We start from the raw sequence: 461,373 nt of genomic DNA on the forward strand, positions 1-461,373 counted from the left end.
ACCAAATCGTTCTTACAAGAAAAGAACTCTTAGAACAAGCTCGTGCTGGTCAACTCGAAGAATTCTGGAAGGACATGGAAGTTGGCAAAATTGTCAAAGGTTCCGTACGTCGCTTTACAAACTTCGGCGCATTTGTCGACCTCGGAGCAGTCGATGGACTCGTTCACGTCTCAGAAATTCAATGGGGCAAGGTAAACAAGCCATCTGATGTTCTTAAAGTGAACCAAGAACTCGAATTCAAAGTTATCGACTTCAATAAAGAAGAAAACAAGATCAGCTTGAGCCGTAAGCAACTCATCCCTGATCCATGGACGATCATCGACGAAAAGTATACCGTTGGAGAGCGCTACGACGGTAAAGTCGTAAGCCTCACTGACTTCGGTGCTTTCGTTGAACTCGAACCAGGTCTTGAAGGACTCATTCACGTTTCACAAATTTCTGACGAAAGAGTGGAACTACCTGCTGACGTACTAAAAGTTGGTGAAGAAGTCGTCATCAAGATTCTTGAAATCGATAAAGACGAAAAGAGAATTAAGCTCAGCATGAAGGAGCTCTAAAAAGAAGGCGAAAGCCTTCTTTTTTTACATTAATTCGTTTGAATTAGACTCTCCAACCTGTTAGAATAGATAAGTTGGAAAGAAGGAATTATGAAGATAATAAATGTTGCCGTCATCGCACACGTCGATGCCGGAAAATCGACACTTATCGATGCCATGCTTTCACAGAGTGGCACCTTTAACAGTCGAGATCAAGTGATTGAACAAGTGATGGATAACGATGCCATCGAACGCGAGAGAGGCATTACGATCTACTCGAAGAACTGTTCAATCAAATACAAAGATTACAAAATCAATATCGTCGATACGCCAGGTCACGCCGATTTCTCTTCTGAAGTAGAGCGCATTATTAAGACCGTTGACACCGTCATTCTCTTAGTCGACGCAGCAGAAGGACCGATGCCACAGACACGCTACGTCCTTAAAAAGTCACTTGCAGAAGGACTACGCCCGATTCTACTTATCAATAAATTTGATAAAAAGGATCAGCGTGCAGATGAAGTCGTAGACTTAAGTTTCGACCTCTTTGCAGAACTCGGAGCAACCGATAGTCAGCTCGACTTTCCAATCCTCTACGGCGTAGCTAAACGCGGTATCGTACGCTATGACATCAATGATACGAATGAAGACATCGTACCTCTCTTTGAGACGCTTATAAAGCACGTGACGCTCTTTGAGCCACAATCGGATGACCTACTTCTACAAATCTCAAGCTTAGCTTATGACGACTACATCGGACGCATCGGAATCGGTCGTCTTTTAGGTGGTACGATCCACTCCAAGGATCAGGTGACTGTCGTCACACCAGAGGGTGAGAGAAGAAACGAAAAGATCGCTCAGCTCTACTTAAACGAAGGCTTAAAGAGAACGCCTGCAGACAAGGCAGAAGCTGGAGATATCGTCCTAATAACAGGTATCAGTGATATCTCCATAGGAGATACCATTGGAATCAAAGATGTAAAGCCTCTTCCTGCGATTCCGATCGAAGAACCGACTCTTTCAATGGACTTCTACGTCAACAGTTCTCCCTTTGCAGGAGAAGGAAAGTTTTTAACGACGAGACACATTAAAGAGCGTCTTGAAAGAGAACTAGAAACGAATGTAGGTATGAGAGTAGAGCCGATCGAAGGAACGGATGCTTATCAAGTGAGCGGTAGGGGAGAGTTACATCTATCGATCCTCATTGAAAACATGAGAAGAGAAGGATATGAGCTTTCTGTTTCGAAACCTCGTGTTCTCATGAAGCGTGGAGAAAACGGCGAAAAGCTTGAACCCTACGAAAACGTTATCATTGAGGCACCCGATGAATACGTCGGAAACCTCATCAGTAAGATGAATCAAAGAAAAGCCCAAATGGTTTCCATGAATTCCGAAGAAGGTTATACAGAAGTCGGTTACGTCGCTCCTACGAGAGCACTCCTCGGTTTCCGCTCCGAAGTCATAAACGACACGCGTGGAGAAGGCGTTCTTTTAAGAAGCTTTTCTCACTTCGGTCCCTATGCTGGAACCATTGAAAGAAACCGTAATGGCGTCTTAATCAGCAATGAACAAGGCGTATGTATGGCATACTCGCTTTGGAACTTAAGTGATCGTGGAACACTCTTTGTTCGTCCTGGAGATAAGGTTTATGAAGGGATGATCATCGGAGAATGTGCCCATAAGGAAGATATTGTCGTAAATCCTACGAAGAATAAAAAGATGACCAATACTCGAAGCTCCGCTAGTGACGAAGCACTAAACGTCCCAGAGCCAAGAATCTTTAGCTTAGAAGAAGCACTGAACTTCGTTGAAGACGATGAGTACGTCGAAGTGACGCCATCGATCATCCGACTTCGAAAAAAGATTCTTCAAGAGATTGATCGCATTCGAGAAAGAAGAAAGTCTTACGTATGATCCAGGAATTTTTACAGGCCTTTGTCATGATCTTTGTAGCCGAGATGGGAGATAAGTCTCAGCTCTTAGCCATGGCCTTTGCCACGAAATATCCACTAAAAAAGGTCATCCTCGGCCTTTTCCTAGGAATATTCTGTAATCACGCACTCGCTGTGCTTCTCGGTAGAGCACTCACAAAAGTCATTCCCTTAGATATCCTTCAAGGGCTTGCAGGCGTCCTCTTCATTCTCTTTGCGCTGTGGAGCTTACAAGGAGAAGGGGATGAAGAAGAGGAGGAGGCGAAGTCCTCCAAGCATGGTGTGACAATCACAGTCGCTCTCGCATTCTTCTTAGGAGAGCTAGGTGATAAGACACAGCTTGCTGCTATCACCTTAGCGGCTCAGACGAGCTATCCCATCCTGATCTTAAGTGCAACGGTCAGTGCCATGATGCTCACAGGACTCTTTGGAATCTTCATCGGAAAGAAGCTTGGAGATAAAGTACCAGAGACGCTCATGAACATCATCGCTGGATTCATCTTCTACGTCTTTGGTGTCTTAAAGCTTAAGTCCCTTCTTTCACCTTCCTTCTTTATTCCGCTCTTTATCGTGAGTGCAATCTCTTTTATCGTATTCCTCGTGATAAGACTTCGAAAGAACAAGGATACGGTGTTCCGAAAGACGGCACAACACTTAAAAGAGCACTACGAGAAGCTTTCTAAGGACATGGAACGAATCTGCCTCAGAAACGAAGTCTGTACGCACTGCTTAGGTGCAGGATGTCCCGTTGGTTATACGAAGCTCCTTTTAAAGGGAGAAGCGAAGGAACCTTTTAAAGCAGATAAAGCGTTCCGTGAAAAGAACTACGACCAAGAAAAAATTCAAAACGAACTCAAAGAGCTCGAAGAACTGATCCATGATCATCCAGAGGACGAGGTCTTTAAGAGCGTTAAAGAACAACTTGATATTCTAAAAAAAGGAAAGGGTGCATAGCACCCTTTTTGATTTTTAGTAGTATTTTGCTTGAGCTTCCCAAAGCATAGCGTATGTTCCTTTTTTCTGAAGTAATTCCTCATGTTTTCCTTCTTCCACGAGCTCTCCTTCAGAAAAGACCATGATCCTATCACAGAATAGGCAAGAAGAGAGTCGATGAGAGACAAAGAGAGCCGTTCGATCTTCAACCATTTCATCCATTTTCTTATAGATCTCGTACTCACTCAAGGGATCTAACTTCGCAGTCGGTTCATCCATGATTAAAAACGGAGCATTCTTATAAAGTGCACGAGCCATAGCAATTTTTTGCGATTCTCCACCGCTAAACTCGATACCGTCGTCTGATATGCCACGATGAATGTAGGTATTGAGTTTATCCTTTAATCGATCGTACCTTTCTTTAAAACCGACGCGCATCAGATAGTGTTCTGCAAGCTTCGGATCATAAGAAGCATTGGCTGCGATGTTTTCTCCAAGCGTGAAATCGAACAATGTGTAGTCCTGAAAGACGACCGAAAAGAGATCAAGATACTCTTTGTAGTCGTACTTTCTAATGTCGATACCATTTAAGGTAATAACGCCTTCTGTCGGATCATAGAGGCGAAGGAGGAGCTTTATAAGCGTCGTCTTTCCACTTCCATTTTCACCAACAAGCGCCACCCTTTTTCCAATCGTGAAGCTCGTCGTAAGATGTTTTATGACATAACGATCAGTTCCAGGATACTTAAACGATACGTCTTTGACTTCAATAAAGAACTCACGATCTAATCGCTTTTCCGTTGGAATGACTCCCACATGTCTATCGCTTGAAAGGTCGAAATAGTCATAGTGGGTCTGGAGTGCGTTCTCGTTTATCACAAACTCAGTGTAGGTATGATACACGCTCGGAAGCCACATCATTAGTTGGCCTATAGCACCTGCATAGAGTAGGAATGTACCTACAGAAATTGCATTCATAAAGGCGAGATATCCAGCATACATCGTCACAAAGAATACAATGGAGTAGTAAAGAACTAAGCTCGTCACATCATTAAGAAATGCACAGGTGAGCGTCTTTTTGATATAAGCTAAAAATGTTGAAACCGTTTTATTCCAATGATTTAGTAAGAGATCTCCTTCATCGTAAAGTCGTATTTCTTTGGCTGCTTCGTAATTCACAAGGAGCTCCGAAAACAAATAATTGGACATGTTATTATCGTGATAAACGACTAAATCGGTTTCTTCTAAGATTTTATTGAGCTTTTTCGATTTTTTCCCCTCTAAAAATATAACTGCTACAAGGGAAACAAAAAGAATCGCTAAAAAGTAGTACTGCACTTTTGATGGGACTAAAAAGAGCCCCAATATAAGCGCCATCGATCCAATGATACCAAAGAAATTCGTCAGGAAATATTCCAAATGGAATACATACGTCATCAAGCCTTTTCCCATGCTATATTGCGAATTAATAAGAAATCGCCTTTGCTCTTGTACTTTCGCATCTTCTGAATAGGCATAATCGAGATCTAATTGATGCTTATTGATATTAAAGATATTCATCTTTAATAGCTTCGAGTTCTTCACTTCTAACACTGAGCGCAAGAGACTTTGCGACACGAGCAGTACTAGATTAACTAGAAGTACTATAACAATGAGGCGAAGCATGGAATTCCATGTAACTCCAGCGATTAATGCATCGACGATACGCTTAGAAAAATAGATATTTATCAGAGGAATCATCATTCTTACGGCAGAACTCAGGATCGTTAAGAGTAAGAAGGTAGGATCCATCGCATGAACGTCTTTGAATCCACGTTTATACAGTTTCCACATTCTTTTCCTCCTTATAATAGTGTGATTGCACATCGAACATATGGCTGTATTTTCCGCCTTTTTCTAACAGTTCCTCATGAGTACCTTGTTCTACGATCTTTCCATCTTCAAAAAATAAAATTCGATCGCAAAACTTGGTAGAAGATAATCGATGGGAGATAAAGATCGATGTCTTATCCTTAGAAAGCTCATAATAGCTTAAATAAACTCTTTCTTCGGCCAAAGGATCTAACGCTGCGGTAGGTTCATCTAAAATGAGTATCGGTGCATCTTTATAGATAGCTTTCGCTAACTGAAGCTTTTGTTTTTGGCCACCACTCAAATCGATGGCCTCTGAATTGACTTGACGAACGAGTAACGATTTTTTGCCCTCTGGAAGATCATCTAAAAGCGTATCGAGCCCTGATAGACGAATGACGGAATCAACACTTCGTTCTGAAGGGTGATCTGATGTAATGTTCGTTTCAATGCTTAAAGGCAGTTCGTGATAATCCTGAAAGACGACGCTAAAAAGCTTAAAGTACTCTTCTTTCGAAAAATCATTTGAATCCAATCCATCTAAAAGAATCCTTCCAGAATCGGGAGCATAGAGCCCTGTAAGAAGCTTAACGAGTGTCGACTTACCGGCTCCATTTAAGCCTACAATAGCGACCTTTTCTCCAGGTTTTACAAAGAGATTTAAATCTTCAATGGTCTTCTTTGGAGCACCTGGGTAAGTGAAATTTACGTGTTTGAATTCGATCGAGTAATTCTTCATTCGATCGCTCCTATGAATAGCATTTCTCTTTCGGTCGTCCGTTTCGATAAAGCTTCTATAGTCTGTAATCATGAGGTGACAACCATACAAATTGTTCGCCTGCATTTGAATCATTTGGAATGTCTGCGAAAGACTGACTTGAAGCCCAAAGTAAAAGACAAATCGATCGACGGATAATGTTCCATTTATGATGGCTTGAATCAGATAAAAGTACATGAGACCATCGCGAAGAACTGAAAATAAGATGTCGAGTAACTCTTGATTTCTTCTCTTTCTGACACTTCTTTTTTGAATATCCATGAGAGAATAAAGCTCATTTAGATATTTTTCTTCAAACCATTCTTCACCGTGATAGACCTTTAAATCTTTCACGACCTTTTGATCACCTAATTGCTGTGAAATATAGTTCAATCGACGGGATACGGTAGCCGATTCATTTTGTAGATTCTTTCGGATCGCTGTCACATGACGACCGTAAAAATAACTTAAGATACTCGCAATAAAAATGTACAACACGATAGGGGGCCAAAGGGTCAAATAAATAGCTACATACACGAATAAGCTTAAGACCGCTCCTAAAAAAGCATCAAAGTACTCGGGTAGAGTTGCAAAATTATAAGCACCTTCTCCATGATTTTCAAAAATGGCATTCAAGGCTTTATCGACTCTTTCTCTGCTTCTCGATCCATCGATGTTTTGAAAATCCGTTTGGGTTACTTTCTCTAAGAATTCCGACAAAAAGCTCTGCCTATAATGTAAGTAAATGCTACTTCGGTAATTCGAAAGGGCAGAAGCGATGACCTTTAAAGCAAAAAGCGCCAAAAAGACCAAGAAGATCTGAAAAGCGAACGTCTGAAAGGACCGCTTCTGAAGTAATAGTTCAATACTTTGCTTGCTGATTAATAGCGTAACGATCGGTGTCAGTGTGGTTACGAGTACAGAAGCAAAAAATGAGAGAATCAGTAAGGGACCACGCTCGATAAGTCCCCTTAAAAAGTACTTTGTATTTTTCCACAAGGAATAGTTTTTTGTCATCTCAAACCTCCAAGTTTATCTTAATTAAAAAAAGCCTCTTTTAAGAAAAAAGAAGCTGAACGGTCACTTTTTGCCATCGAGCGGAACATTCGGTAGAAAAATTTCTGTACTAAATACACCTTCATCTTGTTTTCTGTTTACCGTTCCAGAAAGTTCTTTCACAGAGTGATCAATGCGACGGATACCGAAGCCATGTTCACGCTTCGATTTTCTCGTTACAAGCGATGGATTCATTCCATCCATACTATTGGTCACATTGATATATAAGTGGCCTTTCATCGTTTGGATATAAATTCGAATGAATTTTTCTTTGACGTATTCTTGCGCTTCAATGGCATTCGATAGGAGATTTCCTAAGATGATTCCCAAATCAACAGAATCAAAGGCTAATTCTTTGGGAACGTTTGCCGTGCAATAGACATCGATTCCTTTTTCCATAGCAAGTGTCAATTTGCTATTTAAAATAGCATCGATCATCGTATTTCCACTCTCAACGAGCATATCGATCTCTCTTAAATCTTGTTCCATTCCATCGAGATAATTCTTTAACTCATCGTATTGCTTTAAAGAGAGATAGGCTTTCATGGTTTGGAGCTGATTCAAGTAGTCATGACGCCAGCCCCTCATATCCTTGTGGTAACTCTCTACGTCATTGGAATGTGTCACTAAGAGATTTTTGAGTTCTTGCTTGGACTTTTCAAGGATATTTTTATAGAGTATATAGCCGATCACTAAAAAGATGAGTGCTTCTATTATGTACATCATGAGTTCGCTCGATTCGCCTTTAAAAAGGCTTCTAGGATCCCTTTTTGCGATCGACGAGAGAGGGGAAGAGAGGTTCCATTTTCAAGATCGACTCGATCCTTGCCAATAAAATACACGTGATCGATATGACAAATCGCATTGCGATGCGTTTGAAAGAATTTGTTGGATCCTTTCAGAAGTTGTTCATGGAGGCGTTCGCGTAAATGGACCTTTTTATCACGTAAAATGAGAAGAAGTTCTTGATCTTCATAGAAAAACCCATAAACTTCATCCTCGCGTAACCTGAGCTCACCTTCAAACGTTTGAAAGCAGACATACGTCTCTGGAACTTCATTTAAAACGGTTTCAAGAACGCGCTTTAATTGATCTTTAGTGGCTGGCTTAATAATATAATGAATGGCCCGATAATCATACCCTCTTGCGATTTGTTCAGCCACCGCTGTAATAAATGCGATCGGTACTTTTGATGTCAAACGAATCTTTTCAGCTGCTTCAAATCCATTGATTCCACCTAGCATGACATCGAGTAGTAGGAGATCGAACTCATTTTCCTCAAAGTGAAAAAGCAATGCCTCAGCACTGCTAAATGTTTGAATCTCAATGGTTGCTTTAAGATCCGCTTGGAGAGATTTTAAAAGAGATATTAATTGGTCTCTTTGGATTTGTTCATCTTCACAAAGGGCGATACGAAGCGTCTTCATTATAGGAAACGCATAACACCTTGAACTTTTCCTAAGACCTCAATATCTGTACCTAGAATCGGTTCAAAAGCTTCATTTTCTGGTTGTAGTCGAATATGATCCTTTTCTTTATAAAAGGTTTTAACGGTTGCGCTGTCATCGATTAATGCGACAACGTAGTCACCATTACGAGCTTCATTTTGTTTCTTAACTAACACGAGGTCACCATCTAAGATACCTGCATTTTTCATGCTCTCACCTTGTACCTTTAAAAGGAAATGTTCTCCACTTGAAAGCTGATTTAATGGGATGGGGAAGTAATCTTCAATATTTTCTACAGCTAAAATAGGAAGGCCAGCTGTAACGCGTCCAATGACCGGAATACTCGCAACCTCGATTTGAGGTTCAACGAGAGCCTCATTCTGAAACATGATGGCTCTATTTTTTGATCCATCCCTCGTAATATAACCCTTTTCTTCAAGCTTAGAAAGGTGACCATGAATCGTAGAAGTCGACTTACAGCCGACACCTAAACAGATTTCTCGAATGGTCGGAGGATAACCAATTTCTTTTGTTCGTTCTAAAATAAAGTCATAGACTTCTTGCTGTTTTTTCGTTAATTCCATCATTTCCTCACCTCAAAAACATTATACCAAGAAAAAGAAAAAAATCAAACATTTGTTCGTTTTTCGCTTGACTACGAACATGTGTTCGTATATACTGATATCAGAACAAATGTTTGGGAGGACAAAATGAACATCTCTATTATCGATCGTAAAAAATTCGCTATTCGCTTCGGAATCGTTCTCTTTCTTTGTATTGCACTCATTGCTTATCTAGGAGAAATGCTCCTTGATTCATACGCTATAAAATCAGTAGAAGGACCTGTAACGACCATCGTCGTTAAACCTGGTGACACCGTCTGGTCGATTGCTAAGACGATCAGTTCTACATCTGATGTCAGAGCTCTCACTGATGAGATCATCCTTATAAATGCTCTAGGAGCAGAAGGAAAGATCGTTCCTGGTCAAGAACTGAAGCTACCTACGCACTATAGACAAAATGTAGGTAAGGCAGAGTAATCATTCCTCGTCAAGCTCAAATTGGTTGACGATATCTTCTTTCACTTTTTTACGGTGGGCTGCATAGAGCTGTGTCGTCGTGACGTTTTCATGGTCTAATAGAGACTGGACGTCATAGATGCTAAAGCCTCTTTCAATGAGGGTGCTCGCAGCTGTCGCTCTTAGTTTATGAGGGCTATAACCGTTACGGCGCGACGTCTGCATGGCGAGTGCCGTATATTTTTTGACCATTTCTCGAATGGTGCGTTCGGTCATGCGCTTTCCTTGCAGTGATAGAAACAGTGCATCTTCCGTGCTAAATTCAGCCCGTTCGTTTTCTAAGTAGTCTTTAATGGCATTTTCGACACTGATATTTAGTGGCATGACCGACTCTTTATCGCGTTTTCTGTAGATTACAAATTCTCTACGATTAAAGTTAAAGCTTGCAATATCAAGGTTTACAAGTTCCTTTAATCGTAGTCCATAAGTGACAAATAAAAGAATAATCGCCTTATCTCTGAGTTTCGTCTTTTCCCAATAGGTGCGTTCCTTTTCTGTTAAATTGGCACCTGTCTTTACGATTTCTAGGAGGCTTTCTAGTTCATCCTCTTGAAGTCTTTTTATGGCATCAGGTTGCTTTTTAGGAAGCTTAATAGGGTTAAATCCAGGCGTGATATCTACTGGTATCTGCTCGTTTCGAAAGAGGAACTTAATGAGAGATGCGATCGATGATTTCTTTCTAGCAAGAGAAGGATTATGGTTTTCAAAGACCTGGAGTTCATCGTCGATTCGCTTATAATACCTTCTGCAGTAATCACCTAGGAACTCATTGACATCCCTAGCTTTTAATCTAGAAAGCTCATTAATTGTTAGATCCTTTACTTCTTTTGCATTGGTTAGAGCTGTCTCATTAACAAGGTATTCAAAGAAAAAGAGGATGTCTTGAAGATAAGCAAGTCTCGTACTAACAGAGACACTCCCTTTTAGATAGATGCAGTAATCTCTAAGATAAGAGGGGAGAGTACGTTCAATCTCTACACTCTTTTGATCCATTTCAATTTGCGTGACAAGGACATTTGTGGGTTTTGAGGTCTTATTATTGATCTTCAATGCGTTCCAGCCTTTCTATGATGGGTTTTACGTCAAGCGATTCATTAGATAGAAATCCATAGACGAGGATATGCTTTTTCGGTTCGAATGTTAATTTCTTGTCAATATAGAATTCTGTCATTTTGGCTACATCAAAGCCCATGGATTCAAAGGAATATCGGAGACTCTCAGGGTGTCTACAAGCTTTTAGGTTTTCCGTTTCACAAGATGTAGAACAATACCTACAAGGTCCAGCTAAGACGCTTTGAATCGAATCGGTTTCAAAGGATCTCAATATGGGATCTACTTGGTCACGGTAATGAAAAAAACGCGTTGTAATCGATTCGCCAAAAGATTTATGATCTATGATGGTATGGAAAAAAATCCAAGCCGTTTGAAAGCGTGATACGTAATCTAAAACACCTTGATTACGTGTAGGACATGCAAAGTGTTTTCCGTAGCGTTCACAGGAACTACAGAATCCATAGACACGCTCAGGATCATACGTTTCCTGTAAAAGCTCTGAAACTTCAGTCTGTCGAACCTCTATCATGATTCCCCCTATATCTATTCCCAAAATATACATTTAAGGAATAGTTTGATAAACCCATTATAGCACCTCCCTCTGGAAAAATCTAGACAAATAAAAAAGAGTTGATGAATTTCATCAACTCCATTTTTATTAGATTCCACGTTCTTCCATGATGATTTCAATTTCTTCAGCGTTGATACCAACCATGGCTTCACCGAGGTTCTTACTGAGCTCAGCTAATTTCTTTCCATCCTTGTAATGTTTAACAGCTTGTACGATGGCTTTAGCGCGCTTTTCAGGATCTCCTGACTTAAAGATACCAGAACCAACGAATACACCTTCTGCACCGAGTTCCATCATGAGTGCAGCGTCAGCAGGTGTTGCAACACCACCAGCAGCGAAGTTAACGACTGGGAGCTTTCCTGTGTCGTGAACGCCCTTTAGAAGGTCATAGCTAACTCCGAGCTCTTTTGCTTCATGGTAGAGTTCATCTGCTGTCATGGATTGAATGCGACGGATGTCTCTTTGGATCTTACGCATGTGACGTACTGCTTGTACAACGTCACCTGTTCCTGCCTCACCCTTTGTACGAAGCATGAGAGCACCTTCTTGAACGCGACGGAGAGCTTCTCCTAGGTCACGTGCTCCACATACGAAAGGAATGTCAAATTGATTTTTATCGACGTGGTAAACGTCGTCTGCTGGAGATAATACTTCACTTTCATCGATGCAGTCGATGTTTAGTGCTTCAAGGATTCTAGCTTCTACAAAGTGACCAATTCTGACCTTTGCCATTACTGGAATCTTGACTGCCTTTTGAATGGATTCGATAAGTGCTGGATCGCTCATACGGCTGACACCACCAGCTGCACGAATATCTGCTGGAATTCTTTCCAGTGCCATAACTGCTACAGCACCAGCTTCTTCTGCAATTTTAGCTTGTTCTACATTGGTGACGTCCATGATGACGCCGCCTCTTAAACTCTCAATAACCTTACTATTCTTCATATCTATCCTCCTGAACTCATTTTAACGGTTCATCTGGTACCATTGTAAGGTTCAAATCTGTTATAATTTAAGATACCAGGAGGACGTATGACACTACATTTAAATGACGACATGCCTTATTATAAGCAGATTGTAAAAGCTATTAAAGAAGACATCCATAAAGGAACGCTCAAAAGCTTTGATAAACTGCCTTCTAAGCGTGCTCTTTCAAAGAGCTTAGGGGTTAGTTTAAATACAGTTCAATCGGCCTATGAACAGCTACAGATGGAAGGCTATATCGATTCTGTTGAGCGCTCTGGTTACTTTGTGACGGAACTCCTTCCTCTAAAGGAACCAGAGGAGGTTCAAGAGAAGCACCGATCAGAGCCATCGTTTCTCTATGACTTTCGCTACCATCAGACGGAAAAGTCTTCTTTTCCCTCTGAAGACTGGAAAAAGATCTCTCGTGCTCTTCAGCAAGAAGACGACTCTCTCTACGATGAACCGATGAATCCTAAAGGCACCCTAGAGCTACGAGAAGCCATCCAGAAGCACCTAAAGGATACACGTGCTATCGAATGTGACGCAGAGGATCTTCTCATCCTTAGCGGTACAGAGAGCATGTATCACGTACTCTTTAAGCTCTTTCGTTCTACTAAGATCTACGGTGTAGAAAACCCTGGCTATGAGTCACTCAGTCACTTCTTTAAGCACAACCGGGAGTCTTTCATTCCCATCCCATTGGATGAATCGGGAATGAGCATCACGATGCTCGAACGCTCTCCTGTAGACATTGCCTGTATCTCCCCTTCGCATCAGTTTCCTACGGGTACTATCATGCCTTTAAAGAGACGCTTTGAGCTCTTAGAATGGGCTGGTGAAAAGAAACGCTACATCATTGAAGACGACTACGACAGCGACTTCCGCTACGACAACTATTCGATTCCTGCTCTAAAGAGCTTTGACCCTAACGATAAGGTCATCTACATGGGTAGTTTTTCTAAGTCCTTGTCCCCTACTCTAAGAACGAACTACCTCCTCCTACCTAAAAAGCTCATGCGTCGCTTTGAAGCAAATTTCAGCTACCATAGTTGTCCTGTGGCGCTTGAGATTCAACTCGTCTTAGCACGCTTCATGAAAGAAGGAGCCTTTGCGAGACACATTAACCGAATGACTCTTCGCTACAAGAGAAAACGAGATACGATGCTCGCCTTCTTTAAAACGTGTAAGGATGTAAGCATTCGTGGTTTTGATGCAGGGATGCACCTCGTCCTTCACCTCAACCGTGAGGAAGACTCCACCTTTTACCGTAAAAAAGCAGAAGAGATGGGCATTAAGGTCTATCCCATCTCAGAAATCTATTCTCAGTCGTTCTACATTGAAGACAATCGAGACTTTATCTTCGGTTATTCTGGCATTTCGGAAGAAGATCTTGAAGACGCCTTAAATCTCTTAAAGAAAGCTTGGTCGCTATAGGGTCAAGCGCTCAAACCCGTGGGTTAACTTCGCGATGGCCATGCCGTAATTCGTCATCTTGACACCACGCTCTTCGACCTCTTTTACTCTTGAGAGCACGTGAGTTCTCGTAAACATGCAGCTTCCACACTGAATGACGAGATCGTACTTCGAGATGTCCTCTGGAAAGTCATCGCCTCTCGAAAAGTCGATCGCAATCTCTGGCCATCTCTTTCGTAGAAGAGCGGGAATTTTTACTGTTCCTATGTCCTCTTCTTTTGGGGCATGGGAGCAAGCTTCTGCAATGAGGACTCTCGATTGATTCGTCAGTTCATCGATAGACTCTGCACCTTTTATAAAGACCTCCTTATCCCCTTTATAGCAGGAAAAGAGCACGGAGAAGGTCGTAAGGGGTACTTCCTTAGGAACGATCTCTACGACCTCTTTAAGGACTCTAGAGTCTGTAATAATGAGGTTAGGAGCTTCCTTTAGGCTATCGAGTGCTTTTCTTAGGTTATTCACCGTCGTACTCATAGCGACGATTTCCCTATCTAATAGCTCTCTCAGCGTCTGTACTTGAGGTAGAATGAGTCGTCCTTTAGGAGCCGAGTCATCCTGAGGCATGACGAGTACTACCATATCATTCGCTTGAACGAGGTCTCCTGTGATGAGGCGTTCCTCGTCTTTAAGAAACGCTTTCATAAGAGCTCTTAATTCTTTAAGAGCTTCCTTTGTGCGGTCGTAACTCATTACTTCCTTATTCGTCGCTTTTTCTATATACTCTTTTAACTTCTCTGCCTCTTCTTTTTCATTTTTCGTAATGACAAAGAGAACCTTTTCATCGCCCTTAAGAAAGGTTTTGAGGTAATCGACATCTCTTTTATCACTTACGAGAAGAAGGGCGAGATCGACTCTCTTTAAAAGCTTTAAAGATCTCTCTTCTCTTACAGCCTCTAGACTCGTTTCGTCGTCGAAGCCTGCTGTATCGTAAAAGAGTACGGCTCCTACGCCATCGAGCTCAAAGGGCTTTTTCACAGCATCTGTCGTCGTTCCCTTTTCTTCACTTACAATCGATACTTCTTCGCCGACGATGTCATTTAGTAGCGTCGACTTCCCTACATTCGTACGGCCGAAGATTCCGATGTGTTTTCTTTCACTGTATGGATTCATATATCATTCTAAAAGTGCTTATCGCGCTTTCCCTTTTCAATATCTACTAAGTACTTCTCTGTCGTCTTTCTAAGCTTTTCATCGAGACTTTGAAGTTCTTCTTTTATGATTCGATCTCCAAGCTCTCTCGTTTCTTCGCTTGCATAGTCTAGTAGGTACTCCTTCAATGTAAGGAGGGCATTGGGCTCACAGATGTGACCGATACGTCCAGCCTTTACAAGTTCCATAAAAGCATCACCCGTCCTTCCCTCTCGATAGCAGGCCGTACAGAAGCTCGGCACGTGGCCGTTATCTAAGAGCCAGTAGACGATTTCGTCGAGCGTGCGCTGGTCTGAGGTGTCAAATTGGGCGGTCGATTCATCTCTTATTTCCGGTGTGGAGTATCCTCCGACACTCGTTCTCGATGCGCCAGAAATTTGCGATATTCCTAGCTTTAGCGCTTCTTCACGCACACGTTTTCCCTCTCTTGTAGAGATGATCATTCCCGTATAAGGAACGCTGATTCGAATGAGTGCGATGAGCTTTAAGAAGATGTCATCGGCGAGGGCATTTTCAAAGCTCTTCGGGTCGATGTCGTCTGCTGGGCAGATTCTAGGAACACTAATCGTATGAGGACCTACGCCAAAACGAGCCTCAAGGTGTTCTGCGTGCATTAAGAGGCCACAGAGCTCATAAGCGTAGTTATTGAGTCCAAAGAGCACTCCTAGGCCCACATCGTCGATTCCACCCTCCATCGCACGATCCATCGCTTCCGTATGATAGTCGTAATTGTGCTTAGGTCCCGTGGGGTGAAGCTTTTCATAATTTTTCTTATGATACGTCTCTTGGAATAAAATGTACGTTCCGATTCCAGCATCGTGTAGTGCTTTATAGTTTTCAACGGTTGTCGCTGCGATATTGACGTTGACTCTTCGAATAGAGCCATTCTTGTGCTTAATCGAATAGAGGGCTTCAATGCACTCTAAAAGGTAACTTAGCGTGTTATGAATAGGATCCTCTCCCATCTCTAACGCTAAACGCTTATGACCCATGTCCATGAGTGCAATGGCTTCTTCTTTCAGTTCCTTTGCCGTGAGCTTTTTTCTTACGATGTGCTTATTTTTAAAGTGATAAGGGCAGTACTCACAGCCATTGATGCAGTAGTTTGAAAGATAAAGCGGTGCGAAGAGCACGATGCGCTTACCGTAGAGCTTCTCTTTGATCTCCTTCGCGAGTCCTTTAATCTCTTCCCAGATGTTTTCGTCGTCACAAAGTAATAAGGTGAGAGCATCTCTATGGTTTAGTCCACTAAGGTCCCTTGCCTTTTTAAGAATCTCTTGATATTCCTCTAGACTACGGCGTTTCTTTGCGTCTTCTATCGTAGCTAGGATCTCCTCGTGGTTAATAAATTCTTCTGCTTTTAAGCTATTTACGTTATACATTTATGCTCCTATAATCGCCTCGCGAGTAGTCTACGAAGGCACCGATTTTCTTTAATTCATCTTCTAGTTGTACAAGTTCTTCAAGGGTCTTTGAGGCTTTGTGGTCGTAGATTGCATAGCTTTTTCTATCTTTTGATGGCGTAATGCTCGGCATGATGACATTGGCACCATGCAGTATTCCACGCATCCTCCCCTCCTTCGATAATGTCTCTAAGGCAGTCGTTGCAGGGATGAGGGCATCTTTTAAGAGAAGTCTTAAAATGCTTATGAGATATAAGCTCATCTCGACTGATCCAGAGGAAAAGCTCGAAAAAGGCGTCTCTTTCGTACTCACGAAAGGACCGATTCCTATCATCTCCGGTCGAAAGCTTTGAATAAAGCAAAGATCCTTTGCAAGGTGTTCTAGGGTTTCAAAAGGCGTTCCTACCATAAATCCTGTTCCCACCTGGTACTTGAGATCACGAAGGTCATGGAGTGCTTCCATTCGCCGTTCTACCGACTGCTCCTTTGGGTGAAGCATGGAAAAGTGCTTGGGATCGATGCTTTCAAAGCGAAGTAGATAGCGGTCGGCGTACGCTCGTAAGTTCTCATACGACTTTCTTTCTCTGACGCCTAGGCTTAATGTGATACATGCTTCAGGAAAACGCGTTTTTATGGTCTCTAGGATGGGAAGTAGACGTTCATCGGTAAAAGTCGGGTCTTCTCCCCCTTGTAGCACAAAGGTCCTGAGACCTAAGCTATAGCCTTTTTCACACTGGGAGAGGATCTCATCCTCTGTAAGTCTATAGCGAACCGTTTCTTTGTGGTCTCTTCGGATTCCACAGTAGAAGCAGTTTTCTTTACAGAAGCTACTAATCTCTAAGAGTCCTCTTAAAAAGACTCTCCCTTGAAATCTCGCTCTTGAAACCTCACTCGCCTTTTCTTTTAAGAGGTTAAAGTGAAGTTCTTTTTCTTGAAGTAAAGAGAGAAAGTCCTCTTCTTGTAGCACTTCTCCACCTAATAAACGATCTACAATCACACGTCGCTCTTTCCGTATAGGGTCTTTGTAGAAACATGCTTCACTTGACCGAGCTTTCCACTTAAGGCAGAAATTTCATTCGTCGAACCTAGACAGATGATACTCATGACGCTCGTATTTCCCTTTACTCTAGGTAGTCCCATGCGTCCTTCGATGAGAGAGCCGTACGCATGAAGAATTTCATTGACCTCTTTGGAGGCCTCTACATCTTCTATAATGATTCCTATGATTGCAATACGTTTTTCCATTTTTTCTCCACAAAAAAAAGCCCACTTTGGGCCTGATATACACCTTGTACGCGGAATACTCCTTGTCTTCAGGTCCACAGGAGTATTTTAACACAAAAAAGAAACCGGTTCATCTATTGATAAACCGGTTTTTAAAGCTTTTTTAGAGGAGATTTCCTCGCTTGTCTTCTGTTCTAAAGCCGTCTTCAAAGAGCTCATTGACTCCGATTGGCCAGTAGAGTGTCTCATCCATGTGATGCTGAATCGTCTCATAATCTGGATTCATCTTACTTAATGATTCGAGCACACCAAAGCGAGTAATACCCGTGCTTTGTGGATCAAACGTATGCATGATCTTCTTAATGAGATCGAAGTTTGTAACGCCAAGCTTTGGCTGTAGGCTTGCTCTTACAGGCTGAATACGACGTGTACTGCTTACGATGAAACCATTCGTCTCGCTCATGACAGCACTTGGAATGACGACATCGGCGTGTCTTGCTGTCTCTGTCATGTGGGTCGTTTGAACAGCTAGGAATTCAAGCTTTTCGATCGCTTCGAGTGGAAGCTCTTGGTTAAAGAGAATGAGTGCCTTAATCTCTCCATCCATGATCTTTTGAATGATGTCTTCCTTACGTGTCGTAAGACCAAGGTCAGCGATAGCTTGACCGTTTGCCTTATCCTTAAGCTGAACGATACCATTACGTGGCTTACCGATGTGACCCGAGAGAAGTGCAAGGTCTACGATGAGCTTTTGAATGTCCATGCTGGTTCGTTCTTTATCGAAGACGATGATCGCACGTTTTGCCTTTAGATACTCTTCAGCTAGTGCTTTCGCTTCTTCGCTAACCTTTACGGAAGCGAGGCGTTTATTAAGTTCTTCAGATCCATTGAGCTTGGAGCTATCGACACTTTCAAGAAGAGCTTTTACCATCTCTTCTAAGAAGGATCGTTCATCCTTTTCAATGTGTCTTCCCCAGCTTGAAACCTTGTCTGCTTTTGCACTTAGCTGTACAAGCGTCTTACCATTTTCAACTGCACGTTTTAAGCGAAGAGCTGCCATGGTGTAGTTTTCAAAGAGACCACTTCCAACTGTAAAGACAAAGTCTGTCTGTTCGATTTCGTCTAAACGAACAGTCGATGCATCGACACCAAACGCTTTCTTAAGAGCGCTTTCGTTGTAGTCTAGGCTAAAGACGTTCTTCGTACGAAGGACATCGCCACCTAACATCTTCGCTAGCATAATTTCTTCTAGCGTGAAGTGCTCTCCGATACCGATACCGAGGGCATCGTGACCGTTTAGAAGTTGGGTTGCCTGTGCTTTTCTTGCAAGCTGAATGATGGCATCTTCTAGGTTCGATTCTACAAGACGACCGTTTACACGAATCATAGCTTTCAGTAAGCGATCGGTTGGGTTGTAGTGTTCAAAGTCGAAGCGTCCATTGCGGCAAAGGAGTCCCATGGATACGGAGTCTTCCTGTACTGGAAGTGCTCTTAGAAGCATGGATCCCTTGGTCTCAATCTCTGCTGTACATCCAACAGAGCAACCTGTACAAGCGCTGATGGTCTTTTTGCCATTTAATGGAACTTGCTTATGAATCGGGCGTTTTTCTTGAAGGGCACCGACTGGGCAGATGGCTACGCACTGACCACAGCTAATACATGTCGTCTCTAACAGCGGCTTGTTCATGGCTGGTAGAACTTCTGTCACAAAGCCACGTGCAGTGAGACCAAGTGCTTCGTTATTCATCACTTCATCACAGACTCTCACGCACATACCACAGAGGATACATTTGTTGGGGTCACGGATGATAAATGGATGTTCATCTTTAAACTCGATCGTGCTCTTTTCGCCTTCAAAGCGTTCTGGCTTGACGTCGTATTGTTGAGCTCTCGAGTAAAGTTCGCACTCATGGAAGTCCATACATCCGCATTCTAAGCAGCGATTTCCTTCGTAGCGTGCTTGATCAGGTTTAAAGCCTTTTGCCACTTCTTCAAAGCTATGCTTTCTGACTTCTGCTGGAAGATCTTCGTGCTTGGCTTTGGGTTGAATTTCTCTCGGCATGAGATCTTCTCTCTTTACATTCTGCTTCGTTACGAAGTATGGAATGTGTAGAGGTTCGATCTTACCGTAGAGGTAGCTATCGATCACTTTACAAGCATTTTTAGCATCAGCGATGGCTTGAATCGCTATTTTTGTCTTATTGGGAAGTACGTCACCACCAGCGAAGACGCCTTCGAGGTTTGTCATGAAGGTTCTCTTATCGACAGCGATGTTTCCGCGTCCGTCGGTTTGAACGTCTTCAGTTCCGTCTAAAACAGGAACTTGACCGATGGAAAGAATAGCGGAGTCGATGTCGAGATATTCAAATTCGCCCTCGATAGGTTCGACTTTCGTTCTTCCCTTGCCGTCGGATTCGCCTTGACGCATCTTTTGGAGTTTCACTTGCTTCACATGACCATTCTCTCCGATAAATTCAACGGGAGAAAGGAGGAAGCGGAATTCAACGCCTTCTTCTGTCGCTTCTTCAATTTCAATGTCGACAGCTGGCATATCTTCTTTTGTTCGACGGTAGAGAATGTAAACCTTTTCTGCGCCGAGGCGGATTGAGGTTCTGGCTGCGTCCATGGCTGTGTTACCACCACCGATGACGGCGATTGTCTTACCCGTACGGATCGGGGTATTCTTCGCAAATTTATAAAGGAAGTTGATACCACCGTATACGCCTTCTAGATCCTCTCCTGGGATGTTCATGCGTTGACTACTCCATGCACCGATTGCGAGGAATACAGCATCGAAGTGCTGACGGAGATAATCTAAAGTGATGTCTTTACCGAGGCGTGTATTGTTATGTAGCTTTGCACCCATTTTTCGGATGATGTCTACTTCACTTGCTAAGACGTCTTTCGGTAAGCGGTACATGGGAATACCGTATTGAAGCATTCCACCAAATTCACTATTCGCTTCGTAGAGGTCTACTGCGTGACCTGCTCTTCTTAAGAAGTAAGCAGCTGAAAGTCCTGCAGGTCCACCGCCGACAATAGCAACGCGTTTACCTGAATCAGGCTTCATGGTTGGAATGTAAGGATTTTCCTTTTGAAGGTCTAAGTCTGCAACAAAACGCTTAATCCAAGCGATAGAGATCGCATCCTCAACGAGTCCTCTGCGGCAAGCCGTTTGACACGGATGTGGACAGACGCGGCCGATACTTGCAGGAATCGGAAGATCTTCTTTAATGAGACGAAGAGCCTCTTCAAATTCACCGTTACCCGTAAGGCCTACGTAGCCTTGAATATCAACATTGTCAGGGCAACCTAGTGTACAAGGAGCCTTACAGTCACCTGTATGGTTACTTAAAAAGAGTTCGAGCGTTGTCTTTCTTGATTCTCTTACGCGTTTTGACTGCGTATGAATGACCATGCCGTCTTGAATCTCAGTAGAGCAGCTTCGAACAGGCTTTGGAAGGCCCTCGACATCTACTACACAGAGTCCACACGATGCATAGTTCTTGAGCTTTGCATCATAACAGAGAGTTGGAATGTCGATGCCGTTTTGGCTAGCGACTTCCTTAATGGTTTGACCTTGATAGGCAATCAGTTCTTTGCCATCAATATTTACTTTAAACTGTGACACACTGCCTCCTATCTGATCTCAATCGCCTTAAAGCGACACGTTCTATAGCATTGACCACACTTGATACAAACGTTTGGATCGATCTCGTGTTTGCTCTTCACCTGACCGCTAATCGCACTGACTGGGCAGACCTTGAAGCAAGCGTGACATCCGATACACTTGTCTGTGATGTGGTAGGAAATGAGTGACTTACATTGATGTGCAGGGCAGCGTTTTTCTTTAATGTGTGCTTCGTATTCATCTCTAAAGTAGCGAAGCGTCGTAAGTACAGGGTTAGGAGCTGTCTGGCCAAGACCGCAGAGGCTTCCCTCTTTAATCTTATTAGCGAGTTCTTCGAGGAGTTCAATGTCTCCTTCTTTTCCTTCGCCCTTTGTAATGCGAGTTAAGATCTCGAGCATGCGCTTTGTGCCTAAGCGGCAGTAGGTGCATTTTCCACAGGATTCACGGCAGGTGAAATCTAAGAAGAAGCGTGCCATTTCAACCATACACGTATCTTGGTCCATGACGACCATTCCACCAGAACCTACGATAGCACCTGTAGCTTGAATGTTTTCGTAGTCAACAGGGGTGTCTACGAGACTTGCTGGAATACATCCACCACTCGGTCCACCCATCTGTACGGCTTTAAATTCTTTTCCGTCCTTAATTCCACCACCGATGTTAAAGATGATGTCACTAAGAGGCGTTCCCATAGGAACTTCAACGAGACCACCGTTATTACACTTACCTGTGAGTGCAAAGACCTTGGTTCCTGCGCTCTTTTGAGTTCCGTATTCTTTAAACTTATCTGCTCCGTAGAGGATGATAAAGGGAACGTTTGCAAAAGTCTCAACGTTATTGATGTTCGTCGACTTCTCAAAGAGACCCTTGACTGCAGGGAATGGTGGCTTTAAGCGTGGCATTCCTCTGCCACCTTCTAGAGAGGCGATGAGAGCTGTCTCTTCACCACAGACGAAGGCACCAGCACCTGGTTTAATATGTATGTCAAAGTTGAAGCCTGTTCCAAGGATGTCTTTACCTAAGAGACCTGCTTCACGAGCTTGACTGATGGCAATTTCAAGACGTTTAATGGCTAAAGGATACTCAGCACGGCAGTAGATGATGCCATCTGTTGCTCCTGTAGCATAAGCGCCAATGGCCATGGCTTCGAGAACCGCATTGGGGTCACCTTCCATGATCGAACGGTCCATGAAAGCACCTGGGTCACCTTCATCGGCATTACAGATCATGTACTTGGGATTTGATTTTGTGGCGCGTGCGAAGGTCCATTTCATACCAGTAGAGAATCCTCCACCACCTCGACCGCGAAGTCCACTATCTTTTACAACCTGAATGACTTCTTCCGGAGTCATTTCAGTGAGAGCTTTTCCTAGGGCGTGATATCCGCCAAAGGCTATGTATTCACGAATATCTTCAGGGTTTGCAAGTCCACAAAGGCGAAGTGCAATACGAACTTGTTTACCGTAGAAGCGCATGAGATGCTGCTCATGAATGTGTTCACCCGTTTCAGGGTCTACGTAGAGGATTCTGTCCACTGGCTCATTTTGAACCATATGTTTAGCTACGATCTCTTCTGCATCCTCTGGCGTTACCTTCGTATAGAAGACATCATCTGGCATCGTCTTTACGATAGGTCCTTGACCGCAGAAACCGAAGCAACCGACCTTAATGACATCGACGTCTGTAAGTCCGTGCTCCTTAATCGATTTTTCTAATGCTTCGATAATGAGAAGGCTATCGGATGAAGTACATCCTGTACCGCCACAGACGAGAAGCTGTCTTCTTCCCGTGGTAGCTTCTTGAAGCTTTCTCGGATCGATGAGCTCTTGAAAACGTTTGGAGGCTTCTTTCAGTTCCTGATATGAGCTGATTCTATTCATTCTCTGCCTCCTTCTTACGAATGTCGTCAAGAATCTTTACTACCTTGTCGCCATCGAGCTTTCCATACGTCTTTCCGTCAATGACCATAACGGGAGCTAACGAACAGCAGCCTAAGCAGGCGACAATTTGCAGGCTAAAGAGTCCATCTTCTGTCGTCTCGCCATTTTGAATCTTAAGGGTTTCTGAGATCGCATCTTGAACGATATCAGCACCGTTTACGTGGCAAGCTGTACCTTGACAGAGCATGATGAGGTGCTTTCCTGCAGGGGCCATGCGAAACTGAGCATAAAAAGTCGCTACGCCGTAGAGTTTCGCTTGTGATATACCTGTCTTTTCAGAAATGCGTTCGAGCACGGTGTATGGGAGGTAACCATATACCTCTTGCGTCTTTTGCAGGATCGTGATCGTGTTTCCTGCTTCGTGTCCGTACGCCTCTAAGATGGGGTCCACTAAAGAGACATCGACGTCATCTTTAGGTCCTTGGCAATTACACATGTAATCCTCCTCCTATCTATTGCTACTACTATGATAAACCTTTATCACTCAAAAGACTATACCTTTTTAGAGAATGACAATAAGTTTTCGTCACTTTTGTTCCGATTGCAACCAAGAGATCCATTGCTTTTCTTGATGTCCGACAGAGACTCTCTTTCCTCTTCGGACGATGGGAGCGATGAGTAAGCGCTGCTCTTCAAAGAGGAGATCGACTTTACCCTGGTGGGATGCGATCTCAAAGCGAGTGAGGAGATCCTTCGGTGCTTTGGGATCGACGAGGTCATCGAGCTCAAATTCTTCAAGAACCGATTCGAACTCCCCAGGACTCATTCCCTTGTCATCTAGATCGATGAGTTGAACGGGCTCGTTTCGCTCTTTAAAGAAGCGCTCTGCCTTTTTACTGTCGTGGCTCTTTCTTCGCATAAAGATTTGAGTGATTATTTTCTTCTCTCGTCCCATAATCTTATTAGCTCCTTTTCTTTCCCATTGGTCTTTGGTCTATAGAAAACTTTGTCTTTATAGATTTCTGGTAGATAACTTTGCTTCACGTAGCCCTTTTCAGTGTCGTGCGGATACTTGTAAGGGACATTGATGCCTTTTAGCTTTTTATTGGTCTGATCTTTTAGATGAAGGGGAACGTCTGCTTGTCCCGATTCACTGAGTAAGCTCAGTGCTTCATCGATCGCAACATAAGCTGAGTTGGACTTCTCCGCCAGTGCTAAGTAGAGCGCGACTTCGCTTAGAACGATTCTCGCTTCTGGCATGCCGATCTTATTTACGACTTCAAAGCCAGCATTCGCTACAACTAACGCCTGTGGATCAGCAAGACCTATATCCTCCGCTGCTAGAATCACTAAGCGCCTTGCGATGAACTTGGGATCCTCCCCACTTTTTAACATCTGGGCAAGATAATAAAGTGCAGCATCGGGGTCGCTTCCACGAACGCTTTTAATAAAGCTACTGATGACATCGTAGTGGTAGTCACCATCTCGGTCGTACTTTAAAAAAGGTGTCTGGGTGCATTCAGAGAGCACCTCTTCTGTTAGGACCTTTTTTCCATCTGTTGCTTCAGTCGTTAGAACGGCTAACTCTAAGATATTTAAAGCTCTTCTTCCGTCCCCCGCACTCTCTTTTGCGATAAGCGCTAGGCACTTTGGTGAGATTTCGATCGACTCATTTTTTAATACCGCATCATCTTTTAAAGCTCGCTCTAGAAGCGATACGAGATCGTCTTCATTTAGCCTTTTTAATTCAAAGACCATCGAACGACTTAGAAGCGCTGTATTTACTTCAAAGTAAGGGTTTTCGGTCGTTGCACCGATGAGCGTCACGATACCCTCTTCTACGTGTGGAAGAAGTGCATCCTGCTGTGACTTATTAAAGCGATGAATCTCATCGATAAAGAGGATCGTGCGTCTTCCTGAGAGCTCTAGGCTGCGCTTCGCTTTCTCTACCACTTCTTTAATGTCCTTAATACCGCTTGTAACGGCATTTAAGGAGAGAAACTCGCTCTTCGTAGCTTTACTTATGACGACTGCTAAACTCGTCTTACCGGTCCCTGAGGGGCCGTAGAGGATGATCGAGGTTAATCGGTCGGCTTCAATGAGACGCCGTAGGAGCTTTCCAGGGCCTAAAATATCCGCCTGCCCCACGACTTCATCGAGGTTTTTAGGCTTCATGCGCTGTGCTAGAGGCCGTTTTTCTTCAAGCTGTTCTTCTCTTAAAAGATCAAAAAAATCCATAACATTTCCTCACTTTACTTAGGGTATAAGACCCTTGGAGGTCACAATGAAACTATTTACACCTATTATACTAGATAAACTTTCTGTTAACAATCGACTCGTCATGCCCCCCATGTGCACATATAACGCCACAAATGGCTTAGCGAACGAGCTTCACTACGCTCACTACAGCGCGCGTGCTCTAGGTGGCGTGGGCCTCATCATCGTTGAAGCGACTGGCGTATGCCCGGAAGGAAGGATCACAGAACAGTGCTTGGGCCTCTGGAACGACGAACAAGAAGCGAGCTTAAAGGAGCTCGTACGAAGAGTCCATGCACTCGGTTCGAAGATCGCCATTCAGTTAAATCACGCTGGTAGAAAAAGCCGTGCTCAGGATTGGACCGTTGCTCCTTCATCCATTCCTTTTGATGAAACGTATCCTATTCCAAAAGAACTGACAGAAGCTGAGATTGAAGGAATCATTGAACGCTTTAAAGAATCTTCCCTTCGAGCAGAGCGAGCAGGGTTCGATTCCATTGAAATTCACGCAGCCCATGGCTACCTGTTGCATGAATTCCTCTCCCCTTTATCGAATCACAGAACCGATCGCTATGGAATCGATAGAGGACTTCTCCTAAAGGAAGTAATGGAAGCAATTCGAAGTGTTACAAAACTTCCCATTATCGTAAGGCTCAGTGCAACCGACTGGGAGGGTGGACTTACGGTTAAAGATCTCTATCCTGTGGTAAAAGAACTAAAAGCCGATCTCTATGACATCTCTACTGGAGGAAACATTCAAGCGAGTATCCCTCTCTACCCTGGTTATCAGCTTCCATTTTCTGAAGAGATTAAAAATTCTTGTGGTGTTAAAACGATCGGTGGAGGTCTCATTACGACCTTTGATCAAGCGGAAGAAGCACTTCAAAGAGGCGCGGCAGACCTCATCTTCATGGGTCGTGAACTCCTTCGTAACCCCTTCTTTCTTCACGAAACAGCAAGAATGCTTGGTATCAAGGAAGAAGTCGTTCCTAAGATGTACTGGAGAGCCTAATGTGTGCTCGCTATGAGATCTTTTTTAATAATGAAGTTGCATCGAAGTACCAAAAGGCGCTGAAATCTATACAAATTAAGGATATGGAACTTGAAAAGGAAGCGTTTCCTTCAGAAACGCTCCCAGTGATTACAAAGAATGGAATGGAATTCAAGAAGTGGGGCTATCCTTTAACGAAACAGCTTCTCATTAACGCTCGTGCTGAGACCATCTTAGAAAAGAGACTCTTTAAAGGCCCCTTTGAGAGGTCACGCTGTATCGTTCCTTGTGTCGCTTACTACGAATGGAACCCTACAAAGACCAAGATGAGAATGGAAGCGAGAGCTCCCATGAGCCTCGCAGGAATTATCATTGAAGATTCCTTTGTCGTGATCACAGTAGATAGTAATGAACAAATGCAACCGATTCATACGAGGATGCCAGTCGTACTCAGTGAAGAGTCGATCGAAAGGTATCTCTTAGGAGATGTACTCGAAGCGAAAGAGCTTCTTGTTCCTTTTAAAGAGGAAATGAACATCACTGCTGTCACACCGGAACAACTTCGTTTATTCTAAAAAAAAGAGAATCCTATGGATTCTCTTTTAACATTTGTTAGCGTTCTATGATACCTGTGATGCCTCTATCCAAGACAACAATCTGATCATTCATAAAACGAACATCATCAAAGGTCAAGTCAGTGAGTTGTTTGCCTTCGAGATTTACGATTTTTTGCTTCTCGCCGTCTAGAATCACGATGTGATTCCCTCTTGCACCGACAACGTAGGTAAAGGGCAATTCTTTGACTTTTTCCTCGTTATAGTAAAGTGCTTTTCCGTTTTCTAGAGATAAAATCATTTGAAGCGATCCCGTACTATAGACGGCTTGTACGTATTCTTCCGTTATTCGTTCACCCTTTTCATTAAAGACTTCATAGTGCTTTCCATCTTTACTTACGAGGTAGAGGTCCTCTGAAAAGAGGTTATTTTTTAAGGTCGTCGCAAATTTGACGCCATCGAATGTCTGGATGACGTTGTACTCTCCATCGAGGATTTCAAAGTGTGAACCCTTATGAAGGACGAAGCGATCATTCGGAAGGACTTCGATAAAGCCTTCGAAGGTCTTAACGGTCTTTCCGTTCGGGTCGATGAGAGTCGTCGTCGAATCATCGTTAGATACGACAGCGAGGTCCCTTACAAAAGGCTTCGCGTAACGATACGGGAAAAAAGGACTTCCCCCTCTTTCATCGATGAAATGGTCGAGACCATCTTTTCTTACGAGTGCCAGTCTTGAGGTGAACTCATTCGCTTCCGTAAACTGAGGTTCAATGGCCCACTTTCCCTCTTTATCGAGGTATCCCCAAAGACCATTTATTTTCGCGGGGTAGTAGTCTCCTGTCGCCTTCTTTTTAATGTCTTCATACTTTGCTTCGATGACGACAGAAAGCGTCTTATCGAGGATTCCAAAGCGTCCATCCTTTTCATAGACAACTTCATCACTTAAGTAGGAGCCATCGTAATATAGACGGTCGGTCTTTGAATACGTGACATCGTTTGCATTGTGAATCCAGATGATTTCAGCTGAACTACAGCCGATGAGTAGAATGCATAACAGGAGTAAGAGAAGTTTCTTCACTACTTCACAGCTTTCTCCACGTAGGGTGACGTCATGAGTTGTAGAAGTGCACCGTAGTCGAGATCAAAGGTGAAGATATCTCCTAGATGGTAATCACCCATCTTTAAGTCGAGTAGTAAGTGGTCACTCGATGAGCCGATGCACTCGACGTTTTCACGTGGTGTCAGGCCACTGAAGTTGACGTCTTGCTTACCGACCGCTAGGATACCGCGTTTCATCGGTCCCTTGTCTTCAAAGGTTACGAAGTTTCCAAAGGCGTCTGCACCTTGTTTACCCCATGGCTTCGATGGCTTAGTCTTCATCTCTACAAGCTCTGCTTCGAGCGTAAAGATGTCTCTGTGTAAGCCTTCGATCGGGCATAGAAGCGCCGTGTCGTTACCTAGTACGAGCGATTCACCGAGACGTAAGAGGTTGATGCCTTCTGGAATGCCATCTTCATCGAGTAAGTAGAGGCTCGAGGAGTTTCCACCGCTTACGATAGGTAATTCCAAGTGATACGTTGCTTCGACGTGTTTTTTTACATCGAGTAGACGCGTGAGCGCTTCTTTCGTTGGAAGAATACCACCAAAGCATGTGAGGTTCGTTCCAATGCCTTTGATGGAGAGATTTTCAAACTTAGGAAGAATGCTGAAGAAACTGTCGACGTCCTTTTCGAGTACGCCTTCTCTTAAGTCTCCTAGGTCGATCATGACGAGCACTTCATACTTCTTTTGAAGCTTTTTCGCAGCCATTTCAAGCGCAATGAGTGTCTCCACTTCACTCACAAGTGCCATCTCAGAGTGTGCTACGACTTCTTCCACCTGGCTTAGCATCGGAAGACGAAGAAGGAGACGTTTGGCTCTGGGGCCAACCTTTTTCAAGTTTTCGATGCGAGAATCAGCGATGTAGTCGACGCCTTCTTCAACGAGAACATCGACGAGTGCTGGCTCTGCACAGAAGACTTTCGTTACAGCTGCTAGAGCGATTCCCTTCTTAGCTAGCTTTTCCTTCATCATTCGTACGTTTTGACGGTACTTTTCTTTGTCGATAACGATTCTTGGATACATGATTACCTCTCTTTGTTATGATGATAAAAGCCCGTTCGCTATGCGAATGGGCTTTTTATTACTCTGTAATATGCAGGCTCTTTTTTAGAAGCTTTAAAGCGTCCTCGGGATGAGCCATGCTGAGTACGCCCAGCGATGCCATGATATAGTCATGGTCGAGATAAACTTTATAACCTTCCTTAGGAAAGAGTCGATCGCCATGGTTTTGTTTGTGAATGTCCTTAAGCATTTCGTCCATCTTAGGTAGTCTCGTAAGAGCACCACCTGTTCCGATGATGGTCTGCACAGCGCCTAAGTCTTTACCAATGGCTACTGCCTTATTTCCTGTCGTGTAGTAGAGCTTCTTAATGCCTCCTGCGTGGCGGTTGAGTGCTTCTACTGAAGCCACCTCGCAGAGGAAGCTCGCAAGCTTTACTTCTTCTTCGGTCTTAGGAATCGGTCCTAGATTTTGTACGCGTTCATTCAGTTCTTCTGGCGTCGAACCTAAGCGTGCCATGGCAATTTTTTCTGGAATCTCCTTAGCCACACCTAGTCTAGAAACGAAAAGACCAAGATCTCCTTCAACCGTTCGTTTGGCTCTGGGCTCTGGTTGAATTTGAATCTTTGAAATTTCTTCTAATCCGTCTGTTACAGAGTGGACGTCGGTCGTCGCACCACCTACGTCGATCGTGATGACATCGCCATAGGCTTTTTCGTAGAGTTCGGTGGCTAGCATGACGCTACCAGGTGTTGGGATGATGTTACCGGTGACGATTTCTCTCACCTTCTCCATTCCCATGGCTTCTGTAATGTGACGTTCAAAGACTTGTTGTATTATTTTTCGAGTCGGCTCGACGTTTAATTCATCGATCGACGGATAGACGTTTTCAGTAACAAAGAGCAAGTCGCTCTTTCCTGCCTCTTCGAACATGAGGCGAACTTCATCTTGATTTTGAATATTTCCTGCATAGATGACAGGAACATTTAGATCGAGTTTTAAGATTTCTTCTGCATTGTAGAGAGCAGTGTCTCTTTCACCAAAATCGACACCACCTGCTAATAGGATGATGTTCGGTTGGATTTCTTGAATGTGCTTTAGATCGGTTCTTCGAAGTTTACCGCTCGTGATAAAACGAATATTCGCTCCTGCACCGAGGGCTGCCTCTTTTGCGGCTTTTACCGTCATGTCGTGCACTAGACCGTGTACAGTCATTTTAAGGCCGCCAGCAGCCGAAGAGGTGGCAAACACCCCTTCGAAACTGCTGGGAACCTCAAATTGTTTGGAGAGATCACTGAGCGCGTTTTTAAGACCGATTGTCACATCACCTTCAAGAACTGTTGTTTCAGCTTGACCTCCACCTAAAAAGCGAACGTCATCCGTACCAAAGCCATCAAAGGCGTTGACGAGTGTTGTAGTGGAACCGATCTCAAAAACTATAATCATTTATTTTCTCTTTTCTCTCATTTTTTCTACGAGCATTGTAGCAACGTGGATTCCCTTTGAACCACGTCCAAATCCTGCATCCATACCTGCTTCAACAGCAAAGTTTGGAGTAACTTGTGTACCACCACTAGCGATGATGAGCTTGTCACGAACGCCTTTTTCGATTGCGTACTCGTGAACTTTCTTCATGTTCTTGTAGTGGATGTCGTCATGGCTGATGATCGCACTGATGAGGATACCATCTGCGTTCATTTCGATAGCAGCATCGACGAATTTCTCAACGGGAACACTCGTTCCGAGGTATTCAACTTCAATACCCCATTTTTCGATACCACCGTGTTTGATGTCGATGATTTCGCGGATACCAACGCTGTGTTCGTCGTTACCGATCGTACCAGCTACGACTTTGATCGGATGAGCCTTGATTTCTTCCCAGAGTTCTTCATTGCTTAAGATATGTGGTTCTTCTGGAATTTCAAGCTCTGTTACGTTTACATCTTCAGGTGTAACACCCTTCACTTGAACGCGTGTACCTTCAGATGGATGCATGACTTCAACAGAGATGACTTCTGCTTCTTCTAGGCCCATCTTTGTTGCAAATTCAAGACCTGCAACTTTTGCAACGTCTTTTGCAACAGGAAGGAACATGTCGATCGTAACCGTACCGTCAGCGAGCCATTCAACTTCAGGCTTAATGAGGTCTGTGTTACGATATTTTTCCTTCTCAGCCATACGTACGTTAACATTATCTTCTGGGTCGAGCTCATCGATGAAGATGATCTTCGAACGATCTTCAAATGTACATCCGCCAATGAGTTCACTTACGTTTTCAGGCGTCTTTCCGTACTGCTCGGTATTGTTGTAACCGAAGTGTGCAGTAACAGGAGCGAGATAGTTCTTCTCACGTTTGAAGACTGCGCCAGCGCCGATACCACCGTCGATCTTACGAGCGATACCGTCTCCGTTACGCTCTGGATATTTTCCGGAGTCAACGAACATACCGCGCTCAACAGCTTCAAAGTATCCGCCTTGTTCAATCATTTCTTCAAGGTAGAGGACTGCGCGCTCTTGGAGCTCGCGAACGGTTTCAGGTAGAATACCGTCTTTTTTAAGTTCGACCATGTCGAGGAGACCGTCTAAGCCAACGAGTGTTTGCTTGGCTGTGTCACATGCTTCGATGTTGTACATATGCCACGGAACGTTTCTTCCTTCGTCTGGTGTAATGGTCGATTGAATGTCAGCGCTTGTTAAGCGGCTGATCATCATGTTCATAACGTGTGTTACGGTAGCTTCACGTGAGGAGCTTGTAACGTATTTCGTGTTCATTTGAGCACGCATCTTGTAGCGGTCGAAGAATTCACGAAGTGCAACAGCGTATGGAAGGTCATAACGCATCGTTGGTAGTGGAGCTGCGGTTGGTGGAACGGTAGATAGAGAGATATTTGATGGTTTAATACCAACCTTCTCTGAGAAGAGGGAGTTGATACCGTGTTGAACCATGAGCTCTGGCATTACCTTCCAAGCTTCACGAGCTGTAGCGTTGGCATTGTGAGCACCGTCAATTTGGTTGATGTCTGCCCATGCCATAACCTTCTTACTTTCAGCAGCGTCTACAAAGCTACGAACCATGTTTACGTTACGATAGAGTACGTTGTATTGAGGGTCTTGGTGAGCGCCGTTAACGCCTTCTTCAGCAAACATAACTGCGATGTCTGGACCAGCGACACCAGAGATGTAGCTGTGGTAGTTAATCGGACGGCCAACTTCTTCCTCAATGATGTCGAGTGCTTTTCTGTGAGCACGAACTTGCTTACGGGAGATCGGAACACCACCGTTACCAGCAGGTGTACCTTCGATCAGTCCGTCGTAGTGGCTTTGACCAGCGGTACGAATAACCATGATGTGGTCAGCACCGTGCCAAGCAGCCATGCGCATACGACGAATATCGTCTTCAAAACGTCCAGAAGCGATTTCTGTCGTGATGACTTCGTTTGGTTGTGGATCGAGGTTTTCAAAGTATTGAACAGCAGCAGGAATTCCGATGGAATTCTTTAATGGCTCAGAGCACTCACGGTAGATATGTCCACCCATGTCTAGGTTTTCTACGTGCTTTCTCCATGTCCAGCCTCTGCGTTTTGGTTCGTATTTATCGAGATCTTTAAGAAGCTCTCTAATATCTAATTTCTTGTTTGGATCTAAGCTCATGCTATCTCTCCTTTTAGGATTTTTGCTGCGTCTTCCCAATACTTGCCCTCAATGAGTGCAAGACCCGCATCACGCGCTGAGAGACCCTTTTCGTTCATAACGACATAGACAACGTGTCCTACGCCGTATCCCATCAAGTTTCTTGCAATCGCTTCCGTAACAAGGCTTTGTGCCTCTAAGGAAGAGAAGCCCATACGAAGAAGAACACTTCTTTCGATGGATGGTGTGGTGTTTTCTTTTGCGAGTACCAGGAGTGGATCTACGATCTTTTCCACGTTCTCCCAGAAAAGAGCCTTAAGTTGTTCTTTTGAAAGACCCTTGAGGTGCTCTCTCCTCGTTTCAAAATCATCAGCTCTGGTAAATCCCTTCATTATTCCTCCATTACGCTCTTAATGAGCTCTTTGACTTGTGCTTCCTCAAGCTTTAGTTCTTGTTTTAAGAATTCCATCTCTAAAGCACTGAGTTCACGACCTTCGATCTTCGATTTTAGGTTCTTGACATAGCTTCTCTTGATTCTCATGAGATCGAGTGGCTTGGCCTTGATCATGGATGGATGTTCTGGAAGAATGATGTTCTTTCCAGGAACTTGATCCTCGATATCGCCAAAGCGTACGTCGATTCCATTGTCTCTTGCAAAAGAAAGCTGTGGATTTAAGTGCTTACCAGCGCCTGTATACTCGGTCTCTTGAACGAGGATGATTTCATCTTCCTTCATGGTTTGAGCGAGGCTAAAGGCAACAGCAAGCGATGTATTTCCTGCAGGACCACGTTCGAGTCCTTCTAGGTTAGCAAGTGCCTCCGTCATGTAGAATACTTCACCTTGTGTAACGGTGTAGTACTCGTCGACGTAACGGAGTGGACGAGCAGCACTTCTCGGAACGTCCGAGCGGTCTGGGTTTGTAGCAAATGGGATACCGAATCCCGTATGACCTGTCGTGAAGCTCTTCTTGTTGAAGTCGGTATCAGATGCCATATGGAGACCAGAGAGGTCAACACTTGCACCGACGATGCGTGTATTTACAGCTCCTGCTTTAATGAGTCCGCGAGCTGTACCAGTGAGGTTACCACCACCAGCGTTTGTCGCAACGACTACTTCAGGATCTTTGCCGTATTTTTCGCGCATATCCATAGCAATCTCATATCCTAGTGTCTCAACACCAGCGATACCAAATGGCGTATAGAGAGATGCGTTGAAGTAACCTGTGTCTTTAAGAAGTTGTAGGAAAGTTGTAAAGAGCTCTGGTCCTACTGTGAGCTGATAAACTTCAGCGCCGTAAGCTTCGCATGCTCTAGCCTTTTCTACGATTTCTGGTTGACCGACGTGATTTCCGTCAAAAGTCTCTTGAACGACGATGCACTTTAAGCCTTCTTTAGCAGCTAAAGAAGCAACACCTGCACCGTAGTTACCACTCGTTGCTGTAAGGATTCCCTTATAGCCAAGACGCTTTGCTTCATAGACGCTAATGGATGCACGGCGTGCCTTGAAGCTTCCAGATGGGTTTGTCGCCTCATCTTTAATCATGATGCGAGCGCCGTATCCCTTTGGAGCGAGTGATCTTGCGAGTTTTGTTAAGTTATAGAGCTCGATAATTCTCGTATTACCTACGAAGAAGTGAGATTGAATCTCTTGGAGCTCGCTGATTGAATAACCAGCTTCTTTCATCATGCGCTCGTAGTCGAATGCAATACCTTCTTGTTCGAAGGAATCGTAGTCGATACCGATCGCTTTTTTCATGATGTCATTTTTTTCGAGTAAAATTTGATCTGATTTAGTCATTGATCTCCTCCAATAAGGAACGCAACTGCTCATCAATGGCAATCAGTTCCGGAACGAGCTTACCGTAGTTTAACTCGTAAATCGGATTTACTTCGACGAGCGTTCCTTCTTGCTTTCTTCCGACAGCAGTGATGACAGTAACCGTGTCGCCGATTTCAGCGTCTTGTTGTAGTCTTCCCTTTGTCCAGAATTCAAGCGGAACTTTTTTGGTTTCTTCAGGTAAGTTCGTAGCACGCTCTTCTGGTTTTAAAGCGATGCCGTGAATTCTCACCCAGCTTCCTTTTTGAATCATGATTACTCCTCGATTAAGTCTCTCATGTCACCCATGATGGCACGTGGAACAGGTAGGTCTAACATTGTTCTGAGACCTGGACGAGCGTTGATTACGTGTGGGATCATGTTTACGACCATAGCGATCGTTCCGATTCCACCTTCAACCTCTGGGCTGTTAACCATGTTGATGGATGGGTTACCTTTAATGATAACGTAGTCACCTGTTTGTACGCCGACCATTTCAGGCTCGATTTGTTGTGGGTGATCCATTTCGATCTTCACTTCGCCGTCTACATAACCTTGAGCTGTCATAGCTACACCAGCAACTTGACCAGCCTTAGCAAAGCCGTATGGGCTCTTACGATCGATTTCTGTAACGATAGGTTTCATTTGTTGTTCGAATTTGTCGAGTTTCCAACCGATACCCTTTGCAATCATGTTGATGGATTCAGCAAATCCAACGTGACCGCTCATGGTTCCGTCTTCAACCTTCTTCTCGAATTCGCTAACTTCCATACCGATACCTTGCTCTTCCATTACGGTTGGTCCGAATGGTGAGAGGCTGTTTACACGGCGTGAAACGATATGCTCAACTTCTTCCATGCAGCCTGTGAAGATGAGTACTAAAAGGTCCATGATAAGTCCTGGGTTAATTCCTGTGCCGAGGACAGATACGCCGTTTTCTTTTGCTAAGCGATCGATTTCAGCAGCGAGTTCTGGAGATTGTGCTTGTGGGTAGCTCATTTCCTCTGCTGTTGTGATGACATTGATCTTTTGTTCAACGATCATCTTGATCTTGTCGAATGCGCCCTTTGTGAAGCTGTCTGTGCAAAGAAGAACGACATCTGCAGCGCCTTCTTTGATGACATCTTGAGGTGAACCGATTTTGACGTCTTGGTGCTCACCACGATCTACGCCTAGGTGCTCGTAGATGGATTTGCCTTGGTTGAACTTGTCAACAACGCCGACGATCTCAACGCCCTTCTTTTTGAGGAGCATTCTTGCCATGCCGGAGCCCATTGCTCCGAATCCGAAGATAATGACACGTACGTTTTGTTTCATGATATACCTCTTTCCTTGAGTTTGTCTTTATATAAGCAATTCTTGTGCCAGTTTAAGTTGCTCTAAACGTGTAGAATACAGACTAGATGCAAAATAATTTTCTTTTTTTCGAAAAATATTTTGCACTAGTGGGCTTTTTCTGACTCAAGAATGCTATATTTTTTTAGTTTATACTGTAAATTTTGTCTCGGTATCTTTAGACGCTTTGCAGTCCTTGAAATATTGGCGTTTTCCTTACCAAAAGCCGCTAAAATGACGTTCTTTTCAATGCGTTCAAGGTACTCGATGAGCGAAACGTCCTCATTGTATAGAGAAACGAGACGATCCTCGATCTCGATAAAGAAGTGGTTCGGCATGTCCTTGATCTCAAGCGGGCCGTCGTCTTCCTTAAGACTCACGGCACTTTCAATGAGGTGCTGAAGTTCACGCACGTTACCACGGTAGGTTTTAAGTTTCAAGCGCTTTAGAAGCTCGGAATCGATGCCTTCGATCGATTTTCCAAGCTTTTCCGAGTAGTAATCTAAGAAGTGAAATGCGAGCTCTTCAATGTCTCCTTCGCGCTCATTTAAACTCGGTAGGTCGACTCGCATGACATTTAGTCTATAGTAGAGGTCTCTTCGAAGCGTACCCGCTTCAACCTGTATCATAGGCGAAGAGTTCGTTGCGGCGATAATTCGAACGTCTACTTTCGTATCCTTCGTGCCTCCTACTCTACGGACAAAGCCTTCTTGAAGAACACGTAGAATCTTCGTCTGAAGGTTTAAACTCATGGAGTTAATTTCATCTAGAAAGAGCGTTCCCGTATGCGCTTGTTCAAAGAGTCCTTTGGTGTCGACTGCCCCTGTATAAGCGCCTTTTACCGTACCAAAGAGTAAGCTCTCTAAGAGGCTTTCTGTGAGGGATGCACAGTTGATCGCAACAAAGGGTCGCTTTGAGCGTTTGGAACCATTATGGATACTCTGGGCGATGAGCTCCTTACCTGTTCCCGTGTCACCGACGATGAGGACGGTCGCCTCGGTCTGGGCGCACTTCTTTGCGAGGTCTACGACCTTTTTCATGAGCATCGAACTACCTACGATGGAATCGAAAGTGTAGTAGTTTGGAAGATCTTCTCCAAGCTCTGCACTTTGAAGCTTATTGAGCTCCATCGATAGCTCTCTGACGTCACTGACGTTACTCGAAAGCTCGATCGCTCCACGGACCTTCCCTTCTACGATCACAGGAAAGGTCGTATTGAGAGCAGAGATCTTTCTTCCTTTTAGGTTCGTATAATCCTGCTGATGATTTTCTACGATTCTTCCATGCTCTAAGGCTTGTAGGAGCGTGGAGTTATTGACGCTCATCCTTGGAAAGAGGTCACTAATGGGCTTTCCTAAGACCTCCTGTGGATTTAAGCCCTCGATGTCTTCCATCGCCTTGTTATAAGCGAGTGTAAGCCCGTTTTCATCGACGATGTGGACGCCTTCTTCCATGTTGTCTAATAATATCTGTAATATTTTTCTTAAAACCTTCGTCTGCATAAGCCACCTCATGACCATTATAGCAAAACGCAAAGAATTTTGCACTCTCTCTTTTCTGCACTTCGTCTATAATGGAGATGGGAGGTTTTTTATGAAAAAATGGATGGCTACGGGCCTCGTCATTTTGCTCTTACTCACAGGCTGTACCGATCTTTTAGAACGAGACAGCATCTTTAGCGAAAAGACAAACGAGCCCAAAAAAGTCAAAGAAAAAGAAACGACAGAACCTGAGGTACAGACCGAGGAACCTGCAATCGCTCCGATTGTCCATGAGATTCCCTTGGCACCTTTTGAAAAGAATAAAGCCTTTGGAACAGAAGGATTGCACTTTATCACGACGAAGACGGGCTTAAGAAGCTTCGATCCGTCGTCCATCGCCCCTGTTCCCTTAAAGGATGTGACGACGACCTCAGTCGTGAATAAATTTAATAGCTTATCGGACGAATACGCTCCGACAGACCTCGTGGAAATTAAAACGAACAGTACAAGGACGTTAGAGCTACGTAAGGAAGCGGCAGAAGCTTGGACGAGGCTTGAAAAGGATGCATCCGATCAAGGGCTTACCATTGTCGTCGTAAGTGCCTATAGAACCAAAGAGTACCAACAGACGCTTTATGAAAACTATCAAAAGAAGAATAAAGTGAACGCTGTCCTCTACTCTGCTTATCCTAGAAGAAGCGAACACGAAATGGGGCTTGCCTTAGACCTCGGCTACAAGGACAGTCTCCCTGATCACTTTTTCGATCATCCAGAAGGAATCTTTTTAAGAGACAACGCTCATAAGTATGGATTTATCCTTCGCTACCCCGAAGGAAAAGAAGAGATCACAGGCTATGCGTATGAATCGTGGCACTACCGCTATGTAGGAGAAAAGCTTGCAAAAGAGCTAAAAGAAAAAAATATTACGCTCGAAGAGTACTACAAATTAGAGGCTGAAAAGATCTTAGAAAAGGATCTCACAGCGCTCGGTACGATCGAGATCGTTACAGATGATTTAAACGTTCGAACGTCTCCCGATACACAGTCAACAATCTTAGGGAAACTAAAAAAAGGCGATTCTATGAGGTACTACGAGCATCAGGGTGATTGGATCAAAATCTTCTTTAAAGAAGAACCCGCCTGGATTCACTCCAAGTACGTAAATTTTAGAAAGTAGGAAAAACATGTTTTTCTTTCTCATCTTAATGATCATCTCCATGAGTCTCTTCTCTGCCGTTCCAGATGCGGTTACAGATATTGCTCCCTCGAACTCTATCGATAAGGCAGGCTATGAGGTTCTCGTCACACTAAAAGACCAAGACTGGAGCAAGCTTGAAACGCTAACAAGTTCCAAGGGCATTCGCTTTAGCCCCTACTCCTACGTGACAGAAAGCGACATTGTCTTAAAACCAGCGGACTTTACCAAGGAAGACATCCTCACTTGGGGTTCTTACGACGGATCTGGTGAACCGATGAAACTGAGTTTTTCCGACTACTACAAGGAATTTATCTACGATCACGACTATCTCACTGCCCCGGTTGTGAATGTGAATGACTTCACGGGACAGGGAAATACGACCAATAATATTAAGAGTTTCTACCCTAACGCGACGACGATCGAGTATCACTTTAAAGGTTTTAATGAAGAGTATGCAGGAATCGACTGGTCGAGCCTCATCCTCGTCTTTGAACAAGAAAAAGGTACCTACAAGCTCGTCGCCATCGTTCATAACGCTTGGACCATTTAAAAAAGGAGATTCTTTCGAATCTCCTTTACTCTTTTCTTAGTGGGAAGCTCTTCGTTAGGTCGTGAACTTCTTTTGTAATTTCTTCTACCGGTCTCTTTTTCATGAGGGCATCGTCCATGAGCTTTGCGATCTTTACGATATCCTCTTCGACCATTCCACGACTAGTAACAGCAGCCGTTCCAATGCGGATTCCACTCGTAACGAATGGACTTTCCGTCTCATTGGGAACGGTATTTTTATTGACTGTAATGTCGACTTCTCCTAAAAGCTTTTGTGCTTCTTTTCCTGTAAGTCCCTTACTTCTAAGGTCAACGAGGAAGAGATGGTTATCTGTTCCACCGCTAACGACCTTATAGCCGTTTTTCATAAATTCTTCGGCCAGGGTCTTCGTGTTCTTTAAGACTTGCTCCATATAGGATTTAAAGCTTGGATCCTTTGCTTCTAAGAAAGCGACGGCTTTAGCAGCGATGATGTGCTCTAAGGGGCCGCCTTGACTTCCCGGGAAAAGTGCTTTATCGATGGCTTTCGCATGAACCTCTTTACAGAGGATTGCACCACCACGGGGTCCACGAAGTGTCTTATGCGTCGTCGTCGTAACGACATCAGCGTAAGGCACAGGTGATGGGTGAAGTCCCGTCGCAACGAGACCTGCAATGTGAGCCATGTCGACTAAGAGATACGCTCCGACTTCGTCTGCAATCTCACGGAAACGCTTAAAATCGATTATTCGACAGTAAGCACTTCCTCCAGCTACGATGAGTTTCGGTTGCACCTCTTTAGCGCGAGCTAAAAGTGCATCGTAGTCGATGATTCCTTCTTCGTTTACTCCGTAGCTATCAAAGTGATAGAATTGTCCGCTGAAGTTGACTGGAGAACCGTGTGTCAGGTGTCCACCCTCAGTGAGGTCCATTCCTAGGACTTTATCGCCTGGTTGTAATAGCGCAAGGTAAGCTGCCATGTTGGCTTGTGAGCCAGAGTGCGGTTGAACGTTTGCATGCTCTGCTTGAAAGAGATCCTTTAAGCGGTCGATGGCGAGTTGTTCAACTTCGTCTACGACCTTACAGCCACCGTAGTAGCGTTTCTTTGGATATCCTTCTGCATATTTGTTCGTTAAGATGGACCCTGCAGCTTCAAGGACGGCTTCACTTACGACGTTCTCTGACGCAATGAGCTCTAATCCTAAAAGCTGACGTTCTTCCTCCTTCTTTATTAGGGCAAATAAAGAGGGATCTTTTTCAGCTAATTTCATCGAACCTCCTTTGGTTTCTTGCATTGAATTTGTATAGCTTCAGGATCTACTGATCCTAGAACTCGGGCAGAAAAGCGGTTATTTTTATTGATGTCCTTCTGGCGTGCTTTGAGCCATAGAAAGTATAGGACTACTCCTAAAAAACCGATTAAAAATCCTAAGAGCTCTCGCTTTAAGATGACATTCCCTATGAAAATGCCTAGTAGCATAATGAGAAGTGGCACACCGTAGACGAGAAGACTAATAGCATTTAACTCTGCTGCGCCGATGTCTACTTCTACCCAGGAGCCTACTGGATAACTCACATCGCTCACAGCTTGTAGTTCCATCTCCTCCTGACCTTTAGCGCATTGCTTGCAGCCATCACAGCCGCTTTCTTGAATGGTTCGAAGAGTCAGAATATTTCCTTCTGTAGCGATTACTCTTGCTCGGACAGACATGGCACTCCTTTCGTTTGAATGTGAAGCTCGTCGAGTTGAATTGTTTCGATCGTTCCGGGAGCGTCACTCATAAGGTCGGTCGCTTGAAGTGTCTTCGGGAAAGCGACGACGTCTCGAATGCTATCGGTATCAGCTAAAATCATCGCAAGTCGGTCTAAGCCGTATGCGATGCCACCGTGAGGCGGAGTACCGTACTTTAAGGCATCGATGAAGAAGCCAAAGCGTTCCTTGGCGCTCTCTGGAGTGAATCCTAGGAGCTCAAAGATCTTAGATTGTAATCCACTGTCGTGAATACGAATGGAACCACTCGCTAACTCATAACCGTTAATAACGGTATCGTAGCAGTTGGCCATGACTTTACCGAGGTCTCCAGAGTAAAGGTAGGGAATGTCCTCTTCCTTAGGAGCTGTAAAGGGGTGATGCTGTGCAATGTATTGGCCTGACTCCTCGTCGTACTCAAAGGCAGGGAAATCGACAACCCAAAGAGCATCGATGCGTTTAGGATCATAGAGTTCCTTTTCCTTTGCGATGTAGTTACGAAGGTTTCCTAAAACAGTTAGAGCTGTCTTCTTCTTATCACTAACAAAGAAGTAGATTCCCTTCTTTCCTTCAGCCATTTCTCTTAACGAAGTGATCTCATCTTCTGATAAGAATTTTTGAATGGATCCTGACACTTCATCGTCAATGATGACGTGCGCAAGACCCTTCGCTCCATATGTCTTAGCTTGGTTTTCGAGGTTCTTGAGTTCCTTTTTAGAGAAAGGATTCTCTCCCTCTACAAAGATGCCACGAACTGTTCCACCCTCTTCAATGGTTGAGCGGAAGAGGTTGAAACCACTTGCTGTAAAGAGCTCATCGAAGTTTTGAATGAGAAGTCCAAAGCGCGTATCAGGCTTATCGGTACCGTAGCGCTCCATAGCATCGAGGTACTTAATTCGTGGAAGCGGAAGAGTGAGTTCGACTCCCTTGATCTCTTTAAAGACGCGTTGAAGCATGCGTTCACTGACATCGAGTACATCCTCTTGTGTGACGAAGCTGTACTCCGTGTCGAGTTGAGTGAACTCCGGCTGACGGTCAGCACGTAGGTCTTCGTCTCTAAAGCAACGAGCAATCTGGAAGTAGCGGTCAGCCCCACCGATCATTAAGAGCTGCTTAAAGATTTGAGGACTCTGAGGAAGTGCATAGAAGTGACCTGGTGAGAGTCTCGCAGGTACGAGATAGTCTCTCGCTCCTTCTGGTGTCGGCTTACATAGAATTGGCGTTTCAAATTCAATAAAGCCTTCTTCGATATAGAAGTTACGAATGACGTTATTCATCTTAGAGCGCATACGTAGGATGTCGAGCTTCGATTTCTTTCTCAAATCGAGATAGCGATATTTCAAGCGAAGCTCTTCCTTGGCTGTATCATCATCACTAATAAAGATAGGTGGCACTTCGCTTTCCGAGTGAACGATGAGCTTCTTTACAAGTAATTCGACATCACCCGTAGGAAGTGTAGCGTTCTTAGCACTTCGTTCTGCTACCTCTCCCTCTACCGTGATGACGAATTCACGACCTAAAGATGATGCTTTTTCGTAGATTTCTGGATCGGTCTCTTCGTTAAAGACGAGTTGCATCATTCCTTCTCGGTCTCTGAGGTCAACGAAAATGAGACTTCCTAAGTTTCTCTTCTTTTGAACCCAACCAGCGAGCACGACAGTTTCTCCGACATGCTCAATTCTCATGAGACCTGCATAATGAGTTCTCTTTAGTTGTTCTGCCATTATTTTCCTACTTTCTCTAGGAGCTCTTCAAAACTTACGAGCTCTTGACTCGAATGCTCTAAATCTTTGAGCATGTATTTCCCTTGTTTCTTTTCTTCTTCACCGATGAGTACGAGGTAGCGGAAAAGCGATTTATCAGCGTGCTTTAATGCTGCTTTCATGCTCTTTGAGGTGACTTCTAGCTCAACTCGTAGCTTTTCATTTCTTAGTTTCTTTACAAGTTCTATCGCATCATCTCTTTCGTTATCAGAAAGGTTTAATACGTAAATGCCACTACGTTCATCAAAAGTCGGAAGATTTCCTTTTGCCTCTCTCGCAAGCACCAAGCGGTCCATACCCATGCCAAAGCCGATTCCAGGCATCACAGGGCCACCGAGTTGTTCGACGAGTCCATCGTAGCGACCGCCGCCACAGACGGTATCTTGTGCACCGAGTGGTTTGTATTTAAATTCAAAGGCCGTCTTCTGGTAATAGTCGAGACCACGAACGATACTAGGATCTACGACGTATTTCACATCGAGTAGGTCGAGCGCATGTTTCACGCCTTCAAAGTGCTCCTTACACTCGTCACAGAGGTAATCGAGCATGACTGGGTGACCTTTGATCATTTCCTGATCCTCTGGAATCTTACAGTCAATCACGCGAAGAGGATTCTTCTCGTAGCGCTCCTGACAGTCGTGACAAAGCTTTTCGACTTTATCGGCTAAAAAGCTCTTTAGTGCTTCATTAAAGACGGGTCTACACTTAGGGCAACCGATCGAGTTGATCGAAAGCACCACGTCGTCAAGGCCATTTTCTTTTAAAATGGAATAAGCAAGGCTAATGACTTCAGCGTCTGTAAAGGGATCAGTAGATCCGAAGACCTCTACGCCAAATTGCGTAAACTCACGGAAGCGGCCAGCTTGAGGACGCTCGTTTCTAAAGTTTGAACCGAGATAAAAGAGCTTGGTTGGTTGTCTAAGTGCATAGAGCTTATTTTCAATGAAGCTTCGAACGACCGAAGCTGTTCCTTCGGGGCGAAGAGTCAAGCCTTCCTTTTTAAGGTCGTAGCTTCCTTCTTTGTATTTTTCTAGGTTCGCTGCACTAATGACGCGAAACATCTCTTTTTTTACGACGTCTGTCGTTTCACCCACCCCGCGTTCAAAGAGCTCTGTCTTTTCAAACATGGGAAAACGAATTTCTTCAAAGCCAAAGCGCTTGGCCGTATGGATACATGCTTCTTCAATCAGTCTCGTCACTCTCGCCTGTTCTGGTAAAAAGTCTCTCGTTCCTTTTGGTTTTTGTAGCATCCCCTGCTCCTTTCAGAATATAAAAAACTCGTCCCTATTTAGGGACGAGTTAACCCGCGTTGCCACCCTAGTTGACCAAATGGTCCACTTCATTATTTTCTGCATTTTTTGAAGATGTCTTCGGAATTAGCTTCTTAGCTCCTTGCACCAACCGGAACCTCTCTATGAAGTCACTAAAACGTACTCCTTCTTCGCAGATCTAAGATTATTTTACTCGAATCGTTTTTCTTCGTCAAGTTATTTACGATAGAGATCAAGAAGCCAAGTGGGTCTTGGAACATCTTCTGTAAACACTCGGTTTTGCCACGATTCATCGTCATAGCGCTCCTTTTCAAAGAGCTCATAGTAGCTATAGACAGGGCCTCTCGTTACGACCGGTTCCCCATTTTCTCCAGGAACAATCGCATAGATCACGTGTGCAGGTCCAATGGCTTCACTTAAAACGACATACTGGTTCGAGACTACGTCCTTCACATTTCCAATGTCTGCTACAAGTGCCATGTTTCGAGCAGAGCGGTCTTCTAGGTGGAACCAGCTGTCGTCTTTTAGGTCAAATTCGATGGAAATCGCTTCCATCGCTCCACCGATGTAGCGAAGATAGAGGTTATCTTCTTTGGAAAGGGGTTCGCCCTGAAGCTCTATTTCACTTATGCGGTGAAGGTTTGAAACGATCTCTTCTAGAGGTGTTACGAGATCCTTCACGTCATCATAGATGTTGTACTTTTGAAGCACATCGCGAGTAAGAACGAGAAGGTTCGTAAGCTTTTGATAAAAGAGGATATTCGGTTCTACGTAGCTCGTAGAAAGCATCTCAACGGGCTCTCCATCACCACCTAACTCTGCCATCAAAGGCTCTCCGTAGAGGACGGTGTCGTGCTTTAGCTGACTGTAGCTACCTAAGGCACTATTGAGTTCCTTTTTAGCCCAAGCTTTACTTTGCATAAAGCTTGGATAGCCTTCTGGATAGCTCTTACCGAAGTCTCTTAAGAAGTCGAGCCAGCCCTCATAGAGGTTTAAGTCCTTATTAAAGTAGTTGTCGATGTTCTTCGGTGCATCCGCGATGACTTTATCGTAGTCTTTGACCTCTTTTGAACGGATGTCAAAGGCTTCCTTTGATCCAAAGGCTGAGAATACGTCGAGTGCCGACGGTACGCCTGGATGCTCTGGATTTAAAAGCTTTTCTGCGATCGAAGTTAAGATATCGATATCCAAAGTATAGCGATTACCCATGAAGCGGTACTGCTGATCGGAATCGTCCTGTGGCGTTTGAACATGCACGTAGCCGAGTTTAGGCTTTCTAAGCTTTGGAAGGACGTTAAAGAAGCTTTCTGCATCCTTTTCAGTCCAGGATTCGATGTCTCCATTAGGAAGTGCCGCTTTTAAATCCTCATGATTTAGATCATCACTATCGCCCACGAAAGCGCGTGTAATCTCGTAGTTTTTCATCCAAAGGGAGAGTGCTTCCTCGTCCTCTAAAAGCGTCTTTGCGATGATGAGACTCATCATGGCATTCTCTTTTAAAGGCTTCTTCTCTTTGTAGTACATCATGGCATTTGTGCCATACCAGCTTTGAGCTCTAAAGTAGTTCTTTAAGATTTCAGAGCGGTTGTAGTGACCTCTGACCTTAAAGAAAGAATAGTCAAGGTCCTTCCCCATTAAAGGAGAAACAGCCATCTCCTCGGCTTCGATGTTTTGAATTTCTTTTTCTACCACAGAACGAAGTTCGGGATCTTCTGGTAGAGGGTTGGACTCATTTAAAAAGTAACGTGGTACGCTAAAGTAGCAGAGTGCACGGTCAACTTCCTTTTTCACAAAGGAATTGGTGACCTTCGTTCTTAGCGTTTCGAGGTCTTTTACCATGGTCTCTGTAATGGTCATAAGGTCGGTCGCAAGATGCGTATGCTCAATCTCTCGTAAGAGTGCATCAAAGTAGATGTGATAGAGATGCATCACAGAGTCTACTGTGACAAAGGAACCGATCCCTAGGTAGTCGTTATTTTCATAGATAAACCAGGGCTGCTCGTAGTTACTTTTTACAAAGACAAAGCCATTTTCTGAAAGCTTTCCGAGATCCTCTTTCGTTAGTGGTGCCTCCCCATCTTTTAGGCGCTCCATCACAGCACTTAAATTCTTGACGTTTGAGAGGTCCTTTTTTACAGGATCCATCTTGACGTCGGCTTTTTCTACTTGGACCTTTTCTGGTTCCATGGTTTGAAGTTCTGTCTCATTCGTCTCTTCTCGAATAGGTTCCGTGCTCTTTACCGCAGGAGTCGACTGACATGCTGTAGAAAACGCGAAAACAAATATGAGTAATAAAGCGATGATCTTCTTCATATTTCCCCCTTTTCTTTACCTGTAGATTACAACGACTGTCGGTATTAATCAAGCAAATTAACACGATTTTGACTTATTTGTCGTCTATATTGATAATTTTACCATCCTTAGTCGTGAGGACGAGATGCTCATAGGCAAAATCTTCATAGGGGCCGTAGCGCTTTATGAGGTAAAAGCCAAAGCCACGCCAGTCATAGATACTTAGGACATATTTTCCATCTTCTGTCCTCTCCTTTACGACGGGTCTTGTCTTTTCGGAAAATGAAACGGTCCAGAAGTCTTCTAAAGGAAGTGATGTCCTCGAGGCTCGAAAGAGCGGAAGGATGTCACCGTTTTTATAGGTGTAATAGAAAAGCCTCTTTGCCATCACCTGATGGTAGGGGCTCTTTTTAAAGACTCCGAGTCCTAGGTCTAATGTTCCATTGTGGTCGATATCACCACTTGTAACCTTCCAAATGTTTAAATCCTCTACGTTTCTTTGGACGAAGGTAACCCCGTCATTAATGATCATTCTTTTAGGAGAAAAGCGCGTAAAAAGGAGAAGCTCAACTTTTCCATCCTGGTCTAGATCGAAAAGAAAGGCGCTTCGAAAAGTGATCAAAGAGATCACTAAAAGAAGCGCGAAAGGAATCATTTTTTTCATCTCACCTTAACCTCGCTAAAAAGGAATCGACACGTCTCTTATTAAAGAGGAGTCGAATACATCCAAAGAGTAAGAGTCCTACGATCGCACCGATGCCATTGGATAGCACGTCCGTGACATCGACGACACGTGTATACGGGTCACTTACGTAATGAAGTGCAAATTGGACCGCTTCAATGGCAACGCCAATGAGAGGTACGAAGAGGTGATGAATGGGTTTTAAGCGGTGTACGACCGGAAAAAAGAACCCAAACGGTATGGTGAGCAGGATATTTAGTATAAAGGTGCTTTTTACAAAGTAGCGAAAGAGCTCGGTCTCTACGAATAGCGAAGGGTTTACAGCTCCTGGAATCTTAAAGTGAATCGGTAAAAGCGTTACGCTTGAGACGAGTGCCAAATAGAGAAAGTAAAAGCTCCATACGAAAAGGTAGGAACCACTACGCTTTCTCTTAAGAAAGAGGCATACAAAGTAAACCCCTAGTGCGACATAGACGAGGTTGTTGTGATCGATCGTCATTATTCGGCAAAGATCTCAACGAGGCGAAGCAAGACCTCTACGCTCTTCACCATGCTCTCGACCGAGATGAACTCGTAGCGACCGTGGTAGTTTTCTCCACCCGTAAAGAGGTTTGGACAAGGTAGACCCTTATAGGATAACTGCGCACCATCGGTTCCACCACGAATCGGCTGAATAATGGGCTCGACATCACATGCTTCCATAGCGCGTTTTGCACGGTCGATGAGATACATCACAGGTTCGATCTTTTCACGCATGTTGTAATAGCTATCTTTCATGGTAAGCGTTAAGATCTCTTTTCCTAGCTCTTCATTTCTCTCTTTTACGAGCTTTTCTACGAGGGCTTTTTTCTCTTCAAAAAGCTTATGATCATGGTCTCTAATGATGTAGCTTAAATCAGCTTCTTCTTCTGTTCCTTGTAGGCTCGTCAAGTGAATGAAGCCTTCATAGCCCTCTGTCTTTTCTGGAACCATGTCTTTGGGAAGTCTCGTATGGAATTCAGCGGCGAGACTTACGGCGTTAATCATCTTATCCTTGGCACTACCTGGGTGTACATTTCTTCCCTGTACGTGAATGCGAGCGCTTGCTGCGTTAAAGTTTTCGTATTCGAGTTCTCCTACAGGTCCGCCATCCACAGTATATGCGACATCTGCTCCAAAGGCTTCGACGTCGAAGCATTCCGTGCCTCTACCGATCTCTTCATCCGGTGTAAAGGCGATACGGATTCTCGGGTGCTTTACTTCAGGGTGCTTTACGAGATACTCGATGACAGTCATGATTTCAGCAATACCTGCTTTGTCGTCAGCTCCGAGTAGTGTGAGACCATTCGTATGAATGAGTGTCTCTCCTACGTAATTTTTTAGCATCGGGAAGTCTGCGACCTTCATCACGATGTTTTCTTCTTCGTTTAAAACGAGATCTCCGCCTTCGTAAAGGGTTACGATCGGCTCAACGTTTTCACTGTTAAAGTCTGCTGTATCTAAGTGTGCTAGAAGACCTAAAGTCTCTCTTTCTTCTTCTAGATTACTAGGAAGAGTTGCAAATAAGTAGCAATGCTCATCTAAGGTCACTTCTAAACCGAGTGCCTTGAGTTCATCTCTTAATAGCTTCGCAAGGACAAATTGTCTCTCTGTAGATGGTGTCGTTTCACTCATCTCATCGGAGCGCGTATTGATTTTTGCATAGCGTATGAATTTATTCTGTACGTCTTTCATAAAAGTTCCTCCTAAGTAGTCATTTTACCACAAATTCGCTATAATGATTTCGGAGGAGCAATGACAAATCAAACAGCACATGAATTTATTCGCCTGGCCCTTCGCACAGGTGAATTGTTACTTATAAACGGTGCCGAAACATACCGTGTTGAAGAGACGATGGACCGCATGTGTCTATCGAGAGGCGTCGATAAGGCCGATGCCTTTGTAACGCCTACGGGCCTCTTCTTTTCGATCGAAATGGGAAACGAGACGCTTACAAAGGTTCGTCGAATCAAGCGAGCTGCCATCGATCTCGATATCATCGAAGAACTGAATGACTTCGCGAGAAAGTTCTCTGCAAGCGACATGTCGATTGAAGAAGCAAACTTAGAACTCGATCGCATTTCACAAATTAAACACTTTCCAGAAAACCTCGAAGTGATCGCAGGTGGCTTTACGTGCGCATCCTTTTCGATGCTCTTTGGAGCGAGCTTTTACGATCTTCCCCTAGCCTTTATCACAGGCTGCTTCTTAAGAATCTTTTTAATTAAGATTCGATCCTTTACCTTTGGCTTCTTTTTAGACTTACTCCTCGGTAGTTTCCTATTCACGCTCTTTATCTACCTTGGAACGCACATCTTTCCTCACATCAATACGCACGCCGTAACGATCGGCATGATCATGCAGATGGTTCCTGGAGTAGCGATTACGATGAGTATTCGAGATACGCTTACAGGCGACTTTCTTTCAGGTGTCTCCCGGCTCAATGAAGCCGTCTTTATCGCCCTTGCCATCGCCTTTGGTGTCGGTGTTGGCCTCTTAGCGATTCAAATGATGGGAGGAATATTATGATCATCTTAAGCATCAGTGCTTTTATCGGTACCTTTGCCGTAGCGATTCTCTATAACATCCGTAAACGCCACCTCTTTGTCACTGCACTCGTAGGAGGCGTCACCTTCTTTATCTATCTCTTTTTAAAGAAGCTTACAAATAGTGAATACGTCTCGATCTTCTTTACCTCGTCCATCATAGGAATCTCCGGCGAAGTGCTCGCTCGCGTGTACCGCTGCCCTTCGACGGTCTTTGTAATCCCAGCGATTATCTGTCTCGTACCAGGAGCAGGAATGTATTATACGATGCTCTCTTTAACGAATAAGGCCTTTCAAGAGACGGCTTCCTTTGGTACACAGACCGTTTTTTCTGCGATCAGTATCGCCTGTGGACTGTCACTTGCCCTAGCCCTTCGTAGGATCATAAAAAAATGGCGTATTGATACGCCAAAGAATTAATTACTCGCTTTTAAATTTCGTTCGAAGATCGCTAAGATCTGCTGTCTTCTGCGTTCTCTCTGTTCGAGCCAGAGCGTCGGTTCCTTGACGCTCTGCACGCGGTAGAGGATATCTCCTACGATGAATTTACTCGTAGCAGCAGAGCCGACACTTAATATCTCATGACGGTCTTCCATCATGCGAATATTGTAAATACAAGGAGTATTCCCCTTCTCATAACCGACATTCTCGCCATGGGCGAGAATATTTTTTTGCCTGTAAATGTAATAAGGATGGTATCCATGCTCTTTAAGGAGTACTCTTCCTTCATCGAGCATCCTCGTCACATCCTTTTCTAAGAGCTCTTCGTCGACGAGTTTCGAGCCTCTCTTTTTACTGAGGTCATGAACGGTGATGTTCGAGGGATTCATTGCGATGAGTCTTTTTAGGCTATCCATGTAGCTTTCATAGGTCTCTTCTGGTAGACCTGCGATGAGGTCACTATTTACGACAATCCCCTTTTCTTCAAAGTGCCTAATGATCTGCTCGAGGTCGCCTTTTAGTTCTCGGTGAACGGCGAGTTGCACTTTCTCAGTTAAAGTCTGTGGGTTAACGCAAACTCTACTGGCTCTCTCTAAGAGGTCAAACTTATCGTGAAAGCTATCGATTCGACCGGCTTCTATGGTGTATTCTACTAAGCTTTCTCTGGGAAAATGAGCTTCTAAGACATCGAGAAGTTCTTTTAAGTATTCCTTTTCTAGGCTTGTAGGAGTACCACCACCGATGTAAAGGATATCGACCTCTCGACCAAAGCGATCGGCACATTCTTTGACGTAATCGATGTCAGAAATGAGCTCATCGAGGTAGCGTTTCGAAAGTTTTTTTGTGACAGGTCTCGTATGGAAGTTACAGTAAGAGCAGATGGAAGGACAGAAAGGAACACTGACGTAGAGCGAAAGCTTCTCCTGATCTTTTAGATAGATGGGACGCTGATGATGAGCGATCTCTAAGAGAAAATCGGTCTTTTTTTCACTTACGAGAATCTCTTCAACAAGCACTCGTTTAATCTCTTCGTCTGAAAATCCTTCATCAAGTCGTTTATGAATCTGCTTTAAGGGCCTGACTCCTGAAAGCGTTCCCCACTCACTCTTTGCTCGGCTCAATGTCTCTAGGTACAAAAAGAGCTCCTTGAGCTCTTCGTCTTTCGTAAAAAGAATGAGTTTATCGCGGTGAATGAGTCGGGTCATGTTACAGATGAAATCGGGATCGTCATCTGTGAGTACAAGATCCGTATAGAACGCCTCAAAGACCATCTTTATTCGAAGGTTCATGCGTTCATCGTCTATAAGTAACTTGGTCATTACATTCTCACAAAGGGATTCGTGCGTCGCTCTTCATCGATCGTCGTTTCAGGACCGTGTCCTGGAAAGACGGGGAGATTTTTTAAGGTGTAGAGCTTAGAACGGATAGAGTTAAAGATCATGCTCTCAGAACCACCGTAGAGGTCGTAGCGACCGATACCTGATTGAAAGAGGGTGTCTCCACTAAAGAGCTCTCCGTCTATGATAAAGCATACGCTTCCTTGCGTATGACCTGGCGTATGGAGAACTTGAATCTTAAAGTCGTCGATCGTAAGCATGCCTTCTCCAAAGGTCTCGGCGTTTTCCACGGTATAGCTCTGTCGAAAGATCATTAAAGCGCCGTTTTTATCGGAGTCCTCAAGTAGCTCAAGATCGTTCTCATGAACGTAGACAGGACAGTTCCATTCCTCACGATATTCATTCACGCCCATAATGTGATCGCTGTGACCATGGGTTAAAAGAATGGCAACGACCTCAAGACCTTCCGTCTTAAGGTATTCATCGAGTGCCTTAATTCTCTCACCGGGATCGATGACGAGCGCTTTTTTCCCGTGAGAAAGGACATAGACATTTACACCCATTAAGCGTGTTCGAAAGCGTTTATTCATTAAAATCCTCGCTTGCTGTCGAGTAATATGGTGACAGGACCATCGTTTAAAAGGCTCACTTGCATGTCGGCACCAAAGGAGCCGCGCTTTACCGTGTGACCTAAAGCTTCAATCTTTTCGCAGACTAGTTCATAGAGTTTTAATCCGAGCTCTGGTCTTGCAGCTTCTATAAAGGAAGGTCTTCTTCCCTTTCTCGCATCGCCATAAAGCGTAAATTGACTAATGATCTGAATGGAACCTTGAACGTCTTTTACCGTGAGGTTCATCTTCTCTTCCTCATCTTCAAAGATCCTTAGTTCCGGTATTTTTTTGATCATGTATTCAGCATCTTCTTCCGTGTCGTCGACACTGACACCGAGTAAGACCATGAGACCGACTCCGATCTCACTGATGAGTTCCTGATCCACTTCAATTTTTGAGTACTTCACGCGCTGTACGACAGCTCTCATAATCTCTGTACCTCGTGAACACCACTTAAGGCTCTTAGCTTACGTTCCATCTCTTGAAGGTCTTCAGTGTCGTGAACATCGAAGGTTACGACGATGGTCGCAAGCTGGTTATTATTGACCTTGGCATTTAAGCCTCGAATGGTGCTAGATTGGTTATTAATCGTATTTGTAATATTCGTAAGAAGGCCTGGTCGATCACTTCCTACGATCTTTAACGTCGCTTGATAGAATTTCGTTCGATCGTCGTCCCAGTGCACTTGGATAAAGCGCTCGTTCTTTTCATCGTCGGGATTAAAGTTCGTACAGTTACTGCGGTGAACAGTAATACCGCTACCACGCGTGATAAAGCCTATAATCTGATCGCCTGGGATGGGATTACAGCACTTTGCCCGACGAATGAGCATGTCGGTAGAGCCTTGAACGACAAAGCCAGAACTCGAGTTATCGTGTTTAACAGGCTTAACGACTTTCTTTTCTTCTTCAGGGATGAACTCCTGACGAATGGTCGGCATAATCTGCCTTAAATCCATGTCTCCATAGCCGATAGAAGCATAGATGTGATCCATGGTCTTACTCGTAAGCTTATCGAGGAGCTCTTTCGTGATCTTTTCCGTCATGACTTGCTTTAAGCTCAGTTGATACTTCGAAAGTTCTCGCTCTAAGATGTCTTTTCCCTTTTCAATATTTTCAGTGACATTTTGTTTCTTAAAGTAGGCACGAATCTTGTTTTTCGCCTGAGAGCTCTTAACAAAACTTAGCCAGTCGCGACTGGGGCCATTTAAGCTCTTGGTCGTTAAGATCTCTACGATATCGCCGATCTTTAAGGTGTAGTTTAGTGGGACGATGCGTCCATTGACCTTCGCTCCCACGCAGTGGTTACCGACATCGGTATGAATCTTATAGGCAAAGTCAACGGGCGTTCCGCCATCGGGAAGTTCGATGACATTTCCTTTGGGCGTAAAGACGTAGACGTGAGAATTAAAGAGGTCCATCTTGATGCTATCGATGAACTCGGTTGGATTCTCAAGCTCTCTTTGCCATTCCATGAGCTGGTTCACCCAATTCATGTCGATTTCTGAGCCCTTTTCTTTGTATTTCCAGTGAGCAGCGATACCGTATTCAGCAACTCTGTGCATCTCTTCTGTACGGATTTGAACCTCAAAGGTTTCGCCATTTTCTCCGAGAAGCGTCGTATGAAGCGACTGATACATGTTAGGTTTAGGCATCGCGATGTAGTCTTTAAATCGACCTGGAATCGGTTTCCACTTGCTGTGAATAATACCTAAGGCAGCATAGCAAAGGGGAATTTCCGAAACGATGACACGAATCGCTGTGAGGTCGTGAATCTCTTCAAAGGCATACTTCTTAACAGTCATTTTTCGGTAGATGCTGTAGAGGTTTTTCGGTCTTCCATAGATCGTATGGGCGATGCCAGATTCATTGAGAGACTCTGAGATCTTTGTCATGATGGTCTTAAGATCCTGCTCTCTTTCACGACGCTTTCTATCGACCTTGGCGACGAGCTCACGGTATTTTTCTGGTTCTTTATAAAGGAATGCCAGGTCTTCAAGTTCCCACTTGAGCCTATAGATACCTAAGCGATGCGCTAAAGGAACGTAGATTTCTAGCGTCTCATCGGCTTTAATGATCTTGGTCGCATCGCTCTTGTACTTTAAGGTACGCATGTTGTGAAGGCGGTCAGCAAGCTTAACGAGGATGACTCGAATGTCCTTACTCATGGCAAGAAGCATTTTTCTAAAGTTCTCTGCTTGCTCGACGACCTTGGATTCGTAGTGCATCTTTTCGATCTTCGTAACACCATCTACGATGTTTGCAACCTCTGCTCCAAAGAGCTCAAAGATCATGGGAACGGTCGCAAAGGTGTCCTCTACGACGTCGTGAAGAAGACCTGCGATGATCGTATCTTCATCTAGATCGAGTTCAGCTAAAATAAGTGCAACCTGAATAGGGTGCGTCACATAGGGCTCACCCGATTGGCGAAATTGTCCTTCGTGTGCTTTCGAAGCATACTCAAAGGCCAACTTCATACGTTCTCGATTGTAGCTTAAGTGGAGCGCGTCTAGGTGCTCCAGAAACTCTTCTAGTTCCATAACGCCTCTAATATTTGATGACACTCTCAACTCTGTAGCCATCTAAGGCTTTACGTCCGTTTAGTTCTTCTAGTTCAATTAAGTAGAGTGCACCTGAAACCTCTGCTCCGAGCTTTTCAGCCATTTCGATCATGGCTTTACTCGTTCCACCCGTTGCTAAAAGGTCATCAACGACGATGACTTTATCGCCTGCTTTTAGTGCATCGGTGTGAATCTCTAAGTAGTCGGTACCGTATTCGAGGTCAAAGGCCTGACGAAGTACCTTTCCTGGAAGCTTATTGGGCTTTCTTACAGGAATAAAGCCCTTTTTCAATTCGTAAGCAAGTGGGGCTCCGATAATAAAGCCACGTGCCTCAGCTGCTAGGATGTAATCGAAGTCCATCGAAGATGCAACTTTGATAAGCTCCTTCATCGCTTCCTGATAAGCTTCGGGATCCTTTAGAAGGGTCGTGATGTCCTTAAAGCTAATGCCCTGCTTAGGGTAGTTTTCAATGACTCGAACCGTATCTTTTAAGTCCATAGAAGTCCTCCTTGGCTTCTAAGCCTTTTTGAAACGTCTTAGACGTTTGAATGTTTTTCTTTTGCTCGACTTCAAGGAATGTCACCTTGAATTCTCGTTCTTTATTAGTATACGAAATTAGTTGTAATTCTTCAAATATTTTTAACCCGAGAAAACCCGTTAATCCCTCTTCAAAGGTCACAACCGGATTTTCTTTCCACCGCTTATAGAGCTCGATGAGCTTATCCCTATCGGGTATAGCTTCAAAAAAGCCATGAATGCGTGACGTTTCACCACTTAGGACACTCTCCTTCGAAAGCTTTGTAAGTGGTTCATCGTCTTCTAGAAAGAGCGATCCATGCGAGATACCTTCACCGTAGTGAAAGAGAAGCTCATGAAAGTGCTCTAGGGATTCCAGGTATCGAGGGGAAAAGCTATCAATTTGCGCAACACTGTAGTGAGCGTCCTCCAAAAGAAGCTGAAGCCTTACGACACCCAAAAATTCGTTTCGCTGAACGCGGAACAGAAGGTCGTACTCCACTCCCTCTTTAAATTCGATAAAAGGCTTTTGAAAGAGGAGAAATTCTAAGCTCCTCGCCTCTTTTCGAAAGGTCAGGCGAGCAAACTGATTCTCTTTACCCATGCGCTTTATCGATTCCAAGGTAAGCCCATCCAAGCGAAAGAGAGGCTCTGGGTTTCCTTCCCCAAAGGGCATCAAAAGGTCGAGCTCGTTTAAGAGAGAAAGGTTGATGTCTCCTAGTTCCATGGGAACGTATTCCAGGACCGGATAGCGGTCTTTTTCACTTAAGTGCTCTTTAGAGAAGTCTTTAAGTCCTGAAACGAACGCTTCATAGTTTTCTAGAGGAAGCTCGAGTCCACAGGCACTCTTATGACCGCCAAAGCGCGTGAGAAGCGAGGCATTCGCTCGAAGGGCCTCGAGAAGTGAAAAGTCACCGATACTTCTTCCACTTCCTTTAAGCACACCTCCCTCTTCTTGAAGGAGAATACAGGGAAGCTTTTCTTTATTCGAAACCTTAGAAGCAGCGAGCCCAAGGATTCCTGTAAGCCACTCAGGGTTATAGTCTACGATAAAGTGATCACTTACTTTAACGCCATTAACGATGCTTTGTTCCTTACTCTTTCGCTCCTCATTTAACTTTAAAAGTTTCGATGCAAGATCTCTTAAAAGCACTTCATCTTCACTCGTTAGAAGGTGGAAGGCTAACGTCGGATCATCCAAGCGTCCACTGGCATTTAACACAGGTCCTACGCGGAATCCAAAGTGATAAGCAGTCAGGGCATTGGGATCGAGCTTCAGTGCTTTACAAAGGATTAAAAGCCCTTTTATCTTCGTATTCTTTACGACTTCTAAGCCCTTCTTTACGATGTAGCGGTTCTCTCCTAAAAGTGGAACGACATCGCTAATCGAACCCATCATGGATAGCACCCACTCGTCGTCTGTAAGTTCTGTCAAAGCATAAGCGAGCTTTAACGCGACACCGACGCCTGCGAGCATCTTTGAAGGGTAGCTGATCTTTGGGTTTATTACGATGCAGTTGGGGATTACTTCCGGTAGTTCGTGGTGATCGGTTACGATCACATCCATTCTCTTCTTTAGTTCCTCAATCTCTTTATAAGAACTAATGCCCGTATCAACGGTTATGAGTAGGTCACACGCTGGAATCTTTCTTACACTCTTTTCATTGAGCCCATAGCCGTCTTCATAGCGACTCGGAAGAATGACAAAGGGATTTGCACCGAGTCTTTTTAGAACGCGAAAAAGAAGAGCGCTTGCTGTGATGCCATCGACGTCGTAATCGCCAAAGATCACGATCTTTTCATTCTTTTCGATGGCTTCTTTGATTCGCTCTCTCGCCTCTTTTGTTCCAGCGATCTCTTCTTCTAAAAACTGAGGATGAAAAAAGTCCTCGAGTTCTTCGTCTGTAAAACGAGAAGCTAGAAGCCCTTCAATAGATGAAGATAGCCCCCGATTGAGGGCTATCTTTGAAGGGTTCGATTGTATCCATTGATTCTTATAGATGTGTTTCATCGACTAATGATTCAGTATCAGGTGTCACGGGTGTGGGCTCGACTTGTGTCTTTTTCAAGTCGATGAGTTCTTGTGAAAGCTTGGCATTTTGCTTTCTTAGCTCGTTGATTTCAGCTCGCTTATTAAAGTTTCCTTTGACACTCATGAGTGCTTGAATACCCATTCCGATGAGTAAGGCACAGCCAATGACAACCGGTAAAACGACTTCATAACGGACAACGCCGAGATTGATCGGAACGATCGTTTGGTTAAAGAGTGCAAAGACGAGTAGTACAACGAGTATCAATAAGATGACGATCAAACTCTTTTGCATGATTCCTCCTAGGATTTTTTCTTACGTGAAAGATATACCCAAAGTGGACCTGCAATAAAGAGTGTTGAATAGCTACCGACGATAGTACCCCAGAGTAATGGGAAGGCGAATTCGCGGATGCTGTCGACACCAAAGATATAAAGTGTAAGGATAACGAAGAACGTCGTTAGTGCTGTAAAGAGCGTTCTCGTAAGTGTTTGGTTAATGGAGCGGTTAATGATTGCTGCATTCGTTTCGCCACGCATAAGCTTTAAGTTCTCACGTACTTTATCGAAGATAACGATCGTGTCGTTAATGGAGTAACCGACGACGGTTAGGACGGCTGCGATAAAGGAGCTATTAACAGTGACTTTAAAGAATGCATAGATTGCAAGTAGCATCAAGGTATCGTGAACGAGTGCAACGACGGCTGAGACACCGAAGTTGAACTGGAAGCGAAGCGTTACATAGAGTAGCATTGCGATCGTTGCAATGACGATAGCGATGATGGCCTGTTGACCGATTTCACTACCGATTGCTGGTCCAAATTGGCTACCACCTAAGAATGCTTCTGTCTTTAGGTTGTACTTCTTTTGAAGAGCACCAAAGACATCATCACGCATCTTCGCATCGAGTGCTTCTTTCGTCTTAATGGAAAGGACGTTGGATCCGTCACCACTTGTGATAATGGTTGGGTCTAGTTTGAACTGAGCGATTGTATCTTGAACTTCTTGAGGATTGACTTCCTTATCCATGGCGATATTTAAGATCGTACCACCAGTAAAGTCGATACCGTAGTCGAAGCCATGCATCACGAGAGCACCCATACCGATACCGATTAAAACGATACTTAAGATGATGAAGTACTTCGCATTTTTCATGAAGTCAAAGTTAAAGGTTTCTTTTTCAGGGTTCTTAAAGCCGTAGAGGTTGCGATTATCGAGTCCAGGAATACCAGCGAGTAGGTTCATCATAAATTGTGTGACGAGGATCGCTGTGAACATGGATAATGCGACACCGACGGAAAGCGTAATAGCAAATCCCTTAACACTACCTTCACCGAAGATGTAAAGGATGATACCTGCAACGAGCGTTGTGATGTTACTGTCTACGATTGCACTCATAGCACGGTGGTAGGATGCTTTTACAGCGGAACGGAGTGTCTTACCAAAGCCGAGTTCTTCACGTAAACGTTCTAAGATGATAACGTTCGCATCGACCGCCATACCGATCGAAAGAACCATACCTGCGATACCAGGCAGTGTGAGTGTTGCATTAAAGAGCATGAGTACGAGGAATGTCAATGAACCATAGAGTAAAAGTGCGATGGTTGCAATGAATCCACCGAGTCTATAGCGAAGGACCATGAAGACAAAGATGAGTCCAAAGCCTATGATACCTGCTAGAACGGCCTTTTGAAGAGCATTTTGACCGAGCGTTGCATTGATGAGGTTTGTCTGAACTTCTTTTAGTTGAATGGGAAGCGCACCACCCTTAATGAGGTTTGAAAGGAGGATGGCTTCATCCGCTGTATAGTTACCACGAATGACGAGGTTAGAGTCTGTTAATACTTGATCGACGTAAGGAGCACTGATGATTTCGTTATCTAAAACGATGACGATCTGTCCACGGCGTGCTTTGTATTTTTCAACAATTTCCTTACTTGATTCACTGAAGATCTTCGTTCCGTTATCAGTGAGTTCAAACGTTACAACGTTTAGACCTTCTTGTGTTCCAACGCCAGCATTCTTTAATTCGTTACCTTTAAAGAGAAGCTTTGCGTTAAATGGGAATTCCTTATTTCCAAAGGTGAAGACTTTCTTTCCACCCTTTTCAGAGATGACAGCATTTTCTACTGGCGGTGTCTCGATATTCTCATCCACTTGGTAGAATTCGAGTGTTGCAGTCTTACCGATCATCTCTACTGCTTTCGTGATGTCCTTTGTACCAGGAAGCTCGATACGAATGCGTTTCGTTCCTTCCTTGGTGATATTAGGCTCTGTTAGACCAAAGGAGTTAATACGTCTTGAGAGAACACTCAGTGTCTCGTCGACGGCCTTTGTAAATTCTTGATCTGTCATCTTATCGGTCTTTACGCCTTCGTAAACGACGGCAACACCGCCTTCGATGTCTAGACCTAGATTTAAGCTATTGACCCATGCTTTGATGGGGCCAAAGCCTAGGAACGTTCCTAATGTGATCAAAGCGATCAAGAGGATCGTACCTAGTAGTAGCGCTTTGTTTCTTCCGCTCATCTTTTTTCCTCCAAGATATAATTTTTCGAAAGATCGATATATTCTTTTGCGTGCTCTTCGAGAAAGCGAATTTCTTCTTCGCTCAAGCTTCGAATCACTTTCGCAGGCGAACCGTAAACCATCGAGCCATCAGGAATGACCTTATTCTGGCTCACCAGGCTATTTGCACCGATAATACAGTGGTTACCGATTTTTGCACCGTCTAATACTGTAGCACCCATTCCAATTAATGTATAGTCCCCAATTTCACAACCGTGAACAATCGCTGCATGGCCTACCGTCACGTAGCGACCGATGGTCGTAGGGAAATCCTTTGAAACGTGGACCATGGTGAGGTCTTGAATGTTACTTCCCTCCCCGATTCTTATGGGTTCTTCGTCTCCACGGATAACGGCTTGAAACCAGATGGAAGCGTCCTTTTCGATCTCGACGTCGCCGATGACGGTTGCATCGGGTGCGACAAAGGCTTCCTCAGAAAGGATCGGTTCTTTATTCAGATACTTCAGAATCACGTAAGCTCCTTTCTACGGCAAGCCAAACGGCCATTTCGACGCGTTTTTGCTCGAGTTCACAGGCGATATCGTAAGGCACTGTTAAGTCTTTATTAAAGTGGAAGGCATTCGCATGACATCCACCACTGCAGTAGTACTTCGCCCAACACTCTGTACAAGCTTTCTTATCAAAGATCGAGGTCTTTAAGAAGCTTTTTACGAGTTCTGGATTCGTAATTCCTGTATCGAGTGTACCGATGCGGAATTCTTCTTCTCCTACAAATTGGTGGCAAGGGTAGATGTCTCCCGTAGGAGTTACTGCGACGTATTCGACACCAGCACCACAGCCACTTGCCCGCTTTACAGCACAAGGACCGCCAGCGAGGTCTAGCATGTAGTGGAAGAAATTGAAGTCATCCGCTGTTCCCATGCGCTTTTTTAATTCTTTAGCAAGGAGCTCGTACTGCTCCTTGATCTTTGGAACGTCTTCTTCTTTAAAGCTATAAGGCTCTTCTGGAGAAGCGACGACGGGTTCCATACTCAGTTCCTTAAAGCCTAAGTCTCTAAGGTGCATGAGGTCTTCAAAGAAATCGACATTGAAGGAAGTAAAGGTTCCTCGGATGTAGTGATTCTTATCGCCTCTCTTCTCGACGAAGTGCTGAAACTTTGGCACGATGACGTCGTAGCTACTCGTTCCCGTGATGGTCTTTCGCATGCGGTCATTCGTGGATTTTCTGCCGTCGATACTCAAGACGACATTGTGCATCTCGCGATTTAAATAATCTATTTTTTCGTCATCTAAGAGCACGCCATTCGTGGTCATAGTAAAACGAAAGTTCTTTTGATGTTCTTTTTCAATTTGTCGGCCGTAAGCTACGAGCTCTTTCACGACATCAAAGTTCATGAGTGGCTCGCCACCAAAGAAGTCTACTTCGAGATTTTTTCGGTTTCCGCTGTGTTCGATGAGAAAGCGTAGCGCTTTCTTTCCTGTTTCAAGGTCCATGATCTCTCTGGAGCCTTTAAAGTCCCCGGTCGATGCAAAGCAGTATTCACACCTTAAGTTGCAGTCGTGTGCAACGTGCAAGCACATGGCTTTAATGAGGGGCTTTTTCGGAAACTTTGTTAGTAGTTCTTTGGAATGATCGACGCTATCTAAGAGTCCCTCTTCACGGAGTGCCTTGAGTTCTTCTTTCGCTTCATCCGAACCCTCTCCTCCGTTTAGAAGAGAAAACATGTCGTCACTTACGACATGAATCGCTCCACTCGCGACGTCGATTACAATATTTCGGCCTTCAAATGTGTACGTATGAATCATACACCCTCCAAAGGAAAAAGCAGCCTAAGCTGCTTATTTGTTCTCGCAACCCTGATTTCCTACCGTGCAGGATGTCTTGCAGGCAGATTGACAGGACGTCTGGCATTCTCCGCAACCCATTTTTTGGTCTGCTTTTGTGCCACGGTAAATTGTTTTAACGTGTTTCATAAATAATCTCCTTATTCTACTGTCGTTTGTTCAGCGGATTCCACGCTGCCTATAGCCCATTTCTTAAAGGTCAACTTTGAACCGTTTACATCGATCGTAATGTTGTCTTCTGAAACGGCTGAAACGACGCCCATAATACCACCGATCGTCGTTACCTTATCGCCTGTGGCAAGCTGGTTTTGCATTTCTTTTGCTTGTTCTTGGCGTTTCTTTTGTGGCCTAATAAGTAAGAAGTAAAAAATAGCTAAAAGTCCAACCCACAAAATGATGGTGTAATAACTGAATCCACCTTGAGCTGGTGCTGCAGATAAATATGGCATGTGTGCTCCTTTCTTAACTCCTATTATTTTACACGATACCTCGCCTCATTGCAAAGAATTTCTGTGTAAATTCAGAAAGTGTATCGTTTAAAATGGCTTCTCGCATATCTTTCATGAGATGAACGAGATAATAGAGGTTGTGATAGCTTAACAGTCTAGCAGAAAGCATCTCATTGGCTTTATAGAGATGTCTTAAATAAGCCTTCGTGTAGTGACGACACGTATAACATCCACACGTCTCATCGAGTGGTGTGAAGTCCTCGGTGTATTCGTTTCTCTTAATCGAGATCTCACCGTGTGATGTCATCGCCATGCCGTGACGAGCAATGCGAGTAGGCTGTACGCAGTCGAAGAAGTCAATACCACGTAGCACACCTTCGACGAGGTCTTCAGCGACACCGACGCCCATGAGGTAACGTGGTTTATTAGCTGGTAAAAGGTCTGCTGCATAGTCGAGTGTTTCATACATCTCTTCTCTCGTCTCGCCGACGCTTAAACCTCCGATGGCATAGCCCGGTAGATCGAGTTTTACGATGCCTTCGGCGCTAAGCTCTCGAAGGTCTTTATAGAGACCGCCCTGCATGATGCCAAAGAGCGCTTGGGTGTCTGGATTTTTATGTGCCTTCACACAGCGTTCGAGCCAACGAGTTGTTCTTTCAACGGAATGCTTTACGTATTCATACGTAGCCGGAATCGGTGCACATTCATCGAAAGCCATGATGATGTCGCTCCCGAGATTATTTTGGATCTCGATCGACTCCTCTGGACCCATGAAGATACGCTTGCCGTCTAAGTGAGACTGAAAGACGACGCCTTCTTCTTGAATCTTTCGCATACCCTTTAAGCTAAAGACCTGAAATCCACCAGAGTCTGTAAGGATCGGATGATCCCAGTGCATAAACTTATGAAGACCTCCAGCGCGCTTAATGAGTTCGCTCGAAGGGCGAATGTGCAAGTGGTAGGTGTTCGAAAGAATAATCTGTGCGCCTAATTCTTCGAGGTCTTCTGGCGTCATGCTCTTAACCGTTGCCTTCGTTCCAACTGGCATAAAGACGGGCGTTTCAATGACACCATGTGTTGTGACGAAGCGCCCTGCTCGGGCCTTCGTGTGTTCATCTTTTTTCTGAAGTTCAAATTCAAACATATTTTTCCTTTATAAACATGGCATCGCCAAAGCTAAAGAAGCGGTAACGCTCACTGACGGCTTCACGATAAGCGTCTAGTGTAAAATCGGTCCCTGCAAAGGCACTTACGAGCATGATAAGAGTCGATTCGGGCAGGTGAAAATTCGTAATGAGCCCATCGATCACATGGAAGGGAATTCCAGGGTAGATGAAGATGTTCGTATCGCCCTCAGAAGCTCGAATCTCACCGTATTTCTGATAGATGGATTCAAGCGTTCTCACGCTCGTCGTACCGACCGCGATGACGCGCTTCGCCTTTCGAATTTTCTCTGCATTTTCTTCCGTAAGAAGGTAGCGCTCCGAGTGCATCTCGTGACTTTCGACGTCTTCAACGCTTACGGGACGAAAGGTTCCGATACCAATGTGAAGTGTGACGTGAGCGATCACGATCCCCTTCTCCTCGACCTTATCTAGAAGTTCTTTCGTAAAGTGAAGCCCAGCCGTAGGTGCTGCAGCAGATCCTAAGTGATCGGCGTACACGGTCTGATAGCGGTCGTTATCTTCGAGGCGTTCTTTAATGTAGGGCGGTAGTGGCATCGTTCCGATCTCTTGGAGACGCTCTAAAAAGATCCCCTCGTATTCAAAGCGTACGATCCGCTCTCCCGATTCAAGTTCTTCAAGGACGACTGCTTTCATGGAGGTAAAGTCGATAACATCTCCGGCTCGCACTCGTCTTGCAGGACGCGTGAGAACTCGCCATTCATCCTTCTTTACTTCTGTTAAAAGAAGGAATTCAATGTGAGCTCCCGTCTCTTTCGTACCAAAGATCCTAGCAGGAAGTACTTTCGTATCGTTAATGACGAGCACGTCCCCAGGGTTTAAGTAGTCTAAAATATCTCGAAAGTGCTTATGGCTAATGGAGTGATCCTTAGGATCTATTACCATGAGCCTGCTTTCGTCTCGCTTTAAAAGAGGATGCTGTGCGATCAGTTCCTCTGGTAGTTCGTAAAAAAAATCACTCGTTTTCATCTTCTGTCCAATCAAAGAGGAGTGGTTCCTCTTTTAGCATGGCAATCCCCAAATGCCCATACGCTCTTCTTAGAACGACTCTTCCACGTGGCGTCCTCTTAATGAAACCGAGCTGTAAGAGATAGGGTTCATAGACGTCTTCAATATCGCCTCGCTCTTCACCGGTAGAAGCTGCGAGCGTGTCGAGTCCAACGGGGCCTCCATCAAACTGTTCGATAATCGTACGTAAGAGCTTTAAGTCGGTCTGATCGAGCCCCAAGCGGTCGATCTCCATGAGTTCTAGAGCCTGGTCCGTGAGCTTCTTGTCGATGATGCCATCGTTTGAAACGATCGCAAAGTCACTGACGCGCTTTAAGAGGCGGTTTACGATACGAGGCGTTCCTCTTGAACGTCTGGCAATTTCATGACGTGCTTCGGGATCGATCGTGACATCTAAGACGGATGCACTTCTCATGATGATCTCTTCGAGTTCCTCAGGTTCATAGAGCTCCAAGCGAAGAAGTACGCCAAAGCGGTCTCTTAAAGGGCTTGAGAGGTCACCCGAGCGAGTCGTAGCACCGATTAATGTAAAGTGCGGAAGGTCTAAACGGACACTTCGAGCCTGTGGGCCTTTACCGATCATGATATCTAGCGCAAAGTCCTCCATGGCAGGATATAAGACCTCTTCTACCGTTCGAGGCAGGCGGTGAATCTCATCAATAAAGAGTACATCGTTCTCTTTAAGGGAACTTAAAACGGCTGCTAAATCACCGGTGCGCTCGATCGCTGGACCACTTGTAATCTTTATTCCTACGCCCATTTCGTTTGCAATAATCTGAGCAAGCGTCGTCTTACCTAATCCTGGCGGACCATAGAGAAGCACGTGATCGAGGTGCTTTTCACGAATCTTAGAAGCTTCGATAAAAATCTTTAGCTTCTCAATATTCTTCTTCTGACCGACGTACTCTTCAAGCCGCGTCGGACGAAGACTCTTTTCCTTTTGATCCTGCTCCGTAAGTCCTGGAGTCAGTAAATTTCTAGCCATCTACCACCTCACGAGCTCTTTTAGTGCGGCTTTTAACATCTCTTCTACACTGTCACTTCGTTCAATCTTCTTTAAGACAGATGTCACCTCAGAGCGGTCGTAACCTAAGCTTAAAAGTGCATCTCTCACTTCATCGATACTCGGATCACTTTGAGTGACAGGTTGAACGAAGGTTCCAACGTCACCGTACTGTTTTAAGAACTTGTCTTTAAGTTCTAAGATGATCCTCTGGGCAGTCTTCTTACCGATCCCTGGCACCTTCATTAAGAAGGTCGTGTTTTCTTCGATCACTAGCTGAATCACTTCCTTGGCACTTAACATGCCTAAGATCGCTTGAGCCGTCTTTGCTCCGATTCCTGTGACACTTCGTAGTGCATTAAACATCTCTCGGTCCTTATCGGAAAGGAAGCCAAAGAGACTCATGTCATCCTCTCTTACGATGAGTTCTGTAAATACTTTCGTATCTTGATGCTCTTCTAATGAAGAGAGGTCTCTATTACTCATAAATATGCGATAGCCGATGTTTTGTGTAAGTAGCACGATGCCATCGGTATCGATCGTTAATACTTCGCCTTGAATGAGTGCAATCATGATGTCCTCCTCGTATTAGTATAGCAAAAAAAAAGCACTCCTTATAGAGTGCTTGGGGAAACCTTCCTTAGAGCTTTCGAGACGAAAAGGGCGATCGCAATTTTTGCGACATCGATCACGACAAACGGTAAAACAGCGAGTTTCAGTGTCTCCATCGCTCCCTTTTTAAGAACGAACATAAACCATCCACTACCTAAAAGATAGACGATGACAAGGCCCACAAGAGAGATGAGAAAGGCCTGAACGACGGAGCGTTCTCTAAAGGAACTCACAAAAGGTGCTACGAGTAAGAAAGATACGATAAATCCTGCCGTAGGACCGATGAGTGCACTCGTACTCTTAAAGCCAGAAAAGACGGGAACGCCTACTGCTCCTAAAAGAAGCCAGCAGAGCACGATGAGAAAGCTTTCTTTGGGGCTAAAAAGGTACGAAACGAGAAAAACAGCGATGAGCTGAAGCGTCACAGGAACGGGACCAATCGGTACACTGATCCAGCTAAAGACTGTGAGTAGAGCGACCATTAGAGCCATACGAGTCAATGTTTTTGTATTCATAATTACCTCTTTCCTAGGGAATTTTAGCGGATCAGAAAACATATGTCAACTAATTTTAGAAATTAGGTTTACAATATGAATCACCCTAACTTTCTGAAAGAAGATCAATGAATATTTCAAAACTCATTTCCCTATGCTATACTTACTAGGTATAGGAGGAGTTTATGGGTAGAATTCTCGTTTTCATCCTGCTCATCGCAGGATTTGTCATCTTCTTTTATTACCTGTATCTCATATTTATCGGTAAAAGACTAGCTCACATGGTTGGTTCTAAGGACCGCTACATCTGGAATGGCTTAAAAAACATTTCGACGGGTGGGTCCCCTTTAAGCGGAACGACCAATACGCTCTTTTTAGATGATAGTAATCTCGTCATTAGTCGAGACAACCTCGATACCATCTATAAAGAGTTAAAGAACACCGGCGGACTAGAGCATGCCCTAGCCATTCCTTTTCAAAAGATCATCACCTTTGACTATGAAAATCAGCTAGCGCATTCAAACCCCGTCGTCAAATTCTTCAGTGCAATATGGAACAGGCTCCTAAAGAAGAACAACTTTATCTTAAATGTACGCTACCTCGACGAAGAAAGAACGCCTCAGTCACTCTACTTTAAGGCAACGAGCCTCGATGTAAACGACTTTGAAGCGACATTTGCTGACTTCGATAATAAGATTTATTCAGGAAAAGTAGAGCGTGGTGCCATCGATGAAGCCCTAGAGGTTCCAAAGAAGCGTGAAGAGATTCAAGAGGTACGAAAAGAAGATACCTCGACTGTACTCATGCCAAAGGTGAATGAAGAGATTCCCTTTGAAACGAGTGCACCTCTCGTTGAGCCGAAGGAAATGGAAGAAATTGTTCCTGTAAAAGAAGAACTTCCAAGATCAAGAGCTACTTTCGGAGTAAAGGATCTTCATTCAAAGCCTGAGGAAAATGAAGAGACCGTCGTCATCTCCCCCTTCCACGAGGAAGAAAAGACGGTTCTCGTCGATCGAAAAGCATTTTTAGAAGATGAAGTCATCTTTGAAAGACCAAAGGATTTTAAAAAGGATGAATAAAAGGTAAGAGCGAAGCATCATGCTTCGCTCTATTTGTTTGTTTCAATCAATACACAGTGATCATAGATGAGATTTGAGTTTTTCGCCTTAGCTAACTCAATGATCTCTTCATCGTACGTATGAGGTTGAAACCAGATGTACTTGTAACAGCTCAGATCGTCCGATTCTATCCACTTACGAACGAGCTCTTTATTGACGACGACATCGACGACGTCGATGGCCTCTGGAACATCTTTAAGATTTTTATACGCTTTTTTTCCTAGAATTTCTTCGTAGTTCGGATTGATCGGTGTCACATCGTAGTCTAGGTCGATGAGACGCTTTAGAATCTTATATCCAAAACGATCTTTTTTATCGGTTGCGCCAAGGACTGCCCAGCGCTTTTCATTTAATGCGTTAGCGATTAATTCTTTCATAAGAACCTCCTGTAACAATAGTACCCGTTTTTGAGACTTCTAAATAGCCATTGCTATCTATTTGAATCTCAACCTTTCCGCTCGTAATCTCTACAAGCTTTTGAAGGAGGTCGTCGTTTTCTAAGTAGACAGTCTGTTGAACCTTCTCTTCATAAAGGGGTTCTTCCCTATAGATCTCCGGTAGTAATAGTTCGATGGAACCGTGATACGTATAGTCATAGGTAAAAATGACCCGCTTCACTTCAATGACCTTTCGCTTTTCTACGCCATCGATGGCTTCCTTCGCACACTCTGTGTAAGCTCGAATGAGTCCACCGACACCGAGCTTAATCCCTCCAAAGTATCGAATAGCTACAACTAAAGTATCGGTGAGTTCTTCCTTTTCAAGAACCATTAACATCGGAGCACCGGCACTCTGAGAGGGCTCGCCGTCGTCATTATAGTAGCCTCGGGAGGGCTCTCCCAGGCGATAAGCAGTCACGACGTGCGTAGCCTTACGGTGCTCCTTCCAGGTCTCTTTTACGATCCTCTCTATTTCTTCTTCATCCTTCACCGGATACACTCTCGCTATAAAGCGGCTCTTCTCTACCGTAAACTCCTTCTCTTGAAAACCCTTTACCCTATACATCTAAAAGCCACTTCTTATACTGCTCTCGTTGAATGCCATTCGTAATCGCAACGATCGAACAGCCTCCACTGTCATAGCTTTGACTTAAGAGTCTTACGTTTTCTAAGAGCTTACTCATGGGTTTCGCTTCATTAAAGGGGAAATAAAAGGTCGCTGCTTTCATGTCGCTAAAGAGCTCTTGGTTAATTAAGCTTACGAGCTTCTCCATTCCTTCACCCGTCACGACACTAACAGGCGTTCCCTCTGGAAGCCCAAGCTTTGGTTCGAGATCCCACTTATTTAACACCTGTATCCTTGGAATCGTCTCTGCCTTAATCTCTTCAAGAACTTGCTCCGTCGCAGAGCGCTGAAGAGAAAGGTGCTCATCCGAGCTATCTAAGACGTGAATTAAAAGATCCGCTTGTCTCACTTCTTCTAGCGTCGCCTTAAAGGAGTCTACGAGTCCATGCGGCAAGCGATCGACAAAACCAACCGTATCTACGAGTAAAAAGGAGCGATTTTCATCGAAGTCAATTCGTCTTACAAACGTATCGAGCGTCGCAAAGAGCATGTCCTTTACATAGACCTGGTTCATTTCATTACCGTACTTACGCACAAACCAGTTCATGATAGAGCTCTTTCCAGCGTTCGTATAACCGACGAGTGCAACGATCTTCTCTTCGTTCCCCTTTCTCTTTTTACGCATGGTCTCCATGACCTGCGCATGTTCTTTGACGCGTTTTTTTAGCTCCTGAATGCGCGAATCGATCTTTCTTCGGTCACTCTCTAGCTTCGTTTCACCAGGACCACGCGTACCAATTCCAGCACCTTGTTGGCTTAAAAGTTTACCCATGCCCGTAAGACGGCTCTTTGAGTATTCAAGTTGAGCGAGCTCTACTTGGGCTTTGGCGAGAGCCGAACGACTTCGATTCGCAAAGATATCTAATATGAGCATCGTGCGGTCAATGATTAGTTTGTCCGTTTGATCGGAAAGGTTTCGAATGGTTGAACCTGAAAGCTCATCGTTAAAGATGATGAGATCGGCATCCTTCGCGTTTGCTAATAGTCGAAGTTCCTCGACTTTTCCCTTTCCTATGTAGGTTGCAGGGTCAGGAGAATGCTTATCCTGAGTGAGTGTCCCTACGACCTCTATGTCAACAGCTTCTGCTAATCCTTTTAATTCAACGAGTTCATCATTGGTCACCTTATCGTCGTTTAGCGAAAGACTGACTAAAATAGCTTTATGCTTCGTAGAATCCAAATCGAACCTTCTTTCTCCAACAGGCGGTTGTTGTGATATAATAGTTCAGGTAAATGAGGAGGTATGAATGCCAATTAAAACCAAACGATCAAAACCAAAGAGAAAAATTGGTTTGACCATACTGAACATATTTATTATAACCCTGATTATGTCAATCGTCATCGGGGCAAGTGTCATTTTCTACATTGTGAAGGATGCCATTGCAAAGCTTCCTCCCGATGTCGACGTAACAAAGATCGAAAATGCTCAAAATCCTGTCCTCTATGACGCCAACGGAGAGGTGCTCACACAAAACTTGACCACCATCAAACGAACGAACGTCAAGTATGAAGACATCTCCCCCGACATGATTAACGCGATCATCGCGATCGAAGATAAGACCTTCTGGGAACACCGTGGTTTTAACTTTGTCCGTATGATCGGTGCCATTAAAGACAGTCTCACTTCAAGTGGTAAGGTCAGTGGTACTTCGACCATCACCCAGCAGCTCGCTCGTAACGTCTTCCTTCCTGACACGCGTTTAAGTCGAAGCTTTACGCGTAAGATTCAAGAAGCTTACTATGCGATGCAACTAGAAGACCACTTAGAGAAGAAACAGATTATTACGGCCTACTTAAATACGATCGACCTCGGTATGCAGTCTGCTGGTATTGAAGCCGCCGCTCACGCTTACTTTTCTAAGAGCGCAAAAGATTTAAACTACATTGAATCGGCTATGATTGCAGCCATTCCTAAGGCTCCTGGTAAGTATCCGCCTGTGCAGATCATTGAAAGAAAGAACTACGACGGAAACAGAAAGATCGTCGGTTCCAAAGGAACAGAGTACTTATTAGTTTATAACCCTCGTGTCGAAGACCGTGCAAAGCTCATTTTAAGTGAGATGAAAAAGCAAGGAAAGATCACAGAGGAGCAGTACCAAAAGGGAATCAATGCAGACTTTGCAGATCTCGTAAATCCTGAAGTACAGCAAAATAATGATATCGCTAGCTATTTTGTTACGATGACCATTTCAAACGTCATTAAAGACCTTGCAGCTTCTAGAAACATTAGCCAAGAAGAAGCACAGTCCTACTTCTATACGCACGGACTTAAGGTCTATACGACTTTAGATGTCGAGATGCAAAAGAAGATCGAGCGAGAGATCAACGACCAAGGTAATACAGAAGAATACAACGAAGACCTGAGTAACCAAGTGGCTCGCTTCCAAAGAGACAACGGCCTTCCCGGAAAAGGCATCATGAACGATGATACCTGGGCTCTCCTTAAGAAGCGCGGTTACTTCGATGAAGGTGTTCCTAATACCGTTTGGGAAATTGGTGAAAAGAGTCCCTTCGTCATTCGCTTACGTGATGCCATCATGAGTGAAGGCTACTCCTCGACGTATAGTCTCATGCCTGATGTCACACCGCTCTTTAAAGACGGTTACATCGTAAACGCTGAGAGCGATGCCTTCTTGATGTACAACTACTTAGATGCCTTTGATAAGGACAGAAACCTCTACATTCCAAACTCCATCTATGAAACGAATGCCAATGGTGACTTTGTCATTGAAAAGGGATCAAAACTCTTACGCTTTAATGAAAACGCTAAAAAAGCCGTTCTCGTAACGCTTGCTCCCCTTTATAACTTCCCTGGAAATAAAGCAGATAATAACTGGAATGGTCAACGTGCCATCCCCTACTATCTCCTCTATCAGCACATTTCCCTAGAGATTCCACCGGAGCTCGTGGCAATCGAAAACGATAAGCTCATCATAAAAAAAGAATTTATGGAAAAGGAAGGAAATACGATCAGTAAGAAGGGCTCTCTACAGATTAGCCCCAAGTACATCTCCTTCCCTAACGCTCCAACCATGCAACCACAAATGGCCTTTAGTGTCATTGAACCGAATACAGGTTACTTAAAAGCTGTCATCGGTGGACGAAACGTATCAGGTACAGCGATCTTTAACCGTGCTGCTATGCCACAACAGAGTGGATCTGCGATCAAACCCATCAGCGTCTACGGACCTGGTCTCGACACGCATCAAATTACAGCAGCTACCGTCGTAGACGACGTTCCAACCTTTAAATACCTCGCTCGTGAAGAGCCCTGGCCAAAGAATGCTTATGAAGGCTGGAAGGGACGTGTATCAATCCGTGAAGCGATTTACGACTCCATTAACGTCGTAGCTGTTAAGGTCGGTGAACTCGTAACACCTCGTGTCATGGTCGACTACCTAAAGAAAAACGGTGTCACGACACTCATTGAAGACGGTCGAGTAAACGACATGAACCTCGCAGCTCTAAGCCTTGGTGGTCTTACAAACGGTATTCCACCCGTAGAACTAACGAGCGCTTATGCGACGATTGCGAATGACGGTGTACACATTCCGTACCGTTGCTATACAAAAGTGACCGACTCCGAAGGAAATATCGTCCTCGATAATACGAAACCTGAAGGCGAAAGAGTCTTTAGTGAAGAAGCAAACTACATCCTAAGAGACATCCTAATCGGTAACGTCGATGATTCGTTCGTAAAACAAGCTCGAATTCGTCAAGATAACCGCACGATTCCCGTCTTTGGTAAAACGGGAACGACGTCTAACCGCTTTGACCTACTCTTTGCTGGAAGTACGCCCTATCTTTCAGGAAGCGTATGGCTTGGCTGCGACATGGACGTAAGAATCGATGCGAGAAGTGACCGGGTTAGTAAGATCTTCAGTGAGCTTATGAAACCGCTCCACGAAGGTTACGAACCGAAGAGCTTCTCCGAACAACCTGCAGGCGTCGTATCGGAAACGATCGATGGCGTCAGTGGTCTATTACCTGGTAAGTACTCCTACGCAGGACCTATAAGTAAGGTTCATAAGGAACTCTTCGTTGAAGGTACCGTTCCTACAGAACAAGACAACTCACGTGTTGCGATCACGATCTGTACCGCTTCTGGAAGACGTCCTGGACCCTACTGTCCAGCATCTACCATTCGAAGTACTGTCATCCTAACGCGCGTCGATCCGGATCTCGATTACCATGGTTATGAGAACCAGATTAAAGACCATCGCTATACACTCGCACCTGGAGTATGTAATGTTCATACCAAGGACTGGGTTCCACCACAACCCACAGAACCAACTGATCCGACTGATCCTACAGGAAGTGAGGATCCAGCAAATCCAGATGCTCCAAGTGAAGGAGGAGATCCTGCTCCTGAGCCATCACCACAGCCAGATCCTGGCGCAGGTGAAGGAACCAATCCATAAAAGAAAAGAGATTATCGTGTGATAATCTCTTTTTTCTTGGTCTCATAACACATTTCTACGATTGCTTCGATATCGAGCTTACTCTCTTCTTCTAATACGTCTTCAATGCGAGGACGCGTCGCAACCTTTTCCGGTAAAAAGATCGTACAGCAGTCTTCAAAAGGAAGAATCGATGTCTCAAAAGTCTCAAGGGTCTTCGCCATGGTCACGATGTCTTCTTTATCAAACGATATGAGCGGTCTAAAGATCGTTCGATCACTCACACTATTGGTCGCATAAATTCCTTCCATGGTCTGGGAGGCCACTTGTGCGAGGTTCTCGCCCGTTGTAAGAGAGAGTGCTCTTCTCTCTTCTGCTAAACGGCAAGCTAGCCTCGTCATGAGACGCCTTTGAAGGATCGTAAAGTAACGGTTGTCGGTCTTCTGTTTGATCTCAATTTGAGCATCTTTTAGATTAATGTAGTGAAACTCGGCTCTTCCGATGTATTTCGTAAGAATTTTTACGAGTGTACGAACCTTATCGAGTGCCATTTCTGACGTAAAAGGTGCTGCATGGAAGTGTAAGAAGATCGGCTCGACTCCTCGCCTTGCCATGCGGTAACTTGCGACGGGACTGTCGATACCGCCGCTCATTAGAACGACGCTTCGCCCAGCCACACCGAAAGGAAGTCCTCCAACGGCCTTATGCGTCTTTGAGTAGACGTACATATTTTCTCTGACTTCAACCTCTAAGAGGATCTCAGGGTTGTGGACATCGACTTTAAGGTTTGGAATCTTTGAAAGGACGTAGCCACCGACATCGGCGCTGATCTCAGGTGAAGTCATCGGGAAACTCTTAAGAGCTCGGTGCGTCTCTACTTTAAACGTCGTCTGTTTGTCCCCTACTCTTCGTTTCATCTCTTCGAGTGCAAGTTCTCTTAAATCCTCGATTGTACAGGGTGAACTGACGCACTCACAGACCTCAACGATACCAAACGTATTTTGTAACACCTCGAGAATTCTTTCATCGTCACAAAAGACGTAGACTCTTCCTTGGCGAAAGAGGATCTCGCGTTCAAAGTCTTTGGTGCGAGCTTTTAACGACTGAAGGAGTGCTTTTTCAAAGAAGGGACGGTTCTTTCCTTTGAGTGCAAGCTCTCCGTATTTTAATAAATAGAGTTTCATTTTATAACCTTTCTTATCATGGAAACGCTTCTTTCAAGTTCCTCTGTAAAGATCTCGGCTTCTTGAAGCGTATTAAAAGACGAAAACGATAACCTTAAAACGCCACCGAGATACTCTTTCGGAAGATTCAGTTCTGCGGCCGAGTGACTTACGTGCTCACTTCTTGAAGAGCAGGCACTTCCTGCAGAGACGTAGATTTCTTTGGCACTAAGGTCGCTCATGACGATCTCACTCGGAACATCTTTGATCGCGATCGCAAGAATGAACTTGGATCCATCCTCAGGCGTTAGAACGAGTGTATCTTTTGGTAAGTGATCGCTAATGTATTCATGAATCGCACTCACTTTCGTAAGATTCTCCGGCTCCTTAAGCGCTTCTTTAATACTTAGGATCCCTAAGACGTTCTCCGTACCACTTCGAAGTCCACTCTCTTGCTCGCCTCCTAAAAGGAGAGGCTTTAGGGGACTTCCCTTTTCTTTAAAGAGAATTCCGATTCCTTTTAGAGCACCCATCTTATGGCCACTTGCCGTTAAGTAGGTCGCTTTCTTTAAGTCGTACTTAAAAAAGCTCTGCACACTGTCACGGTGCAAAGCGATCTTTCGCTCTTTAAGCTTTTCATAGAGACCATCGAGTTCAAAACGAAGCCCAAGTTCATTATTCACGTGCATGATACTAACGAGCGTCGTATTCTCTTTTACAGCATCTAATACAGCTTCTACACGCACATCCTTTAATCTCGTCACTTCCATTCCCTCGCGTTCAAAGTGATCGATGACACTTCGAACCGATGGATGCTCGTAGACGGATGTAATCATGTGCTTTCCTTTTTCAAAGTAGGTTCTTAAGACCATATTGTTGGCTTCTGTGGCACCACTCGTAAAAAGGACCTCAGCCTTTAACGGAACGTAGGCTAAAAGCTCCTCACGAACACTATCTAGAAGCTTTCTTGCACTCATTCCAACCGTATGATGGCTTGAAGGATTAAAATATGTGGTTTTATAGCTTTCAAAAGCTCGAATAAGCCCTAGGCTTGGAGTTCTCGTCGCTGCATTATCAAAATAAATCATGTAAACCTCGTAGAGATGATATAATAAGTTTATCGTGTTGTAAAGGAAATGACTATGAAAAAAACTTTGATTATATTCACAGGCGGAACCATTTCAATGACAGTAGACAAGGAGATTAACGCGGCCGTTCCAGGACTAAGCGGTAAAGACATCCTTGCCATGATGAAGAACCTCGATGAGTACGGAGAGATCGAAATCCGTGACTTCGGACAATTCCCAGGTCCACAGATGAGTCCAAGAAGAATTCTCTCGCTCTCTAAGATGATTCGAGAAGAACTCAAGCGCGATGACATCGATAGTGTCATCGTAACGCACGGTACCGATACGCTCGAAGAAACGGCTTACTTCTTAGACTTAAACATCCGTTCAGAAAAGCCCGTCATCGTCGTTGGAGCAATGCGTAATGCTTCGGAACTAGGTTACGACGGCCTCTCTAATCTAGCTTCTGCCATCGTCACCGCAAAGAGCGAAAAATCAAAAGGAAAAGGCGTACTCGTCGTATTAAATAACCAAGTCAATTCAGCTCGTGAGGTCACAAAGACCCACACCATGAGCTTAGATACCTTTAAGAGCCTTGAATTTGGCCCTCTAGGAATCGTCGATAACAACGAAGTTCTCTACTCCAGAGACACCATTCCTCATGGCCACTTAAACGTAGACGACATTGAAGATAAGGTCTATCTTCTAAAGAGCTATACGGGCATGGGAAGACTAGAGATCGACTTCTACCGCTCCATCGGAGCCAAAGGAATCGTCATCGAAGCCATGGGAAGAGGAAACCTTCCACCAGAAGTCCTTGGAGCCATCGAGGATGCTCTAAAAGAAGACATCGCCATCGTCATCGTAAGCCGCTGCCCCTCTGGAAGAGTATTAGGTAGCTATGGTTACGACGGTGGTGGTCAACAGACGAGAGACATGGGGGCCTACTTTGGAACGGCACTAAACGGCCAAAAGACGAGAATTAAACTCATGCTCGCTCTTAAAGCTACTCAAGAGAAAGATAAACTTCGTACGATCATGGAACAGGATAGCTTCTAATGCTTCAAACGAAGCGCCTCGTAAGAAAAGAATCTAGGCTCGACGAACGCTTTCAAAGAGTCGTCATTTTCGACATTGAAACGACCGGCTTTTCCCAGAAGTTCCACACCTTTTCGATGATAAGTTTTCTCTATCTAAAAGAAGGTTCTCTCTACCTCGAGCAGTGGATGATAGAAAATAAAGAGGAAGAACGCTCTCTTATCATCTTGACGCTACAGTTTTTAAAGTCCTTCGACCTCTCTGTCCACTTTAATGGCTTGAGCTTCGACATCCCGTTTATGAACGGTCGCTCGAAAAACTTAGAGATCTTTGAAGAATACGACAAGGATCATTCCCTAGACCTCTACAGAGAATGTAAAAGCCAAAAGCTTAAAGAGGCCAATACTTTTGAAAGAATGGATACGCTTTCAGGAAAAGAAGTAGCAGATGAACTAAAGCGCTTACTAAAAGAAAAGGACATGTCCATGCGTGAAAAAATCCTCCTTCATAATGAGGAGGACGTCCTTCAGACCTTTGAACTCATGGTAGAACACAGTGACATCGTAGGAAACCGACTCTATCCAAAGAGGACGCTACAAAAGGCTACGCTCGGTAAGAATAACTTAAGGCTTCGCTTTTTAGATCAAACGACTTTAGATATCAAGACGTTTGAAGTAGAGGAACTTACCTTTAGAGATCGTCCCGACTTCAACCTACTAAGTGAAGAAGAAAAGAAAAAGGAGCTCGTGTCGATCGCTGGAAATATCCTTCATAAGAACGTACAAGAGATGGTAAAAGACATGTAAGAGAAAAAGGGATTCGTGTAATCCCTTTCTTTTTTTACGAAGCATGTCTATTAATGATAAGTTCTAAAAGACTCTTGTAATCGATACCGATGGCTTGAAACATCTTAGGAAAGCGACTCAAAGGCGTAAGCCCTGGAATCGTGTTCACTTCATTAAAGACGATCTCCCCAGTGGGTGTCAGAAAGAAGTCGACACGAGCAAAGCCGGAGCAACCAAGTGCACGGTAGATCTTTTTCGAAGAGCCAATGATCTCTTCTCTTTCTCTTTCTGTGATGCGTGCAGGACACTGAATACGGCTATGCTTTTGAGAGTACTTTTCTGCCGTATCAAAGACGACACCATCTAAAACAACTTCATCGACTTCCCCTACGATGAGATCCTCTTTTCCGACGATAGAGACTCCCACTTCTCTCCCGTGAATCTCCTCCTCTATAAGGACCTCGGAGTCATAAAAGCGTGCAAAGGTCAGTGCTCTTTCGAGTTCCTTTTCTTCTGTGACTCTTGTAATGCCAAAGGAACTTCCTGCTCTTAAAGGCTTAACGTAAACAGGAAAGCTCATCGAGTCTCCCTCTTTAAATTTTCTAGGAACTCGAATTCCCTCTCTCTTTGCAATGTCGTGAGCTAGAAGCTTATTCATAGCGAGCGCACTTGCCTCTAAAGAAGAACTCACTTGATGAATTCCTGCCATCTTACAGAATCCTGAAAAACTTCCATCCTCCCCATTGGCTCCGTGAAGAACAGGTAGTACGACATCCGTAGCCTTTAGATCTTCTACAGAAAAAGGCTTTGAGTGCTCATACCAAGTGTCCTCTTTAATACACCTCGTGTCGCCCTCATAGGAGCGCCATTCTCCCTCTTTTGTAATTCCTACGAGTGTTAGATCATAAGACCCCTTTAAGGCCTCTACGACGCTGTAGGCGCCCATTAAGCTAACCATATATTCCGGTGAAGCACCACCAAAGACAATTCCTACTCTCATCTCGTAACCTCCCCTAAGAGCTGACGATTCACATAGAGGAACTCTTCCTTTCCTAACACCTTATCTCTTCTCCAGACTTCAACCGATTCCTCGGTATCGGTCGTAACCACATTTTTATTAAAGATCTCTACATCCTCTTTTTTAGGAGAACTTGAGCGAATGGCAACGTGCATATCTTTTTCATCGATCGAGACATCAAGCTGATAAACATCCTTCGTAGGATTAAAGGCCTTTAAGTCAAGCCAACCTTGAAGAATCGTAGCATCAATCCCTTTAGGAAGATTCCCCTGATCCTTAAAGTACTTCTTGCGGTGTGTATGACGCTCAATGATTTCGAGCGGTGTGTGTAGTAGTGCGTAAAAGATCATGTTTGAAAGCATACAGAGTCCTCCTCCTTCTTCTGTCTTTAATTCCCCTCGTACAATGACGAGTGCCTCTTTATAAGGCGTATCCTTATCTGCTCCGTACTGTCTATCTAAAAACGAAAACGTCTCGAATGGTCGAATGACGAGTCCATCAAAGCGCTTCTTTAAAATCAAGAGGTTCTGCCTTTTATTCTCCTGATACTTTCTTTCCTGCCCCTCTACGATCACAGGTAAGGAAAAGCGAAAGATCTCATAGGGAAGCTTCTCCGACTGAAGCGATGCTAAGCTGTATTTCTTTTTAAGCTTTCTCTGATAGCGCCATGTATGTAGTTCTCTCTTCCACTTGAGTAGCTTGGGAAAGAAACGATGTAAAATGGAACGAATAAAGTCTCTCATCTGTACCTCCTAAAACTAGAATAGGACATACATCTTTCAAACGACTTAAGGAACTCTTACAAAAGCCTTACGAAAGAAAGACACTTTCGAAAGAAAAAAACAGCCCGTAGTGTTCCAGTACACTTGGGCTGTTGATAAAAAAAAACAGCCCTTTAGGCTGTTAATGGAGTTACGTGGAGGTGCCACCCAGATTTGAACTGGGGATAAAGGTTTTGCAGACCTCTGCCTTACCACTTGGCTATGGCACCGTGGTGATTCCTCAGGGGCTCGAACCCTGGACACCCTGATTAAGAGTCAGGTGCTCTACCGACTGAGCTAAGGAACCATGGTAGCGGCGAGTGGAGTCGAACCACCGACCTTTCGGGTATGAACCGAACGCTCTCACCAACTAAGCTACGCCGCCGTAACTTACGCTGTTGCGACTTCTATATAATAACATCAAGAAAGGTCTGTGTCAACGATTTTTATTCGATTAAGAAAAAAAGAGTTGGTGAGTTGATCACCAACTCTTTTCCTTGATAAATGAACCTTTAGAGGCTGTATCCTACCTCAAAAGCCTTCTTGTTGATATCAAAGAACTGTTCTTTTACATTCTCACGAATGCATTGTTCCCAGTCGACATCAGGTAGATTTAATGCCTTAGCCATTGCACCAACCATGATGACGTTCATGGTCTTGATGTTACCGAGTTCTTCTGCAAGGCGACCAGCATCTAATAAAAGCGTATCGAAGTTCTCCTTAAGGTATTCATTGATACCTTGAGGATAATCCTTTGCACCACTTAATACAGGAGCAGATGGAATCTCAAAGTCATTTACGACAACCTTTCCACCCTCTTTTACGTATTCAATCCAGCGGATCGCTTCCATCTTTTCAAAGGCAACGAGAACGTCCGCTTGTCCTTTTCCAATGATCGGTGAATACACTTCATCACCAAAGCGAACTTGAGTCGTTACTGCTCCACCGCGCTGAGCCATACCGTGTACTTCGCTCATCTTAACATCGTAGCCAGCGTTAATTAGAGCGCTCGATAAGATCTTACTTGCAAGGATAATACCTTGACCACCTACACCCGTAAATAGGATGCTTCTCGTCTCTCTCATTATTCACCTACTCTCTTGATCGCTTTGAATGGGCATGACTGTAGACAAACGGTACAACCGACACACATGTGTGGGTTAATGGAAGCCTTCTTTTGCTCTTTATCAAAGGAGATGGAAGGACATCCTGTGCGGATACAGTTTCTGCATCCTCTACACTCTTCCGTGTTCACTTGGCACTGTGGACGGTCGAGCTTAAATTCCTTCTTGTCTTCAGCGGAGTACTTCTTTAGTGCACAGGGCCAGCGTGAGATGATGACGTTTGGTCCATCGGTTGAATCGAGATATCCCTTTAAGACGGTCTTCGTCTCTTCGAGGTTTAATGGGTTTACCGTCGTTACATTCTTTACTCCGAGTGCTCTTACGAGGGCCTCGAAGTCTACCATGTTCGTAGGATCACCTTGTAGTGTGTATCCACTTGCAGGGTTTTCTTGGTGTCCCGTCATAGCCGTAATGCGGTTATCTAAAATGACATGGGTCGTGTTGGAGTGGTTGTAGACTGCATCGAGTAAGGAGTTCATTCCCGTATGCATGAAGGTGGAGTCTCCGATGACGGATACGACCTTCTTTTCGATGCCCTTTTTCTCAAAGGCTTTCTTAGCACCGTGAGCCATCGATACGGAAGCACCCATACATACGACAGAGTCGATGGTGCTTAGTGGCTCAGCTGCTCCTAGTGTATAGCAACCGATGTCTCCTGTTACGAGAACGGTCTTTAGCTTTGATAGCTCATAGAAGAAGCCACGATGAGGGCATCCTGCACAGAGAATGGGGGGACGACCAACGGTGAGCTCTTCTGGTGCTTTTTTAGGCTCTTTTGTAGAACCTAATAAAGCCTTTTCAATGATGTCTGGATTGAGCTCGCCACAGCGTGGAATGCGATCTTTACCGATGCACTTAATTCCAGCCATCTTGAGTTCATCTTCGATGAAGGGCTCAAGCTCTTCAATGACGTAAAGCGTCTTTACCTTTTGGCTGAATTCTTTAATGCGTTCCATCGGTAGTGGGAAACTCATACCGACCTTAAAGTAGTTGGCTGTATCCTTAAAGACTTCCTTTGCGTAGTTGTAGGAAGCACCACTTGTGATGATTCCAATGTCTGAACCATTCCACTCTTCTTTATTTAGTGGAGACTTGTTGGAATACTCTTCTAATGCCTTGGTTCTAGCTTCTACCATGGGGTGGTTTTGAATGGCATTTGCAGGTGATGCAACGAACTTTCTGGGGTTTTTTACGTAAGGAATGGCTTCCACTTCTTTTCTTTCGCCAAAACCTACGAGTCCCTTGGAGTGGTCGACACGAGTCGTCATACGATAGAGAACGGCCGTTTCAAATTGCTCACTCACTTTATACGCTTCTTCAATGAAGTCCTTACACTCTTGAGCGGTTGAAGGCTCAATGCATGGAATCTTAGAGAACTTTGCATAAATGCGGTTGTCTTGCTCATTTTGTGAGGAGTGACAACCAGGGTCATCGGCACTGATGATGAGAAGTCCACCCGTAACACCGAGGTAAGAGATGGTAAAGAGTGGGTCTGCTGCTACGTTCAGTCCAACGTGCTTCATGGCAGCCATACTTCTTACGCCAGCTAAGCTTGCACCGATGGCAGCTTCTAGAGCGACCTTTTCATTCGGTGCCCATTCAGCGACGATTTCTTCTTTGTACTTCGAAACTTCTTCTAGAATCTCTGTAGAAGGCGTTCCTGGGTAAGCTGTGCAGAAGGTCACTCCTGCTTCGTAGAGACCTCTTGCGATGGCCTCATTACCACTTAGTAAGTGCTTCATTGTTCATTTCCTTTCTCGTGCTCTGCGATCATCTTTCCAAGTGCGATGGAATAAAGCTTGGTTTCAGCTGTGTCGGCTCTACTTACGAGTACGATCGGAACTTTCGCACCCATAATGATTCCTGCGCTCTGGCCGCCACCGATATATGTAATCGACTTTCCTAAAGCGTTTCCGACTTCAATGTTTGGAACGAGGAGAATGTCGGTCTCTCCTGCAACTCTTGAATTAAAGTGCTTGGTCTCTGCCACTTCTTTACTTAAAGCGAGGTCTAATGCTAATGGTCCTTCGTAGATCACAGCAGGATCTGTGATGAGTGCTTTTAACTTATCGGCATCGACTGTCACAGGCATCTTCTCTGAAACCTTTTCTTTAGCTGCTAGTCCTGCAATTCGAATCTCTTTATAACCGAGTGCTTTAAAGACTCGAACAGCGTTATCTACAATGAGCTTCTTTTGCTCGAGCGTAGGAGCGATATTCATGCCACCGTCTGTAAGACCGATGAGCTTTGAATAGAGCGGATACTTATAGATCATGACGTGACTAATGAGACCATCTAAACGGAGCCCGTAATCGCGATTTAATACGTTTTTCATGAGAATGGACGTATCGATAAGGCCCTTCATGATAAAGTCTGCTTTACCCTCTTTAAAGAGCGACAGTCCCTTATGACAAGCATCCTCTAAGCTATCGGCTTGAATTCTCTCGTAATCGTTTGGATTCTCGTTTAGAGCTGTTAAGATCTCATCGATCTCTTTGACATCGCCGACGAGGATCGGTTCGATCATTTCGAAGTTTTTAGCTTCTACGACTGCACCTAAGACTTCGTCGTCATTGGCAGCGATCACTGCAAGGCGCATCTTGTTTCCCGTCTGTGCTAATTGAACAAAATCTTTTAAATCGTTCATGACTGCTCCTTTCTTTCTAGTTGTATTTTAACGCATTCATCAAAGGTAGATCAATGTTTCCTTATCAAACAATTGCTATAATTCTTACATAATGTACATATTATGACAACCACGAAACAAAAAAAACTGGCCTTTGCCAGTTTATGCTTGATACCTTTCAAGACACGCTTTACTGATCTCATCCTCAGGATCAATCTCAAGGACCTTTTTAAAGTAGCCTCTACCCTCTTCGATTTTTCCTTGTTCACAGAGGGAAATGCCGAGGTTTGAATAGAGATCCTTGCTCTTTTCATCGAGCTCAAGTGCCGCTCTTAAAAGCGTCTCTGCTTTCTCATAGTCCTCTTTAAACATGTGGCAGATGGCCATCTCATTATAGAGGTCACTATCGAAGCGCTTCAGAGCCATCACCTCTTCAAAAGAGTGAAGGGCATCGTCATAAGCACCTAATAATCGGTATGCTAAGCCTTTAAAAAAGTAGAGGTCCTCTGGATTTACATACTCAGGGTTGACGTCATTTAGTCCTTCTAATGCAGACCTAGAATCGCCGTCAAAGAGAAGTTCGAGGGAGCGTTTAAAGAGTTCTTTATCGGTGATTCTCGCTTGAAGGGTTGCGATCTCATCGATAAAGCTATCGGGAACTTCATCCCTTTCTAAGAGGCCTTGAAGAAGCGCTTTCGCCTCTTCGTAGCGCTCCTCGTGATAGTAGACGTAAGAGAGATGGTAGTCGATCTCCCAGGTTGGAGTGACTTCTCTTCCCTTTTCGAGTAAGGCCTTCGCAAGAACTTGGTAATTCTTATCCTCTGTTTCAACAAGCAGAGCATTTGCCAGTTCACTCGCTACGACATAGCGGTGTGGATCGGCTAAGCTTAAGTGAATGTAACCTAAGCTCATGATGAGAGCATGCGTGCGATTCTTCTTTTGCATACTTACGACAAACGGTAAGAGCGAAGTGTTTTCTTCAAGCTTTAAAAGCATTGCACGGTAGATCTCACCGTCTCTAAAATCCTCATCGAGACCATAGAGGAAGAGAATTCCCGCCATGATGGCTTCCGTATCAAAGACCTCACGCTCTTCTTTTACGTTCTTTTCTAGATCGCTATATAAAAGCGGCAAATAAAAGCCTTTTTTTAAGGTAAGACCCAGTGTCGTTGTATCTTTATTGAGCTCGATAAAAGCCAGCTCCTCAAGAGCTGGTTTTAAGAAGTTTGCTTCTTTCATTTGGTCTCCAAATAGCGGTCAATAGCCTTATCGATAATCTTATTTCTAAAGAGCTCAAAATAGTCCTTTTGATGAGGCTTAATGATCTCTACGTACTGATCCGATAGCGTCACCTCAATCTCTCTCACCCTTTGAACCTCCATCGCAATGCCATCACAGGCAACCATCACTTCTCTTAGGTTACTTTTTACGATCGATATTCGAATCGTCGTGGAGTCGGGTAAGATCATCGAATGCTTAAGGGGCCTATTAATGCGGTTGTCATTTGGGCTTAAAGGCGTCAATTCAATACAAGGTAGCGCTGGATGCATCACGGCTCCTCCAGCCCAGATGGCATAACCCGTAGCACCTATAGGGGTACTTATAATAAAGCCATCGCCTGTAAAGTAGTTAAAGGGAATGTCGTTTAAGAAAACGTGTGCCTCCATGAGACGAGGTTGTTCATGGCGGATGAGGACTTCATTAAAGAATTCTCCCTCTTTCACGCTTCCATCCCCGCTCTTCACTTTTACGTGAAAAAGTGGATAGCGCTCCGTTTCAAAGGTCTTCTTAAGAACCACAGGAACGAGTGGAAGCTCATTCGGAAAGAGCCCCGGTAAAAAGCCCAAGGATCCCGTATTGACACCTAAAAAGGGCACCTTCAAGCGATGAAGTGACCGAATGGCAGAGATCATCGTTCCATCTCCACCGATGACGGCAACTACATCGGGATTGTGCTTCGTGAGCTCAAAGCCCTCCTGTCTTAAGAGCTTCATCAGCTGACCTCTCGCTACCATTGAACGCTTTATTCTATTGTGATATACCATCACTCGCATCGTTCATCCATTCCAGCGTCCGTTTTTCTCGATCTAAAAGCACATAGTGAAGCTTTCCATCGAAAAGACGCTGCTCATTCATGTGCACTAAAAAGAGTGCATTGTTTTTTCTATCGTAATGCTTTTTTGAAAGGACTTCAAGTCTAGAATCTTTGACTTCGATCTCAGGAAGGAGTACGGGACGGTTTCTACGCTGCTTTACTCTGTAGTCTAGTTCCAAGCATTCATCGAGGTTAGAGTCGTTCAAATATGCACTAATCTTCTCGATTCGGCTTTCAAAAGATCCATCAAAGTCAATCTCAGAAAGCGCTTCGTAGAGCGAAAAGAGATCGCTCTTATAAGCCATAAAAAAGTTTGGAAAGCTTTCCTTATGAAACCAACTCATAATCTTTTCCATCGCACGAAGACGGTTTAGCTCTTCTACCGAGATCCAGTCGGTCTTTAGCACTTCAAAAGGCGCATAGTCTGAATGAACGATCCCCTTTTCTGATGTAATCGGAGTCTTCGGTAGTACCTTTAAAAAGCCAAGTTGAATCTCATCACTACCGAGCTCAACTAAAGCGTTAAAGGTCTCCTTGACGTCTTCATAAGTCATGAAGGGAAGTCCTGCGATGATGTCTAAGTGCTTATGAACACGTAGCTTACGAATGAGATCGTAGTTCTCTTCTCGATAGGGCTTTCTATGAATCGCTTCTAATACATGGCTTTGGATGGCTTGAATCCCGATTTCAACCTGAATGAGCCCTGGCCTTAAGGCGTTCATCATGGAAACTTGTTCTTCATTTAGAGCATGAGGAGAGATCTCTAGGTGAAAGGTGATGTTTCCATTATCGAGCCTCTTAAAAAGAGAAAGAAGTTCCAGTGTCCTTTTCGAATCGACATTAAAGGTTCGATCCACAAACTTAATGAGGGTCGCTCCTCTTCTTATGAGCTCTTTAAGGTCTTTTTCTACTAGACTTAACTCTTTAAAGACGAGCTCCCTTTGAATCGATGAGAGGCAGTAGCTACAAGCATAAGGGCATCCCCTCTGGGTCTCATAGTAGCTAATTTTTCTCGCATCAAAGAAGCTAAAAGGATAAGGAAAATGGAGCTCCTTTTCTCGAAACCAGTTTGCTCGTTCTCCCTTTTTTATTAGGGCCTCGTGACTCTCTCCACGAAGGAGACTCTTTAGAGCACTCTCTCCTTCTCCTACACAGACGAAAGTGGCCCCCACTTCAAAGTAGCTTTCGGGAGCTGTTGAAGCTTGAGGGCCGCCTACGACAATCGTCGCTTGAGTTTGTTTTCTGACGTCACTGATGAGCTTACGTAAAAGCTCATCGTTCCAGATATAACTAGAGAAAAAGTATACATCGCCAAGAGGAAGCTTTCTTAAGATGTCTCGAAGATGTTCGTTGATGTTCGCTTCGATGACTACGGGAGAAAAGCCTTCCTCTTTTGCGATCTCTGCTAGGGAAAGAAGTGCTAAATTGGAGTGGATAAACTGCGAATCGAGGCTCATAAAAATGAGCTTCATTACATCTGCTCCGGCGCATCCATGTTGATGAGATACATGCCGTTTTCTAAGACCTGACTCGTAGCTTTGACGAGAGCGAGCTTACTTGAAGCCTCTACCGGATCATCGCTTAGAATGGTCACATTTTGATAGAACTTATTGAAGGTCTTTGCGACATCCATTACGTAGCGTGATACGACCATAGCTTCGATGCGGTCGTAAGCCGATTGAACGGCTTCTTCAAATTGACTGAGCTCACGAATGAGTTCATAGCTGTAGTCGTCAGTGAGTTTTGAGTAATCGATCTTTTCGATCTTACCTTTTCTAAGTAGCGAGTGGCAACGAGCGTTCGTATATTGTAAATACGGTCCCGTCTCGCCTTCAAAGCTTAAAGCTTCTTCCCAGTTAAAGACGTAGTCTTTAATACGAGAGGTTGAAAGCTCTTTATATGCGATCGCACCGATACCCACTTGACTTGCGATCGTTTCCTTGTTTTCAAGGTCTGGATTCTTTTCGTCGATGATCGAGAGCATCTTCTCTGTGGACTTTGTAAGTACATCATCTAGAAGCGTCACTTCTCCTTCACGACTACTCATCTTACCACCGCCCTCGAGCATGATGAGACCGTGGTCTACGTGCGTAATGTCCTTATACCACTCGTAGCCCATCTTCTTAAGAACAGCCTTTAGTTGCATGAAGTGAAGACGTTGTTCACTACCTACGACGTAGTAACACTTGGAGAAGTCGTAGGTCTTTTTACGATATCTTGCAGCTGCGATGTCACGTGTAATATAAAGTGACGTTCCAGCAGAAGTCGTTACAACAATGTTCGGTAGATTCTCGTCCGAGAGGTCTACGATCTCTGCTCCGTCATCGATCATGATGAGGCCTTTATCGATGAGTTCTTGACGCACTTCTGGCATCATGTCGGAATAGAACGCTTCGCCTGCAAAGGAGTCAAAGTGGCTTTGAAGCTTGTCCCAAACCTTACCGTATTCTTTTAGAGAAGTATCCTTAAAGAACTGCCATAGTTCAAGAGCTTCTGGATCCTTTTCCTCCTCGAGCTTCTTAAACCATCTTCTCGCTTCTTCCATAAGTGTCGGATCGTTCTCTTCTTCTTTTCTAAATTTTCTATAGATGCGTTGTAATTCGCCTACACCGCCCTCTTTTACTTGCTCACGACTACTCCAACGGAAGTAAGCACTCATGATCATTCCGAAGTTAATACCGTAGTCTCCGAGGTGGTTAATAGCCGTCGTATTGTAACCTAAAAATTTGGAAATTCGAAGTAAGCTCGATCCGTGCATGAGTCCACGAATGTAACCCACTTGCATGTGTTTTGAGATGTTTGCTGAGCAATATTCTACGATGACGTTTTCCTTCTTAGGTTCACCTTTTCCATATTCTTTTCCCTTTTCAAGGACTTCTTCAATGATGTCCTTTGCAAGGTGTTCACGATCGATAAAGAAGTTTAAATAGCCCTGAACAGCCTCTAATCGGAAGAGATCCGAATGGATCTTTTCTTTGAGTTCGGAGGCGATCATGACAGGGCTCTTTCTCATTGCTTTCGCAAGCTTAAAGCAAGGGAAAGCAATGTCACCTTTTTCTGATTCTTTGTTTACTACGAGATTTGCTTGAACCTCTTCTAGCGTCATGAATTCTTTTAATTCTTCGGCTAGAAGGGTAGCCACTACATCCATAAATTTTTTCATTCTTTTCTCCTAAAAAAAAGAAGCCGTCTCACTGTAGAGACGACATGCGCCGCGGTACCACTCTACTTAGCTAGGCTCACTTAAAGTAACGAAACTCTCTAAACGCGCGCCTTCTCCCTTAAGAAAGCAGCTTTCACCCTCCCTGCCTCGCTAAGTTCTATCGTAGAGAATTCCTCGTTTGTTCGCATATATGATAAGATAATATTACGTTACCACAGAACACAAGTGAGGTCAATATGACGAAAAAAGTCCCACCGATGACGCTTGCCATCCTCATCCTTACGACCCTCTGCTCCGTTGGAGCTTTATTATACGATTCGAGTCTTTCCTTTGTGACGCTCGTAAAAATAGGGGCAAAAGTAAACTTCAGAATCGCAGACGGCTACCTGCATCATCTCGTATTCCCCATCTTTCTTCACGGCTCCCTATCGCACCTATTATTTAACCTCTTTGCCATCTACGTCTTTGCACCGCTTGTCGAGTTGTGGTATGGAAAGTGGCGGTTTCTACTCATTTATCTTGCGATGGGTATTGTCGCTACGATCGGAAGCTTTGCCTTCAGCGAAAGCCCCTCTTTAGGAGCGAGTGGAGCGATCTACGGGCTCATGAGTTTTCACATTTATCTGTACATCTTAAAGAGAGACTGGTACTTAGAAGCCTTCGGCAATGGCATCTTTCCCTTAATCGGCGTAAACCTCCTCTACAGCATCTTTATGCCTCAGATCGACATCGCAGGGCACATAGCAGGCTTTCTCGGGGGCCTTATGATCTACTTTCTTACAAACCCTGAGATTCAAGGCCGTTTCCCCTCAAGGGCCATAGGAATTCTCCTTCTCATAGGCACGCTCGTCATCGGAAGCATGAGAGTCTATACCTACAGAGAGTCGAAGGATTACTTCATACAAAAGCTCTATTATTACCATGAAACAGAGAACCTAAAAGAACTCGAAGCGACGTACGAACGCTACATCGAAGTTTTTCCAGAAAAAAAGTAGGGCTTTAGCCCTACTTCAATTCTACGATGGTTACGCCATCTCCCCCCTCATGAAAGCTTCCAAAGCGCTGGGTCTTTACATGGGGATGTTTTTTTAGATAATCTTTGATGAAATTTCGAAGCACACCCGTGCCTTTACCGTGAATGATTTCCACCGTAGACGCACGTCCTAGAAGTGCTTGATCGAGGAAGTGGTCGACTTCTAGACGAGCTTCTTCGACATTTTTTCCTCTGAGGTCGAGCTTCGTCTCGACACTTCTCACTTCGATGTCGCCCTTAACCTTTGGAATCCAAGTTTCTTTTTCTTCCTGAACCTTTTCCACCTCTTTGATGTTTAAGGTCATCTTTAGAATTCCAATTTGAGCACGGAAATTTCCATCCTTATCGACTTCACTGTCGACCGTCCCCTTCGTCTGAAGCTTTGGAACGTAGATGTTATCACCGAGTTTTAAGCTCTTAGGAGCTTTGGGCTTATAGATTTTCTCTTCTGAAACGAGCTCTTTTTTTCGTTCATTGATGCGCTTTTGTTGTCTCTCCATCTTTGAGAAGTCAACCGTTCCTTCGGACATGCTTCGAAGATCCTTCATGATCTCCTTTGCTTCTTGTTCCGTTTCACGCATGAACTTTCGAGCTTCTTCCTTCGCAATATCTAGGATTCTCTCTCTTTGCTCACTGATTCTTCGAAGTCTCTCCTCATAGCGCTCACGAAGGGCTACGACTTCCTTTAGGTTAGCCTTGATGTCGCGTGCCATTTCATCGTTTTCTACGCGCTTTTGCTCTAAGTCTCTTAAGAGTCCTTCCATCTCGATGTCCTGAACGCCCATGTAGGTCTTCGCGTGCTCTAGGATGGAGTCTTGAAGTCCTAGTTTCTTACTGATCGCAAAGGCATTCGATGAACCGGGAATACCCATCATCAAGCGGTAGGTCGGAGAGAGCGTTTTAATGTCAAACTCCATGGAGGCATTCATGTATCCATCGTGGGTCATGGCAAATTGCTTAATCTCACTGTAGTGGGAGGTCGCAAAGACGAGTGCTCCTCTCTCCTTTAGCTTTTCAAGGATCGAGCGAGCGAGTGCCGAACCTTCTGAAGGGTCTGTTCCTGCCCCGAGTTCGTCTAAGAGAACGAGACTCTTTTCATCGACCTCATCTAGGATGTGGACGATGTTTTTCATGTGTGAACTAAAGGTCGAAAGCGACTGTTCGATCGACTGCTCATCGCCGATATCGACGAATACCTTTTCAAAAAAAGGAAGTTCACTCGAATCATCGGCATAGATCGGTATGCCGTACTGATTCATAAGAACGAGTAAACCGAGCGTCTTAATGGATACGGTCTTACCACCCGTATTCGGTCCCGTGATAATGAGGACACGGTTTTCACGACCGAAGTCCATACTCATCGCGACGACCTTTTGCGGGTCTATTAATGGATGTCTGGCATTTTTAAGTACGATGCTCTGATCCTTCGATAGCTTCGGTACGTGTGCGCGGTGCTTCAAGGCAAAGCGAGCCGTACCTAATAAGACGAAAAAGCGCGTCACAGCAAGCTGTGAAGGAAGGATCTCAGCACTTAGATTTCCTACTCTTTGTGAGAGGTCTCTAAGGATCTTTTTCACTTCTTCTAGCTCTTCGTTTCGAAGTTCTCTCAGCTTATTATTGATCTCCATCAAAACGACAGGCTCTACATAGACCGTCGAGCCTGAGCTAGATGAATCGAGTACCATTCCCGGAATTCTTCTCTTGTGCTCTGCTTTTACGGGAATGACGTAGCGGTCATCACGAAGGGTGATGATATTTTCTTGTAAGTAGTCCTGATAAGTAGAATCTGTGATGAAGGAATTGAGCTTTCTTTTTAGCTCCTCTTCCGTTCGTTCGATCGCCGTACGAATTCTCGAAAGCTCAGGACTTGCAGAGCTACGAACGCGAAGCTCATCGTCGATACAGCGGTCAATTTCTTTTTCTAGTACTTTAAAGGACCCAATGGGTGATGTGACATCGGTGAGCCTTGAAAAACGGTTTTCAAAGCCTTCGATAGAATCGAAGAACTCTCGAAGTCTCCTGTGTGAGCGAAGGGAGTCCATAATGTGAATGAGCGTCTCTTCATCTAATGAAGATCCTTTTCTCGCCCTTTCGACGTCCTCTTCAATCTCATAGACGACGCCAGAGGGGATCGGCTCATATTGGAGTGCGAGATCGATCGCAGCTTGATTCTTCTCACTTCGGATTCGAAGCTCTTCCTCATCTTTTATAAACCCACGGTCCAAAAGGTAGGTTTTTGCCCCATGAGAGGGCATGGTATCGAGCACCATTTGAAGAATTTTTTCAAATTCCAGGCGCTCGATACTACGTGTTTCTATCATCTGTTTTCCTTTAATTCCTGAATCAATTGATTTTTCTCTAGAAGAAGCTCTTGAAGTTGACTAACTCTGCCTTCCCAGTTGACTTGTTGGCTTCTTAACGCTTGTAAGTCTTTCTTTAGCTGTAGTACTTCATCGTCTGTTGCTCCTTCAAGCGGTTGTTTTCCAGCAACGATATCTTGTAGGTCAATGACTTGGTCGGCAAGGTATACCATGACGTAGCGGTAATTTGAAGCCGAGTTAATGGAGCCATTTTTTCTCTTAATGAGGCTTAGGGCATCGTGAATGAGTGCCATGACACGATCGATATGCTCCTCTGTCTCATCGGTAATCATCGTAATTTGCGAACCGTCGATGTCCATAGTTACTTTTCTGCTCATTTGTTTCTCCTATTCTCGGATTTCTCCGCCTAATTCCTTGTGAAGTCTATTGTAGATGGCTTGCATCTTCTTTTCTATGTCGCTCGCTTCCATTGTCTTTTGATCATTACCCAAAATGACGCGAAGCGTAATCGATTTTTTCTCTGCTCCAAAGGCCTCTGAGTGGTACTCGTCGACAAAGTGGAGCTTTTTCACCATGGGTTCTACGATGGAACGAATCTGCTCCCAGCGGACGTCGTTTGAAAAGACGACAGAGAGGTCTTTTTCTACCTCAGGGAATACGGGTAGATGAGTAAAACGATTCGTTCGAGCGCGTAATGGAACGAGCTTTTCAAAGTCTAACTCTCCGATCGCACCCGTGGCATGCTTTAATCCCATGAGTTTCTTTGTTTTAATACTCATGACACCGAAGGAACCGATGATCTCGCCATTACATAGGATGTTCAAGTAGGCATGTTGATCGGCATACGGTGGGCGTTCGGACTTTACAAAGCTTATGGGTTCACACATGACTGCTCTTGAGAGACCTTCTAGGATACCTTTTAGCTTGAAGAAGGCTTCTTTTGGATCAGGTGAAATGATACCAAAAGCTAGAGATTTCTCTTCCGTCTCTCTAAAGACCTTCGCGAGTTCAAACACACCAAACGATTCAAAGTTTGTCTCGTTTGTTAGGATGCACTCAAGAAGTCCTGGAATGAGGTTTCTTCTGATGTGTGATTTATCAGGAGCAGGTGGAGCTTCCAAAGATAGTGTCGGCATTTGAAGTCCACTCGCTTCGATGGCATGATCCGAGATCCAAGGATAGGTAAAGATCTCCTGCATTCCGCCTTGGAATGCGAGGTATTCTCTCGTCCTTCGGTCGAGATCGAGGGTGTGCTGGGTAATGGCACGGTTTAATTGAACCGTGGGTGCGATGTATTCGAAGTTCTCGTAGCCCTTCATTCTGGCAATTTCTTCGACGATATCTTCGAAGCGTTCAATGTCACCCGTCGATCGCCAAACGGGAGATACGACCTTAAGGATTTTTCCATCGACAGAGGCATCAAAGCCTAGGCGAGAAAGTAATCTTATAATCTGTTCTTCTTCGAGTCTTTCACCGAGTCTTAGAGCGAGTGTCTCGAGATCGACTTCGATTTCACTTTGCTTCGTTTCATCGACGACATGCTCTGAAAATCCTACGAATTCAGCTTCTGGGAAGAGTTCTTTAAAGAGGTACGCTCCAAAGCCTAATGTCTCATCGACACGAGCCGTGTCGATATCCTTTTCAAAGCGAGCGGAAGCATCGGTTCTAATGTTATGACGCTTTGAAGTCTTTCTTACAGAAAGGGCATTAAAGCTTGCAACCTCTAAGAGGACGTGGTTCGTTTCATTATTGATCGATTCGCCCTTAGCTCCCATGACGCCTGCTAATGCGAGCGCTCTCTTGTCGTCTGCGATGACGAGGTCATTTTCTGTGAGGGTCAACGTCTCTCCCGTAAGAACGGTGAGATCTTCGTTATTTTTAGCACGTCTGACGTAAATTGTCCCATCGATCAGGTTGTAATCGAAGCCGTGTGTCGGTTGACCCGTCGTAAGCATCAAGTAGTTTGTAAGGTCTACGACGTTATTAATCGGACGAACGTCTGCTTCTAAAAGTCGACGCTTTAACCAAGCGGGAGATTCAGCTACCTCGATGTTTTTTATCTCAAGTGCACTGTAGCGACTCGATAGATCGGTCGCAATGATTTCCACTGGAATTGTCTTTTCTTTCGGCAATTCGAGCTTTGGAAGTGGTTTTAGTTCGAGATCGTAGATGGCTGCAAGCTCTCTTGCGATACCGTAGTGTCCCCAGAGGTCAGGGCGATTCGTTAACGACTTGTTGTCGATTTCAAGAATCGCTCCATCTAAGCCTAGTGCCTTCGATAGAGGCATTCCCGATTCAAAGTGTTTATCGGTGAGATCTACGATTTCATGATCGTCTTTAGGGGGGAAGAGATCTAAAAGACCTACTTCGCTCGCTCCCGCGATCATGCCGAAGCTTTCGACACCGCGAAGTTTGCTGGGCTCGATGAGTACGGGCTCCCCTTCGCCGTGCCAAAGGACAGTAGAACCAGGAAGGCAGACAATGACGTCTTCTCCCTCGTAGACATTTTTTCCTCCGCAGACGATCTGCTCGGTCTTCTCGCCAACTTTCACTTGGCAGACTCTGAGCCTATCAGCATCGGGATGTGCTTCTACTTTTTCAATGTGTCCTACGACGATGTTTTCATATTTTTTCGATAGATCGATCGCATCCTCGACCTCGACGGTTCGCATCGTAAGGTCGTATGCGAGCTGTTCAAGCGTCAAGTCTTTCGGAAGCGTTATAAAATCCTCTAGCCACTTTAATGATATTTTCATAACTCCTCCTTACTTAAACTGCCCTAAGAATCTTAGGTCGCCACTGTGAAAGAGCCTTACGTCGTCGACGCCATAGCGCATCATGACAAGGCGGTCGAGACCGATGTTGATGTAAAAGCCACTCCACTCTTTGCTATCGAGTCCAGCCGCTTTCAGTACGTTTGGATGTGGGCTTCCACCAGGCATGACTTCAATCCAGCCCACTTGTTTACAGACACTACATCCTACGCCACCGCATACAAGGCAGCGCATGTCAATTTCAAAACCGGGCTCAACAAAGGGGAAAAAGCCTGCACGCATACGCGTTTCAACGGGTACACCGAAGACCTTTTCGAGGATGGTCTCAATGAGAAGTTTTCCTGATGCAAAGGAGATGTTCTTATCGACAATGAGCGCTTCATACTGAAAGAATGCTCTTTCGTGATGGCTGTCGGTCTGTTCGTTTCTGTAGACCCTACCCGGGTAGACAAAGCGACACGGTGCTCCGTGCTTTTTTAAATACTCGACACTTGCACCCGTTAAGTGCGGTCTAAGGCAGACTCGTTCCTTATCCTTAAGCCAGTACGTATCCATCGTCTCTCTCGCCGGATGATCGGGCGGGAAGTTCAGATCGTCAAAGGCTGTCTTTTCGTCTGTGAGTTCGCTTCCCTCGTAGATCTCAAAGCCGAGACTTCGGAAGGCGTCGTTTAAGTCATAACACATCTGTGTAATAGGATGAAGTGCTCCTTCCTTCATTTGAAGTCCTGGAAGGGTTACGTCGAACGATTCATCGAAAAAGCTTTCCGAATCGATGAGCTCATCACTTCTGGTTTGAAGCGCTACATTGATTTCCTCTTTCGCTTCATTCGCTCTCATTCCTACCGTTTTTCTCTCTTCAGGATCGAGCTTTCCGAGACCCTTTAGGAGTTCTTGAAGTTCACTCTTTTTTCCTGTGAGGCGCTGTCTTAAACTTTGAATCTCATCGAGATCTTTTGCTTCTCGAATCGCTTCGAGCGCCTGTTTTTTTAACTCATCGATTTTTTCTAACACAGTCGTTCCTTTCTATAAAAAAATAGCCTTCATCCCTTTGGGACGAAGGTTCTCCGCGGTACCACCCAATGTGCCGAAGCCACTTAAAAAGAATAACGGTCTTTTCCCGTACGTCCCTTTGAGGACGTCACTCAGGAGTGAATTCAGACCTCGTGTAGCCTTTCACCCTCTGCTACTCGCTAAGTGTGAAGTCTTACTACTCTCCCTCAACGTTTGTCTTCATTGTATCATTGATTTCTAAGGTTATGCAAGAAGCTTTCTAAGATAATTGCACCGGCTACGGCGACATTTAAGCTTTCCATTTGACTTGCCATGGGAATGGTTACAGACTTCGAAATCTTTTGGATTTCTGGATGAACGCCATTGGCTTCGTTTCCTAAAACGAGGGCGAAGTTTTTCTTCACTTCGACTTCTCGAAAGGGCTTTCCTTCGAGGTTCGCACTAAGGAGTTCATATCCTTCGAGTTCTTCAATGGAACTTCTCTCGTGAATCCGAAGCTTTAATATACTTCCTAGAGAACTCCTTAAGACCTTGTCGTTATAGATAGACACCGTGCCCTTAAGAAGGAGTACATTTTCTAATCCAAAGCTCACTGCCGTTCGAAGAAGAGTACCTAAGTTTCCTGGGTCTTGTATGCGGTCTAAAACGAGCACGGGTCCATCAGAAAAGGGCTTTTCTTCAAGGACTGGAAGAACTGCTAGAACCTTTTGGGGAGTTACCGTATTCGTTAAGCGCTTAAAGAGCTTCGGATCGATCGCAGTCGTTCCTTCTACGGGAGCTTCTTTTGAACTAAAACCATCGAAACTCACACCAAAGTCCTTAAGCTGACTGACACCATTTTCTCCTTCGATCACGAAGTAGCCACTCTTCTCTCGTTTTCTTGCAATGAGCTCGAGCTCTTTTATAGACTTCATTGAAGCTCGCTCAAGGCCTGAATGTCGTCATTATGACCGATGACGATGAGGATATCTCCCTCTTTAAAGACTGTATCAGGATCGACGTTGATCGTAATCTCACCTGCAGACTTGATGGCGATGATATTCAAGTGATATTTCTTACGGATCTCGACCTCTACGACGGTTTTTCCGATCCACTCTTCAACTACAGCCGTCTCTACGATCGTATACTCCGTAGAGAGGTTAATGAAGTCGAAGATGTTGTTATTTACGAGGTTTTGAGCTACACGGACGCCCATTTCACGCTCTGGGAATACGACGCGGTTTGCGCCAATTCGGTAGAGCACCTTGGCATGGAGGTCACTTACGGCTTTACTGATGATCTTCTTAACGCCCATCTCCTTTAGAAGAAGGGTTACCATGATGGAGGACTGAATGTCCTTACCGATAGATACGATGACAACGTCAAAGTTCTGTGCACCGAGTTCACGTAGTGTCGCTTCATGCGTGACATCTCCTTGCATGACGAGGCGAACCTCATCACTGAGTTTTTGAACGACTTCAAAGTCATGGTCTACGACCATAACTTCTTGACCGAGTTCTTCCAAGCGCTTTGCTACAGAAGAACCGAATTTTCCTGCACCTAAAATTAAAAATTGTTTGTTCATACCTTATCCTATGTTAATTCTCCCTTCCGGATATCGGATTGCGTGCCTTTCTTTTCCATTGAGCATGATGGCTGAGAGTAGTGTCATTGGACCGACACGTCCAAAGTACATGACAGTTATTAAAATGAGTTTACCAAAAACCGAGTATAGATTCGTAATGCCTGCTCCTAAACCGACTGTACCGAAGGCACTGAAGAGTTCGAAGAGGATGAGATCGGGTCGATTGACTCGAACTCCGTCTACGATCTGAGGCGTTTCCGTGATCATGAGGAGTAAAAATGCGGTCGTAATGAGAAGGACACCGATGATAAAGACGGTGAAGGCCTTATGAATGGTTTCTCTTGAAATTCGATGCTTAAAGATCTCCGTGTCGCTCTTTTCTTTGATGATGGAATAGATCGTAAAGAGAATGACACCAAAGGTTGCGGTCTTGATACCACCAGCGCACGAACCGGGACCACCACCGATGAACATGAGAATCTCTGTCATGACCATGGAGCTATCTCTCATCTTCCACTGATCGAAGGAAGCATACCCAGCCGTTCTCGGTGTCACCGACTGGAAGTAGGCATTTTGAAGCTTATTTCCAAAGCTCATATTTCCGATGGTATCTGGGTTATTTCCCTCTGAAAAGAAGAAGAAAACCGTGCCAACGAGGATTAAGACGAGAGACATGCCGATGATGAACTTCGAATGGAAGCTGAGCTTTTCTCTACGTAGTAACCCCATGAGTTCTAGAATGACGACGAATCCGATACCGCCGAAGTAAATGAGAAGCGAGATCGGAATGAGAATACCGGGAACGGTATTGAGATCAGCTAGACTATTGGGACCGATGATGTCAAAACCAGCATTACAGAAGGCACTGATTGAGTGAAAGAGGCTAAACCAAGCTCCTTTAATAATCCCATAGCGAGGAATAAAACTAAAGCCTAAAACAAATGCTCCGAGGAGTTCAATGATAAAGGTCGAATAGATAATCTTTTGCGTTAAACGAACGACACCGCTTATGCCAAACTCACTCAAGCTCTCTTTCATCGCGATGCGGTTACGTAGAGAAATCTTTCTACCTGCGATAAAGGTTCCTATGGTCGCCGTCGTCATGACGCCGAGACCTCCGATTTGAATGAGAAGGATGACGATAATTTGCCCGGCTAAGTTCCACGTGTCAGCTGTCGTTACCGTGACGAGTCCCGTGACACAGACGGCACTTGTTGCGGTAAAAAGAGCATCGATAAAACCTATACTTTGGCCGTTCTTCGTCACGAAAGGAAGCGTGAGAAGAAGAGCTCCTGTTAAAATAATAAAGGCAAAGCCCCAGGCAAGAAGCTTCGCAGGATGTTCAATTAGATTTTCTAGTTTTTCTTTAATCATTTTTCCCTCAAATATCAACTAGATTCTACTCCTTATTAGGTAAGAAGTCAAAAAAGTCAATATAGATTTTACAACTCATCTTTGTTATTATTAAGCTTGAGGTGGCTTATGAATGTGTTTATCTCTGGACTACTTAGCTATCTATATGGATCCCTTCCTACAGCCTACTTAATCGGTAAGATCTTTGGTCAGGTAGACCTAAGAAAAGTAGGAAGTGGAAATCTAGGAACGACCAACGTCGCAAGAGTTCTAGGCATTCCCTTAGGAGTTTTAAACTTCTTGCTCGATATTTCGAAGGGAATCGTTCCATTTCTCTTAGCCAGGCATTTTTTTGGTTACGACATCGGTGTCCTCTGCGGTGTTCTAGGAGTCTTTGGCCACTGCTATTCCATCTTTCTCGGTTTCCGAGGAGGAAAAGGTGTCGCCACAAGCTTCGGACTCATCCTCTTTAGCGACTACAGAGTAGCCATTGTACTAGTAATCCTACAAGTGTCAATCCTTCTCATTACACGCCTCATGAGCATGGCCTCGATCATTACAGCGAGTAGCTTTCCATTTATCGCCCTCTTAGTGAAATCTCCAAGATCACTCGTTTGGGCTGCGTTAGTCCTTTCTCCCTTCGTGCTCTATCGACACAAGGACAACTTTAAACGCCTACGTGAAAAGAGAGAAAAGCCACTCTTTTAAAAATGGAAATGGCAGGGGACTGGTGTCCCTTCTAGTCTTCAAAACTAGCGTAAGGTGTTAAGAGCATCTTAGGTGGGTTCGATTCCCATCCATTTCCGCCAACAAAAATAAAGCGCAAAGCGCTTTATTTTTTTATGTTTATAGGTGATGTTTCAAAGTCAAGCTTAAAGCCAGCCGGCTCTTTCAGAACTTCCCAATGAAGTTCATACGTCCTGCCGGCAAATTCGTGAACCGTCGTCACGTGGAAACCGTGATCAACAGAAGCGACATTCGTAGAAATCGGGTTCGTCATAATCGAGTGGATCGTCTCACTCTGAAGAAGCTCGAAGATTTCATTAAAGTGAATCTCTTTCTCGTTCGTCGACAAGTGATTGTAGACGTATGCGTAGTTCTTCTTTTGAATGTTTTTAATCATCGATGTGATAAATTCACTCGCTAAGGACTGTTCCGTATCGATCGCAAGGTTTGGCGTTACGGGAACCGATAGATCCATACCGAAAACCTTCGCTTTCATGGGTTGATTTCGAACGAGGAACTGCACGCGTTTTACTGGTTCAATTTGTGACAAAGTATTTACGAGACTATAGACATAGGCTCGAATGTTATTTTCTGTATACTTCGGATCATCAAAGGGATCACTCGACCAGTTCACGAGAAGCGTATCGTGCTTCAAACGAATCGTACTAAAGTACTTCGCTTTAATGATATCCCCTACTCCTTCTCCTGGTTCTTGTTCGGAATAGACTCGAAAGAGCGTCTCTGCTTTACTCGATTCAGAGAAGCTTACGATCATCGGATTTTTAATGATGGTTCCGTTTTTTACAGAATAGATTTGCACCTCACTCTTTTCACTTGCACGGTACGGAAGAATCGTAACCTCGGGTTGCTTTAAAGAAAGCCTTACCGATACAAAGGAAAAGATGTTCACGAGTACGAGAACGAGGAGGATTAAGGTAAAGAGTCTATATAATTTCAAATTCATGAGATCGTGTACCTCTTAGGGAGTCGAATCGTAAAGGTCGTACCGACATCGACTTCACTTTCTACTGTGATCGTTCCACGGTGGAGATTCACAATCTGCTTTACAATGTTAAGGCCAAGACCCGTTCCGCCCTCTTTACGAGCACGGTGCTTATCGACTCGATAGAAGCGGTCGAAAACATAAGGAAGATCCTTTTCAGGAATACCGATACCTGTATCCTTAATCGAAATCTCGATTCCTTGGGAACTCTCCTGGAGGGTAATCGTAATCGATCCACCGCCCTCGGAGTACTTCACGGCATTCGAAAGAATATTGATAAAGACTTGCTTCATCTTGTTGTAATCGAATTCAACCGTGGGCTTAGCAAGGAAGTTCTGCTTGATTGTAATGTTTTTTTCAGCTGCTAGAGGCGCTAAAATTCGAAGTGATTCAAGTAACGGCTTATCGATAGGACGAAGTTCTAACTGTAACTTCATGTCCATGCGCTCAAGCTTTGCAACGAGCAAGAGATCTTCAATGATCTCACTCAAGCGGTTCGCTTCCATGTTGATGTCATTTAAGAAGTCAAAGATGACATCCTTATCGACGCTATCCTTCGCTTCTACAAGCGACTGCGTCACAATCTTCATCGAGGCAATCGGTGTCTTCAATTCATGACTTACGTTACTTATGAGTTCCGACTGATGCATGTCGATCTCATTTAAGCGCTCTGCCATGCTGTTAAAGGATGCGGCAATCTTCTTCACCTCGTCGTTGATATCTGTAAGTTCAATTCGATACTCGTAGTGACCGCGAATCATCTGCTCTACGCCTTCACTTAGATCATTTAAAGGTCTATAAAGCTGACGCACACCGAAGTAAACGAGAATCGTACTAATGATAATAAAGCCTAGTCCAAACTTATAGAGGCGCTTGGCAATGAGGTCGACCTTCTTAAAGAGAGGTGAGATATTTTCTGAATGCAAAATAGCGCCCTGAATTCCATCACTCGTCTTTAACGGTGTCACGGCGTAAAGAATATGCACATCGCCTTCTAAGGTGTAATCCTCGTAGACGGGCTTTCCAGACAATAACGCACGTCGAACGAGCTCGATGTCTAATTCCTTCCACATGAGTTCATCCGTCGAGTCGTATACGACCATGTTTTTCGCGTTGATAACGAGTAGTCTCGCCTGCGCGGCATCGACGAGCGGCTGTTGTTCAAACTCCTCTAGAAAGCGACTCTGAACTGCCGTATCAGCGCGCAAAAGCTGAGCAAAGTTATCTTCATTGTCCTTGATCGATTCGAAGATCTTGTTACTCTCGACTTCCACATTCGCTTTGATCGAATACGCATACATCAGATTGGCCAAGATCAGGAGAAATCCAAGCGTAAGCGCAAAATAGGTGGAAACGAGTTTCCACCCAAAGCGAAATATGGTGTTTTTATTGTTTGAAATAGTATCCTGTACCCCACTTTGTCAAGATAAATTGCGGATGAGAACTGTCCTCCTCCACTTTTTCACGAAGTCTGCGGATGTGAACGTCAACGGTACGAACGTCTCCGAAGTATTCGTATCCCCAAATCTTTTCGAGGAGTTCTTCACGACTGAAGACCGTTCCCTCATGAAGAATGAGTAGAAGTAATAGGTCGAACTCCTTAGCAGTAAGGATGACTTCACGGTCTGGGAAAATCACCTTTCTACCAAAGGTATTTACGCTAAAGTGATCAAATTGAATGAGCGATGAAGAATTCATATTCTTCGGTTTAACACGACGTAAGATCGCACGAATTCTCGCCTTGAGTTCGAGAATGTTAAAGGGCTTCGCCATGTAGTCGTCTGCTCCAGCCTCGAGTCCTTGAATCTTCGACTCGTCGTCACCTTTTGCTGTGAGCATGATGATCGGAACATAGCTCGTTTCACGAATTTTCTTACAAGCTTCAATACCTGTAAGCTTTGGAAGCATGACGTCTAGAATAATGAGGTCATACTTTCCTTCCTCTACTTTATCTACGGCTTCTTGTCCATCGACGGCAGTATCAACGATATAGCCTTCTTGACCAAGACTGAACTTCAGACCCTTCAGTAAGATCGGTTCGTCATCGACAATCAGAATCTTATCCATCTCTATACTCCTTCTTTAATAATCTATAGTTACCATCTCTCACGGTAATCTTTTTGGCATCGAAGTACTCGAGGTAAGGCACGATGTACTTGCGGCTAAGATCTCGAATTTCTCTGACATCTTTAACCTCAAGACGCTCATGCTCCCTCAGGTATTTAATTATATCATTTTTTAAATAATTTAAGCAAGTATCTAGTACAAAAATATCGGCAGAAATTTTCACAATAGTTCCCGTCTCGACAAGATAATCGAAAAGTTTCTTTTTTTCTTTAGAATACGAAGCAATGAATTCCTTGTAAAGAGGCGGTGTAAGATCATAAGACTTAAATTCCTCTAGGATCTCCTTTTTAAGCTGATCATCCTCACTTGAAAAAGAAATCTCTCTGCCAGAAAGTGACACGCTATCGCCCTCGCTCTTAAGAATACCCATCGATTCAAAGGACTTTAACAATTCATCGAAGACGTCTCTTTGAATCTCTCCAAAAGAGGTCTTTAGGTCTTCTCGACTCATCGCTTGCTTTAAAGGATTCGCTTCAAAGTACTTTGTCAGAGTATCTAAGGTATGCTTCTTTAGTTCTTCGAAGCGTTTCTTTGTAAGGTAGCCAAAAGAAAAGGCCAAGAGACCGCTCGTATCGATGAGGTCACGATGAATCGTAAGTTCTCTTTCGAGATCATCTAAGCTTGCACCATAAGGATACTTTGAAAGAATGCCGAAAAGCGAGTGGTCAGCTACTTCTGCATAGTGCTTTCGAGCTTTTCTTCCTTGAGGAGGATTCTGATCCCAAACACTTAAGCGTCCAATCGTTCGGACGGGCGTCAAACTTCTTACGATTCCCATCTGATTCCTATAAAGTAGAATGTCACTTTCTAAGGTGAGTTCAAAGATGTCATCGGTGAGCTTTGAAATCTTGCCCATGAGTTCATCGGAACCGAAGTAAACTTTATACTTATCCCCTGCTTTAAAAAGTGATTCATAGCGTTTTAAAAGCTTAAGTTCTACGAGCGCTGAGTGCGTTAAAAAATGCTTTCCCTTTATACTTAAAACGGCTCCCTTTTGAAGCGTATTCTTCTTATCAGAAGCTAAGTTCAAAGCGACTCTCGAATGCTGTGGAGCAACGTCCACCGAATGATCGTGTGTTTCGATGGAACGAATGCGGTAATCGGTGAGACCAGGGTACTGCGTGAGGATCATGTCTTTTGATAGATCACTTCCCTCTAAAGATCCCGTGACGATGTCACCAAAGCCCTTCGTTTGAAACAATCGGTCTACGTTTAAACGAGGATAATAGCTCGGCTTCTGTTCATAGGAATCATAGGCGTCGTAGATAAACTGTTTCACCTCGTCAAGGTTTTTTCCCGTATATCCACTCACTTCTAAGATGGGCCAATGTGAAAGCGAGGAGTCTTTTGTAAGATCTCGAATATCCTCTCGAACGAGTTCTAACATCGCTTCATCCACGAGGTCCGCTTTCGTAATGAGAAACATCCCCTTTTCAATCCCTAAGAGTTCTACGATGTCAAAGTGTTCTGTGGTCTGTGCCATGACCCCTTCATCTCCTGCAACGACAAAGAGCACGAGGTCAATGGCGGTAATCCCTGCGAGCATGTTCTTAACGAAGCGCTCGTGACCGGGAACGTCAATGATACTGATTAAATCGTCCTTATAGGGAAGAAAAGCATAGCCGTTCACGATACTGATTCCACGCTTTTCTTCTTCCTTTAAACGATCCGTTCCTATGCCTGTGAGTGCTTTAATAAGGGTCGTCTTTCCGTGGTCAATGTGACCTGCTGTTCCTACGATAAATCTACTCATGGCACATCCACTCTCTCAGTCTTTCGATGACGACTTCTTCGTCGGAAGCATCCATGCAGCGAAGATCGATTAAGACTTGATCATTTTGAATGGTCGTAATGATAGGAACTTTTCCTTCTCGTAAGAAATCGGCAAGCGCTTGACCGCCAAAGATCGCGACCTTTACATTTTTTAACAACGCTTTCGGAAGAGATCCTCCTCCTACGGGTGAACTTCCTTCGACGAGCGTTGCTTCGACCTCTAAGTGCTCCATAAAAGCTTTCGACTGAAGGAGGATCTCATCTGCTGATCTTTCTAGCATTCGAACACTTGGTATGAGCTTTGAATCTCTTTTTTCATAGATCGAAAAGAGACCTTCTAAAGCACTGATCGTAAGCTTATCGACGCGAAGGGCTCTTGTGAGCTGATCCTTTTTTAAGCGTTCGATGAGCTGTTTTTTTCCAAGGATGATTCCTGCTTGTGGTCCACCTAAAAGCTTATCTCCACTAATACTAATGAGATCACAGTGCATTAAATGTGTTCTTAAGTCTAAGAGTTCGTCTTGGAAAGAGAGGGGTTCAAATTGCCCTGAACCTAAATCTTCATAGAGAGGAATGCCAGCACGTTTTGATAATTCTCCGAGCTCTTCAATGGAAACGGTAGAAGTAAATCCTTCAATGTAGTAATTACTGGGGTGCACCTTCATAAGAAGCGTCGTATTGGAGTTTATCGCACGCTCGTAATCCGATAGATGCGTGCGATTCGTCGTCCCCACTTCTTTAAGGGTCGCTCCACTGATCGCCATGACATCGGGGATTCGAAAGGATCCACCGATCTCTACGAGTTCACCTCTACTTACAACCGCTTCCTTTCCTTCAGAAAGTGCATGCAGTACAAGTAGGACTGCTGCAGCATTATTATTTACGACGTGTGCATCCTCTGCGCCTGTAAGGCGTTTTAAGTGGTCTACGAGATGCTCATAGCGAGATCCTCGTGTGCCCTTTTCTAGATCGTATTCGAGGTTCGAGTAATGTGTAGAAACGTCTTTCATGTGATCAAAGACAGCTTCAGGAAGTAAGCTTCTTCCAAGGTTTGTATGAAGGACGACACCCGTCGCATTGACGACGCGCTTTAAGCTAAAGTCGTCCGTAAGGTCAAGTCGTTTCACAAGACGCTCGGGATCCGTTTCAATGGGCTCTCCTTTTAAAGCCTTCTCCCTCTCATTAGAAAGAATGCTTCTTAGCTTTTCTACGACGTATTCTCTTTTATATTCCTTTAACCACTGCTTCACAGCGTCTGTCTCTAAAAGTCGATCCATCTTGGGTAGATTTCTTACGTTTTCTAACATACTCTCTCCTAAAAAAAGAGAAGGTCAACCCCTTCTCACAATGATTCGCTTCTCTTCACCTTCTATAACGCGTCCGATGACGCCGATAGGCGTCGTCACACGTTCACGAAGTCTCTTCACGAGTTCGTCTGCGTCCTCTTCAGCTACGGCGATCAACAGTCCTCCCGAGGTCTGTGGGTCAAAGAGAACTGCTTTTTCACTTTCTTTTATTGTATTTTCAAAGGATACGTCGTGCTCGTAGTTCCTTCGGTTGTTGAAGTTACCTCCCGGAATACAGCCCATCTCAGCAAGCTCTATCGCTCCTTCTAACATGGGAATATCCTTTAAGGAAAGTTCTGCCGTTAAATGAGCTCCCGACATCATCTCCTGAAGGTGACCGATGAGACCAAAGCCTGTGACGTCTGTCGCACTGTGTGGAAGAATATCTTCAAAGCTCTCTACAGCGTATTTATTGAGCTGCTTCATGCTAAAGCTCGAAGCCTTCGCCCACTCCTCCTTGGCGCTATCCGTTTTCACGCCGGTACTAATAATTCCCGTACCGATGGGCTTTGTAAGGATGAGGATATCTCCTACTCTTGCCGTGGAGTTTGCTAAAAAGCGCTTCGTCTCTACAAAGCCTGTGACACTCAAGCCGTACTTCGGCTCTTTATCCTTAATGGAATGACCACCGACTAATAGCGCTCCTGCTTCCTTCACCTTATCAGCTCCTCCTAAAAGGATCTGCTTAAGAATCTCGATATCTAAATCGTCTGGAAAGCAGACGATATTCATACAGAGCTTGGGCGTTCCACCCATGGCATAGACGTCAGAAAGACTGTTAGCAGCCGCAATCTGACCGAAGTCATAGGGATCGTCTACAATGGGCGTGAAAAAGTCGAGGGTATTAATGATACTCCTCTTGTCGTCTATTTGATAAACGGCTGCATCTTCAGAATTATCAAATCCTGCTAAGAGCAAATCGTCTCGGAATTTTGGCAAATCACTTAAAATAGCGGACAACCTGTCCGGTGCAATTTTAGCAGCTCAGCCTGCACAGCTGGCTTTTTTAGTGAGTTTAATCGGTTCCATAATGCCTCCTCTTAAAGTGTATCACGCAAATGACATGAAATAAATTAGAAACCGCGACTTCTTAGAAACTCTTTAAGATTTTGAAACGTTTTTTCTTTAATACCCTCTACGTTCTTTAAATCCTCTACCTTTGCATGGGGATTTTCTTTTAAATACGTCACGATGCGTTCAGAGAGGACTTTCCCTACGCCATTTACTGTATCCCACTCTTCTTTTGTAATATCTCCTAGTCCTTGTTCTTTCGGCGCTTCTTCTACCTTTACTTCTCTTCTTTCTGGAATTTCTATCTTTTCACCATCGACGAGCTTTTTCGCTAAGTTCACCTCGCGGTCATCGCTATTTACTAGCAACCCTCCCGCTTCCTTTACGAGTTCATTTAAGCGAGATGTCTTTGAAAGCGTATAGACGCCTGGATTTTTAACAGCTCCAGCAATGTGCACGGTGATGGTCGTATCGGCTGAACCCACGATCGGCGTAAAGGAATAAAAGTGCTGAAAGAGACCAAAGAGAAAGAGTAGAATCACACCGATTATGATGGCAATTTTCTTCATAGCTCCTCCTATATGCTATAATTCAAACGAGGTATTTATGAAACAAATCATAGCACTAGTTCTCGTCGTTACGCTCCTCTCATTCCTAACTGTTCCAACATGCTTTGGAACAACCGATGAAGCGAGCGCGAAAGAGACGGAGAAAAAACCATCGATCATAAAAGATATCATCATTAACACCATCATCACCCTCATCTTGTGGCGCGTTGTAATAGCGATCATTCGCCTGTCGCAAGCACCAAAGAAGCAAGTGGTGAAGACAAAAAAGGAGCAAAAATGACCTGGGAAGAGATAAAACAAGCTGCCAAAACGATCCCCAACTTCAAATGCAGAGTCTGTAAAGAGTGTAACGGCATCGCTTGCCGTGGAGAACTTCCAGGAATGGGTGGTAAAGACTCTGGCATGAGCTTTATCCGTAACTACGAAGCTTGGCAAAACGTAACCGTCGATCTCGATACGATCTACGACCGTTCCCCCATCGATACGACATTTGAGCTCTTTGGAAAGACCTTAAAAAGCCCCATCATGATCGCTCCCATCGGAGGATTAGAACCTAACTACGGCGTCAATGTAACTGACAAAGAATATGCAGAAGGAATCGTCACTGGTGCTCATGAAGCAGGAACCCTCGCCTTTACAGGAGATGGTCTAAAGGATGAATTTTTCTATGATCCGACAGACATCATCGATAGAGAAGATGGCTTCGGAATCCCTACGATAAAACCCTGGGATGAAAAAGCGGTCTTTGAGCGAATAGACTACACGGAAAAGAAAAACGTCCTCGCTCTGGCGATGGATATCGATGCAGCCGGCCTTCCCTTCCTCATTCAAAAGGGTGAAAAAGCCGGTGCCAAGAGCTTAGAAGAATTAAAAGCGATCGTAAAAAGATCCTCTCGCCCCTTTATCTTAAAAGGCATCATGACTAAGGAAGGTGCACTAAAGGCCCTCGAAGCAGGCTTTAAGGGCATCGTCGTATCAAACCACGGTGGACGAGTACTCGATCTTACCAAACCTACTGCAAGCGTCTTACCAGAGATCGTAGAAGCCGTTCAAGGGAAAATGATGATCTTCGTAGACGGTGGCATCCGAAGCGGTGTCCATGTATTTAAAGCCCTCGAAATGGGTGCAGACGCTGTCCTTATCGGAAGACCTGCAGGTCTCTCCTTCTTTGGAGGAAGAGCGCTAGGAGATGCCAAAGAAGGTGTTCGAGTCTACTTAGAAAAAATTCATTCCGAGCTCGTTCAAACCATGAAGATGACTGGTAAATGTAGCTTAAAGGACATCAAAAAATGAATCGTTCATTAACGATTCATTTTTCTATAGCTACTTTGTAGCATGAGTTTAATTCGATTGAGCTGATTGACCTCGCTCGCTCCCGGGTCATAGTCGATCGGAACGATATTGGCTTCTGGAAAGCGCTCTCTTATGGCCTTTACCATGCCCTTCCCTGTAATGTGATTCGGAAGGCATCCGAAAGGCTGAAGACAGAGGACGCTCTCTACGCCACTTTCTATGAGTTCGATCATCTCTGCAGTAAGGAACCAACCTTCTCCCGTCTGATTTCCAAGACTTAATACTTGACTCGCTTTTTTAGCGAGTTTTTTTATTCCTACTGGAGGCTTAAAGCGCTTACTCTTTTTAAGCACCTTTCGCATCTCCTTACGACTCCATTCGAGGGCAAGAAGACTCATGTCACTTAAAACACGCGTTTTCTTCGAACCACTTAAGTACTCTTCTTTAAAGGTCGCATTATAGGCACAGTAGGAAAAGAAGTCTAGAAGATCGGGAACGACAGCCTCTGCTCCCTCACTCTCTAAGAGCTCTACGACACGGTTGTTAGCGGTTGGATGGAACTTTAAGAGAATTTCTCCAACGACACCGACGCGTGGCTTTTTAATGGATGTATCGATTGGAAGCTCATCGAATTCTTGAACGATGGCTTCGAGGTTTTTCTTAAAGTGCTTTCCGATCTTTAAGTCTTTTTTGACCCTCTCCTTCCACTTGGTATGGAGAGCATCGGCACTTCCCTTCACGATCTCATAGGGCCTCGTCTTATAGAGAACGCGCATAAAGACATCGCCGTAAATAACCGCATGAATGAGCTTTTCTAAGAGCGATAAGCTCACATTGAAACCTGGCTGCTTTTCAAGACCTACGGCATTTAAGCTAATCACAGGAATGTGACCGAGGTTAGCATCCTGAAGGGCTTTACGGATAAAAGCAATGTAGTTTGTAGCACGACATCCACCACCCGTCTGAGAAATGATGACGGCCGTCTTATTGAGATCATACTTTCCGCTTAAGAGGGCATGCATCATCTGACCGACAGTGATGATGGTCGGATAACATGCGTCATTATGGACGTACTTTAGCCCTACATCAATGGCTTCTCGATCGACTGACGGTAAGATCTCTAAGTTATACCCTTCGCTCCTTACGGCAGGTTCTATGAGTTCAAAGTGAATGGGTGACATCTGAGGAGCTAAGATGGTGTATTCCTCACGCATTTTCTCAGTAAAAAGAACTCGCTTGGGACTTTCCTTTATCTTCTTCGGTTTAAACGCCTTTCGGTCGCGTTCTTTGAGGCTTGCAATCAAGGAACGAATGCGAATGCGAACGGCACCTAGGTTACTGATCTCATCGATCTTAACCATGGTGTAGATCTTTCCGTACTGCTCTAAGATCTCCTTCACTTGATCCGATGTAATGGCATCGAGACCACAACCAAAGCTTACGAGTTGTACGAGCTCTAAGTCACTTCGTTCTGCTACAAAGCGTGCAGCCCGGTACATGCGGTTATGGTAGACCCACTGATCGACGACGCGAATGGGTCTTTCGAGCTTACCATACTTACAGACACTGTCTTCAGTGAGCACGGGAAAGCCCATGGAAGTGATCATTTCACTGATACCGTGATGAATTTCAGGGTCTACGTGATACGGTCTTCCAGCTAGGACAATGCCCTTTAAGTGATTCTTTTCAATGAATTCGAGGATGCGATCGCCCTCTTCTTCAATGTCTCTTAAAAAGGCACGCTTTTCTCGATGGGCTTCGATCAGTGCTTTATCGATATCCTCCGTCGGAATTCCTTCGCTCTTTAGCTCTTCATGGAGCCTGTAACGAAGCCTTTCAGCATCGTCTAAAGGAAGGAAAGGATTCATAAATTTGACACTCGGGTCCTTAAAGCCTTCGATGTTTGCCCTTAAGGTTTCCGGATAGCTCGTAACAATCGGACAGTTGTAATGGTTTCCAGCATCCTCGTCTTCCTTCGGAATGAAGGGTACACAAGGATAGAAAATCTTCTTAATGCCTCTTTCTAAGAGGTCTTCAATGTGACCGTGTGTGAGTTTTGCAGGATAGCACACGCTCTCTGAAGGAATGCTATCCATGCCCTTTAAAAAGAGATCGTGTGAGCTCTTTCTACTGAGTTCGACTCGATAACCGAGTTCCGTAAAGAAGGTAAACCAGAAGGGATAGTCTTCATAGAGATTTAAGGTCCTTGGAATACCGATGGATCCTCTTGGAGCATCCTTTAGGGGGACATATTGGAAGAGTCTCTTATATTTATACGAATAGAGGTTCGGAAGCTTTTCTTTGATTTCTTCTCCGCGCCCTCTTTCACAGCGATTTCCCGTGATATAAGTTCTATCTCCTGGGAAGTGATTGATTGTTAAAAGACAGTGGTTCGTGCACTTCTCACAGCGTTTGACCTCGGTCGTAATGGAAAAGGATTGAAGCTTTTCAGATGGTAGAAGTGCACTCTCTTTTTGTGCATTCTCTTTTGCGATGAGTGCTGCTCCAAAGGCTCCCATGAGTCCTGCAATATCGGGACGCACGACCTCTCGACCTGATACTTCTTCCATCGCTCGAAGCACGGAATCGTTATAGAAGGTTCCACCTTGAGCGACGATGTGCTTTCCTAAGTCTTCAGGGCTTCTTAAGCGTATGACCTTATAAAGTGCATTTTTTATGACAGAAAGGGAGATTCCAGCCGAGATATCTGCCGTGCTCGCCCCTTCCTTTTGAGCTTGTTTTACGCGACTATTCATGAATACCGTACAGCGCGTTCCTAGGTCTACAGGTCTTTCCGCTTTAAGACCAAGTGTTGCAAAGTCCTTTACGGGAAGGTTCACACTTCGTGAGAAGGTCTCTATAAAGGAACCGCAACCTGAAGAGCAAGCCTCGTTCAGCATAATGTGCTCAATGACACCGTCTTTTAAAGACATGCTCTTCATGTCTTGTCCACCAATATCTAAGACAAAGTCGACCTCTGGTAAGAAGAAACTTGCGGCCTTCGCATGACAGACCGTCTCAATCTCACCAAAGTCCACTTGTAGTGCATTTTTTAAGAGTTCTTCACCGTATCCTGTGACACAGGAAGCTTTAATCTGAACATCATCAGGAAGCTTTTCATAGAGTGAAAGGAGAACCTCTACCGTTGAACGAAGCGGATTTCCGTGATTCGATCCATAGTGCTCAAAGAGAATGGAACCGTCGGAGCTAAGAAGGACGACTTTGGTCGTCGTGCTTCCAGCATCGATTCCTAAAAAGCTCTCCCCGGAATACGTAGCTAAGTCTTTTCTAGGAGCTTTTTTCCTTCCATGTCTTTCACGGAACGCTTCGAGTTCTTCGTCACTCTTAAAAAGCGGCTCGAGATCGAGCTCGTCATCTTCTTTTCTAACGACGACCTCGGTAAAGTCCTTTAAGAGATCATAGTATGGGTACGACTTATCGCTAGGCGCAAGTCGAGCGGCGCCTAAGGCTACAAAAAAGTGGGCGTCTGCTGGAACGATCATCGTCTCATCTGTAAGGCCTAGCGTCTCTTTAAAGCGCTCCCTGAGTTCACTTAAAAAGTAAAGTGGACCACCTAAGAGGGCAACTTTACCACGAATGGGCTTACCTTGAGAGAGTCCTGCAATCGTCTGATTCACAACGGCTTGAAGGACACTTACTGCGACGTCTTCCCTCCTCGCACCATCGTTTAATAGAGGCTGTATGTCACTTTTCGCAAAGACACCACAGCGAGAAGCGATGGGGTAAATTGTCTCATGGCGTTTCGCAAGTTCATTGAGTCCACTCGCATCCGTCTTTAATAGCGTCGCCATTTGATCGATAAATGACCCTGTACCTCCAGCACACGTACCATTCATGCGCTGTTCGATGACGGTGTCGAAGTAAGTGATCTTTGCATCCTCTCCTCCGAGCTCGATGGCTACATCAGTTTCTGGAATGAGGGTACGGATGGCTTCTTCTGAACTAATGACTTCCTGCGTAAAAGGAAAGTCTAGTTTTTGGGCAATAGAAAAACCGCCACTGCCAGTGATATTGACAGCGATGGTTTCATCCTTGAGAACGGGTTCTGCATTCTTAAGGAGCGTCAATATCGTCTCCTGAATGCTAGAAAAGTGTCTCGTATATTCTTTGTAAAGAACCGAATCATTCATATCTAGTGCGACGAGTTTTACCGTCGTACTTCCTATATCTAATCCAACTCTTATCATTTTTATTCCTGAGCTCCTATGCCCAATATACTCCTTATGTTTGAAAACAAAAGAAAGATTGTGTTAAATTTCTAACCAATAGCTCGAATCTTCTCCAGCGCTTTCATGACAGAAAGTTTTCCTTGTTCGTAGAGGAGTGACCCTTGTACGTAGACGACAAAGGGCTCTCGCATTGGTGCATCGGCACTGAGTTCGATGGAAGCCCCTTGAATAAAGGTACCTGCAGCCATGATGACTTCATCCTGATAACCTGGCATAGCCCAAGGAACGGGCGTGACAAAGCTATCTACAGGACTTGACGCCTGAACGGCTTCACAGTAAGCGATGACCTTTTTAGGATCCTTTAAAAGGATCGCTTGAATGATGTCACTTCGTTCACTCTCTGAACTAGGATAGACTTCATAGCCCTCCATTTCAAAGACCTTGGCCGTTAAAAGTGCACTCTTTACGGCATTTTCAACGACTGTTGGTGCATAGAAAAGTCCTTGAAGGAGGTTTCTCGTAAAGCCAAACATGCCACCAATCTCCTTACCAAGACCAGGACATGTGAGTTTGTAGCTCACCTTTTCGATGAGATCCCTTCTTCCGACAAGATAGCCACCACTCGGAGCGAGTCCACCACCAGGGTTCTTAATTAAGCTTCCTGCAGAGATGTCGGCACCAACCTCCGTAGGCTCCTTTAGCTCCGTGAATTCTCCATAGCAGTTGTCTACCGCAACGATGACTTCTGGAGAGATGGTGCGAACGTATTCGATGATTGATTCTAGTGCATCGATCGATACGGTCGGACGGAAAGCATAGCCTTGAGAGCGCTGAATGTAGACCATCTTTGTAGGTTTCTCTAGCGCCTCTTTAATCTTCTCACGATCAAAAGTACCGTCCTTTAGAGGCACCTCATCGTAGTGAATGTCATAGTCACTAAGACTTCCTTCACTTCCCGAAATGATTCCAAGAAGTGTGTCGTAGGGAGTTCCTGATATGCAGACGAAGCGATCTCCTGGGCGAAGAATGCCAAAGAGCATTAAACTAAGTGCGTGCGTTCCCGAGGCAATTTGAGGACGAACGAGTGCATCCTCTGCCCCAAACACATCGGCATAGATTTTTTCTAAGACAGCTCTTCCTGGATCATCATAGGCATAACCCGTATACCAGTGGAAATGCTGATCCGATAGCATGTTTTCTTGCATGGCCTTTAAGATCTTAAGACTGTTATTTTCGCGGACAAAAGAGAGCCTCTTAAAACGAGGCTCTAAGCTTTTTTCTGCATCGAGGACAGTCTCAACAACGGTTGAAGAGATTCCAAACTTATTCAGCATCATCTTCTTCCATGAAGTTTACAGGTCTTGAAGGGATTAGAGTACTAATGGCATGCTTATAGATCATCTCTTGAGTGCCTTCACTGTCGATGACGATCGTGTAGCTGTCGAAGCCCTTTACGAGGCCACGAATTTGGTAGCCACTAACTAAAAAGATGGTAATGGGCATGTGTTCTTTTCGAACTTGATTCAAAAAGAGATCCTGTAGGTTTAAATTTTGTTTCATACGAAACTCCTCTCTATGATTTCTACGAGTGTCTTCGTGTCCAGCAAACCATCGATTCTCGTAACAGATGGATATTGGTGTTTAATCCATGTCACCTGTCGTTTGGCATATTGACGAGTAGCAATAAAGAGCTTTTCTGTCGCTTCCTCTAAGGTGCATTCTCCCTTGATGTAAGGGATAAACTCCTTGTACCCTATGCCTTTTAGCGCCTGATTTTCACTGTCTCCTACGAGCTTATAAAGCCACCGGACCTCTTCGACTAATCCTGCGTCTATCATACCACGAATTCGAGTAAAAATACGCTTTTGTAGGACGTCTCGAGGTAAATCGAGATAAAAAATAGAAATGGGTAAGTCACTTAAGACGCGCTCACTCTTTTGATGCACAACACCCGTCTTTAAATAGCGTTCGAGCTTTCTCGGATTCTTGGTGTCAAAGGGTGCATCTTCTGGAAGTTCGACCTCTTCTTCCGTCTCCTTTCGAAAGGAGAAGTCATAGACGAGGCTCGAAAGATAAAGGCCTGTGCCTCCTACGAGAAGGACTCCTTTTCCTCTCGAATCGATCTCTTGAATGGCTTCTCTTGCGAGACGCTTATAATCGGCTACCGTAAAGGGTTCTAGAGGATCCTGAAAGCCCACCAGGTGATGTGGAACCGACTGTAACTCCTCACTCGTTGGAGCCGCATTACCAATGTGTAGTCCGCGATAAATTTGCATCGAATCCATCGAAACAATTTCCATGTCATTTCGTTTCGCAAGTTCGATCGAAAGTGCAGTTTTTCCAGAGGCTGTCGGGCCAAAAAGAGCTAAAATTGGTTTTTGCACATCATTCTCCTGGGTATTAGTAGTATGTTGTAAGTATATCAAAGGAGTCAGAAAAAATGAATACAAAGGTAGTCGTCGCAGGAAGTGGCGTAGCTGGACTTTCTGCCATCCAAACATTAGTAAAAGAGGGTGCCGATATCACTCTCATCACAAAAGAACCCTATAGAACCTACAGAAGAACGATGCTCCCTGCACTCATCGCTGGAGAAGTGACAGAAGATAAGTTCTTCATGATCACAGAGGATTACTACGAAAAGAACAACATTACACGCATTGAAGAAAGCGTCGTAGCAATCGACCCTGAAAAGAAAATCGTTCGAACCGATAGTAAAGAAGTACCTTACGACAAACTCATTCTAGCTCTTGGATCCTCAAGCTTTGTACCAGAGACAAAACTCGTTGGTCAAAGTGAAGCGAGCGTCACAGGAGACAATTATACAAACTTCGATGGCATCGGTACCCTTCGTGATTACAGAGATGCCTTAATCCTTATGGAAAAACTTCCTACAATGAAGAACGCAGTCGTCATCGGCGGTGGATTACTCGGTCTTGAAGCCGCCTGGAAATTAAGAGAAAAAGGCGTACACGTATCGATCATTGAGTTTGCTCCAAGACTCCTCCCACGCCAGCTCGATAGCGTAAGTAGTGAGCTCCTTAAAAAGCAAGCCATCGACCACGACATCGACCTTCACCTAGGTGATACTGCCGATGAGATCATCTATGAAAACGGTGTACTCACAAAGGTTAAGACCAAAAACGGCGTAGAAATCCCTGCAGACTTCGTCCTCTTCAGTGTAGGCGTTCGTCCAAATGTATCGTTCATTAAAGATGCTGGAATCGAAGTCAACCGTGGCGTCATCGTAGACACCTTCCTAAAGACCACAAAGGATGACATCTACGCAGCTGGTGATACGGCAGAATTCGGCGGCACCTACTTTGGCATCTGGCCTTTTGCAATGAACTCCGGTAAGATCGCTGCCATGAATGCGATCGGAAAAGAAACCCCTATGCCACCACAGACACTTTCAACCCTCTACAGTGGTTTGGGAGTGCGCATCTTTAGCGTAGGTATGATTAACTTCGACGATCCTAAGTATGAAGCCATCACTACAGGTAGTGATGTAACGAAGTACCAAAAGCTCTTCTTTGAAGACGATCATCTCGTAGGAGCCATCCTTCTAGGAGATACGGGCCGTTCGATGGAATTACAAAAAGCAGTAGTTGAAAAGAGAGAAAAAAGTCAAGTGATGTAAAAAGAGCTCCAAAGCTTAGCTTTGGAGCTTATTTTTTTCTAGAACGAAACCATTCATAGATTCGATATAAAGCGAAAAGGATCAGAATGGTCCAAACAGTGTAATGAATGAATGAAATATAACCCAAAAACCCATCAATCAATATTAGGATACCAAAGACAAAATTATCTACGATATACTTTTTTAGTTGCTCTGGTGGAGGTGGATTATCTTTCCACAGCAATTTCATTGTAGGTTCGTGATCTGAAGCGAGACCAATTGCAGTTAGCAAAACAACGATTCCGATGAATATATCAGATCTATCCATATCCCCCTCTAATTATTTTGCATCTACCCAATAGGTAGGTGATTCATCAATTCCAAACACTTGGTACATCAGTAACCGCCCGAATGTATCCTGCCTCCAATTACTAACGGTAAACCCTTCTCGGATAATCTTTTTCTTTCCATTATTGTTTACAACTGCATACGTTCCTTCAAGCCTACCTTCTGGATAATTTTTGCTCGGAGAAGTCGCATTACCATAGAAGATTTGATTACTATAATCACAAACAACATCCCTTGTTATTAGAACGGTATATAAAGCATTTGTTGTTTGACTTAACACTTTATCTTTGATAATATCAAAAATTATTTTTTTCGCAATGCTTATTCCGTCAGCAATGAACAACCAAGTTGATAATATTTTACTCGTCCATTCAGCTAATGTTTTTGCAGTCCCTTTCCCAAAACGAAATACTTTATTTTTATAGTATTCCTCATTTATTTTCACATTAATCGAGTAGGTAACTCCAGTTGTAAGGCTCTTGTAATAAATGTTCCCCATTTGTCTTTTACTCTCCCAGTCCGGAAATCCAAAGGGTTCTACTGAATTCGGTGAGGAACTAGAGCTTAATTTTTCTGTATATCTATGCACTTCACCATTGGGTTTATAGAAGGTATGTTTAACTACTCCACTTCCTGGTACCGTCGTGTGCTCATCGGTAAGTCTGTTACCTAAATATTGAAAGGTTGTGAACGATCCATCGGCATTTTCTTTCGCTGACGTTGTAGAAAGCACTTCTTTTGAATAAGTTCCGTCACGACTTAACAATTGATTTTCCTGTGACACTTTTACCATTTCTTGGTGGATTACTTCACCTTGAAAATTAAACCTTTGATTAGAAATCGATTCTGCGTAGCCACAAGTAACTCCGAGGTTGAATAAGAGAGTTGCAACCAATAGAAAACAGATAATTTTTTTCATGAATGTTCTCCTTTCTTTTAGTTACTAAAGATTGTATAGATTATTATCTAGTTTGTCAACATAATATATTTTCTATAGTTTTTATCCCATGATGTTTACTATATCATCTCGAACTAATTCACGAATTCACCTTATGTCTTAATGTGAAGGGATGCCTTTTGATTGGACTAATTCACATAGACTATTTAACAAATGGAACTTCTTAACAGAAAGTATAGTAATAAAAAAACCCCAAAGCTTAGCTTTGGAGTTTATTTTTTTCTAGAACGAAACCATTTAATAAACGGAATATTTCAAAAAAAGTCATCGATCACCATTAGAATACCAAGAATTAGGAGCTCTTTGGAGTTGTTTTCCTTTCTTCTAGGCTATTTGTATTCATAACTCATCCTCTCATCACTTAGCACCAATGCCAACGAACGAGAAGTAATTTCGAAGATGAATAACAGAGTTGCTACCGAAAAAAGAATAGCTGTGTTCGGAAATATTTCCCGATTCTTTAATTAATAAAGAGTATACAAACTATAGAACAGATGGTCAACTCAATAACTTTACTATTCTTTTCATTTCCACATGTTTACTATATTCTCTCAAACCTCTTTTCAATCTCACTACGCGTCATCTCGATAAAGATAGGTCTTCCGTGTGGACACGTATAAGGATCCTTCAAAGTCTTTAATTCTTCAAGTAGAGTTTTTACCTCTAAGGGATCTAGGGCATGATTACTCTTAATGGCTGCCTTACAGCTCATTAAGATGATGTCCTCTACCTTCTCTTCGATCACGTGTGTTCTGTAGGTATCTAAGAATCTTCTCGCTTGTGCTTCTGTAAAGAGGTGTGGTATGGCACGAATGACGAGCTTCTTATCTCCAAAAAATTCGACATCAAAGCCTGCTTGTTCGAGTTTTTCAAGATCGATGAGGCTCTTCTCTGCACTCGTAAGTTCCACCGTAAAGGGTACGAGCAGAAGCTGTGAGTTTACTTCTAATGCTTTCCACTCTTTCATAAAGCGCTCAAAGAGCACCTTTTCATGGGCAGCATGCTGATCCATGAGATACATGGATGAACCACTTTGGTAGATTAAAAAGGAGTCAAAAGCTTGTCCGATATATGAGAGCCTGTCGATAAAGTCGTGATAGCTTGGTTCTTCGTAGACTTCGACCACTTCTCTAACAACAGTGGGCTCTTCCCTCTTCGTGATCGTAGAGAAATCGATCTGTTCGACGTTTCGTATGGGTTCAAATACCTTCGGCGGTTCGCTTTTCACTTGCACAAAGTCTTGCTTCTTTCGAAGTCTTTCTCTTAAAGTATCTCCCAAACTCTTAATGAGCTCTTCGTAGGCTCGAATTCGAACTTCTAGCTTTCTCGGGTGAACGTTGACATCGACATCTGAAACTTTTAGATCGATCCAAAGGAAGCACACGGGAAATCTTCTGAGCATAAGAAGTCCCTCGTAGGCATTCTTTAGAGCCATGTCGAAGTGGCCATCCTTTACATAACGACCGTTTACAAAGACGTACTGGAAGCGCTTTGTTCCCTTCGTGAGTGCGAGATTCGAGATATATCCCTTCACTCGTCCGTTTTGAATGGGTGTATCGATAGCTAATAGATTTTTTGTGAGTTCTTCCCCAAAAATCTCTTCAATGGCAGAGAGCTCATCGCTATCTCCCCTCGTTTGAAAGACGAGTTCGTCGTCTACAAAGTAGCGGAATTCAATTTCCGGATGACTCACGGCGATCGCTTCCATAAGCTCTGTAACATGACGCTCTAGCGTTTTCGTCTTATCGAGGAAATGGGATCTTACAGGCGTGTTAAAGAAGAGGTCCTCGACCTCGATTCTCGTTCCTTTTTCTCTACTAATACGCTCATTTCCCATGAGATTCTGTCCATACTTTGTAATGCGGAAACCTTGCATCTCATCCTTATGGCGTGAATAGACCTGAATCTTACTGATGCTTGCGATCGATGCCAAGGCTTCTCCGCGGAAGCCAAAGCTCGACACTTGAAAGAGATCCTTTGCGGATTCAATTTTACTCGTCGCATGACGTTCAAAGAGAAGCGAGGCGTCATCGGCATGAATCCCATCGCCGTCGTCTATGACTGCGATCGACTGAATGCCACCTTCCTGTAGTTCTACAGTAATTCTAGTAGCCTTCGCATCGAGCGCATTTTCTACGAGCTCTTTTACGACATCGACGGGCTCTGTAATGACTTCTCCTGCTGCTATTTTATTCGCGATATCCGTAGGGAGTCTTTTAATGGCGTTCATCTTTTACCAACTTTACGAGATCATTTAAGACATTAAGGGCTTCAATGGGCGTTAAGGAATCGATATTAAGATCTAAGAGTGCTTTTGTGACTTCACTCGATTCACTCACCTTTTCTACACTCGCTGTATCGACTTCTTCGAGTTTCTTTAAAATCTCACCTGCTCGATCGAGTAGTCTCTTCGGTAATCCTGCAAGCTTTGCAGCTTCGATTCCATAGCTCTGATGGGCTCTTCCGGGAACGATCTTTCTTAAAAGGATGAGATCTTCTCCGATCTTTTGAACGGCGATGCGGTAGTTTTTAACGCCTTCTATTCGCTCTTCGATCTCCGTGAGTTCATGATAGTGGGTTGCAAAGAGTGAAAAGGGCTTCACTTCTTTTGTGAGGTATTCAACCGTTGCCCAGGCGATTGCAAGCCCATCGTAGGTGCTCGTACCTCGACCGATTTCATCTAAGATGACGAGTGAATGATCGGTGCACGACTTTAAGATGAGTGCTAGTTCATTCATCTCGACTAAGAAGGTCGACTGACCACTCGCTAAGTCGTCGCTTGCACCGACTCGGGTGAAAATTTGATCGATCAAAGGAATGTTCGCTTCCTCTGCAGGAACAAAGGAACCCATGTGAGCGAGAAGTGTGATGAGAGCCACTTGTCTTAAGTAAGTGCTCTTACCTGCCATGTTGGGGCCTGTAATGATAGCAAACTGATTCTCCTTATGATCAAGAAGCGTGTCGTTTGTCACATAGTGGTCACTTCCGATCATGTCCTCTACGACGGGGTGACGTCCTCCTGTAATCAATAGCGATTCCGTTCCTATGGTTGGTTTTACATAGTGCTTGGCTCTTGCCGTTTCAGAAAAGCTTACGAGCACGTCAAGACTTGCTACGCGCTTTGAAAGGACGAGGAGCTCTTCGTGGTTTTCTTTTAAAAGCTCAAGGAATTCTTGATAGATGCTCTTTTCAAGCTCGATCGAAAGCTCCTTGGCATTAAGGATCTTATTTTCAAGCTCCTTTAGTTCCTCTGTAAAGTATCTTTCACTTCCTGCGAGTGTCTGTTTTCTAATAAAGTGTGAAGGAACGAAATCCTTGTAGCTATTTGTGACTTCAAAAAAGTAGCCAAAGACCTTATTAAACTTAATCCTTAAGTTCTTAATGCCACTCGCTTCTCGCTCTTTGGCTTCGATGGAAAGGAGCATGTCGTCGCCATGCTCGAGAACTTCCCTGAAGCTCTTTAGCTCTTCATTTGCTTCTGGACGAATAAATCCACCATCCTTAATGGTCGCAGGAAGATCCTCTAAAAAGAGCTCCTTCATGCGCTTTACTAAAGGCTCAAAAGCCTCTAGAGGTTTAAGTGTCAAAGCCTTTAGCGGTTCATTGATGGCTTTTACGCCCTCTAGACTTCTTTCGAGTGCCCTGACATCCTTCGGCTGAAGAGATCCAAAGACGAGCTTACTTAAGATGCGCTCAATATCGTGAATCTCACGAAGTCCTTTTACGATCTCTCTACGTTCTGTGTCATGTGCTAAAAAGCACTCGACTAGAGCATAGCGCCTTTCGATCTCCTCTTTATCTCTTAGAGGTTTTCGGATCCATTCCTTTAAGAGACGAGAACCCATCGGCGTTTTCGTCGAATCGATGGCACCTAAAAGAGAACCCTTCTTCTCCTTCGTACGAAGGGTCTCAAAGAGCTCTAAGTTATGAATGGCAACCGAATCGATGGTGAGATAATTTTTTTCATTTTGCACCGTGACATCGAAGCGGACTTCAGAGAGTCTCTGTGTCTCTAGGATGTACTCGATTAAGCTAAAGAGTGCCTTTCTCTTGGCTTTCGAAAGCGTATCTACAAGCGTAGGAACCTTTAGCGTGTTTTTAAGCTTCAGATCGTCTCTGTAGTATCTTTCAGAGAGGACCGTCTCTTCCGAAAAGGCCTGATACCCCATCTCGGTTTCTGTTAGAATCTCCGCTGGTTCTAGGCTTTGAAGCTCACGTAAGAGTTCGTGATGGCGCGTCTCACCTGAAAAACCAAGGAGCACGATCTCAAAGCTCGAAAGGTCGATGTATGCGAGGGCTGCTTCTTTTTCGTCTTCATAGGTACTTACGAGAAAGTTGTTCTTTGAGCTTTCAAGCTCTGACTCTTCTGTAAGCGTTCCAGGCGTTACGATTCGAATGATTCCTCGCTTTACGAGTCCTTTTACAAAGCGCGGATCTTCAAGCTGTTCACTGATTGCGACACTATATCCTTTTTTTACGAGTGTTCCTAGGTAAGATTCTGCCGCATGGTAGGGAACACCACAAAGCGGCGCTTTCTCCCCTTCTCCTGCATTGCGGCTCGTCAAAACGAGATCTAATTCCTTGGATGCGATGACGGCATCTTCATAGAACATCTCGTAAAAGTCACCGAGCCTGTAAAAGAGAATCTTATCTGGAACCTCGGCTTTAATTTCCATATATTGACGCATCATGGGCGTCAAATTTACGATCGACAAAGAACTTCTCCTTCCAATGAGAATTTTCTCGCCTTAGTGATTTTTACTTCTACAACATCTCCGAGTTCTGCTTCGCCTTTAACGATCTGAACGAGCGTATTCTGAGGCGTTCTTCCCTCAAAGCATCCACTCTCTTCGTTAAAGCGATCGATTAAGACCTCGTAGATGTTTCCTTCTTTCTTACTGTTTTTCTCGATGACGAGTTCATTTAATACCTTTAAGGCACGGTCAAATCTTTCGTGCTTTTCTTCGTCTGTAGACTGTCCTTCCATGACGGCAGCAGGGGTACCGACGCGCTTTGAATAGATAAAGGTAAAGGCTGAATCATAATCGACTTTTCGAATCATGTCGATGGTTTGATCGACGTCTTCGTCCGTTTCTGTGGGAAAGCCGATGATGAGGTCTGTGGAGATCGCAACATCGGGAACCATCTCTTTAAGCGTCTTCACCTTTTCTAAGTAGTCTTCTCTCGTATACTTTCGGTTCATGAGTTTTAGAATTCTATTCGATCCACTTTGAAGCGGTAGATGGACATAAGGCATCACTTTATCTGAGTCTCTCATGGCTTTTATGACTTCCACTGAAAAATCCTTGGGGTGACTTGTCATAAAGCGAATGCGTTTTAATCCTTCGATCTCGTTGATTCTTCTTAAGAGACCTGCAAAATCTAAGGTGCTCTTGTAGCTATTGACGTTTTGCCCTAAAAGCGTCACTTCTTTTACGCCATCACGGACGAGAGCTTCAATCTCTTCTACAATGTTTTCAACCGGACGACTCACTTCTCTTCCCCTCGTATAGGGAACGATGCAGTAACTACAGAAGTTATTACAGCCCTGCATGATGTTTACAAAGGCCTTCATCGAAAAGGCACGAGCCATGGGAAGTCCCTCTGGAATGGCACCGTCGGGTTCGATCTCAAGGACTCTCTCCCCATCTTCGAGTACTCTTAAGAGAAAGCTCGGAAGCTTATAGAAGTTATGGGTTCCAAAGACTAAGTCGACGTGCGAGTGCTTCTCTTTTAGTTCCTTAAGGATGTGCTCCTGTTGAACCATGCATCCACAAGCACCTACGATGAGTTCTTTCTTTTCACTCTTTAAGCGCTTCATGTTTCCAATGTGACCAAAGAAGCGCTGTTCGGCATTTTCTCTTACAGCACACGTATTATAGAGCATGATATCTGCAAGTTCTTCTTGGCTTTCTTTGAATCCGCATTCATTGAGTAGACCCTTCATGGTCTCTGAATCTCTATCGTTCATCTGACAACCAAAGGTCGTAATTGAATACGTAAGTGGTGTTTTCTTCGTTAGTTCTTTTAATATTTCGATCGCCTGATCCTTCGGGCGTTGTTCTTTCACTGGTAATTCCATTTTTACCTCCTTAGCTATTATATCATTGAAGATTGAAGTAGAAAATGATACCATGAATGTAACATGTAAACAATCAGACTGGAGGAAAAAATGAAGATTTCTAATCGTGTGCTTGCGATGCAAAATTCGCCCATCAGAAAGCTCGTTCCTTTTGCTCAAGAAGCAAAAAAGAAAGGCACCAAGGTCTATCACTTAAATATCGGTCAACCAGATATTGAAACACCAAAGGCTTTCTTTGATGCGATTAAGGGCTTTGATCAACCTGTACTCGCATACGCACTCTCACAAGGATCCCTCGACCTTCAAGATGCTCTCATCGGCTACTTCAAACGCCTCGGTGTAGAGTACACAAGAGACAATGTCATCGTCACAAACGGAGGAAGTGAAGCGATTATCTTTAGCCTACTTGCTACGTGTGATCCTGGTGAAGAAATTGTCGTCTTTGAGCCTTACTACACGAACTACATGGGCTTTGCTGCACCATATGGCGTAGGCATCAATGCTATTACAACAAGCCCAGAAAACGGCTTTGCACTTCCATCCAAGGAAGAAATGCTTAAGAAGATTACACCAAAGACCAGAGCAATTCTCGTAAGTAATCCATCCAACCCAACAGGTGTTGTACTTAGCTATGATGAAGTTCGTATGATTTGCGACATCGCAAAGGAAAAAGACCTCTTCATTATCGCAGACGAAGTATATCGTGAATTTGCATACGATGGACTCGAAGCAACGAGCTTTGCTTCTATGGCTGACGTAGAAGACCGCGTCATCATCATCGACAGCGTTTCAAAGCGTTTCAGCGCTTGTGGCGCTCGTATCGGTTGCATCATTTCTAAGAACGTAGACCTCATGAAGAACGTCATGAAGCTCGCTATGGCTAGACTTTGCGTTCCTACGGTAGAAATGATCGGTGCTACAGCTCTTTATAAGCTCGACCCAAGCTACTTCACACCAATCCGTGAAGAGTATCAAAAACGTCGTGACATCATGATCGGCGAACTTCAAAAAATTCCTGGCGTCCTTGTACAAATGCCAAAGGGAGCTTTCTACGCTGTCGTAAAACTACCTGTTGATAGCGCTGAGAAGTTTGCACTCTGGCTCCTCCAAGACTTCTCTCATAACGGAGAAACGGTCATGGTTGCACCAGCTGAAGGCTTCTATGCTACAGAGGGTCTCGGTGTTCAAGAAGTTCGTATGGCATACGTTCTCGAACAATCAGAGCTCGTAAAAGCTATGGCAGTTCTAAAGGTTGCTCTCGAGCAATATCCTGGTAAAACGCTTTAATTCAACGAAAAAAGCGTCTTCCTGAAAAAGGAAGACGCCTTTTTTTATTCCTTATAAGCGATCGTTTCGATCTCTACTTTAGCGTTTAGCGGTAAGGTCTTTACTGCAAAAGCGCTTCGAGCTGGCTTGTGATCGCCGTAGAACTCTTGATATACTGCATTCATGGCCTTAAAGTCATCCATGGTGCTTAAGAAAACGGTGCTCTTTACAACGTCGTTTTTCGTAAGTCCAGCTGCCTTTAATACAGCTTCGATGTTCTTAAAGACTTGCTTTGTTTGCTCTGTAATGTCTTCACTTACGAGTGCGCCTGTTTCAGGATTAATCGGAGTCTGTCCCGATAAAAAATACATGTTTCCAGCTTTAATCGCTTGGCAGTAAGGTCCAATGGCCTTTGGTGCTTGTTCTGAATGGAATGTTTCTAACATACTTCCTCCTTTTTTTCTTATTATACCATTCTTAAAGAACGTTTGATGAAACGAGTAATCGCTTCATAGACTTCTTCTTTTCCAATTTCATTTAAGATCTCATGGCGCATCTCGGGAAAGACCTCGAGGATCACATTTTTAAGGCCACGCTTCTTGTATTCTCTAAAGAGCGCCGTCGGTCCTTCTCCGAAGTCTCCTACGGGATCCTTCGTTCCACTGACGATTAAGACGGGCTTATCTAAGTCTATAGCTTCGTAAGAATCATCGCTATGAATGTGCTCTAAGAGTCTCATGAGTTCTACATACGACTCATTCGTAAAGTAGAAGTTGTTTCTAGGATCCTTTTCATAGACCTTACAGATTTCTACATCTCTCGTGAGCCAGTCGACGGTCGTCACAGGATTTTTAATCCCATTATTGTAAGAACCGAGACTCATATTCGTAAGAAGCTTTGCTTCTTTCTTGCCTCCCATGAGGCGAGAAAGCACCTTTGCCATGGTGAGACTCGTTTTGACGAAGGATTTGTCAAAAAAGGCCGTACCCATGACGATAAAGCCTGCATAGCTTCTGTCTCTCATCATAGCTCTCGCTTCAAAGCTTCCCATGCTGTGACCGAGTAAGATAGTCGGTGTCTTTGGAGAAACGAGATTTCTAATGATTTCGATATCTTGAAGCAAGTTCTCCATCGTTCCCGTATGGCCAAAGCCGTTGGGTTCGCTGCTTTCACCGTGGCCGAGCTGATCGTGGCCAAAAACTGTGATACCAGCTTTAGAAAGCGTCTCTGCAAAAGTCTCATAGCGACCGATGAATTCGATCATTCCGTGGACAATTTGAAGGCTCGCCCACTCTCCTTCTGCTCTCCACACGTAACCATGAAGTGTCGTTAAACCATCTGAACTTAATACTTCAATCTTTTCTTTCATACAAACCTCCTTGTCACCGCTACTGCCTTATCCCAACGCTTAATAAGCTTCTTTCGTTCACTCTTTTCTAAGAGTGGATAGAAGGTCTTTTCTACCGTGAGCATGTCTTTAAGCTCTTCTTGATCTTTCCAGAAGCCAACGGCAAGGCCCGCAAGAAATGCTGCTCCTAATGCTGTCGCTTCTACGGAATTCATTCGTTCTAGCGTCGTATTTAAAATATCCGACTGAAAACTCATAAGGTAATTGTTCTTCGCAGCTCCCCCGTCGACCTTTAACACTTGAAGCTTCACGCCACTCTCCTCTTTCATGACCTCTAAGACATCTCTCGTCTGAAAGGCGATGGCTTCTAAGCTCGCTCGAACGATGTGAGCCTTGGTGGAGGCTCTCGTAAGGCCTAAGATCGATCCTCGAACTTCGTAGTCCCAGTAGGGAGCTCCTAAGCCACTAAAAGCCGGAACGACGACGACACCGCCATTATCTGAAACACTTCGAGCGATCGCTTCCGTTTCACTCGAATCGACAATGATACCCAGTTGATCTCGAAGCCACTGAATGAGACTTCCTGCGACAAAGACGCTACCTTCGAGAGCATAAGTGAGTTTTCCACGTAGACTCCAAGCGACCGTCGTTAAAAGCCCCGCATTCGACAGCGTCGGTTGATCGCCTAAATTTAATAGCGCAAAGCCACCCGTTCCATACGTCTGCTTGACCATGCCGGGTTCAAAGCAAAGCTGACCATAAAGGGCACTCTGCTGGTCACCAATGAGGCTCGCTAAAGGACAGCTAAGTCCAGTGAGTTCATCATTCATGAGATCAAATGGTCCCATGTTATCGACGACTTCTGGAAGAATTTTTCTTGGAATGTTAAAGTACTCGAGTAGCTCTTCATCCCAGTTGTTTTCATGGATGTTAAAGAGCATCGTTCGTGAGGCATTGGAGGCGTCTGTAATGTGTCGACGATGCTTACTTAATTTCCAGGCGAGAAAACAGTCGACTGTTCCAAAGAGAATGTCTCCTCGTTCAGCCCTCTCTCTCAGTCCCTCGACGTGATCTAGAATCCATTCGATCTTTGTCGCACAGAAGTAGGCGTCTGCAATGAGACCTGTCTTTTCATGGATCCAATCCTTTTTCTTATCGCGACGAATCCTCTCTACGTAGCTTTCAGACTGTCTCGACTGCCAGACGATAGCGCGGTAGACGGCCTTTCCCGTCTCCCTGTCCCAAAGGATCGTCGTCTCTCGCTGATTTGTGATGCCGACACCTTCGATCTCACTTTCTTTCCCTTTTGTCACTTCCTTTAACGTCTTTAAGACCGTTTGAAAGATGTCATCGGGATCTTGTTCCACCCAACCTGGATGTTCGAGATATTGGGTCGTCTCCAAACTGGAAATGGCTACAGCCTTACCCTCTTTATCTACAAGTACGGCACGAGAGGAAGTCGTGCCTTGATCGATTGAAACAATGTAACTCATGAATCCTCCCAAAGTTTAAGGTACAAAAAATGAGGCTCGAGCCTCATTTATTTTCATTCGTGTCGAATTCCGCTAGAATGGGACTCCAGTGGACATTTAGAATATAGTGACAGATTTCATCTTCTTTTCTTTCTCTAAAGAGCTTCAGAATCTCTTTATGTTCCGAATTCGTCTTTAGAAGAATTCGTTCCATATCTTCGTGTGAATTAAACTGATAGCTCTTTCTAATAAAGATCGCTCTCAATCGAAAGTACGTATTTCTCATCTCTTCATTGTCGAACTTTAAGAGATATTGGTCATGAAAACTCATCTGCTCTTCATAGTAGCCGTTTTCATCTCCCTTATGAATCAATGAATCCATCTTTTCGATCGACTTTTGCATCAGATCGAAATCTTTTTCCGTCAAAAGATGTACGACCTTTGAAGCCATAAATCCATCGAGAAGACCTAAGACTTGATAAATTTGTCGTACCTTTTCGAGATTCAAGGAACTCACTCTAAATCCTCTTCTAGGAAAGTTCTCAATAATGCCTTCACTCGCTAGTTGAATGAGAGCTTCTCGAATAGGCGTTCTTGAAATATCCATTTCTTCAGCTAACAAAGCTTCTCTTATACGGTCACCTGGATTGAGTTCTCCAGAATTGATTTTTTGAACTAAATAGTCATAAACATGGTCACGTAGTGATAAGTAATCCATAATACCTCTTTCTTTGTATATATTATACATGAATTTTTTTAATTTACTCCATGCATCTTACAAATATTTCTTGAATTTTCGAGACGGTTTTGCTATGATGATCTCAGGATATTGTATGCAATATACAAACCAAAAGGAGAAAAATTATGTTCCAAAATGTAATCGTAAGACGTCCATCAAGAAGCCTTCTAGAAGGCATCACTTCCGCTCCAGAACTAGGTAAACCAGACTACGATCTCGCCATCAAACAACACGACGCTTATATTGAAGCACTCAAAAAGACAGGTGTTGAAGTCACAGTACTTCCTGCACTCGAAGAGTTCCCAGATAGCTGCTTCGTAGAAGATCCTGCTGTTGTTACGAGAATGGGTGCAATCATTACGAATCCTGGTGCTAAATCGAGAAACGAAGAACCTAAGTACATCATCGACACCATTAAAGAATTTTTCCCTGAAGACAAAATTGCTTACATCAAAGCTCCTGGTACACTAGAAGGCGGAGACGTCATGATGGTTGGAGATCACTTCTACATCGGCAGAAGCGCTCGTACCAACGAAGAAGGTATCCGTCAATTTATCGAAATCCTCGAAGGATGGGGACTCTCTGGATCAGAAGTTCCGCTAGAAAAAGTACTTCACCTTAAGACAGGCGTAAACTACATCGAGAACAACAACATGCTCGTAAGTGGTGAATTCATCACAAAAGAAGACTTCAAGGACTTCAACAAGATCATCGTTCCTGAAGAAGAAGCTTACGGTGCAAACTGTATCTGGATGAACGGCTGGGTTATCGTAGCTGATGGCTATCCAACCGTTAAGAAAGAAGTGGAAAAGCTCGGTTACAAGGTACTCATCGTCGATACGAGTGAATATCGTAAGATCGACGGTGGTCTAAGCTGTCTATCATTACGATTCTCATCTTTAAAATAATGGATAAGTGACGAAAGAGATATAAATAATCTTTAAAAAGGTAAGAACGCAGCCCAGGGCTGCGTTCTCTTTATTTTACTACGATACTTACGAGCTTATCAGGGATCAGAATGAACTTCTTCACTTCTCCCTTTACATAGGAATCATAGTTTTCATTTTGTTCTACAATGCTTCGAACAGCATCTTGATCGAGTCCTCTACCTACAGTCACCTTAAAGCGAACCTTACCGTTCACCTGAACAGGTAGTTCTACCATGTCCTCGATCGTCTTATCGGGATCGTACGTTGGCCAAGGGGTCTCTGCTAGACGTGGACGCTTAAGCATCTCGTTTAACTCTTCTGTGAGGTGTGGAGCGACAGGGTTTAAGAGGCTTAGGAGCACGTGGTACTCATCGATACCGATGGAATCGAGTTTGTAGTACTCGTTTAGGAGTGTCATCATCTGAGCGATCGCCGTATTGGCCTTTAGGTTTTCAAAGTCCTTTGTCACCTTTTCAATCGTCTGATGGATGAGAACTTCGTTTTCCTTTCGGTAGCCAGTGATGGTTGGATCAACCTTTTCAAAGGCAAACCAAACGCGATCTAAGAACTTCTTTGTACCCATGAGTCCTTCATCGCTCCATGCGACAGCCTTTTCAAAGTCTCCGATAAACATCTCGTAAGCTCTTAGTGCATCGGCACCGTAGTTTTCCACGTAATCGTCTGGATTTAAGACGTTTCCACGGCTCTTAGACATCTTTTCACCGTTAGAGCCTAGGATAAAGCCGTGAGAGGTACGCTTTTGATAAGGTTCCTTTTCGAGAACGACACCGATGTCGTAGAGGAACTTATGCCAGAAGCGTGAGTACAGAAGGTGAAGTGTCGTATGCTCCATACCTCCGTTGTACCAGTCGACGTTCATCCAGTATTTTAAAGCTTCCTTTGAAGCGAGGGCTTCACTGTTCTTAGGATCTAAGTAGCGTAGATAATACCAGCTACTTCCTGCCCATTGTGGCATCGTGTCGGTCTCGCGTTTTGCATCGGCTCCGCACTTCGGACACTTTACATTGACCCAGGAATCGATCTTTGAAAGCGGTGAAGATCCGTCGTCTGCCGGTTCATAGCTTGAAACCTCAGGAAGAACGAGTGGAAGATCCTCTTCTTTAAGCGCAACCTTTCCACAGTGTGGGCAGTGAATGATCGGAATCGGTTCTCCCCAGTAACGTTGGCGACTGAAGACCCAGTCGCGAAGCTTATACTGAACCTTGCGCTCGCCGATGCCCTTTTCTTCCATGAATTGAAGCATCTTTTCCTTGGCTTCTTCAACATTTAGACCATTAATAAGTGGACTATTTACAAGCAGTCCATCTCCTGTGTAAGCTTCCTTCTCTACGTCTCCTCCACTTACGACTTCAATGATCTCGGCGCCAAATTTTTTCGCGAACTCGTGGTCTCTTTCGTCGTGAGCAGGAACGGCCATGATGGCACCTGTTCCGTATTCCATCATGACGTAGTCGGAGATAAAGATCGGAATTTCTTTTTCTGTAACGGGGTTAATCGCAGCCACTCCATCGAGCTTAACACCCGTCTTTTCTTTTACGAGCTGTGTGCGTTCGAAGTCACTCTTATGCTTGGCTTCGTGTTGATAGTCACGTACCTCTTCGAGGTTATTAATGGAATCTTGATACTTTTCAATGATCGGATGCTCTGGAGCAACGACCATGTAGGTGGCACCGTAAATGGTGTCGGGGCGCGTTGAGAAGACCTCTAAGAGATCCTCTGTTCCCTTAAGTTTAAAGAAGATCCTCGCTCCCTCGCTCTTACCGATCCAGTTGATCTGTTGAGCTTTTACGCGCTCTGGGAAATCGAGACCTTCGAGATCCTGAATGAGACGCTCTGCATACTTTGTAATAGCGAGCATCCACTGCTCTTTGTCTCTTCTTTCGACCTCATGGCCACAGCGTTCACAGCAGCCTGAGACGACCTCTTCATTCGCAAGACCTACCTTACAAGAAGGACACCAGTTGATGTTCATCTTGCTCTTATAAGCAAGGCCGTGCTCGTAGAGTTTTAAAAAGATCCACTGTGTCCATTTGTAGTATTCAGGGTCGGTGGTATTAATGACGCGGTCCCAGTCGAAGCTAAGACCGAGGCTTTTAAGCTGCTTTGTAAAGCGCTCGATATTTTGCTTTGTTACGATCTCTGGATGCACCTTGTTTTTAATCGCATAGTTTTCTGTCGGTAGACCAAAGGCATCGAAGCCCATAGGAAAGAGCACATTCTCTCCCATGCGGCGATGTTTTCTCGCTAAGATGTCTAGGAATGTGTAAGGTCTTGGATGACCGATGTGTAGTCCTTGACCAGAAGGATAGGGAAACTCGATTAGGAAATATTTCTTCGGCTTCTTATCGTCGAGCTCTACGTGGAAGGTCTTCTCCTCTTCCCAAATTTTTTGCCACTTTTTTTCGATTACATTGAAATTGTACTTATCCATCGTACCTCCTCTTAAAAAATAAAAAAGGACCTGAACAAAGGGGCGATGTAACCGCGGTACCACCCTTTTTGACCAAAGTCCACTTGAAGTCTGATAACGGAGACGAACCATCGAGAGGCGAGTTCGGAGAGCTTCCTCTATGGCATCTCAGCAACCTGCCACTCTCTTTGAAAGGGTTCTCTCGTACTACTCCTAAAGTATGAAACTGGTTCTATTCTAGCACACTAGATGTCCCTTGAAAAGGAAAAAAGAGGTCTTCACCTCTTTTTAACGATAATTTACAAATTGAGTGTTGAAATCAAGGTCTTCATCTCGAATGAGTTGAATGACCGTTTGAAGATCATCTCTGCTCTTTCCACTGACGCGTACGGTGTCACCTTGAATGGTCGCTTGAACCTTGAGCTTGGATGCTTTAATGAGAGCAGTGAGCTTCTTCGCCTGTTCCTGTGTCAAGCCATTACTGAGGTCGATCGTGACTTTCGCACGTTGACCGAGGGCATTTTCGATCTTTCCGTAGGTGAGAGCCTTTAGTGGAACCTTTCTTGAAGAAAGTCGAAGTTCAAGGATGTCGATGACTTGCTTTACGCTGAAGTCGTCTTGCGAATTGATCGTAATCGTATAATCCTTGCGTTCGATCGTAGAATTCGTTCCTTTTAAGTCAAAGCGATTCGAGAGCTCCTTCAGTGCTTGAGAGATCGCATTATCAACCTCTTGAAGCTCAACGGTACTTACGATGTCAAACGATGCATCTTTACTTGCCATGTTTTCCTCCTAGCATACTTTTTATGATCCAACCGACGAGTGTGCCGAGGACTGTAAAAATGACGATCGTCCTCTTTGATGCACCATCATAACGCACTTTCTCGATAACTTCAAGAGGGCGCTCGGTTTCGGTTGGTATGGATATAGGATCCTTTAGATCCCTTCTTACGACGATAAATTCGGCTCCCAGCATGATCACAAAGGCGCTTAAGTAGAGCCAGGTTAAAAGAATAATGATGCCTCCGATGGAGCCATACGTATTCTGGTAATTTCCAAAGTGGTTGACGTAAAGACTAAATAAGAAGCTCATTAAGCTCCATAAAACGGCAGAAAAGAGTCCTCCAAAGAGACTATCTTTAAAGCGAAGACACGATCGATCTCCTACGCCAAAGTAATAAAAGCACGAAAAGCCAAGGGTTAAAAAGCTAAGGGGTACGATGCTTTTTAAGAGAGTTCCAAGAGACCCCAAAGGAAGAATCTTTAGGATCTGATCCCCGAACACCTGAGTCAAGAGACTAAGTCCTATGAGAAGGGCAAAGGCTAAGGTAAAGAGAAGGGCCTTGAGCCTTTGAAGAATAGTATTCTCCCCATTTTTTACGTGAAAGACGTCCTTTATCGCACTCACGAGGTTTCCCATTCCGTTCGAACCGCTCCAGAGTGATAGAAGTAAGCTAAGAACGAGTACCGTGGCACTCTTCGACTTCACAAGCCCTATGAGAATGGGTTCGATGAGGGTCTTTGTGTCCTTTGGAAGAACGGATGTAATCTCTTGAAGCGACTCGCTCGATGCGAGCGGAGTAAAGCTTAAGAGCATGAGGACAAAGATTAAAAAAGGAAAGAAACTAAAGATCAGGTAGTACGCAAGCTGAGCGGATACCTCACCGAGCCGATCCTTTTTCATTCGTTTGTTCATCGCTTTAAGAAAAGTCATTGTCACCTCCTGTCAAATTCGATGGCAAAGGCTCCTTTATCGTTGAGATCATTTTCTGTAATAGAAATAAATGCATCCTTTGTTTCTAGAAAGAGTGCATTATCGAGCTTTCGAATGACCTTAAGCTCTGGGTATTTGGCTTTCATTTGAACTTCAATTTGCTCTAACGGTTCATCGCTGTATTCGAGCGTAATCGCCTGGGAAGAGCATCCCGAAAGAAGAAGAAATAAAATTAAGCTAATGCTTATTTTGTTCATCGTACAGTCTTTCGAGGGAATAGAAGTCGCGCTTTTCTTCTGTAAAGAGGTGGACTAAGAAGTCCGCAAAATCGAGGATGATCCAGCCGCTTTCGACGACGCCGTCCATTCCTTTTAATTCAAAACCGTCTTTCATGCAAAGTGCGACGACATCGTCGGCGAGACTTTGTAGATGACGGACATTTTTTCCATTGGTAATGATGACAAAATCGGTGATCGAGCCTCTTCCTTCGAGGTTGTAGCTCTTGATGTTCTCCGCTTGCTTTTCATCTAAGTATTCGCATACCTTTTGTAGCATCTGTTCGATTGGATTCAAATTTCCTCCTCATTTCTTTAGATCGTGGTACATCTTAACGGTATAAGTAGAAAGTCGTTTGCCTTTTTTATTGAGCATCTTCTTCTGTAATTCAACAGAACGGATGAGTGCATGGTCGAGGTCCTTCCAAGCGAGTTTTCGAATCTCATCGACTCCCTCGTAGTGGCGACCTGGTTCGATGGCATCAGCGAGGTAGATGATCTTTGAAAACCTGCTCATGTTGGCTTTACCTACCGTATGCCAGCGAATGGCATCTAAAATCTTTTCATCTCGGATACCGATTCTTCGAGCATACATTTCACTGATTCTCGCATGAGCTAAAGCAAGGTCCTTCTTGCTCTTTGCGACAAAGTATCCGGTATCGTGAAGCATGGCTGCAATGTAGAGTTTCTTCTTATTTCCACCAAAGAGATCGGCCAGCTTTAACGCACATTCGGCCGTTCGTAGCGAATGGTGAAAGCGTTCCTGATTCAGTACTCTCTTAGCGATGTTGTAAGCGTCTTTCCTTTTCATAAAGTCCCTTCTCCTGGATGATCGCAAGCACTCTGTCATGTAGTAAGTAGCGCACACTTTGGCCTTCTTGGAGACGCTTTCGAATGAGCGTCGAGGAGATGTCGCAGGAAGCGGAGTGAACGAGACGAAAATCGGATGGATACGTCTCCATGAGGCGTTTCATCTCAGCTTCTACGCTCTCGAGGTCACTTCCTGGTCTAGGTGCGACGAGAAAAATCACTTCTTGAAAGAGCTTTTCAAAGGTCATCCACTTCTCTAAGAAAAAGAGGCTGTCTGCTCCGATGAGAAAATAGATCTCGGTATCAGGGTACTTCTCTTTTAAAAGTAAAATGGTATCGATCGTATAACTCGGTGGCTTTCTCTGAAGCTCGAGATCGCTCACTTCAAAGAATTCGTTCTCTTCTGTGGCTGCTCGAACAAGTTCGACCCTTTCCGAAGCATCGGTCGTCGTCTGCTTCTCTTTAAAAGGCGAAAGGAGTGCAGGCATAAAGAGCACCTTATCGATGCCATATTCTGCACGCGCTTGTTCTGCGATCATGAGATGACCCATGTGTATAGGGTCAAAGCTACCTCCGTATACTGCAAGCTTCTTTATTTCCATTTTGGTATATGGATCCTATCCTTAGGCTCAATGAGTTCACTTTGACGGTACAAAACGAACTTCTTTCCGATGGCTGAGACAAACTCAGCACCGAGCTTTTCTGCAATCTCATTGGCGCATTCCTTGACGTCGAGATCAGCTGTATCGAGAACGCCAAACTTTACGAGCTCATGATCGTCGAGTGCTTTACTCGCTTCTTCTAAAAAGCTATCGGTCGCTCCATTTTTTCCCACTTGAAGGATCATCTTAAGATCCATGGCTTTCGTCTTAAGAAAGCTTCTTTCCTTACCTGTTAACATATTACTCCTTATATTCAAAGGCGAAATCTTTAACACGTACTGTATCGCCTTCCTTTATTCCTCTAGCTCGAAGTTCGTCGTAGACGCCGAGCTTGCCTAATGTCACCTGAAAACGCATGAGCGAAGAATAGCTCTGGAAATTGGTAGAACGTAAGAGTCTATCGATAGGCGCACCTGTGACGACAAATTCACCCTCTAATTCTTCAATTTCAATCGATTGATCGGGTTCTTCCTCTTCATACCAATCGGTTTCTTCATAGAGCTCAATCGGTTCTATGTGATCGAGCTTGGTCGTAATGAGGCGCATGACCTCGTGGACACCCTCACCGGTTACGGTCGAGATGAAGTGGACATCGATTCCCTTTTCTGTAAAGGGCTTTTTAACCTCTTCGAGTTCCTCGCGGTCGTAGATGAGGTCAATTTTATTAATAAGAACGGTGTATTCACGCTCTAAGAGCTTTTGGTTGAATTCTCCCAATTCTTTTCTTAAAACTTCAAAAGCATCGAAGGGTGCTAATTCAACACTCGAGACATCGATGACGTAGACGATGTAGCGTGTACGTTCAATGTGCCTTAGGAAATCGAAACCTAAGCCAACACCTTGGCTCGCTCCCTCGATGATTCCTGGAATATCTGCCATGACAAAGCTTTTGGTTGGAATTTCTTCAACCACACCGAGGTTCGGTGTAAGCGTCGTAAAAGGATAATTTGCGACCTTCGGTCTCGCCTTTGTCACATGAGCTAAAAGGGAGCTCTTTCCAGCGTTAGGAAAGCCAACGAGACCTACGTCTGCGATGCTCTTAAGTTCTAGCACGACATCGAACTCTTGACCGATGCCACCGGGCTGAGCGAAGTCCGGCGCTTGACGCACACTCGTACGGAAGTGCCAGTTTCCTTTACCGCCTCTTCCACCTCGAGCAATGACAGCTCTACTCTCGCGCTCTGAAAGATCGGCTAAGAGCTTCATCGTCTCCTTTTCGTAGACGAGCGTTCCTTGAGGAACGCGTACGATGAGGTCGTTTCCTTTTTTTCCATAGCAGTTTGACTTCTGGCCGTCTTCTCCGGCCTCTGCTTTATAGTGGCTTTTATAACGAAAGTCCATGAGTGTATTCATGCCAGTATCTACGACAAAGACGACATCGCCACCTTTACCGCCATCACCGCCATTCGGTCCACCTTCTGGTTCGTATTTTTCTCTTCTGAAGCTAACGGAGCCGTTGCCACCGTTACCTGCTTTAATATGGATCTCTGCTCGATCGATAAACATAGTGCCTCCCCCTCTTAGATACCCACGAAAAAAAGAAAGTGATATCACTTTCTTTTTATTGTTCTACTTGATATACGCTGACTTTTTTCTTGTCTCTGCCCTTTGCCTCAAAGCGAACAACGCCTTCGATGAGAGCAAATAAGGTGTCATCTCCACCACGGCCTACGTTTAGACCTGGGTGAATCTTGGTGCCACGCTGACGCACGATGATGCTTCCAGCTGTAACAACTTGTCCGTCACCAGCCTTAACACCAAGGCGTTTCGCCTCAGAGTCACGGCCGTTCTTTGAAGAACCGACTCCCTTTTTAGAAGCAAAGAGTTGAAGATTGAATTTTAACATGTTATTCCTCCTTACTCTTTAATTCGATAAATTGTGAATATTCTCGTTCGATTCCTTCCATGCCCTTTAAGGCGACACGGAAGATGGCCTGTACGATTTCATTCTGAAATGTATCCGATTTAAATTTCACGGACAAGGAGCCTTTTGTATCATCGATCTTTACTCGGACATCGTAGTCTTCTTCGAGTGTCTCTGCGACGCTGAAGAGCACGGCACTGACGCCTGCGCATACGATATCCTTACCCGTCTCATCGTAATACGCGTGACCGGTTGATTTAAAGCCATAGATGAATTCCCCTTGCCTGTAAAAGGTTACGGTAATCATTATAGATTGATTGAATCGATTCGTACAGATGTAAATGGCTGACGGTGGCCTTTTTTCTTACGAAAATCCTTCTTCGGTAAATACTTGAAGATGATGACCTTCTTATGTTTACCTTGAGCTGTGATCGTACCTGTTACACTTGCACCATCTAAGGTCGGAGCACCGAAGCTCGTCTTGCCATCTGCTGTGATTGCAAGGACGCGATCGATCGTAACACTATCGCCTTCTTCGCCAGGTAGCTTCTCGATTTGAATCTCGTCGCCCTGAGCTACGCGATATTGCTTTCCGCCTGTCTCAATAATTGCATACATCGTTTTCCCTCCTTTTTTCGAAGACTCGCCTAACTGGTGCTATGCTTTAATACCTAGTTTCGTGCGGTACCATACGATAATACACTAAAAGCTCGAAGCTTGCAAGCTTTATTTATCATATTCTACTCGTAATAGTGTGAGTCCATGACTCGGTGCTAGATTTCTCTCCCCTTCTTCCAGGCAAAGCTTGGCTTCAATGGCTTCGAGTGAGAGTTTTCCCTTAGAAAAGAGTAAGAGATCTCCTACGATGAGTCGAATCATGTGATAGAGGAAGCCGTCTCCTGTAAATTCAAGGGATAGAAGGCTTCCCTGCTCTTCAATGGAGATCTTTTGAATCGTTCGAACGGTACTCTTTTTTGATCGCTTATTATCGGTATAACTTAAAAAGTCGTGTGTTCCTAAAAAGAGACTCGACGCTTTTTTAAGCTTGCTCACGTCGATGGTTTCTTCATCGTGGAGCGTAAAACGTCTTGTAAGAGGGTTTTCTGGCCCTCTTTCGATGAGGTAGCGATACGTTTTACTCTTTACATGAAAGCGTGCATGGAAGCGCTCATCGACTTCTTCTATCTGTTGGATACGAATGTCTTCTGGTAGGTATTCATTTAAAAGCGAGAAAAGATTCTCAGGAACTCTTCGTTTCGTCTTTACGTTTACTACCTGCATTAAGGCATGTACGCCAGCATCCGTTCTACCAGAACCTACGACCTCGACCTCTTCCTCAAAGATTCTTGAGAGGACATTTTCAAGCTTCGCTTGGATCGTATTTTGCGTATTTCCTTGCCGCTGAAAGCCACTATAGCGCGTTCCCTCGTAGCTAAGGGTGATCTTAAGGTTCGTCATGAGCAAAAGCCTTTAAACGCTCCCCATCGAGTCTGTGGATGATCCACTCATCGTGAGCGACGGCTCCTAGGTTTTTATAGAGCTCTAAGGATGGCTTATTCCAGTTGAGGCAGACCCACTCAAAGCGGCCCAAGCCTTTTTCTACAGCGAGCTTAGCGAGGTACTTTAAGACGCTTGTGCCATAGCCCTTTCCTCGATATTCGGGATCGATGTAGAGATCCTCGAGGTAAAGGCCCGCTCTTCCTTCAAAGGTACTGAAGTTATTAAAGTAAAGTGCAAAGCCAACGGCTTTTCCATCGACTTCTGGAAAGAGGACGGTTGCCTTTTTCTCGTCGAAAATCCACTTTTCTAAGAGTTCTACCGTTGCGACGACGTCTTTATCCATCTTTTCGTAGTGCGCAAGGCCTTTTATAAATTGAAGAATGAGAGCAGTGTCCTCTCTTTTTGCTTCTCGAATGGAAAACATAAAAACTCCTTAATGCATAGCGAAGTAGCCAAAGACTTCAGAATAGTCGACAGGAACTTGAAGGAATTCTTCAATGCCTTCATAGCGCTTACTGACGGTTACGGAGTGTACTTCTTCACCTTCTTTACGGGCTTTTTCAATGCGGTAGTTGATGTAATCGGCTAGAACCTCAGTGCGACTTAAATCGAACATACTTAAGCCCTCTCGTTTTCTTGAGATTTCTAAGATTCCGAGTTCCGAAAGGCTTACGATGCGGTTTCTTCTATCTGCCTTTAAGGGCTCTAGAACTTCTTTAGGAATGTCACTACCGATGAGGTCTACTAAGACGATACCACCGACATTCATCACGACGAGCATTTTTTTTACAAATTCCAAGGCGATGAGGTTGGCTTCGTTGTGATCCCCTTCAAAGGAAGAACTGTTGACGTCTAGGACGAGTCCTACGCGCGTTTCATCGATGTCGATTCGAACGTCGTCGTAGATGACAAAGGGCTGCCTGAAGCGAACAATTTCTTCTTCAAATTCCATGATGCTCGCGTCGTCCCAAGAAGGGTCGTTTTGCCTTGGTTCATAGAGAAGCTTTGCTTTTCGATCAAATTTTTCGATGCGCTCCATCTCTTCGTAGATCTTCGATAATTCTTCGATCTCGCGTTCGACTTCAAAGAAGCTCACTTGATCGCACTCAGAACGGAAAAAGACGTGTTCGTATCCTTGCTTCAAAAGATGCTTTCTCGTCTCTTCACTTAAGGATTCGCTCGCACCCGTCGGTTGAAAGGGTCTGTAGATGACGTACTTACCTACAAGTCCGATGCGTCTTGAAAGAAGTGGCTGCTTTCCTGACTGCACCTTTCGCACTTCAAAGAGATAATGGGAGCCGATTTGGAGCTTCTCGTCCGACTGATAGAGGCCATTTCGACCAATGGAAAGTTCAACAAAATAGCCCTTCATGGCTGAATGGTAGGCCTCAACTCTTCCGAGAAAGACCATTCCTACTTCGACTCCACCTTTTCGGAAGTAGCTCGCTTTTATGAGTTCCCCGTCATCAAAGGTGAGGTGGCGATGAATCGATGGCGTCTGATAATTTATCGTTTCCATAGGGAGACTCCTTCCTCATCGAGGAGGTCAAATTGGACAACATCGTAGGATGCTTGAACACTCATGTCATCCGAAATGGCTCGAAGGAAATCGATGGCTTTTAAGTTTCTTTCTTGACCGGCATAGAAGGTACAGACATAGCAGTCGGAACGTCTCTCAGAAGAAACAATGAGTTCCTTCGCATCGACCGTTTTCTGTCCTCTTTTCGTCTTCTTTAAATAGGGCAGCTCTTCTTTTTTTAGTGCCTCTTCGATTCGATCTAAGTCTCCAAAGAAGTAGTAGGATGCCATGCAAACTTTATTCATAAGCGGTCCATCTTCTGTGATCTTCACTTCATCGATCGAAAAGCCTTCCGGAACACAGTGTAGTTCTAAAAACTTCGACGGGGCCACATCGAGACACTCGACATCGACAATTCCCATCGTCGACTGAATCCCTACAGGAAGTGGCAGGGCAAAGGAGAGGTCGACTCTCGGATTAAAGCCTTCTGTATAGCGAAGAGGAATTTGATTCCTTCGAAATAATTGCTCTAGCATGTTGATGAGCTCGAGGTGAGAAAGAAACTGCATGCGTCCACATTTACTATAGCGTATTCTTAGCTTCAAAGCAGATTCCTCCAAACTTCGGCTGATTCACACCACAGCCATTACAATGCTCACGACAATCACCTGTTGTCTCGTGGCGGAGTGCCTTTTCGTACTCCTTTTTAAGATAATCTTTCGTAACACCTACATCGAGAATATCCCAAGGTAAAAACTCATCGAGTTCGCGCTCTTTTAAGCACATCTCGAGTGTCATTCCACATTCATCGAGCGCTTCCATCCAACGCTCATAGCTGAAGTGCTCATTCCAGCCTTCAAGATACGCTCCCTTTTTAAAGACGCTCTCGATGATGTCAGCTGTCTTTCTCGAACCGCGAGCGAGGATGCCTTCGATATTGGTCGTATGAATGTCGTGATAGAGATAACGGAGATCCTTTCCACGAAGGTGCTTTTTTAAGTACTCTTGACGAATGGAGAGCACCTCTTCCGTCTCCTGCTTCACCCACTGGAAGGGCGTAAAGGGCTTGGGAACGAGACTTGATGTACTGACGGTGATCGTAAGTGGTAACGTATGACCGTCTTCGTAGTAAAGGGTGCGTAAATCTTTCGCGATTTTTTCAATGCCTTGAACGTCTTCAAAGCCTTCTGTGGGAAGGCCTAGAATGAAGTATAGCTTCACCTTTTGCCAACCGAGATCAAAGACTCTTCTTAATGTTGAAGTGATGAGTTCATCGGTGACGTTTTTATTGATCGTATCGCGAAGTCTTTGCGTTCCCGCTTCGGGTGCAAAGGTCAAAGAACTCTTACGAACCTTGGCAACCTTTTCAAGGACTCTTAGACTAAAGGAGTCGAGTCTCAAAGAAGGTAGTGAGATATTCACTTCATCGCCGTGATACTCTGCTGCGAGCTCATCGACGAGCGTTTCAATTTCCGAATAGTCGAGTGTCGAAAGGCTTGAGAGGGAAAACTCTCGGTAACCACCACTTCGCATGATGGACGAGATCGATTCCTTAATCTCCTCTTTCGAACGCTCTCTTACGGGCCGATAGATCATGCCTGCTTGACAGAATCGACAGCCTTTCGTGCAGCCCCTAAAGATCTCCATGACACCACGATTATGAACGATGTCCATATAGGGAACGATGAGTTTCTCTGGATAAAAGGAGCCTTTAAGGTCCTTTAAAAAGGCCTTTTGAATGGGAAGTGGTGCTCCGTTTTTAGACACATAACCGATGAGTCTCTCCCCATCCATTTTTTCTTCGTAAAACTTCGGAACGTAGACACCTCTTAGCTTCGATGCACGCTCTAGAAATTCGTCTTTACTCTTTGACTCTTTATAGAGCTTAATAAGATCTAAGGTCAGTTCCTCTCCTTCACCGATGACAAAGAGGTCGAAGAAGCGGTACATCGGTTCAGGGTTTGAGGTATTCGGCCCTCCTGCAATGATTAAGGGATCGTCTTCAGAACGATCAGCTGAACGGATCGGGATCCCTGCGAGCTCGAGCATCCAAAGAACCGTGGTATAACTCATTTCATACTGTAGGGTAAAACCGATGATGTCGAATTCCTTTAAAGGCGTATGCGTCTCAAGGCTCACATAATCAGTCTTTTTTTCTTCAATAAAGCGTGCCATGTCGGTCTGCGGTGCAAAGACGCGCTCGCAGTAGACCGATGGGTCACTATTTAATAACTGATAGAGAATGTGCATCCCGAGGTGGCTCATGCCCACTTCATAGAGGTCAGGAAAAGCGAAGAGAAAATGGACGTCGTAATCTTCTTTGACGACGGAATGAATCTCTCCTCCCATGTAGCGACTCGGTTTTTCTACTTGTTTTAAAATTTGATCATACATCGCTACCTCCAATGTAATCTAAGAAGTCATCGGTATGGACCATATCACTCGAAAGATAGATGCGTTCACCCGATTCCATGCGGATTTCTACCATGCTCTTTTTTCTAAGGCCAACGGATATTGCAGATTGAACTTGACTGTAAGTGAAGTATTTTTCTCGAAAGAAGAGACTTCGGTAATAAAAGCCCTTTGAATCGTAGCGAATGCGAAAGCGAATCGATTCTAAGCTCGAATAAAGGAGCATCACCTGAATGACATTTAATAAGACAAAGACAATCATCTGAACAGTCGTTTGAAAGCCACGCTCATAATAAGCCAAAATGACAAAAGGCATGACGATCGTAAATGCCCAAACGAGCAGTCGTTTCACGCCTTGATGAGTGATGGTGTCTTTGGGAACGCGTTCCTTTAAGAAACGGCTCGCATAAAAAAGAAAGGCCATAGAGAAGGCCAATAATAGGATGGGAAGTAGTATTTCCATAATTCCTCCGCGCTCATTATATCATTTTTTAAAGCATTCCGTGAGCTCGAAATGACCAGCTTTGGCTTTTGGCAATGATCACGTGATCGATGAGGGCGATCCCTAGTAATTCCCCTGCTTCCTTGAGTCTCTTCGTGATGAGAATATCCTCTTCAGAAGGCGTCGCATCGCCAGAAGGGTGGTTGTGACAAACGAGTATCGAACACGCACCATTACGGATGGCCGATTGAAAGACTTCTCTAGGGTGTACGAGAGAGCTATTTAACGTGCCTTCCGAAATAATCTCTTGAAAGACGACGTCATTTTTCGTGTTGAGCTGAAGGACGACAAAGACTTCTCGCGTTTTGCTCACGAGCTTTCCCTTTAAGAGCTCATAGACACAGTCGGGATTATCGATGTGCACCCTTTTATCAGAAACACTTGCAATGCTTCTTCTTGAAAGCTCAAAGGCACATTGAATGGCACTGGCTTTTGAAAGGCCGATGCCTTTGATGGCTTGAAGCTCTACGAGGCTCTTTTGAGAGAGCGCTTCAAAGCCTCCTGATTCAAAGAGTAGCCTCGTCGCCTGCTGTACGACGTTTTCTTCTTTGCTTCCCGTTCGAAGTAAAACGGCGATGAGCTCGGCGTTCGACAAGGAACTCACGCCAAAGTGACTCAGCTTTTCACGTGGTCTTTCAAGTGGTAATAAATCCTTTAACATAACTCCTCCTACACTGAGTATAGAAGGAGAAGAGAAAAAGGGAACTTCTTCCCTCTTTCTTTTCAACTAGGAACTATTTCATGAGTCTATGGAGATCTTTTTCTAAAGGAATTCCCTTGTAGCGGTCAACGAGTTCTCGATTCCAGTCGATGAGCTTCTTCACCGCTTGCATGCTGTAACTTGCAGCATCAAAGAGTGACTTTTCTTCTAGGAGCGAACCGAGTAAGAAGGAACTGAAGACATCTCCTGTTCCAGGAAAGCTCACTGGAATCTCTTCGTAAGGAATGAGTGCTTTCTGTGTTCCATCGTCGGTTGCAACGATGGTCTTTCCTTCACAGAGGACACTCGTAATGACGATGCGCTTAGCCCCAAGTTCACGGAGTCCATTTAAAATCGAATAGACATCGTCTGTACGGAGTGACTCTTTTTCAAGGCACTTTGAAGTTAAAAATTTGGCTTCTGTGATGTTAGGAACGACGACATCACTTAAGGAAACCATCTGCCTCATGCGCTCAATCGCTTCATCGGTCACACCGTGATAGAGAACGCCATTATCCCCCATGATCGGATCTAGCATCACAAAGGGCTTTTCTTTTCTCGTCTTAATGTAATTTGTGATGATATCGACTTGCTTGTCGTTTACGAGAAAACCGACTGTAAGGGCATCAAATTGAAAGCCTAGTTGATCCCAGACTTGAAGCGACTTTTTCATGTATTCGGTCGTATCTAAAATCTCAAAGAGACCGTAGTCTAGCGTATTACTTACGAGTGCACTCGGTAGTGTCGAAAGGTCGTAGCCATAGTGACTTAAAATCGGAATCATGGCATTGAGCGCTACTTTTCCATAGCCTGGTAAGTCGTTAAAGAGTAGAATTTTTTTCATGTGTTACCTCTTCCAAGAGTCGAAAGATCTTTTCTGATGGAAAACCGATGACGTTGTCGATGGGACCCTTGACCTCGGTGACAAAATCACGAGCTTCTTCCTGAATGGCATAAGCTCCAGCTTTATCGAGGACGGCTGCCGTGTGAACGTAGCGGTCGATCTCTTCATCCGAGATCTCTCGAAAAGTCACGAGCGTTCTTTCAAAGTCGACTCTTGCCCGTTTCGAAGCGCTATCGATCAGTGCGATCCCACTTAAGACCTCATGGGTCTTCCCGGATAGCTTTTTAATGATATGAAAAGCGTCTTCTAGATCTTTCGGTTTTCCGATGATTTCATCTAGGTAGACAACCGTATCGACTCCTAGCACGACGCCTTCTTCGTGTCTCTTTGAAACAGATCTTGCCTTTTCAAACGCCACAGACATGACTTCAATGGGACCATTTCCCTTGATGTCGATCTTTTCATCGATATCTGAAGGATCGATCACAAGATCCTTTACGATCGGTTGTAGATATGCGATTCTTCTTGGCGATTTGCTCGCTAAAATGAGCTTCATCGTTCCTCCCTCATGTTTTTTCGTAGTTCTCCGATCAAGTAAAAAGATCCAAAGACGAGAACGATTCCCTTTGCTTCCTTCTTTGCTTCCTCTAAGGCTTTTTGTGGATCCTTTATGGCTACGGCTTCTACCCCTTCTTCTTTAAAAAGTGAAGCGAGTTCTTGTGCAGCATGGACTTTTTCGTGATAGGGTTCCGTCGTAAAGACCTTTTTAAAAAGTGGTGCTACTTCTTTCATTAAACTTGAAGCGTCCTTATCGTAGAGACTTCCAAAGACCCCGATCACTTCCATCCCTTGAAAGGTTTCAAGGAGTGTCTTTGCACCGTGGACATTGTGGGTGCCATCTAGAATGACCATAGGGTTCGTCTGAATGATCTCTAGGCGACCTGGCCACAAGGAGTTCTTTAGGCCTTCTTTGATCGCCGATCTTTTGATACCGAGTGTTTCAGCGCTCGTGATCGCAACTTCAGCGTTTTGAACTTGATAGTGACCGAGCTGTTGTAAATGATACGTTTCACCCTTTCGTTCAAAGGAACTACCTTTAAGAGAAGAAGAAACGTTGGTCGCACACTCTTCTACTTCGATGAACAAGGCTTCTGTGTGCTTTGCATGCTCTTTAAGCACATCGATAACAGAAGGATCCTGTGGGGCTACAATACAAGGAATTCCCTTTTTCATAATCCCCGCCTTTTCACTCGCGATTTCAGGAAGCGTATTTCCTAAAAAGGCCATGTGGTCAAAGCCTATGGGCGTGATGATCGTCTGAATCACGTTTTGAACGCTATTGGTGGCATCGAGTCTTCCGCCCATTCCGACTTCAAGGACTGCGATATCTACCTTTTCTTTTCTAAAGTAGGCGAAGGCCATGGCGAGAAGGAGTTCAAAGGGAGCGCTTCTTTTCGCTACTTCCGACTGAGTGAGTACCTCCTCGAGTGCTCCAGAAAAATCCTCATCACTTATGAGTTCACTTCCTATTCGAATGCGCTCATTGTAGCGTTCAAGGTGTGGTGATGAGAAAAAACCAACGCGCAAGCCCTCGGCCGTAAGGATATCTTTTAAGAAGTTTGCAACACTTCCCTTTCCATTTGTTCCAGCAATCTGTACGGACGGAAACGAGTGGTCTGGCCTCTTGAGATCTTCTAGTATCTCTGATATATTTTGAAGCCCTCGTTTTCTTCCTTTCACCCTCGCTTCTTCTAGAAACTGGAGTGATTCTTCATAGGTCATTGAAGCCTACTTAAAAGCTCATCGAGCTTCTTTTGAGTCTCCTCAAGGAGTGCGCGGTTCGATTCGAGTTTCTTTTCTTCATTCTCGATGAGTTCCTTCGGAGCTTTCGCAACGAATCCTTGGTTCGAAAGCTTTCCTTCCGAACGCTTCACTTCTCCCTTTAGTTTTTCAAGTTCCTTCTTTAGACGCTCTGCTTCCTTCTCGTAGTCGATGAGGTCATCGAGTGCGAGAACGAGTTCGATACCGTCTAAGAGAATGGAAGAACTGTTCTTAATCTCACCCTCTTCGTAGACCATCTCACTGACGCTTGCGAGTGCTTTAAAGGCATCGCTCTCTCGTAAGAAGAGATCGGTTAATTCCTTTTCTCCTCTTACAAAGACTCTTCCTTTCTTCGAAGGAATAATATTCATTTCGGCACGAATATTTCTAATACGACGGATGGCTTCCATGATGAGTTCCATCTTATCGACATCGGTCGTATCGACACTTCTCGTCTTCGGCCAGCTACTTACGATGAGGTCTGTCTTTCTCTCAGGTAGGTGCTGATAGATCTCCTCCGTGATAAAAGGCATGAAGGGGTGAATGAGTTTTAAGATGTCTTCAAGTACGACGAGAAGAACAGACACAGCTTGTTCTTTTTTCTCTTCATCTTCACTGTAGAGTCTCTTCTTTGTAAGCTCAATGTACCAGTCGCAGTACGTTCTCCAAGCGAAGTCGACACTTCGTTCAGAAGCAAGACCTAGTTCAAAGCGCTCTAAGTATCCTGTGATGTCTTCGATCGCTTTATTGAGTTCCGTTAGAATCCAGCGGTCGGAAAGCTCGAGCTTTTCTGGAAGCGTGTACTCCTTATCCTTGGCATTCATGAGTACAAAGCGAGCCGCATTCCAAAGTTTATTCGCGAAGTTTCTCGCTGTCTCTACGCGTTCCATCATAAAGCGCGTATCGTTACCGACACCCGTTCCACTTACGAGCATGAAGCGAAGTGCATCGGCACCAAATTCATCGATGACAAGTAACGGATCGGTTCCGTTATTTAAGCTCTTTGAAACCTTTCTTCCTTGAGCATCGCGGACAATGCCGTTAATGACTGTATGAGAGAAAGGTGCTTTTCCCATGAACTTTAGGCCACTATGCATCATGCGAACAACCCAAGCTGGAATGATGTCGTAGCCCGTGACAAGCGTATTGGTCGGATAGAAGTATTCGAGCTCTTTCGTTTTTTCAGGCCATCCGAGTGTACTAAAAGGCCAAAGAGCCGATGAGAACCAGGTGTCTAGGACGTCTGGATCCTGGAAGACCTTTTGAGAGCCGCACTTCGGACAAGTTTTGACTTCTTCTCTAGAAACGGTGATCTCTCCGCAGTCTGGGCAGTGATAAGCAGGAATTCTATGTCCCCACCAGAGTTGTCTCGAGATGTTCCAGTCGCGAATGCCTTCTAACCAGTGATAGTAGATCTTTTCAAAGCGCTTTGGAACGAACTCCATCTCGCCTTTTTCTACCGATTCGATAGCACTTTGAGCGAGCTCTTTCATGCGAACAAACCACTGATCGCTGATCATGGGCTCTACGATCTTATGGCAGCGGTAGCAATGACCGACAGCGTGCGTATGCTCTTTGATGTGATCGAGTGCACCAGATTCTTTTAAGTCACTTACGATTTTCTTTCTCGCTTCGAAACGATCGAGTCCCTCATAGACTCCACCGTTTTCATTGATGTGTCCATCATTCGTAAAGATGTTTATCGCATCTAAATGATGACGAACGCCGATCTCATAGTCGTTCGGGTCGTGTGCAGGCGTTACTTTAAGTGCACCTGTTCCAAGTTCACGGTCGACATAGTCGTCAAAGACGATTGGAATCCTTCTTCCTACGAGCGGAAGAATCGCAAATTTTCCCTTTAAGTGGCTGTAACGCTCATCTTCAGGGTGAACCGCAATCGCCGTATCACCGAGCATCGTTTCAGGACGAGTCGTTGCGATTAAGACTCTTTCGTCACTTCCTTCGATCGGATAGTAGACGTAGTAGAATGCACCCTCGACATCCTCATGATCAATTTCCGAGTCACTGAGACCCGTTCCACAAGAAGGACACCAGTTGATGAGGCGATTTCCCCTATAGATGATTCCTTCTTCATAGAGTCGAACGAAGACTTCTGTTACGGCATGACTCAAACCATCGTCCATCGTAAAGCGTAGACGATCCCAGTCGCAGCTATCACCGAGCTTTTTCATCTGCTCGATGATGGCTCCGCCGTACTCTTCCTTCCAGGCCCAAGCACGCTCTAAGAACTCTTCTCTCGTGAGGTCCGCCTTGGTTTTTCCCTCTTCCTTTCGAATCTTCTCTAAAATCTTCACTTCCGTTGCAATGGATGCGTGGTCTGTTCCAGGAAGCCAAAGCGTCTCAAAACCTTGCATGCGTTTATAGCGGATTAAAATATCCTGCATGGTGTGGTTTAGTGCATGACCTTCATGGAGCTTTCCTGTGATATTTGGCGGCGGAAGTACAATGCAGTAAGGTGTCTTATCTGGATTCACTTCGGCATGAAAGCTCTTGTGATCGAGCCACATGTTGTAAATTCTTTCTTCAAACTGTTTGGGATCATACGTCTTTTCTAACTCTTGCATGGCTTCTCCTTTACAAATAAAAAAGCTAGACGTCAAGGGACGTCTAGCCGTGGTACCACCCTAATTACTTCTTTAGAGGCTCTAACGGGCCTACCCGATCATTCTTCCGAAGCGACCTTCCTAGATTCTAGTCGAGCATTTTCACCAACCACGCCCTCTCTTAAGACATCAAATCCGTACTCCTCTTCGATCATCAAATACACCACCATTTTACCACGTAGACATGCTCTGTCAATGGACAAGCTTTGCTAAGATTTAGTAAAAATGCCGAAAAATAGCGTTTTTTCCTTTCCTTGTTAAATAATTCATGATACATTAATACTGTACACAACTTATTAGGAGGATTTTTATGCCAGTTAATCTCAAAGGTCGTCACTTCTTAACACTTAAGGACTTCACACCAGATGAAATCCGCTACCTTTTAAACCTTTCAGCTGAACTTAAGACAAAGAAGCGCGTTGGTATCAAAGGTGATCTCTTAGCAGGTAAGAACATCGTTCTCTTATTTGAAAAGAGCTCAACACGTACACGTTGTGCTTTCGAAGTAGCTGCAATGGATGAAGGCGCTGGAGTTACTTTCTTAGGAAGTGCTGACTCTCAAATGGGTAAAAAAGAGTCCATGGAAGATACAGCAAAAGTTCTTGGTCGTTTCTACGACGGTATCGAATTCCGTGGTTTCAAACAAGAAACTGTTGACATTCTAGCTGCTCATGCAGGAGTTCCAGTATGGAATGGTCTTACAGACACTTACCACCCAACACAAATTTTAGCTGACTTGCTCACAATCAAAGAGCACGTTGCAAAACCATTAAACCAAGTTCGTTTCGTATACGTTGGTGACGCTCGTAACAACATGGGTAACTCCCTCATGATCGGCTGCGCTAAGATGGGTATGGCTTTCGTAGGTCTTGCTCCAAAGGCACTCTGGCCAGATCAAAAGCTCGTAAAAGAGATGAAGGAAGTTGCTAAGGAAACAGGCGCAACTATCGAATTCTACGAAGATATGAAAAAAGCTGTTAAGGATGCTGACGTCATCTACACAGACGTTTGGGTTTCCATGGGTGAAGAAGATCAAATGGAAGAGCGTGTAAAACAACTTACACCTTACCGTGTAACAATGGACATGATCAAAGCTACAGGAAACGAAGATGTCATCTTCCTACACTGCCTACCTTCATTCCACGACCTCGAAACAACAAAGGTTGCTAAGGAAGCTAACGAGCGCGGTCTCGATATCAGAGAAGTTGAAGATGAAGTCTTCAGAAGCAAGCACTCAAAAGTATTTGACGAAGCAGAAAACCGCATGCACACCATTAAAGCAGTAATGGTTGCAACGATTGGAAGATAATATGAAACATGAACGCATTGTCGTTGCTCTAGGCGGAAACGCTCTAGGTAATAACGCAAAAGAGCAACGCGAACTCGTGAGAGAAACGGCTAAACCGATCGTTGATCTCATCAGTGAAGGCCACGAAGTTATCATTGCTCACGGAAACGGACCTCAAGTAGGTATGATCAATCTCGCCTTTGACAATCCTCAAATGGCTGAGATGCCTTTCCCAGAATGTGGTGCAATGAGCCAAGGTTATATCGGCTTCCACCTCCAAAACGCTATCCGTGAAGAGCTTAAAAATCGTTCGATCGATAAGCCCGTTTCTACGATCATCACACAAGTGATCGTCGACAAAAACGACCCTGCTTTCCAAAACCCAACGAAGCCAATCGGTTCCTTTATGACAAAGGAAGCTGCTGAAGCTCTCGCTAAGGAAAAAGGATTTACAGTAAAAGAAGATGCTGGCCGTGGTTACCGCCGCGTTGTCGCATCACCAAAGCCAGTCGATGTCGTTGAAAAAGAAACGGTTTCAGCTCTCTTAAAAGAAGGTCAAGTCGTTGTTACCGTCGGTGGCGGTGGAATTCCTGTCATTCAAGAAGGAAATCACCTCGAAGGCGTAGCAGCAGTTATCGATAAAGACTTCGCTAGTGAAAAGCTTGCAGAACTTGTCGATGCAGACTACTTGATCATCCTAACAGCTGTCGAAAAAGTTGCACTCAACTTCGGTAAGCCAGATGAAAAATGGCTCGACCAAGTCAGCGTTTCTGAAATCGAAGGCTACATCGCTGAAAACCACTTTGCTAAGGGTTCCATGCTTCCTAAAGTAGAAGCTTGTGTCCAATTTGCAAAGAGCAAACCTGGCAGAAAAGCCCTCATCACTTCGCTTGAAAAAGCTAAAGAAGGCATCGCAGGTCAAACGGGTACAACCATCAGCTTATAAGAACCGACTTAGTCGGTTCTTTTTTTAGAAAGGATGCTATGTTACCGAAGGGACTCTACGCGATCACAGGCGAAGAATACATGAACGGCCGTTCGACGTTAGAAGTCGTCGAAGAGCTTTTAAAAAGTGGCGTTCGAATCATTCAGTACAGAGAAAAAGAAAAGGATTACGAGACGAGAAAAGAAGAATGTAAAGAGCTCAATGCGTTGATCCATTCCTACGGCGGATACTTTATCGTAAACGACGACTTAGAGATCGCACTCGAAGTCGGAAGCGATGCAGTGCACCTCGGACAGACTGATACTGAACTCATAGAAGCGAAAAAGAGATCGAAAGGTACGATCGATATCGGAATTACTGCACACACCTTGGATGAAGCGAAAAAGGCTATAGAAGGCGGTGCAGACTACTTAGGTGTAGGCCCCGTATACCCTACCATGGTAAAACCCGACCTCGTTCAAGAGGATGGACTGGGCTTCTTAGAAGAAGTCATTCGTCTCGGATGTCCGGTCGTTGCAATCGGTGGAATTAACGCTGAAAACATCGATGCAGTCGTAGAAAAAAAACCACACGCGATCGCCATCATTCGTGCTCTTATAGGTGCCGAAGACCTTCGAGAGAGGTCAGAGCTTTTATTAAAAAAAGTGGAATCCCTTTAAAAGGATTCCACTATTTTTCATCGGTTGTAAATAAGTAAATGCCAAAGCCAAGAAGTGCAACGCTTAAGACGAGCGTCATGTCAAAGCCTAAGCTCCTTACGATTAAGTAGCAACCAAGGCCTGCGAAGATGAGACCCATGGTCTTTTTCGAGGATCTCCCAGGTTCTACGACCTCTTCTCCAACGATTTCATATTCGCTTCGGTCATCCGCTGCTGGCATGATCATATCTACGATAAAGTAGACGACGACAAAAAAGAAGGGGCGAATGACGAGTAGAATGGCATAAATAATTCTTAGAAGCGTAGGATCGATGTTATAGTGCGTTGCAAAACCACCGAGAACGCCACTGATCATCTTATCGTGCGATTTTTTTAAGGTCATAACTCGCCTACTTCTTAAGCGTCAGGATTTCGATGTCATAGCCATCGGGATCAGTAATAAAGTAGAGGTTTGGCTTTCCGCCCATGACGGAGTACATCTCGGTCACTTGATAGCCTTCACTCACGTGCTTCTTATGGCTTTGTTCGAGATCCTCGACGCCAAAAGCAATGTGCGAATAGCCATCGCCTAATTCATACGCTCCGTGACCTTCGTTATAGGTGAGTTCTAATTCAAACGTCTCTTCTTCGTCAGCTAAAAAGACGAGAGAAAAGCGCTCTTCTGGGTTATCTTTACGGCGTGTTACGTGCATACCTAACGCTTCTGTATAAAACTTTACGGAAGCATCAAGATCTTTTACGCGAATACAAGTGTGTAAGTATTTCATCTATTCTCCTAATTCTCTGTTAAAACCTTCTTTTCAAAAGCATCTCTAAGCTTTATAAAAAGAGGTGTATCGACCTTATAGGTCCATTCGTCAAAGCGCTTAATGGGAAGCATGTTGATGCTCGTTCCCGTTAAGAATGCGCCGTCCATCGTTTCTAATTCATCGGTAAAGACTTCTCTCTTTTCGACTTCAATCCCCTCTTCTTCACATGTCTCTAGAACCTTCATGCGAGTAACTCCTAAAAGCACCTCTTCATCGGGACAAGTGATGATCTTTCCATCTTTAACAAAGAACACGTTACTTCTTGAACCCTCTAAAACGCGTTCGTTATCGATATAGACGATCTCAAAGACGTTATGCGTTTGACGAAGGTCTTCGATCTCATCTTTTAACTCCTGATTCCAGGTCTTGATGTTAGGATTTTCTCGCTTGTAGTCGAAGATGATGATCTTCACGCCGCCTTTTCTCATCGTTTCCGTCGGATAGATGCCATCGACGGCCTTCATGGTGACGGTGCTGTCATCTTTCACGTCGATTCGAATGTTAAAGTTTGCTCTTTCGTCGGTTTTTGCAAGTTCTTTCACCTTCGCTTCGATGTCTTCGATCGAAACACCTTGAATGCCGTAAAATTCAAGGGAGCCTTGTAGGCGTTTTAAGTGTTCGGTTAAGAACACGGGACGTCTCTCTAGTATGCGTAACACTTCATAAACCGTTTTCATGTTTCCTCCTTCACAATAGAAACTTTGTTCGGTATACTTGAGCTATGAATAAGATCATTTTTCACGTCGATGTAAATAGCGCGTTCCTCTCTTGGGAGGCCGCTCATAGACTGTTTTTAGGTGACACCGTAGATCTACGGGAGATTCCAAGCGTCGTAGGTGGAGACCCTACGAGTAGGCGCGGTGTCGTTCTCGCTAAGAGCATCCCGGCAAAGGCCTTTGGTGTCGTCACAGGAGAGCCTCTACAGAGCGCTTTAAAGAAGTGTCCTGAACTCACCATCGTAAAAGCCCATTTCGACCTCTACGAGAGGGCTTCTAAGGCCTTACGAGACCTTTTAGGAACGTATTCCGATACGGTCGTTCCCTTTAGTATTGACGAATGCTTCTTAGATATGTCGCACGTTACAGATCCCATAGAAACAGCTTATGAACTAAAAGACGAGGTTTATAAGAAGCTCGGCTTTACTGTAAACGTTGGAATCGGAACGAATAAGCTACTCGCTAAAATCAGTTCGGACTTTAAGAAGCCTAATCGTGTTCATACCCTTTTTCCTACGGAAATTGCATATAAATTATGGCCTCTACCCGTTAGAAATCTCTTCATGGTCGGAAAGAAAACGGAGGCACGCCTACATGAACTAGGAATCTTTACCGTTCGCGACCTCGCTCTCACTCCCCTGTCCGTTTTAGAGGCCCACTTTAAAAGCCAAGGGTTGATGCTTCATCACTTTTCTCATGGCATTCACACGCGAGATCTAGAAAACCAGAAGCGAGAAGAAAAGAGCATCGGAAACTCTACGACTCTCCCCTCCGACATCCGTGACTTAGAAGAAATTGAAAAGGTCCTTCTAAGACTTTCGGAACAAGTTTCAAGAAGGCTTCGAAGTGCAGAACTCATCACAGGCGTCGTAACCGTTCAGTATAAGGACACAAACTTTATCACGAGAAGTCACCAAAAGAAGCTCACAAGCCCCACCGATCATACGAATACGATCTATGAGACAGCAAAAGTGCTCTTTAAGAGCTTCTGGAAGAAAGAGCCCATAAGGCTCTTAGGGATTACTCTTTCGGACCTTACGAGTAATGACTACGTCGAAGTCGACCTCTTTCAAAATGAAACCTACGAAAAAAATCGTGCCATCGATCAGACCATCGACTCCCTAAGAGAGCGCTTTGGAAAAGATGTACTCATCCGAGCGTCTCTAAAAAAGGACTAGAGCGACCGCTTTAAAAACTTTCGTTCTTTGAGTGTCGTATAGACCGTTACAATAAATCCTGCCGTCACGCCATAATAGAGTGTCATCACTCGACTAAGAATCATTAAAATGAGCGCATGCTCCGCTCCGAAGTAGGTTCCATAGATCGCTAGAAATCCACTTTCAGCGACGCCAAAGGATCCTGGAATCGGCATGCTTTCAAAACCTAAAATACACGTTGCTTGAACGATTAGCGCAAAAAAGTAATTTGTCTTTACTCCCACTCCACGTAGTAAAAAGTAGAGCATGGAGTAGTTTACGAGTAACTGCATCATAATCGTTATAAAGATCGAAAGAATTTCTTTCGGTCTTTCTTTAAATAGTTTGGCACAGATCTTAAATTCTTCCGCTTGACCTTGAATGTGCTGCTGTAATTTCGGTCTCTTTTGTACAAACTTTCTGTTACTGATCCAGAGGATGATATTCGGTCCCATTTTTTCTGAAAAGGCTAGGAAAAAATATAAGACCGAAATGAACATCTGCCCTAAGAGTCCATACCATAGTACGAAAGCCATCGCACCGATGTTATGAATCCTAAAAAAGACACCAGAAAAAATGCTCACAAAGGCAAGCACGACCATGAACACATGATAGAGCATGTTGTAGAGCACATTCGATAGCGTACCGCTTCCTACTGGAACGCCATCCTTTGCCATAGCTGCAATACAAGCCGGTTGTCCGCCACTTCCACCGGGCGTAATACAACTTCCGTAGAAGTCGATGAGCGCATAGCGTACACCACTGAGCCAACTTACGTGGTAACCAAAGGTACGAAGGATCTTTTGGAAGTTTCGACCTTGAAACATAAAAAATCCGGCACTGCAGAGACTCGCTGGAACGAGCCAGATGGGATCAATATTTTTAACAGCCTTTTGGAAGGCTTCCCATTGATCACCCGATAAGACAAGCTTAAAGCTAATGTAAGCAAGTAGGATGAAAAGCAGTCCAAAGTAGACTTTTTTTCGACTATCTTTCATAGTTCCCCCAAAGTTCTTTTTCTCTACTCTAGCGTAAATTTCTTAAAAAAGTCTTTCGTTATTCTAAAATACTTCTTACAAAACTCGTGGCATCAAAGGGTGCGATATCGTCAATTTGCTCACCGAGCGTGATAAAAAGCACAGGAATGTCGAGCATTTCTTTGATGTTAAAGACAAAGCCACCCTTACTCGTGCCATCCATCTTGGTAAGGATGATTCCATCCATGTCGGCATACTCTTTAAAAAGTACCGCTTGGTTCACGGCATTTTGCCCCGTCGTAGAGTCTAAAACGAGAACCGTTCGAATCTCTTCTCTCGGATACTCTCTCGTAATGATCTTTACGATCTTTTTAAGCTCTTCCATGAGGTTTTTCTTATTATGGAGTCTTCCTGCACTGTCGCAGATGAGAACATCGGTCTTTTTCGCACGTGAAGATTGAATGGCATCGTAGATGACGCTCGCCGGGTCACTTCCTTCTTCGTGGCGCACAAGCTCCACTTCAGCACGGTCTGCCCACACTTGAACTTGATCGATGGCAGCAGCGCGGAACGTGTCAGCAGCAGCGATTACAACCTTCTTTCCATTCGTCTTAAGAAGCTTTGCAAGCTTACCGATAGATGTCGTTTTTCCTGCCCCGTTTACACCGATGACGAGGATGACCTTGGGAGGATTATCGAGATCGAACGCTTCCTCCGTTGGCGTATCGATGAGTTCAATTAAGATCTCTTCTAAAAGAGGTTTCACTTCTTCTGGTTTATCGGCTTTTCTTTCGTTGATGAGATCGCGAAGTTTTTCCATGATCTTCTCTGTCGTCTCAAAACCCACGTCACTTAAAATTAAGACTTCTTCGAGTTCTTCTAAAAAGTCCTCATTAATGTGATCGTAGTTACCAAAGAGCTTATCGAGACTACCTGCGATGGAGTCTCTTGTCTTCGTAAAATTTTCCTTAAAGCGGTCAATTAGATTCTTAAACATCTTTCACTCCTATTGTAATTTAAGCGAATTCAGACAGCTAATACCTTTTTCCTCCATCGAAACGCCGTAGAGGGCTTGAGCAAATTCCATCGTTCCCTTACGGTGTGTAATGAGAATGAACTGGCTCTCTTTAGAGAAGGTCTCCATGAAGCGTCCGAAGCGTAGTATATTTACGTCATCGAGTGCCGCTTCAATCTCGTCAAGCACATAGAAAGGAGCTGGCTTCGTCTTTAGAACGCTAAAGAGAAGAGCGATCGCCGTCAAGCTCTTTTCTCCACCACTCAAGAGATTCATGTGTTGAAGTTTTTTTCCAGGCGGTTCGGCGAGGATTACAATGTCACTTTCTAAGAGATTTTCTTCATCCTCAAGGTATATGTCACCTGATCCTCCCTGAAAGAGCTCTTCAAAGATCTCTTTGTAATTCGCACGAATCTCATCAAAGGTCGCCTTGAAGTCCTCTTTCATTCGTTTTTCTAAACTGCGGATCGTATCTTCAATATCCCTTCTTCCAGCCTTTAAATCATCCGTTTGCTTTTGTAAGAACGTATGACGCTCCGAAAGTTCTTTAAATTCCTCAGGAGCCCCAAGATTTACGGGTTCTAAGGCAATCATTTCATTTCTCAAGTTCTTAAGCATCGAGCGACTGCCTTCGACCGTTTTTCCCTTGATGAAATCACGCCCTTGAAGAATCGAAAATTCATACTTATTCCATAGATCTTCACTGATCGTCTTCTGCTTTTCAGTAGCCTTTGATAGAAGCACTTCTTTTGCAATGAGTTCTTCTGTAAGCGACTGATCGATTTTTTCTTCAAAGAGCAATTCTTCGAGCTCTTTGAGTTCCTTCTTCTTTTCGACTAAGGATTCTTGAAGCTTACTCAAGACCTCGTCAAAGGAACGAATGGAGACGAGAAGTTTGGCATGATCTTCTCGAAGTTGATCCAGAGAACGGATCTCCTCTTCGATCTCGGCACGCTCCTTTTCAAGCTGAGCATTCGAAAGGTTCTCACTGGAGACGATCATGGAAATCTGTTCCACGTGTTTATCTAGTTGATCTTTCTTCTGTTTTAAAGCTTCCCCGAGACGAGCTTCCTTGAGCTTCTCATCTAAGAGCGCTTCTGGATCCTCCATGGGTTCCGTCACCTTGGGCTCTTCGAGCGTCTTTTTCTCTTCATAGAGAGACTCTTGGATGGCTTCTAGTTCCTCTTTCTTCTTCTTGAGATCAAAAAGAGCATTTTCCGCCATTTCCATCGTTTGATTCAACTGAGTGAACTGATAATCGAAGAGATTCTTTTCATTCTTAAGAGTTGTAAGCTTCTCTCGAAGTTCTTCGATGACGAGTGTTTTTTCATCGACTGTAGCTTTATGCATCTCAGAGGATTCAGTGAGCTCCTCGACCAAGTCGTTTAGTGCGATGTTTCGCTCTTCAAGTGCTTCAAATGCTTCATTTTTTTCACGAAGCTTTTGAATGATCTCGTCGAGCTTTGCTTTTCTCTCAAAAATTTCCTTGTACTTATGACTTCGTACAATTCTTCCACTCGGTTCTAGAACGATACCGTCTTTCGTGACGATGCGTTCTTCGACCTTAAGCGTTAGCGCTTCTTCTAAGCTTTCGGCATAGCGCACGTTAAAGAGGACACTCTTTAAAAGTTCTTGATTCTTAGGCGTTAAACGCTCTAATAGAGAATTCTCACACACGTCCCCTACAGGTTCTCCGTTACGTAGAACCGAAAGATCGTTCTCTTCTTTAAAGAGATCTTCTATCTTCGCACTCTTTTCGAGGACGATATCTTGAAGCATGGATCCTAGAATTGCAGAGAGAGACACTTGATACTCTTCTTCTCTTTCTAACAGGTCTATCATGCGGCCTTTAAACCAGCTTTTATCGAACTGCTTAGCATGGAGTTCATCGCGTTCAAAACGAGCCTGTAGACGTTCTTTCTCATCCTCTAAAGACTTCACTTCTAGCTTGTTCTTTTGCTTTTTAAGCTCGACATTCTGAAGCTCTGCTTTATAAGCTTCAATAGCCATGTGGTTCTTTTCGATCCATTCTTGATGATGTAAAAGACTCGTTTGAAGCTCGTCGAGATCGTCGATCTTCTCTTCAATTCGATCTTCAGTCGTTCGCTTTTCAATACGCTTATCTTTTAATTCATGGGAGAGAGCGTTGATGAATTTTTCTCGTTCTACCGCTTGCTCTTCAAGGACAATGAGGTGCGCTTGGTTTCTATCGATTTCACTTGTGAGTTCTTGCTTTCTCTTTTCATAGTTTGACTGAACGAGTGAAAAACGCTGGAGTTTTTCTTCCATCGCTTGAAGGTTTTCTTTTACGCTTCCGTATTCTTTATCGAGTTCAAGGATCGAAGTGCGAAGCGCTTCTTCCTCCATTTTTAAACTTGAGATGAGCTTTTCGTTCTCTTCTCGTTTGGCTTTTTCGTCAATTTCTCGCTTTTGAAACGATCGGATCTTTTCTTCACGGATGCGAAGTTTGATGTTCAAATCGTCTCGCTCTTCCGTCTTTAGTTGGATCGTTTCACGATGAGCCTCACGCTCTGACTCTAAAGAGAGAATTTCTTCATCGAGCTTATTCTTTGATTCAATACGCTTTTCTTTGATTTCAGTAGCCGTTTCTACTTTTCTTCTTAGAACATTTACATCGCTATCTAGTGTTGCTATTTCATCTTTATATCTATCGTAATCCTCGATGGCAAAGCGCAGATCTAGGAGCTTGTATTCTTCTCTCAGGGCCACATATTTTTCTGCGAGTCTCGCCTGTTCACTTAGAGGCTCCATTCGTTGGTCAATTTCCTGGAAGATGTCTTCTAAGCGTACGAGGTGATCGTTCACGCGAAGAAGGCGTCTTTCAGCCTCTGACTTTTGGGCGTGAATCAGACTGATACCGCTCGCTTCTTCGAAGATTTTTCTTCGGTCGTAGACGTTATCTTTTAGAATATTTTCGATGTCACCTTGGCTAATAAGTGAATAGCCGCTGACGCCGATACCGCTATCCATGATGAGTTCACGCACATCTTTTAAGCGGACAGCTTGGTTATTGATGTAATAACCGCTTTCACCGGAGCGCTCGATGACGCGACGAATGGAGAGCTCCTTTAAGCCGAGCTTCATTCCCTCCGCGTTATCAAAGATGAGAGAGACCTCAGCAAAGTTTAAAGGAGAGCGGTGTTCGGATCCGCTAAAGATGATCTCTTCCATGCGCTTTGCACGAAGAGCTTGGGGACGCTGCTCCCCTAGAACCCAGCGGATAGCATCGATGAGATTTGATTTTCCACAGCCATTTGGCCCGACGATGCACGTGACACCGGAAAGAAAGTCGATCTCGGTGCGATCGGCAAAGCTCTTAAAGCCTTTTAATTCAATGCGCTTTAGATTCATAATGTGTGTTTTTTCCCTTGGTATATGAAGCTATTTCGTTCTAATGAGGGGTCGACCTCAATGCGTACGGAACGAATGCCATAGCGTTCTTTAAAGTAGATTTCGTTTTGACGATGTTGACCGATGATGAGTGATACATCTTGCGGTGAACAGATGATATGTAAGATATTTCTGTTCTGATTTAAAACCGATTCGATGCGGTTTTGAAAGAGCTTGGAGTAGACGAGTTCTCGAAAGGCCGGATGGTTTGGGCCTGCGACGATGTTTTCTCCGAAGCGTGGATCGTTCGAATAGAGTCCCATCCTAATAATTGGTATCGATGCATTCATGAAGATACGAGCGACTCGTCCTGTGACCTCTACCATCTCGTCAAGTTCCCAGGGAATGTACTCTCCCCTCTTATAGAGTTCATAAAGAGGCGTATCTTTTAAGACGAGCGTCGGATAGATGCGGACAAATTGAGGAGACATGCTGACGATTTTTTCTGCCGTATAGACGGCGCGGTCATAGTTATCTTCAGGAAGACCGATCATCATCTGTAGCCCCACAGGAACGCCAAAGCGCTTGACTGCATTCACTCCCCGCATAATTTCAATGACTCCATGGCCTCTTCCACTCGCCTGTAATACTCTCGTATCGAAGCTTTGAATGCCTAGTTCTATCGCAGAAATGGGATAGCTTTTTAGTGGCGATAGGATGTCCGAATTCACAGCATCGGGACGCGTCGAAAAGCGAATGCCTTTAAGACCATAGCGGTCGACGTACTCTTTTGCGGTATTTAAGTACATTTCCTGCATTTCCCAGGGAATACACGTAAAAGATCCACCGAAGAAAGCGATCTCGACGTTTTCTCTATTTTTTAGTGTCTTAAGGTTTGTTTCTATCGTCTCTCGAACCTCAGCTTCTGTAGGAGCAGCCGACGTATTCGTGATCACATTTTGATTACAGTAAACGCAGCGATAGGGACACCCTAGATGCGGAATAAAAATGGGAATATTAGCGTGTCGCATGAATATCTAAATACCTCTCGGCCGCCTTTTGTTCCGCGAGACGCTTACTTGAGCCCTCGCCGGTTGCGACTTCCTTCCCTTCAACGATAAGTGCACAGAGAAAATTTGGTGCATGGTCTGGCCCTGTTCTTTCTAAAAGCGTGTATCCAAAGTTAAGAATGCCTTGGTGCTGAAGAAGTTCCTGAACGGTCGTCTTGGGATCCTTCTCCTCACTAAAGTGAAAACGCGTCATGAGTTCTTTTAGGATAAACGCTTTGGCTTTTTCGTATCCACCTTCTAGAAAAAGAGCTCCAATGTACGCTTCGACCACATCGGCTTCGATGTTTGCCGTGAGATGAATCCCATGACCGAGTTTTACCTTTTCACTAAAGCCCAAGGCGATCGAAACCTTCTGTAGAGATTCTTTACAGACGGCAGAGGCTCTTAGTCTCGTGAGTTCTCCTTCTTTATAACTTTCTCGAAAGAGCACTTCACTTACGACAAGATCGAGCACAGCATCTCCTAAAAATTCAAGCCTTTCATAGCTTTCTACGCCGTGCTCTTTGGCAAACGATTTATGTATAAATGCAGTACTAAAAGGATCCTTTGAAAGGCGATTTGCATCCATTGTGCTTTCCTCCATACGCTACCATTCTAACATAAGCGAGAAGTGGAAAAAAGCATACCTTCTGGCCATCATTTAACCTTCCTTTAACCAACCTAAAGGTGATTTGGGTACATAATATATGAAAAGGAGACAAAATGAAAAAGATATTTTTACTTTGTTTGATGACCTTCCTATTAGTCACTGGATGTACGGAACAGACAAGCGATACAAAACCCGTGCTATCGACACCTGGAGCGAAGATTACGCTATCCATCGTGAGTGGCTCCGAAAACAAGGAACTCGTCCCAATCCTAGAAAAATTTGTAAAAGAAAAAAAGGTCAATATCGACATCAACTACAAAGGTAGCCTCGATATCATGCGCGAACTCAGCGCTACAGATACTCCCTACGATGCCGTATGGCCTGCTTCTTCCATGTGGATTAGCATGGGAGACCAAACACATAACGTAAAACACGTAGAAAGCACCTCCATTAACCCGGTTGTCTTTGGAGTGAAAAAGAGCCTCGCTGAAAAGCTTGGTTTCGTGGGAAAAGACGTTTCCATTAAAGACATTCTAAAAGCCATTGAAGATGGAAAACTTCGCTTCTCCATGACCTCTGCAACCCAGTCGAACTCCGGTGCAAGCGCATACATAGGCTTTCTCTATGGTTTAGCAGGAAGTCCTGAGGTCTTGACCGAAGAACACTTAAATGACCCAGAACTCGCGAAAAACGTCACCGAACTCTTAAGCGGTGTCAACCGTTCGAGTGGTTCGAGTGAATGGCTCAAGGAACTCTTCTTAAAGGGTGGCCTCGATGCCATGGTGAACTACGAAAGCCTTATCATTACGACAAACCAAGAGCTCGAAAAACGCGGTGAAGAACCGCTCTATGTGATCTACCCTTACGACGGTCTATCGATCGCAGATAGTCCACTCGGTTACATCGATAAGGGCGATCAGAAAAAAGAAGAAGCTTTCTTAGAACTTCAAGCCTATCTTCTTTCAAAAGAAACTCAAGATGAGATTCAAAAGACGGGTAGACGCACTGGATTCACTGGCGTGAAACCTGAAAACGACAAGATCTTTCGCGCCGACTGGGGCGTCGATACAAAGCGCATCCTATCGCCTTTAAAGATGCCTACAGCAAAAGTCATCGACGAAGCCTTAAACCTCTATCAAAGTCGTTTTAAAAAGCCTTCTCTTACCATCTACCTCTTAGACTTCTCCGGTAGCATGTACGGCGAAGGTCATGACCAACTCATGAAAGCACTCGAACAGATCTTTATCGAAGCGAATGCAAAGAAAAACTTGCTTCAAGGTCAACCGAAGGATCGAAACCTCGTCTACCTCTTCAGTTCATCCGTCATCGATGAGATGGAGTCCGACGGAGACCCAAAAAACCTCGCCGACCTCTACGAAAAGATTACAACTTATGATACGGGTGGCGGAACAGACATCTATCGCCCCATCGTCCAAGCGTTAGAAAAACTCAAAGGCGAAGATCTCTCCGGATACCAACCAGCGATCATTCTTCTCACCGACGGACAGAGTAACCAGAGTGGAACACTGGAAGATGTGAAGCGTGCATTCGAAGAAACGAAGCTTACGATTCCTGTCTTTTCGATCATGTTTGGTGAAGCAGATAAGACTCAACTTGACGGCTTAGCCGATCTCACAAAGGCTCGCGTCTTTGACGGAAGAACAAACCTCATCGACGCCTTTAGAGCGGTAAAAGGATACAACTAATGGAAACGAGACAAACGGTCCTATCGACCATCGTAGCACTCCTCGTCTTCGTGCTCTTCTTCGCATTGTTGAAGTGGGCATGGTGGATGTGCATCATCCTCGCGGTACTCAGTTACTTCGCCTTCTACTTCCTCGTCACTCCGATTTTAAAGATCGGAAAGATCAATATCGACGACATGGAAGACGGCGTAGAACTTAAAAGACTTATGGATGAAGCAACAAAGGAAAAGGACTTCATGAAGTCCTTCGCCGATAAACAAACGGATCCAGACCTCAAGAGACGCTCTCAAGAGCTCGTCTTTACGACCGAAAGTATTCTTCGATATCTGAATTCGCATCCAGAAAAGATCACGCGCGCTAGAACCTTCTTAGGCTATTACATTAAAACGGGAAGTTCTCTTCTTCAGCGCTTGGGAAGCCTTCAGGAAGTGGGAGTGTCGACTGAGCAAATTGACCAGCTTCATAGCGGTGCGACAAATGCTCTTACGACCTTGAATCAGCTTTATAAAAAGACCTTTAATGGCCTTGTACAAAACGAAATGATCGATATGCAAGCAGACATCGATCTGATTGAAGAGATCATTGGAAATGAGGGGAAATGAAGCCAAAATTTGTCGGATTGATCATCTTAATCGTCATCATTGGACTCGTCCTAGGTTATGAGTTTTTCTTAAAGGACCTAGGAAAGTATGAAGTCGTCACCGGATACTTAGGTGGAGAAAAGATCGGTCTCTTTGAAGATCAGGAGTTTAAGGACCTCTTAAGAAAGAAATATAAGATTCAATTTGACTACAAAAAAGCAGGTTCCTTAGACATGGTTCATGCTGACCACAAGGGTTACAGTTACCTCTTCCCTTCCAGTCAGACGGCACTCGATCTCTACACGAAAGAATATGGAAAGACGCCGAAAAACGAGATCATCTTCAATACGCCGATCGTCCTCTATTCACACAAGATTGTAGCCGATGCCTTCGTGAAAGCAGGACTCGTGACAAAGAACGGCGAAACGTATTACATCGACATGTTTAAGCTCGTAGAAACCATCGAAAAAGGCACGAAGTGGAGTGACATCGGTCTTCCCGAGCTCTACGGAAACGTCAGTGTCTTTACGACCGACCCTACAAAGAGTAACTCTGGAAACATGTTCGCTGGACTCATGGCAAACGTCTTAAACGGCGGTAAGGTCGTCGACCAATCGACCATTCATGAGGTCATTCCAAAACTTCAAAATATCATTAAAAACCTCGGCTACATGGAAAGCTCTTCTGCAGACATCTTCCTACAATTTTTAAAGACAGGTGTCGGAGCCAAGCCCGTTGTCGCAGGTTATGAAAGTCAGCTTCTAGAGTTTGCCATTCAAAACCCTGAAGACTGGAAACAACTAAAGGACGACATCGTCATCTTCTATCCCACACCGACCGTCTGGTCGACACATATCTACATGGCACTCACGCCAGATGGTACGAAGGGAATTACTGCACTGATGGACCAAGGCATTCAAGACCTAGCCTGGAAGAAGCACGGTTTCCGTACGGGTGTCTACTCCGTTACGACCGATGTCAACTTCTTTAACGTCAAAGGTGTAGCACCAAATATCACAAAGATCATTCAAATGCCCGACTCAAAAACCATGGGTCAAATTATCGACGCACTGCGTCCCTAGGAGGAAAACATGTCAGAAATCACCTTAGAAGCACTTCAAAAACAAAAAGCAAATCTGCAGCCCACGAATGTCGATGCAGCTGCTGAAGTAAGAGACCTCACCCGTCAAGCACAAGAACTTACGGCTGAAGAGCGTGCCCGTGTCGACGAAATTAAAAATAATATCGACGTACTCAATAACACCGCACTCGTGAGCTACGGTAGTGGTGCTCAAAAGAACCTTTCAAGCTTCTCCGAGACGATTCTAAATCAAGTCCGTGCCAAGGATTCTGGCTATGTCGGTAACATCATGACCGACCTCATGGTGAAGGTAAAGAGCTTAGATATCGATAACCTCGGTGAAAAGAGCTTTCTCGATAAGATTCCTTTCCTCAATGCCATCAGCGGAAAGATCCAAACCTTTATCGCTAAGTACGACAAGCTCGATGTACAGATCGATAAGATCGAAGCACAACTCGACGTCGCAAGACTTCAAATGCTAAAAGATATCACCATGCTCGATAACCTCTATGCAAAGAACCTCGAGTACTTCAATGACCTTCAGCTCTACATCGTAGCAGGTGAAGAAAAGATTAAAGAGCTCAATGAAGTGACGATTCCAAAGCTTCGTGAGGAAGCAGTTTCCAGTAATGACCCCATGGCAGCACAAGTTGTAAGTGACTTTGAAGACACCGTAAACCGCTTTGAGAAAAAGGTTCATGACTTAAAGCTCTCAAAGACCCTTGCCATTCAAACGGCACCACAAATTAAACTCATTCAAAATAACGACAAGCAACTCGTCGATAAGATTCAAACGGCGATCTTAAATACGATTCCTCTCTGGAAGAGCCAAATCGTCATCGCGCTCGGTCTCTATCGTCAAGAAAGCGCTTTAAAGATGCAAAAGGAGGTAACGGATACGACCAACGAACTCTTAAGGAGAAACTCCGAGGCATTAAAGCAAAATACCATTGAAGTAGCGAAAGAATCTGAGCGTGGCATCGTAGAGATCGAAACGCTAAAAAAGGTCAATGCCGATCTCATCGAAACCATTGAAGAGACGATTAAGATTCACGAAGAAGGTCGTCAAGCTCGCTTAAATGCAGAGAAAGACCTCGTCGTCATCGAAGAAGAGCTCAAAAAGACACTTCTTACAGCACAGAACAAATAACAACAACAAAAAAAGCGATTCCTATCATGGAATCGCTTTTTTACTTTTTAAGGTGTGCTACAAAGGCATCGGTAAATATTTTTATAAATTCGTCCGAGCTTCCCGTCTCAAGTGCCTTATCTACAAAAGGCACGCAGAGCTCGGGTTGTTCGATCGTATCCATCATCATGTGCGATACAACTCTTCTTAATTCCGTAACACCTACGATAGCGCCGTAAGGACCGACAGAAGAGCCGATGACACCTGCTCTCTTCCCTTTCCATTTACTGAGACCATAAGGTCTGCTACCTACCTCTAAAGCGTTTTTAAGGACGCCTGAGAAGCTTCGGTTGTATTCTGGGGTGATAAATAAGAAAGCATCACAGGCTTTTAGCTTATTTCGAAATGCCTGATAGATCTCAGGCGTCTCTCCTTCATCGTATGCTTCGTCATAGAAGGGAAGATCTTTAATCTCTAAAAATTCTACCTCAATATCATCTGGTAAGAATGACTGAACCTTCTCACCTAATCTACGGTTATAGGATCCTTTACGGATGCTTCCTACTACAATTCCTAATTTCATGCTTGCTCCTTTCTTAGCTAGTTCCATATACCCTAGATAATCACTAATTATCATAGAATTGATCACTTTACTTCCTTTTTGCAAAAGATTACAAATGAATTCATATTTCGATCCTTTTTGATAAGACTCGATAAAAGGTTATGAAGGGAATTAGCAACTGTTCCTAAATCCTTGAAAGAATGGGCATTTTTAGCGTTTTAGAGTTGAACTTTTTCCCCTTCCCTTATATGATATGAATGTAAGAATAACAACGAGAAAAGAGGCTTTTATGAAAGAGTCATACTCAAGCATTATCGCCATTAGGCGTCGTGTCTTTGCGGAAATTGCTCGCATCGCATACGATAATATTCCATTAGAACGTCTTATAGACAGTACATATCGCATTATTCCCGATGAATCCTTTGCTCAGGGAACAAATGTATTCCAAGAACGAGCAATCGTTGGTGAAAGACTACGCATGGGTCTTGGATTAAACCAACACCTAAAATCAAACTTCTTAGAGCTCATTGAGCCAGAAGAAATTGAAGCAGTCAAAGAAGTTCGCTACGAGGTTCCACTCGTACAAGTCATTAAATTTGCTTGTGAAGCTTGTCCTACAAAGCAATTTATCGTAACCGACCAATGTAAAAAATGTACGGCTCGTCCTTGTACAGTCGTTTGCCCTGTAGGTGCTGTATCTATGGGTCAAGATCGCTCTCATATCGATCAAGAAAAGTGCATTAAGTGCGGTCGTTGTAAGGAGACCTGCCCCTATAGCGCTATCATTAAGAGCGAACGCGCATGTGCTAGCGTCTGCGGAGTTAATGCCATCAAATCTGATGAAACAGGTCGTGCAGTCATCGACAGCGAAAAGTGCGTATCGTGTGGCCGCTGCATCACACAATGTCCTTTCGGTGCTATTGCCGATAAGAGCCAGATCTATCAACTCGTAAATGCCATTCAAAGTGATGTTCCAGTTGACGCGATGATCGCTCCATCCTTCGTCGGTCAATTTGGCGAACACATTCATCCAATGCAAATTATCGAGGGTCTTTCTCGTCTCGGATTCCGTCACGTCATCGAAGTCGGTCTCGGTGCAGACTTTACGACGCTTCGTGAATCACGTGAATTCGTAGAACGCGTACCTCATGAAATTCCATACATGGGAACGAGCTGCTGCGCATCCTGGTCGATGCTCGTAGAAAAGCACTTCCCAGATGAATACAAGTACATCTCAGACTCTGCATCTCCGATGATCGAGTCTGCTAAATACCATAAAGCCAAAGACCCAAACAGTAAGATCGTCTTCATTGGACCTTGTATCTCAAAGAAGGTCGAAGCACTTCGTGAAAACGTCGCTGGTTTCGTAGACTTCGTCATCACCTATGAAGAACTCATGGGCCTCTTTGCAGCTAAAAACATCAACCTAGAAGAGCTTCCCATCTCTCGTGACATCAACGATGACGCTTCCACGACAGCTCGTGGTTACGGTATCGCAGGTGGTGTCGCTGGTGCCGTTAAGAGCGCTATTCTAGAGATCGATCCTACACGTGAAGTGAAGATCGAAGGAGCTCATACCCTTCAAGAGTGCGTCAAGATGATGCGCATGGCTAAGGCTGGTCAACGTAATGGCTACCTCCTAGAAGGTATGGCTTGCCCTGGTGGATGTATCGGTGGTCCTGGAACGATTTCTTCCTTCAACAGAGTTCGAAAGGAAGTCAACAAGTTCATGAAGGAAAGTAAGTACCCATCCCCCTTCGATAACGTATATATCGATGAAAAGCTAAGAAATAAAGAGCTTCACATTGAGGAAGAAAAATAGGAATCTCATTTGAGATTCCTTTCTTTTTTCTTCTTAACGACCTTCAATCGGAAGAGGTCTTCTCTATCTTTTTCTTCGAGCGCTTCATTGATCCTTTGGACAATTCGTGTATACTTTGGAATTTGTACCTTTTCGATCGAATTGACGCGTTTTTCTGTGCGCTTTATCTCTTGAGCTAAGCGACTCACCGCATTTTCTTCCTCGACAAAGGCAAAGAGCCTTTTTCTTAGCTCGGGAACTCTTTGGACGATCTCATCCATCACCTTCCCCGTTCGATACATACCAAAGCGTAAAGACGCTTCTGTATCCTCTACAAAGAGCCTCTGTAGCGATACGCCCATGACACTCGTAGAGAGCGTTTCGATCTCTTCTACTTTAGGAAACGACTGACTCAGTGACTCGACATTCTCGCTACCATACGTAATGCTTGCAAAGCGTACGTACTGGTAGAACTCTTCTAATTCACTTTGTAATAGTTCTCCATCTCGTTTACTCTTTTCAATGCGCTCTAAAAGCTCTTGAATGAGTACTTTACGCTTTCTATCGAGTAGCGTAAAGGAGCTTTTTGCAAAGGCGAGCATGCGTTTCGCTTTTTGAAGGTTCGTCTTTGTTGGAGCAAACTCATTCATGATTTCCTCGAATGAATTTTTCGATCATTTCTTCTGGTAGACGGTCCATCTCGCTTTCAGGTAATACCTTTAGCATCTTCCAACCGAGGTCGAGGCTTTCTTCTAATGAGCGGTTCTCGGTAGAAAGCTGCTGGATAAATTCTTGTTCAAAAGTATCTGCAAAGTCGAGGTAGCTCTGGTCTACAGGACTCAGATCATCTCGACCCATAACTTGCTCTAGGTTTCGAATATCCTGAACCTTCGCATAGGAGCTAAAGAGCTGGTTTGAAAGCATCTCGTGGTCTGCTCTCGTAAAGCCTTCTCCGATACCGTCCTTCATAAGTCTTGAAAGGCTTGGAAGAACGTCAATGGGTGGATAGATACCACTCTGATGGAGGGAGCGTGAAAGAGCAATTTGGCCTTCTGTGATGTATCCTGTGAGGTCAGGAATCGGGTGCGTAATGTCATCCCCTGGCATCGTAAGGATAGGAAGCATCGTAATCGATCCCTTCTTCCCTCGAATGATACCAGCTCTTTCAAAGATCGAAGCGAGGTCCGAGTAAAGGTATCCTGGATAGCCTTTTCTCGAAGGCACCTCTTCACGAGAAGAGCTCATCTCACGTAGACCTTCGGCGTAACTCGTCATGTCGAGTAGAACGACGAGTACGTTCATTTCTAGATCAAAAGCCAAGTACTCTGCTGCGGTAAGTGCACTTCTTGGAGTCATAACACGCTCAGCAACAGGGTCTTGTGCGTAGTTATAGTAACTTACGAGATGGTCTATCACGCGGTGACTTTTAAAGGTCTCTTCAAAGAAGATGGCATCATCCTGACTGATTCCGATCGCTCCGAAGACGACAGCAAAAGGCTCCGTGTCATTTTTAAGCTTGGCCTGCGTAATAATCTGTGCCGCAATTTCTCTATGCGGTAGTCCGCTTCCAGAAAAGATCGGAAGCTTCTGACCACGAATCAGCGTAATGAGCGTATCGATCGCACTGATTCCCGTTTGAATGAAGTTTCTCGGGTATTCACGACTCATGGGGTTAATGGCACGGCCGTTGATGTCTCTCGCTTCCGTTCCGTAGTAATCTCCACCACCGTCAATGATGCGACCTACGCCATCAAAGCGTCTTCCTAAAATCTCTTTACCTACAGGAAGAAGGAAAGGTTCTCCCGTAAACTCTACGTAGATGTCTTTTCGATCGAGTCCGCTCGTTCCTTCAAAGACTTGGGCGATGATATAGTCTTCCTCGAGACGAATGACCTTGGCCGTTCTCACGCGGTCTTCTTCTCTCAAGTAGACGAGTTCACCGTTTTGGACGCCCTCAATCGATTGTAGGAAAACGAGGGGTCCCTTGGCAGAGCGTATTTCCTTGTATTCGATCATTGGATCCTCCTGTAGCGATAAGCGAGATTGTCAAAGGTATGGTTGATCTTACTCTTAAGCTCATCAAAGGCTTTGAGGTTCTCGTTATCAATCGTATATTTCATCTTTATGAGCTCTTCCTCAAGACCCGTCTCTGTAATGACAGAGATCGGAGCTTGCATTGCAATGACTTCCTTTGCACGCTGTAAGAAGAGTGCCATCGTCTCTAGCATTAAGAACTGCTTCTTAAGCGGTACGTAGGAATCGATCGGATGGAAGGCATTTTGTTGTAAAAATCCTGTACGGATAATGCGGGCGACGAGAAGTGTGAGACGCTGTGAATCAGGAAGAACGTCTTCACCTACGAGTTGAACGATATCCTTTAGCTTATTTTCTTCAAAAAGGACACCGAGCATAAGCTGTCTTAAATCGTCCATATCGGGGCTAACGTTTTCCTCGAACCACTTTTGAAGCGTGACGACGTACTTCGAATAGCTCGTCATCCAGTCGATCGAAGGATAGTGTCTCGCATAAGCGAGCTTCTTATCGAGGGCGAGGAAGGCTTGAATGTAGCGCTTCGTATTCTCGGTAACAGGCTCTGTAAAGTCACCACCAGCAGGGCTAACAGCTCCGATAATCGTAACGGAACCTAAACCACCACTCATGGTTTCACCGTAGCCTGCACGCTCGTAGAACTCCGCAAGACGCGATGCTAGATAAGCTGGATAACCTTCTTCTGCAGGAATCTCTTCCAAGCGGCCAGAAAGCTCACGTAAAGCTTCTGCCCAACGCGACGTGCTATCGGCCATGAGAGCGACGTCGTAGCCCATGTCGCGGTAATACTCAGCAATGGTAATACCCGTGTAAATGGACGCTTCTCTCGCTGCTACTGGCATGTTTGAGGTGTTTGCGATTAGAATCGTACGTTCAATGAGCTTCTTTCCACTTCTCGGGTCTTCTAGCTTTTGGAACTCCTCGAGAACGTCGGTCATTTCATTACCGCGCTCACCGCAGCCGATGTAGACGATGATGTCGGCATCAGACCACTTTGCCATTTGGTGCTGCGTAATGGTCTTACCTGTTCCGAATCCGCCAGGAATCGCTGTACTTGCGCCCTTTGCAATGGGAAAGAAGGTGTCGATGACACGCTGCCCTGTGACGAGCGGAACGATCGGTCCCTTTCTCACTTTTAGTGGTCTCGGCTTACGAACGGGCCAGTGGGTTTCAACCGTCACACGCTTCTCTCCCTCTTCTGTGGAGACCTTGAGTGCAACGTCCTCCGTCGTTAGGGGTTCATCCTCAGTCCAAGTGACGACGCCACTTACTCCTTCTGGAATGAGCAGACGGTGCTCGATGAGCGATGTCTCTTGAACGGTAGCGTAGATCATACCCGGTTCAACCTTATCGCCGACCTTCACCTTATAGTCTAAGTTCCACTTCTTATTCTTATCGATCGATACGAGTCCGATACCGCTTTCGATAAAGGAGCCGTACTGTTTTTCAATGACGTCGAGCGGACGTAGAATACCGTCATAGATGTGACCTAAGATACCAGGACCTAAGGTCGCATGGAGAGGCTCTCCCGTGCTTTCTACTTTTTCTCCTAAACGAAGACCTTCTGTCTCTTCATAAACTTGAAGAACAGCGCCTTCCCCATCGATCTCAATGATCTCACCGATGAGCTTTTTCTCTCCTACGAGAACCATCTCGCGGAGCTTAAAGCCCTCTGTATTCTTACACTTGACGACAGGCCCGTTGATCGATGTAATTATTCCTTGCATGTCGCCTCCTCGAGCATACGCTCTAATTCCATGGCAAGTCGGGGTCGTTTCTTCTCAAGAATGCGATCGAGTCGGAAGTCATAGCGCGTCTTCTCTTTTTCGTTAAAGAGAACGACACCGTCTTCTTCAATCACTTCATAAGGAATTCCTAGTGCTTCAAAGGCATCCTTTTGATAGATCGATCCTCTGGCCTCTGTCATGCTCTTAAGGTCATATTTCTTTTGAATGGCTTCAAAAAAGGAAGGACTTCTTAAAAAGCTTTCTAGCTCTTTACGAAGCTCCGAATAGAGCTCGTTTAAGAAAGTGTTCTTTAGCTGCAAAACGCTCAGATGTTGTTGTTCTTCAATCGATGCGATCTTTTCATCGTATTCGTTTTGAACCCTCACCTGTAAGCGTTCACGACGCCTTCTGAACTCTTCTCGAGAACTCTCCTTGACGCGATCAAAGCGATTCGTTAAGTCGTTTTCGAGCTCTTCTTTCTTTTTATTAAATTCAACCTGGATGAGCTCTTCCGTCACCTTTTTAAAGACCCTTAACTTATCCTCTGTTGTAATCATCTATACCTTCATTCCTAAACCAGCCTGAATCGACTCACGGACCATCTTTAGATAGTCTCCCCCCTCTTCTGGGAGGACATAGATGATCGTCTTTCGCTGGGCTTTTAATGCTTGGATTTCTTCTTCATGGCCCTTTGTCAAAGAGTCTCCTAGAAAGAGTACGCTGTACTTGTCACTTTCTAGAAGCTCCATCAAACGTTCAAAGGCATCTTTTTCGACCCGTTCGCCTTCAATGCCCAGAAGCCGAAAACTCGTAACCAGGTCACGCTTTCTACTGAGCAAATAGGCTTTCATTAGATTCTTCCTAAGATCATGATCGAAACGAGTAGACCGAAAATACTGATACCTTCTGCAAGACCAACGAAGATGAGTGTCTTACCGAGGTTCTTTGGATCTTCACTGATCGCACCGATAGCAGAGCTACCTACGCTACTTACGGCAATACCTGTACCGACGGTTGCAAGACCTGTACTTAAAGCAGCAGCTATAAGACCAAGGCCGTTTACGCTTTGTGCTCCGCCTTCAGCGAAGGAGACGTTAGAAAAGAGTACACCAGCAAAAGCAAAGAGTAGAACAGCACTTAGTGCGTAGTTTGCCGTAAGTGCATATTTCATCCAAGGACGTTCGAAAGTGTCGCGTTTCATAAAGTGAATGCCAGTTGTGATCGTTCCGATCACTAAAAGTGTTGCTAAAATTACAAAAGTCATTTTTCCTCCAAATCAAATCGTTTAAATAGGCGTCCTTCGCCCACAAAATATTTACTAAAAAGCTCATAGAATAAGAGCCTTAAGCACTGAATAAATACGACCATACCTTCCATGACGATGACGACAATGTTTCCAATAATGCTCATGATAACGGTTCCCGTAGGTCCACCGATCATATCGGCCATCGTTCGAAAAGCTAAGAAGAGTCCCACGTGGCTTAAAGCAAAGGCTCCTACACGCACAAAGCTAAGTGAATTACTGACAATACTCATGATGGTTTCAATGAGTTCAAAGAACTGCTCGGTGATGAATTCTCCCACCGACTGGTGAAGAATCTTCTTCTCTCCTCTGATCTTATTCCAAAGTGGCTCTTTTAAGATGAGAAAGAGAATACATACGAGCATCATCGTCGTTGAAATCCAAGATGGAACTTTTAAAAGGTTTGCAGCCCCCGCAGCCTTCAAAAGAATAGCGACGAAGAGGAAGAAACCTGCAATACCCGTCTTACCAAAGTAGAGTTCACCGCGGTCTCCCATCCTGTACTTATTTGCAAAGCCATAGAAGTAGCTCACAGTCAGTAAGAATAAACCGACTAATACACTCGCAGAGAGTACGAGGTTCGTTTCTTCAAAGGGATGGATGAAGATCGGTTTTTTTACGATCCCACTGATCACACCCTCGAAACCAAAGAAGGAGTCATAGAAGAAACCGAAGACCATACTCGATGCACCGAGTCTCTTTGCAAGGCCTCCTGCATCCTTAAGCTTTCCTTTTAAAAAGAATCCAACGATCACGAAAAGCAGTCCTTGACCAAGGTCACCGAACATGGCTCCAAAGAGGAGCATGTAGCAGATCGCAAAGAGCTTTGTAGGATCGAGCTCATGGTAGTTCGGTACGCCGTATAAGAGAACTAGCTTTTCGAACGGTTTAAAAAAAAAGTTATTCTTTAAAGAGGTCGGTAGTTCATCGATTTCGCCTGCTTCTAAGGTTCCAAGGCTTCCGATCGTAGGCTCAGTAATCTCTTTTAAGCGATTACTGATCGCCTTCACGTCGACTTTAGGAACCCACATACTTAAGTATGCTAGTTCATCACCTTCACTGATAAAGTGGAGGGAGTTTTGAAGCTGTCTTTCAAAAGCTGCCTTCGTATAGAGCGCATCGATATCCCGCTTATTCGCATGGATGAGGTCGCCCTTTTCCATCTCTAAGACTTCAATTTGACGCTTAATGGATTCGATGCGAGGCTTGATCTCATCGATCGAAATGTCCCAAAGTGATGACTCAAAGGGAAGCTCTTCAAATTGAGTTGAAAGAAGAATACGCTTCGTCTCGACTTCCATGCTCTTCGGATAGCTAAAGATACAGAGTCTCTTCTGTCCAATCGAACCCACTCGTAAAAAGATAGGAGAAATATTCTCGGCATTCACCTTGAGTCTCTGATAGCTCGCATTGTCGAGGAGTCCGATTTTAACTTCCATGTATTCCATGTTGAAGAGATCTTTTAAAGGAAGTTGAATCCCTGCTTCACTTAAGACCTCATAGGAAGCAAGCGCTTCAAGTTCCTTCCTCTTCTCTTCTAGATTACTATTTACTTGTTTTACTGATTGAAGGAGCGCAAGAATTCGCTCTTCATCAAAGGGGGCTTTACGATCAATTTGAGGTTGTTCCTTCGTTCCAGAGAGGAGCGTCGAAAGGTACTCGTCGTAAAGCACTTCCTTCGTTTCGAGTTCCAAAGGCGTTACATCGTTAAGTTCATGAAGAGCTTTGGCATTCTCTAACGACGTAGAGATTAAAAAACTCGTCTCAGCAATCGTCTTCTCCGAATCGATGATCTCAACTCGGAATGAATGGATTAGCTCCTCTAGAACTCGACGAACATCTCGCTTTGGAAACACGACATTCATCATTTTCATTCGTTCTATTGCCATAGTTTACTCATTTCTTCTAAATCCAGCTGATACATCTCTGCTTCTACAAAGCGTAAGAGCTTCTTTGTATGGTATTCGAGCTCGTGAAAGTACTTCACGAGTGTCGCTATACTCATCGGGTATTTCGTTTCCATCTTCCCAAAGTAATCGAGAAGGGCTTCCTCTAAGGTCTCTTCAAAGTAGAGTGAAGAGGATTCGAAGTAGCATTTATAAGGACTCGCTTCGATCGTTCTTCTCACTTCGTTAAGGTTAGAGTAGGAAAGCTCCTTTAAACGCTCTAAGCTAAAGCGCTTTCCAGCTTCAAGGGTGTAGCTAAAGATCATCTCAGGCTTTACATCGTACGATTCCTTGGCTCTTAAAATCCATCTCAGATTAAAGAGATCGAGTTCATACCCTAGGGATTCTTGAATGATCTTCTGATCGACTGGTTCTAAGCCCTTTGAAGCATCGTAGATGCGCTTAAAGTAGTAGCGATCGATGAGCATCTCCGTATGAAAGGAACTCTCCTTATCGAGATCGATCGAAGAGCTTAGTATTCGCTTTTCTACAGGGTCAGTTACAAGCTCTACGAGCCCCTTTAAGTCCTTTACAACTTGTCCCTTATAGTGGACCTCTTTTTCGAACAAAAGAGCTCTCACCATTCTTTTTAACTCTTCATAATCCTCACTGCTTCGAAGGAGGTCGAATAGTTTTCGGTAAGCACCGCCGTAGTAAAAACGAAGCTCGCTGATCTCCTCTTCCATCTTCTGTCGAATCGCTAGTCCGAGAGCTTGAGGATCTGGTTTCGAACCAAAGCGCTCATACAGCGATGTAAGAGAATTCCTAGAACGATTTAACGCTTCAAATCCAAAGGACTTGAAGCGTTCCTGTCGTTTTGCTCGTATTTTACTTACGGGTGCGGCATGGATTCCTAAAAGGCTCAAAAATCGCCTCCCTGAATTTCAGCTACTACAGATTGAATGATGTCACGTCTGCCCTTATCAAAACAGATTTTAAGGGATGACAATCGCTCCTTTAGGACCGATTCTAGACGCTCTACTTCATTGTTTTGTTTCGCCAAGCTCTTTTCCTCAAGCTCTTTGAGTTCGTCTTCCAATTGTTGAAATTGGGCACGACGGAAGGCAGGAACTTGTCCTTCCTCACGTTCTCTTAAATTCGTGAGATCTTCTTCCGTCGTTTCATGAATTTTTTTCATACTCTCATCAAGCGCTAAAACTTGTTCAAGAGTATGTAATAGTGTGTTTTTTTCCAAATGCTCCTCCTTACGAGGCTTGCTCTATTAGTTCCCGAAGGTCTTCCATGGAAAGCGTCGTCGGTAAATTTTCTTCGAGCGTTACATCAAAAGCGTCTTCAATGGATAGTGCAATGCTTTCCATGTCAATGTCATCTACGCCGTATTCTTCGAGAGCAAGGGTTTCATCCACTTCCTCGTCAAAGAGTAGGATTCCCTGTACGATCTCTTGTAATAGATCTTGTTTACTCAAGATTCGCCTCCTCTAGAAATGCCTTTACATCATCGATTAAGCCACTCTTTGCATAGCGTTCCATGTAGATAATTCCATTTTTTATAGCCTTGCTATTAGAAGATCCGTGCGCTTTTACAAGGGCTCCGTTCACGCCTAATAGTGGGGCTCCGCCATACTCTGTATAATCCATTCTCTTTTTAAAACTCTTGAGCTTTCCTAAATAGATGGGACTAAAGAGTTTCGTCAAAAGATTCGATAAAAAGAGCTCCTTTAAAAGCTTATTAAAGCTTGAAGCATAGCCTTCGGTTAACTTAATGATCACATTTCCTGTAAATCCATCGCAAATGATGATATCGGCCTTGCCCTCAGGAATATCTCTTCCCTCGATGCTTCCGATGAAGTTTAGATGCTTATTCTCTTCTAAGAGTAAAAAGGCATTCTTTGTAAGGTCATTGCCTTTTCCTCTCTCACTTCCGATGTTTACAAGGCCTACTCTAGGATTTTCAAATCCTAGGACCTTCTTAGCATAGAGCGAAGCCATGAGAGCAAAGTCTCTTAAATTTTCTGGCTTGCAATCGGCATTGGCTCCTGCATCGGCGATCATTCCTATATGCCCTTCCATCGGGTAGATCGGTGCGATACAAGGTCTATCAATGCCCTTTAAACGACCAACTAAAAGGAGACCTCCTGCTAGGAGCGCCCCCGTGTTTCCTGCACTTAAAAAGCCGTCTATTTTCTTTGTTTTGAGATCATTTAACCCTCGAACCATCGAAGAGTCGCGTTTCTCGCGAATCGCTTGAACGGGAGAATCTTCTCCCTCAATGACCTCTTTACAGTCTACAATCTCTACCTCTTTACCATTTAAGCGCTCTCTTAAGACGTTTTCGTCGCCGTAGAGAACGATGTCACTCTGTACGTGTGGTAGAGCTTCTAAGACCCCCTTTACAATTTCGAGTGGAAAGTCACCACTCATTGCATCAACTCCAAGTCTCATTAAAAGCCACCCAAGAACGATCCAAAGATCGATGTAGTGATGCTGCTCATAACGAAGTTGGAGAATAGTGAAACAAGGAAGAAGATGAGTAGTAGGGCAATCCAGTTTAGATCACTCGATGCTTCATTGTGAAGTAGCATAAAGATAGCTGCCATCACAGGAGCAAGTGTAATGAATAAACTGATACTCATCAGGTCGTAAATACTGATTCCAAAGATCGAAAGGATCATCATCACAAAGCATACGATGAGCGGAATGATCATCGCTGGTGCAAAGAGCTGGAAGGCTTCTAGAAGGCTCTCGTTCGTCTTAAGAAGCAATTTCTTGATGCCATAAGCCAAGAAGAATAGGATGGCGATCATGAGCACTTCTAAGAAGAACATCTTTAAAAAGAACGTGAAGCCAATTTTCATCGTTAGACTTAAGCTCAAAGCATAGAAGAGCGACATAAATAGGATATGAAAGATAGCAAATAGTACATTGTTTTCTCTTCTGTCAGCTTTCCAGTAATCTTTAAGCTCAAGGAAGTAAGCGATAATTCCTGCGCCGATGTTACCCAAGATCTCCTTCGCCTTTTCGTTGTTCGGATTAGGAGTTGGGCTCTGTGGTGTTGGATTTTCAATATTATTTTCCATACGTCCTCCTTTACACCTCTATTATACACTCTCTAAAGGAAAAGTTTGAAACTTAACAAAAAAATCACCGCGGGTGCGGTGATTCTTGGTCTTATTCTACGGAAATGACTTCTTTTCCTTTGTAGAATCCACAGCTCGGGCAGACTCTGTGCGAAACAGTTTTCGCATGGCAGTTCGGACACTCAATCAGATTAGGAGCTTCAATCTTAATATTAGCCGCTCTGCGTTTATCACGACGGGCTTTGGATGTTTTTCTCTTTGGTACAATTGACACGGTTTCACCTCCTATTCGTTGAGCAATTGTTCGAGCGCACTCAAGCGCGGATCTGTTTTCTTCTCTTTACAGTGACACGCTTCATGATTGAGATCAGCTCCGCAATCAGGGCACAAACCCTTGCAGTCGTCACTACAAAGAACTTGAGAAGGATTTGAAACGACTAGCTCTTCTTGAGCAAAAGCTTCGAGATCAAAGGTTTCAATATCGTCTATCTCTTCATAACTAGGGATAAAATAACGATATGTTGTCTCTACCAAACAGCGGTCACAAGCTAGCGTCTCTTCGGCCGTCAGAGTGGTACTCATCATGAGTCTTCCACCTTCATTGGTCACAAGACCTTTAACCGATACGTCTAACGTGTTACCCGATGCGCTGGGAAGCTTATAGAGCTCGTCAATTTCGATCTCTTCCCGATTACCAGCTAGTAGTTCCTTTAGCAGTTGTTTCATAAATTCCTCAATGTAACAGTAAAAGTATAAGGTGTCAGCCGTTCTTTGTCAACTATTTTAATAGGGAAACCGTATCCATAGCGATGGCGAGTTCTTCGTTTGTAGGAATGAGAAGAACCTTGACCTTTGAGTCATCAGTTGAGATGAGCGTCTCTTCTCCACGCTTTTTGTTGCGCTCTGGATCGAGCGTTACGCCCATGTAGCCTAATGTCTTACAGATTTCCATACGGTCGATGGCACTGTTTTCTCCAAGACCACCAGTAAAGACGATGGCATCTGGTCCATCCATGATGGCAGCATAGCTACCGATGTATTTTGTAACCGTACGACGATAGACTTTGAGTGCGTCTTGTGCACGTACGTTTCCGTTGGCTGCAGCTTCTTCGACGTCACGGAAGTCACTTGACACACCACTCAGACCGAGAATACCCGATTCTTTGTTCATCATGTGATCCATCTCGTCAAAGCTTAAGCCTTCCTTCTCCATAATAAAAAGGATGACAGCTGGGTCTAAGTCACCACATCTAGTTCCCATGACGAGACCTTCTAGTGGTGTAAGTCCCATGGAGGTATCGATGCTCTTACCGTGTTCAATGGCTGTAACGGAAGCACCATTACCGAGGTGGCATGTGATGAGTTTGAGGTCTTTTAGGTCTTTACCTAAGAAGCTTGCTGCATGTTCAGCTACAAACTTGTGGCTCGTACCGTGGAAGCCATAGCGACGAACGCCGTGCTTCGTGTACATTTCAAGTGGAAGTGCATAGAGGAAAGCTTCCTTTGGCATCGTTTGGTGGAACGCTGTATCAAAGACAGCGACGTTTTGTACCTTTGGAAGAAGCTTTTGAATCGCGCGAATACCCAAGATGTTTGCTGGGTTATGAAGAGGTGCAAGCGGCGTGCACTCTTCGAGACTCTTCATGACGTCTTCGTCTACGACGACGCTACGAGCATATTTTTCTGCTCCGTGAACGACGCGGTGACCGACGGCATCGATCTCTTCAAGGCTTTGAATGATGTTGTATTTTGGATTTACGAGTTCATTAAGTACGATGTTAAGTGCGACACTGTGGTCTGGCATCTCCGTCTTTGTGATGTGCTTTTCCTTATCAGGTGTCTTAAGCGTACATACGCTACCATCGATACCGATGCGTTCTACAAGACCTGAAGCCATGAGTTCTTTCGTATCCATATTTAAAAGTTGAAACTTTAACGAAGAACTACCACAGTTGATTACTAAAACTTTCATTTTATTCCTCACTTTCTGTCAATCTATTATAGACACGAGTAAAGGAACGATTCAAGCTTATAGGCGTTAAAAAGAAGTGGAAAAAAAGTCATGGTCTTTGTTATACTATTAGTAAAAGAAAAGGGGTCATGCTATGAATCTAGAAGAAATGAGTGCAACGCACGCCATTGCGTTATCCGACATTTTAACGAACGACACGAATCTTGCGTTAAGCATGGGGCTTGTTGAGCCTGAAATCGTAAGTCCTGAAGAATACTACAAACTCGCTCAGAGCTTAAAAGAAGACGCGGTAGACACATTTACAATAAAGGCAGAAGAAAAAGTTATAGGTGTCATTAGCCTCTGCCCTGTCGATGAAAAGACGGCACTCGTAGGTGGATGGATCAGAAGCGATGAGTGGAATAAGGGCTATGGAACCGAAGCCCTCGAACTCACGAAGGAAAAAGCAAAGGAAAAGGGATATCGTTTTCTCACATCCAACATCGACAAGGAAAACGAAGTCGCACTTAAGCTTTGGAAGCGTTTTCCTATCCTCCTACGTGAAGATAGACGCCACTATCATCCTTGGATGGAACTATGAAAGTATTAGGCATTGTCGCTGAATACAATCCCTTTACGCCTGGACACCTTTACCACTTAAATGAAGCGAAAAGGTTAGCTCAGCCGACACACGTCGTATGTGTCATGAGTTCGAACTTCGTTCAGCGTGGAGAGCCTGCGATCACAGATAAATTTACACGCGCGAAAAGCGCTGTCGAAATGGGAGTGGACCTCGTCCTAGAACTCCCCTTTTTGTTTTCCACTTCTTCTAGTGAGTACTTTAGTCTTGGAGCCCTTCAAATTTTAAAGCGGACAGGCTTTGTTACAGACCTCTCTTTCGGCAGTGAAACGGGAGACTTAGAGGCTCTTCATAAAGAACTCAATCGTCAGGAGAGCCTCAAACGTTCAGGTGCTTTTAAAAGAAATCTTAAGAGCGGTAAAAGCTATCAAACGAGCTTAGAAGCTACGAGAAAACCGAACGACATCCTTGCTTTAGGTTACTTAAAAGCGATGGAACGACTTGACTTTCACCCTTCCCTTCACGTTATAAAAAGAAAGGGTTCTTATCACGATGAAAGGCTCACGGAATACCCTTCCGCTACAGCACTTAGAGCATCCATTAAGCGCGGTGAACTACCCTTTACAAACCCCCTCTTTATCGATTCGATGGAAGACATGATCTTTAAGTATCTTCTAACAGAAGACCTCACCGATACGTTAGGGATGAAAGAAGGAATCGAACACGCACTAAAAAAGGCCGCAAACCATACGCGATCCCTCGAAGAACTACTAAGTGAGGTACAAAATGTTCGTTTCAAAAGAGCACGCCTTAAAAGACTTCTTTTACATGGCCTTTTAAACGTAAAAGAAGCGGACCGAGTGCTCTATCAGACGAGCTACTTGAGACCGCTTGCTTTTAATGAAAAAGGTAGAGAGCTTTTAAGGCTACTACCAGATAAGATTCAAAAGATCACCTGGCTTCCAGAGGATCCTTTAGAAAGGAGACTTTTGGAGCTAGAGATTCGTGCCTCAAACCTCTACTACTACCTCCAAAAGACACCTTCGGAATACACTAGAGTGCCTTATGTTGTTCGTAGAGATCAAAGTACTGACCTCTAAGGGCCATGAGCTCATCATGCGTTCCCCGCTCGGAAATGCCACCTTCTGTTAATACTAAAATTTCATCGGCATTCATAACGGTCGTCAAACGATGGGCGATCGTGAGTGTCGTACGACCACTTGAAAGCTCTTGGAGCGCTTCTTGAACGAGGCGCTCATTTTCATTATCGAGAGCACTCGTCGCTTCATCGAGAAGAAGGATGGGAGGATTCTTTAAAAAGACTCTCGCGATGGCAACGCGCTGTCTCTGTCCACCACTTAACTTCACTCCCCTCTCACCTACGATCGTATCGTAGCCCTCAGGAAGACTTTCGATGAACTCGTGAATGTGGGCACGCTTACTCGCTTCGACCACCTCTTCGAATGTGGCATCGAGCCTGCCGTAGAGAATATTTTCTTTCATGGTGCCGTAGAAGATGAAGACATCTTGGTCTACGAGCCCTATGTTTTTACGAAGCGAACGAATGGTTACATCTTGAATATTCGTTCCATCTACAAAGATTCCACCTGCTGTGACATCGTAAAAGCGCGTAATGAGCTTTGAAACGGTCGTCTTACCGACGCCACTCGAACCGACGAGAGCGATGTTCTTTCCCGGTTCTATAGTTAGGTTAAAGTGATCTAAGACGAGATTCTTGTTGTCGTATTCGAAGCTCACGTCTCTAAACTCAATCTTTCCCTGAACGTTTTGAAGCTCCTTGGCATCGGGATGGTCTTTAATCGAAGGCTTTATCGCAAGGATCTCTTGAACGCGCTCAAACCCTGTAATACCTGCTGTAAATTGCTGCGTGAAATCGATAAAGCGGCGAATGGGCTGAATAAAGAAGGTCGAATACAGGAGGTATGCGACGAGTTCACCGACGTTTATCAGTCCCTTTTGTACGTAGATTCCACCGAGGACGAGGACGAGGAGACTCATGATATCTACGATGAGGTGCGTTCCTGCGTGGAAAATACCCATGGCATGGAAGAAGTCTCGTCTTCTACTTAAGTGTAAGGAGTTGATCTCATCGAAAGAGTCCTCTTCATAGGCTTCGTTTGTAAAGCTCTTTGTAAGTCTCACACCACTTAAGCTGTTTTCAATCTTTGCATTCATTTCTGCATTGGCTGCACGTACGCGGTGAGATGCCCTACTCATGAGTTTTCTCGTAAGAAGCATGTAGAGAATCATTAAAACGACGAGACTAAAGATAATGAGCGTAAGTGAGGCATTTATTCGAAGTAAAATCACGAAAGAACCTACGAGCATCACAGAACTAATGAAGACGTCCTCCGGTCCGTGGTGCGCGAGCTCAGAAATTTCATTTAAGTCACTCACCAAACGGCTCATGAGTTGTCCCGTCTTGTTGTGATCGAAGAAACTCACGTCCATGGTCTGATAGTGCTCAAAAAGGTCTCTTCGCATGGCGTATTCGATGCGTCCACCCATGACGTGACCATACGTTAACATAAAGTACTGCGCTCCCATGCGAAGTAGGTAGAGCACGAGAACGATGAGAGCCACGCGAAGAATGCTAGCGATATCACCGTTTGGTATGTAGGTATTGATCATGTCTTTTGAAAAGCCTGGATAGATGAGGTCGATCGTTGCAACCGAGAAAGCTGCTAAGAGATCTAGAAAGAACAAGCGCTTATGCGGTTTGTAGTAGGCCATAAATTTTTTAATCATATTTCCTCCCTGGACGATTATAGCACAGCCTAAAAAAAAGGGTATGAATCCTTCTGTGAGGTGCTATGAAACGAACAGAATTAAAGGGACGCTCCATAGAGCTTGCCCCTACCATTAAAAAGTACGCTGTCATGATCCTCTTTACAGAAATTGACGGCGAAGAAGAAATCATCTTTGAAAAACGTGCCCAGACCTTGATCGCTCAGCCTGGCGAAGTGAGCTTTCCCGGAGGAAGAGTCGAAAAAGACGAAAGCTACGAAGAAGCTGCCATTCGTGAAACGATGGAGGAACTCGGGATAAAAGAAGAAGACCTAGAGATCTTTGGACCTCTAGACCTTCTCATTACACATCATAACCAAATTGTCTCCACCTGGGTAGGTAAATACCTCCCTGGAGGCCTTCCCGAAACCTACTCCAAAGATGAAGTCGACTATCTCTTTAGCGTGCCCATAAAAGAGCTTCGAAGCATGAAGCCAGAGCTTCATCCGACGAGCTACGTCTTAGAGATTGGAGAGAATTTCCCTCTTCCCGATTACCCCTTCCACCGAACCGACCGGCTCATTCCCTTCTACATGACCAAGGAAATCATCTGGGGACTTACAGGAAGTATTCTCCACTACTACCTCTCTACTGTTTCGGAGTAACATCGAGTAAGATCATGTTGTTTTGATAAATGCTCACATCGATGGGTTTACCGCTTGAAGCCTTAACCTTTTTGGCATGTTCTGGAGCTAAGCGTAAAACCGTAAAGGAATCGCCTCTTTTTATAAAGAGGCTTTTTTCATCCTCTGAAAGCTTATACTCTGTAATCGTCTCTACCTTTGCGCCGGCTTCTAGGTCGCCTTCGATCATGCGAAAACTGAAGCGTAGAACTCCTATGGCATAAACGATAAAGGCAACGCCTAATCCCATTACGATCCAGCGGATGGCCTTCTCCTTCATGGAATCTTGCTTTAGAAGCATGCGAAGAAGAAGGAGAATGACTGCGATCAATAGAAAGAGCATGCCTGAAAAGTAGAGAATTCTTGAAATCATCGCCTGAAAGCCACTTTCTGGGAAGAAGAAGCTTACGAGGTAACATCCTGCACTCAGGATAAAGAAGACGACATCGACCCAAAAGAGAACTCTTTTCTTATCCATTATTCCCCCTTACTAAAATCCTGGCTGGCATAGATCTCACCTGTAGAGGTGTCTTTAAAGAGAAGCTGCCAGTTGATCCAGGACTTATCCTTTAGGCTTTTATGGCTCGTTACAAAGCTTGGTTTTTCTTCTTCAAGCTTTTCTCTTAAAGCGTCAATGAGACCATTTTGAGAAGCTTCGTCTAGAATCCCCTCCCCTTCGATCTTAATGATGAGGAGTCCATCCCTTTGGAGATCGGAACGAATCGTGGTCTCATACTTCTCTTCGAGTGATGAGATAAATTCTTTATACGCTTCTCCCTCCACTCTAGGGACGTCAAAAGCACGGTAAATCACATAAAAGACGAGCGCAAGTAGGATAAGAAGAGGAATTAGAATCCAGATGAGTCCCTTTAAAATAGCCGTATTCTTAGCCATTTGAAACCTCGTTTTCTAAGCTTCCAATGCCTTCTATGGTACATGTAATCGTATCCCCAGGCTTTAAAAAGCGCGGTGGCTCAAAGCCCATACCGACTCCACTTGGCGTTCCCGTAAGTATGATATCTCCCGGATAGAGCGTGATGTATTTCGTAAGATCCACTAAGAGCTCATCGATCGAATGAATCATGTGCTTTGTGTTACTGTGTTGACGCAGTTCACCGTTTACATAACTTTGAATCTCAAGTGAAAGCGGGTGGGAAAACTCATCCTTTGTAATGATCCAGGGCCCTAAAGGACACGACCCATCAAAGCCTTTTGCAAGGTCCCACTGCGAGCGTTTCTTCTGCTCTGTTCGGATGGAGAGATCGTTTGCAATGGTGTAACCGAAGATCGCATCCTTTGCATTTGCTAGCGTTAGATTCTTCGAGGTCTTACCAATGATGACCGCAAGCTCCACTTCGTAGTCGAGCGTCTCATAGTAAGGAACCTTTTCATTCGGACCTACTGTAGGATAAGCTCTCTTTGTAAAGTAGATGGGTTTTTCTGGAACGCCTTTGGGTCCCCCTGTCTGACCATCGACTTCTCTCACGTGGTCGAGGTAATTTTTTCCTACGGCGATGACGCCTCTTCTAGGATATTTCATCGGGCTATCGAGCTGAATTTCACTTAAAAGGCATGACTCCGTGGATTTTGTAAATCCTTTTTCTAGGCCTTCTAATAAGCTTTCGTTTGTTAGAAAACAGCGCTCGCCCTCAACGATAAACATTTGTTCTTTTTGTGCTATTAATTTCATCGTGCCTCCTAGAAGCATTGTAACACGAAAAAAGGGAATCTAAGATTCCCTGTATTCTAAGATATCTCCGGGCTGACAGTGCAGTTCTTTACAAATGGCTGCGAGCGTCTCAAAGCGGATACCTTTAGCTTTTCCTGTCTTTAGTTTACTTAAGTTTCCGATGGTGATACCGACTCGTTCACTGAGCTCAGAAAGCGTCATCTTATTTCTCGCAAGTTCCATATCTAAACGAATGATAATTTCTTCTGTCATATGACATCCTCGTTTTCTTCTCGGATAGAATCACCATCGGAGATGAGCTGGCTTAAGAACAGGAATAGGTTCATGGCACCAAAGAGGACGAATGAACCAATAAAGAGATCGACCGTTAAGAGGCTCCACCCCGTGTAAGCTAAAAAGAGAATGCTCAAGCAAAGTCCAGAAATGAGAGAAACGCCAAAGAGACAAGCTGCAAGTGTTAAGCGACCAGCAGTTTTCTTTGTAAAGGCTGTCCCCTTTCTCACGCGAATGAGTTCAGCGATGAGGATGAGAAAGCTCAGGATAAACATCACTAAGATGATTTCCCCTAAAATGAGCGCGGGAAGCTTTAACAACGCAATGTCTGGATTGAATTCAGCACTGATTTCTGCATAGCTCGGTAGAAAGAGTGCGAAAACCCCGAGTAATAAAACACCGACAACGAGTGAAGCGATTAAAGCATAAATAGGAATTTTTTTCATACGTACCTCCTAACGGAATCATAGCACGCACTTTTTCTTTTTGCAACCTATTTTTATCGTTTTACGATCAATTTTATTCTTTACTCGTTCAATTTCCAGATTGGAATATTGGCTCCCTTAGAGGCTTCTGTAATGACCTTAGCCGTATCATCTGCTTGGAATGCTTTTACGATCTTATCGAATTCCGGTCTCTTATCGTCCTTACGTGAAACGATCACATTGATATAGGGCTTTGAAGCCTTCGTTAGCTTTTCTAAGTAGATCGCATCCTTTTCGGGAATGAGGCCGCTGTCGACAGCAATGCCACCTGTAATAATCGATACCGTCACATCGTCTAAGACGCGTGGTGTCTGGGCTGCATCGAGCTCACTGATCTTAAGTTCAAGTGGGTTTTTTACGATGTCATTTACAGTAGGAAGTTCTTTCTTCGTAGGATCGACTTCGATGACACCTGCGCTCTCTAAGAGTTTTAGTGCACGTCCGAGGTTGGTCGGATCATTCGGAATGGCCACGGTATCTCCCTTTTTAAGCTCTTCTAGGCTCTTCACTTTCTTTGAAAAAGCACCGAGTGGAGAGAGGAACGTTTCACCGATCGCAACGAGTGACTCGCCATTCGCAGCATTAAAGTCGTTTAAAAAGATGTAGTGCTGGAAGGCATTTAGATCGAGATCACCATCTTTTAAAGCGCGGTTCGGCTGAGAGTATTCCGTAAAGACTACGACCTCGAGATCGATCCCCTCTTTTTTTACCTTCTCTTTTACAAAGTCCCAAATTTCCTTTTCGTTCGTTCCTACGACACCGACCTTTAAAGTAGTTCCTTCGTTAGCCTTGGTTCCTCCACAGGAGGTTAAAAGTAATAGAATAGCGAGTAATAAAGCAATTTTTTTCATTTGTTTTCCTTTCTTTTTTTAATCGTTTGAAGCGCTAGATTTGCGATTCCTTGAACGATGAAGACGAGTAATAATAAAAGTACTGTAGCTACAATGACGATATCGTTCTTAAAGCGGTTATAACCATAGGCGATGGCGACCTTACCGAGGCCTCCTGCGCCGATCGCTCCTGCCATGGTCGTAAGACCGATGAGGGAAATTGCCGTAATGGCTGCTGCCCTTATGAGTGACTCTCTTGCTTCCGGTAGCATCACCTGAAAGACGATCTCTGACCCTGTAAGTCCCATGGCCTTTGAGGCTTCTATGATTCCTGGCTTCACTTCACTTAGAGCGCTTTGAACTTGCCTGGCAAAGAAGGGTATCGTTCCTAGGCTTAAGGGAAGGATAGCTGCCGTGTTTCCTATGGTCGTTCCGACGATGAGCTTTGTAAGCGGAGCGACGAGCGCTAAGAGAATGATAAAGGGAATGGAACGGCCGACGTTTACGAGCTTATCTAAGAAGGCGTACATTCGCTTGTTCTCATAGAGTCCACCTGGCTCTAAAAGCGTCAAGTGAATGCCTTGAAGGAGTCCAAAGAAGCCTGCGATAGCACTTGTCACAAGAAACATGTAGAGTGTCGCAAGGCTTTCTTCGATGAACACATCTTGAATTTCCAATACATTTTTAAACCAGTCCATCTCTTCCTCCTAAAAGCTCAGCACGAACGCCGTGCTCTTTTAAAAACGAGAGTGCTTCTTCGACACGTTCTCCGATAAAACTTACGACGAGTGTACCTATGGGTGTATTCTGGATGATCTCAAAGTTTCCTGCGAGGATGTTGGTCTTGACCTTAAAGTTTTCATAGAGGAGTGAAAGCATCGGTTCTGCCGTGCTCTTTCCGCGGTAGGAAAGCTCGTAGATTTCTTCTTCGTTTAGATTCAAGCCCTTAAGCTTCTCCTCGATTCCTTCGAGCTTATGCTCTTTTCTTAAAAACGACCGCGTAAGCGGAGCCTTCGGATCACTGAATACATCGAGTACACTTCCGCTTTCTACGATGCGTCCGTGGTCCATCACGACGACTTTATTACAGAGCTCTTTAATGACTTGAATTTCATGCGTTACGATGAGCATCGTCATCCCCTCAAGACGCCTTAAGACTTGGATGACTTCATGCTTCGTTTCGAGGTCCAAAGCCGAGGTCGCTTCATCACATAGGAGAAGGGATGGGTCATTGGCAAGGGCTCTCGCGATGGCGACGCGTTGCTTTTGACCGCCGGATAGGTTACTGGGGTAAGTTTCGATCTTATCTAAAAGACCGACGAAAGCGAGGAGCTCTTCGATCTTCTTCTCCTTTTCGCCTTTCGTTAGCGTGCTGTGCTTTAAAGCGAGGAGCATGTTTTCTTTTACAGTCTTTGAATCGAGGAGGTTAAAGTGCTGAAAGATCATTCCGATCTCTCTTCGCTTTTCTAGTAGCTCTTTCTCATTCAAGGCATCCATCCTCACATTCTTAAAGAGAACTTCCCCCTCTGTCACGCGTTGGAGCCTATTTACCGTCCTTAAGAGCGTGCTCTTCCCTGCTCCGCTGTACCCGATAATACCTAAGCGGTCTCCCTTTTCTAATTGAATCGAAACGTCATCTACGGCTCGATGTGAACCGAAGTCCACGGTAATGTGTTTTAATTCCAGCACCCTTTTCTCCTTTCTTGCAATAAAAAAGCCCTTTAATCATACGATTAAAGGGCGCTATGCGCGGTACCACCTTTATACCAATTTACCTTGCGATAAATTGCTCTGCCAGTACAAACATACTGCGTTGCTATAACGGGCACCCCCGTGTGAACCTAAATATCAGCCCACAAGCTCCGAGACCATCTTCAATAATTCTCCTCAACACCCGCTTTCACCTGACCGGGCTCTCTAATGATGACCGAGAGTTATCTACTCTTCTCTTCTTCGCCTTTAAGTAAGTGTATCTTAGCCCCTAAAAAGAGGCTTGTCAAGAGATTTTTTAAATTTAACGATCCAGTTCTCTTCCCATGGTCTCTTCAGCAAAGATCATGACGATGACTGCCGTAAGAAGAAAGACGAGACTCATCACGATAAAGACACTGATAAAGCCTTGCTCTTTACCAAAGGCATTATAGACGATCGGAACGACATAGGGAGCGATAAAAGCGCCTACTCGACCAAAGGCCGATGCAAAGCCCGTTCCCGTACCACGTAGAGCTGTCGGGTAGCTTTCTGGCGTAAAGGCATAGACACATCCCCAAGCTCCTAGCGCTGAAAAGTACAGGAAGGAACCGTAGATGTAGATTTCTGTCACAGAGTTTGCATTCCCGTAGAACCAGCTGGCTACAGCCGTTAAGAAAAGATAAATGCTTACGAGCTTCTTTCGGCCGATGCGCTCCACTAAAAAGGCAGCACTGTAGTAACCAGGAAGCTGTGCGAGACTCATAATGAGCGTCATCTCAAAGCTCTTTACCATGTCGAAGCCTTTTTCAATGAGTAATGATGGCGTCCAAAGCACAAAGCCGTAGTAGCCGAAGTTAATGCCAAACCAGAGGATCCAAAGGACGATTGTGGCGCGTTTATGCTCCTTTGTAAAGAGCTCAGAAAGCTTCACCTTTCCCATGGGTTTTAAGGGAACCGTCTCCACGTGATCATGAATGCCACACGCTTCTTCCATCTTATCGACGATAGCGTCTGCTTCTTTCGTTCTTCCGTTTAAAGCGAGATAACGAGGTGACTCTGGAAGTAGATAGTAAAAGAGCACACAGAGTAGTAGCGGAATGATTCCTGTAAACTGAGCCCCTTGGAAGCCATACTTTGGAATGATGAGATAAGCGACTAAGGCGCTAAAGATCCATCCCCAAGCCCAAAAGCTCTCTAAGAGGACACCGTATTTTCCGCGAATCTTTGTCGGAGTAAATTCACTTAGCATAGAGGATGCTTGCGGTAGATAACCACCGATACCAATTCCTGTGATGAAACGAGTCACGAGGAGCATCGCGTAATTTACGCTAAAGCCTCCGATGATCGAACCCATGCTAAAGAGAAAGAGGTTTAAGATGACGACGGACTTACGACCCATGCGGTCACTCATTCGTCCACTTAAGGCAGCTCCTACCGCCATTCCCACCATCGCGATGGAGGAATAGACGCCTAGGGCTCCCTTATCGAGACCCCAGCTCGTCTTTAAGGCGGCACTGATTCCACCTGCCATACCTGTCATCATGGCATCAAAAGCCCAACCTGCTCCTAAGATCAAGAGAATTCTTACAAGAAAGCGACTTTCCGGCAACCGCTCAATGCGCTCTGAAATGGTCATATTATGCTCCTAACACTTTTTAACCATGGTATCTAAGATGACCTTGTCGGTCACTTCCATACCTTCAATACCTAAGCGGACGTAGTGCTTGATGCACTCTTCAATGTCCTGGTCTACGATACCTTCGTAGCCCTTCACAGCGCGATCTCTTACGGCGATGCTTGCAGCATGGACGGCATTCGCAAGGCCACTTGCAACCTTTAACGAACAGCCTGGTTTAGCTCCGTCACAGATCATACCGCTGACACCTGCGAGGACGTTTTTCATAGCGAGAATAATCTCTTCCTTACCGCCCTTTAAAAGGTATACGAGTGCGGCACTCACGCCACTGGAAGCACTCGTCACACCACAGAGTGCACTGAGTTTACCTAAACGATTTTTCATGTAGATCGGAATGGCATTCGAGAGGATTTCTGCTCGAATGAGTTCCTCACGCGTGCTATTTAAGTATGTAGCCGCAAAGTAGGTCGAAAGGTGCGTAATGAGCCCCTGATTTCCCGAGCCCGAGTTCGTAAACGCACTCGCCTGGGCACCACTCATTCTCGCATCGACGGCACTGCAGACGCCACGCGTCATGACGTTTAAGAGGTCGTCTTTTAAGATGCCTTGTTTAATCTGTTCATCGATCTCTTTACCAATTTGAAGGCCATATTCCTTCTCGAGTCCAATTTCAGCGAGCTTCTTATTGACCTCGACACCCTCTAGAATAAATTCCAACTCCTCGATAGGAGAATCGAGTGCGACATCGATGATGTCACTTACAGTAAAAGGTAGGTCTTCTTTTAAGGAGAAATTTTGAAGCTCCTTTTTAAGAATGCTCTCACCATCTACGATGATATCTGTAATGTTCGTATGATCTTCTTGAAGAATGACCTCGACCTCATTTTGAGCCGTGGCTTTGACGCCTACGTAGAGCTTTTGATCTCCTTCGTAGACATTGACCTCTACGAGGTTCTTCTCGTTGATCTCCTTCGCTTTTTCCGTATCCTCTTCTTTTAAGGAATCGAGTACGCGAAGGACCTTGTCGCTTTCACCAAAGAAGTAGCCTAAAATGGCTGCATACTTTGCTCCGATAAAAGGCGTTCCTGGAATCTGTACGCCCATGACATTTTTTACGATGTTTCCTGAAAGGGTGAGCTTTAAGCTCTTAAGTTCTCCTTTCGAGTAATCCTTAGCTGTAGCAGCGGCTAGTGCGATGGCAATCGGCTCGGTACAGCCTGTAGCTGGCTTGATGTCCGATTTCATCATTTCAATAACTGAATTCATTACACCTCTTTCATGCGCTCCAAAAGCACTGCTTTTCTCTCTTCTGTTCCGGGTTTTCCTAGGAGCGCGAACATATTTTTTTTGTAGTCCTCGACACCTGGCTGATTAAAGGGATTAACGCCTAAGAGATAAGCGCTCATAGCACAGGCCTTCATGAAGAAATACATGGCTTCTCCTAAGGAATAAGCATCTAAGCGTTCCATCTCAAGCTCTATAATTTCTACTCCCCCTTCGCGGTGTGCGATGCTCGTCCCTATCATAGCACTTTGGCACACATCTTGAAGCGTTTTATTGCTTAAATAATTTAACATATCTAAATTTAGCGGATCTTCTTGAATTAGAAGGTCCTCTTCTTCCTCTTTTACGTTAAAAAAGGTTTCAAATAGCATGCGCTCCCCATCTTGAACGTACTGACCTAAGGAGTGAAGATCGGTCGAATAGATGGCAGAAGCAGGAAAGATTCCTCGGTGGTCCTTGCCTTCACTTTCACCAAAGAGCTGTTTGAACCACTCGCTAAAGAAAGAGAGTCTCGGTTCAAAAGAGACAAAGAGCTCTACCTTTTTCCCATTTTCATAGTACATATTTCTAAGAGCCGCATACTGATAAGCCGTATTCTCTTTTAAGCTTTTCGTGCTATAGAAACGAATCGCATCCTTCATTCCCTGTAAGAAGGAACGAATGTCAATTCCAGCTGCAGCGAGTGGAAAGAGTCCTACGGGCGTCATCACTGAAAAGCGTCCACCGATGTCATCAGGGATGACAAAGGTCGTATATTCCTCTTTTGTTGCAAGCGTCCTTAAGGCTCCCTTTTCCCTATCTGTCGTTGCGATGATTCGCTTCGAAAAGTCCTTATACGTCTTTTTCATGTAATCACGAAGGAGTCTAAAGTTTAATGCCGTTTCTAGCGTTGTTCCACTTTTACTAATAACATTTACATAGACGTCTTTTCCTTCGAGGTACTTTAGAAGGGCTAAGGTGTCTTTTGTAGAAAGCGAGTTTCCTGTGAAGATCACTTCAGGCTTTTGTCCAAAAGGCTTACGGAGCGCTTCATAGAGGCACTTTGCCCCGAGATAGCTTCCACCGATACCGCTTACGACGAGAAGGTCTGCTTGTTGAACTTCTTTGGCCTTTTCTTCAATGGCTTTGATCTCTTCTTCGGAGAGCGTTTCGGCATAATCGAGCCAACCTAGAAAATCTGACCCCTCACCTGTCTTTTCATGAATGACATGGTGAAGTGCCTCTACTCTCTCTTCGTACTTCGTGACGAGTTCATTAAGAACTGTTTTCTTTAAGTTAAGATTCATCGTTTCCTCCTGTCTTTCGACCGAGCCCTAAGTTTTTCATTTGTTCTTTGGTATAATAATAGCGTAAAAGGAGCGTGTCATGCGAGATAGGATAGCTGGTTTATTATTACCCCTAAGTTCCCTACCAGGCCCCTTTGGCATTGGAACCATGGGAAAAGAAGCCTTTCAGTTCATCGATTACTTAACAGAAAACTTACAAAGCATTTGGCAAATGTTACCCATTGGACCGACTTCTTTCGGCGATTCTCCCTATCAGACGCTTTCAAGCGATGCCATAAGCCCCTACTATATTGATCTCAGGGTCTTTGTGGAGCGCGGAGTCATTTCCGAAGAAGAGATCCGAGAGACTATCACAACAAGTGACCGAGTAGACTACGAAGCACTCTTTAATGGACGCATTCCCCTTTTAAAACGAATCTATCAGAATACCGATCCGCTCTTTAAAGAGAGCGTACGCGAATTTTTCGAAAGCACAGACTGGGTCAAGGACTACGCTCTCTTTATGGCTCTAAAAGAAGAGCATAACTTCTCCTCCTGGTACTTCTGGGAAGAGCCTTTAAAGATGAGAGATCCCGAAGCACTCGAAGCTTTTCAAGAAGAACACGAAGAAGAGGTGCTCTTCTGGGCCTTTACACAATATGTCGCCAATCTACAGTGGAAGGCACTGAAGCGCTATGCGAACGAGAGAAAAGTTGAGATCATGGGAGACATTCCACTCTACGTGGCTTTCGACAGCGTTGAAGTCTGGAGAGACCGAAGCGTCTTTGAACTCGACGAAAGAGAACTCCCTAAAAGCGTTGCAGGATGCCCACCAGATGGCTTTAGCGAAACGGGTCAACTCTGGGGAAATCCCCTCTACGACTGGAAAGAGATGAAAAAGGATAACTTTACGTGGTGGAGAAAGAGACTCGAGCGTCAAAGCGAGCTCTATGACCACGTGCGTCTCGATCACTTCATCGGCTTTGTACGCTACTGGTCCATTCCCTTTGGCGATAAGGACGCCTCGGGAGGCCACTGGGAAGAGGGTCCTGGACTACCCTTCTTTGAGACGATCCGAAAGAGCATCCCCACACTTTCTCTCATCGCTGAGGACTTAGGAAGCGTCAATGATGCCGTACGAACGCTAAGAAGAGAAGCAGGGCTACCTTCGATGCGTGTCTTCATGTTTGGACTCGATCCCTTCTACGACAGCGAAAATGCCCCACATAACTATGAAAATGACGTCGTTTGCTATACAGGAACGCACGATAACGATACCGTAAAGGGTTTCTTTCAAAGTGCATCGAAGGAAACGAAAGAGTACGCCCTCCGATACTTACATTGTAGCGAAGAAGAACTCTTTATCGAGATGCTTCGAGCCCTTTACGCCTCCCCCGCTTTTCTTGCGATGACAACCGTTCAAGACCTACTTGGAATCGGAAGTGAAGGAAGAATAAACCTTCCGAATACCGTTGGAAACTGGACCTTTAGACTCGAAACCAACTACCTAGAAAAGCTCCAAGGACCTTTCCTAAAGGAGCTAACAAAAACCTACTGGAGGTATCATGAATCTCTTTAGCCGCGAAGATTTCATCTTTAATGTCAAATCGACTCTACGAGCAAACTATGCCGTAAGCATGGAGCATGCAGAGGACTATGAGCTCTATAATGCCATCAGTCGAACCATCATGCGCACCATCTCCCCCTACTGGATTACAGACAGTGAAAAATCCTCCCATCGCTCGGCTTACTACTTATCGAGCGAATACCTCTTGGGAAGAAGCTTTGAAAATAATCTCGTAAACCTTGGAATCGACGAGGACGTTCGTTTAGCCATGAAAGAAGTCGGCTTAGACTTTGATCGCATTAAAGAAGTGGAGCGCGATGCAGGGCTCGGTAACGGAGGCTTAGGTCGCCTTGCCGCCTGCTTTTTAGACTCTGCAGCTACTTTAGGATATCCTCTTCACGGCTACGGTATCCGCTATGAGTACGGCATCTTTAAGCAGCGCTTTGTCGATGGAAGACAAGTGGAGACGGCCGACGACTGGCTGAAGTATGGCGATCCCTGGTCTATCAGAAGAGAATCAGAAAAGAAGCGCATTCGCTTTGAAGGCCAAGAGGTCTACGCCGTTCCCTACGATACGCCCATCATCGGCTATCAGTCGAACGTCATAAACACGCTTCGCCTCTGGAGAAGTGAGCCGATTGAAAAATTTGACTTCGGTCTTTTTAATGAACAAAATTACGACCTTGCGATGCAAGAAAAGAACCGCGCAGAAGACATCTCTCGCGTTCTCTACCCGAACGATACGCGCTTAGAAGGAAAGATTCTTCGCTGTAAACAGCAATACTTCTTCGTAAGTGCCTCGATTCAAGACCTCGTAAGTAAGCATAAGAGAAAATATACGGACCTAAAGAGCTTTGCAGAAAGAAACGTACTACAGCTTAATGACACGCACCCAGCTGTAGCTGTAGCGGAGCTCGTTCGAATCCTTCTAGATGAAGAAGGTTTTCCCTTTGAAGAAGCACTAGACATTGCACAGCACACCTTCCACTACACAAACCATACGATTCTCTCGGAAGCACTCGAAAAGTGGGACTATGCACTCTACCGCTCGATCCTTCCTCGAATCGTAGAAATCATTCACATGATCAATGAGACCCTCTTAAGTGAACTTACAAAAGACGGCTTAAACGACATGGAAAAGGATCCCTTTAGAATCCTTAAGGATGGGCAAATTCACATGGCGAACCTCGCCCTCTACGGAAGTGGCCACGTCAATGGTGTCGCTAAGGTTCATACGGAAATCTTAAAGCACGACGTCCTAACCGCGTGGTATGAGCGCTATCCAGAGAAGTTTTTAAATAAGACAAACGGCGTCACACAAAGACGTTTCTTACGCTTAGCAAACCCTAAACTTAGTCACCTCATCACAGAGCTTCTTCAAGATGACAACTGGATCAATCACTTAGAACTCATCGATCCCCTTCAGGGCCTTGCAGAAGATGAGAACATTCAAGAGCGCTTCTTAGCCATTCGAAGAGAGAATAAAGAGAAGCTCGCAAAGCTCATTAAGGAAAAAGAAGGCATCGTAATAGACCCCGATAGTCTCTTTGACGTGCAGATTAAACGACTCCACGAGTACAAGAGACAGCTTTTAAATGCCCTTCTCATCGTCGATACGTATTACAAATTAAAAAATGGTGAGCTCAAGGACTTTGTTCCGAGAACCTACTTCTTCGGAGCAAAGAGTGCCCCTGGCTACTACCGCGCAAAAGCCATCATTCTCTACATCAATAAGCTAAAAGAGCTTATTAATAATGACCCTGAGACAAACGACAAGCTAAAGATCGTCTTTGTCACAAACTACAACGTAACCTACGCAGAGAGCTTAATTAGTGCCGCTGACTTATCGGAACAAATTTCGACTGCTGGTAAAGAAGCGAGTGGCACAGGAAATATGAAGTTTATGATGAATGGTGTACCTACCATCGGTACACTCGATGGTGCAAACATCGAGATCGTAGAGCAAGCGGGAGAAGAAAATAACTTCATCTTTGGTCTAACAGTAGAGGAAGTGAAAGCACTTCGTCCAAACTACCGTGCACGCGACTACTATGAGTCCGTAGAGGGCCTAAAGAGAGCCGTAGATAGCTTGATCGATGGAACCGTGTCAGACGGTGGAACGGGTGAATTTGCTGCCCTCTACCACTCCCTATTAGACGGTAGTGGCTGGGAGACTGCAGATAACTACCTACTCCTTGCAGACTTCGACAGCTACAGAAAAGCCCACAGGAAAGTCGACGAAGTGTACAGAGATCGAAGACTCTATGCTAAGATGTGCTTAAATAACCTCTTCCACTCCTCAAACTTCTCCTCTGACCGCACCATTAAAGAGTATGCAAAGGAAATCTGGAACATCGAGACGGTTCAAAAATGAGATCAAAAAGTAGACTAGATGCCGTATACGAACAAGCGCCTGTAGAAATATTCAACGACGAATCCAAGTACGTCATTATGAGCGACATGCACCGAGGTGATTCGAGCTTTTCTGACGAATTCGCACCGAATCAGAACATCTTCATGCATGCAGCCAATTATTACTACAACAACAACTTCACGTTCATCGAAAACGGAGACGGAGACGAACTCTGGGAGCACTCCAAATTTGAATACATCTACTGGGCTCATCAAGATGTCTTTGACATCTACAAGAAGTTTCACGAAAAAAACAGGCTTCGAATCATCTATGGAAATCACAACATCACACTAAAGTATAGAGAAGTCGTAAAGAAGACCCTTTGGGAGTCAAAGAACCTCTACACCGACGAAATGGAACCCTTCCTACAGGGCATCGTACCGCAAGAGGGACTTCGCCTTCGCTATGAAGACCTAGGAAAGGAAATACTCATTCTACACGGCCACCAAGGAGATGCACTAAATGACACCTTTTGGCGCGTCGCTCACTTTTTACTTCGCTACGTTTGGCGATTTTTACACGTCATAGGAATGAGAAACCCACAGAGTCCTGCAAAGAGTGCAGTAAAGAGACATAAGATCGAAAAAATGTACGAAAGATGGATGGAAAACAAAGACCTCTTAATGATTGTAGGTCATACACACCGTCCTCGCTTTGCAAAGCCTGAATCAAAGAGCAAGTACTTTAATACAGGAAGTGCCGTAAGACCACAAATTGTTTCAAGTATCGAAATTGTCGGAGGAACGATTAGCCTCGTACACTGGAGAACGAGAGTCAATGCCAAGGGACTCCTACAAGTAACTAGAAAAATTGTCGATGGACCGATCGCACTCAGTAAGTACTTTTAGTCCTCAAAGAACACCCAAATAGCCTCTTCATTCGAAAGATGAAGGGCTTTTTTTATAAGTTCTACTTCTCCTATGAGAAAATAGCCCGTCTTCATCTTTCGATAAAACGTGCTATCACTAATACATAAGAGCTTAGCCATATCTTTAACAGCGATTCCCTTTTCTATCATGATCTCGTGAAGTTTGGCGGTATTCAAAGCGACCCCCTTTTTCGCATAAATGCGAATTATCGATTTTATTATACACGAAAATACTTGATATTTACAGATTCTCCATTGCATAAATGAGAATTAAATTCTATAATTAAGAAAAAACAGGAGGTCATATGAACATTGATGCTATAAAAGTGTTTCGAAAGAAAAAAGGAATCAGTGTAGAAACGGTCGCCAAGCACGTCGGCGTATCGACGAGCACCATGTACCGCTATGAAAATGGTGACATTCAAAAGATTCCCGTAGATAACTTCAAACTCATCGCTGAAGTGCTCGAAACGACTCCTGAATACTTATTAAACTGGAGCAAATCAGAAAAACCTCAGACCATGCTCCACCTCAAAGCACCACGTCAAGCCACTAAAGAAGAACTAAAGAAAATAGAAGACTACATTCAAGAGCTCCTTAAAAAGTAATTGCACCTAGGGAGCTTTTTTGCTACAATAACCTAGTATCAGCCGATGTGATGGAACAGGCAGACGTAGTGGACTCAAAATCCACCGGTAGCAATACCGTACCGGTTCGAATCCGGTCATCGGCACCATAACTGAACCGACAGTTGATACAATTCTCAGCTGTCGGTTCGTTATTTTTATGCGGAAAACCACTGTCATATCAAGGCTTTTTTGTTTGCACATGCACTCATTGAGCAACAGACCCTCAAAACGGCAAAATCGTTGCTATCGGAGGACTTTTGCTCATTGAAAACAACCTGTTTTGCGTTATAAAGAACTCGGTATCGTTAGATTTATATGTCCATAGGTGCATATCAAAACAAAGAGAAAACGGCTCGGAACTTGGGAGATTACCCAGGCTCCGAGCCGTTTTATATCTGTTCCGTTATTTCGATTCCACTTTTGAAAGTAAACACCACCGTCTCATCCGCATTGACGGTGGCATGGTCGACTGCCGCCAGCCAAAGATCATCGTCAAATTCAATGGGCATTTCCGATTGTTCTGTCAGCATCGCAGAGAATGCACTAATGCGATCGTTCTGCTCTTTCCTGCGTTGCCGTTCTGCTTCAATGGCTTCATACTGTTTCTGCATTTTTTCATAGCGGCGAGTGTGGCGCTCATAACGCTCCATATACTCCGCTTGGTTCTGTGCCTTGACGGTGTTTTCCTCAATGCACTGGCGAATCAGTTCGCTTACGATTTCCATCTCCTCTTCCAGGGTGGCTTGCTGTGCGTCCAGTTCCGTGCAGTCGCAAAGGGTGTTTTGTACCAAGCGGATGTCCTCCCAAATATGTTCCCGATCAGCTATCAGCTTACTGAATGCCCGAAGGAACATTGCTTTGATGTCTTTTTCGTATAGATGAGGTGTAGTGCAGCGGCGTTCGCCTTTGAACTTGTCATTGCACTGCCAGATGGTGCGGCGATATTTGTCTGTGGAATGCCACACCTTTGAACCATATACCGACCCGCAGTCCCCACAGAATATCATAGAGGAAAATACACTGGCTGCTCTGTATCGGCCACCGAGGGCCTTCCGCCTGGAGAATTCGGCTTGTCGCTGTCGGTCGGTGATGCATACTCCCGATACTCTCTCATGCTGTTCTGCGCCGCTTCAAACAATGATTTTGATACAATCGCTTCGTGCATGTCGGAAACAACGATCCAATCATTCCGGGAGATTTTTACCGTGTGGGTGTTGCCCACAACGTCCCGAATCCGTTTGCCGAACACTACCTTGCCGATATACCGTTCGTCCCGCAGAAACTTTCCAACCAAATTGCCCGTCCAGAAATTGTCTTCCTGAATGCTTCGCCACGGCGTTCTTGTGCAGCCCGCATCAATCTTGTAGTTTTTCGGAGAAATAACACCGTCTCCATTGAGCTCTGCGGCGATTTCCCATGTCTTTAGCCCGTCCGCCGCTCTTTGAAAAATGCGCCGAATCACGGAGGCAGCTTCCTCGTCTACAAGCAGATGATTCTTGTCCTCCGGGTCTTTTATATACCCATAGGGAGCGTATGGACTAAGAAACGCGCCGCGTTCCGCTCTCGCTTTTCTCGCGCTTCTTACCTTGCGGGAGAGATCACGGCTGTACAGGTCATAAATCAGCGTCCGAAACGATGTATCGAGGCTGTCTATGTCCTGCGGATTGATGCTGTCAAAGCCGTCATTGACGGATATAAAGCGCACTCCGAGGAACGGAAACACGCGGGAGATGTAATCTCCTACGGTGATATAATCACGCCCAAAGCGGGAGAGGTCTTTGACCACAATGCAGTTGATCTTCCCACGCTTAACCTGCTCTAAAAGCTCCTTTATTGCAGGACGCTCGAAGTTCGTACCACTCCAACCGTCATCACAAAACTCCAATATTTCAGAGCCGGATAAATCCGCGTGAGCGCTTACATAATCCCGAAGGAGGCGGCGCTGATTGGATATGCTTTCGGATTCATCTTTTTCGCCGGTTTTCAAGTCAACGTCTTCGCTTGAAATACGAAGATAAATTGCGGTAGTCATGCGCCATTCTCCTTTCCCTCAAGATATGTACAAAGTGCTCTGTATTCGTCACGGTAGCGGAAGATAATCTCAATATTGCTGTTCCCGTCAACATACACGCGCTCTATAAGTGCCTGCGCCATTTCCTTTGTAAGAGTATCCTCGCCTTTGAAACTTCCGAACGCCGTCAGAAAGCGATTTTCCGGCGTGTGCTCGGATTCTTCCGCCTGCTGCCGGGTGAGAGCTTCAATCAGCCGTTCCGCTTCCTCCGCTTCGGCTTTGTAACGGCTTTTCAGCGTGATGTATTCCTGCTCGGTCATGAGCTTATCCACATAGTTCTGATACAGACTGTCGTACAGATTGTTATAGCGCTTGAGTGCTTTCTTTGCGTTATCCAGCCGCCCTTGCAAATCGGCTGTCCGCTTTCTGTGTTTGGGAGAACTGTTCACCCTGCGCACAAGCTCGTCCATATCTGCGGCAAGCTCGATCTGCGTTTGGATAGCCTGCATGAGCATGGAGATCAGCGCATCTTCACGGATGTTCTTCTTCGGGCAGCTCGTTATATCGTTTGAATGTGTCTGACAGATGAAGGTGTACCACAGCTTCTTGTTATGGCTCACGTTTTTGTACCGTACCAGCGGGCGTTTGCAGTCTGCGCAGTATATCAGTCCTTTGAGGATGTTTTCGGTCGTTTCCAGATAGCTGAATCTTCCGAGTTTTTCAAAGTATTCCTCGTTCCTCTGCCGCATGATTTCCTGAACCTTTTCAAAGGTGTCTCTGTCGATGATCGGCTCATGCGTGTTCTCAACGATAACCCATTCTTCCTGCGGCTTTTTGTACTGCCTGCGGTTTTCATAGAAGGACTGCCGTTTTGTTCCCTGAACCATGTGCCCGATGTATACTTGGCGGGTCAGAATAATCTTGACTGCCTGTATATGCCATATTGCACCGTTATACTTTTCCGTCTTGCATACGCCGGTATTGTAGAGATAGGCAGAAGGGGACGGGATGCCGGAATCGTTGAGCTTCTTTGCTATTCGTGTAACGCTCATACCATCGACGCGCCACTGAAATATCTGCCGCACGACGGGAGCTGTCGCTTCATCCGGCTCCAGCTTTTGCGGATCATCCGCGCACTTGCGGTATCCGTAGGGAGCCCATGCGCCTATAAAATCTCCGTTTTTCTGCTTGGTTGCCAAAGCGGAACCCGACTTTTTGGAAATGTCCTTGCTGTAAACCTCGTTGATAAGGTTCTTCAGCGGAACGAGATAACCGTCCGCACCTCGCTCTGCGGTGAGCGTATCAAAGCCGTCGTTTACGGCAATGAACCGCACTCCGAGGAACGGGAAAATGCGTTCAAGATAGTTGCCCGTTTCCTTGTAATTACGTCCGAAGCGCGAGAGGTCTTTGACCACAATGCAGTCCACTTCACCGTGCTTGACCGCCTCCATGAGTTTCTCAAACTCGGGACGTTCAAAGTCTGTGCCGGTTCGCCCGTTATCGCAGAACAGGGCGTACAGAGAAAGAGACTTGTTATTTTCTATGAAATGAAGCAGAAGGTTTTTCTGTCCTTCAATGGTATCTGCTCCAGGTTTTCCGCTGTCCTCCACAGAGAGGCGGACATAAGCGGCGGTACGGTATTTTTTCTGTGCAGGTGCCGGAGCTTCCGCCTCCGGAAGAATCGGATTGATTTTGCGTTTCGTTCTTGCCACTTAAACCACCTCCCGTATTTGTGATCTTCGGAGAATATCCATCTGCCATGCAAATTCGTCCTCAAATCGGAAATGGACTTCCACGCGGTTGTCCTTGTATATGAGAATACGGTCTATCAGCGCCACAGCAATGCTGCGCTCCAGCTCCGTAATATTCTGATGCTTTTGGATTTTCCACGGCGAAAAATTCGCTCATTATTTGCTCCTGTTAAAAGATTGTTTATTCATGCGCTTGTCGTGTGTACGATTAACTACAAGCTCTGCACAATTAATACATAGCTCCAGCCAAACTCAGCAAAATTTTTCAGATTATAAATTTGCAATTTCTGTTCTTATGATATACTAATAAATACAAAAATACCATGAATGGGGTGTACTATGATGATTCGCATTTGGTTGTCAGTTTAACGGCACGAACATTTGAATACTTGTGTATGCTGCTTTGTGAAATGAAATCATGCTTCCACAGCTTTCTATTGTTCTGTGCCGTATCGACTTCAAAGTCATACCGCTTTGCCATTTAGGTGCGCCAAGCGGATAGTTTGATACAAAAAAATAGAAAGGTGCGATTTGTTGACGCTGTTGCTTGCGTCAGCAAAAGAGGTATAACATCGTGAAAAACATAATAAAGAGTCACTGGAAGTATTTAGCTATTTGTTTGCTTTTTGTATTCATTGCCGGCTTCGCTGGAACATATGTGCAATTTTTGAAGGGGGAATTGCTGGACACTGCGCTTGATGGCATATCAGCCGGAGTATTTAGACTTGCAATCGCCTTTTTTGCAGCCATAGCAGTAGAGATGGCGTCGTTTTACGGCTATGACTATTTTCGAGGGCGCTTTTCTGTTGCAAACAAGAAGTCTTTGCGTAGCTTGTATTTTGACTGGCTTCTAATGCGCAGCCCCGTAGAGGCGATGACCGTACAGCAGGGCGAATTTGTCGCGCAATACACCGACCAAATCGATCAAGTCAATGAAGGCTATCTTGGTAACATCCCGTTGTTAATAGAAATTTCGTCAAAGACACTCATTGTAAGTGCCGCGCTGTTTTGGTTAGACTACCGCGTTGCTCTTCTCACATTGTTTTTACTGACTATGCCGCTCTATATACCAAAGCTGATCGAGAAAAAGCTTCAAAATGCAAAAAACGAAAGCATCGACAGCTTTCAAAAACATCTCGGAAATATTGTCGAATGGCTTTCTGGGTTTGAACTGATAAAAAACTATTCTGTTGAGAAAGTGATCACCCGGAAATTTCGAGAGAGCAACGAAGAAGTCTCGGACAAACTATTCCGTTTCAAAAAGGTCACTTACTTATCAAAAACAATCACTGCGCTCCTATCGTATATGAGCCATTTTATCGTAATTGTGACAACTGCGGCGCTCGTTCTAAACGGAGACTTTTCTGCAGGTGATTTCTTTATTGCTGTTGGTCTTATCGACCAGCTTTCATATCCTATAATCGCAGTTTCCGCATACTTGCAAGAATACTTAAGCACGAAACCGGTAGCAAAAAAGCTTGAATCGTTGTTTGAGCAAGCACCTGCCGGTAGCGAACGGACAATAGAAATCTCACAGATTAATAGCGTTGCTTTTCGGCACGTATGCTTTGGTTACGAGGATGCATCTCCGATTTTAAATGACTTTTCACTCAAGGTGAACGCTGGCGAAAAATGTATTATTACTGGACAGAGTGGCTCCGGCAAGTCAACAAGCATGAATCTGTTGCTTGGATATTACAAACCCCAGAACGGAGAGATACTTATAAACGATTCAAGCGCCTTTTGCGTGAAGCAGCTGAACGAAAAGATTGCAATTATGCGGCAGGATCCCGTCCTGTTCAACGATACGTTGCGCAACAACCTCACAATGTATCGTGACATGTGCGATGATGAGCTGATCGCACTGCTGCAAAAACTCAATTTGCATAAGTTTGCAACCCCGGAAGGGCTCGACAGTATGATTCACGAAGGCGGCAGCAATCTATCCGGCGGCGAGCGTAAACGGATTGCACTTGCTAGAACATTGTTGCGTAAAGCTCCTATCACTATTATAGACGAGCCACTCGCCAATGTGGATTCGGAGACAGCCGAAAAGATTGAAGACATTCTTACCGAATTATCCGGTGGCATTGTTTTTGTTATCACGCATCATTTTTCGGATGAAAAGAAAAAGTTTTTTGCAAAAGAGTTCCACTTTAGTCATAACCATGTGGAACACGGAGAAATATGATGCGGGAAATCGTAAAGGCAAAACATGTTATGCTTGAATTCAACGGACGTGATGTTTTGAATATAAGCGAACTCTCTGTCGCCGAAAACGAAAGAATTGGGCTCATCGGCGCCAACGGCAGCGGAAAGACCTCCTTGCTCAGAATTCTTTCAGGAGAAATGGAGACTGCTATGTGCAAGGTTGTCCGCTATGGAAATGTGTTGTTTGTACCACAAGTGAGCATTGAGGATTCGCATCACATGGTTCCCACGGATTACATGGCATCCATCTGGGGTGTGAAGAATTGCGAACTTATCCATGCAAGCGGAGGCGAAGCGGCGCGCGTACGCATTTCACGTGCTTTTTCTGAGCAAGCTACGGCTGTATTCCTTGACGAGCCGACTGCACATCTTGATGAGCCGGGAAAAGAACTACTGATTAAGAGTATTCACAGTTTCGATGGAGCAGTTGTTTTGGTTAGTCATGATCGTGAGTTTCTTGATAGAACCGTCTCAAAGATTTGGGAGTTGAAAAATGGAAGCCTCCGTGAGTTTTCTGGCAACTATTCGGCGTACCAGCGTCAAATTGAAGAAGCACGCAAAGCGCAAGAATTAGCCTATCAGAAATATACGGATGAGAAAAGACGCCTTGCAGAAGCTGCGGCGACCGTACGGAAAAAAGCGGACAATCTATACCATAAGAAAAAAGGACGCCCCGCAAAGGATGCAGACCATTTCGGAGGTCGCTTAGGTGGGCAAAAATCCATCGGAAGCAAGGAAAAGAGCGCTCATAAGGCGGCTATCTCAATTGAACGCAGACTTTCCGGATTGGAAGAAGTCGAACGTCCGGAGCGACTACCCATAGTTAGATTCAGGCAGCCGGAGTATTTACTGGTAAATAATCCATACCCCATTGTTGCGGAGAATATAACAGTTTCTTTTGGCACAAATACACTCCTTGACAATGTGACCTTCCGCGTTGCGCGAGGTACAAAGGTGGCTTTGACCGGAGAGAACGGTGTGGGAAAGACAACGCTATTTCGGATGATTGCGGCGCATGACACACAAATTGCCATTGCTCAGAAATGCGTGATTGGTTCTTATGAGCAGAGGTATGAAAAATCTTCAAGCACAGAAACAATGCTGAGTTTTCTCATGAGAGATGCCCTTTGCAAGCAGCATGAGATGATTTCCATGCTCTCACAGCTCGGCTTCTGCGCCGCAGATATTCGCAAGGAATTGCGCCATTTGAGTGAAGGCGAGCTAAATAAAGTCATGTTGCTGAGCCTTTTGACAGGATGCTATAATGTGCTGCTGCTGGATGAGCCAACGGCCTTTCTTGACATATTTAGCGTGGAGGCGCTTGAACGAATGATTCGTGACTACAGAGGAACGGTGGTATTCATTACTCATGACAAGACATTTATCCGTAATTGCTCTGACTGCGTATTGACTATTAGGAATCAAGAAATTGTTCAAACGAGTATACGCAGCTTTGAAGATAGCAATTCGGATTGTTGAGACTAAGGAAGCAACTAAAAGGCTCTACTCCCGAAATCGTAAACTGGAGGATATTTTATGCCGCGAAAGGTTCTTGACAGAGGTTCGGCGCATAATAGGCTATTTTGCCCAAGCAAAAAAAGCTGCTTACAGCGCAGGTTTTGCGGCTTTTGCTTAGCATCTTGCATTGATCGGTTCCTGTGTCAAATGCACCGTGGAACAAATATCCTCCATAAATTTATGAACCTCAACTAAAAAATAAATTTATGAACCTCAACTAAAAAATGTGTTGCAATGTGTTGAATAATATGCTATAATTATTTGATCAGAGTGTACGAACGATGGAATATTCATAAGGATTATTGAAAACAACGATAATTTTTGAGTGACGTCCTCAAGCGGTGCCAACAGAAAGACCACACAACAGGCTACATAGTCTACTGTGTGGTCTTTTCCCTTTGGGCTTAATAAATCACAGTGACCGTAATCTCTTGCTCTATTTCCTTAAAGGATTTGCCATTAAAACACTTTTCTGAAAGAACTGCATCGATAACGGACTGCGGAACATCACCCTCACCCTCGATTTCGTGTTTGGCGATGCATTTTGCTGCGTCCGGTGTGCAATCCCAAATTACAAGGTAAGTCTTGTTGTCATTAACCTCTGGCTGTAACACATAAGTGGTTCCACTATACTCAAATTCTGCATCATGACAGTGAGAGATTAACTCATATAATTCATTCATTGTAATTCCTTGCATCATTTAACCTCCGATGAATTGCAAAAAATATTGCGACACTTACTCTAAACTAAGTTCGTATATAAATATATCAAATGGAGTTTGATAATTTAGACATTTTCTAGGTCTGGTATTAAGCTCCATTATATTTTTAATTAAATCTTCAACTTCAATTTTAGCCAAATCTGATTTCATTGGGTAATATTCCCTTAATAAACCATTTGAATTCTCATTACTTCCTCTTTGCCAAGCTGAATATGGGTCGGCAAAATAGAAATCTATTCCCATATTTTCAATTTCTTTATAACACGCAAATTCCTTACCTCTATCTGAAGTGACATTTTTTAAAGCGAATTTTTGTAGAGATTTTATAAGCCATTGGTACACATATTGGTACCTATAATCAAAAGAACACTGATTCCTCAGTGTTCTTTCCATTTTCTATCGGTTTTTCTTCGTTTCGCTAAAAGTGATCGAAACTTCTTTCGTAGCCTTTTCACGGTAAATCTTAGCTTCTACCGTATCCCCTGGCTTATGAACCCAGATGGCATTTCGTAGTTCTTCACCAGTAAAGGTATCCTTTGAACCGATGGAGAGGATTAAGTCTCCCCTTTCGATTCCTGCCTTATCTGCAGGTGAACCTGGTTCTACTGTAATAACGAGGACTCCCTTCGGATATCCTGCCTCTTGAAGGCTATCGAGGTTTAAATCTCTTGTAGAGACGCCTAAGTAGGACTTAGGAAGGTATCCCTTACTTTTAAGCGTATCTGCGATCTCTTTCGCTTGATTCATAGGGATGGCAAAGCCTACGCCCTCTACGTTTGTATCGCTGATCTTTAAGGTGTTTATGCCTATGACTTCTCCCTCCGAGTTAATGAGCGCTCCCCCACTGTTACCGGGGTTAATGGCTGCATCGGTCTGAATAAGTGAGTAGGCAAATTGAACGGATTCATCGATGTTTCGATTAATCGCAGAGACGATTCCTTGTGTAATGGACTGTCCAAAGCCGAGTGCATTTCCTACAGCGATGACGCTCTCACCTGGTTCGAGCTTAGATGAATCACCGAGCTTTGAAACCTTTAGTTCCTGCCCTACGGTATCTGACTTCTTAAGCTTTAATACAGCGAGGTCTACACTTTGATCTCCACCTACAACTTCGACGGGAACGGGCTTATTTCCAAGCATGATGCTTACGCGGTCACCACCACTTGCCACGTGGAAGTTTGTTAGGATGTAGTAGTATTCACTATCCTCATCGTAGAGAACACCGCTACCACCGCCTGCATAGCGCATTTCTCCATCGTAGTAGGCATTTTCTAGATAGACGTTTACCACACTATTTTTTACGCTCTTTACGAGAGCAATTCGACTTTCTTCGTTTGCCGAGAGGAGTGGTTGTGGTTTAGGAACTTCTTTTTCTACTCCTACAACTCTCGTTCTTACGAGATAATCGTAACTAAAAGCAAAAGTCAGTCCTACAACTAACGAGAAGAGAATGACAATGACGACGAGTTGAATAAAACGTTTCATAGTTCCTCCTATTCATCGACAAATTCAATATCTAAATTCTCCAATCGCTTTCGGAAGGATTCCCTGAACAGTTTCAGATACTCAGCTCTTAGCTTTTCTTGCTCCTTCTGTTCTTCTGGGGTAAGGCATCTTTCTTTTTTTAGCTTTGCGTAGTAGTTAATGCGTTCAATTAACGCTTTATTCATGAAAATCCTCTTTTAGATACTGTGCTGCCGATTCGATATCACTCGCTAAGAAACGGTCGAGATCGACGGCACTTACGCGTTCACGTAATCCTTCGTAAACCTTCTTCGTTCCTTTGCTAAGCTTATCTTTACCCTGAATCATGTCAATTCCTTGGCAGGCACAGAGTAATTCAATGGCTAATACATTTCTTGCATTCTTAAGAATCGACTTGGCTTTTCTAGCAGCGATCGTTCCCATCGATACATGGTCTTCTTGGTTCGCACTCGATGGAATGGAGTCGACCGATGCAGGATGCGCTAAGACCTTGTTTTCACTGACTAAGCTTGCTGCTGTATACTGTGCGATCATGAAGCCTGAATGAAGTCCACCGTGATTTGTAAGGAAGGCTGGTAGTCCACTTAGGTTCGGATTCACGAGGCGTTCAATGCGTCGTTCAGAGATGTTTGCGAGTTCACTGATGGCGATTCCTAGGAAGTCGAAAGGAAGTGCCATGGGTTGACCGTGGAAGTTACCACCTGAAATGGCGATCTCGTCTTCTTTAAAGATAATCGGGTTATCGGTGACCGAGTTAATTTCAATTTCTACATGTTCTTTGATGTAATTTAATGCATCTAAGCTTGCACCGTGAACTTGTGGAATACAGCGGAGTGTATAAGCATCTTGTACGCGAAGTTCTCCTTGAGAACTGATGAGTTCTGAATCTTTTAGGAGTTCTCTCATGCGTCTAGCGACTTCCATCTGTCCCTTGTGTGGTCTCACTTCATGAAGTCTTGGATCAAAGACGTCACGGATGCCTCTTAGTGCTTCCATGGTAAGACCACTGACGTACGTGATGTTATCAAAGAGTCTCATGGCATCGTAGAGCGTGAGCGTTCCGATGGCTGTCATGACTTGCGTTCCATTGATGAGTGCAAGACCTTCTTTTGCTGCGAGATCGTAAGGTTTCTTACCTTCTTTTTCTAGCATCTCTTTAGCAGAGATCCACTCTCCGTGATACTTACACTTGCCTTCTCCTAGAATGACACTGATGACATGTGCTAAAGGTGCAAGGTCTCCACTAGCACCTAGACTTCCTTGAGAAGGTACGTAAGGAATGATGTCCTCATTTAATAACCATAAGAGCTCTTCTAGTGTCTCTAGACGGATGCCAGAAAAGCCTCTTGAAAGCGCATTAATGCGAAGTAAAAGGATAGCACGAATCTCATCGTCACAGAGGACTTCTCCTACCCCTGTCGAATGACTGATGATGAGGTTTCTCTGAAGATCTCTAATTTCAGCCTTTGAGATCGATACGTCAGAAAAACGTCCAAAGCCTGTCGTAATGCCGTAGATGACGCGTTCCTCTTCGACAAATTTTTCAACGAGGTCGCTTGATTCTTTAATGCGAGCCTTTGCTTCCTCACTGATCTCTACTCTTACCTTGTTTCTTGCGACGTTTACAACGTCTTCTATTGTTAGTGGTCTCTTTCCTATCAGTAGTGTTTCCATAGTTTCCTCCGACTCTTATTAAAACATTTTTCTTGGCCTGTTTCAACATTATGCTATACTTACGTTGAGAAAGGAAGACTATGAAAAAGAGATGGATCACGCTATTACTCATCGCCTTGATCTTCTGTGTTGGATGTGAAGATTTAAGAGACGATCTTTTAAGTAAAGGAACTGTTTTTGCCCCAAAAGAAACGGTGACTCAAGAACCAGAAACAAAAGAAGCAGTAAAGGAAATACCAGAGGATAAAGAGATTACAATCTCAGCAATCGGTGACGTCTTAAGTCACGGTTACTGCACGAAAGCTGCAAAGACCGAATCAGGCTATGACTATCTACCGCAGTTTGAAAAGGTTCAAAATGCCTTTGACGAAGACGACTTTACGATCGCAAACTTAGAAAGCATGACGGCAGGAAAGGAGTTCGGTTACACCGGTTATCCTTCGTTTAATGCCCCAGAAAACCTCTCCGAGACACTAAAAAAGATCGGCGTCGATGCCGTAAGTACTGCTAATAATCACGCCATGGATAAGGGGGCTAAGGCAGTACCCAGAAACCTTGAAAACGTGAGAAACATTGGCCTCATTCCCTTTGGAACAGCAGCCAGTGAAGAAGAAAGAAATACACCTGTCATTGTAGATGTTGAAGGCATTAAGGTGGGACTTTTAAGCTATACCTATGGAACGAATGGAATCCCTGTAAAGAACGAATACGCCGTAAACCTCATCGATCCTGAAGTCATTCGTAAAGACATCGAAAGGACGAGAAAAGAAGGCGCAGAGATCATAAGTGTCAGCATGCACTGGGGTGTCGAGTACACAGACCATCCCATCGACATCCAAAAGGAACTGACGACGCTTCTTGAAGAAGAAGGTGTAGACATCGTTCTAGGCTGTCATCCTCACGTCGTTCAGCCCATCGAACTACGTACGATTAACTACAAGGGCGAAGAAAAGAAGATGGCAATCATCTATTCACTCGGAAACTTCTACTCCGGCCAGACGCAGCCCCACACGAAGAGCGGCATCATCTTCCGCGTCAAGGTAAAGCGTGAAAATGGTAAAGCACGTGTCGCTTCCACCGACTACACCTTGACCTACGTTAACAGCTGGGTCAAAAAGAACGGCATTACGACCTACAGTGTGCTTCCTGTAACAGATCCCGAAGAATACAGTGATCTAACCAAGGCTAAGGAAATAAAAAAAGAGTTCGAACGACTCAATGAACTCGTAAATAGCAAAGTGGAGTGATGAATCACTCCACTTTTTCATTCCTTTTTCTACGAAGAAAGCTTATTATCCCTACCATAAAGACAGTAACAATGATCGTACCCAACCAGATAAACACTCCTTTATGTGTACTTAAAATGTAGACCTCTCCTGCATCCATCCCTGGTTTAATTTTTAGCATATTTTGTGCTCTCAAAAAATCACCTAAAAATACACCTAGAAATAGACCAAATCCGTGCCCAAGTGTCATTGAAAAGCCCGTTCTTGGATTTCCTAAGGTAAGTAAAATCGAAACGGCCGCGAGAACCAAGTAAAACTTGTAATGGAAAGCTATGTAATCTAGTACATAATGGAGATCTTTAAGAAAGAAGCAAAGTGCATATACAAGAGCCCATAAGAGTGCTTGTATTACGATGTCTGTTATCTTATTTCTTTTGATCATGTACTGCTCCTCCTATCTCTTGTTTTCTCATTCATTCTATCATATATTGTTTTTTTGTAAATATTTATATATACCTTCTTACAGTTATAGTATTTTCCATGTTTACCGGTGTTTCAGTATAAAAAAAGGACAACCCCTTAGAGGTCTGTCCTTTGTAAATCTCCTCTATTATTCTACTTCCCACTTTGAAAGAAAACTCTTCATGTTGACTTCAAAGCGATTCTTTCCTTCTCGAACGACTTCTCCATTAATGATGAGTCTCGTATCCTCTGGTACAGAAAGAGAAAATGTTGAAAAGTAGCACTTAACGTTGAGTACGGCTCCCTTTTTAATCTTTGCTGCACCAAAGTCTAACCAAAGGTCAGAAAAGATGAGTCTTAAGTTCGCTCCTTTAAAGCCTTCACTTAGAATTTCAATAGACTGCGTTTTAAAGTTGAGTTTCGCTTTAAATTCATCAGCCAGTACGGGTTTTCTTCTTCCCTTCATCATCATAGCCCTTGGTCTTCTAATAGCAGAGGTCGCAAGGGCAGCGATCGCTATGAGTACACAAGCCCAAAACCATACGCCAAATTGAAGGAGACTTTGGTAACCGAAGTTCATCGCAAGAAAGAAGCCGCCGACGAGCATCATAAAGACGCCACCGAAGTCTTTTCCTCCGCGAAGGATCTCTACAATACCAAAGAAAATAAATAGGAGCGGCCAATATGTTTGTAACATTTAATTTCCTTTCAGAAGCCTAAGTTTCTCTAAAAAATCCTCTTTTAAGGGAGCAAAAAAGTGTCTTTCTACACCATCTCTAGGATCTTTAAAGTGAAGCTCTTTACAGTGTAGCATAAGTCGAGGTGCACTTTCTTCTCTTCCGTAGAGAACATCCCCTAAAATGGGATGATTTTTATGGCTTAAGTGAATGCGAATTTGATGCGTTCTTCCAGTTTTTGGAATGGCCTCTATTCGGCTCCAGTTTTCTCCTCTGTCGAGCGTAAAAAACTCAGTGAATGATGGCTTTCCTTCGGGGCGAATTTCGTGCTTAATGCCATCGGTTAAAAAGATCGGTTCATCGACCGTAAAGTGATCCTCTGCGACGCCTTCTGTAAGGGCTTCATAGACTTTTTTCACCTCGTGACGAATGAAGACCTCACTCATCTTATGGTGCATGTACTTGGTCTTTGCGACGAGTACGAGCCCCGAGGTATCGCGGTCAAGGCGATTAATAAAGCGCACCTTGTACTCTTCCCCTTGGTTCTTTTCGTAGTAGCTAATTCGATTTAATAGCGTCCCGTTTTTCGTTCCCGCCGTGGGATGAATCGTAACGAGTGGGTCCTTATTTACAACGAGTAGCTGATCGTCTTCATAGATGACATCGATCGGCTCTGGCCAAGGTTCATAGGTGTTTTCTTCGTAGACGAGGCGAACGCTTACCTTCATGCCTGGCTTTACTTTATAGTCTAAAAAGCGTCTCTTCCCATCGACAAAGATGAGATTGTCGAGCGCGAGCTCACGAATGAGATTACTCGATAGCTCAAAGGAATTCTTTAGAAACTGCCTCAGTGAGTTTTCTCGTTCAACAGTCCTCACCATCTCCATCAAGAGAGAATCTCCTTTAGAGCGATGATGAGACGGTCGATGTCGGTGCGGTCGATGCCGTTATTTGTCACAAAGCGATACTCTCCCGCTTCGATGCCATTAATGAGGATTCCTCTTTCAAGTAGTGGCTCTACGAGATCGATTCCAGAAAAGCGGAAGAAGACCATGTTGATATCGAGTCTATCCTCTAAAACTTCGAAACCGTCAAATTCCTTTAAGCGCTCCGCTAAGTACTTCGCATTCTCGTGATCTTCATCTAAGCGACCCGTCATCTCCTTTAGAGCGATGATTCCTGGAGCTGCGAGAATGCCTGCTTGTCTAAGGCCTCCACCCATGAGTTTTCGGTTCTTTCTAGCGCGGTCGATGAATTCCTTCGTTCCTACGAGAACGCTTCCTACAGGCGCACAGAGACCCTTCGATAGACAGACACTGACACTATCAGCGTACTTAGAAATTTCTTTCACGTCGACACCTAGGGCAACAGCTCCGTTAAAGATGCGTGCGCCATCGATGTGCACGTTTAAATCATACTTTTTTGCAAGCTCATAGACTCCCTTAAGATTTTCTAAGGGAATGGCACGGCCATTCGAATGGGCCGTCTCATGACAGATGAGTGAAGTCCTTGGATAGTGAATGTCATCTTCACGAATGAGTGCTTCGAGTTCTTTTAAGTCGTACTCTCCACGGTGACTTCTCGCTTGACGAATGCTCACTTGTGAAAGCACAGCTGCTGCTCCCACCTCGTGCATCACGATATGTGCATCTTCAAGACCTATAATTTCATCGCCTCTTCTCGTATGTGTCATGATGGCACACTGGTTTGAAAACGTTCCCGATGGTACGAAAAGAGCTGCTTCTTTACCTAACATACTTGCAGCAAGTGCTTCGAGTTCATTGACTGTCGGGTCGTCTCCGTAGACGTCATCACCTACAGCACAGTGAAGCATACTTTCGCGCATTTTATCCGTTGGTTTTGTTACGGTATCACTTCTAAAATCCATGATTCACCTCCACCTCCATTTAATCATAAAATCACTCAAATGATAAGAAAATAATGCTATAATTAGCGTGGAGGGGAATTATGGATAATCCGTTTATAAATAAATTACTAGCCATCGTCGTAGGTGGCATTCTCATTTTCGCATTCGTCTTTCTAGGCCTTTGGTTTGTGAATCTCTTTATGCCTTTTATCATAGGCTTTCTCATTGCAAGCCTTGCAAAGCCCTTTAAAAGAGCTCTCGTTAAGACTAAGCTTCCAAAGACCTTTGCAGCCGTTGTCGCAGTGATTCTTGTGATCGCTATTATTGGAGGACTCTTTTTCTTTCTGGGAAAAGCCGTGGGAGGGCAAATTGCTAAGATCTCATCGAACATCTACGGTCTCGGTAATAAGCTTTCAAGCGTCATCGAAGCGAGCTATAACGAACTACAAAAGCAGTATCCAAGTGTGATTAAAGACTCCTACCAAACCTTTTTAACGAAGATCAGTCCAAAGCTTGCAGACAGTGTCCTACCAAGCGGTGGAAGCCTCTTCCAATTTGCAAAAACACTTCCAGGTACGGCCTTCTACATCTTGATCAGTATCATCAGCTCTTTCTTTATTAGCATCGAATACGATCGCATTGTGGAGTTCTTTAGACGCTTCTTTAAAAAACAACCGATCGTTGGGAAAATCGCAAGAAGACTCAAAAAGAGCGCGAGCTTCGGTATCGGTAGCTGGGTCAAAGCACAGCTCGTTGTCATGTGTGGAATCTTTATCGTAATCTCCATCGGACTCCTTCTCTTAGGCTATCGCCACTGGCTTCTCATGGGAGCTGTGATCTCTGTCTTAGATGCACTTCCCGTCTTAGGAGCAGGTGCGGCAATCGCTCCACTCATGCTCTACAACATGATCTATGCCAACTGGATTAGAGCCTTTTGGCACTTTGTACTCTACTTATGTCTACTCGTGACACGTCAATCGATTGAACCTCGTGTCATCAGTGTACAGATTGGAATTAACCCACTCATCACCCTAATGACCGTATACTTAGGCTTCCGCTTCCTCGGAATCTTCGGTGTATTCATAGGTATCATCACCCTCGTCATTATCAGTGGTCTATGGCCTGCCATTGTGGCACAAAAACAACAAACTGAGGAAAAAGCACAATGAAATACTATTTTGATGTAAAAGACAAATCGGTCGGTGAAATTCGCCGACTCATCGAATCCGAACCACAGATTCTCTTTGCGAGTCTCGTAAGCGTAGACCTAGGTAATAACCATACCGATGAAAAAATTCCGATCAAAGAATTCTTAGATAACCTCGAAGAATACTTAACCTATGGTATCCAGACTGACGGTTCCTCGGTCGTTCTCACAGGCATCGCAGAGATCAACGACGCCAAGGTAGATATCATCCCTGACCGTAACGTCAAGTGGTTTGTAGACTACGCCATCCACCACAGTGAAACGAAAGAGCCCAACGGCACCCTTCTCATACCGAGCTTTCTTTCACACCACGGGAAGGTCGTAGGTTCACGTGGTGTTCTTCAGCGTGCTACAGAAGGACTCGATCACTTCATGAAAGAGCTCTTTCAAAAGAATCCTGAACCCTTCTATGCACTTGGCATTCCATCGATTAAAAAGGTTCAGCTGACCCTTGCGACAGAACTAGAATTCTGGGTCGAAAGCTTACAAGTTTCAAAAGATGAAGAGAGCCTCTTCGTTTCACAGAAGCTTAAGGAACAGTACTGGAAACGACTCATCGGATCGTTACGAGATGCCATGGAAGAAACGCTCATCACGATGGAGCGTTTCGGATTAAAGCCTGAGATGGGCCATAAGGAAGTCGGTGGCGTCGGTTCAAAGCTTTCTGGAGCCGACACATACGCACACATGGAACAGGTGGAGATCGACTGGAAGTACGCAGATGCCCTCCAAGCGATCGATCACGAGTGGCTCGTAAAAGACCTCATTCTAGACATCTTCCACCGTCATAGCATGAACGTAACCTTTAAAGCCAAGCCCATTGAAGGCGTCAGTGGTAGCGGTGAACACCATCACATCTCCGTAAGCATCATAGACTCCCTTGGTAAAGCTCATAACCTCTTTACACCGAACACGAAAGACGACTACCTCAGCATTTTCGGTTACGGTGCACTCATGGGGCTCTTAAAGCACTACCCTATCATTAACCCCTTCATCTCGAATACAATCGATGCACTAAACCGCTTACAACCAGGTTTTGAAGCACCCGTTTCGACCGTCTGCTCTCTCGGACACACCGTCGACGAACCAAGCCGTAACCGCACCGTTCTCGTAGGACTCATTCGAGACCTCGATAACCCCTTTGCTACGCGCTTTGAGCTTAGAAGCCCCAACGCTTCTTCAAACTCCTATCTATTAAGTGCAGCGAGTGTCTCTGCCATGATGGACGGCATTAGCTATAGCTTTGATAAAGATTCAAAGGCCCTCTTAAAAGAGCTTTCCAAGGCTCCAGGAGAAGAAGCGACGTACTTAAACACAGCTCTCGCCTACCGCTCAGAAGAAAACATCTTTGAATCCTTTACAGAAGAAGAGCGTTCTCTCTACTTCGGTAGAACGCCAAGAACCATCTTTGAAATTATCGAAGACTTTGAAAAGAACGATCACGAGATGCTCTTAAAAGAAGGTGTCTTTACAGAAGCCATCATTTCAGGGTACATGAGCTATATCACAAACCTCTGGCTCGCTGAAGTGAGTGGACGATTGATTCCAGAAGAGATCGAGATCTTAAGAAGACTAACGCCTCTTCATGAAAACGAAGAGCTTAATGAGATCGACTGTGAACGCTATCAAAAGATTAAGAAAGCCATCGTAAAACTCATGAAGGATACGAAGGAATCTTACTCGCTTGTGACAAAACTTCACCATGCCATTGAAAAGAGAGACTTAGAAACTGTAAGTAAGCTTCAGTTAAAGCTTACCGATACCACAAAGAAGCTTAAAAAAGCCTACTCTCACTACAAAAAGAACATCATTTCTCTACACTAAAAAAGAGTCGAAACCTTCGACTCTTTTCCTTTTTCTTATCCCTACTCCGTCTTTCCTTCGAGTGTTAGCATCCATTGAACGCCAAACTTATCGGTAATCTCTCCATAGAGAGGAGCAAAGAACGTGGAAATCAGTTCATTTTCTACTGTTCCATCTCTTCCCAAAAGAGTATAGACTCTTCGAAGCTCTTCCTCAGAATCAAAAGAAAGGGATAGGGAGATATTATTTCCCTTTACGATTCCAGCTTCTAGAATAGCATCCCAGAGCATGATCGTCCTTCCTTGAACCTGAATGTCGGAGTACATGACGAGGTCTCTCGCTTCGTTATCGAGTTCCATCACTTCCCCATCAGGAATTTCTCCATAGGTCATAAGACCATTCACAGGTGTTTGAAAGACTTCACTGTAGAACTTTCCAGCTTCTCTTGCTTCACCACTAAGATTAAATGCAATATCAAATGCCATAGCTACCTCCAGCTCATAATTACCCTAAATATAATGTCTTACAACTTTTGGCATCTCTCAGTCAGTGAAACACGAACTTCTGGTTAAAGCGTCTCATATGGCAAAAAAACAAGCAACTAGTATTGGAAAAGATCCTTTTAAGAAAATTCATAACGACATACAATAGAAGCCTATTTCTTTAGCTACTCCTCATATCGAACTCGAGTAGTTAAGGGTTCTTTTCTAATTTGTCTATAGACCAAAGTAGGAGTGAAACAACAAACTGCTAATACTAATCCCACAATTACTAAGAAAGGAAGAGTCGGAAATTGAAACACTGCATAGGAGGCTTCCTTCTGAAAGAGCTTGAAAAAGCCATACGCAATTAAAACTCCTAATGTAGAAACCGATAAAATCGTAATACCAGCAACAATCAGGCCTTCTCTAATGAGTAACTGTTTTTGCTTTTTCTTTCCCATTCCAATGCATTCAAAGAGTGCCAATTCTCTCTTTCTTGTAATGATGTTAATCGACATTGTATTCACGAAATTAAGAAGGCCAATAGTACCTAGAATCAAAGCCATTCCACCACCCAAAATATAGAAAAGCATCTTGGATTGTTTCATTGATTTTTCTGTTTCTAAACGAGAAGTCAATTCGATTCCTGGCAAGAAAGAAATGGCTTTTTCGATAGAAGATAATATGGCTTCTTCTTGATTTTTATCCACATTAATATACAAAACACTTTTCAATGTAGATGGATCCATTGTTTCGATAAATTCTAGCGAAACAATGATATTTGGTGCTGGGCCTTGTATGTTTTGGTGAAAACTTGGTGGAGCGAATCCTGCAACTTGTGCTTGAACTCTATTACCTGCTTTTGAAATAAATGTGATATCTTTTAACGTACTATAAAGTTCAGGATGACCTGTTGCAATAAGGACCGCTTTTCCCATCCTAAATTGTTCCCTATCTATTTCGGTTTTAATTTGCGATAATGCCTTTACGTCAATTCCTGTTACGACACTAAAAAAATTCTGCTGTTGAAGCATATTGCTAGGCCAAGAAAGTGCAGCGTTCTTAAGATGTTCGTTTAAACCTTCTGTTTGCTCTATTTGTATGTAGGCAACTTCATCATAATAACTTTCAATAATACCAGGTAGTGCTTCAATATCTTTAATCTTTTGATCATCTAAGATCGGTTCACCTTCTCCTTCAATCAATGCTATAGAGGTATTCGTTAGTTTTACATCACTCTCAACATATTTCTCAATATAATGGTCCACACTCATTGCTGAAATCAAGCTCATAGCAGTGATAAATGTCGTAATTCCTAGAAAAAGACTGACTAATACAACGAGAATTCTTTTCTTTTCCCTAAACACATTGCGATACGCCATTTTCCATAAATTTCCAGATGCCAGATGGCGATCAAACTTTTTTGATGGAAGTATTTCTGAGTATTTTCTTGCATCGATTGGTGAAATCTTTGCTGCTTTTCTTATAGGCATCATAGAACCAATCAATGTCGCAATAATCGTACACAACATAGCACCTAGATAAATGAGGGGAGAAAAAGATATACTTGCTCCCGTTTGGACAGTTCCCATAGATCTAATAAACCATGGTACTAATATAAAAGTAGTTGCCAAACTTAACGTTAATCCAACTGGAATTCCAATAGCACAGAGCCATGCTATTTGGTACAGAATAAATTGACGTATTTTCGCTCTACTAATTCCCAATGTTTTTAACAATCCTATAAATCGAATATCATTGGTTAATGAAATATGTAAGACATTGTATATAAGAAGTGATCCGGTGAGTAATAAAAAGAAAACACTGAGGATAATTGGAACAAAACTTTTGAACGTCCTAGAGTACGAATGAATAGGGACTATTTTGATATCCTCTTGGTCAATACTTAGTGCAGTTGCTAAGTCTGTAGCACTTTTTGACACCTCTCCCCTCTTGAAAGTAAAGAAGACCGCTCCAGAATCTGAAGGGTTTAAGTTATGTTCATTTGCGAATGCATCTGATACTATTAAGCTATCAATCCCATTGCTTCTAACATGCATATAACTGGTATAGTACCCAGACAATTTAAATGTTTTTTTAACTGAAGGGAGAGCACCAACATGATACTTTATTTCAATCTTCATCCCTAGATTAGGCTTAATTTTAGATTGACTAAAAATCCAATCAGGCATCATTATTTCGTCCGCTGATTTGGGAAAAGAGCCTTGAACATTTGTTACCGTGGGCAAGCGGAAGTATTCCCATTCAATTTGATCGGGACTAGTTAAACTTAAATTCACATTTTTAAGGTTAAAGATTTCGTCTACAACTCCAACGGTAATGGAAGTTCCAACTTTATCGATAAAGTCAACATCCTTAATTTTTTCAATGATCTCAGCTTTCGGTTGAGAAATCACTGCATGAGCCTTCGTTCCCATAAATCGAAATTGTTGCTCACTCTGAGATTTCAGGAAACTAGCCCCAAGACTCAGCACAGATGCAATCAAAAAAGTGGTCAGAATAATCGCAAAAATTAAAAAGAAATTTCGCTTTTTATTTGCTCTTATGCTTTTTTTAGCCAAACCAAGTTCATTCATACAGACACTACTTTCCCATCTTCAAGAACAATAATTCGATCCGCTACTGCAGCCAGCCTATCATCATGTGTAATCATTACGACCGTTTGTCCAAATTCACGCACTGCCTCTCTTAACAATTCTACAACATCTAGACTTGTGTTCTTGTCAAGGTTTCCCGTCGGTTCATCGGCTAAGATTAATGATGGTTTTACTGCTAATGATCTAGCAATTGCTACACGTTGCTGTTGACCTCCAGAAAGCATATGCGGAAGGTTGTTCCTCTTACCTTTCAAGCCTAAGCGACCAATCACATCATCAACAAATTCCTTGTCGACCTTGTCACCACCAATTTCTAAAGGTAAAACAATATTTTCATAAACATTGATCATGGGTACAAGATTAAAATTTTGGAAAACAAAGCCAATGTTTCGTCGACGAAACTCCGTTAATTCATCCTCATTCATATCTGAAATAACATGTCCCTCAATAGTTACTCGACCTTCGGTTGGAAAATCTAAGCCACCTAATAAGTGTAATAGCGTTGTCTTTCCTGAACCAGAGGAACCAACGACAGCCAAGAATTCGCCCTTTTCTACCGATAAATCAACCCCATCTAAAGCCTTGACGATTCTGTGTCCTTGCATTTCATAATACTTTTTTAAGTTCTTTGCTTCTAAAGCTAGATTTTTCATTTTTAATGCTCCAACAGACCTCTAGATAATCTTTCTTGTAGGTTTCTCATGTTAAATAATGCTGATTATATTATAGCTTATATATCATTTTATGTGATAAAGATTATTTAAAGATTTAATCAAACAGATTTTTTTCGTCGTACGTTAAGCGAAAAGGTCGTGTGCTGTATAACACTGTCATAGTTCTCCTTTTTCTAAAGAAAAAAATCGAGCTAATCCCATATTTGGGGATTAGCTCGTTTAATGATCAAACTTCTTAGTCGTGTAGTAAATGCACAAATAATCCTGAACGAAGCTTTGGCTCAAACCAGGTGGACTTCGGTGGCATGATGAGATTATTATCTGCAATGCTTAGTAAGTCTTCCATGGTCGTAGGATACATGCTGAATGCAACCTTCATGTCGGTTGTAGCACGGCGTTCGAGTTCGTTTAGACCACGAATACCACCTACGAAGTCAATGCGCTTGTCTGTTCTAGGATCTCCAATACCTAAGATTGGGTTTAGGAGATTTTCTTGAAGAATGGAAACGTCTAAGGAACCGATTGGATCGTTCTTAATGATTTCCTTCTTCGCCTCGAGCTCGTACCACTTGCCATCCATGAACATACCGAAGTGATGTTTCTTTGATGGCTTAAAGGGAGCTTCTGGAGCATCTGTTACGATGAATTTCTCCTTCACGCGTTCCATGAATTCAGCTTCACTGAGACCATTGAGATCCTTTAATACACGGTTGTAGTCCATGATAAAGAGGTCTTTGTCACTGAAGAGTACGCTCATGAAGAAGTTGAACTCTTCATCACCCTTGTAGTTTGGATTCTCTTCTCTTCTCTTCATGCCAACTTTAGCAGAAGATGCACTTCTGTGGTGACCGTCAGCGATGTAAAGAGCTGGAATTTGTTTAAATTCTTGTTCGATTTGCTCATTGGTCTCACGATCTGTGATCGCCCAGAAGATGTGTGTGATTCCGTCTTCTGTCGTGAAGTCATAGTCAGGATCGTGGAACTTAATGAAATCGTTCATGAGTGTTTCGATCTTATCGTTATGGCGATAAGCGAGGAAGATCGGTTCTGTGTTGGCATCCGTTACATCGAAGTGACGAATGCGGTCTTGTTCCTTCTCTTCACGTGTAAACTCATGCTTTTTGATGTCATTGGAGAGGTATTCATCGATCGATGTCGTAGCGACAAGACCTGTTTGAACACGTCCCTTCATGATCATGCGATAGATGTAAAAGAGAGGTTCCTTATCTTGTGCCATCGTGCCATTTTGGACGAAAGCATGAAGGTTCTCTTTTGCTTTTTGGTATACTTCTGGCTCATAGTCACCGACGGAGTCTGGTAGATCGATCTCAGAGCGAACGATGTGGAGGTAGCTCTTGGGATTGCCCTTTGCCATCTCCTTCGCTTCTTCACGATTCATGACGTCGTATGGTAGACTTGCGACCTTTGATGCATCCTGTTTGTTCGGACGAATCGCTTTAAAAGGACGCACGATAGCCATTAGAAGCGCTCCTTAATGATTTCAACGATGTTAGCACCGATGCGCTCTTGAGCTTCAGCTGTTTGAGCACCGATGTGTGGTGTCATGCTGATCTTGTCGTTTGTATAGAGGCGTTCGTTTTCGTTTGGCTCTTTTACAAAGACGTCTACTGCTGCTCCACCGAGCTTACCGGATTCTACTGCATCGACTAATGCATCTTCATCGACAACACCGCCACGAGCTGTATTTACGATGAATGCACCGTCTTTCATCTTTTCAATCTCAGCTTTACCGATGAGAGCTTGTCCACCGCTAAATGGTAGGTGGCAGCTGATGAAATCGGACTCTTTAAGGAGTGTATCCATGTCTACATACTTGAACTCAGGAGCATCAGCCTTAGCACCAGAGCGGTTTGTGTAGATGACTGTCATTCCGAGTGCTTGAGCCTTCTTAGCAAGACTTCTTGCAATGCGACCAAAGCCTAGAAGACCTAATGTCTTACCGTTAATTTCTGTTCCCTTGTAGTTTTTCTTTAACCATTGGCCTTTGCGCATCGTAACGTTTGCTGCTCCGATGTTTCTGCAAAGAGCGAACATGTGGCCAAGTGCAAGTTCTGCTACTGCATCACTACTTGCTGTTGGTGTATTTGTAACGTCTACGCCGATTTGTTCAGCATGAGCTACGTCGATGTTATCAATACCTACGCCAGCACGGATGACGAGCTTAAGGTTGCCCTTTTTACCAGCATCGAGTTGTTCTGCACGAATCTTTGTTGCGGAACGAACGATACATACGTCAACTTCTGCTAAGCGCTTTAGAAGGTCTTCTCCATCATAGTGTGTTGTATCAACAGTATGGCCTAACGCTTCAAGCTCTTTTTGTGCGCTTGATTCGATGCCATCGTTAGCTAAAATGATTGCCATGTCTCCTCCTATAGTCCGAGAATGCGTTCGATGTGACGAAGTAATTCTTGAAGTGTTTCTTCTTGGCAGTCAGCCATTGTAGCAATACGGAAGGTCTCTTCCTTGTACTTACCATAGCCGTTACCGATCATGAAACCAACTTCAGCGAGTTCTTTGTTAAGATCTGCTACTTCGAATGGATGACGGCTCTTTTCAATACATGTAACTGTATTGGAACGGTATCCTTCTTTAGCGAAGAGGCCAAAGTGCTTCTCAGCCCATGCACGAACGATGTTAGCAAGCTTCTCATGACGAGCAAAACGATTCTCAAGACCTTCCTTCTCAAGGATGTAGGTGAGTTGGTAATCGAGTGCAAACATGTGTGAAAGGGATGGTGTGGAAGGATATTGGAACTTCTTGTGAACGTTATCAACGATCTTCACGAGGTCTAGGTAGAATCCTCTGTGCTCTACTGTCTTTGCTCTTTCGTATGCACGAGCAGAAACAGAAGCGATGGAGAGTCCTGGAGGGAGACCGATTGATTTTTGTGTTGAAGTGATGCAGACATCGATATTGGAAGCATCAACTTCTACCTTAGCTCCACCAAGGCTACTTACGGTGTCAACTAAGAAGATAATGTCAGGATATTTTTTAATGACAGCACCAATTTCTTTGACAGGGTTCATGATACCGCTACTTGTTTCATTGTGTGTAACTGTTACGACGTCGTATTTGCCGTCTTTGATCACTTCTTCTACCATTTCAGGTGTGATTGGCTCACCGCGTTCTGCTTGGAATAAATCAGCAGGAACGTTGTTTGCTACAGCCATATCGTGCCAACGGTCACCGAAAGAACCGACGCTGAATACAGCTGCACGTTTCTTGGTGCAAGAACGGATGGCACTTTCCATGAGGCCTGAACCACTTGAAGTGCTAAGGATGATGTCGTTTTGTGTGTACATCAACTTTTGCATCTTCTCAGAAATGCTCTTTTGGAGCTCTGTAGCCTCTTTGCCACGGTGAGAGATCATGGGTGTAGACATTTTTTCAAGAACATCTTCACGTACATCAACTGGACCTGGAATAAATAGACGTTTGTGCATTTTTTCCTCCTAATGCGATGAATTACAATTACAGGTTATCATTTTAATTTGTTGCATTCAACTAGAAAGCAATGATAATACCCTGTTCGTCCTCATAAAGTGTATTTAACAAACCTGCCTCAAGAATAACAACCTCTCGAACAGGAAAGCGTGCTTCAATGGAAGCCTTTAATTCTAGGGCTTTTTCTAAGTAGTTCATGTGATTTAAGGTGACCATTCGATTGACTAAATTGCCAGCCTTTTCTTCCATGAGATCGAGCATCGTTTGATACGCCTTCTTAGATCCTCGAACCTTGGCAGCCACTTCAATGACACCGTCGTTTCCACACATGACAGGAACGATGTTTAGGGTCGTCGCTAAAAAGGCTTTGAGGTTCGATAGACGACCTGCTTTTCTAAGGTTATTTAAACTCTTTAAGACGAAAAGCGTTCCTATCTGATCGGTGTAAGCTTCAACTTCTTCGATGATCTCTTTAAAAGACTTACCTTGATCCTTTAGATCCATGATCATAAGTGCAAGAAGCGTCAAGCCACTCGCTGCACTCTTGGAGTCGATGATATGAATCTTTTTATCGGTGCCTTCGCTCTCAAAGAGATTTTTTGCTAAGACCGCACTGTTATAGGACCCTGAAAGATGCGATGAAATGGTGATGACATAGACCTCATCAGAAGCTGTTTCAAACTCCGTGATGTAGTCCTGGGGTGATGGACAAGCCGACTGAAAGGTCTTGGAGTTTTTCATGTCGGTTAAAAAGTCATCCATGGAAACATCTGGTCGATCGACATAGGTCGTATGATCAAAGCGAATCGAAAAAGGTACTTTTCGAATATCACACCTTTTATGCATCTCTAAGGTCGTATCTAGACTAGTATCACCGATGATCGTATACACGGTCTCCTCCTACTCGATGACTTCTTTTTCAAGTTGTTTTGCTTCTTCTATGATTCCTTCAACTTCTTTTTTAAGTGGTGCGATTAAAGACTCATCCGTCAAGCTCTCAAGGTTGATCTCGACGTTGTAGACGGCTGCAAAAACGCCACTACGAAGCATGACAGCTGCAACCTTCGCATCGCTGTATGCGTTTTTGTTTCCCTTATCAAAAACAGTCTTTACATATTTGAGTGCTTCAAGACAAGTACGTGCAATCTCTAATGGCGTAAGAGCTGCCTTGTAGAGATTCTTTTGAATCATCTCGGAGCGGTGCTTCTTCTCTTCTTCCGTCTCTTTAGGAAGTGAGAAGCAAGCGACGACATCTCCGTAGCTTTCTGCATCCTTATCGGCAAGCTCTAAGAGCTTTTCGCGGAATGCTTCTGCTTTTTCACGGATGTCCTTCATCTCTTCTTCAACTTCGACGTACTTCTTTTTACCGATGGTTAAGTTACAAACCATGGCCATGAGACTTGAACCGATCGCTCCTGCTACGGCACTTACAGTACCACCACCTGGAACGGGTTCACTACCTGAAACATCTGCTAGGAATGCGTTAAGTGTCTTTTCTTTAAACATAGCTTCTCCTCTTATCGTAAACGACTCTTCCGCTCTGAATGACCGTCTGAACCGTATTTACGCCAAATAGATAACTGAGTGCATCGAGACTCTTTACGTCGTGAATGACGAGATCTGCTCTCTTTCCGACTTCAGCTGTACCGACCTTTTCTTCGAGGCCCACAGCACACGCCCCATTGATCGTAAGCGCTGCTAATACCTCAGGAGTAGTCATACCCATATAGTTTGTCGCTAAAGCGATGAGTAAGGGAATCGAATAGCTATGACAGCTTCCCGGATTGTAATCAGTTGCAAGTGCTACAGCTAAGCCCTTATCGATCATTTTTCGAGCCGGTGCATAGGCCGATTTAATACTAAAGGCCGTCATCGGTAGAAGCGTTGCGATCGTACCAGAAGCTTTCATGGCATCAATTCCACGATCACTGATCTGAAGTAAGTGATCGGCACTAATAGCTCCTACCTCGGCAGCTAATACGGCTCCATCAATAGGTGCAAGTTCATCTGCGTGAAGCTTGAGCTTTCTACCGCGCCTCTTTAGCTCTTCTAAGAACTCTCTACTCTCTTCGATCTCAAAGACGCCACGTTCTGTGAAGATATCGAAGAAGGAGACATCTTCTACCTTGGGCTCAACTTCTCTTAAAATGTAGTCGAGGTATCCTTTGGCATCGCCTTTAAATTCTGGTGCGATTTCATGCGCTCCCATAAAGGTCTTTACAAGGCGAACCGGAACTTCCTTTTGAAGCACATCCATGGCTTCAAGCATCTTCTTTTCCGTCTCCCAGTCGAGACCGTAGCCGCTCTTTGATTCGGCGGTCGTAACGCCGTGTGCGATAAAGCCCTTAAGACGCTCTTTACCGCTCGAAACGAGATCCTCGAGTGTGGCTTCACGCGTCGCCTTTACGGTCGCTTGAATCCCTCCACCCTGCTCTTTAATCTCAAGGTAGCTCGCTCCCTCTAATCGCATGCGGTATTCATTGGAGCGATCTCCACCGAATATGAAGTGAGTGTGGCTATCGACGTAACCAGGAGTTACGAGTCTTCCCTCACAGTCGATCGTCTCACAGTCTTCATCGATCGAACCGATGTGTTCGATCACACCGTCAGAGAGGAGGATGTCGGTATCCGTAAATGTATGAAGTTCACGCATTTCCTGACCCTTATGAGGCTTATTTCCTAAAAAGGTCGTGAGATTAGCATGCTTTAAAAGAAGCTTCATTCCATGATCTTCTTTTCTAAGATCTGATCGGCTGAATAGATCTCGGTCTGTAGGTACCAGCTGAACGTATCACTCACTGCTTGGAGTGGAAGTAGTCCAATGATCTCTGAACCGAGGACGTTTACTCCATAGCGAGCTGCTTCTCTTTTTACCATCTCGAAAACGCGGTGTAGCGGTGTCTTTGTAAAGTCAGTGCAGTTCATGGAAACTTGAGTGATATTTCTCTCTTCAAGCTTCACTCCCATAGCCTTTACATAGCGTAGACCTCCGCCAACAAAGCGAACGTCTTTTGCGATGCGATCAGCGATGGCAAGATCAGATGTAGCGAGGTTAATGTTAAATGCGATGAGGAAAGGACGTGCGCCAATGGCTACAATACCAAAGGAGTCGTGAATCGTCTCACCGAAGTCTGGGTGGAATTCAGGATCCTTTACTTTTTCTCTCATGCCTTCAAATTGACCCTTACGAAGGGTTGCTAAGTTTCTACGTTTTTCTGTGGAAGCAGAGTCCTCATAGAGGAAGGATGGAATCTCGAGTTCCTCGTAGAGTTCCTTCGCTACTTCTTTAGAAAATGCTACGGCTTCATCCTTTGTAATGCCAGAGATCGGAATGAAAGGAATGACGTCAACAGCGCCCATACGTGGATGCTGTCCTTCGTGCTTTCTGAGGTCGATGAGATCCTTTGCTACACGGCAGAATTCCTTGATCGCAGGTTTAATTCCTTCAGGTGTTCCTACGAGTGTCACAACCGTGCGGTTGTGGTCGGCATCGGAAGAGTAATCAAGAAGCTTTACGCCATCTTTTCCGCGAACGGTATCGATGATCTTTTCGATCACTTCTTTATTACGGCCTTCACTAAAATTTGGTACACATTCCATCAAACGATTCATTTTATTCTCCTATATATGGTACAGTCACGTTTCCACGTTGTTCTTCATTAAACTTCATGACGGTTTCCATGGCGTGTTCATTTCTCGCCCAGTTTCTTCTGGCAACGCCTACCATGACGTCCCAGCTCATCGCACGGCGAATGATCGTATCGACGCGTTCTGAGCCATCTAGTACGAGACCGAAACCACCGTTAATGCTCTTACCTACGCCTACGCCACCACCGTTATGGAGTGCACACATGGTCATGCCTCTCGCAGCATTACCTGCGAAGCTTTGAATGGCCATATCTGCCATGACATTCGATCCGTCGTAGATATTTGCAGTCTCTCTAAAGGGCGAATCGGTTCCACCTGTGTCGTGGTGGTCTCTACCGAGCATAACAGGACCGATCTCTCCTTTACGGACGAGTTCGTTGAATTTAAGTGCGATATTCATGCGACCAACTTCGTCGGAATAGAGAATTCTCGCCTGTGTTCCTACGACGAGCTCGTTCTTCTTGGCATCCCTGATCCAAGCCCAGTTGTCGTAGTCTTGATAGCGTCTGTCTTTATCAATCATCTCCATGGCAGCCTTGTCGGTCTTATCGAGATCTTCTGGCTTACCGGATAGGCACACCCAGCGGAACGGTCCATAACCGTAGTCGAAAAGGAGTGGTCCCATGATGTCTTCAACATAGCTTGGCCAGATGAAACCTTGGCTTTCATCGACTCCATTTTTACAGATGGCTTTTTCTCCAGCATCACAGACGGCCTTCATAAAGGCGTTGCCGTAGTCAAAGAAGTAAGAGCCTTTTCCTGTAAGGCGTTTTAAGACATTAAAGTGACGCTTTAGGGATTCATCTACGAGTTCTCTAAAGTGTTCAGGATCTCTATCTAAAAGCTCTGTGCGCTCTTCGAAGGTAATTCCTTGAGGACAGTATCCTCCTTCATAAGGCACGTGACAGCTCGTCTGATCACTTAATAGTTCAACTTTGATGTTCTTTTCATCGACATACTCGAGAAGATCGACAACGTTACCGTGGTAAGCGATGGCGATCGATTCCTTCTTCTCTTTCTTTTCTAGTGCGAGGGACACGGCTTCTTCTAAGCTATCGGTACTGAGGTCGATCCAGCCTTGCTTTAAGCGCGTTTCGATGCGGGAGTAGTCGACTTCAGCGACGATACCTACACCACCAGCAATCTTCACGGCTTTACCTTGTGCACCGCTCATGCCTCCTAAGCCACTCGTGATGAAGAACACACCACGCATATCTTCTTGACCTTCAATTTGAATGCGAGAAGCGTTTAAGAGCGTGTTATACGTTCCATGAACGATTCCCTGGGGCCCAATGTACATCATGCCACCTGCCGTCATCTGGCCGTAGTTTGCGACACCGAGAGCGGCTGCACGGTTAAAGTGCATGGGGTCATCGTAGAGACCTACCATGAGTCCGTTTGAGATCATGAGTCTCGGAGCTTCCTTGTGGGACTTAAAGATTCCTAGTGGATGTCCGCTAAAGAGAACGAGCGTTTCATCCTCTTCAAGGACTTTTAAATATTCCTTCACTAAACGGTATTGCATCCAGTTTTGAAAGATCTGTCCCGTCTCACCATACGTTACGAGTTCATACGGATAAAGTGCCACTTCGAAGTCTAAGTTGTTATCGATCATCACCTGGATGGCCTTGGCTTCTAACGTCTTTCCCGGATACTCCATGATAGGTTTTCCGTAAAGGCGACCTTCCGGGCGGAAACGATAACCGTAGATACGGCCATGCTCTTCGAGCTCTGCCATGAATTCCTTACGCATTTCTTCATGAAATTCATTGGGGATGTAGCGAAGGGCATTCTTAACGGCTAGCTCTTTATCAGCTTCTGTTAACTCAGACGTCCTTCGTGGAGCTCTTCGAATACCCTCTTCGAAGGCGGGCATTGTGGGGAGCTTATCAAAGGTCAAGTTCATGGTACCTCCTATTTTTTGCGGATTTCTTCGATCATATCCTTGGTCATTTTGGCTAAGTCATACATGGGCTTAAATCCCCATTCTTCGCGCGCAGCACTCGTATCTAAGCTATTGGGCCAGCTTTCTGCGATGCTTTGACGAACGGGATCTACGTCGTAAGTTAGCTTAAAGTCTGGAATGTGCTTACGAATTTCTGCTGCGATCATCTCGGGTTCAATACTCATGGCAGAAACGTTAAAGGCATTTCTGTGCTTTAGCTTACTTGGATCTGCTTCCATGAGATTAATGATGCACTCTACCGCATCTGGCATGTACATCATGTCCATGTATGTATCCTTTGCGATGTAAGAAGCGTAGCTTCCCTTCTTAACCGCATCAAAGTAAATGTGTACGGCATAGTCTGTCGTTCCACCGCCGGGAAGTGTCTTATGAGAGATGATTCCAGGGTAGCGAACGCCGCGTGTATCGACGCCAAATTTCTTGTGGTAGTAATCGAGAAGTAGTTCTCCAGCTACTTTCGATACGCCGTAGATGGTCGTCGGTCTTTGAATCGTGTCTTGAGGTGTGTTATCAAAAGGTGTCGTCGGTCCAAAGCAAGCAATCGACGAAGGGCAGAACATGTGAAGTTCGTTCTCGCGGGCAATTTCTAGTGCATTATAGAGTCCACCCATGTTGATAGCCCATAGTGCTTGAGGATTCTTTTCTCCTGTAGCAGAAAGAAGTGCTGCGAGGTGAATGATGGAGTCGACGCCATTCGACTTGGTTGCTTCATAGAAAGCCATCTTATCGGTTACGTCGAGTGTAAGGTATGGTCCATCGTCCCACTCTGGTCTAGGCGTAATGGCGGAATTGACGACATTGTCTTTTCCGTAGAGTTCACGCAGTCTTACGACAATTTCCGAACCAATTTGCCCGGTTCCTCCAGTAACAAGTATTTTCTTCATTTTTTCCCTCTTAAGTAGATTTTGTGTCCGCCAAATTTTCCACGTAGTACAGACACGAGTTTTTCGGTCGTTCGCTCCTCATCCTGCGATTTAAAGCGAGTATATAAGCTTGCGGAAATAGCTGGAATACTGATGTGCTTTTCGATGCTCTCGAGGAGTGCATAGCTCGCCTCTCCTGAGGTATCGACGATTCCCTCTACTTCTTCAAGTTCACCGTTTTCTAAGATCTCATGAGTGAGTCCCATGAGCGTGCCACTGATCATGGCACCACTGTTCCATACGCCACTTAATACGTTGAGATCGATCGGCTCTTCGCTCGCTTCGAGTAAGCTAAAGCCTTCTCCGATGGCCTGCATCATGGCGTATTCGATGCCATTATGGACCATCTTAATGTAGTGACCCATGCCACTTTTTCCGATGTGAGCATAGCCACCTTCGCTTGCGATACTTACGAACGCTCGCTCCACCTGCTTCACATCGCTCTCTTCACCACCTACGGCAAAGCAAGCGCCTTCTCGTGCTCCATTTAGCGCTCCGCAGAAACCGACATCGATAAAACCGATGCCCTTTTCCTTTAAGCGAGCTGCACGCTCCTTCGTAACGCGGTAGTGTGAATTGGAATAGTCTACTAGGATGTCTCCCTTTTTAAGAAGCGGTAGCATCGTTTCAATGAGTGACGTGAGGGCCCCTCCAGGGATCACGATCCAAATGATGCGAGGGCCTTCCATGCTCGCCAAAAAGAGCTCCAGATCACTAAAGCGATGGAACTCTCGAAGCTCATCGGCCTCAAGTCTTTCTTTTGAGCGGTTATAGATATGAACCGTATGGCCATTATCACGAAGATTTAAGGCCAAGTTGGTTCCCATTTTCCCTGCACCGATGACGCCTATACGCATTTAAAACTCCGCACTCTTTGGTGTTCGAGGATAAGCCTGAACGTCTCTGATGTTACTCATGCCGGTGATATATTGAACGGCACGCTCGAAACCTAAGCCGAAGCCGGAATGAACGGTCGTACCGTAGCGGCGAAGGTCTAAGTACCACTCGTAGCCACTTAATTCCATGCCACGTGCTAGGATCTCACGCTTTAAGACTTCATAGTCGTCTTCACGCTGTGAACCACCGACAATTTCACCAATTTGTGGAACCAAGAGGTCGACGGCGCGGACCGTGCGTCCATCCGGGTTTTGTTTCATGTAGAAGGCCTTGACGTCTTTCGGATAATCGGTCACAAAGACTGGACCCTTCGCATAGACGCCAGCTAAGTACTTCTCGTGCTCCGTCTGAATCTCCTTGCCCCATTCCGGTGCGTATTCAAACGCTTCACCACTGGCCTTTAAGACCTCGATCGCTTCGGTATACGTCATGCGCTTAAAGGGGGTATTTACGACGAGCTCTAAGCGCTCGATGAGCGTAGGATCGATGCGTTCGTTTAAGAATGCCATTTCCTGTGGAGCACGTTCCATGGTCTCACGGATAATGTACTTAAGCATTCGTTCGATGACATCCATGTCCATGTCGAGATCGCAGAAACTCATCTCAGGCTCGATCATCCAGAATTCGTTGGCATGACGCAGCGTGTTGGAGTTCTCTGCACGGAAGGTCGGTCCAAAGGTATAGACCTTACCAAAGCTATGAGCGAAAGGCTCTACAGCGAGCTGTCCACTTACGGTAAGACCCATCTTCTTTCCAAAGAGCTCTTTGGAATAGTCGATATGGCCTTCCTCCGTGCGTGGGATATTCTTCATGTCGAGCGTTGTCACTTGGAACATCTCACCTGCGCCCTCGGCATCGTTACCCGTAAGAATAGGCGTATGAATGTAGACGAAGCCTTCCTTTTGGAAGAACTCGTGAATGGTCATAGCGAGGATACTTCTTACGCGAAAGACAGCCATAAAGGTGTTGGTCCTTGGACGAAGCGTTAACTGCGTACGAAGGTACTCAAAGCTATGGCGCTTCTTTTGAAGTGGATACTCTTTATCGGCTTCACCTAGAAGCTTGATCTCTTTTGCATGAAGCTCAAAGGGTTGCTTATTTTCAGGGGTTAAAATGAGATCCCCGACAATTTCAATGCTCGAAGAAATGCTGTAGCGACTTACTTCGTCAAAGTTAGGTAAAGACGCTTCATAGACGACTTGAAGATTTAAGAAGCTCGATCCATCATTGAGCTCGATAAAGCCAATTTGTGCGGAGTGGCGATTGGTACGAATCCAACCACTTACGGAAATCTCTCGTGCCTCTTGTGTTCTAAATAAATCGATAATTTCTGTGCGTTTCAAAACGTCCTCCTTAAAATAAAAAAGACCCAAAGGGAGAGGGACGAATGCCGTGGTGCCACCCTCATTAGGTCTCAAAATACGTAACGTGTATGATCCGGTTTCAGTTCATGGGTGTTCTTCAGTCGACTCCAGCCATCCGCTTTCCACCGACGCGGACTCTCTAGAGGCCTTTAAATCGCCTACTCTTCCAATCATCACTGCTACTAAAAGTATAACGAATGGAGGGGGGCAAGTCAACCAATAAGAAAAAAACACTCAGAGAAATGATGAGTGTTTCAAAGGCCTATAGAGGTTCCCCTCCCGTTACGGTATCGTAGGCTGCGCCAAAGAAGAGAACTGAGAGTACAAAAACGACTGCAAATACGCCAACGCCAACGATGGCACCATTCATATTTTTCATACCGACCTCCTACACCTTTCCTACCCGGAAAGCTAATGAATAATCTTATACTTCATCACAGAGGACGTAGTGCGCCTCTTTATAAAGCGTCGTTCCCTCTACGCCTCTACAGAGGTTTTCATAAGGCTTCGTATCCATCTGAAAGCGTTCCTTCACATCGAGCATAGGTGCCTTAGCAAGGAGACTCTGCGTATAAGGGTGGATCGGGTCTTCATTGAGTTCCTTTGCAGAAGCGAGCTCAACAATGCGACCATTTTTAAGAACAGCAATGGCATCGCTCATGTACTCGACCACTTGTAGATCGTGACTAATAAAGAGATAGGAAAGCTTATACTTTCTCTGTAGCTCTTTTAAGAGGTTTAAAATCTGGGCTTGAATGCTCACATCGAGCGCACTTACCGCTTCATCTAAGATGACGAGCTTTGGCTTTAAGATGATCGCTGTCATGATGACGACGCGCTGACGCTGACCACCAGAAAGCTCATGGGGATAGCGATCTAAGATCGATTCATCGAGACCGACTTCACTTAAGAGATCTAGAACCTTTTCTCTTCGGTTGGTCTCTCCGTAGACGCGAAGCGGTTCCTCTACAATCCAGCCGATCTTTTTCGAGGGATTCAGGGCATTATAAGGGTCCTGAAAGACCATCTGAATGTTCCGGTCGATCTCCTTACTTTGCTTTCCAGAGACCTTTAAGATGTCGACTCCCTCGTAGAGAATCTCACCACTCGTAGGCTTTAAAATGCCTGCGATCATGTTGGAGATGGTGCTCTTACCCGATCCACTCTCTCCTACGAGACCGAATGTCTTGGCTTCTTTAATCTGAAAGGTCACGTGGTCAACGGCTAAAAATTTCTTCGGTTTTTCAAACAGTCCCTTCGAACTGATGGTAAATTCTTTGGTTAGATCCTTGACTTCTAATAACATTACTTCTCCTCAAGGTCCAAGGGATAAAAGCAGCGAACCTTTCTTCCCTTCTCCTCTCTAAGAGGAGGCAGTTCTTCAAAGCACTTCTCCTTTGCCCACTCACAGCGTGGACTAAAGGGACAACCTTTTGGTCTTTCATTAAGAGCAGGAACTCTTCCAGGAATGGCATAGAGCGGATTCGGTTTCTTTGAAGGCTCTGCTACCGAACGAATGAGACCCAAGGTGTATGGGTGTAACGGATTTTTAATGAGTTCTAAGGTCTCTGCGCTTTCCATGACCATGCCGAGGTAAAGGACAGTCACGCGGTCACAGAGGCTCTTTACGATGCTTAGATTATGAGAGATAAAGAGGATCGAAACGCCGAGTGTATCGTGAAGCTTTCTCATGAGGCGAATAATCTGATCCTGATTTTGAACGTCGAGCGCGGTCGTCGGTTCATCGGCGATGATGAGTTTGGGTCGCAAAATGACAGCCATCGCGATCATCGCACGTTGTAAGAGGCCACCCGAGAGCTCATGAGGATAGCTATCGTAGATGGCTTCGACTCGAGGAAGCCCTACTTCTTCCATGACCTCTAACACTCGCTTTTTTAAGTCCCCTTCATAGTGATGAACTTCTAAGACCTCTTCAATCTGCTTACCGATCTTCATGAGAGGATTTAAGGCACTCATGGGTTCCTGAAAGATCATGGAAATTTCTTTACCGCGAAGAGGTGCCATGTCCTTCACTTCTTTCCCTAAAAAGACGCGAGAATCGTAAGTGACTTCCGTCGTCTCATTTACAAGGTCCATGAGAGATAGGCTTAAGATACTCTTTCCCGAACCGCTTTCCCCTACGAGTCCCATGATCTCGCCTTCTTCGATACAAACATCGACGCCTACGACGGCAGGAAGTTTCTCCGTTGGTGTGAGGAATGAAATCTGAAGATTTTTTGCTGTGAGTAAACTCATCGGTACTCCTTTAGATCGCGAATTCCATCGCCAAAGAGGTTGAAGCCGAGAACGGCTAGGGTGATCATAAGTCCAGGAATGAGCGCATAGTGAGGAGCTAAGACAAAGACATTTTGACTTTCTTTAAGCATTCTTCCCCAACTAGGGTCTGGTGGCTGAACGCCGAGACCGAGATAACTTAATCCCGCTTCGTTTAGAATGGCTGAAGCAAAGCCCATGGTGACGGCAACGGTTAGCTGCGTCATGATGTTTGGAAGAATATGTACAAACATGATGCGAAGTCTTCCAACCCCTACGCTTTGAGCGAGCTTTACATAGAGCTTCTGACGCTCTTGGAGAAAGCCCGTGCGAGTAATACGCGAAAAGACGGGGATCGCCATAATTCCTAAAGCGATGACCGTATTTTTTATTCCGTAACCGAAGACGGCCACGTACATGAGGGCAAAGAGAATCCCTGGAAAGCTCATAAAAGCATCCATGATGAGCATGAGTACGCTATCTACGGCACCACCTAAAAAGCCTGCAATGCCACCGATCAAGATGCCTCCTACAAGTCCAATGGAAACGGAGATCATTCCTACGTAAAAGACATTTCGACTTCCTACGAGCACGCGACTCAGTAAGTCTCTTCCGAGGTCATCTGTGCCAAACCAGTGATCACCACTCGGAGGAAGATACTTCTCTGCCACCTCGTCATTGGGTGGATAAGGAAGCCAAACGAAGCTTAAAAGACACATGAATAAGAGCAGTCCAATGAGAATGGATCCGATGACGATATATACGTGTTTATTCACTGTTTGACCTCCGAACGGATTCTCGGATCGACGAGCTGATAGACGAAGTCTAAGACGACGTGAACGAGGATGACGATAAAGGTAATGTAGAGGACGATGCCCTGAACGAGCGGCAGATCTCTACCAGAGATAGCTGAGATGAGAAGCTTACCGAGGCCTGGGATGTTAAAGATCTGCTCTACGATGACGATCGAACCTAGGATATCTGCAACCATCATACCGAGGACCGCGAGCATCGGAATGAGCGCATTTTTTATGACGTGCTTTTTCATAATGCGTTTGCGGTCGACTCCCTTTGATAGAGCCGTTCGAATGTAAGGCTTTTTCATCTCATCCATGAGGGCGTTTCCAAAGTAGCGCATGAGAACAGCGATGCGTGGAACGGCCATCGAAAGGGCCGCAAAAAAGAGATAGCGAAGTCCTCCGATGAAGTTCTCACTCATTGAAATGAAGCGACTTGGAACGAAAAAGCGAAGCGTGAGTCCAAAGAAGATCGTAATGAGAATACCGAGCCAAAAGGTAGGGATCGCCATCCCCACTTGACTCAGTGCACTTACGATAAAGCCTCCCGCTTCTTTTCTGTGCTTTGCAATATAGATCGAAAGCGGTACACCCACGATGATCGTAAGAAGGAGTGTGATGACAAGGAGCTCCGTCGTCACTAAAAAGCGCTTTGAAATGAGAGCACTTACGGGCTCATCAAAACGCATCGACGTTCCTAGGTCTCCTTTTAAGGTATTTACGCTCCAGCGAAAGAAGCGCGTAAAGATTGGATCATTCACACCCATCTTTTCTTCGAGTTCTTTAATCTGCTCTGGCGTCGCATTCATGCCTAACCTTGAAATCGCTGCGTTTCCAGGAATGATCTCAAAGACAAAAAACGTGATGAGACTTACGAAAACGAGCGTCATAAAGGCCATAAAGAGCTTGTTTAAAAAATACTTTTTCATAGGCTCCTAAAAAAAGGCAAATGCTTCGAGCATTTGCCTATTCGAAATAGAGTACAGAAAGGTCTTGAACGTAGATCGGATACGTCGTATATCCTTTGAGAGATTTACTCATGGCAACAATGTAGTTTGGATCCATGATGTAGTATGCTGGAGGATCCTCTACGAGAATTGCTTGGGCTTCTTGATAGATTGCTTGACGCTTGTTCTGATCCTGTTCTAAAAGGCCTTCCTTCAGCAAGGTGTCGAGCTTATCATTCTTGTAGTTAAAGAAGTTTCGTGCATATTCAGATTGATAATACGCCAAGAAAGAGTTCGGGTCAAGCTTACCATCGAAAGCGATGATCGTCGATTGGAATTCGCGCTTTGTAAAGACGCGGTCGAGCCAAACGCTCCATTCCACTTGTTCGACTTTAGCATTGACACCGATCGCCTTTAACTGCTCTACGACGACTTCAGCCGTCTTTACGTGGAACTCATAGTTGGATGGCGTCGTAATCGTAAGCTCAAAGCCGTCTTTTAGACCTGCTTTTTCTAGAAGTTTCTTAGCTTCTTCAATGTTCTTTTCGTTCGGATTTTTAAGTCCTTCTTTGTACCAGAACTTCATGACAGGACTCATGTTGGATTGAATCGCTGTACCTTGACCATCAGCCACACGCTTAATAATTTGATCGCGGTCGAGACAAGCGTTTAGTGCTGCTCTTACTTCTGGCTTACTTAAGATAGGATCCTTTAAATTATAACCTAAAAATTGAATCAAGTTCTGTGGGCTTTCGATCGACTGAAGATCTTCTCCAATCATCTTCAGTTGCTCTGGCGTAATGCGTGGATAGAGGTCTACTTCACCACTCTTTAATGAAGTAAAGGCCGTATTCGCATCGCTAAAGATTCTAAACTCAGCATCCTTGATTTTTGGAAGCTTTTCCTTATTCCAGTAGGAATCGTTTCGAGTGAGCTTTAAAGATTGTGTTGGTTCATAAGAAACGAACTTATAAGGACCTGTTCCTACAGGGCTCTTATTTTGTTCTTCATCTGAAAGGTCCTTACAGAGGATAGCTAATGAGAGCTCCTCTAAGAAGGCTGCATTCGGTGTCTTTAGAACAAACTCGATGGTGTTTCCATTGGCCTTAATCTCTACATCCTTTAGCGTCTCTTTCGTCTCTTTTAGGCGATTGTAGCTGTAGAGAACATCGTCTGCTGTGACTGGCTTTCCGTTATGGAAAGTAACGCCATCTCGAAGTGTGGCAGAATACGTTAATCCATCTGCACTCACTTCATGGCTCTGAGCGAGACAGTCGACGAGTGTTCCTTCAGGTGTCGGCTTTAGAAGACCTTCAAAGATGTTAAAGATCATCTCCTTGGTTCCTGCAGCTGCTGCCTTGTGAGGATCTAGAAAGTCTGGATCCTGCGGTACAGCAATGACAACGGAGTCCTTTGTTTCAACCGCATTCTGTGGTGCTTGACAACTACTCAAGACGAGAAGAGCGATTAAAAAAACTATGTACCATTTTTTCATTCAATTCTCCTTAGAAAGAAAGTTTTCATTAGTATACTCCTTTACTTTGCAACTTTCAAATGTGAAAATACCATTTCTAGGTCTTCTTGCAAGAACAGTGCATCCTTGCCGTGAACCTTAACACGTTGCTGATTCACGACTGCCAAGCGTTCTCCCCCATAATAGCGTACGAGTCCCGCTGCTGGATAGACGACGAGCGATGTCCCGCCGATGATTAATAGGTCGGCATTTCGAAGCATGTAGACGGCTTCTTCAATGGCCTCTTGATCGAGAGACTCTCCATATAAGGTCACGCGTGGACGAACAAAGCCACCACACGCTTCACAGTACATCGCCTTCTCATGCTCCATCGCTTCTTCTAAAGAATATCTACGATGACAACGCGTACAGTAGTGATCACTCAAGGTGCCGTGAAGTTCGACGACACGTCGATTTCCCGCCTTCTGATGAAGCTCATCAATATTTTGCGTAATGATACCTAAGAGTTTTCCGCTCTTTTCCCACTCATAGAGAACTTCGTGAAGAACGGTTGGCTTAGCATCAGGAAAGATTAGGTGGTGCTTATAATAATCACTAAAGCCATCGGGATCGGCCTCGAGAAAATCGTGGCTTAAAAGGTACTCCGGAGGATACCCAAAGTCATTTTTCTGGTTATATAAGCCAGAGGCACTTCGAAAGTCAGGAATACCTGCAGCTGTTGAGGTGCCAGCACCTCCAAAAAAGACAATGCGACGTGATTCCTGTACCCATTCTGTAAGCTTTTTTAATTCGTCCATGATGACTCCTTTCACTACTAATGGTATCAAAATTTCCTTGAAATTTCAAGAAAAACAGGGAATGCATTGACGGATTCCAGTCTTTTCTTTAGGATAAAGATAGATAGGAGGAACGATGGAACAAAACACAGAACTAAGAGACGCCTTTTCCATGGGCACAAAAGCCCTTTTAAAGATACAAATTGTTACCTTTCTCATGGGCTTTGCGATCGCAATGCTACTGAGCTTAACATCACACTTTGACTCCCCCGCAGACCTTGAACGAATCCTCACTTCAAGCTTCTACCATTCGCTTGAAATCGGCATGTTTACGATCGTAACTCTGCTCGTCTTTAGCGAGTACTACAGTGCTAGTGAGTTACAGGAACGATATAGAAGAAGCCCCATGAAAAGAAGCACCTTCTTTTTCTTCATCGTGCTCTTTATCATGGGTTCCCAGATCTTTGACTTCACGAGCCTCTACCTCGATAAGCTCTTTGAACTCTTTGGCTTAACGATTCGAGAGCAAGTGGATGCAGCTACAGGTGTCGATTACGACCATGTCATGTGGGTCTACGCCTGCTTCGTCGCTCCCATCATAGAAGAGATCGTCTTTCGTGGATACATCCAAGCTAGACTTGAAAAGGCGAACCCCTATGGGGCGATCGTCCTCTCTGCGATCCTGTTTGGACTCTACCACGGTAACCTCCCACAAGGTATCTTTGCAACCTTCCTAGGCCTCATCCTAGGCTACATCTCCTACCGCTACGGACTCGTCTACGCCATCCTCTTTCACTTCATCAATAACTTTGGAATCACCGTACTCTTTTCAGCGCTCCTTCCGATCATCGGTAAAGGTGCACTCGATACGATCATCTTCCTCTTCTTTCTCTTAGGCGTCGTTCTCTTATTCCTAAAAAGAGATGCGATTGCACGCTTTAGAGATGAGCACCACCCCGGAGGACACTACATCCTAGAAGCCTTTAGCTCACGCTACGCCTTGATCTTAACGACATTACTCATCGTACAGATGATTCTACTTACAGAGACGATTTAAAATCGAAGGATGGAATCAAAAAAATCTCCCAAGGTAGATCACCGTCTACTTTGGGAGATATTGTTTATTTAAGAGCTTACTAGAATGGTTCTATTTCAATTCGCCAAAATGCATTGACTAACATCTTTACTTGAAATATTGATACCTACTCATCCTTGAATTTGATCATTGTTTATTCGTCCAGTTTTTCTTTCGACATTCTCTCTTCCCAATAGTATTTCCCGTTTTGTTCTTTCAAATTAAAACTATAGCACATAAAATCAGGATTAACTGTACTCACATAGCCATCTTTTATACGAACGCCATCGACCTCGCCTTGAATCAAGAACAGTACTCCACCATCTCTAATAAGAAATTCCGAAAAGGATGCATACTGTTCATCTGGTCCGTAAGTTTTTTCTTTCAATACCCGTTCCTTACCGTCAGTATCTATCAAGATGATCCTTAACGTCATGGGTTTCTTAATGTCTCCTTTGCTAAAATTGAACTGAACGCGGATACGAGAATGAACATCCTTTTTTAGTGCACTGATTCTATTCATTGAAGTAAAAATACCGACAACCGAGAGCACAAGTGCGAAAGCTAACAGTAAACAAACAATTTTGTATATCAAAATGGGATTCTCACGGATTTTTTTAATCATAATGCACTCCTCTTTTTAAAGCCATTAGCGCTCGATTCTTCGTTCCCAGTAATACTCATTATTTTTTTCTTTTAGATCAAAGCTCAAGTATACATATTCACTACGTTTAGTCACATAAGTGAATTCTTTAATAGGAACTCCATCCACATCGCCACTAAAAATTAAAGTATCAGGGCCATCTGAACCATGCGCACCTGAATATGCTGTGTTATCTACATCGGGACCATATTTTTCATCCAAATTAATATACTCAAAGCCATCTGATCTTATGGTTTTGAATTTCACTCTAACGTTTTTTTTGATATCTTCAAAACCAAATGTACATATTGTAACTATCCAGTCCTCACCTGCTATTTCTTCAACCCTCTGTTCTTCTCTCACACCTAAGTACTTTACAAATGTGAATGAAAATGCAATGAGTAACAATAGGCACACAATTCGATATCTTTTTAGTTCATTGGTCTTTAGCTCTGTCATTACTTTTTTAAACATATGTATTCTCCTTCCCCATGATTGTTTTTTACTCCGATCAGATTTCAAAACAAAGCGGTTTAGTCGCCGTTCTTAAATCGCTGAGGAACACGGTATTTCAAACTACTAGTGAAGTCGATGAAAAATGTCATAGGCGAATCTTCCTAAAATAGATTATTTGTTATCATAATATACCCTTAAGTGAAAAACATCAACTAGTTATAAACAACTTTTCATCATGCATTTCATTTTATTTGCTGATTCTAAGATACGTACCATATTATTGGAACTGTTATTGTTCTAACCATTACCTCTTATCATAGTTTGTATGACAATATTTCATGGATATTTTTAAGGGAAACTATATAGACTAATTGCATAATTAGTTGTAATATGCTTGCATAAACACAAAATATTATAATATTTCTTCTCGGTGATGTTTTAGCAATTCTCTTAATGTAAGATACGTTTTATATGACAAATTAACATATGAAACACTCCAGTTGTTTTAGAGAGTGGCTTTGCAGATGGTAAATACGATTGTATTTACAAATAAGAAGAAACGGTCTACCGACCGTTTCTTCTACTTTTTCGAATAGGAAATGTAATTTTTTTAGTTTCTGGCTTCTAATAAGTTTTTTTAAGACTTACTTCATGCCTTTCATGCTAAGCCCGACCTTTTGTCGTTCACGTTCAATTTTTATAATGCGTACTCTAACGATATCTCCTACTGTTACGACTTCTCCAGGGTGCTTTACATAGCGATCGGAGAGTTCTGAGATATGGACGAGTCCGTCGTTCTTTACACCGATGTCTACAAAGGCTCCAAAGTCTACGACGTTACGAACGGTTCCTGTGAGTTCCATGCCTACTTCGAGATCTTCGATACTCAGTACGTCACTTCGTAGGATCGGCTTTGGCATCTCATCACGTGGGTCTCTTCCGGGCTTTTTAAGCTCTTCTATAATGTCACGAAGCGTCGGTTCACCGATGTTTAGTGAGGTGGCTTCGGCTTTTAAATCGATGGCTGAAAGGTCTCTTCCAAGAAGTCTTTTCGCAATTTCATAGCTTTCAGGGTGTACCGCAGAGTTATCAAGGACTTCTTTACTCTCAGGGATACGTAGGAAGCCTGCGCACTGTAAGAAGGCCTTAGGTCCAACACCTTTGACCTTTAGGAATTCTTTTCTAGAAGTGAAGGCTCCGTTTTCTTCTCGGTAGCTTACGAAGTTCTTTGCGACGGTCTTTGAGATTCCTGAGACGTAGCTAAGGAGTGCAAAGCTTGCTCGGTTGACGTCGACACCTACGCGGTTTACGAGGTTCTCTACGACGTGCTCGAGCGTTTCATTTAATAGCTTTTGGTTGACGTCATGCTGATACTGCCCTACGCCAATGTGCTTGGGCTCGATCTTTACGAGCTCTGCCATGGGGTCTTGAAGGCGGCGAGCGATACTTATCGCACCTCTAATGGTGACGTCGAGATCCGGGAATTCCTCCTCTGCAAGTTTTGATGCAGAGTAGATGGAGGCTCCTGATTCACTCGTCATAGCGTAGTGAATCTCTCTCGGTTTCATCTCATCGATTAAGTCTGCTACGACTTTCTCAGTTTCTCTTGAGGCTGTTCCATTACCGATACTAATGACCGAAACATTGTGCTTTTCAATGAGCTTCTTTAAGGTTAGCTGACTCTCACGAATGCGCTCTTGAGGCTTGGTCGGATAGATCGTGGTGTAATCGAGTAGTTTTCCTGTGGTATCGATGACGGCTACCTTACAACCCGTGCGGTAACCGGGGTCGATGCCCATCATGACGTGTCCCATGAGAGGTGGTTGCATGATGTAGGGCTCTAGATTCTTTGCAAAGACCTTGATCGACTCTTCATCTGCAATCTCTTTTAGGGCACTTCTCGTCTCGGTCTCTACCGAGGGAAAGAGTAAGCGCTTATAGGCGTCCTCTACGGCAAAGGAGAGATATTCATAAGATCCGTGCTCTTTCTTGGGACTTAACTTAAAGAGAATGCGTTTGATGTTCTCTTCATCGGATGCATTGATCGTTAGCTTAAGCTCTCCTTCTTTTTCTGCTCGAAAGAGTGCTAACACTTGATAAGGCTTAAGAAATTTGACCTTCTCTTCGAAGTCTTCATAGACCTTATACGTAGGATTGAAATCTTCTTTAATGACACTTGAAGTGAGTGTTCCCTTGTTGTAGATATCTTTTCTAACGATGACGCGATACTCTAAGCTGTCGCTCACGGTTTCTGCGATAATGTCCATCGCACCTTCTAAGGCCTCTTCAACCGTTGGAACATCTTCTGTTAGATACTTTTCGGCTTCCTTCTTCGGTTCGTTTTGGCACTCTAAAAGGTACTTACTTAAGGGCTCTAGGCCCTTTTCTTTTGCGATGGTAGCACGTGTTCGCTTCTTCGGCTTAAAGGGCCTATAGATATCTTCAAGAGCCTGTAGGGTCGTCGCTTGATCGATAGCTTGTTGAAGCTCTTCCGTGAGTACCCCTTGCTCCTCCATGAGGCGTAGAATGTCCGCTCTTCGTTCGTTTAAGTTTCTTAGATATTGGAGTCTCGTTTCAAAGTCTCGAAGGACGGTATCGGTTAAGTTTCCTGTCACTTCTTTTCGGTAACGAGCGATAAAGGGAACGGTGTTCCCTTCATCGAGTAATTGAATTGTCTTTTCAACTTGATCCTTCGTTATCGAAAGCTCTGTGGCAAGGACTTCAGTGATGTTCACTTATCCCTCCAGCTCTTTTGTGCGTCGGTCAGGATCGAAGCCGTTCTCACGTAGGAATTCTCGGATACCTTCTGTGGCATCGAGAACTCTTGATACGGAGTGGTTGTAGTTTAGCTGATCGATGATCTCTGCTAAGAAGAGACTTAAGTCTACCATGCTGAACCACTCAGCATTTTGGATCTCTTCTGGTACATAGTTGAGGTTCGTACTAAAGACGCGGTCGATGTACTTCTTGTCGTAGTACTCTTTAAATTTCTCTGTTCCTTCTGTAAAGAAAGCAAAGGTAGAAGCTGCAAAGATGTGCTTTGCTCCACGTTCTTTGAGTTCTTTTGCAATGTCTAGCATCGACTGACCACTTGCGATCATGTCGTCTACGATAAGGACGTTCATGCCCTTGATGTCTCGACCGATGTACTCGTGTGCAACGATCGGGTTCTTTCCGTTTACGATGCGACTGTGGTCACGACGCTTATAGAAGAGACCGACGTCGAGTCCGAGTACGCCTGCATAGTAGATAGCTCTATCCATCGCTCCTGTATCAGGGCTAATGACGATGAGCTTTTCAGAGTCATCTAAGAGCCACTTTTCTCTAGAGAGGAAGTGCTTTAAGATGTCTAGCGTCGGATAGACGTTTAAGAAGCTCATGCGTGGAATGGCATTTTGAATGGTCGGATCGTGTGCGTCAAAGGTTACGATCTCATCGACTCCAAGGTGCTCGAGGTCTTGTAGTGCAACGGCACAGTCGAGAGACTCTCTGGACTTTTTACGGTGCTGTCTTGACGCGTAAAGTAAAGGCATGATGACCGTCACGTGCTTTGCGCGACCGCTAATCGCACTCAAGGATCTCTTAATGTCCATGAAGTGCTCGTCTGGACCCATCATGACTTCTTTTCCATACATGGTGTAGGTGGTGGAATAGTTCGCAACGTCTGCAAGAATGTAGATATCTCTACCTCTCGCTGAGTCGTCTAGTTTGACCTTTCCTTCGCCGTTTGAAAAGCGCGTCTCGCTTATAGGCATCAAATAGGTATCTACCTTTTCGCCATCTCTCGTATAACACTCATCTCGCTCTTCTCTAAGCTTTAAGAGGTGTTCGTTGACCTTCTCTCCTAAGCTCTTAGCACTACGAAGTGCTAAAAGACCTAAGTTCCCTTGTGTTTGTCTTACTTTCTTTTTCGCCATGCTATCTCCTTTATTTACAGAGCATGATGCTCTAATATCCTATGTTCTTCTTCTGTAACAACGCCATCAGCTAAGATCTTTTGTACGAGGAGGATGGTGTTCCCTATGGGATAGGCATCCTCGTAGATCTCATAACGTAAGAGCCACTCCTTTAGTTCCTCGATGAGATTTACTCTTCCTAGTGCTTTTTTTAGATCCCTTTTGGCTTCTTTGAGTAACGCCTCTTCAAGTGGCATCACTTCTTCCGTCTTTAAGTGATACGTTCTCAGTTCTTTTGCTGTGAGCCTTAGCTTTGACTGAATGCATTCGAAGATCCCCTGACAAGCGAGCGCATCACAGTAGGCATCGTGATGCTGATCGAGCTCGACATCGAGGTAAGTTGTCATCGCCTTTAAGTTGTGATGATCAAAGTGAGGAAAGGCCTTTTTACCGAGCTGTACGGTGCAGTAGTAACTCATCTCCATCTCGTAGATTCCATAGCGGAGGAGATTTTTTCTAATGACACCGAGATCAAAGCCGGCATTGTGGGCAATCACAATACGCCCGATGAAGAAGTGGCGAATCTCTGGCCACAGCTCACCAAACGTCGGCGCATCCTGAACCATGTCGGGCGTAATGTGATGGATCTGGATGTTTGCCATATCAAATTGATCTTCGGGATTCACAAAGGAACGAAAGCGCTCCTCAATCCTTCCATCCTCTACGCGAATGATACCGATCGAACAGATGGTATCGTTTCTTCGAGAGGGCGTTTCTACGTCTACAGCTGTATAGCTTCCTAATCTTTCATTCATACCTTGTCTATTATAACAAGATTGACCTCGTTTTTCATCCACAAAAAAAAGGGATAGTAGCTATCCCTTCTCGTATAAGGTGCTTTTATTATGGGTTATTTCGGAGTTCTTCCAGGATAGACTCGAAGGCGGGCGCGGACTTCCCGTCGTACCATAGAGGCTCCTCGGGGTCTAAGGGAAGCTTTCCCTGGAGGACGCCCATCTGTTTAAAGAAGTTTCCCTCGGATTCGTAGAGGAGGTAGAGGCGGTATTTATGACCCATCTCCATGACTCGATAGCTATCAAGGTTGTGGATGATGTTGTTTACGGTGTACTGACCTTCGCTTACGGTGATGACATCTCCGACGGCGAGTTTGATTTTCGAGGAAGGCTTCAAAATTTTGTCGATGCGAACTTTGGCTAGGAGATAGTCGAACTTGATGTCGTGGAATTCTTCTCTGGAACAGCTACTTTCATCGGTTTTTGTGACTTCGACGACGAGGTCACTTTTGCCGCGGATCTCCTGGGCTGTTTCATAGGTGACGAAACGCCCTTTGTCAAAGACGATTTCTTTGCTTTCTGCTTTTGACTTTCCACAGGCCATTAGAGTCATTCCCAAAAATAGGACTGTGAGTAGCAACATTGTACATTTTTTCACTTTGATTCCTCCTTCTTAGTAAAGTGCGGCAATGCCGTTTTTGTCATCTTGAAGAGGGTAGGCATTGTTATTAAATCCAGTTTCTCGCATAATGGCTTGCGTAGTATTCGAGTGGTTCAGTCCAAATGCATGACCCATTTCGTGAGAAACAACCTCTTTTCGTTGAATCGATGGAAGATTCAAAAAATTAGGGCATATGGTAATCAGTTTTTTGTCAGTAACGTATTTCGTTGTGATAGCGTAAGCATCATACAGACATGGCTCCGGAGAATAACTGATAGCGACGCTCGGATAGTAGTAGCTCGTTGTCCAATACGTTTCTACCTCAGGTAGTGAATCCCAGTTATCATATGCGAGTTTTACATCAGAATAATATGGAAGATTAGATGATAAGTAAACGGTGACATTCTGAGGATCAGTAAATTTCCAAGAGGTGTCTAAAGAGTAACCGAAGGAGTAAATAGCAATTGGAGTTAGTAAAAACACACAGACAATTAGCATAATGATGGTTTTATTATGCGCTACATAGAATTTTCGAAGACAAACAAGGAAATTTGTCTCGAGAAAAAAAGCAGGTGCTTTTGATCAGATCTCAAAAACACCTTCTTTTTCTATAACCTCAGGGATAGTAGCTATCCCTTATAATCTAAGACCTTGTCTACCTCAATCTCATAGCGTTCGATGAGCTCTAAAACTTTCTCTTTTAGCGAATCGTCACTTACCCAAGCCATTCCGCATCCACTAGAAACCTCTCTCGGTACGGGAATGAGCTTTCCTTCTACGCTATGCTTTTTGCACGCTTTTTCTAAAAGCAGTGCATCAAAAGAGGTGTCAAAGGAAACGAGAACCATCACTTAATCGTTAGAACGATATCGAAGCCTTGAGTAACAGCAGTAACTTCTTTGCCCTGCTCTTTCGCAAACATTTCGATATTTCTTTTGGTGTGTACTTCACTAACGATGATTTCAATGGGTTCGTTGGATTGCTTCATTGCCTGTTGAACCATCATGAGTGGTTCTGGGCAAGAGAGTCCGCGTGCATCTAATTTAATCAAGTTTTACTCCTTTTTTAGACTTAAGAATAGCTACTGCAAAGAGAATGACAAGACATACGCCTACAGCAATTTTACCATTTAATCCTGGTCCACCAGCTACGTTTTTAGCAACGTCTTGTGCGACAGCTGCAAGACCGATGCGGTGACAGAGAGCAGCACCAACGAACATTCCTAAGAATGTAAGTGCAGAGTCTGTGTTACCTTGACCAGCGAGGATGAGTTGACGAAGTGGGCAACCACCAAGAAGGATTGCACTGAAGCCTACGATGTAGAGGCCTAGGATGTTCCAGAGGTGTTGAGCGTGTGCGACAGGGTTTCCATCGAACTTAAAGGCAAAGTTCTTGGTTGCTACGTTGTAGATGAGCATCGAAACGAAGATACCTACGAGGATGCTTAAGAGGTCGACGTTCTTAAAGAGGAAGAGGTCGCGGAATCCACCAGCAAAGCACATACGTGTGCGTTGTGCGATCATACCGAAGAGGATACCACCGATGATGGAGTAAACGACAGGTGCATGGAAGCTTCCTGGTCCCTTCTTCGATACGAAGAACCATGTGGTTGTGATAGAAAGGATAAATCCGATCACGAGGATGGTTGGAAGAATTCCACCAGCAACTTGTGGTCTTTGCTTACTTCTACCGAGGCTGAAGCCACGCTTTAAGAAGTAGATACCTGTGAGTACGCCGAGAACGAATCCGATGAGTCCTACCCATGCGTTTAAGTCACCAGCAGCCATACGAATAACCATACGTGTTGGGCAGCCTAAGAATACGAGAGCACCGATCATCATGACCATTCCTAGGATGAAGCGAATGAAGCTTGAAGATCCACCCATCGCACGGTATTCACCCGTTGCGCTAGAGAGAATGAAGCTACCGAGAACGATACCGACAATTTCCGGACGGAAGTACTGAACGACTGGGGCTGTGTGTGCTCCTACGCTTCCTGCGATATCGCGGATGAAGCAGGCAATACAGATAGCCATGTTCTTTGGGTTTCCTGTAAGAGCGAGTACAACTGCGACTGCTCCTGCAAGGAGTCCCCAGATGAATAGTTTCGACTTGCTGTTCGTCAAATTCATAATAACTCCTTTGATAAATCTATTAAAGCCTCGCTGGCCTTAATGACGTCTTCATACTCATTGAAGTAGGAGAAGCTAAAGCGCACCATTCCTTGTTCGACGGTACCAAAGGCTTCATGGTGAAGCGGTGCACAGTGTCCACCACTTCTCTGAACGATTCCTCGCTCCAAGAGTTTTTCGCTGAGCACTGCCGAATCAATACCGTTAAGGTTTAAGGCAAGCACAGCCGTTTTAGGCTCTTTAAGCCCATAGAAGATCAAATTCTTCTCTTTCCTTAGCGGTTCTAAAAAGGCATGATAGAGTTCCATTTCTTTCTTATGAATGGCCTCTACGCCTGTACGTTGAATAAACTGTAAACCGGCACGAAGTCCTGCGATTCCATGACCATTTTGTGTTCCTGCTTCGAGCCTTGTAGGAAGCTTTTCAGGATGAGTCTTAGAAAAGGTCTGAATGCCACTTCCCCCTACTCTCGAATACCCGATCTCTATTCCTTTTTCGAGAGCTAAGGCCCCTGTGCCTTGAGGGCCAAAGAGTCCCTTATGGCCTGTAAGAGCAAGAGCCGATATGTGCATGTCCTCCATGTCGATGGGAATAACCCCTGCAGACTGTGAAGCGTCGACGATAAAGAGAAGTCCTTTCTCTTTGGCGAAAACTCCCACCTCTTTAATGGGGTTAATGACGCCTGTGAGGTTTGCTGCATGCGTTAAGACGATGGCCTTCGTATGAGGCTTTAAAAGCGTTGGAAGGATGGTTAGATCCAGACTTCCATCGGGAAGGATTGGAAGGAAGGAGATCTCTAGACCGATATCGTAGAGCACACGAAGGACGCTATTATGCTCCATGACACTCGTAATGACGTGTTCAGTTGGCTTTAATAGCCCACGTAAGATCGTATTTAACGAGTCGGTCGCATTCATCGTAAAGCAGACGCGTTTCGGATTGGCGTTGACGAGTTCCCCTAGGAGCATTCTCGTCTCTAGGAAAAGTCTTTCGCTATTTAATGCTAAGTCCGATACACCGCGCGATGCATTGGCGATGTAATCGAAAGACTCATACACTGCTTCTCTTACGGACTGTGGTTTATAAAAACTTGTCGCTGCTTGATCTAGGTAAATCAAAGTTCCCTCCACTATTATCCTAACACAAAGAAGAACTCCCTGAAATAGGGAGTTCTAATACAATCTAATAATTATTTTAAGATTTCTTCAACTTTTTGTACAATCTCTTCGATCGGAACGAGTGTATTCTCTTCGTCCCCTTGGACTTTGAACTCGACCTTACCTTCTTTAATGGCTTTACCTACGGTAATTCGAGAGTAAGCACCTACGAGCTCCATGTCGTTAAATTTAACGCCTGGACGTTCATCGCGGTCATCTAAGACGACGTCGATCTTTTTACTCTTTAGCTCTTCATAGATGCTCTCTGCAATCTTTAGCTGTTCTTCGTCCTTGGTGTTAATGACGACGATCGCAACCTTAATCGGTGCAATGGCCTTTGGCCAGAGGATGCTATTTTCCGTATGATTTTGCTCAACTAGAGCTGCCATACAGCGACCGATACCGATGCCGTAGCTACCCATCATGACAGGAACCTGACCGTTTTCAGGGTCGGTGTAATATAAGCCCATGGCCTTTGAGTACTTATCGCCTAGTTTAAACGTGTTACCCACTTCAATACCGCGCTTAAAGACGACAGGCCCTTGGCCGTTTTCGCACATCTCACCTTCTACGATGTTGCGGATGTCAGCGACCATGTGAGGTGTGAAGTCTTCCATGTTGACGTTCTTAAAGTGCATATCCTTTTCGTTGGCACCGACGATGAAGTTTGCCATGGCATTCACTGTATGGTCAACGATCACTGGAATGTCGAGCCCGATAGGACCAGCAAAGCCTACAGGAGCTTTGGTCACTTCGACGACAACTTCTGGCTCAGCAAGTTCTACTTCGAGAGCCTTAAGAAGCTTTTGAACCTTCGTTTCGTTTAGTTCATGGTCGCCTCTTAACATAAAGGCCATCGGCTTTCCATCGACGGAATAGATGAGGGTCTTTGCAAACTTCGTAGGATCTTCTCCAAAGAAGCTTGCGACCTCTTCGATGGTCTTGGCATTAGGCGTATGAACCTTTTCATACTTTAGGTGCTCCTCTGTGCTCTTTTCTGGAGCCACGCAGCCTGCAACCTCTACGTTGGTCGCATAGCCACTATTCTCTTCGATGACGAGCACGTCTTCACCCATGGGACTCAGTGCCTGGAACTCTTCACTTAGAAGTCCGCCCATGACACCTGTATCGGCACGAACGATGACGTAGTCCATTCCGAGGCGATTAAAGATGCGCTTATAAGCTTCAAACTGTGCCTGGTAGCTCTTCTCTAGACCTTCTAAGTCTTTGTCGAAGGTATAGGAGTCCTTCATGACGAATTCTCTTACGCGAATGAGACCAAAGCGTGGACGCGGTTCATCGCGGTACTTGTTTTGGAATTGAAAGAGGGAGAACGGAAGATCCTTGTAGCTCTTAATCTGCATCTTAGCAGCCATTGCAAAGAGCTCTTCATGCGTCGGTCCTAGAACAAAGGGACGGCCAAAACGGTCCTTTAAGCTGAACATACTGGGACCGAAGTTCTCTCTTCTGCCGCTATCGATATAGACTTCTTCTGAAATGAGAGCAGGCATGCAGAGCTCCTGACAGCCCGTAGACTCCATCTCTTCACGAACGATCTGTTCGATGTTTCGAAGCGTCTTAAGTCCCAAAGGAAGCATCATGTATACACCACTCGAACTCTTTTTTACATAACCTGCACGAACTAATAGATTGCCACTTACACTGTCTTCATCCTTTACGTTCTCTCGAATCGTAAAGAAGTAGCTGTTCTTTAAACGCATATTTCCTCCTAAAAAAATAAAAAACACGGCCTTCAAGGGACGAAAGCCGTGGTACCACCCTTATTACTTCTTGAATGTCGTAACGTGACAAGCGATCATACTCGTAAAGCGGGTTCGAAGCATTTCACTCCCTCATCGCACCAAACTGAGGGTCTCTTGAAGTGAAGTCGCTTGTACTATTCTTTACTTCCATATGCACTTATATAATACTCAATAAAAGGCTTGATGTCAACGAAAACTAGGAATGGGAGGACGCTTTTTTGCTCTCCTTCATTCCTGCTTTAAGCCAGCTTACAATTTGTTTTCTACGCTTATCGTCTGTAATGTGAACGCTTAAGACGCGCTTTGAACCCTTCGCAGTCGTACAGTGAATGGCCACACGACTTTGATTCTCCACAAATACCTTATCGATTTCACTAAAGCGGAAGGCATTTCTCACGCTCGTAAGAATTAAACCCTCATCTCCCGACTTGTATTCTCTCGGATCTTTTGCAAAGTGAAGCTCAACTCTTGAAGCTAAGAAGAGGCTTACGACGAGTAAGAGCAGCACTTCAAGAAAGAGCGAAATTTCAGGGAAGAACTTCGCCTTTAAGAAGAGATAGAGGACGAGAAACATAGAGAGCATGGGAAGAAGATAGAGTTGTCTTCTAAAAAAGACGATTTTTGCTTCCTTGCTCTGAACGCGTTTTCCAACAAAAGTCGCTACACTGTAGGTAAAGATGAGAAAAAACGCCATGAGTAGCGCTAACGAAATGATAATTTCTTTCATAAGACCTTCTTTAGGAGACGTAAGTGCTCCCAGTTGATTTCAGAACTCACTGGTTCAAGACTTTGAACACTGAGACTTGCAGCTATCATACCATATTGGAGGGCATCTGTTAACACGTCTCCTCGTAAACGGCTCGAAAGAAAAGTACCTAATAAGGTATCTCCTGCACCGCTCACGTTGGTAGCTTCTGCATGAAGTGATGACTCAAAGTGTTCCTCGTTTTCCGACACGTAATAGATGCCATCTTTCGTGCTTAAAAGGACCTCCTTTACACCCATCTCATGAATTTTACGTGCTAAGGGCAAGGGATCTCCTTCGATCCCTGTGAGTGCCTCTGCTTCGAGGGCGTTACACTTAATGCCTTGAAGCTTTGAAAGGATGTCCTTGGTCTTTTCTACTTTTCCCATACCGACAGGATCTAAAAAGACGGGTACGCCAAAATCGAAGGTGGCATCAATGATCTCTTTCGATACACACGTATCGAGGACAATGACATCGCTTGCTCTGATCTTTTCCGCTTCTTTTTGAAGCTCTTCTACAGAAAGCGTTTCGATCATTCGCATGTCAGAAAGTCCTAGACCTAGCTCTCCGTCGTGCCCAAGGATTGCACTAAAAGAAGAACTCGTTCCTTCGTGGATGAAGATTCCAGAGGAGTCGATTCCTAGATCCAAGACATTTTTTCTTAGCATCTCACCGATGTGGTCATTTCCTACGACACTAATGAGAGAAACATCGTTGTCTAGCCTCTTCATGACCTCTGCGATGTTTCTTGCGACACCACCTGAAGTCGTATGAATCCAGCCGACATTGCAGTCTCCGAGATTTAACTTATTATAACTAAAGCCTTGATAATCGACATTTAGTGCGCCGATTAAGGTGACCTTAGCCACGGATGATGCTCACTTCATGGCTCATCTCAGCTACTTTCGAGATGGTTTCATGAATCGAGCAGTACTTCGCTGCGAGGTCTGCTGCCTTCTTCACCTGTTCTTCGTCGACATCGCCGTACACTTTGATATCGAGCTTCACCCAGGTTAGTGTCATTGGGATCTCTTTACGCTTTTCACCGGTGACTTCAATCTCTACCTTATCGACTACAATCTTCTTCTTTTCTAGAACGTCCTGAAAGGTTGAATAGAAGCAGGAACTAAGGCCAGCAAAGAGAAGGTCATAAGGCATAAAGCCGTCTTCTGTAAAGATCTTTACGGTGTTCTTTCCGTTACTTGATGTACCGTCATAGTTATGATAGGTCGTTGTATTTTTTAACATAGCTTCTCCTATTTGATCAAGCGATCAAGAATTTCACGAATTTGCATGTCTTCGTGCTTATAAAAAGTAATATAACGCGTGAGAGCATTCTCTCCTACTCTTAGCTTTCCTTCCGGAAAATCGTCAGAAAGCGTCAGCGTAAAGTTCACTTCTATGATAAGAAAGTACTTATCTTCGTAAGCGACCTTCATCGATAGGAGCTTCGCTTCTTTGACATAACGAAGAAAGCTATTGGAATACGTCGCCTTATCGAGATCGAACGCCTCCAAGAGCTTTAGCTGTGTATCGATATCACGCTCGTTCATGCTTTCAATGTAGGCTTCCGTACGATCGAATGCAATCTTCGTTTCATTACTTTGACAGCCTACGAGAAAGAGGATCATTAGAAGTAGAAGTAGTTTTCGCATATGCCCCCTCTTATTATAACAATGATCGGGGAACAAAAAAAGACCGCGGTTTGCGGTCTATTGTCCTTCTTTAATGTGCTTTTTAATAAGTACCGATAGTGCTTCTAAGAGAAGGACGCTTACTAGAATGATCGTCGTAACGGCTCCTACCTCGCGCATGTCGTAGTAGAAGCTACCTGACATGAAGAGGTCGAAACCGATACCTCCGGCTCCGGCTGCAGCACCCATGGCGACAGCTGCCGTATAGTTGATCTCAAAGCGCATAAAGGTCCAGGCGATGATATAACTCATGGTCGTTGGAAGAACACCTTGGAAGACGACTTGCCAAAAGCCTGCTCCCGTCGCTTGAAGGGCCTCTACGACACCCATGTCCATCTCTTCAAAGGCTTCTGAGTAAGCTTTTGTGAGGTATCCGATGGCGTGGAAGGAAAGACCGATGACGGCTGCTTCGGCTCCGAGTCCAGCGGCGATCGCAAAGATCAATACCCAAAGGACCGTCGGTACAGCGCGAATGAATGCGACAAAGCCCTTTACGATGGTCGACCAAAAGCCGTTTGATAGGTTCTTTGCAGCCACAAGCGATAAGAAGAAGCTTATGATCGCAGCTACAAAAGTCGTCAAGAATGCCAGTGAAAAGGTGATTAGAAGTTGCCAGATGGCATGGCCTAAGTCGAAGTGATGGAGTCCCATCTCACCGAACATGACACCGATATTTTTAATCGTATCGATGGAAGCTTGTCCGAGGTCGATACCCTTGGTGTCGAAGTTTAAAAAGCTTACGACAGTAAGCACGAGAAGGGTTACGAGTGTGATTCCCACCCATAGTCTCGAATGATCGTGCTCCTCTTTCTTCTCCTCTGGCTTTTCAAAGTTGGAGTTCAATTTTAATTTTTGAATATTTTCTTCATTCATAGAATCGCCCTCCTCACTTTGTTACTGATCGTTTCAATGATGAAAACGGAGAGGATGACAGAAAGGACGACGAGCGCAGCCTCGTGATACTTAAGAGACTTATAGTAGAGGTTAAAGAGGTGTCCTATACCTGTTCCCGTTAAGATACCAATGAGTGTGGCACTTCTAACGTTCGTTTCTATCATGTAGAGAACCCAGCTAATGACTTGTGCGATGGAGCAAGGAATGATCGCTTGACCAATGATCTGAAAATAGCTTGCCCCCGTCGCCTGTAGTGCCTCTACGCTCTCTACACTCGCTTCATCGATCGCTTCGATAAAGGCACGCGTGAGTACGCCAAAGGTTACGAAAAAGAGAGCTAAGAAGCCTGTCACCATACTCTGTGAGAAGGTGAAGAGGAAGATCATCGCCCAGACGACTTCGGGAACGTTACGAAAGACGCTCGCAACGAGTCGGCTGAACTTTTGAAGAATGCCATTGACCTTCGTCATGTTTGAGCCTAAAAGTGCAAAGAGGAAGGCAAAGAAGGCACTCGTCGTAGTCGCTGCGATACTCATAAAGATCGTATTTAAAAGCTTATTTAAGATATTTGGAAGTCTTGTGAAGCTATCCTTTACAGGATAGAAGTTCTTACTCATCCAGACGATACTCTCAGGAACGCTCATAATCGCCTTCCAGGAGTTAAAGTTTGTGATGAGAGAAGCTGCAATGAAGAGTCCACAGACGGCGAGAAGAGCCAGTAAACTCTTTGCACGCTTCTTTTTAAAGTACGTATTCGTCGTATCCATACTAGTCCGTAATGAGCTGACCTTCGTCAGTACCATAGATACGATGAATCATCGCTGGCTCTAAATCCTTTGGACTTCCATCAAAGAGGATCTTACCAGCGTTAATTCCGATGATGCGGTCAGAGTACTTCATCGCGACATCAACTTGGTGAAGGTTAAAGATACAGGTGATGCCTAGCTTTTTATTGACATTGTGGAGGTAGTCCATGATGATTCTTGCACTGGAGGGGTCCAAGGAAGCAATGGGCTCATCGCATAGAATGACCTTGGGCTCTTGAACGAGGGCACGTGCGATACCCACGCGTTGCTTTTGACCACCACTCAAGCGGTCACAGCGCTTATGCATCTGATCGGAAAGACCGAGCGTATCTAAGATGCTCATGGCCTTCTCTTTTTCCTCCTTCGTATAGATGCCGAACATGCCTCGAAGTGCACTATTATAGCCTAACCGACCGTGTAGTGTGTTTTCTAACACAGTCAGTCTGTTTACTAGGTTATAGTGTTGGAATATCATGCCGATTTGTCGGCGAAGCTGTTTGAGTTCTGTCTTCTTTAAAGACTCTACTTGCATGCCATCGATCGTGATGGATCCACTAGTGGGGTCAATCATTCTATTGAAACAGCGGAGCAGGGTTGATTTTCCTGCTCCACTGGGTCCGATGATCGAAATGAATTCACCCTTTTCTACATCGAATGTTATATCGGTTAATGCTTTTGAGCCTTTTACATATTCCTTAGACAGATGATCTACGGAAATGAATGGCATAATGTCCTACTTGCTGAGTTCGCGGATCGGGTTGAACCAATCGTCTGTTACAGGAAGGAACTTGCTTTCGCCTTCATCCTTCCAGAGTCCCTTTTCCTTGGAATCCTTAGGAATGAAGATGAGTGGGTCGTTCGTTACTGCATCAGATGTGAAGAGCTTTTGGATCTTGTCGAAGTTCTCTTGTCCGAGAGATTCGAGGTTTGCTGCGAATGGAGCGTTAAGAACTGGTGTTGTGCTGATTACGACGAACTCTGCACCTTCAACGGTGTTGAATGGCTCAGCAGCACCCTTGATGACGCGGTAAACGGCACCTGGCTTGTTGACATCAGCGCCAACTGGCTCTACATAGTTTCCTACGCAGACGTCGCAGAATGCAGCTACGTCAACCTTATCTGTAAGGAGGTTAACAGCAGAACCTTGGTGGCTACCACCGAAGAGAACTTCAGAGAACATCTTGTCTGCTCCGCCTTCAGAGAGGTCTTCTGCTGTGAGGTTAGCCCACTTTGCATCCTTCTTGAAGTATTCGATGATACCAGCTGTTGGTACTTTAAATCCTGATGTAGAAGAGTTCGAAACGAAGCTCATGCGCTTTCCAACGATGTTGTCGATGGAGTACTTGCCATCTTTCATGTATTGGCCTTCGTTACCCTTCTTTACGTTGAACCAGCTGTAGTAAACTGCACTGTCAAGTGTACCGTCTTTACCACTGTTTACAACGATTGGAAGAACCTTTTCGTTCTTTGTGTGTGCTTCTACATAACCTTGAGCACCCATGAAAGCGACGTCAGCCTTGCCGTTAGCGATTGCTTCGATAGCGATAGCATAGTCGGTTGTAAGTTGGTGCTCTACCTTCTTACCTGTTTCTTTAGCGATGAGGTCAGCAATGTGGTTACGTGTCTTTTCAAGGTCTGCGCCAGATTCGTTTGGATACCAAACGATCGTGATAGAATCTTTGTCTGCTTTTGCAGGCTCTGTAGAAGAACCTTGTTGTCCATTACATCCTACGAGTCCAACTACCATGATGATAGCGAGTAGGAGTGCCGTAATTTTCTTCATGTTTTCCTCCTAGATTGTTTTAAAAGTCTATTGTAATGATAACGATTCTTTGTTAGCTCTTTGTTTCTAAAGAGCGTTAGAAATGTTAAGCCTCTGTAAGTATTTCTAGATCAATTGGGTGCGTTCCCGGTGGCTTTAATGCATCTTCATAGAGGCCGTGGTAATCACTTCCTCCACTGCAAGGTAAGCCGTAGGAGCGAGACCTCTTTTCCGCCTCTTCGTCGTGCGAAGGATGGATAGCTTCGATGCCATCGAGTCCCATCGAAATGAATTCATCGATAAATTCAAAGCTCGAAGTCTCGTTCGGATGCGCAAGATAAGCCACTCCCCCATCCTTATGAATGGCTTCAATGACGTCCTTTACATCGGGATATTCGATGTCTTTTCCTTTAAAGTACTTACGGTAGAGGTCACCGTAGATCTTCGTCTCGGCACCTAAGCGCATGAGCTCTTTCATGACGTGCTGCTTATAGAGCACCTGACTCTTCTCAAAGCGCTTTAAGAGCGTCATCATGTCGATGTCATAGCCATCTTGTAAGATCTGTTCGAGTTGTTCTAAACTCCTTCGGTGTCTCTTCTCTCGCGTGTTTCTTGCGATGCGTTCAATGTTTGGGGCATTTTCTCTAAAGTCATAAGCTAAAATGTGGACCTTTTTTCCTTTGTAGCTACAGCTCATCTCCGTCCCTAAAAGAATCTTTAATGGAAACTTCTTTCTCGCTTCCAAGACGTCACGAAGGTGAAAAAGCGTATCGTGATCCGTTATCGAGATGGCATCAAGCCCTGCATCCATGGCCATATCGCAGATTTCATCGATGCTATCAGAGCCATCAGAATAATACGAATGGAGGTGCAGATCACATTTCATCGAAGTACTCCTTTCTGCATATTTAATACGCGGTCGCTGATTCCTTCCATGAACTCGATGTCGTGGAAAATACCAAGCATGGTCGTTCCATCGTTCTTGAGCTTTACGATGAGCTCGCGAACTTTATTCTTACTCGCTTCGTCGAGACTAGCAGTAGGCTCGTCGAGGAGGAGAAGTCGAGGTTTTTTAACCATCGCACGTGCGACGTTTAAGCGAAGCTTTTCGCCGCCTGAAAAGGTCTTAGGATAGCTATCCCAAAGCGACTTTTCAAGTTCAAAGTGCTCTAAAAAGGCGATGGCTAAGCTTTTAGGATCCTCGGTCTCATTCGTTTCAGTAATGGCTTGAATCATAATTTCTAGCGCTGTCGTTCGAGGTGGAGCTTGAAAGAACTGGCTCACATATCCGAGTTCTCTTTTTCTAAGCTGTAGGATCTCTTGCTCGGAAGCCTTAATGAGGTCGATCTTACCAAAAGCTTCGGAGTCGTAGAGGATCACGCCACCGTCTGCGAGATAGGTGCGGTAGATACAGCGTAAAATGGTCGACTTACCAGAACCACTTCGTCCCGTAATACCGACGAATTCTCCCTCTTCGAGCGTTAAGGAGACATCCTTACACGCTTCAATGTGCGTTCCTAGGGAGTGAATCGTAAAGGATTTTTTAAGCTCCTTGATCTCTAAAAGTGCCATGATTTCATCCTTTCTACAAATTCTTCTGCTTCGAGTGCTAAGAGATCGACATGTTTAAAGATCTGCTCCGTAGGCCAGTCCCACCAAGCGATCGATTGAAGGGCTTCTCTAATGTCTTCTGAAAAGCGGTAGCGAAGAAACTTCGCAGGGTTTCCGACGACGATCGAAAAGGGCTCGACGTCTTTTGTAACGACACTTCCGCTTCCTACGATGGCACCGTCTCCGATCGTTACTTCTGGCATAATGATGGCTCCATGACCGATCCAGGTGTCGTTACCAATGGTCGTCACTCGAGAGTGTCTTCTATCAAAGAAGTCCTTATCGTCTTCTCCTAGTCCGTAGTAGCTTCTTCGGTATACGATGTGGTGAAGACAGGCTCCTGTCATCGGGTGATTCGTAGGACCGATTCGAACGTGGGCTGCGATATTAGAAAACTTTTTTATGACGACGTTTTGAAGGATACAGCGCTCTCCGGTGTAACTGAAGTCACCTAATACGACGCGGTCATAAAAGTTATCGGCACCCACCTGAATGTATTCACCGAGCGAGCTATTTACGATCTCTGCACTCTCTGCGATGAGTCCTTCTTTTGGAATCTGTATCATATGCGATACCTCGTCTCGAGGACGACTTTTCCATCGACCATCACCTTTTCGATGCGGGCGAGATCTTCGATCTTTCGAATGAAGAGAAGGTCTGCGACTTTCCCCTCTTCGATAGAACCGAAGTCATCTAACCCTAAGGCCGTCGCAGGGTTTAAGGTGAGCATATTTACCATCTCGTAAATGGGGATGTCGTGGTGCTCATTCATGTAGAAGATGGAGTGCAAGAGACTCGCTGGATAGTAGTCGGAACAGAGGATATCTGCACAGCCATTTAAAATAGCTTCTGCAGCACTTAAGTTTCCTGAATGCGATCCCCCTAAGAGAATGTTTGGGGCTCCTACGGCGACACTTCCAAGTTCGATGGCTTTTTTCGCAACATCTAAGCTTATAGGAAATTCGCTGATGCTCGTCCCTAAGCTCTTCATGAGGACGACTTTTTCTTCGGAATCGTCGTCGTGAGATGCGATGGGAATGTTGTGATCCTTAGCGACCTGTGCGATTTCCTGCATGGTAGAAAAGGTCATTTTGGCCTTGGTCTGACTCTCTTTAATGTGCTTTTCAAGAAATTCCGTACTTATATCCTGATAGCCTCGAAGCGTCTTACAGTAGACCTCGATGTTTCGGTACTGACCTTGGCCTGGCGTGTGGTCCATGAAGCTTAAAAGCTGAATCTTTCCTTCTTCAATGGCTTTTTTTACCGGTTCAATCTGCTCTAAGTTATCGATTTCAAAGCGTGCATGAAAGCGATGTCTTACGAGGTGCTTTTTACTGTGCTCCTCATAAATAAAGTCCATGAGCTTTTTTACTTTTTCTGGTGTGCGAATGGGTTTATGTGCAAACACATCGTCTTTATAGAGAGATAACGAGTGATACATCGTCGTAATGCCGTGCACGAGAAGCTCACGTTCTGCTTCTGCTAACGAGATCTTTAGATCCATGAGACTCGTGGGACGCGGTGCACTCATGTGTTCGATGTAGTCGGAGTGAACGTCGATAAATCCTGGCGTGATCCACGCACCCTTCGCATCGATGATCTCATCGTCTGTTCCAGTAAACTGGATACGACCGTCTTCGACGTAGAGATCGACTGCTCGTATGGCGTCTTTAAAGACGACCTGTCCATTAATTATTTTCATAGGAATTCCTTACAGTAGTGAGTAGACGAGCTCTTGTGTATAAGGATGAATCGGGTCTTCAAGAATTTGGTCGGTAAGACCGCTTTCTACGATTCGTCCATCCTTCATGACAATGGTTCGCTCTGCGAGCATTCGAACGACTGCGAGGTCGTGACTTACAACGATCATGGTCATCTTGAGTTCACGCTGAAGACTTAAGATGAGGTCAAGAACGCTTGCTTGAACGCTTAAATCGAGACCAGTCGTGACCTCGTCCAAGAATAGAATGGGCGGATTATTACTTAGAGCCTTTGCGATTTGAACGCGTTGCTGCATACCGCCACTGAAATTCTGTGGTGACTCTTTCATACGGTGAGCTGGAATCTGAACTCTTTCTAGAAGTTCAATACCGCGCTCGATCATATAGTCAGCCCGCCTTTCGCCACTTGAAATGAGTTTTTCAGCGATATTTGAAATCGCAGAAAGGTGCATCTTTAAGCCCTTTAAGGGGTTCTGATAGACCATGGCAAGCGTGTGATTACGGATGTATCGTTTCTTCTGATCGTTTTCTAAGAAGAGATTGTCACTTCCTTCAATGTGATACGTACCAGAAGTCGCTTCGTCATCGAAGTAGATGAGTTTCATAAGGGTCGATTTACCCGATCCACTCTCCCCTACGATTCCTAGAATCTCTCCTTTATAGACTTCAAGACTGACATCGTCTAAGGCGTAAACGCTCTTACAGACGGGACAGAAGTTTCGAATTAAGTTTTTACGATCCTGACAGTGAGGACAACCCTCGCCGTAGCGCCTGGAAAGGTGCTTGACTTCAAGCGTCGGTCTCATCGTTCCTCCTCTTTAGGCAGTAGCTCGTGTCATTACATTGGAAATAAGTTTCACCACTCTTTTCGTCAAAGAGCTCGTCAAAGTAGACATTCGTCGCTCCACATAGCTTACATCGTCTTCCCGTTTGGTCTTCAATCTGGAAGGGATGGTCAGAAAAGGCAAGGCTTGAGACCTCCGTGTAAGGTGGTACGGCGTAGATCTTCTTTTCTCGACCGGCTCCAAAGAGCGTGAGGTTTTTAGCCATGTTTAGCTTGTGGTTATCAAAGCGTGGAATGGGTGAAGGAGCCATGACGTAGCGGTTCATGACGGTTACCGGGTGGTCTGCTCCACTTTCTGCATTTCCAAAGCGCAAGAGATTTTCAAAGATATTTAGGTAAGCACCTGAGTATTCCCCTAGGGCATGAAGTTTTCTCGTTTCAAGTTCGGAGGGCTCAACTACGCGAAGTGGCTCTGGAACGGGCACTTGTAAAACGAGAATCTGATGTTCCAAGGGAATTTCAGGGATGCGGTGACGAGACTGGATGAGTGTAGCAGACTCGGTGTCTTCTGTAATCGCAACACCCGTCGTCTTCTGCACGAGGTTTTTAATATTTACAGCATTCGTCGATTCATCGGAACCCTGGTCGATGACTTTTAGCGTATCCATAGGGCCAATGATCGATAACGTAATCTGTAGTCCACCTGTTCCCCAACCGCGAGCGATAGGCATCTCACGGCTAGCGAAAGGTACCTGAAAGCCAGGAATACAGATGGCTTTAAAGATGCTTCGACGAATTTCTCGCTTGGAGCCTTCATCTAAGAAGCCGTAATTATAGTCGTTCATTTGAGCTCCTTTCGGATCGCATCGAGTTTCGACTGGAAGGTGACGTAGTGAGGAAGCTTTAAGTGACTGATAAAGCCAGTGGATTCTACACTGTCGATGTGAAGAAGGACGAATTCCTCATTTTGCACCGGGTTACTCTTATCTCCTGCTTCTAATGAAGCATCGAGTAAGCTCATCGCGATAGCTTTCGTTTCGTTTTGACCAAAGCAGATGCCATAGCCTATAGAGAAGTTCGTCTGCTCTTCGCCAAATTCATCTTTTGTAATGTGTGGAATGAAGCTCTCTACTTCACTAATACGAACTTCACCGATGTAGTAGCCATCATCCGATCCTTCAGGGTCAGGAATCGTAACGGCCATTCTTCCCACGCGGCACTCTGCAATCGTAGGATGCAAGAGTCCATAGGCACGAAGTGCCGCATAGCCTAAGCTCGTCACAGCACCCGTTTGACCACGCGTAAGTACTTGAAGTCTTTCGGAACGAGAGGAGGGAAAGCGAAGGCTTTCCTTCGTTACGTCGTTCGGTTCAGTGTCGTCAAACGCTTCTTTTTCGACGATCCCTTCTTTTCTTAAGATCTCTACGACCTTTGGAAAGTGTCTTACAGGCTTTCTCTGTACGTTCTTTTCAAAAGAATCTAAAAGATGTTTGATCTCTGTAGGATCCTCTTGAAGGAGCGAAAAGTCTAAGAGTCTATGTACGTAGTCTGTAGTAGAACCTAGAATTTGTCCTTCAGGAATATCTTTAAAGCTCGAAGAGATTCTTCTCTCAACGAACATGTCTTCTGCATCTAGAATGTTTGAATAGTGGTTTCTTTCGAGTGTCGAGCGGTAGGCGCGAAGTAAGAAGACACCTTCTTCTGGGGAACCTTCCGCTTGCTTTAGAGCGAGACTCGCAAGCGTTTCGTCGTAGAGACTCGCTTCACTCATGAGCTGATCGATTAAAAAGCGCATGGACGCTTTAATCGTCTCGACCTCTGCGACGCGGCCGTTTTTTAAACGCTCGTAATCGAGTCTTTCGATCGAAGCCTTGATCGCTTGAACACCACCTTTAACAGCAACGTATCCCATTTACACCTCCATATGTGTCGTTCGAGGAATCGCTAAGGCTCTTCCCGAACCATCGATCAAAATGAGGTCGATTCCTAGGGGAAACTCACTCGTAAGAAGATTTCGAATGGGAATCCAGTTTCTATCGGAAGGTCCTAGTCCAAAAGAAGCCTTCTTTTCGATACCAGGACCACTCAACTCGATGTCTCCCTCAAGAAAAAGTTCATCGACTTCATAGACGACGGTTGCACCTTTGTTGGGATACATCAGTGTACCGATCTTCGCTTTTTTTAAGGATTCATCGCGTGACTCATCCTCTAAGGGAAGGAAGAGAAAATCGGCTTCTTCACAACTTATCGATTTGGAATACGTAAGAGATGAGATGAAGCTCGCCTCTTCAAAGGGATAGTAGAAGGTGACTTCAAGGTCTAAGAAGGTCCTTGCGAAAAGTAGAAAGAGACTATTCATCTGCGTTTCAATTTGTAGTTCGCTCGCTTCCTTTTCGAGATGAATCAGTTTTCCCGGATGACTCAAGGCATCGATGAGTTTTCGAAAGGTGCTTTGAGTCGTAAAGACAAAGTCATTCATCCATGGCCTCCATCGTAGAAAAGTCAACTTCTGTTCGGAGAATATTTGCCGATTCACGTTCTCTCTCTCCTTCGATGTGTTGCCTTTCTTTTTCGAGTCGCTCGTCAAAGCTCGATAGGTCGATTCCTGCTTTATAGGCAGCATCGATAATCGCAAGGTCTCTTGCGAGTTGTTCGTCACTACCTCTCACGATTCCTAAGCCTACTTTTTCCTGAAGGAGCATTTTACACTCCATGACAAAGACTTCGCCTAAATAAAAGAGGCCACCTTTCCCATGTTCGCGTACCTTTAACATCACTAAGCTGCCTTTAGGGGGTTGAATTTCACGTACTTGATAAAGATGTCGGATGGTTCTGCTCATTTCTCCGGAAAGCTCTCGCCTTCCTTCAATGAGGATTCTCGTTCGTTCAGTTCTTGTCATGATCCTTCCTTTCTACTACCAGTATATGAAACGAAAAAAAAAGAGGGGTAAACCCTCTGTAAATCGTGTTAACGGAACGTTATGCTTTTGTTAGCTCGTCCTGTAGGACGGTAAAACGAGAAAGCATCTCTTCTCTCGTCTCTTCTTTTAGAATCCCTAATACGACCTCAGCGAGATTCTCATCATTCGTGATGGTTAGAACTCTTTCGGCGTAATTCTTTACGCCATCACTGGCATTTTTCATGGCTAAACCTAGGCCAGCGAGTTCAAGCATCCCTACGTCATTAAAGCTATCTCCGCAGGCGATCACTTCCTCTGGCTTTAAGCCTAAAAGATCGAGCAAATTCTTTAAGGCGACGCCTTTATCGACGCCTTTTGCGGGAATCTCGATGAAGTAGGGCTTCGCTAAGATAGGGTTAATGGAGTCAAAATCCTTAAGACTATCAAAGTATTCCTTCATCTTAGGCGGATCTCCCATGACGATGATTTTATTGATGCTTCGGTTCAAGATGGCTGCATCGATCGACTCCTCGATTAAGATAGGAAGATTGATGACCCTCGAATCCCTTTCGATAAAAGGACTGCGGTAAAGGCCTACAATCTGTCCCCCGTCGTAGAAGTGTGCATGGACGCCATACTCCAGAGCTCTCTCTAAGAGCGCTTTTACGACATCGGACGATAATACGCTCTGATACATGACATTTCCGTCGTGATCTGTAACGAGGGAGCCATTGTTTGCGATAAAGTACTTGACCGCACCCTTAGCGAGTTTATCTGCCGTCGGAATCATTGATTCCAAGGGACGCCCAGAAGCAAAGACTAAAACGGAGCGAGAAGCGATGTCATTTAGTGGTTCAATCTGCGAATCCGATAGCGTATGTTCACTATTTAAAAGCGTATAATCGAGATCAAAGCTTACGAGTTTGTATTCCATTATAGTGTGATGACCTTCTCTGCTTTCATCATGACATCGACGATTTCAACCATTCCGCTGATTCGACCGACGGCAACTTGATCTTCAATTCCATAGAATTCAACACACGTACCGCAGGCGATGAGGTCGACACCACTTCGTTCGATTTCTTCCAGTGCTTCTAAAGCGCCACCCTCTTTTGTTAGGAGCTTTACGCCACTGTTATAAAAGAGGATGCTTTCCGGCTTTTCAGGATTGGCCCAGAGCTTTTTTAAAAAGACACCTATGAGTTTTACGCCTAATTCTTCGCTTCCATGTCCCATTTGGTTTGAATCCAAAACTAGTACTTGTTTCATGCTTCCTCCTATTTGAATGTATGAAAACCTTCACCGATGACTTCATGTACAAAACCGACGCTCATAAGAGCTCTCGGATCTGTTTCGCTTACAAATTGCTTCAGAACGATGTATTGACGCTTAGAAAGAATCGTCTCTAGCATGATCTTATCGGATTTCGAATAACCACCCTTTACTGGATACAAGGTCGTCGAGCGGTCGATGGTCTTAATGATAAATTCACTGATCTTCTCGTATTCAGAGCTTAAGATTTTAACATGAAGTCGACTATGAAAACCTGTGATGATGGTATCGATGACATAGCCGTTTAAAAAGACACCTAAGAGTGCATAGAGACCTAATCTGAGTCCAAAGCTCTTCGCAGCTAATAGTACGACCACAAAGTCTACAAACATGAGAGCTCGTCCGATCGGAATGTGGAAGAACTTATTTAAGATCTTCGCTAAGATATCGGTTCCACCAGTCGATGCATTTTGATAGAAGATGATCGCCATACCTGTCGCTGGAATGACCGTACCGAAGATGAGGTTTAAGAGGACGTCATCGACGGGCGGTGTCTGAAGCGGAAGGAAGCGCTCGAGTAGTCCTACTAAGAAGCTCGTCATAAGAGCCGAGTAGATCGTTAGAGCTCCAAATTCCTTACCGATCAGTATAAAAGCTACGATAAAGAGAATGATATTTCCTGCAAGCATGATCGAACCGATCGAAAGTGAAGGAATCCATTCATTTAAAACAATACTTAAACCAGTGAGCCCACCTGTAGCAAGCTTCGATGGAATAAGGAAAAAGTACAAGCCTAAGCTCAATACAATGGTACCGAGAGTAACAATAAAATAGCGTTTGAGTTTCATCTTCTCTCCCCTAATAAGGTCGGAATCGTTCGACCTTCGTGATCTCCACTAATGATGCGTTCTCTTCCGACGCGCATGAAGAAGCCCTGTAGGACTCCTCCGTAGTAATATATGCCTAAAAGCTCGCGAAACATCTCCTTCGTCCCTTTATCGAGGTCGATGTAAGACATTCTCTGAGGCGCTGCTTCCATCTGCAAGAGAAAGCGATCGGATAGGGCTTCATCGAGCGCTTTCTTCCATTCAGAAGGCGTCACATCTTTTCCTGCTATAACACCCCTTGAAGCATAGAGGTCCTCAGGCTTTAAGATGAGCTCCTCTCTCTTCTCTAGAGCAAGAGGAAGCGTATCCCCAGTTAAGACCCAAGTCTTTGGAATGTGCTTATCGAGGAAAGCCTTTTCCTCAGCGGTAAAGCTCTCTCTCACCTTTTCGTTTGAAAGGACAGCAAAGAGTCTCTTATTATGAATAATCTGACTCTTTACAGGACCTACGAAGATGGTCTTTTTCGCTTTGATGGCTTCAATGAGCTTAGGATGCTTATCGTAAAAGCGAAGGAGATCTGTCGTGACAAGTCTCCTGTAGACCATGTCGATGCGCTCACCCTTAAAACTTACGTAACCGTCGATGCAGTCGATCTCTGTGGGTCTAGCAATGAATGTTTTCATGCCTTTTTTTTCAAAGTGCTCCTTAAAGTGCAAGAACTCCTCAGGTTCACTTTCATAGTAATCTAAAATGAGTACCGTAGGTTTTTCGATCCCTAATCGGATGGCTTCTCCTCTTACGGTATCGATCCAGCTTGAAAAGAGCTCGAAGTTTGAAATGCGATAGTCCTTTTCAAGTTCCTTTATAGGTAGGGAATCCAAGAGGTATTCTGCTAACAATCGATCCTCGTTCATAGCAGAAGAACCATCGGTATTTAACTCAATGATGGTAAAATCCTCTACACTTCTTACGATGCAGTCGAGACGAAGCATCGGAAAAGCGATGGAAAGAGGATTTTCTAAGAGTATGAGTTCCTCAAGCTTTTTAGGAAAGTCGAAAAGGGCACGGAACGCTTCATCCTTCTCGTAGCGTTCGATGACCTTTTTAAGGATTCCTATAAAAGGAGAAAGATTCTTCTCTAACCTTCTCAGTTCCTCTTTTGTTATAAAGTTTCCCGAGTAGAGAAAGCTCACGGGTTCTCCGTGATAATGAGGGCCTTCGCTTTGAACTCTACTTTTTATCCGTTCATATTCTTCTGTACATTCCGTTTTATTCTGTTCTACAAATTCTTCAACGCGTTCTTGAAGCTCTAACCGTTTCAAAATCTAAGCACTCCTTTAATCCCAGCTCTTTCATTCGCTTCGAAAGTGTCTCACCTTTTTCGACGAGTTCTACGAGTACATCGAGATACTTTCCTTCTTCGCCTAATGCCTTTTTAGCTCGCTCGACAAGTTCCTTTAAAAAGGCTTTGGCTTCCACTGTGTACCCTTCTCTCATAAACGTCTCTTTTAAAGCGAAGATGTCTTCTTCTTTCATGTCCTTTAGGAGATTCGAATAGTATTCGAGATTCTCCGTATAAAAGATTCCCTTTATGAGGGCTGCTACAGAAAAGACGTATGACTTGGGAAGACTATCGATCATTCGAATCTCGAGATATCCTTTGGCTCGAACATCAAAAAAGGCCATGCTTAAGACGTGTTCTAGGACACTTCGGTCGGTGAGGTCTGTGAGTTCTTCAACCGTTCCTTCTACAGGTTCCATAGAACCTGTGGGTCCTGGCATGACGATAGGACGAAGTTTTCTGTACGTCTCGATCACATCGTGATAAGAGAAGTCTTCTTTTAGGCTTCCCTTCATGACGTTTGAGCGGGAATTGTCCGTATGTAGCCAAATTTCCGTTCGAAAGAGCTCATGAGGCTGTGGTCGTCCTTCGATAAAGGGACTGTTGTCAAAAAGAAGCGATAGATATGGAGCGAGCCTATTTGCTAGCTGAAACTTCTTTTTGAAGTCGGCTTCACTCGAATAATCGATGGAAACTTGTGTAGAGGCAGAAGCCCTCATCATGTATATTCCAAGGCGATCGGTCTTTAAGAAGTGAGCTTGCATGGCATGGTAGCGCTTCTTTGGAATGATCGTAATATCGTGAACGTCTGTCACTGGTTGATAACCCATTGTAACGAGACGAAGTCCTCTTTTTTCGATGACAGGAAGAATCGTCTGAAGCGCTTTCTCATAGCTCGCTTCAATTTCACTGACTCTCGTTTTAGGAGCGATGCTCAGTTCAAATTGGCTTCCTGGTTCCAAACTAATTTCATAATCCTCTGCCTTTGCACCTAATAAAAAGCCATCGATTAAGATCGGATCCATTCCTCCTGAAACGAGCTCTTCAAGGATACCACGAACAACTTCATAAGGTGTCCATTCGCCCTTTTCATTTAAGATCAGGTGCTCGAGTTCCATACCGAGTGACTGAGTATTCTTTTCATGTTCTTTAAAATAATCAACGGGATTCATAAAAAGCCTTCTTTCCTCGTCACTTATACCCTAATTCACTCAAAATGCTCGAACTCTCCGTCACGAAAGAGGCGACCTTTGTCGATGTGTTCCCTCACATCGATCTTTCGAGCGAGGAGTTCATTTAAACTCTCCAACGCTCTCTTATGGAATGTCTTATAGTCTTTAAAGAAAAAGAGGCGGTTTCTCAAGTAGTCGTAGTAAAAAAAGAGTTCGTCGTGTTCAATGTCAGAAGTTACGGCTTCTAACGCATCCACTGATGCGACAGCGATCATCCCTGGAGGAAGACCTTGGTTCTTATACGTATTATAAGGACTATCGATGAGTATATCCTTCCCTCTTAAGAACAGGCGTTCAAATCCTAAGGCGTACTCCACCGTCACGCAGCTTTGAAGTTTCATGTTCGTCTTTAGGCGGTTTAAAAAGACGTCGGCGACTTCTTTATACTGGTTCGATCCCAGTACTTCCTTTTCTACGATCGAGGCGAGGACTAAGGCATCTTCGCCGTAATCAAGAATTCGCTTTTGATACTTCATCGATTGATCCATGAGAAGTAACTGAATGGGAATATCTTTATACTCACCTTCTATAAAGACGCCTTCCCATTTTTTATAGTCAGATCTCTCACTCAAAGGAACTTGTGTGATGCTAAGAAGCATCTTGATGTCGGTTTCTGAGAGCTCATACGTATGACTTAGCTTCGGAATAAGGTCTTGATCGAGTCGATCTCCTCGTTCGACTGTAAATGTTTTTTCGAAACTCACGTCTGTCACTTGCTCTAAGCTCGGTTGTAGTGGTATTATAGTTAGGTACAGGATAAGCATTATAAGGGTATTCATACACCTATTTTAGCAAATTTCCATCAGGATGCACCGGTTTATCGAATAAAATCACGCGCTTGTCCAATCCTAGGAGGAACGAATGAACAGACCCCAATTAAACGCAGTCGCTAGAAAAGACGAAAAAGCAAAAGACCTTCGTCACGAAGGACTCACACCAGCATCGCTTTACGGTAGCCACATTGAGGCTCAAGCAATCGCTGTTAAATCAAACGAACTTGAAAGACTATTGAAGCAAGCATCAACAGGTTCAACGATCGACCTCATCGTCGACGGTAAGAAGCACATGGCCCTCATTAAAGAGGTTCAAGCAGATCCTGTTCGCCGCGATGTTCTACACATCGACTTCCAAGCTCTCGCTCTCGATGAAAAGACGAAAGTTATGATTCCGATCATCCTTCACCTACCAGAGCTTAAGAATGCGCTCGTTCAACAACTACTCAATGAAATTGAAATTGAAGCGCTTCCACAAGACCTCATCGATAACGTCGAGTACCACGTACCATTCGGCGAGCCTGGTTTCAGTGCAACACTTGAAGAGTTAAAGCTCATTGAAAACGACAATATCACCATTCATACACCACTAGACACGGTTGTCTACAACATCGCTGGTGTTAAGGAATTTGTCGAGCCAGAACCTGGTCAAGAAGAAGCTCCAGAAGCTGGAGCTGAAGAAGAATAAAAATACAGCAGTTCATTATGAACTGCTGTTATTTTTTTACTCCTGTATAGCTCCTACCAGCTTCTGGAAGGAGACCGTTTAAGCGGAAGAGTTCGTCGATGGTAACAAAGACATAGCCTTCCTTTTTTAGTACCTCAATCGCCTGATCGACACCCTTAATAGTCGTAGGATAGAGGTCATGACAGAGGACAATGGCATTGTTTCTCGCATGATCTATGATCCACTTGGAAACGTGAGCATCATCTCTAAACTTCCAGTCGTTCGTATCGACATTCCAGAGAATGACCGATTGACCGCTTGCTTTGGCAACTTCTTTTACCGTGTCATTTACGGAACCATAAGGTGGTCTTAGAAGCGTCGGCCTATAGCCTGTCGCTTGATAACACAGTGCATTCACTTGGTCGATTTGAGCTTTGATGGAATGTTCTGAGAGCTTTGTCATCTGCTTGTGATCAAAGCCGTGACTTCCGATCGCATGACCTTCATCGCTCATGCGCTTTAGAATCTTTGTGTGTCTAGGAATCTGCTCTCCTAGTACAAAGAAGGTCGCTCTCGCTTGATGCTTTTTAAGGACATCTAAGAGTTCTTCCGTGTGCTTTGATGGACCGTCGTCAAAGGTCAATGCTACGTACTTTCCTTTTGGAATCGTACTGATATCTACTGGCTGATCGGACTTAGGAACCTGAGTAGGCTCTATGGTCTCGTGTTCTAACACTTTTGGATCTATTGGCTTCGCATCTTTGTTTTTCACGTCGATACGAATGATTCCTTCACTAGCAGCTGCTATCTTCATCTGATCAAAGTAGAAGCTCACACCAGAACTCGTCACGACGTAGTTCAGTGGAAGCATTTCGAGATCTTTATCACTTAGAAAATCCGACTTTTCTTTAATGACTTTAAAGAGCTCGTCTTTGTAGTTCAAGCGGTTTAAGTTCTGTAGTGAAACAAGGTTCAAATCCTTATCGAGGACGAAGCTTCTTACAAAACCTGAGGGGTGATTGGTTCCTGAAAAGGCCGTATATCCTTCAAGCTTTACGTTGTAGTAGTCTCCCTCTTTCCAGACGTCGTAGTCCATAAAGAGTTCATTTTGAACGTTTTGAACGATGCGGTATTCCTTTGATTCTTCTAAGAACTTCTCACTGATCTCTTTGACAATGTCCTTCACATGATCATCCGCAGCCTTTGAACCAAAGACAGGATACGTCATGTAGAAGCCCGTTGCATCTCCGTAGTACTTTTCTGTGGCAGCTTCACCGATCTCACGCTTACGTACGATGAGTTCTTCACCGTTTGTGGGAACGGAGTTCCAGTCGGTCTGTAATTTCTCGGTATCGAGGCCCGAGCAACCTACTAATATGAGTGCGAGTAGTAGTAGCACTCCCCATTTCTTCATTTCCATTGGTTACAATTGATCTCTCTTTCTACGATCGACTCAAAGAAGTCTCTCTCGTGACTAACTAATAGAATCGATCCGTTGTAATCTTTGAGCGCTTGTTGAAGTGCATCCTTCGCATCCTGATCGAGGTGATTCGTGGGTTCGTCAAGAATCAGGATATTATTGGGTTTATTGACGAGAATCGCAAGACGAACCTTCGCCTGCTCTCCTCCACTTAAGATTCGAACTTGACTCTCAATATGCTTGGTCGTAAGACCACACTTAGCGAGCGCACTTCGAACCTCATATTGACTATACCCAGGAAACTCCTTCCAAAAGTATTCAATACACGTATCACTGCCAATATCTCTAAGTTCTTGCTCGAAGTATCCAATATCTAAGTGATCTCCAAGCTTTACACTTCCTGAAAGAGGCTTAATGAGCCCTAGAAGGCTTTTAAGAAGCGTCGTCTTTCCAATACCATTGGCACCGACTAAAGCGAGCTTCTCCCCCCTTCTCATGGAAAGAGACAGAGGCTTTGTTAAGGGCTTCGTGTAACCGATGACGAGGTCCTTCGTTTCAAAGATCATGCTCCCAGCAAGCCTTGACGCTTCAAAGTGAAAGACGGGCTTTGGCTTTTCTCGTCCGAGTTCAATGATCTCCATGTTATCGAGCTTCTTTTGACGGCTCTTCGCCATGTTGCTCGTAGCGATGCGTGCTTTATTTCTTGCAATAAATTCCTCTAAGTGAGCAATTTCCTGCTGTTGCTTTTCATACTGCGCTTGAAGCTGCTCTTTCTGTAGAGCATACTGGGCTTCAAAGCTATCGAGGTTTCCTACGTAGCGCGTCATGTAGCTATCCTCTACGTGATAGATGAGGTTTGCTACGTCGTTCATGAAGGAGCGGTCGTGGCTAATGAGAATAAAGGCATTTTCATAGGCCTTTAAGTACTCCTTAAGCCAGTTTACATGCTCTTCATCGAGGTGGTTTGTAGGCTCGTCTAAGAGGAGAATTTCCGGTTCCTCTAAGAGGAGCTTTGCTAAGAGAATCTTCGCTCTCTGACCACCTGATTGTTCGCTCGCAGGGTTATCGAGCCCGAGCTCTGTCAAGCCGAGCCCTTTTGCGACTCTTTCAATCTTCACATCAATTTCATAAAACCCGTGATGATCGAGTAGATCCTGTAAGGTACCCATTTCTTCGAGTGCTTCATCCATCTTGTCGCCTTCTAGCGTCGCCATGGAATCGGCAAGTTTTAGGATCTGATCTTCATAGTCGTAAAGATAATGAAAAGCATCTCGGAGTGTATCACGGATGCTTTTCTTAGGCTCAAGGGTGGCGCTTTGATCTAAATATCCAGCGCGCACCCTACTTGACCATTCGATTTGTCCCGAATCGGGTTCGATTTTCTTGGTGATGAGATTGAAAAATGTGCTCTTACCTTCGCCGTTTGCACCGATTAAACCGACGTGTTCACCAGGTAGAAGTCTGAAGTTAACGTCTGTAAAGATGGTGCGACTACCAAAGCCATGGTTTAGGTTTTTAACCGTTAGAATGCTCATTTTTCAACCACTCTAACTATGCCTTCATGAGGCCGCGTTTTACGATCTCAAGGACTGCAAAGCTTGCAACGTCGTCGGCATACTTACCAGGACCAAAGCCTGCATCAAAGCCAATTTCTTTTGCTAGTTCATTACTGATTCGTGGTCCACCAGCAATTAAGATGATCTTGTCGCGAAGACCCTTCGCTTCAAGGAGCTCTACGAGTTCTGTCATGTTTGCGATGTGAACGTCTTTTTGTGTTACCGTTTGGCTCACGAGGAGGACGTTGGCTTTGTATTTAAGAGCTGCTTCAATGAATTCTTCGTTTGAAACTTGGCTACCTAGGTTATAAGCTTCCATCATTTCGTAGCGCTCAAGTCCGTAGTGACCAGCGTATCCCTTCATGTTCATGATAGCGTCGATACCAACGGTGTGAGCGTCTGTACCAGTAGAAGCACCGATTACGACGACTTTCTTACCAATTTCTTGGCGGATGTAGTCGTTGACGTCTTCCATGCCCATGCCTGTGCTCTCTACTTCGTCGACGTGAATCTCGTTGTAGTTTACACGGTGTGTGACTGAGCCGTATACGACATAGAAGGTAAATTCTTTATCGAGTGCTTTGTGGCATGTTACGTAGGGCTCAATGAGACCCATCTTTTCGCCTAATTCTTTGGCTGCTTCGACGCCTTTGGCATCGTCTTTTACAGGAAGTGTAAAGCTCAGCTGAACCTTAGCGTCATTCATGGTGTCGCCGTAGGGAGCGAGTCTTGAAAGATCTAGATGTTGATCAAAATCTTTTGCCTTTGTGCTATAGAGACCGGAACTCATTAGTTGGCTCCTTTCTTAAGAAAATAAGCCGGGAAGGGGTTGAAGTATTGTGGCTCTTTTGCAACGACGCCATCAAGTCCCTTACCACCGTCTTCACGACGTTTTACGCCACCAAACTTACCGTGTGCAAGCGTATCGAAGAGGCCGAGTGTTGCGATCTCTTCGAGTGTATCAATGGCTTGATCGAGTACGCCGTGAACACGTGTTTGCATGATTCCGCCTTCTTTAAAGGTAAGCTCTGCTCCTAAGTCCTTCATGGTGCGAGCGATGTAGCTAGCGTTTGCAATACTGATTGCACGGTCACTCATGAAAGGTGTATGGATGGCTTCTGTCATCATACCTAAGAGGTGAATGCGTTGATCGGTGAGAACGGTAACGATGTTAAAGAGTGCATCTTGCACTTGTCCCATAAAGACATCACCGGTCATATATTTGGTTGGAGGCATGTACTTAAGTGGTGCTTTCGGGAAGATTTCTCTTGCCATTTGAGCTTGTGCAAGCTCGTAAACGAATGCGTTCTCAAGTTCAGGATCCATTTCAAAAGCGTGTCCCAAGCCCATTTGTTCTTCAGGAAGACCTGCTTTAAGAGCAAATTGTTCGTTGATGAATTGGCTTGCGAGCACGGTATATGCTTCTTCATAAGCGTCTGCTGTCGTGAGGTAGTTGTCCTCACCTGTGTTAATGATAACACCAGCAAAGCCGTTGATCATGCGTGAGAAGTATTGGTCGATGAGTGTACGCTTCATGTTGATGTCTCTGAAGAGGATACCATAGAGCGCGTCATTTAACATGACGTCGAGGCGCTCAAAAGCACCCATTGCTGCGATCTCTGGCATACAGAGACCAGAGCAGTAGTTACAGAGACGAATGTAGCGACCGAGCTCTTCGCCGACTTTATCGAGTGCTTCACGCATTAAGCGGAAGTTCTCTTGGGTAGCCATGGTTCCACCAAAGCCTTCTGTCGTAGCTCCGTAAGGAACGTAGTCGAGTAAGCTTTGTCCTGTTGTACGAATAACAGCGATGACGTCAGCACCTTGCTTTGCAGCAGCAACAGCTTGTGTGATGTCTTCGTAGATGTTACCTGTAGCTACGATAACGTAAAGGAGTGGACCTTGTTTGTCGCCGAAGCGCTTAAAGTATTCATCACGCTTTTCATGATTCTTTTGAATGCGAGCAACACTTGCTTCAACGATTGGCTTAAGTGCAAGCTCAATTTCAAAAGCATCATGCTTTGGAAGTGTAAAGAGGTCTAATTCTCCCTTAGAAACGCTCTCAACAATTTCTTGAATTGGTTTTTTCGTTTCGATATAGGCATTACCTAAGTAGTAAGCAACACCTGTTCCAAGTGCATTGTGGTTTTTTAATTCGTCGACGATGACGTTTGGAAGCGGAACTCCCATTTCGTCAACACCGTCAACGCCTAATAGACGTGCGATCGTACGTTCAACAGCGACAGTCGTGTGTAGATCGATGAATTGTTGGACATCGTCTGCGATCTTCGCTGCCAATCCTCTGGCTTTTACGATCTTCCCTTCATCTAAGCCCAGTTTTGACATTTTATTCTCCTAATATCTTGTGGATTTCTTGTATTACTTCTTGGTTAAAGCCCATCTTTTCCATCAATTTGACCGCTTGGTGCGGGACGGGCGTGTGAATATCGACAGCCTCGATCGTGTAGTCCATAACGCGTTCAATCTGCCTTACGGCATCGAGACGACTGACGTGTGAAAGATCCTGGAGTGCATCGCTTCTTAACCCTCGAATCTGTAGGTGTTTCATCCCTTCAGAGATGATCTCAGGTAAATGCGAAGCCATGATGAGAATACTTGAAGAATCCTTCAAGTGCTCATTGATTGCTCTAAGGATCGCTCGACCTTCCGTAGGGTTTGTTCCCCGGGCAGGCTCATCCATGACGATGAGACCCATTCCACTTTTTTCATGTTCAAGAATCTCTTCAAGCTTCTTTACTTCGGAACCGAAGGAACTGAGACCACGGTGTATGTCTTCTCCATCTTCGTGAAGATAGTCGATGAAGTCAAAGAGACACACCTTTGCGCTCTCAGCAAAAACGAAGAAGCCTCGTCTTACGAGCTCTGCTTGAAGTAGAAGCGTCTTTAAGGTAACGCTCTTTCCGCCCATGTTAGCGCCTGTGAGGACGGTAACTCCCTTCGTAAGTGACATGTCGATCGGTTGCATCGAATGACCATTCTTTTCAAAGATCCGTTCATAGTAGGGATGTCGCATTCCCTTAAATGCGAGATCTCCTTCTGTAAGAACAGGTTTGATCGCGTGAAAAGAAAGCGCCAGCTTCGCCTTAGCCATTCGAAAATCTAAAAGTGCCATTTTGTCCATGGAATCGAGGAGCACTTCTCGTTTCTTTGCAATCGTCTCGGTAAGTGACAGACGAATGAGATACTCTTCCTTTTGGATGTCCTCTACAACAAGACGCCTTTCATTCATGATCGAATCGATCATACCTTGTTGACGAATCGTCTTCTCAAGCTCTTGCTTTTTCCTTCGAAGCTCTCTGAGCTTTTCGCTGTACTCCGAGTAGACACTGAAGGTCAAGAGATTGGAATGCTGTGGATCCAAGAGCTCTCTCAAGTCCGAAAAATCGTAAAAAGAGAGATCTTTGGGAAGGTCGAGGTAGCCTTTAAGCTTTGAGTGAATCTTTTCGTAGAGATATAAGTAGAGCTTTAGCTCAAAGAATTCCACTTCATCGAGCACTTCACTAGGAATGCGCTCAATGGAGCGGCGGATGTTTTTCATCTGACAGAACTCAAACCCGATGGATTCGAGGTTCTGATCTTCGGCTTCAAAGTGCTTATAAAAGTACTCTGTACTCTCCCACTCCGCCTGAAGACTTAAAGCATCCTTTCTCGTATAGATGGGGAGCTTCTTCTTATAGTCATCGCCAAAGGGAGTCATGGTGTTCGTGCACTGCAGAATATAATCAAAGCCGATGTTTTCCATGAATGCCTCCTTTGACATCGATGACAGGTAGATGGGTCAACTGTTGAAGCCTCGTTACGAGTTCCTCCGAGGGAAAGACATCGCCCGTAGGACTCGTGGGATTGACGCTAATGAGAAGGATCTTAAGGCCCTTCTCTACTCCTAAGTGAATGGAGCGCTTCTCGAGCTTATGTAGCGTCTCTTCGGTTAAAAAGTAATGGGTAGGATCTGTGGTAAAGAGCGTAAGATCCTTAAATTCAACGTGCTTTATGAGGGCTTGCATCACTTTTTCAGTGACGACACCGTCGAAGAAGATCTTCTTTTGACCGTCAAATTCGTTGGGATCGATCATGTGGAAAGATCCTTTGGAATCAATTTCAGGTAAGGAAAGGATGTGAAGAGCATGAACCGTTTCACGAATCATTCCTTCCATGCTTCGAGCGATGACAGCACCCGTACAGAGCACACAAGCTTCCGCAAGTTCGTGTCCTGCTAAGCTCTTTCTAGAAAGTGCACCGTCTACGATCATAAAGGCATCGGGTTCGATCTCTTCGACTTGATCTAGGAGTTCTTTCATCTTCGCCGTCTGTGAAGGCCCTGCAATCTGTACAAAGCCATCGTCCAAGGCACGCGTAATGATGATCTCTCCTAGTGCCGAACTGATCCCAGAGGTCTTTACGACTTCATAGGTCACGTCAAACTTTTTTAATACCTCTCGAGCCGTTGCAATGAGCGTTCCTTTACGGATCCATATCCTCGGCTTTGAGGTCTGGGTCACGACATCGACACTCTCTCCATCGTAACCGATTGAGGTCAGAAAGAGCACCCGTTCAGGCTGCTCTTTCTGCATAAAATCGAGTAAATAGTTTACAAATGTCGTCTTCCCGGTGTTTTTTCCGAGACCGATTACCGATAAACGGCGAATCGATGAAAGACTATTTTTTAGCATGGCGCTCTTTGCGCAGTAAGTGCTCAGGCTCTAAGGAGATTCTGCTACCTTCTAACATACCGAATACGCCTTCTTGCTCAGCCTTTTCTCCACCCCCACATACTGGGCAGTGGCAGCTTGATTCGTAGTTTGTAGGTTGTGTATAGGTGCAGATAACGCCTTCGTAGTTACGTAGAACAACGCGCTTCTCGTTTTGGCTGATGAGGTAATTTGGCATTACCGGAATCTTTCCTCCACCACCAGGAGCGTCTACAACGAAGGTTGGTACGCAGTAACCTGACGTATGTCCGCGGAGAGCTTCGATGATTTCGATACCCTTGCTGACGGTTGTACGGAAGTGCTCGAGACCCATGGAGAGGTCACATTGATAGATGTAGTAAGGACGTACACGCATCATAACGAGCTCGTGAACGAGTTTTCTCATGATATGTGGGCAGTCGTTTACGCCGCGGAGAAGAACCGATTGGTTTCCGAGCGGAACACCAGCGTTTGCAAGTCTCTCACAAGCAGCTTTACTATCTGGAGTCACTTCGTTTGGATGGTTGAAGTGCGTGTTGAGCCAAATTGGATGGTATTTTTTGAGCATATTGCAGAGGTCATCTGTAATACGTTGTGGCATAACAACCGGTGTACGGCTTCCGATACGAATGATCTCAACGTGTGGGATCTGACGGAGGTTCGAAATGATGTACTCGAGGCGATCATCGCTCATTAAGAGAGCGTCTCCACCAGAGAGGAGTACATCACGAACTTCTGGATGGTTACGAACGTATTCGATAGCACCATCAATTTGGTTTGTCGTTACAGGAGCGTCTGTTTGACCAGCGAAACGTCTTCTTGTGCAGTGACGGCAATACATGGAGCATTGGTCTGTGATTAAGAAGAGTACGCGGTCTGGATAACGGTGTGTAATGCCAGGAACTGGACTGTCTGTATCCTCGTGGAGAGGGTCGAGAAGGTCAGCTTCTGCTTTATGTGTTTCGATTTCTAGCGGAATAGCTTGCTTACGAACAGGATCGTTTGGATTCTCTTGGTCGATCAGTGTGAGGTAGTAAGGCGTAATAGCCATACGTAGTGTTTCAAGCGTCTTCTTAACGCCTTCCTCTTCTTCAGGAGAAAGCTTAAAGACAGCCTTTAATTGATCAAGCGTTTCAAAACGGTTTTTTACTTGCCATTTCCAGTCGTTCCATTGTTCGTCTGTGACGTTAGGGAACATCTGTTTACGGCGTGCTTGTGCATCTAAATTCATGATTTACCTCAAATCCTATTGATATTTTTCTTCAAAGATTTCACGGAGTCTTGCAGATTCGCGAACTTCTTCGAGTGTAATAGCTGCATGGCCCTTTGTATAGCCATTGCCGATGATCATGTTAACGTCTTTACCGATACCCTCAGCACCGAGAGCAGCCTTTGTAAAGCTTGTTGCCATACTGAAGAAATAAACGATACCGTTATCTCTTACAGGTAGGATTGTGGTCATCTCTGTATTTTGAATGTTGACAACGTTGATGGAAACATCGTACTCATTACCGCCGTTAACAGCGAGAGCTTTTTCAAGAACTTCTACAGGCTTTGTAGCATCGCAAACGATAACTTCATGGTAGAAGCCGTCTTTTAGGAGTTGCTCACGTTGAGCTTCTTTACGAACAACACCTACGACCTTACCTGTAGGTCCAACGCGCTTAACAGCTTCGTATCCGCACATCATACCACTCTTACCAGCAGCTCCGAGGATGATGACGCTGTCGCCAGGACGAACGAGTTTAGCTGTTTGAGCAGGTGCACCAGCGATATCGAGTGCAGCAAGTGCAAGGCTCTCTGGCATATCATCTGGAAGTTTAGCGTAGATTCCGCTCTCGAAGAGGATCGCTTTACCCTTGATTTCTACGCGGTCGATCTTTTCTTTGATGTCTGTGATCTCTTCGATCTTAAGTGGTGTTAAAGAAAGGCTTACGAGTGTAGCGATGCGATCACCGACTTTAAGGTCGATCTTTCCTTCGAGTTCAGAACCGATCTTTTCGATGACACCGATGAGCATTCCGCCAGAACCCGTTACTGGGTTTTGCATCTTACCACGCTCAGCAACGATTCCCATGATCATTTCTTTCATCTTTTCTTTGTCATTGCCACATGCTTCAGCTACTTGGTGGAAGCTTGCAGAGTCAATGTTTAGAGCGATAACGTCGATGAGGATCTCGTTATCATAGATGTTCATGTCGTTGTTGATTTTTTGAGCTGCTTGTGGGAGTACACCTACTGGTTCAATAACGCGGTGTGTACCGTACTTGTTTCCTGTTGCCATAAAATTATCTCCTTAGTCCTAAGATTTGTCTTGCTTCATCGGGTGTAGCGATCTCACGACCGAGTTCTTTCGCAAGGCGTACGACGCGCTCTACGAGCTCACCGTTGCTCTTTGCTGGAACACCCTTTTCAATGTAAACGTTGTCTTCAAAGCCAACGCGAACATTACCGCCCATAACGATTCCGAGTGCAGCCATTGGGAATTGGTTACGTCCAACGCCTGCAACTGTCCATGTAGATCCCTCTGGTAGGCTATCTACCATGAATGCGAGGTCTCTAGCTGTAGCTGTCATTTGCACTCCGAGAACGAAGTCAAAGTGCATTGGCTTTTGAATAAAGCCTTGTTTTTCAAAACGAATAGCGTAGTCGACCATGCCCTTATCAAATACTTCAATTTCAGGTTTGATTCCGCGCTCGATCATGATCTTACCGAAGTTCTTAATGGTATTTTCGGTGTTTACAAAAATCTCATCACCACCGAAGTTTAGTGTTCCGCAGTCAAGTGTTGCCATCTCTACGCCTTCAATCTCTGTAGGTTGTAGGCGTTCTAGGTCTGTCATACCAACAGCACCACCGGTTGAAGGTTGAATGATGACGTCTTTGGAGATTTCGCGAATCGCTTTAATGCATTCTTCGAAACGAGCTTTTGACTGAGTTGGTGTACCATCGTCTTCACGTACGTGAAGGTGAATGATTGCAGCACCAGCGTCGATAGCACTCTTTGCTTCTCTTTGAATTTCTGCGACGGTATAAGGAACGTTGGGGTTATGTTCCTTCGTTACTTCTGCCCCGCAGATGGCAGCGGTGATAATTAATTTTTCCATTATTTCCTCTGGCATTTCTTTGGAGTTACGCAAGTTCCAACGGCACGGCAAACGACGATCGGTTCTTCTAAGAAGTCAGCAGCGCTTGCAGAGATGTCTGAACGAGTTACGACAACCTTGCGTGCTTCAAACTCCATCTTTCTTGAGGAGTTTCCTTCTTGAACGATCTTACCAACTGCTTCTATGTAGTCACCAGCAAAGACAGGAGCTAAGAATTCAATCTTTTCATAGCCTGCAAAAAGACCTTCATCTCCGTCGCGACGAATTAAAAGTTCTGTAGCTACGTCACCGAAGAGTCCGAGCATTCTTGCACCGTCTACTAGGTTTCCACCGTAGTGTGCATCGTGTGCGCTCATGCGCAATCTGATCATTACTTCTTCCATCTTTTTCCTCCTAAAAATAAAAATAGAGCGCTATGTTTTTTTCATAGCGCTCCAAGTACCACTTGACAACCAGATACCCTCGTGTATCTAGCCAAGAAAGATTTCGTTGACGCTCCATCCTTCTTTCGGCAAACGTCCCTTCGGTGAGAACTGTCGTCAAACACTTTCTCACGTACCCAACGAATGCACCTCTATGCTCGTATTTTACAACAACCAATAATTAAAAAACAAGTGGACAAAATAAACATTTTTTAGCTAAGTTTATTTGTTGTAGTCGAAGAAGCCTTTCTTGGTCTTTCTTCCGAGAAGTCCTGCACGAACCATCTTTCTTAAGAGGTTGTGTGCACGATATTTTGGATCTTGATATTCATTGTAAAGAACATCCATGATGTTTAAGCAAACGTCGAGACCAATGAGATCGCCAAGAGCGAGCGGTCCAATCGGATGGTTCGCACCGAGCTTCATAGCTGTATCAATGTCTTCAGCTGTAGCAACGCCGTCAGCTAGGATACCAACAGCTTCGTTGATCATTGGAATGAGGATGCGGTTAACGACGAAGCCAGGAGCTTCTTCTACGACAACTGGGGTCTTTCCAAGTTGCTTAGAGATTTCGATAACTTTATCTTTGATCGTATCGCATGTGCTTGCACCTTTGATAACTTCAACGAGTGCCATAACTGGTACTGGGTTGAAGAAGTGCATTCCGATGACGCGACCAGGATGCTTTGTAGCGGATGCAATTTCGGTGATGGATAGCGATGATGTGTTGGATGCTAAAATGGTGTCTTCTGGAAGAATTTCATCGAGAGCTGAGAAAAGAGCAATCTTGTCTGCCATGTTTTCTGCAGCAGCTTCAACGATGAGTTCACATTCCTTGAAGTCTTCCTTAGAAGAACTTAGTGTCATGTTCTTTAGGAACTCTTCCTTCTTTGCTTCTTCAAGTTTTCCTTTTTCAACGAGACGACCAAAGCTCTTCTCAAGTGTAGCTTTAACGCGGTCTAATGATGTTTGTCTTTCGCTGAAAACCTTTACTTCGTGACCTGATTGCAAGAATTGTTGAATAATTCCTGAACCCATGGTACCTGTGCCAAATACGCCTACCTTCATCTTAATCCTCCTTAAATGTTGCGGGTCTTTTTTCCAAGAAAGCACTCATGCCTTCTCTTTGGTCGGGATGTGCAAAACAGTGAGCAAATTTCTGTTGCTCAATTTCAAAAGGAATCTTTCCAAGGCCTTCATCGATTGCTTGCTTCGCAAGACTGACGGCATTCTTACTCGTCTTCTTGATAAGCTTCGCGTACTCGAGAGCTTTTTCCTTGAGTTGTCCCTCTTCGACAATTTCATTGACGATGCCTAAGCGATAAGCATCCTCACATGAGATGATTCGTCCAGAGAAGATGAGGTCTTTTGCTACAGATGGTCCGACGAGACGAGCGAGACGCTGTGTTCCGCCAAAGCCAGGAATAATTCCTAAGCCGACTTCTGGTTGACCAAATTTTGCCTTCGCTGTTGCATAACGAATGTCACATGCGAGTGCGAGTTCCATTCCTCCACCAAGTGCGTATCCGCCGATGAGTGCGATGGTTGGAAGCTTTAGATCTTGAATGCGCTTAAAGACGTCGAGGCCTTTTTTAGCAAATTCAAATGCTTCGCTTTCAGAAAGTGTACTCATTTCTTTGATGTCGGCACCAGCCACAAAAGCTTTGCCTAGTCCTTCGATCAGCAAAACACGAGCAGTTACATCTTTGTCAAGCTTGTCCAAGCATTCGTCAATTTCTTGAAGAACGGTGGAGTTGAGCGCGTTCAGCGTCTTTGGGTTATCGATGCTGATCACTGCTACATTGTCTTGCATTTCATAATGTACCATGGATCCTCCTAGTATTTTTGGTTGGTCTGATATCATTGATATAATTATAACACAATAAATCCACTTTGGAATACTTTATTACCATTTCACTGTGAAATCTTAAAAAGTGATTAAATAGTGTCGAAAGGAGTGAGCTATGACAGAGATCAGCTATGAGATCGTAAAGAAGTGCGGACTCTTGAGTGTCAGTGACAGCGGATGGACGAAGGAATTGAACCTCGTCAGCTTCAACCGACTCGATCCCAAGTACGACATTCGAGAATGGTCTCCAGATCGAAAGAAGATGGGTAAAGGTATTCGACTCACCAAAGACGAATTATCGAAACTCTATAACCTCATCGAAAAAGATCTGGAAAATTAAAAGGGGGACTATCTATGATAGTCCTCCTTTTATGCTAAGCTCAAAGCCATTTCGATCATTTGGTTAAAGGTCTTTTCACGCTCTTCGCTGGAGATTTCGTCGCCTGTGACGAGCGAGTCACTTACCGTACAAATAGCAAGAGCTTGAACCTTTGCTTTCTTCGCTGCCGTAAAGAGTTCGGCTGCTTCCATTTCTACAGCGAGTACACCGTACTCAGCCCAGCGGAAGACGTCCTCTCCCGTATCGTCGTAGAAGAGGTCGCTACTTAAGAGACTTCCAACGTGTACAGGGAAATCGTGCTCTTTTGCGTATTGATAGGCTTGAAGAAGCATGTCGAAGTCAGCCGTGGGTGCGTAGGTGTGACCGAAGAAACGACGTGGAATCATGCTGGAGTTCGTACAAGCGCTCATCGCAAGCACGATATCACGAACGCCGACGTCCTTTTGTAAGGAGCCACAACTACCGATGCGGCAAAGTCTCTTTACACCGTAGAAGTTGATGAGTTCATGAATGTAGATTCCAGCCGATGGCATGCCCATTCCCGTACCTTGTACGGAAACTTTCTTTCCTTTATAGGTTCCTGTAAATCCCCACATGCCTCGAACGGTGTTGTACTTCACGACATCTTCTAAGTAGGTGTATGCGATAAACTCGGCTCGTTGTGGGTCTCCCGGTAGAAGTACGAGTTCTGCAATATTTTGTGGATCGGTTTCAATGTGTCTGTGTCCCATAGTTATTCCTTTCTTAAAAAGCCAGCGACGAGTGTAGATTGAGGCGCTAAGAGCTCTCCCTCATAGGGCTTTTCTACAAAGTGCTGATTGTAAATGATAAGTGTTGAACCACTTAGGTCAAAGGGAACCTCGATCGGCTCCTTCGTGGGGTTATGTCCGACAAAGAGTTTTTCGAAAGGACCTTCCGTGCACTCTAAGACGTACATGATCTCCATCTTTGAATAGAGAAAGACGAGGTGCTTTCGGATGTCAAAGTCATCATAGGTTGAAAAGACTTTGACTTCCTTTCGAAAACGAATCAAGTTTTTCACGTAGTCTACGACGTCTTGGTGATCGATGACGTTTCTCCAGCGGATAGCGTTCACTTCATCGCCTAAGTTATAGCTATTAGGGGAAAGCTCTTTGGTACGTAAAAATTCAGTGCCTGCGTGAATGAAGGGAATGCCAAAGCTTAGAAGCTCGATCGCAAAGGTGAGCTTCGTTAACGCTTTCATCTCCTCAACTTTTACGCCACTCAGCTGAAATTTGTCGTAGAGGATGAGGTTGTCGTGGGATGTATGGTAGTTGATGCTTTCATGCGGAAGCGCCGTAAAACCATAGATCTGATCGGAAAAGGAAATGGATCCTGTGATGCCTGAAAGCACTCCGTTTCTTCCTAAGATATTTCCTTGAACGTATCCAGTGGAAGCGTCGTCGTTCATTCCTTTCAGTGCATTTCTAAAGTCGTCATTAAAGAGCGCAAAGCCTTCGTTCTTCTGCGAACCCTTTAACGTCATCTTGTTTACTAAAAGTGTACTCTGTCCCCCAGCCCAAGGCTCACCGTAGATGAGCATGTTTTCATTAAGTGACCTTAAGCTTCGAACGATCTCTCTCGTTCGAGCGATGTCCATGAGGGCGAAGAGGTCGAAGCGAAAGCCGTCGATCTTAAACTCTCCCTGAAAGTAACTCAAACTCTCAAGGATCATGCGTCCTACCATGGTTCGTTCGCTGTCGAGCTCATTGCCTACGCCGCTTCCATTCGCGAAGTTTCCCTCAGGCGTCATACGGTAGTAGTAATCATCGACGAGCTTACTGTAGATGGAATCGGCTGCTCTATAGGTGTGGTTATAGACGACATCTAGGATCACACCCATTCCTCGCTTATGAATCTCCATGACGAGTTCTTTAAATTCTCGGATGCGACTTAAAGGATCCTTTAGATCCGTGGCATAACTTCCTTCTAAGCTAAAGTACAAGAGTGGGTCGTATCCCCAGTTGTAATCTCTAGTAAGATCATCGACGCTCTCAAAGTCCATGACGGGAAGTAGATGAATGTGCGTGACGCCGAGTTCTTTTAGATAATCGAGTCCGATCGGTACGCCATCGAGCGTATTCTTTTGAAAAAAAGCTCGGTAGGTACCAGGATTCTTAAAGCCTGCTTCGGGATCTGAAGTGAAGTCCCTCAAGTGCGTTTCATAGATGATGGCATCTTGGTAGGTAAGATTGGGCCTTTCATGATCGAGAAAGCCCTCTGGGTTCGATTCTTCAAGGTCTACGATCGCCGAGCGAGTCGAATTCGCGTTGGTCGAAAGCGAGTAAGGATCGATGACCGTCTCACCCCCATCGATCTGGTAGAGATAGTAATAACCTTTGAGATCTCCCTCTACCGTGATCTCGTGACTTCCATCAAAGTTTAAACGCATCGGAAGCGAGGTCGATTCTTGTGTACAGGGATCCTTAAAGAGTAAGAGCGACATCTCTTTTCCAGGAGCCCATACGCGAAAGAGCGTTCTTTCTTTCGTATAAAAGCTTCCTAGTCGCTTATAGGTTGCTACGTGATTCATCGGTCGTTTAGCACCATATGGTAGAGATCGACATACTGCTTGGCGGATTCATCCCAGCTGGAATTACGGTTCATAGCTTGCGTGCGAATGCGCTCCCAGAGGTCCTTCTGTGAATAGTAATAGAGGGCATCTTTAATCGTAAAGAGGAGTTCATGTGCATTGTAGTTTACAAAGCCAAAGCCCGTTCCAGCTCCCGTAAAGCGGTTATATGGAATGACCGTATCGTTTAATCCACCCGTCTGCCTTACGACGGGGATCGTTCCATAGCGCATGGCGATTAGCTGACTCAGTCCACACGGCTCAAAGCGAGATGGCATGAGGAAGATGTCACTTCCTGCATAGATTTTTCTTGCGAGGCTTTCACTAAAGAAGATGTTTGTAGAGACTCTAGACTTATAGTGTCTAGCGTACTCGATGAACTTATCTTCGTACTCCTTATCCCCTGTTCCTAGGAGAACAAATTGGATGTCCTCTTCCATCAATTCTTCAAAGATGAAGTCGATGAGGTCCATTCCTTTGTCACTTACAATGCGACTTACGACACTCACCATAGGAATATCGGGATCAACCTTTAAGCCCAAGAGCTTTTGAAGCTCTACCTTATTATTGGCCTTCTTATGTGCATTCTTCACTTTATAGTGACTGAAGATCTCGTCATCGGTCTCTGGATTATACGATTCATAGTCGATGCCGTTTGTAATGCCTCGAATCATGTTGGCCTTATGAAGGAGCATGGAATGAAGCCCTTCAGCGTAGTAGGAGTATTGAATCTCACTTGCATACGTCTTTGAGACGGTCGTAATGAAGTCACTAAAGGCGATGCCGGCCTTCATGAAGTTCAAGTTTCCAAAGTATTCGAGTTTATCGTAGGTGAAGTAGCGATCACCTAAACCGAGTTGGTCTTTCATGACGGAATAGGGAAAGATTCCTTGATACTTTAAGTTATGAATGGTAAAGATGACCTTGGTATCGTGGAAGCCTTCACGCTGGACGTACTGGTCTTTAAAGAGAGCAGCTGCAGCGGCCGTATGCCAGTCATTTAAGTGAATGATGTCAGGGTAAAATTCTGTCTCAACGAGAACTTCTAAAATGGCTCTACAGAAGTATGCAAAGCGTTCTCCATCATCACCGAAGCCGTAGAGCTGACTTCTTGCAAAGTAATATTCGTTATCTACAAAGTAGTAATGAACATCGTCTCGAACGGTTTCAAAGATTCCTACGTACTGATTGACATTAGGAATCGAGATATAGAAGCTTTTTAGGAACGTAAAGTCCTTTCGAAGCTCATAGGGAATGCTTGAATACAGAGGGATGACGACTCGTACGTCGTGCCCAAGTTTTGCGAGTGCTTTTGGAAGCGAACTTGCAACGTCTGCAAGTCCTCCTGTTTTTACGTAAGGAGCCGATTCACTCGCTGCGAAGTAGATTTTCATCGAACGATGACTCCTTTCTTAAGGACATAAGGTACTCCGCCCACTCCCATGAGCGTCTTTTCATCTGCGATCTCGACATTTTTATCGAAGATGCAATTATTGATCTGGCAGTTCTCTCCGATCACCGTATCCTGGAAGAGAATCGAATTTCTTACGACGGAGTTCTTTCCGATTTTTACACCACGGAAGAGAACGCAGTTTTCGACGACACCTTTAATGATACAACCGTTTGCGATGAGGGAGTTTTCTACGCTTGTATTTCCTAGATAGATGGTCGATGGCGCGTCTTTTACTTTGGTATAGATCTTTCCATGCTTATAGAAGAGGTACTTGGCATAGTCGGGATCGAGTAATTGCATCGATGCATTGTAGTAGCTTTGAGTCGATGTAATGGGCTGAACGTCGGAATCGATCTCAAAGGTACCAGCTTTTAGGTGGCGAAGCTTTTCTAAGAGAGCATCTTTAAAGTAGAGGTAGGTCCCCTGCTCGATCGCCTCTCGGAGGATCGTTAGAAAGACTTCTTTTTTAATGATATACATCTCGATCGAGATCTCGACGGTCGTCTGGTTACCTAGGTTTCTTCCAACCGAGACTCTTCCGTCTTCTCTTGAAACCATGTCGAGACCTAAGAGGTCTGTTCTTCCTTTGCCATTTTCCACTTTACGCGTAAGGACGGTGACATCGTTACCGTCCTCTTCGTGCTTCGTCAAGGCTTCGGTGAAGTCGATATTTGCAATGTAGTTCGATCGCGTCAAGAGGATATGCTCTTTATTGGTGCGTTCGAAGTAACCGATGTTATCGTGGAACTGATTGATATCTCCGACGCTAACTTTTATGCGGTCATTGATGAAGTCCGGGTAGAGCATGCGGAGTCCACCCGTCTTACGGTCTAGGTCCCATTGTTTTCCAGGACCGATGTGGTCATTTAAGGAATGGAACTTGTCATTTAATACCATGGCGATCGTGTCGATTCCAGAGTGAACCATGTTCGAAAGCATGAAGTCGATGATGCGATAACGTCCACCGAAGGGAATGGCTGCGATGGGACGATTTAAGGTGAGTTCGCGAATGTGATCTTCGCGTTCTCCGAGGTTAATGACACCTAATACATTGTTTTTCATGCTTCCTCCTAAAAGAGCCCTAGATCACGAGATCCAATGAGTGTAATTTCTCCGGTCTGATTTCCGATCACCTGATTGTCTTTGATGACGTTTTTACTCATAATGATCGACTTATAGACTTTGACATTGTCACCGATTTTTACGTTAGGAAGGATGACACTGTCGTATACTTCTGATCCTCTACCAATTTCTACACCGGTAGAAAGAATGGAGTTACGAACCTTTCCATGAACGACACAGCCTTCATTTAAGAGGCAGTTGTCGACGTCACCTTCTTTACCGATGTAGTGCGGTGCATCGTCTAGGTTCTTTGAGGCAATTTTCCACGATTCATCAAAGAGGTCGAGCTGGTTATCGGGATCTAAGAGGTCCATGTTGGCTTCCCAGTAGCTATCGACCGTTCCTACGTCTTTCCAGTAGCCTTCGAAGCGATAGGCTAAGAGGTATTGCTCGTTCTTTAAGGCATTAGGGATGATGTCCTTACCAAAATCGTGCGAACTATCCTCGTTCTTGTGGTCGTTGATTAAATCTTTTCTTAACTGTGCCCAGTTGAAGACGTAAATGCCCATGGAAGCGAGGTTGTTCTTCGCATTTTTGGGCTTTTCTTCAAATTCATAAATGGTATCGTCAGGAAGTGTATTTAAGATTCCAAAGCGCGATGTCTCTTCCCAGGGAACCTCGATGACGCTAATCGTCACGTCGGCTTTTTTCTCCTTATGAAGGCGTATCATTTTGGAGTAGTCCATCTTATAAATGTGGTCACCACTTAAGATGAGAAGGAATTCAGGATCCTGAAGGTCGATGTAATCCATGTTTTCATAGATGGCACTCGCTGTTCCTCGGTACCAGATGCTTCCTTCGGTTGAGGTATAAGGAGGAAGGATTTCGACACCGCCATTTTTTCGGTCTAAGTCCCACGGAACACCCGTACCGATGTGTGTATTGAGAGCGAGTGGCTGGTACTGCGTAAGAATACCTACGTCTGTAATACCAGAGTTTGAGCAGTTACTTAAGGCAAAGTCGATAATGCGATATTTACCGCCGAAGTGAACGGCAGGTTTGGCATTTTTTCTCGTAAGCTGCTTGAGTCTGGATCCTTGGCCACCTGCTAAAATCATGGCTGTTACTTTTCCCTTGATCATGATTCCTCCTTGAGAATGACACCACTCAGTGGTGGGATTGAAAATTGAATGCGTCCCCAATTGGGGTGAACCGTTTGATACGGTACATCAAGTGTGCTAAAGACGACTTTCATCGAACCATACTCCCCGAGATCGATATCTCGATGCTCATAGGGTGACATGTTGAGTAGGACGACGAGCTCTTCATCGGCACAAAGCCTTTTATAGGCGAGGATGCCTCGGTCACGATCATTGACGTGAATCCATTCGAATCCGTCCCAGCTCGTCTCTTCCATCCAAAGGGCAGGATGCGCTTTGTAGAAGTGATTTAAGGCTTTAATATATTGGAAGTGGTTCTGATTCCTTTTGTGATCTAAGAGGAACCAGTCGAGATCGGTGTGATCCCTCCACTCGTGGTACTGAGCGAACTCACCTCCCATGAAGAGAAGTTTCTTTCCAGGAAGGGTGTACTGGTAGAGCATGAGAACTCGTAGCGAGCGGAAGCGACTCTCGAGATTTCCGACCATCTTTTCTATAAGAGATTTCTTTAGGTGCACAACTTCATCGTGAGAAAGCGGTAAAACGAAGTGTTCACTGTAGGCGTACATCATAGAAAAGGTGAGTTTATCATGAAGGTCTCTGCGGCTTTCAAAGGGAGCTTGAAAGTAAGTGAGTGTATCGTTCATCCAGCCCATGTTCCACTTATAATGGAAGCCCAAGCCCCCGAGATAGATGGGTTTGGTGACACCGTAGTAGGCGCTAGAATCTTCTGCAAACATGAGAAAACCGGGGATCGCACCCATGCGGATATTGATATTTTTTATAAACTGAACGGCTTCTTCTCTCGTCTCCCCTGCCCGGTAGGTATGGTCCTGTCTATGGATCATAAAGCTTACAGCGTCCATTCGCAGGCCATCGGCATGGTAGATTTCAGCTAAAAATTTGGCGTTCGAGTAGAAGAAGTTACAGACGTGTTTTCTTCCAAAGTCGAAGTTCATGGTGTCCCACTGACGGTTGTAGGCATCGTGATAGTAATCCGATTCATAAAGGGCACAGCCGTCGAAGTAACGAAGACCGTGGGAGTCCTGTGCATAGTGAGAGGGAACCCAGTCTAAGATGACGCCGATTCCTTCTTCATGAAAGCGATCGATTAAGTGCATCAAACCATGTGGCTCACCGAAGCGAGAGTTTGCACTGAAGTAACCGGTCTGTTGGTAGCCCCAGCTTCCATCGAAGGGATACTCTGTAACAGGCATGAGTTCGACGTGCGTATAACCTAGATCCTTGACATAAGGTACGAGTTCTTCTGCGATCCGGTCATATGAATAATATTCGGTATGATTCCAGCGTCTCCAGCTCGCAAGATTGACCTCGTAGATGTTCATGGGTTCTTTCAGGTGATCTTTTTCACCTCGTCGTTCCATCCAAGTCTGATCGTTCCACTGGAAGTCGTAGACATTCGATACAACGCTCGCTGTACTAGGAGATTTTTCGCTCGAAAAAGCATAAGGATCGCTCTTTAATATCGTATTATCAAGATTCGTAACGATCGCATATTTATAGAGATCGCCCACGTCGTAGTGAGGAAAGAAGTTTGCAAAGACGCCAGACTTTACTTCCACCAATTGATCCCAATCTCTACTCCAGTTATTTCTCGAGCTCGAGACGTAAACGCGTTTAGCGTGCGGTGCATAAACAGAAAAACGCACACCCACCTGGCCATCCAGCGTGATTTTGTGTGCGCCAAAATAACGGTATGCTTCATCCGTTTCACCGTGTATATACGAGTCAATAAAACTTTCGGGTATGTCGAACATGGCATCCTCCCTTACACTATATTATAATATATCCAAAAGGCACCCAATTAACTCGAAAGGATTGAAATGAAACAAGAAATTGACATTTTTTCGACAGCTCTAGAAATGGCTGCAACCCAGCTCATTGCACGAGCCAAAACGGCCCCCAAAGCTGCAGGAAAAGATTCGCTCGTCTACCGCTTAGCTGAAAAGGAAGACATCAAAGCACTGCAAGAGGAAATCGTACGCCTAGGCATAGAAAGCGATACGCCTTACTTTATTCGAGATGCAGAAAATTTAAATTCGATTCAAACGATCGTCCTCGTAGGAACGAAAGACCAAACGAGAGGCGTTCCTCAATGTGGCTACTGTGGCTTCGGCGACTGCAAAAACAAGATGAAGAATAAAGGAAGATGCGCCTACGACCTCATTGACCTAGGAATCGCTTTAGGAAGTGCACTTTCCCTTGCTCAAACCTTAGGAATCGATAACCGCGTCATGTTCACCTTAGGAAAAGCAGCACTATCTCTCGGATGGATGGAGAATTGCTATGCTGCCTTTGGTATTCCCTTAAGCATCAGCGAAAAAAATATTTTCTTTGATCGCCAAAGGATCTAGCAATACAAATTGTATAATGTATAATGAGCAAGAGTCTAATCATCGAGGGGAATCATGAACAAACGAAAACGCGCACTATCACTTGAAACCATTGTTTTTTTAATCATCTTTGTAGGCTTTTTTACATACTTTTCATGCGTCGTAGGCGGACCCAATATGCTAAATATTATGATGCAAACCTCCTATCACCTGCTTCTGGAGACGGTCTTTTTTATCATGGCTATCGCAGTCCTCGCAGGAGCTATCGGAGCATTACTTACTGAGTTTGGCGTCGTGCATCTTATAAATATTTTTATTAGCCCCATTATGCGTCCTCTCTACGGACTCCCTGGAGCTGCTAGCGTTGGAGCACTCACAACCTACCTATCGGATAACCCAGCCATCATTCCACTAGCAAACAACAAAAATTTCCGTTCCTTCTTTAAGGACTACGAGATTCCTTCACTTTGTAACCTAGGAACGGGCTTTGGCATGGGTCTCATCCTCTCTACGTACATGATCGGTATTCGTACCGATTTCCTCCTCCCGACGCTCGTTGGTAACTTAGGAGCGATCATTGGTAGCGTCGTATCTGTACGTATCATGCTTCACTTTACAAAGAAGTTCTACAACGCAACGGGAGAAAAGCGAAAAGTAAGCCTCAAGCTCGTAGGAAAAGAGTTTAAAGAAAACTTCTTTGCTGAGCGTGAGGTTCCAGACGGATCGGTCTTTGAAAGAGCACTCAATGCCATCTTAAACGGTGGTCAAAGCGGTGTGGAAATGGGCCTTGCAATCATTCCAGGCGTACTCTTCATCTGTACGATCGTACTCATCCTAACCTTTGGACCATCTGTAGATCCACAGACGGGTGCCAAGATCTATAAGGGTGTAGCCTATGAAGGTATTGAGCTTCTACCAAAGCTCGGAAAGATCATCTCTCCCGTTACAAACCTTCTCTTTGGCTTTACATCACCTGAAGCGATTAGCTTTCCGATCACTTCTTTAGGCGCTGTAGGAGCTGCCATGGCACTCGTACCAAAGCTTCTTCAGCAAAACCTCATTGGACCAAATGACATTGCTGTCTTTACGGCCATGGGTATGTGCTGGTCCGGTTACCTTTCGACACACGTTTCGATGATGGATGCGCTTCATGTGAGAGAACTTACAGGTAAGGCGATCTTAAGTCATACGATCGGTGGACTCTGTGCAGGAATTAGTGCTCACTTCCTCTTTTTGCTCTTTACCATGTAAAAAAATCTTTTGTGCTTGCTTTTCTATTCGTTCACTGATATAGTAAAGAAGTACTAGTTATGAAAATGATCCAAGACAGACAGTTGTTTGCCCTAAGAGAGTTCTTCGTTCACAGGTACAAAATATTTTTTAGGAGGTACCTATGAACAAGGGTACAGTTAAATGGTTTAATGCAGACAAGGGATACGGATTTATCTCTGACGAAAATGGTACAGACGTATTCGTACACTTCTCAGCAATTGAAACAACAGGTTTCAGAACACTTAACGAAGGACAAACAGTCGTATTCAACACAGAAGAGGATCCAAAGAATCCTGGTAGACTACGCGCTGTCAACGTACAACCACAATAAGACAAAAGAAAGCCTATCCGAAAGGATAGGCTCTTTTTTTATAGATCTACAAATAAAAAACTATTTAAATTCGATTTTTTCCCACATCTAGGGCAATAGTAGGAATCATTTTCATCTTATTCCCTCCTTATCTATATTTGATAAAATATCCTTCGCGGATACTCCATAAAGTTTTGATAATGCAATCAAATTCGCTGTGCTTGGATTAGATGCTCCTGTTTCCCATTTTGATACGGCCTGTCTACTTACACCTAAAGATTCTGCCACAAATTCTTGTGTCATTTTACAATTGATTCTATGTTGCTTAATTATTTCTCCAAGAGATTTGGCAATATCGTTTTTTTCTTCTCTAATCTTTGAAGAAGAAATATATTTTTTTAAAGCCTTAACTATTATAATCATTAAGTAAATAACAATGGCTGATATTACTACCACCAATAAAATTAAAATAAAAGAATTGATAGGCATTGACTCTTTTCTCCTTTCTCTTTCTTTTATTATAGATAACATAGATAAGTTGCGTCTACCAACTAAAACGCAACTTTTAGTTAACTCATGCAAATTCTCCAACTTCTCTTGAGAATATTACGCTCTACTTGAATGATACGATTTTTTCATTTGGTCATTCAAGAAAACCAGAGGTACAGGTGGTTAATTGGCTTCGTTCTCTATTTCTTTCAACATTAAATCAAAAGATTTTGTCTTCGCCCTAGTCAATAGGAAACATTTCTCCATCTTCGTAATTCCATACTTTTGCCTGCTCGATATCGTCTGCGTATTCAACGATGATAGATGAGAATACATGAGGATTAGAAAACCGGTTCAATCTTATCCAACAAGTTTCCTTCTACTACGCTCCTTCGTGATTTCCGAACACGAAGGATATTATTTTCTAGCCTAAACAAAAACGAGCTAACCTCATTCCATGGGATTAGCCCGTTCTTAGCTCTAAATCAAGTGTTCCAACACTGTTTTAGAGAATCTTTTGATTTTTATTTTCTCTTAATCGACTTCATCACAACAGGTTCAACCGGTCTATCCATGCGTCCCGTGCGACTTCCTGCAATGCGATCGACCACTTCAATTCCCTCTACCACGCGACCAAAGGCTGCATAGGAGCCATCTAAGTGCGGTGCTGAATCGTGCATGATGAAAAATTGGCTTCCAGCTGAGTTTGGATCTTGGCTTCTCGCCATGCTGATGACGCCACGTTCATGCTTAATGGGGTTTGAGAAGCCATTGAGCTTGAATTCTCCGAAGATCGAATAGCCTGGGCCACCCATTCCATTTCCATCGGGGTCTCCACCTTGAATCATGAAGCCCTTAATAATGCGATGGAAGGTGAGTCCATCGTAAAAGCCGTCGTCTACAAGCTTTAAGAAGTTTTCGACGGTCTTTGGAGCGAGCTCTGGATAGAGCTCTAGTTCGATCATGTCACCATTTTGCATTGTTATAACGACGTTTGGATTCATTCCTTCTCCTGTCTCTCGACGACGATGTCGAGATCGTGTTCTTCAAATAATCGGTTGATGTGATCCCAAAGCGGATACTTTCCTCGCTGTTTGGTGCTACTCGTAATGAAGACATTTTCACTCTCTGCACCTAGATAATCGACAATTCGATTCTTATAGCGAGCGAGCTCACTTTGTGTCAGCTTATCGGCCTTTGTGATCACGATCGTTCCACGATATCCTTCACTTTTTATAAAATGGTACATCTGAAGGTCTTCTTCAGAAGGCTCTCTTCGGATATCGAGGAGTAAGAAAATATCTAGAATACACTCTCTCTGTAAGAGGTACTCTTCGATCGACTTTCCCCAGCTTTTGAGCTTTTCTTTCGAGACCTTCGCATAACCGTAACCAGGAAGGTCTACGAAGCGGAAGGATTTATTGATCTCGTAGAAATTGAGAAGCTGGGTCTTACCAGGTGTCGATGAAGTCCTGGCAAAGTTCTTTCGGTTTAAGAGCATGTTTAATAAGGAGCTCTTCCCTACATTACTTCGCCCTGCAAGGGCTATCTCTGGTAGAAGCTCCTTTGGACACTTGTCGAGTGAGGGAAAGCTACCTAGAAAGGTCGCTTCTCTAATCTTCATTGTTCCTCCAAAGCATACTCTAATACTTCATCCATGGTCTTTACCGGATGAACGGTGAGGCCTTTTAGTACATTACTCGGTACCTCATCGAGATCCCTCTTGTTGTCAAAAGGAATGAGGACCGTATCGATTCCAAAGCGTTTGGCAGCGAGGAGCTTTTCACGAAGTCCTCCGATCGGAAGGACTCTACCGCGAAGGGTGATTTCACCGGTCATCGCGACATTACTCTTGATCTTTCGATTGGTGAAGGCTGAAATCATCGCTGTTGCCATCGTAATACCAGCAGATGGACCGTCTTTAGGAACGGCTCCTTCTGGTACGTGAATGTGTACATCGGTCTTTGAGAAGACGTCTTCTTTTATACCAAAGCGCTTCGATACGCTTCTCGTATAGGTAAAGCCAGCTTGAGCCGACTCCTTCATAACGTCACCTAATTGACCAGTAAGACTTAGATTGCCCTTACCAGGCATCAGGTTTACTTCGACTTCAAGCGTCGCACCACCGACACTCGTCCAAGCGAGTCCCGTTACGACACCCACTTGATTCTCTTCCCCTCGTAGATCTCTCTTATAACGTGGAGCACCTAGGAATGTCTCTAGGTTTCTCTTTGTGACGGAGAAGCTCTCGCGGTCCTTTTCTACGATGATCGTAGCGACCTTACGTAAGACCTCTGCAATCTTTCGTTCGAGACCACGCACACCACTTTCTGCCGTATATTCTTCGATGAGACTTAAGAGGGCATCTTTTGAAAAGGTGACTTTCTTTCCTTCTAAGCCATTTTCTTTAAGCTGTTTTGGAACGAGGTAGCGCTTGGCAATTTCTTCCTTCTCGAATAGCGTATATCCGTTCACTTCGATGACTTCCATGCGGTCTAAGAGCGGTGCAGGAATCGTTGCAACGGAGTTTGCCGTCGTTAAGAACATGACCTTTGAAAGGTCAAAAGGAATTTCTAAATAGTGATCTTGGAAGGTCTTATTTTGCTCAGGATCTAAGACCTCAAGGAGAGCACTTGCCGGATCTCCTCTAAAATCGCTAGAAATCTTATCGATTTCATCGAATAAGAAGAGCGGATTCTTGCTCTTTACTTCCTTGATGTGCGTCATAATGCGACCAGGAATGGCTCCGATATACGTCCTTCTGTGACCGCGAATTTCGGCTTCATCGCGAACACCTCCTAGGCTCATGCGGATGAACTTTCGGTTTAAGCTCTTTGCGATGGAAGAAGCGATCGAGGTCTTACCGACGCCTGGGGGACCTACAAGACAAATGATCGGTCCTTTGAGTGAATTCGTAAGCTTTCTTACGGCGAGGTATTCGATGACGCGCTCTTTGACCTTTTCAAGGCCAAAGTGGTCGCTATCTAGGATCTCTCTTGCGTGCTTTAGATCGATTCTTTCTTTCGTCTGCTTATTCCAAGGGAGATCTAGAATCCATTCAATATAGTTGCGGCTCACCATGCTATCAGGAGAAGAAGGATTCATCTTAGAGAACTTCTTAATCTCCTTTTCTACCTTTTCATGGATGTCCTTTTTAAGCTTGAGTTCATTGAGTGCTTCGAGATACTTCTCGGCTTCACTCTTGGAATCCTCTTCTTCACCGAGCTCCTGTTGAATAACTTTCATTTGCTCACGTAAGAAGTATTCCTTTTGCATCTTATTAATCTGATCTTTGACGCGGTCCGTAATGTCCTTTTCGACTTCAAAGATCTCGATCTCTTGAAGAAGAAGCTCATAGATCTTTGTGAGTCTTTCCTTCACATCGGTGGCTTCTAGAAGCTCTTGTTTCTTATCGATTCCGATTCCTAGTTGCGGAGCGATGAGATCGCTAAAGCGAGCTGGATCTTCGATGTTACTTAAGCTTACGATCATCTCTGGTGGGATGCGGTTTGAGATCTGTGAAAGCTTGGAGAAGGTCTCCTTAATGACACGTGATAGTGCCATGGCTTCGATATCTTTTGAAAAGTCTTCATCTTTAAAGACTTCGCACTCGGCTTCAAAGAACTCATCATTTGGTACGAATTCTCTGATCTCAGCACGGTACTGTCCTTCTACGAGGACGCGCACGGCATCACCAGGAAGCTTCAGCATCTGCTTGATCTTTACGATGGTACCTAACTTGTAGAAGTCATCTGTCGTAGGATTTTCTACTTCGAGGTCCTTTTGCGTCGTAAGGAAGATCTCTTGATCGCGAAGCATCGCTTCTTCAAGAGCTCGAATGCTCTTTTCTCGACCGACGTCGAAATATAGAACCATATATGGGAAAATAATCAATCCGCGTAGCGGAATGAGAGGTAATGTCATGGGTGCTCCTTTCTAAGAAGCTTCTTCAATTCTTTCTTTAACGAGCTTCTCTGTAATAACTACGCTCTTCTTATCTTTAGATCCTGGAATCTCATACATCGTATCGAGCATGACTTTTTCCAGAATATTCTTAAGTCCCCTCGCACCAGTTTCTTTTTTTAGTGCTTCTTTGGCAATGAGTTTGAGTGCTTCTTCTTCAAAGCGAAGCTCTACCTCATCGTAGCTTAGAAGCTTTTGATATTGCTTCGTAATGGCATTTTTAGGTTCTCTTAAAATGCTAATAAGCGCTTCCTCATCGAGTTCCTTTAGGGTCGCAATGACAGGAACACGTCCGATGAATTCAGGAATCAAACCGTAGGTCAGGAGATCCTTCGATTCGACTTTTTCTAATACATCGCCGATCGATTCCTCGTTTTTACTGAGGTTTGCGCTAAAGCCTAGGCTCTTTTTACCGATGCGGCGTTTGATGATGCTATCGAGTCCCTCAAAGGCTCCTCCTAAGATAAAGAGGATGTTCTTTGTGTTTAAGTGAATGAACTCCTGTTGAGGATGCTTTCTTCCACCTTGAGGAGGAACGGCCGCAATCGTTCCCTCGATGATCTTTAGGAGTGCTTGCTGAACGCCTTCACCACTCACGTCTCGAGTGATAGAGACATTCTCGCTCTTTCTAGAAATCTTATCGATTTCATCGATATAGATGATTCCCGTTTCTGCTCGCTCGATATTAAAATCGGCTGCATGTAAGAGCTTTAGTAGGATGTTTTCGACGTCCTCACCGACGTAACCTGCTTCTGTAAGACTCGTCGCATCAGCGATCGCAAAGGGAACCTTTAGGACCTTTGCAAGAGTCTCTGCTAGATATGTCTTACCACTTCCCGTGGGACCAATTAAGAGGATGTTACTCTTATCGATCGATTCATCCTTTTCCTTCGCTTGAATTCTCTTATAGTGGTTGTAGACAGCCACACTAAGCATCTTCTTTGCCTGATCTTGACCGATGACGTATTCATCTAAAAAAGCCTTCATCTCTTTAGGCGTCGGTACTTCTCCGAGTTCTACAGGCTCACTGTAAACGTCTTCTTCAGGCTCAATGATCTCTTTGCATATTTCTACACACTCATTGCAGATGGCTGCATGCTCTGCATAGACGAGGCGTTCTACCTCATCTTGGCTTTTACCGCAAAAAGAACATCTTCTGTCTTTTTCCATGTTACTTCCTTTGTTCTAGAATGGCATCGACAATGCCATACGCTTTGGCAGCTTCGCTGTCCATGATAAAATCGCGATCCGTATCCTTTTCAATCTTTCTAAGTGTCTGTTTCGTATACTTCGCGTAGAGCTGATTGAGTTTCTTTCTCGTATTAATGATGTGCTCTGCGTGAATACGGATGTCTTCTGCTTGACCCTGAGTACCACCGAGTGGTTGATGAAGAAGCACTTCTGCATTCTTTAGCATAAAGCGCTTTCCTGGAGTACCGGCTGCGAGTAAGAAGCTCGCCATACTGGCTGCGAGGCCGACACAGATCGTCGATACGTCAGGCTTAATGAACTTCATCGTATCGTGGATAGCAAGCCCTGCCGTAACGACACCACCCGGACTATTAATATAGAGATGGATGTCCTGATTGGGGTCTTCCATCTCTAAAAATAATAGTTGAGCGATGACTGCATTCGCGACCTCATCATCGATCGCACCACCTAAAAAGATGATGCGATCCTTAAGAAGTCTTGAATAGATGTCGTAGCTTCTTTCCCCACGCGGTGTATTTTCAATGACATAGGGAATTAAATTCATCTTATTCTCCAACGACGATGTCGTAGGCCTTTTTCATGTTGAGGTTGTGTTTTAAGTAGGAGTAGTCATCGTGAGAGTAGATCTTACGAATCTCATCCTCTTCACGCTTTAGCTCTGTTGCTAGGCGCTTCACCTCTTCATTTAACTCATCTTCTGAAACTTCGAGCTTCTCTGCTTTTACAACTTCTTCAAAGAGAAGCATTCCTTTGACACGATTCGTTGCTTCTAGGCGCATGTCGTTTCTCATGTCAGCTTCAGTTGAATTCGTAAACTTAAAGTAGTCTTCTACTTTAATACCTTGCATGCTCATCTGTCTCTTGAAGTCGTTCATCATGCCATCGATCTCTTGATCGATCATTTCTTCAGGAATCTCAACTTCTAGTCCTTCAAGAGCCATCTTCATACGCTCATCTTTACGATGGTTGGAAGCGGTCCTTTCCTTTTCTTCCTGAAGTTTCTTACGAAGGTCTTCTTCAAACTCTTTAAAGGTATCAAATTCACTGATATCTCCAGCGAAATCATCATCGGCTTCAGGAAGTTCCTTTGCCTTTACTTCTTGAACCTTTACTTCAAAGCGTGCATCCTTACCTCTGAGTTCTTCCGTATATTGCTCTGGGAAGGTAACATTGACTTCCTTGTCATCGCCCTTCTTAGCGCCTACGAGTTGCTCTTCGAAGCCAGGAATAAATTGACCTGAACCGAGTTCTAGGTCGATTCCTTCTGCACTACCGCCTTCAAATGCCTCATCTCCGATGTAGCCTACGAAGTCGATTGTTAGGATATCGCCCATCTGAGCTTCTCTCTCGACTGGTGTGATACGTGCATTCTTTTCACGTTCCATATCGACAGCCTTCTTTACATCTTCATCGGTTACTGTCGTATCGAGTTCTTCTACTTTAAGATCTTTATAAGCACCAAGCTTTACTTCTGGACGAACTGCTACATTTGCATGGAAGTGTAGTGTATCGTCGTCTACAGAATCCATCTCGAAGGTAGGTTGAGCAACGGGATCAAGTCCAAGCTTTTCAACCGACTCATCGTAGAGGTCTGGAATTAACATATTTAAGGCATCATCGTAGAAAAGGTCCTTTCCGTAGTGGATCTCTAACATCTTTCTCGGAACCTTTCCCTTACGGAAGCCTGCAATGGCATACTTATTCTTTGTCTTCTGATAGGCCTTTTCTAAAAATGGCTCGAATTCTTCTTTTGAGACAGTGTACTCAATTTTTACGTGACTTTTTTCTTGTTCTTGAACTTTATAATCCATGTTTCCTCCTAAAATTGATACCAGCAATCCATTTTACCTTTATTTCTAGCTTAAGTAAATGATTTATCGCATGTTCTTTCTGATTTATACCGTTTTATTGCCTGATTTATGCTTTCAAATGAAAAACCACGCTGTAAAAGAAAGTTTTTTAGCTTGTTTTCCTCTTGAAAGTCGGAAATTTCTCTCCCAAGTGCCTTTTTTTCGAGCACTCGAAGACAATCCTCTACCCTTTCTTTAGGTAAAGTAATTTCTACACCGCGCTCACGGAGCTTGGCCTGAATCCAGAGATTCCCCTTCTCCGTGTGATAGCGCTCATAATAGCTTAGAGCAAACTCCTCGTCGTTCAGGTAACCGTTTCTCGTAAGGATTTCTAGCGCTTCTTCGATGGCACTCGCTTCGAAGTTCTTTTGCTTTAGGTACTCTCGAACTTGCTTCGTGCTCTTTAACCCACGAGTCAAGTAATTTCCCCCCTGATCGGCAGCAAAGCGCACTTCACTTTGAAAACGAAGTGGCTCTAAGTCTACTTCTTCCTCTTCCGAAAAGGGATGATCTAAGTAGACGTCCTTATGGAGAATGATCTCTTCTCCCTCTCTGCTTACGATCACTCGGTCTCTTTCAAAGCGTAGGGTCATCAGTTGAACCATGGGATGATTGCAAAGATGAGCATAGTGAGTGCCATGATAATCGCGAGTATTCTTGCAACCCATTTTTTTGTATTCTGTGTCATACGTCCTCTTTCTAAGCTTCTAACAAAGCGTAGCACGAATTGATGCTTGTGTTTAAACGCTATTCGTTTCTTCCTTAATGGAATCGCTTCTATTGTATCAAACTTTTCGATTAATAGATAAGTTTGGGTAAAGGTGTATTAGAACTACAAAGAGGAGGGAGATTATGCCCACAGGAATACTGCTCTATATTTTAATCGTCGTCGTCAAAACGATCGAAGTCTCGATGGCTACCGTACGAATTAAGCTCATCACGAAAGGCCAACAACTCGTAGGGTCCATCGTTGGATTCTTTGAGATCATTCTCTGGCTTTTAGTCGTAAGTAGCGTCTTAAAAGATATTTCATCCGATCCTTGGAAACTCATCGCCTACGCCGTTGGATTTGCTTCAGGTAACTACGTAGGAAGCATTCTTGAAGAAAGAATGGGCCTTGGTTCCGTACGAATTGAAGTCATTGTAAGCGAAACCGATGGACTTAAAGTTACAGAAGCTCTAAGAAGTGCTGGCTTTGCAGTGACAACGATCGAGGGTCAAGGACTTGAGATGAAGCGAAAAATTCTACTTACCATGGCAAAGCGCAAGGAAGCAGATAAGGTCGAAGGCATTGTAAAATCTGTCACCGACCACGCCTTTATCACACTGAGTGACATCAAACCTGTCGTTGGAAAAATTAGAAAATCGAAATAAAAAAATCCCGTTCAGTCATGAACGGGAATCTTTTTTTACGCCTCTTGGTCGCCGTAGAAGATATTTAAGTGTGAGTGGCAAGCCATTTGGTAGTTGATGAAGAGCAGTGGCTTCTTGAAGTCGTCCTTATCAAAGGTCGTTACGTTATCGAAGTTTGAGCTCTTGTTTTCACCTTGAACCTTTACGTTCCATGCCTTAGGAAGAATGATATCCATCTTACTTCCCTTAGCCTTTAAGCAAAGATTCATTGGATTCTCACTAGCTTTAGCCTTAGAGAGGTCTACTGTGACTTTGCTGTTGATGCTTGCTACACAAGTATCTTCAAATTCTTCACCCTCGAAATCGAGTTCTTCATTGCTGAAGACGAAGAAGAAATCTGCATTCTTCTTAAACTTGTTTAGCTTACAAGCAATACGTGCGAGAACTGCAATAATAGCAGCACAGCCGACAATGATCCCAATGAGTATTCTTTTCTTCTTTTGATCCATGATCTCCTCCTTGTTTTAAACCTTATACACCTTGTTTCGACTGTTCAATCAATCGAACAATTTCTTTTTTCATATTTTCTGCTTCGATGCGTACTTTTTCAGGACGTTGATCGTAGTGAGAGTACTTTCCGATGATGGAATTCATCATGTAGTGGCTGACCATGAGGTTTTTCTTTTCGAACATACAGAGTAATCCCATTGCGACCATTTGTGAGTAGTCATTTGGCGTACGGTAAAGTCTTCTAACGATGTGATTTCTAGCTTCCGGCACGACATCTTTTAGCATCTTATAGAAGAGAATGAGAATGCGGTCTTCGGAATGCTTTAAAATGTACTCATCAACGAGCGCTGGATTTTCCTGGTAAAGCATCGTAAGAGCTAGGATGCGGTACTTTGTAGTACGGTACTTTCCTTCGTACTCCTTATAGTGAATCGTCGATTCTGTTTCAACCGGAGCAACGAGCGCCTCATTGTATCCGATGAGTTTGAAGTTTTCTGTCAAGAACTCCTCACCTAAAAGGCTTAAAAGGAGGTTGAAGATGGTCGCTTCATTGTATCCCTTCTTCATGAGAAGAGCGCCGATGCCAAGGATCGCAAATTTAGCGTAGTAGACGTCACTTCTTGAAAAGTTTGCCAGGTAGTTTCTAATAATATGGAACATGTCGTTGTAAGTGACTTCGTCACTCGTAACGAGCGCTGTTAATAAGCGATACGTGTTGTCAGAGTTATAGAGGTCTGACGCCTTGATGGAATCAATGCCTTCTCTTTGTGCTTTACCAGCTTCTCTAGAAATGAGCTTAATGTATTCGACCATTGCGAATTTTTCAAAGACCGGTACGTTTCGAATGCGGTCAAAGCTCAATTTTTCCGTAATTTCATTCCAAATGTTTTCCACTCTTTACTCCTTTATTTTCGCAAATATCATGCGACCTGCTGGTGTCTGAAGAACACTTGTCACTTCAACCTCAAGTTCTTCTCCGATGCGGTTTTTCGCGCGATCGACGACAATCATCGTACCATCTGATAAGTAGCCGACACCTTGCTCTGCTTCTTTACCACGCTTAATAATTTCGATGGAAAAGACTTCTCCAGGAATGGCATTCGGTTTTACAGCATTGGAAAGATCGTTTACGTTGAGTACAGGAATGTTCTGTAGAACAGCGACCTTATTCAGGTTATAGTCTGTCGTGACAACGCTACCCTTGAGGTCTAAAGCGAGCTTTAAAAGCTTTAGATCTACTTCTTCTATGTTATCATAATCGCGGTTCGAAATGGTAACTTGTAATCCCTTTTGGTTCTGAAGCTCTTTGATAAAATCGAGGCCTCTTCTACCTTTCGTTCGAGTGAGGTCATCGGAGGAGTCGGCAATATGTCGAAGCTCCTTTAAAATGAACTGACCGATGACGATCTCGCCTTCTATGAAACCAGTACGTGCAATTTCAACAATTCGTCCATCGATGATGGCAGAACTGTCTAACACTTTAGGACTTGCATTCACTTTTTTAGAAGGATGCTTTAAGCTGAAATCGGAAAGGCTTTGAGGAAGTGTGATATTTCCTGCAATCTTTGCGCCTAAGGTGATTCCGAGGTAGCTTAACATCAGGTAGCTCACACCTGCAAGGATCGCAGGAATAACAGGAACCTGAATGAAGTGATAGAGCTGACTTAAAAAGAAAGCTAAGGTTAGGGTAATGAGTAAACCTAACGCACCACCGACAATTTGGATGGGCGTATACTTTGAAATTTGCTCACTCAGCTTGTCTAACCATCGTGTACCGTGAGTTCGTAGTAGGAGTAGTAAAAAATAAAAAATGAATCCAAAAATAATCGTTCCTACTGCTAATACTCCGTAACGATAGAGCCCTTTTAAGAAGTCTGGAATGAGTAGTTTGACCAAATTCGCTTGAATTAAAAAATAGGTCGCGACAAATCCTAAGACAAGCGAAATGGCCATTATGAGGATTCGGATGGCCCGTCGCACAATAAAACCTCCTTTAATTTTTTTTCAATGAGTGTCTGAGCTCTTTCTTGCGTGATGCCTTCAGAAAGCATCAATTCACTCGAAAGAATCATGACTGCGTTATGTAGTAGTTGTCTTTCTCCGCTAGATAGCCCCTTCAACTGATCTTGGCGCTTTAAGTTGACAATGACTTCTGCCATTTCTGAAGGCGTACCGATTTTCATCTTATCGAGCGTCGCCTGATAGCGCTTATTCCAGTTTGAGGTATTCATGTAATCTGTGTTCATCTTTTCATCCATAGCCTCTAAGATCTCTTCTAGGTGGGCAATGGGTCTAATATTCAATTCTTCAATGCGCTCTACCGGAAACTTAATTGTCATATCCTTCGATAGGACATTCAGTGTACAGAAGAGTTTTTGCTCGCCAAAAAAATCCTCTGACGAGATATCTTCGACAACACCAGCGCCATGCATGGGATAAACAATTTTATTACCGATTTCCATGGGTCACCTCCTTTACTTATTTATACCCAACAAAGCTTAAAAGTGATTAAAACAAAAGTGAAAAAAGTTCGGATAGCTGACTAATCTGGTGGAGTTTCATTCCCTCGACTCGAATATTTCCCTTTGGTAGGATGGCTTCCGTAAAGCCTAAGCGCTTTGCTTCTACGAGTCGCTTTTCAAGTTGTGGAACCGTTCGAACCTCTCCGAGTAAACCGACTTCCCCTAAAACAACCATCGATTTCTTGACTGGTTTATTTAAAAAGCTAGAGCTGATGGATGCCATCATGGCAAGCATAAGAGCTGGTTCATTAATCTGAATGCCACCAACGGTATTCACGTAAACGTCGCTCGAAGCGAGGTTTAATCCTTGCTTTTTTTCTAAGACAGCTAAGCTCATGATGAGCTTATTCGTATCGACTCCAAGCGTCATTCTGCGAGGATTTGAAAAATAGCTATGAGAGACAAGACTTTGAATCTCGACCATCAATGGTCTCGTTCCTTCAATCGAAGGATAGATCACCGTTCCCGGTTCTTCAAAGGCGTTTGAAAGGAAGATCCCAGAAGGATTTTTCACTTCCTCTAAACCAGCACCCGTCATCTCAAAGATGCCCACCTCATTCGTGGAACCAAAGCGGTTTTTAACACTTCGAAGAATGCGGTAGATGCTACTCGATTCGCCTTCAAAGTAGAGGACCGTATCTACGATGTGTTCAAGAATCTTAGGACCTGCGATGCTTCCTGCCTTCGTGACGTGTCCTACGATAAAGGTCGCCATCTGTCTGCTCTTCGCGAGATTCATGAGTTCACTTGTTACCTCGCGAACTTGACTGACGCTTCCTGGAGCCGACTCCATGGAAGGATGATTCATGGTCTGAATGGAGTCCACAACGAGAATGTCGGGGCTTTCTGATTCAATGGCGTGACGAATGACATCAAAGCGCGTTTCAGAAAGAAGAAGCACGTCTTTGGCATCTTCTTTGAGTCTCATGGCACGAATTCGAATTTGAGAAGGACTCTCCTCACCTGAAACGTATAAAACCTTTTTACCTAACCTCGAAAGAGCACTTGCAACCTGTAGTAAAAGCGTGCTCTTACCGATCCCTGGGTCTCCTCCCACGAGGATCAGGCTTCCTGGAACGATTCCTCCCCCTAAGACGACATCGAGCTCATTGATGCCACTCGATAATCTATGGGTCGTCTCAAAGTGGACCTCACTTAAGCGCATGGGCTTTGTAGATACCGAAAGAACTGGCTTTTTCGTTTCTTTTACGAGCATCTCCTCTTCAAAGGAGTTCCAGCTTCCACATTCAGGACAGCGTCCTAGCCAGCGCGGTGAAAAGGCACCACACTCCGTGCAGACAAATTGCGTTTCTTTTTTCATATCTCCTCAAAAAAGAAAGGGGCATTGCCCCTTTCTTATTCCTTCTGACTGTTTTCTGCAATAACTTTTGCGGCAATGGCAACAGGCACTTCTTCATAACGTTCAAAGCGAACACGGAAATAACCTCTCGCCTGGGTCATGCTTCGAAGATCGCTAGCATAGCTGAAGAGTTCAGCTTCTGGGGCTTCTGCGATAACCTTTTGATACCCTGCTTCATCCGGTTCCATACCTAAAATTCTACCACGGCGTTTGTTCATGTCGCCCATGATATCACCCATGTTCTCATCTGGAACAGTGATGGTGAGGTGCATGATAGGCTCTAAAAGAATCGGGTTAGCCTGTGGGAGACCTGCTTTAAAGGCAAGAGAAGCTGCAATCTTAAAGGCCATTTCATTACTATCAACGGGGTGATAGGAACCATCTAAGAGCGTCGCCTTGATGTTTACGACCGGGAAACCTGCCAATGGACCGTGTTGAAGGGCTTCTTCAATACCCTTTTCAACAGCTGGGAAGTAGGCTTTTGGAACGCTACCACCAAAGACCTTTTCTTCAAAGACATAGCCTTCGTGAGAAGGTTCAAATTTAACGATAACATCACCGTATTGACCTGCTCCACCCGATTGTTTCTTGTGCTTACCTTGAACGGTAGCCATGCCCTTAATCGTCTCACGATAAGCGATCTTTTGAGGCACAATGTCGACGTCTACATCGAAGATGCTCTTTAGCTTCTCGGTAATGACTTGAATGTGCATCGTTCCTTGAACACCGAGGATGAGTTGTTTCGTCTCGCTGTTACGGTTCATGGAGAAGGATGGATCTTCTTCATTTAGTTTTTGTAGAGAATGACTGATCTTCTCCTCGTCACCCTTAGAGTGAGGCTGAATGGCCTTAAAGAGACCTGGACGTGGGAATTTAATCTGAGGATATTCGATCGGTGCACTCTTATCACAGAGGGTATCTCCGGACTGTGTATGCATGAGCTTTGCACACGCTCCGATATCACCTGCGTGAACTTCACTGAGTTCAATCTGCTTCTTACCCTGAAGGGCAAAGAGCATGGAAACTTTTTCATTCTCTTCTCGGTTCACGTTATAAACTTCCGTATCCTTTTTAAGGACGCCACTCATAACCTTAAAGATCGAAATCTTACCGACGAAGGGGTCGACGATGGTCTTAAAGACAAGAGCACTAAAGGGCTCCTGATCACCTACTCGGCGCATCACTTCTTCGACGGTACCAGGTTTGAATCCCTTGACCATACCGTCGTTCATGTCGCGTGGTGTCGGTAGATAGTCTACGATCATATTTAATAACGTATGAATACCGATGCCTTTTTCTGCGCTACCTACGATGACAGGTACGATGTCACTCGAAAGGACACCCTTACGAAGACCAGTTTTGATCTCTTCTTTTGTAAACTCTTCACCTTCGAAGTACTTTTCCATGAGTTCTTCATCGCTCTCAGCGACAGCTTCTAGGAGCATTTCGCGAAGCGGGTTGATCTTTGGAATGAGACTTTCTGGAATCGGTGCATCTTCGCACTTCTTACCATTGTATTTTCTTCCAACCATGTCGACGATATTGACGAAGCCTTCAAAGGTCTCTCCTTCTCCAATTGGAAGAACAAAAGGAGCGATCTTCTTACCGAATTTATCCTTTAAGCTGAGCATCAAGTTGACATAGTTGATGTTTTCTTTATCCATCTTATTGATGTAGATGATACGAGGCATTTTACGTTTTTCCGTATACGTCCATGCCTTTTCTGTACCAACTTGAATACCAGCTGATGCATCGACTAAAATGACACAGCCAGCTGCAATACTCAATGCACCAAACGCTTCTCCGACAAAGTCGAAGTAACCTGGTGTATCGAGCATATTGATTTTTGTATCCTTCCACTCAAAGGGAAATACGCTTGTGGTAATCGAGAACTTCTTTGCGATTTCCTCGGGTGTGTAGTCAGATTGTGTATTACCTTCTTCTACTTTTCCCATGCGGTTAATGATACCTAAATGGTATAAAAGACTTTCAACTAGCGTTGTCTTTCCGCTTCCGCCGTGGCCAAGTAGAACGACATTACGAATTTGTTCTTTACAGTAGTTGTTCACAAGTTCCTCCCGTTAAGTGATTTAATATCATTTTAACATAGGATGGTCAATTTTTAAAGAAAAAGTCATTCAAAAGTCAAACTTCCTGGGGTCAATTACATTCTTGAAAAAAAGAGAGGTTTCCCTCTCATTTCAGATTGTCTAGTATGGCATTTTTCACGACATCAGATACAGATAAGTAACCGCCGACGATAACGACCTTTTGGATGGTCGAATTCTTTAAATACGTTTCGATCTCAGATGGAAGGATGTTCTTCTTTACGAGTAGGATCGGCGCTTGATCTTTATAAGCAAGAGGACCTGAAACTAAGGCGTCTGCAAAGCGTTCGCCGCTTGCTACAATCGTCTTTGTGGCACCCGAGAAGAATTTTTCTGCGATCAAGGCACTCGTTTCAAAGCGTGTCTGTCCACCGATTCGGCCACGAAGTCCTGGAAGTTCCTTTAAGACAGAATCGTCGATCACTTGCATTCCGCCGACGACTGTAGTCACCTTAATGCCAATATCTTGAATTGCTTTTTTAATGGAAGCAGGAACTTCTTTTGATTTTACAAGTAAGATCGGCGCTAACGTACGTGCAGCATAAGGGCTAATGCTTAGTGCATCTGGATAATTTTCACCACTTACAATGACAGCACTTTCTACTCCACCGCTATAGATACTAATGAGGCTTGCAACCTTCGCACTCGTCTCGTAGCGGTCTCTTCCGCTCACTCGTTGAACGCTACGAGCCATGGTAGAAAGCTCTGATTCGACTTTCGGTGAAATCGACTGGCTTCCACCGATGATGTAGATGTTTTGAGCATTTAAGCGGCGAATTTCCTCAGCTACAGCTGGATCGAGCACATCACTCGAACAAAGAAGTACGGGGGCATCTAATACGCGAGCAAGGACGGATCCGCTTAAGGCATCTGGGAAGGTGTCCTTTCTTGCGATAATGACGTTTTCTGTCGAATCGTAGAGCTCTTTTGAAAGGTTCACTGCCGTATCGATACGGTCTAAGCCGAAGATGCGCTGTGCATCGCCTTGAGGAGCAACTTGAACGTATTTGGCTTCAATATATAGGTCTTCATCTGGCATTGAAACCCAGCTGTCCTTCTTTGCTAAGTCGTCGTATTTAGCAGAAGGGTTCGATATGAGCCAGCGTTCAAAACGCATGCCTTCTGGTGCAGGGTCGGCATTGATCTCAACGAGCTGACCGACGAGTGCATTTGTAAGCGACGCCCGTCCATTAAAGATGACGACGCGGTGAGAGGTGAACTCACCCGTTTTATTCACTCGAACAATGGCCCAGTTGTAGATGCGTTCGTCCTTCGTATGAACCCAAATCGTTGCTACGCCTTCACCATTGGCGGTAATAACACCATTCTTAAAGCTTGCAACTGATTCATTTGAACTTTCTACTACATATTCTGTTTCTGTTGAATTACTAGGAATTAATCCTATTTTTAATGGGACCTTCTCACCGATCTTCAAGCTGAAATCGTTCTGAGACAAGCTGAAGTCTAAGAGCTTCACTTCAGCGAATGCTGGCGTAAGAGCGAGGAGCATGAAAATCGCTAGGAAGGCTATGAGACGTTTTTTCATAGGGACTCCATCCTTTTTTCTTTCTATAACTATTATAAAGAATTTGGAGAAAAAAAGAAAGGAGTCCAAGCTCCTTCCTTTTTAACGAACGGGGCAAACGCCCGTTTCGCAACCATCGTTACCGATGTCAAATTGTGTTTCTTCGACTTCGTATTTACTGAGGAGAGATGGTCTAAATGGTTGCATCTCTGAACTCAAGCGCTCATACGTCTCTTTATCGATCGATTCGTAAGGTAATAGGTCGTAGAAGTTCTCATCAAGTGAGAGGAAACTGATCGCTACGATGTCATCCCAGTTGTTCCAAACCCACTCTTCGACCTCTTCCCACTCGTGTTCACGAACGTGAATGGTAATGGAAGCGTTGTGGTCGACGTAGTGCTCCATGAACATCTTGTAGTTTTCTAGTTGTTCGATAGCGGAGACATCGTATTTCGTCTTTCCTTCTGGTGCCTTTACAGGGAACTCGAGAACCTTGGTGGTCGCCGTTTCCATCTCTTGACCGACTTCAGGTTTTACAGAGTATCCGAGCTCTTCACAGACCTGTACGAGTGGGTCTGCGGCGTTAATGCGCACGCGACGAATGTAGTATGGTGAATGGGAGTAGTGAATACCACTTGATACGACAGGTAGTTGTGAAAGCGTTCCTTCAGGTTTTACAGTCGTTACGAGAATCGGTGCATTCGTTCCCACTTCGAGAGCGTAGTTTTCAACCTCGTTTTTAGCAACCATACGAAGCTTTTCTAGGAGAACTGCTTGTTCTTCACGTGTCATATGGGTTGCATTCACCATGTCCTGCCAGCCCGTTAAACTCGTTCCAATGAGGTTATCGCGGTCATGAACGAAGTTCCAGTGAGGAATTTCGAGCTCGACTTGCGTCATACGGAATCCTGCACGAGCAGAGTAACGCTGTGCATTTAAGAGAGCCGCTGTATCGAGGTTCCCGTCCTTATCGACGAAAGCTGCGACGTTTACGGTTGTCAAGTTACAGAGTCCTTTACTGTCGAGTAGAATCTCTGCACAGGGATTTACACCTTGGAAGTTCGGTCTTCTCTTGCGTCCTGCTTCTGCGTTTACCCAACCAGGTTCTCCAGAGTAGCGCATTTGTTCCATCTGCCAGTGGAGTCTTTCTCTCGTTGGCTTTTCATTGTAGAAGATGGAGTTATTACTCATAGAACGGTGGAGCAGTTCTTTATCGACGATCCACTGTCCATCAATTTGCTTATAGAGGTTCGATTTCGCTTCGATGCACTCTTTATCGTCTGCATCCATGAGAACGATTTCAGCCGTTCTTCTGACGCCACCTACGACGACGTTTTCACCGATGACGTTTACGATGTCTAAGCAGTCGATCGGACGAAGCTTAATACATTTCTTTTCTTGAATGTAACCAGCCTTTTTAATGACCTTGTCGATCTTCATGAACATGTTCTTTAAGGAAGCATGGCCACTCGCCGTTCCACCAAAGGTACGAAGCTTTTCACCGGTTGGACGAACGTGGTCGTAGTTAATGATGATCGTCTTAATCGAACGGTATTCGTTGGCGTGAATGAGATCGAAGAAGTAACCTAAGCTTTGAACCCAACCCTCTTTACTGTCACCTACGGTAATTTTTACCGTATTGTTGTAGAAGAAGTCTAAGCTCGTGTTGTCTTCGCGGTCACGTCTTGGAACAGGCGTATAGTCTTCGTGAATCACTTCAAAGTCGGTACGGATCTTAGGAATCTTTTTCACGTCTTCTTTAAGAATACGGATTCCTACGCCGCTACCGATCATGAGTAGATAGAAGAGATCCTTAAAGGCAGGAATGCTATCTAACACCTGGAAGGCACAGTTGAAGTTACTCATCGGATAGTTCTTCGCAACCTTCGTTCCACCTACCCAGAACGTTCTTCCACTTAAGAACTGTCTTAAGTTATAGACGTTATCGAAAAGCTTCTCTGCTTCTTCACGCGTCGTAGGAACTAAAGAGCAGTTGTACTCTACGCTTCTTCTTACTGTTTCCCACCAGTACTCACGGCGCTTCTCTTCTGGAATCCAGCGTGAATACGTGCGGTAGTAGACGAAGTTACCGAGTTGGCTCATCGGTGACTGTGCGTGCTTATAAGGTCTAATAAATTCTTCCGTTAAGAGCTTCTCTTTCGAAGTCTGTTTACGAATGGAACGCGTGCGGTCCTTTTCGTTTCTGTAAATGATGTACTTCTTAGCGACGTCTTTTCTTGGTGAATCCATGAGCTTGGATTCTACCATATCTTGAATCTCATCGACGGCGATGACGGTAAAATCGCGCTCCGCTTCTTCTTCAATATCCGTAGCGATCTTTAGTGCAAGGTCGGAATCGACTCCCTTTGCTGTCTCGCTCATCGCGCGTTCGATCGCACTTTGAATCTTTTTGCCGTCAAAGCTTACTTCTTGTCCATCTCTCTTCTCAACTCGAATCATCTGTCCTCCTAATATGTCTACATCTTGTGTCGATGTTGAATTCATGTACTACATATGGTACAGGAGCGAGAAAAAAAGTCAAGTACTTTCGAAACGAACGAGAATGGCTAAATAACGCCATTTAAAGAATTTTACTCCCTACCATTCATCAAAAGAGGAAAAAAAAAGTATGCGTTTTCTATTCAACTAGTGATGATTTTTTTTAGCCTCTGGCTTTTAATTGCCTTTTCACCACAAAAAAAAGTAAGGCTTAAAAGCCTTGATTTCCCAAAGGTTTCTTGAGTTCAAGAAATTTTGTTTCTTAGTTGTTTATGCACCTATAGCCAAAAAAAGAAAAAAGCACCTAAAAAGGTGCTTTTGATGTTTAGTAAAGTTTTGCTCCTGGAGGAATCGAATCAGCTAACATAATAAGTTGTAGCTTTTCTTCTCCCTCTTCATCGTGGATAGCACTTAGAAGCATACCACACGATTCCTCTCCCATCATGGCTCTCGGTGGAAGGTTTGTAATCGCTAAGAGGGTCTTTCCGACGAGTTCTTCTGGTTCGTAGAACTCACGGATTCCGCTTAGAATGATGCGTTCCTTATCCGTACCATCGTCGAGAGTGAATTTAAGGAGTTTCTTTGATTTCTTAACAGCTTCACAGGTCTTCACCTTAACAGCTCTAAAGTCCGATTTACTAAAGGTATCGAAGTCTACCATCTCTTCAAAGAGAGGCTCGATCTTTACCTTAGAGAAGTCGATCTTCACTTCCTTCTTCGTTTCCTTCTTCTTTTCTTGACCTTGTGGTTTCATCGTCGGGAAGAAGATCGTTTCACGAATGGAAGCTTGGTTTGTAAGAAGCATGACTAAGCGGTCGATACCGATACCCATGCCACCCGTTGGAGGAAGGCCTACTTCGATCGCTTGTAGGAAGTCTTCATCCATCGGATGACTCTCTTCGTCTCCACCTTCTTTGGCTTTGACTTGGTCTTCAAAGCGTTGTCTTTGGTCAACAGGGTCGTTTAATTCACTAAAGGCATTGGCAATTTCCCACTTGTTGACGAACGCTTCAAAGCGGTTTGTAATGCGTGGATCTTCAGGATTTCTCTTAGCAAGCGGAGAGATCTCTACAGGATGGTGCATGACAAAGGTCGGTTGAACGAGGTCTTCTTCGATGAATTCTTCGAAAGCTAAGTTTACAAAGTGGCCTTGTGTCATGAAAGGAAGGATGTCTAGCTTCATCTCCTTCGCTTTTTCTCTTGCTGCTTCGAGTTCCATATTTAAGAAGTCGACACCCGTCTTTTCGAGTACGGCTTCGTTCATGGAGATGCGCTTCCAAGGGCGCTTAAAATCGAGCGTCGTTCCTTGGAAATCGATAACTGTCGTTCCGTAGAGTTTAAGTACGAGCTCTTCTACGAGTCCTTCGAGAAGCTCCATCATGTACTCGTAATCCATGTAGGAAGCGTAGAGCTCGATCATGGTGTATTCAGGGTTGTGCTTGTAGTCGATTCCTTCGTTACGGAACATCTTGCCCATTTCGTAGACGCGGTCGAAACCACCTACGATGAGGCGTTTTAGGAAGAGCTCATTCGCGATACGCATTTGCATATCTAAGTCGAGCGTATTGTGATGCGTAAAGAAAGGTCTTGCTGCAGCACCACCTGCAACCGTTTGAAGAATCGGTGTCTCAACTTCGAGGAAGTTTCTCTCATCGAGGTAGCTACGAACGCCACGTAGAATGATGTTTCGCTTTAAGAAGATTTCTCGAACCTCAGGATTTACAATGAGGTCTACGTAACGCTGGCGGTAGCGGAGTTCTGGGTCCTTTAGGCCGTGATATTTTTCAGGAAGCGTAAAGAGGCTCTTCGTAAGAAGCGTAACCTTTAGCGCATGAATCGACGTTTCACCTGTCTTGGTCTTAAAGACGGTTCCTTCAATGCCTAGGATATCTCCGATGTCAATGGTCTTAAAGTCAGCGAAAGCTTCTTCGCCAATTTCATCTTGCTTGACGTAAGCTTGGATTTGACCATTGGCGTCTTGAATGTGTATAAAGGAAGCTTTTCCCATCATGCGTTTCGAAAGAACTCGGCCGGCTACGAGCACATTTTTACCTTCTAGCTCATCGTACTTTTCTAACACTTCATTTGAAAAATGCGTGCGATTGTAGCGCTCAATTTTAAAGGGATCCTTCCCTTGTTCTTGTAGTGCTTTGAGTTTGTCGATGCGTATTTGTCTTAAATCCGACGTCTGTTCTTGTTGCATGATGTCCTCTACTTTCTAATAGAAATAATCTTGTAAAGAATCTTTCCAGCAGGTGTCTCCACTTCACAGATGGCATTCTTTTTCTTGCCCATTAAAGCAGCACCGATGGGAGATTCTACCGTGACTTTGTTTTCAAAAGGATCAGCTTCTGTAGCACCTACGATCTCGTAGGTCTCTTCTTCACCTGTCTCTTCGTCTCTGACCTTTACGATCGAACCGACGTAGACTTGACCCTTTGGAATGTCATCCTCATCTACCACTTTAGCAAATTTGATCAAATTTTCAAGCTTTTCAATGCGAAGTTCAAGCTCAGCTTGAGCATTTTTTGCTTCGTCGTACTCAGCATTTTCAGAAATATCGCCGAAGGAGCGAGCTTCTTTGATGCGCTCAGCAATTTCTTGGCGTTTAACGACGATGAGCTCTTCGAGCTCAGCCTCGATATTTTGGAGTCCCTCTTCGGTTAAAAGGGTTTCCTTGTTAGCGTTTGTCAAAATGGTTACCTCCGTTTAAAATATGTTCATTTTATAAGCGAAAACCTTGATTGTCAAGGAAATTCTGTGTTAAGCCGAGGAATTCATCGGGGCTTGTCATCGTTGCCAAAGCATTTCTTAGCTTGGCACTTCCCGGAACGCCTTTAAAGTACCAGACGGCATGCTTTCTGAAGTCTAAAAGTCCCTGCTGGCCACGAAGTTCTGTCGCATAAAGTAAATGCCTATGAGCGACTTCGATTCTCTCCTTTATGCTAACAGGTGGAGCCTCTTCTCCACGAACGTACATCATGATCTCACGGACCAAGAAAGGATTTCCCTGGATGCCTCTAGCGAGCATGACGCCGTCAACGGTACTCGCCTTTTCGATGTAATCTTCAAGTGTAAAGATGTCTCCGTTACCGTAGACGGGAATCTTTAGTTCCCTCTTTACGGCCTTTATGACATCCCAGTTGGCTCTTCCCATGTAGAGTTGCTTGGCCGTTCTTCCATGCACCGTAATGGCATCAACACCTTCTGCTTCAAGCCCTTTCGCAAACTCGATGACATTAATAGATTTTTCATCTATTCCGATGCGAGTCTTTACAGTTACTGGCTTTTTCGTCACTTTCTTTAATGCCCGAACGATACTTCGAGCTCTCGTTGGATCTGCCATGAGAGCTGAACCTTCGCCGTTTGAAGTGATCTTTCGCACGGGACAGCCCATATTGACGTTCAGTTCTTCAAAGGGTGCAAGCTCTTCTAAGATGCGTACGGACTCGGCCATGATCTCGGGATCCTTCCCAAAGATCTGAACGGCTAGCGGATGATCGGTGGGATCGAGATCAAGGTACTCTTTGGTGCGCGTATTGTCGTAGACGAGCCCTTGAGCACTGATCATTTCTGTGAAGCAGAGTTCTGCTCCTTGTTCTCGAAGAATCCTTCGATAGGCTCTATCGGTTACACCTGCTAGGGGTGCGATCATTACTTTTACCATGAGAGTGAAATCTCCCCGGAATCGACGCGAATTACCGAATCTCCCTGAAGAAGTGCATAGCCCTCTTCATCGATACCTAGATACGTGTATTCCTTTTCGTCGTTCGTCTTTTTGACGGTCTTTCCTTTGAGGAAATCACGAGCGGAGAGCGCATCTAAGAAGGGATGAAGACCTTCTTTTTCAAAGTGGTCGTAGTTATTAAAAAAACGCTCTAAAAAGTCAAAAAGAATCCTTCGTTCCCCTTTAAAATACGGCGTATCAGTAAGACCAATTGCATTTTCAACTTCTGGAGTCTTCAGGTTCACGCCAATCCCTATAATGAGTTTTTCTAGGAAATCAAGTTCCATTACGAGTTCTGTGAGAATACCCGAAAGCTTCTTCCCCTCATAGTAGATGTCATTGGGCCATTTGATCTCAAAACCATCCCCTAACGACTCAGCTAGCATCAGTCCACTAAAGAGTGTGATCGTTCGAAGCTTATCGGCCTTTAAGCTAGGCTTTAAGGAGAGCGTGAAGTAGATGCCATCGCCCTCTTCACTGACCCACTCTCTTCCACGTCTTCCGCGTCCTGCCGTCTGCTTTCTTGCGACGATCAGGACATTTGTTGGAACGCGCTTCGCTTCCGTGTTGGTCGAATCAATGGAATCAAAAAAAGAACACCGCGTAGGAAGCTTTAGTTCCCTTACGATGGCTTCTAATTCCATTTGGTTGATGACATCGGTCACTTCTAGTTTGTAACCGACTCGATTTTTTGAATGAATCGTATATCCTGAAGCCCTAAGCTCTTTGATGTGTTTATTTACAGCCGAACGAGTAATTCCCAGTTTCGTACTGATCCACTCTCCGCTTACGGGCTGATCGCTCTCCTTCAGTAGAGCGAGTATTTTTTCTCTCATGTTTGAAAACCTCTCAACACATTATAGCAGAAAATCACGAATTGTAGTTGTTTTCTCCTATGATATAATAATAAGGTGTAGCAAATTAGAGGAGGAATTATGTTAAGTATTAAAAATCTAACGAAACGCTACGGCAATAAGGTTGCCGTAGACAACTTAAGTCTCGAAGTTCTACCCGGCCGTATCGTGGGCTTTATAGGCCATAACGGAGCCGGTAAAACGACGACGATTAAATCGCTCGCAGGAATCATCGCCTTTGATGAAGGTGAAATCACAATCGGCGGAAAGAATATAAAGACAGATCCAGTCGCTGCCAAGAGTATCACTGCATACATTCCTGATAACCCAGACCTCTACGAGTTCATGAAAGCCATTCAATACCTGAACTTTATCGCAGATATCTACGGTGTCAGTAAAGAAAAGCGAGAGACGCTCACGAAAAAGTATGCCTCGCTCTTTCAAATTGAAGGTGAATTGGGAAACCCTATTAGTAGCTTTTCACACGGTATGAAGCAAAAGCTCGCTCTCATAAGCGCCCTCATCCGTGAACCGAAGCTCCTCGTTCTTGACGAGCCTTTTGTAGGTCTCGACCCGATTGCAAGTCACCAATTAAAACTCGAACTAAGACGCATCTGTGACGAAGGCGGTGCCGTATTTTTCAGTACCCACGTCCTAGAAGTCGCACAAAAGCTCTGTGATGAGATTGCTATCATTAAAGAAGGAAAGCTCATTAGCTTTGGTAAGACTTCTGATGTCATTGGCGACTCAAACCTCGAAACGGTTTTCTTAGAACTTGAACAAGGAAGTGACGCGTGAAAGCTTTTATCGCATTAATTAAAGTACAGCTCAAGGGACTTATGAGTTCTTTGATGCCCGTAGGATCAAAGAAGAAAGCGCGTCCCATTTGGCTGACGCTTCTCCTTACAGCCGCCCTCATCCTCTACATGTCGGGCGTCTATTCTTTCATGTTTGCAGACCAGCTGGCTCCCGTAAACATGACCTACGTCATGCCCATGCTGATCCTTCTCATCTTCTTTTTTATGGGCGTATACTTTGCAGCCTATCCTACGTCAAACTTTCTCTTTAAGGGAAGAGATAACGAGATTCTTTTAACGCTACCGGTATCAAGCTTTAAGCTTACGATCAGTGCCCTTACAGCCGTCTACTTAGAGTCTCTCTTAATCGCTATCTTCTTTATGATCCCCGCAGGCGTCGTCTACATGATCTTTGAAGGCTTCTCTTTAGGGTATCTCTTACGAACGATTCTACTCGTACTCATTCTCCCGTTCCTTCTTACGGGTATTTCAGTTATGGTGGCCTACTTCATCACCTGGCTAAAGGCAAAGTTCAACAACTCAAAACTCGTTGAAACACTCTTTGCTGTGCTCATCTTTGCAGTTATCTTCTTTGGCTTCATGACCATGAATACGCAAATTAATCTGAATGCCATGGAAGGCGCTCCCATAGGAGAAGCGATAACGAAGTACTTCCCTCTAGCAGGTTGGTACAATAAGTTTACCGTAGAAGGTGATCTATTGAGCCTACTCCTCATTGCGGCTGTCTCGGTTGTAGCGTTCCTCGTGATCGCTAAAATCTTTAGTATGTTCTACCTGAACGTCTTAACAGCGACAAAGAGCATTCGAAAAAAGACGAACTACAAAGTCAGTTCGATGAAATCTCAAAATGCGTCGTCAGCTCTTTTAAAGAGGGAAATTTCTCGTTATTTCCAGACGCCGATCTACTTTATGAATACATTTGTAGGTAACCTTCTTCTCATCGCAGGACTCGTCTATCTACTCTTTTCTCGCGATCTCATAGAAGGCCTCAACATGTTTGATTTACCGATGGGAGCCGTTCTCGCCTTTGCCCTCACGTACACTGTCTCGATGTCGAATACGACGGGCCCAAGCATCTCCTTAGAGGGAAATCGCCTATGGATCCTCTTAGAGAGTCCCGTTCGCGGTAAGGATATTATTAAGTCGAAGGTACAACTCAATGCGCTGGTAATTTTCCCAATCATCATCATTGCAGCCATTCTCTTAAACATACTCTTCGACATGACCGTTCTTGAGCGCATCATGGTCTTTGTGATGCCAACGGTCTTTGGTTTTACCATCATCTACTACGGAATGCTCTTGGGACTTCTCATGCCAAAGATGGATGCATCGAGTGACGTCGTCGTCGTAAAGCAGTCAGGTGCAACGACGATCACGATCCTCACATCGATGTTCCTCATTGCAGGACTCGCCCTACTCTACTTCTTTGTGATCACAAAGACTCCGATAGAGCCATACTACACGGCAATCATTTCAGCTGTATTCCTCATTGTGGGATTCATCCTAAGACACCTCGTCTACAAGGACATCGACGAGCGTCTTCTAAAGATTGCCGAAAAATAACAGCAGATTTTACTAATCTTTGTCGTTGAAGTGGGTTTTTCAATACCACTTTCTACTCTTTTCTTACGTATACTACTAATGAACCGGAGGATACCATGGACGAGCGACACATCGTGAATCGGGTGATGCGCGCCAAGGGTGATTCGATCCAAGCCGATGAGATCATAAGGGATTATCTTCCCTTTATCAAAAGCGAGGTTTCGAAATTCATTCAAGGCGTTAGCGTCGATTCAACAGATGAGCTGAGCATTGCCATGATTGCCTTTCACGAAGCTATTGAAAGCTATGATTACAATAGAGGAGCTTTTATCCGTTTCGCCGCGCTCAAGATCCAAAACCGCTTGATCGATTATTACCGCAAGGAAAAGAAGTATCAAGACGTATCGAGTCTTCAAGAACCTTTGTCATCATCAACCGAAGACTTGACACTCGAAGATACGCTAGTCGATCCAAACCCGGCGGTCGAAGATGTTGAACTCACGAAGTCCGTACGAGATGAAATTGTGGACCTCGTAAAAGCACTCAGTGTGTTTCGAATTACGCTCACCGATGTATCGGAAGCGTCCCCGAAGCAACAGAGAACGGAAGAGAAATGTAAGCAGATTATCGATTATGCTAAGAAGAATCCCATGATCGTTGAGAAGCTCATCAGAACTCGAAAACTCCCCATCTCGGATATCACAGCTCAGGTAGACGTTGAACGCAAGATCTTAGATCGCCATCGCAATTATCTCATCGCCATGATGGTCATACTCTCCAAAGGGTACCAAAACATTTTGGAGCATTTAGGTTTCTTAGAATCGTAAAGAAAGGAGGTAAAAATGACATATCTCGTAATGGAAAACCATCTGAGTTATTCCGTCGTACTGAGTGAAAGCGGACAATTTTTAAAAGTTGCAAACCGCGGTTATGAAGTCGGCCAAAAAGTTACAGATGTCATTGTGATGCCTTCCTTTGAGTACGAGCCTACTCCGAGACCTAAGGTGAGCATAAAAAAATGGTTATGGGTTCCAACGCTCGCCCTCATCTTCACCTTGGTGTTTGTCACTCTGTTTTATGTCCAAGTTAACACGACATACGCCAGTGTATCCCTGACAATAAGCCCTTCGGTTCGACTTGAACTCAACCGTTTTGGTGACGTCATTCGCATCGTCGCAGAAGACGAAGAAGCGAAAGCCTTCGTGGCAGATTATGAATTCCATAAGAAACCCGTAGACGACGTCGTAAACGATCTCATAGATTTATCACTTGAAAAGGGCTATATCACATCAGAGACGAAAGTCGAAGTCGTGGTTAAAAGCTCCGATCAAAAGATCAATGAAGACCTTACTGAAAGTATTACAAAGAACATCGACGTGAAGCTTCAAAACGTGGAAAAACCGATTGTTCAAAACATCGAACCACCAGCCCCAGCTCCTGAAGTTCCAGTGATCGCTCCTGTAGAAACGGCAGAACCTAAAAATCCCGTTCCTGAAAAACCAGAAGCACCTGTAGTCGTTCAGAAACCGGCTGAAAAGAAGCCACCGATGATCATTAAGAAGCCAGAAACGAATGAGTCTAAGACACCGAAAGCTCCTGTAGAAACACATGAGCCAACGGTACCTGAAACGACTGAAACATCGAAACCACCGATGATAAAACGCTGACCCGAAGGTCAGCGTTTTTTTATATCTTTATTCTTTTTTACTGGAATAGCGTTAGAAGAACGCCCGCTGCTACAGCAGAACCGATAACACCTGCTACGTTAGGTCCCATTGCGTGCATTAAGAGGAAGTTTCCTGGATCTGCTTCTTGTCCGACAACTTGTGATACACGAGCTGCCATAGGAACGGCAGAAACGCCTGCAGAACCGATTAATGGATTGATCTTGTCTTTGGTAAAGAGATTCATAAACTTCGCTAGAAGGACGCCTCCGGCCGTTCCAAAGCTGAATGCTAGGACGCCTAGTACGAGAATCAAGATGAACTCTTTACTGAAGAATACATTGGCTGTTGCTTTGGCACCGACGGCTACACCTAAGAAGATCGTTACGATATACATCAAGGTGTTACTAGCGATGTCTCTGAGCTTATCTACAACGAGGCACTCTCTAAAGAGGTTACCGAGCATGAGCATACCGACTAAGCTTGTTGCAGGCGGTACGACGAGAGATACGAGAAGTGTTACAAAGATCGGGAAAATGATTTTCTCTGCTCTTGAGACTTCACGAAGCTGAGTCATGCGAATTTTTCTTTCGCTTTCTGTCGTAAGGGCCTTCATAATCGGCGGCTGAATGATCGGAACGAGCGCCATGTAGGAGTAGGCTGCAACGGCGATCGGTCCTAAGAGATGTGGTGCAAGCTTACTCGTTGTAAAGATCGCAGTAGGACCATCAGCTCCCCCGATGATACCGATGGAACCAGCTTCTTGGGCACTGAATCCTAAGAGGATGGCACCAAAGAAGGTGCTGAAAATACCTACCTGTGCAGCTGCACCGAGGAGAAGACTCTTGGGGTTTGCAATAAGTGGACCGAAGTCCGTCATAGCACCTACGCCCATGAAGATGAGCGGTGGGAAGAGTCCAATTTGAATACCTTGTTGGAAGTAGTACAGTAATCCTCCTGCTGCTTCAGCAGTCGGTTGGTCTAAAAGACCTGCCTTCGGGATGTTCGCAAGAAACATACCGAACGCTATCGGTAAAAGTAGGAGTGGTTCAAACTTCTTGACGATCGCTAAGTACATCAATAGAAAACTAAGTAGGATCATGCCGATCGTTTCAAGCTGAATGGCTGTAAACCCTGACTCCTGAAAGAATTCAGCGATGATTTGAAGCATAGATTACTCCAAGTCCAGCAAAGCATCACCTGAATTGACTGCAGTTCCCTTAGAGGTGTAGATTGCTTTTACCGTTCCATCCTGAGCGGCCATAATTTCATTTTCCATCTTCATAGCTTCAAGGATTACGAGCACATCGCCCTTCTTCACTTGTTGACCAACGCTTACGTTGACAGAAACGATTGTTCCTGGCATTGGAGCTGTAACGCTTTGTTCACTTGCTACAGCTTTAGGTGCTGGAGCTGCTTGTGGAGCGGGAGCTGCTTGTGGAGCGGGAGCTGCTTTAGGAGCTACAGGTGCTTCTGGAGCTTTTGGTGCTTGAGGTGCAGATGCTCCACCTACTTCTTCAACGACTACATTGTATGCTGTTCCATTAACAGTGATCTTATAATTCTTCATGATTTCTCCTATAATCTCTTCATGTTATTCATGAGTCCTGCTTGAGCCCATGCAGGGAGTGGTTCTGAGACACGTGTGATCGATTGGATTCTAAAGTCAGAGGTCGATTGTCCGGTCGCGCTTGCGATAGCAGCTGCGATCACAGCGACGAGCTCCTCGTCTGTAGCACTCTCTTTTTTAGGAGCACTTTCTACGACCTTTTTAGCTTCCACAGGTTTACTCTTCGTTCCCGAGAAAATTTTAAGCACTTTAATCGCATAGATGAGTGCAACGAGCACGACGAACGTAATACCCATACCTAGACCTAAGACGGTTAAGCTATCGAGTAACTTTTCCCCGAGTGTCATCGTCTTAAGGATTTCGGGATTCGCAAATTGTTCCATGATACCTCCTAGAGTGGCATGTTGCCATGCTTTTTAAGAGGCTTTTGAACCTGCTTGGACTGAAGCATCTCGAAAGCATTGATGAGTCGAATACGAGTCGTTTGAGGTAGGATGACATCATCAATATAACCACGTTCTGCAGCCTTATAAGGCGTCTGGAACTCTTCTTCGTAAGCTTGGATCTTTTCTTTTCTCGTAGCTTCTGGATCCTTTGACGCTTTAATCTCATTTTTAAAGATGATATTGGCAGCGCCTTGAGCACCCATGACGGCAATTTCAGCCGTTGGCCATGCGAGGTTTAGATCACAACCTAATTCTTTACAGTTCATTGCAATATATGCACCACCGTAAGCTTTTCTCGTAATGAGCGTAACGGTTGGAACAGTCGTTTCACTGTAAGCGTAGAGCATCTTTGCACCGTGACGAATGATTCCTTGGTATTCTTGTGAAGTTCCAGGTAGGAATCCGGGAACGTCTACGAGTGTAAGAATTGGAACATTAAAGGCGTCACATGTGCGGATAAAGCGTGCTGCCTTATCGGAAGCGTTGACGTCTAAGCAACCAGCCATGACAGCAGGTTGGTTCGCAATGATACCAATGGATTGACCACCGAGGCGAGCAAAGCCTGTGATCATGTTCTTAGCAAAGTACTTTTGATATTCGAAGAAATCGCCACCGTCTACGACAGCGCGAATGACATCGTACATGTCGTAAGCTTTGTTGGGATTATCTGGAATGATCGTATCGAGCTCTGGAAGGAGCTTATCGAGGTCTGTCTTTTGAAGCTTTGGAGCTCCTTCGAGGTTATTTGAAGGTAAGAAGCTTAAGAGCTTACGGATGTCACGAATGACCTCTTCATCGCTTGCACCGTAGAAGTGTGCAACGCCACTTACGGAGTTATGTGTCATCGCTCCACCGAGCTTTTCAGCGGTTACTTCTTCTCCAGTAACAGCTTTAATAACTTGTGGACCTGTGATGAACATTTGCGCATTTTGATCGACCATGAAGATGAAGTCTGTAAGTGCTGGAGAATAAACGGCACCACCAGCACACGGTCCCATGATCGCTGTAATTTGAGGAATGACACCAGAACTAATGGTGTTTCTGTAGAAGATCTTTGCATATCCACTTAACGCATCGACGGCTTCTTGAATACGAGCTCCACCGCTGTCGTTAAGACCGATGCAAGGTGCACCTACTTTGAGGGCATAGTCCATGCACTTTACGATCTTTGCTGCATGCATTTCGCCTAAAGATCCACCGATGACGGTGAAGTCTTGAGCATAAGCATAGACGAGGCGACCGTCTACTTGACCGTAACCGCAGACAACACCTTCTCCTGGAGCTTCGGTCTTATCCATGCCAAAGTTCGTTGCACGGTGCTTTACAAAAGCATCGATTTCTACGAAGCTATTGGCGTCAAAGAGCATCTCGAGGCGTTCACGAGCTGTGCTCTTACCTGCTTGGTGCTGCTTTTCGATGCGAGCATCTCCACCGCCCTTTTGGATGGTCTCGCGTCTTTGAAGTAAATCTTGATTCTTATCCATGTTTCCTCTCATAGTTCCTGAGCACGGCGACGAACCTCAAGTTCATCTGCATCCGTCGTCTCATCGAGCGTGATACCGTGCTTCGTTTTCATGCCACTCTTCGAATCTACACATACGAAGGTAATAAATCCGTCGGTCGGGGAAATTCCTGTAATCTCACTCTCTGCCTTGACATAGACTGTCATCGAGGTCGATCCAACCTTTGCAATGTAGCTTGTCATCATGAGTACATCACCCTTTGGAATCGGCTTTTTAAAGACGAAGCCGTGAATGTTAATACAAACGATATCTTCTGGACGTCCAAGGCTTGTAGCTGCGCAGATGAATCCGCTCTCGACGAGCCATTCTGCACTACGTCCTGCAAAGAGCGTGCCGTGATGATTGAGGTCAGCGCTCTTAACTAAGTGTGATGTAATAAAGTGTTTCATTTTCTCTCGCTTAGTTCAACTAAAACGCGTCTTGAACTCTTCGGATGAACGAATGCGATCGAAGCTTCTCCTGCTCCGTAGCGGGGCTTTTCATCGATCATGCGCATTCCCTTATCCTGCATATACTGAATCGCTTCTTCAATATTATCGACACGGAAAGCGAGATGTTGAATGCCTGCACCGTTCTTTTCAATGAAACGAGCAATAGGACCATCCTCTGTGGTACTCTCAAGGAGCTCTACCTCAGTGTCTCCAACGGGTAGAAAAGCGACCTTTACCTTTTGTTCTTCAACAATTTCCGTACCTTGAACCTCGAGACCCATAATGTCTCTCCAAAATTCTAAGGCATCGTCTAGATTTTCGACCGCGATACCGACGTGGTCAAGCTTCATTACCTTCATTCTTTCTCCTTTAAATGTTGTAGTAGTTTTTCCACTGCACGGTAAGGGTCTAGCTTTTTCAAGATGACCTCTTCCAGTGCTTCTTCAAAGGACTCATCTAGTACGATCTCTTTGTAGAGTTTATCGTAGAGTAGGTCGATGAGTTCACTTTTTAAATTCTGCTTTCTTCTCGCTTGAAGTCGATCGTTTTCACTTAAATAATCGTAGTGTTCTTTGATCGCTTCCTTGAGCTCTTCAATTCCCGTCTGCTCTCTCGCAGAAACCATGGTAATGGAGGGCATCCAATCACTATGGGGTAGGAAACTCAGGGCATTTTGAATATCGATCTTGGTGCGATCGGCTCCTGGTAGGTCGCTCTTATTTACAGTAAAGACGTCACCGATCTCCATGATGCCAGCTTTAAGTCCTTGAATGTCATCCCCTAAGCCTGGAACCATGACCATGAGAACCGTGTCTGCCGTCTTTACGATCTCGACCTCACTCTGACCGACGCCAACCGTTTCGATAAAGATGACATCGGCACCGGCAGCATCTAAGATGCGCTTAACGAGGTGCGTTGAAGCACTTAAACCACCTAGATGACCACGCGTACCCATGCTTCTGATAAAGACGTTGGGGTTCGTGGAGAGATCTCCCATGCGGATGCGGTCACCTAGAATCGATCCGCCTGTAAAGGGGCTCGTAGGGTCGATTGCGATGATTGCGACCTTTTTATTATCTTTTAAATAAGCTTTTGCGAGCTGGTCCGTAAGGGAGCTCTTCCCTGCTCCTGGGGGACCTGTAATTCCTATGACGTGAGCATGACCTGATTGTAAAAAATGGTCCTTGAGGGCTTCTTCAAAGCCCTCTTCCCCATTTTCTACTTTTGTGATCATGCGCGCGATAGCTCGTTTTTCGCTCCAGTTCATCTCTTTAGCTCACTGTGAATAAATCCGATAATCTCCTCTGTTGAGCTACCAGGTGTAAATACAGCCTTTACACCCTCTTGTTTTAGAAAATCGATATCGCTATCGGGAATAACTCCACCTGCTACGTAGAGCATATCGGAAGCATCATTCTCCTCCATGAGCTTCCAGATCTTAGGTAGTAGCGTATTATGAGCACCACTTAAGATACTTACAGCGACGACATCGACGTCCTCTTGAACAGCAGCCTGAACGATCTGCTCAGGTGTTTGACGAAGTCCTGTATAAATGACTTCCATCCCGTCATCACGAAGGGCTCTAGCAATGACTTTTGCACCGCGATCATGTCCATCGAGTCCGGGCTTAGCAACTAATACACGAATTGGTCTTTCCATGGTTTTTCTCCTTAAACAATGACAGCCTGTTGGTATTCGCCGAAGACTGATCGCATGACATCTGTAATTTCACCGAGGGTAGCGTAAGCCTTAACGCAGTCTAAGATATAAGGCATGACATTATCTGTTCCCTCACAAGCCTTCTTAAGTGCAGCGAGAGTGGATTGAACCTTATCATTGTCTCGTTTTGCACGAAGATCTTGAAGCTTCTTCTTTTGGTTTTCTCCCACAATCGGATCAACTCTTAAAAGTCCTGTTGGCGATGGCTCTTCTACGCGGAACTTGTTGACGCCGATGACGATGGATTCACCGCATTCAACCGACTTTTGGTATTCGTAAGCGGCATCCATGATCTCGCGTTGAATGTAACCGAGGTCGATGGCTTTCGCAGCTCCTCCGAGCTCATCGATGCGCTCGATGTAAGCCATAGCATCCTTTTCAATTTCATCGGTCTTTGCTTCAATGTAGTAGCTTCCAGCAAGTGGATCTACTGTATTTGCGACTCCTGATTCGTAAGCGACAATTTGCTGTGTACGAAGTGCCGTTTGAACCGATTGCTCTGTTGGTAGTGCGAGTGCCTCGTCCTTTGAGTTCGTGTGGAGAGACTGTGTTCCACCCATGACAGCAGCAAGCGTTTGAATCGTTACGCGGACGATGTTGTTCTCCGTTTGTTGAGCAGTTAGCGTCGATCCACCCGTCTGTGTATGGAACTTCATCATCATGCTCTTTGGATTCTTCGCATGGAAGCGATCCTTCATGATCTTAGCCCAAAGTCTTCTTGCAGCACGGTACTTTGACACTTCTTCTAAGAGGTCGTTATGAGCATTGAAGAAGAACGAGAGACGTGGAGCAAAGTCATCGATGTCGAGACCTGCTTTAAGAGCAGCTTCGACGTATGCAATACCGTCAGCTAGGGTAAAGCCGACTTCTTGGCTTGCAGTGGATCCGGCTTCACGAATGTGGTAACCAGAGATCGAAATCGTATTCCAGAGCGGAACGTTTTTCGAGCAGTAAGCAAAGATATCGGTAATTAAACGCATCGAGGGTTCTGTTGGGAAAATATATGTACCTCTAGCGATGTACTCTTTTAAAATGTCATTTTGAATGGTTCCACGAAGCTTGTCAGCTGAAACACCTTGCTTCTCAGCGACAGCAATATACATCGCAAGTAGAACGCTTGCAGGTGCATTGATCGTCATCGATGTCGAAACCTTATCGAGCGGAATGCCATCGAAGAGAACTTCCATATCTGCTAAGCTATCGATCGCAACACCGACCTTACCGACTTCACCTTCACTCAAGGCGTGGTCTGAGTCGTAACCAATCTGTGTCGGTAGGTCAAAGGCTACTGAAAGGCCGCTTGAACCTTGCTCTACTAAGAACTTATAGCGCTTGTTGCTCTCCTCGGCTGTTGCAAAGCCGGCATACATGCGCATTGTCCAAAGTTTTCCGCGATACATGTTGGGCTGAACGCCACGTGTAAAGGGGTAGCTTCCAGGAAAACCGAGGTTTTCGAGGTAGTCGAACTCTTCTACGTCAGCTGGTGTGTAGAGACGCTTTACGACCTTCTTACTTCCCGTGTAGAACGTCTTTAAGCGCTCTGGTCGCTTTTCAAGCGATGCCTCAACCTTTTCTTCAAAGGCTTGAAGCTTTTCTGTGAATACTTGTTTTTCCATATCCGTTGATGCCCTCCCAAATATTTCTTTCATTCAGTAATATTCTAACACAAAATTCCGCAATTTCACTTGCAACATTTTTCGTTTAAACTTGCAATTTCAAGGTTTTACGAACTTCGAAATATATGTAAAAAAATAAAGAGTTTGGATTATTCCAAACTCTCTGTTTCTTCTGTTGGTGCTTCTAGAGGTTCACTTTCATTTTCTGCTCGAAAGGCTTCTAACCCGTTCTCCATGATAGTTTTGAAGTCTTTTTCATAGAGCGTCTCATATTCAGAAAGTGCCTGAGCGACTTCTTCGAGCTTATCGCGATTCTCCGATAAAATCTCAGTTGCAAGATTGTATGCACGATCTACGATTTTTTGAATTTCAAGATCGATATCACTGATCACTCGTTCGGAGTAATCACGGCGTGTCATGATGTCATTGGCGATAAAGGTATTCTCTTCGTCGCTAAAGGCCATTTGCGGTAGATTATCACCCATCGCATACTTAATGACCATGTTCTTCGCCATGTCACTGACGTATTTTAAGTCACTCGATGCGCCCGTAGAGATATCTCCGAGGAAGAGCTTTTCTGCTACACGACCACCTAAAGCGGCTGCAAGCTCTTGTTCGAGCTGACCCTTCGTCTGGTAGTTGATTTCTTCCGATGGTAGGTGCATGGTAAAACCACCTGCGCTTCCACGAGGAATGATCGTCACCATGTGTACGGGATCGAGTTTATCGAGCTTCGCACGCACGACAGCATGGCCAGCTTCGTGAACGCTTACGAGGCGCTTTTCCTTTGGAGTCACGATACGGCTCTTCTTTTCGACACCGACGATGACCTTTGTGATGGCTTCTTCAATGAGAGCCATGGTGATGGCCTTCTCACCTCTACGAGCTGCAAGAAGAGCAGCTTCGTTTAGCATGTTTTCAAGGTCTGCAGGCGTAAAGCCCGGTGTTCTTCTAGCGAGAACCTTTAGGTCGAGGTTCGGATCGACCGGCTTATTTCTCAAGTGAACGCGGATGATATCCATACGTTCGCCGATATCTGGAACGTCAACGGTAATTTGTCTATCAAAACGACCTGGTCTTAAGAGAGCAGGGTCTAGGATGTCGGGGCGGTTTGTCGCTGCGATGATGATGATTCCATTGTGATCATCGAAACCATCCATCTCGACGAGTAGTTGGTTCAGTGTCTGTTCACGTTCGTCATTACCACCACCTAAACCAGCACCTCTTCTACGACCTACGGCATCAATCTCATCGATGAATACTAGACACGGCGCATCCTTTTTCGCATCGGCGAAGAGGTCGCGTACACGAGAAGCTCCCACACCGACGAACATCTCCACGAAGTCAGAACCGGAGATGCTGTAGAAAGGTACACCCGCTTCTCCTGCGATGGCTTTTGAAAGGTAGGTCTTACCTGTTCCAGGAAGACCGACCATGAGAATACCCTTCGGAATACGTGCACCGAGGGCTGCAAATTTCTGTGGGTTTTTAAGGAAGTCTACAATTTCAAAGAGTTCTTCCTTTTCTTCTTTAAGTCCTGCGACATCGGCAAAGGTCACGCGCTTTTTCGGATCATCCTTCATAAGGCGTGCTTTACTCTTACCGAAGTTCATGGCATTCTTGTTTCCACCTTGCATCGAAGAGAAGAAAAAGAACATCATCGCGAGGACGGCTCCGAGCATAATGAGTGGACCGAGAAGGGTGATCCAAATGGATTCACCTTGTGGCGGTGTGACGCTCACTTTGACGCCGTGCTCTGATGCGAGTTGAATCGTCTCTTTACTGAGTTCACCCGTTGTGATCGAACGGAAAATCGTTCCATCCTTTAGCTTACCTTGGAATTCGGCTCCATTTAGAACCATTTCCGAGACTTGTTCAGCTTTAATTTTTTCATTTAATGTCGTGACATCGTACATGGATTTTTCAGTACTAGACGTATCGAACCACTTCGATATAGCAAAAACCATGACGATAATAATGATGAGATATACTAACAGATTTCTCTGCGATTTTGGCATATGTCCCTCCTAAACTATCTAAACAATGATACCCTATTTTTTTGCCTTTGTAAAATAAAAGCATAAATAAGGAGGATTCATCTCTTCGAGGAATGCCCTTCTATAACCGACGATCCAATAGAGCGTTTGATCGTCTGTAAGAAGTGGAATTTGATCCCTTAAAGACCTCGGAATCTTCTCATCGATAAACCAGTTTTTGAGGTTCTTATGCTTTGTTTCGTCGAGGCGAATTTCATCGCCCATGTTTCTTGGACGAATCCTTAGCTTTCCTTGAATCATCGCCTTAGGAATGGAAAGGTCACCGCGCTTGATGTTACTTTCTTCGACGAAGAGCTTTCCATTTGGAATGAGCTGCTCACCTAGAACGACTTCTTGAACCGTAAGTGGCTCTCGAAGCTCATCGAAAATCATGAGCGTCCCCTGCTCTTTCGAGAAGGTAAGTCCCTGAATGCTCACCTCGCCGTAGTGATCCGATCTTAAAAAGCGAACGAGCCCTAAAATTTGTTCACTCGTCACATTTTGTAAGGTCTTACGGGTCTTTAAGGTGCGGCGAATAAAGCGAGAAAGAAGCGCATCGTCAAGTGCTACGAGAGAAGTAAGATCGTAGGAATCCTTGTCTTCAATCGATTCAAGCTCTCGTTCCATGTGCTCTTCATCACTTCGTAAGAGACTCATGGTGCGAGCGACAGACTCTTCGATGTTCGCTCCAAACTTTTCTGAAAGATAAGGAATGATAACGTTTCGAAGCTCATTTCTTCTGTATTCGTTATCGAGATTCGTCTCGTCAAAGACGTACTCGATGTTCTTTTCTTTGGCATAGGCTTCGATGCGTTCACGCGTCCAGTTGAGAAGCGGTCGAACCTTCATTCCCTCGACTCTCTTCATTCCGGTGAGTCCACTTAAGCCACTTCCACGAAACAAGTTTAAAAAGAACGTCTCCACCTGATCGTTTTCGTGATGTGCTAAAAAGAGCTTTTGAATCGACTCCTCACGCATGATGTCGTAGGCCTTTTCATAGCGAATCTTTCGTGCCGTCTCTTCAATTCCCTGCTTCCAGAGGATGGCCTGCTCCTCTACGTTAGCGCTTTCTAGATGTAAGACGAGCTGATGTTTTTTAGCGGTCTCTATCGCAAAGCGCTCATCCCTCTCTGCACTCTCTCTTAACTTATGATTTAAGTGATAGAGTTCGAGCTCAAAAGGCACTTCTTTTCGATATTCAAGCAGTAGATCTAATAGGACACTCGAATCGACTCCCCCTGAAAAAGAGAGGAGAATCTTTTCATTCGGTTCAATAAGATCCTGAAATAGTTCTAGCATAATTCCCTCATTACTGCATAGCCTTCGAGATTTCCGTAGTCACTTACGATGACCTCGGACAGCTCGGTGCGCTTTAATAGGTACTGAAGGATCTTTAGACCATGAAGGATGATAGGAGCTCGCTTCTTATCGAGACCAGGAAGAGCTTCGATCTCTTCAAGACTCATTTTCTCTAACTTTTGAACCCATGCATCGATGCGTTCTCTTTTAAGAGGCTTTCCCTGAATGAGCTTTCTTTCGTACTTTTCTAGTTCTAAGTCCATACTTAAGCTCGATGTAATCGTTCCACCGATGCCGATTAAGGGCTCTTTTAATAGAGGTAGTCCTTCGAATACCTCATCTAAGCTGGTATCTGGATTCTCCGTATATTTTAAGGCACCGATCGGAAAACTCTTACGGTACTCGACTTCATTCGTTCCCATGATAATTTCAGTGGAAGCACCACCGATGTCTACGAGTGTAATGTGATCATGATCATCCTGTAGCTTTGCTCCTAAAAAGCCAGCCTCAGCCTCTTCTTCACCGGAAATGATACGCACATTCCAGTGGAAGCGATCCATCACTTCATCTTTAAACGCTTCTCCATTTTTAGCCGTTCTCACAGCCTCCGTGCAAAAGACCTCTACTGTATCGACGCCTTTCTCCTTAATGATCTCTTCATACTCTGAAAGGACTCGAAAGGTCTCTTCCATACTCTCTTTTGATAAGAGGCCCGTCTCCTTGACGCCTTTACCTAATCTTGTAATTTCTGTGCGGTCGATCCCTTTTAAAAAGTCTTCTTTCGTATCAAAGAGGAGAAGTCTTACAGAGTTCGAACCGCAGTCAATGATAGCTTTCAATATTTCCTCCATAGAAAAAAGTCAAGACTGAGTCTTGACTTATTCGTGAACATAATAGACGATCTCATCCGGTTTGACCATCTTCAGTTTCTCTCGAGCAATCATTTCGATGTAATCAAGATTACCGGAATTTTTTAATTCATTTTGCAGATTGAGTTTAACGAGCTTTAAGCGCTCGATCTCAGCCTGATAGGCTTTTCTTTCCTCAATCAGCTTTTGCATTTCCATGCCCTGATTCATCTGAATGTAAACCGCTACTAATAGGATCAGCACCGCGAGAATGAGGGGCAATTTATTCTTTTTTAAAAAACTCATACTTCCTCCACCATCTCCTTGGCTGTTTCTTTACTAGCCGTCTCATTGATCGATAAAATTTTATAGCGAACCATCTTCGAGCCAAAGCGGATAGAAAGGATATCGCCGACCTTCACCTCGTCACCAGGTTTTAAGACGTTCTCACCGATGGAGACCTTGCCTGCATCGCAAAACTCCTTAGCAACCGTGCGGCGTTTGATGATACGCGAAACCTTTAAAAATTTATCTATTCGCATAACGAATGAAACAAGCAGCGTTACGCTGCTTGCCTCTCACTATTTCTTGTTGATAAGGTCTTTGAGTCCTTTACCAGCTTTGAAAACAGGAGCTTTGCTAGCAGGGATGTTCATGACTTCTGTTGGTTTTTGTGGGTTGCGACCCTTACGTGCTTTACGTGAGCGAACTTCAAAGGTACCAAAGCCAACGAGTTGAACCTTGTCACCAGCTTGTAATGCTTCTTGAATACTGTCAATCACTGCAACGAGTGCTGCTTGAGAATCTTTCTTAGTAAGACCAGTCTTTTCTGCAATCTTAGCAACGAGTTCTGTTTTGTTCATTTATTCCTCCTCATGGATAACTTAATCTTATGATAACCGCAAAATGCTTATTTTTCAACCTCTTTTTGTGTTTCTAACGAAATTTTTTCGATTTCACGTACTTTTTCGAAGAGAAGACAATCGAGTGGTTGATCCAAAGTGATCGCTTCTTCGACGAGATCGAAGAGCTTTTTGAGTAATGGATGCACGTTCAAATGCTCTGGAAATGGAATCTCATAGCTCTTTAAAAGTTTAAGAAGCTTTTGAGCATATTGAAGGGTTGAAACCTTAGGAAGCCCATGAACACGCTCCTCAAAGCTCTTCTCCTTCGATTTATTCTTTTCCCAAAGTGTAAGGACCTCTGATGCATCCTCCGCCGTGTCCTTCGAGAAAACATGTGTATGTCTTCTCACAAGCTTTTCACTGATACCCCGAACGATGTCTTTAAAATCGAAATATCCATTATCTTCGGCGATGAGTGCATGAAAGACGACCTGAAACAAGAGATCGCCTAGTTCGTCTTCTAATTCGTCGTAGTGTTCCGTATCGATCGCCTGCATCACTTCATACGCTTCTTCTAAGAGGTAACGCTTTAAGCTCGTATGAGTCTGAGCGCGGTCCCAGGGGCAGCCGTCTGGTTCACGAAGACGCTTTGCAATGCGTAGAAGCTCTTCCATGTCGCCCTTTAAGCGCTCTCCTCTAGGAATAAAGAGGGACGTCAGATGGTCGTATTCATAGCGATCCATTTCATAAAGAGGAACGGTCTCTAGTGTCTCGTTCTTCGTTCCAGCCCACTTTACGAGCGTCACAGGCCTTTCTGGGTCCATGATCTCCATGAGTTTAAGCTTTACATCGGAACTCACTTCTTTGGAGTAAATTTGAAGAAGGAGGCCATCGACGGTCGGATCGTAGTGAAAGTCACTTAAGGCATCGAAGATCTGAAGGCCATCGGTGGGGTCGAGCTTTAGAGCTCTAAAGACGGGCTCTAAGAAGCTGATGCCATCGATCACTTTAAAGGTTGTGAGTTTTTTGAGTTCTTTTACGCTATCTTCTGCGACATAGACGCTTCCTGGAACAGCGTAGACGATATTCTTTTCTTTTGAGAGTTCGACGAGCTTTTCTGCAATGGTCTTATAGAGAGTAGAAAAGTCGTCGGCGCGGTCGTATTCCTCATCAAAGCTTTCAAAGGAAAAGGGAAGCTCATCCAAGACGGGATGGTGCTTCGTTCGCACATAGATCGTCTCTGCTTCCCTTAAGGCTTCGTAGGCGCTTTGAGATAAATAGTCCTGGCTTCCAGGTCCCAAACCTACTACGGTAATCATTATTTCGTCACTTCTGTCGTCATCACGTCTGAAGTCTTCTTGACTTCGTCGACGAGGGCTTTAAACTTCTCTGATTCTTTGTTTCCAAGGAGCACTTCGAGTGCAGAAGCAGCTTGTTGCTTGTCAGCTTTTTCAATTTCCTTGTATGTTCTAGAACCTGTGACCTTAATGAGGTGCCAACCAAATTGAGTCTTTACAGGCTTACTGATCGTTCCAACAGGCGTACTGAAAGCTGCATCAGCAAACGGTTGAACCATTTGTCCGTATTGGTAGAAGTAACCTAATGCTCCACCCTTTTCAGCATTTCCTGTGTCAATAGACCATTTCTTTACGAGTTCATTCCACTTATCAGGTGACTGTTGAAGTTCATCGTAGATCTTATCGATCTTTTCTTTTTCATCGAGGGCAACTAAGAGGTGGCTCGCTTCGACTTGAACGGTTTGATTCTTGAGCTCTTCGATGAGCTTTGTATCAGCGTTTAGGTCGGCACGAATTTGATCCTTTAGTTGTTGACGAATAGCAGAGTATTCGAGTGCACGCTTAATGAAATCCTCAGTGATGTCGTTGGCTTTAAAGTAAGCAACGAGATTCTTTGCTTCTTCTTTTGGGTTTTCCCATGAACCAAAAGCTTGTGTTACATAGCTTTGATAGTCAGCATCAAGTTGCTCTTTTTTTAGGGTGATGCCAGCTTTTTTAGCAGCTTGAACACTTGCAAGCTCATCGACTAAGGCATTGTAGAGATCCTTTTTAATTTGAGCCTGTTCTTCTGGCTTCAACTGGTCGAACTTTTGATTGGGATTATTGGATTCAATGTTGAACTTGATGAGTGCGAGGTTACGATCAAAGCTACCTTGTGTCAAGGTGAGATCGCCTACCTTAGCGATGACAGCCGTGTTATCTACACTAGCGGTTGTTTCTGAACTCACGGGTTCACCGGAAGTCGTTCCTTTGGGTTGACAAGCACTTACAAGTAATACAGTCGCAAGCGCAAAACATAGCAATTTTTTCATTTAATTCTCCTTTACCGTCTCATTATAGTGGGTTTCATCGCTTTTGAAAAGGATTAATTGATCGAGGAAGTGTTCTAGATGCTCTGCATCCTTCACACGATCAATGGGTTTATAGCGATACGGAATCACGATATGAGGTCTTCTTTTTAATTGTATCGTGACATCCTTAAAAGTACTAAAAATATGGCTCACAAGTGACGTATCTAAGGCTTTTTCTTCGTCAAAGACGAGTTCAAAGCCGAGTTTAATGCTCTTTGTTTCTTTAAATCCTAAGGTCTCTGCCTTAGAGCGGATCATCTGAAGAAGGACGAGGTTCGTGACACTTTCAGGTGGTGTTCCAAAGCGGTCGATCATCTCTTCTTCGATGAAGAGCTTATCTTCGGCCGTCTGAATGGCTCGAATGCGTTTATAAAGATCCATTTTCGCACCCGTATCATTTACGTACTCGTCGGGAATGAAGGCCGAGATATCGACGTCGATCGAGGATTCGGTCTTAACGGGCTTACTGATACCTCGGATCTGATCCATTCGATTCTTTAGTAGATCCATGTAGAGTTCATAACCAATTTCTTCAAATTGACCACTTTGAGAGCTTCCAAGGACATTACCAGATCCGCGAATTTCAAGGTCCCTGATCGCAATCTTAAAGCCACTACCGAAGCTCGTAAACTCTTTAATCGTATTTAAGCGATCGACGGCAACTTTTGTAAGCTGGAGATTTCTCGGATAGAAGAGGTAGGCGTAGGCGATGCGGTTCGTTCGACCGACGCGACCACGAAGCTGATAGAGCTGAGAAAGTCCAAAGTTCTGTGCATCTTCGATGAGAATGGTGTTGACGTTTGAGATATCGAGTCCCGTTTCGACAATGGTAGAACTGAGAAGAAGCTGAAACTTCTTTTCGACGAAACCGAGCATGGCATTTTCAAGAAGTCTCTCTCCCATCTGCCCGTTGGCATAGGCCATCGAGACCTCAGGAAGGAGCGCTTGGAGCTCTCGAAAGCGCCTTTCCATCTCTTGAACGTTATTAAAGATGTAGTAGACCTGTCCCCCTCGTTCGATCTCTCGAAGCACGGCCTCTCGAAGAATCGATTCATCGTACTCTAAGATGTAGGTCTGCACGGGATAGCGATCGAGCGGCGGATCTTGTAAAAGACTCATGTCTCGAATGCCAGAGAGCGACATGTTAAGTGTTCTTGGAATGGGCGTTGCCGACATACTTAACGTATCGACGTTGGTCTTAAGCTTTTTAATCTGCTCCTTATGCTTTACACCGAAGCGCTGCTCCTCATCGATGACGAGAAGTCCTAAGTCCTTAAACTGCACGTCTTTACCAAGTAACATGTGGGTTCCGACGACGATGTCTAGTGAACCTTTTTTAAGTTTTTCGAGATACCCTCGCTTTACCGAAGCAGGTGTCAAGCGAGACAGCATGCCGACGTTTACAGGAAAGTTCTGAAAGCGCTTTTTAATCGTCTCGTAGTGCTGGCTTGCAAGTATCGTCGTGGGAACGAGAAAACAAGCTTGCTTTCCATCCATGACGGCTTTAAAGATCGCTCGTAAAGCGACCTCGGTCTTACCGAAGCCGACGTCACCACAGAGCAAACGGTCCATGGGTCGAACGGATTCCATATCTCGTTTAATTTCTTCAATACTTCGAAGCTGATCGGGTGTTTCTTCGTAAGGAAAATCGAGTTCAAATTGATTCTGCCACGGTGTATCGGGACTAAAGCGGTAGCCCTCTTGGCTTTCTCTTTCGGCATAAAGCTTAATGAGTTCATCGGTGAGATCTTCAATGCTCTTCTTCGCTTTATCGGTCTTTCGCTTCCACTCGTTTGTTCCGAGTCTCGTCAAGCGGTCGAAGGAGAGCTCTCCACCGATGTAGCGCTGAACGAGGTCAATGTGGTCGGTCGGAACGAACAAGCGGTCTCCCTTAGCGTAGCGAATGGAGAGGTAATCTCTCTTTACGCCCTCTACGCTCTTCGTTTCGATCCCTTCGTAGCAACCGATACCATGGTGCAGGTGAACGACAAAGTCGCCGGGCTTTAGGTCGAAGAAGGAACTGATTCGTTCGCTGTTTTCTCCAAAGTGCTTTCGCCTCTTCGTCTTACCGACGCCAAAGATGTCGCGCTCCGTATAGACAGAAAGCTGAATCGTATCGTCTGTAAAACCAAAGTGAAGGGCACCTTCTAGGAGATGAACATTAGGGCTTAAGTGGAGTGCCTCTCTTTTAAAGTGTCCTTCGATAAAGGGCTTCTTTTCTCCAGCAAAGATCACTTGCGTATAGCCCTCAGCGTCTCGCTTTAAAAGAGTTGAGGTAAAATCGGGAAGTTTCGCTTGAAAGCTTTCGTTTCTTCTCGCATCAAAGTGTATGTCACTCGAGGGATTTTTAAAGTTTGTAAGTTCTACGCGAGAAAAACGTTCGAGTTCCTTATTTAGTTCGTCTAAACTTAAGAGGTTCTTCTCCTCTTCTGGAAGGCATTGACCCTTTTCTAATGCTTCTTCAAAGCGCATCAAGAAGTCATCTCGTAAGGATTCGAGACGCGTCTCAAGCTGTCCTCTTTCGATAAGTACGATGTTTTCAAAAGCACAGTAATCGAAAATCGTCTTGGCTTTATCGATGAGGGTCAGATACTTATCGCGCTCGTGCGAGAAGTCGGGGTTTTCTCGTACTTCTTCTGGAAGAACCTGAAAGAGTTCCTCGAGTTCTGGCGTCGTAAACGATTCAAGTGCTGGGAAAATGGTGATGCTTTCTACATTTTCTGTAGAAAGCTGTGTCTTCCATTCGAAGGCTCTTAGGCTATCAACTTCATCGCCAAAGAACTCGATACGAAAAGGAAGCTTTTCACCGGGAAGAAAGAGGTCTACAATGTCGCCTCTCGCACTAAATTCACCCCAGTTGTTGACGAATTGAACGCGTTCATAGCCGAGTCGAACGAGCTTTTCTAGTAGGACGTCGTATTGAAACTCCGACCCTACTTCGAGGCGAAAGCGTTCGCCCTTAAAGACCTCAGGATCAACGATGCGCTCTGCTGCTGCCCGGACACTTGCGATGACCGTCTTCGGTCCTTCTTCTAAAAGACTCTCTAAAACGACGGCTCTCTCTAACATGTTCTCCGTACTTTGAGCATAGATCCGAGTCGTTAGAATTTCTTTTGCTTGAAAGACGAGCGGGTTTTCTCCGAGTCTCGTGAGATCTTCGTAGATGCGGTCAGCAACCAGCTGATCAGGCGTTAAGATGAGACTCGTCGTTCCCTTAAAATTTTCATGAAAAAGCAAGGAGTCAAACGATTCGCTGACTCCATCAATCGATAGTTTCTTTTGTTCTTTAGGTATTCTGAGTTTACTAAATAGATCCATTATAACGGTTCATTGCGCTTTCTATGCCTTCAAGAATCCAGACCTCGATGGCACTCACCGATCGCTCGATGGCTTCATCGATGAGCTTCCACTGCTCTTTTGAAAAGCCCGAAAGGACGTACTCAGCGAGGTCCTTTTGCCCATTTCTTCCAGCTCCTACACGAAGTCTTGGAAAGTCCTTACTCGAAAGGCAGTTAACAATATCTCTCATGCCATTATGCGTCCCCGGTCCCCCGCTTTTTCTAAGGCGAATGGAACCGATCTCGAGATCGATGTCGTCGTAGACGACTAAGATATCTTTTGGTTCTAGCTTATAGAAGTCAAAGACCTTTCTCACCGATCTTCCACTGGCATTCATAAAAGTTTCAGGCTTTACGAGGAGGATCTTTTCTCCGTGAAGCTGCCACTCGGTGACGAGTGCTTCAAATTGCCCCTTCGTCTGGTCGAGACCGTGTTCTTTTTTTAGCTGATCGATGACCATAAAGCCTAGGTTGTGCTTGGTATTTTCATACTGTTTACCAGGATTACCAAGTCCTACAATACATTTCATTTCTTATACACCTGATTCAAACATTTCACTGACGCTGTCGTTATGATAGATGCGCTCGATCGCTTCGGCAAAGAGCTTGGCTGAAGAGAGAATCGTAAGTTTATCAAACTTCTTCTCTTCTGTGAGTGCGATGCTATCGAGAACGACAACTTCTTTAATGGCGCTTTCTTTTAGTCTCTCTATGGCTTTGCCACTGAATACGGCATGGGATGCACAGGCATAGACTTCTAAGGCACCTTCATTTAAGAGATAATTTGCGGCCTCTGTAATCGTTCCTGCGGTATCGATGATATCGTCAATGATCACGACGCTCTTTCCTTTGACGTCACCGATGAGTCCCATGACTTCCGATTCGTTTGGACGAGGACGTCTTTTTTCGATGATCGCAATGGGTGCATGAAAATGTGCGGCAAAGTCTCTTGCGCGTCGAACCGACCCGAAGTCGGGAGCGACGACGACCATGTTCTCTAGGTTCTTTCCTGCGATATAGCGAGCCAGGATCGGTCGACCTACGAGGTGGTCCACTGGAAGGTTGAAGTAGCCTTGAATTTGTGCCGCATGAAGGTCCAATGCGAGGATTCTATCAGCTCCTGCACGCGTTAAAATATCTGCAACGAGCTTTGCACTGATCGGGTCACGAGCCTTTACCTTACGGTCTTGACGGGCATAACCGTAGTAAGGAATGACGGCTGTGATGCGGCCTGCGCTTCCACGCTTCATGGCATCTAAAAGGATTAAGGTTTCTACGAGGTAGCGATTGACGTCTGGGGGAGCAATCGATTGGACGACGAAGCAGTCTGCTCCGCGAAAGCTCTCTTGAATGGATATGGAGATCTCTCCGTCTGAAAAGCTCGTCACGATCGCTTCGCCTAAGGGCATGTCGAGTTCGTCACAGATGGCTTTGGCTAGTGGCAAATTGGAGTTGCCGGTGAAAATTTTGATCGTTCCTCCCGTTCGGTGCATGCTTCCTCCTATTTGGAATATTTCGTTTTACCCTTCGCCCAACCTGGCTTAAGGGTCATGGGCCGACGTCCAATGGCGAGAGCCTCTTCTGGAACATCGTTTGTGACAGTCGTACCAGCTGCAATATAAGCCCCCTCTTTAATCTCTACGGGACTAATGAGGTTTGCATTACAGCCGATAAATACACGGTCTCCGACAGTGGAGCGCGTCTTTATGAGTCCGTTGTAGTTTACAAAGACTACGCCGCACCCGACATTGACTTGACTTCCCACGTCGGCATCACCGATATAGCTAAGGTGCGATACCTTCGTATCATCACCGAGCGTTGCATTTTTAAGCTCCACAAAGTCTCCGACCTTGCAGCGTTTTCCTACGACCGAGTTTGGTCGCATGTAGGCGTAAGGACCTACAGCCGTATCTTCTCCTACTTCACTTTGAAGGACGGTCGAATCGAAGACGTGAGCACCTGAATGGATGACGCTATCTTCGATCGTGACGTTGGGTCCGATGAGTGCATCGGATTCGATGGTGGAGTTTCCCTTGATGAAGACGTTCGGTTCGATCACGACGTCATTTTGTAGCGTCACGGTTGAATCGATATAGACACTTCTCGGATCGATCATCGTGACGCCTTCTTGCATCCAGTGCTCATTGATGCGGTCACGAATAATACTTATTGCTTTTGCTAGTTCACTTCTCGTATTAATTCCAAGAATTTGTCTCTCGTCGTGGGTAACAAAGCCATCGACCTTCTCCCCTGCTTGACTCATGATCTCTACGAGATCTGTGAGATAGAATTCTTTCTGGGCGTTATGATTTTGAATCATTGGTAAGTACGTTTTTAGCTTTTCTACGCTTACAAGAAAGACACCGGAGTTAATCTCTTGAATCTTCCTTTCTTCTTCTGAGGCATCCTTTGCTTCTCTGATAAAACGCACGACGCCGTTTTCTCGAATGATTCGCCCATAACTCTTAGGATCATCTAGATGCACCGTTAAAACGGAGAGTGCATTTTTCTTTTCTTCATGAAAGGCTTCAAAGGCCTTAACCGTTTCGATCGTTAAAAGCGGCGCATCACCACAGAGAATGAAGACATTGCCTTCTTTAAGAGCGGGAAGAGCAGCCTTTACGGCATCGGCTGTCCCGAGTTGATTCTCTTGGACACAAAAGGTCACCTGTTGATCTTTAAAGGCTTCACGAATATCAGAAGCGTCATCACTTACGATGAGAACGGTGTTTTCACTTCCTACACCCTTCGCAACATCGACGACGTATTGAAGCACAGGACGACCTAGAATCTCGTGCATGACTTTAATTTTTTTTGATTTCATTCGCTTGCTTTTTCCAGCAGCGAGAATGACAGCATTCAGTTTCATAAGAACCCTCCACACCACATTATACATGATTCAGACAAAAAAAAGAGAGCCTAGCTCTCTTTGATCCATTTACTCTGCTTGTAAGCGATTCGAATAGTCTCTTAGAACCGACTCTGCTATGTAGGTTCTCATTTCTGAGTTAATAGGATGTGCTACATCGATGTATTTCCCATCAGCTGCTTTTCTACTCGGCATCGCAACCATGAGTCCCGATTCATTTTCGATGATTTTTATACCGTGAACGACGAAGCTTCCATCAAACGTTACAGAAGCGACGGCCACGAGCTTACTATCATTGTCGATTTTTCTAAGACTTACTCCAGTGATCTCCATAGTGTACTCCTTTGGTTTTCTACCCCTAGCGTATCAAACAAGTAAAACACATTCAACCGTTGATTTCTTACGCTAAACGAGCTTTTGAACGGAAGTAAATGACTGAAGGTTAACCTAGACTTATGATATAATAGTTGGTCGGAGGGACCTATGAAATCATTTTTTCCCGAAAATATAAAACGCATCCATCTGATCGGCATCGGCGGTATCAGCATGAGTGCGCTTGCAAAAATATTACATCTAAATGGCTATATCGTTTCAGGATCGGATTTTCAAACATCGGAAACGCTTGAAGAGCTCGAAGCGATGGGCCTTAAAGTCCAAGCATCCCATGAAATAAAGATGGTAGAAGAAGCAGACCTTGTCATCTTTACGAGTGCGATTCACGACGATAATCCAGAATTAAAGCACGCTCGAGAGCTAGGAATCAAAACCATTCCAAGAAGTCAATTCTTAGGGATTCTAACGAGTCAATTTACACACTCTTTGAGTATCAGTGGAACGCATGGAAAGACGACGACGACTTCGATGGTAGGCGTCATGATCAAAGACATCGATCCCGTCATTCTAGTAGGTGGTAACGTCGACGTCTTAGGAGGAAATGCCTATATCGGTCACGGTAACACCATCGTAAACGAAGCTTGTGAATACCACAGAAGCTTCTTAGACTTTGATACCTCGATCGGAGTCATTCTTAATGTCGATAGCGACCATCTCGACTACTTTAAAGACTTAGAAGAGATTAAAGAGACGTTCTTAGACTTTGCTGAAGGAATCCGTCCTGGTGGAACAGTCATATTAAATAAAGACGATACCAATGCTTACTCGTTAAGAACAAAGATCGATAAAAGAATTCTCACCTACTCTATGAAAGAAAGTGCCGATCTCGAAGCGAGAAATATAAGCTACAGCGAAACAGGTAACGGAAGCTTTGACGCTTACTTAAACGGTGAATTCCTAGGAAGAGTCAACCTATCCGTTGCTGGAGAGCACAACATCTCAAATGCCCTTGCTGCCATTCTTTCAGTCTCCTTAGTGACCGACGTCAAACCGCTTTTAACAAAGCTCTCTGATTATCACGGAACGGCTCGTCGCTTAGAAGTCAAGGGAACCTTTAACGGTGCAGTCATCATTGAAGACTACGCCCACCACCCCACAGAGATCAAAACGTCCATAAGAGCACTCAAGAGGATGTTTCCCGGTAAGCGCCTCTATGTTGCTTTTCAGCCTCACACTTATACGAGAACGAAGCTCCTCTTTGAAGATTTCGCGAGTGCTTTCGTAGATGCCCATGAGGTCGATCTCATCGACATCTACGCCGCGAGAGAAGAAGACATCTACGGCATTAACTCCAAGATGCTTGCAGAGCACATCAGTGATGTGAGCCACAATGCGACCTACCGCGGTTCCATCGAAGATGAGCTTGAATTCATAAAAAATAGACTCCACGATGGAGACGTCTTCGTCGCCATGGGAGCCGGTAATGTCAATCGAATTCCAAAGGAATTACTAAAAAAATAAGATCCGTTCAATGAACGGATCTTTTCTATTTTGTTCCAAAAGCATGGGTTGCTTTGATCATGGATGGAATCACGCGGAGAACTCCGACGAGATTACCAGAGGAATAAGAATAACTTCTCGTTGTCACAGCTGCTGCATCGTAAGGGCTAAAGTTATGGGCGCTATGTAGCACTCGTAGACTTTCTGAAACAGAGTTTGAATCTTCTACACAGATTCCTGTGTGACCTGCTGGATTAGAATAGCTTCCACCCCAGACGAGGATATCTCCTCTTCTTGGATAGGTCGATGGATCATCTGCGTTAAAGTAGATCTTTACGAAGTACTTGTCGCTCGCATTCTTCATGAGATCGCGTGCGTTTCCGCCATTACTAATACCGCGATACTTTCCGAAGAGGTCGAGTGCATATTGGTTCACGGTATCTGTACACCAGCTTACACCGTCACCGTTAGGATCTAAGAACTTACCTTCTGCCCATTGCATCCAAGCTTCTTGACGATTGCTTACAGGAATTCCTGCAGCAGGCATTTCTGGATTCGTAACCGATGCATATTGCTTAAAGATCCAACCAGACTGACCTTGGTAGTTAATGCGATACCAAGTAGCATTTTGATCGGTAAATTTAACGACTGCACCGTAAGGAATAACATTTACACTGTCTGAGGAGGTTGATGCACTAGCACGTACATTGAGACCATCCATGGCATTAATACGAACATATCCTTGGAATTTATCGATTGCTTCTTTCGCACCGATGAGTTTTGTCAGTTTACTGTGAATGAAGCCCATCTTGCCATCGTATTCGATCTCATACCAACCGTTTTCGATGCCAAAGTAGGATGCCTTCTGTCCTTCTGGGATGACACCGACGATGTCTCCAGTTATCGAAGGATTACTTCGAATGTTGAGGCCATCATTACTTAGAACTTGAATCTCACCGAGTGCTTTTTCTGTCGGTGCTTCAGGTCCTGCGACCTCTGAGAGTACAGAAGTGTAGTAGGAGTAGATATAACCGGGCTTGCCGTCAGAGACGACTAAATACCAGCCATTCTTTAACTCGTAAAAGTTCACTTCTTTTCCGTAAGGGACTACGCCAATGATTTCTGAATAGGAGTCAGCGGACTTTCTAAGGTTTAATCCATCCTTAGAGGTGACTTTAATGACCCCTTTAGGTTGATTACCTGACTTTTCAACTTTAGCTTTTGTAGCAGTTTGTTTAGTCGAAGCAGGAACTAGTTTAGCTAGATCACTGCGTACATAGGCGGTCGACTTATCTTCTAGCGCGATTTTAAACCAAGGGTATCCTTCGGAATCCTTTTTGGTAGTTGCTAGATATATAAATGTGGCGCCTTTGTCTACAGAGTCGATGATTTTAGAATTCGTATTTGAATCTGCTCTCAATCGAACGCCGTTCGCCTTGATTTCAATTTGGTTATTAGCAGCTGCGTGAGAAACTACTGGGGCGACTGACGCAAGAATCATCAGAAAGCACATTATGAATGCTATCTTCTTCATCGTCCTTCCTTTCTTCGGTCGAAAAAATCGACCTCTCACTAAAACTTCTATCAAACACTATAAAACAATTGCTATAAGTTGTCAACTTTTGGTTAATTCGAGATGCCCGCAAACGCGTGATTGCAAGGGTTTCAGGATTTCATTTTTGTCAAAAGAGGGGTTTCTCCTGACAACCTCATGGAGTAAAATCGATCCACCAAAGTCCATTCCCTGACATCCAGCAAGAAGAAGAAGGTCACCAGGGCCAGTTAGATCGAGTCCCTTAAGGACTGCTTCTTCTAAGGTGTCATAGAGATCGTAGCTGAGATCATTCGCTTTGAGTGTCTCTTCGAAGACCTTTTGCTCTTCTGGATGCACCTCATCCTTTTTCATGGTGTGATCTGTGGACCTCGTCGCAATGATCTTCTTAAAGTGAAGTGTCTTATTCCATTCGACGATGGCTTCAGCGTTTTCTTTATTCGTATCGACACCGCGGTTACCACGGATCGCATAGACAAAGACGATATTCTTATAATCCATCATAGAAAGTGTCTTCAGTGTCACGTCGATATTACCTTTATTGGCAAAGTGATCATCGATGACTTTGAAGTCCTTTTCGTAGATGATCTCAAAACGCCTCTCGACGCCTTCAAAGTCGTGAAGGCCTTTCTGAATCGCATCGAGACCTACGCCTAATAGAAGACTCATCGTAATAGCACTTAGTGCATTGACTAAAGAGTGATACCCTGGGATCTTCAGTTCGAGCGGATAACGGCCGATTTTACAAGCTTCAAACGAACGATTAACGAGAAGGACAAACTTCGCTCTTCCAGTGGTTAAATCAACCTCATCGATTGAAACATCAACTTGTTTGTTGGAAACCGAGAAATAAACGCGTTCTGCAGAGGTTTGAATATTACGAATTCGCTCGTCATCGTAGTTTAAAACGGCAAAAGAGCCCTTTTCGAGTCGTTCAATGAGGAGTGCCTTGGCACGAAAGTACGATTCAAAGTCACCATGGAGGTCCATATGCTCGTTCGATAGGTTATTAAAAGCTGCTACCTTTACATGAAGGTGATCTAGTCGGTGCGTCGAAAGCCCGATGGAACTCGCTTCCATAGTAACGTGGGTGACACCTGCTTCTTTCATGTCTCTTAAGTGTCTTTGAATATCTGCCGATTCTGGTGTCGTAAGAAGCGAAGGAATAGATACGTCACCGTATTCTACCGCAACCGTTCCCATAATACCGACGTTCTTTTTGTCGGCTTCTAAGATTTTTCGAAGCATTCCCACCGTCGTCGTCTTACCGTTTGTGGCCGTGACGACAGCAAGTGTAAGGTCTTTCGAAGCGTCGTTAAAGAATCGAGCGCTGAGTCTTGCTAGCATTTCTCTCGAATTCTCTACGATAAAGAGCGGCACCGCACACTCTACCTCTCTCTCTCCTACCACGGCTACCGCACCGCTTTTTACGGCTTGTTCGATGTAACGGTGGCCATCTTGAAGTTTTCCTACGAGAGCGACAAAGAGATCTCCCTCTTTTACTTCTCTTGAGTCCCACTGAATGGAACGAATCTCTATATCTCCTTCAAAGGATGGAATGAGTTCTTTTAGCTTCATCGTATGTCCTTTCATTTGAAAAATTGCCATTTGTCATGTAAAATGGATGCGAGGTGATAAATCATGAATAAGAGTGTTCGCTTGTTTTTAATCGGCTTTTGCATTATGGCCATCATCTCTCTCATTGGAGGATATGCCATTTATACAAATACCAATCCAAAAGCTGAACTAGAACCTGTCGTTCAAGAAAAGCTCATTTTTGAAAACGGCGTTACAGCCGACGACTACGATCCTAGTAAATAATCGGTTTCTCTCTCTTTTTATCAAAGAAAAGTAGATCGATGATTAAAAGAATCGTTCCAACCGTTACAAAGCTATCCGCCACATTAAAAATGGCAAAGTGAATGAGTCGAACATCGATAAAGTCGACCACATAGCCTAAGAGGATGCGATCAATCCCATTTCCGATCGCCCCGCCGATGACAAATGCTAAACCAATCGTCAATAGATTGGTTTTTGTCTTTTTTAAGATCTTTACAAGGAGCACGATGAGAACGAGGCTCATCACAACACTTACACCAGCTAATATTCCTGTGTGCTTTGAAAAGATTGAAAAGGCTGCGCCAGTATTTTTCGCATACGTCCAGTGGAGGACATTTTCGATCACAGGAACGGTCTCTGAAACCTGAAAATTCGTCACGACGAGGTATTTTGTGAATTGATCCATGGCTATGATAAAAAGAATGATGATGATCTCTAACATAGCACCTCCTATTGTAATGGGCTTAAGAGTCTTCCGAGCGATTCAAGCACACGGCGAAAGACGCTTCGCTTCTCGTGTTCTTCTAAAATAATTTCTCTCGAATGCTTCGTATCTTCTAAAAAATCCCGACTTAATTTATCAGTTACTTCCTTATTATATAGGAAGGCATTGACTTCATAATTAATGGCTAAACTTCGAATGTCCATGTTGGCCGTTCCAACCGAGGCTCGGTCGTCGGAGATGACGACTTTTGCGTGGATAAAGCCACCCTCGTAGCTAAAGATGCGAACACCGTGCTGCAGGAAGTCTTCTATATTATCTTGTGAGGCCCAGTAGACGAAGAAGTGATCTTGCTTACTAGGGATGATGATTCTCACGTCGACACCAGAGAGAGCAGCGTTCATGATGGCATCTTTAATGCCTTCATCTGGTACGAGATAGGGCGATGTGATCCAAAGCCGATCGGTTGCACTCGTTACGAGTGTAAAGTAGGCTTGCTTTATGACTTCGAGGTTATAGTCCGGTCCACTTTCTGCAATCTGTAGTGGAATGTGATTTTTCTCTTCGTTCTGTGGAAAGAATGAGGCGTCGTTTAGGATTTCTTTTCGAATGAAGTTCCAGTCATTTAAAAAGATCCGTTGTAGGCTCCACACGCCATCACCTACGATGCGTAGGTGCGTATCTCGCCAAAAGCCAAAACGCTTCAGGAGTCCTACGTATTCATCGCCGACATTCATGCCGCCGACGTAACCGATTTTCCCATCGATCACCACAATTTTCCTGTGATTTCTATAGTTGAGTTTTCTACTTAATATTGGGAAAACCACTGGATAGAACTCTGCAAGATCTATCCCAGCATCCTTTAACTCCTGGAGGGAGCTCTTCTTTAAGCGCACCGTTCCTACGGAATCGTAGATCAATCGAACCTTTACGCCTGCCCGTGCTTTTCTTATTAGGATGTCTTTCAGTCGATCGAAGATAAAGCCATTCTTAAAAATGAAGTACTCTAGGTGAATGGTCTCCTTTGCTTCTTCGAGATCTTGAAAGAGGCGATCGAACTTCTCTGCTCCACTCGTAAAGATCTCGACGTCGTTATTCGTAGACAACTGACTTGAAGCCTTATTCGATAAAAAGGTTTTAAGCTTATCGTTAGAGGTGTCAAAGGAGTTGGCGTAAGGAATATTTATAACGGCTTCTGTATTCTTTGCATGCTCTTGCTTTTTTAGCGCTTCTCTACGCTTAAAGAGGTTTCTTCCTACGAGAATGTAGGCGAGAAAGCCGATATAGGCATCGACATAGAATACGACAAGCCATGCGATCGTCGCTTGCGGCGAGTTATTATCGATGAAAATTAAAAAGCATAGCCCAATTGCATACACGACAAAGCTGTAATGGGCAACCTCTTTAAAGACGGCCCAGTACTGTAAGGAGTCCTTACCCTGTACAACGACGAGTAAGAGACTGATACTTAGCATGCCGATTAATACTGCAACGAGCGTACGCTTCTTCATCTTATTCCTTATAATAGATCAGTGCATGAATGGGCTTTCCCTCTGCGGCAAAGCGCAACTCATACTCTGTCGGGATATTGTCCTGGATGCGATCATCATGGTGCAAATCATAGCTTACAAAGCTAAGCTCACGACCGGTACGACGAAACTCCTCGACGGAGAAGTCGAAAAAGTCTCTGGAATCCGTCTTAAAGCGGATAAATCCACCTGGTTTTAAGAGGCGATCGTACTCCTTTAAGAAACTCTCATAGGTGAGGCGTCTTTTCGCATGACGTGCCTTAGGCCAGGGATCGCTGAAGTTTAAATAGATTCCTTCAAAGGTTTCATCGTCTATGAGTTCTGCAAAAGCTTCAAAGGTGCTATTTGCGATCCTTAGGTTTTCAGGAAACTCATTTCGATTGTTGGCTTTTAATAAAATGGCATCACTTTTATCGATTCCAAGGTAGCGGTTTTCAGGATTTTTTAAGGCAAGCTCGGTCAAAAAGCCTCCCTTTCCCATACCGACTTCAAGAAAGCAACGTCCCTCTTTAAGCCAAGCGAGGAGCTCCTCGCTTTCTTTTACATCCATAAGAGACTCTACTTGTAATAGCTTCTCTTGTGTTCCTTTTTTCTTTCTCAGTCTCATCCTTACTTTACCGCCTCAATGTGATATTTTCCGCTTGCATTCCATAATAGATATTCGTAAATCCCCTGCTCTTCAAGTGCTCGAATCTGATCCTTCACTTCCTTGTTTCCATAAGGATATCCCATAGAAAAGTCTTGAATCCAAGGCCTAATAAGGGCAGGATTTTTAAGGTTTGCATTTCTCGAGAGGGCATCCATGAGAGAGTATTTTACCGTCTCATAGGGCTTCGCGTTAGGACTATAGAGTCCGAAGATGCCACGGTTGTAGTGAGAAGGATAGATCATGGGAGAGATGACGTCGGTGACGTTACTAATGGCTTCCCAGTGTTGACCGATACTTACATCGTCCTTTGCCGTAGCAGTCCAACCGAAGACGTCTGCACTGATGGGCTTTGGAAAACTTCGAAGTTGACTTCTTGCATACATCAGAAAGCGCTGAATGGTCGCGGTCTTATGAATCTCCGGCCCACCTTGATAGTCAGCCTTGGAGTCTAAGATGTCGGGGAAACGCACATAGTCAAATTGCACTTCATCGAATCCGTACTGCAGCGCTTCCTTAGCTGCTAAGGAAACGTATTCCCATAGCGTTTCGTCATAGGGGGATCCCCAGTAGACGTGGTCGTGTAAGAGCGGAGATCCATCTTTTGTAAGGATCGCACGCTCAGGATAGGTCTTCGCGTAGAGTGGCGATTTAAACACGACGACGCGTGCAATTAAGTAAAAACCACGGTTCTTTAGTTTTTGCATCCACTCTGCAGGGTTTTTAATACGCTTGATGTTTCCTTCCGGGGAAAACTTCGCTGCTACTTTCGAATCAAAGAGAAAGTAGTCGGAGTCATCCTTGTAGTCGATGACGAGCGTATTGATGTCACTTCCTTTAAATTGATCGAGCCAGGAATCGATTCCTTTTTCAATGACTCTCGGTGGAACGTAGACACCTTTTACCGGATAATAGTTTCGAAACATCGTGGGCTTATTGTAGAACTCATCGTACTTCGCTTCTTTTTGAGGATACGTAATACGACTCTTAAACTGGTCTCCTAAGCGATTACTAGGGACGTAACCTGTAAACCCATAGCGGTCTAGTACGAGTGAACGATCGCCTTCTGAAGCAATGAGAAAAACGCGTTCTTGAAAAGCAAGAGGTCGAATCAGAACATTATTCTTATCCTTGAGCTCTACGCCCTTTTCTACGATAAAGAAAGGATCCTTAGGACTCACCGCAAGCTTCATTTCAGACGGCACAAAATGCAGAGCCCTTACGGGCTCTGCTCCAGCGCGTGAAAGTTGTAGTATGACAACGACGACGACGATCAGAAGTACAGCAAGTAAATATTTAGTGTAACGCATACGTTCCGACAAGTGCGTAATTATCTGGAATTTGAACGCCTTCAGCCTTCATTTCCCAGTTACCCACGAGTCCCATTTCGTTCATTGCAAGTTTAAAATAGTACATTGCAATGCCTGCTTCGAGATTTTCGCTGACACGATCTTCGGATTCGTTCTTTTCAATAGCAAGATACATTGCATGATCTTTAATTAAAAATTTCCAAGGTTGGCGGTTTGCAAAACTAGGAGCATGCTTCATGTAAGAATAAGCTTCTCCTAAGCCTCTCGCTTCAAGCTCATCATAAGTCGTCTCTTTACCCCACTCATCGAGGTAGACGAAGGATGACGTCTCTTTACGGGAAACGCGGTCGTCTTTTTCAATTTCGAGGTTTCCGTATCCACCCTCAGAATAGACGCTTCCCTTATTAGCACGTAAGCCTTGGAAGAATTTCTCGATAAAGCTCGGCTCTTCTGGCTTTCCAAAAGCGATAATCGCACGAACCGTCTTTTCAGATTCGATTCCCAATTGAGCTTTTACTTTTTCAGGATCGATCACATGGATCCAAACGCTTCCTAGTTCAAGCTCCATGAGTTCAAACAGTAGCTTTTCTGTGTAATAACCACCTTTTCTGATCGCCTCTTCAGACTCGCTCGTCAATAGAGCAATATAATGAGGTGCTTTGATCATCACTCCATTATAGCCAGCAATTCCCTCGAGTTTAGGACTTGCGTATTCACCCTCAGTGATCACAGCAAAATCCACTTCTGGTGCAACGTCAGTAATGTTTTTAATAAGGCTTTTGACGTTAGCCAATTGCGTGCCAGTAATAGGTGATTTCTGATAGTCTCTACAAGACTTCTTGTTGATAATCGTCTCCAATTTATTCATATAGCCCTCCATGATTATTATAAGAAAAATACTGTAATAATTCAACCGCGATTCTCTGGGTATATTGGTAGCGGAGGTCATTATGATTATCACACCCGAAGGCGCATCCTTAGAAGTAACAGGATCGTCCTACCATTTTAAAACCAAAGAGTCGAACTTTGTCGTAGATATGGGACTTTTCCAAGGTCCTACGGAGACCAAGCTTAAAAACCGAGACCCCTACACCTTCGTTATGAAGGATCTAGACTTTGTTATTATTACCCACGCTCACGTCGATCACTCGGGAAGACTTCCACTATTAGCACAAGCTGGCTTTTCTGGAAAGATCTTTATGAGTTATGAGACGAGAGATATTGTTGAAGCACTCCTTCAGGACTCTGCAAACATTCAATCGAAAGAAGAAGATCCACTCTATACGCTAGAAGATTACGAGCGCGTTCGTAGCCTCTTCTATCCGATTGCACTCGAAAAGACCTATGAAGAGAAGGACGTTCGCTTCTCCCTCCATCCATCTGGTCACCTACTCGGTTCCACTTATGTGACGATCGAAACGGAAGGAAAGGTCATCACCTTTTCCGGTGACTTAGGAAGAAAAAACAGCCTCTTCTATCAAGAATTTACCGATCCCAAAGATTCCGACGTCCTCTTTCTCGAATCGACCTATGGCATGAGCTTACATCCACCGATCGAACAAGCCTTTATGAAGCTCTTTGAAACCATCATGATTCAGTTCTCCAAAGGCCATACGGTGATTATTCCAGCCTTTAGTATCGGTCGAACGGCGGAGATTCTCTATGGACTCCATAAGTATGCGATCGATCACAACGTCACCGATGTTTTCTACGACATCCCCATCTATATCGATTCACCGCTAGCGATTAAAGGACTCGATCTCTACAAGCAAAACTACGATGCGATGAACCCGAACTTTAAAGCAGAACTCTTAAATCTTCCTAACGTAAACGTCCTAAAGGAAGCAGAGCAGTCCTTTATCTTAGATAAGAAGACGACTCCTAAAGTCATCATCAGTTCGAGTGGCATGGCAGAAGGTGGACACATTCAGCATCACCTTCAAAGCTTTCTCCCCTTCTCCAATACGACGGTTATCTTCGTTGGTTACCAAGCAGAAGAAACAGTCGGTAGAGAAATCTTAGAAGGGAAAAAAGTCGTACGCATTCAAGAACTCGAGGTTGAAAATAATGCTACGATTATTAAGGTTCCTGGCTTTAGTGGCCACGGCGATCAAGCGGATCTTCTGAGCTTTGTAAGACAAGCAAACCCTAAAAAGATCATCTTAACCCACGGTGAAAAGGAAACGATCGATGGCTTTAAGATCTTCCTTGAAGGCGAAGGCTACGAGGTCGAAGTCGCAGAGCGATTTAAAGAAATTGAGATATGAAAAAAGAGTGATTCCGTAGGAATCACTCTTTCCTTTTTCTTATTGATTTTGTTCTTGAATTTGTTCTTTTACTTCTTCTTGAATCTCTTCTTTTACTTCTTCAACAACCGCTGGCGTTGGTTCCTCAACGACAACAGGCGTTGGTTCTTGGTTTACAGCAAGCTTTTGTTCGTCAATTTTTACAAGCTTCGGTGCTTCTGTTACAACGAGTGTTGCTCCTTCCGCTTCAACGAGCTTTGGTTCTTCGTTTCTTGTAATCTTATGGAAGATCCAAGCGAGTAAGCTACCTGCCATAGGAGCTACTAAGAAGACCCACACTTGTTCAAGTGCTGTTCCTGCTGCAAAGACGGCTGGTGCTAAGCTTCTTGCAGGGTTCACGCTCGTTCCTGTGAGAGGAATGCCGATAAGGTGAACGCCAGCTAAGCTAAGACCGATGACGATACCTGCGACAGCGCTGTTCTTTTCACTTCTCGTAACTTCTAAGATGACCCATACAAAGATCATGGTTAAAACGACTTCAGCTGCGATAGCACCGACCATGGAAAGCTTGACTGCACTCAGTTCTCCAAAGCCGTTAGCACCTGTTCCTGAGAGTAAACCACCCGTTTCCTGAGAGAGGAAGTAAATGATACCAGAACCAGCAAAAGCACCTGCCACTTGGCTTACGACGTAACCGATGAAGTTACCGAAACTCAAGCGTCCATCGAGAAGCATGGCAAAGCTTACGGCTGGATTTAAGTGAGCTCCACTTACAGGGCCGATCGAATAAGCCGCGAGGACGATACTAATACCAAAAGCCATACTGATGGCTAGTACACCAACAAAACCTGTGCCGAGACCGGCGTTTAAGCCTCCTGTAACGACTGCTGTTCCACAACCGATGAGGACGAGCATCATCGTTCCAAAAAGCTCAGCTAAAAACTTTTTCATGAATTCTCCTTTTCTTGATAAAAAAAAATAAGTGCACCTTACAGTGCACTTATTCCCATTTATTTGATGGAATAATCCATATTTGCCATACGAACGTAGCTTAGGTAGCGGTTACGTGCAGCTTTTTCTGTTTCAGCAAAGAGTGCTTCTGCTTCCTCTGGGAAAGTATTCTTGAGGATTGTGAAGCGGCGCTCGGAGAGAATGAAGTCTCTGAAGCTCTCTGTTGGTTCCTTGGAGTCGAGTGTGAATGGGTTTTCACCAGCATCAGCTTTTCTTGGGTCGAATCTCCAGAGGTGCCAGTAACCAGCCTTAACAGCTTTTTCTTCTTGACGTTGTGTCGTTCCCATACCTGTCGTAATACCATGAGCGATACATGGAGCATAGCAGATGACGAGGGATGGTCCGTGGTAGCTTTCAGCTTCTTTGATCGCCTTTAAGAATTGGTTCTTATCGGATCCCATAGCAACTTGAGCAACATATACGTATCCGTATGTCGTTGCGATCATACCGAGGTCCTTCTTACCAACTCTCTTACCTGCTGCAGCGAACTTAGCAACAGCTGCAAGTGGTGTTGACTTGGAGGATTGTCCACCTGTGTTGGAGTAAACTTCTGTATCGAATACGAGGACATTTACGTCTCTGCCTTGAGCGAGAACGTGGTCGAGTCCACCGTAACCGATGTCGTATGCCCAACCGTCACCACCTAGGATCCATTGTGATTTCTTGCGTAGGTAGTCTTTGTTATCAGCGAGAACTTGGAGATCTTCCTTGGCATCGCCAAAGTTCTTCTCATCCATTAGCTTTTCTTCGAGGATTTGAGCATATGGGAGGGAGAGATCGTAGTCAGCCATGTTTTCGATCCAGCCCTTGAGAGCATCTTTGATGTCTTGAGCGATGTTCTTCTTCATAGCTTCTTCAGCATGGAACTTCATGACGTTGCGTTTGTTCTCTACGCTGATTGCCATACCAAAGCCGAACTCTGCGTTATCTTCGAAGAGGCTGTTTGCCCATGATGGACCCTTGCCTTCAGCATTCTTTGTATAAGGTGTGCTTGGAGCTGATGCACCCCAGATGGAGGAGCAGCCCGTAGCGTTAGCGATCATCATGCGATCACCGAAGAGTTGTGTAACAGCCTTGATATAAGGTGTTTCACCGCAACCTGCGCAAGCGCCGCTGAACTCGAAGAGAGGCTTCTTGAATTGGCTTCCCTTGACGTTGGTGTGATCCATAACGCCTGTGCGCTCAGGTAGGTTAATAGCAAAATTCCAGTTTGGAATTTGACGTTCCATTTGACTTTCGATTGGTTTCATCACGAGTGCTTTTGACTTTGGAGCTGGGCAGATATCAGCACAGTTTCCGCAACCTGTACAGTCGAGTGTAGAAACTTGAATCTTGTATTCGAAGTTCTCAAGTCCCTTACCAATAGCCTTAATGGTGTTGAATCCTTCTGGTGCCTTAGCTTTTTCGTCAGCATCTACGAGGAATGGACGGATAGCAGCATGTGGGCAGACGAAGGAACATTGGTTACATTGGATACAGAATTCACTTTGCCATTCAGGTACGTTAACAGCGATACCGCGTTTTTCGTATTGGCTTGTACCTGCATCCCATGAACCGTCTTCACGACCAACGAAAGCACTTACTGGAATCTTGTCACCAGCTTGAGCACTCATTGGACGGAGGAGTTTTTCGATGATTTCTGGTTCACCTTCAAGAGCCTTGACAACTGTATCTTCAGCTGTTGCCCATGAAGCTGGAATTTCGAACTTATGAAGTCCTGCGATCGATTGGTCAACAGCGTTGTAGTTCATTTGAACGATGTCTTGACCCTTCTTACCGTAGGTCTTTTCAATTTCTTTCTTTAAGAGATCAATCGCTTGCTCGATCGGAAGAACGTTAGCAAGTTGGAAGAACGCTGTCTGCATGATCATGTTGATGCGTCCACCGAGACCAACTTTTTCAGCGAGCTCTGTAGCATTGATCGTATAGAACTTGATGTCGTTATTAGCGATATAACGCTTCATTTGACCAGGAAGGTGAGCTTCAATTTCTTCAGGTGTCCATGTTGTATTAAGTACGAATGTTCCACCCTTCTTGAGTCCCTCTACGAGGTCATATTGCTCTACATAAGCTTGGTTATGGCAAGCGATGTAGTCAGCTTCGTCGATGAGGTAGGTTGAACGAATGCGCTTCTTACCAAAACGTAAGTGGCTGATCGTTACACCACCGCTCTTCTTAGAGTCGTATGCGAAGTAACCTTGAGCGTACATGTCGGTGTTGTCGCCGATGATCTTAATAGCAGACTTGTTAGCACCAACCGTTCCGTCAGAACCAAGACCCCAGAACTTACAACGAACGGTTCCTTCATCAACGATAGAAACTTGTTCTTTCACTTCGAGTGATGTATTTGTCACGTCATCTACGATAGAGATCGTGAAGCCATTCTTTGGCTCATCAGCTTTGAGGTTTTCGAATACTGGATAGAGGTGTGATGGCGTCGTATCTTTGGAACCGAGACCATAACGTCCACCTACGATAACAGGTGCGTTTTCTTGATCTTGGAAAGCACTACGAACGTCTAAGTATAGTGGTTCGCCTGGAGCACCTGGCTCCTTGCAGCGATCGAGTACAGCAATCTTCTTAACTGTCTTTGGAATAGCATTTAAGAGTGCTTCTGTAACGAACGGACGATAGAGGTGAACCTTTACAAGACCGACCTTTTCGCCACGTGCGTTTAAGTAATCAACGAGCTCTTCAATAGCTTCTGTTACAGAGCCCATAGCAACGATAACACGGTCAGCATCTGCTGCGCCGTAGTAGTTGAAGAAATCATAATGACGGCCAGTGATCTTTTCGATCTCACCCATGTATTCCTTTACGATGCCAGGAACGCGATTGTAGAAAGGATTGGATGCTTCTTTTGCTTGGAAGAAGATGTCTGGGTTTTGAGCCGTACCACGTGTAATTGGTTTTTCTGGACGAAGTGCTTTTTCTCTAAAGCGTTTTAATCCTTCTTGGTCTACGAGACGTGCATAGTCTGCATAGTCGATGACTTCGATCTTTTGAATTTCGTGTGATGTACGGAATCCGTCGAAGAAGCTTACGAAAGGAACGCTTGATTTAATCGTTGAAAGGTGTGCAATACTTGCGATATCAATAACTTCTTGAACAGAACCAGCTGCGAGTAATGCAAAGCCCGTTTGACGAACGCTCATGACGTCACTGTGGTCGCCGAAGATGCTTAGAGCATGTGTAGCGATAGCACGAGCACTGACATGGAAGACGCATGGTAGTAATTCACCAGCGATCTTGTACATGTTTGGAACCATGAGGAGAAGACCTTGGGATGCAGTAAATGTGGATGTTAAGCTACCAGCTTGAAGTGATCCGTGAACTGCTCCAGCAGCACCACCCTCTGATTGCATTTCTTGAACGAGTACTGGCTGGCCAAAAATGTTTTTCTTTCCGTGTGCTGCCCACTCATCGACAACCTCAGCCATGGTTGAAGATGGAGTAATCGGATAGATTGCAGCAACTTCTGTGAAGGCATAGGCTACGTGTGCAGCAGCCGTGTTGCCGTCCATCGTTTTCATTTGCAACTTGCTCATTATTCCTCCTTAAAATATACACCTCTATCATAGCCTCTAAAGGTTAGAAAGTCAAAGAACGTACGTTAGTATCTAAGCGACATTTTTTGATCACTTTGTTACTATGGCGTAATAATTTTTAGGGCAAAAAAAAGAAGAGGATGATGTTTTCATCCTCTAGGTTTATGCATTTACAAGCTTATGGAAGATTTTCTTGCCCTTTCGAACAATCGCTCCTCCCTCTTTAAAGTCCTCTTCTTTTAGTAAGACAAAAGGATCCGTTAGGAGCTCATCATTTAGGCGTAAGCCATTTTGACTCATGAGTCTTCTTCCCTCGCTCTTTGAAGCGATGAGTCCGATCTCTACGAGTACTTCTAAAAGTTCTCTTCCTACGAGTCCCTTTAGTTCACTCGTTGGCATGTGCGTATCATCTGCTCCACCTTGGAATAAGGCACGTGCTGCAGATAGTGCCTTTTCAGCCTCTTCCTTTCCGTGAACCATCTCTGTAAGCGTATAGGCAAGGACTTCCTTAGCATGATTTAATGCCTGTCCGCCCTCGGCCGTTAGCTTTTGAATCTCATCAAGTGGGAACATCGTTAAGCGCTTAAAGAGCATCTCAACTTCACTGTCTTGAACGTTTCTCCAGTACTGGAAGAAGTCGAAGGGCGACGTCCTTTCAGCAGAGAGGTAGATCGCTCCACCGAGGCTCTTTCCCATCTTTTGACCATTGGCACCCGTTAAAAGGTTAAAGGTTACAGCATATGCTTGTGCTCCCTCTTCGACTCTCCTGATGAGGTCGACTCCACCTAGGATGTTACTCCACTGGTCGCTTCCACCCATCTGAACCGTACAGTTTTCAGTTCTATAGAGATGTAAGAAGTCATAGGCTTGCATCGGCATGTAGTTGAACTCCAAAAGACTTAAGCCTTGATCGAGGCGCTTGGAATACGTCTCCATGTGAATCATGCGGTTTACGAGAAAACAGGGACCGTAATCTCTTAAAAACTCTAGGTAATTGAGCTTTAGTAGCCAGTCGGCATTATTAAGCATGATGGCTTTTCCGTCAGAAAAGTCGATGAACTTCTCCATCTGCTTCTTAATCGCTTCGGAGTTCTTTTGAATGGTCTCAACTGTAAGCATCTTTCGAACTTCATCACGACCTGTGGGGTCACCGATGAGTGTTGTACCACCGCCGATTAAAATGATCGGACGATGACCTGCTTCTTGTAGGCGCTTTAAAACCATGAGGGTCTGAAAGTGACCTACCGTTAAGGAATCTGCCGTCATGTCAAAACCAATATAGAATGTAATCTGACTGTTGTTTAAAACATCCTTGACTTCTTCGTGGGAAACTTGATAGATAAAACCACGTTCTTCCAGTTCTTCGTAAATTCTCGACATGTTCTCCTCCTTTAAATTTGTAATAAAAAACTCGCCCCAAAAAGGGCGAGTGTCTCGCGGTACCACCTTACTTCGTAGCTTTGCTACCTCTTAGGATTTAACGCTACCAACGCTTAGGCCTACTTCTTTCAGCCTAAGAGCTCCGAGCTGTATTCCAAAAGTGCTTCCTTATCTCTTTCCATCCACCAGAGACTTTCTATAAAGGGACACACTCTGTACTTGTGCTCTTCAATGCTTCTAAGCCTAGAATAACGAATTTTTTAAAGCTTTGCAAGCCTTTGTTTACACTTCAAAGAAGTAGGTATAAATAGTGTGATAAAAAAAGAAAGGAGCCCCTATGGATTTTTTGATTTCAAATCCACCGGTCTTGTGGCTCATATTAGCAGTCGTCCTTATGATCATCGAAGCCATGACGGTAGCTTTGGTGACCATTTGGTTTGTCGGTGGTGCGCTAGCAGCGATGATTATCGCTCTCTTTGTCGACTCCATTGTCGTACAAATCGGCGTCTTTCTCGTAGCTAGTATCGTACTATTACTGCTTTTACGTCCATTTGTAAAAAAGACTCTTTCCTCGGTAGAACCCACGAATGCCGATCGTTTGATCGGAAAAAAAGGTGTCGTCACTCGCCCTTCGAGTGAATTCCACCCCGGGGTAGGAAGAGTAGAAAATCAAGTGTGGACGATTGAAGCAGAGGATAATCGACCCTTACCTATGGATTATGCCTTTGAGGTCATTTCCATTCAAGGTGTCAAACTCATCGTAAAATAAGGAGAAGTTATGGCAGGACTCATTTTAATTGGTTTACTTATTCTCATCGCGATCTGGATCATATCGGTTAACATCCGAATCGTTCCCCAATCACAAGCATACGTTGTCACAAGACTCGGAAGCTACAAAGAAACTTGGGATACTGGACTACATATTAAGATGCCTTTTATTGAAGCTGTCGCTCAAAAGGTCAGCTTAAAAGAACGCGTCGTCGACTTTGCTCCACAACCCGTTATCACAAAAGATAACGTCACCATGATGATAGATACCGTCGTCTACTTCCAAATTACCGATCCAAAGCTCTACACCTATGGTATCGATAATCCCATTAGTGCCATTGAAAACCTCACAGCTACGACACTTCGTAACATCATCGGTGACCTAGAGCTCGACGAATCACTTACAAGTCGCGACATCATTAATACGCAAATGCGCTCCATCCTCGATGAAGCAACGGATCCCTGGGGAATCAAAGTAAACCGCGTAGAGCTTAAGAACATCCTCCCTCCAAAGGACATCCAAGAGGCGATGGAAAAGCAAATGCGTGCAGAACGTGAACGTCGTGAAAGCATTCTTCGTGCAGAAGGTCAAAAGAGATCGGCAATCCTCATCGCAGAAGGTGAAAAGCAAGCTCAGATCCTTCAAGCAGAAGCTTACCGCGAATCGACCATTAAGCGTGCAGAGGGTGATGCAGACGCGATCCTCTTAACACAAAAGGCGAACGCTCAAGGTATGAAGCTCCTCTTAGAGAATGCTCCTAAGGATGTAGTTGTAAGCTTAAAGGGCTTTGAAGCACTTCAAAATATCAGTTCTTCACCATCTAGTAAACTCATTATTCCTTCAGAGATTCAAGGAATGGCAGCACTTGCAGCTGGTTTAAAAGAGACGATTAAAGAAGAAGCATAATAAGAATAATCGTTAGAAAAAAAGGAAAGGATCGTTTTGAACACGATCCTTTTTTATGTTAGTTGATTTCTAAGAAGGGAATTGTATGGAAACCAAAGAGCTTCGCTACGATCGATTGAGGAAAGCTTTCCACCTCGATGTTGTACTTCTTCACGGTGGTGTTATAGAAGGATCTCATGACAGCAATCTGCTGTTCCGTTTCAGAGAGCTCCTTTTGAAGCTTTAAGAAGACTTCAGACGTCTTTAGCTCAGGATAGCTTTCGAAAGAAATGGTTTCCTTAAGTCTTTCTGATGCGATGACTCCTTTTTCGAGGTCTCCAGCTTCCATCATGCGCTTTATCTCTGTGAGCTTTTCTAACGTCGCTTTCTCAAAGCCTTCATATCCTTTTACAACTTCAACGAGTGGTGGAATGAGGCTAGAGCGTCTTTTTAACTCCTCATCGACGTGGGCCCATTGCATCTTGACGCGTGTCTTAACGCGTTGGAGCTTATTAAAGGTAATAGCAATATACCCGACTAAAAGTATGAGAACGATCGCAATAACAATCATCCTTCCTCCTAGATTCTCCAGTCTCCATCCTTTAAGAGGACGACTTGTTCTCCATTCTTTTTCACGCCGATGACTTCGAGCTCTTTACTTCCGACCATGAAGTCGACGTGAATGAGTGAGTCGTTCATTCCAAGCTTTAGGTTTTCTTCATCACTTCGTTCGGTGCTTCCTGGTAGATTCTCACCATAGGCTGCACCCAGGGCAAAGTGACAGGAGGCATTTTCATCGAAGAGCGTATTTCTAAAGAGGACTCCCGTATTACTAATAGGTGAGTTGTGGCTTACGAGAGCGACTTCTCCAAAGTGGAGTGCTCCTTCGTCCGTTTCAAGAAGGCCCTTAAGCGTCTCATAACCTTCTTTTGCACTGTAGTCGACAATTTTTCCATCCTTAAGCGTGAAAGAAAATCCATCGACGACTGTTCCACGAACGCTTAGAGGCATGGTTGCACGAATCGTACCGTTTACTTTATCGCGGTGAGGCATGGTAAAGACTTCTTCTGTTGGAATGTTTGCCATGAAGAGCTCACCATCAGGGCTCACAGAGCTTCCTCCGACCCAAGCATGACCCTCTACGAGGTAAACTTCGAGGTCTGTTCCTGGTCCTTTATAAAGAAGCTTTTCAAAGCGAGCTTCGTTTAGATAATTCTCGTGTTCTTTGAGCTTGCGGTCGTGTTCCTTCCAAGCTTCAATGGGATCCTCGAGATCGACTCTCGTCGCAAAGAATACCTTCTCCCAGAGTTTTTCGATGGCTTCTTCTTCTGGAAGATCAGGGAATACGAGCTTTGCCCACGCTTTACCGACATTACAAGCTCCTAACCACTTGACGCGGTTTTCCATCACATACTTATCGAGAGGTTTATTAGCTACAGAAAGTGCTCTTTGAACCGTTGCAATCTTCTTGGGATCGACTTCCTTTAAGAGCGTTGGATTCGGCGTTCCGATCGAAAGCAGATGGTGCTTATCGAGGTACATCTTTTCCATGTATTCAACTCTGTAGCTGGGAGCGTATTCGAGGGCTTCAGGAGAAGCGTAGTTGTAGAAATTGAGCGTCATCTCAGGATCAGAGAACTTAAGCTCAATGTCCTTTGCCCCAGCTTCATAAGCATAGCGTTGGCAGAGTCTAGCAAGCGGTAGACCTTCTTGGTCAAAACGAATAACGAGGCTGTCGCCTGGCTTAATCGCGAGACCGAAGTTTACGAGTAATTTTGCGTATTTTTCAAGCATTTCTTGATGTTTCATGATATTCTCCTTATGTATAAAGGGGATTTCTCCCCTTTTAAAGCACTGCTTCGAGATCCTTTTCTTCGAGTGGCACTTCTCTTGCAGGATATCCTGCTTCTTCAAGTGCTAAAAGATACTTATCGGTATCAAAGGTATCGTCGACCTCTACTAAAGATGTTCCCGTCGTAAGATCGACTTCTGCTCCGTCAGCACCGTTTGCAAACGTAATCGTTCTTACACGTCCGACGCAGCCTTGGCAGCGCATATTTTTTACAGCAAATTTTTTTCTCATCTTTGCTCCTTTCCGTGCGAATTACTAATACCCTCCCATTAGAGCTTTACACGGGAGAGACGTAAGGCATTCATGACGACACTCACACTAGAGAGACTCATGGCAAGGGCTGCGATCATGGGGTTTAGTAGCGGTCCTCCAAAGGCATAGAGAATACCTGCTGCAAAAGGAATTCCGATGATGTTATAGATAAAAGCCCAAAAGAGGTTCTCTTTAATGTTTCGAATGGTCTTACGTGAGAGTTCGATCGTCGAAGCGACGCGTAAGAGGTCTCCGTGCACGAGCACCACATCGGCACTCTCCATCGCAATATCGGTTCCTGTTCCCATCGCGATTCCCACGTCACTTGTGACAAGTGCCACCGAGTCATTGATGCCGTCACCGACCATGCTCACGACCTCACCTTTTTCTTGGATGCGCTTAATGATCTCGCTCTTTTCTTCTGGCGTAACGGAAGCGTAGAACTCTTCAACTCCTACTTTTTTTGCGATCTCTTTTGCGATGGATTCTCTGTCACCTGTAAGCATGATAGGCTTTATTCCCATGGTTTTTAGCGTCGCTACGGCTTCTTTTGAGGTGCTCTTTAGAGCGTCCTTTAGGACAAACGTTGCAGCGAGAACGCCATCGATACTAAAGTAGATCCCTACTTCTGACGTCTCGTCTTCGATTCCTAAGAGCTTTCTATTTCCTGCAAGTAAGTGTAATCCTTCGATGTCACCCTCTACGCCAAGGCCTGCGTGACTCTTGAAATTTACGACAGAAAGTGATTTCTTATGGAGGTCTAGAATAGCCGTAGCATAGGGGTGCTCACTAAAGCGCTCTAAACTGGAAACGAGATCTAGAATCCTTTCATCCGGTAGATCTGAAAGGTTCTTCCACTCGACGACTTCAGGCTTTCCTTCTGTTAGCGTTCCCGTCTTATCAAAGACGACCGATGTAATCTGGTGCGCCTTTTCAAGCGCTTCTCCGCTTTTCATGAGGATGCCGTTTTTAGCAGCCGTTCCCGATGCCACCATGATGGCAGTAGGCGTCGCAAGGCCTAAGGCACAAGGGCAAGCGATCACGAGGACGGCTACAAAGATTCGAATGCTAAAATTAAGATCCTTACTAACAAAAAACCACACGATAAAGCTAATGAGTGCGATCAGCATGACCGCCGGTACAAAGACACCGCTCACCTTATCGGCAAAGCGTGCAATGGGTGCTTTTTTAAGTTGAGCACGCTCCACGAGTTCAATAATCTGATTTAATAGCGACTCCGTCTGAACCTTTGTAACACGTATGGTCAAGGCATTCGAGATGTTTAAGGTACCGCTAAAGACAGAGTCTTCCTCGGCCTTTTCTAAGAGTTCACTCTCTCCTGTGAGCATCGATTCATCGACCGTGCTCTTCCCTGAGACGATGATGCCATCTAAGGGAATGTTCATCCCAGGTGTGACGAGAATGATGTCGTTTTCATGAATCATTCCCGTAGGAACTTCTCTCGTCTCGTCACCTTCTATGAGGATGGCATTCTTCGGTCGAAGCCCGATGAGCTTCTTTACAGCATCGGTCGTCTTCCTTTTGGAATGCTCTTCTAAAGTCTTTCCCACCTTAATGAGTGTAATAATCGTCGCTGCCGTTTCAAAGTAGAGCTCATGAACGTAGTGATCGTGGCCACTAAAGATTAAGAAGGTGTGATAGAGACTAAAGAGAAAGGCTGCACTCGTTCCCACGGCGATGAGTGTGTCCATGTTGGGACTCTTTAAAAGCAGGCTCTTTATTCCCCTTTGATAGAACTCTTTACCGATCACCATGACCGTAAGTGCCAATAGAAGCTGAATGGTCGCGTTGATCTTTGGCGTAATAAAGCGAGGAAGAGTAAGTCCTAGCATCGGTCCCATGGAAAAGATCAGTAGAAGAAAGGTGAGCCCTACGAGCCAGTAGAGCGTCTTATCGATGCCCTCTTCTTCTACTTCCTCTGGTTCATCGACGAGTTCATAACCAGCCTTTGCAATGGCTCCTCGAAAGTCCTCGAGGGCGACCTTCGTTTCGTCGTAGAAAATGCGTCCTTGTTTCGTGACATTATTGACCTCGGCTTCTTTGACGCCCTCTACTCGTAAGAGCGCCTTTTCGACGGCCTGTGAGCAAGCCGAGCAGCTCATGCCCTCGATCGTAACGATACGTTCCTTCATTTTTCTCCTTAAAAAAAGACCTCCTTTGAGGTCTAGTAGGTTTCTTCCTTATTTCCCTTTAGCTTCATGACGATGAAGACGATGAGTAGTTGTAGGATGATAAAGAGTCCCGTCATGATCGTCTGATAAAGGCTCAAGCGTTTAAAGAGATACATGATGGCACTCAATGTGATCACACCGACATCTAAGAGAATGAGCGTCACATTTGAACCTACATTTTTTCCAAAAGAATCCATCGGTTCCATAAAGAGAATCGTAAAGATCAGACTGAAGATGATGGTAGCTCCTCCCATGACGAGAAGTCTTAGCGTCTCATCTGGAATGAACTGCGCCAAAATGGTTCTGCTCTTTTCAATAAAAAAGACACCTGCTACTACAAAGTACCAAAGTGCGTGGTATATAAAAGTTTTAGTATTATTTGCTAACATGTTTCCGCCTCTTGTGCTCCCCTATTTGCTAGCTCGTCTGCTTTGTTGTTATATTGGACGAGCTCTTTAAATTGTTCAAATGTCACAGACTCTTGAATACAAAATTTATCATACCAGTTTTGCAAGCTTTTTGCATCACTTTTCAGGTGGCCTTTAATCTTTAAGAGACGTACTTTTTTTATGGGCTCTAAAAGAGCTAAGAGCTCTTTCCAAAGCTCTTGGTTTTCTACTGGCTTTTTTTGAGAGTTCTTCCAGCCATTTAAAATCCACGAATCGATCCAGCGCTCCTGAAAAGCATTTACGACGTAAGCAGAATCACTGTAGATCGTAAGATCAATTTCATTCGTCTTTAGAAGCTTTAGTGCTTCTATGATGGCTGTAAGCTCCATAATATTGTTGGTGGTGTTTTTGGCACCGCCGTAGATTTCTTTTTCATGTTCGTTGTAGATGAGAACAGCGCCCCAACCGCCCGTATTCACGTCACTTTGGTTGTTTCTGCATGCTCCATCGGTAAAAATACGTACTTCTTTCATGGCTACCTCAGTAGTATTTTATATGAAACATCGCATGAACACAACATTATCACCCCGTTTCGTGATATACTGTATGCATATTTTAAGGGGGGTATTATGCCAAAAACGCTACCTACAAAACAGAAATCAAATGTTTTCGAAAAGCTCCACATGCGTGAAGGCTCTCATGCGACCAAAGTCTATGCCATTTCAAGCGGAAAAGGTGGCGTCGGAAAGAGCACCACGACCGCTCTATTAGCAGCATCCTTGAGCGCCATGGGTAAACGCGTCGGAGTGTTAGATGGAGATATAACTGGTCCTTCTATTCCGAGCTTTTTCGGTGCTTTAGGAGAGACGGCGATCGGTACAGAAGAATACATTCATCCCGTCGTTAGCCCTGGTGGCGTGAAACTCATGAGCTTGAATTTTCTCGTAAAAAACCCCGCCGATCCAGTCATCTGGAGAAGCCCCGTGATCATCGGTCTCTTACAGGACTTTTATTCCAAAGTCACCTGGGGACCACTCGACGTCTTACTGATCGACATGCCACCTGGAACGGGAGATATTCCACTGACGACCTATCAGCACATTCCACTCGATGGCATTATCGTTGTCACATCACCGCAAAAGCTTGTAGGACTCATCGTAGAAAAGTCGATCCGCATGGCACAGTCATTAAGAGTTCCAATCGTCGGTGTGATCGAAAACATGTCGTACTTTAAAGCTCCCGATACGGGTCATGAGTACGAAATCTTTGGACCCTCAAGTATCGATGAATTAGCTTCAAGACTTCAAACCAAGGTCTTAGCAAAGCTTCCCATTGACCCTGAACTTACAAAGTACACCGATGCGGGTGCCATTGAAGAATATGTCGCAACGCATCAACCTTTTCATGCAAAAGACCTGGAGGCATTGAATGAGTAGACCACCTAAAAAGCGTGAAGTGAGACGCTTTCCAAAATATAAGAAGTTCGTCGCAAGCGATCGCTACGGTCGCCGTAAGAGCGTAAGGCTCGGTTACGATGAGCTCGAAGTCCTACGACTTACAGACCTCGAAAACTTAAGTCAAGAAGACTGTGCGAACATGCTACAGATCTCTCGTCAGTCGGTTCAGCTTGCGCTAAAAGTCGCAAGAGCTAAGATTACAAAGGCTCTCATTAAAGGAGAGACAATCGTGATCGAAGGCGGAAACTACTTCGTTCACGAATGCCCCTTTAAGTGTAATGCCTGTGGTCATGAGTTTCCTTTAAGAGCTGACGCCCAGCCGACTCAGTGCCCTTCCTGTGGTTCAGATGATATTCACTGTACCTCAGAAGAATTTTGTAGTTCCATCTGCTCTAGAAAAGCTAGTTATTAAAAAGGGAAGACTCCTCAAGGATGAGGAGTCTATTTTTTTAGAAGCTTTCTTTGATCGCTTGAACAAACTGATCGAGCTCCGTTTCCTTCGATGGTTGAAGCATCGAAGCAATGCTTAAACGCTCTGGTAGGAGGTTGATCTTCTTTAAGTTCTTTTCGATGAATTCCTGCATTAAGTCACCGCTCTTAACAGCCCAAGATCCGTTTTCAAGAAGTGCCATGGTACGGTTTTGAACGTTTAAGAGACGTAGGTGTTCGAGGAAGTCGTGCATAACAGGATAGATATTTAGGTTATACGTAACAGATGCAAGCACGATGTGTGAAAGCTTAAAGGCGTCACTAATGAGGTAGCTTACATGGGTCTTTGAGACGTCGTACATGTGAATGTTTGTAATGCCGTCTTCACAGAGCTTACTAGCGAGTGCTTGTGCTGCGCTTTCCGTATTACCGTACATCGATGCGTAGCAGATGAGTACACCCTTCTCTTCTGGTTCATACGTTGCCCAGTGCACGTACTTGTCGATGAACCAACCGATGTTTTCTCTCCAAACAGGTCCGTGAAGCGGTAGGAGCATCTTAATATCTAGCGTTTGAGCCTTCTTTAGGAGGTTCATAACGTGAGGACCGTACTTACCAACGATGTTCGTGTAGTAACGGCGTGCATCATCGAGCCAGTCGCGTTCGAAGTTGACTTCGTCGCTAAAGAGTTTTCCATCGAGAGCACCGAAGGAACCGAAAGCGTCTGCACTGAAGAGGATACCAGTCGTCTTATCGTAGGTAACCATTGCTTCTGGCCAGTGAACCATAGGAGCCATGACGAAGATGAATTCGTGTTTTCCTGTAGAAAGTGTATCGCCTTCTTTTACAGTAATCTGCTTTACGCCATCGAGCGGAAGACCAAATTGGTGCATGAAGAGGAAAGCCTTTTCCGTACTTACGATCGTCACATCAGGATAGCGAAGAAGAACTTCTTCTAAGCTTGCTGCGTGGTCTGGTTCCATGTGGTTTACGACGATGTAATCGAGCTTCTTACCATCTAGAACGTGTGCGAGGTTTTCTAAAAATTGCCTGCAGACAGCCCAGTCGACCGTATCAAAGAGAACCGTCTTTTCATCGAGTAATACGTAGCTGTTGTAGCTTACGCCGCGTTCGATGGGATGAATATTTTCAAAGAGCTCGAGGCGATGATCGTTTGCACCGATCCAAAAGAGATTCTCAGTAACTTTTCTGACGTTATACATTCTTTCCTCCAATTATTCTTCAATAAAGTTTGCTTTTGGTTCGGCACAGTGTGGGCAGACCCATTCTTCTGGTAGATCTTTATAGAGCGTTCCTGGCTTGATGTCGTTTTCAACATCGCCGAGGTCTGGCTTGTATTCATAACCACATCCACTACAGATGTAGGATGGTCCAATCGGCTTTTGCACGGGTGGTTTCGGACGTTTCATCTTGACCATCTCTGGTGCTGGCGCTTTCTTTCCATCGAGCTCTTTCATTAAGATCGGCATGATCTCTTCGAGATCGCCTACGATACCGTAGTCCGCATTCTTAAAGATCGGAGCATTTGGATTCTTGTTGATCGCAACGATCGTAGAAGCATCTTTAATGCCCTTAAGGTGTTGAACGGCACCGCTAATTCCAAGAGCTACATAGAGGTTTCCGGTGAACTTCTGTCCACTCATACCGACGTAGCGATCGAGCGGTACGTATTGAAGTGTCTCAGCGACAGGACGGCTCGAACCGAGTGCAGCACCAAAGCCTGCTGCAACCTTCTTAACGAGTTCGACGTTCTTCTTATCGCCGATACCTTGACCCATACTTACGACGCGCTCTGCTTTTGCGATCGGTGTATCGATTTCAATACCCACAGTGAGATCGTGACCGTCTTTTGTAAGTCTTGCGATGAGCTCTTTGACCTTTTCTTCGTTCGTTCCTTCGAGGATGACGTGCTTGCGGATGCCTGTAACAGGAGCCGCTTTCTTAGGAGCACTTCCTGAACCGCCCTCGCTCTTTGGCTCTTTACCAAGGAGGTTCGCAGCGATAACGACACGTTGAATCTCGTTCGTTCCTTCATAGATGGTCGTAATCTTCGCATCTCTGTACATACGCTCGACGTCCATTCCCTTCATGAAGCCTGAGCCACCGAAGATCTGGAGAGCATCGTTTGTCACTTCAAGAGCGATGTCTGAAGCATACATCTTAGCCATAGCACTTTCCATACCGTATGGAACGTGCGCTTCTTTGAGTTCTGCTGCAGAGTAGATGAGTAGACGAGCGTTTCTTAGCTTTGTAGCCATGTCGGCAAACTTAAAGCTAATCGCTTGCTGGAAGGCAATGGGTTTACCAAATTGAACGCGTTCTTTGGCGTATTCAAGGGCTGCTTCATAAGCGCCTTGTGCAATACCTAAAGCTTGTGAAGCGATACCGATACGTCCACCATCAAGTGTACTCATCGCGATCTTAAAGCCCTGACCTTCTTTACCAAGGAGGTTCTCTTTAGGAACCTTTACGTTATTAAAGGAAAGCTCTGCTGTACAGGAGGAGCGAATACCTAACTTATCGTACTTCGCACTCCTCTCAAAGCCCTCCCAGTCCTTTTCAACAATGAAAGCACTGATACCACGCGTACCGATGTCTGGTGTCGTTACGGCAAAGACGACGTAGGTATCTGCTTCAGGGGCGTTCGTAATGAAGATCTTTCCACCGTTTAAGAGGTAGTAATCTCCCTTATCGATCGCTGTCGTTTCCGTTCCACCTGCATCACTACCGGCATTAGGCTCGGTGAGACCAAAAGCTCCTAGCTTTTCGCCTTTTGCAAGCGGAACTAAATATTTTTTCTTTTGCTCTTCTGTACCGTAGGCAAAGATCGGCCAGCTTCCAAGAGAAACGTGAGCCGAGAGAATAACTCCCGTACCACCGTCAACACGTGAAAGCTCCTCTACGGCAATGGCATAACTTAGTGCATCGAGACCGAGACCACCGTATTCTTTAGGAAATGGTGTTCCCATGACGCCCATGGCTGCGAGCTTTTTAATAAATTCTTTAGGAAAACGGCTTTCTTTGTCGAGTTCAAAAGCTATCGGCTTTAATTCGCTCTCTGCAAGTTGTCGAACTTTTAACCGAAATTCTTCATGACTCGGTGTAGTTTGAAATAACATGACGACCTCCTCTGAGTCTTACTGGCATTTGCTTAAAATACTTTATATCCATAAAAGCTTCAGATAAAGCACAAATTATTCAAAAAGTAAAAAACATTTTTTCACAAACAGACATAAAAAAACAGGGGGTATCCCCTGTTTCTTAGTATGTCTCAACCATGAGTTCAAAGTGTTCTCTTGGATGCTTACAAGCTGGGCAAATTTGTGGTGGCTCATAACCTTCATGAACGTAACCACATACGCCACATTTCCAAAGAACTTTTTGCTCGCGGTTAAATACTTTGTTGTTCTTAACGTTTTCGAGAAGCTTTCTGTAACGTGTTGCGTGAGCTTGTTCTGCCTTAGCAACCATTAAGAATTGAGCAGAGATTTCTGGGAATCCTTCTGCTTTTGCAATTTCAGCAGCAGCTGGATAAAGTTCATTAAACTCTTCTTCTTCGCCCATAGCACTTGCTAAGAGGTTTTCTTCTGTTGTTCCTACAACACCTGCAGGATATGTAGCTGTGATTTCGAGTGGTCCACCTTCTAAGAAGCTAAAGAAGCGTTTAGCGTGAACGTATTCGTTCTCTGCTGTTTCTTCGAAGAAATCAGCGATTTGGTGGTAGCCTTCCTTACGAGCTTGCTTTGCAAACATGGTGTAGCGACTTCTAGCTTGGCTCTCGCCTGCAAAAGCCTTTAAGAGTTCGAGTTCTGTCTTTGTTCCTTTAATTGACATAGAATTCTCCTTTCATTTCTGTCTCTCATATTATAACAAGAAATAGAGAAAAAGTGCAAAGAATTATTTGCATTTGACAAAAAAAAGAGCCTAGATAAACTAGGCTCTTTTGAACTATGCACCTTGCATTGGGAGTAATCCACCAGGAAGTGGTTTGTAAGCACGAGTAGAGAGTGCAGCGTTAAGTTGCATAACTGCAGGCTTTGCAGACTCTGTATACTCGAGCTTGTCGATGATACCGGAGAAGTTATCTTCTTCTTCGATTTGCTCATCTAAATACCATTGGATTAAAGTAAGAGCTTGGTACTCTTTATTCTCCATAGCGATATCCATCATTTCATGGAAGCTCTTGGTGATGAGTTTTTCGTGCTCTAAGCCTTTTTTCCAAACGTCGAGTACGTTTTCAAACTTACGTACAGGCTTTTCAATGGCTAAAATTTCTGCCTTCTCACCACGTTGAATGATGTAGTGATAAAGCTTCATTGCATGATCTAACTCTTCGATGTGTTGGATGTATAGCCAGTGAGCCATTCCATCTAAACCTTCATCTTGAAGGAAAGCACTCATGTTGAGGTAGAAGTTTGCACTATGGATTTCCATAGCGATTTGTTCGTTTATCTTCTTTAATAAATCTTTATGCATACTAACCCTCATAAACCTTGAACATGTCTTTGCCGACTCCGCAAACTGGGCAAACCCAATCTTCTGGAATTTGTTCAAATGGTGTTCCAGGAGCAATTCCGCCGTCTTCATCGCCGATTTCTGGATCGTAGATGTAGTTGCAAGCGGTGCAGATGTATTTTTGAGCCTTTGGAGCATCTTCCATAGCTAGGTTTTCATTAACCCAGAGACCGTGTAGGTTGCAGTACTCATAAGCACTTACAGGCTCAGCATCAACCTTGAAGATTGCTTCTGGCTTAGCCGTCTTATCTAGGAATTGGATGTAGTTTTGATCCTTTGTGCAAAGAGCGATCCACTCGATGTGGTGTTCTTCTGTCATTGGGTGATCTGTCGAACCAACGTATACGCGGTATCCACCTTCGATCTTTTCAACGATTGGAACGTGCTTTTCGTTCTTGAATTCAGCTGTCTTTGGTTCCATATGTTTCATTGGTTCGCCGCAGCAAACGAGCTCACCACCACCTTCAGTGAGAACCCAAACGATGTTGCCGCAGTGTTCGCATTTATAAACGTTATATCTCTTAGCCATTTTATTCTCCTTTATTATCTTACAGGTTCGAACATGTCTTTGCCAACGCCGCAGACTGGGCAAACCCAATCTTCTGGAATTTGTTCAAATGGTGTTCCTGGAGCGATTCCGCCGTCTTCATCACCAATTTCTGGGTCGTAGATGTAGCCACATGCTGTGCATTCGTATTTTGTCATTCTAAATTTCCTCCTAAAAGATTTCTTAACTCATATACCCTAAGGGTATCTCTAAAAACAGGTGAATCACTTTTCTTTTTAAAAAATGAGGGAGTTTTTTTATGGAAAACGGAGTTTTAATACAAACCTTTGAGTGGTTTAGTTATGGAAATGGTGGGCATCTCAAGTTCTTAAAGGAAGAATTAGAGCACTATAAAGATATTGGCATAAGCGCACTATGGCTTCCCCCTCAGTCAAAAGCCACGAGTAAAGATGACCCCGGCTACGGCATCTATGACCTCTACGACCTCGGTGAATTTGATCAAAAAGGAACGGTTGCGACAAAGTACGGAACGAAGGAAGATTATATCGATCTTGTAGAAAAAGCCCATGAACTTGGAATCAACTGCTATGCAGATATTGTATTAAATCATAAGGCCGGTGCTGATGAAGAAGAACTCTTTCAAGCCCTCGAGATGAATCCTGATAATCGACTCGAAGTGATTCAAGATGCTAGAGACATCAAGGGCTGGACGAAGTTCACCTTCCCTGGAAGAAAAGACACCTATTCGAACTTCCAGTGGAACTTCAATCACTTTACAGGAGTCGACTACGACAGCTTAGAAGGAAAGACGGGGATCTTTAAGATTTTAGGAGAAAACAAAGACTGGGCAGAAGGCGTGAGCGGTGAACGAGGAAGCTACGACTATCTCATGTTTGCAGACATCGACCACGATCACCCCGAAGTCCGAGCGGACCTCTTCCACTTTGCCAAGTGGTTTTTAGATACGACCAAGGTCGATGGCTTCCGCTTCGATGCCCTTAAGCACATTAGTAGTCAGTTTATCCTAGATCTCGTAACGGATATTAGAAGCTACAAAGAGGACTTCTACGGCCTGGGAGAATTCTGGGTCAATGACCACGAAGAAAACGCACGCTACATCGAAACCATGAATGGTTCCATCGACCTCTTCGATGTGCGCTTACACGATAACTTTCATAAGTTAAGTACTCATGAAGAAAATGACCTTCGAAAGGTCTTTGATGGAACACTCGTACAAACGAATCCAGAGATCGCAGTGACCTTCGTCGATAATCACGATACACAGCCCTCACAGGCACTAGAAAGCTTCGTGGACGACTGGTTTAAAGCACAGGCTTACGCCTTAATTCTTTTCAGAAAAGACGGCTACCCTTGCATCTTTGCAGGCGACTACTACGGCATGAGCACACTAAACGAGATCAGCTCTAAAAAAGAGATGTTAGAAAACCTCCTTTGGATCAGAAAGACCTACGCCTACGGCGAAGAGGTCGATTACTTTGAATCAGAAACACTCATCGGCTGGGTCCGAATGGGCACAGAAGAACACCCCGGAAGACTCGCAGTCGTCGTGAGTTCTGGAGATATGGGAACGATTCGAATGTTTGTGGGAGAGGATCAAGCAGGAAAAAGCTATAAAGACTTTACGGGAAATAATACGAATGAGATCGTGATCGATTCCGAAGGCTATGGAGATTTTGAGGTAGGACCGAGTAAGGTTTCAGCTTGGGGCGAAGGGACATTTTAATTTAGCGTTAAATCAGAAAAACGTGAGGAAAAAGCGTCCACTTTGCGTTATGATTTTCTTAGTACAGAAAGGAACGTTATGAAGCCCAAGAAAAGAATCCTACCCATCTTACTTAAATCCCTTTTACTATTCCTTATTGCCGTCATCGTGTGGTTTCTAGTCCCCTATTCCCCGATGAAGAAAACGTATCAAGAGGACGTCAATAAGATCACATCCAAACAGACACAAAGAGGAATGAAGCTCTATAAGAAAGAAGACTTTGAAAAGCTTCCTGAGCCTCTTCAAAGATACATTGAACAAGCAGGTTTTATCGGTACACAAGATATCAACTTCTTCACCCTACACTTTAAAGACGCCGACTTTATCATGGATAAAGATAAGCCCAAGCTTACAATTGACTACAAACAGACGAACATCCTAGAAGGTCATACGAGAATTGCAAGGATCGACACTCGAATGTTCGGAATCCCTTTTGAAGGCTACGACACCTTTATCGAAGGAAAAGGTGGCATGAAGGGAGTCATTGCAAAGCTCATCACGCTCTTTGATGAAAAGGGGCCCGAGATGGATCAGGCTTGCCTTGTAACTTATCTTGCAGAGTCCTTCCTCTCACCAAGCTTTTTACTCGATGACAGCATTCAATATGAAGTGATCGACGACAAGCAGGTGAAGGCCACCATCACTCACGGAAACCTCAAGGCCTCTGGAATCTTCACCTTAAACGAAAACGATGAAATCATCCGTTTTACCACAAACGACCGCTCCGTAGCCAAAGGTGACGGAACGTACGAAATGATTCCCTGGGTCACAGAGATCGGTGAGTATAAATTTACGACAAGCGGTATCAAACAGCCTACGAAATTTAAAGCCATCTGGAAGTATCCCGAAGGAGAACTCGTCTACTTTGATAGTGCAATCGAAGCGATTAACTACGACTATCAGCTCGTCATAGAATGATATCTTAAGCCCGTTCATTGGACGGGCTTTTTTCTTTCTTTTCTATCCTTTCTTTCTAATCTATTTTTGTAGACTTGACGATTTCGGTTTTCGTGATATTCTCGTATTAGATAGAAACGGAGGATATGTTTAGATGAAAACGGAAAGAAATGGATTTTACCTCTTAGATCCATCAAAAGATGAAATCGTAACCCCCTTTTATGAATGGGAAGCGGCTGCACTCATAAAAAAAGTCCTTTCAGGAAACCGGTTTACGACAGAAAAGCCTGTAGAAGGAGAACTGAAGAAAAAGGTTGAGCGCTTTCAAGAGTTTGAAAAGAACCTCATCGAAAAGGCAAGAGTCATCATTGAACCTTATAAGGACATCAAACGATATTTTCTTACAGAAAACATCATGGGACCCTCTGACTTTTTTCATATCATATCCATCTACTATTTCTTCGAAAGAACGAATCTAATAAAGGATAAGGAAAAAGCAAAGGCTTTCTTCTTTTCTAGCTTTTTTGAAGACCTTTCAGAAGAGGAGATTGAAAGCCTTAAGAGCTTCGAATACTATTATAAGAAGCTCACTCAGGTCACAGACGACCTCACGCTCATTTCGACCCTCTTAGACCTCTACGTAAACTTTGAAGAAATCTTTGAGCGCAATAAGGTGCTCTTTCATGACCTCATAAAGCTCATAAAGTCCGAATCGAAGGAACTTCTAAAGGAACTACCTAAGAGAACTTCTTTGGAACTTATCGAAGAAACGAATGAAGTCTTTGAGCAAAGTGGAGGCACCGTAAGTTATGGAACAAAGCATGTCTTTTTGAGTCTCGTCTTTCCAAACGGCATCAGCTTCTTCGATAACTTATTAAAAGAGCCCATCTTAATCGTCGGAAGTCTTGCCCATGATCTGACGCTCGTTCATGCCATGAAAAAGCCCCTAAGCTGGAAGTGCGACCTCTTAAAAGCCCTATCGGATCCCGTACGGTATCAGATTTTACTATTCTGTAAGGAGCGTCCTCACTACCTCTCTGAATTAGCAGAACGCTTAGAGCTAAAGCCTTCTACGGTGAGTCACCACATCAATGCTCTCCTAGAAGAACACCTCCTGGTCTTCGACTTCTCTGATAAGCCTAGCTCAAAGACCTACTATAAGACCGTTTCAGAAAACGTAAACATCTTAATCGATGAGCTTAAAGACCTATTATAGGAGAAACAATGGAAAAACTACTAAATCCAAAGGTCCACTTCTTTCGAATTGTCGGCTTTGTCATAAAGTACCTACATAAAAAGAATAAGTGGTTTCTACCTCTCATCTTTCTTGCAACCGTGTGCATGACGGTCCTAACGACCTTCCCCGTAGCCTTTCAAAAGCTCATGATCGATTCCATTCTTAATGTTCCGGAGAACTTTCTTAAGCTCACCTTGATCTATGGAATCGTCATGGGAGGTACATACCTCTTCTATCACCTAGCCTTTGGCTACACCCGCTCTCGCTTCTCTTTAGCTAGACTCGACTTCATGGTCGATCTCAATAAAAAGTACTTAGACCTCGATTACAGGTATATCGAAGACTATGGCTTTGAAAACAGCCTCATGGCTTCTATGAATTCAACCCAGGGTAATGATAACGGCATCGAACTCTTTATGCACATGCTCTTTAAGCTCCCTGCTGTACTCATCTCCATCATCTTAATGGGGGCACTCCTCTTAAGCTACGTGCCTTTTGCAAGCATCGGACTTCTCATAAACATCTTTCTCGTCTTCTGGATGAGAGATGGTGCAACCAAGCTTCGCTTTAAAAAGCAAGCGGAATTATCGAGTGCACTTCGTAGAATCAACTATTACTCCTTTCGAACAAGCGACTTTAACTTCGGAAAAGACATTCGAATCTTTTCGCTTCAAAACATGCTTTCACGTGGTTATAAGAGAGCGATCGATGAACTCACAGCACTCTACACCTTCTTTGAAAACAGAGCCTTTTTAAGAGGATTAGCCGCAGTCGTAGCCCTTACACTAACAGACGGATACATCTTTTATGAGCTTCTAAAAAAGACAAATGGAGGACTCCTTTTAGGTGACTTTGTGATGCTCCTTTCAGCAAGCATAAGCCTATCCCTTCTTCTTAAAGAGACGGTAGAAGAGATCGCGAAAATGGTTGGAGAAGCGCGCTACATCCAGTCCTCTTTAAACTTCATGGAGCACGACTTCAATACACCTACAGGTGATCTAAAAGCTCCTGAAGGAACGCTTGAAATTACTTTTGATCACGTTTCTTTTAAGTATCCAAGTTCAGACCGCTACGTCCTAAAGGATGTGAGCTTTACAATTCCAAAGGGAGAGAAGCTCGCCATCGTAGGAGCCAACGGTGCAGGAAAGACGACCATCGTAAAGCTTCTTACAGGACTTTTTTCTCCTACGGAAGGGGAAATTCGAATAAATGGCATTCCACAGAACGAATACCAAAAATCAGAGCATTATCAGATGTTTGGAACGGTCTTTCAGGATGTAAATATCCTTCCCTTTGACATCAAGACGAATATCGCACTGTCGAATGAAAAAGCAACAGATGAAGAGATTCTAGATGTATTAGATAAGGTGGGACTTAAGAAAAAAGTAGAGTCCCTACCACAGGGAATCTATCAGAAGCTAAATAAATCGGTCTACGAAGATGCCGTAAACCTCTCTGGTGGCGAATCACAAAAGCTTGCCATCGCAAGAGCCCTCTATAAAAAGAGCAACATGGTCATCATGGATGAACCGACAGCTGCACTCGATGCATTAGCTGAAGAAGAGATCTACATGCACTTTAATGAGCTCGTTCAAAGTAAGACAGCCATCTTCATCTCACACCGTCTCGCTTCAACCAAGTTCTGTGACCGCATTCTCCTTTTAGATGGCAATCACATAAAAGAACTCGGTACGCACGATGAACTCATGAATCTCAAGGGAACGTACTACGAGATGTTTAAGACACAAGGTAAATACTACAACGAGGAGGAAAGATGAATCTCATAAAATTCTTAAAACGAATCTTTAAGATCGATAAGGTCTACCTTCTCTCTGTCTTCTTCGAGACCCTCATGATCACGGCGAGAACACTCGTCATGGTCTTCATCCCGAAGCTCTTTATCGACATCATCCAAAAGGGAAAAGAACCCCTCGAAGGGCTTCTTATAGCACTTCTCATCCTCTTTAGCGCAAGACTCCTTGAACTCGCCTTCCACCGTCTTACGACGATACGAAAGGAAAGAATCAATGTCCTTCTACAGAAGGTCTTTAGTGAACAGATGATGAGTCTACCCTACCGATATCTCGAAGACCCACACTATCTCGAGTTAAAAGAAGAAGCACAGATGGGCTTTATCATAGGTTCGGTAGAACGTATTACATCGGCTCTTACGATCATCGTTCAAAAGTTTTTCGTGATCACAGGACTGAGTGCTGTCCTCTTTACGCTTAATCCCTATCTCTTTTTAGGGCTTGTCAGTCTCTGTTTGATCACCTTCGTGATTATCGCAAAGAAAAGTGCTTTAGCACGTAAGACGTTACAAGCGATCATTCCGATCAACAGAAAGTTCAATGTCTTTGTACAAGCGATTTTAGATACACCCTTTCAAAAGGACGTCAGGCTCTTTAACCTCTCAGACATCCTGGCAGATAATATCCGCTACTACAACCGAGAAATGCTTCATGACTTCATTAAAAAGGATGAACGAGATGCCATCATGAATAGCATCATGAGTTTCTTAAGTATCCTAGGAAGTGTTTCAGTCTTCTACTATGCAGGAAGAAAAGTCATAAAAGGCGCCATCTCACTCGGTGACTTCTCTCTATACACAGGAGCCGTCGTTCAATTTTCCACGGCCTTTACAGAGATGGTTACAAACATCTTTGACCTAAAGAACAACATTCACTTTATCGAACCCATAGAGACCTTCCTTTCTCTAAAGGACGATCAACTCACCCAAGAGGGAATCCCCTTTAAAGAACCCTTTGAAACGCTAGAAGTAAAGAACATCTCCTTCCGCTATCCTGGAAGTGAAGAATGGATTCTTAGAAACGTTAGCTTTTCTATAAAGAAGGGAGAAAAGGTCTCGCTCGTAGGATTAAATGGCGCTGGAAAGTCTACCTTAGTCAAGCTCATCTGTCGCTTCTTCCCCGTAGAAGAAGGAGAGATCCTAATGAATGGAAAGAACATCTTTAGCTACGACTACGATGACTACATGAAGCACGTGACGGCAATCTTTCAGGACTTTGGAATCCTTCACTTTTCGATTGCAGAAAACATCTTAGGTTCTGATTACCAAGATAAGGAAGCGAGAAAGAAGGCGGAGGAAATATTAGAGGAGGTCGGTTTCACAGAGAAACTCAAGAAGCTTCCCCAGGGAATCGATACCTTCATCGGAAAGGCCTACCATGAGGAGGGCGTGGAACTGAGTGGTGGTGAACTTCAAAAGCTTGCCATCGCAAGAGCACTTTATAAAAATAGTGACTTTGTCATCCTCGACGAACCGACGAGTGCCTTAGATCCCATGGCAGAGGCAGAAATCTATGAGAACTTTAATGAACTCGTAGGAAACAAGAGTGCCATCTACATCTCTCACCGCATGAGTTCAAGTGTCTTCTGCGATAAGATTGTACTCCTTAACGAAGGAACCATCGAAGCTGTCGATACACACCAGAACCTCATGCAGAACACATCTAGTCTCTACTACAAGCTCTTTAAGACACAGCAGGATCACTATACGTTAAAAGCGGAGGATTAACATCCTCCGCTTTTTAGATCCCATAAATCCTTGAACATCCCTGCTCAGGCAGGAATCCCTCCCTCCCAGTTTTCTGTCAGCTACTCCCCAGGGATCACCCCCGGCTACGCGAGAAACACTGGTGCGCCGCTGGTGATCGCTTTCGGGTACACCCTCCGAGGGGGGATATACATCATCGCTATATAGACGAGTGAGTGCTTCGAGTAGCCAAAAAATAGAAAAAGACCTTAGAAATATCCTGACACTCAGAAATAACTGTGTTACACTATTCCCATAAAACAATAAGGGGGTGATAAACCATGGACACTATGAGTGCCGTAAAAGAAATTATGAAAAACAAAGAGGTTAAACCTTCTGTGTTATGTAATCGACTCGGTATTAAGTCCAATGTTCTTTCTGAACGATTCAAGCAAAAGAATGTTAGCGTTAAAAAACTCAACGAAATGCTGAGAGCGATGGATTACAAAATTATCGTCGTACCAAGAGAAACTCGTTTACCTAAAGACGGTTATGTAATTGGGGAGTCTGATGAACTCAAAGTTGATTCGGATTCGTTTCTGTCCGATTGATTTATGTGAATGAAACCATTAACGGTTGCAGTAAACTCACTATAAAGAGGCTCTAGTATAGAAAGTTATGCACAGCATTAAGAGGTATATCGGCTGAGTTTTAGGAGGTGTAGCCCATGATTTAGGGTTATGCTCGTGTTTCTACCAAAGGACAGGCTAAAGACGGTAACAGTCTTGAAGGTCAGAGTCTTTTACTGAAAGAAGCCGGAGTAGAAAAGATTTTCTATGACTCATTCACAGGTAGAAAAATGGAACGTCCCGAATTTAATAAGCTCCTCTCGGTTTTACACGAAGGTGACAAACTGATCGTGACGAAATTGGATAGGTTTGCTCGGCTGAGTGCTGTGCCGCTTTGAACATTTCTCGTTCTACATGGTATAACAAAACGAAGGAGGTACCGGTATAATGGAAATAATATTTGCAGTTGTATTTATTTGTTTGATTTATATTGCTATCGAAGAGCATCAGCGTAGAAAGAAGTACGGTAAGCCTATTACTGTGGAGCAATATCGAAAAATGATGGAAACCGACCCCTATGAGATCGTAAAGACTAAAATCATTGATACCTCTCACACTTCTTCCGACCAAGTAAGCACAGGTAGTGCGGTTGGACGTGCGGTTATCGGTGGTGCGTTATTTGGTGATATAGGTGCGATTGTCGGTGCTTCTACTGCTAAGAGAAAAGTTAAAGAACATCACACTACTACATTCATGGTGTACTACGACAACGGAATGACCCAGCACAAAACCGTTGAAAATGGCTCTAAGCTCTATGAAAAATTTATGGCAAAGTTGGAGGTGTGAAATTGCTTAGAAATAACATTGAACTTGACGTGAAAATCAAATGTCTCGAAGCTGGTTTAACTCAAGATCAGCTCGCTACTAAGATTGGCACTACAGGACAGTATGTCAACCGAGTTATTAAAAAGAAAGACGGATATGTCAACAAAACGCTTGTGCACATGCTTGAAGCCCTCGGTTACGACATAGAATTGACCTATGTTCGAAGGGAAAAGTGATGGCACGAAGAAAGAGTCTGTTGTCTGCTTTAATCGGGAAACCTCGTAAAAAGTCTAAAGGATTCTTTGGCACATTGCTGGAGGACTCCGGAAGACTGAAAAACGAAATGTACTCGGTTCAAAGCGTAAGTATAAGTAACTATTGTGGCGCATGATTGCGAGAGCTTTTGGCTCAAACAGTTATGTGCTTTTTCTTTTTGGAGGTACTATGAAGAAATTACTAAACAAAATCCTTGAGAGAGTCCGAACGAAGCCCTTAAGAAGTTGTATACAAAATCTGTGTTGTTGAGTAAATTTGAAATGTAAAATGATAGAACCAATCTACTGATAGTATACCAAAAATTTATCAATATTAGAATCTTAGTACATGAAAAGCGGAGGATTAACATCCTCCGCTTTGTTCATATTCAGGCTTCAAGATACTGTAGAGTTCCTGATCGAGTCTCTTTCCGTTATAGACGTAGTTTCCTCTCATCGTTCCCTCGTGGATGAGTCCTAGCTTTTCATAGACGTGCTTAGCACGCTTGTTGTGGGGATAGACGTCTAAGTAGAAGCGGTAGTAACCCAAGTCTTTAAAGCAGTGTTCCATGAGCTTCTTTAAGGCTTCCTGACCGTATCCCTTGTTCTTTGTGAGAAATGCAAGTCTCCTTAGGAGATAGACTTGACTCTCTTTAAAGAGCTGAACCATGGCATAGCCTACGAGTTCACTCTTTCCCTTCTCCTTGATCGAAAAGAGAAAGTAGTCATCGGCTTTCATGTGCCCTAGATGCTCTTCATAGCTACTTACAAAGAGCTCTGGTTCATTCTCTGGGTGTCTTTCGATGGCCATGAGTTCTCTGAGTTCTTCTTCCCTTGTTTCTTCTATCGTTAGATTCTCTGTTTCCATGTGAGTGTCCTCCTTCTATCATTACTCTGTACATACCCAGTATATAAAAAAAGAGATCCTTTGGGATCTCTAGGCGAAGAATTCTTGTGCTTTCTTTGATCTCATCGCAAAGACGCAAAGTGAGAAGAAGAGTGCGAGGAATCCTGCAAGTGCAAGGATACTGTTGATCTTAAAGATCGACGTTCCTCTCTGTAGTTCGATGATGGCATTATTTGCCCAGTACTGCGGTGTGATCATGGCAATCTTTTGCATAAAGTCAGGCATGAGGTTAAGTGGCCAGTAGCAACCGCCGAGCATCGCTCCGATGACGGTAATAATCTGAGTTGCGATGCTATTTGCTCTTCTTGAACTCATGGTGAGAGCAAAGAAGATTCCGATGAAGATCCAGATGAGTCCGTAGATGAACCAGATGACAAACATTTCAAACCTTGTCGGTGTCTTAAAGAGAACCGTTAGAACTTGCACGGCCTTTAGGTTTAGGAGTAGAAAGAAGACGCCTGTCGCCATGTTTGCTAGGATGTAGCTCGTCTTAGAGATGGAACTTTGTCGAATTCTACTTAGTGTGTTATTCTGTCTTTCCACCATGATCATTTCGCCGATCATGAGCATGTTGATGCTTAGGATGTAGATGAAAAACCCTCCCGCAACATTGATGCCCTTCGACTTCATTTGATCATTTAACGGCTTACTTTTGACCTGTAATCCATCTTTTTTAAGTCCTTCGTAGCTCTTTATAAGTTCCTTCGGGTCACTGAAATTCGATGCCTTTTGGATCGCTAGGATGTTTTGTTCATAGAAGTTTAGACCCATCTCTGTGAGCATGGTGATCTCTTGACCCTTCAGTGTCGTGAGCTTAAAGCCCTTGGATTCACCCTTTAGGATGCTCTCTTCAAAGCCCTTTTCGATCGTGAGGTACATGTCGATGTTTCCATTGAGGAGTGCTTTTTTGAGATCCTCCTGAGGAAGGATCTTTATACCTTGACTCTTTAGTTCTGTCTCAACACTCTTTGAAAGCGTCGTCTGGTCGAGGTCTTCTATCGCAACGTTCACCGATATTCCGCCACTAGAACTACTTAGTAATAGTCCGACAGCGGTGAGTAAAACCGGCAAGATGACTAGGAGAAACAGTGTTCCACCGCTTGAAAAGATCAGGCGTATATTGTTTTTAATGATTGCCAACATAGATTTCACTATCTCCCTTCGTAAAGAGCAGGAAGCTTACGATAATCATAAGAGCTGCGAGTCCAAGGTTAATGCTCGCTCCCTGGTAGAGGATCTCGTTATTTCCTGCGTGGATGCTATTCATAAGTCCCGTGTTGATCATTCCTACAGGAGAATGAACCTTCATGAGGCCCAAAAATCCTTCGTCTGGTAGAGCCATGTATCCTCCACCTAGGAATACGAACACGACGATGACGATATTTAAGAGGCCTGAGATGAATTCCTTTCCACCCACGAGGAGGAACAGGAAGGCTCCTAATGCCGTTGCAAAGAGTACAAAGGGTACGAGACCTAAGTAGCACTGGAGTAGGTTTCCGTAGTTCACATGAAAGAGGAACTTATTTACTAGAATTACAATCGTCGCTTGGATGAGTGTCACGATCGTCACAGCGATCATCTTTCCTACAAAGACCGTTCCTAGGTTTACTGGAGAAACCTTAATTCTTCGAAGGGTTCCACGGTAGATCTCACCTTCAAAGCTTGATAGCGACTGGAAGCTTCCGTACATGATGATGAGCGTTAGCATCGTAATACCAAAGTAATCCATCGACTTCGGTCTCGCTTTGTTCTCGATACCTTCGACCGTTGTGACCTTATTTAATTCTCTTGGCATGAGGTCTAAGCGGTTATTCTTCTGTAGATAGTTTGCGAGGTTTACGTTTCCTGCAAAGGCCTTGGAGTACATGTCGATGACAATGGAGTTCAGGCTCGAACCGTTCGAATGGACGACGATTTCGTTGTCCTTGTACTCGACATAGTTTGTGATCTTTCCTTCTTCGATTCCCTTTGCTATCTCTTTTTCATCTTTATCGATGAACTTTAGCTTCGCTTCCTTGCCAGCTTCCTTGTACATGTCGGTTAGGAAGTTTTCTTCTCTTACGATCTGAACCTCTGTCTCCTCTAATTCCACCGTTCCACTCATGACACTCTCTAAGCTTAATCCTAGGACGAGTGTCAGAGCGATCGGAAAGAGAATCATAAGTAAGATGGATTCGGGAGCATAGAGGAGATGTAAAAATTCTTTCTTAGCGATACTCCACCATTTCATGTTAATCCCTCAAGCTCTTTCCCGTGAGACTTAAGAACACGTCTTCGAGGTTTGAATCCTCTGTTCGAACATCTAAGGGCTCGATGTTGTTCTTTGCAAAGGCATCAAAGATATCTCTAAGCTGGGTTCCCTTAGGCTCCGTTTCGATGCGCCAATTTCCATCACTGTACTCGGCACTGATGACACCAGGGATGCTCGTAATGGCCTCTACTGGCATGCCCTCTAGTGTACGAATGTTTACAAAGCGGTGTTCATTTAAAAGGTTTCTGAGTTCCTCTAGTGTACCTTGAGCAATAATCTGACCTTTATCCATGATGGCAATGCGGTCACAGAGGTGCTCTGCTTCTTCCATGTAGTGGGTCGTATAGATGACTGTGAGTCCCTTTTTATTGAGCTCACGAATGTTTTCTAAGATGTGATTACGGCTTTGTGGGTCGATCCCTACGGTCGGTTCATCGAGGATCAGAACAGAAGGCTTATGAACGAGTCCACAGGCGATATTTAATCTTCTTTTCATACCGCCACTAAAGGTCTTGGCCTTGGCCTTGGCGTGTTCCTTAAGCCCTACGAATTCTAAAACTTCTTCCGCACTCTCTTTGAGTTCTTTTCCTTTTAAGCCATAGAGCTCTCCAAAGAAGCGAACATTTTGGAGGGCGGTGAGATCTTGATAGATCGCAAGTTCCTGAGGAACGATACCTACGGTGTGCTTAAGTTTTAAAGGATTCTTATCAAGATCCTCTCCGTCAATGATAATTTGTCCTTGATCTTTTGAAATGAGTCCTGTGATCATGTTGATGGAGGTAGATTTACCGGCACCGTTTGGTCCGAGTAAGCCAAAGACCTCGCCTTGATCAATAGAGAATGTAATATCAGATACGGCAATCTTTTGTCCGTAACGTTTTAGTAAGTGTTCGACTTTAATCATTTTTTTCATATCGTCCTCCTTGTCTTAAAGGTACCTAAAAAAAAGAGGTGCGATTAGTATCAATCCTCACCTCTTATTATGACAAAAGTCATATTTCACCCTTAAGGTAACTTATGGCAATTTGTGTTCTGTGTTCAAGTCCTGTCTTTTGAAGGACGCTCGTGATGTAGTTTTTTACGGTTCCTTCTGAGATAAAGAGTTCTTCAGCAATCTCTTTATTCGAAAGCCCTTGGCTTATCTTTTCTGCCACCTGAAGTTCCCTATCGGAAAGCGTCACCTGGTGGCTTCTCTTGGGCTTTAATCCACCTTTTAAGACATTCATCGCCACTTCATCGTAGACGCTCTTACCGCCGTAAATTTCTACGATAGCATTTATTATGCTCTTCGGTGAAGAGCTCTTTTGAAGGTAGCCCTTGGCCCCTAGACTCAAGGCTTCTGAAATCTCATCGTCGTCATCGAAGGTCGTAAGAATGAGTACCTTCTTATCCTTTAAACGCCTAAGAGCCTCAAGACCTCCCATCTCAGGCATTCTTAAATCTAATAGGATGACGTCGGCTTTTTCTGAAAGCTTTATGGCATCGTAGCCATTTTTTCCCGTGCCTACGACCTCGATCGATTCCTTTCCGTTTATGAGTAGAGAAAGACTTTCACGAATCAACTCGTCATCGTCTACTATGACTGTTCGAATCATGAGACCTCCTTTCGTTTAAAGAGCACGTTGATTAAAAAGCCCTTCGATCCATCGACTGTAAAGATCGCTCCTACACTCTGAGCCCCTTCACGCATGGAACGAATGCCCATCCCCTCTTGAATCTCACTTCCACCCACGCCATTGTCTTGAACCGATAGCTTAATGATCTTCGTAAAGACTTGAAGCGAGATGTCGACTTGAGTCGCTTTGGCGTGACGGACGATATTTGAGATGGATTCCGAGACAATTTGATAGATGACGGGCCAGTATTCGAGTTCAATGGCTTCTTCAGAGCCGAGAAACTCAAAGTGAATGGGAAGTGATGTATCCTTTCTCGCTTCTGTTAAAAAGAGCTCTAAACCTTGAAGCTTAAGCTTTTTAGGACTCACCTTTATCTCTCGAACGGTCTTTCGGATACGCTCCGTGCCTCTTCTTAAGAGATCGGTCGACTGAGTTAAGAGCTTTGAAGCTTGTTCGGGATCCTCAGTTAAAAGCATGTTCGCAGCCTCAAGCTGAAGAATGGCCGCGACCATTGAATGACCTAGAAGGTCGTGAATTTCCTGAGAGATGCGGTTTCTTTCTTCGAGCTTTAAATTCTGAACGAGTTGATCGCGGTAATTCGCTTCTAAGAGCTTATAGCGTTCATGGCGGTTATTCCTAATAATGAGTTCATCGTTAATGGAAACGACGGCTTGCTTTTCTTCATCGAGCTTCTTTAGGTGCAAATAGACGAGCACGTAAGGAAGATAAAGTAGAAGTAATAGCCATCCCCCGTCATCCCAGAGGATCAAAATACCCATGACGTTTAAAATGGAAAACCACTTGGAAAAGCTCAGGGAGATGATGCGAAAAGCGAGGAAAAAGAGCATGATAACGAGAAGCAGAGGAAAGCGTTCTGCTTCGTAGACGGATGCAAAGATCAGATAGGTTATAAAAATGGTCGCATCGAAAAGAGCCATAATGGTATTCATGCTCTTATTATACAAAAAAAAGAGGCTTTCGCCTCATTTTTGCACTTCAAATGAAATCGTATCGAGAAGCGCTTTATTCTTTTCGTGCTCGTGTGTGCCGTAGAGGGAGAAGGTATAACTCTTATCCCCATCGGTACAGTAGAGATCCGTCGTCTTAAGCTTTTCGTTTTCATCGTAAAGATAAGTGACACCATAGAAATCTTTGCCACCGATCTTAACCGGTCCCACCCACTTGATGTCTTCTGGAAGTACGCTAGGGTCAGCCTTGCATTCTTCAAGTTCTGCGGGTGTTTCAAAGAAGCCTAGACCAAAAGTCTCTTTCGGTGTAACGGAGAAATAAAGAGCGGGGTCGTTTCCGCCTAAGAGAAGATCATCGGTCTTTTCTTTCGGCGTGACGATACCAATAATACCGCCATCTTTCGTGAGATCTTGCGGCTTATCGAGCTCTAGTTTGCCTTTTTCCATTTCAGCGTAGATCGTTTCCGTTGTCCAGGATTCATAGTTTGCACGCGTGACCGTAAAGAGGTCAAAATCCTGTGGGTCGATCTGAAAAAGACCGTGAACGCTTGTGGGGCCACTTTCACATGCAGCTAAGAGAAGAACGACGACGAGAAGTCCTAGAACAAGTCGCTTCATAAATTCTCCTAATTGAGTTCAGATGTGCAGTGTGGGCAACGTGTTGCATCCACTGCTACTTCACTCTTACAGAAAGGACATGCCTTCATGGTTGGTGCGTTGTCTTCTTCTTTCTTCTTCAAGCGGTTTGCAGAACGAACGATTAAGAAGAGTACGAAAGCGATAATGAAGAACGTTACGATCGCTTGAATGAGTTTACCGTAAGCAAGTGTAGCTACGCCTGCATCGAGTGCAGCTTGAAGTGTCGGGTACTGTTTTCCATCGAGTGCGATGAAAAGGTTGGTGAAGTCAATTCCTCCAGTTGCAAGAGCAACAATAGGCATAATTAAGTCGTTAACGACGCTGTCAATGATGGCTTTGAATGCAGCACCCATGACAAAACCGACGGCGACTGATAGGACATTACCTTGGCGGATGAATTCCTTAAATTCCTTTAGCATATAATTCCTCCTTATAAATTCGTGCCTTATATGTGTATCCTAATAATTAGAAAATAATCAGCGTTTCACGATTCTCTTTAGCTTTCTTGCGAGTTCATAGAGCGTGTTCATGGTGGGATTTACCGTTAATGTAAAGCTTCCCGCTTGCTCACAAAGTGCACCGCCGAAGCCTTTTTTAAAGTTATATACGCCTTCGTCTTCGTTTCCTGAGAATCGTCCGCGCGTTCCGTAGAAGTTGTAGCGTTCGACGCCTAATTCAAGCGCTTTTCGCATCGCCTTCCACTGGAGCACGTAGGGACTCTGAAAGGCCATGTACTTGGAATGCGCTCCGCTAAAGAGATACGTCATCTCCTTGTTCCAGTGAACAAACATGGAGGCACTTAAGAGGTGCTCGTCGCCATCTTTTCGCATTTCTTCTAAGAAAAGGCGATCTTTTTCGATATTTCCTTTTTTCCTCTTGGCCGTTTCAATGCGTTCGACGAGTTTTTTCGAGTTGGGCTTCGTTTCGAGTTCTTTTGTGGCCCACTCAATCTCATCAGTATATTCTTGATCCTGCTTATTTAGCGTCTCTTCGTAGTCATCGAGATTTAAGTACGCACCGTAGAGCTTAAGCATCCCGTAGTCGGTAAGATTTTTATAGAGGCTCTGATAGTACTTTAGGGGCCTGTGCTGGAATTCATGACGTGCAGACGTGTCGTCCATCACGAGAGAAAAGTCTTCGAGGTCGTCGTAACTCATCTCTCGAACGTCAACTCCTACCTTTAAGGCTTGCTTTAAAGACCAGCGCTTCTGCTGAATGAAGCTCATTAAAAGCTCATCCTCCGTATGAATGTCTCTTAAATCCTTTACGAAGTACCAGCGCGTGAGCATGTCTTTGGGATCATCGGTAAACCCTTGGTGCGTAAAGCCAGCACGCTTCAGGTTTTCTACGTAATCCATGTGGTTAAAGCCACCCTCTACGAGATTTGCATCCTTATCCCTTTCTCTTACGTAAAAGGAAGGAAGGATCCTTAAAGTTACGACGTGCTTGGGTTTAAAAAAGCGAATGAGTTCCGTCGTAAGTTCTTTAAGAAACGATGCATCCGAGTAATCGACGAGCGGTCCTTGGTGACATTCGCAGGCTTTAAAGGGACCTAGGAGCGTGCGTAAATAAAAGAGCCCCGCTCCTCGAAGCTCTTCATTTTCAAAGAAGCCTAGTAGATAGACCTCATTTCCTAACTCTTTCCTGAGCTTTGCCATAGGTGCTGTCTGCACAAAGCTAGACTCGGGGTACTTTGCACTATACTCTTGAAATGTCTCGTAGGAGATCTCTCGAAGTGTCATGCTAGCTCCTTTAAGTAGGTGAGTAAAATTTCCTGGGCTCTCGCTCTCGCTTCTTCAAAGTTCTTTCTGAAGACGTCGATGCCACTTTCATCCTCGGTATCTGTAATCGAACGAATGGCGATGTAGGGAATGTCATTCGCATACGCTACGTGAGCAACGCCTCCCGTCTCCATGTCGACACACATGGGATCGAAATCCTTCTTAATGCGGTCTCTTCCCTCCTGGTCGATGAAAGCTTCACCGGTGACCATGGTGTCAAAAAAGATGGGATGAGGACTGTCTTTAAAGATTTCTCTAAACTCCTTTAAAAGCCCGTCTCCTGCAGGGATGTAACCGTCATCGGACATTTGTAGGAATCTCGGCTCTACGTCGTGCTCTGCAACTTTCGTACTAATGACTGTATCGGAGATTTTAAGCTTTTTAATCGCACCACTCACGCCTACGACGATGAGGTCTGTTACATGAAAGCGGTCGATTAAAACTTGGGCCGTAAGGGCAGCATTGACTTTACAGATTCCACACTCTGCGATCACAACGTCGTGACCGTGGAGTTTTCCTTCGAGAATTTCTTTTCCAGCGACCTTTGAAGCGAAGCCATCCTCTACAACCGAGAGGACGTTTTCGATCTCTTCTTTACTCGGTCCAATAATACCAAAGCGTCTCATGTTTCCTCCTACTTTTGACCTTCTAGAAAGCGATCGAGGTCTTTTTCCGTAATGGGGCCAGCCTTGGCTTCGACGATGAAGCCATCCTTATCGATAAAGACATTAAAGGGGATATAGCGAAGCGAATAGGGCTCGAGCGACTTATAATCCTCTTCCGTCGTAAAGAGCACAGGAAGGCTAAGTTTCTTTTCTTCAGCAAACTGCTTTACAAATTCATCCGTCTGAATGTCAATATTTACAGCTAAAGCTTTGAGCTCTGGATGTGCCTTTTGATATTCATCTACCATCGGAACCTCTTCTAAACAGAAAGGGCATGATGTCGCCCAAAAGACTAGAAGGACTGGTGAACCCTTTAGCTTCGAAAGCGTGACATCATTTCCTTTTAGGTCCTTGATCGTAAAGTCAGCGGCTAAATCGCCAGGATTTATTCCATAGGTGACATTCTTTGTCGCCTCCGTCGTTTTTTCGATTTCAGGCTCTTTCGATTCCACCTGCTTTGTAGGAGTACAACTCATTAAAATGAGGCTCATTAGTAGTAGTGTGACAATGATTTTTTTCATCATTCCTCCTTGAACATAGAATTATTGTACCAAGACTTAAAGTGAATTGCAAAACACGTCTAGAATTTTTTGTCAAGCGAAAAAATGTTCGTTACTAACACAATTCACAACCTTATCCACAGGTTTTGAAACCTCAACTAGAGCCTTTATTCTTCACCTAAAAGCTTTTCAAAGCCGATGATTTCCGTTAAGATGGTCTCATAGGAGGATGTATGGCTTGGAGAACAACAGGGCTAAAAGGCGACCTTTTAGAGAATTTAGTTAACTTGACCAACGATTTCTACCGTGAGCACCATTTTGCTCGTGTAGATAAGATTGCGACACCGGTGAAAGTAGTTGACATCAATGAGCAAAAACAGGTCACAATGGGCTATTTTGACCGCAAATCGACGGTCGACTACATCGGTGTTTCCCAGGGTCTAAGTCTATGCTTTGATGCAAAGGAAACTAATACGATGAATCTTCCACTCAGTAATATCCACAGCCATCAGATCGCCTGTATGCAGGATTACAGAGAGCACGGAGGAATCAGCTTTCTCATCGTCTACTGGAAGAAGGTCGAGGAGTTCTATTTAGTCCCTTTAGAACTCATAGAAGACATCATTGAAGAGAACGAAAGAAAATCGATACCGTATGAGGCCATGAAGGATGCTATAAGGATTGATTTCTATCAAGGGAAGTATTTAAATTATTTGGCGGCGGTAAACGTCTACCTCGAGAAATTGGAAAATAAAGATGAGGATGAGGATGATTACCTAAGATAAAAAGAGCTTCGATTAATTCGAAGCTCTTTTCTTTCCAAAGCGTTTCCATAAGAGAATGAGGATGGTAAAAATATTTAATCCTAGTAGAGCGTATTGAAAGAATGCGGGACTCTCAAAGAGGGTCAGTCCCCTTCTAGAGAACATGAACGACTCTACCTCGCGGTGGTAACTTACAAAAGCACTAATAATAACAGCTAAGACTGTGAGGAAACCATAGGTAAATGGATCTTCTGTAGTTTTTAAATGAAGAGCATAGATGAAAAGAGCAACGGTTAGAAGAGCGAGGAGAAGGTATCCACCTCGAAAGGATTGTTTTAAAAAGTCATTTTCCTCCTCATTACTTAAGTAGGAATCGATCTCTTGTTCGGTGAGGTTTTCTACACCATTTACTGCAACGAGTCTCGAAACGACGACGCCGTCTTTTACTCGAAGAAGCGTCGGAACTTCTTCGACTTTAATCTTCTCGAAGACTTCTCCTTTATCAGTGTGTTCCCTAAACGCATCGGTGTCATAGCGATAGATCTCTAGGGATGGATGCTTTTTTAATACGTTTTCTAGTAAGGGTTTCATACGCACACAGTCGGGACAAGTGTCTCTAGCAAAGAGAATCAGTTTCTCTCCCGTGAGCGCTTCCTTGGGTTCCTTTAGATTTTGAATCCCTTCAGCAAAGGCCGGCATCGCAAGAAGTAAAAGGCTTAGCATGAGTAATAGTAGCTTTTTCATCTTTCCTCCATCAAGGTCTTTGTGAGTAGCGTGTATTCCTCTAAAGATAACGTCTCTGCCCTTCTCGTAGGATCAATGGACGCTTTTTCGAGTGCGACTTTCGCATTCGGAAAGCTCGAGGACAGGGAGTTTAAGATTGTCTTTCTTCGCTTCGAAAAAGCGGCCTTTACGACGGGAATGATTTCCTTTGTAGCTTTTTTATTCGGAGTAATTCGTACGACAGCACTGTCGACACCTGGTACAGGATGAAAGCAGTTTCTGCTTACGCCAAAGAGAATTTCAATATCTGAAAAAGCACTGGCGACGACCGTTAGGACACCGTACTCCTTCGTTCCAGGAGGAGAAGCGAGCCGTTCTGCCACTTCCTTTTGCATCATAAAGACGAGTCGGTCGTATTCGAGGTCACTTTCGATAAAGTGCATGAGAATCGGCGATGTGATGTAGTACGGAAGATTCGCTACAACCTTCACCCCTTTGGGAAAGGTCATAGGGTCGATCTTTAGGATGTCTCCCTCGATGATCTTCAAGTGATTCGGAAGCGTATTCTGAAGCATCTCACTTAAATCTCTATCGATCTCGACAGCCGTCAAAGAATCGACTCGGTCGAGGAGTCGTTCTGTAAGGGCTCCCATACCAGGACCGATTTCAAGCACCTGATCTTCTCTCTTAAGGTCTAGCCCATCTAAGATGTTTTCTACAATGTTTCCATCGATTAAGAAGTTTTGACCAAAGTGCTTTCGAGCCTTTAAATTGTGGAAGTTGAGTAGCTCACGGAGGAAGCTAGGATTCGTTCGTTGATAGTTCACTTAATTTCTCCAGAAACTCTTGGCGCGTGACGCCATAGTGGTTTAAGCGCTTCAAAAACTGCTTGCTGTTACCGTAGCCGATGCCAAGGAGGCTTCCCAGTTTATCTCGTCTCGCACTCGCTTGCTCGGAGCCACTTAAATCGTAGTGTATGAGATCGCTTTGAGAGAACTCGTTCGTCTCTTCATGAAGCGTTCTTACCCTTGAAAGCGCATTGAGAATCGATTCGCACGATGCGTTTTCTACCCCGATGTCATCTCCCTTCGTTCCTTCTTCACGAGAGATGAATGCGTGTTTGGCCTTAGGAAAGCGCTCGGAAAGCTTCTTTCTAATGCGCTCCCCCGACTGGTCAGGATCGGTAAAGATGATGATTCCCTTCGTTTCGTAGGCAAACTTCACCTGCTTCATGACATGGTTTGCCATGCCGAAGCCGTGGACCTCTATGACTTCGCAAGGAACACAGCGAAGGATATTAATTTTATCGTCGCGGCCTTCGACCACGATCGTCTCTTTTATCGTCTGCAAAAGAACCTCTCTGCGTTCTTATAAGTCGTCTCTTCTAAGAGTTCTCGGTCCATCTCGCGAAGAAGTGCGATCTCATCTAAGATGTAGCGGACCTTTGTGGGGTCATTTCGCTTTCCTCGAAAGGGAGTAGGCGTCAAGTAAGGTGAATCCGTCTCTACAAGAAGTCTTTCTAAGGGAATTCCTGCTGCAACGCGCTTCGGCTCCTTGGAGTTTTTAAACGTCACAGGACCCCCTAGGGAAATGTAGGCACCGCGCTCTATGTATTCCATCGCCCACTCTAGAGACCCACTGTAACTATGAAGAACGACACCCGTTTCATAGCTTCCGACTTCATCAAGGATCTTTCTTACGTCTTGATGGGCCTCGCGGTCGTGAATGAGGACGGGAAGCTTATGCTTTTTAGCAATTTCAAGCTGTGCTTTAAAGAGCTCTTGCTGCTCTTTCCAGTCGTCTGTGGTCCAGTGGTAGTCGAGACCGATCTCACCGACTGCGATCGGACGGTAGCGTAGGATCATGTCTTCGAGCTTCTGTACATCCTTTAGCTCTTGTACTTCCGAGGGATGGATGCCAAAGGCGATCTCAAAGACGTCATAACGCTCTTTAAGCTCGATGAGTCCTTCCCACTCCTTCATACTTACAGCCGGAAGGAGAACCTTTCCTACGCCTTCTTTTGAAAAGCTTTCGATGAGCGTTTCAAGGTCTTCTTGAAATGCTTCATCGTTTAAATGGGCATGTGTATCGTAGATCATTAGCCGATTTCACTTCCTGAAGGAAGCGTCGCTTCGATCATGCGAACGTCTTCTCCATATTCTTCTGCAATGAGCATGCCAAAGCTTTCGACACCTCTGAGCTTAGCAGGTTTTAAGTTCGCTACGAGAACAAGCTTCATACCTACGAGCTCTTCTTTTTTATAATAGGCCTTAATGCCACTTACGACCGTTCGCTCGCTCTTACCGACGCGTACCTTTAGGACGTAGAGTCGATCAGCTTTAGGGTGATCCTCTACAGAAAGCACTTCACAGACTCTGAGGTCGATCTTTTCAAAGTCGTCAAAGGTGATCTCTGGTTTAAAGGTCTCCTTCTCCTCTTCTTCCTCTTCGATCGCTTCGAGGCGTTCAAAGAGTACGACAGGTTCAAGAACGGTAAGCTCTTCTAATTCACCGAATGTAGCGCTTTCGTAGCTCGTCTTTTTCGTCTGTAGCTCATCGAGCATCTTCTTTGAAGTGCTTGGTAAGAAGGGACGGATGAGAATGGCAAGAAGACGTAAGCATTCTGTCAATACATAGAGAACCGTTTTTAGGCGCTCTTGTTTTTCAGGATCTTTTGAAAGCACCCAAGGTGTCGTATCGTCGATGTACTTGTTGCACTTTTTCGCAAATTCGATGACATCTTCTAAGGCATTTGCCACATGATAGCGGTCGAAGTCTTCTTCATATTCGGCTTTCATAGCTTCAAATGCTTTTATGAGTTCTTTATCGACTGCTTCAAAGTCTGAACCCTTTTGAACCTTACCAGCAAAATACTTATGGCTCATGGCAAGGGTGCGGTTAAAGAGGTTACCGAGGATATTCGATAGGTCCATGTTGGTTCGGGTGACGATGCTCTCTGGTGTGAGGTCGCCGTCGTCTGCAAAAGGAATGTCTCGAAGGAGAACGTAGCGCACGCGGTCTAAGCCAAAGCGCTCAACGAGGTCTTTAGCGTAGAGCGTATTTCCGATGGTCTTACTCATCTTTCCACCGTTTGCTAGAACCCATGGATGACCATAGATGTGCTTTGGTAGCTCTAGTCCTAGTGCATGTAGGAAGATCGGCCAGTAGATCGTATGGAAGCGAATGATATCCTTTCCTACGACTTGTAGATCAGCTGGCCAGAGATTTTTGAATAGCTCTCCGCTTTCACCCTCTGCCTTGTAGTCGATAGCAGAGATGTAGTTTGTGAGCGCATCGAGCCACACGTAGACGACGTGTCCTGGGTCAAATTCTACTGGAATTCCCCAGTCAAAGCTCGTTCTCGAAACACAGAGATCCTTTAGTCCTGGCTTTAGGAAGTTATTGATCATTTCCTTTTTGCGGCTTTCAGGGCTAATGAATTCAGGATGATCTTCAAAGTACTTTAAAAGCCAATCCTGATACTTACTTAAACGGAAGAAGTAAGCCTCTTCCTTACTCTCTTGAACAGGATCTCCACACTCGGGACAATGGCCATTTTCCACCTGAGTATCGGTATAGAACGACTCACAGTGTGTGCAGTAGTGACCTTCGTAGTAACCCTTGTAGATGTCTCCCTGATCGTAAAACTTCTTAAAAATAGCCTTTACGACTTCTTCGTGCTTGGGATCCGTCGTACGGATAAACTGATCGTAGCTCACTTCCATCGTATCCCAGATGGACTGAACTTCTTTCGCGATGATATCTACGTGTTCCTTTGGTGTGCGGTTGTTCTTCTTCGCTTCGGTCTCGATCTTTTCTCCGTGTTCATCTGTTCCTGTTAAGAAATAGACGTCATAGCCACGCTCTCTCTTATAGCGAGCGATGGCGTCTGTGAGTACTGCTTCGTACGTATTTCCAATGTGCGGAATTTTAGAGGTATAAGCGATCGCCGTCGTAATGTAAAATTTTTCCACGAGTTCCTCCTTTAGAAAATAAAAAGTGGCTCCTTCGCTAGGGGCGAAAAAGCCACGGTACCACCCTAATTGTTTCTTTATGAGCGATAACGTGCTCACACGTACAGACTCCAGAGCCATCTTCACCCGAATCCCCACGCTACCTTTCACCGTCTGTAGCTCGCTTATAGAGGTTCTTTCGAGATCTCTTTCCTTCCCAGTCTGTACAAAAATTTTATCAAACGGACCCCGTCTTGTCAAACGCTCTCATTCATGTTATAAGAGTACGGAGGTTAACATGCTACAAGAACTTTTAGAAACCATCCATACAAAAGACATCAAAGACGTCACCTTGGATTTAAAGCATCAGACGATTGAGCTTAAGCTCACAGACTCTGAGACCATTCGCTTCGAAGGTGTAAAGAGCTTCTTCTATACAGATGAAGGATCCTTATCGAATGAAAAGCTTCATCCGATCATCTATGACCGTCAAGGCTTCGATGCAAGCTTTGAAAGAAGCCCCTTAGGAACGTGTCCTAACATTTCTCTAACGGTAAAGGATCTATCCATTCTCTTAGAAGCCAAGCAAATTCGTATACGAGGAGAGCTCTTCTTACTCCAAGGAGTGAGAAACTAGAGCCTCCTTCTTTTCTTTAGGCAGTTTTTTAATAAAAGCTTCTCTTTTTTTCGCTTCACTTGAATCGGAGTACATTTCAAGATACACTAGCTTTAGACGATGCTTTGAACGAGTATATTTCGCTCCCTTTTTATCACAGTGAGCTCGGTAGCGTTTATCAATATCATTGGTCCAACCAGTGTATAGACTCCCATCATGGCAGCGTAACATATAGACGTAATTCATAAAAAAAGTATAGCATAAATCAAATTCCCTAGGAGGAACTATGAAGGATCTCATTATTATCGGCGGTGGACCAGCAGGTTACACAGGAGCCCTAAAGGCACACTTAAAAGGACTCGACGTCACGGTCATTGAAAGAGACCGCCTGGGAGGCACGTGCTTAAACCGCGGTTGCATTCCTACAAAGGCTCTTGTAAAAAACGCTGAGGTCATTCGAAGCTTTCGTGAAAGAGAGCACTATGGCATTCTTTCAGAGGACTTTACGATCGACTACAGTAAGGTGAAGGAACGCAAAGACAACGCCGTAGAGACGCTCGTAAAGGGCTTAGAGGGACTCTTTCAGGGAAAGAAGATTGAAGTCATAAAGGGCGACGCCAAGTTCATCGATCAACAAACGATTGAAGTAAACGGTGAAAAGCTTCAAGCCAAGAACTTTATCATCGCGACAGGTTCTGTTCCTCAGATTGCAAACTTTGAAGGATCCGATCTTGAAGGACTCATGACGAGTGACGATGCCTTAGAATTACAGGAACTTCCTAAGAGTCTAACGATCTTAGGTGGTGGCGTCATCGCCTGTGAATTTGCTTCAATTTTTAATGCTCTCGGTGTCGAGGTGTCACTCGTCGCATCAAAGATCGTTAAAAGAGAAGATGAAGAGATTCAAAAGCGTCTAGCACTCTTCTTTAAAAAGCAAGGAATCAAGCTCTATGTAGGAGCAAGACATAGTAAAGTAGAAAAGACAGAAAACGGCTACAAGACCACCTTCCCCACAAAGAAGGGTGATGGCGAAGTTGAAACAGAAGCTGTCCTCGTAGCAACGGGAAGAATGCCCAATATTGAATCTTTAGGGCTCGATAATGCCGGGTTAAAGTATGATACGAAGGGTATTATAGTCAATACGAATTACGAGACAAATATTCCCCATATCTATGCCTGCGGTGACTGTACCAATACGATAGAACTTGCACATGTAGCGAGTGCAGAGTGTGAAGCCATCATCGATATCATCACAGGGAAAGATACAACAATCGATTACCGCTACATTCCAAACTGTACCTTTACGTATCCTGAGATCGCTTCTGTAGGACTTACAGAAGCTGAACTTAAGGAACAAGGTATACCCTACGAAGCCACCAAATCGAACTTCATCGCAAACGGAAAAGCCGTTGCCATGAGCGAAACAGACGGCTTTGTAAAGGTTCTCTCCAGCCCCGATGGACTGCTCCTAGGAGTACACATCATCGGCATCGGAGCGAGCGAACTCATAGCAGAAGCAACGCTTGCAATGAAAAATAACATTTCAGGCGAAGCGATAATAGGAACGATTCACGCCCACCCAACCTTACCTGAGGCTTTTAAAGAAGCAGTCGAAGCTTTTATTGAGCCCATCCATCAAATTTAGAAATGAGGAAATATGAAAGAAACATTGATCCAATTTACACTGCTGGACTTACTCCTAGCCATTCTGATCATTGCTGCCATCGTACTCATCATTACAGCGATTCGAATTCTTTTACAAGTACTAAAAGTAATGAAAGAAAATCGCCCACAAATCGATGGAATTTTAAGTAGTGCCCCAGGCATTGCCCAAAACGTAGAAAAGATCACTGGACTCGTATCCAAGGGTGTCGACGGTGCCTATAAAGGTGCTATGGGTGTGGTCGAAAAGTTCAAGAAATAATGATCGCAAAAATGGACCTCGGTAGGAGGTCCATTTGATTTGTACGTAAAAGATGAAGTTTCATTGGAGATTTAGAGAAAACGAAACCTCCTATCTTTCTCAATACCCTTTCTTTTTCGAATTTTAGCTTAACCACGAGTAATCATGTACATTAGTGCATTCACTATGGAAGCAGCGACATTACTACCACCTTTTCTTCCTCGATTTACGATAAACGGCACATCGAGCTCCATGATCAGTTCCTTGGAATACACAACATTTACAAATCCTACCGGTACTCCTATAATCAGTTCCGGTTTCAATGTGCCTGATCGAACTAAGTTATCTATTTCAATGAGTGCTGTAGGAGCATTCCCAATGGCGTAGATAACAGGTCCATTGATTGATGCTGATTTTTTCATGCTCTCGATAGCTCTTGTGGAGGCATTTTTAAGAGCTGCTTCTTTGATGTCATTATCTCCAATGTAACAAACAGCCTGTCCATTGAGCACAGAAAGCGCTTCTTTGTTAATTCCACTCAGGCACATTGTGGTATCTGTTACAATCGTTGCTCCCTTTTTCAAAGCATCTAGAGCTCTTTCTAATACTCCTTTGGAAAAGGAAAGTGTGCTAGCATATTCAAAATCTGCAGTCGTGTGAATCACTCTCTTTATGATAGGTGCAAGAGATTCATCGATAGGCGTGTCAAGCTCTTTAGATATTATTTCAAAGCTCTTTTTTTCGATATCCATCGGAAGCATACGTTCTAATTCTTTCATGTTAAAAATCCTTTCTTCTGTGAATGACTACATTTGAAATCATAATAAACACCAAAGCATATATGACTAGAATAAGTATGCTAACGGGGTTCACATGTTCTCCATATGCAATAGCTCGAAGCGAACTAGATGTATGAGTCAATGGCAATAATTGAATCAAGCGTTGTACCATAAGTGGAGTCTCATCGAGCGGAAAGAAGGTGTTACATAGGAAAGTCATTGGAGTGATAAGAAAAGTTGACACGCGGGAAGCATCCGCATGGGACTCTGCAATAATTGCAGCCAAGACCCCCATGGATCCGAAGATCAATCCATTTAAAACCATTATCATTAGAAATAAGGGAGTCAGTGCCATTTTCAATCCAAAAGGAAGAGCGAGTAAGAATATGATTAATCCACTATAAACTCCTCGAAGAGATCCTCCAAGAGATTGGCCCAAGACATACTCATAGAGAGAAGTCGGTGAAATAATGACTTGCTCAAAGGAATGTTCAAATAATCTCTGAACATTTAGTGTCGTAGCAACAGCAGAAAAGCTATTGTTCATCGTTGTCATGGCGATGATTCCTGGCACTAAAAACTCTATGTATTGATGGCCTTCAATTTTGGCCATTCTTCCTAACCCCCAGCCAAGAGCTATCATATAAAGCAAGGGAGTTACCATAGAAGCTAATGTAATTCTTTTCCATTCGAACTTAAACTCAATCCATTTCTCCCAAAGAGCTGTTCTTATTCCATTCATGACCTAGCCTCCAAACATTTACCAACTTGTGAAATGAACACGTCCTCTAGGGTTGTATTACGGATCACGAAATTTTCCTGGAGAGTCGATGCGTATTGAAGGGCTAATTCATGGCTCTTAAAGAATGACGAGCTCGTTGAGTCCCCATTAAATGAATCAACAGCAACTTTTCCGATCTCCGAAATGAGAACTTTAGGTGAATCGATGCGTTGACAATTTCCTTTTTCAATTAGTGCGACTCTCTCACATAGATACTCTGCTTCGTCAATATAATGAGTCGTTAGTAGAATTGTCATACCGCTTTCATTGAGTTTCTTCAACAAATCCCACATCTGCCTTCTAGCAAAAGGATCAAGCCCGACAGTTGGCTCATCTAATATGAGGATTTCAGGGTTGGTAAGTAGTCCTCTACAGAGCATTAGCTTACGCTTCATCCCCCCTGAAAGCTTTCGACAAATTTTTTGACGATGATCATAAAGATCCACAAATTCGAGGAGCTCAGCTGTTTTTTCTTTTATGATAGACTTCTTCATACCGTAAAGGCGTCCTTGAAGTTCCATAATTTCTAAGGGCGTCATATTGGAACGAAGAGAATATTCTTGAGTAATCATGGACAGCTTGCGTTTTGTTTGATTGTCTGTTCTCGAGATTTTTTTCCCGTCAATCACGATTTCGCCACTATTAGGTGTTAATAGCGTTGAGAGGAGCTTAATAAGAGTCGTCTTTCCCGCTCCATTTGGTCCTAGAAGTCCAAAAAACTCCCCACTATTCATTGTTAGCGAAAGATCTTTTATGGCAAATACATTAGCCCCTGGATACTTCAAAGAAATATTTTTAATTTCAATCATTATGCCTCCAAGAGTCCCTCTGCCTTCAGGTAGATGGACTGTAACTGTTCCTTGGTCTCTGTGGAAGCTTGCCACATTCCTCTCTGGTCTGCCTCAAGCAGTTTTCCTGATACATCGTGGACTACACCAGGGTTCACTGACTCTATCCACTCACGGGTTTCTTTGTCGAAAAGGAAGCGACTTGCGATACCTTCAAACATCCAATCTTTGCCTACATCAGCCGATGCAGCCCAACCGAAGAAGGAATCAACAGCCTTAGAAATTTCTTGTGCACCCTTTACATCATGCCGCTTTAACCCTTCAAGCCACTTCGGGTTAAGAATACGTGATCTCATAATACGAGCGGTTTCTTGATTTGTATCTCGAACGACAGGCAAGTCAGGGTTATCACTATGGCCCGTTAAACTGATGGGCTTTTGCCCTGATTGACTTCGTACACAGGCAATCAAACCACCGTGATAAGAATAATAGTCATCACTCGATAGCATGTCCGTTTCAATCGTTGACTCATTCTTTATTGTCATTTTGACAGTTGACAAACGGTGATTGAAGACATCCTTCATGGGAAGTCCATGTAGATTTCTAGAATAGGCATTTGAGCTCCAAGTGGAATAAACATCAGAGATGTCATTGTAATCATTCCAATTTTTATTTTCTATGAGATGACTTACACCTGCCCCATATCCACCTGTTGGACAACCAAAAATTCTCGCATAGGCCTGATCAAGTGCTTGACTTTCTGGAATACCACTTTGTAAGAATTTCTCCAAATCTTCCTCGAAGTGTTTTTTAATGAAGTTCATCTCGTGTGGTTCATCAAGAGAACAAACAAGCTGAACGGCATCATCCATCAAATCGATTAAATTCGGATAGAGATCTCTAAATAAACCTGAAATTCGAAGTATGACATCGATGCGGGGTCTTTTTAATTCCTCCAAAGGGATCGCCTCAACTCCAATCACTCGAGAAGTTCCAGGAATGAATTTAGGACGCACTCCCATCAAAGAAAAAATCTCTCCAAAATCTTCTCCGTTCGTTTTAATCACATTTCCGGACCATATGACCATCGCAATGCTCTCAGGGAACTCTCCTCGCTCATTCATATAGTGTTCTATGGATAAGTTAGCTAACTTTTCACCAATTAGGTAAGCACTCCTCGATGGAATCATCGTAGGATCACCAGCATAGAAGTTACGCCCTGAAGGTAGCAATTGTACATTTCCTCTAGTCGGATTACCTCCTAAACCGGGAGAAATAAACTCTCCTTCAAATCCACGAAGTAGATTACTCAGCTCATCACCAGATCGTCGTATCCTCGGAACGACCTCATCACAAACATATCGAAGCGTGTTTCGAAGTGGTTCCAAATCACCTTGAAAGGAATCTAGCGGAATGTTCGAATCTTTAAACTCATTCTCACTAAGAGCATCGATGAGAAGCTTTGCTCGTTCCACTGCTTGATCATAGATCACACTATTTAATTGACCATCTGTCATTCCACTGGGGTTCTCTTTAATAGAAAGTGGATAACCCTGAGCAAGAAGTATGGCGTCATTCAAACCTAAGACCGATTCATTTTGAACACGGACCATCATACGTGTCAGGTTATTTAGCAACTTTCCTTCAGGGACCTGCCCCAAAATATGTAGACCGTCGGTTACAACAGAGTTTTTAAGCTCTTCTAACCACATATGTATCGCATCGATCGATCTCATGGGATGTTCAAAAAATTCTTCTTCGCTTAAATGAATGTCACTCAATAGCTCCGTCTTCTTTGCGAGATTTAATATTTTTCCTTCAAGAATTGCCGTTTGACCGGTCTTTTTCTGCACACTGTCATAATACTCTTTCAGTAATTCTTCGAGTTCTTCTGTCCCCTCATAGGTTCCACTATCATCCATTGAAGGTGGCAAATGGTCTAGAATGACTGCACCGCTCCTTCGCTTTGCCTGAATGCCTTCCCCCACGATACCCATATGATAAATATAGTAATGAGGCAATGTACCAAGAGCGATACTCGGATAGCAGGACTGGCTCATTCCAACTTCTTTTCCAGGAAGCCATTCAACAGTTCCATGAGTTCCTACATGTAAAATGGCATCTGCATGAAACTCATCCTCAATCCAACGATAATAGGCTAAATAACTATAGGGCGGAGAAAATACTGCGCTATGGTAGATTTCATCAGCTTTCTCATCAAACGCCCTTGAAGGTTGAATTCCGATAAAGAAATCTCCATTGATGATTCCAGGAACTAGTATCTTATCATTCTCGACAAGAATTTTTCCTGGGAATTTACCCCAGTCTTTTTCAAGCTCATCTTTTACCTTTTGAGTCAATGGCCCATACCATCTTCGAAGTGTGTCTTTATCTAATAAGGCCACACTCCGATGAACCATCTCCTCTGAAGAGATGAAACGGTGATCGTTCGTTAAACCGTTAAAAATAGCTTCTGCAAGATCTTGAGATGAATCATACTTCGTCTCGAGCTGGTATCCTTTCTTTTGAAGTTCATTGAGAATCCTTCGAACAGATTCAAATGTATCTAATCCTAACCCCCGGCCAATGTTGTGGTTACCTGGAAGATTATGGAAAATAACAGCAATTTTTTTCTTTTTCTTCTTTCTCAATTTGGCATAATTCAAAGCAAGAGCGACAACCTTTTCAACTCGTTCTTCTAATGGAATCCAAATTTTTCTCGTGAGCTCACCATCCTCTGAACGGTTGCTAGAAGCATAGGGAACCGTGATGATTTGACCGTCCATTTCCGTTTGAAAGACATTCGAAACCATACTCATCATATCGATTCCTTGTGGAAGGGATTCGTATTGCTTCAAGTCGTAATTTGTAGACAAAGCTTTCAAGACTGGAACATTATACTTCTCGAAAATGCTCCACTCGTATTCCCCACTATAAGGCCTCTGAACGTTAAAGGCTGTCTGAGAAAACCCTGCCAAAGTAATAATGCAATCCACAATGACATTTTTATCCTTTAAAAAATATCGATCTAATGGATAACTCACCTCAGAATGATAATTTGAGACGAAAGCAGCGATGACAAACGCACCTTGCTGTTTAAGTGTTCGAATGAGATAATCCACTGCTTTCGTATTTTTTGTAAATAAGTGTTGACGTTGTAGTAGCACGCCAATAACCGGCAAATCGCTTGGAACCGTTTCGAGAAAAGATCTTTCCTCTTCTAATGTCAGGACTTTCCCCTCGTGATAAATGCCAAATTCACAGAGATCATCGTATGGCTCTACGGTTTCTTCTAACCCAAAAAAACGGACCAACGATAGTTTAAGAAGTCTGTAAATGTTTTCTTCTGTAGGCCTAGTAAAGTATTCAGAAAGTTCACGATATTGAGCTGGATTCAGATTACTAATGCTACAATACTCCTGAACCTCTTCAGCCACAGATGAGACAAAAAATTTGGGGGATTTCTCAGGTAAAGTATGAAAAAAACCATCAAAATCGTATAAATTCTGACAACCTGTATGAAAATAAATGAATGCAAAATCGCTATCCTTAGATTCATTGATCATTTCATCATATAGTTCAGGCTTCATTCGAAGCTCAAAGGGAGAATACACAACCCCACGAACCCAATCGTATTCTCTTTCTAAACGTTTTATTGCTTTCTTAAAAAAGAACAAACGATCATCAGTCTCTACTAGACAAAGAAATTTCATTCAATACTCCTTTTTATCCAATACTGGTGAAGAAGACAGTCACTCTCCTCTTTTGAAGCAGGACACCCTCCTAAGCACAGTTTAAAAACATCACATTCTCTGCATTTTCCCTCTGGCATAGCAGAAAAGCTTGAGTGAATACCCGAAAAAACATTTCCGAGTAAATGCTCATCTTGAATGAGAGAGGAACAAGGATACAGATCTCCTTTAAAGTCAACAGTTATCGATTCCCCTGTCGTTGCATTACAGTAATGCATCGGGAAAAAATTCCCTTTGATTTTTCTACGGATTTTTTCCATTTCCCGTACATGGATCTTTACTCCAAGTTTTTCAAGCGATTGGACTTCGTGTAAAAAACGATCAAGATCTCTCTGTAGATGTTCTTTCTCTACCTCTAAATCAGTTCCTTTCGCTCTCCCTATAGGACGCAAAACATCGAAACCAATCCCCTTTACATTTCCTAAATAAGCAAGAACATCCACAAACTCACTTAAGTGGCTTTGATTGGCTCGGGTTAAAACGAGATTTACATTACAACAAACCCCTTCATCTCTTAGAGCTTTGATTCCATCGATTACTTTAGAATATGAACTTTCTCCAGAAGGAAACACACGTAAACTATTTGCTTCACCTATGCCATCTAAGCTCACACCTACGGCAATATTGTGCTCTCTTAATCTTCTAGCCATTTGCCTATCTATTAATGTGGCATTCGTCTGCACACTATAGCTTGCTCGTTTATTATTTTTTTCGATATAGGAAATAATCTCCATCATTCGATCAATTTCTAACAACGGCTCCCCGCCTGTGAATTGTATAGAAAAAGGTCCATGTGTCAAAAAGCGATCGATCGCTTCTTTGGCGATAGAGAAGTCCATTCGGCCTTTCTGAGTCCGCTCGGCATAACAGTATGCGCAGGCTAAATTGCAATAATCAGTTAATCGAAACACGACAGAATGGATCATTCTTCTTAAAACAACTCCTTTTTTAGCTCTGAGATGCGCTCGTTCCATTCAGTAACCTGCTCATATGAAACGATTTCTACAGTTCCTCCTTGAACCTCACCCATACCATTCATGGTATCCTCCAAATCTCCCTCGACTTTTAAATAAGCATGCTTTAGACGAGATAAAACATCTTCATCACCCGACCATTTGTTGCGGTCATGCAACTCTAAAAAACGGCGATTAGACTCCTCGTATGCAAAGGGGTTTTCTTGACGAAACCAATCTTGGAAATCTTTATTAAGTAACACTGATTTGACGACCTCATCCAGTTCATCATTACTGAAATCCTCGTGTATACACTGCATATCGAATAGATTTTGAATTCGGTTCATGATTTCACTCGCTCCGTAATAATTCTGAGCTTTTTGATCCTTTAGCCAATCTTCATTTAGAAGAGTACGCTTAAGTCCATCTTTTACATGCTGTTGAAGCGTTTTAATAGCTATCAAACCTTTTGAGTTCTCGACGATCAACGACTGACTTCTTTGGAGTCCCATCGATTCTTTCGCTATTGCAATTCCACCTAGCATTCGAGAAGAGTATGAGCTTTTCAGTTGATCCGATGAATCGGCACTTTTTATATCAAAGCATGTTTCGATTTTCTGAATGTTCTCTATGAAACAATCTGGTCGCTGATTCCCTTTTCCGTATCTTCCATAGCTAAATGAATTCGAATCAATAAAATAGCTAGCCAAATCCGTTTCATCATTCCAAGCAGATGCCTTTAAAGCTAAACCGATACTATTTGTGTAAGTACCTGGACGTCCTCCGAAAATTCGATGAATCTCTTTGTTTTTTTGTGACTTCAAATTTTTCTTCAAGAAATTATTCTCATCCGCTTCATCAAGCGATGCGCAAAGAATGATAGCCTCATCTAATAAATCAATCATCGTAGGCCAAATATCACGGAACAAACTAGAAATCGTTGTCGTCACATCCATCCTTGGATGGATTAACTGATCCTCTGGAATCTCTTTAAGGCCTATCACCGTCCCGTTTAAATCGTATTCAGGTCGAATCCCCATGAGAGCTAACATCGTACTTATCTGTTCTCCACCCGTTCTCGTAATATCGAGAGCGATGAGATTAATCGCCAATTTATTGGGATATTTTCCAGTTTCTTCTAAATGCTGATCTAGTAATTTCTGTGCAATCATCTCCCCTTTTAAATAGGCTTCTCTCGTAGGTATCTTATCTGCCCTTAAGGCATAAATATTGGTTCCCGTCTGAAACGGTAAATCTTCTACACCTCCGCCTGGACCTGGCTTTATATAGCTTCCATTTAAAGCTTCTACCAGTGACTTTAATTCGTTTTCATTTAATTCGTGAAGTGCTCCATCCGTTGGAATATGATCGATCAGCGTGGCATAGCTACGTCTCTTTGCCAAAAGTGCGGAAGGAATAGAAGAACTATTCACTAGATAAAAATGGGGTAGTGATCCTATCGTTTGATCGCTAAAACAGGAACTCGATAACATGGATTGCTTTCCTGGCAAATATTCTAAGCTACCATGAGTTCCAAAATGAATTACTGCATGGACACCTTGCGTTTCTAAGTATCGATAGGTGGCAAAATATTGGTGCGTACAGGGTGTAGAAGGATCTTGGAGAATTTTACATACTTCTCCAGTACATTTCGCACCGAAGCAGCCTCTCTTTGGTTGAATGAGAAGATAGACATTTCCAAAACGGAGGCCTGTGATAACAATTTTTCCATTAAGAACCATGGCTTCGCCAGGAGGAATGGACCAAGAATTTATCATCTTGCTTTGGGAAGATTTTGGAAGAAGTGAAAAGTGCTTTTGGTACTCTTCGAGGTCCATTTGATATAAATCGCCCATAGAGTCTACAATATCCTCTACTGAAGTCCAGCGAAAATCACTAAACGCTTTCCTCTCGAGAATCAGCTCCTTTAGCGCTTGTCCCGTCTGAGGAAAACCACTGACATCATAATGTTCCTTTTCTAGGAGCCTTAAAAAAGAAACGACTGAATCAAAAGTTAGGAGTCCTGATGCTTTACCTAACGTAGCTTCTATTCCTGAACATACTGGGCTATTTAATACAATCGCAAGTTTCTTCTGAGAGTTCTTTGTATTTCTAAGTCGGATTATATTCGCGACACGATCGCAGAGCCTTTCGATTCGATCTGGAATCGGATCATGAGATTTAGATCCATTTTTTACTCCAATCATGACTGGCTCGATCAAACCCATGAGTTCTGGAATGTCATAAAACAGTGTTTGTTCAATCGATGTCGCTCCAGAAGAATTTTCCCAGTCAAAAGCCGTTTGAGAATTGCTCACTAATGGACGAATAACAGGAAGATTTCTCTTTTGATAATAAGATACAAGCCTGTCGAACAGTGAATCTTCTGTTCCTTCCGCTGAACCAAAGGCAAGAAAATTTATGAAGCAGTGAATACGGTACTTCTCACTTATGGGCAAGAATTTTTCAATCGCTTCTGTCATCGAAAGCGATCCTAATTCCAAATCCGATCGCGCTGTCGTGAATACTTTAATAACTCCTATACCTCTAGCATTAAAGGCTTCTTCAAGTGCCGTTTCAATTTGAGTGTCACCGCCCAAATATCGGGACCTGTATTGAATGATTCCTACAAAATCGGTAAATTCAGAATTGTCTCTTTGTATAAAATCTTCAAAAGAGGTATCGATTCCGTGTTCTGAATAAATTCCGTCGAATGGAACCTGTATTGGTTCATCCGGACACGGTGTGCTGAGAAGTAAATGGCGAACATAATGAATCAGCCCTACCAGATTCTCAAAGCAAGGAGAATTAGCATATTCGTTAATTCGTCTCTCTTGATCCATCGTAAGTGTCGAAATTCCAGCCTTTAAGTTTTCTAATCCAATAGGACCTACGAGAGGAATCCTTTCTAACGCTTCTTTTCCTAATAGTTCACCGTGATGTCCGTGATCTCTCGAAACAAGTGCTGCATCAAATGAATGTAAATTGTTACTATTCGTTAGTGCACGTGAAGAAAGAAATACTGCATCGTCTCCCGTGAAATCAAGGGCTCTTCGAAGAGTTTGGTTCTCCCACTCATTTCCAATAAACAATAACTTCATTAAGATTCCTTTCGATAAAATGAGACTACATTCCTCATCTTCGAGCTCTTAAGATCGTAAACTTTAAAATAGTCCGCATTCATACGCAATGAGATCTTTTTTGCTAGTTGGAATGAAAGAAAATCATTTTCTGTATCGATTACAACCGCTGGAATTTTAGAGTTTCGAATGAGATCTGCTGAGGAAAGCGCATCTTCAACTGGGTCTCCTAAAATACCGCTATTTGCTCTGCCATCTGTAACCAAAACAAGAAGAGGCATCATATCTGGATCTTTCCTTTTTCTCGCGACCAGTAATTCCCATGCCTTATGTATCCCTTTGGCAAGTGGTGTTCTGCCTCCCGTAGGAAGTTCCTGAAGCTCTTTCGAAGCTAGATCAACACTCGATGTGATAGGAAGCAGAACCTCGGCGTCATTTTTACGAAATGCGACGAGTCCCACTTTATCTCGCTTTTGATAAGAATCCATAAGTAAACTCATGATCGCCTCTTTCGTCTCTTTCATGCGCTTTTTGGCTCCCATCGAGCCACTCGCATCTACGACAAAAACAATTGTGAGACCCAGTTTATTCTCTCTCTTTTTGTAGCGAAGATCATCATCACGAATAGTGATTGCCATGCCGTTTTTAGGACGATCGTATTGTTTTACTGCGGCAGCACGAAGAGTCGCATCCAGTGCTATATCGCGTTCACCATTCTCATTGGATATCGTAAATCCAGCGTAACGCCCCTTATTCACGCTGCTATATGTCTTCTTTCTGTGTCCCGTGCCTTTTCTCTTTAGTCGATCACGAAAACCAGTAGGAAGTGGTTTCGTTTCGTAGATTTCTTCTCCGTAAACGAGATCTTCTTTGATCGTTTGACTTTGGTCTTCAATCGTTGACTCTTGGGAATCAATCTCTAACTCTTCCTCATCTCCTGTTCTCGTCTGATTAGAATCCTCTTCGATATCGACGCCAGGACTTTTGGAATCGTCCTGAGGTTTTGTTTCCTTCTCCCGATTCTCATTTGATTGTTCTTCTTGCTGATTATTTTGATCGACATTACGTCTTCTATGTGGAAGAACAAATTCACAGGCTTCCTTAATGTCAGAAGCTGTTAAATAAGAACGCAAATCTAATGCGGCAATAGCTGCTGCTGTCCTTATCAATAAGATTTCGGCGCGGTTTCCTTCCACATTTGCTTTGTTAGCAAATACCGAAGCTAAGCGCCTCATGGGTTCGCTGACCACCAATTTTTGGTGGACTATTTGAGCCTCTTTGAGGAGATGTTTTAGCTTTTCTTCTCGATCATGATACTCAGAAAGAAATTTGTTGGGATTTTCTTCAAACGAAATCCTTCTTTTGATAATTTCAGTACGAATCTCAACATCTTCTTCTCCTTCGACATTTACAAAAAGACCAAATTTATCGAGTAATTGAGGACGTAACCCTCCTTCTTCAGGATTCATTGTTCCAATTAAAATAAATTCTGAAGGGTGAGAATAGCTAATTCCCTCTCTTTCTACAATGTTTTCCCCCGCAGCTAGCGTCGTGACGATAATCTGCGATAAACTATCGTTCAAGAGATTGATCTCATCGACATAAAGAATTTCTCCGTGACATCGAGAGAACACTCCTGGCATAAAAACTGTTTCTTTAGCTCCTAATGTCTTAACGAAATCGATGCCTCCAACAAGCATGTCTTCTGTCGCATTAAGAGGTAGTGTAATCACTTTCTTCTCACTGAGGTCGGCGAGACTTCTAACAATAGTTGATTTTCCCGTCCCTTTTTGACCACTGATTAACACTCCTCCAATGCGTGGATCGATGAGATTGAGTAATAAGGCCCGTTTCAGTCGATCTTGCTTTACAATAGCTGTAAATGGATATGCCTTAGAGAACATCGAATAGGCCTTTCCAATCGAAGTCTTCAATATTTGATTCTTCAAAGGGAAGTCTTCGCATACGATGAGGTAAAACTAATTTGGCGCACTGGATCAGGTGATCAAGAGTCACCTCACTCGTTCCCATATAAGCAGCGAGAGTAGCGCCCGTTTTTAATAGCGTAATATCTGCTCGATGTCCATCGACTCCAAGCTCTGCTCCAATTTTCGCAGCTTCTCTAAAACGCTCATCAGGAATATGTATAGTAGGTAGAGCATCTTGCGCCCTTTTAATGGCTAATTTTAATGATTCATCGGCTTCACGAAAAGCTTCGTAAAATTTAGATGGATTGGATTCAAATTCCATGCGTCTCTTAATGAGCTCACTTCTTTGTTCGATATTCTGTTCGCCTTTGACCTCTACAACTAAGCCAAAGCGGTCTAAGAGTTGAGGCCTTAAATCGCCTTCTTCTGGATTCATCGTGCCCACAAGAACAAAACGCGCTGGATGAGAATAACTTACGCCCTCTCGCTCAATTGTATTCACCCCCATTGCAGCGCTATCTAAGAGAATGTCGACAATATGATCGTCCAAGAGATTGATTTCATCAACATAAAGAATGTTTCCATTCGCTTCTGCGAGAATACCAGGTTCAAACTCCTTTTCCCCTTCTCTTATCGCTTTTTCAATATTTAAAGATCCCACTACGCGATCTTCCGTTGCACTGATTGGGAGTTCTATCACTCGTCTCGTGTACTTTCCGAGAACTTTGGTGTCTAGTTTCTGGCATTCTTCACAGAAATCGATATCATCGAAGCGGCAATGAAATTTACACCCTTTAACGACATCGACCTCATCCATCAATTCGCAAAGACCACGTACGGCAGTACTTTTAGCTGTTCCTTTTTCACCGCGTATGAGTACACCACCAATTTTAGGATTGATCAAATTTAATATAAGTGCCAACTTCATATCCTCTTGTCCTACAATTGCACTAAATGGATACGTTATTTTTTTCTTCATGATTCCCCCTATATTGTGTTTTTATTACTTCAGAAATCGTCTGAAATACGGGCTTACCTAACTTCAAAGCATAATCCCTTAGCTCGTCTTGAAATTGATTATATTCGCCTACTTCAACCCCAACATCGAGGACGCAGGGGCATCCATTAATGATTTCCTTTGCACGCTGAAGGGCCACCTGCTCCACTGGGCAAAATGCTTTCGTAAGAACCATATCCGAACTTAAAAATTTAGCAACCTGACAGTCGACGTCGTTTGAAAATAGGATGCCTGTGGCGAAGGGGATGCGGTGCTTTTGAAGGACTCGGTAAGCGCGAATACCTTTTCCCATTCCACCTAGGATGAATACTCTTGGTTTTCCCGAAGTTCGATGAAGCTCGATGGAGCCAAACATGCTGTTATAACTACCTTTTTCAAGCCCATAGAGTGATTGGACCATTTCATCTGAAAAAATCTCTTCCGGATTTCCTGCCACTCGAATGCAATCGCCTTTGATACAGATGACTGTGTCACTTATTTTTGCTGCTAGATCAATTTCATGCAGGCTCATGATGACTGCAACATCCTTCTCTGTAGCCATTCTTCGAAGGATATCTAAAAGCTCCACCTTATGGCGAATATCTAAAAAGCTTGTTGGCTCATCTAAAACAATGATCGATGGCTCCTGACAAATCGCTCGGGCGAGTAAAATGCGCTGCCGTTGTCCATCGCTGATATCTGTAAAGGGCTTGTCGGCTAACTCTAAGCCCTTCACCATTTTTAGACTTTCTTGAACGACGCGCTCATCTTCTGATGTGATCTTTCCAAAATGATTCGTATAAGGATACCTCCCCATACTTACGACCTCTTTACAAGTCATGAGGTCAGGATTGATTCGATCCGTTAGCATAACAGAAAGCTTTTTTGCTAACTCCTTATTCGAGCACTTTAGGATATTTTCACTGTCTATCGTTACCACACCACCAATTTCTTCAAGGTGCTTCGTTATCGTCTTTAAAATCGTCGACTTACCCGATCCATTGGGACCTATGAGAGTCATAATTTTCCCTTTTTCAACGGATAAGTTGATATCTTGAATTAAAATGTTTCCGTGATAGCCCACGGATAAATCCTTGGTTTCAAAATACATAGCATCTCCTATTGCTCAGCTGCACGACGTTTTAGCATAAGAAAAATCACAATGGGAGCTCCGAAAGCACTCGTCACCGTCCCAATAGCAAGCTCCGTTGGAGCAAAAGCAGTTCTGGCTATCAAATCACAGAACAAGCAGAAGACAGCTCCTGTAATAAAAGTAGTTGGAACAATTACTTTGGGATTTGAAGTTTTCATAAGTAATTTCGCTACCTGTGGAATTGCGATTCCTACAAAAGATATCGGCCCAGCAAAGGCTGTTACACAAGCTGATAAAATACTTGAAAAGGTAATCAAAGCCAATCGAAAAAGCTTGATGTTAACGCCCATACTCATGGCATAACCTTCTCCTAGCTGAAACGCATTCATCGGCTTCGAGATCAGTATGGAACAGAGAAGCGTAATAAATACAATGATCGAAGATAGCTTAACTGTCCCCCAGCTTGCTCCGTTAAAGCTTCCCATCGACCAGCTTGTTAGATTCGCAATATCCGTATCTTTAGCAAAGGCTATCGTAAAGTCTGTCACGGAAGAGCAAACATAACCAATCATAATACCTATCACCAAGAGCATCGGCATACTTCTCGCAAATTGAGAGAAAAAAAGCACCACAGCCATAACAAGAAGTGAGCCAATAAAAGCACTTAGCACCAATGTATATGGTGGAACATTCTTGTACTCTCCAAGTACAAAGACGATGACAAGGCCGACGATCATCTTTGCACCTGAAGAAATACCTAAGACGAACGGCCCAGCGATCGGGTTTCGGAAAAAGGTTTGAAGTAATAATCCCGATACGCTGAGCGCTCCGCCAAGTACTGTAGCTAGTAGAAGCCTTGGGAGTCGAAGTCTCCAAATAACATTACTCACGGTACTTCCGTGATCTTCGTTAAAAAATATGGTACGAAAAATCTTAACGAATGGAATAGACGCACTACCTGAGTTAATATTTAGTACAACCCCAACTATAAATAGAAGGAGTAGCAAAGAGAGTACGATGTGATAGCGCAGAAAATGATGATCATTTTTTGTTGCCAAAACAAATCTCCTCTCTAATGCAATTTTTTCATCGTTCTAGTTTCTTCTAAATCTGGATTTGAGATGACATCATGCATATCTTTGATCATGTTCGCAAGATTTACGATGTCTTGCGTGTATGAGGATGAAGTGATGTATAATCTTCCTTCTTTCACCGCTTTGAACTCTTTAAATAGATCATTTATTGCGTAGAAATCATCAATGTTCTTAACTTGGTCTTTAAAGTAGTTTAGATAGAATACGATATCCGCATCCTTACATCTCGTGTAAACTTCTTCGTAGTTCATTTTTTCGAGACCACTCTTTTGAGGATTCACATCCTTCATGATATACTCACCACCGGCAAGCTCTATCATTTTGGCCATGTAATCACCGCCATTGCGAGCACTTACAGTATTATTCGTTGGGCTCACATAGAACATAGCCACGGTTTTTCCGCTCTTAGGAACTTTCGATACCTCTTCGACCTTCTTTACGGAATCTAAAAAGAACTCATTGGCTTCTTTCTCTTTGTCTACAATGGCACCTATGAGCTTGATCCATTCGACTTTTCCTAGTGGATGGCCTTCCTTCGAGGAGGTTTCGATAATTACAGGAATTCCTAACTCTTCATATTTCTTTTGGATTTCTGGTTTTGAACTAAGCATGGTCGTATCGATCTCTAAATCAATGTTTAAACCTGTTAGCGTCTCAAAATCAGGTGCGCTATAACTTCCAGCAAATTTGATCTTGCCAGATTCAACTCGCTTTTTGATCTCATCGACAAACCACTTTTTGGCAGGAGTCCCAGTGGAAGCGACGCGATCTAGTCCGCCTATTGCATCACAGAGAGCGGCCATTCCAGTACTTACCATATGTATTCTTTGAATTGGAGCTTTTAAAATAACAACATCGCCATCTAGGCTAGACGGAGCTTCTTTTCCTTCTGGTACCAGGAGAAATTTTTTGTCAGGAGCACTACTTACGGTAAACATCTTGTAGCCATCTTTGTAATGAGTTAGCGTAAAATTTTTAGCGTAAAGGAGCTCTTCTTCGTGATCTAAAACTAATTCTGAATTCACTTCTTTTACAGGTTCGGAACTCGAAGTGCTTTCTGTAGTCGGCACGTCTCCCTTAGGTGTACAGCTCACTAAAAGAGTGAGAATGAGTAATAGACTAATCGTTCGTTTGAAAAATTGTTTCATGAATTCCCTTCTTTCTTATTCGGTCGAAAAGGGAAAAAAAAGACAATGGATAAAATCCACTGTCGGCTCATTGAAAATAAAACTTGCTTTTCCACATTTCCCACCGAAAGTGTTGGCATTGCAGATTAGCAGGTCTCCTGACTTAACATCAACCGATAACTCTCCTTCCCAGTTTCCCAGTGGCATCATGAGTCATCGTCCGTTTACAGTAGCGGGGGCTGTTGTGGATTCTCACCACATTCCCTTTTAAAACTTACGTTACAAATCTACTACGTTATTAATTTATATTATGAGGATAGCTTGCCTAAAAGGTTTTGTCAATACTATATGCTATTCTTTTCGAATCTCAAGGAGCTTCTGAAACACCTTCTTTGCTAGAGGTGCTGCACTCTTTGAAGCCGCTTTTCCTTCATTTTCAAGGATTACGGTTACGACATAGGACTCTTCACCACGTGTGACAAAACCTGTAAACCACGCGTGATCTTTCGCTCCTTCATTTTGTGCCGTACCGGTCTTTCCGAAGAATTGAATCGACTTCGAGCTCTTTAGGCCGTTTACTGAAGCCGTCTCCTTTAGTCCCTTTAAGAGAGGATCAAGTATCCGAGGTTCCACGGCTGTCCCTAGAACTTCAGGCTGTGTCACCGAGAGAATATTTCCTCCTGGACCGTGCCATTCGCTCACTAAATAGGGCTTTAAGAGCACGCCGTCGTTTGCGATCGCTTGAGAGATGAGGTGAATCTGAAGCGGTGTGACGACTGTCTTTCCTTGACCGAAGGAACTGGCTGCGAGTTCGCTCTTTTCCATCCCCTCATCAAACGATACCTTGCTCTTAGAAACAGGTAGGTCAAAGGGAATGCTCTTATTAAAGAGAAAGCGTTCACTGACTTCTTTAAGTTTCGCTGCTCCTGCCTCTACGCCTTTTTTACCAAAGTACGTATTGATACTGTACTTTAAGGCTTCGGTTAAACCGACTTCACCGTAACTTCTAGCGTCGTAGTTACCAAATTGGTATCCGCCGATCTTTTCTACACCCGTATCGTTATAAGAAAGGTCAATTCCTTTTTCTAGTATCGCGATCGAGGTCAAAACCTTCATGACAGACCCTGGTACGTAGAGTCCTTGAGTTGCACGGTTAATGAGCGGTGCATTTTCGTCGTCTACAAGCTGAGACCAGCTTTCTTTTAGTTGGTTTGGGTTAAAGGCAGGCCTATCGGTCATCGCGAGGATCGCTCCGGTCTTTGCATTTGAAACGATAATCGCACCCTTATGGTTTTTAAGTAGCTCAAAGCCGTAGGTCTGTAGCTCATTTTCTATTGTAAGATACATGTCGTTACCGACATCTTTATCGCGTAGTGCTTTTTTGAGCTCGCTAAAGAGACCACTTTCCGATACGCCTAGGAGATTTTTCGTAAAGGCCGATTCGAGACCGGTCTTACCAAAGCGCTCTGAAGAGTATCCAATGATGTGAGCGTAGCTATAAGGGTAGTAGTAGCTTCTCACATAGTTCTTTTCTACGAGCTTTGTATCTGCAAGGACCGTTCCATTGACGTCGTAGATAGACCCACGCCTGATCTCTCCTTCGTTTACGAGAAAGCGCGTATTGTTCGGATTCTTTTTTAGATCCTCAGCCATACTCATCTGAAAGTAGACGAGGTAGAAACTTAAAGATATGAAGAGCAGAACGACTCCAATGAGGAGTGCGATGATGCGTCTTTTATTGGTTCGCTTCATTTTTCTCCTCCTTTTCGAGCACCGGCTCTGAGGTAAATTGAAGCACCCCGAGAAGTAAGAAGCTCGTCAAAAGGCTCGAACCACCGTGCGCCATGAAAGGCAGTGTCATACCCGTCAAGGGAATGACCTTTAAGACGCCTCCGATCACGACAAAAGCCTGCATCACAAAGATCATAGAGACCGTTAATGAAAGGATGCGGTAGAAGCGATCGGGTTGGTTGAGGCTCACCTTAAGACCGCGGTAGAAGAGGATGAGATAAAGGAGTAGGACGCCTATTCCCATGAAGATTCCCATCTCTTCAATGAGGGCTGAAAAGAGAAAATCCGAGTAGCTAAAAGGTATGGTCTGAGGGTTTCCTAAGCCGAGTCCACGGCCAAAGAGACCTCCAGCCGAGACGCTAAAGAGGCTCTGAACAATCTGATAACCCTTTCCTGCTGCGTCTTCCCAAGGATTGAGCCAGATGTCAAAGCGCACGCGTACGTGGCGAAAGAGCTTATAAGCTAGAAAGAGTCCTACGCAGGCAAATAGGATATTTAATACGACAGGGATCCTCTTTCGATCGAAGCAAAGCTGCGTGCAGACAAAGGCTGCAAAGATCACAGCCGCCGTTCCAAGTTCCGTTTGCTTTACAAAGAGTCCCATTAACGCATAGGTCAAGATCATCGGTAAGTACGAGGCAAACCAACCTTTCATCTTATCCATGTTGGTATAATAGGACGCTAAGAAAAAGGCATAGGTGAGTTTCGAAAACTCTCCCGGTTGAAACTGAATGCCAGCGATGACGATCCAGTTTGTGGCTCCTCGAAGATTTCTACCAAAGAGAATCGTAACGACGATGAGAGCAATGGTCGCAAGGTAGAAAAACCAGGTCATGTGCTTCCAAAAATGGACTGAAAGTTTAAGCACAAAGTAGCTCAAAAAGAAGCACACGATGCCGAGTGCATAAAACATCAGCTGCTTTTCACCGAGTTCAGGACGAAGCCTGTAGATCATGAGGATTCCGATCGAAAAGAGCATGTTCGTGATCAAGATAAAGTAAGGCTCACCTAAAGTGAAGCGCTTAATTAAAAAGTTTGAAAGGTGACTCAGCACGATGAGAGCGATAGCAAAGGTCAAGCTCCTCATGTTAAAGCTCTTCGGGTCGTAATTCAACACGAGAAAGAGCCCTAAGATCTGAAACCAAAAGAGCAACCAGTTCGCGCTCAGATTGTACCGAGTACGCTTTCTTTCGAGTCGTCTCTCGGTAATAATTCTACTCATTCGATTGCTCCAAGAGGAAAAGCGTTTCTAATCCAGCAAAGCTTATGATATCCTTATCATGAATAACGGTTGGACTTGTGACGCGTTTTCCGTTTACAAAGGTCCCATTTTGGCTATCTAAATCATTGATATACCAATTCCCATCCTCTTCAAAGAGATGCGCATGTTTCTTTGAAAGGTAACCGGAAGGAAGCGCAATCGTATTGACACCACTTCTTCCGATCGATTCATTATCACTTAAAAGGTACTCTCGACGAAGTCCAAAGAGCATCTGATCCTTTCTGTGAATGATGAGTAAGATCGCATCTCCCTCACTCGGTACGAGCATCGTCTGCTGTAGATCGAGATAGATCATGCGTACAATGAGATAGATGAAATAGAGTACAATAAAGACAAAGACGTATCGTAAGATACTGCTAAAAATCGTATATAGGTCGATGTTACCTATGATGGGAGCATGTAAAAGCTCCTCTATGGTTGTAATAAACTGTTCCATAATTCTCTCCTGTTCCCATTATATCATGGGTCCTTAGGCCTCGAAAGAAGGTGATCCGATGGATGAAAAAACGACTCCTGCAAGCTACTTTTACTTATTCTGGTTGATGTTTAAACTCTCCCTTTTGACCTTTGGAGGAGGCTATGTAATCATCTCCCTCCTACAAAAGGAACTCGTGGAGAACAAAAAACTCCTGACAAGCCGCGAGATGATGAATATGACGGCGATTAGCCAGAGCGCTCCAGGAGCGGTAGCAATTAACGCTTCTCTCATTGTAGGCTACCGCCTAAAGGGCTTCAAGGGAGCCCTCGTAAGTGTCGTCGGAGCGGTTCTTCCACCGCTACTCGTCATCACCGGTATCAGCTTTTTCTATACAGCTTTTAAAACGAACGTCATCCTAAGAGTTGCCCTTCGAGGCACGCAGGCTGCCGTTGCTGCAATCCTTTTAGATGTTGCCATCGCCCTCTTCCATCAGCTCTGGCAAGGAAAGGATTACTTCAACATTCTCATCATGTGCTTTAGCTTTGCACTCATCTTGCTCTTAAAACTAAACCCTGTTTTAGTCCTTTTAGGCTGTGCTGTCATCGCACTCCTTCGCTATGAGTATAAAGCTTATAAGAATCGAGACCACAATGCTACTACTTAAATTATTTTGGGCCTTTTTTCAAGTAGGACTGTTCTCGATCGGTGGCGGTTATGCATCGATGCCTATCATCGAACGTCAAGTGATCGATTACAACAACTGGCTTACGATGGCAGACTTTACAGACCTCATTACGATCAGCTGGATGACACCTGGTCCAATAGCCATTAACTCCGCAACCTTCGTAGGTCTACAAGTTGCAGGATTTAAGGGAGCCCTCATAGCAACTCTGGGTACGGTCCTTCCCTCTGTCATTATCGTACTGGCACTTGCTTATCTCTATTACAAGTACAATAACGTAAAGAGCATCCAATCCTTACTCATCGGTCTCCATCCGGCCGTAAGCGCCATGATTAGTTCCGTCGCAGTAAGCCTCATGACCTTTACGATCTTAGAAGACATCACACCTGGATCCCCTGTCTCCTTTAATCCCATAGGACTTGGACTCTTCCTCCTATGCTTCTTAGTCCTTCGCCTAAAGAAAAAGATCTCCCCACTCGCACTGATGGGTGCATCTAGTCTCATTGGGGCGATCCTTTACTCTCTGTTTCCTCAATTTTAGGTTGAACCTTAGGTATCGTGAAGTAGAATTCGACGCCGTTTTCGCGGTTTAAAAAGCCAATTTCTCCGCCGTGAGCATCGATGATCCCTCGGTTAATGGCGAGACCCAATCCACTCCCTTTTCTTCTCGTTCTCGACTTATCGAGCTTCGAGAAGCTCTTCCAGATGTTTTCTTTTTGATCCTCTGGAATTCTAGGTCCTTCGTTTAATACCGACACGTAGGCACTTTCACCTCGGTCTTCTAAGCGAACGACGATGGGTGTATCTTCGTATCCGTGGACCTCGGCATTAATGAGGTAGTTATCTAAAACTTGTGTAAGGGCACGCTCGTCCCCTTCAACCGTTACATCGACTCCCTCGACTTCAAAGCTTCGCTTAGGATCAATCTTTTGAAAACGAACGACACAGAAGTGAACGAGTTCTAAAAGCTTCACTTGATCGAGCTTAAGCTTGAGTTGTCCGAGTTCACGCTGCATGACGAGGATTAAATCTTGAACGAGCTCTGCCATGCGGTCGGTTTCTTCAATAATCGTTTCGTAATACGTCTCTTCATCTTTAGGATCTACGAGGTTGTACTTAAGACTCTCGGTGTATCCCTTAATGATGCCAAGAGGCGTTTTAAATTCATGCGAAACGGTCGCCATAAATTCCTTACGCACTTTATCGATCTCGGTGAGCTTACTGAGATCACTTTGAAGCGTATCAATGGTCGTCGAAAGCTTATCGCTAATAGCGTTGACATTTCGACCAAGTTCACTGATCTCGTCGAATCCCTTGGCTTTAAAACGATCGGAAAAGTCGAGCTCTGCCATGCGCTTTGTCTGCTTTTGAAGGTAAAGAATCGGTCGAACGGTTCGTGTGACAAGGAAGTATAGGACGATGGCTCCGAGTAAACCTAAACCTAAGCCCACGAGTACTAAGAAGTGGTTACTCACCCGAACATTACGATCCGTTAAGGCAAAGGGCTTGTACATGGAAACGATCAGCTTGTCTGAAATGAGGTCGACGTAGATGAGCGTACCTCCTCGGTTGTTATCGCGTTCGATAAAGCCGAGCTGATCGTGATTATACGTGATATTTCGCATGTGGGTACTCATTCGAGTCCCTCTAGCACTCGTCGCGATCGTTCGAAGCTCTGGATAATCGTGAAGAGTCGCTTGAATACCCGTCTCCTCACTCTTTTCTACGAGGAAGGTCTCTGTAAGTTCTCCCTTGTCGACTCGCTCCTTAATCTCTTCAAAGTATTCGAGCATGAGCTTTTTATCGGTCGCTAAAGAGTAGGACTTAAAAAGAGAGGCATTCAAAAGAACGGTCAAGGAAATGATCAGTAAAATGACCGCTAAGAAGGTTAAAAAGATTTTCGTCTGAATGGAGTGCCACTTCATGATACGGCTTCCCAGCGATAACCGTAACCGTAGATGGTTTTAATCATAGCGCCATAATCTCCAAGTTTAGAGCGAAGGCGTTTGACGTGTGTATCGACGTTTCTTCCGTCACCCTCAAAGGCCATGCCCCAAACGCTATCGATAATCTGATCGCGACTTAGAGCAACGCCTTCGTTTTTCATAAAGTAGACGAGTAGTTGATACTCGTTTGGAGTCAAATCGACTTCTTTTCCTGCAATGGAAACGGTGCGCTTATCGATATTTACCATGAGGTCACCTTGCTTTAAGACTTGTTCTTCGGTGAGCCTTTTTCTTCTCAAGTTTGCTGCTATTCTCGACTGAAAGACGGGATAGCTAAAGGGCTTTGTGATGTAGTCGTCTGCACCGATACGAAGTCCTTCAATCTCACTATTTTCATCCCCTAAGGCCGTGAGAAAGATGATCGGAACATCGCTCTTTTCACGGATGATCTTAGCCGCCTCTAACCCCGTCATCACAGGCATCATGATGTCTAGGAGCACGAGATCGAAGTGCGGGTTTTCAAAGAAGAGATCGATGGCTTCTTCGCCATTTGACGCAAACGTCACATCATAACCATTTTTATCTAAAAAGTTTCCTACCATGAAGCGGTAGCGTTCATCATCTTCTGCAAATAAAATTTTTTCTTTCATCGCTTTCACCTCAAGCTAAAGTTATCAGCGAATTGTGTCATTTATCGTTCACGAGAAGCTGATACACTTCGTTTTTTGCGAGCCCATATTCCTTAGCAATGAGCTTCGCTGCATCACTTTTAGAATACCCAGCTTGTAAGACCTCTTCGATGCGATCTTCTAGGTTCTTTTGTTCTTCTTCCTGGCATCCCTCTACGACGAGTACGAGTTCACCCTTGAGCTCACGCTCCCTTAAGAGTTCTTTTAAGCCCTCTAGGTCAGTTCGAATCGTCTCTTCGTAGAGCTTTGTGAGTTCTCTAGAAAGAGAAACCATTCGGTTACCAAAGACGGAAAGGATATCTTCTACGGTTTTATCGATGCGATGCACGGCTTCGTAGAAGATGAGGGCTTCCTTTTTATTCTTTAGCTCTTCTAAAGTCTCTAATCGTTCTTTTTTTCTTCTAGGCAGGAATCCAAAAAAAGTGAAGCTCGAGGATTCGATTCCAGAAAGCACCCAGGCATTCACAAAGGCTGAAGGCCCAGGAAGGACGGAAAAAGGAATGTCGAGCTTTATAAGTTCACGCACGAGTAGAACTCCTGGGTCACTCACAACGGGCATACCTGCATCACTAACGACTGCAATGTTCTTTCCCTCTTGATGCATAGCTATAATTTTCTCTAAGCCCGAAGCATCGTGATGATCGTCGTAGACCATAAGGGGAACGTGAATATCGTAGTGACTAAGAAGCTTTCTCGTATGGCGCGTATCTTCACAGGCGATGATGTCGCTTTCTTTAAGCGTCTCTAACGCACGGATCGTGATGTCTTTTAAATTCCCTATCGGTGTTGCTACAAACGTTACACTCATTCGTTCCTCTCAATCTGAACCTCGTCGTAGATTCTTTCAATCTCCTCGGTGTACTTTGCCCCTTCGTAGACGATGAGCGGTGGATCAATTCTTAATTCTCTTCCCCCACCCTTTACGGCCTTTACGAGTACGAGGTTCGCTTCACTCGTCTTCTTGGGATAGACAAGACGAATGCGCTTTACCCGAAAGTTAAGCCGCTCGAGTTCTAGAAAGAGCTCATCCATGCGATTCACATGGTATACGAGATAAAAGACACCTTTAGGCTTTAAGGCAAAGCTTGCAGCCTCTACAAGGCCTCTTAAATTCATCATGACCTCGTGGCGACTTATCGCTAGCTCTGGCTTAGGACTTTGAATGGTGTGTTTATAATAAGGAGGATTCGAAACCACAGCATCGTAATCCTCCTTAGAAACCAAAGAATCTATCTTCATAAAGTCACCTTCAAGGATCCGAATGTTCGAAAGACCATTGTCAGAGACCGTTCGCATACTCATCTCAGCTTGGTCCGCTTGAATCTCGATGGCATCGAGTTCCTTTACTCGGTCTGCGAGGAGGATACTGATGATACCCGTACCACTTCCTAGCTCCAAGACCTTACCCTTGGAGTCGACAAAGTGTGCTAAAAGCACACTGTCGATTCCAAAGCGAAAGCCTGTTTTCTTTTGATAGATAAATCGGTTGTTATTCAGTTCTTCTCGGTTTTCATCGGAGTATTTCATAACTCCATTATACTAAAAATACTAGCTTAAAATATCTCTTCTCTTAAAGATGATGCTCGATAATACGATAAAGAGAAGGGAGGTTCCTACTAAGACGATGGCTGCTAGAGGGAAGGTCGCTTGAATTCCATCACTAGCACCACCCCAGAACCCGAATCCATTCAAATCTCGTCCTAAGATTTGTAAAGGGTTCTGGTAGTTTAGGAAGTTAAAGATCTGGAAGGGCTTATATCCCAGTAAATTACCAAAAATAGCTGAGAAGATCGCAATACCTATAGGTAGTGTCGAGCTTACGAGTGGATTCTTCACAAGAACAGAGAAGAAAGTGATAAGTGATGTACAAGCGGTGATGACTAAAGCTTGAATGCCAAGCGTTTCAAGCATGTATCTTAAAAGAGTCACCGTTCGACCACTTCCTGCAATGAGTTCCGGGCTCCAAGAGCCATCCGCGTGCTTAATGACCTTAAAGGCTGTATCAACTCGAACGAGAGCATCTAAGCTTCCAAAGCCCTTCGTAAAACCGATACCTAAGAAGAAGAGTGCTTCAATACCAAAGATCATGACAAGGGTCCAGAAGGTAAAGGTAAACCACTTGGAGAAGAAGACTCCCCTACGGCTAACGGGTTGCACGAGCAGGTGTTTAAAGGTCGGTGGATTCATCTCACCACTGAAGAAATCGGCACCAAAGAGTGCAAGACCGATGAGTAAGAAGACCGTAAACATCGCCCAAAGCGTTCTTAAAAAGGCAACGCTTGAAAATTCTCTTTCAAACTCTGGAATGATCTTCTGAGCTTTATTGTGCTCATAAATTTCTTTATATTCAGGAAATTTCTCAAGGTCCATTGACGACGCAACTTGTTCCCAGTGATCATTGAGGACGGAAAGTCGAACCTCTTCTTGAGAAAATGTCTTTAGTTTTTCAATTTTTTCATTCAATGTCTTCATCGTCTCGTCATGAGCTTGTTTCTCTGCAGGAGTCATATCTGCACCAGCTTCTTTGTAGTAGTACTCCTCAGACATCATTTGCTCATGAAGCATGTCGATAGCCGTCTGCTTGTCGTATTGACGTTCGATCCATTCGGATTCTTTATAGGTCACATATGTTGCAAGTGTACAAAGTAACAGGAAGAGCAAAATGACAATAAAATTCTTTTTTCGGGAGAAGAGCTTTATCGTTTCATTACGAAATAGACTCATCGGATACCTCCCTTCATGAGCTCTACGTAGCGTTCCTCGAGGTTCTTTTCAACAAAGTGGAAGCCCTCTAGAGGTAGTCCCTTTTGAACGACCGTACGAATGAAATCGACACGGCTCATTTCATCGAGCATGATCTCATAGCCGCCCTCATGCACACGATGAATCGTCACACCTGGAATATTCGATAAAACCGAACCATACTCTTCTAAAGGCTTGAGTTCAACAAAGTAGGTGTGGCTTTCTCTTACAGCACTCATGGTCTCTGTAGAGACGACACGACCTGCTTCAATGAAGACGACGCGGTCACAAATTTGCTGTACTTCAGCTAAGAGGTGAGACGATAGGAATACGGTTGTTCCGTCGTCTGCGATGGAACGGATCATTTCACGGAATTCTCTCATACCATCGGGGTCAAGTCCGTTTGTGGGTTCGTCTAGAATAAGAAGCTTAGGATTTCCTAGGAGTGCTGTCGCAACACCAAGGCGTTGCTTCATTCCTAAAGAATACTTCTTAACCTTATCTCGAATTCTTCCGTCGAGACCCACTTTTCTAATAACGCGGTCAATTTCACTCGAAGGAAGCTTACGAATTCTCGCCACCTGTCTGAGGTTTTCAAGACCACTCATGTAGAGGTAGGGTTCTGGGTTTTCAACGACACAGCCTAGGAGAGAACGAGCCTTCATTCCATCCTTTTGAATGTTATGTCCACCAATCTGAATCGTACCTGAATTCGGGTAAATAAGTCCTGTAATACAACGAATTGTCGTGGTCTTTCCAGAGCCGTTCGGCCCTAGGAAGCCTAGTACTTCACCAGCCTGTGCAGTAAAGCTAATGTCATCTAAGATGAGCTTACCGCCCAGACTTTTCTTTAATCCTTTCACTTCTAAAACGTCCATAACGTCTCCTTTCACTCTAAATCTAACACCATCATCTTTCAAAAGGCTTAAGAAAACCTTAAATAAATCTTACAAAGAGAAAAGACCGCGTCATTTACGCGGTCTTCTTCGTTGAAAGTTTCTATGAGGTCTTCTCTTGGGCTTCTCTTCCTCTTCAAATTCGATAAAGGTACCCTCAAGTTCGTACTCCTCATCTTCATGAGCCTTTACAGGCTCTTCGTACTCTTCACCTCGGATGATAGCTCCTGGAACCCACTTGTTCTCGAAGGTATCATCATCTCCTGGCATCTTTACGAGTACCATGTCTCTTAAGAGATTTAAGTCGACGACACCACATGGCTTTCCATCGACTCTTACGGCACTGCCGATCTTAGGAAGCTTCCTTCTTAGATCGAGGTAGGCCTCTTCTTCGAAGTTTAAGCAGCACATGAGTCTTCCGCAGATGCCTGAAATCTTTGTGGGATTCAAGCTTAAGTTCTGATCTTTGGCCATCTTAATGGATACGGGTTGGAATTCTCCTAGCCAGCTTGCACAGCATAGCTCTCTTCCGCATGTTGCAACGCCACTAATGATCTTAGCTTCATCTCGTACACCAATCTGCCTGAGTTCGATTCTCGTATGGAAGATCATAGCGAGGTCCTTTACGAGTTCTCTAAAGTCTACTCGACCTTCTGAACTGAAGTAAAAGACAAGCTTCTTTGTATCAAAGGTATACTCGGTCTTTAATAGACTCATGTCGAGACCGTGTTCTTTAATCTTCTCTAAGCCGATCTTATATGCGCTCTCTTCTTTTAAGAGGTTTTCCTTATGCTTTAAATCATCGTCAGGTGTTGCAATTCGAATGACAGGCTTTAATGGAAACTTCAGTTCCTCTTCCTCAATCTGTCTTGCTTCTCCGATGACTTCACCGTATTCTACACCGCGAACGGTTTCAACGATCACATGATCTCCCGATTGAACTGGTAACTCGAGAGAATCAAAATAATAGAGTTTTCCCGCCTTTTGAAAGCGGACTCGAATGACTGATTTCAACTGTTTCTCCTTATGTTTCTTAGAAAGATTATATCATAAGGTGAAAAAGGAGACTACTCTTTTAAAAGTCCCTGAAGCTGTAGAAAGAGGCGTGCCATGATGACTTTGAGTGAAAGATTGCTATCTATCGCTTCTCTCGCCTCTTGAATCACACGCTCTAAAGGGCCTAAGTGATCACTACGGATAAACTTTCCCTGCTCCGTCAGTGCATCCTTAAACATGATATAGAGTGCACCGTCCGATTCAGGTGCTTCTCGTAATAATGAGATATCTCTAAGCCAGTAGCTCATGTAATCTAGAAGCTCCTTATGCTCATCTCTTCCATCGAGATCCTTAAGCTCTTTTAAGACTTCCCCTAGATCATCTGCGATCACTTGTTCAAAGAGAACCTTGGGAAGCTTTACGATGCGCTGTAGCCTCTCGTCTTCAAGGATTCTCCTTGCTCTTCTGACGGATCCTTGAGAAAAGCGACTTGCTAAGATTCTCAGATCCTCTGGAGCATCTTCTAAAAGGTCGTACACTTGTCCCGTCGTTAGGGGCTTAAAGTGCACTGTAATAACTCTAGAAAGGATCGTATCTAAGAGCTTTGAGGGATTATGTGTAATAAAGAAGAGCGTAGCAAAGCTAGGCGCTTCTTCTAGCGTCTTTAAGAGCTTATTTTGACTCTGTACGTTCATGAGATGTGCATCGTCAAAGATCACGACCTTTTGATCGCCATAGAGGGGCCTTTCAGAGAGAAATTGCTGCACCGCTTCGATGTCTTGAACCTTAATCGGTTCTCCCTCTAATATCATGAGATCGGGCGAATTTCCTAGCATGAGCTTTGCTAGTTCTTTTGCGACGAGCTTTTTTCCGATGCCCTCCTCGCCGACAAAAAGGTATCCATGCGATAAATGGTCGCCCTCAAAAAGGGCGACCATATCTTGATACTGGGCTTCATGAGAAACAAAAGGAAGCATTAGAATTTATGGAATGCCTCGACATCGAGTTGGAAGAAGATGGCTCCTCCAACGCGTACTTCGAGTGGCTCGCTCGCTGTGATGACACCTTGAGCAATGACTGGAATCGATGGCATCATCTCGATGCGGCTCTTTGAGGTCTCTTGGACGATGGCTTTCACTTGTTCCACCTGATCATCCTCGACACCCATGATGAGCGTCGTATTTCCTCGCTTTAAGAATCCACCAGAGCTTGCGAGCTTTGTGATCATAAATTTGTTCTTCGTAAGTGTCGATGTGAGTGCATGGACATCGTCATCTTGTACGATAATGATGAGTAGCTTCATTTGTACTCCTTTCCGAAGATGCGAATTTTATTTAGTGGCCAGTAGCGTAGAACCGCTTTTCCGATAATATCGGAACGCTTTACGAGTCCTACTTCACTATAGCGACTATCTTCACTTCGCGGACGATTATCTCCCATCAGGAAGTACTCTCCTTCAGGGATTTTTTCGATCGTAATATCACCGATCGTTTCACCCATATAGTAGTTCGATTCATCTAAGAGTTCGTCGTTAATAAAGACTTGACCATCTTTGATGGAAATCTTGTCTCCTGGAAGTCCAATGACTCGCTTTACGAGAATCTTTGGATCTCCTGCCTTTACAAAGAGCTTCTTAATGGGATCGATCCTTGTAAGATCGCTCTCTGTAATCTTTAAACTCGAATTAAATGTTACGACATCACCACGACCGATGCCTCCTACTTTAAGCATGAGTAAGAGATCGCCTTCTTGGAGTGTCGGTTCCATCGATACGTTAACGACGCTTGTTGCCCCAATGAAAAGATTGAGGACAAAGAGGATAATGAGCGCTCCAACGATCGCTTTTATCCACTCTAGAATAGTTTTCATTCAGCCTCCTCAGACTCGTCTTCGAGGATATTTACATAGCCTTCGTGCTCAAGTCCGAGAATATTGCCTTCAAAGTTATCTAAGTAGTCAGCGAGCTCTTCGCTCATGATCTCTCCGGGGACAATGATCGGGCTTCCTGGTGGATAAGGAATGATATATTCCGTTACGATTCCACCAATAGCATCACGGTAGCTCTTACTTACAGATTCTTGTAAGAAAGCTTCGCGAATTTCTAGTGCCTTTTCAGGTCTGAAGATCTTATAGAACACTTGATCCACTGTATAAATTTGAACCTGCTTTAAGGCATCTAACAAGCGATCGAAGTCTTCTTGTGTATTCATGATGGTCGGCATTAAGAGTAAGCCAAGTTGGCTTTGGAACTCTGTTTGAACGCCCATCTCACGAAGTTGTCTATCGATCGAAGCGTAGTCTACGCTATCCTTGTGGCGAATTAAGAGTCTTGTCTTATCTTGTTTTCCGTCTTTATAGACGATGTGGAAATCTGTTTCTGCTTCGAGTTTTTCCTTGAAGTTTGCACACATCTCTAAGAGGTTTTCCATGAGTTCATAGCCTTGGTTAATGTAAATATCCATAGCGATATCTACACTTCGCATGAGTACATAGTTTGGAGAAGTGCTCATGAAAAGCTTCATGTTCTTTTGTGCAAAGCTTCTTGTAAATTTATTTGTGCAAAGGTGCATGACAGCCGTTTGTGTCATGGATGGGAGTGTCTTATGGAACGAGTGAACGACGATATCGGCATAACGCATCGCAGAAAGCTCTTCATCGATGAGCTTTAAGTGAGAACCATGGCTCTCGTCTACGACGATCGTAACACCCTTCTCAACGAGAAATTCGAACACGTCATCTTCAATGACTTCACCGTAGAAACTTGGCGTTGTAAGAACGACACCTACGGTGTTCTCGGTCACGAGTTCTTGAAGTCTCTCGAGCATATTTTCGTCGGGATAGATGTACTTAGGAACAAGACCTAAGAGGAAGACACCGTCATAGACAGAGATGTGAGAGTTTCTCATCATGATGATTTCATCGCCTGTATTAAAGGCTGTAGAGAGAGCTCCCAAAACAGCACCCGTAGCGCCGTTAACACTAATAAAGCTATGTGAAGCACCAAAGGTGTCAGCAATGAGCTGTAGTGTGTCTAGGATGATATCCTTTGGATTCGATAAGTTATCGGTTCCAGCAATTTCTGTTAAGTCGTACTTGTAAATTTCTTTTTCGATTCGGCCCTTATGTCCGGGCATTTGAAAAGGCGCGAGGTCTTCGGCGATTACTTTGTCGATACCCCAAACTAGTTTCATGCAATACCTCCAAATTTAAGATGTTTATATTATACCACTAAAGGGGGCTCTTTATATACCAAAGACCCAATCAGGGTATGAATGTAGCAAAGCTTAGCATATATTTTACGAACCAGAGGTGATTATGGAAAAGAGAGAAGACACATTTGCGGTCAAATATACCTACAGAAAAGCCCTCTTTGGAAGAGAGGATGTCATTCCGCTATGGGTTGCAGACATGGACCTACCGACTGCAGAGCCCATTGTAGAAGGCATCATCGAAAGAGCGAAGCATCCGATCTACGGCTATACCGATACGCCTAAAGAGGCGTTTGAAGCCTTTAAGGGCTACTATAAGAGACATCATAAGGTAGATCTAGGAGAAAACATCAGTTATGCTTCAAATCTCCTACAAGGACTTTTACTTTCTTTTAGAGCAGAACTCAAAGAACACGATAAAGTCCTCGTCTTTCCCCCTGTCTACTTCCCCTTCTATACGATCGTGAAGGAAGCGGGAATGGAACTCGTTCACTGCCCATTAAAGCATGGAAACGAGCGCTATGAGATCGACTGGGAACTTTTTCACGAGAAAGTGAAAGAGGTACAAGCAGTCCTACTCTGTTCACCCCATAACCCCGTAGGAAGAGTCTGGGACAAGGAAGAGCTTGAACGAATCGTTAAAGCGACAAAGGAACAGGGCGTCAAGCTGTATGTCGATGAAATTCATGCAGATATCGTCTATGAAAAGGACTTCACTTCCATTAGAGCGATCACAGAGGACTGTGTCCTTGTGACAGGACCCGGTAAGACCTTTAACATCGCAGGTCTTCAAGGTGCCTTTATCGTCCACTCCTCAAAAGATGAAAAGAAACGTTTTCAAAGGGAAGCGGAACACATTATGGCACTTGGGATGAATGCCTTTAATGCCATCGCTTTTATGAAAGCCTATGGAGAAAGCGATGAATGGCATAAAGAAAATCTCGATCTTTTAAGAAAAAATCGAGATTTACTCATAGAAGGTCTTAAGGAGATGGGAGGATACGAAGTACACCTCCCTGAAGCGACGTATCTCGCTTGGATCTCCTTTAAAAACTTAGAACTTACACCGGAAGACTTCTTTAAAAGAATGGCCGATAAAGGCGTCGGTGTACAGGATGGAAGGACCTTCTCACCAGGCGGTGAGTATTATACAAGAGTCAACTTTGCCCATCCAACGGAACACATTGAGAAAGCACTGAAGGCGTTTAAAGAGGTTCTTTTAGGAGTTTAGAGCATCGAGACTGTAAAAGTCTCCGATGCTTTTTTTAGTTCCTCTCCACCAATGGCTCCAAAGCATCCCTTTCTCATGACTTCTCCCATGATGGGAGCGTAACTTTTGAGTTTCTCTACGGTGCATTCGAACATTTCTCTTCGGTACTGTGCTCTGAGTTCGTCTGTATAACCTTCAAAGACAGACTTTAGGACGAGTTCCATGCGATCGTTTAGAGTTAGAGGATGACTGTAATCCCCGATGCAGCTAATGATGTAGCTTTCGATAGAGGTCGATTCACTGAGGTTTTCTAGATAGTCTTCGATACCATCGTATACCTTTAGTGTCTCTTCACTCTCTGGGTCTCTGTAGCTCGCTGCTAATACCGTTCCATTGCGGTCGGTCATGAGGCTTGCACCGTAGGCACCGCCTAGAACGCGAACCTTTTCCCAAAGGTAATCGGTCTCTAAGAGCTTTCTTAACACCTCGATCGATCCGTGATACTCATAGCCGAGCTTTTTCATGTTGTAGCCTTTGGCCACATAGTTCACCTCAGAAGGAATGAGGAATGCCTCTTTTTTATTCTCTTCACTAAAGACACTCTTCTCTTCCCCTTCAGGTGATGTAGGATGCATAGCAATCCATTCTCCTAGTAGGAGCTGTAGTTCTCTTTCGTGTTCTCCTGAATAGACACACGTCACTCGATCTCGAAAGAAAAGGTGTGAGGATAGCTCTTCTAGGTCTTTTTTAAGAGCTTCGATCTCTTCATCAAAGTTCTCTAGAATGGCTTTTAAACTAAGGTAAGCACTGATTCCAAAGAGCTCTTCCGCGATCGCTCCCTTTTCATCGAAATAGCTCTGAACACGGCCTGAAATCATCTGACTTCCGTTTTCAATGAGGTTTGCTTCCATGCTGTTGAGAAGCATCGAAAGTGCTTGATAGATGGTCTCTTCGTCTTCAAAGATCGTATTCGTTAAGACATCGAATAGAAGCTCAAGTGCTTCCTTTCGATTCTCTTCGAGGAATTTCAGGTAGATGTGAAGGGTTGGCTTTACCTCCCCGTCCTTTTCATAGACCGTGGGGTGAATGGTAAAGTTTCCCGTATGGAGAAGGATCTCACTCGTGAGCGTATTTCGGTCACGATTTTTTGTATCTAAGTAGCCTAAGAGTGTGGTATAGAGGTTGATTCTACGTAGTGCCTTGGAATCGAGTGTGACATCGATACACAAGGCTCCTATTCCCTCTTCCTTGTACTCTAAGAGGTAGAAGGGAAAGTTTCCTGGAAGCTTTAGATAGGGATTCTTTTCGATACCAGGATCGAGATCCTTTAATGTAAGCGAAGGAAGCTTCTCTAGCTCCTTAGGATCATCCTCTGTAAGCTGTCTCTTCTCTAAGGCTTCCATGGTAGAAAGAATTTCTTTTTCTAATCCCTCTACATGAAGTTCTTCTTCTTCGGGCATCGAGCCCTCTGGAACGAGCAGTACACTGACTCGGCTCTTATTCTTTAACAGTTCATTTTCTACGATGGGAGCAAAGTCTTCGAGTTTGATCTCATCGAGAATCGCATCGAATTCGAGCTTTTCTTTGGGATCGACTCCTCGGTCGTAGTTTTGTAGTAGATCTATTGTAAGTGTGATGCCCTTTGGATACGGTCCTTCATCAAGGAAGTCCTTTAGGGCAAAGCGAAAACGGTTCATCATGGCCGTAAGTAGGAGTGGATCAAAGCCCTCTCGTACGACGCGCTCGAGCTCTGAAAGAATCGTCTCTTCCACGATCTTTCCTTTGTTCTCCTCTACCCCACGAACGGTGATAAAGGCTAACGGATTGATGTACGACTCCTCAAAGAAGGCCGAAACGTCTGTGGCTAGACCTTGTTCAAAGAGCGCTCTCTTAATCGGACCATTGTCGGCATTCACAAGCACGTCGAGTGCGATGCGAAGTGCCATGTTCTCTTTTACATTTTTAAAGCTCGATAGGGAAAAACCCATGCCTAACGTTCCGAGCTCATCGTATGAAAAGCTCTTTTCTTCTAAGTATTTAGGCTCATCTAAAGGCGTGGAAGGAGACGCATCTTGGACACGTTCCCTTCTTGGAAAAGTAGAAAAGATGCGATCCAACTTTTCAAGTGCTCTTTCGATGTCGAGCTTTCCATAGAGTGCTACGACCGTATTCGATGGATGATAGTACTTCTTATGAAAGCCTACATACTCTTCTTGAGTAAGATTTCGAATGGCCTTGGGATCGCCTCCCGACTGATAGCCATAGACATTATCGTAGAGTTCTCTTTGCACCGACACCAAGAGCTTATGATCTGTCGATGCATTCATTCCCTTCATCTCGTTATAAACGACGCCGTTGTAGTACGCACCTTCTTCATCGAGTTCAATGTGATACCCTTCCTGGGCTAGGACGAGGGGATCCTTATGAAGGAGCGGAAAGTAGATGCTATCTAAGTAGACATCCATGAGGTTAAAGAATTCGGTCTCATTCGTCGTCGCAAAAGGATAGACGGTTCGATCCGGGAAGGTCATGGCATTTAAAAAGCTTGTGAGGGATCCCTTCATGAGATTCACGAAGGGATCCTTCACCTTGTAATTCATACTCCCCGAAAAAACTCCATGTTCTAGGATATGCGCGACGCCATTATCGGAATTAGGAAGCGTTCTTAACTGTAATGTAAACGCTCTCTCCTCGTCGGCTGTATCGTAGAACAGCACACGTGCCAATGTCTTTTTATGTTCGTAGGTCGTGAGTGTGCCTTCTGGAAAACGAATGGATTTTTCTTCTATTCGTTCGAAGCCATGCATTTTAGTACATGTACTCGCTAGCGATTTCTAAGATTCGATCGAGAGAAAGTGCGCCCATCTCTCGCTCTAACATTTTTCCATCTTTCATAAAGAAGATGGTTGGAACGCCAAGGATGCGTTGTTTCTTGCAGAACTCGCGGTTTTGATCGGAGTTGATCTTAAAGATGTTGATGAAAGGATAGTCAAACTCGAGCTCTTCGAGTGTCTTTGCGAGCGCTTTACAAGGCTCACATGTGGATCCATAGATATCTACGATAGAGAATCCTTCTTTTGTAGCTTCTTCAAATTCAGTTCCTTGAATTTCTTTAATCATAATAACTCCTTATTCATTGAGGATCGCCTGTTGTTGTAGGTCGATCATTCTTCTGTATAGTGGTGACTTTTGGTAGAGCTCTTCATGTGTACCTTGATCTTGAATCTCGCCCTCTTCCATGACGAGGATGTTGTCTGCCTTCTCGATCGTTTTGAGGTTGTGAGCGACGACGACAATGGTCTTACCCTTCATGAGATCGATGAGGCTTGAGGTGATCTCAAGTTCATTGATGGCGTCGAGGTTTGCTGTGGCTTCGTCCATGAGAAGGAATTCGGCATCGTTTACGATAGCTCGAGCGATGGCAACGCGCTGTCTCTGTCCACCAGAAAGCTTTTGACCAGACTCTCCGACGTGGGTATTGATGCCATCTTCTAGTTCATCGAGGAAGTCGACGTTTGCAATCTTTAGGATCTCTTGAAGTTCTTCTTCACTCACCTCGCGGTTTGCACCGTAGAGGATGTTGTCCTTCACCGTACCTGAAAGAAGTGGGCTATTTTGAATGACATAGCCGAATTTTCTTCTCCAGTCGTCTAGATGAATCTTTTTGATCTCGGTGTCTCCTAGGTAGATCTCACCGCTATCTGGCTCATAGAAGCGCTCTAAGAGCTTAAGAACCGTCGTCTTTCCACCGCCGGAAGGACCGACGATCGCTGTCATCTTTCCGTAAGGAATGTGACAAGAGAAATCTTTTAAGATTGGCTCGCCTTCTTTATATGAAAAATTGACCCCTTTTAATGTAATATCCTGACCGCCCGTCATTGAAACTTCTCTTTTTATTTGTTCTGCTGGTAGGTCAGTAATCTCTGCTACTGCAGTCGTAGCACCCTTTGTTCCTTGCATGTCTAAGAGCATCAAGATAAGTGTCTGGAAGCTATCGGGAAGAATGGCAATGAACATGTAGAAACTGATGAGCTCTTCTAGTTGAAGTGTTCCTTCATTCACCATGACACTTCCACCGACTAAGACGATTCCTGTAAGAATCGCTCTCATGAGGTGCTGGAAGCCTGTAAGAACAGTATCGTATTTGATGCGACTGACATCAATTTGGAACTTCGCTTCGTTTAGTTCGTGACCGCGTTTAATCTCCTCTTCTTCTGCTGCACTTGCTTTCATAAGCTTCATGTTTCCTAAGCGTTCGGAGAAGAAGCCTGTGAGCATGGAGAGGGCATCTTGTAGCATGAAGGTAATTTCAAAGATCCAGTTTCTTGCAGCTACAAAGAGCACCGAGTAGAAGACGACCATCGCTAGGATGACCCATGTGAGCGACGTAGAGAAGCTAAACATCATCTCGATACTAAAGTAGAGCGAGAAGAGAATCTGAAGAATCGTTAGGATTTCATCGATGATTCTTGCGGCTAGCACAGAGTCTGATGTCACACGGCTAATTAAGGTCGATGGAACAAGGCGTTCGTAGACCTTAATAGGTAGGCTAATGAAGCTCTTCCATGTGGCCGTCTGGATCTTACTCTCAAAGAGAATGTTTACGTAGTTTGAAAGGAGCGGAGCAAGGGACGCTAAGAGTCCGATGGCGCTGTAGTAGATGTAGTCGTTGACGAGTCCTGGTTCTTGAATCTCACCAGCGATGATCTTACCTGCAATCTCAATGACATAGACCGAAAGCTGACTTAGGTAGTAGATAAAGACGACTTGTAGGATGTAGAGCCACCACGGTAACTTAGACTTCCTAAAGAGGTCTATTAACGGCTTCCAAGAGGCTTCCTTGCGTTGAATTCTTGCTTTAGTTTGCATGACAAGCCTCCTCACTTGAAAATTCACATTCGAGTAAACGCTTGTAGAATGGACTGCGTTCCTTTAACTCTTCATGTGTTCCAATATCTTTAATCTGTCCCATATCTAATACGACAATTTGGTCTGCATTTTCAATCGTTCTCATGCGATGAGCGACGGCGATCGTGGTACGACCTTTACAGAGCTCAGAAAGCGAGTTCATAATGAGATATTCGCTCTCGGCATCGAGGTTTGATGTCGCTTCGTCGAGGAGGATGATATCAGGAGCCTTTAGAAGGATGCGCGTAAGAGCAATGCGCTGTCTTTCACCGCCCGATAGACCTTCACCGTTTTCAAGAAGAACCGTTTCATACCCGTCTTCAAAGCTCATGATGGTATCGTGAATACCTGCTTTTTGTGCAGCTAGAACGATCTCTTCATCGCTCACATTATCCATACCGTAGATGATATTTTCACGGATGGTACCAGAGAAGAGCTTGATCTCTTGCGTGACGTAGCCAAACTTTCTACGCCAGTCTTTGAGATCGTACTCATTGATGTTTTTCCCGTCGTAGATGATCGTTCCTTCCTGAGGTAGGAAGAAGCGTTCGATGAGACCTAAGAGCGTGGTCTTACCGGCACCGCTGGCTCCGACGATGGCTGTAAATTTCTTCTTAGGAATGATGAGATCGACATCGTTAAGAATCGTTCGTTCGCCGTAAGAGAAGGTGACATCTTTAAATACGATATCTTGAACGTCCTCATGAACAGGAACGCCTTCGTACGACTCACTCTTTTCTTCCATGAAGTCGTTGACGCGCTCGATCGAACCTTGAGCGGCCTTGAGTTCTGGCCAGAGCATTGTAATCATTCCGACTGCACTAGAAATTTGCTCGGAATAGAGGTAGTAGCTGATCCAGATGGCGATATCGATTTCACCCTTTTCGATGAGGGAGAGTCCGATGACGACAGAAAGAACGGTGTTAATCGTTCCCATCATGTCGCCGATCGCTAGGAAGATGGTATCGATAGCTGTGAGCTGATAACGTGCTTTGTTGAGCTCTTTAATCGCTTGTTGGCCCCTCATTTTTTCATGGTCTTCTTTGACAAAGGCCTTAACGAGAGGAACATTTACAAGCACTTGTGATAAGTACTCCGTGAGATTAGCGAGCTTAAACTGCTGCTTATAGGTAAAGTTAAAGGTCAAACGTCCTTGGAACCACTTGAGGAAAACCCAGAGTGGAATCATGATCAGTTGAACAGTAAGGAGAGTCGGATGGTATCCGGCTAGGTATGTAAGCGCTAAGTAGAGCGCATAGCCGTGTGCAAGCAAGCTTCCAATGACGTCTACAAAGAGTGCACCCATAGCTGTCGTGTCGGTTGTAATACGACTGATAAGCTCTTTCGGATTAATTCTTTGGTAAATGCTTAGAGGAAGTTCAACGACCTTCTCCCAAACAAGATTCAACACGTTTCGGTTGATCTTACACGTCGTATAACCTGAAAGATAGACGTAGATGATCGTAAGAATGGATCCACCGATTAAGATGAGTAACGCTGTACGAATGGTCTCAGGAGACAGATCCCCCATCGTAAGTTGCATCTGATAGTCTGGAAACATCATCGTCACTTTCGTCGCAACGAGATTAATAAAGACGGAAACGAAGATGAGTTTCCACGGAATTTTCGCTTGGCTCATGAGCCTAAAGAACTTTTTCCATACGCCTTTCTTGGCATGTCCGTTTGCTTCCATGTCTAAATTATCTCCACTTTGACGTCAGCTAAGTATTTATTGACAATGCGATGCTGAGCAGCTTCAATGTATTGGCTTGTAACGAATTCTTCGTAGGTCGTCACTTCTTTAAAGTCCTCTACGCTGCGTTCAAATTCCTTTGCCCAAGCTTCAATGCTAGCTTCATAGTCAACCGGTAAGATCGGAAGGTCTTCATCCTTTAAAATTTCTTTTGCGTAGATGGAGAACTTAAAGTCACGTTCCATCGTCTCTTCGACGCGCTTTTTAAGGTCGACATCTTTCGAATCCTCACCTGGATAGATGAACATGTCGATGATGTAGTCGTCGTAGCTTACGCCGTTTTCTTTGGCTTCTTTGTTGAAGTGCCAGTAGACTCTGTCTTTAAAGGCTTGAAGCTCTTCAGGATCGACATCTAATTTAATGTTTTCGATGAGATATTGACTCACAAACTCAGCAGCGTCTTCGTAGTAGCGATCGACTGCAGCATCCTCAATGAACTCCTTCTCCATCACTTTTTTGTACGACTCAATGGAATCGACATCGGGGTAGAAGGCAGAGATTTCTCTCTTTAGCATGTCCCAAGTGAGTTCTGGAACATTCTTCGTTTTGACGTCTAAAACGGTAAATAGGACATCCTTTTCGTCAATCTGAATCTTCTTCGCATCTCCCTTTCTCATACCAATGAGATGATACTCGAGAAAGCGATTGTAGAGGCCTTTTCCAACGGTTAAAGGGAGCTTTGGCTTATTGTACTTAGGAAGCTCACTCTCGACTTTGATGGTGACGATATCACCCTCTTGAATCATGTAGTCTGCTTCTGTCTCAATGACTTGTCCGTAGCGCTTTGCGATGCGGTTTAGTTCATCGGTAATACGCTTTTCAATTTCTTCCTTTTCGACCTGTACCTTGAGCATTTCTGGTTCAAATGGTAGGTCTTCAATCATTGGGTACGATAGTAGTTTTGTCTTCATCTTGCACCTCTTTTCAAATTGTTAATGAGATTTTAACAAAAAAAAATAAAGAACCCCTTAAGGAACATCCTAGTGTTTCTGTGGGAATTCTTTAGAATTTCTTTAGAGCAGAATTTTTATCGTGAAGATTCCGTTTTGAAAGGAGAGTTCACTCTTTCCACCCATGCGCTCCAAATAGGAATCGATGATCGCAAGGCCGAGTCCAGTGGAGCCTTCGGGGCGGTTTCCTTCGGCACGAACGTAGCTGTTTTTAAGGGCATTCACATCTGTAATCTGCTGTTCGGTGGGATTGGAAAAGCTCATTTCGAGGTGTGGATCTTTCTTTATAGAGATGAAAAGCTTTTCTTTTCCGTAGCGCAGGGCATTTTGGATCACATTTGAAAGAATCTGCTCGATGGCTTCGGGATCCTGAAAGATGAGGATCTCTTCTTCGGGGAGATCAAAGGAGAGTTCAATATTTTTTAGGCGAAATTCTTCATAAAAGGCAAAGAAGATTTCCTGAACGGCTTCTACGAGATTGATTCTCTTAGGACTCAGTTCGAAGCGCTTATCTCTTAGCTTTGTAAAGCGAAAGAGGTCCTCTAAGAGGTCATTTAATACCTCTAAGCGCTTTCTTGAGATATCGAGCATCTCGCGTTCCTTTTCACCGATCTCACCCTTCATCACAAGTTCAATGTAGCCCTTGGCAGGCGTAAGAGGCGTTCTTAGGTCGTGACTTAAGCTCGAAAGCGTATGCTGCATCTCTTGATTTCCCTCTTCGATCGATGACATCTGCTGTCTTACGGTATAGAGGAGCTTATTTAATAATTCCACGATCGTTCGATAAGACGTATTCGGGCTCTCTACAGGAATTTCTACGGTGCTACTACTTGAAAGGCGCGACTCTAAATCTTTCGCGAGACACTTTATGGCATGGCGGTCTCTGAAGTAGAGATAGCATACGATGAGTAGAAGGATTAGAAGAACGATATCGATCACATCCATACCGATACATCCTTTCGTTTAAAGATGAAAAAGCCGACGAGTAAGAGGATCAAAAAGTATCCTAGGCTTATGGCTTGAAGCTGAATTGCTGGAGGCCTACCAGGCGTAAAGAAGAGGTATCCTGCATAGCAGAGGGGATTGAAGATTCCGATCATCCACTGCCCTAAAAAGTCGAACTTCAACATGACTAAAAGAGCGGTCGATAATATGAAGATGACGAGAGGGCGGTCGATAAGTAAAAAGAGCAGCGTAGAAATCATGGCAAAGAGACACTGAGAGAGAATCCATAGCGAGATGTAGTCAAAGGTGTCTCTTGAGAAGGAAAACTTTCCGCTAATAGAGAGATTGATCGTTACGAGTAGTAAAAGTTCTAAGAGAAAGAACGAGTATAGTACGGCGATGTTTTTAAGGTAAACAAACGACCTCGAATTCGAGCTTAGAATCTCTAGCTTAAAGTCGTAAGAACGAAAGAGCTTATTTAACGTAAAGATAAAAGACCACGTGACGAGAAATGGAATCAGGCTAAAATCGAGTGTGTAAAAAAGCAAGTAGGAGTCGCTTTCAGAGAGCGCATTATCAGAGATGGTCGTAAGAACCTGACGCTTTGTAACAATAATGATCAAGAGCTCAAGTACAAAGATGATTCTTAAAAAAGGGTCGCGAAAGAGATCCTTGAGTCGTTCAAAATAGTAAGCCATGTTATTCCCCTAGCGTGTTTAGTAGGTGCGCAAGATCTTTCTCGACTAAGTGAATGGAATGCACTTTGATGCCAGCCTTTACGAGCTTTTCGTTGAGTTCGTAAGGCTCTAAAAGTTCCTCCACAGAAAGCTTTCCTTCATCCGAAACCTTATAAGGGATGGAGCATTGATCTAAGAGCACCGTGCATTCACTTAATGGACTTGCAGAGATCTCAATATAGCGCGCACTCCTCTCTTCTAAGAGGGCATCGTCGATAGAGATCCACTGATCCTTACTGTATAAAAAAATTCGATCGGCGAGATCTAAGTAGTTTCGAAGGTCGTTTGTCGCAATCACGATGGTCACGCCGTACTTCTTATTGATCGTTACGAGCATGCGTAAAAATCGCTCATATTCAAGGAGCGACTGAAAGGGTGAAAAGTGATTGAGAAGTAAGAGATCGGGCGAGGGAAAGAGAGTCATCGCAACCTTCACCCACACCATCTGATCGTTCGAGAGACTTTCGAGTGGACGATCAAAGAGCTCGCTTAAGTGAAGTAGCTCATCGGCCTCTTGAATGCTCCGCTCAGGATTTGAAAGCTTTAAGCTCTTACAGACGCTTTGAAACTTACGCTTTACCGTCATCGTGCCCTTTAAGGGCTCAGAAGGTGAAAGGTATGCGAGTCGCCTGTGATCGAGCACTGTTCCAAAGGCTTTTATGCGAATCGAAGTGTCGATTCGAAGCCCTGATACGACGTGAAGAAGTCTCTTCGAATGCTCCCCACGAGGATCAAAGAGCACACTAATAGAACCCCTATGAATACAGAGGGTATGGCGGTCGGAATAGATCTCTAATGCGTACTTCATTGGTCGTTCATCTTTATACCGAGACCCCAAATGGTCTTGATATACTCCTTACTCGTCACCTTCTTCATCTTCTTACGAATGTTTGAGAGGTGAATGTTGATGACATTTTCATCACTGAAGCCCTCATAACCCCAGACGGCATAGTAGAGATTCTTCTTCGTAAAGACCCAGTTGGGTCGCTCCATGAGTTCCTTTAGAAGTTGAAACTCATAGTTTGTAAGTGGAACCTCTTTCGAACCGACAAAGAGCGTCTTAAGGTTTAAGTCGAGCGTGAGGTCATCAAAGCGCAAGGTCTCCACTACCTCTACCTTCTCCTGCTTGACTCTTCTTAAGACTGCGCTGATTCGTAGGAGTACCTCTTCGTTATCAAAGGGCTTTTGAATAAAATCGTCTGCACCGAGCTTAAAGAGCTGAATACGACTCGAAACATCGTTCTTTGCACTGATGACGATCACGGGAACGGCTGCATCCATAGCCTTTATTTCTTTAATGACCTCTTCCCCGTTTAAGCCGGGAAGCATGAGGTCTAAAAGAATGAGCTCAAAGGAGTTTTCCTTTAGAACGCGAAGGGCTTCTGTTCCACTAAAGGCTTGATCTGTCGTATAGCCAGCATCTTCAAGGAGTCGCTTTAAGACATCTGATATAAAGTTGTCATCTTCAACGATTAGAATTTTTGCCATAACGTTCCTTTACTACTTTGAGTATAGCATAAGAGAACTAAAGATACGAAAAAAGCCAGGCTAAAAAGCCTGGTCTTCTTCAACTAAGGCACTACTTGATAAATACTAAGGATATCCAAGGTACGTAGGTGATGAGTAAGAGTCCAACAACTCCTACCAGGAAGTATGGGAGAACGTACTTAAACATCTCCTCCATCTTGATCTTCGCGACTGCTGCACCGACGAAGAGGTTACAACCATAAGGCGGTGAGCAAAGTCCTAATGCGAGGTTTACGGCCATGATAACACCAAAGTGAATGGGGTTAACGTTCATAGCTTTTACCGTATCTAAAAGCATGGGAGCCATGATGATAATAGCTGGAACCGTATCTAAGAAGCATCCAACGGCAAGTAGGATCATGTTGATGAGAAGTAGCACGATCACAGGGTTATCGGATACATTCGATAAGAAGACACTGATCGCTTGTGGCACTTGCTCGAACGTCATGAAGGTTGAGAATACGGTTGAGTATCCAAGAAGGAATGACGTAACACCGTTTAGAACAGCGGAATCGAGAACCGTGTTAAGCATATCCTTCATGTTCATGTCTTTGTACCAGAAGAGGCTAATGAGCGCAGAGTAAACAACAGATACTGCAGCGGCTTCTGTCGGTGTGAAGATACCTGAGTAAATACCACCGAGGATAATACCAGGTGATAAAAGTGCTGGGATACCGTCGACTAAAGAGTGACCAAGTCTCTTCCAACGACTCTGCATAGCACCTTTCATGGTGGATTCATCGGCATCATCGATCTCATCATATTTCGCGTCGATGTGATCAAACTTTCCAGCTAGATCGATACCTCTCTTCTTACACATACGGATGTTAAGTAAGATGAAGAGGATGCCTAGAAGAATTCCAGGAAGTACGCCAGCTAAGAAGAGCTGAGGAACGCTCACTTTGGTTGCAGCGCCGTAAAGTACGAAGGAAAGGCTTGGAGGAATGATCGGTCCAAGGACACCACCAAAGCACACAACCGTTGCAGCGTAAGCAGAAGGATAACCCTTCTTCTTCATCTCAGGAATCATCATTCCACCGATCGCTGAAGTCGTAGCCATTCCGGAACCACAGAGAGCTCCGAAGAACATACTAGAAAGGATGGCAACACAACCTAGAGCTCCTGTCACGAAGTCGATGAGTGCAGAAGCAAAGTTTACAATACGCTTTGCGATACCACCTGTACTCATGATGGAACCAGCGAGCATAAAGAAAGGAATAGCCATTACTGTAAAGGAACTGATACCTGAATAGCAGTACTGAGCAGAAATAACCATGTTCAGATCAGAACCAAAGTACATGCCAAGAATAGTCGCTCCACCAATGGCGAATCCTACAGGTACACCGATCATGAGCATGACGAAAAGAGCGATAAATAAGATTTGAATACCCATTATTTCACCTCTTCCCCTTCGATCGGCTCACCTTGACCAAGAGCTCGAATGTGATCCGAGATCGTAACAAGGCAGCGAATGATCATTAAGATCGTACCAACAAGCACCGAAAGGTAGCCATAGGACATACTGATTTTAATTCCAGCATAAGGTGTCGATGCTTGAGAGAGGACGAGTGAATAGGAATAGTATGCTGTGATCACACAGATTCCAATGACAATGAGTTCTGAAATGATCTCTACAACCTTTTTTAAACCATAGGGTAGACGATCCGTGAGCATCGTAATACGGATATGTTCATTTTTTCGTTGACCGATCGAGATACCGATCCAAGAAATCCAAACGAAGATGAACTTACCCAATTCTTCAGACCAAGAGAGAGAGTTCTTACTAAAACGCATGATAACTTGAAAGAAAATAATGAGTACCATTGCGATAAACATCGATACGAGGAAGAACTCTTCAATCCTGTCTAAGACGGATAGAACTTTTTTCTTCATAGTTTCTCCTTGATATGTAAATACGTAAATGAAAAGAAAGAACTCGGATGAGTAACACTCATCCGAGTGATGAGTTCTTACTTAGGAACGGTAGCGAGCCACTTATCCATGACTTCGTCGCCAACTTGCTTACGTAAGTTGTCATAAACAGGTTGAACGGCTTTCTTGAACGCTTCCACTTCTTCTGGAGTAAGTTCTTCTACTGTAGCGCCTTCATTCTTGAAACGCTCGATGTATTTTTGTTCGTTTGCACGCTCTTCATCGCGTTGCTTTTGAGCCATTAAATGAACACCTTCCATGAAGATTTTCTTTTCAGCTTCTGGCATCTTGTCGATCCATTCTTTGGAGCAAACGAGTGGGAATGGTGAGCTTGCATGGTTTGTAAGTGTAATGTGTTTAGCGATTTCATGAAGAGAGAAGTCGTTGAATACGCCGAGAGAGTGGTCGAGAGCATTTACTTGTCCTTGGGATAGAGAAGTAATAACTTCACTCCAAGCCATAGGTGTTGGGTTTGCACCCATTGCCTTCCAAAGCTCAATGTTTAATTCGTTTTGAGCGATACGAATCTTTTGACCCTTCAGGTCTTCAGAGTTATGGTAGTTTTTATCTTTACTAATGACTTGACGCATACCGTTGTAGAACATGTCGAGGCAGTAGTAGCCAGCATCAGCGAGTGTTTCGTTAAATACGTCTAGTCCACCTAGTTCGAAAGTTCCTTTGATCCAGTCTTCATATGTAGGATAGAGGTATGGTAGGTCGATGCAGCTTGATGCAGGTCCTGCAGCTGTTGTTACGACACTTGAAAGGTCGAATGCAACTTGAAGTGTTCCAAGCTTAACACCAGCGAAAAGGTCTGGTGAGTCACCAAGTTGTCCGTCAGGATAAACAGTTACTTTAAACTTACCAGGTGCTTTTTCTTCGAGGTATTCACCTAACCAAACAGCAGCTTTGTGAGTAGAACGTGAAGAGGAGTCTGTATGACCAATCTTAACTTCAATGACTCCGTCAGCAGCTGGGCTTGCAGAATCTGTGCTTGAAGCTTCATTGCTTTGACCATTGTCTTTGTTCTTGTCACTAGGACGTTCGCAGCTTACAACGAGGCTCAAGGTTAAAACGAGTACCAAGAGCAGAGCAATAGTTCTTTTTAGTTTCATGATAATCTCCTTAAAAAATTTAGAATGTGGTAGTGCAGTAGGGCGTTTGTAGTGAATTTTTCCTCCTTCTTTTTTTATTCTCTGAGTTCCCGATTTATGTATCGGTAATGGATGATCTTACACTTACTGTCGTAACTGTGTATATTATCATTATTGTAAAAGATAGATAATTACCAATGTTGTTACAAAAATAAACGTAAATCAATCCGCTGAATCCAATATAATATACCGGCGTAAAAAAGACAACCGGATAATAGAAAGTATTCACATCATAGGTAAAATTTATTCGTTCTAATAGCCTGTGTTAAACAGCTAACGTATGTTATAATCTATGGGCAACTTAAGGAGGAAGAATGTTATCGAAACGTGCAAAAGCAATCAGTCCGTCCATTACACTTTCAATCAGTGCTAGAGTGAAGCAAATGAAAGCTGACGGCATTCCTGTCATTAACTTATCTATTGGTGAGCCCGATTTCCCTACACCAGAATGTGCAAAACAAGGCGGAATCGAAGCCATCGAACAAAACATGACAAAGTATGATGTCGCTACGGGTAACCTCGAGCTTAAGAAGGAAATCGTTAGAAAGCTCAAGGAAGAAAACGGGATCGATTATGAGACCGATCAAATTGTCGTATCGAGCGGTGCAAAGTTTTCTATCACCAATACCATTCTTACGACACTAAACCCTGGTGACGAGGTTATCATTCCTGTTCCCTACTGGGTTAGCTATCCTGAAATCGTAGAACTCCTAGGAGCTAACGCCATCTACGTAAAGACCAAGAAGGAAAATGGCTTTAAGCTAACACTCGAAGACCTCGAAGGAAAAGTGACAGAGAACACACGTATGGTTATTATCAATAACCCATCCAACCCAACAGGTAACGTGTACACGAAGGAAGAACTCCTTCCCATCTGTGACTACTTTACGAAAAAAGGAATCCTCATCCTAGCCGATGAAATCTATGAAAGAATCGTCTACGATGCAGAATTCACATCGATCGCAGCTCTTTCAGAAGAGATTAAGAACAACACCGTTATCGTAAACGGCCTTTCAAAGTCCGCTTCCATGACAGGTTGGAGAATCGGTTACACAGCATGCAATAAGGAGATGGCAAAGAGCATGGGTAGCGTTCAATCGCACCTCGTAAGCCACCCATCTACAGTAAGTATGCACGCTGCACTCTTCGCTCTTCGTGACTGCAAGAGTGAAATTGAACGCATGCGTCAAGAATACATGGGTCGTAGAGACATGATCGCGAAGTTCTTTAAAGAAGAGCTTCCTGAGATTCAAATTATCCCACCAAAGGGAGCTTTCTACGTCTTTATCGACATCAGTCCATTAAGAGAAAAGATTCAAGCTACAAGCCTAAGCCTTGAAGTCTGCCAAAAGATGCTAGACCGTGAGGTAGCTTTCGTTCCTGGTATCGGTTTCGGTGAAGATGACTTCATCCGCATGAGCTATGCTGCAAGCCGTGAAGACATCACGGAAGGCTTACAGCGCTTCAAAGCTTTTGTAAAAGAAATTCTTAAATGAAAATTTTAGACGTTTCAGAAAAGCCACTTAAATACCTAAAGAGCTTCTCTATCGAGTATCTCGATAGGACGGGAACCAAGAGAAACTGGGAAATGGTCTCTAGAAAAGGAAAAGATCGCCTCGTAAAGGAGATCTTTGAACATGAATACGGCTCCGATGGACCGATGATCGTCGCCTGGAATGAAAAGAAGGACACGCTTGTCATGATCAAGGAGTTTCGTGTCGTTCACGGAAAAGAGATCTATAGCTTTCCAGCAGGTCTCATCGATGACGGAGAAACGCTAGAAGAAGCTGCCGTTCGTGAGTTTAAAGAAGAAACAGGATTAGACTTTCACTATCTAGGTAAAGACGGTCCTCGTTATACCTCCGTCGGACTCTCGAACGAACGCGTCGAAACGGCCTTTGGTACGTACAGTGGAACGGTTTCTAAGGATCTACTAGAGGCTTCCGAAGAGATTGAGGTGCTCTTTGTAAACCGTGAAGAAGCGATCAGGCTTCTAAAGGAAGAAGAGCTTCCCATTCGAACGGCTTTTATCCTGAAACATTTTTTCAACCTACCTTTATATGACTAGAGCGGGACTTGTGTCCCGCTCTACTTTTCTATTTCTCCCTTGTAACCCATGATTCCACCTGCATCGATCGCTTGAAAGCCCACTTCATCTAGCATCTCTCGAGCAATGCTCGAACGATGACCACTTCGACAGTAGATGATATAGAGCGTGTCTTTATCGAGATTTTTCACATCTCTAGAGAGCGATTCTACAGGAGATAGCTGGGCGGTAGGGATGTGCCCCTCATCGTACTCTTCTTTCGTTCTCACATCTAAGAGCACGACCTTGTCCTGTAAGAGTTCCTTTAGTTTCACCGCTTGCTCTAACGTAATGCGCACAGGAAACTTCTCTACAGGAACGACGTTTTCTACGTCAAATTGAACTGGGAAGCTTTCTCTAATCGCTCCCACGCGTTCCACTTCAATGATATCTCCCACCTTAACCTCTTTTTCTAAGGAAATCCTCACGGGATCTCCCTCTTTCATTCCATGCGTTTGACTTACGACTAAAAATGTCTTCTCAGGTAATGCCATGAGCTTCATTTTCTCGCTCTCTTTTGGGCTACAGCCTAAAAGAAGCACACAGAGAAGAAGGATCAGTATTTTTTTCATAGTACCTCTACAGAAAAAGAACACCTCTAAAGGTGTTACTTTCGACCTAATGTTCCGAGTAGGATGAGTGCAACACCCACTACGATGATGACGGGAAGTAAGCTTGTGACGATGTTTAGTACGAAGGAAAGAATCGCGAGACCGATGATGACGAGTAGGATGATCTTTAAGGGCGAAAGATTCTTAGGTTCCATAGGAACTCCTTTCTAAGATGGCTTCAACTTGTTTTACCTTATGTTCATCAATTCCCTCTGTTCTTACCCCGGTACCCATGTGAATATCGAAAGAATAGGAGGAAAGGATCGATAAAATCTCTGGAAGCGTCTCTATGCGAACGCCTCCACCCAAAATGATGCGCTTCGAAGTACTTTCGAGCATGTTCTTAAGAAGACTTAGATCACCTTTTCCATTCGTAAGAACGTACTTTACAAAGTCAAAGTCTTCTAACTCTCTTAAGACGTCGAGTGGCCGACTGCTTTCATCGATCGCACGGTGAAAGGTCATCGTAATGCCATAGGGCTTAAAGCTTTCTAAAGCTTCTCGGTCGAGTGAGCCGTCCTCTTTTAAAGCGCCAAAGACAAAGTGCTTAACGCCTAGATCTAAGAAGGGCTTCATGGTCTTATGAAGTGTTTTAAGGTCATCCTCTTTTAAGACAAAGGAAGTTGTCTCACGAAGCATAACGGAGGGAAAAAAGCCTACATCGATCGCTTCTTTTACGAGTTCTATCGGAGGTGTCATTCCCCCCAGGTGAAGATCTCTAACGAGTTCCACTCGCCTCGGTCCCAACTCCTTTAAACGCCTTACATCTTCGATTTCATAACAGATAATTTCAAACACGTTGTCCTCTAAAATACACGCGGTCGATTCTTTCGTCTTTTAAAATCACAAAGTTCGAATAATGTCCCTCTACGATACTTCCTTCCCTGTCGTCGATCCCTAACACTTTCGCCGGAATACTCGTAAGCGATCGAAGAATCGATTCAAGAGGAAGTGTCGTCTCCTTTTGAAGGAAATGTATAACATCTAAAGGACTTACGATAGAACCGGAAATGACCCCGTCTCTATGGGCAAGTCTCCCCTCTACCGTAACCTCTCTTCCACCTAAAAGATATGTTCCATCCGAGAGTCCTCTCGCTCGCATACTGTCGGTAATAAAGACGAGCTTATCATTTTTAACCTTTGCTACGAGCTCGATGATCTTCGGATGCACGTGAATTCCATCAGGAATGACTTCTACCGACACATCCTCCGTTAGTGCTGCTCCTACGACACCTGGCTCTCTATGGTGAAGTCCTCTCATGGCATTAAAGAGGTGTGATACGTGCTTTACTCCACCCCTTATAGCCCGGACACACTCATCATACGTCGCATCACTATGAGCGATCGATAAAATGACATCATCTTTTAAAGCATGAATAAACGTAAGCTCTGGGTCTAGTTCTGGTGCAAAGGAAACTACTTTTATGAGATCTAGGTTTCTCTTTACAAAGTCTATATTAGGTAACTGAAAAGACTTTGTTTCCTGGGCCCCGCTTTTCTTTGGATTGAGGAAGGGCCCTTCGAGGTGGATACCGAGAAAGTTCTCTACCTTCTCCTTTCGAAAGCTTTGAAAGAGCTCATCGAGTTCATCGAGAGGGGCTGTCATGGTGGTCGCTAAAAATCCGGTGACGCCGTCTTTTAAAAGGGCTTTCGAAAGTTCCTTTAGGTTTCCGTCCATCGTATCAATGCCTTTTAGACCATGGACGTGAAGCTCGATAAAACCGGGGATTAAGAGGCCTTCGAAGGCCTCTACTTCCCCGTGATAGTTATCTATTTCAACTATTTTTTCAATGTACTCTGAAAAACAGACGACGCGCTCCTTGATTCCATCTAGTGTAAATACACGGCCTCTTAGCGCTTTCACTTGGCGTAATGCTCCGAAAGCGTCTTCACGTACTCCAGAGATCGTTCGAGGTCAGGCCTGTAGACGCGCTCTGTCAGCTGATGGAGATCCTTTCCCCAAGGTCCAACGTTTAGTACGAGCATGGGCTCTTCTTCGTTGAGTTCTAGACTATAGATCTCTTCATCCCAAAGGGGCATCAATTCGTCGATACCTTGAAGGCTCTTTTTATTCGTATTCATGTAGCTCATATCACTAATTCCTTGGAAGTAATGAACGAGCTCGACATCCTCGAGTTTCTTTGAGGGATCTTCTTTTTCGTTACGAATGGCTGGATAAAAAGGCGGGCAGATGGTTAGAACCACAAAGGGTTCTTTGAGCTTTATACGCTCTGTTAGGCTTGCGATAAAGTGCATGTTGCCATCGACCACATTTCTTCCTTCAAGAGAAGCTTTTCGAATGGCCTTGAGTTCTTCTGCGTCGATGCGCTTTTTAAGGTCCTCAAACGTATAGACGCCGGGGTAGAGTTCTGTCGGTTCTACTCCATTCGCTTTACACGTTTCGTTATAGTGAGAAATGGCATCCTGTAGTGCTTTTTCACTGAAGGTCTTCATGCCATCTAGGATCTCTTTAGGGGAGCGCTCAAAGGTTAGAAAGCTCATGTAACTTCCTGCGCGCTCTGGAATGGAGGCATCGTAGACACTCTTAAAGTCTCTTAAGAAGCCCCAGGTAGGAGGAACGGAACGTTCTCCTTCGAAGGAATCAGTAAAGTGCATGGAAAGCTCTGTATCGGACACGAGTCGAGAGAGGACGGAGAGTGGATTAAAGCCTTCGAGGGCTTTACCGATGTGACTCTTTTTACCCCCCACGTACACTTGAAGCATGAGTTTACCGATGGATCCGCCGTAGACGCGGTACTTTCCGTTCGGTCTTTCATGCGGCTCCGTATTGATTAAAAGTGTATAGTGAAGTCCTTCTTTTTCCTTAAATTCTTTAAGTAAACCGAAGGCACTACGCATACCCGTAGATAATCGCTCTTCGTCGGAAACGGATAGAAAGAGGAGGTTCATGGGTAGCTTTTCACGAATGGCATACTTTAGCATCTCGAGTTCGATCGCAAGACCTGCCTTCATGTCGGCACCACCTCTACAGAAGATCCAGTCGTCATTTCCCAGATCCTCTGTGGCATCGTGCGACAGTTCGAGCTTCTTTAAGGCTTCCTTTAGTTCCTCTGGTTTAAAAGCAATGTCTTTTAGGTCTCCGTAGCATTCAATGTCTACGACATCATGGTGATGCATGAGAATGACGGTATTCTTATCGCCACCTTTATAGAGCGCGTAGACATTTCTTCTTCCGAGTGTCTCTTGCTTGAGTTCCTGAAGGCCGACATACTCTGGGTGCGCTTTAAAATAATCGATCTCACTTAGCTCTTTAAAGAGCGCTTCTTCTACATCGCGTTCAAGTACGGTTCCCGTATCACTTTGGATCGCGACGTACTTATTCATCGTCTTTTCGATGTTATTCATGCTTCACCTTCGTATGCTTATAGATAGCTCTCTTGTAATTCACTTGTTCATCGTGAAAGAGCTCTGATTCACTTTCAAGTTCCCAGCCTTCGAGTTCATCGAGGTTCGGAAAGTAGCGATCGACATCGTCGTATTCGAAATCGATCTTCGTGATGATGGCCTTTTCGCAGTATGGTAAAAACTTCTTATAGATCTCTGCCCCACCCATGATGACAAAGTCATCCGGATCCATCGTCTTTGAAAGAGCGAGTGCTTCTTCCATGCTTGAAATGACTTCGAAGCCAGGGACCTCTAAGTCTGAACGAGTAAGGATGATATTTCTTCTAGAAACGAGGGGCTTTTTTCCCGGTAGGGACTCATACGTCTTACGACCCATGAGAACGGTCTTATGGATCGTCTGCTCTTTAAAGAACTTGAGGTCGCTCTTTAAGTGAATGAGCATATCTCCTTTAAGTCCTATGCCCCAGTTTTTATCTACATTTACAATGGCAAACACAATTCCTCCTATATGGCGATCTCGATCTCTCCGAGATCATCACCGTATTCATACCCCTCTAGCTTGAAATCGTCTGCAGTAAAGTCGTAGAAATCCTTGACATCAGGATTCATCCAAAGCTTGGGAGCTTTTCGTGGCTCTCTTTCAATGAGCTTTTTTACGAGTGGAACGTGTCGGTCGTAAATATGAGCGTCTGCTATGACGTGGACCAGTTCTCCCACTTCAAAGCCTGACACTTGAGCCATCATGTGCACAAGAAATGCATACTGAACGACATTCCAGTTGTTAGCAGCTAAGACATCGTTACTTCTCTGATGCAAAATGGCATTCAGTTTCTTTCCTGTGACATTAAACGTCACCGAGTAGGCACAAGGATAGAGGTTCATCTCATGAAGATCCTCGTGGACGTAGATGTTTGTCATGATGCGGCGACTATAGGGGTTGTGCTTTAAATCGTAGAGCACGCGATCCACCTGGTCGAAGTCACCCTCTTTATAGTGGTGCTTCACGCCGAGCTGATAGCCATAGGCCTTACCGATAGAACCATCGGGATCAGCCCACTCATCCCAGACGTGACCCTTAAGATCTTTAATGTTGTTGCTCTTTAGCTTCCAGATCCAAAGGAGCTCCTGTAGAGCTGTCCTGTAGTACGTACGGCGAAGGGTTAGAACGGGAAACTCCTCACTTAAGTCGTAGCGATTGACGATGCCAAAGCGCTTGATCGTATGAGCAGGCGTACCGTCACTCCAACGCGCACGAACCTCTTCCCCTTCAGAAGAAAACCCGTTTTCTATGATATCTCTACACATGGAAATAAATAATTCATCTGCTTTACTCATCTTGAACTCCTTTTCTTACTTACTCTTAGTATAGCAAAAGAATAAACAAAAGACGGCTCATTCGAACCGTCTTACGTTATCATTTATTTCTTTAACGATGAAAAATAGGAATCAAAGTTTTCCTTGTTCATGAGGTGGTAGTAATCACTCGTTACACCATTTTTCGTCACGGAATAGTCGGGGAATGTCAAACTTACTTCTTCACCGTCTTCATAGGTTACATGAACCTCATAGAGAATGGTTGGCTCCCCTTTTACCTTCTCGTAAGCTAAAGGACTTGTCGATCGAAACGTTTCCCAGAACTCGTTGGCTTTAAATTCTTCTAAGGGAAGTTCTTTCTTCGTCTGAACATCAATGATTTGAAGCTTTTTTACAGGCTTAAAGGCACTGATGAGAAGGTCCTTTGAAATCTCTTGTCTATCTGCAAGCTCTTCGTTATAGGAGGAAGGATCGAGTGCAGGGACGAAGTATTCATCGAGAACGAGAGGGTTGTCGTTGGTCATGACGGCAAAGCGGTAGTACGGAAGCATGCGACTTTTTGTACCTACCATGTAGATGAGTTCCACATCTAGGACGGTCTTCTCTTCTGGTTTCACGACAGAGTTTGAAAGGTTCTTCCCAGAAAGGAGCATCTCCTTCGCTGTCTTTGCGCTGATCGCCTTATAATCTCCGATCTTTTCTACATTTTTTTGATCCAAGAAGTTCATGAAGATCGCAGGCTTTCCTTCCCACATGTCGGTCATGGAGTCTGCTACCTTCGTAAAGTAGAAACGTGCGCATTCCACCGGATCGTCCGAGTGATCGTAGAAGGTTACTTCACTCTGCGTATCATGCGGATCAAAGCGTCCTTCGACGGTATTCGGATGTTTAAAACCAAGCTTCTTTAAAATCTCTACTCGATCGGTTTTGGCATCCATACAAACGACCGTAAATCCATAAGAGGAATAGAAGATCTCGCCTTCTTCTGCTTTTACGTTAAGTTGCATCCCTTCTTTATATTGAGCTTCGTCAGCCACGCTCTTTATGTTCCAGTCGAGATCATGGGCAACTTCTTGAGCTCTCTTTTTTAGTTCTTCATACTCTTCGCTATTGTTCATTTTATAAGCAGGAAGTGTATCGAAGGCTAAATCGAAGCCCGTCATGGGGCTATTTCCAAAGAACTCCTTGACATTTTGAACCTCGGCATGAATCGGATAGAGCTCGAGCTCGATGTCAATTGGAAGCTTTTCTAAGCCAACCTCTGGTTCTTTTGTCGCTTCATTCGTCACGACCTCTGGTTCTTTTGTCGGTTCCTTTGTCGCTTCATTCGTCACGACCTTTGGTTCTGCTGTGGCTACAGGTTTTTCTGTCGATTGGCAGCTTGTAAGGAATAACGCTATGATGAGTAGAAAGAGTATCCCCTTTTTCATTGCTCCTCCATTTTTCTATTGATTTGATTGAAGTAGTTCTATAAAGATAAGTGTATATAAATCGCCATTGTCGATGTCGTACGCTTCACTCGTATATCCATCGTATTGAATGGAATACTGAGGGAAGGTCATGATCGTTTCCGATCCCTTTTTCTTGAGTGTGATCTGGAAGCGCTGTGCATGTTCATCGGCTGTCGTCTTTCTCGACGGATAAGCTGTAATCTGTGTATCCATGATAAAGGATTTGAGGTAACCAATATCTTCAACCTTAAGTTCTACCGTCTTATTGGTCTCGTTATCTAAGACCGACACGCTTTCTACGCCCTCAAAGTCTGGTAAGTTCTCCTTCATGACCCATTCGTTCTTACCGCTTGCTCCCGTGTAGTAATCGGGCTTAAAGGCAGGAACGTAGTAATCAAAGGCATAAGGCGTGCCATCGATAACATCTGATTTTAAGAAGAAGTGGTAGTAAGGAAGTACATAGCCCTCACCATCCGTTCCGTAGAGCAGTTCCATTCCAAGAATCTCTAGATCCTTTGGATGCGTGAGATTTGTTGAGAAGGCTTTTCCCTTTAGAAGTTCTTCTTTCGCTTCCTTGGGTGAAAGGATAGGAAATTCACCTAGATTCTCATCGTTATCCGTATACGTATACTCTGCAAACCAGGTGCCACCGGCTTCACCGATGTCGATGAGGTTCATTTGCGTATAGTTTACGAGGCGTGTGAGTGAATCAGAAGAATCTTCATAGAAAGCTCTTTGATACTCTTGTGCTTCGCTAGTTACATAAAGCTCCTTCATGTGGTTAAAGCCCGCCTTCTTTTGAATGGCTTTCCAGGATTCATCAGATGGCTTTTCATTAAATGTGAGTGTCACGCTATTTTGTGGAAACGATGAAATCGTTCCTTCCTTACAGACGACCTCGATGAAGTTTGAGGTTTCGTAGAAGGCTTTTTCACTCATCTTTTCTTTCGTCCAACCAAGCTTTTCAACGATCTTTTCTGTTCTCTTTATAGCCGTCTCATAGGTCCAGTTGGTATCTCTCTTAAAAGCAGGAAGCACCTTAAATGGTACGTCTTCCCCCTTAAAAGGAGAGTTCTTGAGTGTCTCTTCTGTAAAAGGCTTGGTTAAGACATGTTCGCCGATAAATGCATCGTAGCCGATATTAAACTTCTTTGAAATCACTGGTTCAGATTCCGACTGAACGTTTTCTTCCGTCTTAAACGATTCCGTCGATGGAACAGAACTCGCTACGGGAGATCCACTTGGTTTCTGGAAGTTTTCTGCAAGATATACTGCAAGGACGATCACAGCTACCGACGCAAGTCCAAAGAAGAGTTTTACAAACGGTCTTTTCTTTTCTTCTATCTTTTTTCCGACAGGTTTCATAGTCTCCTCCTGACTTTGAAGACTTTGGGCGAGTCGACGCTTTACTCCGTCATCTAAGCGAATGTCGTCCATTAATTCTTTATATGGGACTTTCATTCTATCGCCTCCTTTGCTTCAAAAAGAATCCCCTTTAATTTTTCTTTTGCTCTTTGTATTTTTGTTCCGACAGTACTCGGGTTAAGCCCGAGAATCTCCGCAATTTCCCGCTGCTTATACCCTTCATAATAGAAGAGGTAAATGAGAGTTCGCTCTTCCCCTTCGAGCTCATTTAACTCTGAAAAAGCCTCGCGATGTTCTACTTTTATCTGTTCTTCGCTTAGCTCCATACGTTGATTCCAACGTGATCGGAAGAAATCCTTGGTACGGTTCACGGTGACACGAATGAGCCAAGCTTTTAAATGCTCCTCCGACCGCTCAGTGTCATCCTCCAAAAGCCGTAGGAAAACATCCTGTGTGATGTCCTCAGCATCGGCTTTCGTCCCAACCGCTTGAAAGGCTATTCTATAGACCATGTCAGAGTACTTGTCGATTACGCGCGCCAATCGATTTCGTTCTCTCATTTTCCCTCCTACACTACTAATACGTTTCAAGGACCCTTTTTTTCTCAAAAAAACGAATTTATTTTTTTATACCCACTATGATAGAATGATTTTGAGGTAACGATGAATCCATTTATTGTTGGCATTGCAGGCGGTAGCGCCTCTGGAAAAAGCAGTGTCGTAGAAAAAATAAAAGAAAATTTAAAAGAAAACGTGCTCATCTTGAGTCTCGATAGCTATTATAAGAGCTTTGATGAAATGACTTTTGAAGAGAAACTCAAGGTGAACTACGATCATCCCGATGCCTTTGAGCTCGATCTCTTATTAGAGGATCTAAGAAAGCTTAAGGAGGGTCTTAAGGCTTCCATTCCCGTCTACGACTTTGTTAAGTACGTGAGAAAGGAAGAAAAGAAGACTTTAGAAGGAAAACCTGTCATTATTGTAGAAGGTCTCTTTGCCCTCTACGACGAAAGGATCCGAGAGCTTTTAGACCTCAAGGTCTTTGTAGACTGCGATAGCGATGTGCGCCTCATAAGACGCATTAGAAGGGATGCCATCGAGCGCGGAAGAAGCACGGAAAGTGTACTGAACCAGTACGAAAGCCAGGTGAAGCCCATGCACGAGACGTTTGTGGAGCCATCGAAGCGCTATGCACACGTCATACTTCCTGAGGGGGCAGAAAACACCGTGGGGTTAAAGCTTCTCATCGATACGCTAAAGAAGGAAAAGAAAAGAAGGACAAATAGAAAAGCCGACATCGTTTGATGTCGGCTTCATTGTTTTTATGACTATTTTACGAGGTCAAGAATCGTGTCGTTTACAGTTCTTGTGATAGAGAGCTCACCACCTAAAACGATTGCATTCTTCACGTTCTTTTTGAGGAACGTTTCAGCAGCTGTTGGAACTTCCTTGCTGTCTACGAGTACCATCGGTGCATCGAGTTTAGCAGCATAGATGCTTCCAGCGAGAGCATCTGGGAAGTTTTGTCCGTTTGCTACGACGGAAACTTCGCTCTTATCGTGGTAAGTCGTTGCAATGAGAGCACTCGTCTCAAAGCGAGTATTACCAGCGATGCGCTTCATGTTGTAAGGAGCGTAGATGGAAGCGGCTTCTTTACTTACTGCCATCTCTCCACCGATAACTGTAACGTTTTTAATTCCACCTAGGAGTTCAACGTTCTTAAGTTCTGCCTTATTTTGAGGCGTTAAGAGAATCGGAACTGCTTTATTGGATGCATGGCTTGCGATTGGAGCAATGCTTAGAGCATCTGCAAAGTTTTGTCCGCTTGCTACAAAGACGTCTGTGAAGGAATGGTGAGCCTTCACTGCTTCGTAGATCTTTCTTGAAGTTTCATAGCGGTCAGCACCGAAGATACGTGTTACTTCGAGACCCATGTCTTTAGCCTTTTGTTCTACTTCTTTACTTACAGCCTTTTCACCACCGATGATCGTAAGCTTCTTTACACCGAGACGGCTGAGTTCAGCTTGTGTATCGACTGGTAGGTCGTTGGACTTTGTTAGAAGAAGTGGTGCATTGTAGCTTGCTGCAAGAGGTGCTGCAGAAAGAGCATCTGGGAAGTTTTCTCCGCTTGCAAGAAGTGCTACATCGCTTGCCATAAAGGTTTCTTTTGAAATCTTACTAGCTGTTTCATAACGGTTTTGGCCTGCGATGCGGTTTGAGAAGGTGTAAACAGCAACTGTTCCACTGATCTCATGAGCGACATAAAGTGTAGCTTTTCCTGTCTTACTCTCTTCTGCTGGTACAAAGCGTATTCCTTCTGGAGAGATGTCTTTGGATGTTGGTTCAATGACGCGTACAAAGGCTGGCTTTTGTGGGTTAGAGAGATCGTATACGAAAATCGCACCGAGACGCTCTGTTCCTACGAAAGCATAAGGTACACCGTCGATGTAACCAGATGCTACGCCTTCTGGTTCAACGCCCTTGTCGTCACTTCTGGAGTCAAAGGACTCTGGTGTTCCTTCGCAGTTGAAGTAGTTTGGCATAGCGTCCATTGGGATGGATGCGAAGTCGTTACCGCTGTCGTAGATCATGTTTGCATTGCTATCTAGGACAGAGAAGCTTCTTCCACCGAAACCGTAAAGGGTCTCGTATTTTCCGTCTTTTTCGCCTTGAGCGGTTGTAACTTTGAGACGTCCGAGTTGATCTTCGTTAAAGAGACCATCTTTTACCATTTGGTCGAGTTGAGCTTGTGTAAAGCCCTTGTAGTTTGTAGCTTTAAGTGCAATCTTATCTTTTCCAGCGAGCTTCGCTACACGTACCTCTTCACTGTAGCCTTCCCAGTCGGCTGTATCACCTTCGTTAGCGGTTAGGATGTAGTCCTTACCAGCAATGTTAATGATGCTCATTCCGTCAGGCATGTAGAAGCTTAAGATCGGAACGTTACGAAGCTTAGCTACTTTATCCTTATCCGATGGGTCCATCTTGGCATCGAAGCTGAAGTCCTTCGTTCCAAGGTCTACGATCTTTTCGAAAGAAAGGGTTGGGATGTCAAAGATCGCAATGATGTTCGATTCTTGACAAGCGACATAAGCCTTTTGGTTGTCCTTTGAAAGAACGATGTATTCAGGCTCGATATTTTGTGGATAGGTTTGAGCAGGATTGCTCTTACGAACGGTTTCAGGAATCGTTACGCCTGTGAAATCTACGGTTGCAGACTTCTCCATCTTTCCTGATTCACTTACAGTGATCACAGAAACAGAACCATTGGGATCGACCTTGTAGTCATCGGATGGTTCGCCTTCGTTAGCAACGAGGATCTTTTTAGAGTCTGAAGAGATCGTTAGCATGTCTGGAAGTGCACCGACTTCTACAGCACTGATGATATTTCCCTTGAGGTCAAAGGTTAGAACGTGACCGATGTCGGTCTTTACTTTTGCAGGTACTGCGATGGCAAGATACTTTTCGTTTGGAGCGATGGCAACAGATGTGATGTCACCAGCGTTTCCTGTAAGAAGATTTGAAACGTTAATGCGTGTTGCGACCTTCCAGTCGAACTTGGTCTCATCCATTTTCGTTAGGTCTAGGGATTTCTCAGCACCGTTAACGGTTGCCATGATTCCTGCCTTAGGAGCCACGTCGACAATTTCTGTTCCAGCTTCACCGCTTCCAGAATCGAAGGAGTGTGCTTTATCGACGATGAGCGTCGTGAGTGTCGGGTAAACGATATTTTCTGTCGTTAAAGCAAAGCCTTGAACAACGGAAAACATCATGACTAAAACGAGTACGAGTGCAAGTTTTCTTTTCATGTTTCCTCCTATGGGTTAGTACATTCATTTTACCGAAGCGAAGTAACCTTAAAGTAAAACATAGGTAAATACATAGTAAACCCGAAGATGGGTATGAATCGAACGAGGTGCTTATGAAAGAAATTTATAAAGAGATCTACTTGAATGAAATTGAACTGCCAAATAACCCATTAAAAGCGATCAATAACTACTTGATCCAGTCGGAGGGTGAAACACTCATGGTCGATACGGCTTTTAATACGCCGGAGACCATAGCGAGAATGGAAGGAATCTTAGAGGAAAAAGGAATTGATCCGAGCAAGATGAAGCTCTTTTTAACGCACTTGCACTCGGATCACACCGGTCTTGCCTCTTGGTTTGAATCGATTGGTACTGAAATCTACATGGGTAGTGTCGACTCCCACTATGTAAATACGATGACACAGGAAGACAGCCCCCACTGGAAGGACATCGAGCACTTTGCAAAGATTCAAGGGCTCGAAGAAGATCAGTTAGACATCTCAGACCATCCAGGCTTTCGCTATAGACCACGTAAACCCATTCAGGTTACAGTGAAGGATCCTGGAAGTACGGTAAAGGTCGGATCATACACCTTTGAAGTCATTGACATCAAAGGTCATACGCCAGGAATTGTAGGACTCTACGAAAAGGAACATAAGCTCTTTTTCTGTGGAGACCATATCTTAGGAAAGATCACCCCAAATATCACCTTCTGGGGCTTTGAGTACGAAGACATCCTCGGTACGTACTTTGAAAACCTAAAAAAAGTTTACGACATGGACATCAATCACCTGTTTAGCTCCCATAGAGAGCTTCTAGATGACTACCGTAAACGCATTGAAACACTCTTTTCTCACCACGAAAAGCGTCTCTTTGAAGCCGTCACTTCACTTGAAAAGCACGGACCATCGACCGTCAGAATGGTTACAAAGAACTTAAGCTGGGACATCAGAGCTAAAAACTGGGATGAATTTCCAAAGAGTCAGAAGTGGTTTGCAGCTGGTGAAGCACACGCTCACCTAGAACACCTCTACCATAAGGGAGAAATAAAAAGAGAGGAGCGCTCAGGCGTCCTCTACTACAGTCTCTAATAACTATGACGGCCTTCAAGGGCCTTTAAAAGCGTCATCTCATCGGCAAACTCTAAGTCACCGCCGATCGGAACGCCGTGCGCAATGCGCGTCACTTTTACAGGATATTCTTCGAGCCTTTTCGAAAGGTAGACGGCTGTCGCCTCACCTTCGAGCGTGGGGGAATTCGCTAGAATCACTTCTTCGACTCCCTCCGACTCGATCCGATGTAATAGCGCTTCGATCGTAAGATCTTCTGGTCTCACGTTATCTAAAGGAGAAATCCTTCCGTGTAAAACGTGATAGAGCCCCTTGTA

The 461,373-nt window shown here is 44.3% G+C and carries 447 protein-coding genes, 5 tRNA genes, 3 pseudogenes, 2 riboswitches and 3 other annotated features (2 of these 460 cut by a window edge); of the genes and pseudogenes, 83 read left to right on the top strand and 372 right to left on the bottom strand.

The window, feature by feature from the left end; genetic code table 11:
- From rpsA to ACUB3H_RS01285, 3 genes are all read left to right on the top strand, one after another.
- A protein-coding gene (gene rpsA / locus ACUB3H_RS01275; RefSeq protein ID WP_459128839.1) for a 30S ribosomal protein S1 crosses the window boundary here: on the top strand, positions 1-557 show its 3' portion. The gene continues 499 nt to the left of window position 1, outside the view; the window shows 557 of its 1,056 coding nt (coding positions 500-1,056); its start codon lies beyond the left edge, outside the window; its stop codon occupies positions 555-557.
- Positions 558-647: 90 nt separating this feature from the next.
- Entirely contained in the window at positions 648-2,450 is a 1,803-nt protein-coding gene (gene typA / locus ACUB3H_RS01280; protein WP_459128840.1) for a translational GTPase TypA, read from the top strand.
- Entirely contained in the window at positions 2,447-3,421 is a 975-nt protein-coding gene (locus ACUB3H_RS01285) for a TMEM165/GDT1 family protein (protein WP_459128841.1), read from the top strand. The genes typA and ACUB3H_RS01285 overlap by 4 nt, the downstream gene beginning before the upstream one ends.
- Positions 3,422-3,436: 15 nt before the next feature.
- Here ACUB3H_RS01285 and ACUB3H_RS01290 read toward each other — a convergent pair whose 3' ends face one another.
- The 5 genes from ACUB3H_RS01290 to lexA all read right to left on the bottom strand — a co-directional run bounded on the left by ACUB3H_RS01290 (position 3,437) and on the right by lexA (position 9,099).
- Positions 3,437-5,233, bottom strand: a complete 1,797-nt coding sequence (locus ACUB3H_RS01290) for an ABC transporter ATP-binding protein (RefSeq protein WP_459128842.1) — start codon at positions 5,231-5,233, stop codon at positions 3,437-3,439.
- Positions 5,217-7,025, bottom strand: coding sequence for an ABC transporter ATP-binding protein (locus tag ACUB3H_RS01295; RefSeq protein WP_459128843.1), 1,809 nt, complete (start codon positions 7,023-7,025; stop codon positions 5,217-5,219). The genes ACUB3H_RS01290 and ACUB3H_RS01295 overlap by 17 nt, the downstream gene beginning before the upstream one ends.
- A 63-nt stretch (positions 7,026-7,088) precedes the next feature.
- Positions 7,089-7,790 carry a sensor histidine kinase gene (locus ACUB3H_RS01300; protein ID WP_459128844.1) on the bottom strand — a complete coding sequence of 234 codons (702 nt, stop codon included), beginning with the start codon at positions 7,788-7,790 and terminating at the stop codon, positions 7,089-7,091.
- Positions 7,787-8,491, bottom strand: a complete 705-nt coding sequence (locus ACUB3H_RS01305) for a LytR/AlgR family response regulator transcription factor (RefSeq protein ID WP_459128845.1) — start codon at positions 8,489-8,491, stop codon at positions 7,787-7,789. The genes ACUB3H_RS01300 and ACUB3H_RS01305 overlap by 4 nt, the downstream gene beginning before the upstream one ends.
- Positions 8,491-9,099: a transcriptional repressor LexA gene (gene lexA / locus ACUB3H_RS01310; RefSeq protein WP_459128846.1), complete on the bottom strand. Its 609-nt coding sequence runs from the start codon at positions 9,097-9,099 to the stop codon at positions 8,491-8,493. Before lexA ends, ACUB3H_RS01305 begins: the two co-directional genes overlap by 1 nt.
- A 123-nt stretch (positions 9,100-9,222) precedes the next feature.
- Between lexA and ACUB3H_RS01315 the strand changes: the two genes are divergently transcribed.
- Positions 9,223-9,552, top strand: a complete 330-nt coding sequence (locus ACUB3H_RS01315) for a LysM peptidoglycan-binding domain-containing protein (protein WP_459128847.1) — start codon at positions 9,223-9,225, stop codon at positions 9,550-9,552.
- Here ACUB3H_RS01315 and ACUB3H_RS01320 read toward each other — a convergent pair whose 3' ends face one another.
- The 3 genes from ACUB3H_RS01320 to pdxS all read right to left on the bottom strand — a co-directional run bounded on the left by ACUB3H_RS01320 (position 9,553) and on the right by pdxS (position 12,160).
- Positions 9,553-10,641 (bottom strand): tyrosine-type recombinase/integrase, encoded by a 1,089-nt coding sequence (locus ACUB3H_RS01320; protein ID WP_459128848.1) that lies wholly within the window; start codon positions 10,639-10,641, stop codon positions 9,553-9,555.
- A complete protein-coding gene (locus ACUB3H_RS01325; RefSeq protein ID WP_459128849.1) occupies positions 10,628-11,173 on the bottom strand; it encodes a DUF2284 domain-containing protein in 546 nt (181 codons plus the stop codon). The genes ACUB3H_RS01320 and ACUB3H_RS01325 overlap by 14 nt, the downstream gene beginning before the upstream one ends.
- A 129-nt stretch (positions 11,174-11,302) precedes the next feature.
- The gene (pdxS, locus tag ACUB3H_RS01330) at positions 11,303-12,160 is read right to left on the bottom strand and encodes a pyridoxal 5'-phosphate synthase lyase subunit PdxS (protein ID WP_459128850.1); all 858 of its coding nucleotides are present in this window, start codon (positions 12,158-12,160) and stop codon (positions 11,303-11,305) included.
- Positions 12,161-12,247: 87 nt separating this feature from the next.
- Between pdxS and pdxR the strand changes: the two genes are divergently transcribed.
- A complete protein-coding gene (gene pdxR / locus ACUB3H_RS01335) occupies positions 12,248-13,615 on the top strand; it encodes a MocR-like pyridoxine biosynthesis transcription factor PdxR (protein WP_459128851.1) in 1,368 nt (455 codons plus the stop codon).
- Here pdxR and hydF read toward each other — a convergent pair.
- The 9 genes from hydF to ACUB3H_RS01380 all read right to left on the bottom strand — a co-directional run bounded on the left by hydF (position 13,610) and on the right by ACUB3H_RS01380 (position 25,179).
- Positions 13,610-14,764, bottom strand: coding sequence for a [FeFe] hydrogenase H-cluster maturation GTPase HydF (hydF, locus tag ACUB3H_RS01340; protein WP_459128852.1), 1,155 nt, complete (start codon positions 14,762-14,764; stop codon positions 13,610-13,612). The genes pdxR and hydF overlap by 6 nt on opposite strands.
- Positions 14,765-14,772: 8 nt before the next feature.
- Entirely contained in the window at positions 14,773-16,185 is a 1,413-nt protein-coding gene (gene hydG / locus ACUB3H_RS01345; protein WP_459128853.1) for a [FeFe] hydrogenase H-cluster radical SAM maturase HydG, read from the bottom strand.
- Positions 16,178-17,203, bottom strand: coding sequence for a [FeFe] hydrogenase H-cluster radical SAM maturase HydE (hydE, locus tag ACUB3H_RS01350; RefSeq protein WP_459128854.1), 1,026 nt, complete (start codon positions 17,201-17,203; stop codon positions 16,178-16,180). The genes hydG and hydE overlap by 8 nt, the downstream gene beginning before the upstream one ends.
- Complete coding sequence (locus ACUB3H_RS01355) at positions 17,200-17,451, bottom strand: TM1266 family iron-only hydrogenase system putative regulator (RefSeq protein ID WP_459128855.1); 252 nt, start codon at positions 17,449-17,451, stop codon at positions 17,200-17,202. Before ACUB3H_RS01355 ends, hydE begins: the two co-directional genes overlap by 4 nt.
- Positions 17,452-17,593: 142 nt before the next feature.
- Positions 17,594-21,061: an FAD-dependent oxidoreductase gene (locus ACUB3H_RS01360; RefSeq protein WP_459128856.1), complete on the bottom strand. Its 3,468-nt coding sequence runs from the start codon at positions 21,059-21,061 to the stop codon at positions 17,594-17,596.
- Positions 21,062-21,069: 8 nt separating this feature from the next.
- Positions 21,070-22,941 (bottom strand): NADH-ubiquinone oxidoreductase-F iron-sulfur binding region domain-containing protein, encoded by a 1,872-nt coding sequence (locus ACUB3H_RS01365; RefSeq protein ID WP_459128857.1) that lies wholly within the window; start codon positions 22,939-22,941, stop codon positions 21,070-21,072.
- On the bottom strand, positions 22,934-23,437 hold the full coding sequence (nuoE, locus tag ACUB3H_RS01370; RefSeq protein WP_459128858.1) for an NADH-quinone oxidoreductase subunit NuoE: 504 nt from the start codon (positions 23,435-23,437) through the stop codon (positions 22,934-22,936). Before nuoE ends, ACUB3H_RS01365 begins: the two co-directional genes overlap by 8 nt.
- A 90-nt stretch (positions 23,438-23,527) precedes the next feature.
- Positions 23,528-23,896 (bottom strand): arsenate reductase family protein, encoded by a 369-nt coding sequence (locus tag ACUB3H_RS01375; protein ID WP_459128859.1) that lies wholly within the window; start codon positions 23,894-23,896, stop codon positions 23,528-23,530.
- Positions 23,875-25,179, bottom strand: coding sequence for a replication-associated recombination protein A (locus tag ACUB3H_RS01380; RefSeq protein WP_459128860.1), 1,305 nt, complete (start codon positions 25,177-25,179; stop codon positions 23,875-23,877). Before ACUB3H_RS01380 ends, ACUB3H_RS01375 begins: the two co-directional genes overlap by 22 nt.
- Positions 25,180-25,225: 46 nt before the next feature.
- Between ACUB3H_RS01380 and ACUB3H_RS01385 the strand changes: the two genes are divergently transcribed.
- Together ACUB3H_RS01385 and ACUB3H_RS01390 are read left to right on the top strand one after the other, a co-directional pair.
- Positions 25,226-26,209, top strand: coding sequence for an NADH:flavin oxidoreductase/NADH oxidase (locus ACUB3H_RS01385; protein ID WP_459128861.1), 984 nt, complete (start codon positions 25,226-25,228; stop codon positions 26,207-26,209).
- Positions 26,209-26,763: an SOS response-associated peptidase family protein gene (locus ACUB3H_RS01390; RefSeq protein WP_459128862.1), complete on the top strand. Its 555-nt coding sequence runs from the start codon at positions 26,209-26,211 to the stop codon at positions 26,761-26,763. Before ACUB3H_RS01385 ends, ACUB3H_RS01390 begins: the two co-directional genes overlap by 1 nt.
- 37 nt (positions 26,764-26,800) lie before the next feature.
- On the opposite strand, the gene ACUB3H_RS01395 is transcribed toward ACUB3H_RS01390, so the two are convergent.
- The 9 genes from ACUB3H_RS01395 to ACUB3H_RS01435 all read right to left on the bottom strand — a co-directional run bounded on the left by ACUB3H_RS01395 (position 26,801) and on the right by ACUB3H_RS01435 (position 37,126).
- Positions 26,801-27,820 (bottom strand): WG repeat-containing protein, encoded by a 1,020-nt coding sequence (locus ACUB3H_RS01395; RefSeq protein ID WP_459128863.1) that lies wholly within the window; start codon positions 27,818-27,820, stop codon positions 26,801-26,803.
- The gene (locus tag ACUB3H_RS01400) at positions 27,820-28,866 is read right to left on the bottom strand and encodes an alanine racemase (protein ID WP_459128864.1); all 1,047 of its coding nucleotides are present in this window, start codon (positions 28,864-28,866) and stop codon (positions 27,820-27,822) included. Before ACUB3H_RS01400 ends, ACUB3H_RS01395 begins: the two co-directional genes overlap by 1 nt.
- Positions 28,867-28,924: 58 nt before the next feature.
- A complete protein-coding gene (locus tag ACUB3H_RS01405; RefSeq protein WP_459128865.1) occupies positions 28,925-30,289 on the bottom strand; it encodes a GlmL-related ornithine degradation protein in 1,365 nt (454 codons plus the stop codon).
- Positions 30,290-32,494 carry a D-ornithine 4,5-aminomutase subunit OraE gene (gene oraE, locus ACUB3H_RS01410; RefSeq protein ID WP_459128866.1) on the bottom strand — a complete coding sequence of 735 codons (2,205 nt, stop codon included), beginning with the start codon at positions 32,492-32,494 and terminating at the stop codon, positions 30,290-30,292.
- Positions 32,491-32,865 carry a D-ornithine 4,5-aminomutase subunit OraS gene (gene oraS / locus ACUB3H_RS01415; RefSeq protein WP_459128867.1) on the bottom strand — a complete coding sequence of 125 codons (375 nt, stop codon included), beginning with the start codon at positions 32,863-32,865 and terminating at the stop codon, positions 32,491-32,493. Before oraS ends, oraE begins: the two co-directional genes overlap by 4 nt.
- Positions 32,865-34,271: a 2-amino-4-oxopentanoate thiolase subunit OrtB gene (ortB, locus tag ACUB3H_RS01420; protein WP_459128868.1), complete on the bottom strand. Its 1,407-nt coding sequence runs from the start codon at positions 34,269-34,271 to the stop codon at positions 32,865-32,867. The genes oraS and ortB overlap by 1 nt, the downstream gene beginning before the upstream one ends.
- On the bottom strand, positions 34,264-34,563 hold the full coding sequence (gene ortA, locus ACUB3H_RS01425; RefSeq protein WP_459128869.1) for a 2-amino-4-oxopentanoate thiolase subunit OrtA: 300 nt from the start codon (positions 34,561-34,563) through the stop codon (positions 34,264-34,266). Before ortA ends, ortB begins: the two co-directional genes overlap by 8 nt.
- Before the next feature lie 2 nt (positions 34,564-34,565).
- The gene (gene ord / locus ACUB3H_RS01430) at positions 34,566-35,606 is read right to left on the bottom strand and encodes a 2,4-diaminopentanoate dehydrogenase (RefSeq protein WP_459128870.1); all 1,041 of its coding nucleotides are present in this window, start codon (positions 35,604-35,606) and stop codon (positions 34,566-34,568) included.
- Positions 35,607-35,731: 125 nt separating this feature from the next.
- Positions 35,732-37,126: a sigma-54 interaction domain-containing protein gene (locus ACUB3H_RS01435; protein ID WP_459128871.1), complete on the bottom strand. Its 1,395-nt coding sequence runs from the start codon at positions 37,124-37,126 to the stop codon at positions 35,732-35,734.
- A gap of 91 nt (positions 37,127-37,217) precedes the next feature.
- Between ACUB3H_RS01435 and ACUB3H_RS01440 the strand changes: the two genes are divergently transcribed.
- Entirely contained in the window at positions 37,218-38,282 is a 1,065-nt protein-coding gene (locus tag ACUB3H_RS01440) for a D-alanyl-D-alanine carboxypeptidase family protein (protein ID WP_459128872.1), read from the top strand.
- A gap of 7 nt (positions 38,283-38,289) precedes the next feature.
- On the top strand, positions 38,290-38,853 hold the full coding sequence (locus ACUB3H_RS01445; protein ID WP_459128873.1) for a hypothetical protein: 564 nt from the start codon (positions 38,290-38,292) through the stop codon (positions 38,851-38,853).
- A 25-nt stretch (positions 38,854-38,878) separates the two neighbouring features.
- On the opposite strand, the gene glyA is transcribed toward ACUB3H_RS01445, so the two are convergent.
- From glyA to pepT, 8 genes are all read right to left on the bottom strand, one after another.
- Positions 38,879-40,102, bottom strand: a complete 1,224-nt coding sequence (glyA, locus tag ACUB3H_RS01450; protein WP_459128874.1) for a serine hydroxymethyltransferase — start codon at positions 40,100-40,102, stop codon at positions 38,879-38,881.
- Positions 40,099-40,542, bottom strand: coding sequence for a SoxR reducing system RseC family protein (locus ACUB3H_RS01455; protein WP_459128875.1), 444 nt, complete (start codon positions 40,540-40,542; stop codon positions 40,099-40,101). The genes glyA and ACUB3H_RS01455 overlap by 4 nt, the downstream gene beginning before the upstream one ends.
- Positions 40,521-42,305 (bottom strand): aspartate--tRNA ligase, encoded by a 1,785-nt coding sequence (gene aspS, locus ACUB3H_RS01460; protein ID WP_459128876.1) that lies wholly within the window; start codon positions 42,303-42,305, stop codon positions 40,521-40,523. The genes ACUB3H_RS01455 and aspS overlap by 22 nt, the downstream gene beginning before the upstream one ends.
- Complete coding sequence (gene hisS, locus ACUB3H_RS01465; protein WP_459128877.1) at positions 42,305-43,594, bottom strand: histidine--tRNA ligase; 1,290 nt, start codon at positions 43,592-43,594, stop codon at positions 42,305-42,307. Before hisS ends, aspS begins: the two co-directional genes overlap by 1 nt.
- Positions 43,595-43,831: 237 nt before the next feature.
- Positions 43,832-45,928 (bottom strand): DUF3160 domain-containing protein, encoded by a 2,097-nt coding sequence (locus ACUB3H_RS01470; RefSeq protein WP_459128878.1) that lies wholly within the window; start codon positions 45,926-45,928, stop codon positions 43,832-43,834.
- 73 nt (positions 45,929-46,001) lie between these two features.
- Positions 46,002-46,571: an FG-GAP repeat domain-containing protein gene (locus ACUB3H_RS01475; protein ID WP_459128879.1), complete on the bottom strand. Its 570-nt coding sequence runs from the start codon at positions 46,569-46,571 to the stop codon at positions 46,002-46,004.
- Position 46,572: 1 nt separating this feature from the next.
- On the bottom strand, positions 46,573-47,088 hold the full coding sequence (locus ACUB3H_RS01480) for a VanZ family protein (protein ID WP_459128880.1): 516 nt from the start codon (positions 47,086-47,088) through the stop codon (positions 46,573-46,575).
- A complete protein-coding gene (gene pepT, locus ACUB3H_RS01485) occupies positions 47,088-48,302 on the bottom strand; it encodes a peptidase T (RefSeq protein WP_459128881.1) in 1,215 nt (404 codons plus the stop codon). Before pepT ends, ACUB3H_RS01480 begins: the two co-directional genes overlap by 1 nt.
- Before the next feature lie 60 nt (positions 48,303-48,362).
- Between pepT and ACUB3H_RS01490 the strand changes: the two genes are divergently transcribed.
- Positions 48,363-49,136: a threonine/serine exporter family protein gene (locus tag ACUB3H_RS01490; protein ID WP_459128882.1), complete on the top strand. Its 774-nt coding sequence runs from the start codon at positions 48,363-48,365 to the stop codon at positions 49,134-49,136.
- Positions 49,133-49,573 carry a threonine/serine exporter family protein gene (locus ACUB3H_RS01495; protein WP_459128883.1) on the top strand — a complete coding sequence of 147 codons (441 nt, stop codon included), beginning with the start codon at positions 49,133-49,135 and terminating at the stop codon, positions 49,571-49,573. Before ACUB3H_RS01490 ends, ACUB3H_RS01495 begins: the two co-directional genes overlap by 4 nt.
- Here the strand turns inward: ACUB3H_RS01495 and hemZ are convergent.
- From hemZ to ACUB3H_RS01580, 17 genes are read right to left on the bottom strand one after another with little or no spacing between them, the layout of a single operon-like run.
- Complete coding sequence (gene hemZ, locus ACUB3H_RS01500; RefSeq protein ID WP_459128884.1) at positions 49,570-50,913, bottom strand: coproporphyrinogen dehydrogenase HemZ; 1,344 nt, start codon at positions 50,911-50,913, stop codon at positions 49,570-49,572. The two genes, ACUB3H_RS01495 and hemZ, sit on opposite strands and share 4 nt — an antisense overlap.
- Complete coding sequence (locus tag ACUB3H_RS01505) at positions 50,913-51,521, bottom strand: MBL fold metallo-hydrolase (RefSeq protein ID WP_459128885.1); 609 nt, start codon at positions 51,519-51,521, stop codon at positions 50,913-50,915. The genes hemZ and ACUB3H_RS01505 overlap by 1 nt, the downstream gene beginning before the upstream one ends.
- The gene (gene dtd, locus ACUB3H_RS01510; protein ID WP_459128886.1) at positions 51,521-51,970 is read right to left on the bottom strand and encodes a D-aminoacyl-tRNA deacylase; all 450 of its coding nucleotides are present in this window, start codon (positions 51,968-51,970) and stop codon (positions 51,521-51,523) included. The genes ACUB3H_RS01505 and dtd overlap by 1 nt, the downstream gene beginning before the upstream one ends.
- Positions 51,967-54,081, bottom strand: a complete 2,115-nt coding sequence (locus ACUB3H_RS01515; protein WP_459128887.1) for a RelA/SpoT family protein — start codon at positions 54,079-54,081, stop codon at positions 51,967-51,969. The genes dtd and ACUB3H_RS01515 overlap by 4 nt, the downstream gene beginning before the upstream one ends.
- Positions 54,082-54,088: 7 nt before the next feature.
- On the bottom strand, positions 54,089-54,601 hold the full coding sequence (locus ACUB3H_RS01520; RefSeq protein ID WP_459128888.1) for an adenine phosphoribosyltransferase: 513 nt from the start codon (positions 54,599-54,601) through the stop codon (positions 54,089-54,091).
- Positions 54,570-56,630, bottom strand: a complete 2,061-nt coding sequence (gene recJ, locus ACUB3H_RS01525) for a single-stranded-DNA-specific exonuclease RecJ (protein ID WP_459128889.1) — start codon at positions 56,628-56,630, stop codon at positions 54,570-54,572. Before recJ ends, ACUB3H_RS01520 begins: the two co-directional genes overlap by 32 nt.
- Complete coding sequence (locus ACUB3H_RS01530) at positions 56,614-56,943, bottom strand: LapA family protein (protein WP_459128890.1); 330 nt, start codon at positions 56,941-56,943, stop codon at positions 56,614-56,616. The genes recJ and ACUB3H_RS01530 overlap by 17 nt, the downstream gene beginning before the upstream one ends.
- A gap of 8 nt (positions 56,944-56,951) precedes the next feature.
- Positions 56,952-59,177, bottom strand: a complete 2,226-nt coding sequence (gene secD, locus ACUB3H_RS01535) for a protein translocase subunit SecD (protein WP_459128891.1) — start codon at positions 59,175-59,177, stop codon at positions 56,952-56,954.
- The gene (locus ACUB3H_RS01540) at positions 59,174-59,689 is read right to left on the bottom strand and encodes a gamma carbonic anhydrase family protein (protein ID WP_459128892.1); all 516 of its coding nucleotides are present in this window, start codon (positions 59,687-59,689) and stop codon (positions 59,174-59,176) included. Before ACUB3H_RS01540 ends, secD begins: the two co-directional genes overlap by 4 nt.
- Entirely contained in the window at positions 59,667-60,983 is a 1,317-nt protein-coding gene (gene scfB, locus ACUB3H_RS01545) for a thioether cross-link-forming SCIFF peptide maturase (RefSeq protein WP_459128893.1), read from the bottom strand. The genes ACUB3H_RS01540 and scfB overlap by 23 nt, the downstream gene beginning before the upstream one ends.
- A gap of 33 nt (positions 60,984-61,016) precedes the next feature.
- Positions 61,017-61,151 (bottom strand): six-cysteine ranthipeptide SCIFF, encoded by a 135-nt coding sequence (gene scfA / locus ACUB3H_RS01550; RefSeq protein WP_459128894.1) that lies wholly within the window; start codon positions 61,149-61,151, stop codon positions 61,017-61,019.
- A gap of 11 nt (positions 61,152-61,162) precedes the next feature.
- Positions 61,163-61,471 (bottom strand): preprotein translocase subunit YajC, encoded by a 309-nt coding sequence (yajC, locus tag ACUB3H_RS01555; protein ID WP_459128895.1) that lies wholly within the window; start codon positions 61,469-61,471, stop codon positions 61,163-61,165.
- Between the two features lie 28 nt (positions 61,472-61,499).
- A complete protein-coding gene (tgt, locus tag ACUB3H_RS01560) occupies positions 61,500-62,615 on the bottom strand; it encodes a tRNA guanosine(34) transglycosylase Tgt (protein WP_459128896.1) in 1,116 nt (371 codons plus the stop codon).
- The gene (queA, locus tag ACUB3H_RS01565) at positions 62,608-63,624 is read right to left on the bottom strand and encodes a tRNA preQ1(34) S-adenosylmethionine ribosyltransferase-isomerase QueA (protein ID WP_459128897.1); all 1,017 of its coding nucleotides are present in this window, start codon (positions 63,622-63,624) and stop codon (positions 62,608-62,610) included. The genes tgt and queA overlap by 8 nt, the downstream gene beginning before the upstream one ends.
- The gene (gene ruvB, locus ACUB3H_RS01570; RefSeq protein ID WP_459128898.1) at positions 63,611-64,648 is read right to left on the bottom strand and encodes a Holliday junction branch migration DNA helicase RuvB; all 1,038 of its coding nucleotides are present in this window, start codon (positions 64,646-64,648) and stop codon (positions 63,611-63,613) included. Before ruvB ends, queA begins: the two co-directional genes overlap by 14 nt.
- Positions 64,649-65,239, bottom strand: a complete 591-nt coding sequence (gene ruvA / locus ACUB3H_RS01575) for a Holliday junction branch migration protein RuvA (protein ID WP_459128899.1) — start codon at positions 65,237-65,239, stop codon at positions 64,649-64,651.
- A 41-nt stretch (positions 65,240-65,280) separates the two neighbouring features.
- The gene (locus tag ACUB3H_RS01580) at positions 65,281-65,793 is read right to left on the bottom strand and encodes a biotin transporter BioY (RefSeq protein ID WP_459128900.1); all 513 of its coding nucleotides are present in this window, start codon (positions 65,791-65,793) and stop codon (positions 65,281-65,283) included.
- A 164-nt stretch (positions 65,794-65,957) separates the two neighbouring features.
- Here ACUB3H_RS01580 and ACUB3H_RS01585 point away from each other — a divergent pair, with 164 nt between their 5' ends.
- Positions 65,958-66,851, top strand: a complete 894-nt coding sequence (locus ACUB3H_RS01585; protein WP_459128901.1) for a hypothetical protein — start codon at positions 65,958-65,960, stop codon at positions 66,849-66,851.
- A gap of 29 nt (positions 66,852-66,880) precedes the next feature.
- On the opposite strand, the gene ACUB3H_RS01590 is transcribed toward ACUB3H_RS01585, so the two are convergent.
- Genes ACUB3H_RS01590 through hflX form a run of 3 tightly spaced genes read right to left on the bottom strand, consistent with a single transcriptional unit; the run spans position 66,881 to position 69,135 of the window.
- The gene (locus tag ACUB3H_RS01590) at positions 66,881-67,267 is read right to left on the bottom strand and encodes a CoA-binding protein (RefSeq protein WP_459128902.1); all 387 of its coding nucleotides are present in this window, start codon (positions 67,265-67,267) and stop codon (positions 66,881-66,883) included.
- Positions 67,248-67,895: an IMPACT family protein gene (locus tag ACUB3H_RS01595; RefSeq protein WP_459128903.1), complete on the bottom strand. Its 648-nt coding sequence runs from the start codon at positions 67,893-67,895 to the stop codon at positions 67,248-67,250. Before ACUB3H_RS01595 ends, ACUB3H_RS01590 begins: the two co-directional genes overlap by 20 nt.
- On the bottom strand, positions 67,888-69,135 hold the full coding sequence (hflX, locus tag ACUB3H_RS01600) for a GTPase HflX (protein ID WP_459128904.1): 1,248 nt from the start codon (positions 69,133-69,135) through the stop codon (positions 67,888-67,890). The genes ACUB3H_RS01595 and hflX overlap by 8 nt, the downstream gene beginning before the upstream one ends.
- 67 nt (positions 69,136-69,202) lie before the next feature.
- Between hflX and ACUB3H_RS01605 the strand changes: the two genes are divergently transcribed.
- On the top strand, positions 69,203-72,376 hold the full coding sequence (locus ACUB3H_RS01605) for a transglycosylase domain-containing protein (RefSeq protein WP_459128905.1): 3,174 nt from the start codon (positions 69,203-69,205) through the stop codon (positions 72,374-72,376).
- Positions 72,377-72,387: 11 nt separating this feature from the next.
- Here the strand turns inward: ACUB3H_RS01605 and thiI are convergent, their stop codons facing one another.
- Both thiI and ACUB3H_RS01615 read right to left on the bottom strand, forming a co-directional pair.
- Positions 72,388-73,539, bottom strand: coding sequence for a tRNA uracil 4-sulfurtransferase ThiI (gene thiI / locus ACUB3H_RS01610; protein ID WP_459128906.1), 1,152 nt, complete (start codon positions 73,537-73,539; stop codon positions 72,388-72,390).
- Positions 73,536-74,606, bottom strand: a complete 1,071-nt coding sequence (locus tag ACUB3H_RS01615; RefSeq protein ID WP_459128907.1) for a cysteine desulfurase family protein — start codon at positions 74,604-74,606, stop codon at positions 73,536-73,538. The genes thiI and ACUB3H_RS01615 overlap by 4 nt, the downstream gene beginning before the upstream one ends.
- Before the next feature lie 54 nt (positions 74,607-74,660).
- On the opposite strand from ACUB3H_RS01615, the gene ACUB3H_RS01620 reads away from it, so the two are divergent.
- Both ACUB3H_RS01620 and ACUB3H_RS01625 read left to right on the top strand, forming a co-directional pair.
- The gene (locus ACUB3H_RS01620; RefSeq protein WP_459128908.1) at positions 74,661-75,644 is read left to right on the top strand and encodes an asparaginase; all 984 of its coding nucleotides are present in this window, start codon (positions 74,661-74,663) and stop codon (positions 75,642-75,644) included.
- Positions 75,644-76,429: a ribonuclease H-like domain-containing protein gene (locus ACUB3H_RS01625; protein ID WP_459128909.1), complete on the top strand. Its 786-nt coding sequence runs from the start codon at positions 75,644-75,646 to the stop codon at positions 76,427-76,429. Before ACUB3H_RS01620 ends, ACUB3H_RS01625 begins: the two co-directional genes overlap by 1 nt.
- A gap of 34 nt (positions 76,430-76,463) precedes the next feature.
- Here ACUB3H_RS01625 and ACUB3H_RS01630 read toward each other — a convergent pair whose 3' ends face one another.
- The 12 genes from ACUB3H_RS01630 to argS form a co-directional block, all read right to left on the bottom strand.
- Positions 76,464-77,408, bottom strand: a complete 945-nt coding sequence (locus ACUB3H_RS01630; RefSeq protein ID WP_459128910.1) for a D-alanine--D-alanine ligase family protein — start codon at positions 77,406-77,408, stop codon at positions 76,464-76,466.
- A complete protein-coding gene (locus ACUB3H_RS01635) occupies positions 77,405-78,169 on the bottom strand; it encodes a VanW family protein (protein ID WP_459128911.1) in 765 nt (254 codons plus the stop codon). The genes ACUB3H_RS01630 and ACUB3H_RS01635 overlap by 4 nt, the downstream gene beginning before the upstream one ends.
- Before the next feature lie 174 nt (positions 78,170-78,343).
- Positions 78,344-78,417 (bottom strand) — tRNA-Cys (locus tag ACUB3H_RS01640).
- A 1-nt stretch (position 78,418) separates the two neighbouring features.
- Positions 78,419-78,494: transfer RNA gene (locus ACUB3H_RS01645), tRNA-Lys, on the bottom strand.
- Between the two features lies 1 nt (position 78,495).
- Positions 78,496-78,572 (bottom strand) — tRNA-Met (locus tag ACUB3H_RS01650).
- Positions 78,573-78,699: 127 nt separating this feature from the next.
- The gene (locus ACUB3H_RS01655; protein WP_459128912.1) at positions 78,700-79,272 is read right to left on the bottom strand and encodes an indolepyruvate oxidoreductase subunit beta; all 573 of its coding nucleotides are present in this window, start codon (positions 79,270-79,272) and stop codon (positions 78,700-78,702) included.
- A complete protein-coding gene (gene iorA, locus ACUB3H_RS01660; protein ID WP_459128913.1) occupies positions 79,272-81,053 on the bottom strand; it encodes an indolepyruvate ferredoxin oxidoreductase subunit alpha in 1,782 nt (593 codons plus the stop codon). Before iorA ends, ACUB3H_RS01655 begins: the two co-directional genes overlap by 1 nt.
- Positions 81,050-81,958, bottom strand: a complete 909-nt coding sequence (locus ACUB3H_RS01665) for a phosphate acyltransferase (RefSeq protein ID WP_459128914.1) — start codon at positions 81,956-81,958, stop codon at positions 81,050-81,052. The genes iorA and ACUB3H_RS01665 overlap by 4 nt, the downstream gene beginning before the upstream one ends.
- Before the next feature lie 141 nt (positions 81,959-82,099).
- The gene (locus tag ACUB3H_RS01670; protein ID WP_459128915.1) at positions 82,100-83,176 is read right to left on the bottom strand and encodes a tetratricopeptide repeat protein; all 1,077 of its coding nucleotides are present in this window, start codon (positions 83,174-83,176) and stop codon (positions 82,100-82,102) included.
- A complete protein-coding gene (locus ACUB3H_RS01675) occupies positions 83,173-83,931 on the bottom strand; it encodes an NAD(+)/NADH kinase (protein ID WP_459128916.1) in 759 nt (252 codons plus the stop codon). Before ACUB3H_RS01675 ends, ACUB3H_RS01670 begins: the two co-directional genes overlap by 4 nt.
- Positions 83,932-83,965: 34 nt before the next feature.
- Positions 83,966-85,504 (bottom strand): B12-binding domain-containing radical SAM protein, encoded by a 1,539-nt coding sequence (locus ACUB3H_RS01680; RefSeq protein ID WP_459128917.1) that lies wholly within the window; start codon positions 85,502-85,504, stop codon positions 83,966-83,968.
- A complete protein-coding gene (argS, locus tag ACUB3H_RS01685; protein ID WP_459128918.1) occupies positions 85,504-87,195 on the bottom strand; it encodes an arginine--tRNA ligase in 1,692 nt (563 codons plus the stop codon). Before argS ends, ACUB3H_RS01680 begins: the two co-directional genes overlap by 1 nt.
- Before the next feature lie 236 nt (positions 87,196-87,431).
- Between argS and ACUB3H_RS01690 the strand changes: the two genes are divergently transcribed.
- Positions 87,432-88,190, top strand: coding sequence for a rhomboid family intramembrane serine protease (locus tag ACUB3H_RS01690; protein WP_459128919.1), 759 nt, complete (start codon positions 87,432-87,434; stop codon positions 88,188-88,190).
- Between the two features lie 10 nt (positions 88,191-88,200).
- On the opposite strand, the gene ACUB3H_RS01695 is transcribed toward ACUB3H_RS01690, so the two are convergent.
- From ACUB3H_RS01695 to ACUB3H_RS01725, 7 genes are all read right to left on the bottom strand, one after another.
- Positions 88,201-90,549: an endonuclease MutS2 gene (locus ACUB3H_RS01695; protein WP_459128920.1), complete on the bottom strand. Its 2,349-nt coding sequence runs from the start codon at positions 90,547-90,549 to the stop codon at positions 88,201-88,203.
- Entirely contained in the window at positions 90,546-90,926 is a 381-nt protein-coding gene (locus ACUB3H_RS01700; protein WP_459128921.1) for a hypothetical protein, read from the bottom strand. Before ACUB3H_RS01700 ends, ACUB3H_RS01695 begins: the two co-directional genes overlap by 4 nt.
- A gap of 9 nt (positions 90,927-90,935) precedes the next feature.
- The gene (gene pheT / locus ACUB3H_RS01705; RefSeq protein ID WP_459128922.1) at positions 90,936-93,305 is read right to left on the bottom strand and encodes a phenylalanine--tRNA ligase subunit beta; all 2,370 of its coding nucleotides are present in this window, start codon (positions 93,303-93,305) and stop codon (positions 90,936-90,938) included.
- Positions 93,306-93,314: 9 nt separating this feature from the next.
- A complete protein-coding gene (locus ACUB3H_RS01710; protein WP_459128923.1) occupies positions 93,315-94,334 on the bottom strand; it encodes a phenylalanine--tRNA ligase subunit alpha in 1,020 nt (339 codons plus the stop codon).
- A gap of 35 nt (positions 94,335-94,369) precedes the next feature.
- Positions 94,370-94,553: a binding site (T-box leader), on the bottom strand.
- A gap of 8 nt (positions 94,554-94,561) precedes the next feature.
- Positions 94,562-95,248 carry a TrmH family RNA methyltransferase gene (locus ACUB3H_RS01715; protein ID WP_459128924.1) on the bottom strand — a complete coding sequence of 229 codons (687 nt, stop codon included), beginning with the start codon at positions 95,246-95,248 and terminating at the stop codon, positions 94,562-94,564.
- Positions 95,245-95,898 carry a potassium channel family protein gene (locus ACUB3H_RS01720; protein ID WP_459128925.1) on the bottom strand — a complete coding sequence of 218 codons (654 nt, stop codon included), beginning with the start codon at positions 95,896-95,898 and terminating at the stop codon, positions 95,245-95,247. Before ACUB3H_RS01720 ends, ACUB3H_RS01715 begins: the two co-directional genes overlap by 4 nt.
- Before the next feature lie 3 nt (positions 95,899-95,901).
- Positions 95,902-97,272, bottom strand: coding sequence for a TrkH family potassium uptake protein (locus tag ACUB3H_RS01725; protein WP_459128926.1), 1,371 nt, complete (start codon positions 97,270-97,272; stop codon positions 95,902-95,904).
- Between the two features lie 108 nt (positions 97,273-97,380).
- On the opposite strand from ACUB3H_RS01725, the gene plsY reads away from it, so the two are divergent.
- Both plsY and ACUB3H_RS01735 read left to right on the top strand, forming a co-directional pair.
- Positions 97,381-97,959 (top strand): glycerol-3-phosphate 1-O-acyltransferase PlsY, encoded by a 579-nt coding sequence (gene plsY, locus ACUB3H_RS01730; RefSeq protein WP_459128927.1) that lies wholly within the window; start codon positions 97,381-97,383, stop codon positions 97,957-97,959.
- 4 nt (positions 97,960-97,963) lie between these two features.
- A tRNA-Sec gene (locus ACUB3H_RS01735) sits at positions 97,964-98,060 on the top strand.
- Positions 98,061-98,083: 23 nt separating this feature from the next.
- Here the strand turns inward: ACUB3H_RS01735 and ACUB3H_RS01740 are convergent.
- The 7 genes from ACUB3H_RS01740 to ACUB3H_RS01770 form a co-directional block, all read right to left on the bottom strand.
- Positions 98,084-98,941: a GerMN domain-containing protein gene (locus ACUB3H_RS01740; RefSeq protein WP_459128928.1), complete on the bottom strand. Its 858-nt coding sequence runs from the start codon at positions 98,939-98,941 to the stop codon at positions 98,084-98,086.
- Entirely contained in the window at positions 98,938-100,293 is a 1,356-nt protein-coding gene (locus ACUB3H_RS01745; protein ID WP_459128929.1) for a sensor histidine kinase, read from the bottom strand. Before ACUB3H_RS01745 ends, ACUB3H_RS01740 begins: the two co-directional genes overlap by 4 nt.
- 73 nt (positions 100,294-100,366) lie before the next feature.
- Positions 100,367-101,047, bottom strand: a complete 681-nt coding sequence (locus tag ACUB3H_RS01750; protein ID WP_459128930.1) for a response regulator transcription factor — start codon at positions 101,045-101,047, stop codon at positions 100,367-100,369.
- On the bottom strand, positions 101,040-102,860 hold the full coding sequence (selB, locus tag ACUB3H_RS01755; RefSeq protein WP_459128931.1) for a selenocysteine-specific translation elongation factor: 1,821 nt from the start codon (positions 102,858-102,860) through the stop codon (positions 101,040-101,042). The genes ACUB3H_RS01750 and selB overlap by 8 nt, the downstream gene beginning before the upstream one ends.
- Positions 102,853-104,187, bottom strand: coding sequence for an L-seryl-tRNA(Sec) selenium transferase (gene selA / locus ACUB3H_RS01760; RefSeq protein WP_459128932.1), 1,335 nt, complete (start codon positions 104,185-104,187; stop codon positions 102,853-102,855). Before selA ends, selB begins: the two co-directional genes overlap by 8 nt.
- A 24-nt stretch (positions 104,188-104,211) precedes the next feature.
- Positions 104,212-105,201, bottom strand: coding sequence for a selenide, water dikinase SelD (selD, locus tag ACUB3H_RS01765; protein WP_459129838.1), 990 nt, complete (start codon positions 105,199-105,201; stop codon positions 104,212-104,214).
- 98 nt (positions 105,202-105,299) lie between these two features.
- The gene (locus tag ACUB3H_RS01770; RefSeq protein WP_459128933.1) at positions 105,300-105,806 is read right to left on the bottom strand and encodes a ComEA family DNA-binding protein; all 507 of its coding nucleotides are present in this window, start codon (positions 105,804-105,806) and stop codon (positions 105,300-105,302) included.
- 37 nt (positions 105,807-105,843) lie between these two features.
- Between ACUB3H_RS01770 and ACUB3H_RS01775 the strand changes: the two genes are divergently transcribed.
- Together ACUB3H_RS01775 and ACUB3H_RS01780 are read left to right on the top strand one after the other, a co-directional pair.
- Complete coding sequence (locus ACUB3H_RS01775) at positions 105,844-106,086, top strand: hypothetical protein (protein ID WP_459128934.1); 243 nt, start codon at positions 105,844-105,846, stop codon at positions 106,084-106,086.
- Positions 106,083-107,099 carry an alpha-hydroxy-acid oxidizing protein gene (locus tag ACUB3H_RS01780; RefSeq protein WP_459128935.1) on the top strand — a complete coding sequence of 339 codons (1,017 nt, stop codon included), beginning with the start codon at positions 106,083-106,085 and terminating at the stop codon, positions 107,097-107,099. Before ACUB3H_RS01775 ends, ACUB3H_RS01780 begins: the two co-directional genes overlap by 4 nt.
- An 8-nt stretch (positions 107,100-107,107) precedes the next feature.
- Here ACUB3H_RS01780 and ACUB3H_RS01785 read toward each other — a convergent pair whose 3' ends face one another.
- From ACUB3H_RS01785 to ACUB3H_RS01800, 4 genes are all read right to left on the bottom strand, one after another.
- Positions 107,108-111,307, bottom strand: a complete 4,200-nt coding sequence (locus tag ACUB3H_RS01785; RefSeq protein WP_459128936.1) for an acyl-CoA dehydratase activase-related protein — start codon at positions 111,305-111,307, stop codon at positions 107,108-107,110.
- A 71-nt stretch (positions 111,308-111,378) separates the two neighbouring features.
- A complete protein-coding gene (locus tag ACUB3H_RS01790; RefSeq protein ID WP_459128937.1) occupies positions 111,379-112,626 on the bottom strand; it encodes a methionine gamma-lyase family protein in 1,248 nt (415 codons plus the stop codon).
- On the bottom strand, positions 112,613-112,849 hold the full coding sequence (gene hfq, locus ACUB3H_RS01795) for an RNA chaperone Hfq (RefSeq protein WP_459128938.1): 237 nt from the start codon (positions 112,847-112,849) through the stop codon (positions 112,613-112,615). Before hfq ends, ACUB3H_RS01790 begins: the two co-directional genes overlap by 14 nt.
- Positions 112,846-113,673 carry a tRNA (adenosine(37)-N6)-dimethylallyltransferase gene (locus tag ACUB3H_RS01800; protein ID WP_459128939.1) on the bottom strand — a complete coding sequence of 276 codons (828 nt, stop codon included), beginning with the start codon at positions 113,671-113,673 and terminating at the stop codon, positions 112,846-112,848. The genes hfq and ACUB3H_RS01800 overlap by 4 nt, the downstream gene beginning before the upstream one ends.
- 56 nt (positions 113,674-113,729) lie before the next feature.
- On the opposite strand from ACUB3H_RS01800, the gene ACUB3H_RS01805 reads away from it, so the two are divergent.
- Positions 113,730-114,926 carry an NAD(P)/FAD-dependent oxidoreductase gene (locus tag ACUB3H_RS01805; protein ID WP_459128940.1) on the top strand — a complete coding sequence of 399 codons (1,197 nt, stop codon included), beginning with the start codon at positions 113,730-113,732 and terminating at the stop codon, positions 114,924-114,926.
- 28 nt (positions 114,927-114,954) lie between these two features.
- Here ACUB3H_RS01805 and ACUB3H_RS01810 read toward each other — a convergent pair whose 3' ends face one another.
- The 5 genes from ACUB3H_RS01810 to miaB form a co-directional block, all read right to left on the bottom strand.
- The gene (locus ACUB3H_RS01810; protein ID WP_459128941.1) at positions 114,955-115,233 is read right to left on the bottom strand and encodes a hypothetical protein; all 279 of its coding nucleotides are present in this window, start codon (positions 115,231-115,233) and stop codon (positions 114,955-114,957) included.
- Positions 115,234-115,245: 12 nt separating this feature from the next.
- The gene (locus ACUB3H_RS01815) at positions 115,246-116,172 is read right to left on the bottom strand and encodes a hypothetical protein (RefSeq protein ID WP_459128942.1); all 927 of its coding nucleotides are present in this window, start codon (positions 116,170-116,172) and stop codon (positions 115,246-115,248) included.
- A gap of 580 nt (positions 116,173-116,752) precedes the next feature.
- Positions 116,753-118,441, bottom strand: coding sequence for a DNA mismatch repair endonuclease MutL (gene mutL, locus ACUB3H_RS01820; protein ID WP_459128943.1), 1,689 nt, complete (start codon positions 118,439-118,441; stop codon positions 116,753-116,755).
- On the bottom strand, positions 118,428-120,926 hold the full coding sequence (mutS, locus tag ACUB3H_RS01825) for a DNA mismatch repair protein MutS (protein WP_459128944.1): 2,499 nt from the start codon (positions 120,924-120,926) through the stop codon (positions 118,428-118,430). Before mutS ends, mutL begins: the two co-directional genes overlap by 14 nt.
- Positions 120,914-122,293: a tRNA (N6-isopentenyl adenosine(37)-C2)-methylthiotransferase MiaB gene (gene miaB, locus ACUB3H_RS01830; RefSeq protein ID WP_459128945.1), complete on the bottom strand. Its 1,380-nt coding sequence runs from the start codon at positions 122,291-122,293 to the stop codon at positions 120,914-120,916. Before miaB ends, mutS begins: the two co-directional genes overlap by 13 nt.
- A 90-nt stretch (positions 122,294-122,383) precedes the next feature.
- Here miaB and ACUB3H_RS01835 point away from each other — a divergent pair, with 90 nt between their 5' ends.
- A complete protein-coding gene (locus ACUB3H_RS01835) occupies positions 122,384-123,580 on the top strand; it encodes a pyridoxal phosphate-dependent aminotransferase (RefSeq protein ID WP_459128946.1) in 1,197 nt (398 codons plus the stop codon).
- Between the two features lie 44 nt (positions 123,581-123,624).
- On the opposite strand, the gene ACUB3H_RS01840 is transcribed toward ACUB3H_RS01835, so the two are convergent.
- The 4 genes from ACUB3H_RS01840 to ACUB3H_RS01855 are packed head-to-tail and all read right to left on the bottom strand — an operon-like array spanning position 123,625 to position 127,097.
- A complete protein-coding gene (locus ACUB3H_RS01840) occupies positions 123,625-124,005 on the bottom strand; it encodes a RidA family protein (RefSeq protein ID WP_459128947.1) in 381 nt (126 codons plus the stop codon).
- Between the two features lie 20 nt (positions 124,006-124,025).
- Entirely contained in the window at positions 124,026-124,928 is a 903-nt protein-coding gene (locus tag ACUB3H_RS01845) for an alpha/beta fold hydrolase (RefSeq protein WP_459128948.1), read from the bottom strand.
- Positions 124,925-126,400, bottom strand: a complete 1,476-nt coding sequence (gene glpK, locus ACUB3H_RS01850) for a glycerol kinase GlpK (protein ID WP_459128949.1) — start codon at positions 126,398-126,400, stop codon at positions 124,925-124,927. Before glpK ends, ACUB3H_RS01845 begins: the two co-directional genes overlap by 4 nt.
- Positions 126,401-126,443: 43 nt before the next feature.
- Positions 126,444-127,097: a GntR family transcriptional regulator gene (locus ACUB3H_RS01855; RefSeq protein ID WP_459128950.1), complete on the bottom strand. Its 654-nt coding sequence runs from the start codon at positions 127,095-127,097 to the stop codon at positions 126,444-126,446.
- A gap of 146 nt (positions 127,098-127,243) precedes the next feature.
- Between ACUB3H_RS01855 and ACUB3H_RS01860 the strand changes: the two genes are divergently transcribed.
- Positions 127,244-128,026: a dimethylarginine dimethylaminohydrolase family protein gene (locus tag ACUB3H_RS01860; RefSeq protein ID WP_459128951.1), complete on the top strand. Its 783-nt coding sequence runs from the start codon at positions 127,244-127,246 to the stop codon at positions 128,024-128,026.
- A 70-nt stretch (positions 128,027-128,096) separates the two neighbouring features.
- Here ACUB3H_RS01860 and leuS read toward each other — a convergent pair whose 3' ends face one another.
- The 23 genes from leuS to ACUB3H_RS01975 form a co-directional block, all read right to left on the bottom strand.
- Entirely contained in the window at positions 128,097-130,499 is a 2,403-nt protein-coding gene (leuS, locus tag ACUB3H_RS01865; protein ID WP_459128952.1) for a leucine--tRNA ligase, read from the bottom strand.
- A gap of 267 nt (positions 130,500-130,766) precedes the next feature.
- Entirely contained in the window at positions 130,767-131,261 is a 495-nt protein-coding gene (locus tag ACUB3H_RS01870; RefSeq protein ID WP_459128953.1) for a YajQ family cyclic di-GMP-binding protein, read from the bottom strand.
- Positions 131,251-132,192 carry a YihY/virulence factor BrkB family protein gene (locus tag ACUB3H_RS01875; protein ID WP_459128954.1) on the bottom strand — a complete coding sequence of 314 codons (942 nt, stop codon included), beginning with the start codon at positions 132,190-132,192 and terminating at the stop codon, positions 131,251-131,253. The genes ACUB3H_RS01870 and ACUB3H_RS01875 overlap by 11 nt, the downstream gene beginning before the upstream one ends.
- Before the next feature lie 2 nt (positions 132,193-132,194).
- Positions 132,195-132,449: a hypothetical protein gene (locus tag ACUB3H_RS01880; protein ID WP_459128955.1), complete on the bottom strand. Its 255-nt coding sequence runs from the start codon at positions 132,447-132,449 to the stop codon at positions 132,195-132,197.
- Positions 132,430-132,765: a ribosome silencing factor gene (rsfS, locus tag ACUB3H_RS01885; RefSeq protein ID WP_459128956.1), complete on the bottom strand. Its 336-nt coding sequence runs from the start codon at positions 132,763-132,765 to the stop codon at positions 132,430-132,432. The genes ACUB3H_RS01880 and rsfS overlap by 20 nt, the downstream gene beginning before the upstream one ends.
- A gap of 9 nt (positions 132,766-132,774) precedes the next feature.
- On the bottom strand, positions 132,775-133,278 hold the full coding sequence (yqeK, locus tag ACUB3H_RS01890; RefSeq protein WP_459128957.1) for a bis(5'-nucleosyl)-tetraphosphatase (symmetrical) YqeK: 504 nt from the start codon (positions 133,276-133,278) through the stop codon (positions 132,775-132,777).
- Positions 133,247-133,879 (bottom strand): nicotinate-nucleotide adenylyltransferase, encoded by a 633-nt coding sequence (gene nadD, locus ACUB3H_RS01895; protein ID WP_459128958.1) that lies wholly within the window; start codon positions 133,877-133,879, stop codon positions 133,247-133,249. The genes yqeK and nadD overlap by 32 nt, the downstream gene beginning before the upstream one ends.
- Positions 133,870-134,178, bottom strand: coding sequence for a YhbY family RNA-binding protein (locus ACUB3H_RS01900; protein WP_459128959.1), 309 nt, complete (start codon positions 134,176-134,178; stop codon positions 133,870-133,872). The genes nadD and ACUB3H_RS01900 overlap by 10 nt, the downstream gene beginning before the upstream one ends.
- Before the next feature lies 1 nt (position 134,179).
- Positions 134,180-135,445, bottom strand: coding sequence for a GTPase ObgE (gene obgE, locus ACUB3H_RS01905; RefSeq protein ID WP_459128960.1), 1,266 nt, complete (start codon positions 135,443-135,445; stop codon positions 134,180-134,182).
- A 55-nt stretch (positions 135,446-135,500) separates the two neighbouring features.
- Positions 135,501-135,785: a 50S ribosomal protein L27 gene (rpmA, locus tag ACUB3H_RS01910; RefSeq protein WP_459128961.1), complete on the bottom strand. Its 285-nt coding sequence runs from the start codon at positions 135,783-135,785 to the stop codon at positions 135,501-135,503.
- 1 nt (position 135,786) lies between these two features.
- Positions 135,787-136,110, bottom strand: coding sequence for a ribosomal-processing cysteine protease Prp (locus ACUB3H_RS01915; protein ID WP_459128962.1), 324 nt, complete (start codon positions 136,108-136,110; stop codon positions 135,787-135,789).
- On the bottom strand, positions 136,110-136,421 hold the full coding sequence (rplU, locus tag ACUB3H_RS01920) for a 50S ribosomal protein L21 (protein ID WP_459128963.1): 312 nt from the start codon (positions 136,419-136,421) through the stop codon (positions 136,110-136,112). The genes ACUB3H_RS01915 and rplU overlap by 1 nt, the downstream gene beginning before the upstream one ends.
- 108 nt (positions 136,422-136,529) lie before the next feature.
- Positions 136,530-137,261, bottom strand: coding sequence for a tRNA pseudouridine(38-40) synthase TruA (gene truA / locus ACUB3H_RS01925; protein WP_459129839.1), 732 nt, complete (start codon positions 137,259-137,261; stop codon positions 136,530-136,532).
- Positions 137,248-137,727 carry a GNAT family N-acetyltransferase gene (locus ACUB3H_RS01930; protein WP_459128964.1) on the bottom strand — a complete coding sequence of 160 codons (480 nt, stop codon included), beginning with the start codon at positions 137,725-137,727 and terminating at the stop codon, positions 137,248-137,250. Before ACUB3H_RS01930 ends, truA begins: the two co-directional genes overlap by 14 nt.
- A 9-nt stretch (positions 137,728-137,736) precedes the next feature.
- On the bottom strand, positions 137,737-138,822 hold the full coding sequence (locus tag ACUB3H_RS01935) for a ribonuclease E/G (protein WP_459128965.1): 1,086 nt from the start codon (positions 138,820-138,822) through the stop codon (positions 137,737-137,739).
- Positions 138,810-139,427: a TIGR03936 family radical SAM-associated protein gene (locus ACUB3H_RS01940; RefSeq protein WP_459128966.1), complete on the bottom strand. Its 618-nt coding sequence runs from the start codon at positions 139,425-139,427 to the stop codon at positions 138,810-138,812. Before ACUB3H_RS01940 ends, ACUB3H_RS01935 begins: the two co-directional genes overlap by 13 nt.
- Complete coding sequence (locus tag ACUB3H_RS01945; protein WP_459128967.1) at positions 139,405-141,216, bottom strand: TIGR03960 family B12-binding radical SAM protein; 1,812 nt, start codon at positions 141,214-141,216, stop codon at positions 139,405-139,407. The genes ACUB3H_RS01940 and ACUB3H_RS01945 overlap by 23 nt, the downstream gene beginning before the upstream one ends.
- On the bottom strand, positions 141,209-141,697 hold the full coding sequence (locus ACUB3H_RS01950) for a hypothetical protein (RefSeq protein ID WP_459128968.1): 489 nt from the start codon (positions 141,695-141,697) through the stop codon (positions 141,209-141,211). Before ACUB3H_RS01950 ends, ACUB3H_RS01945 begins: the two co-directional genes overlap by 8 nt.
- A gap of 28 nt (positions 141,698-141,725) precedes the next feature.
- Entirely contained in the window at positions 141,726-142,397 is a 672-nt protein-coding gene (gene radC / locus ACUB3H_RS01955) for a RadC family protein (RefSeq protein WP_459128969.1), read from the bottom strand.
- A 73-nt stretch (positions 142,398-142,470) separates the two neighbouring features.
- Complete coding sequence (locus ACUB3H_RS01960) at positions 142,471-143,280, bottom strand: PfkB family carbohydrate kinase (RefSeq protein WP_459128970.1); 810 nt, start codon at positions 143,278-143,280, stop codon at positions 142,471-142,473.
- Complete coding sequence (locus tag ACUB3H_RS01965; RefSeq protein ID WP_459128971.1) at positions 143,258-143,836, bottom strand: Maf family protein; 579 nt, start codon at positions 143,834-143,836, stop codon at positions 143,258-143,260. Before ACUB3H_RS01965 ends, ACUB3H_RS01960 begins: the two co-directional genes overlap by 23 nt.
- The gene (locus ACUB3H_RS01970) at positions 143,833-145,062 is read right to left on the bottom strand and encodes a bifunctional folylpolyglutamate synthase/dihydrofolate synthase (RefSeq protein WP_459128972.1); all 1,230 of its coding nucleotides are present in this window, start codon (positions 145,060-145,062) and stop codon (positions 143,833-143,835) included. The genes ACUB3H_RS01965 and ACUB3H_RS01970 overlap by 4 nt, the downstream gene beginning before the upstream one ends.
- Positions 145,059-147,686 carry a valine--tRNA ligase gene (locus ACUB3H_RS01975; RefSeq protein WP_459128973.1) on the bottom strand — a complete coding sequence of 876 codons (2,628 nt, stop codon included), beginning with the start codon at positions 147,684-147,686 and terminating at the stop codon, positions 145,059-145,061. The genes ACUB3H_RS01970 and ACUB3H_RS01975 overlap by 4 nt, the downstream gene beginning before the upstream one ends.
- Positions 147,687-148,035: 349 nt before the next feature.
- On the opposite strand from ACUB3H_RS01975, the gene argF reads away from it, so the two are divergent.
- From argF to thiE, 3 genes are read left to right on the top strand one after another with little or no spacing between them, the layout of a single operon-like run.
- Positions 148,036-149,034, top strand: a complete 999-nt coding sequence (gene argF, locus ACUB3H_RS01980; protein WP_459128974.1) for an ornithine carbamoyltransferase — start codon at positions 148,036-148,038, stop codon at positions 149,032-149,034.
- A gap of 1 nt (position 149,035) precedes the next feature.
- Positions 149,036-149,959, top strand: a complete 924-nt coding sequence (gene arcC, locus ACUB3H_RS01985; protein WP_459128975.1) for a carbamate kinase — start codon at positions 149,036-149,038, stop codon at positions 149,957-149,959.
- Positions 149,960-149,997: 38 nt separating this feature from the next.
- Positions 149,998-150,618, top strand: a complete 621-nt coding sequence (thiE, locus tag ACUB3H_RS01990; RefSeq protein ID WP_459128976.1) for a thiamine phosphate synthase — start codon at positions 149,998-150,000, stop codon at positions 150,616-150,618.
- A gap of 10 nt (positions 150,619-150,628) precedes the next feature.
- On the opposite strand, the gene ACUB3H_RS01995 is transcribed toward thiE, so the two are convergent.
- The 3 genes from ACUB3H_RS01995 to ACUB3H_RS02005 are packed head-to-tail and all read right to left on the bottom strand — an operon-like array spanning position 150,629 to position 152,104.
- Positions 150,629-151,000, bottom strand: a complete 372-nt coding sequence (locus tag ACUB3H_RS01995; protein WP_459128977.1) for a PspC domain-containing protein — start codon at positions 150,998-151,000, stop codon at positions 150,629-150,631.
- 7 nt (positions 151,001-151,007) lie between these two features.
- Complete coding sequence (gloA, locus tag ACUB3H_RS02000; protein WP_459128978.1) at positions 151,008-151,385, bottom strand: lactoylglutathione lyase; 378 nt, start codon at positions 151,383-151,385, stop codon at positions 151,008-151,010.
- An 8-nt stretch (positions 151,386-151,393) separates the two neighbouring features.
- The gene (locus ACUB3H_RS02005) at positions 151,394-152,104 is read right to left on the bottom strand and encodes an aminotransferase class IV (RefSeq protein ID WP_459128979.1); all 711 of its coding nucleotides are present in this window, start codon (positions 152,102-152,104) and stop codon (positions 151,394-151,396) included.
- Between the two features lie 44 nt (positions 152,105-152,148).
- On the opposite strand from ACUB3H_RS02005, the gene ACUB3H_RS02010 reads away from it, so the two are divergent.
- Complete coding sequence (locus tag ACUB3H_RS02010) at positions 152,149-153,321, top strand: DNA polymerase Y family protein (RefSeq protein ID WP_459128980.1); 1,173 nt, start codon at positions 152,149-152,151, stop codon at positions 153,319-153,321.
- Here ACUB3H_RS02010 and ACUB3H_RS02015 read toward each other — a convergent pair.
- From ACUB3H_RS02015 to rnc, 5 genes are read right to left on the bottom strand one after another with little or no spacing between them, the layout of a single operon-like run.
- Positions 153,318-154,337 (bottom strand): lysylphosphatidylglycerol synthase transmembrane domain-containing protein, encoded by a 1,020-nt coding sequence (locus ACUB3H_RS02015; protein WP_459128981.1) that lies wholly within the window; start codon positions 154,335-154,337, stop codon positions 153,318-153,320. The two genes, ACUB3H_RS02010 and ACUB3H_RS02015, sit on opposite strands and share 4 nt — an antisense overlap.
- A 58-nt stretch (positions 154,338-154,395) precedes the next feature.
- Positions 154,396-155,313, bottom strand: a complete 918-nt coding sequence (gene ftsY / locus ACUB3H_RS02020) for a signal recognition particle-docking protein FtsY (protein WP_459128982.1) — start codon at positions 155,311-155,313, stop codon at positions 154,396-154,398.
- A gap of 9 nt (positions 155,314-155,322) precedes the next feature.
- Positions 155,323-158,703: a chromosome segregation protein SMC gene (smc, locus tag ACUB3H_RS02025; protein WP_459128983.1), complete on the bottom strand. Its 3,381-nt coding sequence runs from the start codon at positions 158,701-158,703 to the stop codon at positions 155,323-155,325.
- Positions 158,700-159,713: an elongator complex protein 3 gene (locus tag ACUB3H_RS02030; protein WP_459128984.1), complete on the bottom strand. Its 1,014-nt coding sequence runs from the start codon at positions 159,711-159,713 to the stop codon at positions 158,700-158,702. The genes smc and ACUB3H_RS02030 overlap by 4 nt, the downstream gene beginning before the upstream one ends.
- A complete protein-coding gene (gene rnc, locus ACUB3H_RS02035; protein ID WP_459128985.1) occupies positions 159,700-160,320 on the bottom strand; it encodes a ribonuclease III in 621 nt (206 codons plus the stop codon). Before rnc ends, ACUB3H_RS02030 begins: the two co-directional genes overlap by 14 nt.
- A gap of 134 nt (positions 160,321-160,454) precedes the next feature.
- Here rnc and ACUB3H_RS02040 point away from each other — a divergent pair, with 134 nt between their 5' ends.
- Genes ACUB3H_RS02040 through ACUB3H_RS02055 form a run of 4 tightly spaced genes read left to right on the top strand, consistent with a single transcriptional unit; the run spans position 160,455 to position 164,859 of the window.
- Positions 160,455-162,047 carry a substrate-binding domain-containing protein gene (locus tag ACUB3H_RS02040; protein WP_459128986.1) on the top strand — a complete coding sequence of 531 codons (1,593 nt, stop codon included), beginning with the start codon at positions 160,455-160,457 and terminating at the stop codon, positions 162,045-162,047.
- Positions 162,047-162,649 carry a 5-bromo-4-chloroindolyl phosphate hydrolysis family protein gene (locus ACUB3H_RS02045; protein WP_459128987.1) on the top strand — a complete coding sequence of 201 codons (603 nt, stop codon included), beginning with the start codon at positions 162,047-162,049 and terminating at the stop codon, positions 162,647-162,649. Before ACUB3H_RS02040 ends, ACUB3H_RS02045 begins: the two co-directional genes overlap by 1 nt.
- Positions 162,646-163,710, top strand: a complete 1,065-nt coding sequence (locus ACUB3H_RS02050) for a hypothetical protein (protein WP_459128988.1) — start codon at positions 162,646-162,648, stop codon at positions 163,708-163,710. Before ACUB3H_RS02045 ends, ACUB3H_RS02050 begins: the two co-directional genes overlap by 4 nt.
- Before the next feature lie 9 nt (positions 163,711-163,719).
- Positions 163,720-164,859, top strand: a complete 1,140-nt coding sequence (locus ACUB3H_RS02055) for a toxic anion resistance protein (protein WP_459128989.1) — start codon at positions 163,720-163,722, stop codon at positions 164,857-164,859.
- A 40-nt stretch (positions 164,860-164,899) separates the two neighbouring features.
- Here ACUB3H_RS02055 and ACUB3H_RS02060 read toward each other — a convergent pair whose 3' ends face one another.
- On the bottom strand, positions 164,900-165,421 hold the full coding sequence (locus ACUB3H_RS02060) for an NADPH-dependent FMN reductase (protein WP_459128990.1): 522 nt from the start codon (positions 165,419-165,421) through the stop codon (positions 164,900-164,902).
- 268 nt (positions 165,422-165,689) lie between these two features.
- Here ACUB3H_RS02060 and ACUB3H_RS02065 point away from each other — a divergent pair, with 268 nt between their 5' ends.
- Positions 165,690-167,222 (top strand): 4Fe-4S dicluster domain-containing protein, encoded by a 1,533-nt coding sequence (locus ACUB3H_RS02065; RefSeq protein WP_459128991.1) that lies wholly within the window; start codon positions 165,690-165,692, stop codon positions 167,220-167,222.
- Positions 167,223-167,227: 5 nt separating this feature from the next.
- Here the strand turns inward: ACUB3H_RS02065 and ACUB3H_RS02070 are convergent, their stop codons facing one another.
- The 15 genes from ACUB3H_RS02070 to ACUB3H_RS02140 all read right to left on the bottom strand — a co-directional run bounded on the left by ACUB3H_RS02070 (position 167,228) and on the right by ACUB3H_RS02140 (position 179,236).
- A complete protein-coding gene (locus tag ACUB3H_RS02070; protein ID WP_459128992.1) occupies positions 167,228-167,851 on the bottom strand; it encodes a V-type ATP synthase subunit D in 624 nt (207 codons plus the stop codon).
- On the bottom strand, positions 167,844-169,217 hold the full coding sequence (locus ACUB3H_RS02075) for a V-type ATP synthase subunit B (RefSeq protein WP_459128993.1): 1,374 nt from the start codon (positions 169,215-169,217) through the stop codon (positions 167,844-167,846). Before ACUB3H_RS02075 ends, ACUB3H_RS02070 begins: the two co-directional genes overlap by 8 nt.
- Positions 169,214-170,977 (bottom strand): V-type ATP synthase subunit A, encoded by a 1,764-nt coding sequence (locus ACUB3H_RS02080; RefSeq protein WP_459128994.1) that lies wholly within the window; start codon positions 170,975-170,977, stop codon positions 169,214-169,216. The genes ACUB3H_RS02075 and ACUB3H_RS02080 overlap by 4 nt, the downstream gene beginning before the upstream one ends.
- Positions 170,965-171,534, bottom strand: coding sequence for a hypothetical protein (locus ACUB3H_RS02085; protein ID WP_459128995.1), 570 nt, complete (start codon positions 171,532-171,534; stop codon positions 170,965-170,967). Before ACUB3H_RS02085 ends, ACUB3H_RS02080 begins: the two co-directional genes overlap by 13 nt.
- Positions 171,535-171,828 (bottom strand): V-type ATP synthase subunit F, encoded by a 294-nt coding sequence (locus ACUB3H_RS02090; RefSeq protein ID WP_459128996.1) that lies wholly within the window; start codon positions 171,826-171,828, stop codon positions 171,535-171,537. It abuts the gene before it with no gap.
- Positions 171,828-172,241, bottom strand: a complete 414-nt coding sequence (locus tag ACUB3H_RS02095) for an ATP synthase subunit C (protein WP_459128997.1) — start codon at positions 172,239-172,241, stop codon at positions 171,828-171,830. Before ACUB3H_RS02095 ends, ACUB3H_RS02090 begins: the two co-directional genes overlap by 1 nt.
- A complete protein-coding gene (locus ACUB3H_RS02100; RefSeq protein ID WP_459128998.1) occupies positions 172,238-174,169 on the bottom strand; it encodes a V-type ATP synthase subunit I in 1,932 nt (643 codons plus the stop codon). Before ACUB3H_RS02100 ends, ACUB3H_RS02095 begins: the two co-directional genes overlap by 4 nt.
- Positions 174,160-175,092, bottom strand: coding sequence for a V-type ATPase subunit (locus ACUB3H_RS02105; protein WP_459128999.1), 933 nt, complete (start codon positions 175,090-175,092; stop codon positions 174,160-174,162). Before ACUB3H_RS02105 ends, ACUB3H_RS02100 begins: the two co-directional genes overlap by 10 nt.
- Complete coding sequence (locus tag ACUB3H_RS02110; protein ID WP_459129000.1) at positions 175,089-175,421, bottom strand: hypothetical protein; 333 nt, start codon at positions 175,419-175,421, stop codon at positions 175,089-175,091. Before ACUB3H_RS02110 ends, ACUB3H_RS02105 begins: the two co-directional genes overlap by 4 nt.
- 10 nt (positions 175,422-175,431) lie before the next feature.
- A complete protein-coding gene (locus ACUB3H_RS02115) occupies positions 175,432-175,653 on the bottom strand; it encodes a hypothetical protein (protein WP_459129001.1) in 222 nt (73 codons plus the stop codon).
- Positions 175,646-176,629 (bottom strand): phosphate acyltransferase PlsX, encoded by a 984-nt coding sequence (plsX, locus tag ACUB3H_RS02120; protein WP_459129002.1) that lies wholly within the window; start codon positions 176,627-176,629, stop codon positions 175,646-175,648. The genes ACUB3H_RS02115 and plsX overlap by 8 nt, the downstream gene beginning before the upstream one ends.
- Positions 176,629-177,264, bottom strand: coding sequence for a hypothetical protein (locus tag ACUB3H_RS02125; RefSeq protein WP_459129003.1), 636 nt, complete (start codon positions 177,262-177,264; stop codon positions 176,629-176,631). Before ACUB3H_RS02125 ends, plsX begins: the two co-directional genes overlap by 1 nt.
- A gap of 91 nt (positions 177,265-177,355) precedes the next feature.
- Complete coding sequence (gene rpmF, locus ACUB3H_RS02130) at positions 177,356-177,532, bottom strand: 50S ribosomal protein L32 (protein ID WP_459129840.1); 177 nt, start codon at positions 177,530-177,532, stop codon at positions 177,356-177,358.
- A 17-nt stretch (positions 177,533-177,549) separates the two neighbouring features.
- A complete protein-coding gene (locus tag ACUB3H_RS02135; protein WP_459129004.1) occupies positions 177,550-177,990 on the bottom strand; it encodes a YceD family protein in 441 nt (146 codons plus the stop codon).
- 52 nt (positions 177,991-178,042) lie between these two features.
- A complete protein-coding gene (locus ACUB3H_RS02140) occupies positions 178,043-179,236 on the bottom strand; it encodes an acetate/propionate family kinase (protein ID WP_459129005.1) in 1,194 nt (397 codons plus the stop codon).
- A gap of 133 nt (positions 179,237-179,369) precedes the next feature.
- Here ACUB3H_RS02140 and ACUB3H_RS02145 point away from each other — a divergent pair, with 133 nt between their 5' ends.
- Together ACUB3H_RS02145 and ACUB3H_RS02150 are read left to right on the top strand one after the other, a co-directional pair.
- Positions 179,370-179,816, top strand: a complete 447-nt coding sequence (locus tag ACUB3H_RS02145) for a GNAT family N-acetyltransferase (protein ID WP_459129006.1) — start codon at positions 179,370-179,372, stop codon at positions 179,814-179,816.
- Positions 179,813-180,895 (top strand): tRNA(Met) cytidine acetate ligase, encoded by a 1,083-nt coding sequence (locus ACUB3H_RS02150; protein WP_459129007.1) that lies wholly within the window; start codon positions 179,813-179,815, stop codon positions 180,893-180,895. The genes ACUB3H_RS02145 and ACUB3H_RS02150 overlap by 4 nt, the downstream gene beginning before the upstream one ends.
- Here ACUB3H_RS02150 and ACUB3H_RS02155 read toward each other — a convergent pair.
- Positions 180,849-182,564 (bottom strand): ABC transporter ATP-binding protein, encoded by a 1,716-nt coding sequence (locus ACUB3H_RS02155; protein ID WP_459129008.1) that lies wholly within the window; start codon positions 182,562-182,564, stop codon positions 180,849-180,851. The genes ACUB3H_RS02150 and ACUB3H_RS02155 overlap by 47 nt on opposite strands.
- 65 nt (positions 182,565-182,629) lie before the next feature.
- Here ACUB3H_RS02155 and ACUB3H_RS02160 point away from each other — a divergent pair, with 65 nt between their 5' ends.
- Positions 182,630-183,208, top strand: a complete 579-nt coding sequence (locus ACUB3H_RS02160; protein WP_459129009.1) for an NUDIX hydrolase — start codon at positions 182,630-182,632, stop codon at positions 183,206-183,208.
- Here ACUB3H_RS02160 and ACUB3H_RS02165 read toward each other — a convergent pair.
- The 11 genes from ACUB3H_RS02165 to ACUB3H_RS02215 all read right to left on the bottom strand — a co-directional run bounded on the left by ACUB3H_RS02165 (position 183,192) and on the right by ACUB3H_RS02215 (position 192,402).
- Positions 183,192-183,704 (bottom strand): hypothetical protein, encoded by a 513-nt coding sequence (locus tag ACUB3H_RS02165; protein ID WP_459129010.1) that lies wholly within the window; start codon positions 183,702-183,704, stop codon positions 183,192-183,194. The genes ACUB3H_RS02160 and ACUB3H_RS02165 overlap by 17 nt on opposite strands.
- On the bottom strand, positions 183,704-184,120 hold the full coding sequence (locus tag ACUB3H_RS02170; protein WP_459129011.1) for a hypothetical protein: 417 nt from the start codon (positions 184,118-184,120) through the stop codon (positions 183,704-183,706). Before ACUB3H_RS02170 ends, ACUB3H_RS02165 begins: the two co-directional genes overlap by 1 nt.
- Positions 184,113-184,916, bottom strand: coding sequence for a fumarylacetoacetate hydrolase family protein (locus ACUB3H_RS02175; protein WP_459129012.1), 804 nt, complete (start codon positions 184,914-184,916; stop codon positions 184,113-184,115). Before ACUB3H_RS02175 ends, ACUB3H_RS02170 begins: the two co-directional genes overlap by 8 nt.
- Before the next feature lie 39 nt (positions 184,917-184,955).
- Positions 184,956-185,168, bottom strand: a complete 213-nt coding sequence (locus ACUB3H_RS02180; protein ID WP_459129013.1) for a helix-turn-helix domain-containing protein — start codon at positions 185,166-185,168, stop codon at positions 184,956-184,958.
- The gene (locus ACUB3H_RS02185; protein WP_459129014.1) at positions 185,165-185,635 is read right to left on the bottom strand and encodes a DUF2975 domain-containing protein; all 471 of its coding nucleotides are present in this window, start codon (positions 185,633-185,635) and stop codon (positions 185,165-185,167) included. The genes ACUB3H_RS02180 and ACUB3H_RS02185 overlap by 4 nt, the downstream gene beginning before the upstream one ends.
- Before the next feature lie 80 nt (positions 185,636-185,715).
- Positions 185,716-186,525, bottom strand: coding sequence for a MetQ/NlpA family ABC transporter substrate-binding protein (locus ACUB3H_RS02190; RefSeq protein WP_459129015.1), 810 nt, complete (start codon positions 186,523-186,525; stop codon positions 185,716-185,718).
- Positions 186,522-187,202, bottom strand: coding sequence for a methionine ABC transporter permease (locus tag ACUB3H_RS02195; RefSeq protein ID WP_459129016.1), 681 nt, complete (start codon positions 187,200-187,202; stop codon positions 186,522-186,524). The genes ACUB3H_RS02190 and ACUB3H_RS02195 overlap by 4 nt, the downstream gene beginning before the upstream one ends.
- A complete protein-coding gene (locus tag ACUB3H_RS02200) occupies positions 187,189-188,193 on the bottom strand; it encodes a methionine ABC transporter ATP-binding protein (RefSeq protein WP_459129017.1) in 1,005 nt (334 codons plus the stop codon). Before ACUB3H_RS02200 ends, ACUB3H_RS02195 begins: the two co-directional genes overlap by 14 nt.
- A gap of 44 nt (positions 188,194-188,237) precedes the next feature.
- Positions 188,238-188,467 (bottom strand) — a binding site (T-box leader).
- 51 nt (positions 188,468-188,518) lie between these two features.
- Complete coding sequence (locus ACUB3H_RS02205) at positions 188,519-189,832, bottom strand: MFS transporter (protein WP_459129018.1); 1,314 nt, start codon at positions 189,830-189,832, stop codon at positions 188,519-188,521.
- 9 nt (positions 189,833-189,841) lie between these two features.
- Positions 189,842-191,098 carry an L-cysteine desulfidase family protein gene (locus tag ACUB3H_RS02210; protein ID WP_459129019.1) on the bottom strand — a complete coding sequence of 419 codons (1,257 nt, stop codon included), beginning with the start codon at positions 191,096-191,098 and terminating at the stop codon, positions 189,842-189,844.
- A complete protein-coding gene (locus ACUB3H_RS02215; RefSeq protein WP_459129020.1) occupies positions 191,098-192,402 on the bottom strand; it encodes a glucose-6-phosphate isomerase in 1,305 nt (434 codons plus the stop codon). Before ACUB3H_RS02215 ends, ACUB3H_RS02210 begins: the two co-directional genes overlap by 1 nt.
- 79 nt (positions 192,403-192,481) lie before the next feature.
- Here ACUB3H_RS02215 and malQ point away from each other — a divergent pair, with 79 nt between their 5' ends.
- From malQ to ACUB3H_RS02230, 3 genes are read left to right on the top strand one after another with little or no spacing between them, the layout of a single operon-like run.
- The gene (malQ, locus tag ACUB3H_RS02220) at positions 192,482-193,960 is read left to right on the top strand and encodes a 4-alpha-glucanotransferase (RefSeq protein ID WP_459129021.1); all 1,479 of its coding nucleotides are present in this window, start codon (positions 192,482-192,484) and stop codon (positions 193,958-193,960) included.
- On the top strand, positions 193,947-196,322 hold the full coding sequence (locus tag ACUB3H_RS02225) for a glycogen/starch/alpha-glucan phosphorylase (protein WP_459129022.1): 2,376 nt from the start codon (positions 193,947-193,949) through the stop codon (positions 196,320-196,322). Before malQ ends, ACUB3H_RS02225 begins: the two co-directional genes overlap by 14 nt.
- A complete protein-coding gene (locus ACUB3H_RS02230; RefSeq protein ID WP_459129023.1) occupies positions 196,319-197,209 on the top strand; it encodes a metallophosphoesterase family protein in 891 nt (296 codons plus the stop codon). The genes ACUB3H_RS02225 and ACUB3H_RS02230 overlap by 4 nt, the downstream gene beginning before the upstream one ends.
- Here ACUB3H_RS02230 and ACUB3H_RS02235 read toward each other — a convergent pair.
- Positions 197,206-197,406, bottom strand: a complete 201-nt coding sequence (locus ACUB3H_RS02235) for a hypothetical protein (protein WP_459129024.1) — start codon at positions 197,404-197,406, stop codon at positions 197,206-197,208. The genes ACUB3H_RS02230 and ACUB3H_RS02235 overlap by 4 nt on opposite strands.
- 128 nt (positions 197,407-197,534) lie before the next feature.
- Between ACUB3H_RS02235 and ACUB3H_RS02240 the strand changes: the two genes are divergently transcribed.
- Entirely contained in the window at positions 197,535-197,837 is a 303-nt protein-coding gene (locus ACUB3H_RS02240) for a helix-turn-helix domain-containing protein (protein WP_459129025.1), read from the top strand.
- A gap of 41 nt (positions 197,838-197,878) precedes the next feature.
- Positions 197,879-197,965, top strand: a tRNA-Leu gene (locus tag ACUB3H_RS02245).
- 282 nt (positions 197,966-198,247) lie between these two features.
- Here the strand turns inward: ACUB3H_RS02245 and ACUB3H_RS02250 are convergent.
- From ACUB3H_RS02250 to ACUB3H_RS02265, 4 genes and pseudogenes are all read right to left on the bottom strand, one after another.
- The gene (locus tag ACUB3H_RS02250) at positions 198,248-198,649 is read right to left on the bottom strand and encodes a hypothetical protein (protein ID WP_459129851.1); all 402 of its coding nucleotides are present in this window, start codon (positions 198,647-198,649) and stop codon (positions 198,248-198,250) included.
- 108 nt (positions 198,650-198,757) lie between these two features.
- Positions 198,758-198,865, bottom strand: a pseudogene (locus tag ACUB3H_RS02255) (recombinase zinc beta ribbon domain-containing protein); the annotation flags it as partial.
- The gene (locus ACUB3H_RS02260; RefSeq protein ID WP_459129026.1) at positions 198,862-199,890 is read right to left on the bottom strand and encodes a recombinase family protein; all 1,029 of its coding nucleotides are present in this window, start codon (positions 199,888-199,890) and stop codon (positions 198,862-198,864) included. The gene ACUB3H_RS02260 and the pseudogene ACUB3H_RS02255, both read right to left, overlap by 4 nt.
- Complete coding sequence (locus ACUB3H_RS02265) at positions 199,887-201,581, bottom strand: recombinase family protein (RefSeq protein WP_459129027.1); 1,695 nt, start codon at positions 201,579-201,581, stop codon at positions 199,887-199,889. The genes ACUB3H_RS02260 and ACUB3H_RS02265 overlap by 4 nt, the downstream gene beginning before the upstream one ends.
- Positions 201,582-202,194: 613 nt before the next feature.
- Between ACUB3H_RS02265 and ACUB3H_RS02270 the strand changes: the two genes are divergently transcribed.
- The gene (locus ACUB3H_RS02270; protein WP_459129028.1) at positions 202,195-203,811 is read left to right on the top strand and encodes an ABC transporter ATP-binding protein; all 1,617 of its coding nucleotides are present in this window, start codon (positions 202,195-202,197) and stop codon (positions 203,809-203,811) included.
- Positions 203,811-205,310, top strand: a complete 1,500-nt coding sequence (abc-f, locus tag ACUB3H_RS02275; protein ID WP_459129029.1) for a ribosomal protection-like ABC-F family protein — start codon at positions 203,811-203,813, stop codon at positions 205,308-205,310. The genes ACUB3H_RS02270 and abc-f overlap by 1 nt, the downstream gene beginning before the upstream one ends.
- Before the next feature lie 443 nt (positions 205,311-205,753).
- Here abc-f and ACUB3H_RS02280 read toward each other — a convergent pair whose 3' ends face one another.
- From ACUB3H_RS02280 to hutH, 5 genes are read right to left on the bottom strand one after another with little or no spacing between them, the layout of a single operon-like run.
- Positions 205,754-206,050 carry a hypothetical protein gene (locus ACUB3H_RS02280; RefSeq protein ID WP_459129030.1) on the bottom strand — a complete coding sequence of 99 codons (297 nt, stop codon included), beginning with the start codon at positions 206,048-206,050 and terminating at the stop codon, positions 205,754-205,756.
- A gap of 36 nt (positions 206,051-206,086) precedes the next feature.
- A complete protein-coding gene (locus ACUB3H_RS02285) occupies positions 206,087-206,464 on the bottom strand; it encodes an IS30 family transposase (RefSeq protein ID WP_459129031.1) in 378 nt (125 codons plus the stop codon).
- Positions 206,465-206,467: 3 nt separating this feature from the next.
- Positions 206,468-207,556, bottom strand: coding sequence for a S1C family serine protease (locus ACUB3H_RS02290; RefSeq protein ID WP_459129032.1), 1,089 nt, complete (start codon positions 207,554-207,556; stop codon positions 206,468-206,470).
- 8 nt (positions 207,557-207,564) lie between these two features.
- Positions 207,565-207,741: a DUF896 domain-containing protein gene (locus ACUB3H_RS02295; RefSeq protein ID WP_459129033.1), complete on the bottom strand. Its 177-nt coding sequence runs from the start codon at positions 207,739-207,741 to the stop codon at positions 207,565-207,567.
- Positions 207,734-209,230 (bottom strand): histidine ammonia-lyase, encoded by a 1,497-nt coding sequence (gene hutH, locus ACUB3H_RS02300; protein ID WP_459129034.1) that lies wholly within the window; start codon positions 209,228-209,230, stop codon positions 207,734-207,736. The genes ACUB3H_RS02295 and hutH overlap by 8 nt, the downstream gene beginning before the upstream one ends.
- 80 nt (positions 209,231-209,310) lie before the next feature.
- Here hutH and ACUB3H_RS02305 point away from each other — a divergent pair, with 80 nt between their 5' ends.
- Entirely contained in the window at positions 209,311-210,477 is a 1,167-nt protein-coding gene (locus tag ACUB3H_RS02305; protein ID WP_459129035.1) for a CapA family protein, read from the top strand.
- Between the two features lie 4 nt (positions 210,478-210,481).
- On the opposite strand, the gene ACUB3H_RS02310 is transcribed toward ACUB3H_RS02305, so the two are convergent.
- The 4 genes from ACUB3H_RS02310 to ltaE form a co-directional block, all read right to left on the bottom strand.
- Complete coding sequence (locus ACUB3H_RS02310) at positions 210,482-210,898, bottom strand: hypothetical protein (RefSeq protein WP_459129036.1); 417 nt, start codon at positions 210,896-210,898, stop codon at positions 210,482-210,484.
- 168 nt (positions 210,899-211,066) lie between these two features.
- Positions 211,067-211,615 (bottom strand): LiaF transmembrane domain-containing protein, encoded by a 549-nt coding sequence (locus ACUB3H_RS02315; RefSeq protein WP_459129037.1) that lies wholly within the window; start codon positions 211,613-211,615, stop codon positions 211,067-211,069.
- Positions 211,616-212,482 (bottom strand): RluA family pseudouridine synthase, encoded by an 867-nt coding sequence (locus ACUB3H_RS02320; RefSeq protein WP_459129841.1) that lies wholly within the window; start codon positions 212,480-212,482, stop codon positions 211,616-211,618.
- Positions 212,482-213,483, bottom strand: a complete 1,002-nt coding sequence (ltaE, locus tag ACUB3H_RS02325) for a low-specificity L-threonine aldolase (RefSeq protein WP_459129038.1) — start codon at positions 213,481-213,483, stop codon at positions 212,482-212,484. Before ltaE ends, ACUB3H_RS02320 begins: the two co-directional genes overlap by 1 nt.
- An 80-nt stretch (positions 213,484-213,563) precedes the next feature.
- Between ltaE and ACUB3H_RS02330 the strand changes: the two genes are divergently transcribed.
- Positions 213,564-214,631: an AI-2E family transporter gene (locus ACUB3H_RS02330; protein ID WP_459129039.1), complete on the top strand. Its 1,068-nt coding sequence runs from the start codon at positions 213,564-213,566 to the stop codon at positions 214,629-214,631.
- Complete coding sequence (locus tag ACUB3H_RS02335) at positions 214,628-216,493, top strand: type I glutamate--ammonia ligase (RefSeq protein WP_459129040.1); 1,866 nt, start codon at positions 214,628-214,630, stop codon at positions 216,491-216,493. Before ACUB3H_RS02330 ends, ACUB3H_RS02335 begins: the two co-directional genes overlap by 4 nt.
- 41 nt (positions 216,494-216,534) lie before the next feature.
- On the opposite strand, the gene ACUB3H_RS02340 is transcribed toward ACUB3H_RS02335, so the two are convergent.
- The 20 genes from ACUB3H_RS02340 to ACUB3H_RS02435 all read right to left on the bottom strand — a co-directional run bounded on the left by ACUB3H_RS02340 (position 216,535) and on the right by ACUB3H_RS02435 (position 238,798).
- A complete protein-coding gene (locus tag ACUB3H_RS02340) occupies positions 216,535-216,957 on the bottom strand; it encodes a VOC family protein (protein ID WP_459129041.1) in 423 nt (140 codons plus the stop codon).
- A 182-nt stretch (positions 216,958-217,139) separates the two neighbouring features.
- The gene (locus tag ACUB3H_RS02345) at positions 217,140-219,551 is read right to left on the bottom strand and encodes an ABC transporter permease (protein WP_459129042.1); all 2,412 of its coding nucleotides are present in this window, start codon (positions 219,549-219,551) and stop codon (positions 217,140-217,142) included.
- On the bottom strand, positions 219,548-220,225 hold the full coding sequence (locus ACUB3H_RS02350) for an ABC transporter ATP-binding protein (protein ID WP_459129043.1): 678 nt from the start codon (positions 220,223-220,225) through the stop codon (positions 219,548-219,550). The genes ACUB3H_RS02345 and ACUB3H_RS02350 overlap by 4 nt, the downstream gene beginning before the upstream one ends.
- Before the next feature lie 256 nt (positions 220,226-220,481).
- Positions 220,482-221,726: a DUF1015 domain-containing protein gene (locus tag ACUB3H_RS02355; RefSeq protein WP_459129044.1), complete on the bottom strand. Its 1,245-nt coding sequence runs from the start codon at positions 221,724-221,726 to the stop codon at positions 220,482-220,484.
- Complete coding sequence (locus ACUB3H_RS02360; protein ID WP_459129045.1) at positions 221,726-222,628, bottom strand: D-2-hydroxyacid dehydrogenase; 903 nt, start codon at positions 222,626-222,628, stop codon at positions 221,726-221,728. The genes ACUB3H_RS02355 and ACUB3H_RS02360 overlap by 1 nt, the downstream gene beginning before the upstream one ends.
- An 8-nt stretch (positions 222,629-222,636) precedes the next feature.
- Positions 222,637-223,710 carry a pyridoxal-phosphate-dependent aminotransferase family protein gene (locus ACUB3H_RS02365; protein WP_459129046.1) on the bottom strand — a complete coding sequence of 358 codons (1,074 nt, stop codon included), beginning with the start codon at positions 223,708-223,710 and terminating at the stop codon, positions 222,637-222,639.
- A gap of 61 nt (positions 223,711-223,771) precedes the next feature.
- Positions 223,772-224,602 (bottom strand): DegV family protein, encoded by an 831-nt coding sequence (locus ACUB3H_RS02370; protein WP_459129047.1) that lies wholly within the window; start codon positions 224,600-224,602, stop codon positions 223,772-223,774.
- 9 nt (positions 224,603-224,611) lie between these two features.
- Positions 224,612-225,217 (bottom strand): cyclodeaminase/cyclohydrolase family protein, encoded by a 606-nt coding sequence (locus ACUB3H_RS02375; RefSeq protein WP_459129048.1) that lies wholly within the window; start codon positions 225,215-225,217, stop codon positions 224,612-224,614.
- A complete protein-coding gene (hutI, locus tag ACUB3H_RS02380) occupies positions 225,210-226,433 on the bottom strand; it encodes an imidazolonepropionase (protein ID WP_459129049.1) in 1,224 nt (407 codons plus the stop codon). The genes ACUB3H_RS02375 and hutI overlap by 8 nt, the downstream gene beginning before the upstream one ends.
- Positions 226,430-227,323 (bottom strand): glutamate formimidoyltransferase, encoded by an 894-nt coding sequence (gene ftcD / locus ACUB3H_RS02385; RefSeq protein ID WP_459129050.1) that lies wholly within the window; start codon positions 227,321-227,323, stop codon positions 226,430-226,432. Before ftcD ends, hutI begins: the two co-directional genes overlap by 4 nt.
- 1 nt (position 227,324) lies before the next feature.
- Entirely contained in the window at positions 227,325-229,265 is a 1,941-nt protein-coding gene (locus ACUB3H_RS02390; RefSeq protein WP_459129051.1) for a urocanate hydratase, read from the bottom strand.
- An 8-nt stretch (positions 229,266-229,273) separates the two neighbouring features.
- Positions 229,274-230,209 (bottom strand): NAD-dependent epimerase/dehydratase family protein, encoded by a 936-nt coding sequence (locus tag ACUB3H_RS02395; protein ID WP_459129052.1) that lies wholly within the window; start codon positions 230,207-230,209, stop codon positions 229,274-229,276.
- Positions 230,206-231,105, bottom strand: coding sequence for an NADP-dependent phosphogluconate dehydrogenase (locus tag ACUB3H_RS02400; protein WP_459129053.1), 900 nt, complete (start codon positions 231,103-231,105; stop codon positions 230,206-230,208). The genes ACUB3H_RS02395 and ACUB3H_RS02400 overlap by 4 nt, the downstream gene beginning before the upstream one ends.
- The gene (asnS, locus tag ACUB3H_RS02405) at positions 231,106-232,488 is read right to left on the bottom strand and encodes an asparagine--tRNA ligase (protein ID WP_459129054.1); all 1,383 of its coding nucleotides are present in this window, start codon (positions 232,486-232,488) and stop codon (positions 231,106-231,108) included.
- Between the two features lie 445 nt (positions 232,489-232,933).
- Positions 232,934-233,815 carry an ATP-binding cassette domain-containing protein gene (locus ACUB3H_RS02410; RefSeq protein WP_459129055.1) on the bottom strand — a complete coding sequence of 294 codons (882 nt, stop codon included), beginning with the start codon at positions 233,813-233,815 and terminating at the stop codon, positions 232,934-232,936.
- Positions 233,815-234,765: an ABC transporter ATP-binding protein gene (locus ACUB3H_RS02415; RefSeq protein WP_459129056.1), complete on the bottom strand. Its 951-nt coding sequence runs from the start codon at positions 234,763-234,765 to the stop codon at positions 233,815-233,817. Before ACUB3H_RS02415 ends, ACUB3H_RS02410 begins: the two co-directional genes overlap by 1 nt.
- Positions 234,762-235,559, bottom strand: coding sequence for an ABC transporter permease (locus ACUB3H_RS02420; RefSeq protein WP_459129057.1), 798 nt, complete (start codon positions 235,557-235,559; stop codon positions 234,762-234,764). The genes ACUB3H_RS02415 and ACUB3H_RS02420 overlap by 4 nt, the downstream gene beginning before the upstream one ends.
- Positions 235,556-236,509 (bottom strand): ABC transporter permease, encoded by a 954-nt coding sequence (locus ACUB3H_RS02425; RefSeq protein ID WP_459129058.1) that lies wholly within the window; start codon positions 236,507-236,509, stop codon positions 235,556-235,558. Before ACUB3H_RS02425 ends, ACUB3H_RS02420 begins: the two co-directional genes overlap by 4 nt.
- Before the next feature lie 37 nt (positions 236,510-236,546).
- The gene (locus tag ACUB3H_RS02430) at positions 236,547-238,022 is read right to left on the bottom strand and encodes an ABC transporter substrate-binding protein (RefSeq protein WP_459129059.1); all 1,476 of its coding nucleotides are present in this window, start codon (positions 238,020-238,022) and stop codon (positions 236,547-236,549) included.
- 41 nt (positions 238,023-238,063) lie between these two features.
- Positions 238,064-238,798 carry an NAD-dependent protein deacylase gene (locus tag ACUB3H_RS02435; RefSeq protein WP_459129060.1) on the bottom strand — a complete coding sequence of 245 codons (735 nt, stop codon included), beginning with the start codon at positions 238,796-238,798 and terminating at the stop codon, positions 238,064-238,066.
- A 115-nt stretch (positions 238,799-238,913) separates the two neighbouring features.
- On the opposite strand from ACUB3H_RS02435, the gene ACUB3H_RS02440 reads away from it, so the two are divergent.
- Positions 238,914-239,834 (top strand): CPBP family intramembrane glutamic endopeptidase, encoded by a 921-nt coding sequence (locus tag ACUB3H_RS02440; RefSeq protein WP_459129061.1) that lies wholly within the window; start codon positions 238,914-238,916, stop codon positions 239,832-239,834.
- 172 nt (positions 239,835-240,006) lie between these two features.
- Here the strand turns inward: ACUB3H_RS02440 and ACUB3H_RS02445 are convergent, their stop codons facing one another.
- The 35 genes from ACUB3H_RS02445 to mltG form a co-directional block, all read right to left on the bottom strand.
- Positions 240,007-240,477 (bottom strand): hypothetical protein, encoded by a 471-nt coding sequence (locus tag ACUB3H_RS02445; protein ID WP_459129062.1) that lies wholly within the window; start codon positions 240,475-240,477, stop codon positions 240,007-240,009.
- Between the two features lie 24 nt (positions 240,478-240,501).
- A complete protein-coding gene (locus ACUB3H_RS02450; protein WP_459129063.1) occupies positions 240,502-240,969 on the bottom strand; it encodes a hypothetical protein in 468 nt (155 codons plus the stop codon).
- A gap of 626 nt (positions 240,970-241,595) precedes the next feature.
- Positions 241,596-243,686 carry a Tex family protein gene (locus tag ACUB3H_RS02455; RefSeq protein ID WP_459129064.1) on the bottom strand — a complete coding sequence of 697 codons (2,091 nt, stop codon included), beginning with the start codon at positions 243,684-243,686 and terminating at the stop codon, positions 241,596-241,598.
- Entirely contained in the window at positions 243,687-244,868 is a 1,182-nt protein-coding gene (locus tag ACUB3H_RS02460) for a ribose-phosphate pyrophosphokinase (protein ID WP_459129065.1), read from the bottom strand.
- A gap of 14 nt (positions 244,869-244,882) precedes the next feature.
- On the bottom strand, positions 244,883-245,662 hold the full coding sequence (locus tag ACUB3H_RS02465) for a 3'-5' exonuclease (protein WP_459129066.1): 780 nt from the start codon (positions 245,660-245,662) through the stop codon (positions 244,883-244,885).
- An 88-nt stretch (positions 245,663-245,750) separates the two neighbouring features.
- On the bottom strand, positions 245,751-246,299 hold the full coding sequence (locus ACUB3H_RS02470; protein WP_459129067.1) for a hypothetical protein: 549 nt from the start codon (positions 246,297-246,299) through the stop codon (positions 245,751-245,753).
- Between the two features lie 15 nt (positions 246,300-246,314).
- Complete coding sequence (locus tag ACUB3H_RS02475) at positions 246,315-246,800, bottom strand: matrixin family metalloprotease (protein WP_459129068.1); 486 nt, start codon at positions 246,798-246,800, stop codon at positions 246,315-246,317.
- Positions 246,801-246,931: 131 nt separating this feature from the next.
- Entirely contained in the window at positions 246,932-247,150 is a 219-nt protein-coding gene (locus ACUB3H_RS02480; protein ID WP_459129069.1) for a putative Se/S carrier protein, read from the bottom strand.
- Positions 247,150-247,353 carry a sulfurtransferase TusA family protein gene (locus ACUB3H_RS02485; RefSeq protein WP_459129070.1) on the bottom strand — a complete coding sequence of 68 codons (204 nt, stop codon included), beginning with the start codon at positions 247,351-247,353 and terminating at the stop codon, positions 247,150-247,152. Before ACUB3H_RS02485 ends, ACUB3H_RS02480 begins: the two co-directional genes overlap by 1 nt.
- The gene (gene yedE, locus ACUB3H_RS02490; protein WP_459129071.1) at positions 247,346-248,434 is read right to left on the bottom strand and encodes a YedE family putative selenium transporter; all 1,089 of its coding nucleotides are present in this window, start codon (positions 248,432-248,434) and stop codon (positions 247,346-247,348) included. The genes ACUB3H_RS02485 and yedE overlap by 8 nt, the downstream gene beginning before the upstream one ends.
- Positions 248,431-249,552, bottom strand: coding sequence for an aminotransferase class V-fold PLP-dependent enzyme (locus tag ACUB3H_RS02495; RefSeq protein WP_459129072.1), 1,122 nt, complete (start codon positions 249,550-249,552; stop codon positions 248,431-248,433). The genes yedE and ACUB3H_RS02495 overlap by 4 nt, the downstream gene beginning before the upstream one ends.
- A 71-nt stretch (positions 249,553-249,623) precedes the next feature.
- Positions 249,624-251,312 (bottom strand): proline--tRNA ligase, encoded by a 1,689-nt coding sequence (locus ACUB3H_RS02500; RefSeq protein WP_459129073.1) that lies wholly within the window; start codon positions 251,310-251,312, stop codon positions 249,624-249,626.
- 238 nt (positions 251,313-251,550) lie between these two features.
- Positions 251,551-252,081, bottom strand: a complete 531-nt coding sequence (locus tag ACUB3H_RS02505; RefSeq protein WP_459129074.1) for a hypothetical protein — start codon at positions 252,079-252,081, stop codon at positions 251,551-251,553.
- The gene (locus ACUB3H_RS02510; protein WP_459129075.1) at positions 252,078-252,971 is read right to left on the bottom strand and encodes a PfkB family carbohydrate kinase; all 894 of its coding nucleotides are present in this window, start codon (positions 252,969-252,971) and stop codon (positions 252,078-252,080) included. The genes ACUB3H_RS02505 and ACUB3H_RS02510 overlap by 4 nt, the downstream gene beginning before the upstream one ends.
- A complete protein-coding gene (locus ACUB3H_RS02515) occupies positions 252,964-253,350 on the bottom strand; it encodes an OsmC family protein (RefSeq protein ID WP_459129076.1) in 387 nt (128 codons plus the stop codon). Before ACUB3H_RS02515 ends, ACUB3H_RS02510 begins: the two co-directional genes overlap by 8 nt.
- Before the next feature lie 8 nt (positions 253,351-253,358).
- Entirely contained in the window at positions 253,359-253,757 is a 399-nt protein-coding gene (locus ACUB3H_RS02520; RefSeq protein WP_459129077.1) for a hypothetical protein, read from the bottom strand.
- Between the two features lie 57 nt (positions 253,758-253,814).
- Positions 253,815-254,669, bottom strand: a complete 855-nt coding sequence (locus ACUB3H_RS02525) for a PhnE/PtxC family ABC transporter permease (RefSeq protein WP_459129078.1) — start codon at positions 254,667-254,669, stop codon at positions 253,815-253,817.
- Positions 254,666-255,457 carry a phosphonate ABC transporter, permease protein PhnE gene (phnE, locus tag ACUB3H_RS02530; RefSeq protein WP_459129079.1) on the bottom strand — a complete coding sequence of 264 codons (792 nt, stop codon included), beginning with the start codon at positions 255,455-255,457 and terminating at the stop codon, positions 254,666-254,668. Before phnE ends, ACUB3H_RS02525 begins: the two co-directional genes overlap by 4 nt.
- Before the next feature lies 1 nt (position 255,458).
- Positions 255,459-256,223 (bottom strand): phosphonate ABC transporter ATP-binding protein, encoded by a 765-nt coding sequence (gene phnC / locus ACUB3H_RS02535; RefSeq protein ID WP_459129080.1) that lies wholly within the window; start codon positions 256,221-256,223, stop codon positions 255,459-255,461.
- Between the two features lie 6 nt (positions 256,224-256,229).
- On the bottom strand, positions 256,230-257,279 hold the full coding sequence (locus tag ACUB3H_RS02540) for a phosphate/phosphite/phosphonate ABC transporter substrate-binding protein (RefSeq protein ID WP_459129081.1): 1,050 nt from the start codon (positions 257,277-257,279) through the stop codon (positions 256,230-256,232).
- Positions 257,280-257,364: 85 nt separating this feature from the next.
- On the bottom strand, positions 257,365-258,144 hold the full coding sequence (locus ACUB3H_RS02545) for a PHP domain-containing protein (protein ID WP_459129082.1): 780 nt from the start codon (positions 258,142-258,144) through the stop codon (positions 257,365-257,367).
- Entirely contained in the window at positions 258,141-258,830 is a 690-nt protein-coding gene (locus ACUB3H_RS02550; protein WP_459129083.1) for a phosphonate C-P lyase system protein PhnL, read from the bottom strand. Before ACUB3H_RS02550 ends, ACUB3H_RS02545 begins: the two co-directional genes overlap by 4 nt.
- Positions 258,818-259,435: an LbetaH domain-containing protein gene (locus ACUB3H_RS02555; protein ID WP_459129084.1), complete on the bottom strand. Its 618-nt coding sequence runs from the start codon at positions 259,433-259,435 to the stop codon at positions 258,818-258,820. The genes ACUB3H_RS02550 and ACUB3H_RS02555 overlap by 13 nt, the downstream gene beginning before the upstream one ends.
- Positions 259,432-260,571, bottom strand: coding sequence for a phosphonate metabolism protein PhnM (gene phnM, locus ACUB3H_RS02560; RefSeq protein ID WP_459129085.1), 1,140 nt, complete (start codon positions 260,569-260,571; stop codon positions 259,432-259,434). The genes ACUB3H_RS02555 and phnM overlap by 4 nt, the downstream gene beginning before the upstream one ends.
- Positions 260,572-260,580: 9 nt before the next feature.
- Positions 260,581-261,396: an ATP-binding cassette domain-containing protein gene (locus ACUB3H_RS02565; protein ID WP_459129086.1), complete on the bottom strand. Its 816-nt coding sequence runs from the start codon at positions 261,394-261,396 to the stop codon at positions 260,581-260,583.
- Positions 261,380-262,219, bottom strand: coding sequence for an alpha-D-ribose 1-methylphosphonate 5-phosphate C-P-lyase PhnJ (locus tag ACUB3H_RS02570; protein WP_459129087.1), 840 nt, complete (start codon positions 262,217-262,219; stop codon positions 261,380-261,382). The genes ACUB3H_RS02565 and ACUB3H_RS02570 overlap by 17 nt, the downstream gene beginning before the upstream one ends.
- Positions 262,216-263,286 carry a carbon-phosphorus lyase complex subunit PhnI gene (locus ACUB3H_RS02575; RefSeq protein ID WP_459129088.1) on the bottom strand — a complete coding sequence of 357 codons (1,071 nt, stop codon included), beginning with the start codon at positions 263,284-263,286 and terminating at the stop codon, positions 262,216-262,218. The genes ACUB3H_RS02570 and ACUB3H_RS02575 overlap by 4 nt, the downstream gene beginning before the upstream one ends.
- A complete protein-coding gene (phnH, locus tag ACUB3H_RS02580) occupies positions 263,287-263,853 on the bottom strand; it encodes a phosphonate C-P lyase system protein PhnH (RefSeq protein WP_459129089.1) in 567 nt (188 codons plus the stop codon).
- The gene (gene phnG, locus ACUB3H_RS02585; protein WP_459129090.1) at positions 263,846-264,274 is read right to left on the bottom strand and encodes a phosphonate C-P lyase system protein PhnG; all 429 of its coding nucleotides are present in this window, start codon (positions 264,272-264,274) and stop codon (positions 263,846-263,848) included. The genes phnH and phnG overlap by 8 nt, the downstream gene beginning before the upstream one ends.
- Positions 264,275-264,353: 79 nt before the next feature.
- Positions 264,354-265,208: a Cof-type HAD-IIB family hydrolase gene (locus tag ACUB3H_RS02590; protein ID WP_459129091.1), complete on the bottom strand. Its 855-nt coding sequence runs from the start codon at positions 265,206-265,208 to the stop codon at positions 264,354-264,356.
- Entirely contained in the window at positions 265,208-265,543 is a 336-nt protein-coding gene (gene yedF, locus ACUB3H_RS02595) for a sulfurtransferase-like selenium metabolism protein YedF (protein ID WP_459129092.1), read from the bottom strand. Before yedF ends, ACUB3H_RS02590 begins: the two co-directional genes overlap by 1 nt.
- 8 nt (positions 265,544-265,551) lie before the next feature.
- Positions 265,552-266,394 carry a YitT family protein gene (locus tag ACUB3H_RS02600; protein ID WP_459129093.1) on the bottom strand — a complete coding sequence of 281 codons (843 nt, stop codon included), beginning with the start codon at positions 266,392-266,394 and terminating at the stop codon, positions 265,552-265,554.
- Positions 266,391-267,695 (bottom strand): hypothetical protein, encoded by a 1,305-nt coding sequence (locus ACUB3H_RS02605; protein ID WP_459129094.1) that lies wholly within the window; start codon positions 267,693-267,695, stop codon positions 266,391-266,393. The genes ACUB3H_RS02600 and ACUB3H_RS02605 overlap by 4 nt, the downstream gene beginning before the upstream one ends.
- Positions 267,664-268,887 (bottom strand): glutamate-cysteine ligase family protein, encoded by a 1,224-nt coding sequence (locus tag ACUB3H_RS02610; protein ID WP_459129095.1) that lies wholly within the window; start codon positions 268,885-268,887, stop codon positions 267,664-267,666. Before ACUB3H_RS02610 ends, ACUB3H_RS02605 begins: the two co-directional genes overlap by 32 nt.
- Positions 268,888-268,922: 35 nt before the next feature.
- The gene (gene mltG / locus ACUB3H_RS02615) at positions 268,923-269,651 is read right to left on the bottom strand and encodes an endolytic transglycosylase MltG (RefSeq protein ID WP_459129096.1); all 729 of its coding nucleotides are present in this window, start codon (positions 269,649-269,651) and stop codon (positions 268,923-268,925) included.
- Positions 269,652-269,808: 157 nt separating this feature from the next.
- On the opposite strand from mltG, the gene ACUB3H_RS02620 reads away from it, so the two are divergent.
- Positions 269,809-270,408 (top strand): 50S ribosomal protein L25, encoded by a 600-nt coding sequence (locus ACUB3H_RS02620; RefSeq protein ID WP_459129097.1) that lies wholly within the window; start codon positions 269,809-269,811, stop codon positions 270,406-270,408.
- Between the two features lie 28 nt (positions 270,409-270,436).
- Here ACUB3H_RS02620 and ACUB3H_RS02625 read toward each other — a convergent pair whose 3' ends face one another.
- The 12 genes from ACUB3H_RS02625 to ACUB3H_RS02680 form a co-directional block, all read right to left on the bottom strand.
- Entirely contained in the window at positions 270,437-271,786 is a 1,350-nt protein-coding gene (locus ACUB3H_RS02625; protein ID WP_459129098.1) for a polysaccharide deacetylase family protein, read from the bottom strand.
- An 11-nt stretch (positions 271,787-271,797) separates the two neighbouring features.
- Complete coding sequence (locus ACUB3H_RS02630; protein WP_459129099.1) at positions 271,798-273,342, bottom strand: ABC-F family ATP-binding cassette domain-containing protein; 1,545 nt, start codon at positions 273,340-273,342, stop codon at positions 271,798-271,800.
- 16 nt (positions 273,343-273,358) lie between these two features.
- Positions 273,359-274,153 (bottom strand): lysine 5,6-aminomutase subunit beta, encoded by a 795-nt coding sequence (gene kamE, locus ACUB3H_RS02635; RefSeq protein WP_459129100.1) that lies wholly within the window; start codon positions 274,151-274,153, stop codon positions 273,359-273,361.
- A complete protein-coding gene (kamD, locus tag ACUB3H_RS02640) occupies positions 274,153-275,709 on the bottom strand; it encodes a lysine 5,6-aminomutase subunit alpha (protein WP_459129101.1) in 1,557 nt (518 codons plus the stop codon). The genes kamE and kamD overlap by 1 nt, the downstream gene beginning before the upstream one ends.
- Position 275,710: 1 nt before the next feature.
- The gene (kamC, locus tag ACUB3H_RS02645) at positions 275,711-277,126 is read right to left on the bottom strand and encodes a lysine 5,6-aminomutase reactivase ATPase KamC (RefSeq protein WP_459129102.1); all 1,416 of its coding nucleotides are present in this window, start codon (positions 277,124-277,126) and stop codon (positions 275,711-275,713) included.
- The gene (kamB, locus tag ACUB3H_RS02650) at positions 277,107-278,054 is read right to left on the bottom strand and encodes a lysine 5,6-aminomutase reactivase subunit KamB (protein WP_459129103.1); all 948 of its coding nucleotides are present in this window, start codon (positions 278,052-278,054) and stop codon (positions 277,107-277,109) included. The genes kamC and kamB overlap by 20 nt, the downstream gene beginning before the upstream one ends.
- Positions 278,041-279,303 carry a lysine 2,3-aminomutase gene (kamA, locus tag ACUB3H_RS02655; protein WP_459129104.1) on the bottom strand — a complete coding sequence of 421 codons (1,263 nt, stop codon included), beginning with the start codon at positions 279,301-279,303 and terminating at the stop codon, positions 278,041-278,043. The genes kamB and kamA overlap by 14 nt, the downstream gene beginning before the upstream one ends.
- 15 nt (positions 279,304-279,318) lie before the next feature.
- Entirely contained in the window at positions 279,319-280,356 is a 1,038-nt protein-coding gene (gene kdd, locus ACUB3H_RS02660) for an L-erythro-3,5-diaminohexanoate dehydrogenase (RefSeq protein WP_459129105.1), read from the bottom strand.
- 4 nt (positions 280,357-280,360) lie between these two features.
- Positions 280,361-281,179, bottom strand: a complete 819-nt coding sequence (gene kce / locus ACUB3H_RS02665) for a 3-keto-5-aminohexanoate cleavage enzyme (protein WP_459129106.1) — start codon at positions 281,177-281,179, stop codon at positions 280,361-280,363.
- Positions 281,179-281,562, bottom strand: a complete 384-nt coding sequence (gene kal / locus ACUB3H_RS02670; RefSeq protein ID WP_459129107.1) for a 3-aminobutyryl-CoA ammonia lyase — start codon at positions 281,560-281,562, stop codon at positions 281,179-281,181. Before kal ends, kce begins: the two co-directional genes overlap by 1 nt.
- A gap of 36 nt (positions 281,563-281,598) precedes the next feature.
- Positions 281,599-281,764, bottom strand: a riboswitch (Lysine riboswitch).
- Between the two features lie 59 nt (positions 281,765-281,823).
- The gene (locus tag ACUB3H_RS02675) at positions 281,824-282,669 is read right to left on the bottom strand and encodes a 3-hydroxybutyryl-CoA dehydrogenase (RefSeq protein WP_459129108.1); all 846 of its coding nucleotides are present in this window, start codon (positions 282,667-282,669) and stop codon (positions 281,824-281,826) included.
- Position 282,670: 1 nt separating this feature from the next.
- Complete coding sequence (locus ACUB3H_RS02680; RefSeq protein ID WP_459129109.1) at positions 282,671-283,429, bottom strand: enoyl-CoA hydratase/isomerase family protein; 759 nt, start codon at positions 283,427-283,429, stop codon at positions 282,671-282,673.
- A gap of 136 nt (positions 283,430-283,565) precedes the next feature.
- On the opposite strand from ACUB3H_RS02680, the gene ACUB3H_RS02685 reads away from it, so the two are divergent.
- Positions 283,566-283,790 carry a YdbC family protein gene (locus ACUB3H_RS02685; protein ID WP_459129110.1) on the top strand — a complete coding sequence of 75 codons (225 nt, stop codon included), beginning with the start codon at positions 283,566-283,568 and terminating at the stop codon, positions 283,788-283,790.
- 29 nt (positions 283,791-283,819) lie between these two features.
- Here ACUB3H_RS02685 and deoD read toward each other — a convergent pair whose 3' ends face one another.
- From deoD to glgB, 6 genes are read right to left on the bottom strand one after another with little or no spacing between them, the layout of a single operon-like run.
- Complete coding sequence (gene deoD / locus ACUB3H_RS02690; RefSeq protein ID WP_459129111.1) at positions 283,820-284,521, bottom strand: purine-nucleoside phosphorylase; 702 nt, start codon at positions 284,519-284,521, stop codon at positions 283,820-283,822.
- A gap of 2 nt (positions 284,522-284,523) precedes the next feature.
- Positions 284,524-286,344: a type I pullulanase gene (pulA, locus tag ACUB3H_RS02695; protein WP_459129112.1), complete on the bottom strand. Its 1,821-nt coding sequence runs from the start codon at positions 286,342-286,344 to the stop codon at positions 284,524-284,526.
- Complete coding sequence (gene glgA, locus ACUB3H_RS02700) at positions 286,341-287,777, bottom strand: glycogen synthase GlgA (protein ID WP_459129113.1); 1,437 nt, start codon at positions 287,775-287,777, stop codon at positions 286,341-286,343. The genes pulA and glgA overlap by 4 nt, the downstream gene beginning before the upstream one ends.
- On the bottom strand, positions 287,774-288,898 hold the full coding sequence (gene glgD / locus ACUB3H_RS02705; protein ID WP_459129114.1) for a glucose-1-phosphate adenylyltransferase subunit GlgD: 1,125 nt from the start codon (positions 288,896-288,898) through the stop codon (positions 287,774-287,776). The genes glgA and glgD overlap by 4 nt, the downstream gene beginning before the upstream one ends.
- An 8-nt stretch (positions 288,899-288,906) precedes the next feature.
- Positions 288,907-290,040, bottom strand: a complete 1,134-nt coding sequence (locus ACUB3H_RS02710; RefSeq protein ID WP_459129115.1) for a glucose-1-phosphate adenylyltransferase — start codon at positions 290,038-290,040, stop codon at positions 288,907-288,909.
- Complete coding sequence (glgB, locus tag ACUB3H_RS02715; protein WP_459129116.1) at positions 290,037-291,836, bottom strand: 1,4-alpha-glucan branching protein GlgB; 1,800 nt, start codon at positions 291,834-291,836, stop codon at positions 290,037-290,039. The genes ACUB3H_RS02710 and glgB overlap by 4 nt, the downstream gene beginning before the upstream one ends.
- Before the next feature lie 66 nt (positions 291,837-291,902).
- Between glgB and ACUB3H_RS02720 the strand changes: the two genes are divergently transcribed.
- From ACUB3H_RS02720 to ACUB3H_RS02730, 3 genes are all read left to right on the top strand, one after another.
- Positions 291,903-292,433: a ferredoxin domain-containing protein gene (locus tag ACUB3H_RS02720; protein WP_459129117.1), complete on the top strand. Its 531-nt coding sequence runs from the start codon at positions 291,903-291,905 to the stop codon at positions 292,431-292,433.
- 54 nt (positions 292,434-292,487) lie between these two features.
- Entirely contained in the window at positions 292,488-293,663 is a 1,176-nt protein-coding gene (locus ACUB3H_RS02725; protein ID WP_459129118.1) for a CD0519/CD1768 family membrane protein, read from the top strand.
- Positions 293,664-293,805: 142 nt separating this feature from the next.
- Positions 293,806-294,015, top strand: a complete 210-nt coding sequence (locus ACUB3H_RS02730) for a cold-shock protein (protein ID WP_459129119.1) — start codon at positions 293,806-293,808, stop codon at positions 294,013-294,015.
- A gap of 111 nt (positions 294,016-294,126) precedes the next feature.
- On the opposite strand, the gene ACUB3H_RS02735 is transcribed toward ACUB3H_RS02730, so the two are convergent.
- From ACUB3H_RS02735 to ACUB3H_RS02770, 8 genes are all read right to left on the bottom strand, one after another.
- Entirely contained in the window at positions 294,127-294,576 is a 450-nt protein-coding gene (locus ACUB3H_RS02735; protein ID WP_459129120.1) for a helix-turn-helix domain-containing protein, read from the bottom strand.
- A gap of 431 nt (positions 294,577-295,007) precedes the next feature.
- A complete protein-coding gene (locus ACUB3H_RS02740; protein ID WP_459129121.1) occupies positions 295,008-295,487 on the bottom strand; it encodes a peptidylprolyl isomerase in 480 nt (159 codons plus the stop codon).
- Positions 295,484-296,107: a ribosome biogenesis GTP-binding protein YihA/YsxC gene (gene yihA / locus ACUB3H_RS02745; RefSeq protein ID WP_459129122.1), complete on the bottom strand. Its 624-nt coding sequence runs from the start codon at positions 296,105-296,107 to the stop codon at positions 295,484-295,486. The genes ACUB3H_RS02740 and yihA overlap by 4 nt, the downstream gene beginning before the upstream one ends.
- Entirely contained in the window at positions 296,104-298,407 is a 2,304-nt protein-coding gene (gene lon, locus ACUB3H_RS02750; RefSeq protein ID WP_459129123.1) for an endopeptidase La, read from the bottom strand. The genes yihA and lon overlap by 4 nt, the downstream gene beginning before the upstream one ends.
- A gap of 12 nt (positions 298,408-298,419) precedes the next feature.
- Entirely contained in the window at positions 298,420-299,616 is a 1,197-nt protein-coding gene (clpX, locus tag ACUB3H_RS02755) for an ATP-dependent Clp protease ATP-binding subunit ClpX (RefSeq protein ID WP_459129124.1), read from the bottom strand.
- 1 nt (position 299,617) lies between these two features.
- Positions 299,618-300,202, bottom strand: a complete 585-nt coding sequence (locus ACUB3H_RS02760; RefSeq protein WP_459129125.1) for an ATP-dependent Clp protease proteolytic subunit — start codon at positions 300,200-300,202, stop codon at positions 299,618-299,620.
- A 1-nt stretch (position 300,203) separates the two neighbouring features.
- Positions 300,204-301,469: a trigger factor gene (gene tig, locus ACUB3H_RS02765; RefSeq protein WP_459129126.1), complete on the bottom strand. Its 1,266-nt coding sequence runs from the start codon at positions 301,467-301,469 to the stop codon at positions 300,204-300,206.
- A gap of 50 nt (positions 301,470-301,519) precedes the next feature.
- A complete protein-coding gene (locus tag ACUB3H_RS02770; protein ID WP_459129127.1) occupies positions 301,520-302,074 on the bottom strand; it encodes a regulatory protein RecX in 555 nt (184 codons plus the stop codon).
- 286 nt (positions 302,075-302,360) lie between these two features.
- Here ACUB3H_RS02770 and ACUB3H_RS02775 point away from each other — a divergent pair, with 286 nt between their 5' ends.
- Complete coding sequence (locus tag ACUB3H_RS02775; RefSeq protein WP_459129128.1) at positions 302,361-302,882, top strand: DUF2179 domain-containing protein; 522 nt, start codon at positions 302,361-302,363, stop codon at positions 302,880-302,882.
- Positions 302,883-302,917: 35 nt separating this feature from the next.
- Here ACUB3H_RS02775 and ACUB3H_RS02780 read toward each other — a convergent pair whose 3' ends face one another.
- The 12 genes from ACUB3H_RS02780 to ACUB3H_RS02835 form a co-directional block, all read right to left on the bottom strand.
- Positions 302,918-303,370, bottom strand: coding sequence for a hypothetical protein (locus ACUB3H_RS02780; RefSeq protein ID WP_459129129.1), 453 nt, complete (start codon positions 303,368-303,370; stop codon positions 302,918-302,920).
- 22 nt (positions 303,371-303,392) lie between these two features.
- Complete coding sequence (locus ACUB3H_RS02785; protein WP_459129130.1) at positions 303,393-304,265, bottom strand: hypothetical protein; 873 nt, start codon at positions 304,263-304,265, stop codon at positions 303,393-303,395.
- A gap of 3 nt (positions 304,266-304,268) precedes the next feature.
- Complete coding sequence (locus tag ACUB3H_RS02790; RefSeq protein ID WP_459129131.1) at positions 304,269-305,351, bottom strand: PIN/TRAM domain-containing protein; 1,083 nt, start codon at positions 305,349-305,351, stop codon at positions 304,269-304,271.
- Positions 305,324-305,833, bottom strand: coding sequence for a CarD family transcriptional regulator (locus ACUB3H_RS02795; protein WP_459129132.1), 510 nt, complete (start codon positions 305,831-305,833; stop codon positions 305,324-305,326). The genes ACUB3H_RS02790 and ACUB3H_RS02795 overlap by 28 nt, the downstream gene beginning before the upstream one ends.
- A gap of 46 nt (positions 305,834-305,879) precedes the next feature.
- On the bottom strand, positions 305,880-307,214 hold the full coding sequence (radA, locus tag ACUB3H_RS02800) for a DNA repair protein RadA (RefSeq protein WP_459129133.1): 1,335 nt from the start codon (positions 307,212-307,214) through the stop codon (positions 305,880-305,882).
- A 35-nt stretch (positions 307,215-307,249) separates the two neighbouring features.
- Positions 307,250-309,322 (bottom strand): elongation factor G, encoded by a 2,073-nt coding sequence (gene fusA, locus ACUB3H_RS02805; protein WP_459129134.1) that lies wholly within the window; start codon positions 309,320-309,322, stop codon positions 307,250-307,252.
- A 127-nt stretch (positions 309,323-309,449) separates the two neighbouring features.
- Complete coding sequence (locus ACUB3H_RS02810; protein WP_459129135.1) at positions 309,450-310,907, bottom strand: cell wall-binding repeat-containing protein; 1,458 nt, start codon at positions 310,905-310,907, stop codon at positions 309,450-309,452.
- 81 nt (positions 310,908-310,988) lie between these two features.
- Positions 310,989-313,346, bottom strand: a complete 2,358-nt coding sequence (gene nrdJ, locus ACUB3H_RS02815) for a ribonucleoside-triphosphate reductase, adenosylcobalamin-dependent (protein WP_459129136.1) — start codon at positions 313,344-313,346, stop codon at positions 310,989-310,991.
- A gap of 364 nt (positions 313,347-313,710) precedes the next feature.
- Positions 313,711-315,588: a lysine--tRNA ligase gene (lysS, locus tag ACUB3H_RS02820; RefSeq protein WP_459129137.1), complete on the bottom strand. Its 1,878-nt coding sequence runs from the start codon at positions 315,586-315,588 to the stop codon at positions 313,711-313,713.
- 8 nt (positions 315,589-315,596) lie between these two features.
- Positions 315,597-316,079, bottom strand: a complete 483-nt coding sequence (gene greA, locus ACUB3H_RS02825) for a transcription elongation factor GreA (protein ID WP_459129138.1) — start codon at positions 316,077-316,079, stop codon at positions 315,597-315,599.
- A 31-nt stretch (positions 316,080-316,110) separates the two neighbouring features.
- On the bottom strand, positions 316,111-317,052 hold the full coding sequence (gene dusB / locus ACUB3H_RS02830; RefSeq protein WP_459129139.1) for a tRNA dihydrouridine synthase DusB: 942 nt from the start codon (positions 317,050-317,052) through the stop codon (positions 316,111-316,113).
- Complete coding sequence (locus tag ACUB3H_RS02835; RefSeq protein WP_459129140.1) at positions 317,046-317,948, bottom strand: biotin--[acetyl-CoA-carboxylase] ligase; 903 nt, start codon at positions 317,946-317,948, stop codon at positions 317,046-317,048. The genes dusB and ACUB3H_RS02835 overlap by 7 nt, the downstream gene beginning before the upstream one ends.
- A 99-nt stretch (positions 317,949-318,047) precedes the next feature.
- Between ACUB3H_RS02835 and ACUB3H_RS02840 the strand changes: the two genes are divergently transcribed.
- The 4 genes from ACUB3H_RS02840 (at position 318,048) to ACUB3H_RS02855 (ending at position 321,993) form a co-directional block, all read left to right on the top strand.
- Positions 318,048-318,764 carry an ABC transporter ATP-binding protein gene (locus tag ACUB3H_RS02840; protein WP_459129141.1) on the top strand — a complete coding sequence of 239 codons (717 nt, stop codon included), beginning with the start codon at positions 318,048-318,050 and terminating at the stop codon, positions 318,762-318,764.
- Positions 318,761-320,347, top strand: a complete 1,587-nt coding sequence (locus ACUB3H_RS02845; protein ID WP_459129142.1) for a hypothetical protein — start codon at positions 318,761-318,763, stop codon at positions 320,345-320,347. Before ACUB3H_RS02840 ends, ACUB3H_RS02845 begins: the two co-directional genes overlap by 4 nt.
- 95 nt (positions 320,348-320,442) lie before the next feature.
- Entirely contained in the window at positions 320,443-321,153 is a 711-nt protein-coding gene (locus ACUB3H_RS02850) for a sigma factor (RefSeq protein WP_459129143.1), read from the top strand.
- 15 nt (positions 321,154-321,168) lie between these two features.
- Positions 321,169-321,993, top strand: a complete 825-nt coding sequence (locus ACUB3H_RS02855) for an anti-sigma-I factor RsgI family protein (protein WP_459129144.1) — start codon at positions 321,169-321,171, stop codon at positions 321,991-321,993.
- A gap of 37 nt (positions 321,994-322,030) precedes the next feature.
- Here the strand turns inward: ACUB3H_RS02855 and ACUB3H_RS02860 are convergent, their stop codons facing one another.
- From ACUB3H_RS02860 to spoVG, 22 genes are all read right to left on the bottom strand, one after another.
- On the bottom strand, positions 322,031-323,161 hold the full coding sequence (locus ACUB3H_RS02860) for a sodium ion-translocating decarboxylase subunit beta (protein ID WP_459129145.1): 1,131 nt from the start codon (positions 323,159-323,161) through the stop codon (positions 322,031-322,033).
- 3 nt (positions 323,162-323,164) lie between these two features.
- The gene (locus tag ACUB3H_RS02865) at positions 323,165-323,560 is read right to left on the bottom strand and encodes a biotin/lipoyl-containing protein (RefSeq protein WP_459129146.1); all 396 of its coding nucleotides are present in this window, start codon (positions 323,558-323,560) and stop codon (positions 323,165-323,167) included.
- Positions 323,561-323,568: 8 nt separating this feature from the next.
- Complete coding sequence (locus ACUB3H_RS02870) at positions 323,569-323,943, bottom strand: OadG family transporter subunit (RefSeq protein WP_459129147.1); 375 nt, start codon at positions 323,941-323,943, stop codon at positions 323,569-323,571.
- 8 nt (positions 323,944-323,951) lie between these two features.
- Positions 323,952-325,490, bottom strand: coding sequence for an acyl-CoA carboxylase subunit beta (locus tag ACUB3H_RS02875; RefSeq protein ID WP_459129148.1), 1,539 nt, complete (start codon positions 325,488-325,490; stop codon positions 323,952-323,954).
- Between the two features lie 8 nt (positions 325,491-325,498).
- On the bottom strand, positions 325,499-325,918 hold the full coding sequence (locus ACUB3H_RS02880; protein ID WP_459129149.1) for an acyl-CoA thioesterase: 420 nt from the start codon (positions 325,916-325,918) through the stop codon (positions 325,499-325,501).
- Positions 325,915-326,319 (bottom strand): methylmalonyl-CoA epimerase, encoded by a 405-nt coding sequence (gene mce / locus ACUB3H_RS02885; RefSeq protein ID WP_459129150.1) that lies wholly within the window; start codon positions 326,317-326,319, stop codon positions 325,915-325,917. Before mce ends, ACUB3H_RS02880 begins: the two co-directional genes overlap by 4 nt.
- Complete coding sequence (gene meaB, locus ACUB3H_RS02890; protein WP_459129151.1) at positions 326,316-327,227, bottom strand: methylmalonyl Co-A mutase-associated GTPase MeaB; 912 nt, start codon at positions 327,225-327,227, stop codon at positions 326,316-326,318. The genes mce and meaB overlap by 4 nt, the downstream gene beginning before the upstream one ends.
- Complete coding sequence (locus ACUB3H_RS02895; protein WP_459129152.1) at positions 327,224-327,619, bottom strand: cobalamin B12-binding domain-containing protein; 396 nt, start codon at positions 327,617-327,619, stop codon at positions 327,224-327,226. The genes meaB and ACUB3H_RS02895 overlap by 4 nt, the downstream gene beginning before the upstream one ends.
- Positions 327,620-327,630: 11 nt before the next feature.
- Entirely contained in the window at positions 327,631-329,295 is a 1,665-nt protein-coding gene (locus ACUB3H_RS02900; protein WP_459129153.1) for an acyl-CoA mutase large subunit family protein, read from the bottom strand.
- A gap of 149 nt (positions 329,296-329,444) precedes the next feature.
- Positions 329,445-331,313 (bottom strand): ATP-dependent zinc metalloprotease FtsH, encoded by a 1,869-nt coding sequence (gene ftsH, locus ACUB3H_RS02905; protein WP_459129154.1) that lies wholly within the window; start codon positions 331,311-331,313, stop codon positions 329,445-329,447.
- A gap of 33 nt (positions 331,314-331,346) precedes the next feature.
- The gene (gene tilS / locus ACUB3H_RS02910) at positions 331,347-332,630 is read right to left on the bottom strand and encodes a tRNA lysidine(34) synthetase TilS (protein WP_459129155.1); all 1,284 of its coding nucleotides are present in this window, start codon (positions 332,628-332,630) and stop codon (positions 331,347-331,349) included.
- On the bottom strand, positions 332,624-333,469 hold the full coding sequence (locus ACUB3H_RS02915; protein ID WP_459129156.1) for a Ppx/GppA phosphatase family protein: 846 nt from the start codon (positions 333,467-333,469) through the stop codon (positions 332,624-332,626). Before ACUB3H_RS02915 ends, tilS begins: the two co-directional genes overlap by 7 nt.
- A 39-nt stretch (positions 333,470-333,508) precedes the next feature.
- Positions 333,509-333,784 carry an FtsB family cell division protein gene (locus ACUB3H_RS02920; RefSeq protein ID WP_459129157.1) on the bottom strand — a complete coding sequence of 92 codons (276 nt, stop codon included), beginning with the start codon at positions 333,782-333,784 and terminating at the stop codon, positions 333,509-333,511.
- Entirely contained in the window at positions 333,781-334,020 is a 240-nt protein-coding gene (locus ACUB3H_RS02925) for an RNA-binding S4 domain-containing protein (RefSeq protein ID WP_459129158.1), read from the bottom strand. The genes ACUB3H_RS02920 and ACUB3H_RS02925 overlap by 4 nt, the downstream gene beginning before the upstream one ends.
- Positions 334,021-334,059: 39 nt before the next feature.
- Positions 334,060-334,341 carry an HU family DNA-binding protein gene (locus ACUB3H_RS02930; RefSeq protein ID WP_459129159.1) on the bottom strand — a complete coding sequence of 94 codons (282 nt, stop codon included), beginning with the start codon at positions 334,339-334,341 and terminating at the stop codon, positions 334,060-334,062.
- A 47-nt stretch (positions 334,342-334,388) separates the two neighbouring features.
- Complete coding sequence (locus ACUB3H_RS02935) at positions 334,389-335,642, bottom strand: MazG family protein (protein ID WP_459129160.1); 1,254 nt, start codon at positions 335,640-335,642, stop codon at positions 334,389-334,391.
- A complete protein-coding gene (locus tag ACUB3H_RS02940) occupies positions 335,642-336,652 on the bottom strand; it encodes a peptidylprolyl isomerase (RefSeq protein ID WP_459129161.1) in 1,011 nt (336 codons plus the stop codon). The genes ACUB3H_RS02935 and ACUB3H_RS02940 overlap by 1 nt, the downstream gene beginning before the upstream one ends.
- Positions 336,653-340,009 (bottom strand): transcription-repair coupling factor, encoded by a 3,357-nt coding sequence (mfd, locus tag ACUB3H_RS02945; protein ID WP_459129162.1) that lies wholly within the window; start codon positions 340,007-340,009, stop codon positions 336,653-336,655. It abuts the gene before it with no gap.
- Positions 339,996-340,559 carry an aminoacyl-tRNA hydrolase gene (pth, locus tag ACUB3H_RS02950; RefSeq protein WP_459129163.1) on the bottom strand — a complete coding sequence of 188 codons (564 nt, stop codon included), beginning with the start codon at positions 340,557-340,559 and terminating at the stop codon, positions 339,996-339,998. The genes mfd and pth overlap by 14 nt, the downstream gene beginning before the upstream one ends.
- Positions 340,560-340,562: 3 nt before the next feature.
- Positions 340,563-341,522, bottom strand: a complete 960-nt coding sequence (locus ACUB3H_RS02955) for a ribose-phosphate diphosphokinase (RefSeq protein ID WP_459129164.1) — start codon at positions 341,520-341,522, stop codon at positions 340,563-340,565.
- Between the two features lie 8 nt (positions 341,523-341,530).
- Complete coding sequence (gene glmU / locus ACUB3H_RS02960) at positions 341,531-342,898, bottom strand: bifunctional UDP-N-acetylglucosamine diphosphorylase/glucosamine-1-phosphate N-acetyltransferase GlmU (RefSeq protein WP_459129165.1); 1,368 nt, start codon at positions 342,896-342,898, stop codon at positions 341,531-341,533.
- A 69-nt stretch (positions 342,899-342,967) separates the two neighbouring features.
- Entirely contained in the window at positions 342,968-343,231 is a 264-nt protein-coding gene (gene spoVG, locus ACUB3H_RS02965; RefSeq protein WP_459129166.1) for a septation regulator SpoVG, read from the bottom strand.
- 150 nt (positions 343,232-343,381) lie between these two features.
- Between spoVG and murC the strand changes: the two genes are divergently transcribed.
- Positions 343,382-344,752: a UDP-N-acetylmuramate--L-alanine ligase gene (gene murC, locus ACUB3H_RS02970; protein ID WP_459129167.1), complete on the top strand. Its 1,371-nt coding sequence runs from the start codon at positions 343,382-343,384 to the stop codon at positions 344,750-344,752.
- Positions 344,753-344,777: 25 nt separating this feature from the next.
- On the opposite strand, the gene ACUB3H_RS02975 is transcribed toward murC, so the two are convergent.
- Both ACUB3H_RS02975 and ACUB3H_RS02980 read right to left on the bottom strand, forming a co-directional pair.
- Positions 344,778-346,265: an SH3 domain-containing protein gene (locus ACUB3H_RS02975; RefSeq protein ID WP_459129168.1), complete on the bottom strand. Its 1,488-nt coding sequence runs from the start codon at positions 346,263-346,265 to the stop codon at positions 344,778-344,780.
- 81 nt (positions 346,266-346,346) lie between these two features.
- On the bottom strand, positions 346,347-347,861 hold the full coding sequence (locus ACUB3H_RS02980; protein ID WP_459129169.1) for a Mur ligase family protein: 1,515 nt from the start codon (positions 347,859-347,861) through the stop codon (positions 346,347-346,349).
- Between the two features lie 63 nt (positions 347,862-347,924).
- Here ACUB3H_RS02980 and ACUB3H_RS02985 point away from each other — a divergent pair, with 63 nt between their 5' ends.
- Entirely contained in the window at positions 347,925-348,104 is a 180-nt protein-coding gene (locus ACUB3H_RS02985) for a hypothetical protein (RefSeq protein WP_459129170.1), read from the top strand.
- Here ACUB3H_RS02985 and lspA read toward each other — a convergent pair.
- From lspA to ACUB3H_RS03010, 5 genes are read right to left on the bottom strand one after another with little or no spacing between them, the layout of a single operon-like run.
- Entirely contained in the window at positions 348,094-348,564 is a 471-nt protein-coding gene (gene lspA, locus ACUB3H_RS02990; protein ID WP_459129171.1) for a signal peptidase II, read from the bottom strand. The two genes, ACUB3H_RS02985 and lspA, sit on opposite strands and share 11 nt — an antisense overlap.
- 8 nt (positions 348,565-348,572) lie before the next feature.
- Positions 348,573-350,075 (bottom strand): cardiolipin synthase, encoded by a 1,503-nt coding sequence (gene cls, locus ACUB3H_RS02995; protein WP_459129172.1) that lies wholly within the window; start codon positions 350,073-350,075, stop codon positions 348,573-348,575.
- A gap of 1 nt (position 350,076) precedes the next feature.
- A complete protein-coding gene (gene trmB, locus ACUB3H_RS03000; protein ID WP_459129173.1) occupies positions 350,077-350,700 on the bottom strand; it encodes a tRNA (guanosine(46)-N7)-methyltransferase TrmB in 624 nt (207 codons plus the stop codon).
- A gap of 2 nt (positions 350,701-350,702) precedes the next feature.
- Entirely contained in the window at positions 350,703-352,049 is a 1,347-nt protein-coding gene (locus ACUB3H_RS03005; RefSeq protein WP_459129174.1) for a putative glycoside hydrolase, read from the bottom strand.
- Positions 352,036-352,917: a nitroreductase family protein gene (locus ACUB3H_RS03010; protein ID WP_459129175.1), complete on the bottom strand. Its 882-nt coding sequence runs from the start codon at positions 352,915-352,917 to the stop codon at positions 352,036-352,038. Before ACUB3H_RS03010 ends, ACUB3H_RS03005 begins: the two co-directional genes overlap by 14 nt.
- Before the next feature lie 82 nt (positions 352,918-352,999).
- Here ACUB3H_RS03010 and ACUB3H_RS03015 point away from each other — a divergent pair, with 82 nt between their 5' ends.
- Positions 353,000-354,316, top strand: a complete 1,317-nt coding sequence (locus tag ACUB3H_RS03015) for an MBL fold metallo-hydrolase (protein ID WP_459129176.1) — start codon at positions 353,000-353,002, stop codon at positions 354,314-354,316.
- A gap of 39 nt (positions 354,317-354,355) precedes the next feature.
- Here ACUB3H_RS03015 and ACUB3H_RS03020 read toward each other — a convergent pair whose 3' ends face one another.
- From ACUB3H_RS03020 to tyrS, 3 genes are all read right to left on the bottom strand, one after another.
- Entirely contained in the window at positions 354,356-355,309 is a 954-nt protein-coding gene (locus ACUB3H_RS03020; protein ID WP_459129842.1) for an MIP/aquaporin family protein, read from the bottom strand.
- Positions 355,306-358,854 (bottom strand): pyruvate:ferredoxin (flavodoxin) oxidoreductase, encoded by a 3,549-nt coding sequence (gene nifJ / locus ACUB3H_RS03025; RefSeq protein WP_459129177.1) that lies wholly within the window; start codon positions 358,852-358,854, stop codon positions 355,306-355,308. The genes ACUB3H_RS03020 and nifJ overlap by 4 nt, the downstream gene beginning before the upstream one ends.
- Before the next feature lie 162 nt (positions 358,855-359,016).
- Entirely contained in the window at positions 359,017-360,234 is a 1,218-nt protein-coding gene (gene tyrS / locus ACUB3H_RS03030) for a tyrosine--tRNA ligase (protein WP_459129178.1), read from the bottom strand.
- A gap of 38 nt (positions 360,235-360,272) precedes the next feature.
- Positions 360,273-360,475 (bottom strand) — a binding site (T-box leader).
- 96 nt (positions 360,476-360,571) lie between these two features.
- Here tyrS and ACUB3H_RS03035 point away from each other — a divergent pair.
- Complete coding sequence (locus ACUB3H_RS03035; protein WP_459129179.1) at positions 360,572-361,003, top strand: NfeD family protein; 432 nt, start codon at positions 360,572-360,574, stop codon at positions 361,001-361,003.
- 9 nt (positions 361,004-361,012) lie between these two features.
- Positions 361,013-361,909: an SPFH domain-containing protein gene (locus ACUB3H_RS03040; protein WP_459129180.1), complete on the top strand. Its 897-nt coding sequence runs from the start codon at positions 361,013-361,015 to the stop codon at positions 361,907-361,909.
- Between the two features lie 58 nt (positions 361,910-361,967).
- Here the strand turns inward: ACUB3H_RS03040 and ACUB3H_RS03045 are convergent, their stop codons facing one another.
- Genes ACUB3H_RS03045 through ACUB3H_RS03070 form a run of 6 tightly spaced genes read right to left on the bottom strand, consistent with a single transcriptional unit; the run spans position 361,968 to position 367,106 of the window.
- Positions 361,968-362,459 carry a LemA family protein gene (locus ACUB3H_RS03045; RefSeq protein WP_459129181.1) on the bottom strand — a complete coding sequence of 164 codons (492 nt, stop codon included), beginning with the start codon at positions 362,457-362,459 and terminating at the stop codon, positions 361,968-361,970.
- 8 nt (positions 362,460-362,467) lie between these two features.
- Positions 362,468-363,697 carry an aminopeptidase gene (locus ACUB3H_RS03050; protein ID WP_459129182.1) on the bottom strand — a complete coding sequence of 410 codons (1,230 nt, stop codon included), beginning with the start codon at positions 363,695-363,697 and terminating at the stop codon, positions 362,468-362,470.
- Between the two features lie 37 nt (positions 363,698-363,734).
- Positions 363,735-363,971, bottom strand: a complete 237-nt coding sequence (locus ACUB3H_RS03055) for a heavy-metal-associated domain-containing protein (RefSeq protein ID WP_459129183.1) — start codon at positions 363,969-363,971, stop codon at positions 363,735-363,737.
- 38 nt (positions 363,972-364,009) lie between these two features.
- The gene (locus tag ACUB3H_RS03060; RefSeq protein ID WP_459129184.1) at positions 364,010-366,145 is read right to left on the bottom strand and encodes a heavy metal translocating P-type ATPase; all 2,136 of its coding nucleotides are present in this window, start codon (positions 366,143-366,145) and stop codon (positions 364,010-364,012) included.
- A gap of 32 nt (positions 366,146-366,177) precedes the next feature.
- A complete protein-coding gene (locus ACUB3H_RS03065) occupies positions 366,178-366,573 on the bottom strand; it encodes a hypothetical protein (protein WP_459129185.1) in 396 nt (131 codons plus the stop codon).
- Positions 366,567-367,106, bottom strand: a complete 540-nt coding sequence (locus tag ACUB3H_RS03070; protein ID WP_459129186.1) for a ribonuclease H family protein — start codon at positions 367,104-367,106, stop codon at positions 366,567-366,569. The genes ACUB3H_RS03065 and ACUB3H_RS03070 overlap by 7 nt, the downstream gene beginning before the upstream one ends.
- A gap of 96 nt (positions 367,107-367,202) precedes the next feature.
- On the opposite strand from ACUB3H_RS03070, the gene ACUB3H_RS03075 reads away from it, so the two are divergent.
- Together ACUB3H_RS03075 and ACUB3H_RS03080 are read left to right on the top strand one after the other, a co-directional pair.
- Entirely contained in the window at positions 367,203-368,009 is an 807-nt protein-coding gene (locus ACUB3H_RS03075) for an Mrp/NBP35 family ATP-binding protein (protein WP_459129187.1), read from the top strand.
- Entirely contained in the window at positions 368,002-368,442 is a 441-nt protein-coding gene (locus ACUB3H_RS03080; RefSeq protein ID WP_459129188.1) for a DUF134 domain-containing protein, read from the top strand. The genes ACUB3H_RS03075 and ACUB3H_RS03080 overlap by 8 nt, the downstream gene beginning before the upstream one ends.
- 37 nt (positions 368,443-368,479) lie before the next feature.
- On the opposite strand, the gene ACUB3H_RS03085 is transcribed toward ACUB3H_RS03080, so the two are convergent.
- The 7 genes and pseudogenes from ACUB3H_RS03085 to rd (ACUB3H_RS03115) all read right to left on the bottom strand — a co-directional run bounded on the left by ACUB3H_RS03085 (position 368,480) and on the right by rd (ACUB3H_RS03115) (position 373,700).
- Entirely contained in the window at positions 368,480-369,682 is a 1,203-nt protein-coding gene (locus ACUB3H_RS03085; protein ID WP_459129189.1) for an FprA family A-type flavoprotein, read from the bottom strand.
- Positions 369,683-369,694: 12 nt separating this feature from the next.
- The gene (locus tag ACUB3H_RS03090) at positions 369,695-371,599 is read right to left on the bottom strand and encodes an acyl-CoA dehydrogenase family protein (protein ID WP_459129190.1); all 1,905 of its coding nucleotides are present in this window, start codon (positions 371,597-371,599) and stop codon (positions 369,695-369,697) included.
- A 142-nt stretch (positions 371,600-371,741) separates the two neighbouring features.
- Positions 371,742-372,314 (bottom strand): rubrerythrin, encoded by a 573-nt coding sequence (gene rbr, locus ACUB3H_RS03095; RefSeq protein ID WP_459129191.1) that lies wholly within the window; start codon positions 372,312-372,314, stop codon positions 371,742-371,744.
- Between the two features lie 114 nt (positions 372,315-372,428).
- A complete protein-coding gene (locus tag ACUB3H_RS03100; protein ID WP_459129192.1) occupies positions 372,429-372,956 on the bottom strand; it encodes a ferritin in 528 nt (175 codons plus the stop codon).
- 1 nt (position 372,957) lies between these two features.
- Positions 372,958-373,140 (bottom strand): rubredoxin, encoded by a 183-nt coding sequence (rd, locus tag ACUB3H_RS03105; protein WP_459129843.1) that lies wholly within the window; start codon positions 373,138-373,140, stop codon positions 372,958-372,960.
- Positions 373,141-373,149: 9 nt separating this feature from the next.
- A pseudogene (locus ACUB3H_RS03110) lies at positions 373,150-373,524 on the bottom strand (desulfoferrodoxin); the annotation flags it as partial.
- 14 nt (positions 373,525-373,538) lie between these two features.
- Entirely contained in the window at positions 373,539-373,700 is a 162-nt protein-coding gene (gene rd, locus ACUB3H_RS03115) for a rubredoxin (protein WP_459129193.1), read from the bottom strand.
- A gap of 101 nt (positions 373,701-373,801) precedes the next feature.
- On the opposite strand from rd (ACUB3H_RS03115), the gene ACUB3H_RS03120 reads away from it, so the two are divergent.
- From ACUB3H_RS03120 to ACUB3H_RS03160, 9 genes and pseudogenes are all read left to right on the top strand, one after another.
- Positions 373,802-375,247 (top strand): alpha-amylase, encoded by a 1,446-nt coding sequence (locus tag ACUB3H_RS03120; RefSeq protein WP_459129194.1) that lies wholly within the window; start codon positions 373,802-373,804, stop codon positions 375,245-375,247.
- Positions 375,248-375,325: 78 nt separating this feature from the next.
- Positions 375,326-376,204, top strand: a complete 879-nt coding sequence (locus ACUB3H_RS03125; RefSeq protein ID WP_459129195.1) for a DUF6544 family protein — start codon at positions 375,326-375,328, stop codon at positions 376,202-376,204.
- A gap of 133 nt (positions 376,205-376,337) precedes the next feature.
- The gene (locus tag ACUB3H_RS03130) at positions 376,338-377,399 is read left to right on the top strand and encodes an ArsR/SmtB family transcription factor (protein WP_459129196.1); all 1,062 of its coding nucleotides are present in this window, start codon (positions 376,338-376,340) and stop codon (positions 377,397-377,399) included.
- Positions 377,400-377,407: 8 nt separating this feature from the next.
- Positions 377,408-379,198, top strand: coding sequence for an ABC transporter ATP-binding protein (locus ACUB3H_RS03135; RefSeq protein WP_459129197.1), 1,791 nt, complete (start codon positions 377,408-377,410; stop codon positions 379,196-379,198).
- The gene (locus tag ACUB3H_RS03140) at positions 379,195-380,958 is read left to right on the top strand and encodes an ABC transporter ATP-binding protein (protein ID WP_459129198.1); all 1,764 of its coding nucleotides are present in this window, start codon (positions 379,195-379,197) and stop codon (positions 380,956-380,958) included. Before ACUB3H_RS03135 ends, ACUB3H_RS03140 begins: the two co-directional genes overlap by 4 nt.
- 308 nt (positions 380,959-381,266) lie before the next feature.
- The gene (locus tag ACUB3H_RS03145; protein ID WP_459129199.1) at positions 381,267-381,527 is read left to right on the top strand and encodes a helix-turn-helix domain-containing protein; all 261 of its coding nucleotides are present in this window, start codon (positions 381,267-381,269) and stop codon (positions 381,525-381,527) included.
- A gap of 137 nt (positions 381,528-381,664) precedes the next feature.
- Positions 381,665-381,883, top strand: a pseudogene (locus tag ACUB3H_RS03150) (recombinase family protein); the annotation flags it as partial.
- Positions 381,884-381,932: 49 nt separating this feature from the next.
- Positions 381,933-382,331, top strand: coding sequence for a hypothetical protein (locus ACUB3H_RS03155; RefSeq protein ID WP_459129200.1), 399 nt, complete (start codon positions 381,933-381,935; stop codon positions 382,329-382,331).
- Positions 382,332-382,333: 2 nt separating this feature from the next.
- Positions 382,334-382,546 (top strand): helix-turn-helix domain-containing protein, encoded by a 213-nt coding sequence (locus tag ACUB3H_RS03160; protein ID WP_459129201.1) that lies wholly within the window; start codon positions 382,334-382,336, stop codon positions 382,544-382,546.
- 382 nt (positions 382,547-382,928) lie between these two features.
- Here ACUB3H_RS03160 and ACUB3H_RS03165 read toward each other — a convergent pair whose 3' ends face one another.
- From ACUB3H_RS03165 to ACUB3H_RS03215, 11 genes are all read right to left on the bottom strand, one after another.
- On the bottom strand, positions 382,929-383,432 hold the full coding sequence (locus tag ACUB3H_RS03165) for a GNAT family N-acetyltransferase (protein ID WP_459129202.1): 504 nt from the start codon (positions 383,430-383,432) through the stop codon (positions 382,929-382,931).
- Between the two features lie 69 nt (positions 383,433-383,501).
- Positions 383,502-384,614, bottom strand: coding sequence for an ABC transporter permease (locus ACUB3H_RS03170; RefSeq protein ID WP_459129203.1), 1,113 nt, complete (start codon positions 384,612-384,614; stop codon positions 383,502-383,504).
- Positions 384,598-385,701 carry an ABC transporter permease gene (locus ACUB3H_RS03175; RefSeq protein WP_459129204.1) on the bottom strand — a complete coding sequence of 368 codons (1,104 nt, stop codon included), beginning with the start codon at positions 385,699-385,701 and terminating at the stop codon, positions 384,598-384,600. The genes ACUB3H_RS03170 and ACUB3H_RS03175 overlap by 17 nt, the downstream gene beginning before the upstream one ends.
- Before the next feature lies 1 nt (position 385,702).
- A complete protein-coding gene (locus tag ACUB3H_RS03180; protein ID WP_459129205.1) occupies positions 385,703-386,635 on the bottom strand; it encodes an ABC transporter ATP-binding protein in 933 nt (310 codons plus the stop codon).
- A gap of 79 nt (positions 386,636-386,714) precedes the next feature.
- Positions 386,715-387,317: a response regulator gene (locus tag ACUB3H_RS03185; protein WP_459129206.1), complete on the bottom strand. Its 603-nt coding sequence runs from the start codon at positions 387,315-387,317 to the stop codon at positions 386,715-386,717.
- Complete coding sequence (locus tag ACUB3H_RS03190; protein ID WP_459129207.1) at positions 387,314-388,288, bottom strand: sensor histidine kinase; 975 nt, start codon at positions 388,286-388,288, stop codon at positions 387,314-387,316. Before ACUB3H_RS03190 ends, ACUB3H_RS03185 begins: the two co-directional genes overlap by 4 nt.
- Positions 388,289-388,321: 33 nt before the next feature.
- Positions 388,322-388,924 (bottom strand): hypothetical protein, encoded by a 603-nt coding sequence (locus ACUB3H_RS03195; RefSeq protein WP_459129208.1) that lies wholly within the window; start codon positions 388,922-388,924, stop codon positions 388,322-388,324.
- 8 nt (positions 388,925-388,932) lie between these two features.
- Positions 388,933-389,364 carry a large conductance mechanosensitive channel protein MscL gene (mscL, locus tag ACUB3H_RS03200; RefSeq protein ID WP_459129209.1) on the bottom strand — a complete coding sequence of 144 codons (432 nt, stop codon included), beginning with the start codon at positions 389,362-389,364 and terminating at the stop codon, positions 388,933-388,935.
- A 57-nt stretch (positions 389,365-389,421) separates the two neighbouring features.
- Complete coding sequence (locus ACUB3H_RS03205) at positions 389,422-390,687, bottom strand: peptidoglycan bridge formation glycyltransferase FemA/FemB family protein (RefSeq protein WP_459129210.1); 1,266 nt, start codon at positions 390,685-390,687, stop codon at positions 389,422-389,424.
- Positions 390,684-391,352 carry a 5'-methylthioadenosine/S-adenosylhomocysteine nucleosidase gene (mtnN, locus tag ACUB3H_RS03210; RefSeq protein WP_459129211.1) on the bottom strand — a complete coding sequence of 223 codons (669 nt, stop codon included), beginning with the start codon at positions 391,350-391,352 and terminating at the stop codon, positions 390,684-390,686. Before mtnN ends, ACUB3H_RS03205 begins: the two co-directional genes overlap by 4 nt.
- 8 nt (positions 391,353-391,360) lie before the next feature.
- A complete protein-coding gene (locus ACUB3H_RS03215) occupies positions 391,361-391,912 on the bottom strand; it encodes a TlpA family protein disulfide reductase (RefSeq protein ID WP_459129212.1) in 552 nt (183 codons plus the stop codon).
- 212 nt (positions 391,913-392,124) lie between these two features.
- On the opposite strand from ACUB3H_RS03215, the gene ACUB3H_RS03220 reads away from it, so the two are divergent.
- Entirely contained in the window at positions 392,125-392,676 is a 552-nt protein-coding gene (locus tag ACUB3H_RS03220; protein WP_459129213.1) for a Holliday junction resolvase RecU, read from the top strand.
- A 12-nt stretch (positions 392,677-392,688) separates the two neighbouring features.
- On the opposite strand, the gene ACUB3H_RS03225 is transcribed toward ACUB3H_RS03220, so the two are convergent.
- Genes ACUB3H_RS03225 through metG form a run of 5 tightly spaced genes read right to left on the bottom strand, consistent with a single transcriptional unit; the run spans position 392,689 to position 397,351 of the window.
- Positions 392,689-393,399: a thioredoxin family protein gene (locus tag ACUB3H_RS03225; RefSeq protein ID WP_459129214.1), complete on the bottom strand. Its 711-nt coding sequence runs from the start codon at positions 393,397-393,399 to the stop codon at positions 392,689-392,691.
- A complete protein-coding gene (rsmA, locus tag ACUB3H_RS03230) occupies positions 393,396-394,205 on the bottom strand; it encodes a 16S rRNA (adenine(1518)-N(6)/adenine(1519)-N(6))-dimethyltransferase RsmA (RefSeq protein ID WP_459129215.1) in 810 nt (269 codons plus the stop codon). The genes ACUB3H_RS03225 and rsmA overlap by 4 nt, the downstream gene beginning before the upstream one ends.
- A complete protein-coding gene (gene rnmV / locus ACUB3H_RS03235) occupies positions 394,180-394,728 on the bottom strand; it encodes a ribonuclease M5 (RefSeq protein ID WP_459129216.1) in 549 nt (182 codons plus the stop codon). Before rnmV ends, rsmA begins: the two co-directional genes overlap by 26 nt.
- Complete coding sequence (locus tag ACUB3H_RS03240; protein ID WP_459129217.1) at positions 394,716-395,477, bottom strand: TatD family hydrolase; 762 nt, start codon at positions 395,475-395,477, stop codon at positions 394,716-394,718. The genes rnmV and ACUB3H_RS03240 overlap by 13 nt, the downstream gene beginning before the upstream one ends.
- Positions 395,477-397,351 (bottom strand): methionine--tRNA ligase, encoded by a 1,875-nt coding sequence (metG, locus tag ACUB3H_RS03245; protein ID WP_459129218.1) that lies wholly within the window; start codon positions 397,349-397,351, stop codon positions 395,477-395,479. Before metG ends, ACUB3H_RS03240 begins: the two co-directional genes overlap by 1 nt.
- Before the next feature lie 277 nt (positions 397,352-397,628).
- Between metG and ACUB3H_RS03250 the strand changes: the two genes are divergently transcribed.
- Entirely contained in the window at positions 397,629-397,967 is a 339-nt protein-coding gene (locus tag ACUB3H_RS03250; protein ID WP_459129219.1) for a YxiG family protein, read from the top strand.
- Here the strand turns inward: ACUB3H_RS03250 and ACUB3H_RS03255 are convergent.
- A complete protein-coding gene (locus tag ACUB3H_RS03255) occupies positions 397,944-398,246 on the bottom strand; it encodes a GIY-YIG nuclease family protein (RefSeq protein ID WP_459129220.1) in 303 nt (100 codons plus the stop codon). The genes ACUB3H_RS03250 and ACUB3H_RS03255 overlap by 24 nt on opposite strands.
- Between ACUB3H_RS03255 and lpdA the strand changes: the two genes are divergently transcribed.
- Together lpdA and ACUB3H_RS03265 are read left to right on the top strand one after the other, a co-directional pair.
- Positions 398,233-399,591: a dihydrolipoyl dehydrogenase gene (gene lpdA, locus ACUB3H_RS03260; protein WP_459129221.1), complete on the top strand. Its 1,359-nt coding sequence runs from the start codon at positions 398,233-398,235 to the stop codon at positions 399,589-399,591. The genes ACUB3H_RS03255 and lpdA overlap by 14 nt on opposite strands.
- Positions 399,592-399,603: 12 nt before the next feature.
- Positions 399,604-399,870: a hypothetical protein gene (locus ACUB3H_RS03265; RefSeq protein ID WP_459129222.1), complete on the top strand. Its 267-nt coding sequence runs from the start codon at positions 399,604-399,606 to the stop codon at positions 399,868-399,870.
- Between the two features lie 128 nt (positions 399,871-399,998).
- Here ACUB3H_RS03265 and ACUB3H_RS03270 read toward each other — a convergent pair whose 3' ends face one another.
- From ACUB3H_RS03270 to ACUB3H_RS03335, 14 genes are all read right to left on the bottom strand, one after another.
- Positions 399,999-400,628 (bottom strand): precorrin-8X methylmutase, encoded by a 630-nt coding sequence (locus ACUB3H_RS03270; protein ID WP_459129223.1) that lies wholly within the window; start codon positions 400,626-400,628, stop codon positions 399,999-400,001.
- A 1-nt stretch (position 400,629) separates the two neighbouring features.
- Positions 400,630-401,370 (bottom strand): ABC transporter permease, encoded by a 741-nt coding sequence (locus tag ACUB3H_RS03275; protein WP_459129224.1) that lies wholly within the window; start codon positions 401,368-401,370, stop codon positions 400,630-400,632.
- Complete coding sequence (locus ACUB3H_RS03280; protein ID WP_459129225.1) at positions 401,367-402,218, bottom strand: ABC transporter ATP-binding protein; 852 nt, start codon at positions 402,216-402,218, stop codon at positions 401,367-401,369. The genes ACUB3H_RS03275 and ACUB3H_RS03280 overlap by 4 nt, the downstream gene beginning before the upstream one ends.
- The gene (gene cobN, locus ACUB3H_RS03285) at positions 402,218-405,910 is read right to left on the bottom strand and encodes a cobaltochelatase subunit CobN (protein WP_459129226.1); all 3,693 of its coding nucleotides are present in this window, start codon (positions 405,908-405,910) and stop codon (positions 402,218-402,220) included. Before cobN ends, ACUB3H_RS03280 begins: the two co-directional genes overlap by 1 nt.
- On the bottom strand, positions 405,907-406,923 hold the full coding sequence (locus tag ACUB3H_RS03290; RefSeq protein WP_459129227.1) for a radical SAM protein: 1,017 nt from the start codon (positions 406,921-406,923) through the stop codon (positions 405,907-405,909). Before ACUB3H_RS03290 ends, cobN begins: the two co-directional genes overlap by 4 nt.
- The gene (locus ACUB3H_RS03295) at positions 406,881-410,003 is read right to left on the bottom strand and encodes a cobaltochelatase subunit CobN (protein ID WP_459129228.1); all 3,123 of its coding nucleotides are present in this window, start codon (positions 410,001-410,003) and stop codon (positions 406,881-406,883) included. Before ACUB3H_RS03295 ends, ACUB3H_RS03290 begins: the two co-directional genes overlap by 43 nt.
- Positions 410,003-411,931: a VWA domain-containing protein gene (locus tag ACUB3H_RS03300; RefSeq protein ID WP_459129229.1), complete on the bottom strand. Its 1,929-nt coding sequence runs from the start codon at positions 411,929-411,931 to the stop codon at positions 410,003-410,005. Before ACUB3H_RS03300 ends, ACUB3H_RS03295 begins: the two co-directional genes overlap by 1 nt.
- Entirely contained in the window at positions 411,876-412,889 is a 1,014-nt protein-coding gene (locus tag ACUB3H_RS03305) for an ATP-binding protein (RefSeq protein WP_459129230.1), read from the bottom strand. Before ACUB3H_RS03305 ends, ACUB3H_RS03300 begins: the two co-directional genes overlap by 56 nt.
- Positions 412,861-414,018, bottom strand: a complete 1,158-nt coding sequence (locus tag ACUB3H_RS03310) for an ABC transporter ATP-binding protein (protein WP_459129231.1) — start codon at positions 414,016-414,018, stop codon at positions 412,861-412,863. Before ACUB3H_RS03310 ends, ACUB3H_RS03305 begins: the two co-directional genes overlap by 29 nt.
- 8 nt (positions 414,019-414,026) lie before the next feature.
- Complete coding sequence (locus tag ACUB3H_RS03315) at positions 414,027-415,058, bottom strand: FecCD family ABC transporter permease (protein WP_459129232.1); 1,032 nt, start codon at positions 415,056-415,058, stop codon at positions 414,027-414,029.
- A 14-nt stretch (positions 415,059-415,072) separates the two neighbouring features.
- Positions 415,073-416,242 carry an ABC transporter substrate-binding protein gene (locus tag ACUB3H_RS03320; protein WP_459129233.1) on the bottom strand — a complete coding sequence of 390 codons (1,170 nt, stop codon included), beginning with the start codon at positions 416,240-416,242 and terminating at the stop codon, positions 415,073-415,075.
- A gap of 110 nt (positions 416,243-416,352) precedes the next feature.
- A riboswitch (cobalamin riboswitch) is annotated at positions 416,353-416,523 on the bottom strand.
- Between the two features lie 49 nt (positions 416,524-416,572).
- Positions 416,573-417,973 (bottom strand): peptidoglycan D,D-transpeptidase FtsI family protein, encoded by a 1,401-nt coding sequence (locus ACUB3H_RS03325; protein WP_459129234.1) that lies wholly within the window; start codon positions 417,971-417,973, stop codon positions 416,573-416,575.
- The gene (locus tag ACUB3H_RS03330; protein ID WP_459129235.1) at positions 417,957-419,234 is read right to left on the bottom strand and encodes an FtsW/RodA/SpoVE family cell cycle protein; all 1,278 of its coding nucleotides are present in this window, start codon (positions 419,232-419,234) and stop codon (positions 417,957-417,959) included. The genes ACUB3H_RS03325 and ACUB3H_RS03330 overlap by 17 nt, the downstream gene beginning before the upstream one ends.
- A complete protein-coding gene (locus ACUB3H_RS03335) occupies positions 419,227-419,730 on the bottom strand; it encodes an FHA domain-containing protein (protein ID WP_459129236.1) in 504 nt (167 codons plus the stop codon). The genes ACUB3H_RS03330 and ACUB3H_RS03335 overlap by 8 nt, the downstream gene beginning before the upstream one ends.
- A 58-nt stretch (positions 419,731-419,788) precedes the next feature.
- On the opposite strand from ACUB3H_RS03335, the gene ACUB3H_RS03340 reads away from it, so the two are divergent.
- Positions 419,789-420,376 carry a chromate transporter gene (locus ACUB3H_RS03340; protein ID WP_459129237.1) on the top strand — a complete coding sequence of 196 codons (588 nt, stop codon included), beginning with the start codon at positions 419,789-419,791 and terminating at the stop codon, positions 420,374-420,376.
- Positions 420,363-420,935: a chromate transporter gene (locus ACUB3H_RS03345; RefSeq protein ID WP_459129238.1), complete on the top strand. Its 573-nt coding sequence runs from the start codon at positions 420,363-420,365 to the stop codon at positions 420,933-420,935. Before ACUB3H_RS03340 ends, ACUB3H_RS03345 begins: the two co-directional genes overlap by 14 nt.
- Here the strand turns inward: ACUB3H_RS03345 and ACUB3H_RS03350 are convergent.
- The 11 genes from ACUB3H_RS03350 to ACUB3H_RS03400 form a co-directional block, all read right to left on the bottom strand.
- Entirely contained in the window at positions 420,895-422,319 is a 1,425-nt protein-coding gene (locus ACUB3H_RS03350; RefSeq protein ID WP_459129239.1) for a sensor histidine kinase, read from the bottom strand. The two genes, ACUB3H_RS03345 and ACUB3H_RS03350, sit on opposite strands and share 41 nt — an antisense overlap.
- Positions 422,316-422,990, bottom strand: a complete 675-nt coding sequence (locus tag ACUB3H_RS03355) for a response regulator transcription factor (protein ID WP_459129240.1) — start codon at positions 422,988-422,990, stop codon at positions 422,316-422,318. The genes ACUB3H_RS03350 and ACUB3H_RS03355 overlap by 4 nt, the downstream gene beginning before the upstream one ends.
- A gap of 37 nt (positions 422,991-423,027) precedes the next feature.
- Positions 423,028-423,837 carry a 16S rRNA (cytidine(1402)-2'-O)-methyltransferase gene (gene rsmI / locus ACUB3H_RS03360; RefSeq protein ID WP_459129241.1) on the bottom strand — a complete coding sequence of 270 codons (810 nt, stop codon included), beginning with the start codon at positions 423,835-423,837 and terminating at the stop codon, positions 423,028-423,030.
- On the bottom strand, positions 423,834-424,556 hold the full coding sequence (locus ACUB3H_RS03365; RefSeq protein WP_459129242.1) for a tRNA1(Val) (adenine(37)-N6)-methyltransferase: 723 nt from the start codon (positions 424,554-424,556) through the stop codon (positions 423,834-423,836). The genes rsmI and ACUB3H_RS03365 overlap by 4 nt, the downstream gene beginning before the upstream one ends.
- A gap of 21 nt (positions 424,557-424,577) precedes the next feature.
- Positions 424,578-425,753 (bottom strand): ABC transporter permease subunit, encoded by a 1,176-nt coding sequence (locus ACUB3H_RS03370; protein ID WP_459129243.1) that lies wholly within the window; start codon positions 425,751-425,753, stop codon positions 424,578-424,580.
- Positions 425,750-426,649, bottom strand: a complete 900-nt coding sequence (locus ACUB3H_RS03375) for an ABC transporter ATP-binding protein (protein ID WP_459129244.1) — start codon at positions 426,647-426,649, stop codon at positions 425,750-425,752. The genes ACUB3H_RS03370 and ACUB3H_RS03375 overlap by 4 nt, the downstream gene beginning before the upstream one ends.
- 90 nt (positions 426,650-426,739) lie before the next feature.
- Positions 426,740-427,681: a PSP1 domain-containing protein gene (locus tag ACUB3H_RS03380; protein WP_459129245.1), complete on the bottom strand. Its 942-nt coding sequence runs from the start codon at positions 427,679-427,681 to the stop codon at positions 426,740-426,742.
- A gap of 53 nt (positions 427,682-427,734) precedes the next feature.
- A complete protein-coding gene (locus ACUB3H_RS03385) occupies positions 427,735-428,640 on the bottom strand; it encodes a DNA polymerase III subunit (RefSeq protein WP_459129246.1) in 906 nt (301 codons plus the stop codon).
- Positions 428,640-428,966, bottom strand: coding sequence for a cyclic-di-AMP receptor (locus ACUB3H_RS03390; protein WP_459129247.1), 327 nt, complete (start codon positions 428,964-428,966; stop codon positions 428,640-428,642). Before ACUB3H_RS03390 ends, ACUB3H_RS03385 begins: the two co-directional genes overlap by 1 nt.
- Complete coding sequence (gene lepB, locus ACUB3H_RS03395) at positions 428,963-429,532, bottom strand: signal peptidase I (protein ID WP_459129248.1); 570 nt, start codon at positions 429,530-429,532, stop codon at positions 428,963-428,965. The genes ACUB3H_RS03390 and lepB overlap by 4 nt, the downstream gene beginning before the upstream one ends.
- Positions 429,529-430,854, bottom strand: a complete 1,326-nt coding sequence (locus tag ACUB3H_RS03400; protein WP_459129249.1) for an aminotransferase class I/II-fold pyridoxal phosphate-dependent enzyme — start codon at positions 430,852-430,854, stop codon at positions 429,529-429,531. The genes lepB and ACUB3H_RS03400 overlap by 4 nt, the downstream gene beginning before the upstream one ends.
- A gap of 124 nt (positions 430,855-430,978) precedes the next feature.
- Between ACUB3H_RS03400 and ACUB3H_RS03405 the strand changes: the two genes are divergently transcribed.
- Positions 430,979-432,103, top strand: coding sequence for a MalY/PatB family protein (locus ACUB3H_RS03405; RefSeq protein ID WP_459129250.1), 1,125 nt, complete (start codon positions 430,979-430,981; stop codon positions 432,101-432,103).
- Here ACUB3H_RS03405 and ACUB3H_RS03410 read toward each other — a convergent pair.
- The 12 genes from ACUB3H_RS03410 to ACUB3H_RS03465 form a co-directional block, all read right to left on the bottom strand.
- On the bottom strand, positions 432,100-434,889 hold the full coding sequence (locus ACUB3H_RS03410) for an insulinase family protein (RefSeq protein WP_459129251.1): 2,790 nt from the start codon (positions 434,887-434,889) through the stop codon (positions 432,100-432,102). The two genes, ACUB3H_RS03405 and ACUB3H_RS03410, sit on opposite strands and share 4 nt — an antisense overlap.
- Before the next feature lies 1 nt (position 434,890).
- Positions 434,891-435,202: a thioredoxin family protein gene (locus ACUB3H_RS03415; RefSeq protein WP_459129252.1), complete on the bottom strand. Its 312-nt coding sequence runs from the start codon at positions 435,200-435,202 to the stop codon at positions 434,891-434,893.
- Positions 435,203-435,211: 9 nt separating this feature from the next.
- Positions 435,212-436,951: an ABC transporter ATP-binding protein gene (locus tag ACUB3H_RS03420; protein WP_459129253.1), complete on the bottom strand. Its 1,740-nt coding sequence runs from the start codon at positions 436,949-436,951 to the stop codon at positions 435,212-435,214.
- Positions 436,941-438,683: an ABC transporter ATP-binding protein gene (locus ACUB3H_RS03425; RefSeq protein WP_459129254.1), complete on the bottom strand. Its 1,743-nt coding sequence runs from the start codon at positions 438,681-438,683 to the stop codon at positions 436,941-436,943. Before ACUB3H_RS03425 ends, ACUB3H_RS03420 begins: the two co-directional genes overlap by 11 nt.
- Positions 438,684-438,685: 2 nt before the next feature.
- Entirely contained in the window at positions 438,686-439,654 is a 969-nt protein-coding gene (locus ACUB3H_RS03430) for a trigger factor (protein ID WP_459129255.1), read from the bottom strand.
- 102 nt (positions 439,655-439,756) lie between these two features.
- Positions 439,757-440,638 carry a sensor histidine kinase gene (locus tag ACUB3H_RS03435; protein WP_459129256.1) on the bottom strand — a complete coding sequence of 294 codons (882 nt, stop codon included), beginning with the start codon at positions 440,636-440,638 and terminating at the stop codon, positions 439,757-439,759.
- Positions 440,629-441,336, bottom strand: a complete 708-nt coding sequence (locus tag ACUB3H_RS03440) for a hypothetical protein (protein ID WP_459129257.1) — start codon at positions 441,334-441,336, stop codon at positions 440,629-440,631. Before ACUB3H_RS03440 ends, ACUB3H_RS03435 begins: the two co-directional genes overlap by 10 nt.
- A gap of 1 nt (position 441,337) precedes the next feature.
- Entirely contained in the window at positions 441,338-442,183 is an 846-nt protein-coding gene (locus ACUB3H_RS03445; protein ID WP_459129258.1) for a hypothetical protein, read from the bottom strand.
- Positions 442,180-442,863: a response regulator transcription factor gene (locus ACUB3H_RS03450; RefSeq protein ID WP_459129259.1), complete on the bottom strand. Its 684-nt coding sequence runs from the start codon at positions 442,861-442,863 to the stop codon at positions 442,180-442,182. The genes ACUB3H_RS03445 and ACUB3H_RS03450 overlap by 4 nt, the downstream gene beginning before the upstream one ends.
- Positions 442,864-442,954: 91 nt before the next feature.
- Complete coding sequence (locus ACUB3H_RS03455; protein ID WP_459129260.1) at positions 442,955-444,295, bottom strand: TRAP transporter large permease; 1,341 nt, start codon at positions 444,293-444,295, stop codon at positions 442,955-442,957.
- Positions 444,295-444,795 (bottom strand): TRAP transporter small permease, encoded by a 501-nt coding sequence (locus tag ACUB3H_RS03460; protein ID WP_459129261.1) that lies wholly within the window; start codon positions 444,793-444,795, stop codon positions 444,295-444,297. The genes ACUB3H_RS03455 and ACUB3H_RS03460 overlap by 1 nt, the downstream gene beginning before the upstream one ends.
- A gap of 77 nt (positions 444,796-444,872) precedes the next feature.
- Positions 444,873-445,949: a TRAP transporter substrate-binding protein gene (locus ACUB3H_RS03465; RefSeq protein ID WP_459129262.1), complete on the bottom strand. Its 1,077-nt coding sequence runs from the start codon at positions 445,947-445,949 to the stop codon at positions 444,873-444,875.
- A gap of 353 nt (positions 445,950-446,302) precedes the next feature.
- Between ACUB3H_RS03465 and ACUB3H_RS03470 the strand changes: the two genes are divergently transcribed.
- Together ACUB3H_RS03470 and ACUB3H_RS03475 are read left to right on the top strand one after the other, a co-directional pair.
- On the top strand, positions 446,303-447,484 hold the full coding sequence (locus tag ACUB3H_RS03470; RefSeq protein ID WP_459129263.1) for a pyridoxal phosphate-dependent aminotransferase: 1,182 nt from the start codon (positions 446,303-446,305) through the stop codon (positions 447,482-447,484).
- A complete protein-coding gene (locus tag ACUB3H_RS03475; RefSeq protein WP_459129264.1) occupies positions 447,481-448,056 on the top strand; it encodes an NUDIX hydrolase in 576 nt (191 codons plus the stop codon). Before ACUB3H_RS03470 ends, ACUB3H_RS03475 begins: the two co-directional genes overlap by 4 nt.
- Positions 448,057-448,076: 20 nt before the next feature.
- Here ACUB3H_RS03475 and ACUB3H_RS03480 read toward each other — a convergent pair whose 3' ends face one another.
- From ACUB3H_RS03480 to ACUB3H_RS03525, 10 genes are all read right to left on the bottom strand, one after another.
- Complete coding sequence (locus ACUB3H_RS03480; RefSeq protein WP_459129265.1) at positions 448,077-448,646, bottom strand: rhodanese-like domain-containing protein; 570 nt, start codon at positions 448,644-448,646, stop codon at positions 448,077-448,079.
- Positions 448,647-448,681: 35 nt separating this feature from the next.
- Complete coding sequence (locus ACUB3H_RS03485; protein WP_459129266.1) at positions 448,682-448,840, bottom strand: hypothetical protein; 159 nt, start codon at positions 448,838-448,840, stop codon at positions 448,682-448,684.
- Positions 448,830-449,483 carry a copper homeostasis protein CutC gene (locus ACUB3H_RS03490; protein ID WP_459129267.1) on the bottom strand — a complete coding sequence of 218 codons (654 nt, stop codon included), beginning with the start codon at positions 449,481-449,483 and terminating at the stop codon, positions 448,830-448,832. The genes ACUB3H_RS03485 and ACUB3H_RS03490 overlap by 11 nt, the downstream gene beginning before the upstream one ends.
- Complete coding sequence (nagA, locus tag ACUB3H_RS03495; protein WP_459129268.1) at positions 449,476-450,549, bottom strand: N-acetylglucosamine-6-phosphate deacetylase; 1,074 nt, start codon at positions 450,547-450,549, stop codon at positions 449,476-449,478. Before nagA ends, ACUB3H_RS03490 begins: the two co-directional genes overlap by 8 nt.
- Positions 450,546-452,051, bottom strand: coding sequence for a M20/M25/M40 family metallo-hydrolase (locus tag ACUB3H_RS03500; protein ID WP_459129269.1), 1,506 nt, complete (start codon positions 452,049-452,051; stop codon positions 450,546-450,548). The genes nagA and ACUB3H_RS03500 overlap by 4 nt, the downstream gene beginning before the upstream one ends.
- On the bottom strand, positions 452,044-452,547 hold the full coding sequence (locus ACUB3H_RS03505; protein ID WP_459129270.1) for a dihydrofolate reductase: 504 nt from the start codon (positions 452,545-452,547) through the stop codon (positions 452,044-452,046). The genes ACUB3H_RS03500 and ACUB3H_RS03505 overlap by 8 nt, the downstream gene beginning before the upstream one ends.
- A gap of 8 nt (positions 452,548-452,555) precedes the next feature.
- Complete coding sequence (gene thyA, locus ACUB3H_RS03510) at positions 452,556-453,386, bottom strand: thymidylate synthase (protein WP_459129271.1); 831 nt, start codon at positions 453,384-453,386, stop codon at positions 452,556-452,558.
- An 83-nt stretch (positions 453,387-453,469) separates the two neighbouring features.
- Entirely contained in the window at positions 453,470-454,795 is a 1,326-nt protein-coding gene (locus ACUB3H_RS03515; RefSeq protein ID WP_459129272.1) for a hypothetical protein, read from the bottom strand.
- Positions 454,796-454,810: 15 nt separating this feature from the next.
- A complete protein-coding gene (locus ACUB3H_RS03520) occupies positions 454,811-456,277 on the bottom strand; it encodes a hypothetical protein (RefSeq protein WP_459129273.1) in 1,467 nt (488 codons plus the stop codon).
- Positions 456,274-456,741, bottom strand: coding sequence for an RNA polymerase sigma factor (locus ACUB3H_RS03525; protein WP_459129274.1), 468 nt, complete (start codon positions 456,739-456,741; stop codon positions 456,274-456,276). The genes ACUB3H_RS03520 and ACUB3H_RS03525 overlap by 4 nt, the downstream gene beginning before the upstream one ends.
- 102 nt (positions 456,742-456,843) lie before the next feature.
- Here ACUB3H_RS03525 and udk point away from each other — a divergent pair, with 102 nt between their 5' ends.
- On the top strand, positions 456,844-457,485 hold the full coding sequence (gene udk, locus ACUB3H_RS03530; RefSeq protein WP_459129275.1) for a uridine kinase: 642 nt from the start codon (positions 456,844-456,846) through the stop codon (positions 457,483-457,485).
- Between the two features lie 23 nt (positions 457,486-457,508).
- On the opposite strand, the gene ACUB3H_RS03535 is transcribed toward udk, so the two are convergent.
- Complete coding sequence (locus tag ACUB3H_RS03535) at positions 457,509-459,986, bottom strand: choice-of-anchor I family protein (RefSeq protein ID WP_459129276.1); 2,478 nt, start codon at positions 459,984-459,986, stop codon at positions 457,509-457,511.
- 113 nt (positions 459,987-460,099) lie between these two features.
- Between ACUB3H_RS03535 and ACUB3H_RS03540 the strand changes: the two genes are divergently transcribed.
- On the top strand, positions 460,100-461,077 hold the full coding sequence (locus ACUB3H_RS03540) for an MBL fold metallo-hydrolase (protein WP_459129277.1): 978 nt from the start codon (positions 460,100-460,102) through the stop codon (positions 461,075-461,077).
- Here the strand turns inward: ACUB3H_RS03540 and recR are convergent.
- A protein-coding gene (gene recR / locus ACUB3H_RS03545) for a recombination mediator RecR (protein WP_459129278.1) crosses the window boundary here: on the bottom strand, positions 461,074-461,373 show its 3' portion. 300 nt of this gene lie beyond the right edge of the window; the window shows 300 of its 600 coding nt (coding positions 301-600); the start codon falls outside the window, past its right edge — the gene reads right to left on this strand; it ends in the stop codon at positions 461,074-461,076. The genes ACUB3H_RS03540 and recR overlap by 4 nt on opposite strands.

The organism is Guggenheimella bovis, from assembly GCF_054492335.1.

Bases quoted from the DNA above. Each gene is read 5' to 3' on its own strand.
- ACUB3H_RS02540 (WP_459129081.1), bottom strand. From the start codon at position 257,279: ATGAAGAAAATTACGGCACTCCTACTCGCTATCATCATGGTAGTTGGA.
- scfA (WP_459128894.1), bottom strand. From the start codon at position 61,151: ATGAAACACGTTAAAACAATTTACCGTGGCACAAAAGCAGACCAAAAA.
- ACUB3H_RS02520 (WP_459129077.1), bottom strand. From the start codon at position 253,757: ATGCGAAAACTACTTCTACTTCTAATGATCCTCTTTCTCGTAGGCTGT.
- ACUB3H_RS02840 (WP_459129141.1), top strand. From the start codon at position 318,048: ATGTTAAGTATTAAAAATCTAACGAAACGCTACGGCAATAAGGTTGCC.
- lpdA (WP_459129221.1), top strand. From the start codon at position 398,233: ATGAAGGATCTCATTATTATCGGCGGTGGACCAGCAGGTTACACAGGA.
- arcC (WP_459128975.1), top strand. From the start codon at position 149,036: ATGAAACATGAACGCATTGTCGTTGCTCTAGGCGGAAACGCTCTAGGT.
- tilS (WP_459129155.1), bottom strand. From the start codon at position 332,630: ATGCTAGAACTATTTCAGGATCTTATTGAACCGAATGAAAAGATTCTC.
- kamA (WP_459129104.1), bottom strand. From the start codon at position 279,303: ATGAATTTAGATGCACAAGCACGCCGTAAACAGATGTTCCCTAACGTC.
- ACUB3H_RS03050 (WP_459129182.1), bottom strand. From the start codon at position 363,697: ATGAAACATCAAGAAATGCTTGAAAAATACGCAAAATTACTCGTAAAC.
- ACUB3H_RS03405 (WP_459129250.1), top strand. From the start codon at position 430,979: ATGGAAAAGAGAGAAGACACATTTGCGGTCAAATATACCTACAGAAAA.
- ACUB3H_RS02600 (WP_459129093.1), bottom strand. From the start codon at position 266,394: ATGAAACTCAAACGCTATTTTATTGTTACTCTCGGTACCATTGTATTG.
- ACUB3H_RS02090 (WP_459128996.1), bottom strand. From the start codon at position 171,828: ATGAAAGCCTATTTGCTCAGTAGAAAGCGTGACCTGGTTACGAGTTTT.
- ACUB3H_RS03035 (WP_459129179.1), top strand. From the start codon at position 360,572: ATGGATTTTTTGATTTCAAATCCACCGGTCTTGTGGCTCATATTAGCA.
- ACUB3H_RS03430 (WP_459129255.1), bottom strand. From the start codon at position 439,654: ATGAAGACAAAACTACTATCGTACCCAATGATTGAAGACCTACCATTT.
- ACUB3H_RS01620 (WP_459128908.1), top strand. From the start codon at position 74,661: ATGAAAAAAACTTTGATTATATTCACAGGCGGAACCATTTCAATGACA.
- lysS (WP_459129137.1), bottom strand. From the start codon at position 315,588: ATGCAACAAGAACAGACGTCGGATTTAAGACAAATACGCATCGACAAA.
- phnH (WP_459129089.1), bottom strand. From the start codon at position 263,853: ATGAATGACTTTGTCTTTACGACTCAAAGCACCTTTCGAAAACTCATC.
- ACUB3H_RS03090 (WP_459129190.1), bottom strand. From the start codon at position 371,599: ATGTTATTTCAAACTACACCGAGTCATGAAGAATTTCGGTTAAAAGTT.
- meaB (WP_459129151.1), bottom strand. From the start codon at position 327,227: ATGAACTGGAGCGAAAAACGAGCTATCGCGCGCATGATCACAAAAGTA.
- ACUB3H_RS03215 (WP_459129212.1), bottom strand. From the start codon at position 391,912: ATGAAAAAAATCATTGTCACACTACTACTAATGAGCCTCATTTTAATG.
- ACUB3H_RS02350 (WP_459129043.1), bottom strand. From the start codon at position 220,225: ATGAAAAATCTAGCTTTAGAAGCAAAGAACTTAAAAAAGTATTATGAA.
- ACUB3H_RS02545 (WP_459129082.1), bottom strand. From the start codon at position 258,144: ATGAAATGTGATCTGCACCTCCATTCGTATTATTCTGATGGCTCTGAT.
- ACUB3H_RS02210 (WP_459129019.1), bottom strand. From the start codon at position 191,098: ATGAATTCAGTTATTGAAATGATGAAATCGGACATCAAGCCAGCTACA.
- ACUB3H_RS02865 (WP_459129146.1), bottom strand. From the start codon at position 323,560: ATGAAGAATTATAAGATCACTGTTAATGGAACAGCATACAATGTAGTC.
- ACUB3H_RS02315 (WP_459129037.1), bottom strand. From the start codon at position 211,615: ATGTTACAAACATATTGGCCGCTCCTATTTATTTTCTTTGGTATTGTA.
- ACUB3H_RS02610 (WP_459129095.1), bottom strand. From the start codon at position 268,887: ATGAATCCCGTTGATTATTTTAAAGAACATGAAAAGAATACTCAGTCA.
- ACUB3H_RS02145 (WP_459129006.1), top strand. From the start codon at position 179,370: ATGAATCTAGAAGAAATGAGTGCAACGCACGCCATTGCGTTATCCGAC.
- ACUB3H_RS02410 (WP_459129055.1), bottom strand. From the start codon at position 233,815: ATGTTATTAGAAGTCAAGGATCTAACCAAAGAATTTACCATCAGTTCG.
- ACUB3H_RS02015 (WP_459128981.1), bottom strand. From the start codon at position 154,337: ATGAAAGATAGTCGAAAAAAAGTCTACTTTGGACTGCTTTTCATCCTA.
- ruvB (WP_459128898.1), bottom strand. From the start codon at position 64,648: ATGGCTAGAAATTTACTGACTCCAGGACTTACGGAGCAGGATCAAAAG.
- yihA (WP_459129122.1), bottom strand. From the start codon at position 296,107: ATGAAGATTAGAGAAGCGACCTTTCTAGGTAGCTTTCCCTCACTCGAC.
- ACUB3H_RS03425 (WP_459129254.1), bottom strand. From the start codon at position 438,683: ATGGAAGCAAACGGACATGCCAAGAAAGGCGTATGGAAAAAGTTCTTT.
- argF (WP_459128974.1), top strand. From the start codon at position 148,036: ATGCCAGTTAATCTCAAAGGTCGTCACTTCTTAACACTTAAGGACTTC.
- yedE (WP_459129071.1), bottom strand. From the start codon at position 248,434: ATGAATTTGACGAACAGCAAGTCGAAACTATTCATCTGGGGACTCCTT.
- gloA (WP_459128978.1), bottom strand. From the start codon at position 151,385: ATGAAATACTTACACACTTGTATTCGCGTAAAAGATCTTGATGCTTCC.
- thiI (WP_459128906.1), bottom strand. From the start codon at position 73,539: ATGAAACTCTATTTATTAAAATACGGAGAGCTTGCACTCAAAGGAAAG.
- ACUB3H_RS03330 (WP_459129235.1), bottom strand. From the start codon at position 419,234: ATGAGTAGAATTATTACCGAGAGACGACTCGAAAGAAAGCGTACTCGG.
- ACUB3H_RS03540 (WP_459129277.1), top strand. From the start codon at position 460,100: ATGAAAGAAATTTATAAAGAGATCTACTTGAATGAAATTGAACTGCCA.
- ACUB3H_RS02550 (WP_459129083.1), bottom strand. From the start codon at position 258,830: ATGGCACTTTTAGAGATCAAGGAGCTTAAAAAATCCTTTACGATTCAC.
- ACUB3H_RS01835 (WP_459128946.1), top strand. From the start codon at position 122,384: ATGAAGATTTCTAATCGTGTGCTTGCGATGCAAAATTCGCCCATCAGA.
- glmU (WP_459129165.1), bottom strand. From the start codon at position 342,898: ATGAAACTGAATGCTGTCATTCTCGCTGCTGGAAAAAGCAAGCGAATG.
- kamB (WP_459129103.1), bottom strand. From the start codon at position 278,054: ATGCTAAAAAATAGTCTTTCATCGATTCGCCGTTTATCGGTAATCGGT.
- mutL (WP_459128943.1), bottom strand. From the start codon at position 118,441: ATGAACGCCATTAAAAGACTCCCTACGGATATCGCGAATAAAATAGCA.
- selB (WP_459128931.1), bottom strand. From the start codon at position 102,860: ATGAGTAGATTTATCGTAGGAACAGCAGGTCACATTGACCACGGAAAG.
- ACUB3H_RS01595 (WP_459128903.1), bottom strand. From the start codon at position 67,895: ATGTATAGGGTAAAGGGTTTTCAAGAGAAGGAGTTTACGGTAGAGAAG.
- ACUB3H_RS02775 (WP_459129128.1), top strand. From the start codon at position 302,361: ATGCCCACAGGAATACTGCTCTATATTTTAATCGTCGTCGTCAAAACG.
- ACUB3H_RS03470 (WP_459129263.1), top strand. From the start codon at position 446,303: ATGTTATCGAAACGTGCAAAAGCAATCAGTCCGTCCATTACACTTTCA.
- glyA (WP_459128874.1), bottom strand. From the start codon at position 40,102: ATGAAATTAGCTGAAAAAGATCCCTCTTTATTTGCCCTAATAAAGAAG.
- kce (WP_459129106.1), bottom strand. From the start codon at position 281,179: ATGGAAAAATTAATTATCACCGCTGCCATCTGCGGGGCAGAAGTAACG.
- ACUB3H_RS03325 (WP_459129234.1), bottom strand. From the start codon at position 417,973: ATGAAGCGAACCAATAAAAGACGCATCATCGCACTCCTCATTGGAGTC.
- ACUB3H_RS02480 (WP_459129069.1), bottom strand. From the start codon at position 247,150: ATGGTTCTCGTTTCCTTTGACACCTCTTTTGATGCACTGCTTTTAGAA.
- ACUB3H_RS03270 (WP_459129223.1), bottom strand. From the start codon at position 400,628: ATGAAAGAATTAGAACGTATGCTTCCGATGGATATCGAAAAAAAGAGC.
- ACUB3H_RS01400 (WP_459128864.1), bottom strand. From the start codon at position 28,866: ATGTATCCAAGAATCGTTATCGACAAAGAAAAGTACCGTCAAAACGTA.
- ACUB3H_RS02205 (WP_459129018.1), bottom strand. From the start codon at position 189,832: ATGACCATTTCAGAGCGCATTGAGCGGTTGCCGGAAAGTCGCTTTCTT.
- ACUB3H_RS01805 (WP_459128940.1), top strand. From the start codon at position 113,730: ATGAATACAAAGGTAGTCGTCGCAGGAAGTGGCGTAGCTGGACTTTCT.
- ACUB3H_RS01690 (WP_459128919.1), top strand. From the start codon at position 87,432: ATGACGAAAAAAGTCCCACCGATGACGCTTGCCATCCTCATCCTTACG.
- ACUB3H_RS01725 (WP_459128926.1), bottom strand. From the start codon at position 97,272: ATGATTAAAGAAAAACTAGAAAATCTAATTGAACATCCTGCGAAGCTT.
- ACUB3H_RS02740 (WP_459129121.1), bottom strand. From the start codon at position 295,487: ATGAATCCAAACGTCGTTATAACAATGCAAAATGGTGACATGATCGAA.
- ACUB3H_RS02260 (WP_459129026.1), bottom strand. From the start codon at position 199,890: ATGACTACCGCAATTTATCTTCGTATTTCAAGCGAAGACGTTGACTTG.
- selA (WP_459128932.1), bottom strand. From the start codon at position 104,187: ATGTTAGAAAACGTAAGAAATCTACCCAAGATGGATCGACTTTTAGAG.
- ACUB3H_RS02620 (WP_459129097.1), top strand. From the start codon at position 269,809: ATGAACAGACCCCAATTAAACGCAGTCGCTAGAAAAGACGAAAAAGCA.
- ACUB3H_RS03265 (WP_459129222.1), top strand. From the start codon at position 399,604: ATGAAAGAAACATTGATCCAATTTACACTGCTGGACTTACTCCTAGCC.
- ACUB3H_RS01840 (WP_459128947.1), bottom strand. From the start codon at position 124,005: ATGTTAGAAACATTCCATTCAGAACAAGCACCAAAGGCCATTGGACCT.
- ACUB3H_RS03190 (WP_459129207.1), bottom strand. From the start codon at position 388,288: ATGAATACCATTATGGCTCTTTTCGATGCGACCATTTTTATAACCTAT.
- ACUB3H_RS01965 (WP_459128971.1), bottom strand. From the start codon at position 143,836: ATGAAGCTCATTTTAGCGAGCAAATCGCCAAGAAGAATCGCATATCTA.
- mce (WP_459129150.1), bottom strand. From the start codon at position 326,319: ATGAAGGTAATGAAGCTTGACCACGTCGGTATCGCGGTCGAAAATCTA.
- ACUB3H_RS02050 (WP_459128988.1), top strand. From the start codon at position 162,646: ATGAAGCCAAAATTTGTCGGATTGATCATCTTAATCGTCATCATTGGA.
- ACUB3H_RS02100 (WP_459128998.1), bottom strand. From the start codon at position 174,169: ATGGCAATAGAACGAATGAAAATGATGAATGTCGTGTTTCCAAAGCGA.
- ACUB3H_RS02095 (WP_459128997.1), bottom strand. From the start codon at position 172,241: ATGACTTTTGTAATTTTAGCAACACTTTTAGTGATCGGAACGATCACA.
- ACUB3H_RS01900 (WP_459128959.1), bottom strand. From the start codon at position 134,178: ATGTTAACAGGTAAGGAAAGAAGCTTTCTTAAGACGAAAGCCATGGAT.
- ACUB3H_RS02125 (WP_459129003.1), bottom strand. From the start codon at position 177,264: ATGGAAAATAATATTGAAAATCCAACACCACAGAGCCCAACTCCTAAT.
- ACUB3H_RS03220 (WP_459129213.1), top strand. From the start codon at position 392,125: ATGGCTTGGAGAACAACAGGGCTAAAAGGCGACCTTTTAGAGAATTTA.
- pulA (WP_459129112.1), bottom strand. From the start codon at position 286,344: ATGAATCACGTAGCAACCTATAAGCGACTAGGAAGCTTTTATACGAAA.
- ACUB3H_RS03410 (WP_459129251.1), bottom strand. From the start codon at position 434,889: ATGCATGGCTTCGAACGAATAGAAGAAAAATCCATTCGTTTTCCAGAA.
- ACUB3H_RS02400 (WP_459129053.1), bottom strand. From the start codon at position 231,105: ATGCGTATAGGCGTCATCGGTGCAGGGAAAATGGGAACCAACTTGGCC.
- ACUB3H_RS02675 (WP_459129108.1), bottom strand. From the start codon at position 282,669: ATGAAGGTAGGCGTATTTGGCACAGGTACCATGGGTTCAGGAATTATT.
- ACUB3H_RS03335 (WP_459129236.1), bottom strand. From the start codon at position 419,730: ATGGAACAGTTTATTACAACCATAGAGGAGCTTTTACATGCTCCCATC.
- ACUB3H_RS02040 (WP_459128986.1), top strand. From the start codon at position 160,455: ATGAAAAAGATATTTTTACTTTGTTTGATGACCTTCCTATTAGTCACT.
- rd (WP_459129193.1), bottom strand. From the start codon at position 373,700: ATGACAAAATACGAATGCACAGCATGTGGCTACATCTACGACCCAGAA.
- ACUB3H_RS01290 (WP_459128842.1), bottom strand. From the start codon at position 5,233: ATGTGGAAACTGTATAAACGTGGATTCAAAGACGTTCATGCGATGGAT.
- ACUB3H_RS02920 (WP_459129157.1), bottom strand. From the start codon at position 333,784: ATGAGTTTTTTAAAAAAGAATAAATTGCCCCTCATTCTCGCGGTGCTG.
- ACUB3H_RS02980 (WP_459129169.1), bottom strand. From the start codon at position 347,861: ATGAAGCTAAAAGAACTCATTCCATCCTTTGAAGGAGATATAGAGATT.
- ACUB3H_RS03205 (WP_459129210.1), bottom strand. From the start codon at position 390,687: ATGACACTTCGAGAGATCTCCTACGAGACATTTCAAGAGTATAGTGCA.
- ACUB3H_RS01700 (WP_459128921.1), bottom strand. From the start codon at position 90,926: ATGAGCAGAAAAGTAACTATGGACATCGACGGTTCGCAAATTACGATG.
- queA (WP_459128897.1), bottom strand. From the start codon at position 63,624: ATGAAAACGAGTGATTTTTTTTACGAACTACCAGAGGAACTGATCGCA.
- ACUB3H_RS02475 (WP_459129068.1), bottom strand. From the start codon at position 246,800: ATGCTAATTGTCTGTGTGTTTTTACTAACTCCAATTGCTATTTACTCC.
- ACUB3H_RS01715 (WP_459128924.1), bottom strand. From the start codon at position 95,248: ATGAAGTCTATAAAAGAGCTCGAGCTCATTGCAAGAAAACGAGAGAAG.
- thiE (WP_459128976.1), top strand. From the start codon at position 149,998: ATGTTACCGAAGGGACTCTACGCGATCACAGGCGAAGAATACATGAAC.
- ACUB3H_RS03100 (WP_459129192.1), bottom strand. From the start codon at position 372,956: ATGCATAAAGATTTATTAAAGAAGATAAACGAACAAATCGCTATGGAA.
- ACUB3H_RS03305 (WP_459129230.1), bottom strand. From the start codon at position 412,889: ATGAAGAAAAAAATAACGTATCCATTTAGTGCAATTGTAGGACAAGAG.
- ACUB3H_RS02875 (WP_459129148.1), bottom strand. From the start codon at position 325,490: ATGGATAAGAATCAAGATTTACTTCAAAGACGCGAGACCATCCAAAAG.
- mfd (WP_459129162.1), bottom strand. From the start codon at position 340,009: ATGGATCTATTTAGTAAACTCAGAATACCTAAAGAACAAAAGAAACTA.
- ACUB3H_RS02355 (WP_459129044.1), bottom strand. From the start codon at position 221,726: ATGGCTATCGTGCGTCCTTTTAAAGCGATTCGTCCGAACAAACAGGAT.
- ACUB3H_RS03375 (WP_459129244.1), bottom strand. From the start codon at position 426,649: ATGGACGTTTTAGAAGTGAAAGGATTAAAGAAAAGTCTGGGCGGTAAG.
- ACUB3H_RS02080 (WP_459128994.1), bottom strand. From the start codon at position 170,977: ATGCAAGGAATAATTACATCGATCAACGGGCCTGTCGTCAAGTGTAAG.
- phnE (WP_459129079.1), bottom strand. From the start codon at position 255,457: ATGGATACGACGAATACGTACTTTAAAAAGAAGCGTGCAAAGAGTTTA.
- ACUB3H_RS02295 (WP_459129033.1), bottom strand. From the start codon at position 207,741: ATGAATAAAGCGTTAATTGAACGCATTAACTACTACGCAAAGCTAAAA.
- ACUB3H_RS02430 (WP_459129059.1), bottom strand. From the start codon at position 238,022: ATGAAAAAATGGTACATAGTTTTTTTAATCGCTCTTCTCGTCTTGAGT.
- ACUB3H_RS03465 (WP_459129262.1), bottom strand. From the start codon at position 445,949: ATGAAACTAAAAAGAACTATTGCTCTGCTCTTGGTACTCGTTTTAACC.
- ACUB3H_RS01975 (WP_459128973.1), bottom strand. From the start codon at position 147,686: ATGCAAGAGTTAGAAAAGACGTATGATCCCAAACAGTTTGAAGAAAGA.
- ACUB3H_RS02375 (WP_459129048.1), bottom strand. From the start codon at position 225,217: ATGTTTAAAGAAAAGACACTTAACGCATTCCTAGCAGATGTTTCAGGT.
- ACUB3H_RS02685 (WP_459129110.1), top strand. From the start codon at position 283,566: ATGACAGAGATCAGCTATGAGATCGTAAAGAAGTGCGGACTCTTGAGT.
- ACUB3H_RS02060 (WP_459128990.1), bottom strand. From the start codon at position 165,421: ATGAAATTAGGAATTGTAGTAGGAAGCATCCGTAAAGGATCCTATAAC.
- ACUB3H_RS01300 (WP_459128844.1), bottom strand. From the start codon at position 7,790: ATGATGTACATAATAGAAGCACTCATCTTTTTAGTGATCGGCTATATA.
- rsmI (WP_459129241.1), bottom strand. From the start codon at position 423,837: ATGAGTGTAACGTTTGTAGCAACACCGATAGGGAATTTAAAAGACATC.
- ACUB3H_RS02390 (WP_459129051.1), bottom strand. From the start codon at position 229,265: ATGAACTTGACCTTTGATAAGCTCCCCACAATGCCCGCCTTCGAAGAG.
- ACUB3H_RS03460 (WP_459129261.1), bottom strand. From the start codon at position 444,795: ATGAAGAAAAAAGTTCTATCCGTCTTAGACAGGATTGAAGAGTTCTTC.
- lexA (WP_459128846.1), bottom strand. From the start codon at position 9,099: ATGATGGAATTAACGAAAAAACAGCAAGAAGTCTATGACTTTATTTTA.
- ACUB3H_RS03055 (WP_459129183.1), bottom strand. From the start codon at position 363,971: ATGAGAAAAAAATTTGCTGTAAAAAATATGCGCTGCCAAGGCTGCGTC.
- ACUB3H_RS02160 (WP_459129009.1), top strand. From the start codon at position 182,630: ATGAAACGAACAGAATTAAAGGGACGCTCCATAGAGCTTGCCCCTACC.
- ACUB3H_RS03045 (WP_459129181.1), bottom strand. From the start codon at position 362,459: ATGATTGTTATTGCGATCGTTCTCATACTTTTAGTCGGGTATATTGCT.
- ACUB3H_RS02930 (WP_459129159.1), bottom strand. From the start codon at position 334,341: ATGAACAAAACAGAACTCGTTGCTAAGATTGCAGAAAAGACTGGTCTT.
- glgD (WP_459129114.1), bottom strand. From the start codon at position 288,898: ATGAAAAACAATGTATTAGGTGTCATTAACCTCGGAGAACGCGAAGAT.
- kamD (WP_459129101.1), bottom strand. From the start codon at position 275,709: ATGTCAAAACTGGGCTTAGATGAAGGGAAGATCGTAAAAGCCAGAGGA.
- ACUB3H_RS01625 (WP_459128909.1), top strand. From the start codon at position 75,644: ATGCTTCAAACGAAGCGCCTCGTAAGAAAAGAATCTAGGCTCGACGAA.
- cobN (WP_459129226.1), bottom strand. From the start codon at position 405,910: ATGAAATTTCTTTGTCTAGTAGAGACTGATGATCGTTTGTTCTTTTTT.
- iorA (WP_459128913.1), bottom strand. From the start codon at position 81,053: ATGAAGCACTTACTAAGTGGTAATGAGGCCATCGCAAGAGGTCTCTAC.
- ACUB3H_RS01325 (WP_459128849.1), bottom strand. From the start codon at position 11,173: ATGATAGAGGTTCGACAGACTGAAGTTTCAGAGCTTTTACAGGAAACG.
- ftcD (WP_459129050.1), bottom strand. From the start codon at position 227,323: ATGAATCGTTTGATGGAATGTGTACCAAATTTTAGTGAAGGCCGTAAT.
- ACUB3H_RS03165 (WP_459129202.1), bottom strand. From the start codon at position 383,432: ATGGAAACAGAGAATCTAACGATAGAAGAAACAAGGGAAGAAGAACTC.
- ACUB3H_RS02435 (WP_459129060.1), bottom strand. From the start codon at position 238,798: ATGGACGAATTAAAAAAGCTTACAGAATGGGTACAGGAATCACGTCGC.
- phnM (WP_459129085.1), bottom strand. From the start codon at position 260,571: ATGAAAATAATTAATGGACAGGTCGTCTTTAAAGACGCCATACGAGCA.
- rpmA (WP_459128961.1), bottom strand. From the start codon at position 135,785: ATGTTAAAATTCAATCTTCAACTCTTTGCTTCTAAAAAGGGAGTCGGT.
- ACUB3H_RS02500 (WP_459129073.1), bottom strand. From the start codon at position 251,312: ATGCGTTTAAAGAACAGCTACTTCTTTACGATTCGAGAGAACGTAAAG.
- ACUB3H_RS01295 (WP_459128843.1), bottom strand. From the start codon at position 7,025: ATGACAAAAAACTATTCCTTGTGGAAAAATACAAAGTACTTTTTAAGG.
- ACUB3H_RS02285 (WP_459129031.1), bottom strand. From the start codon at position 206,464: ATGGAAAGAACACTGAGGAATCAGTGTTCTTTTGATTATAGGTACCAA.
- ACUB3H_RS03250 (WP_459129219.1), top strand. From the start codon at position 397,629: ATGCTACAAGAACTTTTAGAAACCATCCATACAAAAGACATCAAAGAC.
- ACUB3H_RS01315 (WP_459128847.1), top strand. From the start codon at position 9,223: ATGAACATCTCTATTATCGATCGTAAAAAATTCGCTATTCGCTTCGGA.
- ACUB3H_RS02630 (WP_459129099.1), bottom strand. From the start codon at position 273,342: ATGAGCATTCTAACGGTTAAAAACCTAAACCATGGCTTTGGTAGTCGC.
- ACUB3H_RS01790 (WP_459128937.1), bottom strand. From the start codon at position 112,626: ATGATGCTGAATAAGTTTGGAATCTCTTCAACCGTTGTTGAGACTGTC.
- ACUB3H_RS01945 (WP_459128967.1), bottom strand. From the start codon at position 141,216: ATGTATGATCAAATTTTAAAACAAGTAGAAAAACCGAGTCGCTACATG.
- ACUB3H_RS01515 (WP_459128887.1), bottom strand. From the start codon at position 54,081: ATGGAACTAGAAGAGTTTCTGGAGCACCTAGACGCGCTCCACTTAAGC.
- kamC (WP_459129102.1), bottom strand. From the start codon at position 277,126: ATGGAAAACATCGGCTTTGATTATATTCTGCAGTGCACGAACACCATG.
- tyrS (WP_459129178.1), bottom strand. From the start codon at position 360,234: ATGTCGAGAATTTACGAAGAACTGGAAGAACGTGGTTTTATCTATCAA.
- yedF (WP_459129092.1), bottom strand. From the start codon at position 265,543: ATGAAACAAGTACTAGTTTTGGATTCAAACCAAATGGGACATGGAAGC.
- ACUB3H_RS02070 (WP_459128992.1), bottom strand. From the start codon at position 167,851: ATGAATGAGTTTGCTCCAACAAAGACGAACCTTCAAAAAGCGAAACGC.
- ACUB3H_RS02505 (WP_459129074.1), bottom strand. From the start codon at position 252,081: ATGAAAGAAATTATCATTTCGTTAGCGCTACTCATGGCGTTTTTTCTC.
- ACUB3H_RS02165 (WP_459129010.1), bottom strand. From the start codon at position 183,704: ATGGATAAGAAAAGAGTTCTCTTTTGGGTCGATGTCGTCTTCTTTATC.
- hydF (WP_459128852.1), bottom strand. From the start codon at position 14,764: ATGAATCCATACAGTGAAAGAAAACACATCGGAATCTTCGGCCGTACG.
- ACUB3H_RS02720 (WP_459129117.1), top strand. From the start codon at position 291,903: ATGAAACAAGAAATTGACATTTTTTCGACAGCTCTAGAAATGGCTGCA.
- ACUB3H_RS03155 (WP_459129200.1), top strand. From the start codon at position 381,933: ATGGAAATAATATTTGCAGTTGTATTTATTTGTTTGATTTATATTGCT.
- ACUB3H_RS01670 (WP_459128915.1), bottom strand. From the start codon at position 83,176: ATGAAAGAAGCAAACTTCTTAAAACCAGCTCTTGAGGAGCTGGCTTTT.
- ACUB3H_RS03400 (WP_459129249.1), bottom strand. From the start codon at position 430,854: ATGAAACTAGTTTGGGGTATCGACAAAGTAATCGCCGAAGACCTCGCG.
- ACUB3H_RS02030 (WP_459128984.1), bottom strand. From the start codon at position 159,713: ATGCGACACGCTAATATTCCCATTTTTATTCCGCATCTAGGGTGTCCC.
- typA (WP_459128840.1), top strand. From the start codon at position 648: ATGAAGATAATAAATGTTGCCGTCATCGCACACGTCGATGCCGGAAAA.
- ruvA (WP_459128899.1), bottom strand. From the start codon at position 65,239: ATGATTGCACTCATTCAAGGCGAAGTATTAACGATCGATACCGATGGC.
- ACUB3H_RS03145 (WP_459129199.1), top strand. From the start codon at position 381,267: ATGAGTGCCGTAAAAGAAATTATGAAAAACAAAGAGGTTAAACCTTCT.
- ACUB3H_RS03485 (WP_459129266.1), bottom strand. From the start codon at position 448,840: ATGGAACCTAAGAATCTTTCGCCCTTAAAGATCATCCTACTCGTCATC.
- kdd (WP_459129105.1), bottom strand. From the start codon at position 280,356: ATGGCAACAGGAAACAAGTACGGTACACACCGCGTTATTGAACCAGTA.
- pepT (WP_459128881.1), bottom strand. From the start codon at position 48,302: ATGAAAGACGTACAGAATAAATTCATACGCTATGCAAAAATCAATACG.
- ACUB3H_RS02855 (WP_459129144.1), top strand. From the start codon at position 321,169: ATGACATATCTCGTAATGGAAAACCATCTGAGTTATTCCGTCGTACTG.
- ACUB3H_RS03070 (WP_459129186.1), bottom strand. From the start codon at position 367,106: ATGAAAGAAGTACGTATTTTTACCGATGGAGCATGCAGAAACAACCAA.
- ACUB3H_RS01390 (WP_459128862.1), top strand. From the start codon at position 26,209: ATGTGTGCTCGCTATGAGATCTTTTTTAATAATGAAGTTGCATCGAAG.
- ord (WP_459128870.1), bottom strand. From the start codon at position 35,606: ATGAAACAAAACGTACGTGTCATTATCTTCGGATTCGGAGCAATGGGC.
- ACUB3H_RS01880 (WP_459128955.1), bottom strand. From the start codon at position 132,449: ATGAACAAAATAAGCATTAGCTTAATTTTATTTCTTCTTCTTTCGGGA.
- ACUB3H_RS02955 (WP_459129164.1), bottom strand. From the start codon at position 341,522: ATGCACCGAACGGGAGGAACGATCAAAATTTTCACCGGCAACTCCAAT.
- rnc (WP_459128985.1), bottom strand. From the start codon at position 160,320: ATGGATGCAAATCGCCTTTCAAAGGATCCTTTTAGTACTGCATTTATA.
- ACUB3H_RS02935 (WP_459129160.1), bottom strand. From the start codon at position 335,642: ATGATTACCGTAGTAGGTTTGGGACCTGGAAGCCAGGACTATTTATCT.
- aspS (WP_459128876.1), bottom strand. From the start codon at position 42,305: ATGGCAGAACAACTAAAGAGAACTCATTATGCAGGTCTCATGAGAATT.
- ACUB3H_RS02005 (WP_459128979.1), bottom strand. From the start codon at position 152,104: ATGAAAACGGTTTATGAAGTGTTACGCATACTAGAGAGACGTCCCGTG.
- ACUB3H_RS02985 (WP_459129170.1), top strand. From the start codon at position 347,925: ATGAATAAGAGTGTTCGCTTGTTTTTAATCGGCTTTTGCATTATGGCC.
- ACUB3H_RS03275 (WP_459129224.1), bottom strand. From the start codon at position 401,370: ATGAATGGAATAAGAACAGCTCTTTGGGAGAAATGGATTGAGTTTAAG.
- ACUB3H_RS03520 (WP_459129273.1), bottom strand. From the start codon at position 456,277: ATGAAAGTCCCATATAAAGAATTAATGGACGACATTCGCTTAGATGAC.
- ACUB3H_RS02230 (WP_459129023.1), top strand. From the start codon at position 196,319: ATGAGATCAAAAAGTAGACTAGATGCCGTATACGAACAAGCGCCTGTA.
- ACUB3H_RS03140 (WP_459129198.1), top strand. From the start codon at position 379,195: ATGAATCTCATAAAATTCTTAAAACGAATCTTTAAGATCGATAAGGTC.
- ACUB3H_RS01630 (WP_459128910.1), bottom strand. From the start codon at position 77,408: ATGAGAGTAGGAATTGTCTTTGGTGGTGCTTCACCGGAATATATGGTT.
- yajC (WP_459128895.1), bottom strand. From the start codon at position 61,471: ATGCCATATTTATCTGCAGCACCAGCTCAAGGTGGATTCAGTTATTAC.
- ACUB3H_RS03440 (WP_459129257.1), bottom strand. From the start codon at position 441,336: ATGGCTTACTATTTTGAACGACTCAAGGATCTCTTTCGCGACCCTTTT.
- ftsY (WP_459128982.1), bottom strand. From the start codon at position 155,313: ATGTTTAAGAATCTAATTGACCGCTTTAAGGAAAATTTTACGAAGACA.
- ACUB3H_RS01445 (WP_459128873.1), top strand. From the start codon at position 38,290: ATGTTTTTCTTTCTCATCTTAATGATCATCTCCATGAGTCTCTTCTCT.
- ACUB3H_RS01655 (WP_459128912.1), bottom strand. From the start codon at position 79,272: ATGAGAGAGACGAGAAGCATCCTATTTACGGGTGTAGGTGGTCAAGGT.
- ACUB3H_RS01815 (WP_459128942.1), bottom strand. From the start codon at position 116,172: ATGAAAAAAATTATCTGTTTTCTATTGGTTGCAACTCTCTTATTCAAC.
- ACUB3H_RS03120 (WP_459129194.1), top strand. From the start codon at position 373,802: ATGGAAAACGGAGTTTTAATACAAACCTTTGAGTGGTTTAGTTATGGA.
- ACUB3H_RS01440 (WP_459128872.1), top strand. From the start codon at position 37,218: ATGAAAAAATGGATGGCTACGGGCCTCGTCATTTTGCTCTTACTCACA.
- ACUB3H_RS02850 (WP_459129143.1), top strand. From the start codon at position 320,443: ATGGACGAGCGACACATCGTGAATCGGGTGATGCGCGCCAAGGGTGAT.
- ACUB3H_RS01520 (WP_459128888.1), bottom strand. From the start codon at position 54,601: ATGGACTTAAAAGATACGGTTCGAGTCATTGAAAACTACCCTAAGCAG.
- ACUB3H_RS02570 (WP_459129087.1), bottom strand. From the start codon at position 262,219: ATGAACGACTATAATTACGGCTTCTTAGATGAAGGCTCCAAGCGAGAA.
- rbr (WP_459129191.1), bottom strand. From the start codon at position 372,314: ATGTCAATTAAAGGAACAAAGACAGAACTCGAACTCTTAAAGGCTTTT.
- recJ (WP_459128889.1), bottom strand. From the start codon at position 56,630: ATGAAACACATCTATAAGAATCAATGGATACAATCGAACCCTTCAAAG.
- ACUB3H_RS01380 (WP_459128860.1), bottom strand. From the start codon at position 25,179: ATGGATTTTTTTGATCTTTTAAGAGAAGAACAGCTTGAAGAAAAACGG.
- ACUB3H_RS02155 (WP_459129008.1), bottom strand. From the start codon at position 182,564: ATGATTAAAAAATTTATGGCCTACTACAAACCGCATAAGCGCTTGTTC.
- kal (WP_459129107.1), bottom strand. From the start codon at position 281,562: ATGGAAGAAGTAATGATCAGATTGCGCATGAGCGCACACGATGCACAC.
- ACUB3H_RS03065 (WP_459129185.1), bottom strand. From the start codon at position 366,573: ATGTTAGCAAATAATACTAAAACTTTTATATACCACGCACTTTGGTAC.
- ACUB3H_RS02940 (WP_459129161.1), bottom strand. From the start codon at position 336,652: ATGAAAAAATTGCTATGTTTTGCGCTTGCGACTGTATTACTTGTAAGT.
- ACUB3H_RS01860 (WP_459128951.1), top strand. From the start codon at position 127,244: ATGTTCCAAAATGTAATCGTAAGACGTCCATCAAGAAGCCTTCTAGAA.
- ACUB3H_RS02395 (WP_459129052.1), bottom strand. From the start codon at position 230,209: ATGAAGAAAATACTTGTTACTGGAGGAACCGGGCAAATTGGTTCGGAA.
- ACUB3H_RS02460 (WP_459129065.1), bottom strand. From the start codon at position 244,868: ATGGCGAAAAAGAAAGTAAGACAAACACAAGGGAACTTAGGTCTTTTA.
- ACUB3H_RS01530 (WP_459128890.1), bottom strand. From the start codon at position 56,943: ATGCAAAAGAGTTTGATCGTCATCTTATTGATACTCGTTGTACTACTC.
- hutH (WP_459129034.1), bottom strand. From the start codon at position 209,230: ATGGAAACACTACTGATAGGAAAGAGACCACTAACAATAGAAGACGTT.
- trmB (WP_459129173.1), bottom strand. From the start codon at position 350,700: ATGAGACTGAGAAAGAAAAAAGGAACACAAGAGAAGCTATTACAAGTA.
- ACUB3H_RS03415 (WP_459129252.1), bottom strand. From the start codon at position 435,202: ATGATTAAAGAAATTCAAGGAACTGAATTTGAAGAAGCTACAAAAGAA.
- ACUB3H_RS02860 (WP_459129145.1), bottom strand. From the start codon at position 323,161: ATGCTTCAAATCATCGCTGAATTCTTTCAGGAGTCAGGGTTTACAGCC.
- mtnN (WP_459129211.1), bottom strand. From the start codon at position 391,352: ATGAGACGCTTTGGTATTATTGGACCGAGTAAAGAAGAGATCGAAAAC.
- pth (WP_459129163.1), bottom strand. From the start codon at position 340,559: ATGAAATGTATTGTAGGACTTGGTAATCCTGGTAAACAGTATGAAAAT.
- tig (WP_459129126.1), bottom strand. From the start codon at position 301,469: ATGGATTATAAAGTTCAAGAACAAGAAAAAAGTCACGTAAAAATTGAG.
- ACUB3H_RS02280 (WP_459129030.1), bottom strand. From the start codon at position 206,050: ATGATGCAAGGAATTACAATGAATGAATTATATGAGTTAATCTCTCAC.
- spoVG (WP_459129166.1), bottom strand. From the start codon at position 343,231: ATGGAGATCACTGGAGTAAGTCTTAGAAAAATCGACAATGATAGTAAG.
- ACUB3H_RS01580 (WP_459128900.1), bottom strand. From the start codon at position 65,793: ATGAATACAAAAACATTGACTCGTATGGCTCTAATGGTCGCTCTACTC.
- ACUB3H_RS01995 (WP_459128977.1), bottom strand. From the start codon at position 151,000: ATGACCTTAAAAAAATCGCACGATAAGATGATCAGTGGCGTTCTCGGT.
- hutI (WP_459129049.1), bottom strand. From the start codon at position 226,433: ATGAAGCTTCTTTTAAAGCATGCTAATCTCACGACCTTTTTAGGAAAT.
- ACUB3H_RS03500 (WP_459129269.1), bottom strand. From the start codon at position 452,051: ATGAATAACATCGAAAAGACGATGAATAAGTACGTCGCGATCCAAAGT.
- ACUB3H_RS02150 (WP_459129007.1), top strand. From the start codon at position 179,813: ATGAAAGTATTAGGCATTGTCGCTGAATACAATCCCTTTACGCCTGGA.
- ACUB3H_RS03135 (WP_459129197.1), top strand. From the start codon at position 377,408: ATGGAAAAACTACTAAATCCAAAGGTCCACTTCTTTCGAATTGTCGGC.
- ACUB3H_RS03385 (WP_459129246.1), bottom strand. From the start codon at position 428,640: ATGCTTCCTTTTGTTTCTCATGAAGCCCAGTATCAAGATATGGTCGCC.
- ACUB3H_RS01635 (WP_459128911.1), bottom strand. From the start codon at position 78,169: ATGAGAGACTTTATTCGTTCCATTTTACATCGTTTCTTTCCCAAGCTA.
- lepB (WP_459129248.1), bottom strand. From the start codon at position 429,532: ATGAAAACTATTCTAGAGTGGATAAAAGCGATCGTTGGAGCGCTCATT.
- ACUB3H_RS02760 (WP_459129125.1), bottom strand. From the start codon at position 300,202: ATGAATTTAATTCCCTATGTCATTGAAAATACACCGCGTGGGGAAAGA.
- argS (WP_459128918.1), bottom strand. From the start codon at position 87,195: ATGAAAAAATTTATGGATGTAGTGGCTACCCTTCTAGCCGAAGAATTA.
- ACUB3H_RS02225 (WP_459129022.1), top strand. From the start codon at position 193,947: ATGAATCTCTTTAGCCGCGAAGATTTCATCTTTAATGTCAAATCGACT.
- ACUB3H_RS03365 (WP_459129242.1), bottom strand. From the start codon at position 424,556: ATGAAATACTCCGATGAAAACCGAGAAGAACTGAATAACAACCGATTT.
- ortB (WP_459128868.1), bottom strand. From the start codon at position 34,271: ATGACTAAATCAGATCAAATTTTACTCGAAAAAAATGACATCATGAAA.
- lon (WP_459129123.1), bottom strand. From the start codon at position 298,407: ATGACATTACCTCTCATTCCGCTACGCGGATTGATTATTTTCCCATAT.
- ACUB3H_RS03310 (WP_459129231.1), bottom strand. From the start codon at position 414,018: ATGTATTTTGAAACCAAGGATTTATCCGTGGGCTATCACGGAAACATT.
- nrdJ (WP_459129136.1), bottom strand. From the start codon at position 313,346: ATGATTCGAGTTGAGAAGAGAGATGGACAAGAAGTAAGCTTTGACGGC.
- obgE (WP_459128960.1), bottom strand. From the start codon at position 135,445: ATGTTTATCGATCGAGCAGAGATCCATATTAAAGCAGGTAACGGTGGC.
- ACUB3H_RS01855 (WP_459128950.1), bottom strand. From the start codon at position 127,097: ATGGATTACTTATCACTACGTGACCATGTTTATGACTATTTAGTTCAA.
- ACUB3H_RS01875 (WP_459128954.1), bottom strand. From the start codon at position 132,192: ATGACTTTTCTTAAAGCGATGAACAAACGAATGAAAAAGGATCGGCTC.
- ACUB3H_RS01935 (WP_459128965.1), bottom strand. From the start codon at position 138,822: ATGGAAACGATAAATTATCAGACGCCATCGATTCATCGCCACCTCACC.
- ACUB3H_RS02445 (WP_459129062.1), bottom strand. From the start codon at position 240,477: ATGATTAAAAAAATCCGTGAGAATCCCATTTTGATATACAAAATTGTT.
- radA (WP_459129133.1), bottom strand. From the start codon at position 307,214: ATGAAAAAAGAAACGCAATTTGTCTGCACGGAGTGTGGTGCCTTTTCA.
- ACUB3H_RS02795 (WP_459129132.1), bottom strand. From the start codon at position 305,833: ATGGAAATCGGTAATAAAATTGTTTATCCCATGCATGGCGCTGGTGTT.
- ACUB3H_RS03185 (WP_459129206.1), bottom strand. From the start codon at position 387,317: ATGATTCGAACAGTCATAGTAGACGATGACGAGTTGATTCGTGAAAGT.
- nadD (WP_459128958.1), bottom strand. From the start codon at position 133,879: ATGGAAATAAAGAAGCTTGCAGTATACGGAGGTAGCTTTGACCCTATA.
- ACUB3H_RS02900 (WP_459129153.1), bottom strand. From the start codon at position 329,295: ATGGAAAAACAAGTATTCACAGAAAAGCTTCAAGCCTTTGAAGAAAAG.
- ACUB3H_RS02835 (WP_459129140.1), bottom strand. From the start codon at position 317,948: ATGAGAGAAAAAATACTCGCTCTACTGAAGGAGAGCGATCAGCCCGTA.
- ftsH (WP_459129154.1), bottom strand. From the start codon at position 331,313: ATGCCAAAATCGCAGAGAAATCTGTTAGTATATCTCATCATTATTATC.
- oraE (WP_459128866.1), bottom strand. From the start codon at position 32,494: ATGAGCTTAGATCCAAACAAGAAATTAGATATTAGAGAGCTTCTTAAA.
- smc (WP_459128983.1), bottom strand. From the start codon at position 158,703: ATGAATCTAAAGCGCATTGAATTAAAAGGCTTTAAGAGCTTTGCCGAT.
- dtd (WP_459128886.1), bottom strand. From the start codon at position 51,970: ATGAGAGCTGTCGTACAGCGCGTGAAGTACTCAAAAATTGAAGTGGAT.
- ACUB3H_RS02045 (WP_459128987.1), top strand. From the start codon at position 162,047: ATGGAAACGAGACAAACGGTCCTATCGACCATCGTAGCACTCCTCGTC.
- ACUB3H_RS01605 (WP_459128905.1), top strand. From the start codon at position 69,203: ATGCCAATTAAAACCAAACGATCAAAACCAAAGAGAAAAATTGGTTTG.
- ACUB3H_RS02240 (WP_459129025.1), top strand. From the start codon at position 197,535: ATGAACATTGATGCTATAAAAGTGTTTCGAAAGAAAAAAGGAATCAGT.
- ACUB3H_RS02975 (WP_459129168.1), bottom strand. From the start codon at position 346,265: ATGAAGAAGATAGCATTCATAATGTGCTTTCTGATGATTCTTGCGTCA.
- ACUB3H_RS01435 (WP_459128871.1), bottom strand. From the start codon at position 37,126: ATGCAGACGAAGGTTTTAAGAAAAATATTACAGATATTATTAGACAAC.
- ACUB3H_RS02870 (WP_459129147.1), bottom strand. From the start codon at position 323,943: ATGGAACAATTTGCGAATCCCGAAATCCTTAAGACGATGACACTCGGG.
- ACUB3H_RS01810 (WP_459128941.1), bottom strand. From the start codon at position 115,233: ATGGATAGATCTGATATATTCATCGGAATCGTTGTTTTGCTAACTGCA.
- ACUB3H_RS03195 (WP_459129208.1), bottom strand. From the start codon at position 388,924: ATGAAGCGACTTGTTCTAGGACTTCTCGTCGTCGTTCTTCTCTTAGCT.
- ACUB3H_RS02305 (WP_459129035.1), top strand. From the start codon at position 209,311: ATGAAAAAGAGATGGATCACGCTATTACTCATCGCCTTGATCTTCTGT.
- hisS (WP_459128877.1), bottom strand. From the start codon at position 43,594: ATGCTACAAAAACCAAAAGGAACGAGAGACTTTTTACCAGAACAGGCG.
- ACUB3H_RS01770 (WP_459128933.1), bottom strand. From the start codon at position 105,806: ATGAAGAAAATTGCCATCATAATCGGTGTGATTCTACTCTTTCTCTTT.
- glgA (WP_459129113.1), bottom strand. From the start codon at position 287,777: ATGAAAATCTACTTCGCAGCGAGTGAATCGGCTCCTTACGTAAAAACA.
- ACUB3H_RS02010 (WP_459128980.1), top strand. From the start codon at position 152,149: ATGAATAAGATCATTTTTCACGTCGATGTAAATAGCGCGTTCCTCTCT.
- udk (WP_459129275.1), top strand. From the start codon at position 456,844: ATGAATCCATTTATTGTTGGCATTGCAGGCGGTAGCGCCTCTGGAAAA.
- ACUB3H_RS02440 (WP_459129061.1), top strand. From the start codon at position 238,914: ATGGAACAAAACACAGAACTAAGAGACGCCTTTTCCATGGGCACAAAA.
- hfq (WP_459128938.1), bottom strand. From the start codon at position 112,849: ATGAAACAAAATTTAAACCTACAGGATCTCTTTTTGAATCAAGTTCGA.
- ACUB3H_RS03080 (WP_459129188.1), top strand. From the start codon at position 368,002: ATGAGTAGACCACCTAAAAAGCGTGAAGTGAGACGCTTTCCAAAATAT.
- ACUB3H_RS02330 (WP_459129039.1), top strand. From the start codon at position 213,564: ATGGATAATCCGTTTATAAATAAATTACTAGCCATCGTCGTAGGTGGC.
- ACUB3H_RS02895 (WP_459129152.1), bottom strand. From the start codon at position 327,619: ATGGAAAGACCAATTCGTGTATTAGTTGCTAAGCCCGGACTCGATGGA.
- ACUB3H_RS02175 (WP_459129012.1), bottom strand. From the start codon at position 184,916: ATGAAATTAATAGCACAAAAAGAACAAATGTTTATCGTTGAGGGCGAG.
- ACUB3H_RS02565 (WP_459129086.1), bottom strand. From the start codon at position 261,396: ATGAGACCGACGCTTGAAGTCAAGCACCTTTCCAGGCGCTACGGCGAG.
- ACUB3H_RS01960 (WP_459128970.1), bottom strand. From the start codon at position 143,280: ATGAAAAAAATTCTACTCTTTAACGACTTACCAGGCTATGGAAAAGTA.
- ACUB3H_RS03075 (WP_459129187.1), top strand. From the start codon at position 367,203: ATGCCAAAAACGCTACCTACAAAACAGAAATCAAATGTTTTCGAAAAG.
- ACUB3H_RS03525 (WP_459129274.1), bottom strand. From the start codon at position 456,741: ATGAGAGAACGAAATCGATTGGCGCGCGTAATCGACAAGTACTCTGAC.
- ACUB3H_RS01385 (WP_459128861.1), top strand. From the start codon at position 25,226: ATGAAACTATTTACACCTATTATACTAGATAAACTTTCTGTTAACAAT.
- ACUB3H_RS01490 (WP_459128882.1), top strand. From the start codon at position 48,363: ATGACAAATCAAACAGCACATGAATTTATTCGCCTGGCCCTTCGCACA.
- ACUB3H_RS03180 (WP_459129205.1), bottom strand. From the start codon at position 386,635: ATGAAAAAAATGATTAAAGTCGAACACTTACTAAAACGTTACGGACAA.
- ACUB3H_RS01455 (WP_459128875.1), bottom strand. From the start codon at position 40,542: ATGTCTGTCCGAGCAAGAGTAATCGCTACAGAAGGAAATATTCTGACT.
- ACUB3H_RS03435 (WP_459129256.1), bottom strand. From the start codon at position 440,638: ATGGATGTGATCGATATCGTTCTTCTAATCCTTCTACTCATCGTATGC.
- ACUB3H_RS03130 (WP_459129196.1), top strand. From the start codon at position 376,338: ATGAAAACGGAAAGAAATGGATTTTACCTCTTAGATCCATCAAAAGAT.
- lspA (WP_459129171.1), bottom strand. From the start codon at position 348,564: ATGTTAGAGATCATCATCATTCTTTTTATCATAGCCATGGATCAATTC.
- ACUB3H_RS02310 (WP_459129036.1), bottom strand. From the start codon at position 210,898: ATGATCAAAAGAAATAAGATAACAGACATCGTAATACAAGCACTCTTA.
- ACUB3H_RS03420 (WP_459129253.1), bottom strand. From the start codon at position 436,951: ATGCAAACTAAAGCAAGAATTCAACGCAAGGAAGCCTCTTGGAAGCCG.
- truA (WP_459129839.1), bottom strand. From the start codon at position 137,261: ATGACGAACCTTAAGATCACCCTTAGCTACGAGGGAACGCGCTATAGT.
- ACUB3H_RS03175 (WP_459129204.1), bottom strand. From the start codon at position 385,701: ATGAAATGGTGGAGTATCGCTAAGAAAGAATTTTTACATCTCCTCTAT.
- ACUB3H_RS01775 (WP_459128934.1), top strand. From the start codon at position 105,844: ATGAAACAAATCATAGCACTAGTTCTCGTCGTTACGCTCCTCTCATTC.
- pdxR (WP_459128851.1), top strand. From the start codon at position 12,248: ATGACACTACATTTAAATGACGACATGCCTTATTATAAGCAGATTGTA.
- ACUB3H_RS02725 (WP_459129118.1), top strand. From the start codon at position 292,488: ATGAACAAACGAAAACGCGCACTATCACTTGAAACCATTGTTTTTTTA.
- plsX (WP_459129002.1), bottom strand. From the start codon at position 176,629: ATGAGACTTGGAGTTGATGCAATGAGTGGTGACTTTCCACTCGAAATT.
- ACUB3H_RS03445 (WP_459129258.1), bottom strand. From the start codon at position 442,183: ATGAAGTACGCATTAGAGATCTATTCCGACCGCCATACCCTCTGTATT.
- ACUB3H_RS01930 (WP_459128964.1), bottom strand. From the start codon at position 137,727: ATGTTTTCCATTCGAGAAGCAAAAAGAGAGGACACTGCTCTCATTCTT.
- scfB (WP_459128893.1), bottom strand. From the start codon at position 60,983: ATGATTCATACGTACACATTTGAAGGCCGAAATATTGTAATCGACGTC.
- ACUB3H_RS03010 (WP_459129175.1), bottom strand. From the start codon at position 352,917: ATGAATAAATTGGAGACGATTATCAACAAGAAGTCTTGTAGAGACTAT.
- ACUB3H_RS01665 (WP_459128914.1), bottom strand. From the start codon at position 81,958: ATGAACGATTTAAAAGATTTTGTTCAATTAGCACAGACGGGAAACAAG.
- ACUB3H_RS03240 (WP_459129217.1), bottom strand. From the start codon at position 395,477: ATGATCTACGATACACATGCCCATTTAAACGATGAAGCATTTCAAGAA.
- ACUB3H_RS02140 (WP_459129005.1), bottom strand. From the start codon at position 179,236: ATGAAAGTTTTAGTAATCAACTGTGGTAGTTCTTCGTTAAAGTTTCAA.
- ACUB3H_RS03350 (WP_459129239.1), bottom strand. From the start codon at position 422,319: ATGAAGTGGCACTCCATTCAGACGAAAATCTTTTTAACCTTCTTAGCG.
- ACUB3H_RS03060 (WP_459129184.1), bottom strand. From the start codon at position 366,145: ATGAAGGAACGTATCGTTACGATCGAGGGCATGAGCTGCTCGGCTTGC.
- ACUB3H_RS03345 (WP_459129238.1), top strand. From the start codon at position 420,363: ATGCTACTACTTAAATTATTTTGGGCCTTTTTTCAAGTAGGACTGTTC.
- ACUB3H_RS01970 (WP_459128972.1), bottom strand. From the start codon at position 145,062: ATGACCTATGAAGAATCACTCCAGTTTCTAGAAGAAGCGAGGGTGAAA.
- ACUB3H_RS03255 (WP_459129220.1), bottom strand. From the start codon at position 398,246: ATGAGATCCTTCATAGTTCCTCCTAGGGAATTTGATTTATGCTATACT.
- ACUB3H_RS02730 (WP_459129119.1), top strand. From the start codon at position 293,806: ATGAACAAGGGTACAGTTAAATGGTTTAATGCAGACAAGGGATACGGA.
- glgB (WP_459129116.1), bottom strand. From the start codon at position 291,836: ATGTTCGACATACCCGAAAGTTTTATTGACTCGTATATACACGGTGAA.
- ACUB3H_RS02710 (WP_459129115.1), bottom strand. From the start codon at position 290,040: ATGATCAAGGGAAAAGTAACAGCCATGATTTTAGCAGGTGGCCAAGGA.
- ACUB3H_RS03005 (WP_459129174.1), bottom strand. From the start codon at position 352,049: ATGCGTTACACTAAATATTTACTTGCTGTACTTCTGATCGTCGTCGTC.
- ACUB3H_RS03390 (WP_459129247.1), bottom strand. From the start codon at position 428,966: ATGAAGCTACTCATCATTATCGTACAAGATGACGATGTCCATGCACTC.
- ACUB3H_RS01470 (WP_459128878.1), bottom strand. From the start codon at position 45,928: ATGAAGAAGATCATCGCTTTATTACTCATATTTGTTTTCGCGTTTTCT.
- ACUB3H_RS03475 (WP_459129264.1), top strand. From the start codon at position 447,481: ATGAAAATTTTAGACGTTTCAGAAAAGCCACTTAAATACCTAAAGAGC.
- ACUB3H_RS02170 (WP_459129011.1), bottom strand. From the start codon at position 184,120: ATGGCTAAGAATACGGCTATTTTAAAGGGACTCATCTGGATTCTAATT.
- ACUB3H_RS03040 (WP_459129180.1), top strand. From the start codon at position 361,013: ATGGCAGGACTCATTTTAATTGGTTTACTTATTCTCATCGCGATCTGG.
- pdxS (WP_459128850.1), bottom strand. From the start codon at position 12,160: ATGAAGAATAGTAAGGTTATTGAGAGTTTAAGAGGCGGCGTCATCATG.
- ACUB3H_RS03455 (WP_459129260.1), bottom strand. From the start codon at position 444,295: ATGGGTATTCAAATCTTATTTATCGCTCTTTTCGTCATGCTCATGATC.
- ACUB3H_RS01615 (WP_459128907.1), bottom strand. From the start codon at position 74,606: ATGATTTATTTTGATAATGCAGCGACGAGAACTCCAAGCCTAGGGCTT.
- ACUB3H_RS02680 (WP_459129109.1), bottom strand. From the start codon at position 283,429: ATGGTACATTATGAAATGCAAGACAATGTAGCAGTGATCAGCATCGAT.
- ACUB3H_RS02880 (WP_459129149.1), bottom strand. From the start codon at position 325,918: ATGAAACACTTTATTACATCACACTTAGTTAAGAGCGCTGACCTCAAT.
- ACUB3H_RS01305 (WP_459128845.1), bottom strand. From the start codon at position 8,491: ATGAAGACGCTTCGTATCGCCCTTTGTGAAGATGAACAAATCCAAAGA.
- mscL (WP_459129209.1), bottom strand. From the start codon at position 389,364: ATGCTAAAGGAATTTAAGGAATTCATCCGCCAAGGTAATGTCCTATCA.
- ACUB3H_RS01375 (WP_459128859.1), bottom strand. From the start codon at position 23,896: ATGGGACGAGAGAAGAAAATAATCACTCAAATCTTTATGCGAAGAAAG.
- ACUB3H_RS01590 (WP_459128902.1), bottom strand. From the start codon at position 67,267: ATGAAAGAATTAATCGCTAACGCATTAAATGAAAAGCGCTGGGCAGTC.
- ACUB3H_RS02360 (WP_459129045.1), bottom strand. From the start codon at position 222,628: ATGGCAATCATTTTAGCTAACGATGGCATCGAATCAAGCGCACAAAAA.
- ACUB3H_RS02185 (WP_459129014.1), bottom strand. From the start codon at position 185,635: ATGAAAAAAATTCCTATTTATGCTTTAATCGCTTCACTCGTTGTCGGT.
- ACUB3H_RS02810 (WP_459129135.1), bottom strand. From the start codon at position 310,907: ATGAAAAAACGTCTCATAGCCTTCCTAGCGATTTTCATGCTCCTCGCT.
- ACUB3H_RS03280 (WP_459129225.1), bottom strand. From the start codon at position 402,218: ATGATTGAAATTAAAAATATTTCTTTGAAGTATCCAGGGGCTAATGTA.
- ACUB3H_RS02515 (WP_459129076.1), bottom strand. From the start codon at position 253,350: ATGTTAAAAAATACAACGACCTATCATAACTATGACGGTACATCAAGT.
- ACUB3H_RS03170 (WP_459129203.1), bottom strand. From the start codon at position 384,614: ATGTTGGCAATCATTAAAAACAATATACGCCTGATCTTTTCAAGCGGT.
- ACUB3H_RS03015 (WP_459129176.1), top strand. From the start codon at position 353,000: ATGATTATCACACCCGAAGGCGCATCCTTAGAAGTAACAGGATCGTCC.
- ACUB3H_RS02450 (WP_459129063.1), bottom strand. From the start codon at position 240,969: ATGTTTAAAAAAGTAATGACAGAGCTAAAGACCAATGAACTAAAAAGA.
- secD (WP_459128891.1), bottom strand. From the start codon at position 59,177: ATGAGCGGAAGAAACAAAGCGCTACTACTAGGTACGATCCTCTTGATC.
- ACUB3H_RS02780 (WP_459129129.1), bottom strand. From the start codon at position 303,370: ATGGATCAAAAGAAGAAAAGAATACTCATTGGGATCATTGTCGGCTGT.
- ACUB3H_RS03290 (WP_459129227.1), bottom strand. From the start codon at position 406,923: ATGGAACGAGCGCATCTCAGAGCTAAAAAAGGAGTTGTTTTAAGAAGA.
- ACUB3H_RS03320 (WP_459129233.1), bottom strand. From the start codon at position 416,242: ATGAAACAATTTTTCAAACGAACGATTAGTCTATTACTCATTCTCACT.
- ACUB3H_RS02365 (WP_459129046.1), bottom strand. From the start codon at position 223,710: ATGCACAAACGTCTATTTATTCCAGGTCCAGTTGATGTACGTGAAGAT.
- ACUB3H_RS02055 (WP_459128989.1), top strand. From the start codon at position 163,720: ATGTCAGAAATCACCTTAGAAGCACTTCAAAAACAAAAAGCAAATCTG.
- hemZ (WP_459128884.1), bottom strand. From the start codon at position 50,913: ATGACCAAGTTACTTATAGACGATGAACGCATGAACCTTCGAATAAAG.
- phnG (WP_459129090.1), bottom strand. From the start codon at position 264,274: ATGACAAGAACTGAACGAACGAGAATCCTCATTGAAGGAAGGCGAGAG.
- ACUB3H_RS01480 (WP_459128880.1), bottom strand. From the start codon at position 47,088: ATGACGATCGATCACAACAACCTCGTCTATGTCGCACTAGGGGTTTAC.
- ACUB3H_RS02590 (WP_459129091.1), bottom strand. From the start codon at position 265,208: ATGGAATACAAACTCGTAAGCTTTGATCTCGATTATACGCTTTTAAAT.
- ACUB3H_RS02065 (WP_459128991.1), top strand. From the start codon at position 165,690: ATGAAAGAGTCATACTCAAGCATTATCGCCATTAGGCGTCGTGTCTTT.
- ACUB3H_RS03295 (WP_459129228.1), bottom strand. From the start codon at position 410,003: ATGAAGTTATTGTTTATTGGAAATGAGTGGGAGAACCAAACTCTTCGA.
- nuoE (WP_459128858.1), bottom strand. From the start codon at position 23,437: ATGTGTAATTGCCAAGGACCTAAAGATGACGTCGATGTCTCTTTAGTG.
- cls (WP_459129172.1), bottom strand. From the start codon at position 350,075: ATGAAGAAGCGTACGCTCGTTGCAGTATTAATCGGCATGCTAAGTATC.
- ACUB3H_RS03085 (WP_459129189.1), bottom strand. From the start codon at position 369,682: ATGTATAACGTCAGAAAAGTTACTGAGAATCTCTTTTGGATCGGTGCA.
- ACUB3H_RS02180 (WP_459129013.1), bottom strand. From the start codon at position 185,168: ATGACAGAAGAAATTATCATTCGTTTAGATATGGAACTTGCGAGAAAT.
- phnC (WP_459129080.1), bottom strand. From the start codon at position 256,223: ATGCCATTCATTTCCGTAGATCATCTGTCTAAGGAATATGTAAAAGGC.
- ACUB3H_RS03355 (WP_459129240.1), bottom strand. From the start codon at position 422,990: ATGAAAGAAAAAATTTTATTTGCAGAAGATGATGAACGCTACCGCTTC.
- ACUB3H_RS02190 (WP_459129015.1), bottom strand. From the start codon at position 186,525: ATGAAAAAAATTGCTTTATTACTCGCTATTCTATTACTTTTAACCTCC.
- ACUB3H_RS01585 (WP_459128901.1), top strand. From the start codon at position 65,958: ATGGGTAGAATTCTCGTTTTCATCCTGCTCATCGCAGGATTTGTCATC.
- ACUB3H_RS01475 (WP_459128879.1), bottom strand. From the start codon at position 46,571: ATGAAAAAAATGATTCCTTTCGCGCTTCTTTTAGTGATCTCTTTGATC.
- rplU (WP_459128963.1), bottom strand. From the start codon at position 136,421: ATGTATGCAATTATTGAGACAGGCGGAAAGCAATATCGCGTAGCTCAG.
- ACUB3H_RS01845 (WP_459128948.1), bottom strand. From the start codon at position 124,928: ATGAAAGAAAAGATTGAAGTATTAAGTTCAGATGGTTTAACGACACTT.
- ACUB3H_RS03450 (WP_459129259.1), bottom strand. From the start codon at position 442,863: ATGGCAAAAATTCTAATCGTTGAAGATGACAACTTTATATCAGATGTC.
- ACUB3H_RS03535 (WP_459129276.1), bottom strand. From the start codon at position 459,986: ATGAAAAGAAAACTTGCACTCGTACTCGTTTTAGTCATGATGTTTTCC.
- ACUB3H_RS03480 (WP_459129265.1), bottom strand. From the start codon at position 448,646: ATGAAAAAAATACTGATCCTTCTTCTCTGTGTGCTTCTTTTAGGCTGT.
- tgt (WP_459128896.1), bottom strand. From the start codon at position 62,615: ATGTTTGAATTTGAACTTCAGAAAAAAGATGAACACACGAAGGCCCGA.
- radC (WP_459128969.1), bottom strand. From the start codon at position 142,397: ATGTTAAAGGATTTATTACCACTTGAAAGACCACGTGAAAAGCTGAGT.
- ACUB3H_RS02340 (WP_459129041.1), bottom strand. From the start codon at position 216,957: ATGGCATTTGATATTGCATTTAATCTTAGTGGTGAAGCAAGAGAAGCT.
- ACUB3H_RS02925 (WP_459129158.1), bottom strand. From the start codon at position 334,020: ATGCGAATAGATAAATTTTTAAAGGTTTCGCGTATCATCAAACGCCGC.
- ACUB3H_RS02320 (WP_459129841.1), bottom strand. From the start codon at position 212,482: ATGGAGATGGTGAGGACTGTTGAACGAGAAAACTCACTGAGGCAGTTT.
- ACUB3H_RS03515 (WP_459129272.1), bottom strand. From the start codon at position 454,795: ATGAAAAAGGGGATACTCTTTCTACTCATCATAGCGTTATTCCTTACA.
- ortA (WP_459128869.1), bottom strand. From the start codon at position 34,563: ATGATTCAAAAAGGAAGCTGGGTGAGAATTCACGGCATCGCTTTAAAA.
- ACUB3H_RS03125 (WP_459129195.1), top strand. From the start codon at position 375,326: ATGAAGCCCAAGAAAAGAATCCTACCCATCTTACTTAAATCCCTTTTA.
- ACUB3H_RS01915 (WP_459128962.1), bottom strand. From the start codon at position 136,110: ATGATTACCGTAACCTTTTACAGGCAAGGGGAATTCATCTATGGCTTT.
- ACUB3H_RS01285 (WP_459128841.1), top strand. From the start codon at position 2,447: ATGATCCAGGAATTTTTACAGGCCTTTGTCATGATCTTTGTAGCCGAG.
- murC (WP_459129167.1), top strand. From the start codon at position 343,382: ATGAAATCATTTTTTCCCGAAAATATAAAACGCATCCATCTGATCGGC.
- ACUB3H_RS01405 (WP_459128865.1), bottom strand. From the start codon at position 30,289: ATGATTATAGTTTTTGAGATCGGTTCCACTACAACACTCGTCAACGCC.
- ACUB3H_RS01950 (WP_459128968.1), bottom strand. From the start codon at position 141,697: ATGGAAATACTACTTCCCATCCTATTATTGGCCTTCTCTATGGCCTTT.
- ACUB3H_RS03225 (WP_459129214.1), bottom strand. From the start codon at position 393,399: ATGAAAAAGCTACTATTACTCATGCTAAGCCTTTTACTTCTTGCGATG.
- ACUB3H_RS02575 (WP_459129088.1), bottom strand. From the start codon at position 263,286: ATGGGATACGTTGCTGTTAAAGGTGGTGTTCAAGCGATCAAGGCTTCG.
- thyA (WP_459129271.1), bottom strand. From the start codon at position 453,386: ATGAGTAAAGCAGATGAATTATTTATTTCCATGTGTAGAGATATCATA.
- kamE (WP_459129100.1), bottom strand. From the start codon at position 274,153: ATGAGTTCCGGTCTCTATAGCACAAAGGCAAAAGATTTTGATCAACAT.
- clpX (WP_459129124.1), bottom strand. From the start codon at position 299,616: ATGGAAAAAGACAGAAGATGTTCTTTTTGCGGTAAAAGCCAAGATGAG.
- ACUB3H_RS02425 (WP_459129058.1), bottom strand. From the start codon at position 236,509: ATGAAAAAGTATTTTTTAAACAAGCTCTTTATGGCCTTTATGACGCTC.
- ACUB3H_RS02525 (WP_459129078.1), bottom strand. From the start codon at position 254,669: ATGAATGAAGAAAATATTCAAAAATTAAAATTGAACTCCAACTTTGAA.
- ACUB3H_RS02335 (WP_459129040.1), top strand. From the start codon at position 214,628: ATGAAATACTATTTTGATGTAAAAGACAAATCGGTCGGTGAAATTCGC.
- ACUB3H_RS01365 (WP_459128857.1), bottom strand. From the start codon at position 22,941: ATGAATAGAATCAGCTCATATCAGGAACTGAAAGAAGCCTCCAAACGT.
- ACUB3H_RS02415 (WP_459129056.1), bottom strand. From the start codon at position 234,765: ATGAGTTTACTCACAGCAAAAAATCTTCAGATTTCATTCCTCACACCA.
- deoD (WP_459129111.1), bottom strand. From the start codon at position 284,521: ATGGGACACAGACACATTGAAACCGATCCACAAAATATTGCAGAACTC.
- ACUB3H_RS02215 (WP_459129020.1), bottom strand. From the start codon at position 192,402: ATGAATCTTAACTTAAAGAAAACAGTTCTTAATGAACTCGTCACGAAG.
- malQ (WP_459129021.1), top strand. From the start codon at position 192,482: ATGCGAGATAGGATAGCTGGTTTATTATTACCCCTAAGTTCCCTACCA.
- ltaE (WP_459129038.1), bottom strand. From the start codon at position 213,483: ATGGATTTTAGAAGTGATACCGTAACAAAACCAACGGATAAAATGCGC.
- miaB (WP_459128945.1), bottom strand. From the start codon at position 122,293: ATGGAATTACCAGTGAAAGAACAACGCCCGAAGGATCAGGCGATCGAA.
- pheT (WP_459128922.1), bottom strand. From the start codon at position 93,305: ATGAAAATATCATTAAAGTGGCTAGAGGATTTTATAACGCTTCCGAAA.
- ACUB3H_RS01695 (WP_459128920.1), bottom strand. From the start codon at position 90,549: ATGATAGAAACACGTAGTATCGAGCGCCTGGAATTTGAAAAAATTCTT.
- ACUB3H_RS02345 (WP_459129042.1), bottom strand. From the start codon at position 219,551: ATGAATGAACTTGGTTTGGCTAAAAAAAGCATAAGAGCAAATAAAAAG.
- glpK (WP_459128949.1), bottom strand. From the start codon at position 126,400: ATGAGTTACATTGTTTCAATCGATCAAGGCACGACTTCCTCTCGTGCC.
- ACUB3H_RS01675 (WP_459128916.1), bottom strand. From the start codon at position 83,931: ATGAAGCTCTTAAGACAGGAGGGCTTTGAGCTCACGAAGCACAATCCC.
- ACUB3H_RS01355 (WP_459128855.1), bottom strand. From the start codon at position 17,451: ATGGAAAAACGTATTGCAATCATAGGAATCATTATAGAAGATGTAGAG.
- ACUB3H_RS01750 (WP_459128930.1), bottom strand. From the start codon at position 101,047: ATGGATAAGATTCTGATTGTCGATGACGAACCGATCTTACTGAAGGGT.
- ACUB3H_RS02555 (WP_459129084.1), bottom strand. From the start codon at position 259,435: ATGATACAGATTCCAAAAGAAGGACTCATCGCAGAGAGTGCAGAGATC.
- ACUB3H_RS02135 (WP_459129004.1), bottom strand. From the start codon at position 177,990: ATGAAACAACTGCTAAAGGAACTACTAGCTGGTAATCGGGAAGAGATC.
- oraS (WP_459128867.1), bottom strand. From the start codon at position 32,865: ATGAAGGGATTTACCAGAGCTGATGATTTTGAAACGAGGAGAGAGCAC.
- abc-f (WP_459129029.1), top strand. From the start codon at position 203,811: ATGCGGGAAATCGTAAAGGCAAAACATGTTATGCTTGAATTCAACGGA.
- ACUB3H_RS02085 (WP_459128995.1), bottom strand. From the start codon at position 171,534: ATGATTACAACAGAGGATAAGTTAAGGGTCTTTAAAAAGGTGACGGAA.
- ACUB3H_RS03370 (WP_459129243.1), bottom strand. From the start codon at position 425,753: ATGAGTCTATTTCGTAATGAAACGATAAAGCTCTTCTCCCGAAAAAAG.
- ACUB3H_RS01495 (WP_459128883.1), top strand. From the start codon at position 49,133: ATGATCATCTTAAGCATCAGTGCTTTTATCGGTACCTTTGCCGTAGCG.
- ACUB3H_RS01780 (WP_459128935.1), top strand. From the start codon at position 106,083: ATGACCTGGGAAGAGATAAAACAAGCTGCCAAAACGATCCCCAACTTC.
- ACUB3H_RS01870 (WP_459128953.1), bottom strand. From the start codon at position 131,261: ATGGCAAGTAAAGATGCATCGTTTGACATCGTAAGTACCGTTGAGCTT.
- ACUB3H_RS02465 (WP_459129066.1), bottom strand. From the start codon at position 245,662: ATGAATGAAAGATTAGGAAGCTATACAGCTGTAGACGTAGAAACGCCC.
- ACUB3H_RS01740 (WP_459128928.1), bottom strand. From the start codon at position 98,941: ATGAATTTGAAATTATATAGACTCTTTACCTTAATCCTCCTCGTTCTC.
- ACUB3H_RS02290 (WP_459129032.1), bottom strand. From the start codon at position 207,556: ATGAAACGTTTTATTCAACTCGTCGTCATTGTCATTCTCTTCTCGTTA.
- hydG (WP_459128853.1), bottom strand. From the start codon at position 16,185: ATGTATAACGTAAATAGCTTAAAAGCAGAAGAATTTATTAACCACGAG.
- ACUB3H_RS03340 (WP_459129237.1), top strand. From the start codon at position 419,789: ATGGATGAAAAAACGACTCCTGCAAGCTACTTTTACTTATTCTGGTTG.
- ACUB3H_RS01785 (WP_459128936.1), bottom strand. From the start codon at position 111,307: ATGATAAGAGTTGGATTAGATATAGGAAGTACGACGGTAAAACTCGTC.
- ACUB3H_RS02195 (WP_459129016.1), bottom strand. From the start codon at position 187,202: ATGGACTGGTTTAAAAATGTATTGGAAATTCAAGATGTGTTCATCGAA.
- rd (WP_459129843.1), bottom strand. From the start codon at position 373,140: ATGGAAGATGCTCCAAAGGCTCAAAAATACATCTGCACCGCTTGCAAC.
- dusB (WP_459129139.1), bottom strand. From the start codon at position 317,052: ATGGTAAAAGTAATGATCGCACCCCTAGCAGGTGTAACCGATAGAGCC.
- ACUB3H_RS01720 (WP_459128925.1), bottom strand. From the start codon at position 95,898: ATGAACAAACAATTTTTAATTTTAGGTGCAGGAAAATTCGGTTCTTCT.
- yqeK (WP_459128957.1), bottom strand. From the start codon at position 133,278: ATGAAAAGGAAAGACGCTTACAACATCGCTAAGAGAGTACTGAATCAG.
- nifJ (WP_459129177.1), bottom strand. From the start codon at position 358,854: ATGAGCAAGTTGCAAATGAAAACGATGGACGGCAACACGGCTGCTGCA.
- ACUB3H_RS01505 (WP_459128885.1), bottom strand. From the start codon at position 51,521: ATGAATAAACGCTTTCGAACACGCTTAATGGGTGTAAATGTCTATGTC.
- leuS (WP_459128952.1), bottom strand. From the start codon at position 130,499: ATGGATAAGTACAATTTCAATGTAATCGAAAAAAAGTGGCAAAAAATT.
- plsY (WP_459128927.1), top strand. From the start codon at position 97,381: ATGAATGTGTTTATCTCTGGACTACTTAGCTATCTATATGGATCCCTT.
- ACUB3H_RS01680 (WP_459128917.1), bottom strand. From the start codon at position 85,504: ATGAAGCTCATTTTTATGAGCCTCGATTCGCAGTTTATCCACTCCAAT.
- ACUB3H_RS02075 (WP_459128993.1), bottom strand. From the start codon at position 169,217: ATGATCGAATACAAGGAAATACGCTCTGCCAAGGGACCCCTCGTTTTC.